The organism is Kiloniella antarctica (genome assembly GCF_042682825.1).
Taxonomy (GTDB): domain Bacteria; phylum Pseudomonadota; class Alphaproteobacteria; order Kiloniellales; family Kiloniellaceae; genus Kiloniella; species Kiloniella antarctica.
Genome location: NZ_JBHUII010000013.1, coordinates 115,344 through 523,465 on the forward strand (window position 1 = coordinate 115,344; position 408,122 = coordinate 523,465).

General features: G+C 43.7%; 380 protein-coding genes, 3 tRNA genes and 1 riboswitch (1 of these 384 only partly in view). Of the genes, 185 read left to right on the forward strand and 198 right to left on the reverse strand.

Annotated elements, in window-relative coordinates:
* The 8 genes from ACFSKO_RS19110 to ACFSKO_RS19145 form a co-directional block, all read right to left on the reverse strand.
* Positions 1-382, reverse strand: partial view of a hypothetical protein gene (locus tag ACFSKO_RS19110; protein ID WP_380254667.1) — the 5' portion only. Its footprint begins 143 nt before the window's first position; 382 of the gene's 525 nt are visible here — the first part of the coding sequence; its start codon is at positions 380-382; its stop codon lies off the left edge, out of view.
* Positions 383-540: 158 nt separating this feature from the next.
* Entirely contained in the window at positions 541-879 is a 339-nt protein-coding gene (locus ACFSKO_RS19115; RefSeq protein ID WP_380254669.1) for a nuclear transport factor 2 family protein, read from the reverse strand.
* A 148-nt stretch (positions 880-1,027) separates the two neighbouring features.
* Positions 1,028-2,824, reverse strand: a complete 1,797-nt coding sequence (locus ACFSKO_RS19120) for a putative 2-aminoethylphosphonate ABC transporter permease subunit (RefSeq protein ID WP_380254671.1) — start codon at positions 2,822-2,824, stop codon at positions 1,028-1,030.
* 1 nt (position 2,825) lies between these two features.
* On the reverse strand, positions 2,826-3,935 hold the full coding sequence (locus ACFSKO_RS19125; protein WP_380254673.1) for a putative 2-aminoethylphosphonate ABC transporter ATP-binding protein: 1,110 nt from the start codon (positions 3,933-3,935) through the stop codon (positions 2,826-2,828).
* Positions 3,936-4,242: 307 nt separating this feature from the next.
* Positions 4,243-5,277 (reverse strand): putative 2-aminoethylphosphonate ABC transporter substrate-binding protein, encoded by a 1,035-nt coding sequence (locus tag ACFSKO_RS19130; protein ID WP_380254675.1) that lies wholly within the window; start codon positions 5,275-5,277, stop codon positions 4,243-4,245.
* A gap of 241 nt (positions 5,278-5,518) precedes the next feature.
* Complete coding sequence (locus ACFSKO_RS19135) at positions 5,519-7,207, reverse strand: Na/Pi cotransporter family protein (RefSeq protein WP_380254677.1); 1,689 nt, start codon at positions 7,205-7,207, stop codon at positions 5,519-5,521.
* A gap of 614 nt (positions 7,208-7,821) precedes the next feature.
* The gene (locus ACFSKO_RS19140; RefSeq protein ID WP_380254679.1) at positions 7,822-8,637 is read right to left on the reverse strand and encodes an LOG family protein; all 816 of its coding nucleotides are present in this window, start codon (positions 8,635-8,637) and stop codon (positions 7,822-7,824) included.
* Positions 8,638-8,866: 229 nt separating this feature from the next.
* Complete coding sequence (locus ACFSKO_RS19145; protein WP_380254681.1) at positions 8,867-9,352, reverse strand: hypothetical protein; 486 nt, start codon at positions 9,350-9,352, stop codon at positions 8,867-8,869.
* Between the two features lie 389 nt (positions 9,353-9,741).
* Here ACFSKO_RS19145 and ACFSKO_RS19150 point away from each other — a divergent pair, with 389 nt between their 5' ends.
* Together ACFSKO_RS19150 and ACFSKO_RS19155 are read left to right on the forward strand one after the other, a co-directional pair.
* Positions 9,742-10,098, forward strand: a complete 357-nt coding sequence (locus ACFSKO_RS19150; protein WP_380254683.1) for a hypothetical protein — start codon at positions 9,742-9,744, stop codon at positions 10,096-10,098.
* 116 nt (positions 10,099-10,214) lie between these two features.
* The gene (locus ACFSKO_RS19155) at positions 10,215-10,853 is read left to right on the forward strand and encodes a ribbon-helix-helix domain-containing protein (protein ID WP_380254685.1); all 639 of its coding nucleotides are present in this window, start codon (positions 10,215-10,217) and stop codon (positions 10,851-10,853) included.
* Between the two features lie 105 nt (positions 10,854-10,958).
* Here the strand turns inward: ACFSKO_RS19155 and ACFSKO_RS19160 are convergent, their stop codons facing one another.
* The 6 genes from ACFSKO_RS19160 to ACFSKO_RS19185 all read right to left on the reverse strand — a co-directional run bounded on the left by ACFSKO_RS19160 (position 10,959) and on the right by ACFSKO_RS19185 (position 15,762).
* Positions 10,959-11,315 (reverse strand): hypothetical protein, encoded by a 357-nt coding sequence (locus ACFSKO_RS19160; RefSeq protein ID WP_380254687.1) that lies wholly within the window; start codon positions 11,313-11,315, stop codon positions 10,959-10,961.
* A gap of 276 nt (positions 11,316-11,591) precedes the next feature.
* Positions 11,592-12,971 (reverse strand): TolC family outer membrane protein, encoded by a 1,380-nt coding sequence (locus ACFSKO_RS19165; protein ID WP_380254689.1) that lies wholly within the window; start codon positions 12,969-12,971, stop codon positions 11,592-11,594.
* Between the two features lie 592 nt (positions 12,972-13,563).
* Positions 13,564-13,639 (reverse strand) — tRNA-Phe (locus ACFSKO_RS19170).
* 126 nt (positions 13,640-13,765) lie between these two features.
* A complete protein-coding gene (locus ACFSKO_RS19175) occupies positions 13,766-13,951 on the reverse strand; it encodes a DNA gyrase inhibitor YacG (RefSeq protein ID WP_380254691.1) in 186 nt (61 codons plus the stop codon).
* Positions 13,952-13,968: 17 nt separating this feature from the next.
* Entirely contained in the window at positions 13,969-15,177 is a 1,209-nt protein-coding gene (locus ACFSKO_RS19180; protein WP_380254693.1) for a ribonuclease E/G, read from the reverse strand.
* A 6-nt stretch (positions 15,178-15,183) separates the two neighbouring features.
* Complete coding sequence (locus ACFSKO_RS19185) at positions 15,184-15,762, reverse strand: Maf family protein (RefSeq protein ID WP_380255417.1); 579 nt, start codon at positions 15,760-15,762, stop codon at positions 15,184-15,186.
* Positions 15,763-16,081: 319 nt separating this feature from the next.
* On the opposite strand from ACFSKO_RS19185, the gene ACFSKO_RS19190 reads away from it, so the two are divergent.
* Positions 16,082-16,855 carry a substrate-binding periplasmic protein gene (locus tag ACFSKO_RS19190; RefSeq protein ID WP_380254695.1) on the forward strand — a complete coding sequence of 258 codons (774 nt, stop codon included), beginning with the start codon at positions 16,082-16,084 and terminating at the stop codon, positions 16,853-16,855.
* A 3-nt stretch (positions 16,856-16,858) separates the two neighbouring features.
* Here ACFSKO_RS19190 and ACFSKO_RS19195 read toward each other — a convergent pair whose 3' ends face one another.
* The 8 genes from ACFSKO_RS19195 to ACFSKO_RS19230 form a co-directional block, all read right to left on the reverse strand.
* Entirely contained in the window at positions 16,859-17,302 is a 444-nt protein-coding gene (locus ACFSKO_RS19195; RefSeq protein WP_380254697.1) for an arsenate-mycothiol transferase ArsC, read from the reverse strand.
* 2 nt (positions 17,303-17,304) lie between these two features.
* Positions 17,305-17,802 (reverse strand): UPF0262 family protein, encoded by a 498-nt coding sequence (locus ACFSKO_RS19200; RefSeq protein WP_380254699.1) that lies wholly within the window; start codon positions 17,800-17,802, stop codon positions 17,305-17,307.
* Between the two features lie 201 nt (positions 17,803-18,003).
* Positions 18,004-19,296 carry a histidinol dehydrogenase gene (gene hisD, locus ACFSKO_RS19205; protein WP_380254701.1) on the reverse strand — a complete coding sequence of 431 codons (1,293 nt, stop codon included), beginning with the start codon at positions 19,294-19,296 and terminating at the stop codon, positions 18,004-18,006.
* The gene (gene hisG, locus ACFSKO_RS19210) at positions 19,286-19,948 is read right to left on the reverse strand and encodes an ATP phosphoribosyltransferase (protein WP_380254703.1); all 663 of its coding nucleotides are present in this window, start codon (positions 19,946-19,948) and stop codon (positions 19,286-19,288) included. The genes hisD and hisG overlap by 11 nt, the downstream gene beginning before the upstream one ends.
* 75 nt (positions 19,949-20,023) lie before the next feature.
* The gene (locus ACFSKO_RS19215; RefSeq protein WP_380254705.1) at positions 20,024-20,635 is read right to left on the reverse strand and encodes a DUF2948 family protein; all 612 of its coding nucleotides are present in this window, start codon (positions 20,633-20,635) and stop codon (positions 20,024-20,026) included.
* 62 nt (positions 20,636-20,697) lie between these two features.
* A complete protein-coding gene (gene murA / locus ACFSKO_RS19220) occupies positions 20,698-21,987 on the reverse strand; it encodes a UDP-N-acetylglucosamine 1-carboxyvinyltransferase (protein ID WP_380254707.1) in 1,290 nt (429 codons plus the stop codon).
* Between the two features lie 171 nt (positions 21,988-22,158).
* Entirely contained in the window at positions 22,159-22,713 is a 555-nt protein-coding gene (gene dcd / locus ACFSKO_RS19225; protein ID WP_465262323.1) for a dCTP deaminase, read from the reverse strand.
* A 168-nt stretch (positions 22,714-22,881) separates the two neighbouring features.
* Positions 22,882-23,115 (reverse strand): hypothetical protein, encoded by a 234-nt coding sequence (locus ACFSKO_RS19230; protein WP_380254711.1) that lies wholly within the window; start codon positions 23,113-23,115, stop codon positions 22,882-22,884.
* A 152-nt stretch (positions 23,116-23,267) separates the two neighbouring features.
* Between ACFSKO_RS19230 and ACFSKO_RS19235 the strand changes: the two genes are divergently transcribed.
* Positions 23,268-23,342, forward strand: a tRNA-Thr gene (locus ACFSKO_RS19235).
* Positions 23,343-23,699: 357 nt separating this feature from the next.
* Here the strand turns inward: ACFSKO_RS19235 and ACFSKO_RS19240 are convergent.
* Complete coding sequence (locus tag ACFSKO_RS19240; protein ID WP_380254713.1) at positions 23,700-23,909, reverse strand: hypothetical protein; 210 nt, start codon at positions 23,907-23,909, stop codon at positions 23,700-23,702.
* Between the two features lie 663 nt (positions 23,910-24,572).
* On the opposite strand from ACFSKO_RS19240, the gene ACFSKO_RS19245 reads away from it, so the two are divergent.
* Positions 24,573-25,439: a CE1 family esterase gene (locus ACFSKO_RS19245; protein ID WP_380254715.1), complete on the forward strand. Its 867-nt coding sequence runs from the start codon at positions 24,573-24,575 to the stop codon at positions 25,437-25,439.
* Positions 25,440-25,680: 241 nt separating this feature from the next.
* Positions 25,681-26,652 (forward strand): endonuclease/exonuclease/phosphatase family protein, encoded by a 972-nt coding sequence (locus tag ACFSKO_RS19250; RefSeq protein ID WP_380254717.1) that lies wholly within the window; start codon positions 25,681-25,683, stop codon positions 26,650-26,652.
* A 20-nt stretch (positions 26,653-26,672) separates the two neighbouring features.
* Here the strand turns inward: ACFSKO_RS19250 and ACFSKO_RS19255 are convergent, their stop codons facing one another.
* A complete protein-coding gene (locus ACFSKO_RS19255) occupies positions 26,673-26,963 on the reverse strand; it encodes a hypothetical protein (protein WP_380254719.1) in 291 nt (96 codons plus the stop codon).
* A gap of 96 nt (positions 26,964-27,059) precedes the next feature.
* On the reverse strand, positions 27,060-28,004 hold the full coding sequence (locus tag ACFSKO_RS19260) for an EamA family transporter (RefSeq protein WP_380254721.1): 945 nt from the start codon (positions 28,002-28,004) through the stop codon (positions 27,060-27,062).
* 108 nt (positions 28,005-28,112) lie between these two features.
* Between ACFSKO_RS19260 and ACFSKO_RS19265 the strand changes: the two genes are divergently transcribed.
* The 4 genes from ACFSKO_RS19265 (at position 28,113) to ACFSKO_RS19280 (ending at position 31,128) form a co-directional block, all read left to right on the forward strand.
* Positions 28,113-28,466 carry a winged helix-turn-helix transcriptional regulator gene (locus ACFSKO_RS19265; RefSeq protein WP_380254723.1) on the forward strand — a complete coding sequence of 118 codons (354 nt, stop codon included), beginning with the start codon at positions 28,113-28,115 and terminating at the stop codon, positions 28,464-28,466.
* A 19-nt stretch (positions 28,467-28,485) separates the two neighbouring features.
* On the forward strand, positions 28,486-29,001 hold the full coding sequence (locus ACFSKO_RS19270; RefSeq protein ID WP_380254725.1) for a GNAT family N-acetyltransferase: 516 nt from the start codon (positions 28,486-28,488) through the stop codon (positions 28,999-29,001).
* A gap of 151 nt (positions 29,002-29,152) precedes the next feature.
* Positions 29,153-29,632, forward strand: coding sequence for a hypothetical protein (locus tag ACFSKO_RS19275; protein ID WP_380254727.1), 480 nt, complete (start codon positions 29,153-29,155; stop codon positions 29,630-29,632).
* Between the two features lie 338 nt (positions 29,633-29,970).
* Positions 29,971-31,128, forward strand: a complete 1,158-nt coding sequence (locus ACFSKO_RS19280) for an amidohydrolase (protein WP_380254729.1) — start codon at positions 29,971-29,973, stop codon at positions 31,126-31,128.
* A 383-nt stretch (positions 31,129-31,511) separates the two neighbouring features.
* On the opposite strand, the gene ACFSKO_RS19285 is transcribed toward ACFSKO_RS19280, so the two are convergent.
* The 3 genes from ACFSKO_RS19285 to ACFSKO_RS19295 form a co-directional block, all read right to left on the reverse strand.
* Positions 31,512-31,889, reverse strand: coding sequence for a hypothetical protein (locus ACFSKO_RS19285; RefSeq protein WP_380254731.1), 378 nt, complete (start codon positions 31,887-31,889; stop codon positions 31,512-31,514).
* A 10-nt stretch (positions 31,890-31,899) separates the two neighbouring features.
* Positions 31,900-33,042 carry a trans-sulfuration enzyme family protein gene (locus tag ACFSKO_RS19290; protein ID WP_380254733.1) on the reverse strand — a complete coding sequence of 381 codons (1,143 nt, stop codon included), beginning with the start codon at positions 33,040-33,042 and terminating at the stop codon, positions 31,900-31,902.
* A 131-nt stretch (positions 33,043-33,173) separates the two neighbouring features.
* Positions 33,174-33,869: a glutathione S-transferase N-terminal domain-containing protein gene (locus ACFSKO_RS19295; RefSeq protein WP_380254735.1), complete on the reverse strand. Its 696-nt coding sequence runs from the start codon at positions 33,867-33,869 to the stop codon at positions 33,174-33,176.
* A 270-nt stretch (positions 33,870-34,139) separates the two neighbouring features.
* Here ACFSKO_RS19295 and ACFSKO_RS19300 point away from each other — a divergent pair, with 270 nt between their 5' ends.
* Entirely contained in the window at positions 34,140-34,907 is a 768-nt protein-coding gene (locus tag ACFSKO_RS19300) for a hypothetical protein (protein ID WP_380254737.1), read from the forward strand.
* A 37-nt stretch (positions 34,908-34,944) separates the two neighbouring features.
* Here ACFSKO_RS19300 and ACFSKO_RS19305 read toward each other — a convergent pair whose 3' ends face one another.
* On the reverse strand, positions 34,945-35,268 hold the full coding sequence (locus ACFSKO_RS19305; protein WP_380254739.1) for an HlyU family transcriptional regulator: 324 nt from the start codon (positions 35,266-35,268) through the stop codon (positions 34,945-34,947).
* 169 nt (positions 35,269-35,437) lie between these two features.
* Here ACFSKO_RS19305 and ACFSKO_RS19310 point away from each other — a divergent pair, with 169 nt between their 5' ends.
* On the forward strand, positions 35,438-35,923 hold the full coding sequence (locus ACFSKO_RS19310) for a PAS domain-containing protein (RefSeq protein ID WP_380254741.1): 486 nt from the start codon (positions 35,438-35,440) through the stop codon (positions 35,921-35,923).
* Positions 35,924-36,026: 103 nt separating this feature from the next.
* On the opposite strand, the gene gatB is transcribed toward ACFSKO_RS19310, so the two are convergent.
* From gatB to ACFSKO_RS19335, 5 genes are all read right to left on the reverse strand, one after another.
* Positions 36,027-37,481 carry an Asp-tRNA(Asn)/Glu-tRNA(Gln) amidotransferase subunit GatB gene (gene gatB, locus ACFSKO_RS19315; RefSeq protein ID WP_380254743.1) on the reverse strand — a complete coding sequence of 485 codons (1,455 nt, stop codon included), beginning with the start codon at positions 37,479-37,481 and terminating at the stop codon, positions 36,027-36,029.
* A gap of 1 nt (position 37,482) precedes the next feature.
* Positions 37,483-38,964, reverse strand: a complete 1,482-nt coding sequence (gatA, locus tag ACFSKO_RS19320) for an Asp-tRNA(Asn)/Glu-tRNA(Gln) amidotransferase subunit GatA (RefSeq protein WP_380254745.1) — start codon at positions 38,962-38,964, stop codon at positions 37,483-37,485.
* Positions 38,964-39,251, reverse strand: a complete 288-nt coding sequence (gatC, locus tag ACFSKO_RS19325; protein WP_380254747.1) for an Asp-tRNA(Asn)/Glu-tRNA(Gln) amidotransferase subunit GatC — start codon at positions 39,249-39,251, stop codon at positions 38,964-38,966. Before gatC ends, gatA begins: the two co-directional genes overlap by 1 nt.
* Positions 39,252-39,502: 251 nt before the next feature.
* Complete coding sequence (locus ACFSKO_RS19330) at positions 39,503-39,931, reverse strand: YbaN family protein (protein ID WP_380254749.1); 429 nt, start codon at positions 39,929-39,931, stop codon at positions 39,503-39,505.
* A gap of 214 nt (positions 39,932-40,145) precedes the next feature.
* Positions 40,146-40,841 (reverse strand): NnrU family protein, encoded by a 696-nt coding sequence (locus ACFSKO_RS19335; protein ID WP_380254751.1) that lies wholly within the window; start codon positions 40,839-40,841, stop codon positions 40,146-40,148.
* 194 nt (positions 40,842-41,035) lie between these two features.
* Here ACFSKO_RS19335 and ruvX point away from each other — a divergent pair, with 194 nt between their 5' ends.
* The 4 genes from ruvX to ACFSKO_RS19355 all read left to right on the forward strand — a co-directional run bounded on the left by ruvX (position 41,036) and on the right by ACFSKO_RS19355 (position 44,168).
* Positions 41,036-41,518, forward strand: coding sequence for a Holliday junction resolvase RuvX (gene ruvX / locus ACFSKO_RS19340; RefSeq protein WP_380254753.1), 483 nt, complete (start codon positions 41,036-41,038; stop codon positions 41,516-41,518).
* A gap of 325 nt (positions 41,519-41,843) precedes the next feature.
* Positions 41,844-42,062 carry a PLD nuclease N-terminal domain-containing protein gene (locus ACFSKO_RS19345; RefSeq protein ID WP_380254755.1) on the forward strand — a complete coding sequence of 73 codons (219 nt, stop codon included), beginning with the start codon at positions 41,844-41,846 and terminating at the stop codon, positions 42,060-42,062.
* Positions 42,063-42,173: 111 nt separating this feature from the next.
* On the forward strand, positions 42,174-42,353 hold the full coding sequence (locus ACFSKO_RS19350) for a PLDc N-terminal domain-containing protein (protein WP_380254757.1): 180 nt from the start codon (positions 42,174-42,176) through the stop codon (positions 42,351-42,353).
* A 543-nt stretch (positions 42,354-42,896) separates the two neighbouring features.
* On the forward strand, positions 42,897-44,168 hold the full coding sequence (locus ACFSKO_RS19355) for a CaiB/BaiF CoA transferase family protein (RefSeq protein WP_380254759.1): 1,272 nt from the start codon (positions 42,897-42,899) through the stop codon (positions 44,166-44,168).
* A 10-nt stretch (positions 44,169-44,178) separates the two neighbouring features.
* On the opposite strand, the gene ACFSKO_RS19360 is transcribed toward ACFSKO_RS19355, so the two are convergent.
* Positions 44,179-45,435 carry a hypothetical protein gene (locus ACFSKO_RS19360; RefSeq protein WP_380254761.1) on the reverse strand — a complete coding sequence of 419 codons (1,257 nt, stop codon included), beginning with the start codon at positions 45,433-45,435 and terminating at the stop codon, positions 44,179-44,181.
* Between the two features lie 135 nt (positions 45,436-45,570).
* Here ACFSKO_RS19360 and ACFSKO_RS19365 point away from each other — a divergent pair, with 135 nt between their 5' ends.
* The 8 genes from ACFSKO_RS19365 to rpmG all read left to right on the forward strand — a co-directional run bounded on the left by ACFSKO_RS19365 (position 45,571) and on the right by rpmG (position 56,986).
* Entirely contained in the window at positions 45,571-46,581 is a 1,011-nt protein-coding gene (locus ACFSKO_RS19365) for an aspartate carbamoyltransferase catalytic subunit (protein WP_380254763.1), read from the forward strand.
* On the forward strand, positions 46,578-47,888 hold the full coding sequence (gene pyrC, locus ACFSKO_RS19370) for a dihydroorotase (protein ID WP_380254765.1): 1,311 nt from the start codon (positions 46,578-46,580) through the stop codon (positions 47,886-47,888). Before ACFSKO_RS19365 ends, pyrC begins: the two co-directional genes overlap by 4 nt.
* Before the next feature lie 35 nt (positions 47,889-47,923).
* Positions 47,924-48,541 (forward strand): glycerol-3-phosphate 1-O-acyltransferase PlsY, encoded by a 618-nt coding sequence (gene plsY, locus ACFSKO_RS19375; RefSeq protein ID WP_380254767.1) that lies wholly within the window; start codon positions 47,924-47,926, stop codon positions 48,539-48,541.
* Positions 48,542-48,658: 117 nt separating this feature from the next.
* The gene (gene dprA / locus ACFSKO_RS19380) at positions 48,659-49,792 is read left to right on the forward strand and encodes a DNA-processing protein DprA (protein WP_380254770.1); all 1,134 of its coding nucleotides are present in this window, start codon (positions 48,659-48,661) and stop codon (positions 49,790-49,792) included.
* A gap of 117 nt (positions 49,793-49,909) precedes the next feature.
* Complete coding sequence (topA, locus tag ACFSKO_RS19385) at positions 49,910-52,606, forward strand: type I DNA topoisomerase (RefSeq protein ID WP_380254771.1); 2,697 nt, start codon at positions 49,910-49,912, stop codon at positions 52,604-52,606.
* Positions 52,607-52,622: 16 nt separating this feature from the next.
* Positions 52,623-54,893 (forward strand): ribonuclease R, encoded by a 2,271-nt coding sequence (gene rnr, locus ACFSKO_RS19390; RefSeq protein ID WP_380254773.1) that lies wholly within the window; start codon positions 52,623-52,625, stop codon positions 54,891-54,893.
* 174 nt (positions 54,894-55,067) lie between these two features.
* Positions 55,068-56,678: a S41 family peptidase gene (locus ACFSKO_RS19395; protein ID WP_380254775.1), complete on the forward strand. Its 1,611-nt coding sequence runs from the start codon at positions 55,068-55,070 to the stop codon at positions 56,676-56,678.
* 140 nt (positions 56,679-56,818) lie between these two features.
* Positions 56,819-56,986: a 50S ribosomal protein L33 gene (gene rpmG / locus ACFSKO_RS19400; protein ID WP_026261645.1), complete on the forward strand. Its 168-nt coding sequence runs from the start codon at positions 56,819-56,821 to the stop codon at positions 56,984-56,986.
* 181 nt (positions 56,987-57,167) lie between these two features.
* On the opposite strand, the gene ACFSKO_RS19405 is transcribed toward rpmG, so the two are convergent.
* Both ACFSKO_RS19405 and ACFSKO_RS19410 read right to left on the reverse strand, forming a co-directional pair.
* Positions 57,168-58,577, reverse strand: a complete 1,410-nt coding sequence (locus tag ACFSKO_RS19405; protein ID WP_380254778.1) for a PleD family two-component system response regulator — start codon at positions 58,575-58,577, stop codon at positions 57,168-57,170.
* A gap of 34 nt (positions 58,578-58,611) precedes the next feature.
* On the reverse strand, positions 58,612-58,989 hold the full coding sequence (locus tag ACFSKO_RS19410; RefSeq protein WP_380254780.1) for a response regulator: 378 nt from the start codon (positions 58,987-58,989) through the stop codon (positions 58,612-58,614).
* Positions 58,990-59,339: 350 nt separating this feature from the next.
* Here ACFSKO_RS19410 and ACFSKO_RS19415 point away from each other — a divergent pair, with 350 nt between their 5' ends.
* Positions 59,340-60,632: a DNA polymerase IV gene (locus ACFSKO_RS19415; RefSeq protein ID WP_380254782.1), complete on the forward strand. Its 1,293-nt coding sequence runs from the start codon at positions 59,340-59,342 to the stop codon at positions 60,630-60,632.
* A gap of 15 nt (positions 60,633-60,647) precedes the next feature.
* On the opposite strand, the gene ACFSKO_RS19420 is transcribed toward ACFSKO_RS19415, so the two are convergent.
* On the reverse strand, positions 60,648-61,487 hold the full coding sequence (locus tag ACFSKO_RS19420) for an EipB family protein (RefSeq protein ID WP_380254784.1): 840 nt from the start codon (positions 61,485-61,487) through the stop codon (positions 60,648-60,650).
* A gap of 369 nt (positions 61,488-61,856) precedes the next feature.
* Here ACFSKO_RS19420 and ACFSKO_RS19425 point away from each other — a divergent pair, with 369 nt between their 5' ends.
* Positions 61,857-62,618, forward strand: a complete 762-nt coding sequence (locus ACFSKO_RS19425; protein ID WP_380254786.1) for a GGDEF domain-containing protein — start codon at positions 61,857-61,859, stop codon at positions 62,616-62,618.
* Positions 62,619-62,806: 188 nt separating this feature from the next.
* Here the strand turns inward: ACFSKO_RS19425 and ACFSKO_RS19430 are convergent, their stop codons facing one another.
* Both ACFSKO_RS19430 and aspS read right to left on the reverse strand, forming a co-directional pair.
* Positions 62,807-63,307, reverse strand: a complete 501-nt coding sequence (locus tag ACFSKO_RS19430) for a hypothetical protein (RefSeq protein WP_380254788.1) — start codon at positions 63,305-63,307, stop codon at positions 62,807-62,809.
* Positions 63,308-63,549: 242 nt separating this feature from the next.
* Positions 63,550-65,337 (reverse strand): aspartate--tRNA ligase, encoded by a 1,788-nt coding sequence (gene aspS, locus ACFSKO_RS19435; protein ID WP_380254790.1) that lies wholly within the window; start codon positions 65,335-65,337, stop codon positions 63,550-63,552.
* A 212-nt stretch (positions 65,338-65,549) separates the two neighbouring features.
* Here aspS and rnd point away from each other — a divergent pair, with 212 nt between their 5' ends.
* The gene (rnd, locus tag ACFSKO_RS19440; RefSeq protein WP_380255419.1) at positions 65,550-66,809 is read left to right on the forward strand and encodes a ribonuclease D; all 1,260 of its coding nucleotides are present in this window, start codon (positions 65,550-65,552) and stop codon (positions 66,807-66,809) included.
* Complete coding sequence (locus tag ACFSKO_RS19445) at positions 66,778-67,884, forward strand: M23 family metallopeptidase (RefSeq protein ID WP_380254792.1); 1,107 nt, start codon at positions 66,778-66,780, stop codon at positions 67,882-67,884. Before rnd ends, ACFSKO_RS19445 begins: the two co-directional genes overlap by 32 nt.
* 26 nt (positions 67,885-67,910) lie before the next feature.
* Here ACFSKO_RS19445 and ACFSKO_RS19450 read toward each other — a convergent pair whose 3' ends face one another.
* Positions 67,911-70,088 carry an RNA degradosome polyphosphate kinase gene (locus ACFSKO_RS19450; RefSeq protein WP_380254794.1) on the reverse strand — a complete coding sequence of 726 codons (2,178 nt, stop codon included), beginning with the start codon at positions 70,086-70,088 and terminating at the stop codon, positions 67,911-67,913.
* Positions 70,089-70,221: 133 nt separating this feature from the next.
* Between ACFSKO_RS19450 and ACFSKO_RS19455 the strand changes: the two genes are divergently transcribed.
* Positions 70,222-70,731, forward strand: a complete 510-nt coding sequence (locus tag ACFSKO_RS19455; RefSeq protein WP_380254796.1) for a SixA phosphatase family protein — start codon at positions 70,222-70,224, stop codon at positions 70,729-70,731.
* A 64-nt stretch (positions 70,732-70,795) separates the two neighbouring features.
* On the opposite strand, the gene ACFSKO_RS19460 is transcribed toward ACFSKO_RS19455, so the two are convergent.
* From ACFSKO_RS19460 to ACFSKO_RS19470, 3 genes are read right to left on the reverse strand one after another with little or no spacing between them, the layout of a single operon-like run.
* Positions 70,796-71,527 (reverse strand): HdaA/DnaA family protein, encoded by a 732-nt coding sequence (locus ACFSKO_RS19460; protein ID WP_380254798.1) that lies wholly within the window; start codon positions 71,525-71,527, stop codon positions 70,796-70,798.
* Between the two features lie 13 nt (positions 71,528-71,540).
* Positions 71,541-72,638, reverse strand: a complete 1,098-nt coding sequence (locus tag ACFSKO_RS19465) for an AI-2E family transporter (RefSeq protein ID WP_380254800.1) — start codon at positions 72,636-72,638, stop codon at positions 71,541-71,543.
* Positions 72,639-72,676: 38 nt separating this feature from the next.
* Positions 72,677-73,915 carry a DUF2066 domain-containing protein gene (locus tag ACFSKO_RS19470; protein WP_380254802.1) on the reverse strand — a complete coding sequence of 413 codons (1,239 nt, stop codon included), beginning with the start codon at positions 73,913-73,915 and terminating at the stop codon, positions 72,677-72,679.
* Between the two features lie 255 nt (positions 73,916-74,170).
* Here ACFSKO_RS19470 and purM point away from each other — a divergent pair, with 255 nt between their 5' ends.
* Both purM and purN read left to right on the forward strand, forming a co-directional pair.
* Positions 74,171-75,241: a phosphoribosylformylglycinamidine cyclo-ligase gene (purM, locus tag ACFSKO_RS19475; protein WP_380254804.1), complete on the forward strand. Its 1,071-nt coding sequence runs from the start codon at positions 74,171-74,173 to the stop codon at positions 75,239-75,241.
* Positions 75,229-75,876: a phosphoribosylglycinamide formyltransferase gene (purN, locus tag ACFSKO_RS19480; RefSeq protein WP_380254806.1), complete on the forward strand. Its 648-nt coding sequence runs from the start codon at positions 75,229-75,231 to the stop codon at positions 75,874-75,876. Before purM ends, purN begins: the two co-directional genes overlap by 13 nt.
* A gap of 59 nt (positions 75,877-75,935) precedes the next feature.
* Here purN and ACFSKO_RS19485 read toward each other — a convergent pair whose 3' ends face one another.
* On the reverse strand, positions 75,936-76,979 hold the full coding sequence (locus ACFSKO_RS19485; RefSeq protein WP_380254808.1) for a zinc-dependent alcohol dehydrogenase family protein: 1,044 nt from the start codon (positions 76,977-76,979) through the stop codon (positions 75,936-75,938).
* 228 nt (positions 76,980-77,207) lie between these two features.
* Here ACFSKO_RS19485 and ACFSKO_RS19490 point away from each other — a divergent pair, with 228 nt between their 5' ends.
* The gene (locus tag ACFSKO_RS19490) at positions 77,208-77,330 is read left to right on the forward strand and encodes a hypothetical protein (protein ID WP_380254810.1); all 123 of its coding nucleotides are present in this window, start codon (positions 77,208-77,210) and stop codon (positions 77,328-77,330) included.
* A gap of 96 nt (positions 77,331-77,426) precedes the next feature.
* On the opposite strand, the gene ACFSKO_RS19495 is transcribed toward ACFSKO_RS19490, so the two are convergent.
* Positions 77,427-78,551 (reverse strand): aminotransferase class V-fold PLP-dependent enzyme, encoded by a 1,125-nt coding sequence (locus ACFSKO_RS19495; RefSeq protein ID WP_380254812.1) that lies wholly within the window; start codon positions 78,549-78,551, stop codon positions 77,427-77,429.
* A 217-nt stretch (positions 78,552-78,768) separates the two neighbouring features.
* Positions 78,769-79,191 (reverse strand): nucleoside-diphosphate kinase, encoded by a 423-nt coding sequence (gene ndk / locus ACFSKO_RS19500; protein WP_380254814.1) that lies wholly within the window; start codon positions 79,189-79,191, stop codon positions 78,769-78,771.
* Between the two features lie 244 nt (positions 79,192-79,435).
* On the opposite strand from ndk, the gene ACFSKO_RS19505 reads away from it, so the two are divergent.
* Entirely contained in the window at positions 79,436-81,349 is a 1,914-nt protein-coding gene (locus ACFSKO_RS19505; protein ID WP_380254816.1) for an ABC-F family ATP-binding cassette domain-containing protein, read from the forward strand.
* A gap of 49 nt (positions 81,350-81,398) precedes the next feature.
* Here the strand turns inward: ACFSKO_RS19505 and ACFSKO_RS19510 are convergent, their stop codons facing one another.
* Both ACFSKO_RS19510 and ACFSKO_RS19515 read right to left on the reverse strand, forming a co-directional pair.
* Positions 81,399-82,181 carry a substrate-binding periplasmic protein gene (locus ACFSKO_RS19510; RefSeq protein WP_380254818.1) on the reverse strand — a complete coding sequence of 261 codons (783 nt, stop codon included), beginning with the start codon at positions 82,179-82,181 and terminating at the stop codon, positions 81,399-81,401.
* A 269-nt stretch (positions 82,182-82,450) separates the two neighbouring features.
* Positions 82,451-83,287: a cysteine hydrolase family protein gene (locus ACFSKO_RS19515; protein WP_380254820.1), complete on the reverse strand. Its 837-nt coding sequence runs from the start codon at positions 83,285-83,287 to the stop codon at positions 82,451-82,453.
* A gap of 186 nt (positions 83,288-83,473) precedes the next feature.
* Between ACFSKO_RS19515 and ACFSKO_RS19520 the strand changes: the two genes are divergently transcribed.
* On the forward strand, positions 83,474-84,382 hold the full coding sequence (locus ACFSKO_RS19520) for a helix-turn-helix transcriptional regulator (protein WP_380254822.1): 909 nt from the start codon (positions 83,474-83,476) through the stop codon (positions 84,380-84,382).
* A 133-nt stretch (positions 84,383-84,515) separates the two neighbouring features.
* The gene (locus tag ACFSKO_RS19525; protein ID WP_380254824.1) at positions 84,516-85,340 is read left to right on the forward strand and encodes a universal stress protein; all 825 of its coding nucleotides are present in this window, start codon (positions 84,516-84,518) and stop codon (positions 85,338-85,340) included.
* 43 nt (positions 85,341-85,383) lie between these two features.
* On the opposite strand, the gene ACFSKO_RS19530 is transcribed toward ACFSKO_RS19525, so the two are convergent.
* Both ACFSKO_RS19530 and ACFSKO_RS19535 read right to left on the reverse strand, forming a co-directional pair.
* Complete coding sequence (locus ACFSKO_RS19530) at positions 85,384-85,839, reverse strand: DNA polymerase III subunit chi (protein ID WP_380254826.1); 456 nt, start codon at positions 85,837-85,839, stop codon at positions 85,384-85,386.
* A gap of 67 nt (positions 85,840-85,906) precedes the next feature.
* The gene (locus ACFSKO_RS19535; protein ID WP_380254828.1) at positions 85,907-87,406 is read right to left on the reverse strand and encodes a leucyl aminopeptidase; all 1,500 of its coding nucleotides are present in this window, start codon (positions 87,404-87,406) and stop codon (positions 85,907-85,909) included.
* 204 nt (positions 87,407-87,610) lie between these two features.
* Between ACFSKO_RS19535 and ACFSKO_RS19540 the strand changes: the two genes are divergently transcribed.
* From ACFSKO_RS19540 to rsmA, 6 genes are all read left to right on the forward strand, one after another.
* Positions 87,611-88,789: an LptF/LptG family permease gene (locus ACFSKO_RS19540; RefSeq protein ID WP_380254830.1), complete on the forward strand. Its 1,179-nt coding sequence runs from the start codon at positions 87,611-87,613 to the stop codon at positions 88,787-88,789.
* Entirely contained in the window at positions 88,789-89,913 is a 1,125-nt protein-coding gene (gene lptG / locus ACFSKO_RS19545) for an LPS export ABC transporter permease LptG (protein ID WP_380254832.1), read from the forward strand. The genes ACFSKO_RS19540 and lptG overlap by 1 nt, the downstream gene beginning before the upstream one ends.
* Before the next feature lie 4 nt (positions 89,914-89,917).
* The gene (locus tag ACFSKO_RS19550; RefSeq protein WP_380254834.1) at positions 89,918-92,125 is read left to right on the forward strand and encodes an LPS-assembly protein LptD; all 2,208 of its coding nucleotides are present in this window, start codon (positions 89,918-89,920) and stop codon (positions 92,123-92,125) included.
* A 70-nt stretch (positions 92,126-92,195) separates the two neighbouring features.
* The gene (locus tag ACFSKO_RS19555) at positions 92,196-93,437 is read left to right on the forward strand and encodes a peptidylprolyl isomerase (RefSeq protein ID WP_380254836.1); all 1,242 of its coding nucleotides are present in this window, start codon (positions 92,196-92,198) and stop codon (positions 93,435-93,437) included.
* Positions 93,437-94,453: a 4-hydroxythreonine-4-phosphate dehydrogenase PdxA gene (gene pdxA, locus ACFSKO_RS19560; RefSeq protein ID WP_380254838.1), complete on the forward strand. Its 1,017-nt coding sequence runs from the start codon at positions 93,437-93,439 to the stop codon at positions 94,451-94,453. The genes ACFSKO_RS19555 and pdxA overlap by 1 nt, the downstream gene beginning before the upstream one ends.
* Before the next feature lie 3 nt (positions 94,454-94,456).
* Positions 94,457-95,314, forward strand: coding sequence for a 16S rRNA (adenine(1518)-N(6)/adenine(1519)-N(6))-dimethyltransferase RsmA (rsmA, locus tag ACFSKO_RS19565; RefSeq protein ID WP_380254840.1), 858 nt, complete (start codon positions 94,457-94,459; stop codon positions 95,312-95,314).
* 21 nt (positions 95,315-95,335) lie between these two features.
* Here the strand turns inward: rsmA and gmk are convergent, their stop codons facing one another.
* Positions 95,336-95,998 (reverse strand): guanylate kinase, encoded by a 663-nt coding sequence (gene gmk, locus ACFSKO_RS19570; protein ID WP_380254842.1) that lies wholly within the window; start codon positions 95,996-95,998, stop codon positions 95,336-95,338.
* Between the two features lie 4 nt (positions 95,999-96,002).
* On the reverse strand, positions 96,003-96,896 hold the full coding sequence (locus tag ACFSKO_RS19575) for a YicC/YloC family endoribonuclease (RefSeq protein ID WP_380254844.1): 894 nt from the start codon (positions 96,894-96,896) through the stop codon (positions 96,003-96,005).
* A 118-nt stretch (positions 96,897-97,014) separates the two neighbouring features.
* Between ACFSKO_RS19575 and ACFSKO_RS19580 the strand changes: the two genes are divergently transcribed.
* On the forward strand, positions 97,015-97,776 hold the full coding sequence (locus ACFSKO_RS19580) for an SDR family NAD(P)-dependent oxidoreductase (RefSeq protein WP_380254846.1): 762 nt from the start codon (positions 97,015-97,017) through the stop codon (positions 97,774-97,776).
* A gap of 92 nt (positions 97,777-97,868) precedes the next feature.
* Here ACFSKO_RS19580 and infA read toward each other — a convergent pair whose 3' ends face one another.
* The 6 genes from infA to fabD all read right to left on the reverse strand — a co-directional run bounded on the left by infA (position 97,869) and on the right by fabD (position 102,933).
* Positions 97,869-98,087: a translation initiation factor IF-1 gene (gene infA, locus ACFSKO_RS19585; RefSeq protein ID WP_047764743.1), complete on the reverse strand. Its 219-nt coding sequence runs from the start codon at positions 98,085-98,087 to the stop codon at positions 97,869-97,871.
* A gap of 301 nt (positions 98,088-98,388) precedes the next feature.
* Entirely contained in the window at positions 98,389-99,315 is a 927-nt protein-coding gene (gene mltG, locus ACFSKO_RS19590; RefSeq protein ID WP_380254848.1) for an endolytic transglycosylase MltG, read from the reverse strand.
* A gap of 95 nt (positions 99,316-99,410) precedes the next feature.
* A complete protein-coding gene (gene fabF, locus ACFSKO_RS19595; RefSeq protein ID WP_380254850.1) occupies positions 99,411-100,673 on the reverse strand; it encodes a beta-ketoacyl-ACP synthase II in 1,263 nt (420 codons plus the stop codon).
* A 72-nt stretch (positions 100,674-100,745) separates the two neighbouring features.
* On the reverse strand, positions 100,746-100,982 hold the full coding sequence (locus tag ACFSKO_RS19600; protein ID WP_380254852.1) for an acyl carrier protein: 237 nt from the start codon (positions 100,980-100,982) through the stop codon (positions 100,746-100,748).
* 184 nt (positions 100,983-101,166) lie between these two features.
* On the reverse strand, positions 101,167-101,907 hold the full coding sequence (gene fabG, locus ACFSKO_RS19605) for a 3-oxoacyl-[acyl-carrier-protein] reductase (RefSeq protein WP_380254856.1): 741 nt from the start codon (positions 101,905-101,907) through the stop codon (positions 101,167-101,169).
* Positions 101,908-101,991: 84 nt separating this feature from the next.
* A complete protein-coding gene (gene fabD / locus ACFSKO_RS19610; RefSeq protein WP_380254858.1) occupies positions 101,992-102,933 on the reverse strand; it encodes an ACP S-malonyltransferase in 942 nt (313 codons plus the stop codon).
* A 417-nt stretch (positions 102,934-103,350) separates the two neighbouring features.
* Here fabD and rpsF point away from each other — a divergent pair, with 417 nt between their 5' ends.
* The 10 genes from rpsF to ACFSKO_RS19660 all read left to right on the forward strand — a co-directional run bounded on the left by rpsF (position 103,351) and on the right by ACFSKO_RS19660 (position 112,523).
* Entirely contained in the window at positions 103,351-103,821 is a 471-nt protein-coding gene (gene rpsF, locus ACFSKO_RS19615; RefSeq protein WP_380254861.1) for a 30S ribosomal protein S6, read from the forward strand.
* Between the two features lie 11 nt (positions 103,822-103,832).
* On the forward strand, positions 103,833-104,090 hold the full coding sequence (rpsR, locus tag ACFSKO_RS19620; protein ID WP_380254864.1) for a 30S ribosomal protein S18: 258 nt from the start codon (positions 103,833-103,835) through the stop codon (positions 104,088-104,090).
* 15 nt (positions 104,091-104,105) lie between these two features.
* On the forward strand, positions 104,106-104,678 hold the full coding sequence (gene rplI, locus ACFSKO_RS19625) for a 50S ribosomal protein L9 (RefSeq protein WP_380254866.1): 573 nt from the start codon (positions 104,106-104,108) through the stop codon (positions 104,676-104,678).
* Between the two features lie 182 nt (positions 104,679-104,860).
* Positions 104,861-106,384, forward strand: coding sequence for a replicative DNA helicase (locus tag ACFSKO_RS19630; RefSeq protein WP_380254868.1), 1,524 nt, complete (start codon positions 104,861-104,863; stop codon positions 106,382-106,384).
* 131 nt (positions 106,385-106,515) lie between these two features.
* Positions 106,516-107,289: an MlaE family ABC transporter permease gene (locus ACFSKO_RS19635; protein WP_380254870.1), complete on the forward strand. Its 774-nt coding sequence runs from the start codon at positions 106,516-106,518 to the stop codon at positions 107,287-107,289.
* Complete coding sequence (locus tag ACFSKO_RS19640; RefSeq protein ID WP_380254872.1) at positions 107,286-108,098, forward strand: ABC transporter ATP-binding protein; 813 nt, start codon at positions 107,286-107,288, stop codon at positions 108,096-108,098. Before ACFSKO_RS19635 ends, ACFSKO_RS19640 begins: the two co-directional genes overlap by 4 nt.
* Positions 108,099-108,170: 72 nt before the next feature.
* On the forward strand, positions 108,171-109,583 hold the full coding sequence (gene radA / locus ACFSKO_RS19645) for a DNA repair protein RadA (protein WP_380254874.1): 1,413 nt from the start codon (positions 108,171-108,173) through the stop codon (positions 109,581-109,583).
* Between the two features lie 22 nt (positions 109,584-109,605).
* Positions 109,606-110,295 carry a CvpA family protein gene (locus ACFSKO_RS19650; protein WP_380254876.1) on the forward strand — a complete coding sequence of 230 codons (690 nt, stop codon included), beginning with the start codon at positions 109,606-109,608 and terminating at the stop codon, positions 110,293-110,295.
* 34 nt (positions 110,296-110,329) lie between these two features.
* Positions 110,330-111,787, forward strand: a complete 1,458-nt coding sequence (gene purF, locus ACFSKO_RS19655) for an amidophosphoribosyltransferase (RefSeq protein ID WP_380254878.1) — start codon at positions 110,330-110,332, stop codon at positions 111,785-111,787.
* Positions 111,788-111,800: 13 nt separating this feature from the next.
* Positions 111,801-112,523, forward strand: a complete 723-nt coding sequence (locus ACFSKO_RS19660; protein WP_380254880.1) for an SDR family NAD(P)-dependent oxidoreductase — start codon at positions 111,801-111,803, stop codon at positions 112,521-112,523.
* A gap of 49 nt (positions 112,524-112,572) precedes the next feature.
* Here ACFSKO_RS19660 and der read toward each other — a convergent pair whose 3' ends face one another.
* From der to ACFSKO_RS19675, 3 genes are read right to left on the reverse strand one after another with little or no spacing between them, the layout of a single operon-like run.
* Positions 112,573-114,051 carry a ribosome biogenesis GTPase Der gene (gene der / locus ACFSKO_RS19665; RefSeq protein ID WP_380254882.1) on the reverse strand — a complete coding sequence of 493 codons (1,479 nt, stop codon included), beginning with the start codon at positions 114,049-114,051 and terminating at the stop codon, positions 112,573-112,575.
* Positions 114,052-114,088: 37 nt separating this feature from the next.
* Complete coding sequence (locus tag ACFSKO_RS19670) at positions 114,089-115,423, reverse strand: outer membrane protein assembly factor BamB family protein (RefSeq protein WP_380254884.1); 1,335 nt, start codon at positions 115,421-115,423, stop codon at positions 114,089-114,091.
* 5 nt (positions 115,424-115,428) lie between these two features.
* Positions 115,429-116,070, reverse strand: coding sequence for a tetratricopeptide repeat protein (locus ACFSKO_RS19675; RefSeq protein ID WP_380254886.1), 642 nt, complete (start codon positions 116,068-116,070; stop codon positions 115,429-115,431).
* 262 nt (positions 116,071-116,332) lie between these two features.
* Between ACFSKO_RS19675 and ACFSKO_RS19680 the strand changes: the two genes are divergently transcribed.
* The 4 genes from ACFSKO_RS19680 to ACFSKO_RS19695 all read left to right on the forward strand — a co-directional run bounded on the left by ACFSKO_RS19680 (position 116,333) and on the right by ACFSKO_RS19695 (position 118,795).
* Entirely contained in the window at positions 116,333-116,710 is a 378-nt protein-coding gene (locus tag ACFSKO_RS19680; RefSeq protein WP_380254888.1) for a hypothetical protein, read from the forward strand.
* Positions 116,711-116,828: 118 nt separating this feature from the next.
* The gene (locus ACFSKO_RS19685) at positions 116,829-117,170 is read left to right on the forward strand and encodes a DUF2794 domain-containing protein (RefSeq protein ID WP_380254890.1); all 342 of its coding nucleotides are present in this window, start codon (positions 116,829-116,831) and stop codon (positions 117,168-117,170) included.
* Positions 117,171-117,280: 110 nt separating this feature from the next.
* Positions 117,281-118,309, forward strand: a complete 1,029-nt coding sequence (locus tag ACFSKO_RS19690; RefSeq protein ID WP_380254892.1) for a GGDEF domain-containing protein — start codon at positions 117,281-117,283, stop codon at positions 118,307-118,309.
* A 54-nt stretch (positions 118,310-118,363) separates the two neighbouring features.
* Positions 118,364-118,795 (forward strand): GNAT family N-acetyltransferase, encoded by a 432-nt coding sequence (locus ACFSKO_RS19695; protein ID WP_380254894.1) that lies wholly within the window; start codon positions 118,364-118,366, stop codon positions 118,793-118,795.
* Positions 118,796-118,869: 74 nt separating this feature from the next.
* Here ACFSKO_RS19695 and ACFSKO_RS19700 read toward each other — a convergent pair whose 3' ends face one another.
* The gene (locus ACFSKO_RS19700) at positions 118,870-119,073 is read right to left on the reverse strand and encodes a SlyX family protein (protein ID WP_380254896.1); all 204 of its coding nucleotides are present in this window, start codon (positions 119,071-119,073) and stop codon (positions 118,870-118,872) included.
* Positions 119,074-119,305: 232 nt separating this feature from the next.
* Between ACFSKO_RS19700 and ACFSKO_RS19705 the strand changes: the two genes are divergently transcribed.
* Both ACFSKO_RS19705 and ACFSKO_RS19710 read left to right on the forward strand, forming a co-directional pair.
* Positions 119,306-119,629: an ArsR/SmtB family transcription factor gene (locus ACFSKO_RS19705; RefSeq protein WP_380254898.1), complete on the forward strand. Its 324-nt coding sequence runs from the start codon at positions 119,306-119,308 to the stop codon at positions 119,627-119,629.
* Positions 119,630-119,711: 82 nt separating this feature from the next.
* Positions 119,712-119,885 (forward strand): hypothetical protein, encoded by a 174-nt coding sequence (locus ACFSKO_RS19710; protein WP_380254900.1) that lies wholly within the window; start codon positions 119,712-119,714, stop codon positions 119,883-119,885.
* Between the two features lie 137 nt (positions 119,886-120,022).
* Here the strand turns inward: ACFSKO_RS19710 and guaA are convergent, their stop codons facing one another.
* From guaA to ACFSKO_RS19740, 6 genes are all read right to left on the reverse strand, one after another.
* The gene (gene guaA / locus ACFSKO_RS19715) at positions 120,023-121,576 is read right to left on the reverse strand and encodes a glutamine-hydrolyzing GMP synthase (RefSeq protein WP_380254902.1); all 1,554 of its coding nucleotides are present in this window, start codon (positions 121,574-121,576) and stop codon (positions 120,023-120,025) included.
* 225 nt (positions 121,577-121,801) lie between these two features.
* A complete protein-coding gene (locus ACFSKO_RS19720) occupies positions 121,802-122,605 on the reverse strand; it encodes a TSUP family transporter (RefSeq protein ID WP_380254904.1) in 804 nt (267 codons plus the stop codon).
* Positions 122,606-122,811: 206 nt separating this feature from the next.
* Positions 122,812-124,113, reverse strand: a complete 1,302-nt coding sequence (locus tag ACFSKO_RS19725) for an RsmB/NOP family class I SAM-dependent RNA methyltransferase (RefSeq protein ID WP_380254906.1) — start codon at positions 124,111-124,113, stop codon at positions 122,812-122,814.
* A gap of 115 nt (positions 124,114-124,228) precedes the next feature.
* Complete coding sequence (guaB, locus tag ACFSKO_RS19730; protein WP_380254908.1) at positions 124,229-125,692, reverse strand: IMP dehydrogenase; 1,464 nt, start codon at positions 125,690-125,692, stop codon at positions 124,229-124,231.
* Between the two features lie 239 nt (positions 125,693-125,931).
* The gene (locus ACFSKO_RS19735) at positions 125,932-126,639 is read right to left on the reverse strand and encodes an RlmE family RNA methyltransferase (RefSeq protein WP_380254910.1); all 708 of its coding nucleotides are present in this window, start codon (positions 126,637-126,639) and stop codon (positions 125,932-125,934) included.
* A gap of 217 nt (positions 126,640-126,856) precedes the next feature.
* The gene (locus ACFSKO_RS19740) at positions 126,857-127,885 is read right to left on the reverse strand and encodes a Ppx/GppA phosphatase family protein (protein WP_380254912.1); all 1,029 of its coding nucleotides are present in this window, start codon (positions 127,883-127,885) and stop codon (positions 126,857-126,859) included.
* 254 nt (positions 127,886-128,139) lie between these two features.
* On the opposite strand from ACFSKO_RS19740, the gene ACFSKO_RS19745 reads away from it, so the two are divergent.
* Positions 128,140-128,213, forward strand: a tRNA-Gln gene (locus ACFSKO_RS19745).
* A gap of 79 nt (positions 128,214-128,292) precedes the next feature.
* Here ACFSKO_RS19745 and ACFSKO_RS19750 read toward each other — a convergent pair.
* The gene (locus ACFSKO_RS19750; protein ID WP_380254914.1) at positions 128,293-129,492 is read right to left on the reverse strand and encodes an MFS transporter; all 1,200 of its coding nucleotides are present in this window, start codon (positions 129,490-129,492) and stop codon (positions 128,293-128,295) included.
* A 341-nt stretch (positions 129,493-129,833) separates the two neighbouring features.
* Between ACFSKO_RS19750 and ACFSKO_RS19755 the strand changes: the two genes are divergently transcribed.
* The 4 genes from ACFSKO_RS19755 to ACFSKO_RS19770 all read left to right on the forward strand — a co-directional run bounded on the left by ACFSKO_RS19755 (position 129,834) and on the right by ACFSKO_RS19770 (position 133,925).
* Positions 129,834-130,607, forward strand: coding sequence for a tellurite resistance TerB family protein (locus ACFSKO_RS19755; protein ID WP_380254916.1), 774 nt, complete (start codon positions 129,834-129,836; stop codon positions 130,605-130,607).
* Between the two features lie 168 nt (positions 130,608-130,775).
* The gene (locus ACFSKO_RS19760; protein WP_380254918.1) at positions 130,776-131,156 is read left to right on the forward strand and encodes a PadR family transcriptional regulator; all 381 of its coding nucleotides are present in this window, start codon (positions 130,776-130,778) and stop codon (positions 131,154-131,156) included.
* Positions 131,157-131,210: 54 nt separating this feature from the next.
* Complete coding sequence (locus ACFSKO_RS19765; protein WP_380254920.1) at positions 131,211-132,656, forward strand: NAD(P)-binding domain-containing protein; 1,446 nt, start codon at positions 131,211-131,213, stop codon at positions 132,654-132,656.
* A 27-nt stretch (positions 132,657-132,683) separates the two neighbouring features.
* On the forward strand, positions 132,684-133,925 hold the full coding sequence (locus ACFSKO_RS19770; RefSeq protein WP_380254922.1) for an MFS transporter: 1,242 nt from the start codon (positions 132,684-132,686) through the stop codon (positions 133,923-133,925).
* Between the two features lie 129 nt (positions 133,926-134,054).
* On the opposite strand, the gene ACFSKO_RS19775 is transcribed toward ACFSKO_RS19770, so the two are convergent.
* The 6 genes from ACFSKO_RS19775 to argE form a co-directional block, all read right to left on the reverse strand.
* Positions 134,055-135,785, reverse strand: coding sequence for a dipeptide ABC transporter ATP-binding protein (locus ACFSKO_RS19775; protein WP_380254923.1), 1,731 nt, complete (start codon positions 135,783-135,785; stop codon positions 134,055-134,057).
* Positions 135,786-135,799: 14 nt separating this feature from the next.
* Positions 135,800-136,735 carry an ABC transporter permease gene (locus ACFSKO_RS19780; RefSeq protein WP_380254925.1) on the reverse strand — a complete coding sequence of 312 codons (936 nt, stop codon included), beginning with the start codon at positions 136,733-136,735 and terminating at the stop codon, positions 135,800-135,802.
* Positions 136,735-137,703: an ABC transporter permease gene (locus tag ACFSKO_RS19785; protein ID WP_380254927.1), complete on the reverse strand. Its 969-nt coding sequence runs from the start codon at positions 137,701-137,703 to the stop codon at positions 136,735-136,737. The genes ACFSKO_RS19780 and ACFSKO_RS19785 overlap by 1 nt, the downstream gene beginning before the upstream one ends.
* 63 nt (positions 137,704-137,766) lie before the next feature.
* Positions 137,767-139,362, reverse strand: a complete 1,596-nt coding sequence (locus ACFSKO_RS19790) for an ABC transporter substrate-binding protein (protein WP_380254929.1) — start codon at positions 139,360-139,362, stop codon at positions 137,767-137,769.
* 68 nt (positions 139,363-139,430) lie between these two features.
* Positions 139,431-140,603 (reverse strand): M20 aminoacylase family protein, encoded by a 1,173-nt coding sequence (locus ACFSKO_RS19795; protein ID WP_380254931.1) that lies wholly within the window; start codon positions 140,601-140,603, stop codon positions 139,431-139,433.
* Between the two features lie 48 nt (positions 140,604-140,651).
* Positions 140,652-141,815 carry an acetylornithine deacetylase gene (gene argE, locus ACFSKO_RS19800; protein WP_380254933.1) on the reverse strand — a complete coding sequence of 388 codons (1,164 nt, stop codon included), beginning with the start codon at positions 141,813-141,815 and terminating at the stop codon, positions 140,652-140,654.
* A 299-nt stretch (positions 141,816-142,114) separates the two neighbouring features.
* On the opposite strand from argE, the gene ACFSKO_RS19805 reads away from it, so the two are divergent.
* Entirely contained in the window at positions 142,115-143,005 is an 891-nt protein-coding gene (locus ACFSKO_RS19805; RefSeq protein WP_380254935.1) for a LysR family transcriptional regulator, read from the forward strand.
* Between the two features lie 48 nt (positions 143,006-143,053).
* Here ACFSKO_RS19805 and ACFSKO_RS19810 read toward each other — a convergent pair whose 3' ends face one another.
* On the reverse strand, positions 143,054-144,283 hold the full coding sequence (locus ACFSKO_RS19810) for an ROK family transcriptional regulator (RefSeq protein WP_380254936.1): 1,230 nt from the start codon (positions 144,281-144,283) through the stop codon (positions 143,054-143,056).
* A 156-nt stretch (positions 144,284-144,439) separates the two neighbouring features.
* On the opposite strand from ACFSKO_RS19810, the gene ACFSKO_RS19815 reads away from it, so the two are divergent.
* From ACFSKO_RS19815 to ACFSKO_RS19835, 5 genes are read left to right on the forward strand one after another with little or no spacing between them, the layout of a single operon-like run.
* A complete protein-coding gene (locus ACFSKO_RS19815; protein ID WP_380254938.1) occupies positions 144,440-145,684 on the forward strand; it encodes an extracellular solute-binding protein in 1,245 nt (414 codons plus the stop codon).
* Between the two features lie 14 nt (positions 145,685-145,698).
* The gene (locus tag ACFSKO_RS19820) at positions 145,699-146,586 is read left to right on the forward strand and encodes a carbohydrate ABC transporter permease (RefSeq protein ID WP_380254940.1); all 888 of its coding nucleotides are present in this window, start codon (positions 145,699-145,701) and stop codon (positions 146,584-146,586) included.
* Positions 146,583-147,434 carry a carbohydrate ABC transporter permease gene (locus ACFSKO_RS19825; protein WP_380254942.1) on the forward strand — a complete coding sequence of 284 codons (852 nt, stop codon included), beginning with the start codon at positions 146,583-146,585 and terminating at the stop codon, positions 147,432-147,434. Before ACFSKO_RS19820 ends, ACFSKO_RS19825 begins: the two co-directional genes overlap by 4 nt.
* A complete protein-coding gene (locus ACFSKO_RS19830) occupies positions 147,431-148,453 on the forward strand; it encodes a carbohydrate kinase family protein (RefSeq protein WP_380254944.1) in 1,023 nt (340 codons plus the stop codon). The genes ACFSKO_RS19825 and ACFSKO_RS19830 overlap by 4 nt, the downstream gene beginning before the upstream one ends.
* Positions 148,450-149,520: an ABC transporter ATP-binding protein gene (locus ACFSKO_RS19835; protein WP_380254945.1), complete on the forward strand. Its 1,071-nt coding sequence runs from the start codon at positions 148,450-148,452 to the stop codon at positions 149,518-149,520. Before ACFSKO_RS19830 ends, ACFSKO_RS19835 begins: the two co-directional genes overlap by 4 nt.
* A gap of 46 nt (positions 149,521-149,566) precedes the next feature.
* Here the strand turns inward: ACFSKO_RS19835 and ACFSKO_RS19840 are convergent, their stop codons facing one another.
* From ACFSKO_RS19840 to ACFSKO_RS19875, 8 genes are all read right to left on the reverse strand, one after another.
* Positions 149,567-150,136, reverse strand: coding sequence for a PAS domain-containing protein (locus ACFSKO_RS19840; protein ID WP_380254947.1), 570 nt, complete (start codon positions 150,134-150,136; stop codon positions 149,567-149,569).
* A gap of 193 nt (positions 150,137-150,329) precedes the next feature.
* On the reverse strand, positions 150,330-151,310 hold the full coding sequence (locus ACFSKO_RS19845) for a peptide ABC transporter ATP-binding protein (RefSeq protein ID WP_380254949.1): 981 nt from the start codon (positions 151,308-151,310) through the stop codon (positions 150,330-150,332).
* Positions 151,310-152,317, reverse strand: coding sequence for an ABC transporter ATP-binding protein (locus ACFSKO_RS19850; RefSeq protein WP_380254951.1), 1,008 nt, complete (start codon positions 152,315-152,317; stop codon positions 151,310-151,312). The genes ACFSKO_RS19845 and ACFSKO_RS19850 overlap by 1 nt, the downstream gene beginning before the upstream one ends.
* A gap of 4 nt (positions 152,318-152,321) precedes the next feature.
* Positions 152,322-153,242, reverse strand: a complete 921-nt coding sequence (locus ACFSKO_RS19855; RefSeq protein WP_380254952.1) for an ABC transporter permease subunit — start codon at positions 153,240-153,242, stop codon at positions 152,322-152,324.
* Positions 153,243-153,244: 2 nt separating this feature from the next.
* The gene (locus ACFSKO_RS19860; protein WP_380254954.1) at positions 153,245-154,261 is read right to left on the reverse strand and encodes an ABC transporter permease subunit; all 1,017 of its coding nucleotides are present in this window, start codon (positions 154,259-154,261) and stop codon (positions 153,245-153,247) included.
* Between the two features lie 82 nt (positions 154,262-154,343).
* Positions 154,344-155,900, reverse strand: coding sequence for an ABC transporter substrate-binding protein (locus ACFSKO_RS19865; protein ID WP_380255421.1), 1,557 nt, complete (start codon positions 155,898-155,900; stop codon positions 154,344-154,346).
* A gap of 585 nt (positions 155,901-156,485) precedes the next feature.
* Entirely contained in the window at positions 156,486-156,848 is a 363-nt protein-coding gene (locus tag ACFSKO_RS19870) for a PilZ domain-containing protein (protein ID WP_380254956.1), read from the reverse strand.
* A 181-nt stretch (positions 156,849-157,029) separates the two neighbouring features.
* The gene (locus tag ACFSKO_RS19875; protein ID WP_380254958.1) at positions 157,030-157,425 is read right to left on the reverse strand and encodes a flagellar basal body rod C-terminal domain-containing protein; all 396 of its coding nucleotides are present in this window, start codon (positions 157,423-157,425) and stop codon (positions 157,030-157,032) included.
* Positions 157,426-157,595: 170 nt separating this feature from the next.
* Here ACFSKO_RS19875 and ACFSKO_RS19880 point away from each other — a divergent pair, with 170 nt between their 5' ends.
* Genes ACFSKO_RS19880 through ACFSKO_RS19890 form a run of 3 tightly spaced genes read left to right on the forward strand, consistent with a single transcriptional unit; the run spans position 157,596 to position 162,507 of the window.
* Complete coding sequence (locus ACFSKO_RS19880; protein WP_380254960.1) at positions 157,596-158,201, forward strand: PadR family transcriptional regulator; 606 nt, start codon at positions 157,596-157,598, stop codon at positions 158,199-158,201.
* Positions 158,198-159,319 (forward strand): efflux RND transporter periplasmic adaptor subunit, encoded by a 1,122-nt coding sequence (locus tag ACFSKO_RS19885; RefSeq protein WP_380254962.1) that lies wholly within the window; start codon positions 158,198-158,200, stop codon positions 159,317-159,319. Before ACFSKO_RS19880 ends, ACFSKO_RS19885 begins: the two co-directional genes overlap by 4 nt.
* Positions 159,316-162,507 (forward strand): efflux RND transporter permease subunit, encoded by a 3,192-nt coding sequence (locus ACFSKO_RS19890; RefSeq protein WP_380254964.1) that lies wholly within the window; start codon positions 159,316-159,318, stop codon positions 162,505-162,507. The genes ACFSKO_RS19885 and ACFSKO_RS19890 overlap by 4 nt, the downstream gene beginning before the upstream one ends.
* A gap of 97 nt (positions 162,508-162,604) precedes the next feature.
* Here the strand turns inward: ACFSKO_RS19890 and ACFSKO_RS19895 are convergent, their stop codons facing one another.
* The 4 genes from ACFSKO_RS19895 to ACFSKO_RS19910 all read right to left on the reverse strand — a co-directional run bounded on the left by ACFSKO_RS19895 (position 162,605) and on the right by ACFSKO_RS19910 (position 166,063).
* A complete protein-coding gene (locus tag ACFSKO_RS19895; RefSeq protein ID WP_380254966.1) occupies positions 162,605-163,213 on the reverse strand; it encodes a CDP-alcohol phosphatidyltransferase family protein in 609 nt (202 codons plus the stop codon).
* Between the two features lie 21 nt (positions 163,214-163,234).
* Positions 163,235-164,071, reverse strand: a complete 837-nt coding sequence (locus ACFSKO_RS19900; RefSeq protein ID WP_380254968.1) for a CDP-alcohol phosphatidyltransferase family protein — start codon at positions 164,069-164,071, stop codon at positions 163,235-163,237.
* A gap of 1 nt (position 164,072) precedes the next feature.
* Complete coding sequence (locus ACFSKO_RS19905) at positions 164,073-164,771, reverse strand: phosphatidylserine decarboxylase (protein ID WP_380254970.1); 699 nt, start codon at positions 164,769-164,771, stop codon at positions 164,073-164,075.
* A 140-nt stretch (positions 164,772-164,911) separates the two neighbouring features.
* Positions 164,912-166,063: a LysM peptidoglycan-binding domain-containing protein gene (locus ACFSKO_RS19910; protein ID WP_380254972.1), complete on the reverse strand. Its 1,152-nt coding sequence runs from the start codon at positions 166,061-166,063 to the stop codon at positions 164,912-164,914.
* A gap of 372 nt (positions 166,064-166,435) precedes the next feature.
* On the opposite strand from ACFSKO_RS19910, the gene ACFSKO_RS19915 reads away from it, so the two are divergent.
* The 5 genes from ACFSKO_RS19915 (at position 166,436) to ACFSKO_RS19935 (ending at position 170,584) form a co-directional block, all read left to right on the forward strand.
* Positions 166,436-167,020 (forward strand): LOG family protein, encoded by a 585-nt coding sequence (locus tag ACFSKO_RS19915; protein ID WP_380254974.1) that lies wholly within the window; start codon positions 166,436-166,438, stop codon positions 167,018-167,020.
* Between the two features lie 106 nt (positions 167,021-167,126).
* On the forward strand, positions 167,127-168,341 hold the full coding sequence (locus ACFSKO_RS19920; RefSeq protein ID WP_380254975.1) for an NADP-dependent isocitrate dehydrogenase: 1,215 nt from the start codon (positions 167,127-167,129) through the stop codon (positions 168,339-168,341).
* A gap of 5 nt (positions 168,342-168,346) precedes the next feature.
* Complete coding sequence (locus tag ACFSKO_RS19925) at positions 168,347-168,892, forward strand: peptidylprolyl isomerase (protein WP_380254977.1); 546 nt, start codon at positions 168,347-168,349, stop codon at positions 168,890-168,892.
* Positions 168,893-169,100: 208 nt separating this feature from the next.
* The gene (locus tag ACFSKO_RS19930; protein WP_380254979.1) at positions 169,101-169,598 is read left to right on the forward strand and encodes a peptidylprolyl isomerase; all 498 of its coding nucleotides are present in this window, start codon (positions 169,101-169,103) and stop codon (positions 169,596-169,598) included.
* 146 nt (positions 169,599-169,744) lie between these two features.
* Entirely contained in the window at positions 169,745-170,584 is an 840-nt protein-coding gene (locus ACFSKO_RS19935; RefSeq protein WP_380254981.1) for a mechanosensitive ion channel family protein, read from the forward strand.
* A 77-nt stretch (positions 170,585-170,661) separates the two neighbouring features.
* Here ACFSKO_RS19935 and ACFSKO_RS19940 read toward each other — a convergent pair whose 3' ends face one another.
* On the reverse strand, positions 170,662-171,165 hold the full coding sequence (locus ACFSKO_RS19940; protein WP_380254983.1) for a methylated-DNA--[protein]-cysteine S-methyltransferase: 504 nt from the start codon (positions 171,163-171,165) through the stop codon (positions 170,662-170,664).
* Positions 171,166-171,302: 137 nt separating this feature from the next.
* Here ACFSKO_RS19940 and ACFSKO_RS19945 point away from each other — a divergent pair, with 137 nt between their 5' ends.
* Entirely contained in the window at positions 171,303-172,517 is a 1,215-nt protein-coding gene (locus ACFSKO_RS19945) for an MFS transporter (RefSeq protein WP_380254985.1), read from the forward strand.
* A 79-nt stretch (positions 172,518-172,596) separates the two neighbouring features.
* Here the strand turns inward: ACFSKO_RS19945 and alaS are convergent, their stop codons facing one another.
* Positions 172,597-175,251 (reverse strand): alanine--tRNA ligase, encoded by a 2,655-nt coding sequence (alaS, locus tag ACFSKO_RS19950; protein WP_380254987.1) that lies wholly within the window; start codon positions 175,249-175,251, stop codon positions 172,597-172,599.
* 279 nt (positions 175,252-175,530) lie between these two features.
* On the opposite strand from alaS, the gene ACFSKO_RS19955 reads away from it, so the two are divergent.
* Positions 175,531-176,058, forward strand: a complete 528-nt coding sequence (locus ACFSKO_RS19955; RefSeq protein ID WP_380254989.1) for an invasion associated locus B family protein — start codon at positions 175,531-175,533, stop codon at positions 176,056-176,058.
* Between the two features lie 85 nt (positions 176,059-176,143).
* On the opposite strand, the gene recA is transcribed toward ACFSKO_RS19955, so the two are convergent.
* The 8 genes from recA to flgB form a co-directional block, all read right to left on the reverse strand.
* Positions 176,144-177,217, reverse strand: a complete 1,074-nt coding sequence (gene recA / locus ACFSKO_RS19960; RefSeq protein ID WP_380254991.1) for a recombinase RecA — start codon at positions 177,215-177,217, stop codon at positions 176,144-176,146.
* 170 nt (positions 177,218-177,387) lie between these two features.
* A complete protein-coding gene (locus ACFSKO_RS19965; RefSeq protein WP_380254993.1) occupies positions 177,388-179,739 on the reverse strand; it encodes a PAS domain-containing hybrid sensor histidine kinase/response regulator in 2,352 nt (783 codons plus the stop codon).
* Between the two features lie 139 nt (positions 179,740-179,878).
* Positions 179,879-180,943 (reverse strand): flagellar biosynthesis protein FlhB, encoded by a 1,065-nt coding sequence (flhB, locus tag ACFSKO_RS19970; protein WP_380254995.1) that lies wholly within the window; start codon positions 180,941-180,943, stop codon positions 179,879-179,881.
* Positions 180,944-180,980: 37 nt separating this feature from the next.
* On the reverse strand, positions 180,981-181,739 hold the full coding sequence (locus tag ACFSKO_RS19975) for a flagellar biosynthetic protein FliR (protein ID WP_380254997.1): 759 nt from the start codon (positions 181,737-181,739) through the stop codon (positions 180,981-180,983).
* 3 nt (positions 181,740-181,742) lie between these two features.
* Positions 181,743-182,009, reverse strand: a complete 267-nt coding sequence (fliQ, locus tag ACFSKO_RS19980; RefSeq protein WP_380254999.1) for a flagellar biosynthesis protein FliQ — start codon at positions 182,007-182,009, stop codon at positions 181,743-181,745.
* 25 nt (positions 182,010-182,034) lie between these two features.
* A complete protein-coding gene (gene fliE / locus ACFSKO_RS19985) occupies positions 182,035-182,343 on the reverse strand; it encodes a flagellar hook-basal body complex protein FliE (protein WP_380255001.1) in 309 nt (102 codons plus the stop codon).
* A 30-nt stretch (positions 182,344-182,373) separates the two neighbouring features.
* A complete protein-coding gene (gene flgC, locus ACFSKO_RS19990) occupies positions 182,374-182,784 on the reverse strand; it encodes a flagellar basal body rod protein FlgC (RefSeq protein ID WP_380255003.1) in 411 nt (136 codons plus the stop codon).
* Positions 182,785-182,821: 37 nt separating this feature from the next.
* Positions 182,822-183,226 (reverse strand): flagellar basal body rod protein FlgB, encoded by a 405-nt coding sequence (flgB, locus tag ACFSKO_RS19995; protein WP_380255005.1) that lies wholly within the window; start codon positions 183,224-183,226, stop codon positions 182,822-182,824.
* 231 nt (positions 183,227-183,457) lie between these two features.
* Here flgB and csrA point away from each other — a divergent pair, with 231 nt between their 5' ends.
* The 5 genes from csrA to fliP all read left to right on the forward strand — a co-directional run bounded on the left by csrA (position 183,458) and on the right by fliP (position 185,603).
* On the forward strand, positions 183,458-183,691 hold the full coding sequence (gene csrA, locus ACFSKO_RS20000; RefSeq protein ID WP_380255007.1) for a carbon storage regulator CsrA: 234 nt from the start codon (positions 183,458-183,460) through the stop codon (positions 183,689-183,691).
* Positions 183,692-183,805: 114 nt separating this feature from the next.
* Positions 183,806-184,192 carry an EscU/YscU/HrcU family type III secretion system export apparatus switch protein gene (locus ACFSKO_RS20005; protein WP_380255009.1) on the forward strand — a complete coding sequence of 129 codons (387 nt, stop codon included), beginning with the start codon at positions 183,806-183,808 and terminating at the stop codon, positions 184,190-184,192.
* Complete coding sequence (locus tag ACFSKO_RS20010; protein ID WP_380255011.1) at positions 184,179-184,508, forward strand: hypothetical protein; 330 nt, start codon at positions 184,179-184,181, stop codon at positions 184,506-184,508. The genes ACFSKO_RS20005 and ACFSKO_RS20010 overlap by 14 nt, the downstream gene beginning before the upstream one ends.
* A 3-nt stretch (positions 184,509-184,511) precedes the next feature.
* On the forward strand, positions 184,512-184,814 hold the full coding sequence (locus ACFSKO_RS20015) for a FliO/MopB family protein (RefSeq protein WP_380255013.1): 303 nt from the start codon (positions 184,512-184,514) through the stop codon (positions 184,812-184,814).
* Positions 184,815-184,850: 36 nt separating this feature from the next.
* Entirely contained in the window at positions 184,851-185,603 is a 753-nt protein-coding gene (gene fliP, locus ACFSKO_RS20020) for a flagellar type III secretion system pore protein FliP (RefSeq protein ID WP_380255015.1), read from the forward strand.
* A gap of 105 nt (positions 185,604-185,708) precedes the next feature.
* Here fliP and ACFSKO_RS20025 read toward each other — a convergent pair whose 3' ends face one another.
* From ACFSKO_RS20025 to ACFSKO_RS20065, 9 genes are all read right to left on the reverse strand, one after another.
* Positions 185,709-189,302 carry a tetratricopeptide repeat protein gene (locus ACFSKO_RS20025; RefSeq protein WP_380255017.1) on the reverse strand — a complete coding sequence of 1,198 codons (3,594 nt, stop codon included), beginning with the start codon at positions 189,300-189,302 and terminating at the stop codon, positions 185,709-185,711.
* On the reverse strand, positions 189,299-190,204 hold the full coding sequence (locus ACFSKO_RS20030; protein ID WP_380255019.1) for a flagellar motor protein MotB: 906 nt from the start codon (positions 190,202-190,204) through the stop codon (positions 189,299-189,301). Before ACFSKO_RS20030 ends, ACFSKO_RS20025 begins: the two co-directional genes overlap by 4 nt.
* Positions 190,204-190,893 (reverse strand): flagellar motor protein MotB, encoded by a 690-nt coding sequence (locus tag ACFSKO_RS20035; protein WP_380255021.1) that lies wholly within the window; start codon positions 190,891-190,893, stop codon positions 190,204-190,206. Before ACFSKO_RS20035 ends, ACFSKO_RS20030 begins: the two co-directional genes overlap by 1 nt.
* A gap of 5 nt (positions 190,894-190,898) precedes the next feature.
* A complete protein-coding gene (locus tag ACFSKO_RS20040; protein ID WP_380255023.1) occupies positions 190,899-191,549 on the reverse strand; it encodes a protein phosphatase CheZ in 651 nt (216 codons plus the stop codon).
* A gap of 11 nt (positions 191,550-191,560) precedes the next feature.
* Entirely contained in the window at positions 191,561-191,950 is a 390-nt protein-coding gene (locus tag ACFSKO_RS20045; RefSeq protein ID WP_380255025.1) for a response regulator, read from the reverse strand.
* A gap of 239 nt (positions 191,951-192,189) precedes the next feature.
* A complete protein-coding gene (locus tag ACFSKO_RS20050) occupies positions 192,190-192,873 on the reverse strand; it encodes a MotE family protein (protein WP_380255027.1) in 684 nt (227 codons plus the stop codon).
* Between the two features lie 13 nt (positions 192,874-192,886).
* On the reverse strand, positions 192,887-193,438 hold the full coding sequence (locus ACFSKO_RS20055; RefSeq protein WP_380255029.1) for a DUF6468 domain-containing protein: 552 nt from the start codon (positions 193,436-193,438) through the stop codon (positions 192,887-192,889).
* The gene (fliM, locus tag ACFSKO_RS20060; protein ID WP_380255031.1) at positions 193,439-194,518 is read right to left on the reverse strand and encodes a flagellar motor switch protein FliM; all 1,080 of its coding nucleotides are present in this window, start codon (positions 194,516-194,518) and stop codon (positions 193,439-193,441) included.
* Positions 194,519-194,533: 15 nt separating this feature from the next.
* Positions 194,534-195,061 (reverse strand): flagellar basal body-associated FliL family protein, encoded by a 528-nt coding sequence (locus tag ACFSKO_RS20065; protein ID WP_380255033.1) that lies wholly within the window; start codon positions 195,059-195,061, stop codon positions 194,534-194,536.
* A 518-nt stretch (positions 195,062-195,579) separates the two neighbouring features.
* Between ACFSKO_RS20065 and flgF the strand changes: the two genes are divergently transcribed.
* From flgF to flgH, 4 genes are read left to right on the forward strand one after another with little or no spacing between them, the layout of a single operon-like run.
* Positions 195,580-196,308, forward strand: coding sequence for a flagellar basal-body rod protein FlgF (gene flgF, locus ACFSKO_RS20070; RefSeq protein WP_380255035.1), 729 nt, complete (start codon positions 195,580-195,582; stop codon positions 196,306-196,308).
* Between the two features lie 12 nt (positions 196,309-196,320).
* Positions 196,321-197,106 (forward strand): flagellar basal-body rod protein FlgG, encoded by a 786-nt coding sequence (gene flgG, locus ACFSKO_RS20075; protein ID WP_380255037.1) that lies wholly within the window; start codon positions 196,321-196,323, stop codon positions 197,104-197,106.
* Between the two features lie 22 nt (positions 197,107-197,128).
* Positions 197,129-198,106 (forward strand): flagellar basal body P-ring formation chaperone FlgA, encoded by a 978-nt coding sequence (flgA, locus tag ACFSKO_RS20080; RefSeq protein WP_380255039.1) that lies wholly within the window; start codon positions 197,129-197,131, stop codon positions 198,104-198,106.
* A 12-nt stretch (positions 198,107-198,118) separates the two neighbouring features.
* Entirely contained in the window at positions 198,119-198,871 is a 753-nt protein-coding gene (gene flgH / locus ACFSKO_RS20085) for a flagellar basal body L-ring protein FlgH (RefSeq protein ID WP_380255041.1), read from the forward strand.
* A gap of 97 nt (positions 198,872-198,968) precedes the next feature.
* On the opposite strand, the gene dksA is transcribed toward flgH, so the two are convergent.
* Positions 198,969-199,385, reverse strand: a complete 417-nt coding sequence (dksA, locus tag ACFSKO_RS20090; protein WP_380255043.1) for an RNA polymerase-binding protein DksA — start codon at positions 199,383-199,385, stop codon at positions 198,969-198,971.
* 115 nt (positions 199,386-199,500) lie between these two features.
* Entirely contained in the window at positions 199,501-199,917 is a 417-nt protein-coding gene (locus ACFSKO_RS20095; RefSeq protein ID WP_380255045.1) for a flagellar assembly protein FliX, read from the reverse strand.
* 269 nt (positions 199,918-200,186) lie between these two features.
* Here ACFSKO_RS20095 and ACFSKO_RS20100 point away from each other — a divergent pair, with 269 nt between their 5' ends.
* The 10 genes from ACFSKO_RS20100 to ACFSKO_RS20145 all read left to right on the forward strand — a co-directional run bounded on the left by ACFSKO_RS20100 (position 200,187) and on the right by ACFSKO_RS20145 (position 210,246).
* On the forward strand, positions 200,187-201,329 hold the full coding sequence (locus tag ACFSKO_RS20100; protein ID WP_380255047.1) for a flagellar basal body P-ring protein FlgI: 1,143 nt from the start codon (positions 200,187-200,189) through the stop codon (positions 201,327-201,329).
* On the forward strand, positions 201,329-201,652 hold the full coding sequence (locus ACFSKO_RS20105) for a rod-binding protein (RefSeq protein ID WP_380255049.1): 324 nt from the start codon (positions 201,329-201,331) through the stop codon (positions 201,650-201,652). Before ACFSKO_RS20100 ends, ACFSKO_RS20105 begins: the two co-directional genes overlap by 1 nt.
* Entirely contained in the window at positions 201,653-202,123 is a 471-nt protein-coding gene (locus tag ACFSKO_RS20110; RefSeq protein WP_380255051.1) for a hypothetical protein, read from the forward strand. It begins immediately after the preceding gene.
* Between the two features lie 45 nt (positions 202,124-202,168).
* Positions 202,169-204,046: a flagellar hook-associated protein FlgK gene (flgK, locus tag ACFSKO_RS20115; RefSeq protein WP_380255053.1), complete on the forward strand. Its 1,878-nt coding sequence runs from the start codon at positions 202,169-202,171 to the stop codon at positions 204,044-204,046.
* A gap of 11 nt (positions 204,047-204,057) precedes the next feature.
* Entirely contained in the window at positions 204,058-204,978 is a 921-nt protein-coding gene (locus ACFSKO_RS20120; RefSeq protein ID WP_380255055.1) for a flagellin, read from the forward strand.
* 65 nt (positions 204,979-205,043) lie between these two features.
* A complete protein-coding gene (fliW, locus tag ACFSKO_RS20125; RefSeq protein WP_380255057.1) occupies positions 205,044-205,553 on the forward strand; it encodes a flagellar assembly protein FliW in 510 nt (169 codons plus the stop codon).
* A 247-nt stretch (positions 205,554-205,800) separates the two neighbouring features.
* Positions 205,801-206,556, forward strand: a complete 756-nt coding sequence (locus ACFSKO_RS20130) for an SDR family NAD(P)-dependent oxidoreductase (protein ID WP_380255059.1) — start codon at positions 205,801-205,803, stop codon at positions 206,554-206,556.
* Positions 206,553-207,944, forward strand: coding sequence for an AMP-binding protein (locus ACFSKO_RS20135; protein ID WP_380255061.1), 1,392 nt, complete (start codon positions 206,553-206,555; stop codon positions 207,942-207,944). Before ACFSKO_RS20130 ends, ACFSKO_RS20135 begins: the two co-directional genes overlap by 4 nt.
* Positions 207,941-208,999: a LuxE/PaaK family acyltransferase gene (locus ACFSKO_RS20140; protein WP_380255063.1), complete on the forward strand. Its 1,059-nt coding sequence runs from the start codon at positions 207,941-207,943 to the stop codon at positions 208,997-208,999. Before ACFSKO_RS20135 ends, ACFSKO_RS20140 begins: the two co-directional genes overlap by 4 nt.
* Positions 208,996-210,246 (forward strand): aldehyde dehydrogenase family protein, encoded by a 1,251-nt coding sequence (locus ACFSKO_RS20145; RefSeq protein WP_380255065.1) that lies wholly within the window; start codon positions 208,996-208,998, stop codon positions 210,244-210,246. The genes ACFSKO_RS20140 and ACFSKO_RS20145 overlap by 4 nt, the downstream gene beginning before the upstream one ends.
* Positions 210,247-210,291: 45 nt before the next feature.
* Here the strand turns inward: ACFSKO_RS20145 and ACFSKO_RS20150 are convergent, their stop codons facing one another.
* From ACFSKO_RS20150 to ACFSKO_RS20165, 4 genes are all read right to left on the reverse strand, one after another.
* Positions 210,292-211,053: a hypothetical protein gene (locus tag ACFSKO_RS20150; RefSeq protein WP_380255067.1), complete on the reverse strand. Its 762-nt coding sequence runs from the start codon at positions 211,051-211,053 to the stop codon at positions 210,292-210,294.
* A complete protein-coding gene (locus ACFSKO_RS20155; RefSeq protein WP_380255069.1) occupies positions 211,046-212,653 on the reverse strand; it encodes a hypothetical protein in 1,608 nt (535 codons plus the stop codon). The genes ACFSKO_RS20150 and ACFSKO_RS20155 overlap by 8 nt, the downstream gene beginning before the upstream one ends.
* 11 nt (positions 212,654-212,664) lie before the next feature.
* Entirely contained in the window at positions 212,665-214,539 is a 1,875-nt protein-coding gene (locus ACFSKO_RS20160; protein ID WP_380255071.1) for a glycosyltransferase family 2 protein, read from the reverse strand.
* A gap of 172 nt (positions 214,540-214,711) precedes the next feature.
* Positions 214,712-215,662: a class I SAM-dependent methyltransferase gene (locus ACFSKO_RS20165; RefSeq protein WP_380255073.1), complete on the reverse strand. Its 951-nt coding sequence runs from the start codon at positions 215,660-215,662 to the stop codon at positions 214,712-214,714.
* A gap of 322 nt (positions 215,663-215,984) precedes the next feature.
* Here ACFSKO_RS20165 and ACFSKO_RS20170 point away from each other — a divergent pair, with 322 nt between their 5' ends.
* Both ACFSKO_RS20170 and ACFSKO_RS20175 read left to right on the forward strand, forming a co-directional pair.
* On the forward strand, positions 215,985-216,710 hold the full coding sequence (locus tag ACFSKO_RS20170; RefSeq protein ID WP_380255075.1) for a phytanoyl-CoA dioxygenase family protein: 726 nt from the start codon (positions 215,985-215,987) through the stop codon (positions 216,708-216,710).
* 82 nt (positions 216,711-216,792) lie between these two features.
* Positions 216,793-219,006 (forward strand): hypothetical protein, encoded by a 2,214-nt coding sequence (locus ACFSKO_RS20175; protein WP_380255077.1) that lies wholly within the window; start codon positions 216,793-216,795, stop codon positions 219,004-219,006.
* A gap of 62 nt (positions 219,007-219,068) precedes the next feature.
* Here ACFSKO_RS20175 and ACFSKO_RS20180 read toward each other — a convergent pair whose 3' ends face one another.
* The 5 genes from ACFSKO_RS20180 to ACFSKO_RS20200 all read right to left on the reverse strand — a co-directional run bounded on the left by ACFSKO_RS20180 (position 219,069) and on the right by ACFSKO_RS20200 (position 224,648).
* Positions 219,069-220,004, reverse strand: coding sequence for a class I SAM-dependent methyltransferase (locus tag ACFSKO_RS20180; RefSeq protein WP_380255079.1), 936 nt, complete (start codon positions 220,002-220,004; stop codon positions 219,069-219,071).
* Between the two features lie 456 nt (positions 220,005-220,460).
* A complete protein-coding gene (locus ACFSKO_RS20185; RefSeq protein ID WP_380255081.1) occupies positions 220,461-221,540 on the reverse strand; it encodes a glycosyltransferase family protein in 1,080 nt (359 codons plus the stop codon).
* A gap of 49 nt (positions 221,541-221,589) precedes the next feature.
* Positions 221,590-222,369 (reverse strand): FkbM family methyltransferase, encoded by a 780-nt coding sequence (locus tag ACFSKO_RS20190; protein WP_380255083.1) that lies wholly within the window; start codon positions 222,367-222,369, stop codon positions 221,590-221,592.
* A gap of 9 nt (positions 222,370-222,378) precedes the next feature.
* Complete coding sequence (gene galE, locus ACFSKO_RS20195) at positions 222,379-223,356, reverse strand: UDP-glucose 4-epimerase GalE (protein WP_380255085.1); 978 nt, start codon at positions 223,354-223,356, stop codon at positions 222,379-222,381.
* Positions 223,353-224,648, reverse strand: coding sequence for a glycosyltransferase (locus ACFSKO_RS20200; protein WP_380255087.1), 1,296 nt, complete (start codon positions 224,646-224,648; stop codon positions 223,353-223,355). The genes galE and ACFSKO_RS20200 overlap by 4 nt, the downstream gene beginning before the upstream one ends.
* A gap of 235 nt (positions 224,649-224,883) precedes the next feature.
* On the opposite strand from ACFSKO_RS20200, the gene asnB reads away from it, so the two are divergent.
* On the forward strand, positions 224,884-226,704 hold the full coding sequence (gene asnB, locus ACFSKO_RS20205) for an asparagine synthase (glutamine-hydrolyzing) (protein ID WP_380255089.1): 1,821 nt from the start codon (positions 224,884-224,886) through the stop codon (positions 226,702-226,704).
* A 100-nt stretch (positions 226,705-226,804) separates the two neighbouring features.
* Positions 226,805-227,485 (forward strand): methyltransferase domain-containing protein, encoded by a 681-nt coding sequence (locus ACFSKO_RS20210; RefSeq protein ID WP_380255091.1) that lies wholly within the window; start codon positions 226,805-226,807, stop codon positions 227,483-227,485.
* Between the two features lie 45 nt (positions 227,486-227,530).
* Here ACFSKO_RS20210 and ACFSKO_RS20215 read toward each other — a convergent pair whose 3' ends face one another.
* From ACFSKO_RS20215 to ACFSKO_RS20250, 8 genes are all read right to left on the reverse strand, one after another.
* Positions 227,531-229,042: a hypothetical protein gene (locus tag ACFSKO_RS20215; protein ID WP_380255093.1), complete on the reverse strand. Its 1,512-nt coding sequence runs from the start codon at positions 229,040-229,042 to the stop codon at positions 227,531-227,533.
* Between the two features lies 1 nt (position 229,043).
* Positions 229,044-229,745 carry an acylneuraminate cytidylyltransferase family protein gene (locus ACFSKO_RS20220; RefSeq protein ID WP_380255423.1) on the reverse strand — a complete coding sequence of 234 codons (702 nt, stop codon included), beginning with the start codon at positions 229,743-229,745 and terminating at the stop codon, positions 229,044-229,046.
* A 2-nt stretch (positions 229,746-229,747) separates the two neighbouring features.
* A complete protein-coding gene (locus ACFSKO_RS20225; protein ID WP_380255095.1) occupies positions 229,748-230,695 on the reverse strand; it encodes a dihydrodipicolinate synthase family protein in 948 nt (315 codons plus the stop codon).
* Positions 230,688-231,740 (reverse strand): GDP-mannose 4,6-dehydratase, encoded by a 1,053-nt coding sequence (locus tag ACFSKO_RS20230; protein WP_380255097.1) that lies wholly within the window; start codon positions 231,738-231,740, stop codon positions 230,688-230,690. Before ACFSKO_RS20230 ends, ACFSKO_RS20225 begins: the two co-directional genes overlap by 8 nt.
* Positions 231,730-233,556 carry an N-acetylneuraminate synthase family protein gene (locus tag ACFSKO_RS20235; RefSeq protein ID WP_380255099.1) on the reverse strand — a complete coding sequence of 609 codons (1,827 nt, stop codon included), beginning with the start codon at positions 233,554-233,556 and terminating at the stop codon, positions 231,730-231,732. Before ACFSKO_RS20235 ends, ACFSKO_RS20230 begins: the two co-directional genes overlap by 11 nt.
* 61 nt (positions 233,557-233,617) lie before the next feature.
* A complete protein-coding gene (gmd, locus tag ACFSKO_RS20240) occupies positions 233,618-234,649 on the reverse strand; it encodes a GDP-mannose 4,6-dehydratase (protein ID WP_380255101.1) in 1,032 nt (343 codons plus the stop codon).
* A gap of 19 nt (positions 234,650-234,668) precedes the next feature.
* Positions 234,669-235,628: a GDP-L-fucose synthase family protein gene (locus tag ACFSKO_RS20245; RefSeq protein ID WP_380255103.1), complete on the reverse strand. Its 960-nt coding sequence runs from the start codon at positions 235,626-235,628 to the stop codon at positions 234,669-234,671.
* A complete protein-coding gene (locus ACFSKO_RS20250) occupies positions 235,625-237,064 on the reverse strand; it encodes a mannose-1-phosphate guanylyltransferase/mannose-6-phosphate isomerase (protein WP_380255105.1) in 1,440 nt (479 codons plus the stop codon). The genes ACFSKO_RS20245 and ACFSKO_RS20250 overlap by 4 nt, the downstream gene beginning before the upstream one ends.
* A gap of 323 nt (positions 237,065-237,387) precedes the next feature.
* On the opposite strand from ACFSKO_RS20250, the gene ACFSKO_RS20255 reads away from it, so the two are divergent.
* Positions 237,388-239,298 (forward strand): tetratricopeptide repeat protein, encoded by a 1,911-nt coding sequence (locus ACFSKO_RS20255; protein WP_380255107.1) that lies wholly within the window; start codon positions 237,388-237,390, stop codon positions 239,296-239,298.
* Between the two features lie 104 nt (positions 239,299-239,402).
* Here ACFSKO_RS20255 and ACFSKO_RS20260 read toward each other — a convergent pair whose 3' ends face one another.
* From ACFSKO_RS20260 to ACFSKO_RS20295, 8 genes are all read right to left on the reverse strand, one after another.
* Complete coding sequence (locus tag ACFSKO_RS20260) at positions 239,403-241,700, reverse strand: tetratricopeptide repeat protein (RefSeq protein ID WP_380255109.1); 2,298 nt, start codon at positions 241,698-241,700, stop codon at positions 239,403-239,405.
* Between the two features lie 60 nt (positions 241,701-241,760).
* Positions 241,761-242,402 (reverse strand): NeuD/PglB/VioB family sugar acetyltransferase, encoded by a 642-nt coding sequence (locus ACFSKO_RS20265; protein WP_380255111.1) that lies wholly within the window; start codon positions 242,400-242,402, stop codon positions 241,761-241,763.
* 85 nt (positions 242,403-242,487) lie between these two features.
* Positions 242,488-242,961 (reverse strand): flagellar export chaperone FliS, encoded by a 474-nt coding sequence (fliS, locus tag ACFSKO_RS20270; protein ID WP_380255113.1) that lies wholly within the window; start codon positions 242,959-242,961, stop codon positions 242,488-242,490.
* A 19-nt stretch (positions 242,962-242,980) separates the two neighbouring features.
* Positions 242,981-244,666: a flagellar filament capping protein FliD gene (gene fliD / locus ACFSKO_RS20275; protein ID WP_380255115.1), complete on the reverse strand. Its 1,686-nt coding sequence runs from the start codon at positions 244,664-244,666 to the stop codon at positions 242,981-242,983.
* Between the two features lie 49 nt (positions 244,667-244,715).
* Positions 244,716-245,123, reverse strand: a complete 408-nt coding sequence (locus ACFSKO_RS20280; RefSeq protein WP_380255117.1) for a flagellar protein FlaG — start codon at positions 245,121-245,123, stop codon at positions 244,716-244,718.
* Between the two features lie 89 nt (positions 245,124-245,212).
* Positions 245,213-246,013 (reverse strand): flagellin, encoded by an 801-nt coding sequence (locus ACFSKO_RS20285; protein WP_380255119.1) that lies wholly within the window; start codon positions 246,011-246,013, stop codon positions 245,213-245,215.
* A gap of 247 nt (positions 246,014-246,260) precedes the next feature.
* Positions 246,261-247,391 carry a DegT/DnrJ/EryC1/StrS family aminotransferase gene (locus ACFSKO_RS20290; protein ID WP_380255121.1) on the reverse strand — a complete coding sequence of 377 codons (1,131 nt, stop codon included), beginning with the start codon at positions 247,389-247,391 and terminating at the stop codon, positions 246,261-246,263.
* Between the two features lie 201 nt (positions 247,392-247,592).
* Positions 247,593-248,468, reverse strand: a complete 876-nt coding sequence (locus tag ACFSKO_RS20295) for a flagellin (protein WP_380255123.1) — start codon at positions 248,466-248,468, stop codon at positions 247,593-247,595.
* A 361-nt stretch (positions 248,469-248,829) separates the two neighbouring features.
* On the opposite strand from ACFSKO_RS20295, the gene rfbA reads away from it, so the two are divergent.
* The 16 genes from rfbA to ACFSKO_RS20375 all read left to right on the forward strand — a co-directional run bounded on the left by rfbA (position 248,830) and on the right by ACFSKO_RS20375 (position 266,858).
* Positions 248,830-249,714 (forward strand): glucose-1-phosphate thymidylyltransferase RfbA, encoded by an 885-nt coding sequence (rfbA, locus tag ACFSKO_RS20300; protein WP_380255125.1) that lies wholly within the window; start codon positions 248,830-248,832, stop codon positions 249,712-249,714.
* A gap of 201 nt (positions 249,715-249,915) precedes the next feature.
* Positions 249,916-250,353 (forward strand): flagellar protein FliS, encoded by a 438-nt coding sequence (locus ACFSKO_RS20305; protein WP_380255127.1) that lies wholly within the window; start codon positions 249,916-249,918, stop codon positions 250,351-250,353.
* Positions 250,354-250,374: 21 nt separating this feature from the next.
* Positions 250,375-251,853, forward strand: coding sequence for a flagellar hook-length control protein FliK (locus ACFSKO_RS20310; RefSeq protein ID WP_380255129.1), 1,479 nt, complete (start codon positions 250,375-250,377; stop codon positions 251,851-251,853).
* 24 nt (positions 251,854-251,877) lie between these two features.
* Complete coding sequence (locus tag ACFSKO_RS20315) at positions 251,878-252,585, forward strand: flagellar hook assembly protein FlgD (RefSeq protein ID WP_380255131.1); 708 nt, start codon at positions 251,878-251,880, stop codon at positions 252,583-252,585.
* Positions 252,586-252,675: 90 nt separating this feature from the next.
* A complete protein-coding gene (locus ACFSKO_RS20320; protein ID WP_380255133.1) occupies positions 252,676-254,307 on the forward strand; it encodes a flagellar hook protein FlgE in 1,632 nt (543 codons plus the stop codon).
* A gap of 207 nt (positions 254,308-254,514) precedes the next feature.
* Entirely contained in the window at positions 254,515-254,820 is a 306-nt protein-coding gene (gene sciP, locus ACFSKO_RS20325) for a CtrA inhibitor SciP (protein ID WP_380255135.1), read from the forward strand.
* Between the two features lie 267 nt (positions 254,821-255,087).
* Positions 255,088-256,836, forward strand: a complete 1,749-nt coding sequence (gene fliF, locus ACFSKO_RS20330; protein WP_380255137.1) for a flagellar basal-body MS-ring/collar protein FliF — start codon at positions 255,088-255,090, stop codon at positions 256,834-256,836.
* A 39-nt stretch (positions 256,837-256,875) separates the two neighbouring features.
* Positions 256,876-257,886, forward strand: a complete 1,011-nt coding sequence (gene fliG / locus ACFSKO_RS20335; protein ID WP_380255139.1) for a flagellar motor switch protein FliG — start codon at positions 256,876-256,878, stop codon at positions 257,884-257,886.
* A gap of 12 nt (positions 257,887-257,898) precedes the next feature.
* The gene (locus ACFSKO_RS20340; RefSeq protein WP_380255141.1) at positions 257,899-258,702 is read left to right on the forward strand and encodes a FliH/SctL family protein; all 804 of its coding nucleotides are present in this window, start codon (positions 257,899-257,901) and stop codon (positions 258,700-258,702) included.
* Between the two features lie 53 nt (positions 258,703-258,755).
* Positions 258,756-259,052 (forward strand): flagellar motor switch protein FliN, encoded by a 297-nt coding sequence (gene fliN / locus ACFSKO_RS20345; protein ID WP_299380048.1) that lies wholly within the window; start codon positions 258,756-258,758, stop codon positions 259,050-259,052.
* 24 nt (positions 259,053-259,076) lie between these two features.
* Positions 259,077-259,916: a motility protein A gene (locus ACFSKO_RS20350; RefSeq protein WP_380255143.1), complete on the forward strand. Its 840-nt coding sequence runs from the start codon at positions 259,077-259,079 to the stop codon at positions 259,914-259,916.
* Between the two features lie 39 nt (positions 259,917-259,955).
* The gene (locus ACFSKO_RS20355; RefSeq protein ID WP_380255145.1) at positions 259,956-261,383 is read left to right on the forward strand and encodes a sigma-54-dependent transcriptional regulator; all 1,428 of its coding nucleotides are present in this window, start codon (positions 259,956-259,958) and stop codon (positions 261,381-261,383) included.
* A 35-nt stretch (positions 261,384-261,418) separates the two neighbouring features.
* A complete protein-coding gene (gene flhA, locus ACFSKO_RS20360; protein WP_380255147.1) occupies positions 261,419-263,536 on the forward strand; it encodes a flagellar biosynthesis protein FlhA in 2,118 nt (705 codons plus the stop codon).
* Positions 263,537-263,602: 66 nt separating this feature from the next.
* Positions 263,603-264,583, forward strand: coding sequence for a flagellar biosynthesis protein FlhF (locus ACFSKO_RS20365; protein WP_380255149.1), 981 nt, complete (start codon positions 263,603-263,605; stop codon positions 264,581-264,583).
* Positions 264,580-265,371, forward strand: a complete 792-nt coding sequence (locus ACFSKO_RS20370) for a MinD/ParA family protein (RefSeq protein ID WP_380255151.1) — start codon at positions 264,580-264,582, stop codon at positions 265,369-265,371. The genes ACFSKO_RS20365 and ACFSKO_RS20370 overlap by 4 nt, the downstream gene beginning before the upstream one ends.
* Positions 265,368-266,858, forward strand: a complete 1,491-nt coding sequence (locus ACFSKO_RS20375; protein ID WP_380255153.1) for a hypothetical protein — start codon at positions 265,368-265,370, stop codon at positions 266,856-266,858. Before ACFSKO_RS20370 ends, ACFSKO_RS20375 begins: the two co-directional genes overlap by 4 nt.
* A 36-nt stretch (positions 266,859-266,894) precedes the next feature.
* Here ACFSKO_RS20375 and ACFSKO_RS20380 read toward each other — a convergent pair whose 3' ends face one another.
* Positions 266,895-267,323: a hypothetical protein gene (locus ACFSKO_RS20380; protein WP_380255155.1), complete on the reverse strand. Its 429-nt coding sequence runs from the start codon at positions 267,321-267,323 to the stop codon at positions 266,895-266,897.
* Positions 267,324-268,724: a flagellar protein export ATPase FliI gene (gene fliI / locus ACFSKO_RS20385; protein WP_380255157.1), complete on the reverse strand. Its 1,401-nt coding sequence runs from the start codon at positions 268,722-268,724 to the stop codon at positions 267,324-267,326.
* A 306-nt stretch (positions 268,725-269,030) separates the two neighbouring features.
* Between fliI and ctrA the strand changes: the two genes are divergently transcribed.
* Entirely contained in the window at positions 269,031-269,744 is a 714-nt protein-coding gene (ctrA, locus tag ACFSKO_RS20390) for a response regulator transcription factor CtrA (RefSeq protein ID WP_380255159.1), read from the forward strand.
* A 132-nt stretch (positions 269,745-269,876) separates the two neighbouring features.
* Here ctrA and ACFSKO_RS20395 read toward each other — a convergent pair whose 3' ends face one another.
* From ACFSKO_RS20395 to ACFSKO_RS20415, 5 genes are all read right to left on the reverse strand, one after another.
* A complete protein-coding gene (locus tag ACFSKO_RS20395; protein ID WP_380255161.1) occupies positions 269,877-270,716 on the reverse strand; it encodes a CheR family methyltransferase in 840 nt (279 codons plus the stop codon).
* Positions 270,713-271,867: a protein-glutamate methylesterase/protein-glutamine glutaminase gene (locus ACFSKO_RS20400; RefSeq protein ID WP_380255164.1), complete on the reverse strand. Its 1,155-nt coding sequence runs from the start codon at positions 271,865-271,867 to the stop codon at positions 270,713-270,715. The genes ACFSKO_RS20395 and ACFSKO_RS20400 overlap by 4 nt, the downstream gene beginning before the upstream one ends.
* 11 nt (positions 271,868-271,878) lie before the next feature.
* A complete protein-coding gene (locus tag ACFSKO_RS20405; protein ID WP_380255166.1) occupies positions 271,879-272,244 on the reverse strand; it encodes a response regulator in 366 nt (121 codons plus the stop codon).
* A 61-nt stretch (positions 272,245-272,305) separates the two neighbouring features.
* Complete coding sequence (locus ACFSKO_RS20410) at positions 272,306-272,761, reverse strand: chemotaxis protein CheW (protein ID WP_380255168.1); 456 nt, start codon at positions 272,759-272,761, stop codon at positions 272,306-272,308.
* A gap of 58 nt (positions 272,762-272,819) precedes the next feature.
* Positions 272,820-275,549, reverse strand: a complete 2,730-nt coding sequence (locus ACFSKO_RS20415) for a hybrid sensor histidine kinase/response regulator (RefSeq protein WP_380255170.1) — start codon at positions 275,547-275,549, stop codon at positions 272,820-272,822.
* A 297-nt stretch (positions 275,550-275,846) separates the two neighbouring features.
* On the opposite strand from ACFSKO_RS20415, the gene ACFSKO_RS20420 reads away from it, so the two are divergent.
* Positions 275,847-277,532, forward strand: coding sequence for an ABC transporter permease (locus tag ACFSKO_RS20420; protein ID WP_380255172.1), 1,686 nt, complete (start codon positions 275,847-275,849; stop codon positions 277,530-277,532).
* A gap of 171 nt (positions 277,533-277,703) precedes the next feature.
* On the opposite strand, the gene ACFSKO_RS20425 is transcribed toward ACFSKO_RS20420, so the two are convergent.
* Positions 277,704-278,729 carry a Fe(3+) ABC transporter substrate-binding protein gene (locus ACFSKO_RS20425; protein WP_380255174.1) on the reverse strand — a complete coding sequence of 342 codons (1,026 nt, stop codon included), beginning with the start codon at positions 278,727-278,729 and terminating at the stop codon, positions 277,704-277,706.
* Between the two features lie 266 nt (positions 278,730-278,995).
* A complete protein-coding gene (locus tag ACFSKO_RS20430; protein WP_380255176.1) occupies positions 278,996-279,631 on the reverse strand; it encodes a histidine phosphotransferase family protein in 636 nt (211 codons plus the stop codon).
* Positions 279,632-280,079: 448 nt separating this feature from the next.
* On the opposite strand from ACFSKO_RS20430, the gene ACFSKO_RS20435 reads away from it, so the two are divergent.
* From ACFSKO_RS20435 to ACFSKO_RS20445, 3 genes are all read left to right on the forward strand, one after another.
* A complete protein-coding gene (locus tag ACFSKO_RS20435; RefSeq protein ID WP_380255178.1) occupies positions 280,080-281,807 on the forward strand; it encodes an NAD(P)H-dependent oxidoreductase subunit E in 1,728 nt (575 codons plus the stop codon).
* Complete coding sequence (gene fdhF, locus ACFSKO_RS20440) at positions 281,807-284,587, forward strand: formate dehydrogenase subunit alpha (protein ID WP_380255180.1); 2,781 nt, start codon at positions 281,807-281,809, stop codon at positions 284,585-284,587. The genes ACFSKO_RS20435 and fdhF overlap by 1 nt, the downstream gene beginning before the upstream one ends.
* Positions 284,588-284,831: 244 nt before the next feature.
* Positions 284,832-285,425 (forward strand): cytochrome P460 family protein, encoded by a 594-nt coding sequence (locus ACFSKO_RS20445; RefSeq protein WP_380255182.1) that lies wholly within the window; start codon positions 284,832-284,834, stop codon positions 285,423-285,425.
* 92 nt (positions 285,426-285,517) lie between these two features.
* On the opposite strand, the gene ACFSKO_RS20450 is transcribed toward ACFSKO_RS20445, so the two are convergent.
* The 3 genes from ACFSKO_RS20450 to ACFSKO_RS20460 form a co-directional block, all read right to left on the reverse strand.
* Positions 285,518-285,997: a hypothetical protein gene (locus ACFSKO_RS20450; protein WP_380255184.1), complete on the reverse strand. Its 480-nt coding sequence runs from the start codon at positions 285,995-285,997 to the stop codon at positions 285,518-285,520.
* A 107-nt stretch (positions 285,998-286,104) separates the two neighbouring features.
* On the reverse strand, positions 286,105-287,691 hold the full coding sequence (locus tag ACFSKO_RS20455) for a PAS domain-containing sensor histidine kinase (protein WP_380255186.1): 1,587 nt from the start codon (positions 287,689-287,691) through the stop codon (positions 286,105-286,107).
* A 395-nt stretch (positions 287,692-288,086) separates the two neighbouring features.
* Entirely contained in the window at positions 288,087-289,544 is a 1,458-nt protein-coding gene (locus tag ACFSKO_RS20460) for a catalase (protein ID WP_380255188.1), read from the reverse strand.
* 184 nt (positions 289,545-289,728) lie between these two features.
* On the opposite strand from ACFSKO_RS20460, the gene ACFSKO_RS20465 reads away from it, so the two are divergent.
* On the forward strand, positions 289,729-290,691 hold the full coding sequence (locus ACFSKO_RS20465) for a hydrogen peroxide-inducible genes activator (protein ID WP_380255190.1): 963 nt from the start codon (positions 289,729-289,731) through the stop codon (positions 290,689-290,691).
* 71 nt (positions 290,692-290,762) lie between these two features.
* Positions 290,763-292,199, forward strand: coding sequence for an amidase (locus ACFSKO_RS20470; protein ID WP_380255192.1), 1,437 nt, complete (start codon positions 290,763-290,765; stop codon positions 292,197-292,199).
* A gap of 292 nt (positions 292,200-292,491) precedes the next feature.
* Here ACFSKO_RS20470 and ACFSKO_RS20475 read toward each other — a convergent pair whose 3' ends face one another.
* The 6 genes from ACFSKO_RS20475 to ACFSKO_RS20500 form a co-directional block, all read right to left on the reverse strand.
* A complete protein-coding gene (locus tag ACFSKO_RS20475) occupies positions 292,492-293,481 on the reverse strand; it encodes an ABC transporter ATP-binding protein (protein WP_380255194.1) in 990 nt (329 codons plus the stop codon).
* Positions 293,478-294,455, reverse strand: a complete 978-nt coding sequence (locus tag ACFSKO_RS20480; protein ID WP_380255196.1) for an ABC transporter ATP-binding protein — start codon at positions 294,453-294,455, stop codon at positions 293,478-293,480. Before ACFSKO_RS20480 ends, ACFSKO_RS20475 begins: the two co-directional genes overlap by 4 nt.
* A 14-nt stretch (positions 294,456-294,469) precedes the next feature.
* The gene (locus ACFSKO_RS20485) at positions 294,470-295,369 is read right to left on the reverse strand and encodes an ABC transporter permease subunit (RefSeq protein WP_380255198.1); all 900 of its coding nucleotides are present in this window, start codon (positions 295,367-295,369) and stop codon (positions 294,470-294,472) included.
* Entirely contained in the window at positions 295,369-296,289 is a 921-nt protein-coding gene (gene oppB, locus ACFSKO_RS20490) for an oligopeptide ABC transporter permease OppB (RefSeq protein WP_380255200.1), read from the reverse strand. Before oppB ends, ACFSKO_RS20485 begins: the two co-directional genes overlap by 1 nt.
* A gap of 79 nt (positions 296,290-296,368) precedes the next feature.
* Positions 296,369-298,003, reverse strand: coding sequence for a peptide ABC transporter substrate-binding protein (locus ACFSKO_RS20495; RefSeq protein ID WP_380255202.1), 1,635 nt, complete (start codon positions 298,001-298,003; stop codon positions 296,369-296,371).
* A 435-nt stretch (positions 298,004-298,438) separates the two neighbouring features.
* Positions 298,439-298,786 carry a RidA family protein gene (locus ACFSKO_RS20500; RefSeq protein WP_380255204.1) on the reverse strand — a complete coding sequence of 116 codons (348 nt, stop codon included), beginning with the start codon at positions 298,784-298,786 and terminating at the stop codon, positions 298,439-298,441.
* 158 nt (positions 298,787-298,944) lie between these two features.
* Positions 298,945-299,061: riboswitch (TPP riboswitch) on the forward strand.
* Between the two features lie 80 nt (positions 299,062-299,141).
* On the opposite strand from ACFSKO_RS20500, the gene thiD reads away from it, so the two are divergent.
* From thiD to ACFSKO_RS20520, 4 genes are read left to right on the forward strand one after another with little or no spacing between them, the layout of a single operon-like run.
* A complete protein-coding gene (thiD, locus tag ACFSKO_RS20505) occupies positions 299,142-299,954 on the forward strand; it encodes a bifunctional hydroxymethylpyrimidine kinase/phosphomethylpyrimidine kinase (RefSeq protein ID WP_380255206.1) in 813 nt (270 codons plus the stop codon).
* A gap of 5 nt (positions 299,955-299,959) precedes the next feature.
* Positions 299,960-300,739: an ABC transporter ATP-binding protein gene (locus ACFSKO_RS20510; RefSeq protein WP_380255208.1), complete on the forward strand. Its 780-nt coding sequence runs from the start codon at positions 299,960-299,962 to the stop codon at positions 300,737-300,739.
* On the forward strand, positions 300,736-301,491 hold the full coding sequence (locus ACFSKO_RS20515; RefSeq protein WP_380255210.1) for an ABC transporter permease: 756 nt from the start codon (positions 300,736-300,738) through the stop codon (positions 301,489-301,491). Before ACFSKO_RS20510 ends, ACFSKO_RS20515 begins: the two co-directional genes overlap by 4 nt.
* Positions 301,492-301,514: 23 nt before the next feature.
* Positions 301,515-302,462, forward strand: a complete 948-nt coding sequence (locus ACFSKO_RS20520; protein WP_380255212.1) for an ABC transporter substrate-binding protein — start codon at positions 301,515-301,517, stop codon at positions 302,460-302,462.
* Positions 302,463-302,534: 72 nt separating this feature from the next.
* Here ACFSKO_RS20520 and ACFSKO_RS20525 read toward each other — a convergent pair whose 3' ends face one another.
* The 3 genes from ACFSKO_RS20525 to fdhD form a co-directional block, all read right to left on the reverse strand.
* On the reverse strand, positions 302,535-303,851 hold the full coding sequence (locus tag ACFSKO_RS20525; protein WP_380255214.1) for an MFS transporter: 1,317 nt from the start codon (positions 303,849-303,851) through the stop codon (positions 302,535-302,537).
* A gap of 258 nt (positions 303,852-304,109) precedes the next feature.
* Entirely contained in the window at positions 304,110-304,769 is a 660-nt protein-coding gene (gene mobA / locus ACFSKO_RS20530; RefSeq protein WP_380255216.1) for a molybdenum cofactor guanylyltransferase MobA, read from the reverse strand.
* Entirely contained in the window at positions 304,762-305,736 is a 975-nt protein-coding gene (gene fdhD / locus ACFSKO_RS20535; RefSeq protein ID WP_380255218.1) for a formate dehydrogenase accessory sulfurtransferase FdhD, read from the reverse strand. The genes mobA and fdhD overlap by 8 nt, the downstream gene beginning before the upstream one ends.
* A 327-nt stretch (positions 305,737-306,063) precedes the next feature.
* On the opposite strand from fdhD, the gene ACFSKO_RS20540 reads away from it, so the two are divergent.
* The 9 genes from ACFSKO_RS20540 (at position 306,064) to ACFSKO_RS20580 (ending at position 315,657) form a co-directional block, all read left to right on the forward strand.
* Complete coding sequence (locus ACFSKO_RS20540) at positions 306,064-307,038, forward strand: ABC transporter substrate-binding protein (protein ID WP_380255221.1); 975 nt, start codon at positions 306,064-306,066, stop codon at positions 307,036-307,038.
* A gap of 148 nt (positions 307,039-307,186) precedes the next feature.
* Positions 307,187-308,083, forward strand: a complete 897-nt coding sequence (locus ACFSKO_RS20545; protein ID WP_380255223.1) for an ABC transporter permease — start codon at positions 307,187-307,189, stop codon at positions 308,081-308,083.
* 1 nt (position 308,084) lies between these two features.
* Entirely contained in the window at positions 308,085-308,879 is a 795-nt protein-coding gene (locus ACFSKO_RS20550; protein WP_380255225.1) for an ABC transporter ATP-binding protein, read from the forward strand.
* A 1-nt stretch (position 308,880) separates the two neighbouring features.
* Positions 308,881-309,735 (forward strand): M23 family metallopeptidase, encoded by an 855-nt coding sequence (locus ACFSKO_RS20555; RefSeq protein WP_380255227.1) that lies wholly within the window; start codon positions 308,881-308,883, stop codon positions 309,733-309,735.
* 715 nt (positions 309,736-310,450) lie between these two features.
* Complete coding sequence (locus ACFSKO_RS20560) at positions 310,451-311,551, forward strand: ABC transporter ATP-binding protein (protein WP_380255229.1); 1,101 nt, start codon at positions 310,451-310,453, stop codon at positions 311,549-311,551.
* The gene (locus ACFSKO_RS20565; protein ID WP_380255231.1) at positions 311,552-312,463 is read left to right on the forward strand and encodes an ABC transporter permease; all 912 of its coding nucleotides are present in this window, start codon (positions 311,552-311,554) and stop codon (positions 312,461-312,463) included.
* Positions 312,460-313,266, forward strand: coding sequence for an ABC transporter permease (locus tag ACFSKO_RS20570; protein WP_380255233.1), 807 nt, complete (start codon positions 312,460-312,462; stop codon positions 313,264-313,266). Before ACFSKO_RS20565 ends, ACFSKO_RS20570 begins: the two co-directional genes overlap by 4 nt.
* Before the next feature lie 66 nt (positions 313,267-313,332).
* Positions 313,333-314,400, forward strand: coding sequence for an extracellular solute-binding protein (locus tag ACFSKO_RS20575; protein WP_380255235.1), 1,068 nt, complete (start codon positions 313,333-313,335; stop codon positions 314,398-314,400).
* 78 nt (positions 314,401-314,478) lie between these two features.
* A complete protein-coding gene (locus ACFSKO_RS20580; protein WP_380255237.1) occupies positions 314,479-315,657 on the forward strand; it encodes a serine hydrolase domain-containing protein in 1,179 nt (392 codons plus the stop codon).
* 118 nt (positions 315,658-315,775) lie between these two features.
* Here ACFSKO_RS20580 and ACFSKO_RS20585 read toward each other — a convergent pair whose 3' ends face one another.
* From ACFSKO_RS20585 to ACFSKO_RS20600, 4 genes are read right to left on the reverse strand one after another with little or no spacing between them, the layout of a single operon-like run.
* Entirely contained in the window at positions 315,776-316,282 is a 507-nt protein-coding gene (locus ACFSKO_RS20585) for a DUF2867 domain-containing protein (protein WP_380255239.1), read from the reverse strand.
* Between the two features lie 24 nt (positions 316,283-316,306).
* Positions 316,307-316,750, reverse strand: coding sequence for a DUF6463 family protein (locus ACFSKO_RS20590; protein ID WP_380255241.1), 444 nt, complete (start codon positions 316,748-316,750; stop codon positions 316,307-316,309).
* 1 nt (position 316,751) lies between these two features.
* Positions 316,752-318,101, reverse strand: coding sequence for an ABC1 kinase family protein (locus tag ACFSKO_RS20595; RefSeq protein ID WP_380255243.1), 1,350 nt, complete (start codon positions 318,099-318,101; stop codon positions 316,752-316,754).
* A complete protein-coding gene (locus ACFSKO_RS20600) occupies positions 318,091-318,837 on the reverse strand; it encodes a TetR/AcrR family transcriptional regulator (protein WP_380255245.1) in 747 nt (248 codons plus the stop codon). Before ACFSKO_RS20600 ends, ACFSKO_RS20595 begins: the two co-directional genes overlap by 11 nt.
* 357 nt (positions 318,838-319,194) lie before the next feature.
* On the opposite strand from ACFSKO_RS20600, the gene ACFSKO_RS20605 reads away from it, so the two are divergent.
* Positions 319,195-320,529 carry a mechanosensitive ion channel family protein gene (locus tag ACFSKO_RS20605; protein WP_380255247.1) on the forward strand — a complete coding sequence of 445 codons (1,335 nt, stop codon included), beginning with the start codon at positions 319,195-319,197 and terminating at the stop codon, positions 320,527-320,529.
* A 19-nt stretch (positions 320,530-320,548) separates the two neighbouring features.
* Here the strand turns inward: ACFSKO_RS20605 and ACFSKO_RS20610 are convergent, their stop codons facing one another.
* Positions 320,549-321,187: an HAD hydrolase-like protein gene (locus ACFSKO_RS20610; protein WP_380255249.1), complete on the reverse strand. Its 639-nt coding sequence runs from the start codon at positions 321,185-321,187 to the stop codon at positions 320,549-320,551.
* 138 nt (positions 321,188-321,325) lie between these two features.
* Between ACFSKO_RS20610 and ACFSKO_RS20615 the strand changes: the two genes are divergently transcribed.
* Entirely contained in the window at positions 321,326-322,180 is an 855-nt protein-coding gene (locus ACFSKO_RS20615; protein ID WP_380255251.1) for a C40 family peptidase, read from the forward strand.
* A 177-nt stretch (positions 322,181-322,357) separates the two neighbouring features.
* On the forward strand, positions 322,358-323,347 hold the full coding sequence (gene moaA / locus ACFSKO_RS20620; protein ID WP_380255426.1) for a GTP 3',8-cyclase MoaA: 990 nt from the start codon (positions 322,358-322,360) through the stop codon (positions 323,345-323,347).
* A gap of 11 nt (positions 323,348-323,358) precedes the next feature.
* On the opposite strand, the gene ACFSKO_RS20625 is transcribed toward moaA, so the two are convergent.
* Together ACFSKO_RS20625 and ACFSKO_RS20630 are read right to left on the reverse strand one after the other, a co-directional pair.
* On the reverse strand, positions 323,359-324,573 hold the full coding sequence (locus tag ACFSKO_RS20625) for an MFS transporter (protein WP_380255253.1): 1,215 nt from the start codon (positions 324,571-324,573) through the stop codon (positions 323,359-323,361).
* Between the two features lie 55 nt (positions 324,574-324,628).
* Positions 324,629-325,099: a molybdopterin-guanine dinucleotide biosynthesis protein A gene (locus ACFSKO_RS20630; protein ID WP_380255255.1), complete on the reverse strand. Its 471-nt coding sequence runs from the start codon at positions 325,097-325,099 to the stop codon at positions 324,629-324,631.
* Between the two features lie 114 nt (positions 325,100-325,213).
* On the opposite strand from ACFSKO_RS20630, the gene ACFSKO_RS20635 reads away from it, so the two are divergent.
* Positions 325,214-326,038: an NAD kinase gene (locus ACFSKO_RS20635; RefSeq protein ID WP_380255428.1), complete on the forward strand. Its 825-nt coding sequence runs from the start codon at positions 325,214-325,216 to the stop codon at positions 326,036-326,038.
* A gap of 154 nt (positions 326,039-326,192) precedes the next feature.
* Here ACFSKO_RS20635 and ACFSKO_RS20640 read toward each other — a convergent pair whose 3' ends face one another.
* Positions 326,193-326,429 (reverse strand): DUF1127 domain-containing protein, encoded by a 237-nt coding sequence (locus ACFSKO_RS20640; RefSeq protein WP_380255257.1) that lies wholly within the window; start codon positions 326,427-326,429, stop codon positions 326,193-326,195.
* Positions 326,430-326,571: 142 nt separating this feature from the next.
* Here ACFSKO_RS20640 and ACFSKO_RS20645 point away from each other — a divergent pair, with 142 nt between their 5' ends.
* Both ACFSKO_RS20645 and ACFSKO_RS20650 read left to right on the forward strand, forming a co-directional pair.
* Positions 326,572-327,549 carry a transcriptional regulator GcvA gene (locus ACFSKO_RS20645; protein WP_380255259.1) on the forward strand — a complete coding sequence of 326 codons (978 nt, stop codon included), beginning with the start codon at positions 326,572-326,574 and terminating at the stop codon, positions 327,547-327,549.
* Between the two features lie 642 nt (positions 327,550-328,191).
* Positions 328,192-328,743, forward strand: coding sequence for a gamma-glutamylcyclotransferase family protein (locus ACFSKO_RS20650; RefSeq protein WP_380255261.1), 552 nt, complete (start codon positions 328,192-328,194; stop codon positions 328,741-328,743).
* Between the two features lie 80 nt (positions 328,744-328,823).
* Here ACFSKO_RS20650 and ACFSKO_RS20655 read toward each other — a convergent pair whose 3' ends face one another.
* The 3 genes from ACFSKO_RS20655 to ACFSKO_RS20665 all read right to left on the reverse strand — a co-directional run bounded on the left by ACFSKO_RS20655 (position 328,824) and on the right by ACFSKO_RS20665 (position 330,708).
* A complete protein-coding gene (locus ACFSKO_RS20655; protein ID WP_380255263.1) occupies positions 328,824-329,159 on the reverse strand; it encodes a PilZ domain-containing protein in 336 nt (111 codons plus the stop codon).
* A gap of 304 nt (positions 329,160-329,463) precedes the next feature.
* Positions 329,464-330,204 carry a competence/damage-inducible protein A gene (locus tag ACFSKO_RS20660; protein WP_380255265.1) on the reverse strand — a complete coding sequence of 247 codons (741 nt, stop codon included), beginning with the start codon at positions 330,202-330,204 and terminating at the stop codon, positions 329,464-329,466.
* A 54-nt stretch (positions 330,205-330,258) separates the two neighbouring features.
* Positions 330,259-330,708 carry a YtoQ family protein gene (locus ACFSKO_RS20665; protein ID WP_380255267.1) on the reverse strand — a complete coding sequence of 150 codons (450 nt, stop codon included), beginning with the start codon at positions 330,706-330,708 and terminating at the stop codon, positions 330,259-330,261.
* Positions 330,709-330,896: 188 nt separating this feature from the next.
* Between ACFSKO_RS20665 and ACFSKO_RS20670 the strand changes: the two genes are divergently transcribed.
* A complete protein-coding gene (locus ACFSKO_RS20670; RefSeq protein WP_380255269.1) occupies positions 330,897-331,265 on the forward strand; it encodes a DUF2946 family protein in 369 nt (122 codons plus the stop codon).
* A 127-nt stretch (positions 331,266-331,392) separates the two neighbouring features.
* Entirely contained in the window at positions 331,393-332,823 is a 1,431-nt protein-coding gene (locus ACFSKO_RS20675) for a PepSY-associated TM helix domain-containing protein (RefSeq protein WP_380255271.1), read from the forward strand.
* 51 nt (positions 332,824-332,874) lie between these two features.
* Here the strand turns inward: ACFSKO_RS20675 and ACFSKO_RS20680 are convergent, their stop codons facing one another.
* Together ACFSKO_RS20680 and ACFSKO_RS20685 are read right to left on the reverse strand one after the other, a co-directional pair.
* A complete protein-coding gene (locus ACFSKO_RS20680) occupies positions 332,875-334,137 on the reverse strand; it encodes an MFS transporter (RefSeq protein ID WP_380255273.1) in 1,263 nt (420 codons plus the stop codon).
* Between the two features lie 156 nt (positions 334,138-334,293).
* Positions 334,294-334,857 (reverse strand): hypothetical protein, encoded by a 564-nt coding sequence (locus tag ACFSKO_RS20685; protein ID WP_380255275.1) that lies wholly within the window; start codon positions 334,855-334,857, stop codon positions 334,294-334,296.
* Positions 334,858-335,103: 246 nt separating this feature from the next.
* Between ACFSKO_RS20685 and sfsA the strand changes: the two genes are divergently transcribed.
* The 4 genes from sfsA to ACFSKO_RS20705 all read left to right on the forward strand — a co-directional run bounded on the left by sfsA (position 335,104) and on the right by ACFSKO_RS20705 (position 337,732).
* Positions 335,104-335,805 carry a DNA/RNA nuclease SfsA gene (sfsA, locus tag ACFSKO_RS20690; protein ID WP_380255277.1) on the forward strand — a complete coding sequence of 234 codons (702 nt, stop codon included), beginning with the start codon at positions 335,104-335,106 and terminating at the stop codon, positions 335,803-335,805.
* An 80-nt stretch (positions 335,806-335,885) separates the two neighbouring features.
* On the forward strand, positions 335,886-336,698 hold the full coding sequence (map, locus tag ACFSKO_RS20695; protein ID WP_380255279.1) for a type I methionyl aminopeptidase: 813 nt from the start codon (positions 335,886-335,888) through the stop codon (positions 336,696-336,698).
* A 31-nt stretch (positions 336,699-336,729) separates the two neighbouring features.
* The gene (gene radC / locus ACFSKO_RS20700) at positions 336,730-337,413 is read left to right on the forward strand and encodes a RadC family protein (protein ID WP_380255281.1); all 684 of its coding nucleotides are present in this window, start codon (positions 336,730-336,732) and stop codon (positions 337,411-337,413) included.
* 28 nt (positions 337,414-337,441) lie between these two features.
* Positions 337,442-337,732, forward strand: coding sequence for a DUF1330 domain-containing protein (locus tag ACFSKO_RS20705; RefSeq protein ID WP_380255283.1), 291 nt, complete (start codon positions 337,442-337,444; stop codon positions 337,730-337,732).
* A gap of 42 nt (positions 337,733-337,774) precedes the next feature.
* Here the strand turns inward: ACFSKO_RS20705 and ACFSKO_RS20710 are convergent, their stop codons facing one another.
* From ACFSKO_RS20710 to ACFSKO_RS20750, 9 genes are all read right to left on the reverse strand, one after another.
* Positions 337,775-338,542 carry a helix-turn-helix domain-containing protein gene (locus tag ACFSKO_RS20710; protein ID WP_380255285.1) on the reverse strand — a complete coding sequence of 256 codons (768 nt, stop codon included), beginning with the start codon at positions 338,540-338,542 and terminating at the stop codon, positions 337,775-337,777.
* 19 nt (positions 338,543-338,561) lie between these two features.
* Entirely contained in the window at positions 338,562-338,855 is a 294-nt protein-coding gene (locus ACFSKO_RS20715; protein WP_380255287.1) for a putative quinol monooxygenase, read from the reverse strand.
* Positions 338,856-339,211: 356 nt separating this feature from the next.
* Complete coding sequence (locus tag ACFSKO_RS20720) at positions 339,212-339,931, reverse strand: ABC transporter ATP-binding protein (protein ID WP_380255289.1); 720 nt, start codon at positions 339,929-339,931, stop codon at positions 339,212-339,214.
* Positions 339,918-340,682, reverse strand: coding sequence for an ABC transporter ATP-binding protein (locus tag ACFSKO_RS20725; protein WP_380255291.1), 765 nt, complete (start codon positions 340,680-340,682; stop codon positions 339,918-339,920). Before ACFSKO_RS20725 ends, ACFSKO_RS20720 begins: the two co-directional genes overlap by 14 nt.
* The gene (locus ACFSKO_RS20730) at positions 340,679-341,572 is read right to left on the reverse strand and encodes a branched-chain amino acid ABC transporter permease (RefSeq protein ID WP_380255293.1); all 894 of its coding nucleotides are present in this window, start codon (positions 341,570-341,572) and stop codon (positions 340,679-340,681) included. The genes ACFSKO_RS20725 and ACFSKO_RS20730 overlap by 4 nt, the downstream gene beginning before the upstream one ends.
* A 3-nt stretch (positions 341,573-341,575) precedes the next feature.
* Positions 341,576-342,436, reverse strand: a complete 861-nt coding sequence (locus tag ACFSKO_RS20735; protein WP_380255295.1) for a branched-chain amino acid ABC transporter permease — start codon at positions 342,434-342,436, stop codon at positions 341,576-341,578.
* A gap of 48 nt (positions 342,437-342,484) precedes the next feature.
* On the reverse strand, positions 342,485-343,642 hold the full coding sequence (locus tag ACFSKO_RS20740; protein ID WP_380255297.1) for an ABC transporter substrate-binding protein: 1,158 nt from the start codon (positions 343,640-343,642) through the stop codon (positions 342,485-342,487).
* 296 nt (positions 343,643-343,938) lie between these two features.
* On the reverse strand, positions 343,939-344,712 hold the full coding sequence (locus tag ACFSKO_RS20745) for a glycosyltransferase family 2 protein (RefSeq protein ID WP_380255299.1): 774 nt from the start codon (positions 344,710-344,712) through the stop codon (positions 343,939-343,941).
* A gap of 169 nt (positions 344,713-344,881) precedes the next feature.
* Positions 344,882-345,631 (reverse strand): hypothetical protein, encoded by a 750-nt coding sequence (locus ACFSKO_RS20750; RefSeq protein WP_380255301.1) that lies wholly within the window; start codon positions 345,629-345,631, stop codon positions 344,882-344,884.
* A gap of 270 nt (positions 345,632-345,901) precedes the next feature.
* Between ACFSKO_RS20750 and purB the strand changes: the two genes are divergently transcribed.
* A complete protein-coding gene (gene purB, locus ACFSKO_RS20755; RefSeq protein ID WP_380255303.1) occupies positions 345,902-347,293 on the forward strand; it encodes an adenylosuccinate lyase in 1,392 nt (463 codons plus the stop codon).
* A 91-nt stretch (positions 347,294-347,384) separates the two neighbouring features.
* On the opposite strand, the gene ACFSKO_RS20760 is transcribed toward purB, so the two are convergent.
* Positions 347,385-347,705: a DUF1476 domain-containing protein gene (locus ACFSKO_RS20760; protein WP_380255305.1), complete on the reverse strand. Its 321-nt coding sequence runs from the start codon at positions 347,703-347,705 to the stop codon at positions 347,385-347,387.
* Between the two features lie 175 nt (positions 347,706-347,880).
* A complete protein-coding gene (locus tag ACFSKO_RS20765) occupies positions 347,881-348,198 on the reverse strand; it encodes a DUF1476 domain-containing protein (protein ID WP_380255307.1) in 318 nt (105 codons plus the stop codon).
* Positions 348,199-348,392: 194 nt separating this feature from the next.
* Here ACFSKO_RS20765 and ACFSKO_RS20770 point away from each other — a divergent pair, with 194 nt between their 5' ends.
* From ACFSKO_RS20770 to ACFSKO_RS20800, 7 genes are all read left to right on the forward strand, one after another.
* The gene (locus tag ACFSKO_RS20770) at positions 348,393-349,163 is read left to right on the forward strand and encodes an NRDE family protein (RefSeq protein WP_380255309.1); all 771 of its coding nucleotides are present in this window, start codon (positions 348,393-348,395) and stop codon (positions 349,161-349,163) included.
* A gap of 591 nt (positions 349,164-349,754) precedes the next feature.
* Positions 349,755-349,997 carry a phosphoribosylformylglycinamidine synthase subunit PurS gene (purS, locus tag ACFSKO_RS20775; RefSeq protein ID WP_380255311.1) on the forward strand — a complete coding sequence of 81 codons (243 nt, stop codon included), beginning with the start codon at positions 349,755-349,757 and terminating at the stop codon, positions 349,995-349,997.
* A gap of 95 nt (positions 349,998-350,092) precedes the next feature.
* Complete coding sequence (purQ, locus tag ACFSKO_RS20780) at positions 350,093-350,782, forward strand: phosphoribosylformylglycinamidine synthase subunit PurQ (RefSeq protein ID WP_380255313.1); 690 nt, start codon at positions 350,093-350,095, stop codon at positions 350,780-350,782.
* A 12-nt stretch (positions 350,783-350,794) separates the two neighbouring features.
* Positions 350,795-352,984 (forward strand): phosphoribosylformylglycinamidine synthase subunit PurL, encoded by a 2,190-nt coding sequence (gene purL / locus ACFSKO_RS20785; RefSeq protein ID WP_380255315.1) that lies wholly within the window; start codon positions 350,795-350,797, stop codon positions 352,982-352,984.
* Positions 352,985-353,153: 169 nt separating this feature from the next.
* Positions 353,154-353,390, forward strand: coding sequence for a BolA family protein (locus ACFSKO_RS20790; RefSeq protein ID WP_380255317.1), 237 nt, complete (start codon positions 353,154-353,156; stop codon positions 353,388-353,390).
* Positions 353,391-353,475: 85 nt separating this feature from the next.
* On the forward strand, positions 353,476-353,820 hold the full coding sequence (grxD, locus tag ACFSKO_RS20795) for a Grx4 family monothiol glutaredoxin (protein ID WP_380255320.1): 345 nt from the start codon (positions 353,476-353,478) through the stop codon (positions 353,818-353,820).
* A 178-nt stretch (positions 353,821-353,998) separates the two neighbouring features.
* On the forward strand, positions 353,999-354,340 hold the full coding sequence (locus ACFSKO_RS20800) for a hypothetical protein (protein ID WP_380255322.1): 342 nt from the start codon (positions 353,999-354,001) through the stop codon (positions 354,338-354,340).
* 104 nt (positions 354,341-354,444) lie between these two features.
* Here the strand turns inward: ACFSKO_RS20800 and rpsD are convergent, their stop codons facing one another.
* Complete coding sequence (rpsD, locus tag ACFSKO_RS20805) at positions 354,445-355,062, reverse strand: 30S ribosomal protein S4 (protein ID WP_380255324.1); 618 nt, start codon at positions 355,060-355,062, stop codon at positions 354,445-354,447.
* Between the two features lie 228 nt (positions 355,063-355,290).
* Between rpsD and ACFSKO_RS20810 the strand changes: the two genes are divergently transcribed.
* Complete coding sequence (locus tag ACFSKO_RS20810) at positions 355,291-356,445, forward strand: M24 family metallopeptidase (protein WP_380255326.1); 1,155 nt, start codon at positions 355,291-355,293, stop codon at positions 356,443-356,445.
* 66 nt (positions 356,446-356,511) lie between these two features.
* Here ACFSKO_RS20810 and ACFSKO_RS20815 read toward each other — a convergent pair whose 3' ends face one another.
* Complete coding sequence (locus tag ACFSKO_RS20815) at positions 356,512-357,306, reverse strand: RNA methyltransferase (protein ID WP_380255328.1); 795 nt, start codon at positions 357,304-357,306, stop codon at positions 356,512-356,514.
* A 53-nt stretch (positions 357,307-357,359) separates the two neighbouring features.
* Positions 357,360-358,985, reverse strand: coding sequence for a citramalate synthase (gene cimA, locus ACFSKO_RS20820; RefSeq protein ID WP_380255330.1), 1,626 nt, complete (start codon positions 358,983-358,985; stop codon positions 357,360-357,362).
* 210 nt (positions 358,986-359,195) lie between these two features.
* Here cimA and ACFSKO_RS20825 point away from each other — a divergent pair, with 210 nt between their 5' ends.
* Together ACFSKO_RS20825 and ACFSKO_RS20830 are read left to right on the forward strand one after the other, a co-directional pair.
* A complete protein-coding gene (locus ACFSKO_RS20825; RefSeq protein ID WP_380255332.1) occupies positions 359,196-359,633 on the forward strand; it encodes a DUF805 domain-containing protein in 438 nt (145 codons plus the stop codon).
* Between the two features lie 78 nt (positions 359,634-359,711).
* Positions 359,712-360,359, forward strand: coding sequence for a LysE family translocator (locus tag ACFSKO_RS20830; protein WP_380255334.1), 648 nt, complete (start codon positions 359,712-359,714; stop codon positions 360,357-360,359).
* A gap of 104 nt (positions 360,360-360,463) precedes the next feature.
* Here ACFSKO_RS20830 and yghX read toward each other — a convergent pair whose 3' ends face one another.
* Positions 360,464-361,351: a YghX family hydrolase gene (yghX, locus tag ACFSKO_RS20835; protein WP_380255336.1), complete on the reverse strand. Its 888-nt coding sequence runs from the start codon at positions 361,349-361,351 to the stop codon at positions 360,464-360,466.
* Positions 361,352-361,729: 378 nt separating this feature from the next.
* Here yghX and ACFSKO_RS20840 point away from each other — a divergent pair, with 378 nt between their 5' ends.
* Positions 361,730-362,218, forward strand: a complete 489-nt coding sequence (locus tag ACFSKO_RS20840; RefSeq protein WP_380255339.1) for a peptidase associated/transthyretin-like domain-containing protein — start codon at positions 361,730-361,732, stop codon at positions 362,216-362,218.
* A gap of 5 nt (positions 362,219-362,223) precedes the next feature.
* Entirely contained in the window at positions 362,224-362,835 is a 612-nt protein-coding gene (locus tag ACFSKO_RS20845; RefSeq protein ID WP_380255341.1) for a ferric reductase-like transmembrane domain-containing protein, read from the forward strand.
* 180 nt (positions 362,836-363,015) lie between these two features.
* Here ACFSKO_RS20845 and cysS read toward each other — a convergent pair whose 3' ends face one another.
* The 3 genes from cysS to ACFSKO_RS20860 all read right to left on the reverse strand — a co-directional run bounded on the left by cysS (position 363,016) and on the right by ACFSKO_RS20860 (position 367,566).
* Entirely contained in the window at positions 363,016-364,401 is a 1,386-nt protein-coding gene (gene cysS / locus ACFSKO_RS20850) for a cysteine--tRNA ligase (RefSeq protein ID WP_380255343.1), read from the reverse strand.
* Between the two features lie 96 nt (positions 364,402-364,497).
* On the reverse strand, positions 364,498-365,829 hold the full coding sequence (gene gltX, locus ACFSKO_RS20855; RefSeq protein ID WP_380255346.1) for a glutamate--tRNA ligase: 1,332 nt from the start codon (positions 365,827-365,829) through the stop codon (positions 364,498-364,500).
* A gap of 21 nt (positions 365,830-365,850) precedes the next feature.
* Entirely contained in the window at positions 365,851-367,566 is a 1,716-nt protein-coding gene (locus ACFSKO_RS20860) for an NAD+ synthase (RefSeq protein WP_380255348.1), read from the reverse strand.
* 220 nt (positions 367,567-367,786) lie between these two features.
* On the opposite strand from ACFSKO_RS20860, the gene ACFSKO_RS20865 reads away from it, so the two are divergent.
* On the forward strand, positions 367,787-368,566 hold the full coding sequence (locus ACFSKO_RS20865) for an SDR family oxidoreductase (protein WP_380255350.1): 780 nt from the start codon (positions 367,787-367,789) through the stop codon (positions 368,564-368,566).
* An 83-nt stretch (positions 368,567-368,649) separates the two neighbouring features.
* On the opposite strand, the gene ACFSKO_RS20870 is transcribed toward ACFSKO_RS20865, so the two are convergent.
* From ACFSKO_RS20870 to ACFSKO_RS20880, 3 genes are read right to left on the reverse strand one after another with little or no spacing between them, the layout of a single operon-like run.
* A complete protein-coding gene (locus ACFSKO_RS20870) occupies positions 368,650-369,081 on the reverse strand; it encodes a SufE family protein (RefSeq protein WP_380255352.1) in 432 nt (143 codons plus the stop codon).
* A gap of 27 nt (positions 369,082-369,108) precedes the next feature.
* The gene (locus ACFSKO_RS20875) at positions 369,109-370,293 is read right to left on the reverse strand and encodes a beta/alpha barrel domain-containing protein (RefSeq protein ID WP_380255354.1); all 1,185 of its coding nucleotides are present in this window, start codon (positions 370,291-370,293) and stop codon (positions 369,109-369,111) included.
* A 20-nt stretch (positions 370,294-370,313) separates the two neighbouring features.
* Positions 370,314-371,705, reverse strand: coding sequence for a class II 3-deoxy-7-phosphoheptulonate synthase (locus ACFSKO_RS20880; protein WP_380255355.1), 1,392 nt, complete (start codon positions 371,703-371,705; stop codon positions 370,314-370,316).
* Between the two features lie 346 nt (positions 371,706-372,051).
* On the opposite strand from ACFSKO_RS20880, the gene ACFSKO_RS20885 reads away from it, so the two are divergent.
* A complete protein-coding gene (locus tag ACFSKO_RS20885; protein WP_380255357.1) occupies positions 372,052-372,846 on the forward strand; it encodes an aspartyl/asparaginyl beta-hydroxylase domain-containing protein in 795 nt (264 codons plus the stop codon).
* Positions 372,847-373,132: 286 nt separating this feature from the next.
* Complete coding sequence (locus tag ACFSKO_RS20890) at positions 373,133-374,110, forward strand: tetratricopeptide repeat protein (RefSeq protein WP_380255359.1); 978 nt, start codon at positions 373,133-373,135, stop codon at positions 374,108-374,110.
* Between the two features lie 123 nt (positions 374,111-374,233).
* Here the strand turns inward: ACFSKO_RS20890 and gor are convergent, their stop codons facing one another.
* Positions 374,234-375,607: a glutathione-disulfide reductase gene (gor, locus tag ACFSKO_RS20895; RefSeq protein ID WP_380255361.1), complete on the reverse strand. Its 1,374-nt coding sequence runs from the start codon at positions 375,605-375,607 to the stop codon at positions 374,234-374,236.
* A 252-nt stretch (positions 375,608-375,859) separates the two neighbouring features.
* Here gor and ACFSKO_RS20900 point away from each other — a divergent pair, with 252 nt between their 5' ends.
* Positions 375,860-376,222, forward strand: a complete 363-nt coding sequence (locus ACFSKO_RS20900; RefSeq protein ID WP_380255363.1) for a hypothetical protein — start codon at positions 375,860-375,862, stop codon at positions 376,220-376,222.
* Between the two features lie 34 nt (positions 376,223-376,256).
* Here the strand turns inward: ACFSKO_RS20900 and ACFSKO_RS20905 are convergent, their stop codons facing one another.
* Both ACFSKO_RS20905 and ACFSKO_RS20910 read right to left on the reverse strand, forming a co-directional pair.
* Positions 376,257-377,252: an NADP-dependent oxidoreductase gene (locus tag ACFSKO_RS20905; RefSeq protein ID WP_380255365.1), complete on the reverse strand. Its 996-nt coding sequence runs from the start codon at positions 377,250-377,252 to the stop codon at positions 376,257-376,259.
* A gap of 82 nt (positions 377,253-377,334) precedes the next feature.
* The gene (locus tag ACFSKO_RS20910) at positions 377,335-378,795 is read right to left on the reverse strand and encodes an NAD-dependent succinate-semialdehyde dehydrogenase (RefSeq protein ID WP_380255367.1); all 1,461 of its coding nucleotides are present in this window, start codon (positions 378,793-378,795) and stop codon (positions 377,335-377,337) included.
* A 548-nt stretch (positions 378,796-379,343) separates the two neighbouring features.
* Between ACFSKO_RS20910 and ACFSKO_RS20915 the strand changes: the two genes are divergently transcribed.
* Complete coding sequence (locus ACFSKO_RS20915) at positions 379,344-380,393, forward strand: porin (RefSeq protein ID WP_380255369.1); 1,050 nt, start codon at positions 379,344-379,346, stop codon at positions 380,391-380,393.
* Between the two features lie 293 nt (positions 380,394-380,686).
* The gene (locus ACFSKO_RS20920; protein WP_380255371.1) at positions 380,687-381,301 is read left to right on the forward strand and encodes a helix-turn-helix transcriptional regulator; all 615 of its coding nucleotides are present in this window, start codon (positions 380,687-380,689) and stop codon (positions 381,299-381,301) included.
* 35 nt (positions 381,302-381,336) lie between these two features.
* Here ACFSKO_RS20920 and ACFSKO_RS20925 read toward each other — a convergent pair whose 3' ends face one another.
* On the reverse strand, positions 381,337-382,248 hold the full coding sequence (locus ACFSKO_RS20925) for a LysR family transcriptional regulator (RefSeq protein WP_380255373.1): 912 nt from the start codon (positions 382,246-382,248) through the stop codon (positions 381,337-381,339).
* Positions 382,249-382,599: 351 nt separating this feature from the next.
* Between ACFSKO_RS20925 and ACFSKO_RS20930 the strand changes: the two genes are divergently transcribed.
* The 6 genes from ACFSKO_RS20930 to ACFSKO_RS20955 all read left to right on the forward strand — a co-directional run bounded on the left by ACFSKO_RS20930 (position 382,600) and on the right by ACFSKO_RS20955 (position 388,666).
* Positions 382,600-383,385 (forward strand): DeoR/GlpR family DNA-binding transcription regulator, encoded by a 786-nt coding sequence (locus ACFSKO_RS20930; protein ID WP_380255375.1) that lies wholly within the window; start codon positions 382,600-382,602, stop codon positions 383,383-383,385.
* Positions 383,386-383,576: 191 nt separating this feature from the next.
* A complete protein-coding gene (locus tag ACFSKO_RS20935) occupies positions 383,577-384,620 on the forward strand; it encodes an ABC transporter ATP-binding protein (protein ID WP_380255377.1) in 1,044 nt (347 codons plus the stop codon).
* A 94-nt stretch (positions 384,621-384,714) separates the two neighbouring features.
* Entirely contained in the window at positions 384,715-385,989 is a 1,275-nt protein-coding gene (locus ACFSKO_RS20940; RefSeq protein ID WP_380255379.1) for an ABC transporter substrate-binding protein, read from the forward strand.
* Between the two features lie 111 nt (positions 385,990-386,100).
* Positions 386,101-386,982 (forward strand): carbohydrate ABC transporter permease, encoded by an 882-nt coding sequence (locus ACFSKO_RS20945; RefSeq protein WP_380255381.1) that lies wholly within the window; start codon positions 386,101-386,103, stop codon positions 386,980-386,982.
* The gene (locus tag ACFSKO_RS20950) at positions 386,979-387,806 is read left to right on the forward strand and encodes a carbohydrate ABC transporter permease (protein ID WP_380255383.1); all 828 of its coding nucleotides are present in this window, start codon (positions 386,979-386,981) and stop codon (positions 387,804-387,806) included. Before ACFSKO_RS20945 ends, ACFSKO_RS20950 begins: the two co-directional genes overlap by 4 nt.
* Positions 387,803-388,666 carry an endonuclease/exonuclease/phosphatase family protein gene (locus tag ACFSKO_RS20955; protein WP_380255385.1) on the forward strand — a complete coding sequence of 288 codons (864 nt, stop codon included), beginning with the start codon at positions 387,803-387,805 and terminating at the stop codon, positions 388,664-388,666. Before ACFSKO_RS20950 ends, ACFSKO_RS20955 begins: the two co-directional genes overlap by 4 nt.
* A 30-nt stretch (positions 388,667-388,696) precedes the next feature.
* Here ACFSKO_RS20955 and ACFSKO_RS20960 read toward each other — a convergent pair whose 3' ends face one another.
* Genes ACFSKO_RS20960 through glmU form a run of 3 tightly spaced genes read right to left on the reverse strand, consistent with a single transcriptional unit; the run spans position 388,697 to position 392,379 of the window.
* Positions 388,697-389,149 (reverse strand): GNAT family N-acetyltransferase, encoded by a 453-nt coding sequence (locus ACFSKO_RS20960; RefSeq protein WP_380255387.1) that lies wholly within the window; start codon positions 389,147-389,149, stop codon positions 388,697-388,699.
* 6 nt (positions 389,150-389,155) lie between these two features.
* Positions 389,156-390,979, reverse strand: a complete 1,824-nt coding sequence (gene glmS / locus ACFSKO_RS20965) for a glutamine--fructose-6-phosphate transaminase (isomerizing) (RefSeq protein WP_380255389.1) — start codon at positions 390,977-390,979, stop codon at positions 389,156-389,158.
* A 5-nt stretch (positions 390,980-390,984) separates the two neighbouring features.
* A complete protein-coding gene (gene glmU, locus ACFSKO_RS20970; RefSeq protein WP_380255391.1) occupies positions 390,985-392,379 on the reverse strand; it encodes a bifunctional UDP-N-acetylglucosamine diphosphorylase/glucosamine-1-phosphate N-acetyltransferase GlmU in 1,395 nt (464 codons plus the stop codon).
* Between the two features lie 306 nt (positions 392,380-392,685).
* Here glmU and ACFSKO_RS20975 point away from each other — a divergent pair, with 306 nt between their 5' ends.
* From ACFSKO_RS20975 to ACFSKO_RS21015, 9 genes are all read left to right on the forward strand, one after another.
* Positions 392,686-393,390 (forward strand): HAD-IA family hydrolase, encoded by a 705-nt coding sequence (locus ACFSKO_RS20975; protein WP_380255393.1) that lies wholly within the window; start codon positions 392,686-392,688, stop codon positions 393,388-393,390.
* A 184-nt stretch (positions 393,391-393,574) separates the two neighbouring features.
* Entirely contained in the window at positions 393,575-393,964 is a 390-nt protein-coding gene (locus tag ACFSKO_RS20980; RefSeq protein ID WP_380255395.1) for a c-type cytochrome, read from the forward strand.
* Between the two features lie 231 nt (positions 393,965-394,195).
* Entirely contained in the window at positions 394,196-394,585 is a 390-nt protein-coding gene (locus ACFSKO_RS20985; protein ID WP_380255397.1) for a c-type cytochrome, read from the forward strand.
* A 379-nt stretch (positions 394,586-394,964) separates the two neighbouring features.
* Positions 394,965-397,232 carry a type I secretion system permease/ATPase gene (locus ACFSKO_RS20990; RefSeq protein WP_380255399.1) on the forward strand — a complete coding sequence of 756 codons (2,268 nt, stop codon included), beginning with the start codon at positions 394,965-394,967 and terminating at the stop codon, positions 397,230-397,232.
* A 113-nt stretch (positions 397,233-397,345) separates the two neighbouring features.
* Positions 397,346-398,674 (forward strand): HlyD family type I secretion periplasmic adaptor subunit, encoded by a 1,329-nt coding sequence (locus ACFSKO_RS20995; protein ID WP_380255401.1) that lies wholly within the window; start codon positions 397,346-397,348, stop codon positions 398,672-398,674.
* A 296-nt stretch (positions 398,675-398,970) separates the two neighbouring features.
* On the forward strand, positions 398,971-399,609 hold the full coding sequence (locus ACFSKO_RS21000) for a transglutaminase-like cysteine peptidase (RefSeq protein WP_380255403.1): 639 nt from the start codon (positions 398,971-398,973) through the stop codon (positions 399,607-399,609).
* A 110-nt stretch (positions 399,610-399,719) separates the two neighbouring features.
* Complete coding sequence (locus ACFSKO_RS21005; protein WP_380255405.1) at positions 399,720-401,825, forward strand: HD-GYP domain-containing protein; 2,106 nt, start codon at positions 399,720-399,722, stop codon at positions 401,823-401,825.
* 66 nt (positions 401,826-401,891) lie between these two features.
* Positions 401,892-402,956 (forward strand): trypsin-like serine peptidase, encoded by a 1,065-nt coding sequence (locus tag ACFSKO_RS21010; RefSeq protein ID WP_380255407.1) that lies wholly within the window; start codon positions 401,892-401,894, stop codon positions 402,954-402,956.
* A 179-nt stretch (positions 402,957-403,135) separates the two neighbouring features.
* Positions 403,136-403,402, forward strand: coding sequence for a hypothetical protein (locus ACFSKO_RS21015; protein WP_380255409.1), 267 nt, complete (start codon positions 403,136-403,138; stop codon positions 403,400-403,402).
* Positions 403,403-403,622: 220 nt separating this feature from the next.
* Here the strand turns inward: ACFSKO_RS21015 and ACFSKO_RS21020 are convergent.
* Positions 403,623-408,122, reverse strand: a 4,500-nt coding sequence (locus ACFSKO_RS21020) for a beta strand repeat-containing protein (protein WP_380255411.1), incomplete at its 5' end; no start/stop codon positions are given.

Sequence of the window (408,122 nt, forward strand, 5' to 3'; positions counted from 1 at the left end):
TTAATTTTCGAATTGCCTCGTCCAGATTGGCAGATTGCTCCATTATCCAACGGCTTTGCCCTGCTATTTCCACAGCTTCGGTTTCGCTCGCTCCAAAAACCTGCAGGCATTCGTCTTTTATAGAAACAAGTTGTTCACGGGTATAATCCCCATCCATACGCGCAAAAGCCGCCATTATTGCCGCGGCCGCAACTCTGCTGTCTTCGATCGTCTCAAGTGGATTTATTTTTGTTTTGCGGTTGTGTCCAAAACGTCGAGCTGCGGCATGTATATCATCAGCAGCTTCGACAAGATCTTTTGCTGTGTTTACAGTCGCCCTGACCCGCCAGATAAAAATGGCGATCCCCCCGAGAACGGCAAGAATACCCAATAGTATATGCATAGTTTATATCTGAACCCCCATGATCATAGATAAACCATAAACCCGAACATTGTTTATACATAATTTTAGCCAATTATAAGTTAATAAAACAAGTACGTTTAAAAGCGATTTATCTCAAAGCCCTGAGATGTAAAGGTTACGAATGGATCTATGATAAATCACACGCGTTCAAATCGAACCTTTTGGATCAAGCCACCCTCTATCTCATAGATCGCAACGACATACAGAACTTCAAAGTCAGGAAGCCCCGTAACTTCCTCTTCATCAATTACAACCCTTCCCTGCGCAATTCGATTTATGAGCTTGGCGTGTAACCCCGGGTTACTGAAACGCTCAGCATAAGTAGCACGAAAAGCTTCCATGCCCTCAAACAGCAATTCCCCTTCGATCAATAACTCCACCTTCACATCATCACTAAAACACGCACAAAAGGCTTCGATGTCATGATTATTGTAGGCAATCAGTTGATTTTCTACGACTTGGACAGGTGTGAGCATTTTTCCCTCGAGGTTCATTTTTTTAAACGGTATCATCAATTCATATGGGGAACAAAAAAAGAGAGCGAGATCAACTCTCGCTCTCTTCAATTACCAGCCACTTACAAAACCAGTACGTCTTTATAACAGCCGTACCTAATGATCCAACCTAACGTTGACGCCACGCCTGAGTTTTATTTACCAGCACTTTAGAGACAACTGTGTGCAAGATACGCGCGCCCGCATTGGTATAGAAAATCATCATCCCCATTGCTGCTGCTGGCGCAATATCACCAGCATCATCCATATTCAACACAGCCACTGATGCCAGTTGAGTATGATAGGAATAAATAAACACAATCGCAGAAACAGTGGTCATCGCATTCACAAAAAGATAAATCGCGATTTCCAAAATCGCTGGCGTACAAACTGGCACTGTTACCTTCAGGAACATCTTATAAAAGGGCTGCTGAAGAGACTGTGAAACCGATTCAAACTCTTTGTCCATCTGCTTCAAGGCCGTCATCGCGGTTAAATGAGCCACGGTATAAAAGTGCGTTACCGTGGAAACCACCAAAATCGCCATCGTTCCATAAATGAAGTTGAACGGGTTATCCGGGTTGTTAAAGAAGAAGATGTAGGAAAGACCCAACACCATTCCCGGAACAGCCATCGGCATCATCGCCAGGAATTGAAATGCGGTACGTCCAGCACCAAATCCCCGACCCTTTTCAACCATATAGGCACCGGTAAAAACGATACTGGTCCCTACGGCAGCAGTCCATAACGCCAACTGGATGGAATTGTAATAAGCATCCCAGCCGCCGCCATCCATGAGGTCAAAGTTATAGTGCTGAAGACCCAGCTCCAAATTATACGGCCAAAACTTAACCAAAGCAGCAAGCTGACATGTCGCAAGGATCGTCACAATGATCAATACAATCAAACTTGAGTAGGACATCATCAAGATATCGAATGATCTGTCCGGCTTAGGCTCGTAAGGTACAGCGCGCGCAGACAGTTGTGAAACCTGCTTTTTCTGAACCTGACGATCAATATAAAACGCAAAGATCGCCGGAATCAAAAGGACAACAGATACAACCGCCCCCATAGAGAAATTTTGCTGCCCAATAACCTGTTTGTAGATGTCCACAGCCAGAACGTTATACTGCCCGCCGATCACCTTTGGCACACCAAAATCAGTGATCACGAGGGTAAAGACAACGAAAGCTGCGGAGATAAGACCATACCGGGCACCTGGCAAAGTTACCGTCCAGAATATCTTCCATTTCGGGGCCCGAAGAACCGTCGCCGCCTCATAAAGCCTTGCATCTGATATGGCCAGAGCTGTCATAATAATCAAAAGAGCATGCGGGAAAGTAAAAAATACTTCCGCGATCACGATGCCTTTTGGTCCGTAAATATCAATACTAACGAGGAACGTTTTCAATGAATTGAGATAAGGCATCATAAACGCCAGAGCATCAGAACCAAATGCCCATTCAATAAATTCTCCCAGTTTCTTAACGAGTGGCTTCTTCAAGTACCCTTGATTACCAAGCATGTATATTAAACCAAGGCCAGGTAATAGCGACGGCACCAGGATGGGGATCATCGCCATGATCTTAAAGAAGCCCTTGAAGCGCATACAACTTCTGGTCAGGGCATAGGCATAGATAAACGCCAACGTTACTGTAATGACCATTGTCACCACAGAAATAATCACCGAATTTTCAATTGAGTTGAAAAGGGCCGGTGTCGAAAAGTATTTGATATAGTTGTCAAAACCAATGAACACGCCGTCTTTGTTTTCAAAAGATTTCGAGAGCATTGTGTAAAGAGGAAATGCCAGGGCAATAAGTAGATAAGCCCCGATCATTAACATAAAACCACGCATCGTCCAGTCATCACGACTGGCTTTAGCCTTTACCACCCGCATGGAAGAGTTGTTTGTCACATCCGCCATCTTAGTTTACTCCCGGAAATACAGATACTCTGTCCTGAGGAATAGATACTTTAATGGTATCACCAACTTGAACGCCTGTACGACGGACCATGTTAATTGAAAAATCGCCTTTAATATGTGCATTGCCATTCGCCTGCTGACTAACAAGGTCGACCCGGAAAAATGCTCCCATGAATTCCATGTATTTGACTTCGGCCTCAAAAGAGTTCGGCAGATTAATATCGCCTTCTTGAACCAAAAGATTTTCTGGACGAAATGCCACCATAATATCACCCGTTTCGGTAATATTCTCTGGGTCACAATTCAAATCGACGTTACCCATTTTAAGTGTATTACTGCCATTCACTTTTCCGGGGATAAAGTTCATCGTTCCAATAAAATCAGCAACGAAGGCAGATGCCGGATTACGATATATATCTAGGGGCGTACCGACTTGTTCAATAACACCATCATTCATCACCACAATACGATCAGCCATGGTAAGGGCTTCTTCCTGGTCATGGGTCACCATCACCGTTGTCACACCAAGCGTCCGCTGTAGTTCTTTGATCTCATGACGTAAATGTGTCCGAACTTTTGCATCAAGCGCAGAAAGCGGTTCATCAAGTAATAACAAACCGGGATTTGTGGCAATCGCTCGTGCAAGCGCAATCCGCTGTTGTTGGCCACCAGATAACTGTGCTGGGTATTTCGTACCTTGGTCGGTAAGTCCGACAAGCTCCAGAAGTTCTGCAACCCGCTTTTCAATATCTGCTTTTGGTAACTTCCGATTTTCCAATCCGTAGGCAATATTTTTGCGGATAGTCAAGTTTGGAAACAACGCATAGGATTGGAATACAATTCCAAAATCACGCTCACTCGGCGGTAAATTAGAGACATCTTTCCCCGCTTGGGTAACATGACCAAAGGTCTGAATATCAAGCCCGGCAATGGCTCGCAGCAAGGTTGTCTTTCCACAACCTGATGGACCAAGAAAACAGACAAATTCACCTTCGTAAATTTCCAATGTGATGTCTGATAAAGCAGTAAAATCACCAAACATTTTGGTAAGATTAGATGTAGTTAAATAAGGAGTCCGCCCGGTCTCAGTACCGATTTCTTTTGCGCTCATCGCCATTCCTCTCAAGGGGCAAAATGGCACAGTTCACCTGTGCTCTTCTTGCAAACAGCGTCTCTCGTCAAGCAAATAGGATAAAGCCTTAGATCACAAACTCTCAGATCTATGGGCAATAATATTCACAAAACTAGGGGCGCTGATGTTCAAAATAACTAAGAAACATTGCTCTTCCAAACACACGGTTCTTCTGACACTTGTTATCTCAGTGTTGTTCCATGATATTACATTCTGAAATCCCGCTCTCCAACCTGTGTTGCAGAGCGGGTTCAGAATTATGAAATCTTACGATTCAAACTGAGATTTATTTTGGCTCAGATTTTGAATCATAACGATTTGTCCATTCCGCAAGAATCGCATCACGGTTGGTCGCAGACCATTCGAAATCCATCGCAATCATACTATCAGTAATGTTTGCAGGGTAATTTTCGATTGGCTTGGAAACTCCAGGCATCGCCACAACAGCATAACCTTGATTATAGTGTTCCATCGCAGGTTTTGAAACCAAGAAATCCATCAGCTTTTTAGCTGAATCAAGTTTATCTGTGCCTTTAACAATAGCAGCAGCTTCCATTTCCCAACCAACACCCTCTGTTGGAATAACGATTTCTAATGGTGCACCCTGGTTTTTGGATTTGGCAGCACGGAAAGCGAATGAGATACCAATTGACACTTCACCAGCAGCAGCTTGCTTACAAGGCTTAGAGCCGGAATGAGTGTAATGGCTGACATTCTCGTGCAGGTCATCCATAAACGCCCAACCATCTTCTTCACCAAACATTTGCAACCAGCTTGCAACATCTAGGAATCCTGTTCCAGAAGAACCAGGGTTCGGCATTGCAACGTGACCTTTGTACTCTGGTTTGGTCAAATCAGCCCATGAAGTTGGCATTGGAAGATTGTTTGCTTCTGCTTCAACTGTGTTGACACAAACAGCAGCAACCCATGCATCCATACCAGCCCACACAGGATTTGCAGAATTGTCACGGAAACGACTGTCGAGTAAATCAACCCCGACAGGTGCATAAGTTTCAAACATATCTTCTTTTTTCATGAGAAGAAGGCTTGATCCAGCAAGACCCCAGACAACATCCGCTTGTGGATTGTCTTTTTCTGCAAGAAGTTTGGCAGTAACAACACCTGTGGAATCACGAACCCAATTTATTGTGATATCAGGGTGTACTTCGTTAAACGCAGCCGCATAACGCTTAAGATCTTCCGCTTCCACAGCAGTATAGACAGTAAGCTCATCCGCAGAAGCACTACCAGCCAATATGCCAAATGCAGCAATAGTTGTCGCAACACCACCTAGTAGTTTAGTCGAAAATGCTTTCTTCATTACTTTCACGCTCCTCAGTTTGATCGTCCTAAGAGATTTTTCTCTAAGGCACCCTATTCGGTCATTATGTACTGTGCCGTCTATAGCGGCACTTTGTTACATTTATGCTAAGCCTTTGTTACTCAAAAACTTAGTGTTCAATATTTACTCAATTCCGTAATTCTCTAAAACAAAATTACGAACTCTTTCCAAACGAGAAGCCATCCTGCCAACGGCTTCCCTTAACCTCCGGCAAGCCGGATTAATTACTCACCTCTACAGAATGTCGTTCAGCATGAGGCCGGACACGCAGGCGGCTTTCATGAAGTTCTCCGCTCGCATCCAAAATAGGATACGCGACTGAAGTCAGGTGAGAGTTAATTCTTTTCAAATCTCGGATCATATCGATATGGAGAGCTGATGATTCTATTGATTCGATACGACCTTCCCGAAGACGCGCCAAATGTTTATCCCCACCAGCTTGCTCCATTGCCCGGAACTTTTCTTTACCGGCAATCAACTGACGCGCGATATCAACATCACCTGAGACAAATGCTGTCATAGCAAGTTGCATTTGATCCAAAGCCATTTGATGAAGCTCAACCAACTCTTTCCAACCCTGCTCCGAAAACTCTAGTCGCTTTTTGATTTTCTGGTTGGCAATTTCCAAAAGGTTCTTATCGATAATATCACTGATATGTTCAAGATTTGTCGTAAAGGCGATCAACTCAACACACCGCGCTGAATCTTCTTGATTCAGCTTGTTTTTGCTAACTTGTGTCAGGTAGAGCTTGATGGCCTCATGCAATTCATCCACCTGATCGTCTAGCTTGCTTACTTCTGTTAGCAGGTTGGGATCGTTAGTCTCAAAAACCTTGATAACCTTACCAAGCATGCTCTCCACAACGTCAGCAAGCCTCAATAGCTCTCTGGTGGCACAAGCAACAGCAACGGTCGGCGTGTTAATCACAGTTTCATCAAGATATTTTGGCTTGAGATCATTGGCTTCACCCGGTCGGTCAGGCAGTACACGTTCCATCAAACGAGTCATAACACCAATGAAAGGAAGAAACACAAGAGCTAAAACGATATTAAATGCTGTATGGAAGTTGGCTATTTGGCGACCGAGATCACCTCCGCTTATTTCAGAAATATAGGGTGTCACCATACCCATAAACGGTAATATCAAAAGGACACCACATATGCGAAATAATAAATTTCCCAAGGGAATACGGCGCCCAACCGGCGTTTCACCCATCGTTAAAGCGAAGGGAACAATTCCGGCGCCCACATTAGCGCCAAGAACCAACGTAAACCCTAGAGCCATTGGAACAACGCCTGCAACGGTTAAGGACATGATCAAGAGAACCATTGCCACTGAAGAATGCGTAATCCAGGTTATCAAAGCTGCAAGTATCACAGCAATAACAGGCTCTTGAGACAGAGGAACAAGTATATTTTGAAGAGTTTCACTATCACGCATCGGTTCTGATGCAGCCACGACTAATTTCAAAGAGAGCAACATTAATCCAAGGCCGATAAAAACCCGTCCGAGGTGCCTTAATGTCATTGTCGGGCGTGTTGTGAACGCAATAAGGCCGATCAAAATGAGTACGGGCGAGAGCCAAGATACATCGAGAGACAAGACCTGAACAACCAGAGTGGAACCGACATCAGCTCCCAGCATCACAGCCAGAGCAGGTGCAATGGCGATAAGCCCCTTACTTGCAAAGGCAACCGTCAACAGCGCTGTCGCAGTTGAACTTTGTAAGATACCGGCCATACCGATACCCATACCAAAAGAGGATACTGTATTTTTTGTTGCGGATCCAAGAAACCGGCGCAACTGGCTACCATAGGTCCGCATCACCCCTGTACGCACCATTCTTGTCGCCCACAGCAATAGAGCAACGCCACCAGCTATTTTTATTAATAGGTCAAAACCAGACACGCTGTAACTTACCTCATTTTTTATGTGTTATGATGTTTCTACGCTTTTTGCCTCAAGCCTTACCCGTTTCGTAGATTTTGCCTAAAAAAAAACGCTCCGAACTTATAACGTTTTGATATTTTCACCCGCAAGATGTTTTTCACAAAACTGTCATATTACGCAACACACTTTTCCTTTTCACAATTTGTGGTATTTTTATCAAATTATCAACAATTATTTGCAATTACTTGCCAATTTACAACATTTTTCAAACACATCATAGGTTTAAAGGGAATTTTATTACCCACACGATCACACCGTGATATTTTGAATAGTATAAATTTATTAATCAAATCGATAGTTTGTATGCGACCTATAGAAATAACTTATAATAAAACTATTATCATTTATTCACCAAAGAGCCATAAACAGAATTGCGACATACAAAAAATGATCCGTAAGGTTATTCATACCATCCAATAAACTACATTTAATTTCAAAACTATGACGAACAAAATTTGCGAACGCCTAATTCCAAAATACCCGTTAGATCAATTATAGAAAATTCTTTAAAAACGCTACAGGCCTCGCAAAAGCAAGGCCTGTCATAAAGAATCTTATTTTTTGCTACCTCACTAGAGCATCGGGCCGGGTGTCTCCAGAGCGTTTTCGATCAGTCCCTTGGTTACATACTCAAACGCTTCATCCATTGAATCCGTGACAAGATAAAGATCAAGATCCTCCTCACTTATCGTGCCAAATTCACAGAGCGCCTCAAAATTAACAACCTTGTTCCAATAGTCCGCCCCGTAAAGAACTATCGGCATCTTTTTTTCGATTTTTTGAGTTTGGATCAAAGTCAAAAGCTCACAAAACTCATCGAGGGTACCAAACCCGCCAGGCATAACAAGCACTGCCTTTGCCAGATACACGAACCAGAACTTACGCATAAAGAAATAATGGAACTCCAGGGCAAGCTCTCGCGTAATGTAGGGATTTTCGCTTTGCTCGAAAGGCAATGAAATATTCAAGCCAACATTGACCCCTTTTCCCTCAGAGGCCCCTTTATTCGCAGCTTCCATAATACCGGGACCACCGCCAGTACAGACGACAAACCTACGCTCATCATCAGCAAGCGTTTTCGACCATTCCGTAAAACGGCGCGCAAGTTCACAAGTCTCCTCGTAATACCGTGAAAGTCGCATCATTTGTTTGGCTTTTTTTTCGCCTTTGCCGGTTGCTTCGGCTTCAGCCAAAGCTTTTTCGGCATCCTCTCTTGATTTAATACGTGCAGAGCCAAAAAAGACAATTGTATCATCAACATTGAATTCTGCGAACCGTTGTTGCGGCCCAAAATACTCAGATAAAATCCTTAGAGGACGTGCGTCACCAGAATCCATGAAATTAAAATCATGGTAAAATTTTGGAACGTCATTTTTAGAACTGTCCATACAATACCTTTCCTCAATTATATAGCTTAAATTCCTTTGTGCCTTTTAAAGAATCACAGAAGATAAAAGCTTATTTTGAAATTTTTATTTTAGTAAAATGTCACAAACACTCGTGATATAATTACCGTCTATGCCCTAACATAAAGTTATAACAGAAGAATCTATTTTACTTGTCATTCCCTAGCTAGATGTTAATTTTCTCAGTTAACATGAATACAATCAGGAAACATTAGGGTTTATCTTTCAGCCATGCTTCACGTAACTTCAGACCGATTTTACGAAGCGCACTGTTGATTTGGATCTGGTGCGTATCCAACACCGAGCTATAAAGACCACCATTACGCCACAGCTCAACCCGACCGATCTGCTCACTCTGCGTACCAGGACTAAAATACCTCGTATTTGCATAAAGAGTTACTTCAACATTACTCACACAATTTGTATTTTCAAAAATAATTGTCGTGACTTGCATGTGTAACCAATAAGAAGATGAATTTGTAAGGCGTATCTCACCTTCATGGAAACCTCCAAACAGAGCTCTCTCAAAAACTTCCCGTGTCAAACCACATTGCTTACTATAATGCCCCAATCCAGAAACATTCAGTTTAACATCTTGCACGCCCGTTAGTGCGCCAGCATTAACTGAGTTAACACTCACAAACATAAGGCCAACGGCAACAAACAGATATTTTACCCATAAAGATAACGAGCGCATTCTTCTCTCCCCGAATTTAAAGCTAAAAAATTTTATTATTTGAACTCAATTTCCTTTAAATCATGTCTCTCAAATATGTCCTCATCAAGACATCGTCCCACCACGCTCCCTCCATAAGATATCAATGTCATACAAAATTCATAACAGCGTTTTTAAATTTAAGTGTAAAAGTTCGGTTTTTGGAAAGCCAGAAACCAGTAAAGTAATGAAACTTTGATTTATCTGGATTATTTTCACGAAATAAGCCTCATACTTACCTCTCATTAACCATTTCACCTTAATTTTAACACCATCCGTATTTCATTTATACGATAGTATTTATTATGGCGACCACCTATGACATGGGACTGTTCCTATACTTATAGCTCATCAGCCCCCAAGGAGATTTTATGCCCTACGTTTCACGCTCAAATGATGGAAATATCATTGGACTGCACGACGCAGAAACGGAAATTGCTAAAGAGTTTATAGAAACAGATTCTCCTGAGCTTGTTGCCTTCCTTGCACAAATAGGTCAAACCCTCCCCGAAGATGGAGGCATTCATCAAGAACTCGCAGCTTCCGACATGGAAATGATCCGGGTTTTGGAAGATCTCATCACCACGCTGATAGATAAACGCGTATTAATGATGACTGACCTTCCAAAAGCAGCGCAAAGTAAGCTTTCACAACGCTATTCACTGCGTAGTAAATTAACTGATCTTGGTGGAATAGTGGGAGAAAACGACGAGATTCTTCTCCCGTAACGAAACCATACTTCGATAATCATTTAATTCCATTCCCTATAAGAGTATAGACTAAACGAAGGTTTGTGATCTTTAAAAATATGTATTGAGAATTAAACTAAAATAATCAGAGGATTATGCCAAAACCCTTATTGCCGGTTAACTTTGCAGATCAAAGCCCGAAAGCTAGGGTCGTGCAATATAATAAAAAACGTTACTCTATAAGATTGGAGCCGGTTTTTTGGCGCGCCCTTGAACAAGTTGCAAATGATCATGATTTAAAAATCGGAAAATTTATTGGGAAGCTTGAAACTATCTATCAAGGCCCCAATTTCTCTTCTTTTTTAAGAGTATTTTGCATGATATCTGCAGAGCGGCACCTCGCCGCTGCAGAAACAGACACCCATAAAAATACTGTTCTTTCAATTATTGAGGCCAGCCCAAGCCCCGCAGCTTTACTAACATCAGACATGACCATCGCTTCATGCAATAATGCTTTTTACAACTGGTTAGGAGAGACCAGTATAGCCCTTGAAGGATCAAACATAACCAAGCTCTTTCAACTCAGAACAAAAGGATTATTACAAAGCGGTTTAGATGAATTAATGCAGACCGTCGTACAACACCTAGATGCTCGTATTATCAGAGTTGTCCCAGGAAAAGTCATCACCGCTCAAGCCCGCATGGTCAGAGCGAGTTTATTCAATCATAAAAAACAATATATTGTAATTTGGATAGCCAGTAGCCCACGCCTAGCCGCCGCTAAAACGATTTAAAGACAGGTTCAAAATTTATCTAGGATAATATCCAACCATTGCTTCATTTAAAAAGAAGGCAGTATCAGCCAGTAACAACAGTAACCATTGGCTTTTATAAAAATATTAGACTTCTGTCTGAATTATAACTTCGCTCTCACTATAAAGCGTAAGCCCACTTGCAAAATTATATACGTTCAAACCAGTCACATCGACACCTGAAGCTGTAATATGTGTCGTAGAGATACCGCTGGATATAACCATCTCTAACGTCTCAAGATAAACTTGATTTCCTTCGCCCGCAAAAAGGACAACAGCACCAGATTCATCTGGAAGAAGATCATCCAAATGGAGAGCAACCAATTCATTTTCATGTCCAAATGAAGCATCAAAAGATGAACTGTAAAAACTATCCACGGTCTCAAGACCTAGATTGTTTTTACCGACACCAACTGTCGTTATGTTATTATGGTTGGCACTCATCTTAATTCTCTCGACACGGAACTCAGTTGGTCCTGATTAGTCTAATATAAGGTATATATATTGTTTTCGTAGAATAACAACTCCCTTATATCATACAGGAGTATTCTTTTCTATTAACTAGTTTTTTATCATTAAGAAAATTACTTCATAAAGTCGCGAGACCAAAACAACGTCTCACAGCAAACCAAGCTTAACTCTCAATACGAATGGATAGGATACAAAAACAAAAAAGGGCGCTAGAAGCGCCCTTTTGTATAAGTTATCAAAACCAACGGTTTAATTAATTAGACCATCTGCCCATGACTGATGATTTACCACAGCCTGTTCTGGAGCTTCGACACCAACACTTGTCATCAACTGTCCGCTAAGGGCCAGAATACGATATGAAGCAAGTTGCTCGTTGGTCATCGCAGAAACCAATTGTCCACGTGATGTGAATAGTTCGTTTTCAGCATCAAGAACATCAAGCAGAGTACGCTGGGCGACTTCAAACTGATCGCGATAAGCATCACGAGTTTCAGTGTTGTACTGTACAGCAGATGCAAGGTCAGTTACAGACTGACGATTTGATTCTAGCGCAAACCAAGATTGGCGCATTTCACGTTGCGCATCAACAACAGAACTATACCGTTGGTTTTTGCTTTCTGAAAGACGGGAAAGAGCTTCCTGACGTGCTGCACGATCGATACCACCGCGGAACAAATTCCAACGAAGACGAAGCATTACAGAATTATTCTGCTCGTAGCTTCCTGGAGTTGCGTCGAACTCATCACGGTGTTCAGAAGAAGCTTCCAAATTCACAGATGGATAAAAAGGAACTTCAGATAAATCCACTTCTGCTTCTGCAGTGCGAACATCAGCTTCGAAGATACGGATAGTTGGGTTGCTATTTACAGCCAGATCAACAGCATCATCCAAACCACCTGGCAATTCTGTGGAGAAAGCTTCAGGAGTATCTAACTCTTCAGGGAAATGACCTACGATACGTGTATAATTAGCTTCAGCATCACGCAGATCGTTATAAGTCGTTGTCAGCGTGTTCCGAGCACGAGCAGAACGAGCTTCGGCCTGAGAAACATCAGCACGACTACCGCCACCACCAGCCAGACGCTCCTGGAGATTAGCAACAATATCTATATGAATTTGAAGATTATTTTTGGACAAATCAAGCAGCTCACGTTGACGAACGACTTCAAGATAAGCGCCAATTGTATCTAGTGTCAGGAATTCAGCATTTTCCTGTACGCGATTAGCAGCGGATTCGACACGCGCTTTTTCACGATCAACAGTACTTCCTGCTTCAAAACCATCAAACACACGCTGCTGCAATGTGAGGGAAACATCAGTGGGATTAATCACATCATGCTTACCGGTACCACCACCGGCACGTGATGTTGAGTCATCGTTACTCTCGATGCCAGCGCCAGCAGACAAATCGATCTGAGGCAGATAAAGGCCACGTGCTTGACGGAGCTCTTCATCAACAGCCTCACGATTATGTGCAACAACACCGATGTCAGGGTTTGTTGCAAGGGCTTGCGTGATAGCTTCTTGTAGTGTCACAGCCTGAGCTGATGAAATAACTGGCACAGCAAATGCACTTGCAAGAAGTACAGTTTTAAAGCTTGTTGCCAAGGTTTTACCAAACTGGCGCATTGGTATGTTTCCCCCGATGCTTACCTGAGTTTCACAATTGAACTACAGATAAAATAAATGACGATTCTTAACCACCTAATATAATTCTGTGATCTTTCTACAATTTACACGAAGCAAATGTCAAGAATCCAAAAGGAATATCTAGCATTTAAACACTCATGTTGCATAAAAACCACAGTCGTATTTCCCTTAGTTTGCAGCACAATACCTTAATTTGAGTTCCATGGGCATACGCGCAAAACAAGAAAAACACTTTATATTCACGCAAAATTTAACTTAAAGGCTTCAATACCTCAAGTTAAAAACAACTGTTTAGAGAACTTTTTCACAATCTTACAGAATCAATACTCCCGGCAAAAACGCCCAAGAGTTGCATCACGAATGAAGTACATACAAAATCAACCAGCAGCCAACCATACACACTAGTCTAAATGCTAACCATCATCCCTTCAAACTATGCCGAGAGTATTGTTTAGGTAGCAGTACATTCAATGAAAGAAACTATTTAATGTAAAACAGAGAAATAACTTTAAAGATACAGCCAAATTTACATAAAACTTAATTGTATTTTTTGTAATGAAATTGGAAAAAGTGGTGCCCAGGGGCGGATTTGAACCACCGACACGCGGATTTTCAGTCCGCTGCTCTACCAACTGAGCTACCTGGGCACCGTGGGCTTGCCAACTGTGTTGACCGCCGATGAAGGGCTTATAGAAAATGATTGAGGCCGTGTCCAGCCCTATTACAAAGAAAATTCAAAAAAAGAGTATTTTTACTTAAATTCAACCTCTTACTCACATAATTTCATCATCATCAGCCACCCCAATGGGGTGCTCATCTGTTGGAATCCGATATCCCCCTCCAATCCACCTACTCAGATCGACATCAGCACATCGTTTTGAACAAAAGGGGTTATACTTTACAGCTCCTTCACCTTTACAAACAGGACATCTAGGGGGCTTATTTTTCGTCTCATTCATCAATAAAAAATCTCGCGTTAAACTTCAACTCTATAATCAGCACTCTGCATACCATCGTCGAAAAGACACTCTTCAACACAAAGAACAGAATACCCAATCCTATCTTCAACGTAAGCACGAGCAACACTATTTTTTAAAATATTTATTACTGATGGGCTGGCCATTATTCTCGGTGTTTTAGGATTATGGGTTTGAGATAGACTGGATGATGAGATTGCCCAGTATTTTCTCAGAGCTGTAAATACCTGTGTATACGGGTCAGGAACTTGCCCCAAACCCCCGATACCGATTGGTCTCAACAAAAGTTCCTGAAGGCTTCGCCCTGCCCGTTTTCGGGTTAATTCCTGTATTCCGGAATGATAAAGAGGGAAAAGTTTATGCCCTGCATAATCAAGTTTAAGCTCAGCTTTTAAAATAGCTTGCAGGTTTTTACGGTGGTCCATTGACTTCATACTCGTGAAATCAATCAGAATTCTGCCTGCAATATTGCGAAGTCGCAATTGACGCGCAATCTCTCTTGCAGCTTCCAGGTTAAGCTCATAGTGAAGTTTTTCTGCCCCCCCATTATGTTGCATAGATCCTTTATTAACATCGATGGCAGTCAAGGTACGCCCTTGCTCGATAATCAAGCTCCCTCCCGATGGAAGCGGGACATCAACTTGTAACAACACCTCTAAAGCTTCTTCAAATCCGTTTATCTCAAACAGATGCGGCTTATCCGCAACAAGTCTCACATTCTTATATTCACGATCAAGGCCTGCTAGAGCCCCCTTAATACGCCGAGAAATCATCGCGTCAGTCACATATATATCTTCGAGATCAACTGTTGATAATCGGGACAGCCATCTCAATAAAGGATCAGGCGCATCAAGCAGACATACTTTTTTATCCTCAGGGGTTTCTAAAAAAGCACGAAGCTTCACCCCCTTACCATCAGCACCTTCACGCGTTACAATTACACTTAGATACTGACCTTCGGATAAACCTTGATCGCGTATAGATTTAGGAATTTCATTTCTAGGCAAAAAACCAGGGATATCTAAGCCTATCTCAACAAAAGCGGCATCAAGCCCTTTATCGATGGCAACAATCCGGCCAGAATACTTATTACCAATATATACGGGCTTATCATCACGGATAACCAGCAAGTCATGTATGCTATCATCCTCAACACACACAGCTCTCAACTGTCCGGGAAGATAATCGATATAGATAGCTGCGCTCATAACAACCTAAAACCCATTTCCAACCAACATGTTGGCGACTTCAGGCAAAGACAGTCCGACCACATTGGTATACGACCCGTTAATCGCTGGAATAAACGCTGCAGCACCGCCTTGAATGGCATAACCACCGGCCTTACCTTGCCAGTCCATACTTTTGATATAAGATTCAATTTCGCTCTGGTGCAACCGTTTGAACTTAACTGACGTTTGTACCAGCTTTTGCCTCAACACTCCATCAGGAGTAACCAGGATATGACACGTCAATACTTTATGACGTCGACCGGACAAAAGAGCCAAACAATCCCTCGCATCCATTTCATCTTCGGCTTTAGGTAATATTCTTCGGCCCACGGCAACAACAGTGTCTGCAGCCAAAACAAATGCACCTTTATGTCGGTCAGAAACAACCTCTGCCTTTTCACGGGAAATTCTCTTGGCGTAATCTATAGGTAATTCTCTGTTGTTCGGGCTTTCATCTATATCCGCCGGATCAACATGGTCTGGAACAATTCCAATTTGTTTCAACAAATCCCGACGACGCGGCGATGCTGAAGCCAAAATAAAAGGAGCTGAAGATTGACGCATTACAAGCTGCATAAGAAACTGAATATCCTTTTCAATAATCAAGCTCATTGAGATAACAATTAACAAGCTGATTTTACGGGTAAGTACGCGTTTAATAGTTAAGCCTGAAGTACGTGAGCAAGCTACACAAGACGATTTATGGGGTGATAACAAAAAAACTATAAAGAAACAACGTATGCTCGTTTTTCAATAATGCCCAATAAAACACACGATAGTGATGTCTATTTCTTTTGTTATAAAAAGGGAAATGTTAAACGTTTATGCTGACAGTATCTTACGACGCTTATCCACAAGCTCTTGAAAGCTGGAAAAGACCTTTATGATATTTAGAACGTTACTTATTGTAATCGCACTTTGCAGCCTAAGTTTAACCGCCCGGGCTCAATCGCTTGTCTTGGCCTGTAATCCATGGCAACCGCTTGCTGATAACACTCTTCCTAATCAAGGCTTACTCAGCGATATTGTGGTCACGGCAGGCGCGCGCGTTGGTATTGAAATTGAACACAAAATTCTACCATGGAACAGAATAGTCGCTTTAGTTAAAAAGGGTGAAATAGACGGTATTTCCTGTTCAACGTATGCAGATGATGACCTAACTTGGCTATCCTACACCGACCAAGCGTTCTGGGTGACCGAAGTTGGTTTTTTTGTACGTAAAGACAGCAACATAAAACTCAACAAGCTTGAAGATCTAAGCAATTATACCTTTGGCTCGCTACAAGGCGGAAATTATACTGAAGTACTAAGAGGCTTAATAGACAAAGACATACAAATTATTCCCTATCCAAAAGAAATGTATGGCATGAAAATGCTTATCGAGAATCGCTTCGACATACTTTTTACTAGTGAAATTGTTGGTAATGCTATTTTAAATGAGCAAAATCTTGAGCGAGCGGGCGAAGTAAAATATCTAGAAACACTCTTTTTAGAGCACATACACCCAGCCATCAGTCTAAAGAGAAACGACGCAAAGAAAATCGCAGAACGCTTGAGTAAGGGTTATAAGTTAATCAAGGCCGACGGTACTCTTGAGCATTTATTTCAAAAACATAAGCTTTACCCCTCATCTTACAATGTAAAACTAGCAAACTAGCACTTACAAATTTGGTTTAAGATCCATTGTAAAGCGTTCCTCAATCTTCTTTAAAAGAAAATTCCGAACCTGCCTATATGCAGTAAGACGTGTTTCACGACTACCTTCAATTAATGTTGGATCAAACGTGTGCCAAAATTCGACATCACAAGCCATTGTTCTAGTCATTTCAACGGCGGAGTGTTGCGCTTCAGGCGAGAGACTAATAATTAAATCAAAAGAACTATCTTCTAAATCACTAAAATTTTTGGCATTATGACGAGAGATATCGATACCAATTTCATCCATAACCTCAATAACAAAGCCATCAATTTCCTGAGATCTTACTCCCGCAGAATCCACAAAAATTTTATGGCCAAGGAGATGTTTCAAGATCCCCTCAGCCATCGGCGAGCGGATGGCGTTATGAGTACAGGCAAAGAGAACTGCGTCTGGTAAATCGACCAAGTTTAACGGCCCCTTACACTGTGGAGCGCACAGATCAGCGTAAAAAGACGTCGCGCTGTAGTAAAATCAATTTCAATTTTGCCATCAAGGCGTTGTTGAAGAATTTCAGAGCCCTCATTATGCAATCCACGCCGTCCCATATCGATGGCTTCAATCTTGGCCGGACTTGCAGCTTTAATGGCTTCAAAATAAGTCTGGCAAACTGCAAAATAATCGCGAATTACCCGCCGTAAGGGTGTGAGTGACAAAATATGCTCACATAAAAACTGCCCCCCTTCACGTTCGACCCTAAACCGCAATCGGTTTTCGACGATAGCAAGGTCAAGAAGATAGGGACCAGCCTCCGATCCAAAAGGAATAAAGCTGTTTTGTTCCAACAGATCATAAATAGCAATCGCACGTTCTTTTTCGACATCCGGGGTCGAGCGCGCCAAAGATCCCTCATCCAAACCAATATGGATAAGATGATGACTGCTATCATGATCTGTCTGATCGCTCATTAGATTCCTCGAAAGGAGAGTTGTTTCAAAGCACCGTTATTTTGATTTTTTACTATGCCAGCGACCTAAGCCGCTCGTAAAGCCAGGAATTTTATCAAAAAACAATCCCGACCATGCGTTCTTATCAAAAGTACTAAAAAGCACGATAGCAAAGAATAATGGTCGGGATGATTTATTTGCTCACAACGAACTTTAGGGCAACTAACCTTCTAGACGTAAAGAAATTGAAAGCGCATGAGCCGTCAACCCTTCTTCCTTCGCCAAAGTCACTGCAGCCGGACCAATCGCTTTTAAACTTTCTGCATCACAAGCAATCATGGATGTCCGTTTCATAAAGTCCAACACCGAAAGACCAGAGGAAAACCGGGCCGACCTCGCAGTTGGTAAAACATGATTAGGCCCCGCAACATAATCACCAATAACCTCTGCAGTGTGACGCCCCAGAAAGATCGCTCCTGCATTGCGAATTTTGGCAGCTAATGCCTCGGGATTATCAACGGCTATTTCAAGATGTTCAGGCGCCAAACGATCGGTTAACGCCACGGCTTCTTCGAGATCATCAACAAGGATTATTGCCCCATGATCACGCCAACTTTGGCCCGCAATTTCACTACGCGATAGTGTTTGAAGATGAGCATCCACCGCCCGCTTTACTGCTTCCGCAAAGTCTGCATCATCTGTTATCAAAATTGATTGAGCAGCTGTATCATGTTCGGCCTGAGCCAAAAGGTCTGCCGCTGTCCAACGAGGATCATTCTTGCCATCAGCGATAATCAAAATCTCAGAAGGACCAGCGATCATGTCAATTCCAACCGTGCCAAACACTTGTTTCTTTGCAGCAGCTACATAGGCATTACCTGGGCCAACAATGATATCAACGGGCTTGATACTATTGGTTCCATAAGCCAAAGCGCCAACAGCTTGCGCACCACCGACACGGTAAATTTCATCCACACCCGCGATAGAGGCTGCGGCCAAGACTAACGGATTGAGAACTCCATCAGGCGATGGCACCACCATAACAAGACGGTCAACTCCCGCGACCTTGGCAGGCAAAGCATTCATCAGTACCGAGGAAGGATAACTTGCCAACCCGCCAGGAACATACAAGCCCGCAGCCTGTACAGCAGTCCAACGGTGGCCTAGTTGCACACCGACCTCATCCGTATAACGAAGATCTTCCGGCTTTTGCCGAGCGTGATAATCTGTAATGCGGTGGGCCGCAAGCTCAAGCGCTTTTATCGATTCTGGCGCGCATTTAGCGACTGCCTCATCGACTTCGGCCTGAGTAACTCGCAACGATCCCGCCGTTATTTCCAAGCGGTCAAATTTTTGAGTGTACTCAAGTAGCGCAGCATCGCCTCGACTTTTCACTTCAGCCAAAATCTCAGCGACAGTATCGTTTACATCTACCGAAACTTCTCTTTTCGATGACAAAAGATCAAGAAACGCATTTTCAAAATCAGCAGATTGAGCTTTAAGTTCACTTGGCATTTACGGCCTCCTGAAAACTGCGTATCCACTTGTTGACTTCAACAGGTCGAGTTTTCATAGCGGCACGATTGACGATAAACCGTGAAGATACTTCCGATATCTTTTCAATTTCCGTCAAACCATTGGCCTTAAGAGTATCGCCAGAAGAAACCAAATCAACAATTCGACGACATAGCCCCAAGTTAGGCGCAAGCTCCATCGCCCCGTTTAACTTGATGCATTCGGCCTGCACACCACGGGCGGCAAAATGTTTTTGCGTAATTTTTGGATACTTGGTTGCAACCCTAATGTGGCTCCACTGAGAAGGGTCTTCACTTTCCAATAAGGTCGCGGGCGCCGCAACCGACATACGACAATGGCCAATATCCAAATCTACCGGAGAATAAATCTCAGGATAATCAAATTCCATGATCACATCACTTCCCCCCACACCGAGGTGCGCAGCACCAAAGGCAACAAAGGTGGGAACGTCAAAACTGCGTACACGTATAATTTCCAAATAATCTACGTTTGTTGCAAATTTCAGTTGGCGACACTTGTCATCAAAGAATGATTCTTCGGGCTCGACGCCTGCGCTCTTCATTAGAGGCAATAATTCTTTGAGGATACGTCCCTTAGGGACAGCCAGGATCATCGGTTCGATCTTGGGCATAATACTATAATCCGTTTTTATCTCGGCGATGGGTGCTTACACCAAATCTGCCTTAGTAACTTTATACTTTACCTATCACGCTTCTTCCGGGGAGCGTGCACCCTTAGAATGTTCAGTATCTTGAGAATGATCTTTTTTGCTAGAAGTATCATCCTTACCATCGGTGTCAGAAATACCATCCATGTCATGACGCGGTTGGTACAACGTTGGCCAAGGCTCACTGATATCATCCATATGACAACGAATTTGCGAGACAACCAGGCGAATCGCCGCGCCACCTGAAAAATGAAGTGTGATATAGCCCGGAATGGCTGCCACCGTCAGAAGGTTAAGGATCTCATCTTTTTTACTTAAATCCACATCTTTAACCTGGACAGATTTGACTTTATCAAAACAAAGGCCGGTATTTACCCGGTGAAAAGTCGGGAGATCTTCTACGTCGTCAAAGGATACATCATCATTTTCGGCCTGCCCTGCTGGAGTATCAGGCGCGGACAACGCGCGCTCACGAATCTCAGTTGGAAGCATTTCCCAACAAAAGCGATTAACAACTAGGACAAAACGGCTTTGTTCTCGCAAATACGTCACATCACATAACGGAGCTAAAGAATCCTGAAGCAATCCCGATAATGTACGGATATCCTCGGCATCATGTGCGCGGATCTTCAGTCTTTTGCTCTCAGCCATATTTTCAGTTCCCTGTCGTTTATCGACTGTGGCCTATAGTCGACTTAGATCGACTGAGGTCTTTAGTCAACTTTGATACGCTCGATATCTGCACCGCAAGCGGCAAGCTTGTCTTCAACTCTCTCATACCCCCGATCAAGGTGGTAGACACGGTTTAACACAGTTTCCCCGTCTGCGACCAGTCCTGCCATAATAAGAGAGAAACTTGCCCGAAGATCAGTCGCCATAACTTCAGCACCGGTCAATTTAGCTTGTCCTCGTACAAGTGCAGAAGATCCATGAACGGTAATGTTTGCACCCATACGACAAAGTTCAGGTACGTGCATGAAACGATTCTCAAAGATTGTCTCTGTAATCATTGATGCCCCGTCTGCCGTCGACATCAAAGCCATGGTCTGCGCCTGTAAGTCGGTTGGATAACCAGGATAAGGTTCAGTCATGATATCGGCACCTTTAACCCGTTCACCTGCACACCGCGCGATTATTGAGTTATCAAGCTCTTCGATAACAACACCAGCATGAGCCAGTTGATCAATCATTGAACGTAGATGCTCTGGACGAGCGCCAATCAATTCCAATTCCCCACCCGTCATAGCCGCTGCCATCGCATAGGTTCCGGTTTCGATACGATCTGGAACAACAGTATGGGTATAGCTGTGCAACCGATCAACGCCTTCGATGGTAATTGTATCTGTTCCAGCGCCTTTAATTCTTGCCCCCATACCAATCAAACATTCTGCAAGGTCAACCACTTCAGGCTCGCGTGCAGAATTGATCATCCGGGTTGTCCCTTTTGCCAGGACAGCGGCCATCATAATATTTTCAGTCGCCCCAACAGATACTTTAGGGAACATCACTTCCCCGCCAACAAGGCCACCAGGCGCTTTGGCGTGAACGTAACCTTCTTTAAGTTCGATCTCGGCCCCGAGCTGTTGCATTCCCTGAAGATGTAAATCAACTGGACGCGATCCGATTGCGCAACCGCCCGGGAGCGATACTTCCGCATGGCCCTCGCGTGCAAGCAATGGTCCGAGAACAAGAATGGATGCCCGCATCTTACGAACAAGCTCATAAGGTGCTTTCGTCGTTGTGATCGTCTTGGCATGCATTTCCAGAACCCGACCAGCACAACCTTCACTGCCCGCTGCCCCGTTCATGTGCAGATCAACCCCGTGCTGAGCAAGAAGGTTTGCAAGCGTTGTAATATCTGCCAAATGAGGAAGATTACGCAAGGTCAAGACTTCATCAGTTAGAAGAGCTGCGGTCATAAGTGGCAAGGCTGCATTCTTTGCGCCAGAGATCCAAATCTTCCCTTTGAGCGGGTTTCCACCGCGAATTTTAATTTTATCCATTGTATCTTACCGTTTCTGCCTGGTTATCATCTGTCAGACAGGTTTATCCAAGGGCTTTGTTCAAATCGTGACGCTGATCTGTTGAAAGAAAAGCAATTCTTCACTCAGCACTCAAACAATGTTCTTACAATTACAGTGTCAGATAGTGTGCTGTTTTTATTCAAGAAAAATTTAAAGACGCGGCAATGTAACGCCACGCTGTTTCATGTATTTTCCGGCGCGATCTGCATAAGAGACATCACAATCCCCCTCCCCTTTGAGGAACAGGAACTGACAGACACCTTCATTGGCGTAAATTTTCGCAGGCAACGGTGTCGTATTAGAAAACTCCAGGGTAACGTGACCTTCCCACTCAGGCTCAAGCGGGGTAACGTTTACGATGATACCACACCGCGCGTAAGTGGATTTACCAAGACAAATAACCAGCACATCACGCGGAATACGGAAATACTCAACGGTGCGGGCAAGTGCAAAGGAATTAGGTGGAATGATGCAAACATCATCATCTTTTTCCACAAAGCTTTGATCCGAAAAATCTTTAGGATCAACGATGGCATTGTGAACGTTGGTAAAGATTTTAAACTCGGTAGAGACCCGTGCATCATAACCGTATGAGCTGACACCATAAGAGATAACTCCCTCTCGGCGTTGTGCTTCCACGTATGGCTCAATCATACCATGATTTTTGGCCTGATCTCGAATCCATGTGTCCGGCATAACTCCCACGGCATATCCTCCCAAATGTCACCGATTCCATTTTTTTACGCTGTGGACAGCGTAAAACCATATGCCTTCTACTGTCTCTGGCCTGAAAGCTCAAGATTGAAGATGGTTACACCTAAAATATTTATGGAATAAGAGTGCTATATCAGGACAAAAGTTAAGAATGAAGAACTACTTACGCTCTCTTAACTGACCTTTACGTTTGCGTAAATTATCGCGCAAAGCTTTTGCTTCCCGGCTAAGACGTATTGTCGTACGCTCAGCAACAGCTTTTTCAGAGGTTATGCTCTTTTGGCTTCTGTCTTCGGTTTCTTTTAAGCTTTCGCCTGCCGTATGTTCGGACTTTTCTTCTTCGTTCATGGCCGCAGACTGCAAAGTCTTAGTGATAAGGTCAAGTCCCTTCATAGATTCCATAAAAAAATGTAATCGTTTCAGCAATTAAATCAAAGGTCATATTAACAAGTCTTCGTAAATTTAAGTGACAATTATATTAGAAAAGCTAAAATAAGGCTTGCAATAAAATCAGGACAAAGGCATATAACGCCCGTCCAAACGAGGCCGTGGTAGCTCAGGGGTAGAGCACGTCATTGGTAATGACGGGGTCGGCGGTTCAATTCCGCCTCACGGCACCATTTTACCAAAAGAAATTCTTACTTATTACTAAAGATATCGAATTTCAAGGAAACTTAGAGTTTCTCGGTAATTCCAGTAAAACCAAAAAAATACCCCCGTCTCAAAGAACCCAAAAAATTTCTCCCGAGATTTGTCTCTACTGCTCCCTTAAAACGAGAGCCCTTAATCCGTAATGTCGAGCGATAATTTCGGGCTTCAGAGGTCGTCATTCTGGATGCATCATAAGGCGTATCATCGATGCATTATTGAAACATAAACCATTTTCACTGGCACTGAACCACGACAGTAGAGTTTCCGCGAGATCCGATCTCTACACCCTGAGAAACGGGTAACAGTTTAGGTTAACCTGCAGCAATTTAGTTCGACCGCGCAGCACCACGCCGTGCACCACCAAAGTTACCGTGGCTGGCGCTCATACTTGGGCCTTTTATCGAATTTGCTTTTCGATCGAAGTGGCTCTCTTGCTTTTGTTCTTCTGTTTGTTCTGACAGATCCACACTATGATCTTGTTTTTTTGGTTTAGCGGCTCTTGCTTTAGCTCGTTCGCGTGCTCTGGCTTTCGTCATAACATCTCGCCTTCTAATGATGGTTTGAGAAGTGCCGGCAAATCAAATATCCAAAAAGAAATATCATCTCAAGATAAAGATAACTGTATTACGGATCACTGATAAGAGCGTACGTAAACAGTGTTCGTGCCATAGCCTCTTATGAAAAATAATTAAGAGTGACTATTACAGTGGGCACCTTATTCGTTTGTTTGTAAAGGGTTTTTAATAAAATAGTCCCATAGTTCAAAATCCACCTTATACAATTTGGCCCGTAGTTCAAAATTCGTGAACTCGCCTATTACAAGCTATTTTGCACGAGATTATTAAACTCAAATTCCTTGGAATAACACTCAAAGCTCACGCTAAATATTAGCATATTTACTCAACCGTACACATCATTAGCATCACAATCGCGTGGGGTTCGAAATTTCACTGCCAGCATCTCACCATATATACTACCTTTGGTGATCTAAAATTTATGGCTCAAGTTTCTTACTGCTATTTTTGCCCCTAATACAAGATACAAGGTTGATTTTGATGCTACGCAATAGCCAGTTAATTTGCTCAATAAATATAAGAAATTTATATACCCTTCTACGGGCTATCGGATATAGGAGCCTTCATTTACAAAAAGTAAAACCGATTTTCCTTGGCTTTGTGATCGCTCTGTTAGGCACGACAGTGTCAGTTAATGTTGTACTGGCGAAGGACCTAGAGAAGAACACGCATTCCTGTGGCGCTATCGGTGATTCCTGCCACGTTTCTCTTGGTGAATACAACGTTTCTCTTCCGAATAATTCATCCACAACTAAAGAAATCCCCGCTGTATTATTTTTCCATGGAGCCGGGCGTTCAGGGGAAGATACCTTGAAAAACACCCCCATGATCAAAACCATGAACGATCGTGGGTACGCCGTCATTGCGCCGAGTGGTTTGAAACGCCCAAACTCCCGATTTGGCCCAGGATGGTCTTTTATCCCTGGACGTCAGATAATGCGTGATGAACTCGCATTTACCCGGGAGCTTTTAGACGACGCATTTCAACGCTTTGCCATTGATCGCAATCGTGTTCTCATGAGCGGTTTTTCAATTGGCGGGTCACTCGTTTGGTATCTCGCCTGTCAAGATGCCTCTATTGCCACAGCTTATGCCCCAGTTGCGGGGGCATTTTGGCGTCCACATCCAACTGCAGCAGATTGCATGGCTCCGGTGAAACTCATGCATACACACGGTTGGCGTGATAAAACAGTTCCATTGGAAGGACGCCCTCTGGGTGGAGGGGCTATTTATCAGGGCGATGTTTTTCAAGGCATGCAGATTATGCGTAGAGTAAATAATTGCGCAGAATTACGTGCAGATGAATTCGACACCACATCCATAAAAGAGGCAAAAGATCCCTTTTGGCAGCGTTGGTGGACCCGATGTACACCAAACAGTAACCTTCGCCTGGTCCTTCATACTGGAGGACATAGCATCCCTAAAGGCTGGACAACGATGGCTTTAAACTGGTTTGAACGGGTAGCACCGAAAAAGACAGAGCTAAATTAAGCCCTCAGAGATAAAACCCATAAAGCAAAAATCACTCTATTTTTATTCAATAAATCGTTATTACATCTTTTCCAAGAAGCTATTTTTGCTCAGGAGCACGCAAACTCATTCACAACCAAAAATTGAATTATCATAAAAATTGTGTATTAATGGGCGATACAAATTCTAATTAAATACTATTTTTGCAATAGGAATTTTCAAAAAATTAAAACACAGACCTCTGATAAATTGGAGATAAAGCATGTCTCAACGATTTCGTATTGGCACCTATAACGTCGAAAATCTCTTTGACCGCTTTGACGATCCTTACTCTGTAGGAGATGATACTTACGGTCGATTTAAAACCGTCCCAAAATCAAGGGCCCATTCATTCGATGTCGCCCAACGCATAAGAGACAATGGCATTGGAAAAAATTCAGTTGATATCGTTGCACTGCAAGAGATCGAGAATTTTGGCTCGCTTCTAGATTTTGTACAGGGCAGTGTAGGCCCTGACTACGGCCCGAAGACAGGTGTCGTGAGTCTGCCCTCCAATGATCCCAGGGGCATTGACCTCGGACTGATCTGCACAGATCAATTTAGGATTGGGCGGGTTATCAGCCATAGGTTCGATAAATTTAGAAGATCAGACAACAAATTATATCAATTTGGACGTGATTGCCTACAGATTGAAATTCTTGACAAGGATAGAGATAACTTGGTTCTCAAAGCCTTCATCTGTCATTTTAAGTCTAAATATACGGGTATTGATCCCTTTAAAGACCCTGATAAATATGCCAATGCTCAATCACTCAATACTATAAAGCGGATGTCAGAAGCTAATAAAGTCGTCGAGATTGTCAAAAAAGAAGTAGATATTGAAAATGATCGTTTTGTCATCTTAGGTGACTTGAACGATACACCTCAAAGCGAAGCCCTCCGCCCATTGTTAGCTATCGACAATAGCTTGAGGTTGACGAATGCGGTCACGTTACTCGAACAAGATGATGTCTCGGAACACTCGGCAATGCGCAGGCCCCGCGATACTCATATGTGGAAACGCCCGCAAGCAAATGGCACAAGGATAGATGAATGGGCACAGATTGATTACATTCTATGTTCCAAAGCGCTTTGGTCCTTGAACACAGGAAAAGCCAAGGTTTTAAATTCACCCAAAAACCAGGGATCAGATCACTTTTTTTCTTTCGCGGAGTTTGATTACCCTGTTTTTTAACCCCATACCATATCCAATAATTAGCCTAAGCCTTCAATAAAATCCGCTCGGTCACTTTCCTTCAGATTACTGTTTCCGGTCTCTCTGTAAACCCAGTGCGTGATACCTTTACCACACAGCTCGACGCCACCAGCGGTATGTCCTTGCTCAAGATATTCAAGAAGTAAATTACGGGACATATCTATTGCTTCGGCTTGCGTTCTGGTACCAATTAACTCCAGCGAGCGGACTTGTATTTTACCTGGAGCAAAGACCGTTACCCGAAAGGGTTCCGGGACGGAAGACGATGATGATCTTGAATAAACTGTCATAAGAACAAAATAAGAACATTATGTTAACAAAATCTTACTTTTTAAAATTGAACTTATCTTTTTTATTTTCCCAGCATACGCATAACCTTCATAAAATTATCCGTTAGCAATTAATCCTGACCCAATAATCGTCAAAACAGCCCCACCCCAAGCGGGTAGCAATGGACATTTTTTTGTTTTCCACCAAATCATCGGTAAAAGCATCACAGGTGCTGTAGATCCTAAGACCGCAACCACACCGGTTTCATAATTATTAAGCGCATAAAGGAGCATCGATACAGCGCAAACATACCCCATGAAACCAGGAAGAATGGTCCAAACCAACAATTTACTCGACATCTTAACTTGAGGTGTATCTTTACCTTTAAACATCAACAAAGGAGAGATAATCAAAAATACAATTGCTGCGCCACCTGTCCTGATAAAAGAAGCTGCCATTGGATCTGTTCCTGCAAGCATAACAGGCTTGATCGCGATTAATCCAATTGCCTGACAAGAAGCAGATAAAAGTCCAAAGATAATGACCCAGGCAAAAGGTCCCTGAACAGTTTCAAAATTTTCAAACCCAATTTTGTTACTTCTCTCTTGTCCTTGTTCAATCGACGATTCCTTAGACTGGCCTCCATAAAGGATGGCAAGTACAACGCCGAAAAGAGCCAGCAAGCACCCAGAGAACATTTGAAAAGAAAGCGTTTCATCTAAAAAGATATATCCAAGAATTCCTGCAATTGGTGCATTAAGAGCAAACAACAGTTGCATTCGGCGTGGGCCGCCTCTTCTCAAGCAAGCAACCATAAAGAGATTACCGAGGATGACGCTTATCAAAATATTCACCGTTAATTCTGGCCAATAATTCCAAGCTACAGTACCCCAGCTACCTGCAAAACAGACAATTGTCCCAAGCAATAAAGAAGATGCAATAAGTTGAATACGAGTAAAGCTAAACGCCCCTAATTCCCGTGCAGGAAAGTGCGCTATAAGCGCGGCAGCAGCCCAAACCAAAGCAGCTCCCAAAGCAGCTATCAATGCAAGAAAAGGCATGGAGTTTTCCTTCAGAATCTGTATGCTATGTTTTTAGTAGCAATTGAGCTAACATACTTAAAAACAAAATGCTACTATTTTAGTAGCATTAGCATTTATAGGAAATCCATGACTTCTATACCGACACCAGGCACTCCCGTTCGCGGTTCAAAATCTGGCGATCCAATTATGGCTCTTTTCGATCTTCTGGGTCGAAGGTGGGCAATGGGTATTCTTTGGACACTTTGTAAAACAGGACCATGTACATTTAGAGAACTCCAAGCTAATTGTGGTTCCATATCTCCAACTGTCTTGAACACCCGCCTAAAAGAGCTCCGTTTGGCTCAATTGATAAGTCACCAAGGCGACGGTTATCAAGCAACACCAATGGGCAAGGAACTCTACAACTTGCTTTTACCAATTGGTGGTTGGTCTGGCCAATGGGCCCATGTTTTGGCAGAAGACAAGGACAAGCAACCCTAATTCACAAAGGAATAACAGTATGATAAGAAGAGCTCGACCAGATGACGTTCGCAATTTGACCGTTCTTTCAATCCATGTCTGGTTACACACCTATGCTAAAGTCGGCATTATCCCAGCCTATTCAAACTACATACTGCAGCACTTCACTGAAGAAAAATTCTTGGAAGCTATTTCAAACTCTGATCAAGAGATTTGGATTTATGAAACAAACTCAGCTCTACAAGGCTTTCTCATTATGAAAAAAACATCTCCTTGCCCGCAAAGATTGAACTGTATGACCGAGATTGATAACTTTTACGTCCACAGTAACATCACCCGAAATGGTATTGGCACTGCGCTGTTAAATCAGGCTGTTAAATCCTGTCGTGAGAAGAGTATTTCACAGGTTTGGCTCTCGGTTCATCATGAAAACAGCATCGCCATCAACTTTTACAACAAACACGACTTTAATAATATCGGCTCTCTTATGTTTGAACTGGAAGACGGCGAATACAAAAATAATATTTTACTTAAAGATCTGACATCGGCTCTATAGCTATTAAGGGTCACTTTCTTTTTTTTGCACATTATTAAATTTGATCTACCCAACCAGTTCGAAATAAGGTTAGGCTAAAACTCAATGATAAGGCCCCTTTTCAGAATACTTTCCTAGGTGCTTTTCAAAATTCCTTTTCGCAGGTAGCCTCATGATTGTTCGTTCATTTATTCTGCTTCTGGTGGCATTTACATTAGCCGCTTGTACCCAAACCAATCATCGTGGATCATTGAGTAAATATGAAAAATCGGTAGAGTTTGTTGAAAACATCATCACAGACAGCTTTATTAAAAAGGGCCTCCAAGAGGCATTGGCCGAATACAAAGAAGAAAATACAACGGCATCACAGCCTTTATCCGATAAGGCCTTAGATGAAATCAATATCTTATTGACCAGAGAAATGCTCAATAAGCGGGTTCGGTTAATATCAAAAATTGCGATCCTGATAACTGCTGAATTTACCGATGATGAAATAATTACACTCCATAGTATGAAAGACTTTAACGCCTTAAAAACCGCCCAGCAGAAAATTATATCAAATCCAGGTGACCACAATTTATTCTCAAAACTCACACAGACTGAAATCGAAGCGATTACAGATATAAAGAATGCCAAAAACTTGACGCTCTAAGTCCTAAGATAGAAGAAACCAGTAAGGAGATTTATTTGGAAATTATTATCAGGGTTTTCCCCGAACTTATGGAAATCATTACCAAACACGAACCTTTGATAAGTGCTTCTCTATCTCATACTGAACGAGAAATTATCACTGGTTAAACTTCCTCGGAATGAGGTAGGTACTTCTAATAAAGCGTCTAGTATTAAAATAGCTAAGCCACGACGATTGCCTCGAATTGTGGAAACTTATGGTACCAGAGCATAGCTTACCATCCCAGACAGAACCAAACTAGACAAACATAAGAACCCTAGATCCTATCAGATATTTTCTACTTTGTTGGTATATTCATTATGTTGTTCGATCAAGAAACTCACGACAAACTAATCACTTTTCGCCATGAACTACATCAATTTCCAGAAGTGTCCGGGCAAGAGCAAAAAACAAGTGCGCGTGTTCTCTCGTTTCTAGAATATTATTCTCCAGATGAAATCATCCAAGATCTCGGAGGACATGGCCTTGCCGCCGTTTTTAATGGTTTGGAAAAGGGACCGACAGTTTTAGTCCGTTGTGAGCTTGATGGTCTGCCCATCCAGGAAACAAATGATATTCCCTACCAGTCAAAAATTCCCGGCAAAGGCCATCTCTGTGGTCACGATGGTCATATGGTCATGGTCGCAGGTCTTGCCCCACTGCTCACTCGAACGCGCCCGACCAAGGGACGTGTGGTTTTGCTTTTTCAACCGGCTGAAGAAACCGGTGCGGGCGCAAAAGCTGTTATCGAGGCTCCAGCCTTTACAGATATCAAGCCAGATTATGCATTTTCATTACACAATCTCCCCGGACAACCCCTTCATGAAGTCGGGTTAAAATCCGGGCCTTTCAATTGTGCGTCTCAAGGTCTGTGGATCACTCTAGAGGGCAAAACCTCGCACGCATCCCACCCCGAAAATGGGAAGAGCCCCGCGACAGCAATGTGCGAGTTGGTAACAAAATTGGCTGAGCTTCCTAACCTTTCAGAGTTATCTAATGATTTCTCTTTAGTCACCGTTGTCCACGCACGCTTGGGCGAAGAAGCTTTTGGTATAAGCCCGGGTTTTGCAAAGGTCATGGTGACCCTTCGCAGCCAAACTGATGATATCATGACAATACTACGTGAGAGATCTGAGGTCCTAATTAGCGCAATCGCCCAACGCCATCAGCTAAAAATTACTTTTGGTTACGAAGATATATTTGCGGCATCTGTGAACCATCCGGCCGCAACAGATATCTTAAAACAAGCCTTTAATGACGAATCGATAACCCAAACCGAAATGTCGACGCCCATGCGCTGGTCAGAAGACTTTGGGCAATTTGGCCGCGTCAGTAAAAGCGCCATGTTTACTCTTGGGTCTGGTACGAACCAACCACAACTACATAATCCAGACTTCGATTTCCCCGATGAGCTCATAGAAACAGGAACCCAAATATTCTACCGCGTAATCAGAAACGTTTTGGGACCAAGGAATTAACAAAATAACCAATCCCTAAATCCAAACTTGGAACTATTATGCAGGAACATGCCAAATCAATAAGTGTTTGCTTACTGACGGCTCTATTCACCGGTTTCGTAACACAATTGATGTCAATTGGAGGTTTTATTCGTTGGTCTGCCGTCAAAGGAAATGACTATTCCAGTGAGTTCTGGAACCTGGTTATATCCTCTTGGACAGAGGATGGATTAACGACATTTCTGATCTGGAGTGTTGTAAGCCTTGTCGTTTATTTTACCCTTCACCGTCTTACCAAAGAGAGAAAGACTGCCGAGAAAGTCATCGTAAGGCTCTCGATTATCTTGGCAGTACTCTATGGAATATTCATGTATCCAAATTTTAGGGACTATTTATAAAAACATTCATCCAAATGCAGGAATAGTACGTTTTAAATCTGGTTTATTATGCATAAACGTTACCGTTACCTGACCACGTAAATCACTTTCTTTCGTCTGAGGAACATCGCCCTCAACAACGGGATAAAAAGATAACTCCTTCAGTTTCGTGAGAAAGTCTTCAACTTGGATATAAGGAAGTTCAAAGTTAAGTGTAGCTGCGACGTTGGAGAGCAGAGTGTGGTTAACAATCCACCCTCCATTATGACCAATAGCATCACTTATCTTGGTAATAGCTTCATTACGCTCCATAGAGGTCATAACTGAAACACGAAAAAACTTTACAATCTTAGCCTTTGGATAAAGGTAATTCGCGGGACATTTATTTTGACCCATTTCGCTCATTCACCTGTCCTTAACCCCGAAGTGCCTGTTCAATATCTTCAATAAGATCGTCGACATTTTCGATCCCTATTGAAAATCGGAGTAAATCATCCGGGACCGGACTGTTTTCACCCTCAACAAGAGCGCGATGCTCCACAAGACTTTCTACTCCGCCTAGAGATGTCGCACGCACGAAACGTTTCATACGCCCCATAACTTTAGCCGTATTATTCCTACCTCCAACAAAGCGAATGGAGAGCATGCCCCCAAATCCCCCGGACATCTGCTTTACGGCTATTTCGTGATTGGGATGAGAAGTAAGCCCGGGATAAAGAACTTCCACAACACCGGCAAGACCTTCAAAATGTTGAGCAATACGCATCGCGTTTTCACAAGCACGTTCAACTCGGATGTGCATGGTACGCATTCCGCGAAGCAAAAGCCAGCTTTCAAACGTTCCAAGTATGCCGCCTTGTTGCGCACGTACCTTACAAAGGCGTTCCCAACGCATATCTTCTTTGGCTGTAATTACTGCCCCCGCGACAACATCACTGTGGCCATTAATGTATTTGGTCGCGGAATGAAAAACGTAATCCGCGCCAAGCTCAATCGGCTTGGTTAACAAAGGGGTAGAAACTGTAGAATCTACGACAAGCTGTGCCCCAACGGAGTGTGCCAATTCTGCAGCTTTCGCAATATCAACCACCTCCCAGGTAGGGTTTGCCGGGGTTTCAACCCATAACATTTGGGTCGATGCAGATTTCACAACAGAAATCATATCCTCTTCATCGCACGGATCATAAAACGCAAGCTCCACATTCCAGTCCTCACAATAAGTGATCAGCCAAGCGCGTAAAGACCAGTACATGATCTTTGGCGCCACTATGCGCTCTCCAGGTCGTAGAGTTTGTACTAAGGCCGTTGCAGCGGCCATGCCGGATGCAAAGAGCTTGCAAGAAGCACCACCCTCTAATTCATTGAGAATTACTTCGGCCATCTCGGCATTTATGCTATGGTCCCGCGCATAAATCCGATTTTCATCATAGAGGTTACCCTGCTCATCACGGGCAAAGGTCGTGGAAGGTTGGATGGGCGGTACGACCGATCCTGTTTCACGGTCTAAATAGTGTCCTGCTTGCGCAAGGAGCGTTTCCACTTTACCTGCTTTACCCATCTTCGAATCCCTCAAACATATCTATTCATAATAATTTAATCGGGAGTTTAAGAGCCTCAAACAGTTAAGGAAACTCTAGATTCAAAAAAGGACCGCAAAAGCAGTCCTTTTCATAATTTCCACCCAAATACTTAGTGCTTTTCGTATTGAGCATTACCGAAATAGTTTTCCCGCATCTCATCAGTAATCGGTCCAGCAACACGTTTATCCTCCAGCACCTGAAGGCCTCTTTTCACAGCTGGGCGTTGAGAAATTTCTTCTGACCAACGGTTCACGTTTGGATAGTTCGCTATATCCACCCCCTTACGATCAGGGTTTCTGATCCAAGGGAAAGTTGCCATGTCTGCAATACTGTAATCGTCTCCTGCCAAATACTTACTTTCGCTCAGGCGACGATCTAATACCCCATACAGTCGGTTAGCCTCGTTAGTATATCGTTCGATACCATATTCAATTTTTTCTGGTGCATACATCCGAAAGTGATGAGCTTGTCCCAACATTGGTCCTACGCCGCCCATCTGAAACATAAGCCATTTCATGACCTCATATCTTCCCCTTGGATCGACTGGCATAAATTTACCTGTTTTTTCTGCGAGATAAAAAAGAATAGCGCCAGATTCAAATAAATTGATCGGTTGTCCGTCAGGTCCATCAGGGTCAACAAGCGCTGGCATTTTATTGTTTGGACTGATCTTTAAAAACTCTGGCTTGAACTGGTCACCAGCACCAATATTTATTGGGTGGACATGATAATTCAACCCAAGTTCTTCGAGCATAATATGGACTTTGTGCCCATTAGGTGTCGCCCAAGTATAAAGATCTAACATATTACCTCTTTCATATAGGGGATCGTCACAATCATTTTAAATAAATTTCAGCCCAATCAGGCTAAGCTTCATTTGATTTAAGAAGCCCCGTCAACAATCGCAAGCTAAGAATTTTCGTCAACACCCACACCACATAATTTCTATTCAGCATTAAGAGTGAAAATATGATAAGCTCAATTCAACCAAAATAGTTGCGGTACGGTTATATTATTGAGTGTGTCACAGAGTTCCATGAACCAAGAATACATTGAAAATAATCAGGAGGCTTAAATGAATCTGACCCGCCGCCAACTAATGACATCTCTTGCCGCGTTGACCTGTGCGACACAAATTAGTTCTAGCTACGCAAGCCAGGAAAATAAAGGCAACCACTCCGACAGAGATCGAGATAGCAAAGATTTAGGAGATAATTGGAGCAATCCAGGCTTTATCAGACTTCAAACACTTACAACACTCATCCAAATCAACAACATTATTCTGCTCACAACCCTATCAATTTATTTTATTCGCATATTAACGCTTGGCCGCCATTTAAAACGAACAAATGAAAACAGAGTAACCATCCCTAAATCTGTCCCCCTATTGGGAAGTTTATTTAGAGAATCTTACGAGGCAGATGATTTTGCTACGACAAAACAACTGGGCGATGCCTATACATACGATAACTCTCTCATTCTTGACCTCGTTCCCAATCGTCCACAGATAGCTGACGAGCAACATCCAGACCTGGACACAGACTTGGATCTGAACACTATGATCACGAGACTTGATGAGCTAACTCCTTCTATAGGAAGTAACTTTTCCATAAAAATTGGCACGACAACTTATTCAAGCGAACGCTTGGACCTCCTCAATGACGATTTCAGTTACCGTTTACCAACCACGGAGATCAAGGCATTACTAGGGGACAAACACCCGCTCACACCGTTGTACAAAGTACCTTTAGTATCAAGCTTGTTTAAAAACAGGGTGGGTGAAGTTTACGGTGCAAAAAATTTACATGTCCTTATTCGCCCATCAATCATTACAGACGATTAAAGCCATTTTGAAATTCACAATTTAAATTAATCATGTTTCAAGCGCGCCCTGATAGAGCCCCATCGACAAACAATCTATCGCCTTGTTCATCAATAATCTGACGCCCCTTACGAAGAGAAAAATCGACGGCCTCTTCTCGTGAAGGAAACGTATCTGCCCTCAGATAGAAACGTTCCATATCACTTTCAGATTCTTCTTCTGAAGCTTTAACAATATAACCAGAAAGGCGCCACTGACCGTTATCCGCTTTTCCAGGTGCCACACGAATTGCATATCCCTTATAAAAGACTGGTTCCTCCTCTGGTGGAGTATCCGGTTCTTTAGATTTCGAGTTGCCAAACAATTTTGAAAAAAAGGACATTTAAGTTTCCAGTAAAGATATAGTTTATTGAGCATATCTGGGTAACCGCAACAAATACCAAAAACGAATTTGTTTATGATCAGAAAAATCGGTCTCCAAAATTAACTTTTTATTACGTACTTTTAGATTAGATTTAAGATAATAGTGTTCAATAGAAAAAGTCTCAATAGTGTCAAACTATAATTACGAAGTCCTAGAATATTATCCCATAAGATGTGAAGACGACCTCGCAGGAGAAAGCAATCGCGCCCTTCTGAAGTGGTGGCTATCTTTTACCCCAGGAATTCCCCAAAAAGCTGATTTTGACATTATTGATCACATTACTTTGGCTCCAGATATTTTTCTCGTAGAACGCAAAAGTAATACCGCGTTTGAGTTCAAACTCCATGGGGAAACTGCTAATAGTATTTTTGATGACAGCACTGGAAAAATCATTCGAACCGATGGACCTCAAGACACGGAACAAGAACAAGAAGAAGTGAGGCTGGCAAATTATTACAAACAGCTGAGTGAAGATCCCGTTTGTATGAAAAATATTGGAAACTTACACCTGATCGACAAGCAGTATAAAAAGTTCGAATCAATCGATTGTCCCCTCGTTGATCAGGCCGGTAATGTGACACACATTATTGGAACGATTACCGCGCTGGAATAAAAAGTTCTACTCTATCGATTACCTAGTATTGTTTCCGTAACAACCACAAAAAAAAGGGAACCCTTTGGCTCCCTTTTTTTTGGTTGTTAATACCTTATTGTTATTAACCCGCCAATTTCTTCTTAAGAAGCTGATTGACCATGCCTGGGTTAGCCTTACCGCCAGTCGCTTTCATGGTTTGACCGACAAACCAGCCAATCAACTTTTCGTTGCCGCCTCTAAAGGCTTCAACCTGGCTAGGATTAGCGGCCATAATTTCGTCAATCGCGGCTTCAATTGGGCCTGTATCAGAAATTTGTTTGAGGCCTTTTTCTTCAACGATGGTATCAGCATCTTTGCTGGTTTCCCACATCTCTTCGAAGACTTCCTTAGCCGTACGACCAGAAATCGTATTGTCCTTGATCAAGGCAATCAGGCCGCCAAGCTGCTTTGCAGAAACAGGGGTTTCAGCCAAGGCCAGGCCGCTTTTATTCAAGGCACCAAAGAAATCTCCAATGACCCAGTTAGCGGCCACTTTAGGATCGCCACCTTTAGCAACTTCTTCATAAAAATCAGCACGGTCGCGATCAATGACAAGGATACCAGCGTCATAGGACGAAAGACCAAAATCCTTAATAAAGCGTTCTTTCTTCTCGTCAGGCAGTTCTGGAATAGAGGCTTTGATTTCCTCTACCCATTTCGGATCGAGAACAAGAGGCAACAAATCTGGATCAGGGAAGTAGCGATAATCGTGTGCTTCTTCCTTACTGCGCAAAGAGCGAGTTGTCCCGTTACTCGGATCAAACTGACGGGTTTCTTGAACAATCTCACCGCCATCTTCCAGGACTTTCACCTGACGCTTGGATTCAAACTCAATCGCCTGCATGACATAGCGGATGGAGTTAACGTTTTTAGTCTCCGTACGTGTACCAAGTTCTTCACCGGGCTTACGCACAGATACGTTTACATCTGCGCGCATGGAACCCTCGTCCATGTTTCCATCACAAGTGCCAAGATAACGAAGGATCGAGCGCATCTTACGCAAATATGCACCCGCTTCTTCAGGCGAACGAAGATCTGGGTCTGACACAACTTCCATCAACGCAACACCCGTACGGTTCAGATCGATGTAGGACTGGGTCGGGTGTTGATCGTGAATTGATTTACCTGCATCCTGTTCCAGGTGCATACGCTCAATCCCTACGTCGCGAGTTTTCCCACCTTCGAGATCAAGGGTCAGGGTTCCTTTACCTACGATTGGCTCAAGAAACTGAGAAATCTGGTAGCCTTGAGGCAAATCCGCATAGAAATAATTTTTACGCTCAAAAACCGATTTCAGATTGATCTGCGCACGTAAGCCAAAGCCGGTACGAATACCTTGTGCAACGACTTCCTTGTTAAGAACAGGCAACATGCCCGGCATCGCAGCATCGACAAGTGAAACCTGTTCGTTCGGAGCAGCGCCAAATTTGGTAGAGGCTCCGGAAAAAAGCTTTGAATTCGAAATAACCTGAGCGTGGACTTCAAGTCCAATGACAACTTCCCACTCTCCGGTGTTACCTTTAACACGATAACTCATATTACTTACCTCCCGCCATTAGCTGTGGAAGGGCAGAGAAATCTGCGGCTTCTTCCATAACACCAGCGACTTTAAGAACTGTCTCTTCATCAAACGCCTTACCAAGAAGCTGTAAACCAAGGGGCGTACCTTCACTGGAAAGACCTGTTGGAATGGAAATTCCCGGCAATCCTGCCAAACTTGCAGGAACGGTAAAGACATCGTTCAGATACATCGCAATCGGATCATCCATTTTCTCACCAATACCAAACGCAGGACTTGGTGCGGTTGGCGTTAGAATTACATCAACCTTTTCATATGCGTTTTTGAAATCATTGGCGATCAGGGTACGTACGCGACGGGCCTTGTTGTAAAAGGCGTCATAATAGCCCGCAGACAAAACGTACGTTCCAATAAGAATACGGCGCTTAACTTCGTCTCCAAAGCCCTCCGCACGTGTTCTTTCGTACATGTCATCCAGGCTCTCACCTTCAACACGCAGGCCATAACGGACACCGTCATAACGCGCGAGATTAGATGAGCATTCAGCAGGAGCAATGATGTAATAAGCAGGTAGCGCATATTTTGTATGCGGCAGGCTGATCTCGACAGGCTCGGCACCCGCTGCTTTTATCCATTCAATACCGCGTTCCCAGGCTTCATCAATTTCAGCAGGTGTTCCGTCAATACGGTACTCTTTTGGAATACCAACTTTCAGGCCTCTGATATCGCCTGTAAGAGCTTTTTGATAAGAAGGAACACCGATGTTCACGGATGTTGAATCTTTCTCATCGTAACCTGCCATTGCTTCAAGCATAATTGCAGCATCGCGAACAGATCGTGTCATAGGACCAGCTTGATCAAGCGAAGACGCAAACGCGACAACGCCCCAACGAGAACAACGCCCGTAAGTTGGCTTCATACCAACAATACCAGAGAATGCAGCAGGTTGTCGAATGGAACCACCCGTATCTGTTCCTGTTGCGGCCATTGCTGCACGTGCTGCAACGGTTGCGGCAGAACCGCCCGACGAACCACCTGGTGTTAATTGCGCAGTACTGCCTTCACGTTGCCATGGATTGATCACGTTACCAAAGTAGGACGTAATATTGGCCGATCCCATAGCAAACTGGTCAAGGTTGGACTTACCCAGCATAACCGCACCAGCGCTCCAGAGGTTGCCAGACACTGTTGATTCGTATGTCGGAACAAAACCCTCAAGAATATGAGAGGCCGCTGTCGTTTGAGTCCCTTCAGTACAGAAGAGATCCTTCATTGCAATCGGAATCCCCTCCATTAATCCAGCTTCACCGGCAGCACGACGCTTGTCTGAAGCATCCGCCATATCAAGAGCAATTTCAGGGGTCTCAACAATATAGGCATTGAGGTCGCGTGTTTCTTCCATCGCGCTGACGTGAGCTTCTGTCAGTTCTCGGGCAGAAAAATCGCCCTTATTCATGCCCGTAATGGCATCAGAGATTGTTAAATGTGTGAGGTTACTCATTATTCGATCACCTTAGGAACAGCAAAGAAACCGTGGGCAGAATCTGGAGCATTTTTAGTTACCCGACCTACATAATTCCCATCATTCACCACGTCTTCACGTAGAGGTTGGGTCATGGAAACAACAGATGTCATTGGCTCAACACCTTCGGTATCGAGTTCTGAGAGTTGTTCAATCCAGCCAAGGATTTGATTAAGTTCCCCTGACAGTGCTTCTTGTTGCTCTTCATCAACCCGGATGCGTGCCAATTTGGCAATCTTCGCGACCGTTTTTTTGTCGACAGACATACTGCGTTCCAATCTTCTATAAATATCGAAAGTACACACGTACTAATTTCGTGCGGAAAGTAGCATCCAGTCGCCCTTGCTGCAACGCCCGGCAGAACCATTTTTGTATCGAAAAACATCTTTTTTTGAGACTGAATAAAGAATTTGGCCTTATCTCTATAATTTTTACAATAAATTTAGAGCCGATTACGACGTCTTCATAATGAGTTTCTACAAAATTTACTCTGTTGAAACACAAAATTTTGAGTACATTATTCAGGAACTTTATCAGGACGAAGGCTTGGGCACTTGATAATAAAAAAGGCAACACAAGATAGGCTTAATCCAACGAGGATCAAACCCCACAACGGTAAAATCCCTTTATAAGTGACCAATGCAAGGCTCGCACTCATCATCGTGACAGCTAAAATTTTCGCCTTCATCGGAATAACACGAAACTTATTCCAGTCCTGGACCATTGGTCCCAGGTATTTATGTGTATAAAGCCAGTTATGAAACCGGATCGAAGATCGGGAAAAAGCCCAAAGGGCAACTAGCAAAAAGGGTGTCGTAGGTAACAAAGGTAAAACGATACCGATGACACCAAGGAAAATGCAGACCCACCCCAGTCCCATCAAGCAAATACGGCGCAGTCCTGATTTTTCAACCTTTGTTTCGCCTGTGAACTCAGGTTGAGACATAACGTACAAGCACCCATAATTTTTGAATAAGACGACAATAATATAAAGGGTAATTCAATACCCCCTTAACAATCAAATAGTGAACTTATGCCGACATCATAAAAATTCAAGAGACAAGATGTCACCCCAATAAATTTACCCAAGAGTTCAAGAGCCGCAAGCCACCATGTCTCAAAACCTGAAAACCTGAAAACTAAGATTGAGATTTTAGTCCCTAGTAAAAACCAGAAAGAGGACTTACCCCAAACAAAATAGGGTGGAGATATATCGCCACAGCAAAAACCATAAACCCAACAAATAAAGAGTAGCCATCCTTTAACGTTGGCCGACAATTCCCGCCCTTAAAAAGGCCTAGCAGCGGAATATTTGACGTTCCTCTGGAAAGATTTTTCCAAGCCTCCGTACCGAGAACTCGCTTCTTGCGACGGTCAACGATAAGCATTCCCACAAGTGATAAAGCCAACAGACCACCAAAAAAGAGAACTTCTGCCAAATTCCCATTGGCAAAAAGATGTGCTCCAGCCCAAAGAGCAAACCCCCAAAGTGCAGGATGCCGGACAATACCGACAAATCCTTGACGATCTTTATTAAACCCGTGAGTTGATCCAATAGAAAGAGGATTTGGTCGCAAAAAACCTGCAATAAAAATGATACTCGCCAGCGGCATTATATGTGCCGTAGTCCGGGCTGCCCAGGATTCATAAGGCCAAACTTCAACATAAGGAGCAGCCCAAACTTCTTGAATCAACCAAACCAAAACGGCGAGAGAAATAACTGAATACCCAATGTAGTAGCCTTTTTTGCCCAAAGCAGCGATCAAAGAACCTTTCACACTTTCCATTGGAGGTATGGAGTGCAGAAGCAAAAACAACACAAATGCTGCAATTAAATTTCCAAACCCACCAAACATACAAATTCTCGCACTAAATTAGCTATAAAGAGTCACTATTGATGTTATGCCGATCAAATCAACATCTTGCCAGATGACAGACTGTCGCGCATGATCGCGCAACCCAAGGGGAACTACTTGAAAACATCACCTCAGTAGAGATAAACCTTATGAAGTTTAAAACGAAAAGCCTTTAATTTAATAGTGAGCACAAAGTGCACGACATTGACATATATGACCTCCCCGACCTATTGGATCGAACTCAACGCCTTATCGGGTTAGATCCTGGAACAAAAACCATTGGGATGGCTGTATCTGATAGAAATTTCACTGTTGCTTCACCTATTGGTACAATCAAAAGAACTAAGTTCAAAAGAGATGCTGAAGAACTAAAAGCAATCTGCCTAGATAGAAATATCGGTGGAATCATTATGGGCCTCCCCGTCAACATGGATGGAACTGAGGGGCCGCGCTGCCAATCCGTACGGACATTGGCAGATAACTTGCAAACCATTGCTGGCATAGAGTTACCAATAGCTTTTTGGGATGAACGGATGTCAACTTCAGCTGTTGAACGATTTCTAATTGGTGAAGCAGATATGACTAGAAAAAGGAGATCAGAGGTCGTCGACAAAGCTGCTGCAGCCTATATTCTTCAAGGAGCTTTAGATGCAATCCAACGGCACCTTAAAATATAAAGTACCATTTCCTAATCATTCCTCGTCATCACATCTGCCATTCCTTTAATGCGGATAGCGAAACAATATAAACTTTTGCATCCTACCTAAGGATATAAAATTACCCCCTCACCAACAGGTTGTGAAACAACAGACCATGGAGGGTAAAACAGAAAATTAAATTTGCTTATTTTTCTTAATATTTCACCATAAATAATCATTTCTGGGCTCGTTCTCCGTATTAATACGAATGTTTACATTCTCTTTTTCCGTGTAATTATATCCTTCATGGAAGAAATCATTCTTGCTAACATATTGGATGCAAGACAGCTAAGGAATTACGACTATGTTCAGCCTGGAAACCGGCAGCATAATTGGTTTGACTCTATTGGTAATGAACCTATGGGCCATAACTAAAATCCTTCGAAGCCACGAAGCGGTTGCTGTAAAGGTCTTATGGATTGCCACTGTCGCCCTAATACCCGTCTTTGGATTTACCTTTTGGGTTTTCATGGGGCCTCGTAAAGAGAAAATTGGTGAAGAGCAACTAAACCCGCATCTGTAATCCAACCCTTTTATCCGTAATCATACCAATACCCAACTTAATCGAGCTCCTGTATCCTTTATTCAACTTGTTACACAGGAATTAACAATTAAATTTAAAGAGGATTATAAAATGTTTGGTTTAGAATTCGGGGGGATCTTTGGGCTACTCATCCTCATCGCCGACGTTTGGGCAATCGTTAAAATTTTCCAAAGCAACGCCACTACCGGCTCCAAAGTACTTTGGATTGTCATCATATTACTTCTGCCAATCATTGGCTTGATACTTTGGTATCTCATGGGCCCTAAATAATCTGCTTATTAAAAGACAATAGAGTAATGTTGCTGAAAGTGTCTGTTTACAGTAACTATGGCCAAGCTGGCAGCATTACTCATATTATGTCCCGCGAGTTCACGCGCAATACCATTGCTGCCCTAAAACGACGGAACTGCTTTTCATAGCTACACGCTTCAATTCTCAAAATGTAGAAGATAGACAGGTGTCAAACTCAAAAAGTGAGTTCTATTAACATAAAGGACGCCTGCATAATCACGTTGCTTCGGTCGTGAACTATTACCAGATCAGCTCTTTTTCATGATATCAAAGAAATCAATTGATTAAAGCAACCCCCATACCGGCTAAATATTTACAGAGAAATTAAATCTCTGACTTATATAACTTACCCAGAATCTCACAAAGTGCTGATTATCGAGTACCACCAACCTTTTCACTTTGAAGTGATAAATTAAGATTACCAAAAACAGCGTTGCATGAAGTAAGTGTGCTTTCTACACTTCTATCTAATAAAAATCTGTGACTAGCCGCCATCAATACCGATGTAAGGACCTCCTCTCTATGCCCAAAAATACTGAGACCAAGAATACCGGAACTAAAGATACAGGAACCCTACCCACAGGACCTCTATCAGGATTACGGGTATTTGATCTCTCAAGAATTATGGCGGGTCCAAGTTGTACGCAAATGCTCGGTGATATGGGCGCAGATGTCATCAAGGTAGAACGTCCGGGTCAAGGAGACGATACTCGAAAATGGGGCCCCCCCTTTTTAAAAGACAAAACCGGAGAAGATACTGAAGAAAGTGCTTATTACCTTTCTGCAAACCGTAACAAGCGTTCAATAAACTTAGATATATCGAAACCAGATGGACAAAAACTTGCCCGTAAATTAATTGCTAAGTGCGATATTCTGGTTGAAAACTTCAAGGTTGGCGGGTTAGCAAAATATGGCCTTTCTTACCAAGATCTTAAAGACGAATTTCCAAACTTAATCTATTGTTCCATCACAGGTTTCGGACAAACAGGCCCCTATTCTTCCCAAGCCGGATACGACTTCTTAATCCAAGGTATGGGCGGCATCATGAGTTTAACTGGTGAGCCTGAAGGTCAACCTATGAAAGTAGGTGTAGCCATCGTAGATCTGATGTGTGGCATGTATGCCAGTAACGCCATCCTCGCGGCCCTTCATCATCGAAACAATACCGGACAAGGCCAGTTTATTGACGTATCACTTCTAGACACCCAAGTGGCATGGCTCGCCAATCAGGGTCTTTATTATCTTACATCAGGCGATTTGCCTCCACGCCTCGGTAACGGTCATCCTAACATTGTCCCCTACAACGTCTTTCCCTCCTCCGATGGCCACTTCATTCTCGCCATTGGTAATGATGGTCAGTACCGTAAATTTTGCGTGTTCGCCAATTGTATGGAACTGTTTGAAGATCCCCGTTTCAATACGAATCAAAACCGTATTAGAAACCGAGATGAACTTACGCCTTTGATTAGCAGAATCACGGAGACACAAACCTCACCTTACTGGATAGAGCATCTTCCGCCTCTCGGTGTTCCCTGCGGCCCCGTCAATGACATGAAAGGCGTCTTCTCTCACCCTCAAACCGTAGCCCGCGACATGAAAATATCCATGCCACACTCAGATACCAGCAGCGGGTCTGTTGATCTTATAGGCAGCCCAATGAAATTTTCAAAAACCCCAGTCGATTATCGTAACGTCCCCCCAAAAATGGGAGAGCATACTCAAGAGGTATTGGAAGAATTACTTGACCTCAATGATTTTGACATGAGCGACCTCAAAACAAAGGGCATAACTTAATTTTTTTAAGTCACTCGACATTCGACATATCCAGATCAACAAGCTCTTGAATTTCAGCGACAGTAAGATCAAGAGGAGCAAAAGCGTGTTTACCCATCGTTCGAAAATATTTGTCGCTATCTTCCATGCGAATGGAATTCATAAATTTCTCATTACGTGAAATTTCATGAGAGGATGCGTTATCAATCTCATCTGAACCCGGCGCCACCTTCAAAGCGGGCCTTATTCTTGGTTCTGGGTTAACAGACGGTGGAATTGTTAAACTGCTTAAAACGACATCAGAAGGGACAAAAAAGGTTTGCGGAGTGTTATTTAAAAAATCATCTGGAAGATCAAAATCCCGAAGAATAAGCCGGTAATTCTTTGATACGTATAAAAATTGATCTTTGATTTCAGTGGCTAAACTGTCGGTTGATGGTTTGTTAGAAGTCATTAGTATTTTAAGAGCATCCTGATAGTCAATTTTCACTATCGCACCAATTTTTTCTGCCTCTTCAACGTGACGTAAAACATAAGGTTCTTTCCCAACCAGCATATTGACAGGAGAATATATTTTCCTCGCATCTAAACGCGAAATACCTTGGATCGGGGCGTTAACATCTTTTACAACAAAAAGACTTTCAATTTCTTTTCTAATAACTCGATCAGGCTTGCGCCCAAAATAGTCCATAACTTCATCCTCTGAGGGAAGATCCCAAAATAGAGGGCAGATGGCATTTCTGTTACTTTCATACATCGTTACCAGCTTTTCAACACCTTCGGGCACATTCGCAATTGCAGAAGGTAGCAACGATGCAGTAACGACCCCTTCAACAACGACACTATCCGGTATATTCAGGTTCCAAACAACATCGTTGTTGGATTGAAGAAACAGAAAAACAGGCTTATTAAAACGCCCAACACTCACATTAATTAATTTCGTTGTACTAGGCCACACTGCACCATTTTCAATCTGTATAGGAGAAACAAAATCACTAGACATCGTATCAATCCAAATAATTTCAGATTCTTCTGACGGAGAGGATATCTGGCACATAGAAGATTGTTTGGAAGGGGATAAAAATTCAGCATGCATAACTTCTGGAACCAGTCCCAATGCCATGCCCAGAGTATCCCAAAATGTGACCGTCGCAGATCTTCCCGATTTTGAGGGAATATCAACAACCACCTCAATGTTTTCAACACTGTCGTTTGAGAAATGAAAAAAGCTAAAAAAACTAATAAACCCGATTAAAAACACAATGATAACAAACTTAAAATCTTGCACTTACCGAAACCATAAAGAGAAAAACCACCAATCTATACGACTCAAAACAACACGACAAGGTTGAATAAATATTCACATTTAGTACAAATTTGATATATTGCACTCGGACATTATCAATGACATATTGCCGCTTTAATGACTACTTATGCTGAAACGATCGCTGCTGGCCTAACTGGCCACGGGCACCTGCTAGGAATAGAGGGCCTGAGAGCGGACCAGATTTCCGATTTGCTTGACCTAGCCGATGGCTATGTTGACCAAAATAGAGCCGTTAAAAAGACCACTGATTTGCTCGAGGGTCGAACGGTTATCAATCTCTTTTTTGAGAATTCCACCAGAACCCGCACTTCTTTTGAGCTTGCTGCAAAGCGGCTGGGTGCGGATGTTATCAACATGACTGTGGCATCAAGCTCGATCAAAAAAGGGGAAACCCTGGTCGATACGGCCATGACTCTCAACGCCATGCACCCCGACGTCATGGTTGTTCGTCATTCAGATTCCGGGGCCGTAAAACTCCTTTCTGAAAAGGTCAATGGCTCTGTGATAAACGCAGGTGACGGCAGCCATGAACACCCGACACAGGCGTTACTGGACGCGTTGACTATTCGTCGCCGCAAAGGTGATCTTTATGGCCTGCGCGTCGCCATCTGCGGTGATGTCGCCCACAGCCGTGTCGCACGGTCTAACATTCACCTTCTCAACACTATGGGTGCCGAGGTCAGACTTATTGCGCCACCAACCTTGCTGCCAGCAGCTGTTGATCGCATGGGCGTCGAAACATTCCACAACATGAAAGAAGGCTTAGAAGGCTGTGATATCGTCATGATGCTTCGTCTTCAGCTTGAACGTATGCAGGGCAGCTTTGTTCCTTCAATTCGTGAATACTTCCGTTACTTCGGACTTGATCAGGAAAAGCTCGCAATGGCCAAGCCTGACGCACTTGTTATGCACCCTGGTCCAATGAACCGCGGTGTGGAAATTGATAGTGAACTTGCCGACGATTTGGACCGTTCTCTCATTCGTACGCAGGTCGAAATGGGTGTCGCAGTGCGTATGGCCTGCCTTCACGCCCTAACACAAGGTACTCTTACTGGTGGAACAAATTCTGGTACTGGCGGAACTAATTCTGGGGGATCTAAAGAATGAGCCAACGGGATAATAAGACCAAACGCGCTTATATAAATGCACGTATTATCGATCCTGCCAGTGGCCTCGATATCAAAGGGGCGCTACTCAGCGAAGGCATTCACATTGTTGATTTTGGCCCCAAACTTTTCAAAGACGGCGTTCCTGATGACATAGAAGTCATTGATTGCGCTGGTAATTGCCTAGCTCCTGGCCTAGTGGATATGCGCGTTCACCTGCGCGAACCCGGCGACGAACACAAAGAAACCATTCTCACCGCAGGACAAGCTGCTGCGGCTGGTGGAATTACATCTATTGCCGCTCTTCCAGATTCCAGACCTATTCTGGATGATGTCTCAGGCGTAGAATACGTGGCACGTCGTGCGCGTGAAGCTAAAATGGTGAAAATTTTCCCTTATGGCGCCATCACCAGAGGCATGGAAGGCAAAGAGCTCACAGAGTTTGGTCTCTTAACTGAGTTTGGTGCTGTTGCATTTACAGACAGCACTAAAGCCGTCGCCAATGCACAGACCATGCGCCGTGCGCTCAGTTATGCCAAAACTTTCAATGCGCTGATCGTTCAACACCCTGAAGAGCCAACATTGGCCGGCGGTGTCATGAACGGTGGTGAGATTTCTACCCGCATGGGATTATCAGGCGTTCCCAACCATGCCGAGATCATCATGGTCGAGCGCGATATGCGTCTTGTTGAAATGACCGGGAGCCGATATCACGCCGCTCACCTTTCAACAGCAGGTGCCATTGATGTTATCCGCCAAGCTAAAGCTCGTGGTTTACCCGTCACTTGTGATACAGCACCGCATTATTTTTGTTTGAACGAAAACTCTGTACTGGACTACAGAACTTTTGCCAAGGTATCGCCTCCCCTACGCGCCGAAGCCGACAGAGAAGCCGTTTTTGAAGGTCTTGCCGATGGAACAATCGATGCCATAGCAAGCGATCACAGTCCCCATGACCAGGATTCAAAAAGACTGCCCTTTGCTCAAGCTGAATTTGGTATTGTCGGGTTAGAAACTCTGTTTCCCTTGGCTCTCCAGCTCTATCACAAAGAAGCCCTTAGCCTGATTGACGCTTTAGCTTTGGTAACCAATAAACCTGCAGATATCTTGGGCTTGCCCGTCGGCCGAATTGCCAAGGGTGGGGCTGCGGACCTTGTGGTCTTCAACCCGGATAGCCCTTTCTTTATCGACCCCGAAAAATTCCGCAGCAAATCTAAAAATTCCCCCTTCACCGGATTCCCGGCCCAAGGTAAAGTTTTAAGAACTGTTGTGGATGGCCGTACTATTTATGATAGAACACTTGCTTAACACATAAATATAATCAGCCAAGGAACAGTATCTCAATGCCAGACCCGATATCCTGGAGCCATGTGGCGCCCTATTATCTGATCGCATTTTTTAGCAGTTACCTGTTGGGATCTGTTCCTTTTGGCTTAGTTATTACTCGGGTATTCGGGCTTGGCGATATCCGGAAAATTGGATCAGGCAACATCGGTGCGACCAATGTACTGCGTACAGGTCGTAAAGGATTAGCCCTCCTTACTTTAATTTGCGACAGTGGCAAAGGGGCTGTTGCCGTCATGATTGCATTCCTTTGGGGACCCGACACAGCTTTGATTGCCGCTTTAGGCGCTGTTCTGGGTCATCTTTTTCCTATTTGGCTTAAATTTAAAGGTGGAAAAGGCGTTGCAACCACTCTTGGTGTGGTCTTCGCCCTCTCCTGGCAAGTTGGCATTATTGCTTGTTTAACCTGGTTTGTTACAGCTCTCACACTCAGGATTTCTTCCCTGTCAGCTCTCATGGCAATGTTCGCAACACCCATCGCGGTTTGGTTCTTGCACAAAGACCTCCAAATGGTCGAATTAACAGCTCTGCTCGCTATACTGGTTTGGGTTCGGCACCACGAAAACATTCGCCGCCTCATCAAGGGAGAAGAACCTAAAATAGGTAAAAAGAAGTAATTATTCTATTTAATTACAATATCTTAAAGACATACACATCTAGGACTATCAAACTAAATTAAGCCTAAAAACACCGAAGGGTTGACTAATTCATAATTAATCTCCCAAATTAATGGCATGATCAATGTCATTATGCCTCCTGCAAATTTGGATGAAAAACTCGACTGGCTCCAGCTCATTCGATCCCAAAATGTTGGACCGATTACATTTTTTAAACTGCTACAACACTTTGGTTCCGCCAAAGCAGCCCTGATTGCACTCCCGGAAAAGGCACGGAAAAACGGGAAATCCAACCCTGTTTTTTCTCGAAAAAAAGCGGAAGAAGAATTTACCAAAATAGAACGCTTTGGTGCGCAGTTGGTCGCCCTTGGCGAAGAGAATTACCCGCCTCTCCTCGCCCATATCGATGATGCACCACCCTTGTTACAGGTTCTTGGTAATGACAAGTTCCTAAAAAAACGCACTGTCGCGATTGTTGGCGCTCGGAATGCTTCCGCAAACGGACAAGTATTAGCCAAACAGCTCGCCCAAGATCTTGGACAATATGGTTTCCTTATTGCCTCAGGACTGGCTCGTGGCATAGACACTTCCGCCCATGAGGGCGCTTTAGGAACAGGAACGATTGCCGCAATTGCGGGAGGTCTTGATGTCACCTATCCACCAGAAAATCATTCTCTTCAAGAGGCCATAAAAGAAAGAGGCGTCCTAATTTCGGAAATGCCACTTGGCAGTAAACCCCAAGCGCGACATTTCCCGAGGCGCAATCGTTTGGTATCAGGTATCAGCCGGGGCGTTGTCGTCATTGAAGCCTCCTTAAAGTCCGGTTCAATGATCACGGCCCGCCTTGCTCAAGAACAAGGCAGAGAGACAATGGCTCTGCCCGGAAGTCCTCAAGACCCCAGAAGTAAAGGTGGAAATTTACTAATAAAGCAGGGAGCCACGCTTGTAGAGAGTGCAGAAGATATCGTTGAAACATTGGAACGCCCCTTTGATCGACCGTCTCAAAAGAGGACCTTTAGTGCTCCCATCGGCCCTCTATTTGAAAAAGAACCGAAGAAAAAAATTGCTCTAAATGCGGATGATGCTCGACTTTCTGTAAAAGAGTTGTTAGGTCCTAGCGCAGTATATGTTGATGACCTGCTCCGGCAGTGTCAGTTATCGCCTACAGATTTAAACGGTATCCTGCTGGAAATGGAACTGGCAGGGCAGATTGAATGGCAACCAGGAAACAGAGTTGCACTCATCTCTTGAGAGTACTTGTCTTGAGAGGCATCGTTAAAGAAGTCGTAGGCGTTCGTTATTATTGAAACCTTGGGATAATTCCTGACGGTTATTTACTTAAATTAGACGTAGGTAGCACCTGAAGCCATGAACATTGTCGTTGTTGAATCACCTGCCAAGGCCAAAACAATCAACAAATATCTGGGAGACGATTATCATGTTCTCGCCAGTTATGGTCATGTACGCGACCTTCCGCCCAAGGATGGCTCCGTCAACCCCGACGAAGACTTTGCAATGTCCTGGCAAGTCGACAGCGGCTCAGAAAAACGCCTAAAAGAAATCATTGCAGCTCTTAAAGATGCAGATCAACTCATTCTCGCAACCGATCCGGATCGCGAAGGGGAAGCCATTTCATGGCATCTAGCCGAAGAACTCCAAAGACGTAAGAAACTAAAAGGCAAAACGGTTTCACGTGTTGTCTTCAACGAGGTTACCAAGTCAGCCATTCAGCTTGCCTTTTCTCAACCAAGAGAACTCAATATGGAGTTGGTCGAAGCTTATTTGGCGCGGCGTGCTCTTGATTACCTCTTTGGATTTACGCTATCTCCTGTTTTATGGCGCAAACTACCCGGTAGCCGTTCAGCAGGACGTGTACAATCCGTCGCCTTGCGTTTGATTTGTGACAGAGAATCCGAAATAGAAATATTTAAACCACAGGAATACTGGACGGTTGACGCAAAACTCAGCACACCTGATGGTCAAAAGTACCCAGCACGCCTTACCCAGCTAAACGGCAAAAAACTTGAAAAGTTTGATCTTGGCGATGCTAAAGCCGCAGCCGAAGCTGTACGGGTTTTAGAAGACGCCACCAGTTTCACGGTAAAAACGGTCGAGAAAAAACAATCTCGCCGCAATCCTCACCCACCTTTTACGACCTCAACCCTCCAACAAGAAGCTTCACGCAAATTGGGTTTTGGGGCCTCTCGCACCATGCAAGTTGCGCAGAAACTTTATGAGGGTATCGATCTTGGTGGCGAAACTGTGGGTCTGATCACCTATATGCGTACCGATGGGGTCAGTCTATCTGCCGAAGCAATTGAATCCGGCCGCGATCTGATTGCCAAGCAATACGGTAAGGATTATCTGCCTGCCAACCCGCGCGTCTATAAAAGCAAAGCCAAAAATGCGCAAGAAGCGCACGAAGCGATCCGTCCTACAAATCTAAACCTGCTTCCAAAAGATGCTGCAAGTCACCTGAGCGATGAAGCCCGAAAACTTTACGAGCTTATCTGGAACCGAACCGTTGCCAGCCAAATGGAAAGTGCCATTCTGGATCAGGTTGCGGTTGATATTGACGTTGCTCAGGGCAGTGCCGTCCTACGCGCCAATGGATCTGTGCTTCGTTTTGATGGTTTCTTAACACTATATCAAGAAGACAAGGACGATGCCAAAGATGACCAGGATGATGATCGCCGCTTACCAAAATTAACAGAAGGTGACGTCGCCAAGCGTGAAGAAATAAACCAGGAACAACATTTCACTCAACCTCCTCCTCGGTATTCGGAAGCCAGCCTGGTTAAAAAGATGGAAGAACTCGGCATCGGCCGCCCCTCGACCTACGCCTCTATTATACAGGTTCTTCAAGACAGAGACTATGTCGTCCTCGAGAAAAAACGCTTTAAGCCTGAAGATCGTGGCCGCATTGTCGTAACCTTCTTGAGAAATTTCTTTGCCCGCTACGTAGAGTTTAACTTTACTGCTGATCTTGAAACCCAACTCGATGATATTTCTGCAGGAACAGCCGAATGGAAAGTCGTCCTTCGTGGGTTCTGGGATTCTTTCCATACCGCAGTAGACGAAACAAAGGGCTTAACCATTACCGAAGTTATTGAGGCGCTAGATGCGGATCTCAATGACCACTTCTTCCCAACTCCTGAAGATGCAGAAGCCAAACATCCCAGAGAATGCCCAACTTGTGATGATGGACGTCTTGGTATCAAGCTTGGCAAAACAGGTGGGTTTATCGGGTGTTCAAATTACCCTGACTGTCGCTATACACGCCAACTCTCCCTCCCAGACGGGGAAGGCGGAGAGAACGACCTAAGCCAGCCAAGAGAACTGGGCATTGACCCCGCAACAGAACTTGCGATTACGCTCCGCAAAGGGCCTTATGGTGTTTATATTCAGCTTGGTGAACCCGTAGAGAAGAAGAAACCGAAAAGGGTTTCCATTCCCAAAGGAACTGCGATCAGTGACGTTACCTTCGAGCTTGCTCAAGGATTGCTCTCTTTGCCGCGCGACATCGGTGCTCACCCTGATGATGGAGAGATGATCATTGCCGGGATCGGGCGATTTGGACCTTACGTCAAACACAACGCCACCTTTAAATCACTGACAAGTGACGACGACGTTCTCTTTGTTGGCCTTAACCGGGCTGTTGCTCTCATCGCAGAAGCCCCAAAAAGAGGTCCATCAACAGCTCTTCGGACCATCGCTCCTCACCCAGAAGATAGCGTTGATATCACCGTTCATTCTGGACGATACGGTCCTTACTTGAAATGGAACAAAGTGAACGCATCTCTTCCAAAGGATAAGGAAGTCGAAACCGTAACTCTGGAAGAAGCTGTTGAGATATTAAACAAGCAGATTGAAAAGAAGGGGCTTAAGAAAAAAGCCCCTGCGAAAAAGAAAGCTGCCCCTAAAAAGACCGCAGCAAAGAAAACAACTGCAAAAAAAGCTGCACCAAAGAAAACTGCGGCAAAAAAGACCACAACAAAGAAAGCGGCAACAAAAAAAGCGCCTGCTAAAAAAGCCGCTAAAAAAGTTGAAACTGAAGAAAAATAATTGATAGGATAAGGGCGTGAGTTCTGATCGTAATTCCCCGCCCTTTCCAACGAAAGAAGCGGTACTCGACTTTATTCAACAATCTCCTGTTGCTGTAGGCAAAAGAGAGATTGCAAGAGCGTTTAATTTGCGCGGTAACGATAAAATACCGCTCAAACAACTGCTCAAGGAATTAAAGAACGAAGGTCACTTTGGGCGCGAAGCTCGCCAGAAAAAAAACAACCTTGATGGAAGATTACCTCCCGTACAAGTTATTGAGATCACTCATATAGACAGTGATGGGGAGCTCATCGCGGTTCCAGCTTCTTGGGAAGAAGAACAACCCGCGCCCATGATCTACGTTCTCCCCGAGCGGAAAAGCAAATTTGATCTGGTTATTGGCGATCGGGTTCTTGCAAAGCTCAAGCGTTTGGATAACAAAAGCTATCAAGGTATTCCAATACGTAAGCTAGAGGCAGCCCAACTTAAAATCCTCGGTATTTATCAAATCACTGAGGAAGGTGGCTTTGTTAAGCCAGTTGATAAAAAAGCCAAAAAAGACTTTATTCTCAATCCAGAATACGCAAAAGAAGCCAAACAAGGCGAATTGGTGCTATGTGAAATTCGAAAAGGAAGGTCGAGAAAAGGCCTAAAAGAAGTTCGCGTCATCGAGACCTTAGGCGCCATCAACAGTCCTCGAGCACTCAGCTTAGTTGCGATACATGAACGTGGAATACCTAATACTTTCCCAGAAGAAGCTCTTGAAGAAGCCGAGGATGCCAAGAAGACAGAACTAGGCAAACGTACGGATTTAAGAGACCTGCCTCTTGTTACTATAGATGGGGCAGATGCACGCGATTTTGACGATGCCGTCTGGGCACAACCTGATCCAGACAACGATGGCGGATGGCACATTATGGTCGCCATTGCAGATGTTGCTCATTACGTTCGCTCTGGCAGCCCCCTGGATAACGAAGCTCAAACCCGAGGCAATTCAACTTATTTTGCTGATCGTGTTGTCCCCATGCTTCCAGAGAAACTGTCCAATGGATGGTGTTCGCTTAAACCCAACGAAGATCGACCATGTTTGGTTGCTGAAATGTGGGTTGATGCTGATGGAGAACTCGTCAAACACAAGTTTATTCGCGGCCTAATGCGCTCACAGGCGAGATTGACCTACGAACAAGTTCAAGACGCCCTCAATGGATCTCCTGATGCCACTACCGCTGAATTGCTCGATAGCGTTCTCAAGCCCCTTAAAGGCGCTTATGACGCTATGCTCAAGGCGCGCTACAAACGTGGAACCTTGGAATTGGATATCCCAGAATTCCAAGTAAAAATGGATGAACAAGGTGAGGTCACTGATATTGTTAAACGTGACCGCCTCGACAGCCACAAACTTATCGAAGAGTTTATGATCATGGCCAACGTTGCGGCCGCCATCGAACTTGAAAGCCGTCAACTCCCTTGTATGTATCGCGTCCACGAAGCACCCGATCCCGTAAAGATCGAAGGCCTTGCGGATAGTTTGCATGGTATGGGCATTAAATTTGCTAAAGGACAAGTCATTCGTCCCAAAGTACTCACACAAGTCCTTGAACGAATTTCTGACCTCCCCCAGGCCAAGCTGGTAAACGAGCTTATTCTCCGCGCCCAAAGCCAAGCCCGATACGACCCGACCAATCAAGGGCATTTTGGTTTAGCCCTAAGTAGGTACGCCCACTTTACTTCTCCCATTCGCCGTTATTCCGACTTGATGGTTCACCGGGCTTTGATCCGAGGATTGAAGCTAGGCGACGATGGTCTTACAAGCGGAGAAGAAACCAAATTTAACGATATTGCCGAACATATCTCTGCCACTGAAAGACGATCATCCGCTGCCGAGCGTGATACCATCAATCGCTTCACAGCATCTTTCTTGTCGCACAAAATCGGAACGATTTTTCCTGGTAAAATTAATGGGGTTCACCGCGCAGGTCTTTTCATTACCCTGGATGAAACTGGTGCTGACGGTCTGGTTCCCATGAGCCAGCTCCCAGATGATTATTATATTCATGACGAGAAAAACCATACATTAACTGGGCGCAGATGGGGCCGAGAATTTCACCTCGGTGAAAAAGTGATGGTTCGCATTATGGAATCTAATCCAATTTCCGGTGGTGTTGCCCTTCGTATTGTTGAAGGCGATGACGACGGCGAACTTGTCCCTCCCAAAAGAGATAAAAAACGAGGTCGCGGTAATCATACAAGAAGGAAATCGGGTGGAAAAAAACCTGGTACCTCCCCAAACAGATCTAGAAAAAAGTAACCGAGACAAAATCTAAGATTTTTAAACAGCAAGATCTAAGCGAACAAAATTTTGGAAATTTTAGAAAGTAATCTTGCCGTTTGATATAATTAGGAAATATGGTGCTACAATAACTTTTCTGGGCATATTGCTCGTACTATTTATTTGTAAAATTTACGATAGGAGAAAGGGTAGATGCCCTTAAGCTCATCACCGCATCTGCACGACTTTAACCGAGTACTTTTTCGAAAGTTTGGCGTTCTCCTACTGCTGCTTGGTCTTAGTGCCTGTTCCGGCACTTATCATGACCCGAACAAAAGCTATGACTTATCCGCTTCCTATGATCAACAGGTTGCCTCTCGCCTTTTCTCTCAAGGCTTTGAGCACGTTACTGAATTTTATATTGAAGAGATCGATGCATCACGGCTCGCCCTCGCTGCCATGGATAATCTCGCAACAATAGACCCTGAAATTGAAATAATTGATCACGGCGATTCTTTAACTCTAAACTATGCTGGTGAACCTGTATCCCGCCACGGTTACCCCTCAACCCTCAGCAGCTATGCATGGGCCCGGCTAACCGCCTCGGTCATTACAGAGGCCAGGACATTGTCCAGTGATTTCAACCATGCCAGCGGAGAGCAAATATATCAGGCAGCTTTCGATGGGATCGCAGGTGAATTAGATCGATTTTCTCGATATTCTCGACCAGATATTGCGCGTACGGACAGAGACAATAGGAATGGATTTTTTGGACTAGGGATTCGTTATCTAAAAGTACCAAAGGGTGCCAGAGTACTTTCTGTTATGGAAAACACTCCCGCAGAATCAGCCGGCCTAGAAAAAGAAGACATCATAACCCAAGTCAACAACAGAGACATAAGCCAACTTACAGAAACGGTCATTACAGGCCTTATGAAAGGCCCTGAAAATTCAAGAGTTGGCCTTACTGTTCAACGCAATCAAAAGAATCCAATTACACTGCAGTTTGAAATTACACGCAAAAAAATCACCGTTCAAACAGTAAGCAGTTCTATTCATGATAATATCGTTTATCTACATATATCGAGCTTTAATAAGTACACGACCTCAAATATGAGAAGTAAGGTCCGAAAAGCCCAAAAAGAACTCGGTGAGAATCTTAAAGGTTATATTATTGACTTACGAGACAATGGTGGCGGCTTACTGGGTACAGCAATTAAAACGGCTGATTTATTCATCTCTAGCGGTACAATCATTACGACAAGGGGACGACACCCAGATAGTCAAAATGATAGTTCTGCAGATAGTCAGGATATAGCCAAAGGCTTACCCATTATTGTTTTAATCAATTCTAATTCAGCCTCTTCATCAGAAATCCTTACAGCAGGGCTTCAAGATTCAGGACGAGCAATAGTAATTGGCAGTAATTCCTTTGGAAAAGGGACTGTACAAAGGTTAAAGGACCTACCCAATGGCGCTGAGATGCGTGTCACATGGGCTAGGTTCCATGCACCCTCCGGTTATGCCATCCACAAGCGAGGCATCATCCCAGACATCTGCACAACGATGGGAAATGCACAAACCGTTGAGGATATTATCTCTTTGTTAAAATCAGGTATTCTTCCTATTGCAGATGACGTCAGATCTGCCTCTCCTGCTCTTGATGACGAGATTGCCTTAGATAATATCAAGGCAACCTGCCCCCAAAGTAATACCACCTCAGAACTTGAGAAAGATATTGCAGAGTATCTATTGGCATCCCCTGCATTATTTGACCTCGCCAAAGGGCGTACAACACCAACAACATCCCAAGTTACCAATTAAAATTATAGACTTTGTAACCGTACTTTTAGACCCTTGATATTTTTAGAAAAGAAAATGTTATATCAGGGCTTGACTTGGGGTCCTAAAACGTTATGTTTCGGCCCTATAATTATTCAACCTAGCGCGATGAGGATTTCGCAATGGCTAAGCCGGCTACACAACTAATTCGCATGGTAAGCACCGCGGACACTGGCTACTTTTACGTAGCAAAGAAAAACCCGCGCACACTTACTGAAAAACTAGAGCTTCGCAAGTACGACCCAGTCGCACGCAAGCACGTCGTTTTCAAAGAAGCGAAAATGAAATAGTTGCTCATCGAGCAAACAATAAAAAAGGCCGCTTGAAGCGGCCTTTTTTATTGTCAAAATACAACGTTTAACAACACAGAATAATACTCTACATCTCAACCCAAACTGCTGTTATAAACGACCCGTCTCAAACATCGGATCGCAGTTTTTCTTTAAATGAAATTAACTAGGAAAATTACAATCAAATTGTCCCTGTATGGCCGGCATTTTTTGAGCCAGAATGCTCAACACAAACACAGTTTCTCCCCAAAGCTTTAGCTTCGTATAAGGCAGTATCTGCCCGATCTAATAGACTGTCTGCAATCTCCATTGGATCAGATGTCGTCGCAACCCCAACAGAAATCGTAATATTAAGAGGCTCCGCCGATCCAGGGATACCAATTGGCGTGTCAGCTACTCTGGCTCGTAATCTTTCTGCTACGGCAAAAGCCTGCTCTGTGGTCGCGCTGGGCATCACCACAACGAACTCTTCACCACCGTAACGTGCCAGCATATCAAAATCACGGATTGCATCTGTAACACGTCTGGCAAGCACTTTAAGGACCTCATCACCACTCGCATGACCAAAAGTATCATTCACGTTCTTAAAATGATCAATATCCAACATCAAAGTTGAAACAGGTTTTGCGGTTTCGGCAATTTCCATAATTGCCCGATCAAGATGAGCATTCATATAGCGGCGGTTAAAGACACCGGTCAAAGAGTCCGTATAAGCAAGCGCGACACTCTTTTTAAGCATATCAGTCAGACGATCATGATATCTACGGCGTTTTATCTGGGTTTTACACCGTGCTCTTAGCTCATTTGGATCAATCGGCTTTACGAGATAATCTGTAACGCCAATGTCCAAGCCCTTTGCCAACTGAGAAAGGTTTTCTTCTTCTAGAACAAGTAAGATGGGAACGTGTCGAGTTTCTTCGTGCGCCCTTAGTTGAGAACAAAGCCGTAGACCATCTTCTCCCCCAAGGTCTAGGGCGACAATAAACAGGTCATAGCTATTCTCTTGACCTAGGTCTATTACAGTTCGGGTTTCACGTGCATGATCGACCTTGTGATCCAGCTCAGTTAAAAAATTAATGATCTTACTCGCCGTGAGATCATTGCTTTCAGCCAATAAAATATGCGCATTGGCAATTTCATCTTCCTCATCCATCTCATGCGACCCAATAGAGCCAAAACGAGACGATGCTTCTTGCCGAACTCGAAGTTCATCGGTCATCATCTTCAACCGAACAAGGGATCTTACACGAGCGAACAAAGCGACATCATTTAACGGTTTTGTTAAAAAATCATCTGCTCCGACCTCTAGACCACGTACACGATCACTAACTTCGCTAAGCGCAGTGACCATAACAACCGGAATGTGTCGCATTTTAGGGTTGCTCTTGAGGAGACTACAAACCTCATACCCATCCATACCGGGCATCATAACATCCAAAAGAATGATGTCCGGCATTTCTTTTTCTGCGATATCTAGGGCAGATTGACCATCCGAAGCCGTGATAACCTCGAAATACTCCGCCATCAGTTTGGCTTCAAGAAGTCTAACGTTAGCAGGTATGTCGTCTACGACCAGAATCCTAGCTGCCATTGATGCTTTACTCTTTCAAAAAGTTCCCGCAATTCTAGTTTAAGAATCGCTCAACCGTCTCTAGAAATTTCGTTACAGAAATTGGTTTTGGAATATAGGCTTCACACCCACCTTCACGAATTTTTTCTTCATCCCCCTTCATCGCAAAAGCCGTAACAGCAATTACGGGTATAGCGCGAAGATTATCATCTTCCTTCAGCCACTTAGTAACCTCCAGCCCGGACACTTCTGGCAACTGAATGTCCATTAAAATAAGATCAGGCTTATGTGTTCGCGCAATAGAAAGCGCTTCCATACCATCCTTGGATTGAAGGATGTTGTACCCTTGAGCTTCCAATAAATCGTGGAAAAGCTTCATATTTAGCTCATTGTCTTCGACAACGAGAACGGTTTTTTCGCTATTAGCCTTCATAAATGAATCCTGCCGATGCCTTCTGAAAAACGTATGGGGCCCCATACGTTTTGTAAAATGTCTCAGATAGTTAACCATAATACTCTGAAACAATACCCTTGAATGTCACACTACTCAACTTTAGTTAACATAAGGTAACAGAAATATTATTAACATTTTTATCCAAGTCAAAAAACATTATATAACAAAATGCGTTAAAGACCTTCTTCTTATTTTCGGCATTAGAAACCATTCGCTTAATCAGAGCCATTGTTCACTCTCAGCTAAATAAGCTTTTTTAGGAACAATTCATTGCATTAAATGGAACAAAAAGGATATAAAAGGAGAACATTTATTAAACGCGATTTATCATGTCCTTACTTTGCAGAGATTGCTTTCATTGGGAAAAAAATAAGTCCGCCCGAGAACATCCTCCCAAGCGGTGCCCAACTTGTAATTCTCCTCGCATTCTAAGTCACCCGGAGCTTGGTGATTTGACAATGGCCCACATTGATTGCGATGCCTTTTACGCTAGTGTTGAAAAACGTGACAATCCAGATCTTCGGGACAAACCCGTCATTATTGGCGGCGGACAACGCGGTGTTGTTTCCACTTGCTGCTATCTAGCCAGGCTCTATGGTGTTCGATCGGCAATGCCGATGTATAAAGCACTACAGGCTTGCCCTAAAGCAGTCATCGTTCCCCCCAATATGAGTAAATATAAAGAAGCTGGTCACAAAGTAAGATCGATGATGCAAGCACTCACCCCTCTGGTTGAGCCCCTCTCTATTGATGAAGCCTTTCTCGACCTTTCCGGCACGAACCGTCTACATGGACATTGCGTCGCCATTACATTGGCTAAATTAATCAAAAAAATCGAACTCGAAGTTGGCATTACAGCTTCTGTAGGCCTGAGCTATAATAAATCCATGGCCAAGATTGCATCCGATTTGGACAAACCGCGTGGGTTTTCTATTTTAGGAAGAAGCAATACACAGGAGTTTTTGAAAGAACAGCCTGTGCGCCTTATTTGGGGTGTAGGAAAAAGTTTGGAGCAAAGCCTTCACCGTGATGGGTTGCGCCAAATAAAAGACCTTCTCCCCTACAGCGAAGAAGAGTTGATGAAAAAATATGGCGTAATGGGCAATAGGCTCTACCACTTTATCCGTGGAGAAGATAATCGTACCGTCACGCCAAAATCCCCAACAAAAAGCATATCAAACGAAACCACCTTTAATCAGGACATCAGCGACTTTCAAAAACTTTCCGATATTCTTTGGTCATTGAGTGAGAATGTTTCCGCTAGTCTGAAAATAAAAAAGTATGCAGCAGGTACGATAAATCTCAAATTAAAGACCAGCGAATTCAAACTAATTTCACGCAGTCGAAAATCATTTTCACCAACTCAACTTGCAGAAGAAATTTATCGAACCACTCTTCCTCTGCTCAAAGAACAGTGTAATGGGCAACGTTTTCGGTTAATTGGCGTCGGTGGCAGTGATTTGGTATCTGGCGAATTAGCAGATCCCGATGATTTCCTTGATCCACAAAAAGAGAAACGGAAAAAGATTGAAGGCGCCCTTGATGCTGTTCGTAATAAACTTGGGAAAGAAAGCATACTCAAAGGGCGATCTTACAAAGGCCCCCCAAAAAAAATATCCTAAAAGGCCAACCATGACTTACTTACAAACGGGTAATTTTCTTGATTCAAACTCAATCAAATTACCTGCCACAGTAAAATCGCCAAAATCGAGTTCGATATCTGTTACCACACCATTTTCGTACAACAACAATGACTGTTCTTGTACGGGCAATGTACTACCATCTTTTTGGTCATAATAAGCTAAGAAAACACGCCACGCTGCAAGACCTTCCATTTCTGGAAAGTCACTTTTTGCCTCCAGAGGCAGCATAACAGCTGAAACATTAAAGGCCTCAAGCTCAGTAGTTCCGTCAAACACAGGGTAATTTATACTTTGAGTACCCTTTTTAGCTTCTGATATTATTTCAACAAGAAAATCCGTTGGGAAAAGCACCCCATTAAGGACGCTCGTTTTATGATCAGATCCAGTAATATCTACAGTAACCATGTTATCAGCTTCATTGCGAATGGCTCGTCCTATAAAACTTGACGGTCCAGATACATTATCGCCTTGATGGACTGCAAATCGAAATTTTGAACCATCCTGCGCTTCCCAAGTACTAAACCGCGTGGCCATCTGGATAGATTTCCCATTGCTATAAGCAATATCCATGTCTAGATCACTTTTAACAATCCACCCCTTACAGTCACTTGTCCAATCATAAACTATGCGGCCTTTCATACTGTTAATTGCCCCTTCTTGTGAGGTATTAAGTCCCAAACGATAGACAGCATTATGAGGCAGAAGGTCAACTCCAGCAGGCGAAGCCTGAACAGCTTTTGACCCCAGTATAGCAATCGCCAGGATCGCAATATTCAACGCGCATGAGGCGACATAAAAAAAGCTCCGTTGATTTTCACAATTATAAGAAACCATTTATAAAATTTTCCCATCAAAGGTCAAAAATATCCATCAAACCATGACACCATCTCGCCCCATTAAGTAGCGATAATTATGGCATTTAGATGGTTTAGAAAATTATTTTAAACTAAAGTCCCCCTTTTTCCGTTTTACCAAGTTCGCCTTTCTAACGATTAAATTATCAGCCCCCTAAATAAGGGCGCAGTTATTGCCGCCCATTCGTTTACGCCCCATTCTCAGTGAACATTTTGCACACTTGTCATCACCTTCGCGTTTTCAACAACAGGCTTTTCCCTTTAATAACAATGCACTCTTCAAACTGACAACCTTGGCACTTAATTTGCATATTCTCTAAGGTTATAGACAACAGTAATGGTGATGAACGTGACATATACGGACGCATTTGATAGACTTGACACGCTACGCCCTTTGACTTTCGACCAAAATGATGAAGTCAAAGTATCAGCTGACAGAGACAATCTCATGTTTCGTCTCAGACGCATTGCCTATTCACATACAAGTGACAATAAAAAAATATCAAGTAAACAAGTACTAGAGTTACTTGAAGCTGCAGCCCTTGCAGAGCAAACTCTGTCAGAGCAACAAGAACGCATCCGATATCTTGAAACACTTTCCATAACGGATGAGCTCACAGGGTTACTCAATCGAAGAGGTTTTCAGCAGGAGCTTGATCGTACCCTCAGCAGAGCCTCAAGAACTGGAGATCAAGGCGTCCTTCTTATATGTGACATGAATCTTTTTAAGTCAGTCAATGATACTTATGGTCATCTTGCTGGAGATAATGTTCTTAAAGAAGTGGCAAAAACCTTACAAAGCCATTGTCGTAAGAGTGATTATGTTGCTCGATTAAGTGGTGATGAATTTGCGGTGCTTATGCCCAATACCTCTCCCGACAAAGCAACAGCTATTGTCAACAAACTCACCAAAGTACTTAACTTGCTCGTCGTACGCTGGGGGAAACATAAAATCCCAGTATCCGTCAGTGTCGGGCATGAAAAGTACACCTCATCAAGCACGGCAACTCAACTTCTTCATCTTGCAGATAAAGCTATGTATCACAGTAAAGGCAGCGATCTGACATGTGCTGGCTCGAAAAATATTTTCCTCGAAAGAAGGCCATCCTGATTATTTTTTAACACGCCCATTCCCAATTACTGACTTCTACCGATTGGGGATAAGCGCTGTCATTGGCTCCTAACCAGGAATAACCGGGCCCCTTCAACCAAAAAGCAGTCCCTCTTGAGGACTGCTTTTTGGTTTATATTCGAATATGTTACTGGCTGACTGCTGACTTCAATATATCTCTGGAAGCGTTACCCACCAAAGCCAACTGGATTTACCTCATCAGCTAGATACGCTGCATCTTCAAAAAATTCTGCCGTTTGATAATCCAACTCAACGACTTCTATCTCAAGGTGATTCGTTCTGGCATCAATTGCCGCGATTTCCTGTGAGTAAGGCGAGACAGCATTCGGGTCAACAGCACCCAATTGAGCATCTTCGGAAAAGTAGCTGACTGAGCTATCAACATTTGATACCTCAGCAATCTCGATTTCATCGGCTGGAGATAAAGGCTCAAGAACGGCATCAGCCACCTCAAAGTCAGTATACTCTTCACACAACTCGCCTTGCATCACTCTGATTAGAGCGCAATCTTGTTGAGCAACCGCCGATATTCCATGATCAGAAAGGGTTTTACCGCTAAAAAAATAACTCGCGACATCCACAGCAAGAGAGGCAACCCCAATTGCCGGAGGCAGCGCACAACCTGTTAATGTGAAAGCAAGTGAAGCGGCTACAAGAATTTGTCGCATGGTATCCCCCCAAGAATAACCTTTAACCTACGAGAATCATGAGTCATTTTGAATCTCAACGCAAGGAAAAACATGGTTAACCGTAAAATTTTATTAAAATTACGACTCCAAGAGGAAAGAGTGATCCACTTTCCAACTGGGGCGAGTCAAAACCGCACTGTTCTATAAAAACAGTGCGGTTTTAATTTTCAGGCGATATCAGCTCCTATTCTAGAGAGCCTCAATCTGTCACAGCAGAAAACTTACTCTGCGTCTTCCAACGGCAAATCCAATTTTATGTGTAACTCACGAAGTCGAGCTTCATCAACTTCAGCCGGAGCTTTCATCAAAAGATCCTCCGCTTTACCGTTCATTGGGAAAGCAATAACTTCGCGGATATTTGGCTCATCAGCCAGCATCATAACCATACGGTCAACACCTGGGGCAGATCCACCGTGGGGCGGTGCACCAAATTTAAAGGCTGACAACATACCACCAAAGCTCTCTTCAACATCAGTATTGCTGTAACCAGCAACCTCGAAGGCTTTGTACATGATATCAGCGCGGTGGTTACGAATAGCACCAGAGGATAGTTCGATACCATTACAAACAATATCGTACTGGTAAGCGTTGATCGTCAAAGGATCTTCGTTTTCAAGCGCTTCCATTCCACCCTGTGGCATAGAGAATGGGTTGTGGCTGAAGTCAATCTTGCCTGTGGTTTCATCCAATTCAAACATTGGGAAATCAACAATCCAGCAGAACTTGAAGACTTTGTTGTCGAGCAAGTCGAGATCCACACCAAGTTTGTTCCGAACTTGACCCGCGAATTTGGCGGCTGCAAGTTCTTTATCACAGGCAAAGAAAACAGCATCCCCGTTGTTAAGGCCCGCAACTTCTTTAATCTGTGCCAAGCGCTCTTCATCAAGGTTTTTGGCAATTGGTCCTTTTGGAACACCATCTTTATCAAAGATAACGTAGCCAAGACCCGCCGCACCTTCTTTACGTGCCCAGTCATTAAACTTATCAAAGAAGCTACGTGGGTTTGCAGCTGTGCCTGGTGCAGGAATAGCGCGAACAACAGAGCCGCCCTCAATGGCACGGGCAAAGATACCAAAAGTAGAACCACGGAAAACTTCGGTTACATCATTGATGATGATCGGGTTACGAAGGTCGGGTTTGTCAGAACCGTATTTCGCCATAGATTCCGCATAAGGAATACGCTGGAACGGGTAAGAAGAAACCTCACGGCCATCTGCAAATTCTTCAAAAACACCATGCAGAACGGGTTCAATTGCGTTGAAAACATCATCCTGAGTTACATAGCTCATTTCAAAATCAAGCTGATAGAACTCACCAGGGGAGCGATCAGCACGACTATCTTCGTCACGGAAACAAGGCGCAACCTGGAAGTACCGGTCAACACCCCCTACCATCAACAGCTGCTTAAACATCTGAGGTGCTTGTGGCAACGCATAGAATTTACCAGGGTGAATACGACTTGGCACGAGGAAGTCACGGGCACCTTCCGGGCTGGAAGCCGTCAGAATAGGTGTCTGGATTTCCATAAAATCCTGTTCGATCATACGGCGACGAAGAGAAGAGATCACACCAGAACGAAGCTTGAGCTTCTTGACCATTTTTTCACGACGCAGATCGAGATAACGATAGCGCAAACGGGTGTCCTCTCCCGCATCTTCATCAGAGTTCACCTGAAGAGGAAGAACATCGGCACGAGACTGAATTTCGAGATCACGTACCCGAACTTCAATTTCACCAGTCGGCAAAGTCGGGTTGATCGTTTCAGGGCTACGACGAACAACTTCACCAGTTACAGTTATAACTGATTCCACCCGCGTATTTTCCAACTCCTTGAATAGCGGGCTGGAAATATCAACCACACACTGCGTAATACCAAAGCTATCACGTAAATCAACAAAAAGAAGTTGTCCGTGATCACGCTTACGGTGGACCCAACCAGATAGGCGAACCTCCTGACCTTCATCTGAAAGGCGCAGTTCAGCACATTTATGGGAACGAAACGGGTGCATAGTATTTCCTTTGGTATTTTAGCTGTCCAAGTTCAGCAAGAATGCGTGGCTTACAATCATTAACGAGGCCATTCCAAAGCCAGAGCCTTGGTAGAAAACTTTATCGCCAACCAGATTGAATCGTACGCCTTGCCAAAACCATCAAATATTCCGTTGGAAAAAGGCATTCAAACGCCCTTTTGTCAAGGTTTAGAGCCTGAAGTTTGGCTAAAGTGAACGAAAAAAAATGCTTCCCGCATGTTTTACGTTATAATTGTTGGAAATTACAGGTTTTGCACATTGCTCTTTCTAAGCACGGATCTGGCACGTATAGTCCCGCCATGACATTGATTACATCCAGCAAAGAACTATCAGATCTCTGCCACGAGTTGGCCCAATCTGACGTCGTAACGGTTGATACTGAGTTTCTTCGTGAATCGACCTATTGGCCGAAACTCTGCCTTGTCCAGGTTGCAGATGCCAATCGCTTCGCCGCGATTGATGTGCTCGCGCCAGACATTGATCTCAACCCCCTCTTTGATCTGATGAGAAAACCTGATGTTCTCAAGGTTTTCCATTCCGCACGACAGGACTTGGAGATTTTCCACCTGTTGATGGACGAAGTTCCCCACCCGATTTTCGACACCCAAGTCGCCGCCATGGTATGCGGGTTTGGCGATTCCATTGGTTATGACAATTTAGCCCGTCGATTGGTGAATGTTGAGATTGATAAATCTGCCCGTTTTGCAGACTGGTCACGTCGCCCCCTCACACAAAAACAAATATCCTATGCCCTCTCAGATGTAACGTATCTGCGCGACATCTATGCCAAGTTACGTGAACAAATTGATAAAAGCGGTCGGGAACACTGGCTCAATGAAGAGATGGCTATTCTTGAAAACCCAGAAACTTACCGACAAGATCCAGAAACAGCGTGGCTCAGACTAAAAACCCGATCCAATGATCGCCATTACCTGGCAATCCTCAAGGAGTTGGCTGCATGGCGTGAAATAGAAGCCCAGCGCCGAGATACCCCAAGAGGTCGAGTGATCAAGGATGAGCAGCTCTACGACGTTGCTTCTAACCGTCCCACAAATGCGAAAGATCTCTCCAAAACCCGCGGCGTGTCCGTTGATATGGCCGAGGGACGTCTGGGCAAGGAGATTTTAATCGCGGTCCAAAAAGCTTTGGATCTTCCCAGAAAAGACTGTCCTGCGCCCAAAGAACGTACAATCCCGAATAATGGCCTGGGTGCCATAATGGATCTCTTACGCGTACTTCTAAAACAATCGTGTGATGAGTACGACGTTGCTCAAAAACTGATTGCCAATAGCAGCGATTTAGAAAAAATTGCTGCCGATGATAACGCTGATGTAAAAGCGCTCTCTGGATGGCGACGTGAAGTCTTTGGCGAAAAGGCTCTCAGGCTGAAAAAAGGGCTAATCGCCCTCAGTATCAAGAATGGCAAGCTTGTTGTGGAGGATCTCGATTAATTTCCGGCCGATTATTCTCCCCTACATTTTGAGCTTTGCCGCCGGACTATGTCTTCTTTCCGGCTCAATGGCACAGGCTGAACCTGAAGAATTTTCCGCGCCTTTGCTGGCCTTTCCCGTTGTTTGCGACACTTCAACAGATTGTTTTATACAGCACTACTTTGATTACGCACCAGGCCCAGAAGCACTGGATCACACCTGCGGCATACTTACCTATAACGGCCACAAAGGGATCGACATCCGTGTCAGTTCTCCAAAATGGAAAGAAACCGGCTTTCCCGTCATTTCGGCCGCCAAAGGTAAAATCGAAATCATCAAAGATGGCATTGCTGATCGCGCTTTAAATCAAGATGAAGTTAGGGCTGCACGCGGTCTCGCACCCAGACCAAGTAATTCAGTCGTTGTAAATCACGGTAACGGATGGCGGACACACTATGGGCATTTGCGCAAAGGAAGCGTGATAGTCAAACCGGGCCAAGAAGTCGCAAGAGGATCATTACTTGGTTTGGTTGGTTTGTCTGGTTCGACGAGCTTCCCTCATTTACATTTCCATCTCTCGTACAAAGGTCAGAATATTGATCCCTTTACGGGCATGAAGGGTAATGAAGGCTGTGAAGCTGCCGCCACGGGGAGGTCCTATTGGTCAGCAGATGCAAATGCTGAGCTAGGTTACCGTAACGGTGGTGTATTTAAGGTCGGTTTTTCTGACCATTCCCTGAGTTTTGAAGAATTAGACTCTGACCATAGCGAATTCAAAACATATCCCCCTGGTACAACTGAATTCTATTTTTGGGTCAATCTCTGGGGGATCAAGCTAGGGGATCAAGAAGAACTACAAATATTCAAACCAGACGGTACCGTTTTCAAAACGGTTGATACGGCACAATCCAGTCTCGTATTTAGTTTAAAAAACTTTCGCCACACCAGCAGCTTACCTTTTGCCCCGGGTCTATATCGGATCAACTACAAACTGCGAAGGATCGGAAAGAAAAATCTCTCCGAGGTTATCATTAACATTGATAGCACTATGGAAATCCTTCCTCAGAAAGAAATATTCACTTCGCCTGAGAACTAAGTCCAACATCGACTTACAAAAGCAGGTTATCGAAGGCGCTTAAGTCGAGGTGTAGCACGTTTTTCTTTCAGGGTCTTACCGCGTCCGGACAAAGATGGGTTTATCATAAAATAATTATGGGCAGAGAAGTTCTCATCACACAGCTCCTCCCTGTCATAAGTACCATCAGAGCTTAAGTTCCAGGATTGCGCAGTATCATTTAACGTCGCGATCATGACCTGTTCCAGCACCTGCTGATGCACCGTCGTGTTTTCAATCGGCACAAAGCTTTCAACGCGACGATCCAGGTTTCTCGGCATCCAATCCGCAGACGAGATAAAGACTTTGTTGTCACGGGATGGAACAGAGTGTCCATCACCAAAAACAACAATTCGGCCATGTTCCAGATAACGTCCAACAACACTCTTCACACGGATGTTTTCTGACAGTCCGGGCACACCGGGACGCAAACAACAAATACCGCGAACAATCAAATCGATTGAAACACCCGCTTGTGAAGCTTTGTAGAGGTGGTCGATTACTTCGCGATCCACGAGAGCATTCATTTTTGCCCAAATGGTGGCGGACTTGCCCTCCTTCGCGAGTTCGGTTTCTCTATCAATATGATTGAGAAGTTTCTGCCGAAGGGTGATGGGAGCATACTCCAGCTTTTCCATCGGCAGCGGCTTTGCATATCCTGTAATATAATTGAATAGTTTGGCTGTATCCCGGCAAAGGGCTGCGTCTGTACTAAAGAACGAAAGATCGGTGTATACAGTGGCTGTGATAGGGTGATAGTTCCCGGTTCCATAGTGAACATAGGATTTCAGTTTTTTACCTTCACGGCGTACAACCAAAGATATCTTGGCATGGGTTTTTAACTGAATAAAACCATAAATAACTTGTACACCCGCACGCTCCATATTACGCGCCCAGCGAATATTTCGCTCTTCATCAAATCTGGCTTTTAATTCCACAAGAGCCGTAACCGTTTTACCCCGTTCGGCAGCCTCAATTAGCGCCTTAACAATAGGAGAATCTTCACTGGTTCGATAGAGAGTTTGTTTGATAGATACCACGGCCGGATCGCTCGCAGCCTGACGAATAAACTGCACCACCACATCAAAACTTTCGTACGGATGGTGAACCAGTAAATCCTTTTCTCGGATTGCTGCAAAGCAGTCTCCACCAAACTCTCGAATACGCTCTGGAAAACGTGGAGTATAAGGTGAGAAAACAAGATCTTGTCGATCTTTAACCACCAGCTTTTTTGTATCGACAAGGCCGAGTAACCCTTCAAGAACAAAGACTCTTCCCTGGTCAACATCAAGCTCTCTCGTGACAAAGGCACGTAAATTACCAGACATATTGGCATCAATAGAAAGTCGAATACAACTCCCTCTACGTCGCCTTTTTAATGCGCTTTCAAAAACCCGAACCAAATCTTCGGCTTCTTCCTCTACTTCAATATCACTATCGCGTAACACGCGAAAATGCCCCACGCTTCTGACTTTAAATCCAGGGAAAAGCTGCGATATATGAAGGCGAATGATCTGCTCAAGACGGATAAAACGATGATGATCACCTGGGAGCCGGACAAATCTGCTCAATTGATGCGGCATTGCAATCAAGCCATTGATGAACTTGTCCTCTGATTCGTCCTCTAACTCCAAAACCATGCAAAAACCGAGGTTCGGTATAAAAGGAAAAGGGTGTGCGGGATCAATAGCAATTGGCGTAAGTATTGGAAAAATTTGATCCTGAAAATATTCAGAAACCCAAGCATGATCATCTTCACTCAGATCCGTTGTTTTAAGTAAATCAAAGCCAGTTTCACCCAGCTCTCTACTCAAATTCGACCAAATTTTTTGTTGACTGTGCATCAACTTAGCCGCCTTTTCATCAATGGCTTTAAGTTGACGTTCTGGTGATAGACCATCTTGACTTCGGTTGCTGACTCCGGCGTGTACTTGTCCCATCAAACCCGCGACACGAACCATGTAGAACTCATCGAGGTTTCCTGCCGAAATTGACAAGAACCTTATACGCTCCAGCAACGGGTGCGCAGGATTATAAGCTTCCTCAAGGACACGTTCGTTAAATGCAATCCAGGAAAGCTCCCGATTGATAAAACGATTAGGAGAATCTGCGGCAATAGACAAAACTTCAGTTTTCTCTTTGTCCTGTTTTCCTATTGAAATATCCTGAGCAACCTTAGACGGCATAAATTTCTCCACGTTATTGAACTTTAAGACTAATATATCGAAAGAATGAAAATATATATAAGTATGAACACAATCTTATTATTATAGTGCATGCTTAACATAAGACTAGATACAAATATTGATGTGACTTAAAATGAAAACAATTTTTATTGCCCGCCATGCGTCAACAAAACCACCTTTGAAAAACCAACATGATTCAGAACGTCCCTTAACAGTAAAAGGGCACGATGAAGCTCAATGGCTTGGACAGTTTATTAGTAATCAATCTCTGCCTTCTTTGATCCTGACATCCTCTGCCACGCGCGCTAGGCAGACATCGGGCTTGATCCGTGATATACTCTCCTCAGAGCTTTCAATAGATGTCCATCCGGAACTTTACCTTGCCTCTCCTCTACAAGTTTTAAAAAATTTAAAAAGTTTACCTACAACGCTCGAGACTTTGGTGTTGATTGGGCACAACCCCGGACTCAGTCAATTTCTACACGATATTAGTGGACCACGTTCACAAGAAGCAGCCATGAACCGTATTTACGGCGGCCTCCCACCTGCTGGGTTAGCAATAGTAGAGTGCCAAGTTGATAATTGGTCTGAGATATCAAAAGAGAGTACCAAGCTGCTCAATATTATTCACCCTGGAGAATAGGCGATCTCGCGACCTAATCCTATATCCAGATTAATCCTGCACTCCAATGTCTGTTAGACCCTGATTAATTCTGTGAATGGAACTTCTGTAAAATCGCCTTAGCAAAAGGAATGGTAATTTCCCGTTGAGACGCCAGCGAGGCTTGATCCAAATTTGATACGATTTCACGGGCAGCTTCAAAAGATCTATCTAATCTAAGGACTAGAAAGCGCAAGACTTCTTTGCTGATCGTTAGTTGGCGGTCGTAAAAGAGTTTGACCAACAGTGCTTCAAAAAGGAAATCATCAGGAGATCCCATTTCAAACGAAGGGACCGCCGATAACCGGGATGATAAATCAGGTAGAGACACCGCCCATCTTGCCGGGGCTTCCTGCCCCGTAAAGAGCATCGTCCCACCTTCTTCTCTGACAAAGTTAAACAAATGGAAAAGTTTGCGCTGTAACTCTGCAGAAATCTCTAAATCCCGTTCAGGGCAATCCAAAATACAGTTTTTTTGCTTAACCAAAAGTTCATCAGGATCATGAGATAGCAGATCATCCGCCGTGATAGAAATCGCAGCACTTTCAGATTGCCAAACATGGGCAAGATGGGTTTTCCCACAACCAGAAGGACCATAAAAAGCCAAAGCATGGCCCGGCCAATCTGGCCAACGATCAATCCATGCAACAGCCACCTCATTGCAAGGAGCAATAAGGAAATCTTCGCGGCCAAGCGCAGGACGATGACCAAGATCGAGTGGCAGTTGGGAACTATCCATACTTAAAACGACTGTCTTCAATTTGGAGGCTTCGATCATCAGTGTTCTTGATTTAAGAATCTTCGGGATCTGGGCCCTGAGCTTCATTGGGACGATTGATACCATAATAATACCGACTGTCCATATATTCACTCAAAGCAAACCGGACTCCAACCCCAATTACCGCTGCAACAGGAACCGCAAGCAACATTCCGACAAAGCCAAACAACGCGCCGCCAGCCAAAAGGCCAAAAATAACCCAGACAGGATGGAGGCCAATTTTTTCGCCGACAAGCTTCGGCGTAAGAACATTACCTTCCAAGAATTGCCCTGCAAAAAAGATAAGTGCAATAACAATAACAGGCGTCCAACTATCAAACTGGAAAAAGGCCAAACCAACAGAGAGGATGAGACCGATGCCGGATCCCACAAATGGGATAAAAGATAACAGGCCTGCAATCATACCAAGAACGAGTCCGAACTTCAGTCCTGCCAAGCTTAAGCCAACAGCATAAAAACACCCCAGCACCAAACAAACAGTTCCCTGTCCACGGATAAAACCTGCAAGCGTATCGTCAACTTGCTTAGCCAATTTACGGATTGTTTCCAGTTGTGGACGTGGCAACCAGCTATCGACCTGCCCTACAATTTTATCCCAATCTCTCAATAGATAAAACGTAACCACAGGAGTGATCACAAGCAGAGATAATAAATTGGCAAAGGCAACACCACCGTCCACAAGACCTCCGGCCAATTGGGTTAGCCATTTTGCTGTTGTTTTAAGACTATCTCCCAAGGCCTGCTTTAGATTAACCAGGCTTTCTCCGTCAACGCGATTTTCTACGACAGCAAGGAACTTACTAATCTGACCACGCGCAGCTTCCATTAATTTTGGTAAGCTTTCAACAAGATCAAGTACCTGCCCAACAAGGACAGGTACAAGTAAAACCAGCGCCAAAACCAACGTCAGAATGAAGACAACAGTAACAAGTGTTGTTGCCAGGGTTCTCGATATCCCTAGATTCTCAAGCTTGTCACAAACAGGATCCAAGAAATAGGCAATCGCCATACCAGCGACAAAGGGCAGTAAAACCGAGCTTAAAAAATATACACAAACCAAAAAGAAGATTAATCCAATTAACCAAAAGCGTATTTGTCGTTCTGCCGTCATCGTGTTCCCTCAAAACCCCAAACATAAAAATCTAACATTTATTCGGTGGTCATGCTTTCATTATCATTACTAAGGTCAATTTCCTGTGTCGGAACAGCGAGCTCATCGACGACAAAATCTTCAGAAAGAGTCGGGACTTCTTCCTCTAGAGGAAGAGTTAAACTCGAAGAAGCAGCTGGCTTATTTAGCAACCGTAATTCCCAAATACTATTTTCGTTCAACAACATCGCCAGATCTTTTTGAGCCAACGCTAACGTAAGTTGACGTTCATCCCCAGAGAAATAAACATCAAGATTGACCTGAGATCGATTGATTGAACGTGTATTGAGACGGTTAATCGCCGGAACGTCCTGAAGCCTGTTATTAATCAGTACCCAATCCTGTAATCCCTCAATAGGAACCTGAACCAGTATCCAACGTTCAATACCAAATTGGAGTAAATTGGCCTGTTTCCAATCCTGTTGGAGAGAACCATTAAGAGAGTTGGCTCCTCGTTCCAGCATTCCAGCCGTCGATTCTTCCGCTGTTTTCACAACCTTCAAACGATACGTTCTACCATCCCCAAACTTTCCAGTACGAACAGCCGATAGCTCCGCAGAGTTACTATCATTCGCAATATCAGCGATTGAGAGGAAGATATCATTACTTCCATATTTAGATGCCAGCTTCCAAAGACCATCTTTTCCAGCTAGAGCACCTTTGGCATCGACAGTACCTATATCTTGCAAGTCTCCCAACGGCATCGTCAAAGGAACAAGACCATTGGTTTCACCGAGACTACCCCAAGCCGCACGCCATTGATTCGATTCGCCCCATAAAAGAGACTGTTCCCCAGATTTTTGAATCGGTAAAACAAGGACGGGTTTACTGATAAGCTCTGCCAAAGCAACGCCTGTGTTGCGTAAATAGCCCCGAGTCCGCGATTCTTTAAAGCGCACAGTCATTTTTGCAATATATCGCACTGATGACGAACGCTCCGACGACAAAGAAATATCCAGGACATAATTCAAGGCATCTTTAGCACTTAAAAGCGGAACTTTTGCATGATCCTGTTGGGGAACAAGTCGTTCAACCAAAGCTTTAAAAGCTCTTTCATATCCTTGGCTTAAGGCTATTTTCTTTGCCTCAGTTGCCGATCCGGCCGATGCATCTATCTTTATATTTGTCACCGTATACACATGGTTTCCTGACCATGCTGGCGACAACGAATACTGCCCGACCAAAGCAAAAAAAGTGACAAGAAGTGCTGTTCTATTGAAAAAGCGGCGAAACCGCATTGCAAACCATCCCGGATTAAGTATCTTCCAAAGTTATAGAGCCTGACGCCAACGGCGTTAGGTAATGCCTGAACCTGATAATAACCCTGAACTGTGACCTTTATGAGAACCTCTGTTAGGATTCTCCGAAAGCCACCGGGTAGTTAACCGGCTAGAAATGATCCGGGATTATTATCAGGTTCAGACACTTGAGTACATTAATACTCGAAGTTACAGGAGGATACCATAAGTACCATCCCTAATAATCCTGAGTCCTTGAGCTACAAGGATGCTGGAGTTGATATCGATGCAGGAAATGCACTGGTAGAGGCCATCAAGCCCCTAGCAAAATCAACGACTCGCTCAGGCACCATGGCTGGTCTTGGTGGCTTTGGTGCATTTTTTGACCCCAAAGCAGCAGGCTTTACAGATCCTTTACTGATCGCCTGTAACGATGGTGTCGGCACAAAACTCAAAGTCGCCATCGAAGCCAACAAGCACGATACTGTTGGCATTGATTTGGTTGCCATGTGTGTCAACGATCTAGTTGTTCAGGGCGGCGAACCGCTATTCTTCCTCGATTACTATGCAACGGGTAAGCTCAGCGTTGAAGCTGGCCGTGATATTATTGCCGGTATCGCAGAGGGCTGCATTCAATCTTCCTGTGCCCTAATTGGTGGCGAAACCGCTGAAATGCCGGGCATGTACAGCGACAACGACTATGACCTTGCGGGTTTTTCCGTAGGGGCCGTTGAGCGCGGTCAGGCCCTTACAGGTGATCTCGTCAAAGATGGTGACGTTGTCCTTGGCCTTGCTTCCAGTGGTCCTCATTCCAACGGATATTCTCTTATTCGTAAAATCGTAGAACTTTCAGGATTGGCCTATAGCGACCCGGCTCCTTTCCAAGAAGGAGCTACTCTTGGCGAAGCCCTTCTGACGCCGACACGAATTTACGTAAAAAGCTGTCTCGAAGCGATACGCGCTTTTGGCCCACACGGAGAAGGCGTAAAAGCCTTTGCTCATATCACAGGCGGCGGTTTTACAGAAAACCTTCCCCGCGTATTACCGGAAGGTCTAGGCGTGACAATCGATGGCATCACATGGCCTGTTCCGCCCGTATTTAGCTGGATCAGAAAAGTTGGTGGCATTGATCCGCACGAAATGATGCGTACCTTTAACTGCGGAATCGGCATGGCCGTCGTTGTTGCCGCAGATAAAGTTGAAGCCGTTACAGGCATTCTTCAAGCTCAGGGCGAGACAGTTGTTTCTCTTGGGACAGTCCAAGCCCGAGCACAAGGTGAAGAAGCCGTGCAAATCGAAAGGCTCGCTGAAACGTGGCCCGCTTAAAAGTCGGCGTTTTAATTTCTGGCAGGGGAAGTAATCTGCAGGCATTGCTTGATGCCGCATCAGATCCGTCTTTTCCTGCTGAAATCGTTTTGGTTGCCTCTAACGTGCCTGGTGTTACGGGTCTTGAACGCGCTGAAAAAGCAAGTGTTGCCACAGCCACGGTCAACCATCGTGATTATGAAAACCGGGTAAGTTTTGATACGGCAATCACGCAAACGCTGGAAAAAGCTGGCGTTGAGTTCGTCTGTCTCGCCGGTTTCATGCGCCTTGTGACCAAAGAGTTTGTCGAGCACTGGCACAATCGGATGATCAACATCCATCCGGCTCTGCTGCCCCTCTTCCCAGGCCTTGATACCCATCAGCGCGCTCTGGACGAAGGCTGTAAACTCCACGGTTGTACCGTGCACTATGTTCGCCACGAGATGGACAGCGGTCCCATCGTCGGGCAAGCCGCGGTTCCCGTGTTATCAGATGATACAGAAAGTAGTCTCGCCGCCCGTGTACTGACTGCCGAGCATAAACTCTACCCCGAATGCTTAAGACTGATTGCTGAGGGTAAAGTTACAATTGAGGGAAATGAGCTTATCTCACCAGTTATTTTTCCAGAAGTCGGAATGATTTGTAATCCCGATTAATCGTTTGAGCTTATCTTAGAATGTAAGGCAGTCTTCCAAAGGCTGCCTTTTTCTATTTCTCAAAATCGATCGATAACCACCACACCACTTGGGGAGACCTTTGACATCTCCATCAGGACATCAGTGCCCTCTTTCAGGTCCACAGTTCTGTCGATGAGCTTTTCAGGCTCCAATTCGCCCTTGATAATCATATCCAACATCTGTCCATATTTATGTCCCTGCATGCCGTGGCTGCCATAGATATCCAGCTCCCGCCCGATCACGAGGCTCATAGGAATTTTCATGTCTTGGTGATCGCCTGCGGCCAAGCCGATCTGAACGTGGCGACCTCTTTTGGCTAAACAGGCAATAGAGTTATAAGCAGTGATCGGTGATCCCAAGGCATCGAGAGATACCTGTGCCCCGCCACCTGTAAGGGACATAATCGCCGCGACTACATCATCGACTTGACCGGCGTTTACAACATGCTCTGCGCCAAGGGCTTTGGCCTGAGCCAAAGTAGCGTCATTAACATCAATGGCGACTGTTCTAGCCCCAAAGGCCTTGGCAATCATAAGCGCACTTTGACCAACTCCGCCACAACCATGAACCGCGACCCATTGCCCAGGTTTGATCCCCCCTCTGTTCACCACACCCCGAAAGGCCGTCATGAAACGACAGCCTAAACTCGCTGCAACCGTATGACTGATTTGTTCAGGAAGAGCGACCAGATTAACATCCGCATATTCAACAGCCATATATTGCGCAAAAGCACCCCAGCCTGTGAAACCGGGCTGGAAATCATCATCACATATATGTTCGTTACCATTTCTACATGTCGGACAAATTCCGCACCCACAACTAAAAGGAACAATGACTTCATCCCCTTTTTTCCAGTGCAGAACATCTTTGCCCACCGCAACAATCGTCCCGGCACACTCATGACCTGGTACATGAGGGAAATTTGAGATCGCGCCATCATGTCCTACCCATCCATGCCAGTCGCTGCGACATACACCGTTTGCTTTCACTTCGATAACCACCCCACCAGTCGAGGGTACAGGATCTATCAAGTTACCAACTTTGATATCACCATTGAATTTTTCATAATAGGCAGCACGCATAGATATTCATCTTTATCATCAGGAGAGTGAGTCAAATTCCCATGAGCCTAGCCTGTCATTTTTCATTTTAAAAACAAAAAACTGAAATAGTTTTAAGCACGGCCCCCCCATAACATCTTATGCGAACAAGAGAACCCCCTTGAAAAGGTGCTATGGTCTGATAAAGTCACCACAAGATTGGCCTCTGGCCAAGATATATCTAATCGTGGGACAGAGGAATTTACCACCATGACGAATGAAGAACTAACGGTAGAACGTCAGCTTGGCTGGGAAAGATTTACCAAAGTAACAACATATTCCGTCGTAATCATTATGGCTATACTCGGACTTATGGCCATTACACTCGTCTAATAAAAACAGACTTGAGTTATTTGGTGTTATTGACGCAAAAAAGGAGGCTTTTCAGCCTCCTTTTTTTATGAGATCCACTCACAGTAATCCCAAAGCTTAGGACAACAATCTATCCATAACTTCAAAGAACCTCAAAACATCCCTCTCATCATTATAGAGATAAGGTGAAACCCGAATCCCCGCCCCGCGTTCGCTGACAAAGACATTATTTTCTGCAAGATTCTTTTGTAAATTTTCAGGGTGGTCATTTGGGAAAGTCAGGCCAATGATATGGCCAACCCTATTTTCGCCTACAGGTGCTTGCCATCCTCGTTCTAAGGCCATGTCCCCAACAAGATCAGTGAGCGGCCTGAGAGTTTTCTGGATATTCGTCACGCCCCATTGGCTAATTTGACGGGCTGATTCCAATGCCATTGGTAGATGTGTAAAAACATTTCGCCCCCCCATTTCATATCGGTATGCTCCAGATTTTGGAGTATAGATGCCCTTTACAGGGTCAACATCATCGCAGTTAAATTTACTGAGCTCGATAGCTTTACCTTCGTGATGTATAGAGGACGCATAGAGAAAGGCTGAACCAACCGGACTTAATAACCATTTGTACGAAGAGCAGATTAGAAAATCAGGTTGAATTGCCCTCACATCAATCGACATCGCCCCGATGGCTTGTGTCGCATCCACAACAAGTGCAGCACCAAACCTGCGACAATGTTCCCCCACTGCGACAAGATCAATCTTGCTACCATCTGTCCAATGGCATGCGGGAAGTGTGACAATCCCTGTTTTATTCGTAATTGCGTCAAGAATATGAGGCGTCCAGTTATAGTCTGCGGGACGAGATACTATGTTAAGCGATCCGCCGTTTTCTTTTGCTTTTTTCTCCCAGGCAATAACATTTGACGGAAACTGCCCTTCAAGCAAAACGATATCTTGTCCAGATTCTAATTTGAGGTTCTGTGCCGCAGTTGCCACTCCGTAGGCCGTCGAAGGAATAAGAGCGATATCCTTGGCATCCGCAGAGATCATATTTGCCAGCAACCCCCTTAGGTCGTCGGCACATTTACCCCAAAAATCAGGATCCAGCGTCCAGGGATGTAATTTAATATCCAGTCCCTTATCACCAGCTTGCTTGGCAGATTTCAGCATTGGTGATTGGGCCGCGCAATTCAGGTAACAAACATCAGAGGGAATATCGAAAAGAGATTTCACGTTATTAAGCATAAGACCGACCAAACATAAGTATCGCCTCTGTATTATCACTTGAGAGAAAAGGATTAATGTAACCAAAGAGGCTTTTTCAAAATCAGAATGATTGTTTCAATGCAAAGAGTACATTTAAATATTGTCTGCATACAAAATAAATGCAGACAATAAAAAAGGGAAGCCGAAGCTTCCCTTTCAAATTCAGATAGTCCGCATTTAGATTGAGCGAGGACTATTAACCAACGATTTCAGCGTCAGAGAAGAAGAATTTGATTTCTTCTGCAGCTGTTTCTGGAGCGTCTGAACCGTGTACTGAATTTTCACCGATTGAAAGAGCGAACTCTTTACGAATTGTACCTTCAGCAGCTTCGGCAGGATTAGTTGCACCCATAACTTCGCGGTTTTTTGCGACAGCATTTTCGCCTTCAAGAACCTGAACAACAACTGGCTCAGAGATCATAAAGTCGACGAGTTCACCAAAGAAAGGACGTTCGCTGTGTACAGCGTAGAAACCTTCAGCCTGTTCGCGGCTCATGTGGATACGCTTGGAAGCAACAATGCGCAGACCAGCTTCTTCGAACTTGGCGATTACTTTACCAGTCAGGTTACGCTTGGTGGCATCTGGTTTAATGATAGAGAAAGTACGTTCAAGAGCCATGTCAGGCACTCCTACTTTAATAAATGGATTAAAATTCGTTTCGCGGCGTTATACAGCCAGAGCGCTCGTGGGGCAACTCTAATTACATTACATCTTTGCATTGGCAGCCATGCGTTTGAAACACATGTCTTAAAATATTGAAAACAGAGCATAAAACCGTCCTAGAATTGTTCCGGATGCCCTCTTCACAAAATTCAATAAAAAAATACTTAACTCTTCGGCGCTTCAGTGATATTAAGCGCCCATGTTACATATCAAAAATCTTAATTATCGCATCGTAGGTCGCCCAATCTTTGATGGCGCCTCTGCTACTGTCCACAATAACGACAAGGTCGGCTTTGTCGGGCGTAACGGTACGGGTAAAACCACCCTACTAAAAATCATCTCCGGTGAAATTCCATCGGAATCAGGTGATATTAACGTTCCGAACAAAACCAAAATGGGTAAAGTTGCCCAGGAACTGCCTTCTGGAGAGGTCAGCCTCATTGACACTGTCCTGGCTTCTGATGTCGAACGAGAAGCTCTTCTTAAAGAAGCCGAGACAACGACAGATCCAACCCGTATCGCAGAAGTTCACGAACGCCTTGTGGATATCAATGCAGACACGGCACCAAGTCGCGCCGCCCGTATTCTAGCAGGACTGGGCTTTAATGAAGCAGCCCAGCAAGAGCCATGCTCGTCTCTATCTGGTGGGTGGCGTATGCGTGTTGCCCTTGCGAGTTTGTTATTTGCCGAACCTGATTTTCTTTTGCTTGATGAGCCAACCAACCATTTGGATCTAGAAGCAACAATTTGGCTCGAGGGTTATTTAAAGACTTATCCAGGCACTCTGTTACTTGTTTCACACGACAGAGCCCTACTAAATAACGTTGCTAACAAAATCATCCACTTGGAAAATCAACAACTGATTTCCTACACTGGTAACTACGATCAATTTGAACAAGTGCGTCGTGAACGATTAGAGCACCAAGCTTCGCAACATGCTAAACAGCAAGAACAACGAAAGCATATTCAAAGCTTTATCGACAGGTTCAAAGCCAAAGCATCCAAGGCCAAGCAGGCTCAATCCCGCGTAAAAATGCTCGAACGCATGAAACCAATCGCCGCCGTGTCTGAAGACAGTACTCTGGCATTTAATTTTCCATCACCACAAGAGCTTGCGCCACCACTCATCAATCTGGATCGCGTTGATATTGGATATGAGCCCGGCAAACCCATTCTTAAAAACCTTGATCTTCGCATAGATATGGAAGACAGGATTGCGTTACTTGGCGCAAACGGTAACGGTAAATCGACCCTTGTTAAACTACTTGCCGGTCGCCTTGAGCCACAAGATGGGCAGCTTTATAAATCTTCAAAGCTAAAGGTTGGTTATTTTGCACAGGATCAAGCTGAAGAACTAGACCTTGAAGCAACACCATATACCTTGATGGCGCGCCTGATGAAGGTTGGCACACCAGAATCCAAAGTTCGTGCTCAGCTCGGTCGTTTTGGTTTTGGTGTGAACCACGTTGCCACCAAAGTTGGTAAGCTCTCTGGTGGCGAAAAGGCACGCTTGCTCTTTGCTTTATCGACGAGAGATGCGCCACATATTCTCCTGATGGATGAACCGACCAACCACTTGGATGTCGATTCCCGTGAAGCACTCATCCAGGCTATGAATACCTTTGAAGGGGCCATCATTCTTGTATCGCATGATCCTCACTTAATTGAACTCACAGCTGACCGTTTCTGGTTGGTTGCTGATGGTTCAGTTCAACCTTACGAAGGCGATCTGGAAGACTATAAACGTCTCTTGATGGAACAGCGCCGTAAAGAGCGTCAAAAAACGCGAAAACTGAGCAACGATAAAACCACTGACGGAGAAGTTCCCCGTACAAAAGGGGTGAGCAAAAAAGAAAAACGACGTCTAGCTGCCGAAGCACGTGCTTCTGGAGGAGATCACAAAAAAGCTGTCCGACTTGCAGAACAAAAAATGGAAAAATTTCAGGTAAAAAAAGAAAAGCTAGAAGCCGAGCTTGCTGATCCTCTAATTTATCAAGGCGATAACAGCAAGCAACTCGAACTCACAAAAGAAATCGGGAAGATCGAGAAAGATCTAGCGAAAGCAGAAGCTCAGTGGCTTGAAGCTCAGGAAAAACTTGAAATTTCAGGATAACCCGAAAAGCTTTCATAGGCCGTGAAAATTCATTCGTTTAAGGTAATTTCTATAAATTGCCATCGAGAGAATTTGTTAAATATTTTGGGATGAGTTGTTCTGATAACTCATCCCTTTTCTCTGTAATCAATTGCCAGATCTTATCTCGAATATCAGGATGTTCATCAGAGAATAAATGGCTAAAAATCAAAAAATAATCTTTGGAAACGAGAGGGCGAAGAATTTTTTCAACACCAGAAATATTGTTTTTTTGTAAATACGCATCCGCGACGATTTCCTGATCAGCAACACCAGCAATTCGAGAATTACGCATTTTCAAAAAATTGATTGCTGTCGATTTTGTTTCTTCTACAGGAATACCTTTTTTCCTTAAATCATCGACGATAGAATATCCTGTATTAGCACCAATCACCCCCCTAAGGTTTTCAATAAACACTCCATTCCAATTCAAATCTGAACCAACGGGTTTGTAAAGCATGTACGTCAAAACAGCTAAGCGTCGATCTCTATCGGGAACATCTCCAACCATTGGATAAACACCAAACTTTTGGCGCTCCGGCTTAAAAGAAAAAATAAAGGCCGCATCCAGGCGGTTATCTTCGAGATCACGCAAGACTCTTTGACCTGGCATACGTATAAACTCAATCTCAATCGAAAGTTCGTTTGCAATTATTTCAAGAATCTCCACAGATAGTCCTGGTGGATTTGCCGGAAGGGGGCCTTGCCCGAGAAAGTACGGGTAAGACGAATTTTCATTGTACCCTATACGCAATTTCAAATGAGAGGCATTTGCCAGACTCAGGCCAAAGGTAATTGTGGAAATAAAAATCACCCCTCCACGAAAAACTCGATGAAATGTCAAATTATAAACATTGAGTACAAACAATAATGCTAGCAATATAAAACTCCCACAGTGCGAGCATTTCAATACACGACAAAGAAATACCTTTTTCTGATACTACAAAATACGACAAAAGATATTTCACTATTATTAAAGCAAGACAGTTTTTTAGATAAATTTAGACACCTCTCCATCTCGACTTATGAGATAGAGAGGTATTACATAAACTTTTAATTCAACTATAGTTCACAGCACTAGAATCAAGAAGCTGCAGCCCCAATTCGCTTTACGGTTTCTTCCGTGGTCCAAAGTGCGTTTGCGACATAACGGAAGTTAATAAGTGCAGCGTGATAACCATCCCCCTCCGGGAGCTTTGCCGCTGCAGTCGCATCGCGGACGACAGCAACCTCAAACCCTTGTTCAAGAAGGTCATAGAGATGCGCTTGGACACAAAGATTCGCAGACATTCCTGACAGAATAACCTTACTAATACCATTCTTCCTTAGTTGAAGAGCAAGGTCATTGTTTTGAGGACCGTAAATTTTATGTGGGCTTGCGATAATCGTTTTCCCATCCAAAATTTGATCTTTATATTCCGGCATAAAATCTGCGCCAGAATTATCAAAACCATCCAAATTTAAAGACCCCTTACGATTAAACATACCGATTTTGTGCATCAGCTTTTCTAACGGACCTTCAAATTTCCAACCATGATCAGTTGGATAATAATAATGAGGAGATATCGCCACAACCATCCCCGCTTTTTTAGCAGAATTAAGTAAATTTCCTATGTTTTTTACGACGTTATGTTCTGTAACACTTTCGCCGACAACGCCCCAAGTCACACCTTTATCACTTAAAAAATCAATCTGAGGATCAACGACAATTAACGCTGTATCATTCACACTGATCTCGACGTCGACAGGTGGCAGAGCTGGCTTTACCGGATCATCATAATTAGGATTACTTGACGCAGCGTGACTTACATTTCCAACGGAGGTCGCCGCAATACCCGCAGCAGCAAGGGAGACAGCCGCGCCACCAAGCATGGCGCGACGTGTAAAAGCTTTATCGTTATGGTCATGACTTTCGCACATAGAAAAGTTTCCTTATAAATCATCAAAAATAAATCCTTGGAAGTTCAAAAGCAGAACTTCGTGATGATATAAAAATAACCCTTCTCAAGTTCCCTATCGTCTTCAATGTGTTCTCAAACATATGCAGCACATAGGTTAGAAATTTCCTAGCTTGTTATTTCTCCGACTTGCACCAAATCTTAATGCATGACTATTGACCGTATCCTCGAAGCTATTGAAGTTGATCTTCAGCCCTTTGCATTTTGTGAAATCAAAGGAGCAAGCACAACGCTTGCCTTACCTGGGCAGACACAGGCTATTTTGCATTATGTCACAGGTGGTCGAGGCGATATCATCATTGGAAAACATTCCCCACAAAAGATATCACGAGGAACAATAATTCTATTACCTGCGTTTCAGCACCATCAGTTGATAAGTGCAACTGAGACAACAGATCCGCTCCCTCAATGCAGACCTATAGATACAGCTCTAAAACATATATTAGCTGGGCACGGCCCACAAACTCTCGGGGCTGTATGCGGCCTTGTTGACATTTCTTACCAAGGTATCACAGGCATTTTGAATTTAATCCAAGAGCCCTTAATCGAACACCTTGAACCAGGAGACCGAATAAGAAACGCCATGGATGAACTTGTTTTGGAACTCACGAACCCAACCATAGGCACACGCGCCCTCGCTCGATCACTTCTGGAGCAATGCATTATTATGCTCTTACGAAGACACCATAATAAGGGGCACAAATCTATCAATTGGCTCAACGGTGTGGCTGATCAACAGATGTGGACGATCCTTCAACACATTCTCGATACATCAAAAGAGGCTCATACCGTAGAAAGCCTTGCCGACAAAGCAGGTATGAGCCGTGCTCACTTTGCTAAACGATTCAAAGAAATCTATGGGACCGGGCCAATTGACCTTTTGCGCTCAATTCGAATGCGCAGAGCCGCCGAACTACTCTCAGGATCAGACCTCCCAATTAAGACTATTGCGTCAAAGATAGGGTACAAAAGTCGAAGTTATTTCACGCGGACATTCGAAATTGAGTTTGGAAAAACTCCTGACAAATATCGTAAATCAATGAATTCAACCACATAACTTCTATTGATAAAGGGATGATGTTATTGATCTCAATCAATGCAAAACCGTTATTATCGGTCCAAAATATGTTTGAGAATTTCAAATGGTCCGCATTGGCTGCCATCAAAGTTTACATGTTTGGAGATGAAATATGCTAAGAGATATTCAGGTTCAGATCGACAGTACTCTTGCAAGTAAGACCAGATTAGAAGCTGCCTTACAACTCACGCGTAAATTGGACGGCACCCACATTATGGGTGTGCATGCACTCAAAACTCCCGAAGCTATTTTAAGCGGAGCCCCTCATGGAGTTGTTGGATATTTTCCAGAAGAAATTATTGAGAACCAACGTGAACTTATTAAAAATCAAGCTCTTGAGCTAAAAGAATACTTTGAAGCCAATGTTTCAAAAATAGGGTCCTCACACGAATGGCGTCAACACGAAGGTCGGGAAGTTGATATCGTTGCTTTTCATGCCCGCTTTACTGACCTAACTATTATTAGTCAGGTAAAAGGCCGATTTGCTGATGAACTTGAATTTTCAGGGTCTCTTCTTATGGAAAGCAGCCTTCCTATTTTAGCTGTACCAGAAACAAAAATTCCAGAAGATATGATTGAGAATATTCTCATCGCTTGGGATGGATCAGCTGAAGCATCGCGTGCTGTTCAAGGAGCTATACCTTTGTTGAGAATGGCAAAAAAAATCATACTTCTTTCCGTTGGCCTTCCCGATGAAGGAAATATTCCTCAAGAAGATATCGCTGCCCATCTCCTACGTCATGACGTGAGTTGTGATCGGCTGGTCGTCGATAGCCCTTTCCCTGAAGACATTATAATGGCAACGGCAAAGGAACAGAATGTTGGTCTTATTGTAGCTGGGGCTTGGGGTCATAGCAGGATTAGAGAAATGATATTTGGTGGTGTCACTAAGAGTCTGTTCTCTAATCAGAAAATTCCCGTGTTATTATCTCACTAAATGAAAAAATTATATGTCTGATTCTGAGGAAGAGAAAGTCAATCTAGGCTTTCTTTTCCCAAGACCCTCTAACATTCTGTTGCCAATAAGTCAGCTCGTGATCAGCAGCTTTTAACTCTTTCCAAAATTCTCGAGCATCTTGAACCGCTGAAGAGTTGTTTCCATCGAATAGGATTGCACAAAGTTTTATTGTTTCGTTTTCGAGCCTCTCAGGTGATGCTCCATGAACAATAAAAACCACTTCCGCCGTGTCAAGGTCATCAGATTTAGTTGTCAACCAAATTGGATGGCTTTCAATACCGCCATCTCGTTTTGTCCCATGAGGTAAAAACGATTCAGGGCGGTAGCTCCACAAGGACTGGTTCAATTCCTCAAGACGGCGTTCGTCAGCAGAAAAAACTACTGCTTTTTGCCCACGCTCAATAACTTTTTCAAGCATCTTCGGTAAAGCTTCATCAAGAGATGTCTTTGTCAGGTGGTAGAACCGTACTTCAGTCATTTAATTCTTTGCAAAAATCAGGGGGCGGGAAACAGTATTCCCGCCCCCTGGAAATATCAGACTATAATTAAGCTTCGTAATTATCAGCAACAAAACGATCTAATAACCGAACACCAAAACCAGTCGCCCCTTTGGCAGCTGTTGGCTTTTCCTTGGTCGACCAGGCAACACCAGCAATATCAATATGAACCCAGGGCGTTCCATTTTCGATAAACCGTTGTAAAAATTGAGCAGCGGTAATAGAGCCTGCAGCACGACCTCCAATATTTTTCATATCCGCAGCATCACAATCCAATAATTTATCATAACACTCGGCCAGAGGAAGGCGCCATACACGCTCATCAACGGCATTACCAGCTGATGTTAGTTGCTCGGAAATATTATCATCATTGGAAAAAATACCCGCAATATCATTACCCAAAGCAACGATAATAGCTCCTGTTAAAGTTGCGAGATCAATCACAAGCCGTGGCTTGAATTTTTCCTGAGTGTAGGAAAGTACGTCAGCAAGAACCAAACGGCCTTCTGCATCTGTATTCAAAACTTCAATAGTCTTGCCCGAATAGGATGTGACAATGTCACCTGGCCGTTGAGCATTACCAGCAGGCATGTTCTCCGCAAGGCCACAAGCACCAACAACATTGACTTTAGCCTTACGACCAGCCAACACCTTCATCAAGCCAAATACGGTTCCAGCACCACCCATGTCAAACTTCATGTCTTCCATGCCCGCGGCTGGTTTAAGAGAAATCCCGCCTGTGTCGAAGGTCACGCCTTTACCAACAAATGCCAATGGCTTCTCTTCGACTCCGCCTGGAGCACCATTCCATTCCATGATAACAACTTTTGATTCTTTTTCCGACCCCATTCCCACGGCATAAAGGGCATTCATACCAAGATCTATAATTTCCTTCTCATTCAGGATCGTCACCTTTACACCAAGTAATTCGAGCTCTTTCGCTTGAGTAGCAAAGGTTTCAGGGTAAAGTTGATTAGGAGGTTCAGAGACCAACTGGCGGGTTAAGAAAACGCCCTCAGATACTTTTTCCAACTTATCAAAAGACGTTTTAGCAGACCGCGGTTCAGCACAATGCACGATAAAGTTATCGAGCAGTGAAGCGTTATCAGTTTTTTTAAGCGTTTTATAAGTATCGAATTTATAAGTTCGCAATAACGCACCGAAAGACAGGTGTGAAGCTAAAGTAGATTCGTCAAGACGACCAACTTTCAAATCATCTAGAATCACACTGACTTCTTTTTCACCTTTCGACGCCAAATCCCTGAAGAGTTTCCCTCCCAAGTTTTCAATATCTGTAACTTTCAAATTAGTGGTTTTTCCTAATCCAGCTAATACAATCCGGGAATTACTCAAACCACTTGGGGCAAGAATTTCAAGAAAATCCCCGTTTTTACCCTTAAAACGATTACTCTCGATACTACGCCGAAGAGCTCCACCTGTTGATTTGTCCAGAAGTTCTGCTGTCTTAGAAAACTCACCATCTTCGAATATTGTTACAACGAGCGCCCCTGAAGTTGAAATATTACCAGAAACAAAGGAAAAATTCATGCCGTCCTCTTAATAAAATGAATAAATGAAACACAAGACTTTTACACATATGGTGCCCTAAAATGCTGGCGCAATCATAGAACTTTGCGAACCATCATTCAAATCTCTTATACAGTGAAGGAAAAATCCACGAATTAACTGGACGTGGCAAGCCTGTTCTGGCTATTTCTACACAGTAATTTTTGTAAAAAAACAATGGGTTCTATGCAGACGATTTCACGTTATATGTTGGTGCAGCTAATTTTGTTCGCCATTTCTGTCGCAGTTTCACTTGCTGTAGCAGTATGGTTGGCTCAATCTCTACGATTCGTCGACATGATCGTGAATGATGGTTTGCCAGCATCAACATTCTTTTATTTTATTATTTTGTTGATGCCTTATTTTCTCGTCATAGTCATACCCGTTGCTACATTCTGTTCTGTTCTGTTCATCTATAATAAAATGAACACGGATAGCGAACTAGTCGTATTAAAAGCTGCTGGATTCTCGCAATTTCAACTTGCGAAACCTGGTATATTGCTCGGCGCTTTATCAATGCTGACAGTAGTTGCAATCAACTTTTATTTCCTCCCCGTATCGTATCGAGAATTTAGAGAATTACAGCATTTTTTCAGAGATAATCTTTCACCTGTCCTCTTAAAAGCTGGCAAGTTCAACACATTAAACGACGAATATACGATTTATTTCAAAGAAAAAACACCTGCCGGAGAACTTAAAGGCTTACTTGTACATGATAGCAGTACACCCGGCGTAAATGTTACTTACATCGCCGATACTGGAGCACTGCTTAAAGAAGATGATGATTTTCGGGCCGTTCTTTGGGATGCGAGTAGACAAGAAGTAGATCCGCTAACAGGACGGATGTCCATCGCCTATTCTGACAAGTATATTCTTAAGTTTGGTGACATCAATCAAGAAGAAGGCGATCGTTGGTTAAAGCCCAGAGAACGCTTTTTGCACGAGTTACTATTTCCTGATTCTTCAGACTCCCGTGATGTTGCTAATCACGATAAGCTCGTCGCAGCCGGACATTACCGTATAGCAAGTCCGCTATTTACTCTGGCCATGGCCTTCATCGCTCTTGCCTGTCTTCTATCTGGAGAGTTCAGTCGTAGAGGGTATCTCGGACGAATAATGGTTGCGATCACCTTTATGGGGATTATGATGTTGGCTATGTTCTTATTGAAAGACATTGCTGAGAAAAATAAAAACTTTGTTCCCTTACTCTATATTTGGCCGCTTGTTGTCATACTGGCTTCTATCTTCTTTATAAATAAGAGAAAAAAGCGGAAATCAAAAATTAATACCCATACTGACAAACCAAACCAAGATCCAATCTCTTTTGGTAACGCCCCGAATATAAAATCGAAGCGGACGACGTAATGACAGCTATCACAAGAAAAAAGACTGTCAAAGCCTCTTTTATATCTTGGACTCTCTTTCGGTATTTCTCAAAGAACTACCTCATCAGCTTTTTGAGCTTCTTCTTCGTCTTAATGGGGGTCGTGTTTCTTATTTCCCTTGTGGAAGTATCTGATGATCTCGAAGATAAAGCAGTTCCGTTCCTTCAGGTTGTCAAAGTTGTCCTTTTCCGTATGCCTCAGTTAAGCGAGGAGATCATGCCATTCATGGTTCTCTTTGCTGCCATGGCAACGTTTTGGAAACTCACAAGAGCCAACGAGCTCGTCATAATTAGGTCTACAGGTGTATCGATATGGGGAATTATATTTCCCTTTGCCTTTTGCTCGCTGTTGCTTGGTGTGCTCTCTTTTTCAATTATTAATCCAATATCTTCTGCACTTTTTGCAAAAAATAAAGAAATCAGTAGGACCTATAAGAAAAAAGACCAAGCAATTTTTAAAGTTTCAGAAACAGGCCTTTGGCTGAGGCAACCGGATCCGACAGGTTTAACGGTTATTCATGCCGGTTCAGTAAACAAAGACTTGTCGTTAAACGATGTCATTATTTTCAACCTCACTGAGAATAGTGAATTTCTCTCTCGCTACGATTCTAAAACTGCTCATTTAACAAATGGTAACTGGGTTCTAAAAGGATCTTGGCACTCTTATCCAGGCAAAAAACCCACGTACTTTGAAGAGCTTCTGATACCAACAGAACTGACAATGGAAAAAGTACAAGATAGTTTTGCCAGCCCAAAATCAATTTCATTTTGGGAACTCCCTTACTTTATCAACTTGTTAGAGAACGCAGGGTTTTCAGCTGTAAAACTTAAACTCCAATTTCATAAACTTTTATCAAAACCCTTTTTGTTTTTGGCGATGGTATTACTTGCAGCAACATTTTCCATGCAACAACATCGACGTGGAAGAGTTGGCTTGATGATACTTTCTGGTATTCTTACTGGTTTTCTGCTTTATTTTCTTTCAAACTTTGTTTTTGCCTTGGGTCAATCGACTAAAGTTCCAGTTGCTTTGGCAGCCTGGTCACCTGCGGGAGTATCGTTATTGTTAGGGGTTACTATGCTATTACATCTGGAAGACGGGTAAACATATGTCTTTTAGGGGGGTAAAAACATTACTTAAAAATAGCGTATCTATTGCTGCTATATCTATTGCATTGAGTTTTGCTATTAATACAAAAGCGCATGCTCAATCCGTTGAGGGCATCAACAACGAAATTCCTGCTCTGATAACGGCTAACGAAGTTATCTACGACGAAGGTCTTGGAATTGTTACAGCAACAGGAAATGTTGAAATATCACAAGGCGAACGTACAGTTTTAGCTGACAGTATTTCTTATAATATGAATACCAATGTTGTTACAGCAACAGGAAATATAAGTCTCCTAGAACCCAGTGGTGAGATCGTTTTTGCAGAACATGTCGAATTAACAGATAATCTCAAAGAAGGTTTTATTCGTGATATCCGCGTTCTCTTAACTGATCGTAGCAGATTAGCAGCAAGCAACGGGCAACTAACAAGTGGTAATATATCTGTATTCACAAATGGTGTTTTTAGCCCTTGTGAGCTTTGTAAAGACGATCCCAACAAAGCTCCAATCTGGCAGCTTAAAGCCAAGAAGATAACACATAATAAAGAATCACAAACCATCAAGTATGATCATGCATGGATGGAAATTTTCGGTGTCCCTGTGATTTATACTCCTTATCTTGCTCACCCAGACCCCACGGTCAAAAGACGGAGCGGGTTCCTCCTCCCCAGTTACGGGAAATCTACCCAACTAGGTATCACGCTTCAAATACCATATTACTGGGCGATTGATGAATCCTCCGAATTACTCTTTGCGCCAATTGCTACCACGAAACAAGGCATTGTCCTCGCAGGCGAATACGAGAAAAAGTTTAACACCGGAGATTTATCCATAGAAGCAAGCGGGACCATTGCTGATTTAGACGATAACAACGGTAAGACCAAGAAAGATAAATTTCGAGGTCAGATCATAAGTGAAGGACGTTTTGATCTTGATAAAACCTGGCGATGGGGCTTCAATGCGGAGCATGCATCCGACGATACCTATGGTCGCGTCTATGGTTTCAATACAGATTCTGAGCTTGAAACCAGCGCCTTTATAGAAGGATTCCGTGGACGGAATTACGCCAAATTAGATAGTTACAAATTTCAAAGCCTTCGAAATGACGTTGATGATTCTGAAAACCCTTATGTTCTTCCGCGCGTACAATACGGCTTTCAAAGTCAACCAGGCATAACCGGGGCAACCTACCGCCTCGATGCCAATGCTCAGGCATTAGGTCGCTCGGAAGGAAGAGATAGCCGACGCGTATCCCTTATTGGCGGTTGGGATTTACCCTATACTGGGTCATGGGGAGATCAGTACAAATTAACCACTCAAGTTCAAGCCGATGGATATTGGGTTAATGGTGTAAATCAGGACAACGACACCATTCGTAAAGAAGGTGATACTTATAGCGGACTTACTGGCCGCGTCTTCCCTCAACTCGCTCTTGAGTGGCGGTATCCCTTTGCTAGTTACCGAGGAAACTTTACCCAGACGATTGAACCTATTGTCCAGGGTATTCTCGCACCAAATGGATCTAATCCCAGCGAAATACCAAATGATGATAGTCGAGATTTTGAATTTGATGACGCCGCCCTTTTTGATCTAAATCGCTTTGCAGGAACAGACCGCGTTGATTCAGGAAGTCGGGTTAGTTATGGCTTCAAATGGACTGCAAGTACAACAAGTGGAAATCGAGCAGATCTTCTCGTTGGTCAAAGCTATCGCTTTACAGGTAAAAATGACCTTTATGAAGAAAATTCAGGACTTAGAGATGCGGTTTCTGACATCGTTGGTCATATTGGAATTTATACTATCGATGACTTTTCTGCTCTTTATCGTTTCAGGTTTGACCCTGACGATTTAGGATCGAACAGGAATGAGGTTGAGTTAAATGTTGGACCAAAAGCTCTAAACTTAAGTTTGGACTATGTTTACTTGAAAGATGATAATGTCGACGGCACAAATTCTGATCGAGAAGAAGTTAAAATTGGAATAAACAGTGAGATTTCAAAATACTGGAGTCTCAACTCTAATTATACAAGAGACATAGACGCTGGGGAATCTCGAGAAGCTGGCTTGGGACTGATATATCATGATGAATGCATTATAATAGATACTCAATATTCCAGAACTTGGTTCAGTGATAGAGAGATTGAACCAGACGATAGATTTACGCTTGAACTAACATTTAAGCATCTCGGAACGATTCAGCCGCTATAATAGAAATTTTCTGAGTTTAACAGCCATAATCTCTGTTATATCTTATACGAATAAGGAATTAGGTCCTCAAATGAAACACTTGTTTATTGCCCCTCTCTTGAGTATCTCATTGCTTTTCGCAATGCCTATCAAAGCACAAGATATTTTGCGACCAGCCGCAGTTGTGAACGATGATATTATTTCTTTACTGGACGTTAGTCAGCGCACGAAACTTGCCATAATCTCTGCTCAAAGAAAGAACACGCCCGAAGTTAGACAACGGATGTTACGTCAAGTAGTCCGGACTTTAATTGATGAACGATTAAAAATTCAAGAAGCTGAACGCCTCAACATCGACATTTCTGATAAACAAATACAAGCAGCATTGGCTGGCGTTGCAAATCAAAACAAAATGAGCCCCGAAAAATTATTAGACGGCCTGCGAAAGCAAGGTATTCTTCCCACAACACTTTTCGATCAATTTAAAGCTGATTTAGCTTGGCGTGCTGTCGTCAACAGAAGCCTGCGTTCTTCTGTCAACATCTCAGACGCTGAGATAGAAGAGGTTGTAACAAAAATTCAATCCGAGGGATCTAGTACTCAAAAACGGATTTTTGAAATTTTCCTTGGTGTTGATACAGCATCTGAAGATTCTCAAATAAGACAACAAGCTGCTGACATTATAGATACAATTAATAATGGCGGTCGATTTTCTGCCCTTGCAAGGCAAGTATCAGAATCCAATAGCGCGAGCCTGGGTGGGGATCTTGGTTGGCTGCAAGCCGGACAATTATCAGCTGAGCTCCAGTCTTCTGTAGCCAATGCCTCAACAGGGAGTCTGGTTGGCCCAATCAGGACCACACGAGGTTACTACATTCTCCTCATACAAGACGAAAGATCAGCTCAAAGTGAACAAAAAGTTCATTTGAAACAGTTCCTCTTTTCATTGCCCGCAAATCCGAATTATGAACAATCACAAAAAGCGCAGTCAAGGGCCGCTGATGCAAAACGAAAATTTAATGGCTGTAGCACAATGGATCTGCTTGCAGACGAGCTTGGAGATGAAGGTTCAGGCGATCTTGGGACAATAAACACCAATGACTTACCGCAAGCAACTCGAAATGCTGTCAGCGAAGTCAAAGTTGGTGAAACGACACAGGCCATATTGGTTTCTGGTGGTTTAGCCGTTATTGCCATATGCGACCGGCAAGAAAGTGGCGGTGTTGATAAATTGGCAATCGAACAAAAATTAACAGATGATCGTTTGGATACTTTAGCTCGTCGTTATTTACTTGATTTAAGACGTAGTTCAAATGTGGACATCCGTCTGTAATGCAAAATAACGCTCGACCTCTTCCACTTGCTATCACAATGGGAGAACCTGCGGGTATTGGAGGCGAGCTATCTTTAAAAGCATGGCAACAATGCTCTAAAGATACTTTACCCTTTTTTATTGTCGATGATCCAAAACGTTTACAAGATATTTCAGAGCGTTTATCGCTCGATGTACCGATAAAAAAAATTACATCGCCTTCAGAAGCATCCTCCAGTTTCAAACACGCTTTACCTGTCATCGAGCAAGAGCTTTACAAAGCTGTTTCCCCCGGCATTCCTGACAGCTTAAATGGATCCTCTGTCCTTGCATCTATTGAGCGCTCGGTTTCTTTTGTTCAATCTGGTCAAGCCTCTGCAGTTGTAACTAATCCAATCAACAAATCAGTTCTCTATGATGCCGGATTCAAACACCCCGGCCATACGGAGTTCTTGGCAGAACTTGCCAGCAGCGATACCGCTTCTGTAATGATGCTGGCCTGTAAACAATTACGTGTGGTGCCCATAACTATTCATCTCTCGCTCACGGAAGCAATAAAAGCGTTAGATGAAAATTTGATTGTAAACACAATACACACAACCAATACCGCACTAAAACAGGATTTTGGGATAGCTCACCCGAGGATCGCAGTCTCAGGTTTAAACCCTCATGCGGGAGAAAATGGATCAATGGGCCGAGAAGAAATCGACATAATTGCACCCATCCTTGATAAATTACGCAATGAGGGGATCAATGTAACCGAACCTCTGCCCGCAGATACCATGTTTCATGCAAGAGCAAGACAAGAGTATGATGTTGCAGTTTGCATGTACCATGATCAAGCCTTGATCCCAATAAAAACTCTCGATTTTGACGGTGGAGTAAACATTACACTCGGCCTTCCATTCATCAGAACATCCCCTGACCATGGCACCGCTTTTAATATCGCAGGTAAAGGCCTAGCCAATCCCAGTAGCTTACTGGCCGCGATTAATATGGCTTCGAATATGGTAACTAAACGTACTCTGAGATTTTAGAAAATGACAAGATCACCTGACGGTCTCCCGCCCTTACGCGAAGTAATTTCTCTATATGATCTTGCCGCAAAAAAATCACTCGGTCAGAATTTTTTACTCGACTTAAATTTAACGTCACGTATTGCCCGTAATGGTGGCCCCTTAAATCAAGGAACTGTTTTTGAAATCGGCCCCGGCCCAGGTGGTTTAACACGTGGCCTCTTAATGGAAGGTGCCAACAGAGTTATTGCCATAGAAAAAGATCAACGGTGTATCAAGGCCCTTAAAGACGTCACTGCTGCGTATAACGGTAAGTTGGAAGTTATCGATCAAGATGCTCTTAAAACCGATTTGACACAGCTTGGCACAGCACCTCGGCGTGTAGTTGCCAACTTGCCTTACAACATCTCAACTGTCTTGTTATTACACTGGTTAAAACAGCTTGCTGCTGATCCCACAGCCTTCGCCAGCTTGACATTGATGTTTCAAAAAGAAGTTGTCGATAGATTAACGGCGAAACCGCGAACGAAAAATTACGGCAGACTAACAATCATGACCCAATGGCTATGCGATACCACTGCGTTGTTTGACATCCCGCCGCGGGCATTCATCCCTCCACCAAAAGTAACATCGACTGTTGCCCGTTTAGAGCCTCGTTCTCAGCCACTTGCAAAAGCCAATGTTTACGATTTGGAAAAAATAACAGAAGCAGCCTTTGGGCAAAGAAGAAAGATGTTACGCCAAAGTTTAAAGTCACTCGGCGTAGACACACCAAGGCTTATCTTAGAAGCCAACATCAAAGAAACCTCTCGAGCAGAAGAGCTTTCAATTGAAGAGTTCTGTTCACTCGCAAGAGTATACGGAACACTGAAACCCACTTGAATCATGCATGTAGAATCTAATTCAGGCTTGCCTTAAATCCCTAACGAAATCATCCAACCCAGGTCGACGCTCCCGCTTCAGACGTTCAGATCGCAATATCGCCTGAACATCGGCCACTGATTTTTCGACATTTTTATTTATGATGATATAGTCATATTCAGCCCAGTGGCTCATTTCATCTGCCGCTTTAGCCATTCGGCCTTGAACAACTTCTGCGCTATCTTGTGCTCGGGCATAAAGTCGGCGTTCGAGTTCTTGCAAAGAGGGCGGAAGAATAAATACTCTTACAATATCATTAGCAGCCCGAGCAGCGACCTGCTGTGTACCTTGCCAATCAATATCAAACAAAACGTCCTTACCGTTGCTGAGCCCTTCTTCTACGGGTTCTCGTGGCGTTCCGTATTTGTTATCAAAAACTGTGGCATACTCAAGCATATCTCCTCGCTCTACCATTTCATCAAACTCTTTGACGCTTACAAAAAAATAGTCTTTTCCATGCACTTCACCCGGACGTTTTTTTCGTGTGGTCGCGGATACGGACAAGGTCAAGTCTTGTTCTTTTTCCAATAATATTCGCGATATTGTGGTTTTTCCTGCACCAGAAGGAGAAGACAATACCAACATTAAGCCCCGGCGATGAATTGAGGTGTTAGGATGAATTGAGGTGTTAGGAAGCTTTTTCATTTTACTATTCGACATTTTGGATTTGTTCGCGCAATTGTTCAATTGTAGCCTTCAGATCAATGCCTATACTCGTCATTGTCACGTCCGCTGACTTTGAACAGAGCGTATTTGCTTCACGGTTAAACTCCTGACAAAGAAAATCTAATTTGCGTCCACAAGGTCCTCCTTGAGCCAATAGATCACGAGCTGCCGCAACATGAGCGGCCAAACGGTCGAGTTCTTCTCGAATATCAGCTTTGGTTACCAAAATTGCGATTTCTTGTGCCATGCGTTCATCAGATACAGGACTTCCATCTTTTAATAACTCAGCCATCTGCTTTTTAAAACGGTCGTGAAGAGCTGTGGGTTGGGTTGCCGCAAGATCAGAGGCTTTTTTATGTAGCGCTTCGATATCGTTTAATTGACTTTGAGCGATTTCAGCAAGCCTACTACCCTCTTGAAGTCGCATTTCTGCCATCTGGAATATTGCCTCTTCCAGACTAATGTAGATCAAATCTAGCCGCTTTTCTTGATCCATCGGCGTTTCTTCTTCTTCAACAAGCTCCAAAACTCCCCGTAAATTGAGAATCCCATCAATTGAAGGTGCGACAGCATCCAGCTCGTTACCTATGCGCGTTGCTAAAGGAATTACTTGCTGGAGAATCTCTTCGTTGACCTGAAGTTTGATGGTTTTTTGCTTATTATCAATCATTAGGTTGACGTGAAAGTTTCCACGCTTAAAGCTTTTAGCCAGTTCGGACCGAACTTTTGCATCCAGAGCTTCGTATCCATTTGGCACGCGGCATCGTGCATCCAAATTTTTACCATTTACACTTTTGAGCTCCCAAGACCAAGTCGTTCCGACATATTCTCCTTCGGATCGGGAAAAGCCCGTCATACTCGCGATTGCCTTACTCATCAGTGTGTTCCTTAACAAAACGAAAGAAATGTAGGATATCCAACCAAATCGTTTGCTTTCTTCAGAAGCTGGATTATTTTCATAGCTTTATACTCAATACATACGAGACCCTGCAAGAATGACAGACCCGAATACAGTATTAATTACTGGTGCTTCCAGTGGCATCGGCGCTTCCTTAGCTGAATCTTACGCAAGTTCAGGTAAAAGGCTCTTTCTTATAGGTAGAAATCGTACGCGCCTCAATGATGTTGCCATAAAATGTGAGAAACTTGGAGCTGTTGTTCATAAAGTTGTTTTGGATATTAAAGATCCGGTGCTATGCAGCCACGTTATTAAAGAAGCAAATGAGATTTCTTCACTCGATTTAGTCATCGCAAATGCTGGTATTTCTGGTGGTACCGGGAATACAGGAGAAACCGATTCTCAAGTCAGAGAAATCATGGATGTAAACATCTATGGTGTTATTAATACTGTCCTTCCAGCCATTGAGGTTATGAAAGTAACCGGCCGTGGACAAATCGCAATAATGTCCTCTCTTGCATCTTTTAAAGGCCTTCCTAGTGCACCCGCTTATTGCGCGAGCAAAGCTGCCGTAAGAGCTTGGGGAGAAGGATTAAGAGGTGACCTAAAGAAAGATAACATCAAAGTGTCTGTTATAACACCGGGTTTTGTGAAAAGTGGTATTACGGCAGTAAACAAATTCCCCATGCCCTTTTTAATGGATGGCTCAGAAGCCGCAACTATTATCAAAAAAGGGTTACAAAGAAACAAAGCTCGTATTTCTTTTCCAAAGCCAATGTATCTAGCCGTGCTGTTATTCGCTTCTTTACCACTTTATTTCTCAGAATTCATTTCAGACAGACTACCAAAGAAATCCTAGGTCCCTAACAATCAACAAACACAAAATGCGCGTTTCATCCAATGACAAAACGCGCAGCTGTATTTTCTTTTGCTACAAAGTAGAAAGAATTCTTACTTATGACGAAAGGTTATCCGACCCTTAGTCAAATCGTAAGGAGTCATTTCCACGTCAACCTTATCGCCAACCATGGTACGAATGCGGAACTTACGCATTTTCCCACCAGTATGAGCAATAATCTCGTGTCCGTTTTCAAGCTCAACCCGGAACATTGCATTCGGTAGCTTTTCAACAACAGTACCACTAAACTCGAGGAGTTCTTCTTTAGCCATTCATTCTTGCCTTTTTCTACCGCATTCTTGCGTCGCGCAAAACTACCCAACATCTGCAAAAGGTCAAGTAAACATCGTACTTTCAGGCTAAAATTATAAATAAATTGGTATTTATACCGCTATTATCCCATTAATTTGAGATTTGAGACTCTAGATATTAGAAAACACTCTATTTAAATATTATCAAAAAAAATACGGCAAGCCCCTTTTAACAGTTCTATAAGGCGACGAGCCCCCCCTAGGAACTTATAGAGGTATTGTAAATAGCACCATTAAATACAAAAAATTGCGGCATGAAAGTCTATTTCATCTTAACAGAACGCCACAAACGTACGTTCTTGTTATGCTCTTTTAAGTTCGTTGCAAAGGAGTGTCCGCCCGTACCGTCAGCAACGAAATATAAATACCTTGTAGAAGCGGGTTGTGTAACGGCTTCTAAAGCCGACCTTCCAACATTTGTTATCGGCATTGGAGGAAGCCGGTCTATTGTATAAGTATTATACGGTGTTGGCGTCTTAAGATCTTTCCGTGAAAGACTTCGCCCCAAAGGAACTTTTCCCAAGGTCAGACCATAAGAGACCGTCGGGTCTGATTGTAGACGCATTTTTAATCTAAGACGGTTAATAAAAACACCTGCTACTAATGGTCTTTCAGCAGCGATACCTGTCTCTTTCTCTACGATAGATGCCAAAACCAAGGCCTCTTCTTTCGACTTCAATGGCAACCCCTCTTGCCGAGCCGCCCAGAGATCATCCAAACTCTTCACAAGCGCCTGTTCCATCCGCTCGACAATAGACTGGCGCGTCCCTCCCCGGACATACAGATAAGTCTCAGGAAGCAAACTCCCTTCTACAGGAACAACCAAAATATCGCCGGTAAGATTAGGATCTCCGCGTAATATTTCTATTATTTCAACAGAAGTTTTCCCCTCAGGAATCGTGATTGAATAGCTAACAGCTTTTCCCTGTTCAAGGACGTTAATAACCTCATCCATTGATGATTTTGCGGGAAATAAAAACTCACCTGCTTTTAGGTTACGAGCACGTTTAGTATAGCGGGCACCAAGTTGGAAGATAAGAACATCACTGATGATTTTCTTTTTCTTAAGAAGGTTTGCTATTTTTTCCAAGCCTGCGCCGCGAGGGATAACCACGGCGACATCTTTGACCAAGGGGCCTGGGGCCATAAATGTTTGCTGCGCATAATAAACAGTTATTGATATAGCCATGATAACGCAGGCCATAATAAGAGAGGCCCACTTCACGAAAGAGGGCCTCTCAGATTTTTTAGACTCTTTAGTTTCGTCAGTCACAACGCAAAAAATTAGTTAAATGCTTTTAGCACAAGGCTAGCATTTGTACCGCCGAAACCAAATGAGTTGGAAAGAGCAGTATCAATTTTTCTCTCTTGCGCCTCAAGAGGAACAAGGTTAATGCCCTGACAGGATTCTGAAGGATTTTCAAGGTTCAGAGTTGGTGGAACAACCCCTTCTTTAATTGCCTTAACAGAGAAAATGGCTTCAACCGCACCAGCCGCGCCAAGAAGATGTCCAATTGCTGATTTCGTTGATGACATACATAAATTTTCATTATCACCAAACAAACGCTTCACAGCACCAAATTCGATTTCATCGCCAAGCGGCGTAGATGTGCCATGAGCATTGATGTAATCCACATCACCTGCGTTAATACCTGCCCGCTTAAGCGCTGCAGACATGGCACGGAAACCGCCATTACCATCCGCAGGAGGTGCTGTAATATGGTGAGCATCACCTGACAGACCATAACCGATAACTTCGCCATAGATGGTCGCGCCACGGGCTTTTGCGTGTTCAAGTTCTTCAAGAACAACAACCCCAGCACCTTCACCCATAACAAAGCCGTCACGGCCCTCATCCCAAGGGCGTGAGCCTTCTTTAGGCGAGTCGTTATAACCAGTAGAGAGCGCGCGTGAAGCACAGAAACCAGCGATACCGAGACGACATACAGCAGCTTCAGCACCACCAGCAATCATCACGTCAGCATCGTCGAATTGTATCAGTCGGGCCGCATCACCAATTGCATGAGCGCCGGTTGAACAAGCAGTAACAACCGAATGGTTTGGGCCTTTAAATCCATACCGAATAGAAACATGTCCGGAAATGAGATTAATCAGAGATGAAGGTATAAAGAATGGTGATAATTTCCGAGGACCTTTTTCCTCAATCATCAAAGCACCATTTGCAATTGTCTGAAGACCACCAATGCCGGAACCGATCATCACACCAGTACGGAAGAGACTTTCTTCGTCTTCAGGTTTCCATCCGGAATCCTCAATCGCCTGTTGAGCGGCAGTTATCCCATAAATAATAAAAGGGTCAAGCTTACGGCGATCTTTTGCCGCAACATGGTCGTCGGGATTAAAATATCCTTCTGACGTTTCACCCAGAGGAATATGCCCTGCGATCTGACATGGAAGGTCAGACGTTTCGAAACCAGTGATTTTGCTTAAACCTGATTCACCGTTGATAATGCGTGACCAAATGTGATCGACGCCGCAACCAAGCGGGGATACCATACCGAGACCGGTGATTACTACACGACGCATAATAAGAAGATGTCTCTATCTATTAAATACTAAAACGCCGGGAATAATCCCGGCGTTATAATAAGAAAACAATTAGATGTTTTCAGAAATGAAATCGACAGCATTCTGAACTGTAGCAATTTTTTCTGCAGCATCATCAGGAATTTCACAACCGAACTCTTCTTCGAACGCCATAACGAGTTCGACAGTGTCCAGGCTGTCAGCACCAAGATCGTCAATGAAGCTTGCAGCTTCCACAACTTTGGCTTCTTCGACACCGAGGTGTTCAACTACAATTTTCTTTACGCGATCAGCGACATCGTTGCTCATAAAACTTAGCCCTTAACTATTTATCGCCTTTCGGCGGTTTTACTAATGACCCTGCGGCCAGAATTTCTTTCAATACTCTACTTTCGCAGAGAAGCGCCGCCTCTTAACATACTTTTCAGCAGCTTGCCAACGCTCTATATCCATATCTTACATAAAGATTCAAAGCTTCGCGGTCAATTACAGATTATATCATGGCCATTCCGCCGTTCACATGCAAGGTCTGGCCAGTCACGTAAGCAGCTTCATTACTTGAAAGGTATGCAACAGAGGCCCCAATATCTTCCGGAGTTCCTAGTTTACCACATGGAATCCCAGTTAAGAGATTTTCTTTTAGATCATCACTTAATACATCTGTCATAGGTGTAGCAATGAAACCAGGAGCAACACAGTTTACTGTTATTCCTCGAGAAGCAACTTCCTGAGCCAAAGATTTGCTCATTCCAATCAGCCCTGCTTTAGAAGCAGCGTAGTTTGTCTGTCCAGCATTTCCTGTCGTACCAACAACAGAAGTAATTCCAATAATCCGCCCCCAGCGACGTTTCATCATCCCACGGAGACAGGCTTTGGATAAACGAAAGCTCGCGGTCAGATTAACTGCCAAAACAGTATCCCAGTCTTCATCTTTGAGACGCATCGCAAGATTATCCCGCGTCAGCCCGGCATTATTCACCAGAATATCCAACTGGCCCATTGCCTCATCCGCACGTTTAATAAGGTCAGCTGGAGCATCTGGATCAGACAGATTCGCTGGTAAGACATGAACACGTTCACCACCGAGATCTGCAGCAACTTTTTCAAGCGCCTCTACGCGCGTACCAGAAAGACCGACCACTGCTCCTTGGTCATGAAGGGCTTTGGCAATTGCACTACCAATACCGCCAGAAGCACCTGTAACGAGCGCTGTCTTACCGGAAAGATCAAACATGTTTTACTCCTAGAATATATATTATGCGCAAGAGGCTACCTAATTTTGTATCCTAGACCAAGTAGCTTTACGCACATTTAAAACTTAAAGACTTTTCAGGAACTCTTCTATTTCCGCAGGGCTTCCTGCATTTGTAGAGGTGAGTTCTTTATCAATTCTACGCGTCAAACCGCTTAACACTTTACCTGCGCCAAGTTCGACCAACTGTTCAACCTCCTGAGCTTTCATAAACTCAACAGATTCACGCCAACGGACAATGCCCGTAACTTGCTCAACCAAAAGTTTTCGAATCGTTTCAGGATCAGTAACAACATCAGCAGAAACATTGCAAATCACAGGGACGGACGGCGCACGAAAAGTAACTCCGGCAAGAGCTTCAGCCATAGCATCAGCAGCTGGTGCCATCAAAGAGCAATGAAAGGGCGCCGAAACAGGAAGCAATACTGCACGTTTTGCACCTTTTTCCTTAGCGATATCCAATGCACGCTCTACTGCAGCTTTATGTCCACTGATCACAACCTGCCCCGGGGCATTATCATTTGCAGCAGAGCACACGTCACCTTGCGCAGCCTCTTTCGCAACTGCTTCTGCGGCCTCAAAGTCCAGTCCAAGCAATGCCGCCATAGCGCCCTCCCCGACAGGAACAGCCTGTTGCATGGACAACCCACGAAGTTTCAAAAGCCTCGCGGCATCTGAGATTTCCAAAGATCCCACCGCAGTAAGTGCAGAATATTCACCAAGAGAGTGACCAGCAACAAAAGCTGCATGATCACTAAGGGTAAAATTTCCCTCGCTTTGCAACACACGAACAACCGCCATACTCACAGACATCAAAGCAGGTTGTGCGTTTTCTGTAAGTGTCAGATCCTCTAACAACCCTCCAAACATGAGCGTAGAAAGTTTCTGCCCAAGCGCATCATCCACTTCTTCGAAGACCTCGCGGGCAACGGGGAAAGCTTCAGCTAATTCTTTCCCCATACCAACAGCTTGAGACCCCTGACCTGGAAAGACAAATGCACGTTTCATTCTTTTTTCTCCTCCATAACTACCCAACGTCGCAAAGACTAAGCACGGATCTTAATCTCGATGAATACCTTTAAATCAGCATCCAGATAACGTCTGGTTTTATGTCTTCATAATATATTGTTGTCTGGTTTATTATCTGTGCCCAGAGATAGCGCTCTGAAGTTGAATATGCAACGAAACAGAGCCTACAAACAAAAAAATGATAAAAATGACGGTTCCCAAAAAACAATACATGATAAGAATCAGATAGATACCTTTAGTACAACGTAACACACTTGACCCTTGCGCTAGGATCGCTATATTCCGCACGTTAATCCGCAGTAAAACAACTCCTTGCTGGTGACCTCAAGCGGAAAACAAGGACACCAGCTCCGGGTACAGGGTTTACCTGCACCTCCAAAGCCGTGAGGAGTAAATATGGCTTTTTATGAATGCGTATATATCGCTCGTCAGGACATCTCGTCCTCTCAAGTCGATACACTAACAGAGCAGTTCACTGCTATCATCACTGAAAATGGTGGTTCAGTTGCTAAGACCGAGTACTGGGGTCTGCGTAACATGGCCTACCGCGTTAAGAAAAATCGCAAAGGTCACTACGTCCTTCTCAACATCGATGCTCCTTCTGCAGCGGTTCTTGAAATGGAACGTATTATGCGCCTGAACGACGATGTTCTTCGTACGTTGACTGTTAAAGTTGACGCCCTAGAAGAAGAACCTTCAGTCGTCATGCAAAACCGTGGCAGCCGTGACGAACGCGGTGGTCGTGGTGGTCGTGGTGGTCGTGATGACCGCGGCGGACGTGACGGTGGTCGTGGTCGTGATGACCGCGGTGGTCGCCCTCCTCGCGAAGGTGGCGATCGCGCACCTCGTGAAGCAACAGCTAGCTAAGGAAGAGCAACATGGCCATTCAAATCGTTAGCCAGGGCGTTGGTTCTCGTCGCCCGTTTAATCGTCGCCGTAAAAGCTGCCCGTTCTCTGGTTCAAATGCACCAAAGATCGATTATAAAGACACTCGTCTTTTGCAGCGCTTCATTTCAGAGCGCGGTAAAATTGTACCAAGTCGTATAACAGCAGTTTCTGCTAAGAAACAGCGCGAGCTTGCAAAAGCTATCAAACGCGCTCGCTTCCTAGCTCTGTTGCCATACCTGATCGGATAAGAAGGAGATCGTATCATGCAAGTCGTCCTTCTAGAACGCATCGAAAAACTTGGTCAAATGGGTGAAGTAGTTTCGGTTAAGCCGGGCTATGCTCGTAACTTTCTGCTTCCTAAGCAGAAAGCTATGCGCGCCACTAAAGCCAATCTTGAACATTTCGAAAACCAGCGTGTTCAGCTGGAAGCAGATAACCTTAAACGTCGCGATGAAGCCGTAAAAGTTTCTTCTACACTCGAAGGTCTAACTGTTTCCCTGATCCGTCAGGCGGGTGATTCAGGTCAACTTTATGGTTCCGTTAACACTCGTGATATCGCCGAAACTGTTACTAAATCTGGCGTGACCATCGACCGCTCTCAGGTTGTTCTCAACAAAGTCATCAAAACACTCGGTCTGCACGACGTTAAAGTCGTTCTTCACCCTGAAGTTTCTGTTGATATCGTTGTTAACGCTGCTCGTTCAGCCGAAGAAGCAGAACTACAATTACGTTCTGGTGGCAAAGTGACATCATCTCATGAAGATGATGATGTTGTTGATGAAGCTGAAGAAGTAACTGAAGAAGTTGTTGAAACAGCAGCTGAAAGCGAAGAGTAATCTTCACTTTTACACGTTGATAGACTTTATGAAACGGCACCTTTCGGGGTGCCGTTTTCATTTCCAATCTGTACTTCTGTCACCCAACCGGATACATTCCTCTACGCGCTGGATATCCAATTCTTGAATAGGACCACAGCGGTAACAAATACCTCATTGACCAGTAATTAAGATCCGAGGCCATGGAAGATCACGCGATTCCGCATTTCGACTCAGACATCCCCTTTGATGATGGGCCTGCATTACGTTCTCCACCACACAACTACGAGGTGGAACAAGCTTTGTTGGGCGCAGTTTTAGCCAACAATAAAGCCTATGAGCGAATCTCCGATTTTCTACTCCCTATACATTTCGCTGATCCCGCGCACTCAGAAATTTACCTTGCCTGCAAGACGCTGATTGAGCGCGGACAACTTGCAAATGCTACGACCTTAAAGAATTATTTTGCAAGCAGTGGCAACCTTGAAGAGCTTGGTGGAACAAGCTATCTGGCGGAGCTGCAAAGCAACATCGTTACAATTATTAATGCCTCAGAATACGGCAAGATTATCCACGACCTCTATATCCGTAGAGAGTTGATTGATCTTGGCGAAGAGGTTGTAAACAACGCACATACTCATGAGTTAGATTTATCAGCGACCCAACAAATTGAAGGCGCAGAACAAAAACTCTACCAATTGGCGGAAGTTGGCCAGACAGAAGGTGGCTTTACTTCTTTCGCAGATGCGCTTGCTGAATCCATTGATTTCATTAACATCGCAATGAAACAAGGCGACGGCCTCGCCGGCGTATCCAGTGGTCTTCGCGACGTAGATAAGCTTCTTGGCGGGTTTCACCATTCAGATCTGATCATTCTGGCAGCGCGTCCCTCTATGGGAAAAACTGCATTTGTAACCAATATTGCGTTCAATATCGCCCAAACAAAAAAACCTGGTCACAACGCTGAAGGCGATGAAACTGAAATACCAATGTCAGTTGCCTTTTTCTCACTGGAGATGTCTGCAGATCAGCTCGCCAGCAGGATCTTGTCTTCAGCCGCAGAAATGCCATCTCACTTAATGCGTCGAGGTGAACTCTCGGAAGATCAGTTTGAACATGTATTTCAAGTCAGTAGAGCTTTGTCAGAATATAAACTCTTTATTGATGACACTCCCAATTTAACCATTCCAGGTCTTCGTAATCGTGTAAGGCGCTTAAAGAGACAACATGGTCTGGATATGATCATTGTCGATTATCTTCAGCTGATGTCAGGTGCACCAGGAGGAAACAGCGACAGCCGTGTCCAAGAGGTCTCGGAAATTTCTCGTGGTCTCAAAGGGATCGCGAAAGAAATGAATGTTCCTGTTATCGCACTTTCTCAGCTATCTCGACAAACAGAACAACGTGAAGACAAACGGCCACAACTCTCGGATCTTCGCGAATCCGGATCTATTGAGCAAGATGCCGACGTTGTGCTTTTCCTCTACCGTGATGAATACTACATCGCCCGTGAAAAACCAGGCCAAGGCGCAGATGATTCAACGGATAGATTCCATGAGAAACTGGCAAACCACGAAGCACGTCTGGATCAAGCCCGGAACAAAGCAGAAATGATCATCGGTAAGCAGCGTCACGGTCCTATTGGAACGGTTGAGCTCCACTTTAACGGTGAGTTCACCAAATTCTCCGATTTGGCCGAAGAAGAGCATTTACCCGAAAGTTATTAAGCCTAATAAAAACAACCAAGTCCTTACTGCTTAGACACCACCATAGATTGACGCTACTCAAACCCTTGGTTATTGTGCTCACACTCTGCAATCTCCTTCATCCAACCTCAAATATCTAAATGGTAGCCTGTATGCCTTTCCTACAACCCCTCGGTAGCCTTTGCCTTAGTTTCTTTGAGATTGTTGGTCGCCTTTCTATTTTTGCCTCCACGTCAATATCACATTGTTTTCGCCCCCCCTTTTATCCGAGGCTGATCCTCAAACAAATGATAGAGGTCGGATACTATTCTCTTCCCGTAGTCGGACTTACCGCTATCTTTACGGGCATGGTACTCGCGCTCCAAAGTTATACAGGGTTCGCTCGATTTTCCGCTGAAAGCGCGATACCTAATGTTGTCATTGTTTCCATCACTCGTGAACTTGGTCCTGTACTCGCAGGATTAATGGTCGCAGGTCGCGTTGGCGCCGCAATGGCTGCCGAAATTGGAACAATGCGGGTAACAGAACAAATCGACGCTCTCTATACACTCGCAACAAACCCCTTTAAATATTTAATTGCACCTCGAGTTATTGCTGGCGTACTCACTCTTCCACTATTGGTACTTGTCGCAGATACAATCGGTGTTTTCGGGGGCTATCTTGTCTCAGTCCATAAACTCGGCTTCAACCCGGCAACTTATATGAAGAATACCATAGATTTTATGCAATATCTTGATGTGGTTTCAGGGTTGGTTAAAGCTGCAGCCTTTGGCTTCATCATCACCTTGATGGGATGTTACCACGGCTTTCATTCCAAGGGCGGTGCACAGGGTGTCGGTGCGGCAACAACAAATGCAGTTGTTTCAGCTTCCATTCTTATTCTGACTTCCAATTACATCATCACTGAGTTGTTTTTCTCCCGATGAACGATCACAGCCAAGCACCAAACAAGAATGTCCGTATGAAAATTCGAGGGCTAACCAAAGCCTTCGGCAAGAAAATCGTTCTGAACAACCTTGATTTGGATGTGTATGCGGGCGAATCACTTGTTGTAATTGGCGGCTCCGGAACCGGAAAATCCGTTCTCTTGAAATGTATCCTCGGTTTGCTCAAACCTGATTCGGGTAGCATCGAGATTAATGGTCAGGACATCGTCGGCCTCAATGGTGACGCCATGGAAAGTGTTCGTCGCAAATTTGGCATGCTGTTTCAATACGCTGCACTTTTTGACTCTCTCACCATTTGGGAAAACGTTGCATTTGGCCTCATGCAAGCTCATGGCGTCCCCAAAGACAAAGCCTATAAAATAGCCATTGAGAAGTTATCACAAGTCGGTTTGGGTGAAAGCTTTGCAACCAAAAACCCTGCGGAACTATCCAGCGGCATGAAAAAACGGGTTGGTCTGGCCCGCGCCATTGCGACATCCCCTGATACTTTATTCTTTGATGAACCTACGACGGGTCTTGACCCTGTGATGGGCGATGTAATCGACCGATTAATTGTGCAATCAGTTAAAGAGCTTGGCGCCACGGGGCTAACGATTACACACGATATGGATTCTGCTAAACGTATTTCAGATCGTATTGCTATGCTTTATGATGGCAAGATTGCATGGGTCGGCCCTACAAAAGATATCGAAACAACAGATAACCCTTATGTTCATCAGTTCATAAACGGATTATTGGAAGGCCCGATTAAAGTGAGTGTGACCAGCTCTGATCGCGCCGCCGAATAACACCTTTTATAACCTACTCAGATTACACTTCAGGTAGGTCTGCAGCTTATTAATTCCTTTAGGAGAGCTATATTGGCACGCCCTGTTACCCGCTTTGTTTGCCAATCTTGTGGCGCAGATTACGTCAAATGGACTGGAAAGTGCGACGGTTGCGGTGAATGGAATTCTATCACGGAAGAAGCCAGTTCCGCGTCATCTGCTCCTGGTGGTCTTACAAAAAAAAATGTGCGCAAAGGCAAGCAGGTTGAATTCGTCAGCCTAGAAGGTAACAGTAAGCCCGTCCCACGAATGGTCAGCAATAACCTTGAATTTGATCGCGTCTGCGGGGGCGGCCTTGTCCCCGGATCTGCAGTTTTGATTGGGGGAGATCCAGGAATTGGAAAATCCACACTTCTCACCCAAATTCTCGCTGCATTGACCACTAATGCAGGAATAAAATGCGTTTATATTTCAGGTGAAGAAGCGATTGATCAGGTACGCCTTCGCGCCAGACGCTTGGGTCTTAAAGGCGATGACTTTCTCCTGGCTTCAGCGACTTCGGTTCGCGACATTGCAACGACACTAGACGACAACAGCGCCCCCCAAGTGGTGGTAATCGATTCAATCCAAACGATGTTTGTCGACAGTTTGGATTCCGCACCTGGAACAGTCTCCCAAGTCCGTGCTTCTGCGCAGGAATTAATACAGTTGGCAAAAACCAGAGGCTTTAGTCTCCTACTTGTTGGGCACGTAACAAAAGAAGGCATCATTGCCGGTCCCAAAGTCCTCGAACATATGGTCGATACAGTTCTCACCTTTGAGGGTGAGCGAGGGCACCATTTTCGAATTCTCAGAGCCGTGAAAAATCGTTTTGGTCCTACAGACGAAATCGGTGTGTTTGAAATGTCCGAACAGGGTCTTGAACAAGTTTCTAACCCTTCGGCCCTTTTCCTCGCAGAACGACGAGGTAACGTAACAGGTGCTGCCGTTTTTGCAGGTCTAGAAGGCTCTCGCCCGGTTTTAGTGGAGATACAGGCCTTAGTATCCCCTTCTCAACAGGCAAACCCCCGGCGTGCAGTTGTTGGCTGGGATTCTGGCCGCCTTGCCATGATACTTGCCGTGTTGGAAGCACGGTGTGGATTGGTTCTCGCTGGAAACGAGGTATACTTAAACGTCGCAGGTGGGTTGCGTATTAGTGAACCCGCGGCAGATATGGCCGTTGCGGCGGCATTAATATCTGCAGCAATGGATATTCCTGTGCCCGAAGATACTGTTGTATTTGGTGAAATTGGCCTTTCAGGTGAAATTCGCGCCGTGAACCAGTCTGAAAGCCGACTTAAGGAAGCGACAAAGCTTGGATTTAAAAATGCAATAATTCCGCCCATTCGTGCAAAGAAGAATTGTAATCAGATCACTTCGGGGTTAGATACAAGGCAGATTGAACATCTGCAGGACCTCGTTGCATTATTTGCAGCTAAATCCGTTAAAAAAGCTGCAGGTAACTAACCGATAAAAACGTTAGGTATTGATGGAAAACTTACCCATCTCACTCTTGGATGTCGTCGTAATTGGCATCATTGTCGTCTCAGGTCTTTTTGCCCTGTTTCGAGGATTCGTGCATGAGGTTCTCTCTGTTGCCTCATGGATAGGTGCTGGCTTTATTACCTTATGGGGTTTTCACCCCCTTTTGCCCTACGTGCAAAGATTCATTAATATTCCCTTCGTTGCCGAACTCGTCACAGGATTTACTCTCTTTGTCGTAACACTTGGACTTTTAATGGTCTTGATCAGGTCCATTTGTAAACATGTCCGTGAAAGTACTTTCGGCCCTCTTGATAGATCTCTTGGTTTCCTTTTCGGCTTGTTGCGCGGCAGTATTATCGTTTGCATAGCATGGATCGCCTTGTTTGTTTTCTTGATGCCACAAGAAGAAGGCTGGCCGGTTGACGTAGAGCGCGCAAAAACGCGCCCCGCCATTCAACAGGGCTCCGCAATTTTAGTACAGCTTCTCCCTAGGAAATTCCACAACGAGACCATCACCAGAGTACTCTCTCAAGCCCAAATTGCCCGACAGGCTTATGATGCGAGCCAAACATACCAACACTTAATGAACCCCAAATCAGCCGCGCCCGTCGAAGAAGACGGTGATACGGGATACGACAACACTATGCGCACACAAATGCAAAAAACCATCGAAGCCGTAAGCGGTAGCGAATAATGGTCCCTATTCTGAGTTCAGGAGAGCGAAAGCCATGACACTCGACGATCTTCATGATGATGATAAACTCCACGAAGAGTGCGGCGTTTACGCCGTTCACGGCCATAAGGGTGCTGCAGCACTAGTTACACTTGGCCTCCATGCCCTTCAGCATCGCGGCCAGGAAGCAGCAGGTATCGTCAGTTACGATGGTAATGAATTTTATAACCACCGTGCCTTAGGCCTCGTTGGTGATAATTTCTCATCTCAAGCCGTAATTAAACGACTCAAAGGCCACTCATCTATCGGGCACACACGTTATTCCACCACGGGAGAAACTGCGCTTAGAAATGTGCAACCTCTCTTTGCTGATCTTCACGAAGGTGGCTTTGCTCTTTGCCATAACGGGAACTTAACCAATTCACAAAAAATTCGTGACCAACTGGTTATGCGCGGTTCGATCTTCCAATCGACAATGGACACAGAGGTTATTCTCCACCTTGTCGCGACCTCAATACAAGATACCATCGTTGGAAAAGTCATCGACGCAATTCAACGTATTCAAGGAGCTTATGCCCTTCTCTGCATGACAAAAGAAGGCGTCATCGCTGTTCGTGATCCAAACGGCATTCGCCCGTTAGTTTTGGGTAAGTTTGAAGATGGTTATGTTGTCGCGTCTGAAACCTGTGCGCTTGATATCATCGGTGCTGAATTTATTCGTGACGTTGAACCTGGTGAACTGATTGTCATTACGGACAAGGGTGTCGAATCAATGCGCCCCTTCCCGCCGACCCCAAAGCAAACTTGTATTTTTGAATACATTTACTTTGCACGTCCAGACTCAGTCATTGACGGAATCAGTGTTTACGAAGCAAGAAAAAATATTGGTAAAGAGCTCGCTATAGAGAATCACATCGAATCCGATGTCGTCGTTCCGGTGCCAGATTCGGGAGTTCCCGCCGCAATTGGTTATTCACAAGAATCAGGCGTACCATTTGAGCTTGGTATTATTCGAAATCACTATGTCGGCAGGACCTTTATTGAGCCAAGTCAGCAAATTCGTAACCTTGGGGTTAAACTCAAACATAACGCCAACAAGGCGGTTCTCGAAGGAAAGCGTGTCATTCTTGTTGATGATTCACTTGTCCGCGGAACCACCTCTTTGAAAATTGTTGAAATGGTGCGAGCTGCTGGCGCTAAAGAAGTCCATATGCGCATAGCATCCCCTCCCATTGGCTATCCATACTTTTATGGTATTGATATTTCCAAATCCAAAGAACTTCTGGCTGCACAGATGAGCCTGGAAGAAATGACCAAGTACATTGGCGTTGATAGCCTAGCCTTTCTATCGATAGATGGCATGTATCGCGCTATGGGACTTGAAGGACGTGACAATAAGCTACCACAGTACTGTGACTCTCCTTTTACAGGATTTTATCCAACTCGGATCGATGACTACCAAGATGATGTCGGTAACGTTCCTGAGTTTATGAAACCAAAAAAAACCGGGTAGAAAGATTCCTGAAATGACACAGACTAAACCAGGTCGTCTTGAAGGACGTCTTGCTCTTATTACTGGTGCATCACGTGGGATAGGCAGAGCTGTTGCAAAACGCTACGCAAGCGAAGGCGCACAACTATTGCTCATGTCTAGAACAGTCGGTGCACTGGAAGAACTGGATGATGAAATCCGTGTAGAAGGCGGTAAGAATCCTATTCTTATCCCACACGATCTCAAAGAAATGGATGGCCTGGATCAACTAGGGGCTTCCCTTTATGATCGGTACGGGAAGCTGGACATTCTCGTTGGTAACGCAGGCTCTCTTGGGCCGCTTTCCCCCATAGGCCATATCAAACCTAAAATCTGGCAAGAGACCTTTGATATTAACGTCACTGCAAACTATCGGTTAATTCGGAGCCTTGATCCTCTGTTAAAAAAATCCGATGCAGGACGCGCAATTTTTGTAACCACCGGTGAAACAGCAAAAGCTTATTGGAGCCTCTACAAGGCCTCTAAAGCAGCGCTTACCACCATGGTTCAGTGTTACGCTGCAGAGTTAGAAAAAACCAACGTCCGTGCCAACCTGATCTCTCCAGGACCAATCCGATCAACAATGAGAGAAAAAGCCTTTCCGGGCGAAGACCCTCTGACACTCCGATCACCGGAAGAGATCACCGACAGTTTTGTTGAACTCGCCTCTGTTGAGTGTCAGATTAATGGTCAGGTTCTCGATATAAGAGAAAACTAAGGTGATCATTACTCATAAAAAAAAGGCCGCTTAATCGCGGCCTTTTTTATTATTGGTTGCGTTTCTTTTTACCAGCGTAAGGATTATCACCCTTTTTCATATGCATTCTCAACGGCACACCCGGAATATCAAAGGTTTGTCGAAGATTGTTTTCAAGAAACCGCGTATATGATGCCGGGAGATCTTCTGGCAATGAGCATGAAATGGCGAAAGTTGGTGGCCGAGCACGTGCTTGCGTTATGTACTTCAGCTTAATCCTACGTCCCCCCGGAGCCGGAGGAGGATGTCTCTCTAGCAATTCAGCCAACCATCTGTTCAAACCAGCCGTTGGTAGCCTGATGTTCCAGATCCTGTATACCTCTAGAACGGTATCCAACATCTTATTCAACTTGTGCCCTTTGAGCGCAGAGATGGTGACAACAGGAATCCCTTTAACCTGAGGTAAAGAGGTCAATAGGCGATCTTTCAAGCGCTGCATCACTGCGTCTTTATCCGTACAGATATCCCACTTATTGATTACAATAATCAAAGCGCGGCCTTCGTCGATGACGTGCCTGGCAATGGTTAAATCTTGTTTATCCAATATACCATCGGGATCGAGTACCAGCGCGACAACTTGAGCATATTTCAGAGCACGAATGGTATCCGAAGCGGAAAGCTTTTCAACCTTGTCTTCGATTTTTGAACGACGGCGTAATCCAGCAGTATCAACTAGCTTAAGCGCATGTCCCTCATACTCCCACTCAACAGAAATAGCGTCGCGTGTAATGCCGGCTTCGGGTCCGGTCAAAAGTCGATCTTCATTAATAAGTTTATTAATCAAGGTTGATTTACCGACGTTCGGACGTCCAACGATTGCAAGCTGTAATGGCCCACGCTTTTTTACATCTTCTTCCGTTTCCTCGAAATCATCTTCGAAAAAATCATCGTCTTCGAGAAACTCGTCTTCAGAATTTTCGAAATCGTCTTCAATTTCAATCGACTTAGCAAAACCTTTTGTGGTTGTCTCTTTTTCGGCTATTTTTTCGGCAGCACGTTTCATATGTTCACTAATGACATCATAAAGGTCACTACTACCGAGACCATGTTCCGCAGAAAACGGGATTGGTTCGCCAAGGCCAAGCCGATAAGCATCCATTAGCCCCTCGTCTCCAACTTTGCCTTCGCACTTGTTCGCCATTAATGCGATCGGTGTTTTACCACGACGCAAATGCTTGGCAAAGTGCTCATCAATAGGCATGACGCCAACACGAGCATCAATGAGCATAAGCACAAGGTCAGCCTCTTCTACGGCGCGCTCTGTCTGTTGGCGCATTCTCGCTTCAAGGCTACCATCAAAGGCTTCTTCGAGCCCGGCAGTATCAATGATCCGAAAGCGACAATCAAAGAGATAGGCATCACCCTCTCTACGATCCCGGGTAACTCCCGGTTGGTCATCGACCAGCGCCAAACGCTTTCCGACAAGACGGTTGAATAGCGTCGACTTACCCACGTTAGGGCGGCCCACAATAGCTACTGTGAAAGTCATTACTTTAGTCTTTCTCTCGCTGATAAACCTCTAGGGCTTACTGCATCGCGATAATTTCTGCTTCTGCTGTCAAGAAGTATAAGCCATTCCCAACGACAACTGGTGGCATTGCTGCCCCATCTGGTAATTCCAGATATCCCAGAATTTCCCCGGTGTAAGGAGAAACTGAGACTGCTTCGCCATGAGAACCAGCAACAATCAGTCGATCACTAGCAAGGACAGGCCCCTGCCATACGATTAACCCTTTTCGATCTTCTTGATCCATATATCGTGGCAAAGCCTGTACCCAACGGATACGGCCATCCTGACGCCTTACTGCTGCAATTTGGGAATCATTTGTGAGAACATATATGAACTCGCCTGCGACCCAAGGCATTTGCACACCACCGATATCCGTGTCCCACAGTCGCACACCTTCTTTCAAGTCGATGGCGACCATACGGCCCGAGTGACTTACCGCGATAACACGATCCCTGTCAATAACAGGCATAGCGCGGATATGGGCGAGATCCGTAAGAGGATCTGTCTTCTTGACCGAGGAAAGGTCGAGAGTCCAGTCAACATCCCCCTCAATAACATCAATAGCAACAACTTCACCGGAAGAATAAGGAACGATGAGTTTACGACCCGCAATGGCTGCGCTGGCACCACCGAGAAGACTGGTTTCAGATTGGACCCCGATATGGCTCCAGAGACGACGACCATCATCTGCAGCAAGAGCCAGTGTCTGATTATCAAGCGTAATCACGAACACTCGTCCACCATTTACTGTTGGTGCAGCTCTCATTGGGCCCGGTGCGTCTTGTGACCAGATCACATCCCCAGAGCGTACATCTAAAGCAAAAACCCGTGCAAATCCTGTACTTACATAAATACGACCATCAGCGTAAGCGATACCACCACCAAAGAAGCCGTCGTCTTCATCATGTGGGTCGAGATCTTTTTCCCAATACACTTTACCTGAAAGGCGATCATACGCTTTTACAGTTGAGCGGGCATCCATTGTAAAGAGAACAGATTCAACAACCAACGGCTGCGCCAAGATAAGCTCGTCACCGTCACTCTCTTCACCAATATCATCACTCCACATTTCACGCGGTAGATCACCCAGAGAAAGGTGGAACATCGCGTGGGCTGGATTACCACCATTATGTGTCCAATAAGTATTGGTAAAAGGTTGGGGAAGTATTATCCGTTGGTCAGAAATCGTTGGATCAGCAGTAAGCCCCTTGTCCACTGACTGGATAGAGATACGTGCTCCGGGTAAAGGAGGTAGCTCTTCATCTCCAAACCACCCATCAGCCAAGCTACACGCAGAAAGTGTAAACCCAAATCCAATAACAAGGAGGGTTTTCCGTAGATCCAACAACATAAATGTTACTCCGCCAAGCTCTCAAGGATTTGGACTGCACGTCCTCTTATACCGTTAGGTGTCTCTGTATCATCCACAAGCTGTTGAAAAAATGTACGCGCTGCAGCATTATCCCCTTCTCGCAGGGCAACTAAAGCCTGGAGTTCAACCGCACTAGATCGGAAAGGAGCCCCGGCAACAGATAGTTGAGCCAGCCGCTGTTTTACATCAGTAACATCGCCTTCTTCAACCATATGCATTGCCGCTAATAATAAGGCGACGTCTTTCAACCTGTCGATAGGAGGATTACTATTGGCGATATCATCCCAAATTTTAATGGCAGCAGCTTTATCACCTTTTTCAGAGAAAATGCGCGCTTGTTCGAAACGAGCAAGTGTTCCGTAACCATCGTCTTGATCTGCCAGACCAGCTAACGCACTCTGAGCTTCCTCAGCTTTACCGGCATCGCTTAGATCAAAGGCCGTAGCAAAAATTTCTGATTTCTCAGATTGAACTGTTTTTTGATAACTACTCCAACCCTGTACACCAGCCGTTGCGGCAACAACTGCAACGGCGGCACCGATCACCCAATTACCATACTTTTTCCAAAGAACTTCAACGCGTTCACGTTTCAGATCTTCTTCAACTTCCTGAAAAATATCAGCCACGAATTAATTATCCCTCGTTTTACAAATGCGACTATCTGTTTCCATTAGGTTCCCTTGTGGAACATAGCAGAACAGTTTGCACTCGAAATTCGTTGAACTTTATATAGAAACTTTGCCCCTGCAACAATCGCCAATCACTAAATGATCGTTTAACTAATAAAGATTTCTATCATTATCCTAATAATTTATTTACCAAAAACCACTAAGCTAATATTACAGACGTCTTGTCGACGTTATGTTCGGCTGAAATTTGGGCAAAATTATGAACCGTGTACTTAGTATTATTCTTACAAGCTTCGTTACTTTATCCTCTTTTTCCGGATGTAGTATAACTGACCCCGTAACTGCTGCTGCAAGTTTGGGAACTCTTGTACATACAGACAAAACCATTACAGATCACTTTGTCAGCTGGGCCATGGCAAAAGACTGTTCCATTGTCTATTCGTCGAAAGGGGAAGCCTACTGCAGGGATGAAGTGTTTGAAAACGGCCTCGCAAACACCGGGTATGAAAATTTGTACTGCTACAGAAATATCGGGGGGGTTACTTGTTACGAGTCTCCCTACGAAGAAGCCAGTTCGCAAACCACAATCTATCATAGCCCACAAACACCACAACCGGCTGTAGCTAAGGGAAACTAATATTATAAACGAATAACTTAATGTAATTCTTTACTTATAATATTGCTTAACACTATAGACCTTTTATCTAAATTCGACCAATCTGTATCCAGAAGGAGAATAAAGGAGAAAAGATTATATGACAGCGGTCTATTATCTTAACAAAAATAAAAAACCGTCTCTTCACGTCACATTCAATCGTTCGGAACTCGGACTTCTATTATCAGTTTACAGTGAAAAGGTTGCAAAAGGAGAGTGGCGCGATTACGCAATAGACCTTTTGGGAGATTGCGCCGTATTTTCGATTTTCAGACACGCCCATGAAAACCCTTTATTCGCGGTAGTTAAGTCAACGGGACATAAGAACAAATACGAAGAGTTCACCGTATTTAAAGGCCCCAAAAAGCTGCAGAAATCACGTAATCTAAATGAAGTCCTTGAACTTTTTAAAGACATGCTTGCCTCGGGGGGCATTAATTAATTTTCAACTCACAGTTCTATGTTGTAGTTTAAGAAAACAAGTAAAATATTGAGTCTCCATAGACTCAGGATACATATACTCATTTAAGAATCTTCAAGGAATAGCCAAAGATGTTGGTAGCCGATACTTTTGCAAATGCTCAAGAATATGCTGAGAAAGCACATGCAATCATGGCGCAAAGAGGCATCCCGGCAGCGCCATCAAATTATACTATATGGTATGATTATGTGAGTGGAAAAAATCCCTCTTTAACATCTGCTATTGATGAAATTATACAAAAAGATGGTTTATTTTCTGCAGAAATATCAAAAGACCTCTACGAGAAATTTTATCTTGTCGAGCAACAAGATGAACATATCCATGAAGCAGGCATTAAGCTTCAAGAAACTTTAAAGCACGTCGTAGAACAAATCACCGTTGCAGGCAGTGATACAGAGAATTATGGCAACAAAATCACTGACCTCGCAACTGACCTCTCAGACCAAGATGATTCTGAGACATTGAAAAAATTTGTGGCCGAGATTGTCCAAGAAACAGCTTCCATTACCGAAAAGAACAAAGCTCTTCAAAACCAACTCCAGCAGTCATCAAAAGAGATTAACAATCTTCAAGAAAATTTGGAAAAAGTTAAAATTGAATCCCTAACCGATGCTTTGACTGAAATTGGTAACCGAAAGCAGTTTGATTTGAAACTGGTAGAAGAATCCAAAATCGCAACGATTGAAGACACAGAACTCTGCTTACTAATGATGGATATCGACCACTTCAAAAAATTCAATGATACCTATGGCCATCGCGTTGGCGACGAAGTCCTCAAAGTTGTTGCTAGACACCTTAAAAGTGCTGTCAAAGGTCAAGATACACCAGCACGCTATGGCGGCGAAGAATTTATCTGCCTTTTACCAAACACCAGTATCCATGATGCAGAAAGCCTCGCCAACCAAGTCCGTGAAAAAATTTCTAAACAAGTTCTCAAAAACAAAAAAACCGGTCAAGAATTTGGACGGATAACACTTTCCATTGGGGTATCGAAACACGTCAGAGGCGAGTCCCTTGAAGGTTTCGTCCAACGTGCTGATGAAGCTCTCTACAGAGCGAAAGATCAAGGGCGAAATCGAGTTATAAAAGAAATCATCTAAACATATTCCCTTAAATACTCTTCTCTTAAATTAAATACTAAATGAGAAACGTTGATGAAGTTGACTTACAAGTCTGCCGATACAACCGACCTTGAAACTCTTGTTGCAATAAGAGTTACTGCGATGAAAACAAGTCTTGAGAATTTAGGACGCTTTGATCTAGATCGGGCACGCTCCCGATTTACTGAGACATTTGTGCCTGAGCACACAACAAATATAATGACTGGCAAAGATATCATCGGATTCTATGTGTTAAAATATAGAGAAAACCATCTTTGGCTCGATCATCTCTATATAAAACCTGGATTTCAGGGAACAGGTGTCGGAACCGAAGTTTTGTCAGATATTCTTTCCAAAGCAAAAAACCAAGGAGTTTCTGTAAAATTATGCGCCTTGAAAGAAAGCAAGGCGAATGATTTCTATAAATCCCATGGCTTTGTTTTAACTCATTCAGAAGAATGGGATAACTACTATATTTATGATTAATTACGCCCCATTATCTCTCGAAATGCTATCGATTGAGTTATCATATGCTGAAAACAGTCCTATAGACGGCTTAATTAACCCGCCGTGTGTTTTTGTCCGGCCTCATTAGAGGCTTCAATATTTTCCAAGAAACGTTGCACTCGATCGAGACGCTTATTTAAACTTTCAATCGTCCGCCATTGTTCTGCGAGAACGTCACTCAATTCAGTAATCGTTTTCTCTTGCTCGGCAACGTAGGTTTCCAACGTAATAATACGCTCGTGTATTTGCTCAGCCATTAGCTTTATTTCGTTTCTCCATGAAGAGAGACACATCTCCGAACTTTATAACCTTTTGGGTTGAAGGAACGCCAATGATTATTTTGGCAACAGCAATGGCTGAATTAGGTAAAAGCCAATTTTTATAAACGACCATAAACGTTATCCTCTTTTATATCCTCCAGACAATACTAATTCGATATTTATCGAATTAGTATTGACAAGGCGAATTATTCTTTTATATCTTTTATGTATGAAAGTAATTGATGCAGCCTCACAATTAGAAGCCCTCGGCAAACCAACACGTTTGGAAATTTACCGTGCCCTTATACGCGCGGGAGATAGTGGCCTTGCTGTTGGCGCCCTCCAAGAAGACCTCAACATTGCACCTTCCACCCTATCACACCACCTCAAAACCCTAATTACATCCGGGTTAATTTCTCAAGAGCGACAGGCCACAACACTTATATGCCGCGCCAATTATAAGTCCATGCACGATCTTGTTGGATTTTTGGTTTCTGAATGCTGTATTGATACTCCAGACTCAAACTGTACTCCTCTTTACTGTAATAATTAGCTTAAACTCCCCACCCAAATATATGATACTATTTATTATGTATTTCGATAAAACCAGAATTATCGAATTAAAGGAAATATTTATGACTAAGGAAAATAAAATCACTCCAAAGAACGATCTAAACTCGGAGAAAAAAACTAACGAATGTTGTGGTGGATCACCTAAATCACGAGAGGATGCCTGTTGTATCGCTGATGAAAAAGCAAAGGACAAAGGCCAGGAGGGTTGTGGATGTAGCTGTAGTACATCCAATTAAAAGTCCTCGTCAAATTAAAGAAATGACCTGCCAAACTAAATTGATTTGGTCGATTCTGTTATCCAGGACAATCAAGGGGTGAAACCTGCTGGCTTCACCCTTTGAATTTTTAAACGTATTTTCTTGCTCTAATCCACCTATTCCCACTCGATGGTTCCTGGCGGCTTGGACGTGCAGTCATAAACCACGCGGTTGATGCCCCGTACTTCATTAATAATCCGATTGGTAACACGGCCAAGAAACTCATGATCAAAGTGATAATAATCTGCTGTCATACCATCCGTTGATGTCACGGCACGAAGAGCACAAACAAAATCATACGTTCGGGCATCACCCATAACGCCCACAGTTCGAACAGGAAGCAATACTGCAAAAGCCTGCCAAATCTCATCATAAAGGCCCGCCTTACGGATCTCTTCAAGATAGATTGCATCAGCCTTACGCAAAATATCACAGTTCTCAGGTGTTAACGGTTGGCCAGGAATACGGATCGCAAGACCAGGTCCCGGGAACGGGTGGCGGTCAACGAAGCTATCCGGTAACCCAAGTTCACGCCCAAGCCCTCGGACTTCGTCTTTGAACAGCTCACGAAGTGGTTCCACGAGCTTCATGTTCATACGCTCAGGTAAGCCGCCAACATTGTGGTGAGATTTGATCGTAACGCTGGGACCACCCGTGAAAGATACAGATTCAATCACATCAGGATACAAAGTTCCTTGTGCAAGGAAATCTGCACCACCAATTCTGTTCGCTTCTTCTTCGAAAATATCAATGAAGAGACCACCAATAGTTTTACGCTTTTTCTCAGGATCAAATTCATCCCCCAAAGCAGCAAAGAAGCGATCAGAAGCGTTCACATGAACGAGTTCAATGTTGTAGTGATCTTTAAATAAAGAAACCACCTGCTCGGCTTCACCCATACGCATAAAGCCAGTATCAACAAACACACAAGTTAGTTGCTCACCAATGGCTTCGTGAAGAAGTATAGCGACAACAGAACTATCAACACCACCAGAAAGCCCACAAATAACCTTACCATCACCAACCTGTTCGCGGATAACTTCTATCTTCTGATCTTTAAAGGCAGACATTGTCCAGTCGCCGGAACACCCTGCGACACCATGGGTAAAGTTCTTTAAGAGCTGTGCACCATGAGGAGTATGATACACCTCAGGATGAAATTGTACGGCGTAAAAGTTCTTTTCATCATTGGCAACAGCGGCATAAGGCGCGCCTTCGGAAGTCGCGACAACCCGGAAACCTGGAGCAAGTTTACCAACGCGATCGCCGTGGCTCATCCAAACCTGTTCTTGCGTGCCCACCCCCCAAACACCGTGAAATAGTGCACAGTCTTCTGTGATGTCGATCGTCGCACGGCCAAATTCCTGATGGTCAGAAGTTTCTACTTTACCGCCAAGCTGTTCCATCATGGTCTGTTGACCATAACAGATACCTAAAACAGGGACACCCATCTCAAACACTTTTGGTGGCGCAGAAGGGGAATCTTCCCAAGTCACAGAGGCAGGACCGCCGGAAAGAATGATTGCTTTGGGTGCATAAGCATCCAGAAAAGCACCATCGATGGCGTTAAACGGATGGATCTCGGAATAGACACCACTTTCGCGCACACGGCGAGCGATAAGCTGGGTAACCTGAGACCCGAAATCAATAATGAGAATACGATCAGTCATGGATGGAACTCGTGCTCCGCAATAAGCCCGACATCAATATTGGCAATTCCAAATACTGACTATCCAGGGCGCGTTCAGTTTCACGCCCCTTATCTGCCGCAAGCATCAACAAATGTCAAAGGTAGAAACAGTACATTATCTATAATTTTTCAGATAATGTCATGAACCTGAAAGGTGAACTTTCTCTTATAAAGGCTCTCTTAATTATGACGAAAGAAACAAATCCTAAAACGAAACTCCGAACTCTTGCCAAAGCTGACCTAGAATATGGTCCGGGTTTGAATGAATAAGCTTTATCGTCATAAGAATCGACGTCAGAACCAATAGTGGTCGTATAATTCTGGCGCCATGCCTCATGGTTAGCTGCGCTCCCAGAAATCCACCCAAAATCGATCCACATGCCATGATCAGTCCCACAGACCAAACCAGACTGTCACTAAAGATGAAAAACAAAAGAGATGCAAAGTTACTGGTAAAGTTCAAAAGCTTGGCGTGAGCCGTTGCTTTTAGCATGTTGTAGCCAAGCAAGGTCACAATGGCGAGGGTAAAGAAAGACCCTGTGCCCGGCCCGAAAAACCCATCGTAAAAACCAATGCTGGTGCCAAAGAAGAATGCAAAAACATTTCTCGAAATTCTTTGGTGGCGATCATCTTCGCCAAGCTTTCGTTGAAACAGAAAATAGACTGCGATTGCAATCAACAAAAACGGGATCGCATTTACCAGAAAACTACTATCAACTGAGCGTAAAACCAAAACGCCGGAGCCTGCACCAACAAACGTCAAAATGATAGGCAAAACCCAGGCACGTATATCCAAATGGCCTTTTCTCACAAAATTTAGAGTGGCAGAAAAAGTGCCAAACGATCCTTGTAACTTATTGGTCGCAATTGCCTGGATCGGAGAAAGTCCCACCGTCAAAAGAACAGGAAGCGTAATCAAGCCGCCACCGCCAGCAATAGCATCAACGAGACCCGCAAAAAAACCTGCCGCAAACATAAGGGCAAGAAGTTCTGGTGAGAAAAAATCCATTATTTAAAACCTGTCTGATGGTTTTCCTGAGGGATTACACAAAAGGAACGCACACAAAAACCTTCCACGAAACCAAACAAAAAACGACTTTGCAAAGTACCTTCAAAAGAAGATTAGTATTCAGTCATAGCAATCTTCGCCAACAATTACAGTAAGGATATTGTCAGGGCACAAATTGTCATGATGTCAATTGAAAGAAAGGAAACCTAAGCGGTCCTCTCAAGCACAGCACAGAAAAACCCATCTAGTCCGTGTTGCGCAGGCGTCAGTTTCATAACCTCCCCATCAAACGGGCACGGTACATCACTGACTTCTACCCATAACTTGGAGGCATCTCTCAGCGTATAGTTCGCATGTTTTGTCAAAAAGGTATTAATTTGGTCAATGTTTTCCCCATTGAACAAAGAGCAGGTAGCATAGATCAAACGCCCGCCAACTTTGACACATTTGGCAGATTTCTCAAGAACGTCTGCCTGCAGACCTTGATAGTTTCCGTACTTTTCTTTTGTCAGACGCAAACGGGCATCTGGTTGCCTCCGCCAGGTTCCACTACCTGAACAAGGTGCATCAACCAAAACACGATCAAATCCCTTTTTAGCCATCTTGTTGAGATTGTCATTGTTCAAGGTGGCATAACGTACATTCTCAACACCTGCGCGTTCCATACGAGGTTCAGCCCGCTGCAGTCTGCGTGCATCCACATCCATGGCAACAAGATCGCCATCATTTCCAAGACTTGCGGCCAAAGCGAGCGTTTTGCCCCCTGCTCCCGCACAGAGATCTATTATCGACATTCCAGGTTTGGCATCACAAAGAATGGCAATAAGTTGAGAACCTTCATCCTGAACCTCGACTAAACCTTCGCGAAATGCTTTACAGTTGCCAAGAGCCGTTCGCCCCTGTACGCGCAACCCCCAATCCGAATGCGCTGTTTTTTCGCTGATAACATCATCAGCCGCCAAAAATTCTTGCGCCTGTTCACGGTCACCCTTAAGCAAATTCACCCGTAGATCCAGCGTCGCTTCTTGTTGTAGTGCAGCCATTTCAAAAACGGCTTGTTCTTTACCGAATTGTTGTTCGAACAAACCTGAAATCCAATCCGGTAGCTCACCCATAACAGCTTGAGACATATCTGGATGATCGAGTGTTTTACCTTGAAGTGTTGCGAGAGCTTCATTCTCAAAATCACTCAACTTTTCAGGGCTGTATTGCTCCCCATTACAGATCTCGTCCAGTTCCGACGCTTTCATACCTTCCACCAGTATTGTGTAAGCCAGCACAGCCGAGCGATTACCTGCCGTCAATCCGGTCTGAGTTGTCCACCAGTCAAGACGACACCGGGACCTGATCACGCCATAAACCCGCGCATTGATATCACGTCTGTCCTTAGAGCCAATAAATCGACGCGCCCGCAGGTAGGTGTTCACCACCCGGTCCATGGGGAGCGGGCTTTCCTGCACTTCATTAAGCAGTTCAATTGATGTCTGGATACGGCCATTAGGTCTCATAATTGGGTCTCTTGGTTTCTTGTTATGATTTTGGGTACAGAAAGAAAATCGAAATTCTAGGTCCGAACGAAAAAGGGCGGCAAAAGCCGCCCTCTATCAGTACTCTTAAATAGAGTTACATGCCACCACGATAGTTCGGGGCTTCGCGTGTAATTGTAACGTCGTGAACGTGACTTTCTCTCAGACCTGCGTTGGTAATCCGACAGAAGGTGCAATTCTTACGCATATGTTCAATATCAGGAGATCCAGTATAGCCCATGGAAGCCTTAAGCCCTCCCACCAACTGATGCACAATCGCCGAAGCGGCCCCTTTAAAAGGAACACGACCTTCAATACCTTCAGGAACCAGTTTAAGATTATCGGTAACATCTGCTTGGAAGTAACGATCTGCGGATCCTCGTGCCATAGCGCCCATAGAGCCCATGCCACGATAAGATTTATAAGAACGTCCCTGATAAAGGAATACTTCCCCTGGGCTTTCTTCCGTACCGCCCAGAAGCGATCCGACCATCACCGCCCGAGCACCCGCAGCAATCGCCTTGGCAATATCACCAGAGTGCTTGATTCCACCATCGGCAATAATGCCCACGTTGTTTTTCTCTGCAACATCAACCGCGTCCATAATTGCCGTCAACTGAGGTACGCCAACTCCGGCAACAATACGAGTTGTACAGATTGAACCAGGCCCGATACCAACCTTAACCGCGTCAGCCCCAGCATCAATCAACGCCCGTGTCGCATCGCCAGTAGCAACGTTACCAGCGACGATCTGTGCGTTCGGATACAATTTTTTAATCTGTTCAACCGCTGAAAGAACCCCACGAGAATGACCGTGAGCCGTATCAATAACCAATAAATCCACGCCCGCATCGATCAAAGCTTCAGCACGGGCAAAACCTTCTTCACCCACACCTGTCGCAGCAGCAGCACGTAATCTGCCATGTTCGTCTTTACAGGCGATCGGGTGTTGTGCCGCTTTATCGATATCCTTAACCGTAATCAGACCGATACAGCGATAAGCATCATCAACGACAAGAAGTTTTTCAATACGATGTTGATGTAATAAGCGCTTGGCATCATCACCTGTAATGCCTTCTTTCACTGTAATCAGATTTTCGCTGGTCATCAGTTCAGAAATCGGTTGATTTGGATCTTGGGCAAAACGCATGTCCCGGTTGGTCAAAATACCAATCAGTTTACGAGTCTTATCTTCCACGACTGGGAAACACGAGAAATTAACGCTTTCTTGAAGTCTGTTCACATCAGCAAGGGTCGCATTCGGTGGAAAAGTCAAAGGGTCGGCAACCATGCCGGATTCAAACTTTTTCACTTTGCGGACTTCACTTGCCTGTTCTGCAATAGACAGATTTTTATGAATAACGCCGATGCCACCAAATTGCGCCATAGCGATCGCCAAACGGCTTTCGGTTACCGTATCCATCGCCGAAGAAAGCAACGGAATATTCAATTCCAAAGAGGCCGTCAACATAGTACGAGTATTGGCCTGAGCAGGAAGAACAGAGGATTCTGCTGGCAAGAGCAGAACGTCATCAAATGTGAGAGCTTCGCGGATGTGCATGTCAATCTTTCCCTTGAGCGCAGCGGAAACACAAGGTTTCCCGAATGGGTTGCCATCAATAAATGGCCAAATCCGATTGACGCCGCATTCTACACAGAAGCGACCTAAAGCCAAGTGATTAAAATAAGTCTATTTCAATTATTTTAGGTAGCCCAGAAAACAGGCTAAAAACGTCCTCTTTTGGTTACCTAGAACCACAGTTTATCTTAAACGGTCTTCGCAACATAAAGTTAGAGCGATTAAGATTTGAATCCAGTCGCAACCAGAAACATTTCGGAAGAATCTTTTCGACTGGCTTCTGGCTTAAAGTGACGTACGCTTTTAAACTTGGTTTTCACAAGCTTCAACAAATCTGCCTGAGCCCCACCTTGCAAAACCTTACCCACAAAGCTTCCCCCTGGAACGAGAACTTCTTCGGCAAACACTAACGCGGTTTCCATCAACCCCATAATGCGCAAGTGATCCGTTTGAGGGTGCCCTGTGGCAGCAGCAGCCATATCTGATAACACAACATCTGCGGGGCCGTTCATCTCTGCCTTCAAGCGATCTGGGGCATTATCGTCCATAAAGTCACCTTGAAGAAGAATAACACCTCCGATTGGTTCAACTTCCTGAAGATCGATTCCAACAATATGCGCTCCGGGACCACAGCGCTCTACAGCAATCTGACACCAACCTCCAGGCGCACAACCAAGGTCAACAATACGAGAGTTCTTTTTGAATATTTTGAATTTGTCGTCAATTTGCGCAATCTTGAAGGCCGCACGTCCACGATATCCTCTTTTTTTGGCTTCTTGCACATAAGGATCGTTGAGTTGGCGGTTTAACCACCGCGCAGAAGAATTTGACCGTCGAGCTGCCGTTTTGACACGAACTTTCAGTCCCCGTCCCGAAGGATTACTGCTTGGGCGTGAACCGCCTTTTTTAGGTCTATCCGAAGAGCTCATTCTTCTGCTTTCTCATTATTTCTTTGGGCTTTGGTTGAACTTTATTTATGTGGGGCAAATTTGATAAACGCACCAATACCAGCCAAAATCCTTTAAATCTAGATAGTGTCTTAGTGTACCCGGCCCGACTTAACAATCCGAATTACCAAGACATAGATATAAGGATAGCGGTTTAAGCGCTAACTTTCCACCTAAACAACACTCACAAGTAAGGGGCTTAGTTAGCGTTCATCAGCTTATATAGAATACCTTCACGTAAACCTCTGTCCGCCACTCGTAGCTGTGCAACCGGCCATAACTTAGCCAAAGCTTCAAAAATAGCACACCCGGCAACCACCAAATCTGCACGCTGAATTCCAATACAGGGGTTCGCAACCCTTTGATCATAAGACATGTTTGAGATTTTATGACAAAGACCAATTGCTGTATCACAATTGATCAAAGTCCCATCGACCCGATTACGATCATACCGGGGAAGCTTTTTATATACCCCAACAAGCGTTGTGACAGTACCAGAGGTTCCCAACATTTGGATTTGGTTATCCCGTACTCTTTGTGAAAAATCGTGTTTCTTTTCAAATTCGAGAAAATCATCATAAATTTCCTGAACCATCTGCTGATAGATTTGCGGAGTAATGTCACGCCCACCGTATTTTTCAGCCAGTGTAACCACACCTTTAGAAACCGAGAACCAGTCTTCCATCAAAGGTTTGGGTAAATCACGACCGGTGCCTGGCTTATCTAGGCGAATCCAACTCACTTCCGTACTTCCCCCGCCAATATCAAAAATCAGCGCTTCAGGGACCTCAGGATTTAGTAGTGGTGCACAGCCCATAATCGCAAGCGATGCCTCTTCGCTGCTGTCGATAACTTCAAGATCAATCCCGGTTTCGCGCTTAACTTCCGCAATAAAGAGCGCTCCGTTATTCGCCCGTCGACAAGCCTCTGTTGCCACACATCGTAACCGGGTCACGCCTCGTCTCTTTAGCTTTCCCGCGCAAATTTTGAGGGCTGCTATGGTCCGGCTCATGGCTTCGTCAGAAAGCTCACCGTTCAGGCTGAGTCCTTCACCTAAACGCACGATCCGGGAAAAGGTATCCAGAACACGAAAACCCTTACGGCTCGGACGCGCAACAAGCAGGCGACAGTTATTGGTCCCCAGATCTATCGCTGCGTATATATTATTGTCCGCCCGTTGCTGTGTCCTTTTAGGGGCACGTTTGCGGGAGTGCGAAGTAACCGTCAAAAATTCCGCTCCTGAAACCAGCTGAATAAAACATTCAATACTCCTTTATTACGAAGAGCAGAGGGCTGATCAACAACGTAATTGCCTAAAACACACGAAAAACGTTTATCAGGCAAAAAAACAGCAATCGTTTCAAAAAGGTGTTGTAAGATCTTTGGTATGGGACTATACGAAGCCCCGAAAGTTACCGTGAGCTGGTGTCTTGAGACAGAACACACTGATCTGACTTAAACAATTTAGACACAGCCCCCTGATCCGGGATAGTTTAACGGTAGAACTAAAGACTCTGACTCTTTCAGTCCAGGTTCGAATCCTGGTCCCGGATCCAATTTATTTCCATAAATTGCTTACTATGGGTACTTTTGCACTGTCTTCTGCCTATAAAATACCGGGTAAATTTTCAAAGTTTAAATCTTTTCCAGAAATTTAAATTCGCGCCTTAATGGAAGAAGAAAAACAATACTACCCGCGACCACAGCAGATAGGAAGAATACACCTTGAAGACCGATAGATCCCACAAGATTAGCAGTTAGGACGGGTCCAATAAACTGTCCAACAGATAACATCAAAAACGTGAAGCCAAAACCTACGGCAGGAACATCATTAAAGAGTGACAGGCTCCACATTCCCAGAGCTGCTGCCACAAAAACAAAAAATGCCCCAAAGAGAACTGCAGAAAGGATAATGGCTGCGATATGATCCGTACTTGCTAGTAATGCCGTCGCAGTTGTAATCCCAATCTGAAACAGGGCCATAGCAAGTACTATTCCCATTTTGTTTACCACGTACCCGGCAAACATGCCTCCAAACCCCGCGATACCAACAACGATCCAGAATAATTGTGCAACCAATTCTGAATTAAAAACATATCCAAAAATCTCACCTGATTTACCTTCAGATGTACTGATAAGATCGACAGAGAATGTCCAATAAACCGACGTTGCAATTCCTATAACGAAAGCAATGATCAAAAGACGTAGTCTTTCAGGGTGAAGAAAAGTCGAAATCGTTATTGAGACCGTTGAATTTTTCTTTGCCTTTCTGTCTTTAGGAACTTTCGGGATAACCCACGCACACCACAAGGTCGCAAGCAAGGCAAAACCCGAGAAACCAACCCATGACCAACGCCATGCCCCCTCAAACAGTATCGCAACCGGGCCGCTGAGTAAGACGCCAAGACTGGTGCCTGAATTAATTATCGCATAGATAGAGCGTTGTCGATTTGGGCTAACAAACGTAACCACCAACTCAGAAACAGGTGTGTATGCCAATCCGGGTGTTACACCAGCAAGAGCCACGCCTAATACCAACATCGCGGGTGATAACGCCGTGGCAATCAACATCATACCAACAACGGCTGTCATTCCACCCAATAGAAGTGATTTCCGAGGATCGATTTTACTGGAAATATAAATACCAAGAAGTGCCACCAGGAAATAACTGGCATAAGATATACTCGCAATATATGCGAGAGCTTCATCAGACAGATTAAATTCTTCACGAAATATAGGAATAAACAACCCATAGGCATAACGACAGAGGCCATACGATGTTGCCGTAATACAAAGCCCCGGACCGACTAATGCATAGTCTATCTTGCGTATCATTGTGATCACTCACCCTCAATTTAGGAATATAGTATGGCTATATTTCGGGTTAGCAGAGGTCAAAAAACGACCAATTTTACCAGATAAGGAATAAACACTGTTTGCGGTAACTGGGAATTCTCCCCCCCCCCCCCCCCTAAAACCATATCAAAAATCATCTGCTGCGAAGCCATTATAAATTGATCCTGCAAGATGAGACATATTGTCCTCGTCAGTTATTCATCACTCAAAAGATTGAAACTTTTCGGCTCTCCCCTATATGAAAGATAAGAACTGATCCAAAGATCATCGATGTTAAAGATCATCGGTGTTACTGGCTTCCATAAAAATGACGGGACATAATGTTTAACGCATCCAATCTGATCAATGAAGTACTCGGCGCTGGCAGTGGCGCGAATATGCAAAAAGGAAAAGATTATCTTTCTAAAAACGCTGGTGGCCTTGCTGGCGGGGCAGTTGCCGGTGGATTAGCAGGATATATGCTTGGCTCAAAAAAAGGGCGCAAGATGGCGAAGAAAACGGTGCAATATGGTGGCATGGCGCTTGTCGCAGGTCTGGCTTATAAAGCTTACCGTGATTGGCAAGGAAACAAACAACCCGCTGTTGCACAGGCCTCATCTGGTAACGTGGTTCAAGCTCCAACGCCTCAACACAATGCTCCTCAGCCAGCACCCCAAACCGTGCCAAGAACCACATCGAGCATTCCTTCTGTCCCCAGAGGGTCAGCATTTGTAATTGAGGAAGAGAGCGAAAGTTCAGATTGTTTTGGCGCTGCAATAGTAAGCGCCATGATTGCCGCGGCAAAAGCAGATGGGCAAATTGATGGTGCAGAGCAGAATGCTATCTTTGATAAAATCGCTGCGCTCTCGCTCTCAAACGACGAAAAAGCTTTTTTAATGGATCAACTGAGAAGTCCGCTTGATATAGACAGCCTCGTTAATCTGGCTCAAACGAAAGAGCAAGCTGTTGAGCTTTATGTTGCATCACTGATGGCAATCGAAGTCGATAATCTGGCAGAGCAGGGTTACCTCAACATGCTTGCGGCCAGGTTGAAGTTAGAGCCTGAACTCGTTACCCATATTCATAGTGCTATGACAGAAGCCGCTATGACCTAGCGCCTCACCTAGATTAAGTATGCGACAAGAGCCCCACTGGTTAATATAACCAAGTGGGGCTCTTTATTTGGTCATCTTAACCGGTAACTCATATAATTGAGCTCGTAATTACAGAACATTTTTACAAAATCACTTGACACCTAGACCATCGATGCATTAATAAAATTTATGAGCAAACAAACCAAAGCCCCTGATCTACTAAGCCGTACCTACTGGAACAGTACAATCAAGATGAGCTTGTCAAAGTTCTTCATCCTTTGCGTACTGCACGAGCGGTCGATGCACGGCTACGATGTCGCGAGCGAAGTTGAGCGCAAAACGAATGGCGGTTGCTCACCACGAGAAGGTACTGTTTATCCAATATTAAAGCAATTTGCAGATGGTGGATATGTGACTTTCAAAACTGAAATCGTATCTGGTCGTGAACGCAAAATTTACACGATAACTGACAAGGGGAGTCAGGCGTTCAAAGTTGGGCTTGAAGAATGGCTTGAGATTACAAAATGCCTGCAAAACTGCCAGTCTATGCTTGTAAGTGATTGCTGTTAAAAAATTTTAACTTTATATATCGACGATCGATGCATCGATGAAAGAGGTAACTTTATGAAAAATACAAATACTAATAATAGGGTAATTGTAATTGGTGCAGGACCCGTCGGAATATCAGCAGCAGCTCAATTAATAGCACGAGGCCTGGAACCTCTCTTGCTCGAAAAAGGATCCCGCGTGGGCCATGCCATACTTGAGTGGGGACACGTCCGCGTTTTCACCCCATGGCAGTATATCACAGATAAAGCAGTTATGGACTTATTAGAGCCAATGGGCTGGAAACATCCAGACAAAAAACATCTTCCAACAGGCCAAGAAATTGTTGATGAATACCTTGTGCCTGCAGCAGAGATAACGGCACTAAAAAATCACATTCTTTACGATGCTAATGTTGTAGCTGTTTCCAAACTGGGTTTGAGCAAATCATCAACACTTGACCGCAATAGTGTTCCATTTACAGTTCATTACAAGACTTCTGACAGAGAACATAATGTCATTGAAGCAATGGCCGTCATTGACGCATCAGGTACATGGTATAACCCAAATCCAATTGGTGCTGATGGCCTAATGGTTCCAGGTGAGCAAGAGTTCAGTGACCGCATCTCATATGGAATTCCAGAAACACTTACAAGAAACAAAGCTCTATATGAAGGGAAGAAAACCCTTGTCCTAGGCAGCGGTCATTCCGCAATCAATGTCGTTCTCGATGTGCTACAGCTCAAGAAAGAAAATGCAGATACAAAACTTATCTGGGGTCTGCGTCGCAACAAAATTGAAAAACTACTCGGCGGCGGCATAAATGATAAATTGCCTGCCCGAAGTGCACTTGGAACCGCTGCAAAAGAAGCTATCGATGACGGTGCTCTAGAGCTCTACGCCCCAATGAATGTTCGTAAGATCTCTAAAATAGGGTGTCGCATGAACGTTGAAATGGATATCGATGATAAAATTCAAACCATCGAAGTAGATCGTATTATCGTTGCGACAGGATTCCATCCAAATTTAGAAATGCTTCGTGAAATACGCCTTGATCTTGATGTTGTTGTTGAAGCGCCAAACGTTCTGGCCCCCATGATTGATCCAAACTTTCACTCTTGCGGCACTGTTAGGCCTCACGGTATCGACGAACTATCCCATACAGATAAAAACTTCTTCATCGTTGGAATGAAAGCTTATGGCCGTGCGCCAACATTTTTGATGAAAACGGGTTATGAGCAAGTGCGCTCAATCGCGGATGAACTTGCCGGTAATCATGAAGCAGCTCGAAAAATCGAGTTGGATTTGCCTCAAACTGGTGTTTGTAGTTCTCGCCCACAAATAAGCACCTCTACAGAACCCCTTGCGGTTAGCAGCGAGTGTTGTGAAATCGCCCCTGTAGAAAAGCCCCCAAGCAAAGAGTGTTGTGATTCTACTCCTATCACCGAGAAAAAGCCTGAGGTTGCTTCTGGAAAATGTTGTGGTCCGGCCCCTACTCACACAGCAAAATCAAACTGGGATTAGAGAGTGAAAGTCTGAAGAGTGTTCGTTATGCAGCTAATCACCAATACGAAGGACGCGGTTACCACCTCAACTAGAATGAAATGGTACTTCCTCTCAACCTTTGGCTTTGCTCAGATTTGCTCTTGGGGAACTTTATACTACGCCTTTCCACAAATTACGGTCGCCATGACCCTTGAATTTGGGTGGGCAAAAACAGAAATTTATGGCGCATTAACGGTTGGTTTATTGCTATCAGCATTTGCTGCAATTCCTGTTGGAATTTTAATTGATAGAGGACATGGCCGGGATGTCATGACAGGTGGCTCAATACTTGCCGGAATATTCTTCTTTTTATGGTCACAAACTCAATCACTTACATGGTTCTATATCGTATTTTCCGGAATCGGTTTTCTACAGGCAGCCGTCCTCTACAACGCCGCTTTTGCTGTCGTTGCGAAACATTTTGATAAAACCAAAACCCGTGATTATATAACCTCTTTGACTCTGTGGGGCGGGTTCGCCAGTACTATTTTTATTCCTCTCATCGAACTCATGCTGGATTACATGGAGTGGCGTCAGGTATTAATTGCGCTAGGAGCAATCAATATTTTAATCTGTGCAAGTCTCTACCAACTCATCCCAAGACATAAGAATGTTCTAGAAAACCGCACTCCCTTAAAAGCCATTCAACATGGAAAAGAAGGTGTAAGTTGGGCGTTGCTACAACCAATATTCTGGGCATTGTTGATTTGTTTTTCTTTATACACCGCTATTACCTCCTCTTTTCGTTTTCATCTCTACCCAATGTTGATAGAGAACGGTTTAACAGTTGAAAATACAGTTTTAATTCTCGCTCTTCTAGGTCCTGCACAAGTCGCTGGACGGGCATTTATGAAACTTTTTCAAACTAAAAGTATCGCCTATGTTGGGATATTCATCGCCACGTTGTTTCCCTTGACGTTCATTGCCATGATTTTGTTTCCCGCAAATTTTCCCGTACTGATAATTGCTGGAGTTGCTTTTGGCGCTGTTGCAGGCACAATGACGATTATGATGGGATTAGCTGTTCCAGAGTTTATGACGAAGAACTCCTATGGATTGATCAATGGGCTAATCAATACGCCGACCACTATGCTAAAGGCTTTTGCACCGTATATTGCCGCGATTTCATGGAGCATCACTGGCAGCTATAGTGGGTTGATTTACGGATTAGTTGCAATCAGTACGATTATGTTGCTGTCATTTATTGCTGCAGCGATCATCTCTAGAAACAAAATTATAACCAAATAACAACGAGATTGAATGAAGTATCGATATTGGTTTAATAAAAGCGAAGATCGTTGCAGTTTAACTCATGGAAAAGGGCTCTTCACGATGAATAAAGAGCCCTTTTCCTGATCAAATGAACAGCAAGGAATCCTAACTTGCCTCCGCTTGCTCTGCGTCCTTGTTCATCAAGCCTGTGTAACTCGGCATCAGACTGATCAAGTGTTTACTGTACTCATGTTTCGGCGCTTCGAAGAGCGCTTCAGTATCAGCAATCTCAACCATCTTGCCTTTTGACATCACCCCAACCCGGTCACACATCTGACGAATGACGGGAAGATCGTGACTGATAAACATCATGGTCAAGCCAAGTTCGTCCTGGAGATCTTTCAGCAAGTTCAAAATTTGAGCCTGAATAGATACATCAAGTGCAGAAGTCGGCTCATCACAGATCAGAAAGCGGGGCCGTGTGGCCAAAGCACGTGCAATAGAGATCCTTTGGCGTTGCCCCCCGGAGAACTCGTGTGGGTACTTCACAGCCGCTTTGGCACCAAGCCCGACGTGGTCAAGAAGATCATCCACGATCTGACGTGTTTCAGATTCAGAACTTGTCAGTTTATGGAACCGGATCGGCTCTGCAATAATATCACGTACTTTCATACGGGCATTTACCGACGAGAATGGATCCTGAAAGATCATCTGCATCTGGCGACGGTGGACATTCAGCTCTTTACGTCTTTTGATCTTGGTAAGATCTGTACCCGCAAAGTTAATTGACCCGCCAGCTGATTTGTAGATCGAAGTTACCAAACGGGCGATGGTCGATTTACCCGAGCCGGATTCACCAACGATGCCGAAACATTCGCCATTGCGAATATCAAAGCTAACATCATCAACCGCGCGGACAATACTTTTGCTGCTGCCAAACATGCCGCCAGACTTGAACACCATCTCCAGGTTATCAACCTTAAGTAAAGGGCCATCGCTTTTACCAAAGTCACGCGCTTTCCCCAACCAATGTGTTGAAAGATCAAGTTCCTTCCGCTCACCAGCCGCTTCAATGCTTTCCACCATCGGGAACCGATGTAAACGCACGTCAGGCCGTGGCACTGCAGATATCAAGCTGCGAGAATAAGGATGATCCGGGTTCCCAAGGATCTTTTTCGTAGGCCCCGTTTCGACCACTGCCCCGCGATACATTACCGCAACACGGTCAGCAACCTCGGCGATCACCCCCATATCATGGGTGATGATGATCATGCCGACACCTTTTTCTCGAACCAACTTTCTCAGCAGGTCGAGAATTTGTGCCTGAATGGATACATCCAGTGCCGTTGTTGGCTCATCCGCAAGAATGACTTCTGGCTCAGCACACAAGGCCAAAGCGATAACAACGCGTTGACGCATGCCCCCTGAGAACTGGTGCGGATAATGGTCTACCCGTTGCGAAGGATCTGGAATACCAACCTGATCCAGAAGAGAAATCGCCCGTTCACGGGCATCGGCATCAGAAAAACCAAGATGCGTCTGGATCGTGCCGATTAACTGCTTCGCAATGGTTTCCAGTGGATTGAGCGATGTCAGCGGATCCTGAAAGATCATACCAATACGCTTACCGCGGATTTTACGCATTTCTACTTGAGATAACCCACTGATTTTATCCCGCTCGAGAAAAACCTCTCCACCTCCGACACGGCCAGGACGCTCGAGCAGTCCCATAACCGCATTACCAATAGTCGATTTCCCAGCACCAGATTCCCCAACCACACCGAGGATTTCACCGCTGGCAACAGAGAGAGAGACATTCTTGGCTGCGAGAACATCCCCATGACGGGATGGAAACTCAACAATGAGGTTCTTGATATCCAATAACGTTTTACTCATGGCATCATCCTCATCTAGCGCAGTTTGGGGTTCAGGGCATCACGTAGCCAGTCACCCAGAATGTTGACAGAAAGAACCAGAATAACCAATGCAGCACCCGGGAAGATCGTAATCCACCACTCACCAGAGAACAGATAGTCATTACCAATGCGGATCAAGGTACCAAGAGACGGCGATGTTGGTGGTACACCGACACCTAGAAAAGATAATGTCGCCTCTGTAATCACGGCTAACGCCAACTGGATGGTCGCAATAACAAGCACCGGCCCCATCACGTTGGGGAGGATATGACGGACAAGAATAATCCAATCCGGCAGGCCGATAACTTGCCCCGCCTGCACGTATTCCTTGTTCCGTTCCACCATCACAGAACTTCGGACAGTTCTCGCGTACTGAACCCAAAAACTGAGACCAATCGCCACAACCAACACATAAACCGCAAGTTCATCGTGGGTTTCACGAGGCATAATCCCGCGGGCCACACCATCAATAAGCAAAGCGATCAAGATGGCAGGAAAAGATAACTGTACATCCGCAATACGCATCAGGATAGAATCAACCACCCCACCAGCATAACCTGAAATCAGGCCAACAGCGATCCCCAGGATTGCGGCAAGGCCAACAGAGGCAAAACCAACAATCAAAGAAATTCTCGAGCCATAGAGGATCGTTGAAAAGACATCACGGCCTTGATCATCTGTCCCCAAGAGATAAGAGGCATTGCCCTCTCCTTCCCATGCCGGCGGCAATAGTGCGTCGAACAGATCAACAGTCGCGAGGTCAAAAGGATTATGAGGTGCTACAAAATTTGCAAAAGCGGCACCAAATATCATGAGAAATGTCAAAATAGCTGCGATAATCGCACCCGGTGATCCTTTGAAATTCCACCACAGATCACTTTCGCGAAAGCGGGTTATAAAGGAAGGTCTTTCGTTAGATATATCGCTCATTAGCTTTGCACCCGCAAACGTGGATCAACAACAAAGTACAGGATGTCGACGATCAGATTAATTACGACAAAAACGAAAGCAATCAACAGTAGATAAGCAGCCATAACCGGAATATCGACTTCAGATACCGCCTGAATGAACAGCAACCCCATACCCGGCCACTGGAAAACGCTCTCGGTGATAATCGCAAAAGCGATAATCGAACCAACTTGCAAACCAATAATGGTGATCACCGGAACCAATGTATTACGAAGCGCAATTGAAAAGTTAATCAGGCGCGGGCTCAAACCACGCGCATGCGCAAACTTGATATAATCCGTCCGTAAAACTTCAAGCATCTCAGCCCGAACCAAACGAACAATCAAAGTCATTTGGAAAATGGCCAATGTTATTGCTGGTAATATCAGCGACTTTAGGCCACTTGCTGTTAAGAAACCTGTCGTCCACCAACCAAGATCAACAACTTCACCCCGCCCAAACGTAGGCAGCCAGCGAAGTGTTACGCCAAAAAATAGAATAAGCAGAATACCAATTAGGAATGTTGGGAGGGAAACCCCCATCAAAGACAGTGTCATAAATCCACGGGTGAATAGTGACTTGGGCTTTAAGGCCGTATAGATCCCCATGGGAACACCTAAGGCCAAAGCTAGGAAAGCAGAAATAAGGGACAGCTCTAGCGTTGCAGGAAACCGCTCAGCGATGAGGCCACTAACAGGTTGCCGTAACCTGTATGACATTCCAAAATCACCTTGCACTGCCTTTGTAATAAAGCGCCCATACTGAACAAGGAAAGGATCATTTAAACCGAGTGATTCTGTTAGAGCTTCACGTTCGGCCAGAGTAGTATCTTGGCCAACCATATTGTTGATGGGATCGCCAACAAATCGGAATAACCCGAACGCAATCAAACCAACAACCAGCATTACGACAATCGACTGTAACAGCCGCATCGAAACAAACTTGAACATAACGTCCCCTAATAAAACGGGGGCCTCTATAAGAAGAGGCCCCCAGTAGCAATTACAGCAATCTTATTTGCCGACTACAACATAACGCAGATCAAGAACATTATCTGCACGCTGAGCAAGGGTTACACCGTCACGAACACCCCAAGATAGAGGCTGTTGGTGCAGTGGAAGATAACCAACATCTTTCTGCAAGATTGAGAAAGCTTCAGCGACCATGTCTTGGCGTTTGGCCTGATCTGTTTCTTTCTCAACGTTTCCAGCAATCTCATCGATACGTGTATTAGAGTAACGACCATAATTGAATTGGCCAGTATTCTTTTCAACGTCGAAAGAAGACATCAAATTATAAAGAACGTTATGAACGTCCATTGAACTCGGTGTCCATCCTAGCAGATAGAATGATGTGTCGTTACCGTTTTGCGGGCTTACTTTGGCGAAATACTTGGATTTAGGCTGAGCGTTCAGATCAACCTTAATACCAACACGTGCCAAAAGACCAACAACAGCCTGGCAAATTTTCTCGTCATTTACATAACGGTTGTTCGGACAATCCATACCAAGCTCAAATCCATCTGGATAACCAGCTTCAGCGAGAAGTTTTTTAGATTTTTCCGGATCATAGGCGTAAGGAGTATTGAACTTTTCATCAAAGCCATTGATTTGTGGCGCAAGAAGAAGCCCTGCAGGAACAGCAGCACCACGCATAATTTTCTCATCAATAGCGTTCAAGTCAATAGCATGCGCCATCGCAGCCCGAACACGTTGATCTTTAAACGGGTTCTTGCCCTTGATGTTGGAATAGAGAAGCTCATCACGCCACTGATCCATACCAAGGAAAATCGTCCGTGCTTCTGGGCCTGTTAAAGGTTTAACGCCTTCAGCACTTTCTAAACGATTCCAATCCTGTACGGGAACAGGATAAACCATATCAAGTTCACCGGAAATCAGAGCAGCAACACGTGTTGCACCCTGAGAAATAGGGGTGAACTGAACTTCAGTTACATTTGTTGGAATATCTTTCCAGTAATCCGTAAAACGTGTGAATGTTGAACGAACATCAGGCTGGCGTTCTGAAAGAATAAATGGACCAGTACCGTTGGCGTTTTGAGCAGCATAAGTTGCAGTCGCATCGGCAGCTTTAGGGCTCGTTGCTTCAACTGAGTTATGCTTTTCTGACCATTCTTTGTCCATCATGTAATAGAAGGCAAGTTCACGTGGCAGGATCGGATTTGGAGCTGGGGTTTCAACTTCAATGGTATGGTCATCAATTTTTTTGATGCCCGAAATTCTTGCGCCGTAACCCTTCATGTCCGATCCGGAAGTAAGCGTCCGTTTCCATGTAAAGATAACGTCATCTGCGTTAAAATCACCACCGTCGTGGAACTTCACACCTTCACGAAGTTTGAAAACCCAAGTCGTTGGAGCTGTATTTTCCCAGCTAACAGCCAAACCAGGTTCTATTTGTAAATCGCTGCTATACGACGTCAAACCTTCGTATACGTTCCCAAGGAATCCCAAGGTAAAGGTTTCGTTCAAACCGTGCGGATCAAGAGACTGAACATCGCCTTGAAAAGACCATTTGAAAACTTCGGCTTGTGCTGCTCCCGTTCCCAGAGCAAGTACACATGCACTTGCCGCTAGAATATTTTTTATTTTCATTATGATACTCCCTGTGTTTACCACTACGAGCGTAATGGTCAAATTTTAGTACTCGAACTTTTTTATACTTATCTTTTAGCAGGCATAGCTGTTTCAACCAACTTAGCCCAGTATGAACAACCAACGGGAATTATTTCGTCGTTAAAGTTGTATTTAGGGTGGTGCACCGGTGCGGTATCACCGTTCCCCAAGAAGATGAACGATCCTGGACGCGCATTCAACATAAAGGCGAAATCTTCACCGCCCATTGTTGGACTCGCATCCGTATCAACACGATCTTCACCTGAAATCCCAGCAGCAATATCTACTGCAAAGGATGTTTCTTTGACGTGGTTCATAACAACGGGGTAATTCCGCTTATAATCCAGAACTGCTGTCGCACCATACGCTTTGGCAGTGTGCTCAACAACTTCTTGAATACGTTTTTCCGTCAAATCACGAACACCTTCATCAAGGGTACGAACCGTGCCGTTCAAAGAAGCAGTATCCGGTATCACGTTAAAAGCCGTGCCTGCGTTACACGTTGTCACAGATACAACGACAGATTTAATTGGATCAACACTCCGAGAAGCAATTGACTGCAACGCCAAGATGATATGGCTGGCAACAACAATCGGATCAATCGTTTCGTGTGGTTTTGCAGCGTGACCGCCAGAACCTTGAATATCAATGGTAAAGATATCCGTCGCCGCCATCAAAGCACCCGGGCGTGTCCCAAAGTTTCCTACAGGAACCCCTGGCCAGTTGTGCAAGCCATAAACTTCCTGAATGTTAAAGCGGTCCATCATGCCATCTTCAACCATTTCACGACCGCCGCCGCCGCCTTCTTCAGCAGGTTGGAAAATAACAGCCACGGAGCCATCAAAATTCCTCGTTTCAGACAGGTATTTTGCTGCACCTAAAAGCATCGCCGTATGACCATCATGGCCACAAGCATGCATTTTCCCATCAACCTTGGACGCGTAATCCAGTCCGGTTTCTTCGTGAATAGGAAGAGCATCCATATCGGCACGCAGGCCAATAACCTTACCAGAGCTGGTATCATTACCTTTAATGATACCGACAACACCCGTACGGCCAATACCTGTTACAACTTCATCCAGGCCAAATTCTTTAAGTTTCTCTGTAACAAATCCAGCCGTCTGTTCTACATCAAAAAGGAGCTCGGGGTTTGAATGGATTTCGCGTCTCCATCCTGTGATTTCATCGTGTAGCTCGGCAAAACGGTTAATAATCGGCATTATTATTCCCTGACATTATTTGTAGTTAGTTTTTTTTATAGCTCATAGTTAACTTGCCAGACGTTCGATCAACTTACGCTGAAAGGCCTCGCCGGCATTAAGCTGTTCAATAGATAAGAATTCATTGGCGGCATGGGCCTGGGCAATATCTCCAGGGCCACATACAATAGTCGAATAACCCCCATCCTGAAACTGGCCAGCTTCAGTGCCGTAAGAAACAACATGCTCTGCATTATCGCCTGTTAATTGGCGTACCAACCGTTCGGCAGCACCGTCTTTTTCGCGGCGACATCCTGGTACATTTGCAAGCACATCGATGGTAATTCCAGTAGATGGGTCAACAGTCTTCATTTCAGCTTCCAGCTCTGCGACATATGCCCGGTATTCTTCGAGATATGCCAGAGGATCTTCGGCAGGAAGCACCCTGAAATCAGAAGAGAAAGAGCAGTCTTTCGCTGTAATATTATGAGCGGTTCCACCTTGAATCACACCACAATGCAGCGTGGTATATCCCGGTTCAAAAAGGGCATTCTCTGCAAGATGTTCTGTACGTTGTTTGTTTTCTTTAGTCTTTTGTTCATGCCAGACAATCAGCTTTGCAGCGATATGAACGGCTGAAACTCCTGTATGTAAAAGGCTGGAATGAACTTCCAAACCACGGACCTTCGTCATAAGACCAATAACGCCCTTATGACCACTGACGACCTGCATCATCGTCGGCTCACCAACGATAACCGCTTCGGCTTTAACTTTTGGCGCCATATCCTCGACCATTAACGGCGCACCAAGGCAGCCAATTTCCTCGTCATATGATAAAGCTAGATGGATGGGGCGGTTCATATTTGAGCGCAACATTTCGGGAACCAGTGATAAGGCAATAGCAGAAAAAGCCTTCATGTCTGCGGTGCCACGCCCATAAAGCAATCCGTTTTTTTCGACAACTTCGAAAGGATTGGTATTCCAAGGCTGGCCATCAACAGGCACAACATCAGTATGTCCAGAAAGGATAACACCACCGTCCGTATCAGGGCCAATAGTCGCCCATAAATTTGTTTTACTACCGTCTTCATTTGGAACGCGTTGGGAGGATACGCCATGAGAAGACAAATAGTCTTCAACAAACTCGATCAGGGGTAAGTTACTGTTTCGAGAAACAGTATCGAATGCAACAAGCTTTGTTAGCATTTCTTTTGCTGTGTATGTACCAGCCACAGATATCTCCCTAATCAAACTCACCGAACAAACCCGCAGCTGGCATTAAGGTGCGAATCATTCACGCAAGATATGTTATATCGACTGCCTTGTGCTCTTTTGAGTTTTAGGACCCTGAGTTCCCTTGAGGCAGTTCATTTTTAAAGAACAGGTGAATTACTGTTAGCAACAATAGTCGGCCACATGTTGCTTAACAATAACCCCCCCGGTCTTCTCTTTTAGGAACCACGAACTTTAATTTGAATCAATGCATAATGATGTATATAGATATGCAAAAAAAGCATAATGGATTTTTTGTAATGCGAATGCGCCAACTTGAAGCTTTTCGAGCAACGATCGTAAACGGAACAATCTCATCCGCAGCCAAAAGCATGAAAACAACACAACCGACCATAAGCAGGTTGCTTGCCGATCTGGAGTATTCATTAAAGCTAAATTTGCTTCATCGCCGAAAAGGACGGGTCGTTCCAACACCAGAGGGAATGGCTTTTTACCGTAAACTTGATGAAGTCTTTGACGCCTTTTCTAAGTTACAAAATATGGCCGAAGATCTATCTCGTGATAAAAAGCAGGAAATTAGAATAATATCCCTCGGCGCCTTATCCATCAGTATTGTCCCCGAGATACTCGAAGAGTTTTCTTCAAATCACCCTGACGTGTCCATCATCTTAAATACAACAGACGTAAAAAGTTACTTCAATATGATAATGGACGAAGATCTCGATATAGCCTTTGGAAATCAAATGGGTGAGCAGCCCGGTGTCGAGCAAGTTATTCTTGCAAAGGTAGATTATGTTTGTGCTCTCCCCCCAAACCACCCTCTTTGTGAAAAGGATATCATCAACGAAGAGGACTTGATTGGAGAAAAGCTTATTGCATTGGACAGTGATGATGTGTTGGCATTCCATCAACACACCGATCTTTACAAAAGAATAAATCCCATAACCCAGTTCAGCACTCAACACTCCGCAAACGCTTACTCTCTTGTTAAGCAGGGGTTATGCTGTGGCGTCCTGGAGCCATTTTCTGCACCAATCTGGGCTGCATCAGGTGTGAACATACGCCCTTTCCGATCCAAAATCTCCTATAAATACTCAGCTTACTTTAAGGAAAACCGTAAACAGAATTGGGTCATAAGGGAGCTTCTGGAGATAGCCGAGAGGAAATTTAAAAAATACGAGAGTTCCTGAACTACCCTTTAATCACTCAACAGCTATAATAGTTTATGGCATGTAAAGTTACGATTTCAATTTATTAGAATGCTTATAAAGTTCAGCATTAAATTCATAAAAAATTGGCACACTGGCTGCCCCGTGCGCAGGCGCGGAAGTAGCGCTAATACCAACAAGGATACGTTCATCCAGTGGTTTTAGCTGCGTCACAACAGATGGCAAAGGAGGTAACATTTTTTCTACTAAAGCCTGTGCTATTTTTGTGGGTAAGAGACCGCCAATAAAAATGACTTCCGGATCAAATGTACTTTCAAGAGCCTGAACGCCTAACCGTAATTTATCAGCTGCATTACGAAGCCATGCCATAAAAGCAGGGTCCTCTTCGTCATACAACTTCTCTAATTGCTCGGGAGTTCTATGTGCATCGTCTGTCTCGCCGATAGCCTCATAAGCCGCGCGTAAAGACACATAACGCTCAAAACACCCCTTGTTCCCGCACTCACAAGAAATCCCGTCCGTCTCGACAACGATGTGTCCAATCTCGCCCGCAGCCCCTCTTACGCCATGATAAACTTGACCATTAAGAAACAACCCGGCGCCCAGCCCCATTCCTATAAAAACATAGACAAAATTTTCAAATTTTTTCCCAGCACCATGAAGCCGCTCTGCAATCGCTGCAGCATTCGCATCGTTTTCAACAATAACGGGGAGGTCCGTACGTTCACGCAAGCGCTCTTCCAGCGGAAAACCAACCCATCCAGGTCCAATTCCTGTCGGTCCACTGACGTCAAATGGCCCTGGAATTGCAACACCTACACCGAACACACGCTTCTTTTTCACCTTGGCAGATTCAAGTAACTGATCCACCAAATTAGTCAGGATATCTATCCCTTCATCTGGTGAAGGTCGTGATACAGGCTGCTGTATTTGTGCACACTCTTCACCTGCTAAATTCACGAGAATGGCCAAAGCAAGCTGATGGTCCATCTGTATACCAACCGAATACCCCCCATCAGGGTTTAATCTGTAAGGTCGAGCAGGTTGGCCTCGCTTTGCTTTTTCAGCTTCTCCCGCAATTAACAATCCACGCTGCTCAAGCTCAGCCACCAGATTAGAAATTGTCTGTACCGATAAGGCCGTCGTCCGGGTTATTTCAGCACGCGTAAGAGCACCATGACGACGAACAGCATCAATTACGGCTCGCAGGTTATGCTCTTTCGCATGTTCCAGATTCGTCCCCAGCATACCTGTTCTAAAACCACCATTTTTAGGGCTATCGGAATTTTCCGTTGCCATATTTCATTTCCATGATAAATTAATTAAATCAAATTGAGTTAATAAAAAATTCTATCCACACAAACTGCCACAGACAAACAAAAACTACCAAATAAAAACGACTAACTTTAGCGTTAATGTCATCGTGGCTTATAACCTTATAACAGGGAGGTTAATATGAAGAAGTCTAAAATGCTACTTGCTGCAATGGTTGGAACCCTTTTAACGGGCTCACAAGCATATGCAGAAAAAACTCAACTAAGTGCTTTGTTTATGGCTCAAGCAGCCTATAGCGAACAAGATATTGAGAACATGACGGAAGCTTTCGAAAAAGCGAACCCAAATGTCGACGTAAAGATGGAGTTTGTCGCTTACGAAGCCCTTCATGACAAAATCGTTTTGTCTCATAATGCCTCAGATGGCTACGATGTCGTGCTTTTTGACGTTATCTGGCCTGCTGAATTTGCACGGTACGGCCTTTTGACCGATGTCAGTGATAAAATCGACAATTCTACAAAGGCTGACATTCTCGAAGGCGCATGGACAACGGTCGAATACGGCGGGAAATATTATGGTATGCCGTGGATCGTAGACACAAAATACCTCTTCTATAATAAAAAAATGCTCTCAGAAGCCGGGATATCAAAAGCCCCTGTGACTTGGGCCGAACTTGCCAGCCAAGCAAAAATTATTAAAGATAAAGGGATTGTTGAATATCCTCTGGTTTGGAGCTGGTCACAATCTGAAGCCGTTATCTGTGACTACGCCACATTGCTCTCGGCAATGGGTGGGGAGTTTCTTGATGGCAATGAAAAGCCTGTTTTTCAGCAAGGGGGTGGACTTCATGCCCTTGAATATATGGTTGATTCCATAAAGATGGGTCTGACCAATCCGAATTCACGTGAGTATTCAGAAGAAGACGTGCGTCGCACCTTTTCAAGCGGTCAAGCCGCATTCGCAGTAAATTGGACCTACATGTATAATCTGGCCAATGACCCTAAAGAATCTTCTATCGCAGGCCATGTCGGCATTGCTCCAGCACCTGGGGCAGCAAACATTAGCAAGGCTTCTGCAGTCAATGGGTCCATGGGTCTGGGCGTAACATCCAATAGCAAGAATAAAGACATCGCTTGGGATTACATCAAACATCTCACCTCCCAACCAGTACAAGAAGGCTTTGCCAAGTTGAGCTTACCTGTTTGGAAAAGCTCTTACGACAATCCTGAAATTGCGAAGGGACAGGAAGAATTGCTAAAAGCTGCGAAAGTAGGACTGGCAGCAATGTATCCTCGCCCAACGAAAGCTTCCTATCAGGAAATGTCTTCTATACTTCAAGTCGCTATTCAAGAAGCCTTGTTGGGGACAAAAGCCCCGACTGAAGCCTTGAACGAAGCAGCTGATGCTGTGTCCGATTTGGACTAGAGTATCTTAGTTTAATGTTCCGCTTTTCCAAAGCCACAACAGCGTGGCTCCTGCTAACCCCGATGATGACAATCATCATCGGGGTTGTGGGATACCCCCTGATCAAAACAGTCTATTACAGTTTCACTTCGGCACATCTTGCCGCACCAGAAACAACAGACCATTGGGTCGGATTTAAAAATTATTTCAAAGCGTTAGGAAACAACCATTTTCTAGATTCCATTGAGAATACGGCTTATTTTGTCTCAGTCTCTGTTTCGGCCGAAATCATTATTGGTGTATTGGTTGCTCTACTTCTAAATCAAGCTTTTCACGGACGAACCCTGCTACGAGCACTTTTAATTCTGCCTCTCGCCCTCCCAACAGTCGTCAATGCAATGATGTGGCGGTTAATCTATGGACCAGATTTTGGGGCCTTAAACGCCCTGCTCACGCAAATTGGCCTTATTGAACAATACCAGAGCTGGCTTGGAGATCCGGACATTGCTTTGTCCATGGTCGCAATTGCAGATGTATGGAAAAACTTTCCACTCGTTGCCTTGATAACCCTTGCTGCCCTGCAAACCATTTCCAAGGACTTGATTGAAGCTGCCACTCTTGATGGCGCGAATGCTTTTCAAAGATTTCGAACTGTTGTCTTTCCAGCGATTATCGCTCCTGTAAGCGTTGCTCTGGTTCTTAGAACAATAGAAGCCTTCAAGGTATTTGATATTGTTTATGTCATGACCAGAGGTGGACCAGCCAACAGTACCAAGACGGTAAGTTTTCATGTTTATCAAGAGGCTTTTGCTTATATGCGAATTGGCTCAGGAGCATCCTATGCCCTCATCGTTGTGCTCATCAGCGCTGTTCTCATTGCTGCTTATTTGTGGCTTATTAAGAAACAGGGAAATACGGTATGATCCGCCGAAGTAAATCTGAAACCTGTCTCGTATACGGATCTGCCTGCTTACTTGGACTTGTCCTTCTTTGCCCCGTGTTATGGCTCTTTATTATGAGCATTAGCACTACCCGCGACCTGACAACTCTCCCCCTACAATGGTTTCCTGCAGAAATTTCATTCGCTAACTACACAAAACTGCTCAGCGATGTTGACAGTTCTACGGCAGAATCCTTCCTGAGCGCCCTGCGTAATAGCCTTATCGTTGCCATCTCGGCTACGACACTTTCGCTCCTCGTTGCTGTCCCTGCAGCCTATAGCCTTTCACGGCTCCCTGGAAAACGCCGCAAAAGCTTGCTTTTTGTCGCTATCGCCACCTTCATGATGCCACCAGTTGCACTCGTTTTACCTCTCTATTCCACAATGGGGGCGCTGGGCTTACTAAATACACACATCGCCCTCATCGCAGTCTATTGTGGTATTCTTGTCCCCTTCACGACATGGCTTTTAAAAAGTAACTTTGACGCCATACCAATTGATTTAGATGAAGCCCCTTTGATTGATGGAGCCAACCGCCTTCAGATAATATGGCATGTTACTCTGCCCATCGCGAAACCCGCAGTAGGTGCCGCAGCTCTAATGGCAATTTTAATGGCTTGGGACGAGTTTTTTTACGCGTTGCTTTTTACCAATGATATCAGAGCAAAAACTCTCCCGGTCGCAATCGCAGATTTTGCTGCTGGACGGGTTGCGGACTATGGTTTGATTTCTGCGGCAGGTATACTCGCAACGATCCCCCCCGTATCTATGGCTTATTTTCTTCAAAAATCTTTAGTTTCCGGACTGATGAGTGGGAGCGTAAAGGGATGATAGAAACACCTAACATTCATAAAGACATGAGAAATCCAGAAATCGTCACGGTAGGCACCGTAAATGTTGATCTTATTATGGGACCTCAAGCGCCTTGGCCCGTACCGGGAACAGAAGTTATATTACCAACATCAGAAATGCGTGAAGGCGGAGGCGCAGGTATTACCGCCAAGGCATTAACTTCTCTCGGCGCGCAGCATCGTATGATCGTTAATGTCGGAAATGATCTTTTTGGAGAATGGCTTTTAAAGCAATATCCTGGCCTGGATGATGACTGGATTATCGATACTGTAGATACAGCCTTGACAGTCGGCATAACCCACCCGGACGGAGAACGTACATTTTTCAGCACCCCGGGTCATGTTGCCCAATTCCAACCTCTCGAGTTACAAAACAAACTGGCAGGAATGGATCTCAAAAATGTGGTTGTATTATTTGTTGGTACTTCACTAATGCCGACCATCCGCCCGGCCTTGAAAGAGATCTTTCAGTTCGTGCGATCCAAAGGCGGGCGCATCGCGCTTGATACTGCGTGGCCTACAGCAGGTTGGACAGATAATACCCGAAAAGAAGTACTCGGCTGGCTACCATTCGTTGACATTGCCCTGCTCAATGAAGTCGAAACACACGGTCTTTTACACCCACGTAATCATGAAGACGGTGCAAACTACCAGGACGCACTTAAAAGTATGCCAGATGATGCCCTTTTCATCACGAAAATGGGGCCCAGAGGCGCACGGTTGGATACACTCGGAAAACCTCCTCTGATCATTCCATCAAATGAGATCGATGTCGTGGATACCATTGGCGCCGGAGATTCTTTCAACGCAGGATTTCTAACCGCCTTTGCACGTGGTCACGATATACAGTCTTGCCTTGAGATCGCAATCAATACTGCCGCCTTTGCAATTTCATCAAATCCGCGCCGTTATCCAAGCGGCACAGAAGTTGGTCTCGCTGAGCTGAGCAGAAAATTAAAAACTGACAAGGTTTTCAATACAAGGAAACAAGCGGTATGACCGGCTTATCTCTTAAAAGTGTTTGCAAAAAATTTGGCGACCTAAATGTCATTCAAAACATTGATCTTACGATAGAGCCTAATGAATTCGTCGTTTTTGTTGGACCATCAGGTTGTGGTAAATCAACATTATTACGTATGATTGCCGGACTGGAAGAGATCTCATCTGGAGAATTTTGGATTGGTAATAAACGGGCAGACCACTTACCTGTTTCCGATCGAGATATCGCCATGGTTTTCCAATCCTATGCCCTCTACCCTCATATGACTCTTGGCGAAAATATTGGTTTCCCACTCCGTCTTGCCAAAATGCCAAAACAGGAAATTCAACAGAAAGTATCAAAAATTTCCGACGTATTACATCTTACAAAAATTTTAGATCGTAAGCCGGGACAAATTTCCGGCGGCCAACGCCAACGCGTCGCTATTGGCCGAGCACTTGCGCGAGACCCAAAGGTTATCTTACTGGACGAACCTCTATCAAATCTCGATGCCGCCCTTCGGTTGGAAATGCGTGTAGAACTGGCACGTTTACATAAGCAACTCGACGCAACAATGATCTACGTAACTCATGACCAGGTAGAAGCAATGACCTTGGCTGATCGCATTGTAATCTTAAACAATGGCCAAATAGCGCAAGTCGGCACTCCCCTAGATCTGTATAATAAACCTGCAAATACGTTTGTTGCAGAGTTTATTGGCTCTCCAAAAATGAATATCTTCCCTGCAACCATTGAAACATCCGCAACAGACATTCCCAAGATCAACCTGACGAATGAGAGAAATGATTTTGCATTCGAGGCTTCTATAAATATTTCAGGCCCCATTCAAATGGGTATTCGTCCTGAACATATGGTTCCCGTAAATGAAGGAGGCATTAGAGGCCTAGTAAACAGAACAGAGCATTTAGGCTCAGACACTTATGTATATTTCCAGACAGAAAATAAAGCTAATGCTGTTGCCCGTTTGAATGGGATAGCGCCAATCCAAGCTGGTGAAAATATCTCTTTCACCACAATACCCGAACACTACCACCTCTTTGATCAAAAAGGTATTCGGATTGAATGATGGTGTGGTCAAAACTCAATGAATAAACAGCTTACACTTAACGCTTTCATTCCTCAGTTTTGACGGGCACCAATGCCACGATAATTCTCTCTACTTCAGTTCCATCAGAAAGAGGAAGAATTATCCGATCCCATTCTGCCATTTTCAAAGAATGGTGAGGTTCATGGCGAGTATATAATGGCTCTTTACGCAGCACGACTGCCCGATAGGTAATAGCGAAAAAAGCTCGCATGGGTGTCCAGATGTCAGACAATAACTTACCCGTTAGATCTTTGCCTGGCTCTGGCATAATTGCCGATCCATATAGACGATACTTGAACTCCTCCCCAGTATCAATAACTTCGAGAACGGCAATTTTTCCAAGAATTCCCTTGAGTTCAAAAGGATCAACATCAGATGGAGAGGGAGCCATTCTCTCTCCCTTCTTATCTTTCCACCACTTAAAGAGAAACTGTAACTCAGGTTGAGGAAGTTTATCTTCGGGGAGGTTCCAATGAACAGTGGGTACAGGGCTCCCTAATTGCTTCATCAATAAAGATAAAGAAACATAATCTTCGTTTACAAGTTCTTTTGCGCGGGCCCACAAATATTCTGTTGAGTAGGTGATGTCCTTCATACTTGTCGTCCACACCTTCTTAAATGTTATTTTTGCAGCTTATCACAACGCTCCTTAAAATTGATTAACTGAAGCAAAAATCAATTTTCCTGTACTAATTACTTGAAATCACGGCGTGTACAATAAATTTCAGACAAAAATAAACCCGGTCACCCGGGTTTATTTTATAATATAGAAGAGCTAAGGCAACAGGCTAGCTTCTCCCCTCTTCTACGGCATGGCAAGATACCAATGCAGACGAAGTCGAAGACAAAATAGGTCTTTCCGCCTTGCAACGATCGTTTGCAAGAGGGCACCGGGGATGGAAAGAACACCCCGTAGGAGGATTAAGCGGAGAAGGTAATTCCCCAACTAATTTGATCCGTTCTTTTTTCCGATTTGGGTCAGCAACCGGTGTCGCAGACAAAAGAGCTTTGGTGTAAGGGTGCTGGGGATTATTGAAAATTTCATCCCGTGAACCATGTTCGACAGGCTGCCCTAAATACATAACCAAAACATCATCAGCAATATGCTTAACAACGGAAAGATCATGAGAAATGAACAAATAGGCTAAGTTCATTTCTTCTTGAAGTTCTGTAAGTAAGTTCAAAACCTGGGCCTGAATGGACACATCCAATGCAGAAACCGGCTCATCTAATATCACAATCTTCGGACGCAACATAAGTGCCCGGGCAACCGCAATACGCTGACGTTGCCCCCCTGAGAACATATGCGGATAACGATCCGCCTGTTCAGGACGAAGGCCAACCCGAGACATCATAGATAAAACCTCATCACGCCGTTCAGAGGCCGACATGTTGGTATTAATCTTCAATGGCTCTGCAAGTATAGCACTGACTTTTTGGCGTGGATTCAAGGATCCGTATGGATCCTGAAAAACTATCTGCACCATCTGACGGAGCGATACCTTTTCTTCTTTGGTATGTACGGAAGAAATATCCATACCGCCAAGGACGAGTTCGCCTTCTGTTGGTTTTTCAATTAACGTAACCAATCGGGCAAGCGTGGACTTACCACACCCAGACTCGCCGACTACAGCCAGTGTCTTTCCCGCCTCTAACTGAAACGAAGCACCATCCAATGCTTTGACAGTACCACCCTTGGAAAAAAGGCCGCCTTTAACCTCATAATAGCGTTTGAGGTTATTTGCTTTAAGAACTTTTTCAACACCCATTACGCATTTCCTCCAATCACCGACGAGGTAGATGTCCCAGGATGATTATTCGTTGGTTTACCGTCCACAAGCGGGTAATGACAAAGGACTTTATTGTGAAGAGCAGGTGCTTCACTCCGACATTTATCCGTCGCAAATTCGCACCGAGGATTAAACAAACAACCCGTTGGGCGATCCAACAACCCAGGTACGACACCGGGAATTGATGGCAGGCGTTTACCCGTTGCTCGTTCAGGTAAAGCCTTTAGCAAAGCATACGTGTACGGATGTTGAGGGGCATTAAACAGTCCCTTTACATCTTGACGCTCAACTTGCTGACCCGCGTATTGAACATTCACAACTTCGGCAGTTTCAGCGACAACCCCCATATCGTGTGTGATCAGGACAAGTGCCATACCTTGCTTCTTCTGAAGCTCACCAAGAAGTTCCAGAATTTGGGCTTGAATAGTCACATCCAAAGCTGTTGTAGGCTCATCTGCAATCAAAAGGCGCGGATTACATGCAATCATCATCGCAATCATAATACGCTGGTTCATGCCCCCTGACATCTGATGAGGAAAAGCCCGCAAACGTGTTTCAGGAGAAGGAATTCCGACCAAACCCAAAAGCTCGACAGCGCGTTTTTCAAGTTCTTTTTTCGTCCCGCCAAGATGCTCCTTGATCACTTCCATGATCTGGTAACCGACAGTAAAACATGGGTTAAGACTTGTCATAGGTTCTTGGAAAATCATTGATATGTCTTTACCAATAATTTTTCGGCGCTCTCTTTTGGAGATCGTCAGCAAGTCTTGACCATCAAAGTTCATGCGATCAGCTGTAATATTAGCTGTCCAAGGAAGAAGGCCCATCAAGGCAAGCATAGATACAGATTTACCTGAACCAGACTCCCCAACGATTGCCGCCATTTCGCCTTGATCAATTTCCAGATCGACACTGTCGACCGCTCGAAATAAACCGTGAGCCGTCTGAAATTCAACAGAGAGATTTCTAATTTCCAATAAACTCATGGGATCAGGACCTCTTCATCTTGGGATCGAGCGCGTCACGCAGACCATCACCCATCAAGTTAATAGCCAATACTGTCAGTAAAATCGCAATACCAGGGAAGGTAACGACCCACCACGCACTGAGCATAAATTCACGTGCATCCGCAAGCATTGTTCCCCACTCCGAAGCTGGCGCCTGTGCCCCCATACCAAGAAAACCAAGAGCCGCTGTATCCAGGATCGCTGTCGAGAAACTTAGAGAAGCTTGAACAATAAGCGGCGCCATGCAATTGGGAAGAATTGCAATCAGCATCAAACGCATTTTACCTGCACCAGCAACTTTACTCGCCGTCACATAATCACGCGCAGACTCAGCAATAGCAGACGCACGAGCCAAACGAACATAGTGCGGTAAATAAGTAACAGAGATCGCAATCATAGCATTTCTTAGGCCTGGGCCTAAAATAGCCACCAAAACCAAAGCCATCAGCAAACTTGGAATGGATAGAATAACATCCATAATTCGCATAACGATGGTTTCGTAAATCCCGCGGAAAAAACCAGCCGATAGCCCCAGTAACACACCACAAGTCAAACTGATAACAATAACAATGCACCCAGCAAACAAAGAAAACCGTGAGCCATGCATAAGCCGAGAAAGAAGGTCTCTCCCGACAGCATCAGTACCAAGCAGAAATTCGATGTTACCGCCTTCTTGCCAGAATGGTGGTATCAGGATGTAATCGCGATTTTGTATGTTTGGTAAATGTGGCGCTGTAACATTTGCAGTTAGGGCAATTAATACAATAAAAACGAAGAAGAAAAGCCCAACAACAGCGCCTTTGTTTTCTGAAAAATAAAACCAAAACTCTGTAAGCTGCTGTCGCAAAGGACTTATTTCTTTGGGCTCTGCACTACGATCAGCAGTATTTTGAATTTCGCTCATCATTACCTCCGATGCAGAATACGTGGATTGATCAAACCGTACATAAAATCAACCATCAAATTAACAATCATAACAATAGAGGCAATCATGACGATACCACCCTGCACCGCGAAATAATCACGCCGAGAGATTGAATCGATCATCCACTTGCCGATACCCGGCCAAGAGAAAATTGTTTCCGTCAAGATCGCACCAGCAAGCAAAACTCCAACCTGAAGGCCAATTACAGTAACAACTGTAATTAAAGCGTTTCTCAATGCATGAATACCAATTACCCGGAAAGGCGACAGACCTTTAGCGCGGGCTGTACGTACATAGTCTTCGCCTAAAACTTCGAGCATTGCTGAGCGGGTTTGACGTGCAATAATCGCAAGAGGAATAGTTCCAAGAACAATCGTCGGTAATATGAGGTGAGATAGAGCAGATGTGAAAGCACCCTTTTCGTCACTGACAAAAGCATCAATCAACATAAACCCTGTGTCTTGATCGATCCAAAACAGCGCAGATAACCGGCCCGATACAGGTGTCCACCCCAACATGTCCTGACCAGAGAAAACAATGATAAGAAGAAGGCCCCACCAAAAGATTGGCATTGAATAACCTGTCAGGGAAATTCCCATCAAGGTATGATCAAATGCAGAACCACGCTTAACCGCGGCAATGATACCAGCAGGTAAGCCGATCAATGCGGCAAAAATAATAGCGCAACCAGCAAGCTCAACTGTCGCAGGAAACCGCGTTAGGAACTCTTCTAAAACTGGTTGGCGGCTTGTGAAGGAAACGCCTAGATCTCCATGGAGTATCCCCCACAAGAAGGAAAAATACTGTTCCCAAATCGGTCGATCAAAACCGAGAGTAGCCATGAGTTCTGCATGGCGTTCGGGGCTAACCCCACGCTCTCCGGCAAGGAGTTCAATTGGGTCACCCGGCAGCATTCTGATAAAACTGAAAGCTATAAGAGTAACGCCAAGGAATGTGGGAATTAAAACTCCCAACCTGGCCAAAATAAATCGAAACATCGCAATCCTGACTTCTCTTATAAGAAAATCGGGGAAGGCTTACACCCCCCCCGTTTCATATTTAGTTTAAGATTTTAATATCTTATTCTTGAAGATCAACGCCGTAGAATACATGGCCACCTAGTGGATCAATACGGAAATCAACAACTTTGTTGCTCATAGCTTTGTGAACAACAGAGTGAGCCACAGTAACCCAAGGAGCTTCTTCCTTGAATACAGCCTGAGCTTTTTCGTAAATTTCTGTACGTTTCTCAGGATCAGAAACAATCACAGCTTGATTAAAGAGATCATCGAACTCTTTGTTACACCAGCGTGCGCGGTTACCACCAGATTTCGCAGAAGCACAGTTAAGAAGTGAAAGGAAATTATCCGGATCTGGATAATCTGCTGTCCAACCGAGAAGAACGGTATCGTGATCGCCTTTTTGTGAACGGGAAAGGTACTCACCCCATTCCATGGAAACGATCTCAGCGTTCACACCGACAGCCGCCCAGTCAGCCTGAATAAGTTCGGCCATACGACGCGCATTCGGGTTATAAGGACGTTTAACAGGCATTGCCCAGATATCAGTGCTTAAATTGGAAACACCAGCTTCTGCAAGAAGAGCTTTCGCTTTTGCAGGATCATAAGGGTAATCCTGAATTTCTTCATTATAGCCCCAAAGTGTTGGTGGAAGCGGGTTTTTAGCCGCTTTACCAGCGCCCTGGAATACAGCTTCGATGATTGCCTCTTTGTTCATGGCATAGTTAAGTGCCTGGCGAACACGCTTATCATCAAATGGTTTTTTCTCGGTGTTGAACGCAAGATAACCAACGTTCAAGCCTTCTTGACTATCAACAGTCAGATCTTTGTTTGCTTCAATGGAAGTCAAATCAGCCTGATTGGGATAAGGCACCAGATGACACTCACCAGCAGCAAGCTTCTGATAAGCAACCTGGGCATCAGGAGTGATCGCAAACACAAGTTTGTCTAGCGGTGCACGACCTGACCAATAATCGTCATTTGCTTGATAACGAATAAAGGCATCTTTCTGATAGGAAACAAACTGGAAAGGACCCGTGCCGATTGGCTCTTGGTCAAATTTCTCAGGAGTACCAGCATCTAGCATCTGTTGTGCGTATTCAGCAGAATGAATAGAAGCGAAATCAATGGCAATTTTTGAGATAAAAGGTGCATCAGGCTTCTGAAGTGTGAACTTAACTGTATTATCGTCAATTTTTTCAATCGACTCTAAAATATCTGGGAAGCTTACATAACCAGAGAAGTACTCGTAAGTACCACCAGAAACTTTATGATAAGGGTGATCAGCTTTCCACTGGCGATTGAAGCTGAAAAGAACATCATCAGCGTTTAATTCACGTGTAGGCGTGAAATATTTCGTCTTATGGAATTGTACGCCTGAACGAAGATGGAAAGTATAAGAAAGTCCGTCTTCGGAAACTTCCCAGGACTCAGCCAAACCTGGAGTTATAATTGTTGAGCCTCTTTCGAACTCTACAAGGCGATTATAGATGTTGCGTGAGCTGGCATCAAATGATGTACCTGATGTGTACAGAGCAGGTGTAAATCCTTCAGGGCTGCCCTCAGAACAATAAACAAATGTTTTTGCCTGTGCAGATACAGATCCCATAGCAAGCATACTTGCGAAAGCCGCAGTAGCCAAAAGTCCTTTTTTAATCACGATATCCTCCCAAATGTCGTAAATAAGCGCGGAATGCGCCTTTTTTTATTTTTAGTATCTCGTTACCTAATCTAATAAGGATGGTTTTAAGCTATCCATCTCAAGTTGCATAGTCAATTTCCTCGTACGGCCTATATAAAAATTGTATACAAAATTAGTAAGAATTTATCTGAGGCATATTTAGTAAGGTTTTATATATTTTATCTTTTAAATTCTGTTAGTTAAGCTACCCGCCACGACGGAAATTCGACACCCTAATAAGACATTATAAACCGATAAGATGCAAAAAAAAGCAATAAAATTATACGTCATTTTTAAACTTTCAAGAGCATTGAAGGCGAGGACCACCACCCAAAACAACTAAAGAGCGAGAGAAAGCAAAGATTCGAGTTTTGATTAAATCATATTCAGGCAACAAAAATTACTTATACCTTACCTTCACCACGAACGAAAAGGTTACCCTTTAACGGCTCTCCCAGAGAATAAAAAACACTGTTTTAATTGGTATGCTATTTGTTCAAATCACTCTGATAAATTGATTAATCAAGCGTACTCTAAACATTTCATCGGTAAAATTCCTGCCATTATGCTCGCTAATTTATCAGGGCTTTCTTTAAACCGTAAGCCAACGTTTTCTCCTCGAGACCAAACAACTTCTGATACAAGCTGAACTCCTCCGGCAATATTAATCACAAGCCTCGTTCCAATGTCGATCACATGATTAAATTTCGCCTGTACTCCATTGACCGAAACATCATAAATTACGCATTTTTGCTCAATCCCAGCAAAGTCTGAATATTCTCCAGACCAAAGCACAGAAATTCGTTGATAGCGTCGCTGGTCACCTCCATCCAATTCTACAGAAGAATTAGGCAATTGACCTTTAGTTTGCTTTTTTCCAGACATGGCAACCTGAACCTTCATACTTACGACGAAAATAGCCTCAGACATGACATATACGGCAACATACCTTCGGCAAGGCAAGACGAGATATGTAATATACCAAACAATTATCTCTAAATTTAAAATAAAATTCAAGTTAATTAAATAAACAAAATCAATAAACGAACGAAGGCTATGTAATCACTTAATCTTCGTTACTATCAAGAATACTCAAAAGCGTATCATCTAACTCTGAAAATTTCTGAATTACGACGGCGTTGGCCTTATAAGCAGTAGAAGCTATCTTTTGATTAACAAGTTCTTCCTCAATATTGACGTTAGTAGCTGAAAATATTTCGGCAAAACTACTCGTCTGCCCTACTTGCGATAGAGGTGTGCCCGCTGAAACTTGAGAAACAATTCCACCGACACCAGGATTATTGCTTATGGCATCAACTCTGCTTGGTGTGAAAGGTACTCTTGCGGACGAATTTTCAGAACCATTCAATGCTGTAGACTTAGCGTTCACAATATTATTAGCGGACACCGCAACACGGAGCGCCTGCAAATTAAGTCCAGAAAGTGGTATAGAATAGTCCATGTTTTCATCCCTTTCACTATAGTATATCTGAGTTACAACCCCATTTCAATTTTAGGTATTTAGCTAAATTTTTAGATAATTTATGGACAAAGTTTTAATTGTCATAAAAAATTCATTATATCGGGTTGATATATGATGGTTCGATCTATATCTAACATAAATAGGTGAAAATGGCTTCGAAAACCACCTACAAAAATAAAGCAGGTAATTTGAGTATGGATGTTAAAACTTTATGCCTTGGGGTATTATACCAAGGCGAAGCAAGTGGGTATGAAATCAAGAAGGCCTTTGAAGAAGGCCCCTTTAGTCACTTTCAAGATGCCAGTTTTGGCTCTATCTACCCTGCGCTGGGACGCCTATCATCCGAAGGCTTGGTCGACTGTACTCAAATGGCACAAGAAAAACGCCCCGACAAGAAGGTATATAAGCTGACCAGTAAGGGTAATAACGCTTTAATAACAAGTATTCTGGTCCCTCCTGCTCCAGATAAATTTACATCCGACTTTTTCTTCGTCCTTTATTTCGCGGAACTTCTCCCCGTAGCACAGGTCACTCTGCTTATCGATCAGCGTATAGCGTTTTATAAAAATATTCTTGAGCGTATGTCAGAATGTGACATCACGTCCGTAACTGCCGGCAGACAATTATGTCATGGCCTCGGCTTAACTGTTTACCAATCATCGCTCGAGTATCTGCAAAAGCATAGGGACAGTTTCCTTCAAAAGCTTCCTTCTCAGAACATAACCAGTACGACTTCAAACAGGCACGCATCATGAAAGTTTCCTATCTCCTCGCATTCATTTTAGCAGTTGGAACTACTGGCTGGGTTATGTCAGGGCTACTTGCTGATGGCTCTGAAACGGGTAAGTCAGCTCAGCCTGAGGTGAAGAAAGCTCCCGTTAACCTGACAAAGGAAATACGCATACCATCGGTTCGTGTTCACAACTTATCCGCGGAACCCTATACCCGACGGTTAACAATTCGAGGAAGAACAGAGGCACTCAGAACTGTTCAAATCAAAAGTGAAGCCAGTGGTAAAATTATTGAACTCACTGTTGAAAAAGGTCAAAAAATAGAATCAGGCAAGCTGATTGCCAAACTTGACGTTAATGAACGGTCAGCAAGAGTAAAAGAGTACGCGGCCTTAAAAGAACAGCGTGCTATTGAATATGAAGCATCAAAGCGTCTTTCACAGAAAGGCTTCAAGGCGAACACTAAACTCGCGGCGAGCAAAGCGGCCTTAGAATCTGCACAAGCCGAACTCAGCAAAGCTAATGTGAACCTTTCCAATACCCTTATCCCAGCTCCTTTTACGGGCATACTACAAAATCGCATGGTTGAAATTGGTGAATACATCGATATCGGCGATGAGATCGGTACCATAGTCGACCTTTCCACCATACTGATTGTCTCTGAAGTAAGTGAACGTCTGGTTCCCTTTATTACCGTTGGCCATCCGGCCAGCGTCAGGCTAATTACAGGGGCGATTGTTAAAGGAAAAGTACAATACATTTCCTCAATGGCTAACCCAACGACCCGAACTTTCCGTATTGAAGTTGCCGTCCCGAACCAAGATCAAAGTATTGTTGATGGTATTACCGCTGAAACCATTCTCACCTTAAATCACACTCAAGCACATAAAGTATCTCCTGGAATTTTGACCATCGCCGATACAGGGGCGATTGGCGTAAAAACGATTAATCGTAAAAACGAAGTCGTGTTTAAAGAAGCCACAATTTTGGAAAATACGACTGATGGTTTATGGCTCGGAGGTTTGCCAGACAACGTCACCTTCATTGTTGTCGGTCAAGAACTTGTTATCGATGGCCAAACAGTAAAGCCCATCGATGTGAATACCTTGGAAGAATTCAAATCTGAGGTACCTCAGTCATGAATGGGATTATCTCTGCAGCTCTTGGGCGTTCAAGAACGGTTTTGCTTGGTCTTATCCTTATCCTTATTGCTGGGGGTGTTTCTTATGTGACAATCCCCAAAGAAGATAGCCCCGACATCACAATTCCGATTATTTACGTCAGCATGCACCATGAAGGGATTTCCCCCGCAGACGCTGAACGCCTCCTTCTAAAACCCATGGAAAAAGAACTCCGCAGTATTGAGGGCGTCAAAGAGATGCGTTCAACCTCCTATCTTGGAGGCGGAAATGTCGTCATGGAATTTGATGCCGGATCAGATATTGATCTTGCCCTGACAGATGTCCGCGAGAAAGTCGACATTGCCAAGGCTGAACTTCCAGCAGACGCAGATGAGCCAACCGTTCATGAAGTCAACTTAAGCCTTTTTCCCATCATCGTCGTTAATCTATCTGGAGATATCCCTGAACGCGCTCTTCTCTCTATCGCAAATAGGCTTCAGGATAATTTAGAATCTATCCCAACTGTTCTCGAAGCCAAATTAGTCGGGGATAGAGATGAGTTAGTTGAAATTGTTATCGATCCACTCGTTCTCGAAAGCTATAATCTGGATGCCAATGATATTATAACAGCTGTTGGCAAATCAAACCTCGTGGTTGCGGCAGGATCTCTCGACACAGGACAAGGGCGATTTGCCATCCAAGTCCCTGGATTGTTCGAAGACACCAACGACATCCTTAACATGCCACTGAAGGTAAATGGAGATGCTGTTGTCAGGGTTCGAGATATTGGTATTTTGAGAAAAACCTTCAAGGACACATCCGAATACGCAAGGGTCAACAATAAGCCAGCACTCACACTTGAAATATCAAAACGTACCGGTACCAATATTATTGAAACCATCGAACGTGTTCGCGCCGTTATTGCCGAAGAACAAACCCTGTGGCCTGACGCCGTAGAAGTGTCCTTCAGCCAGGATCAATCAACCGGCATTCGTACAATGTTGCAGGATCTTCAAAATAACGTGCTCTCTGCAATCATCCTGGTGATGATTGTTGTTGTTGCGGCTCTTGGTTTTCGCTCATCCATACTTGTAGGGATCGCGATCCCCGGATCTTTCTTAGCCTCTATCATGATGCTTCATGCCGCCGGCCTTACGGTTAATGTCGTGGTCCTTTTTAGTTTAATTCTTTCCGTCGGCATGCTTGTGGATGGAGCGATTGTCGTTACAGAATATGCCGACCGCAAAATGAGTGAAGGTATCCATCGCAAAGAAGCTTACAAACAGGCAAGCTTGCGCATGGCATGGCCAATCATTGCTTCTACAGCAACGACACTTGCAGCTTTTGCCCCCCTAATTTTTTGGCCAGGGATTATGGGTGAGTTTATGAAATTCATGCCCATTACCTTGATCGCGACCCTCAGTGCCTCTCTTGTCATGGCCTTGATCGTTGTCCCAACAATTGGCGCCATTATTGGTAAAGCTGGTGGCGCTGCAGATAAAAAATCCATGGAGAACCTTGCCGCCTCAGAAAATGGTGACCTCAGGAGCGTAACAGGCTTCACCGGGTTTTATATCAAACTTATGCACCGGGTATTAAAGTTTCCAGGAACGGTTGTTTCTTTAACCTTTGTCTTGCTCATTAGCGTTATATTTCTTTATGGCACATACGGAAAAGGCGTTGAGTTCTTTCCAAATATCGAGCCAGACAATGCGGTTCTGCAGGTTAGGGCTCAAGGAAACATGTCTATCGATGAAAGAGATTATCTTGTAAGACAGGTCGAACAAATTGTTATGGATCTGCAAAATGAAAGACAGGAACTCCATAGTATATACGCCAGCACCAATGCGGAAAGTAGCACCAGCAGTAATCAACCCGAAGATGTGATTGGCAATATCCAAATGGAATTTACCGACTGGTTTAATCGCCGACCTGCCGATGAAATTCTTGCTGAAATTCGCGCCAGAACAGCGGTTCTTGGAGGAATATCTGTAGAACCTCGTAAAGAAGAAAAAGGTCCTTCGTCGGGAAAACCTATTGAGATAGAGATCGCTTCTGAAGACCCAACTCTGGTCTATCCAATGGCCAGCATTATCGCCTCCCACCTTCAAACAACAGACGGTTTTGTTGACATTGAAGATGGCCTACCCGTACCCGGGATTGAATGGCGAATTGATGTCGATCGTGCTCAGGCCGCAAAATTTGGTGCGGATATAGCATTAATCGGCAGCTATATCCGCATGGTAACCAATGGTATGAAACTCGGGAGTTACCGACCAGATAACAGCGATGAAGAGATCGACCTCGTCGTTCGACTTCCGAAAAACAATCGGACCATAGAACACCTGGATCAAATCAAAATTCAAACCAACGTGGGCCTCATCCCCATATCAAACTTCATCACACGTACAGCAAAACCAAAGGTTGGCTTGATAAATCGTGTCGACGGTAAACGGGTTGCTGTGATCAAATCAGATATCGCTGAAGGTGTTCTTACAGATACTAAAGTCAAAGAGCTCGAAAGCTGGCTTTCTACACAAAATCTTGATCCAAAAGTAACGATCACCTTTAAAGGAGAGAATCAAGATCAACAAGAATCTCAGGAATTCCTGGTTAAAGCCTTTGGGGTCGCGCTCTTTATGATCGCTATTATTCTCGTGACCCAGTTCAATAGTTTTTACAGTGCGCTTTTGATCCTCTCAGCCGTCATCATGTCAACCATTGGCGTGCTGATCGGGCTTTTGATTACCGATCAACCTTTTGGTATCGTCATGTCCGGGATCGGGGTTATTGCTTTGGCAGGAATAGTCGTCAACAACAACATCGTTCTTATTGATACTTTCGATTACGTATCAACTAAGTTTAAAGACCAAAAAGAAGCTATCATCAGAACCGGAGCTCAGCGTCTGCGCCCCGTACTCCTGACCACAGTCACGACAATTCTTGGATTAATGCCTATGGTGCTCTCCACCAATATTGATTTGATTAATCGTACAGTTCAAATTGGTGGCCCTTCTACCCAATGGTGGACACAACTTGCGACAGCCATTGCTTTTGGTCTTTGCTTTGCAACAATTTTAACGCTGGTCATTACGCCCAGCTCTTTGATGGTTCGGGTGAATTTTAGAACCTTTGTCACCAGGATCAAAAACAGATCCAAAAAACATTCCACAGATCCAAATCAACATGGATCGCCAGTCAAAGAATAACTTCAACCAGCTGAGTGAGATTTTTTTGATCAAACTCCTGCTCGATAACCTGCAAGAGAGAACCCAAGAGAGCCGAACATTTCGGCTCTCTTTTTTATTAGTCTTTAAAGAGGGAAACTGCAGCGTGAACTCTAAAGGATGTCGTTAACCAACAAAGAGAGCCAAACACCCACGCCAATAAAGAAAAGTGTTGTGGCCAAATACAGAGTGCCAAAAACAAAAAAATTGTCTCTGTACCTTCAGTCAGACCACCAAGATAATAAATAGATTTTTGGCCTCGGATATCGGTTGACACCCCCCTTTTCTCCGCAACGATCGCAAAAGAAAGAAAGGAAGCGCCAGTTCCAACAAAAGAAAAGATGAGAAACGCTGCAGCCAAGGCATTCTCTTGCGGGTTAGCTAAGGCAAAGCCAAAGACGACCGCTGAATAAAAAAGGAAATCCAAGGTTATATCAAGATAACCACCAAGGTCTGTTATGCCTTTGACACGCGCGACAGCACCATCCAAACCATCACAAAGGCGGTTAAATATAATACAGGCAAGCGCCGCCTCATAATGTTGAAACCCGAGTGCTGGAATAACCAACATACCAACGCTAAAACCAACCCATGTTATCCGATTGGCAGTTATTCCATTATCTGAAAGAGATCGGCCCAACCGCTCTAAGGGAGGATCAATCTTTCTCCGCATCCAGGCATCAAACATACTAGCAGCTCTTAAGCCGTTCTAGGCCTCTTCTTTATCAGGTTGATCAGGCGAATTTTTGTCTGTCAGGTCGTTATTTTCCAGATCCTTAGCCTCTTGAGCCATCATTTTATTACGGCTATTTCGATAAGAAAACTGGGCAAGAATGATGCTCGCCAAATATCCAATACCAGCAATGCTAAGGGAAACCCAAGGCGTACTAACCAAAAGCATGATGCAGATTGCAACGCCAAGTAAGACAAGTCCGACATATCGTCTTGGTATGCGAATACGTTTAGATGAATACGTCGGGATCGTGCTAACAAACAAGGCGCCAACAAGTACTAACATCACACCATTAACAATAGGTGTCCGAAAAAACTCATCACCAAGTTCAAAACTTAAAGCCAGTGGCAACAAAATGAGACCAGCACCACAAGGCGCAGGTATCCCCGTAAAAAATTTTGAGGCCCAAGGTGGGGGATTTTCATCCAGAAGTCCTGTATTAAAACGAGCTAGACGCATACCACAACATATCGCAAAGAAAAGCGATACAGCCCATGCCAAACCGCCAGAACCATCCATCGCCCATAAATAAATAACTATCGCTGGCGTAACACCGAAGTTGACAAAATCAGCTAAGGAATCAAGCTGAGCACCAAACTCACTTGTGCCCTTCATTAGCCGTGCAACAGGTCCATCAAGGCCATCGAGCACCATGGCAAGAACAATACCAGCCACAGCCAGTTGCCAGTCTTTTTCCAAGGCGAAACGGATTGCCGACAGTCCGGAACACATCGCCATCAAGGTGATGGCATTTGGTATCAACCGGTTGACGGAGAATCCGTGTAAACGACGACGGCGCTTGAGACCTGCCATATTAACGTACCTCTGTTTCGCGTGAGACTTCGTCGGAAAGGAGATCTGCAATAACTGTTTCGCCACCGATCATTTGCTGACCAACAGATACAAGCGGTGAAACACCGTTAGGAAGATAAACGTCTGTACGACTACCAAAGCGGATAAGACCAAAACGTTCACCCGCTTTGACTTCCTGTTCCAAAGTAAGGTTACAGATAATCCGGCGCGCAATCAGTCCCGCAATCTGGACGAAAGCGATTTCCTTGCCGTCTTCCGTTTCCATTTTTATCGACATACGTTCATTCAACTCTGATGCCTTATCCATGGCAGCATTGAGAAAAGCACCATGATGATAAGCCAGCTCAGTGATTTTACCAGCTGTTGGTACGCGATTGACATGAACATCAAACACACTGAGGAACACAGAAATGCGCATCAAAGGTTCACTGCCCATATTGAGCTCAGAAGGCGGCACCGCCGTCTCGACAGCGCTGACATGCCCATCAGCAGGACTAACGACAAGTCCTTCACGAACAGGCGTCTGACGCTCTGGATCCCGAAAGAAATAGGTGCAGAAAGCTGCAAGAATGAGCCCGACAATTGCCAGAGGCTTCCAAATCAACGCGAATACAACGCTAAGCGCAAGTGCGCCGCCAACAAAAGGCCAACCCGCTTTATTAATTGGCACTAAAATGTGCTTCAGCACTGCTGTCTCCATTCAAAATTTCATAATTAACTACGAGAGTTACCTAGTCATATAGGCAATCATCGTAAACATTTTGTGTCTAATACTGTATTCCGACCTCAAATGTAAGGCTTTTTCCTAAAACAACTTATTTAGAGTACCATACCGGAGAGTTAATTCGTCTTTGGAAGAACAAAAATTTGGCCTGGGTAAATCAAGTCGGGGTTTCTGATTTGATCTTGATTTCGATCATAAATCACAGCGTACCTGCCACCTTGGCCATAAATCGCCCGGGAGATCCGCCATAAGCTGTTACCTGGTTGGACAGTCACAATACGTTCATCAGGTAAGGTCTCAATTTTCCCAGAGCGAGAAAAGGGAATCTCAACACGCGCTATAACGCTCCCCCCATCATCAACCTGATCAATACGGAGTTGATGTAACCCTTCATCAATATTTTTTTCAGGTGCAACGGTCCAGCGGCCTTCGCCATCGGCAACACCTTGGCCGACAAATTCGTTATTTAAATAACCAACAACTTTTTGACCGGGTTGAGACGTTCCCCCAATCACCGTCTGTCCATCATCGTTATAATCAACACTGTCCAAAGCCAATTCACCATCACGGATACCTTCATTACCATCACCTTTTGGTAATTGAATAACCTTAGATGCGCTGGTGTTCGCACTCATTGCTTCATCGGGAACCAAAACAGCAAGTGGAGCGTACTCCCCTTTGGGTACATCAATAATAGCTACATCCTTCGACTTAAGTGTCTCGCCCTCACTGTTGTTGATCTGAAGACCTAGTTCATGAGCACCAGGTTCCAGCGGGGTTTTCAGGATATAAACCCACTGCCCATTAGTATCTGATTCAACTGATCCCAATATAGTTGTACCATCCAGGATACGAACATCACTCCCTGCAGGCGCTCGTCCAGCAATAACAGTATCACCTGTTTTTTCAACACGGATGACGTCAAAAGCTAAGAGAGGATCAACCTTTCCTCCTGTATTAACCGTATCACTTTGGTCAACAACACTATCTGTCGATAAGTTCTCATCATCATCAGTATTGGTACCCTTGGATACAACCTCAGTCGGTTGAGTGTTGATTTCTTCGACAACAACGTCTTTTTCGACAAGAGTATCGCCCGTTAATGTTTTTACGACCTTCTTGGGTGCAGCTGTCGTATCTCCACTATTCATCCCAGTACCAGTCGCAACCAGTGGTGTATCTTGATCTCCAGCGACATACCAAACTGTCACTGCAGCACCAGTAATGATCAAGGCAATTAAAATTGCAATTGCTAGGATACGACTCAAAGGAGGCCTCCTCAGGGCTTATAGTATTTGACGTTATGACCTTAACAGAGCGATTTTCAACGAGAAGTTTTTCTCGTACTTTATCACTCCATAATTACCGTTATCAGCTTTCCATGTTTTCTACAGAAAGGTAAGAACTTCTCCAAAAAGAACAAGTCGTCCATGATGTTATAATTTACTATAGCAATATTCAACATCGACACAATAAAGCAAAGTAGCTCCTTTTCATCAGTGCAAATTATCATGCCTCACTATATGATAAATAATTAAGTGTAAGGGGTTGGAATATTTCCCTAGTTCTTTCATGCCGTTTTCTACTTTTGCACGATACTAAAAATAATTTCGAATAAAACCAATTTGGGAATTACACGAATGACAAAAATAAACACCATCTGCATTTATTGCGGTTCTTCCAACGCGGTCAGCGAAGATCACCTCAATAATGCCAGCTTGGTTGGAAAGCTCGCTGCTGATCATAATATTGAAATCGTATATGGTGGTGGCCGTGTTGGCTCCATGGGTCGTGTCGCTGATGGTGCTCTTGCAAATAATGGTAAAGTCACTGGTATCATTCCGGAATATTTGCAAAAATTCGAAGTTGGACATAATGATGTCAGCGAACTTGTTGTTGTTGATTCCATGCACACGCGAAAAATGATGATGTTCGAACGCTCAGATGCTTTCTGTATTCTTCCAGGCGGGCTTGGCACATTGGATGAATTTTTTGAAATGGCGACGTGGAAACAGCTGGGGATGCACGACAAACCTATAATTTTAGTTAATCTTGAAAATTTTTGGACCCCACTACTCGACTTGATAAAACATCAAATTCAAGGAGGATATCTTCGCCAAAATCCTGATGATATATTCAGTGTTGTCAATAGCATAGAAGAAATTTTCAGCAAACTGACCACCTTACCTGAATCCCAGATCAAACCAGATACTTCACTGCTTTAAATGCAATTGTCTAACTCCATTATCTTGCACTGCAGCGAAAGACTGCTATTTTCCACAGTTAGTTCCCCAAATCATATGAAACAAGCCGACAAACAAGGAGGCGAACATGGCCAAAATTAAGGTAAAAAATCCGATCGTAGAACTCGACGGTGATGAGATGACCCGGATCATCTGGGAAAAGATCAAAGAAAAATTCATTCTCCCCTATCTCGATGTGGATTTGAAATACTACGATCTTTCAATCGAAAGCCGCGACGCAACAGACGATCAGATCACTATCGATGCTGCGAATGCGATCAAAGAACACCGTGTCGGTGTTAAGTGTGCCACCATCACCCCTGACGAAGCACGCGTCGAAGAATTCGACCTTAAGAAAATGTGGCGTTCGCCAAACGGAACAATCCGTAACATTCTTGGCGGCACTGTATTCCGTCAACCAATTATTATGGAAAACGTTCCGCGCCTTGTTCCCGGTTGGACCCAACCAATTGTTATCGGCCGTCACGCATTTGGTGACCAATACAAAGCAACCGATTTTCTGGTTCCCGGTGCAGGTAAACTCACCATGACATTCCAACCAGAAGACGGCGGCGAGCCAATTACACGAGAAATTTTTGATTTCCCTGAAGCTGGTGTTGCCATGGGTATGTACAATCTCGACGAATCTATTCGTGGGTTTGCACGTGCCTGCATGAACTATGGTCTCGACCTTGGATGGCCCGTTTATCTTTCAACGAAGAACACTATCCTCAAAGCATATGACGGTCGCTTTAAAGATCTTTTCGAAGAGATTTACCAAGCAGAGTTTGCTGATAAATTTGCTGCGGCCGGAATTTCTTACGAGCACCGCTTAATTGACGACATGGTTGCTGCAGCTATGAAATGGTCTGGGGGCTTTGTTTGGGCGTGTAAAAATTACGACGGCGATGTTCAATCTGATACAGTCGCCCAAGGTTTTGGTTCTCTCGGCCTGATGACATCCGTTCTGATGACGCCCGATGGGCAAACCGTTGAAGCAGAGGCCGCACACGGCACTGTAACACGTCACTACCGCCTGCATCAGCAAGGTAAAGACACCTCAACAAACCCAATCGCATCAATCTTTGCATGGTCACGCGGCCTTAAATTCCGCGGTCAGTTCGATGAGACGCCAGAAGTCGTTAAATTTGCAGAGACTCTTGAAAAAGTTTGTATTGATACGGTTGAATCTGGACATATGACAAAAGACTTGGCTCTTTTGATCAGTCCTAATCAAAATTGGCTTACAACGGACCAGTTCCTTGATGCCATCGACAACAATCTTCAGAAAGTAATGGGCTAATACATATGCATAAAATCCTTCGCAATCTTCTCGTAGGACTTTTTGCCCTAGCAGCTACATCCGTAAATGCTTTGGCAGCCGATCCTGAAAATACACTTGTTATCGAACTAAAAACGGGCAGTGTCGTTATCGAAATGCTCCCAGACCTTGCACCAACGCATGTTGCACGGATTAAAGAGCTGGCACGCGAAGGCTTTTATGACGGGATCGTCTTTCACCGTGTCATAGCTGGATTTATGGCACAGACAGGTGATCCAACGGGAACCGGAACCAGTGGGTCCGGAAAAAAACTCAAAGCCGAGTTTTCCCGTGAGCCCTACACCCGTGGTACCGTTGGTATGGCGCGTTCAAATCAAGTCAACTCTGCCGACAGCCAATTTTTCATTATGTTCAAAAGAACGCCTTCACTCGACGGAAAATACACCGTCTGGGGGCAGGTGATTCAGGGCATGGAACATGTAGACAGCATCAAAAAAGGTGCTGCTGGCTCTGGAAAAGTTGATGGTCCAGACAAAATGCTTTCTGTCAAAGTTCTTGCAGATATGCAGTAAGTTTGCTCTTTCGAGGCAATATTTTAAGTACTGGTAAAAAGCGCCGGGTCTATCGACCTGGCGCTTTTCTTTTAAGATATAAAGAACTTAGAAGAAATACCCACAACCAGAAATCATCACAAACAATATCCCGCCTTGCAAAAACACCATGCGATACTTATTTTGCTGTTAGTTTTTTATACCCTTTTAGATTTTTAAGGCCTCTACCATGACTGAAGCAACCACCCTTGATCCAGAAAATACACTGGTTATCGAATTGGAAACAGGCAACGTAATCATTGAGTTACTACCTGACCTTGCACCAACACACGTCGCCCGTATCAAAGAGTTGGCGCGTGATAACTTCTATGATGGAATCGTCTTTCACCGCGTGATTGATGGCTTCATGGCACAAACAGGTGATCCAACAGGTACAGGCACCAGTGGATCAGGCAAAAAACTTCGCGCTGAATTTACGCAAGAACCTTTTGTACGTGGTATCGTTGGCATGGCTCGTGCCCAAAATCCTCACTCTGGTGACAGCCAATTCTTTATCATGTTTGACAGTGCTCCATCCCTAAACGGTCAATACACTGTATGGGGCCGCGTTAGTGAAGGTATGGATCTTGTGGATGGAATCAAAAAAGGTGCTCCAGGAAGTGGCGCTGTTGATGATGATCCTGATCGTATGGTATCCGTAAAAGTTCAAGCGGACATCGCGGCCTAAATCCGAAGACACTTTAAGACTTTGCCAAAGATTTTACTTGGTAATTTTACTAGGTGTATTTTTCAAGCCCTCACTGTATGATCCGCAGTGAGGGCTTTGTCGTAGAGGACAGCCTGTAACTCAACATTAGAGGAACTTTGGTTGTCATGATTACCGAAGAATACAAAGAACTTATCGAGCAACTAAGCCAAACAGCACTAGATTTCTCACTCGAAATTCTTGCTGCTCTTGCCATTCTTATCATTGGTCGCTTTATCGCCAAACGTATCAGTGGTTATGTTGAAAAAGGGCTTTCAAAATCCGGTAAAGTAGATCGTACTTTACAACCTGTTATTGTAAAAATCACCGGTTACGCGATTATGATATTTGTCGTCGTTGCGGTTCTCGCTCAATTTGGAGTTGAAACCACCAGTGTTATAGCGGTTCTCGGTGCTGCAGGCCTCGCAATTGGCCTTGCGCTCCAAGGCACCATGCAAAACATTGCAGCAGGCTTTATGCTTTTGTTCTTGCGTCCTTTTAAAGTCGGCGAATTTGTTGATGCCGATGGCATATCCGGTACTGTAGATGAAATCAGTCTCTTCATTACCCATATGACCACAGTCGACGGTATCTATCTTTCAGTACCAAATTCCAAGCTTTGGTCAGCCACCGTCAAAAACTTTAGCCGTAATGCCAAGCGCCGCACAGATCTTGCCATTGGTATCGGTTATGGCGACGACATCAAGAAGGCAGAAAAAGTAGCTCTTGCTGTACTCTCTGGCGATGCCCGCCTGCACAAAGATCCGGCACCAATGGTTATCGTGGTTGGCCTCGGAGAAAGTTCAGTAGATCTGAACATACGTTATTGGACAGATAGTGGTGATTATTGGCCTGCTTTAAGCGATAATCGTCGCGCCATTAAAGAAGCGTTTGATAAAGAGGGCATCTCCATTCCCTTCCCACAACGTGATCTGCATATCGTTTCCGATATCAAAGCCAAATCTTGAGAATAAAAGCCTCTTGAACACCCTGATCAAAGGCCGCTTTCTGCGGCCTTTGACTTTTATATTTTACATAAGATCATTTAACGCTTTTCATGTTCAAGGAGCTTCCCTTTTCGCTCTAATCCCCCACCATAACCCGTTAAACTACCATCTTTTCCTATAATACGATGACAGGGAATAATAAGTGAAATCGGGTTTAAAGCATTTGCAGCTGCCATGGCCCTAATCGCCTTTGGTTTCCCTATTTTTGTTGCCATAGAACTATAGGTTTCAGTTGTCCCAAAAGGGATCTTACAAAGAGCATCCCATACTTCTTTTTGAAAGTCCGTTCCACCTGTATCCAATTTAACACCAGTAAAAGCCGTTGTCTCTTTGGCAAAATAAGCCATCAAGCGTTCTTCCATCTCTGAATTTACAGAAACATCAATAAGAGATAATTGAGGGAAACGCCGACGTAACAACTTTTCCCAACGAATTTGACAGTCCGTAAAGTCGAGATGGCACAAAATACCATCCCGGTAGAACGTTACAATTTCACCGATAGGCGAGCGATGCCGAGAAACCAGAAGACTGTCTTCAGCCATTATCAATACCTTGTTACCTAACCAATAGAAGTCGTTTTGACGAGATAGTTACCGTAAAAGTGAGTTCTTAATCGACAAAAACATTTATGCCACATAGATTTATCCAGATCTCAAAATATTATTATTACTAGGACAGCATGGAATATCCGTCACGTAAATGGCTCTCGTTAACCATCCTTGCCCTTTGTCAGGTATCAGCCATGGGATTGTGGTTTTCAGCCTCTGCCGTCATACCTTCACTCATTCAGGAATATGGACTTAGTTCTTTTCAACAGGCGCTCTTTACCAGCACAGTACAAATTGGATTTGTAGTTGGCAGTTTAAGCTCCGCTTTATTAGGGTTAGCTGACCGGCTTCCGCCCAAGAAACTTTTTTTGGGCTCAGCTTTGATAGCAGCCTGTGCGAATGCAATTTTACTGTTGGTCGAGCCAACAGATCTTATGGTTCCCGTTCTCAGATTTATCACTGGAGTTTGTATGGCCGGTATTTACCCCATCGGCATGCGCATGGCCGCGACCTGGGCAAAGGGCGATATGGGGTTGCTCGTGGGGCTATTAGTTGGGGCTTTGACTTTGGGCTCAGCATCCCCGCACCTTTTCAATGCCATTGGAGGGATCGACTGGCGATTTACTATTGCCATGGCCTCTGCCTTCGCAGCCCTTTCTGGATTTGCCATCCTCTTGTTTCAAATGGGTCCAGCCTACGTAAAGTCTCCGCGATTTCACCCAAAACAAATTCTTTACGCTTGGAAAATTAAATCTGTCCGTCTGGCAAATTTTGGATACCTCGGTCACATGTGGGAGCTTTACGCCATGTGGGCATGGATAGGTATTTTCCTAACCGCGAGTTTCTCTGAGAGCATGGGAGTTAGTGAAGCAAATGAAACAGCAAAAATTGCTACTTTTACAACAATGGCTGTTGGCGCTATTGGATGCTTAGGTGCGGGATACATGGCGGATAGAATGGGTAGAACTACCCTAACCATCGCCTCCATGCTGATCAGTGGCACTTGCGCCCTAACTGTCGGTTTTCTCTTTGGTGGCTCCCCGTTACTCCTCACAGTCCTATGCTTGATATGGGGATTAACAATCGTTTCTGATTCTGCTCAATTCTCTGCATCAGTAGCCGAACTTGCTAAACCTGAAATCGTCGGCACCATGTTAACATTACAGACCTCTATAGGATTTACCTTAACCCTTATTACCATTCACCTAATGCCCTATGGCGTCGATTTACTGGGTTGGGATTATGCCTTTGCACCGCTGGCCATTGGCCCCTTCCTTGGTGTTTGGGCTATGGTCAGGTTACGACAGCACCCCGATGCCGTGAAACTTGCTGGCGGAAACAAATAAACCTTCGCCTTCCAAAAACGAAAAAGCTCCGCAAAATATTGCGGAGCTTTTAAGTATTACGGCCTATTAGACAAACATATTAGCCGAGCAAGGCTTCAATAGCTTCAATAGCTTGTGGCGCCTTCGATGCATCCGGCCCGCCAGCTTGCGCCATATCCGGACGACCTCCGCCACCCTTCCCACCCAAAGCAGCTGAACCCGCTCGGACAAGATCAACCGCAGAAATTTTTGACGTTAAATCTTCTGTTACAGCCACAACAATGGATGCTTTACCATCTGTGTTTGCGATTAGTACAATCACACCGCTTCCAATCTGCTTTTTCAGTTCATCAGCAGTAGGCTTAAGATCTTTTGGCAAAACGTCTTCAAGAATACGTGGTGCAAACTTCACCCCGTTGATGTCTTTAAACTCAGTCTCAGCAGATGAGCTTCCACCACTTGCGGCCAACTTACGGCGGGCATCTGTTAGCTCGCGTTCTAAACGCTTACGTTCTTCAAGCAAAGATGTCACTCGGCCTTCTAACTCTGCAGGAGAAGCCTTGATTGCGGCTGCGGCTCCAGAAAGTTGTACTTCTTGTGTAGAAACATATTCAAGCGCAGCCTGGCCAGTGACAGCTTCGATACGACGGACACCCGATGCAAGCGCTGATTCCGAAACGATCTTAAAGAATCCGATATCACCTGTGCGACGTACGTGAGTACCACCGCAAAGTTCGGTAGAATAATAGCCGCTCCCAGTCGAGCTATCTGCTCCCCCCATGGAAACAACACGTACTTCTTCCCCGTACTTTTCACCAAAAAGCGCCATGGCACCTTCTTTGATTGCTTCATCAGGCGTCATCAAGCGAGTCTTAACTTCAGCATTATTACGAATGCGTTCGTTGACCTCTGTCTCAACAACTGTGATGTCTTTAAATTCAATTGGTTTTGGGTGGCTAATATCAAAGCGCAGCCGTTCTTTAGCAACAAGCGAACCTTTTTGAGACACATGATCACCGAGTTGGCGACGCAATGCTTCATGAAGCAGATGAGTTGCAGAGTGATGAGCACGGATAGCTGTCCTGCGTGCCACATCAACTTTCATTTCCAAAGCGTTACCAAGCTTAATTTCACCACGAACAACTTCACCAATATGAACGAACACATTACCGAGTTTCTTTTGCGTATCATGAACAGTAACTTCTGCCCCTTCTGCTGAGAAAAGAAGCCCATGGTCACCTTGCTGACCACCACTTTCACCATAAAACGGGGTTTGATTAGTAATGACCATAACCTCATTACCAACACTTGCAGATTTAACTTCTTCGCCATCTTTTAAGATAGCAAGCATCTGACCTTCTGCTGTCTCCGTGTCATACCCCAAAAACTCAGTACCACCGAGACGTTCTTGTAATTCAAACCAAACCTTTTCCGTCGCCAGATCGCCAGACCCACTCCAGGCTTTACGGGCAGCAGATCGCTGTTGTTCCATCGCAACATTAAAGCCTTCAACATCAACTGATTGTCCCTGCCCACGCAAAACATCCTGCGTAAGGTCAAGCGGGAAGCCATAAGTATCATAAAGTTTAAAGGCTACCTCACCGTTTAGCGTCCCCTTATCCCCAATCTTATCGGTCTCGCCAGAAAGAAGGCGCATACCGCGATCAAGTGTTTGGCCAAAGCGATTTTCTTCAAGCTTTAAGGTTTCTGTGATTAAGGCTTCTGCTCGGGCAAGTTCTGGGAATGCGGTCCCCATCATCTGAACAAGGGAGGGTACAAGCTTGTATACTGTTGGATCTTTGACCCCAATCTTATGCATATGACGCATTGCCCGGCGCATAATCCGGCGTAATACATATCCACGCCCTTCATTAGATGGCAACACGCCATCAGCAATCAAGAAAGCAGTTGAACGGAGATGATCAGCAATAACCCGATGAGATATTGCATCATTTCCATCAGCATCCACCCCTGTTTCATGTGCCGAAGCATCAATGATCGTGCGGAGTAAATCGATATCATAGTTATCATGTTTGCCTTGGAGAATAGCTGTGATCCGCTCCAAGCCCATCCCCGTATCAATAGAAGGTTTAGGTAGATTAACACGTGTCTCACTATCAATTTGCTCATATTGCATAAAGACAAGGTTCCAGATTTCTACAAATCTGTCTCCGTCTTCGTCCGGGCTCCCAGGAGGACCACCAAAAATATCTTCACCGTGATCATAAAAAATCTCAGAGCAGGGACCGCAAGGGCCTGTCGGGCCCATTGACCAGAAATTATCTGTTGTAGGAATTCGAATAATACGATCATCACTAATCCCCGCAATTTTACGCCAAAGGGATGCGGCTTCTTCATCTTCTGAATATACCGTAACCAAAAGTTTTTCTTCGGGAACTCCGTATTCTTTAGTGATCAGGTTCCATGCATGCTCAATAGCAACATCTTTGAAATAGTCCCCAAAAGAAAAATTACCCATCATTTCAAAAAATGTATGGTGCCGCGTAGTATACCCAACATTTTCGAGGTCATTGTGCTTACCACCTGCTCGGACACACTTTTGTGACGTCGCCGCTTTGCTGTAAGGTCTTTTTTCATTACCGGTAAAAACGTTTTTGAACTGAACCATGCCCGCGTTGGTAAACATAAGCGTTGGATCATTCCTTGGAACCAAAGGAGAGGATTCAACAGTTGTGTGACCGTTTTTTGCGAAATAGTCGAGAAAGACCCTACGGATCTCATTGCCGGTAATCATTTTAATCACTTACCTAAAAGCTGAACAGGAAGCTTAACTCATCAATGAGCTAGCAAAATTATCATTCCCGTTTTTAACGCGCTCAATTACAACTGTCTAGGGCTGCTGTAGCTATAACTCGTTCAAACATTACCATATATCAAAAAAGTACTCTTACGTAGCTCATCATAGTCTAGACTGTCTTCATCGTGTACACTTGGTAAGAAAAAGGGTATCTAAATTACGACGTTTGCTCTCTTGCGAACGTTAATCTCTTTTTTAACAAAAGCGCATTTAACAATGAAATCTTTAAAACTTCTTTTGAACTTCAAATACCTTACCTGTTGTTTTGTCCTGCTGATATCCCTGAGCACAAGTGCCTTTTCCCAGCAAGCCTCACAACGTTCTGTTACCAGACATGGTAACTGGGCTTCTCATTGCACCGTCAATGCGCCAGTTTCCTGTTACATTATTCATAACGTTACTCTAGGGGGTAACCCCAAACCTGTATTAACAATGGCAATGGGTAGACCTGTGAATGGCAGCGCAGACGTTACATCATTAATTTTAACCCTACCTCTAGGAGTTCGGTTACCCGAGGGATTTTCTCTCGAAGTTGGCTCTTCCATACGACGAAGCTATCCTTTTGAGCGTTGTATTGTTTCAGGATGCCAAGCAGAAATATCCGTAGATCCACAACTTCTTCAAGAGTTTAAATCTCAAAACGAGGGGCGTGTGGTCTTTTTTGATGCCGTAAAAAAACCAATCGCCGTTCCCTTCTCACTCAAGGGATTTACCAATGCCTTTAGTCGGGTCACAAACCCATAAACCAAGTTAAACATAAATGTACTAAAAAAGGGGCCTCTTACAATAGAAGCCCCTTTTTTTATTCAAACAACTTTTCTTTAGCTTTTCAAGCGTCCTCAGCTTCAGTTATTTCAGGTTTTCCTTCAAGCATTGCATTTGAAACAATACCGGCATTCAGACGCACAGCATGTTCAATTTTTTTAGCTACTTCAGGATTATCAGTCAGGAATTTTTTAGCATTTTCACGTCCCTGTCCGATACGTTGCCCCTCGCAAGAGAACCAGGCCCCCGCCTTCTCAACAATTCCGCACTGAACTCCAAGGTCGAGCATTTCACCTGTTTTCGAAATACCTTCGCCGTACATAATATCAAATTCGATGACACGGAAAGGAGGCGCCATTTTATTTTTAACAACCTTCACACGGGTTTGGTTACCCGTAATATTTTCCCGGTCCTTAATTGCACCGATTCGACGAATATCAAGGCGAACCGATGAGTAAAATTTAAGAGCATTACCACCCGTTGTCGTTTCAGGATTACCAAACATAACCCCGATTTTCATACGAATTTGGTTGATAAAGATAACAAGAGTGCCCGACTTGGAAATTGAGCTGGTCAGCTTCCGCATCGCTTGGCTCATTAATCGCGCTTGAAGGCCTGGAAGAGAATCTCCCATATCGCCTTCTAGCTCTGCCTTCGGTACCAATGCCGCAACAGAATCGATAACAAGAACATCCAGTGCTCCAGAACGAACAAGTGTATCTGTAATTTCTAACGCCTGCTCACCGGCATCGGGTTGAGAAATCAAAAGTTCGCCAACATCGACACCAAGTTTGGTCGCATAAGCAGGGTCAAGCGCATGTTCCGCATCAATAAATGCGCAAGTTCCACCCGCTTTTTGAGCTTCAGCAACAACATGCAAAGCCAAGGTAGTTTTACCGGAACTTTCTGGTCCGTAAATTTCAACAATACGACCACGTGGCAGGCCGCCAATGCCCAACCCTATATCTAAACCAAGAGAGCCTGTGGAAACAACTTCGGTTTCAACTATGGCGCCCTCTCCCAGCTTCATGATTGAGCCTTTACCAAAGGCACGTTCAATCTGCCCCAGTGCCGCATCCAATGCCTTTTGCTTATCCACCGTGCTATTCTCCACTAACTGTAAGACGTTTTGTACCATCGTTGCCTTCCTTATCCCACAGGCATCCACATGCTGCAACGACAACAATGTACCCCTTTTGTTCTTGCCCCACAAGAGAAAAGAACGTTTAGGGAACATTTATGCTTTTGTAAGTACGAACTGAACGGTTCTAAGGCATCATTCAGCCAAAAGACATTTTTTTAAGACTTCTAATTCATTGCCAATACGTCTTTTACCTTTGACGCCAACTGCTTAAGACTAAAAGGCTTCGGTAGAAATTCGATTGTTGAATTAACATCAAGACTTTTTCGAAAAGAGTCCTCCGTATAACCAGAAATGAAAATTACCTTCACATCAGGATGCGTCTCATAAAGCTTTTTGATCAACGTTGGACCATCCATACGCGGCATCACCACATCTGTAATCACCAGATCTACTGTGACTTCATCCTTTTGTAAAATCTCCAAAGCCGCCTCACCTGAATTGGCCTCAAAGACATTATAGCCTTTGTTTTCAAGCGCTCTGGCACTAAAAGAACGTACGGCATCTTCATCTTCAACCAACAGAATATTTCCCCGACCAGTCAAATCCTGGGCTTGAGGAACATCCGCGATAATCTCTTCAATCTCACCCGCTTCTTCTTTGAAGTGTGGTAATAATAACGAGAATACAGTGCCCTCATCTGCAGCTGAATCAACAAAGACAAATCCACCTGACTGTTTAACTATTCCGTATACAGTAGAAAGCCCCAACCCTGTTCCTGCACCTATTTCTTTCGTTGAGAAGAAAGGATCAAAAATTCGATCCATAATTTCAGCAGGTATGCCATGTCCCGAATCCTGAACCTTAACCAATACGTAGTCTCCAGGTGGTATCTCTTCCCCTTTGACTTTATAAAGCTCATCCACCATGACATTCGAGGTGATAATTTCGAGCATACCTCCCTGATCCATTGCGTCACGTGCATTAACCGCCAAGTTAATGATAACCTGTTCCAATTGCCCTTGATCGGCCTTCACATCACCGAGATCTCTGCCGTGAGTGATCCGCAATTCAATCGTTTCACCAATAAGCCGACGAAGAAGGTGTGCCAACTCCGCAATAATATCCGTTACATTAAGGCGTCTTGGCTGAAGTGTTTGTTGTCTGGAAAATGCGAGTAATTGGCGGACAAGATTTGCGGCTCTATTTGCGTTTTGTTTAATCTGCATAATGTCAGCAAAGGACTGATCACCAGGACGATGACGCAATAACAACAAATCGGAAAATCCAATCATCGCCGTCAACAGATTGTTAAAATCATGGGCGATCCCACCAGCCAACTGCCCCACAGCCTGCATTTTTTGCGATTGTGCAAACTGGGCTTCCAAACTCCGCTGCTCAGTAGTGTCTGTAAAATTTAGAATATAGCCGCTCGGTAAACCTGAATTTTCATCGACATGAGTCACGTTCATATTACAAACGACCTCAGAGTTACCTGCTAAATGAACCTCCATAGCCTTGCGCTCATAGGTTGTTGCCGACACTAACGCCTCTCGAACTGTTTCTCGTTCTTCATCCCCGATAAGTGATAACAGAGGCTTGCCTTTGACATCACCACCATCAGATACAAGTTCCTGAAAAGCTCGATTGCACTCGGTAATGACCCCGCGCTCGTTAAGCAATACGATACCAACAGGCGCTTCATTAAAGAACTTGCGAAATCTTTTTTCAGATTGTTCAAGCGCAGTTGCCATCTCACGCTCAAGAGTTAAATTACGCACAACTGACCTAGTTCGAAATCCTTTACCAGTTCCCCCCTCAGCAATGTGCTGACTAATAACAGCCAAGATGCGTTTTTCACCGTCCGCGGTCTTAAGGAAAACCTCTCCTGAACGACTGTCAGTATCCTCAAAAGGATGGTAAGCTGGAACTTCATCTAGGGAGGCTTCCGCGACGATATCATGAAGCTTTATTTGTCCGCTTTCCAACTCGGACGCAGAATAACCTAACCAGTCAGTCAGCGTCTGGTTCGCAAAAAGAAAACACCCGTCAGCATCAACAGAGAAGAAGCCGATTGGTGCATTTTCAAGTAAATCAACAAAGCGCTGCTGTTGATCATTGATCACCTTTTCCATCTGCCGCCGCATGGTGATGTCATCCACAAACCAGAAAACATAGCCAGGACGATTGGGTAAAGGATAGGCTGCGACATGGCGCCATTGTAAATCGTTATCGCTGGCGCCTATGCCTGGGATCTCAATCTCGACATGTCCAGACACCCCATTTCGGGCATTAAGTTGAAGGGTCGCGAGCTTACGACGCACCTCCTCATCTCCATTACTTTCATCGAGAATAAGTTCTGGTACAGCCCGAAGATCACCGCCAAAAAACTCTTCAAATGCTGGGTTCGCAAAAAGACATTTACCTACGGGATCAACAATTTGGCGGGGACGGGGAACTGCAGCAAATGCATATTCACGTAAAGACAACGTTTTGCGCAAACGAAATATCAAGAATGTAAGCGCTGCGACAATAGCAACAAGCAAGCCGCATATTGTGAGCCAAATAATTGATGACATTCCCCTGCTTCCCCCACGAAATGTCTTCTTTTCCATTGAAAAGAAAAAATAATAAAATTGGTAAAGAGAAGATTAACCTTAAAATTCATTTAAAACAAATGAGATAGCATAAAGCACTTATAAATCAGCTTTACGACTTTTATCCTTTCAACTTCATAATGTAACCGATGACCTCTGCAACCGCCTTGTAATGTTCTGGCGGGATTTCCTGATCGATCTCTACACCAGCGTACAGCGCACGGGCCAAGGGCGGATTTTCCATAATTGGAATTTTGTTTTCCTCAGCAACTTTCCGAATTCGAAAAGCAACGGCATCTACGCCTTTCGCCGTTAACTTTGGCGCTTCCATCATCAACCCGTTGTATTCCAAGGCAATAGCAAAATGGGTAGGGTTAGTGATCACCACATCAGCATTGGGAACTGAGGCCATCATCCGTTGTCGTGCCTTTTCCATCCGTAATTGGCGGAGACGTCCCTTAACCATGGGATCCCCTTCGCTTTGCTTTGCCTCATCCTTCACCTCTTGTACTGTCATCTTTAATTTTTTCATGTACTGGAAATACTGAAACAAATAATCCAATCCAGCGATGATCGACATAACGGCAACCACAGATATGACAATTAAAGTTGCCCAATCCAAAAGCATTAAAGCCAGCTGCTCAACCTGAAGTTCTGCAAGTTGGGTTACCACATTACGCTTTGGCCAAAGAACAAACCCAATTATTGACCCAACGATTAATAATTTAGCCATCCCTTTGAACAGCGTCATTACAGATTGAACAGAGAAAATACGTTTAATTCCACCCAGAGGAGAGATTTTGCTAAACTTGGGGGTGATCGACTGAGCTGAAAGAAGAAAGCCGTGTTGTATCAATCCGGATGATACACCAAAAAATATCAACATAATTGCCGGAGCTATAAAGAGAATCCCTAATTCTCCAAACATTTCAACAGTCGCATTATACAAATCGCCCGTATCAAAGCGTATCGTATGCGGCCTTTCAATGAAGATCGTTAATTTCTCTCCGAGTTCACTGCCAATCCAGTAAACAAAAAAACTCAAAAAAAGTAAAAGTCCAAAAAACGAGAACCATGAATCCAGCTCTTGCGACTTTATGACGTCTCCCTTTTCTCGAGCATCCGAAATTTTCTTCGCGGTAGGTTCTTCCGTTTTTTGGGACTCATCACTATCTTCTGACGACACAGCGGAATCTCCTTACTTTGCTCAAAAAAGATACCATTTACTTAACGAAAACCATCCAGTGTTCTTCTAAACTGAGGATAAAAACCTTGATCATAACGGGAACAGATAAAAATAATACTGTAATACCCATTGCGACTTGCAAAGGCATAGCCACAAAAAACACCTGCATCTGTGGAATTAGTTTTGCCAACAGCCCTAGACCAAGAATAAAAACGATCCCAACAACAATAAAAGGTGCTGCCATTCGAGTTGCCAATAGAAAGGTATCGCCAACAATTCTTGACATCATATTTGAGAAGTCGCCCATAGGCAAAGGAGCACCTGGAACAAAAAGTTCATAACTATCGACTAAACCAAGAATAAAAAGGTGATGAATATCTAAAATCATGATCAAAACAACAGCAATAGATGACATAAAAGTCCCCATAATCGATGCTTGTTGAGCTGAAACAGGGTCCTGTACCATTGCATTTGCAAGAGAAGACATATTAGCAGCAATCATTCCCGCTGAGGCCGTCGCACTTAAAAATATCCTAGCAATACTTCCCATGAAAACTCCGATCAAGACCTCGCTAAAGATCAATAATCCTAAGCTGGCAACACTATCAGTGAACGGAGGTATCTTAGGGGACAGTATCGGTGTAATGACAAGACAAACCAGTAATGCGAGAGCAAGTCGTATTCTTGGAGAAATATAAGTTTCACCAAAGCCCGGCAGCAATATCATAGCGCTGCCGACACGTGTAAATACGACTAAAAAAACGTAAATACTTGATGGAAGAAGGTCATATAACATGCCCTACCCCAAGGACACGATACGGTCCATAATCTGCTCGGTAAAAGTACCAAGAGTTTGAGACATATAAGGGGCAGTAGCAATAAGGGTAAGGCTAATAATAATGACTTTAGGAACAAATGTCAGGGTCATTTCCTGCAATTGAGTTACTGCTTGAAATAACGAGATAATCAAGCCAACAAAAAGAGCAACAAAAAGAACAGGCAAGCTCATCTTTAACATTACCCAGACAGCTTCTCGACCAAACTCGACAACTTCAGTTTCGCTCATCCCCCCCCCCTTACACTTATTCTTATCAGATAGGCATCCGAAGTATTTCTTGATATGCCTGAACAACTTTATCACGAACGGCAACAACAGTTTGTAATGTCACTTCAGCTTCAGACATGGCAGTAACAACGTCTGTGACATCTGCTTTACCCGCAGCAGCCAACAGTGTTTTGTTTTCAGCATGTTGCATTGTCGAAAGAGTATCAGTTGCAACACCCTTTAAGGTTGAGGCAAAGTCCTCACCCAAAGGATCATTCTTCGTATCTGAGCCAATTTGGGCTTTTCCAGCAACTTGCTTATACGCGTTAACAGCTTCTGTAAAATTCACAGCCATTTTCTTATAACCCTCTAAAACTCAAACTACTCACTGTAGTATTTCTAAGGTACGTTGCAACATACTCTTAGATGCTTGTATAGCCTGCATATTTGCCTCGAAGCTCCGTTGAGCTTCGCGCATATCAGTCATCTCCACCAAAGTATTTACATTTGGTCGAAGAATATAACCATCCTCATCTGCTGCAGGGTGTCCAGGTAGATACTCTCTTTTAAAATCACTTTTATCAGAGAGCACATCTTTTACGACAACTTTCTCTACACCCAGTTCTTTACTTAGTTCAGCACCGAACGACACCATCTTACGACGATATGGTGCCCCTCCTGGTTCTTGTGAAAGAGAATCAACATTCGCTATATTTTCCGAAATAATCCGCAGTCTCGTCCCCTGAGCTTTCATACCAGAAGCAGAAACCTGCATAGATTTATAAAGATCGGACATAATTAACCTTTCGTTGGTGTCTCAAAGACACCGTATTTTAAGATGGCCCCCTAAGAGCCATTTTAAACATATCCTGATGTTTTTTATAAAGACGTACCATTGCTTGATAATCCAGCTGTGTCTCGGACATCTTAATCATCTGCTCTTCTAATATCACAGAGTTTCCAGAAGGCGACGTCTCATATAAATCCTTTGACTTCGCAGCCTTTACGTTACGATTTTTCAAAGGATCACTCGAAAGGTGCCCCTCACGACTTGCTTTTTGGATCATTACAGGTGCTGACCGGCTGACTAAAGCCTGAAAATGTTTGTCTTTTAGGTCTTTGGGCACATAATTTAATGTATCAGAATTAGCAATGTTTTTTGCCAAAACGGACTGACGTTGTGTCAGCCAATCCATTTTTTTGGCAAGCACATCTGTAATTTTCAACTTATCTGACAATTGAGGCTCCCTTTGCACAAAGCAAGATCCATAAACCCGCTACAACAATACTAACATTGACTTAATAACTTGTTAATGAATTATATATCTAGCAAAAAATGACCCAGAAGAGCAAGTTTGGCTCGACCTAACATAAAAATACAAGTATAAATACTCACAAACAACAAGTAGTTAATATATAATCCTTTAAGTCAGCATTTGGCGTCAGGGACAGGGAGTCCGAAGCCCACGATGTTATATCTAACCCGGAAGATTGGTGAATCTGTAATCATTAACAATGACATTGAAGTCAAAGTTGTTGATATACGTGGCAAATCCGTAAAAATTGGTTTCACCTTTCCCGAGGACGCAACCGTGTTGCGCCAGGAACTCCATGAACGAATTCAAGAAGAAAACAAGGCCGCTGTCGCAGCGACAATGGATCTCCTTGAACTGGAAATAGATACGACTTCACGAGACGAGTAATTTGTATCCGCCCATAAATAATTATTGCGCATATATTGTTTGTAACCTTTCATTAAACACAATCCGTCAAAATTCTTGTAAAGATATTTCCGTATAGGAGAAGGCGAGATGAACATGACGAAAAAATCCTCTCGCAATATGACAACGACAAACACTCCTTCACCCGAACCCGACCAATATGTCTCTCAAGTCACACCCTTAGATAAGGAAACTTCAAAAAACACCAAACTATCAATAGCGCTCAAAAGAAGTATTGCCGGCAAAACAAGCGTAACCGCCAAAGGTTCAGGAGAACTCGCCGAGCAAATTCTTCAAATAGCATTTGAAAAAGGTGTAAAAGTAAGGACCGATGCTGATCTTGCAGCCGTTCTCTCCGCCGTTGATGTTGACAGTGACATACCAATAGAAGCACTTACCGCGGTGGCAACTATTTTAAACTACGTCTATACTGAACAAAAACAACTAAACGAAGAAACGACCCCGGACCATGACATCGTTTAATAAACTTGAGAAAAATCTAGAAGCGCTTTCTCGAAAAATTGCAACTGCCAGTTCTGCTGCGAAAGCTGGTGAACTGGCTGATGTAACAGATTTGCCTGCCACCACGGAATTTCTTTGCCAAGAGATAAGTACATTACCTCTTTTGGAACGATCTAAACTATCCCCCAAACTTCTTGGCTTGATCGAAGAACTGGATAACCTAACGATTACGATAAATTTGAGCCTTGATAGCGTGAGAACCGAAATAAAAGAAACGACATCTCATAATAGAGCGGCAAGGGCTTATACCACCGCGAACACCCCTGGAAAAAAATAATTCATGGACTATGGTAACTATCTTCAATTTTTTCTTACTTTAATATTTATAATTGGCTTGATATTTTCAGCCGCATTTCTTGCAAAAAAATTAGGTTTTTCACATAGCCCGATTTTAACAGGAAACAAGAATAAAAGAATCGAAGTAAAAGAAGTTCGTTCTATAGATGCTAGACGGAAGATGATTTTGGTACAGTGCGACCAAAAAGAACACCTCTTGCTTATAGGTGGATCACAGGATTTGCTCATAGATAGTAATGCGTGCGTGACCTCTCCGGAAAGTGTCTCGAAAAACAATGTTAGCTAACGTATTCATGAGTAAGAAAATGGAAAATTTGTGATCATGCTCCACAAAACCAAGCAGAGTTTCATATGGTCAGGCTTTCTAGCCCTTAGTATCGTCTTGCTACCTGAAACAAGCTGGTCTCAAGCATTAACACTTGATTTAAATAATGAGGTACTCGGTTCAGGCAGCGGTCGTATTCTTCAAATGTTGGCATTGTTGACTGTCCTGAGTCTCGCACCAGCAATCTTGATGATGGTAACTTCTTTCACAAGAATAATTGTCGTACTTTCCTTCATACGTACTGCGATGGGAATACAACAGGCCCCACCGAACACGGTTCTTATCAGTCTAGCACTGTTTTTAACGGCCTTTATTATGACGCCGACAATGGAAAAAATTTACAATGACGCCCTTAAGCCTTTAGTCGAAGAAGAAATTAGTGAAATTGAAGCCTGGGAAAAGGGCACTGCACCAATCAGAGACTTTATGCTTCACCACGTAAGGGAAAAAGATCTCGCCTTATTCCTTGACCTTGCCAATACTGGTGAAATAACCACTCCAGAAGCAACACCTTTACGTGCCTTAATTCCAGCGTTTATGATCAGTGAATTACGGCGAGCTTTTGAGATTGGCTTTCTGGTCTTTTTACCATTTCTCATAATCGATATGGTAGTGGCATCCGTCCTTATGTCTATGGGGATGATGATGTTACCCCCCATTATGCTATCTTTACCGTTTAAATTAATCTTCTTTGTTATGGTCGATGGCTGGTATTTAATAGCAGGTAGCCTTGTTCGAAGCTTTGGTTAAATGCATATCACCCACGCCTCGACAACCTCATCGTCGAACGTACTGCCATTTATAATTCGGAATATTTACACGTACTAATACGGTATTAAAAGGTGGGGGTACCTCCTAATTTATTTCACTTAAGGGCGCCGCTTTTAGGCGATTTTTGTACTGATCCATAAAAGCCTGAACCTGAGCAACCTGCTTCAACTCTTCAGCAATAGATGTTACAGCACCACTATCAAGGCTGTTTGTCAGCAGTTTAAAAGTATCCCCTTGGGGACCTTTACTCATAGTAAGACCATAGTTATCACGTAGAAGCTTCAACCCTTCATTATCCTCAGCCATGGTTTGCGCTATGGCTAAATTGATAATTGCCTGGCTTTCTTCTTCACTTAACGGACGATCTTCTGGTGGTGATGCGGGGACTAATTTCCCCAACATTTTCCCAACATCACTCCACCGACGAAGGTCCCAAAGAATATCGGATTTGAGACGTAACGCATCTAGACTTTCATCTTCGGCTAACAACTTAAGAGCTTGATCTTCCTTACCTTGTTCCGCCAAAGCTCTTGCCCTTAAGTGCAGGCGCTGCTGCTTAAGCTCAACAGGCAAGCCCTCAACATCCGTTTTATCAAGTGCGGCCAAACTACCTTCGGGATCACGTTCTAACAATCGGATCAAAGACAGACGATTACCAACCCTGGCTTTTTCCTCACCCTGTAATCGAAATTCGACCTGCTCTTCTAATAAATCCCCAGCCTGTTCAAGCAAATCTACATCTACAAGCCGATCAGCCAGCTTGGAAATCATAGTATCTCCTTTATCCCCAATAGGAGTTAACTCTTTAAATTCTTGATAAAGAGCAATGGAGGACAATGGAGGAATCTTACGGCCACCATCTTCGACATACATGCTTTCAAATATTTCTTTCATTCGACGCGCAATGCCATCAGCTCGATCTGAGTGCGGAAAATAAGATGCAGCTTGGCGTAAAGAATGTAGACTCTTGCGATAATCAAGCACATCCGCATAGCGATCGCCCAACTCACTTAAAATCGCAAATTCGAACTTGTCTCCCCGCCAAGCAAACCTGAGTTGCTCAAGCTGCTCAATTCCCGCTTCCTGGGTAAGAGATCCTTCTTCAATCCCTAACTTGGTCAAGGCATGTCTGGCTCTGGCGCTTGTTGGCCTGTGCCGGCTATACTTCAGCCCTTTCCAGATAGCTTTAGCTTCTTCAGGCTGCCCATCTTGGAGTAATCTCTGGCCTTCTAAAAAATCGGCCTGAGCCTTCTCAAATTCTGTCATTTCACTACTGGTTACCTTACCAAGGTAAAGGCTTGCGGCTCCCGTATCACCAACGTGTAAACTTGCATCCGCAGCGAGCAGGTATAGTTTATTCCTGATATTCTGTGGTAAATTCTCAATCAAATAAGACGTTTCTGAAAATCCAATTGCAGCAGGGCCCCAATCTTGCCCGGATGCTGAAAGTGCTGCGTGCCACAGATTTGCTTCAGGTTCTCCTGCCAAGGCAGAATTAGAAAGTGTTTTTTGAGAATCAATAAAGTTATCACTTAAAAATTGCCCCGCACCTTGCAAAAGTTTAAAGGCAGGACCTTCACTTAATCGACGATTTTCTTTCTCAATGATGTTAAGCATGCCCAAAGATTCAGCTATTCTTCCATGAGCAAAAAAGAACTTTGCAAGATCAAGTCGAGCAAGTCCCTGTTGTAGTCCCGTCGCGTCGACCACCGCCTTTTGTAAATCCTGTAAATTACCAACGTAAGCTTTAGCATCGCCTCGCCGATCAACTTCTAATTCCAAGAGTTCAACTGGAGGTAAAGCCGCGACTTCAACGCCACGTGGCAATGATCGCGCAGTATCGTCGGAAACAATCAGTTCATCGCGACTTCTTACAACAACAGCTCGAGGGGTTAAAGCCACGACCAGCCCCTCGGAAGTAGGCTGTAACACAACTCCCTGGAAAGAAGGTAGAGCTCTAAATTGTGGAAATTCATCTATCTTGGCAGATCCAAGATTTGCTTCTCCAATTGGCGCCACAATGAGTCTGTCCCCCAGTTCAGGATGAGGCACAGAAAGAAGTCGACTAACAGACTTAACTAAAAAACGAACTTCAGGGCCATCCTTACCTTTTCCAAGAACATTTGAAATAGCCTGTACAGGTAATGGTGAACGACGACGGATATCGACAATCCATGCATTTCCATCTTTGCTTAACCGAGGAACCTGTGTAACAGGTGCGGTCAGGCGTAATACAGTTGCACCATCTACCTCCAAAACGTTTACAGGAGAAAACTGAGGTACCATTGCTTCGACCGCCTTATCCAAATTTGCTGGCCCTTCACGATCAAAAACTAGCCAGAGAAATTCTCCCCGTCTAAAAACAACTGCACCTGTAGGCTGTTTCCAATTAAAGTTTAATATAGTTGGTGGTAATAACTCCGCAGACCGACCAGGCGGTGGTACTAGATTTGGAATTTGTATTGGTTTAATTAAGCTCACTAAATCCTGATTAATATCGTCAGCAGCTGTCGACCCTGCGTTTTCATCATCAACCAACTTAAAGTCAGACAACCGTGTCGGACCCGTCCTTGAGTCAGAAGAATTACTTAACCGTTTCCCCCCCCCTGGCGACCCTCTGTCCTGTGGTGGTTTGATTTCTGTATTGGCCTTTGATTTAGAAGCAAGATCAAGGGGCGTTTTTTTAGTTTCCTCTTCAACTTTTGTACTCGGTACTTGAGTCTTCTCAGTCACCGGTAACAAAGACAAAGGTCCCGGTCCTGCCAACTCTTCTAGTTTGGGTAAATTAGTTCCTGTCGAAACTTCTTCATCTTGTGTTTTGGTCTGCTTAATCGTTCCTTCTTCTGAAACGTCTTTATTCACAGGAGCTGTTACGGGCTCGGGTATTGTTGTCTCTGTCGTAGATACTGGTTTTTCACTAGAGGGTGTTTTCGTAGGGGCGTTACTTACAGCCTTAATATCAATCACAGACTTGGGACCAACGGAGAAAAGGCGTGCGCTTTGTTCCGGCTCAAGAGTAAATTCGACCTTTAGCTTTGGTGATTTCTCTATAACCCGGCCGCTTTTTACAAAGGGTAGAGATTGTTTATTCAATTTCGAAAAATCAACATCAGCGGGCTGATCAAAAATCGCGACTACCTTATTTCCGTTTTGAGACAGGCTCCCTTTAACCCCGTTAGGCCAATCAAAAACCAATCTATTATAATCAGGATGTTCCGCATAACGAAAACCAATCAAAGGCAGTGACGTTTTTGGTTGGGTTATCGTTGCCGCCGTAGATTTTGCAGTTATTTCGGGAGAAGATAGTCCGCCATCAGAAATTATTAAAAGATCGATAATTACTTTAGTTCCAGCGGTAGAACTTTTCACGGAGAAATCATCAAGTAGAGAGAATACAATACGCTTTCGAGATGCGTCTATAACAGGCCGCCCAGTGTAACCCTTCAGACCTTCTTTCAATGTATCAAATTGAAAATTTGAAGTTTCAGTAAATTGTACAATAAGATTTCGTTCTTCAATTTTTGCATCAAAGGAAACTTGTTTGGGCCAATCAAACACAATTCGTCCAAATCCTGGATGAATCCCTGATCGGACAGAAACGTCCTGGGCTTGAAGAGCGAAGGAAAAGGATATCAAAAACGCTCCTGCCAGAAAAATTCGGCATAAAGCTTTAATCAACCATTTTCTCCGGCATAGAGGTGCACAATAATATCAACACGACGAGCTAGGCTATTCTTTAAAGTTTCAGACAATCTATCCGTGATTTTATCATAGCGCGAATCACCATAACCACGCGATAGAATAGTACTTTTATACCCTGATTTTCCTAATAAACCAGCAACATAGTCAGCTCGCGCTAAGGATAAGGACCAGTTTGACGAAAAAGCCCCCTCACTTTTTTGAACAGATGGATCCGCATGCCCCGCAATTTCAATTTTATTATCGATAAATCGCAACACCCGTCCCAGACGCAAAAGCACAGTTTCGGCCTCATCGCGTGGTTTAATTTCCCCCGGCTCGAATAACAAATCACCCGGAAGTGAAATAACTAACCGATCTTCAAGACGGGTAAGAATCGCCTTTGAAAGTTGCGGATCGTCTTTCACTTTTTCAGCGATGAGCGTCGAAAGATAATCTAGGTCTTCGCCAGGAACGAAATCAACGGGGTCCATTGTCAAACTTTTTGATGGCTTTGGCTCGAGAATTCTCTGCTCTATTGTCAGGGAGTTCGAAAGCGATGTTACTAAGTTGCGCCATTTCTTTTCTTCCATTACTGACATTGAGTACAGTAACACAAAAAACGTAAGCATAAGTGCCACCAGATCAGTAAAGGTGACCATCCAGTTTGACCCATAATTTACAGTAACAATGGTTTCTTTTTTGGACTTTCTATTTACTAATCGCTCAAAATAACTTTGATTTCCTAATGCATCACCATGAACATCTTGCTTTTGCTCATCCAACTCGTCATCAAAATCATTTTTTTCATAAAGTTCGTCCGCATTATTTAGCTTCGCATCATTATGAGAAGTCTCATTTGTCCCCAAAGAATTAGTATTCTTATTTCGTTTTTTAGCCATCAGCCTGCACCCTGATAACTCTCGAACGTTATACTTTTAATCTCTGAATCATAAACACGGATTACAAAGTACACGGAACCATCAGATTCAGGCTGCAGCCCAATCGCAAACTTGTCCGCCGGCAGACCCGCATTTTGGATTTCCTCAGCAACAATTCCACTTCTTATTAAAAGCAACTCCAGGTTAGGTATAGTTTTTGTAGATTGCTCCCGAGACACTCCATACAAAAACTCAAACTCAAAAAACCCTCCTCCCGCGGCGTATCCATTTAAAGAAGCCACAATGCGCTTGAGTAAAAGCTCTCGCCCAGAGGCAAGTTCCGTTTCGTCCCCAATGAACATGGATTCAGTTGGTAAACGCAGACGTAAATAACTCTGCGCACTCCCTTGCTCACGTTCAACAGCCGGAATGGTACTCTCGAATAGGCGCTCTATTTCCGCGATGAGTTTGGCTTTATCATCAAGATCACCAAGGGCACTTTCAAATGTGGCATGCCTTTCGAGTTCACTCGCATCACCACTAAAGGTACTGTTTACAGATTGTAATACAGCCCTCGCCTTGTCTTCCTCAAAAGAAGACATCGCATTCAGCATAATGAAAAAAGCCAAAAGCAAGAGCTTAAGGCTTAGTAGAGCAACGTAATTTCTATCGCCCTCATCTTGACGATTCTTAAATAAAGGGCCAAGCATTTCAACTAATCAAAGCCCATGAGAGCATCAATGTCATCTTGGCTAACACCTTTTCCGTCCATTTGAGGACCATTACACAAATCTTCATCAGGTCGATTGACGCCATCTGCACGTTTCGGGGTGGGTTTGCTACCAGTTGTATCTTCTGAAACAACATCATCACCAAAAGCTTGAAGTAGCTTATCGACCTTTTGTTCAACATGTTGGAGAGCATTTACAACGCGCGATATTCTCTGCCCTGTAATGTCCTGAAAGCTACACGCTTCATAAACCTGCGTAACCGCCCCATTTATTTTTTCATTAACAATGGGATCTTCTAAGGTTTCGGCAAGTTCTTCTAGCTGCTCCATAGCAGAGAGGATATTGTGGGTAGCCTGTTCTGTGGCCCCCACAATAGCATCTAGTTCATCAGCCGCTGTCGGGAGATAATCACTCTTAATTTCGTCCGGCCGCAAAGAGGCAAGTTGCCTTTTAGTATCGTGAATGTAACTTGCCACAGAACCAATCTCAGTTAAAATTTTATGGTTTGTTTCTACAACATCATCACCGATATTTTGCATAAGACTATCAACAAGCCCTTCTAAATTAGCATTTTCCTTATTGCTATCAAAAGCTTGAAGTTTTGCGAGTAATTCTTCCCTGACCATATCGGCCATACCACAATCCTTTAGAAGTTACCGAGTACTGCAATCAACTTCTTTTTGAGGGTTGCAGCATTAAATGGCTTAACAATATAATTGTTAACACCGGCCTGTTTTGCAGCAATGACATTCTCAGTCTTACTTTCAGCCGTAACCATAATAAAGGATAAATCCTTAAGGTGAGCATCTGCCCGACACTCTTTTAGAAGCTGAAGACCACTCATAGGCTCCATATTCCAATCAGAGATGATAAGACTGTACTGTTTACCACGTAACTTTTGTAAAGCACTACTTCCATCTGTAGCTTCATCTACATTGTTGAAGCCCAGTTGTTTGAGCAAATTGCGAATAATACGCAACATGGTTTTATAATCATCCACGATGAGGATTGGCATATTCATGTCGACATCCGACATCGGCAACTCCTTAACTATCTCTCTTGTACACACATTCACTTAATTCGTGATTTTAAGCTATCAGCATAGAATTAACGCAGTGTAAACAAACCACAGCTTTTCAAGATCTTAGGTAATTAATTTTAGAAAATTTTATTTATTCAAATAAAAAGCCCCGTTCCTCAATGGGTACAGAGCTAATTACAATACTATATTTTACGGCTTAAGCCATTAACCATAATGTTTAAAAGAGGATTCGCCTACTCTTTAGCTATAGGTAAGTCACGTCTTTGCGCGAGTTCCAGTGTAATTTCTTTCGCGCGTTTTGGATTCATACTTGCTAATATTGGTGCCGTTTTACGTTCTTTCATTCGCTGAACGACATCCAACAAAACAATCATATCCAATTCTTCAAAGATCCGTGCCGCATCTTTTGGCTTCATACTCTCATAAATTTTAACCAGACTGGTCATCTGAGTATCGCTTTGCTCATCATGCTGTACAATGAGCCCTTCGATTGTATTTTGTAGTTTTCCAAGCTCCGCAATCTTCTCATCAATCCGTCGCTCAGCTGCCAGTAACAGGACTTCTCTTTGTTCAAATTCTCTTTCGCGTGCCTCAAGTTGCTCGCGCCTTGCAGATAAAGACTGTAATAGTTCGACTTCTTCATCTGTCATCGAAAAAGGATCAGCTTCCAATCCCTGGATCTTAGGTAATTTAGTTTCTTCTTGATCTGCACTTGCTGTTTGATCTTCTTCTGTACTGGCTGGAGTTTCAACGCTCTCAGCAGTATCCTCGGCTTTGGCTTGATCGTCCTCGACTTGAGGTTCTTCAGCTGCTTGAGCAAAGGCTTCGCCTGACTGATTAAATCCTTCCCAAACACCGCCAACCTTTACAAACAGGGCCATGGAAGAAACAGCAACAAGAACGGGTAATAAACGCATAACTTATCCTCCTTTAGCGCATGCCTTTTAAGGCCTTAAGAAGATCTTCAGCAGCGGGGGATAATTCTTTGCTTTTTTTATTTTTCCCAGCATTCTTCTTTTCAGTCATATTTTCTTTTCCAATACCTCTCCCCTCGTTAGGTGAAACCATCGAGGAGGATTGGGGATCATTTTTTTGGGTCGCTTTTGCCTGAACTCCTTTAGGCAAAAGTGTGTTCGGCGATTGTTTACGCGCCAATCCCAAATCACTCTCCAAGCGATCGGCGACAACTTCAGCTCTATCTACTAGGTAACTCAAATCAGATAGTATACCATCAGCTTTTGTTGTATTTTTCTCTAAGCCAACACCAGTATTAGATGCATGAATTTTGAATTCAGCTAAACTTTGCTCAGCTTTGGCCGTCGTCTCAGCAAAAGAGCGAATAAGCCCTTCCATTTCAGCTTTTGCTTCACGCAACGCATCAAGCTTTTTGTTAAGTATCACCGCATAGACAATCGTAGCGCTTAACAGTATAGCGACCAGTATATTAAAACCGAGTTCGATATTGGACAGATCTAGCATCATCTACTCACCGTCATCACGAATAATTTTGTCTGCAATTTTTACTGCAATATTACCGCTTTTCCGCCCCATATTTCCCTTGAACATGGAGACATCACCACAGCGCAATTCAACAAGAGATTCTGGCGTTACAGTAAGGTCCATAGTATCGCCAACCTTCCAGTCCATCACCTCGCCTAGTGATACATTTACCTGCTCTAATACCGCGAGGATAGACACATCCGTTTGCCATAATTCCGCAGTTAAGTGGCCTTCCCAAATGGAATCACGTCCGAATTTTTCTCCCATGAACATTTGAAGCAGCAGTTCACGAACAGGCTCTAGCGTCGCATAAGGTATCAACAGTTCGATCCGACCTCCCCGATCTTCCATATCGACGCGAAGTGTAATAACAATTGCCGCATTCTCGTGCCGCGCAATTGTCGCAAACCGGGGATTTGTTTCCAGTCGGTCAAAACGAAATGTTACAGGAGATAGAGGATCAAAAGCACTTGAAAGATCGGCAAGAACAACATGCGCAAGGCGCTGAATTAAATTGCGTTCAATAGTCGTATAAGGTCGACCCTCAATCCGCATTGCAGCGGTACCTCGACGTCCCCCCAATAACACATCAACAATTGAATAGATTAAAGCAGAATCAACAGTCATAAGACCGTAGTTATCCCACTCTTCCGCCTTAAACACTGTCAACATTGCTGGTAAAGGAATGGAATTGAGATAATCACCAAATCGAGCTGAGGTAATATTGTCTAGGCTGACTTCAACATTATCGGAAGTAAAGTTACGCAAAGATGTCGACATCATCCTGACCAAGCGGTCAAAGACAATATCCAGCATCGGCAAGCGTTCGTATGAGACCAATGCAGAGTTGAGAATTGCTTGAATTCCCGAATTATCTCCCCCGTCATCATCGCCAGCATCGACACCTAGAAGACTATCAATCTCGTTCTGATCAAGGACACGGGTTCCCCCTGGAGCGTCATCGACAGCGTCGAAAGCATCCTCCCCATCTTCGTCAGCCATGGCCTCCCACTCGGCCATCATGGCTTCCTGGTCGACTTCTTCTTCCGTTTCGTCAGCCATTTTCTACCTTATAGATTATTGCACCAGCATTTCCTGAAACAATACATCTTTTACTTTGACCGGAGCGGCAGCCGCATTTACCCGGAGTAATAATTCTTCCCTCAAACGCTGAATACCTGCGGATCCGCTTAAGTCTTCAATTCGCAACTCTCTGAGGTATACCTGAAAATTATCAACAATGCGTGGCATAACTGCCTCAATTGCGGGTATATCAGTCTGTAATTCAAGTTCCAGACTGATTGTAATCTTCAGGAAGTGATTTTTATTTCCTGATGAGTTCAGGTTTACCAGTAATTCTGGAACATCATAAAAAGCAGCGGGACCGTGAGCAGGTATAACTTCTTCTATAACTTCTTCTTCAACAGGTTGTTCTTTACCAAGTAGAGAGTCCAACATTCCGGTGAAATAAGCCCCTGCGCCTGCAATTATAATAAGAAGAAAAGGCAGTATAAAGAAAATGACGAGCTTTTTACCAGACATCCCCCCTTTCGGGCGAGCTTCAACCTCGAGTTCTTCATCGCCACCGGCAGATTCATCAGCCATAAGTTATTTCACGCCTCCAGTTGGAATATTCCCCTCATAATAAGGGGGCAAGATGGTTAAAAAGTCGTTAAGTAGTAAGCACTGTAAATCAATTACTTAAGAGTAAAAAGATCGAATATGAAATATAATTCCTTTATCAACTGCTTTGTAACGGAAAGGAGTATACTCGAAAAGTGTTAATATCTGCTCAACCTCGCCCAAGGCAACAGCTTGATGCACCCAACTCGATCCCCGAAAGTCAATACAATGATGTCCCCCTAAATCTTGTTCCCGAAACTTCGCACCTTAAATTTGCTATTCCCAGCGCACTTTATCAATTTTGCCCCCCTAAACTCCCACAATAATGAACTCGAGGAAAAAGTTACCTATAGAAGGAAATAGTTTACCACCACCAGAGCAAATTCGGACGCCTGTAAAACCTCTCCCTCCTCAACATCCAGCGATACCAACGCCTTAATGATTGGCACGCATCCTGCATTGATAACGAGGAAACCCAAGATGGTAAGGATGTATCCAGGATGGAAAACCCCAGTTATATAGCTCTTTCAAGACAAATGGCCCTTGGTCGTCAGATGTCGATTATTGCCAACAATGTCGCCAACATGAACACTAATGCCTACAAAAACGAAGGCATGATGTTTGTTGAGCACCTCAACAAAACAAAAACAGGCGAAAGACTTAGCTTCACTCAAGATTTACGACTGGTACGCAACCTTGCCGAGGGGCAATTTCATACGACAAGCAATCCTCTGGATGTTGCAATTTCAGGTGAAGGATACTTTGTCGTCGAGAACGATGGTAATACCCGCTACACCCGTGATGGCTCTTTCAAGCTTAATACTGATAGCGAGCTTGTAACTTCCCAAGGAAGCCTCGTACTCGGCGATGGGGATGCACCCATCTCAATCCCAAGTAATGCTACTGATATTTCAATAACCCGCGACGGCACAGTTACATCGAGTGCCGGTACCGCAGGGAAATTAAAGCTGGTCAGTTTTGAAAATGAACAACTTCTTGTTAAGGAAGCAGGTGGCGTATATAGCCTGGCGGAAAACCAAGAACCCGTTGACGAGGCTTCCGGAGAGATTGTTCAGGGTGCCGTAGAGGGATCCAACGTCCAAGGCATTATTGAAATGACCCGAATGATAAATACTACACGCGGTTACGAATCAATGGCCAAATTTATCAAGCAAGAACATGACCGACAACTTAAGGCAATTCAAAGCCTTGCAAGTACTCGGACTTAAAGGAGCAGTAGGATGAGAGCGTTAAATATTGGTGCAACCGGAATGCTGGCCCAACAGTTAAATGTTGAAGTTATTTCAAATAATATTGCCAACCTAAATACGACAGGTTTTAAACGCCAACGGGCTGAATTCTCAGACCTTCTTTATCAAAATTTGCGTCGGGTTGGGACGAACTCGTCTGATACTGGTACGATTGTACCAACAGGAATTCAAATTGGTCTTGGTGTAAAACCAACCGCGACTTACCGTATCACGGGTCAAGGCGAAATGCAGATCACCGATAATTCTCTTGATGTAGCCATTAATGGTGAAGGTTATTTCAATGTAGAATTACCGAGTGGAGAAACAGGATATACAAGGGCCGGTGCCTTTCAATTATCACCAAACGGCGACATTGTCACACCTGATGGTTACACCGTACAACCTGGAATAAACATCCCAACAAACGCTGTCTCTGTTTCTATCAACGGATCTGGCGAAGTGTATATCAAACTTGACGGACAGGTTAATTCGACCTTGGCTGGCCAATTTGATTTAGCAACTTTCCCGAATGAAGCAGGTCTAGAGGCCATCGGAGACAACTACTTCCTTGAGACTCCCGCTTCCGGATCAGCAACTACAGGTACTCCAACATCAACTGGATTTGGTACCATCCTTCAAGGTGCATTGGAAACATCAAACGTCAATGCTGTATCAGAGATTACAAATTTGATCACAGCTCAGCGTGCATATGAAATGAACTCAAAAATCATTACCGCTGCAGACGAAATGATGCGCTCTGTAACAAATATCAGATAATCGCGAGCCAAGGAGATAAGCAATGCAAATCGTAAAAACTCTTCTACTCGCCGCCAGTCTCACTTTAACAAGTCAGCTCAGTTTGGCCGATACAGAAGTTGCTTCAGTACCGCCAATTGTAAACTTGAATAAAGACATCGTTATAAGAGGTGATATTGTATACCTAAATGATATTTTCTCTGGCTTGAACGAAGAAGATAAAAAACCTATTGCGCGATCTCCCGCACTCGGACAAGACGTCGAGCTTTCAGCAAGATGGCTGTGGGCACTCGCCCAACAGAACGAAGTTAATTGGCAGCCGAACTCTCATTTAGATACCGCATCTGTAACCCGTGAGAGCCAGTTAATCGACGCGGTCACTATCCGTAACTCTGTAGAAAGCGCGCTACTTGAGCGTGACTTAACTGATGGAAAGAAAATTGTTTTTGATCGAAAAGATCGCGACCTTCACATCCCAGCAGAAGTTGACGCAACCATACGTATCGAAAACGTCAGCTACCGCCCAGGCAGAAAGCGCTTTACAGCTCAAATTGTTATCCCGGCAACGGGTAAATCCTACATTACAAAAGCTATATCTGGTAACCTGATAGAGATGGTGAATGTTCCCGTTCTCAGAAACCGGCTCTCTAAAGGCGACATTATCGGACCACAGGATATTCACTGGATCACAATCGAAGAATCAAAATTAAACAAAAATGCCATCACTGATCTGGATGGTCTGATTGGGATGACACCAAAACACTCAATAAAAGACAAAATTATCATCCGTACAAGTGATTTAGATACCCCAAAAGCCGTCAATAAAAATGGCCTCGTCACCATGCTCTTAAACAGCGGCCCTCTTATATTAAGAGCTCAAGGAAGGGCCTTGGAAAGCGGAGCAGTGGGGCAGGTAATCCGCTTAATGAATACCCAATCAAATACCATCGTCAATGGCACGGTTACGGGTTCGGGACTGGTAACAGTTTCCCTTATCAGCCAAACCATCACAGGTAACTAAGGAGTTTCTGAAATGTTGCATATTACAAAATCCTCCATAACAAAGTTCGCCGTTGTCGGTTTACTGGGTTTCTCCCTAACAGCGTGCAATGCAATTTCTCGTCTCTCAGAAATTGGGGAAGCTCCAAAGTTAAGTAAAATTGAAAGCCCTGCACCGCCACAACCCATTTCATTGCCAATGCCGGCTCCACAGGTCGCTTCAAGACAACCAAACTCTCTCTGGAGACCGGGGTCTCGTGCTTTCCTAAAGGACCAAAGGGCTGATGAAATTGGAGATTTGCTCACTGTCGTCATAACAATTGACGATAAAGCTGAAGTCTCAAACACCACAGAAAGAACCAGAGCAAATGCCGAAGGTGCTGGCCTGACTAACTTTCTTGGCTACGAAACCGAACTCGGTCGTATCTTCAATGATAACTTAGACGCGGGCTCTCTTGTTGATGGAGAAAGCACGAGTGCATCCAAAGGTGTTGGCACCGTAGACCGGGAAGAAACGATCAACCTTCGTGTTGCCGCTTTAGTTACTCAGGTTATGCCCAATGGAAATTTGATAATTTCGGGACGTCAGGAAGTTCGTGTCAACTTTGAAGTCAGAGAGCTACTTGTATCAGGTATGATCCGCCCTGAAGACATTACCTCGACAAATACCATTAGCTATGATCAGATTGCAGAAGCACGGATTGCCTATGGTGGTCGCGGTCAACTGAGTGATGTACAGCAACCCCGTTACGGACAGCAATTGTACGATATTATCTTCCCGTTCTAATCCAGGGGAATTCCACAAAAAATAAAGGCCAGCTAAAATAACTTAGCTGGCCTTTATTTTTTTAATCTCTGTCCCAATTTTATAGATCAGGCATTTCTTAGTCGTCTCTGTGGACTTTTTCCATACGTTCGTGTTGCTCTTGAGCTTCCAGTGTCATTGTTGCGATTGGACGCGCCTCAAGTCTTTTAATATTGATTGGATCGCCAGTAATTTCACAAAACCCATACTCGTTTTCGTCTATACGACGAAGAGCCTCATCAATTTTTCCGATCAACTTACGTTCTCTGTCTCGCGTTCTAAGTTCAAGAGAACGTTCTGTTTCAGAGGAAGCCCTATCTGCGAGATCAGGCTCTTGAAACGTTTCGTTTTGAAGCGTCTGTAACGTTGCAGAAGATTCAGCTAGCAGTTCTTCCCTCCAGGCCAAAAGCTTTTGCTTGAAAAACTCCAGCATGACCGGATTCATAAACTCTTCGTCTTCTTTTGGACGATAGTCGAGTGGAAGAGGTATAGTCATGGCAACCCCCATAAATTAGCAATTTCGGCGTGCAGTATATGCGATTTAAGTGCAACGACAAGTTTGTCCTGCAAAATTAATTCAATTATCAATTAATATCATATAAAACAATGAATTAACGACCCAGCTTTGCCAGCTCAACAGCTGCTCGGACCTCAACTTCGTTCAAAACGTCAAGGAGTCGGGGATCATTAATCTGTTCTCGCTTTCTGGCAACAAGCGATTCGATCTTTTCCAAGCGCCAAACAGGGATAGAACCCATTAAAAGACCGATCCTCAATTCTTCCAATTCATCAAGTATGTCCTCCGCGTCCCGCTTTGCTTTCTGTTTTCCAGTCAACGCGTCGGGCACTTCTTGTATAGACAACAAGCCGCCTAATCCAGCTGCCGCAGCTACACCTGATGCATCAGATGACGCTTCACCAGCGCCAGCTTCCAAGGCATCGCTAAAGCTACCTGAAGCACCACTCGCCTTGCGTTTGGAACGCGCACCGGATGCTGGTGTTACGGAAGAACCCGTTCTTATTTTCATTTTGTGTCCATCTTATTTTCCGTTTCTGCAAGAACGACAACTATCTGAAAAATGTAACCATATCTCGGCAAATTTTACCAAGTAAGTACATCCATTGTTACCCAGCAGAGAGACAGAAGCAAAACTATTTCACTTTAAAAGTGGCCGTTCCAAGCCATTCGTCAAGCTCCGCCTATATTGGCACGAAATTCGCATAACGTATAGTGAACAATGGTAATGGCTATGAAAAAAAACTTTTACCGAAGCCAAACATATAAGTGAGTAGTAAAATGCGTTTATTCAACAACCAAAATGTTTTGAGCAGAACAGTCGCTTTAATTGGCGCCCTGTTTATGCTTCATACAGTTGCTGTTGAAGAAGCCTCTGCCCAATCACGCATTAAAGATATTACAAATTTTGAAGGCATAAGAGACAACTTGCTTGTTGGTTATGGCTTGGTTGTTGGCCTTAACGGCACTGGAGATGATATTGATGACGCTGTTTTCACCCGTGAAAGCCTCATCGGTGTTTTACAGAGACTTGGCGTTAATGCCCGTGACGATGATCTAGATACAAACAATGTTGCTGCGGTAATGATCACTGCCAACCTGCCCCCCTTTGCCCGCCAGGGAACACGCATTGACTTAACAGTCTCTGCAATTGGAACTGCCGAAAACCTTCAAGGTGGTACCTTACTCGTCACCCCATTGATGGGTGCTGATGGAGAAGTATATGCCGTGGGGCAAGGGCCTGTCGCCATTAATGGTTTTGCCGCCGCAGGGAACGCTGAAACGATCACCCGCGGGGTTCCGACTGTCGGTCGAATTTCCAACGGGGCAATTGTCGAGAGAGAAATTGATTTCGACTTAAAAGAATTGCAAAGCATCAAAATTGCCTTAAGAAACCCAGACTTAACGACTGCTCGCCGCATCGCACAGGTTATCAATGCAAAGCTAGGTGGCAATCCAGCTGTCAGCACAGACCCATCAACTGTACAGCTAAAAGTACCAGAGCGCTACAAAGGCGACACTGTTGCAATGCTAACGGACATTGAGCAACTACAGGTAAGCGTAGACACTCCAGCCAAAGTCGTCATCGATGAAAAATCTGGCGTCATTGTCATTGGTAATGATGTCCGTATCAGTACTGTTGCCATTGCCCAAGGTAACCTAACAATTCGAATTACAGAAACACCTCAGGTCAGTCAGCCCAATGCCTTCTCAAATACTGGCAATACAGAAGTTGTTGATCGCACTGATATCCAGGTCGAAGACGATAGCGATCGTCGCCTCGCAGTTCTGCCTTCTGGCGTTACCTTACAAGAAGTTGTCAGCGGCTTGAACGCCTTGGGCGTTGGCCCTAGGGATATGATTGCTATTTTACAAAGCATCAAAGCCGCCGGCGCTCTCCAAGCAGATATCGAGTTACTGTAATGAATATAGATTCAAGCACATATATGGATAACGCATTAAGTGGTTCACTTGCCAGTAAAGCAAATGCCCTCGCAAATGTTAATCCAAAAGACGAGAAAGCCGCAATGGCGACAGCAAAAGACTTTGAAGCTGTCTTTATTTCTCAAATGCTTTCCCCAATCTTTGAAAGCCTCCCAACGGACGGTCCAATGGGTGGTGGACAAGGTGAGAGAATGTTTCGCTCTCTCATGGTTCAAGAGTACGGAAAACAGCTCTCAGAATCTGGCGGAATTGGAATTTCCAATGCCGTATATCGCGAAATTATCAAGCTACAGGAGGTTTAAATGTCTACAGGCTTAAAAACGAAAGAATTTCCTGAAACAAACGTTCACAGTGTAATTGCGACTGTGAAAGGTCTTGTCTCTGTCATGACTCGTGAAGTTGAGCTTCTTCGCGCGATGCAGATAAAGGAAATGGGCTTGCTTCAACAAGAGAAACTAACTCTTGTAAATGCTTACGAGCAAGGCACCTCTACGCTAAGAAATGATCCTTCTTTCATGAAACACTTGGATCCTTTGCTTAAAAGCGAATTACGGGATGTCATCCAGCAGCTGAACGTAACCGTCAAAGAAAACGAAACTGCATTACTTGCTGCCAAAACGAGTAATGAGCGTTTGATGCAAGCTGTTGTAGAAGCTGTCCAGCAACAAAAAAGTAAAAATAGCACCAGTTACTCACAAACAGGTGTCTTAGCCGCTCAATCAGCACAATCGGCACAAACCTCTACTCCGATGCATTTGAACCAATGCCTCTAGTTAATGTGTGTTTATAAAAGTTTATAACACTGAATTGAGGACACAATGTCTCTAAATGTCGCGCTAAATAATGCCTTGAGTGGCTTGAGAGTTAACCAAAGTGCTTTGGCAGTCACCTCAACAAATCTTGCAAATGTGAATAATGCAAATTACTCACGCAAGGTCCTTGTTCAGGAAACACAAGTCATTGCGGGTGTTGGTTCCGGGGTAACAGCCGATACAATTCGCCGAAATGTTAACACCTTAATTCAGCGTGACTTTAGAGAAGAAACATCAACACTTTCTTCAATTCAAACTGAAAATAACTACTTGGCCCGTATTCAACAAATGTTCGGTACGGTTGCAAATAAAAACTCCGTCGGCGATATTATTGATAATTTTTCAGCAGCCTTGGAGCGCCTCGGTAGCAGCCCCGAAATATCGTCAAATTTTTTTACAGCAATTAACAGTGCGACCACCCTTACCGACCGCATCCAAAGTATGGCTAACACGGTTCAAGACGAACGTATTCGTGCGGACCAGGAAATCACTAAAGCCGTTGCTGATATGGAACTTCAAATCGCAATAATTGCAGAGATTAACGGCACGATACCTGGACAATCAGCACAGGGACTGCCTATCGGGGATCTTGAAGACAAACGAGATCAAGCCATTAATACGCTCGCCAAGTATGTTGATATCCAATATTTCCAGACCGAAAAAAATCAAATCAACATCCTTACAAAAAGTGGACACACCTTAATTAGTGGTGGATTTAGTGCTGATTTATCCTTTAGGCAGACCACGTTAATAACAGCGAACGAATCATACCCCGCGATACTTGATGGTATCCATCTTAATGCTGGTGGCAATCCATCAACTGCGAACGATGTGACTTCTGGGATGGGCGGGGGAAAGCTCGAAAGTCTATTTAAGGCACGCGATACGATACTTCCAGCTGTAACCAATCAGTTAGATCAAATGGCTGAAAAACTTCGGGATGAAGTAAATCGCGTTCATAACCGTGGTGCAAATACTCCTATGGGTAAAGGTACCGCCGCTTTAGATCCTGCGACAACATTAGGTTCAAGAAGCTTCTCCAATACAGCACAAACTCTTACCATCGGTAGCGACGTCAACATGGTTCTGCTTGATGCAAATGGTGCAATGGTCGGCGGGATGGGAAGCATTACGGCAGGAGCAACAACTCCAGCGGCTGTTCAAGCCCAGATCAACACATTTTTGGGCGCAAATGGGTCTGCAGCTTTTGATGCCAATGGGCAGTTAGAAATCAAACTAAACAGTAATGTCAGGTTAGCTTTTAAAGATACTGGCGCAGCAACAAATGGTGGCGATTCCATCCTGCAATTTGATGCCGATGGAGACACCGTTGACGAGAGTTACAACGGATTTTCAAACTTCTTTGGCCTAAACGATCTTTTTGTAACCCCTCAACTCGGATCAACTGTACCTGCAGTTGCCGGGCAAGGAAGCCAGACAGGTATATCCTCTGGTATTATTGTTCGTGCCGATTTAGTAGATCAACCATCAGGTATCTCTCGAGGGAGTTTATCGGGCACTCCACCCAATTATGCTCTCGGTCCCGGCAACAACGATGTTGCACTCGGTCTCGCAGGAGTATTCGAAAAGAATTTTACTTTTTCAGGTGTAAGTAACGGCCCTGACACTACATCTACAACACTCAGTGGCTATGCAGGGGTGATGCTTTCATATAGCGCGACGGTTACTCAAGCATCTGATAATTCTCTCGCCTTTCAAACATCCTTGACAGGTGACTTGGAAATCAAAATGCAAAACGAGTCAGGCGTAAATATGGATGAAGAGTTAGCAAATTTGGTAATTTTTCAAAACGCTTATAATGCAGCAGCCAGAGTAATAACCGTTACGGGCGAAATGCTCGACACAATTATTGAGCTCGTTTAAGGAGAATATTGATGATCCGCGTTTCAAGTTATGCACAAAATCAGCTCCTGCAAACAAATATGGGTACAACGCAGGCAAAGGTTTCAGACCGAACTGTTCAGATTGCGAGCGGAAAAGTTACCCAACAATATACAAACATATCTTCTCAAGCCCTTGAATTGGCTAGCTTACAACGCTCGAACGTGAGAACAGAACAGTTTGAGAAAAATATACAGACTACAAAGACAAGATTGGAGATCATGGACTCCAATATGTCGACGATAGCTTCAAGGATCACCAATCTGTTAAGCGATGTTGCAAACGGACTGAACGGATCCAATATTGAGGAGATACCGTTTGAACAATTTGCAATCAGCTTCAGACAAGAATTAACAGCCCTCATGAACGCGCAACACGAAGGGCGTTATCTTTTTGCAGGAAGTTTGACAGACACCCCTCCAGTAGACGTTACTGACGCAGCATATACCCCACAAGCAGGGTTACCGGGGACATTTACCGCTGACTTTGATTACTACCAAGGTGACAATGTGACCTTAAGTAATAGAATTGATCAAGATGCCACCCTTTCCTACGGCATAACGGCTGATGCTCCGGCATTTGAACAACTTCTACGTAGCTTAGCATATGTTGAATATGCGGGTGCGAATGATGATAAAACCGTCTTACAAGAAGCCTATAATACCCTGCAAACGTCTTTAGATGGTGTATCAGATTTCCGAAGCCAAATCGGAGCGCAGCTTTCTGTACTAGAAGGATCTGAGAAAAAACATGCCGATTTCAAAACCTATGTTCAGAATACAATTTCTGGAATTGAAGACATTGATGTGGCAGAAGCAACGAGTAGATTGGCATTCGATCAAGTACAGCTTCAGGCCTCTTATATCAGCCTGACAAGGATCAATGAAATAACACTTTTAAATTACCTTAGATAAGCCTTTGTGATTTCACGCTTACTATTCGTTAATCATGGTTGCCTATTGTGACAGGAGAGACCATTATGTTGAACTTAGAACCTAACTTTAAATCTCTGGATTTTGCCGGGATCACAATGCCGAAGACTGAAGAAGTGACAAATAACATAATCACCTTAAAGACGCGCTTTGGTGTGATGGAAATCGATCGCGATAAAACAATCAAAATGCCTCAAGGCATGGTTGGATTTTCAGGGCACAAGGAATTTGGTCTCACGGTATCACCAATCCCCGTACTCGATGGCTTTATGTTATTGCAATCGGTTGACGAAGCAGAACTTACATTTATTTTAAAACCATATGATCTTTCCAGTGGCTTGATATCTGATGAAAACCTTGCCAGCGTAATTCAACAACTTTCAATCTCACCTGAAAACCTCGGTGTTATGCTCGTAACGACATTGCGTCGTATGCCTGGCGAAATTAAAAAATCTGTTAATTTACGTGCACCACTTTTTGTTGATACAGAAAAACGGCAAGCATGGCAGTATATATTTAACACTGAAGACTATAGTGTTCGCCACGAGATTGATTAGACAAAACTGTTAGCCTTATAAATCATGCATACGCACAAAAGATTACTGAATGTCTTCTCAACAGTTCTTGAAATAGACGACGTCTCGATAATCAAAAAACTGGAATACAACACTCTTCCAAAATGGGATTCGGTTGGGCATATGCAATTAGTTGCAGCCATTGAAACCGAGTTTGATATTCTCATGGAAACTGAACAAATTTTAGATTTGAACTGCTTCGAGATGGCTTGCACTATTTTGGGAGACCATGGATTTGACTGCGCTTCTTGAGAACAAGATTGCTCTTGTAACAGGGTCCTCCAGAGGCATCGGCAAAGAAATCGCCCATCTTTTTGCAAAAAATGGCGCTAACGTTATTCTTCATGGAATTATAGAAGATCACTGCCAGGAAACCGCACAAGATATAAAGAAAATAACGGGCATCACTCCTCTTATTATAGCCGCTGATATTTCAGACTACAGCCAAATAGATCAAATGTTTCGAGACATTTTTAAAAAATTTAAGAGACTTGATCTTCTGGTCAATAATGCTGGTGTACTTGAAGATCGTCTAATCGGAATGATCTCCGCCGATAACATCGATAAAATATTTAGTGTTAACACTTTTGGAACCCTGCACTGTTTACAGCTCGCAGCAAGATTGATGAGGAAAAGTACTGCTCCATCGATTATTAATCTTTCTTCTATTATCGGGATTGAAGGAGCTGTTGGCCAAACGGCTTATGCCGCATCTAAAGCTGCCGTAATTGGAATCACAAAATCTGCTGCAAAAGAACTTGGTCCTCAAGGTATTCGCGTGAATGCTTTAGCGCCCGGCTTAATTGAAACTGATATGATAAAGCATCTCAGTGAGAATAAAGTAGCAGCGCATTTGGAAAACACTCCCCTTGGACGTTTGGGATTACCAGAAGAAGTAGCAAAAGCGGCTCTTTTTTTGGCTAGTGATTTATCATCGTTCGTTACAGGTCAAACCATTCAGGTGGATGGGGGGCTAAGAGTTTGAAATGCCTAAACAGGGTTTATCAAGAACATGCCTCCAAGATTGCCATAATTGACGCAGAAACAGAGGATAGAATTTCCTACACTGGTATTGCAGCGCTAAAAGAAGCCCTCCTTAGGTTATTTCCTCAGCCTCATGGCAATTTAATCTTTCTACAAGCAACAAACAGCTGTTTTTCAGCAGCTACGGCCTTAGCTTTACTATCTTCGAACAATACAATATGCCTTCTTGATCCGTCACTTGAATCCGAGATTTTTGAAAAATATCGATCCACATTTTCACCTGATGTTATTATTTCAGACCAGCTAACGAACACACCCATTGTTGGGTATAACCGCAAACCACACCCCAATTCTCAAAAATTATACATCTGTTCCATTAAGGAAAATACTCAACGGAAAATCCCTGCTCAACTACGGGCAATCCTTCCCACTTCCGGATCAACCGGGTCCATGAAATTCGTAAAGCTTAGCGAAGAAAACTTGTCTGTGAACAGTCAGGATATTTGCAACTCGATGCAAATTTCGGCGACAGATCGTGCTTATGCACACCTACCTCTACATTACTCTTATGGCCTTTCGGTTTTAATCAGCCATGCTTTAGCTGGAGCGACATCGGTCGTCACATCATCGAGCATCATTGAAAAGAGATTTTGGCGAGAAATTAAAGATTATAATTGTAATTATTTTCCCGGAGTACCGTTTCATTTTGAAATACTGCTCAAGTTTGGAATCAAACGCCTCAACATCCCTTCCCTAAATCGCTTTTCAGTCGCAGGTGGGGCTTTAGGCGAAAAAGACCAAGAGCAACTTCTTGAACAGCTTTCTGATGACATGGATTTGTATGTTCTCTATGGCCAAACAGAAGCCTCCCCACGGATTACGACATTAAACCTTAAAGACCACGCAAATAAACTTGGCTCAGTGGGGAGACCTATAGGCGCTGGACGCATTACAATTAATTCCGATTATGGCGAGATTATACTAATCGGCTCAAACGTCATGATGGGTTACGCATCAAGGCGTGAAGATCTTTATAAACCAGACGAAATGCAATCTCGCCTAGCCACAGGGGATATCGGATATTTAGATGACGAAGGTTTTCTTTATATTACAGGTCGGTTAAAACGTTTTGCCAAACTCTATGGCCTAAGATTTAACATGGATGATATTCAAACCCGTTTATCTTTTATTTGTCCTTGTATGGTGGTTGAGAAAGAAAATACTCTACACGTAGCAATCGACCGGCATGAGATGATTGATCAACTCAAATTAGAGATAACAGAAGTTTATAAGATACCTGGACAGCAGGTTAAGTTTCACCAACTTAATCAGCTGCCGAGACTCTCCTCTGACAAGCTTGACTATCAGGCTCTTAGTGAGATGATATGAATTTAAGTCATCTTCTAAATCAAAGGACTTCCTCCTTCCCTCACGAAAATCAAGAAGCAATGCTTCTTGACGGGCTTAAACGACTCACGGAGCATCACAGATCATTGTGCTCAGGGTATCGTAACATTCTTCAGGCGACCAACTACACCCAAAGTAAGTGCCATACACTTGAAGAGATACCATTTATTCCAGTAAATCTTTTTAAAAACCTCGAGCTCCATAGCATACGATGCCCAGAAGACATTGTAACTATTCTGGCCTCAAGTAGTACTTCGGGGCAAAAACCCAGCCAAATATTTTTAGATAAAGAAACAAGTAAACGCCAATCTCAAGGCCTGACACAGAGCTTGAAACCTGTCATTGGCGATAAACGATTACCAATGCTGATTATCGATACTCCCTCATCAATTAAAACCAAGCCACTTACAGCAAGAGGCGCAGGTGTACTGGGGTTAATGCGATTTGGACATTCATACTGCTTTGCTCTCGATGACGACCACAATCTTAACCTCGATCTACTAGAACATTTTTTGGAAGAACACGCCAAACAACCATTTCTTATATTTGGGTTCACCTTTATGGCGTGGATGTATTTTTTACAAAAATGTCCTCCACATACCAATTTGAAAAATGGGATACTTATCCACAGTGGCGGCTGGAAAAAAATGCAAGAGCAATCTGTCAGCCCTGATGAGTTTAAATCAGCTTTCTTTAGTAAAACCAATCTCTCTAAATGTTATAATTTTTATGGTATGGTTGAACAAATAGGCAGTATTTACCTAGAAGGCTCAGATGGCATTCTCTATCCGCCGGTTTTCTCAGATGTCATAATTAGAGATCCCTTTACGCTCGTCCCTTTACCACCTGGAGAAGAAGGGCTCATCCAATTGTTATCCTTACTCCCCCTAAGCTATCCAGGACACTCAATTTTGACGAGCGACATGGGTATTCTTCGCCAAGGAGTTCATGGCAGAGGAATTGAAGTCACCCGTCGTGCCCCAAAAGCTGAAGTAAGAGGTTGTAGTGATACACACGTGTTTGGTATTCGCAAATGAACGACATTGTAAGCTACATTCCGACCCATAAAAATTATTCGATTAAAGATTTACGCAAATCTCCACTTTCTTGGAGTAAGCCCCTTACTCCCTTCTCTCAAATCATTATTGAGTTTTTAGAAACTCTATCGTTGAGAATAAAGACAGGACCTAAATTTTCATCCGATCCGGAACTTGCTGCACTCGCTTTCTGGCTTCGAAAAAAAAATATCACTCAATTGGCTATTGATAGTACAGCTAAAAAGAAAAACAAAAAAATAACAAGACCAAAAGGGACTGTGTTTCTAATCCCCCCCACAAACGTAAGCACTCTTTTTTGTTACCACATGGCACTTAGCCTTCTAACCGGCAATCAGACAGTTATTAGAATATCCCCCAATGCCCCAAATATTTCATATTACTTGATAGAAATAATAAGTAGCATCTTAGCTGATAGAAATTTCAGACTAATTACCAATAACTTAAAGATTTTTTCTTATGACCACTCACCTCAAATTACAGAATATTTTTCTCAACAATGTGACTTAAGAATCATTTGGGGCGGCGATGAAACAGTAAGAAGTATTCGCCAAATTTCTCTCGCGACCAATGCCGCAGATATAAGTTTTTCAGACCGATTTTCCTGGGCCGCGATACGTGCTAATTCATTTTTGGAGCTGACAGGCCGCTCCCTTGAGAACTTCATCAATCGGTTTTCGAATGAAGTGTTTCTCTTCGATCAAAAAGCATGTTCATCTCCTAAAATTCTTTGTTGGATTGGGCAAGAAGATGAAATAAAAAAAGCTTCAAAAAAATTATATAAAAACTTAATCCCTACAAAAGAAAAAATTTCTGCAAATATGAGCCTAGGCAATGTTGTAGAGAAACAAAATGACCTATACTCTATGATGGCGACATCACCGACCTGTGTTTTAAAAGAAAATAACCACAATTTATCAGTCTTACACTTAAAAAAAAATACGACAAATATTCTTGAAAATATAAGAAATTTTCATACTGGAAATGGCATTCTTATTGAAATTCACTGCCAAAAATTATCCGAAATTTCCAAGTTATTGACTCGTAAGGATCAAACCCTTTCTTATTACGGGTTTGAAGATACAGAGTTATTATCTTTACTGGAAAAAAAAGTCATCAATAATTTTGATAGAGTAGTTCCAATAGGCCAGGCGCATAATTTTTCTGAAAATTGGGATGGATACAATACTCTTTCACTCTATCAGCGAGAACTTTACTACTCTGCTTAAATGTCAGGTCTTTCATCAGGTAGTCTTCTCTAAAGTGTCTCGTTTTCAAGCTTTACTTTTCAAATAACAATCATAACTTTTTTTCCAAATCGTACTCGAAATTCTCCATGCATATGATCGCGGCCAATACATTGTATTAATACCTAAACTTTGAGGAACAAAAACATCAGAACGCAAATTATCCCCAATATGAAAAAGTTGTCCCGGTACGATGCCAAGCTCTATAAGCATCTCTTTAAACAATGACCCATGACGTTTAGTTTTCTGCCAATCACTACTGACGATTACCTGCCCGTACAAATCATCACCCAAAATTTCCTTTAACAAAAAACCTATACTTTTTGCATCCAAGTACATATCGCTACAATAAACGATCTCTCGCCCACGAGATTGTTGTCGTTTCAAAAATTCACTTAAATACAGACAAGGTGATAACTGTTTTTTCTCCTGCTCCAACTCTAATTTTAAACAACTTTGCAATACTCCTCGGTCTATTTTTTTTAAACAATCTTCCATCGAAAATATCATTTCGAAAATAGCTTTATAGGTGACTTCGAACTCTCCCATTCCTCTACGTGCTTTATCGTATAAGTATTTTCCGGCTTTTAAGCGTGCTATATAAAGATCTTCTGGTTTCACACCCTCATTGAAAAATGACAACTGAGCTTGGCAATGAGAAAAATCCTTAAACCGAAGCAACTCCGGACGAACAGTTCGTAATAACAATGTGTCAAAAACATCTATAGAAATAACTTTGGCCTGCGCTTTTTCAATCGCACCTTCTAGTAATTTGATCCTTTTACGCATGCTTTTGTAGTTTTTCCAAAGCTTGTGGCCAATAAAGTTCTGAGCGTGTCGATTTAACCAGGGAATCACTATCCCGAAGATTTTCAGTAAGGCATCTTAAATTATTTACACCTAAATTATCATCATACAGCCATCGACCAAGTCGTTGGGCCTCTTCAAGAGTTGGATCCCTTATCAGTCGAGTGATCCTACTTCTGGATACCTCGGCCATAGAATGATGATATAGCTTTCCAAGATCATGAGAAGGCTGCACTTTTCTCCAATCTCGAATGAATTCCAAAACTCCTTTTTGAACTTGCTCAATTTCTTGATACTGCTGCGCTCCAAAAGGCGTTTGTTCACAAATAGGATTTCCCATATCATCATACCCCGTAGTCGTTCCGCTTTTTGCTGAGCAACATAATTCAAGGAGCTCTGGTGTCCGAAAATAAAGTGTTGAGAAATCAAAGGGCGCCCCGTTTTGTGAAATGCTTCCCCTTATTTCACACCCTTTACTCTGAGCCCAAAAAGCACCAATGCTTGATAGAAGAAATCGACCACGGCATTCTATCTTCATTTTTTGAAAAGCGAATATTTTACTTAAATTAGCCAATATATTTCCTGCGTACCCCATATCCAATAAATGAAGGTCGGTTATATTATCACCAGTTACTTGAGTGAGGTGTCGCATCAAATTAGTTTGGCATTTTTTTGCTTCAGTAAGCCGCTGCTCCTTCACCTCTTTTTGCTCAAACCATCGAAGAATTTTTGAGATATTTTCAGAGGAAATATGGGTTTGAGGTGGCAACGGGATCTTTTCAATCTGATCAATTCCCAATACCTTTGCCGCAGAAATCAAAGAAATAGGTTCGTTACGTCCTCGAAGTAGAAAGTTCAACAAAGCTTCCTCTTCATTAGGATCAGCCAAAACTGCTTTCACTGAGGTCAACCGACTAACGTATATTTGCCCTCCAATAGTTCCACCAAGAGCACTGACAACATTACTAAGAAATTTTCCCTCGCGCATTAATCCATAATATGGCGCCTTTGAATTTTGTGCTAAAATCCAAAGGCCATAAGTGCAAAATACTGGTCCAAGAGTTACGTAGCCAAATCGTTCGAAAAAGTTTAAATTTCCTGAGATCTTTGGGTTTATCAGAAATAAATTGTTAGTAGAACCTTCTATTGAAATTTTACATTTTTTGACTTCTGGACTGTGACATACTAATCGATGAGGACCTTGCACCCCCTTAATTTTAGGGACAAAGCAGTCAATATTTCCGTCAACGTTATTGGTGTCAGATAATCTCGACGTTTGTAACGTTCCTTTTTCAACCACACTTTTCCAATAGTTTGTTTCTAACTGTTGGATGAAATTTAACGATTTAGTAAAGATATTTTTAGGCATCAGTTGAAATGAATGCTCATAGTTTATAGCCATTGATTGGCTATAAAGCCTCATCTCCGCAAAACTTTCTGGATTATTTCCAATTGCAAGAACCCCAAGGGCATCAAGTTCCTGACCAAGTAGGATATATAGCTTTCTCATAACTATAATTTCTGAAGAGGCTTTATCTTCCCACAGGATTAAATAGTCTTTACACTTCTGTTGGTTTTCCACCTTTAAATCTCTCACTGCATTACGGCAAAACGATGAATGGAAAGCCCAACATTAGTAATGAATTTTATTGTTGTTTCTCCATTGCTACTTAATGCTCCAGCAAAAAGAGAACATTCCATAATTATGCTTTGTTGCTCAGAGGGTTGGACAATAGAATATTTTTTTTCTGCAATAGAAAACTCTAATATCCCGCGACCTGAACACTCGAAAAGTAAGCTGCAATTTCGCCCGGGATCACCTATGGTGAAAGATAGCTTTGAATTTTCATCAGGTAGCCAGCCTACTTCCTCAAAAGAGCCTCCGAAAATTGATAGCTTATTATTCTTTCTCTCTAATTCGACCCACTCCCCCTTTTCTACAGAGCATTCATTGCTCAATAAATCGCGGATCTCCCCGTGTCGATCATAGAACCCTTTTCTAAGGCAGATCAGCAAAGGCCAAAGTTTCTCAGGAACTAATTTTGAATAACTCGACAAAGTATTAAGCTGAGAAACAAAAATAGGCCGTTCTAAAGCTGATCGAGATTGCTTATGCTTTCGGTAAAGAAATAAAATCTCTGGAACAACTTCTAATCGATACCCTTCATTTACGACACGTGTGAAAAATTCCATATCTTCAAGAATAAAGGTTCGGTCCTCGTTATACCCTCCTAATTTTTCAAAAACATCCTTTTTATAAAGTGCATTTGTATCACCAAAACAATTGATAAACACACCAAGGTCTGAATATCCACCAAGAGGCAACCAATCAAGAAAAACATTAGGGTACTTGGGGTCTTCTGTTTGAATTGAAACACTTGTACCTGCACTTAAATCTGAATTAGGATGCCAACCAGGAATACAAGTGAAAACATCCGCATTCGAGTGTTGAATAGCTTGGACGAAACAAGCTAGTTCGTTTACAAGAGCCCAATTATCATCATCCATAAATAATAAATGACTACCTCTAGACTTTCCTGCAGCAAAATTACGAGCCGCTGCAGGGCCTTTATTCTTGCAATAATAAAATTTCCAGCCAAGTTTAATATACTCTTTTTCTAGTTTCTTTAGACATGGCAAATATTGAGGATCACTACCGTCATCAATAACAATGACTTCAAAGGTTCGGTAACTTTGGCGTTCGAGGCTCTCCAAGGCCTGCGCCAATAATTCCGGGCGATTGAAGGTCGTAACGCAGATCGATATTAGTGGGCCTGACGTAAAATCTCTTGCTCCGTCCCCCTTATACAAGCTAGTGGCAAGTTGCTCCTTAACAATGTTACCATTACCAGTATTTGAGACACCATTCGACTGGATCCAACCAGCCGAATTAGCCCATTCTAAAAATTGGATCGGCAAATTGTCGACCACCAAATCATAGCGATTAAAAGCATCCTTTTCTATAGCATTTAGCTCTATGTCTGTTCTACCCGTTGGAAAACGTTTCTCTTTCTCAAGAACGTATGCCAATGAAATAGGTTCATTAAGAACAAAGGATGTATCTGCGAGGAAGCTTCCTTGATTAGAAGATAATAAAGCGAAATAACCCAATGCAGGGCTACCTTCAACAATCACAAGGTTTGGTTTGAGCTGAAGCATCATGCGAAAAAGGCAATAGCTTTTCAAAGGCATAAATGGCGGTACAATTCCAAACTGATCTTTTACACTAAGAAATTTTTGATTATTAAATTTATTTTCTAAATCACTCTCTTCAACAGATAAAAAAGTCCACTCTTCTAGCCTATCCTTTTCTGTATTAAGATTAGTAATTAATGCGGAACTAGAAAGAAATTTATCACTTATGACAAGTTTAGATTTACCTGAGAATTGGGAAACCAATGCCTTTAATGACTGTTGATTTTCACTAACTGTATTAGCATTATTTTCATAAGGATTTATGCTAAACACGAATATAAACCCCACAAATAAATATCAAGATTTTCGATAATTGAGTAACCGTTGTCGATGGTAAAAAGTAGTTAAACATAATTGATCAAGTCATCATATCTTAATAATACAAGCACCTTAGCAACCCATGAATTAATCTAAACCTAAAATACATAATTATACTCTGAATGTCTCAAGTAGTTTTTTGAATATAAAAAGATCCTGGCTCTCTATCTTTAGTTAAATAAGGGCAAACACTCGCTAGTTTTTCAAAATAATCGTGATGAAGGTTGTTCAACGCACCTATTATTTTCCAGTTATCATTTTGCGATAAAAATGCCTCTAGCAAATATTGTTCATTCCAAAATACAACATCCGTTGATAGCCATTCTTTTAAATAATTTCGGGGTGAAAATATATCATGAACATGAACAATAACTCCCTTTTTAAGGCTAGGAAGAAGTTCAAGATATTCAAACAAAACATCTCCCTCAGGTCTTATTATATGGGACGAATCAATAAACAGGATATCATTTCCATCTAACATAGAGAAAAAATCGACCCCAACTTCTTCGACTGGCGATCGAATGATCGTAACGCCAACTTCCTCTAACCAGGGCCGTTCGTACGGCTCGATACATACGTGCTGGCAAGAATATCCGGGGTCTTCTTTTTGGTTTTTAGCAATGGCTTTACGTGCCAGTAATGTGGAACTCCCACTTCCAATTTCAATAATTTTTTTTGGTTTTTTAAGTCGAATTAGCTGGTACCAATATTCAGCATCTCCTGATTCAAAGAACGAATTATTAAAATAAAATTCAGTTATCTGTGTCCTTTTATTGGGGACATCCTTAAGTTCATGCGAATATATCAGACGATCACATAATTCTAACTGTTCTTGAATATTCCATTTAATGCCAGGTAAACTTCTTTTTTTAGTAAAAGAATGTTTTATATTTCGCATATCAAATTGCGGCTCATAGTAGTGATTTGTTAAAGGAAAAACCCCAATATTAAGTAAGACGCTTTTACATGCAGGTAAATTACGTACCCCAATCATTCTAACTTTTTTGAATAACAGTCCACTAAAGAAAACAAACGGTACCATTAATAGGTCGAGAACTTTTATTAATATTTTTAACAAATGAGGATCGAGCTCCCATATTTTTTTTATTCGTATGCTATCAATAACACCTTAGTAACATCAAAAAATCATAAAGCTTTCTTCTGATTAATTCAAACAGGTTACACTAACAGGGAACAACATAAACATTAGCTCTTGGGGTTTGTGTATCTTTGAGACATTCGAAGCTCTGTTAGAGCATATATAAAATACAAAGATCGTTAGATAGTACTCTTTTACTACCTGATAATTTAATTTACATTCTTAATTAAGAACTTCTCTATAATGCCTAACTCATCAAAATCGTGACCATCATTCTCATGCTAATTTGGAGCATAACCAATTGAATTTTGTAGCTAACAAATCTGATTCAACTTTTAATATCATTACATTAGTAAAAAAATATGGTGTATGTGTTGTACCTGATTTCATTTCAGCTCAAAATTTGCTTCCGCTAAACAATGAGTTTGACCAAATAATTGATCGTGAATATGGCGAAGGTTTCTACGAACACGGTTGTCGTGATTACATGGATGCTATTGCTGTATCTGACAATCACTTACTAAGATCTCCATTTTCAGCTGAAATTGAACTTGTAACAACTCCTGCAATTAGGAAATTTGCCAAAAAATTCTATAATAAAGATACATTTTATATACAGCATATTTTTAATGTTAAGAGTACCGAAACACCAAAAAAGTCAAGTGAACTTCCTTATTCTCTACATTTTGATAAAATACATATGCTCAAGTTCTTTTTCCTTTTATCTGACACTGATGAGGATTGTGGTCCAACATGGGTAGTTCCAGGACAGCAAAAAAAATCGTTTCAGTTAAGAAAAAAATGGCATAATGAGGGCGGTTCGGTTCAAAGTATAAATAACGATCTACATTACTTAGATAATGAGGCTATCCCCATAATAGGGACTGCAGGATCCCTTATAATATTGGACACTGATATACCACATAAAGCAGGAATTGTTGCCAAACATCGGTACCGTAAAGTCATCCGTGTGAGTATGACCTGCCCAGCCTACGCAAGTATAGACTTAAGGCGTAATAGCGAATGAGTTCAGTAGTAATATCAAATCATTACTTACATAAGGTATGACACGAATACTTAGACTAAAAATACAAAAGGAATGAGAACCTGTGCTAAATACATCCAACTCCTCAAAAAGAATAACTTCTCCTTCTGATTTGAAAAATAAAAGCAACTCCTCATTGATACTCCCCCAATTACTCGCTGATATTATTTTCACAGCCAAGTTCAACCTTTCCATGTATTATCATAAAATTGAATTGGCTTTCCAAAGAAAATATTCCAATAACATCAAACCATTCCAATATCTTTCCCTCGAAAGATACGGGTCAACCCCCAATGAAAATGGAACCCACTCTTATGGTAGTCGTATTGCCATACCTATTCTAGAGCAACTAATTGCTGAAAATGACCAAGATAAACAAGCCCACTTAGATTTGGCACATATATACCTATCTATTAATCAAAAAAGCCGTGCTTTAGATGTATATAAAAAGATGCACACCACTTTTCCAAATGATCCAAATTCGCTCATTGCTCAGTTAAATATCTTATTAGAATTGGGCCACATTAAAGAGGCAAATTCTCTTGCCAAAAGCAACATCACCTCTTTTGATTGTAGCATATTAAATTCTGAATCTTACTCCGCCTGGATAAAAAGTTTAATGAAGGCTCCTAATTTTAATAAACTTAATTCTAAAGACTTTGGTGACCTTTTTTTTATTCCATATATGGTCAAAGAACTTAAGTCCGAACTCTCAATATTCAACACAATATTGGTAGACCATTGTTATGCAAGTATGATTTCACTTGCTCAAGCTTATGTTGAGAAAAAAGGTGGTTATTTTTTATTCGCCACAGTTGACCGAATAGTTAACGTAAGAAATAGATCAATATCAGAAGACCAGATTGTTAAAGCTGAAGAGCTAGTAGCTCTTGGTAAAATCGATAGAAAAGAATGGCTCTCATCCGTTCCTCCCCATATCAAAAAATCGCATAAAGAGTTATCCCATTTTTCCGCCCAATACTGGAAGGAAATTTTATTTGGGCCATCAAATATTCTAAAAGGCACTAAGTTATTAGTCTCAGAATACACCTCACAATACGTTAATGTAAAAAGTGGTCGAAGAGTAACCAAAGGTCATTCTATTAACTACGAGAATAACATCTTTTTGTTTGGGACATCTGATATCTATGGCACAGGTTGCGAGGATCAATACACCATTGCAAATTACATGCAAAATATTATTCAGAAAACAGATCTTGGGGAAAAATTTCGTGTTGAAAATCACGGTGTAAGAGGCGCGTTACTTCCAAATGTCGTACTTAATTTATTCACACAAACCATTCGTCCAAATGATATTGTCATTTTTTATGGCTTTCCCAAGCTTGATAGCAACGAAATTTCCAACCTACCACAAACACATTTGGAGCTCTCACGCCCCCACTCTTATGGAGAAATATTTAATGATGAAAGTCACTTAAATTGGAAAGGTAATAAAGTCGCTGCCAACCACATTACACAGTATCTAGTCGACAATAAATGGGACGTGAAGAAGCCAAAGATCAAGAAACACTCAAAAGAAATTAAGGTATATGAAGATGCTGAACCATTCTTGAACCTCATGAAATACTTATTACATCGCAACTCCACGGTTACGACTGAATGCGGGGGGATTGATGCATACTGTAGCTATATAAAAGAAAATGAATTTATCGGAACAGGAACTCGAGGTAGCGTAAGCGTAAACTGTAACCCAATAACACTGGGCCATTTGCATCTGTTAGAATATGCTGCAAATCAAGTCGATTACCTCTATGTCTTCGTTATTGAGGAAGATTTGTCATACTTTAAGTTTCAAGATCGATTAAGATTAGTAATTGATAGTGTTAAACATCTGAAAAACGTGAAGGTATTACGGGGGGGGAGATATATCTGTACACATCTAACCTTTCCAGAATACTACACAAAAGAAGAGGACGTGGGCGCCCTTGCCGATGCATCTGAAGAAGCGTGGTATTTTTGTGAGCATATTGCTCCTGTCTTAAATATCACTTCCATATTTCTTGGGAGTGAACCAACCTGTAAAATCACACAACAATACAATCAACAAATGAGTACTCTATTAAAAATGTACGATATTGACGTTGATATAATTTCGAGAATAAATTTTAAAAATAAAGCGATTAGCGCCTCAGAAGTACGAAAATTACTTAAAGATTTGAAGTTTGATGAAATTAAAAAACTCGTTCCTCCTTCCACATATGCCTTTTTAAAACAAAAATATAGTAATGATGTAAAGAGGGACAATCCAATTTTATAAAATTCAGATCATTTCCCCCACTGCCTTGATTGTACATGTCTAAAGCGTCGTTAAGAATTATATCATGTGATATACGGATTTCGAGGCAGCTTTTTAACATAATAGCCTTCCGCTTCAAGCCGCATGCAAGTTTCCTCATCAGGCATAACCTTAAAGATTATAGAAGCCAACATTGCAGTGGCTCGGCTTCCCGCTCGAAATGCTTTTTCTTGACTATCGATCTTAGTCATAATTGCTTTTCCAATTGCAGAATCAAGCTCTGCAAATTCTCCACCTTTAATGTAGAAATCCCCTATTCCTTTAAATGCAACGGCTGGCATGTTACTCCCCAAAGCAATTTTCTCGACTTCTCTTGGAGAGAGAGAATATATATAATTGCCTGAGGTTTCGTAATCCGCCTTAGCTCCATCACTATAAAGCTCTGTATTTGTCGGTGTTTTTTGCCAAGAAGGAAATAACTTGAAACGCATAATTGATAAAAGATGTCTTAGTGTCTTGGTAAATGACATACATATTGTACCAATATCAATATCTCTGGGCTCAATTAAAATCGTTGCGAGCTTACAAACACGTAGCATTTCATATAAAGCCAATGGCGCACGTGGAAAATGATGATAACTTTCCTTACAAAAAACAACGTCATAACTATCATCCGGCAAACTTAAGCTTTCTGCATTTTCAATTAAGTATTTGCTAATAAGACCCTTTTCCTTTGCCTGGCTCAGCAGAGCATCGCTAATATCTGTCGCCGTGACGTTGTTAAATCCTTTTTGAGAAATACGTATTGCATCAAGACCAAAACGGCCATCACCAACAGTTAGAAAGCTCAACTCTGGTCGATGGTTAAAGCAATCAACAGAATCATACATACGTGTATTTCGCCATACGTCCACTGTATCATCACGAAACCAACTTTTTTGTATTTCTGCACGACTTTCGTCTGCGGCACTATTCTCCCAATGTTCTATATGATGTTGGTGGATGTCTTTGTAAGTCATTTTTTGTTCTAACAATTTTTAAAAGCTAAAATAAAAGCCTTAAAGGCTACGACAGATCATAAAAAGATGTTCTACCATTACATGTTTCCCTCGAAAACTATAGTAAGTTTTAATCGGTAAGACACCTTCTCTATGACATCTCAAACGCAATAGTCTTCAGATATAAAAAATACTCTGCCCTTTCAATTCGATACTGTAACCTTGATCACACCGTTTGTATTGAGTTGAGCTACAATAGATTAACAGAGTAGCTTGAGAGTTAATCAAAAAACTATAATTTTAATACCATATTTAGTACTATACATTGTGCCATCTACTGAGGACGTAATTACAGAACTCCTGACCTAAAGCATAGTTCGGTAAATGGCTCAATGCCCCACTTATATCACAATAAGTAAAGACAATTCAGTGTCTTATTTATTGTTCGACATCAATTAATTAACCTTTACAAATACCTTAAGAGAGATAATTCTTGATAAGTAGATCTAACTCTTGTGAACGAGCAACGAGACCATGATCCCTAAAGCAGCGCACCTGTCCCCGTTTTGCAATTGCCTCCCGTTTTTCTGGGTGATTGAGATAGTAACGTATTTTATCTTCCATCTCACTAAGGCAAGAATAAGTTTCGACCTCTACTCCAGGCTCAAACAACTCTGCTAATTCATCACTTTCTTCGGTAAGTAAAAAACTCCCAACGCCCAACGTCTCAAATATTCGCATATTAGAAGCCATATTATCTGCCATATCAATATGGTTATTAACAACGATACGTCCTTTCTTAAGGGTACGAAACATCTCCATTCCCCACACTGCCGGCTTGATAAAGGACTTTGCGTCATCAAAAGTAACGGATGTCCAATTTGCTAAATACAACCTTAAAGATCTATTCTTGCTTTGAAACTCAGGCATCCCAATTAAGTGCTGGATTAATTGCTGTCTCTTTCTATGTAATGTACCAACTTGGCCTGCAAACACGACATCCCACTGCTTAATTTCATTTGCGATTTTTTTTGCAACAAATTCAGGAAATGCTGGTGAGAATTTTTGAACTGAACGAGCCCCAAGTTTCATCGCTTTCTCACGGCAAACACCAAGCGTTGAAATCATCAAATCAACATTACTCCAGTCAGCATCATCAGGAATTGGCGCTGCCCGCCAAGCCATCACAAGCTTTGGCTTCCAGCTACACTCGTTTAATAATCGTGGATCTAATGCTACAGGGTCAGCAATGTGTAAAACATCCGGGCGTATCGTATCTATCTGATTACAAATAATTTGGTTTCGTGTCGCCAGCTCTGTTGGAATTTTATTTTCTCTTGCCCAAGCATTTTGGGCTTGCTTGCAATTAACCACGGCAAAAGTATTATCATATCCATGTTGTTTCATCGCTGGAGCAAACAAGTGCCCCCCAGAGAATGCGTCCGCTTCAAGCACATTCATCTGATTTTGAAATGGTGTCGAGCTCAACAATGGTTTGCTGGCGTATAACTCTTCAAGATATGAAGAGTAAAAAGACATGTATTCCAAAAATTTCATTCACCAACTCTCCATCCCCTACTGGGCACAACTTTCAATTCTAATTAAGTTAATTCCACCAGGCGAAAACAGTGCAAATATATCGATCTGTAGTAATGAATTTAAACGGCGGAACCTTCCCCCCTTCAATCCAAGTTGCAGAATGAAAATCACCTAACACGTACTGCATCCCAATATTTTCTAAAGTAGCAAGCATCTGCCCTAATAGGGATGGACATTTGATTGAATCACTGAGGACGTGGGCTTCAACAATCAATCTATCCACCTTATGTAGCATGTCAGAGCAATCTGATATTACATTAAATTCAGCCCCTTCAATATCCATTTTGAGTAAGTCAACTCTTTCCTCTGTTTCTAAAATATCATGAAGCCTCACCGAAGGCACAGTGACACCTTCTTCACTGACAAAACCTGAATCATCAGACGTCATATTGAAATTTATGTCATCATTTGTAATCCACACTGCTTTTTGGCTAGCAATCTCTTGTTCAAGACCAAGCGCAGTTAAATTATTTTGAAGTATTGTGAATATTTTGGGGTCTGCTTCAAAACTTGTTACTCTCGAATTAGGGTAATTAATATGAAAAAATAACGTGGCCAACCCAATATGCGCCCCACAATCTATAATTCTAGGAGAATGATTTTTTGTATCAAAATGATACAACCCTTTTTCAAATATTTGGAATGCTTGATAATAAAAACTATGTAAATCAACATATTCAAGTGTTACTCCATCACAGATTACACTTCCAGGCAAACGCCTCGGATAGGTATCTACGACAGTTCTTATTTGCAAGATGATCTCTTTTATTGAACCCTTAAAAACCACATCCACTCCTTACGCTGAAGATTTCTGAGCCCAACGCCAAGCGTCAGCCACTATTGTAGAAATGTCACTCATTTTTGGTGACCAGCATAAAGACTTCTTCGCCTTAGCTACTGAGGCAATTAATTTTGATGGGTCCCCTTCACGGCGGGGGCAAATTTGCGTTGGGATTAAATGTCCCGTTATTTTTCGACAAGCTTCAATTACGTCATAAACTGAATACCCGTTACCACCACCAAGATTAAAATGTTCTGAACCTTTTCCTGCCTCCAACCACTTCAAAGCCAGTAGGTGTGCTTCGGCCAAATCAGTCACGTGAATATAGTCTCGAATACAAGTGCCATCTGGGGTCAAATAGTCATCACCATAAATGTTCACTTTATCCCGCGTACCAAGCGCGCACTGGAGAATAATTGGTATAATATGGGTTTCAGGATCATGCGCCTCTCCGATTGCCGCTTCCGGATCTCCCCCAGCTGCATTAAAATAACGCAAGATCACAGAGTTCAGCGGAAATTCCTTTTCCGCATCTGCTAATATGGTTTCGATCATTAATTTTGATCTACCATAAGGATTGATTGGCTGTTGTATAGTATCTTCAGTTATTAGATCAACCTCAGGCTCGCCAAATGTCGCACAAGAGCTAGAGAATATTAACTTATGGCACCGAGCCTGTTTCATTGCCTGCAACAAGGTGATAGTCTCGCCAACATTCTTATTATAATAAGAAAGCGGCTTTTGCATAGATTCACCAACAAGACATTGAGCCGCAAAATGAAATACTGCGTCTGGCTTGTATCTTTCCATCACTCCGACAAGGCGTTCAGAATCTCCAATACTTCCGATCTCAAGAGGTCCCCATTTTACAGCCCATTCGTGACCTGTACTTAAATCATCATAAACTACTGGATTGTAACCAGCCTTCTCTAATAATTTAGCAGCATGACTACCAATATAACCCGCACCACCGGTGACAATTACAGTCGTCATGAATTACCTCTTATATGGTAATTTTCTAAGGTCTGCTCGTAGAGATCCTTGTAACGCTCACCTTGTACTTTCATTGCGAATTCTCTTTCAGCAACGTTACGAACGACCCTTCTCATCTCAATTAACTTTTCTGGAAACGATAAAGCATCGTCAATTGCTGACGCTAATTGGCTTACATTTCGCTTAGGTACGATCCATCCCGTCTCTCCATTTTTAATAAAATCTGGCAGACCTCCTGTGTCAAACCCGATTAAAGGTGTACCACTTGCCATCGATTCAAGGATTATATTTGGTAGATTATCTTCGAGAGAAGGCAGAAAGGTAAAATCAGATGCATTATAGATTTTACTCATTATCTCAGGATCACTTATAAACGATAAGGAGCGTTGTTCGACTAATCCGCTTAACTTCCTTTCCGAATTCCCAACCGAAACAAGCAACATGTTCGCCGCTTGTTCTGGCGTAAGACACTTTAAAGCCTCTTCAAGATAAATTATTCCTTTTCGAGGGTCTGAGAGATGATCAGAAGGAAAAAAACCAATTACCTTATCTTTAGGTAAATCAAGGTATTCACGCATTGCCCGCTGAGGCCGTGGCTTAAATTGATCTAAATTTAAGCTATACGGAATAACTTTTATATCCATATCACCAAAAATCCGACTTCGCCTGGCCTCTTTCGCCAACCATTTACTTGGTGTAACAATTGTTATTGGATAAGCTGTTGATGACATCGCGTCATGTTTTGTCTTATGAATAAACCGAGACATATCATCTTGGTTTTCCGAAGAAATGTACGGGCAAGCTCCACATTCGTTGATAAATTTCTCACAAGCGCCAGCATAATGACAGCCTCCAGTAAATGGATACATGTCATGTAATGTCCAGATCATAGGAACGGCTGTTTTTTTATGAAAAAAGAATTCTTGATAATCAACAAAACCGCACACCCAGTGAAGGTTTATAATGTCTGCCTCAGGCAATTGAGCAATCATCCGCGGTCCGAATGGAGCAAATGGGAGAGTAAAAGGTCCCAGATCAGATCTAATTGCACCTGCATGTTTTGAAGTAATTTCTTTTGCCTTATCACGAATAACTTCTCTGTGAGTAATATCAAATGAAGTTAAAGCATCAATATCTAATTCCAGGACACTCTCATCATCACATAACTTTTCAGCGACATACATCTGAGATTTCAAACCAACTTGTTGGAGAGCCTTGTGTTGGCGATAAGCCGCAATGGCTGCCCCCCCCTTTATATCCCAGCGATTGAGGTGAACAACTTTAATTGTCATAACAAGTCCCAGTTAAACGTTCCACTTAACGCAAATACTATAAAAACATCCTTCCTATGTCATTGACATTAATATATAAAAGGTACAAACGCAAATATTATGGCAACGTACAATCTATAGCCATGCATGAGGTCAAACTTAGTTTTCTAAAATAAAATCGATTTTTATTGAGCCAGACGAGAATTATATAACTGAACAAAATTATAAAGTTTTAAATGGAGAAATATAAGTCAAAATGTGCGGTATAGCTGGTTATATAAGCGCGACTCATCAGCATGAACTACAAACAATAGTTCAAAAAATGCAAGATAGCCTTTATCACCGAGGTCCAGATGGTGCAGGCAGTTGGAAAACTAGTAATTCAAAGCTTATGTTTGCTATGCGTAGGCTCGCAATAATCGACATCGATAACGGACATCAACCTTTCATCAATGAAAACAAAGACCTTATTCTCGTTGCCAACGGAGAAATATATAATTTCATTGAGTTACGAGAAAAACTTATACAGCGAGGACATGTTTTTAAAAGTAAAAGCGATTGCGAAGTAATCTTGCACCTTTATGAAGAGAAGGGGATTGATTGTCTACATGATCTCCGTGGCATGTTCGCTTTTGCTCTTTTTGACGCCCGCAAGGGAATAGCATACTTAGCCAGAGATAGGATGGGTGAAAAACCCTTATACATCTTCCAAGACAAAGAAGAGATAATATTTTCTTCTGAGCTCAAATCATTACTCAAAAGTGGCAAAATCCCCCTTCTTCTAGATGAAAAAGCAATATATTGGTACTTTCATTACGGTTATGTTCCTGATCCCTTATCTCCGATTCGTAACATAAGAAAACTTCCTGCGGGGAGTGTGTTATCCATAAATATAAACGACTGGAAAATAACCGAGAAAAAATGGTGGAATATAGAAGATGCACCAGCAATTGATGGAAACCCAGCATTAAAAATCCGCGAAGTATTAAACGAAATTTCACAACTCGTGGTACGTTCAGACGTTCCTGTAGGGATTGCCTTGAGTGGAGGGCTAGACTCAAGCTTGGTCGCAGCTTTAATTGCAAAAGAAAGCCCTGGCTCCTTAACAGCGTTTTCAGTCGGTTATGAAGGTCGCCCTCCTTGTGATGAACGAGATGATGCACGTTTTCTAGCAAAGCATCTTAACATCCCCTTTCAAGAGGTCGAACTAAATGAGGACGAAATGTCTGCCAACTTCCTCAAATTAGCAAGTTATCGTGACGATCCAATTGCTGATATAGCCAGTTGGGGTTATTACCAAGTAATGCTCGCCGCAAAACAAAACGATATATCAGTAATGTATCAAGGTCAGGGTGCAGATGAATTGTTTTGGGGCTACCCTTGGTTAAAAGAGACTGCAAAAGAAAATCATTTACGTCTCAAAAAATTCAACACGTCCCCGATAAGCAACGATGAAATTGATACTATATACCCCTATTTCATGGACAAATTTCCCTTTTTCCATGATGGAAATAAAATCCCCTACACATCAAGATTTAAAAACAAAATTAAAGAACTTGGGGCATCTGCAGATCCTCGCGAACCATACAAAATAAAATTTCCCTGGGAAAATATAGATATCATGACGACAAAGATGATATGTGATACATATTTACGCCAGAATGGTATTGCTCAAAGTGATCGACTTAGCATGGCGTCTTCGGTTGAATTAAGGTTACCTCTAATTGATTATCGTCTTGTAGAAACCGCTATCGGCCTTAGAAAAACACAATCCGACCTAAATTTACCCCCAAAAGCATGGCTTCGTGAAGCTGTTCAGGACTTACTCCCCCAAACTGTCATGAATAGACCAAAAAAAGGATTTAGCCCTCCCACTCATAGTTGGCAAAAGCAATTATTCAAGACATGGGGACACCTTTTGGAAGATGGCTTACTCACTCAGCATGGCATACTAAATTCAGAGGGCGCAAAAGATTTGGCTAAAGGAGAACAACCACTTAATTCCGTAATTCCGGCTTCTTTCAAAGCATTGATACTCGAAACATGGTTAAGAGCCATGACAAAAGAATTGACATAAAAAGTAAAGTAATCACTCTAAAACCGAGAACGACCTTGTACAATTTTTGCTCTGTCAAAATAGAAAATATTATTTATCCAACAACTTATTGAAAACTATCATGCGATCTAAACAAAGTTTTGAAAAAAAAACCGTAAGCACACATTACGATATCCAATATTACAATTGGCAAAAAGAGATCGGTATGTTCGGAGGATGGGCAAATTCTTATAAATTCAAAAAATTCATTTCGACGACAGATACAGTGATTGATTTTGGATGTGGCGGTGGATTTCTTCTTAACAATCTTGCGTGTAAAAACAAAATTGGCATTGAGCCTAATTTAGCTGCCACTAATTCTATAAAAGATTTCGATATCCAACATTTTTACTCCCCAAAAGAAGCCTGTGAAGTTTTGGGCACCGAGTTTGCTGATATCATTATATCAAATAATGCTCTAGAGCATACATTGAACCCGCTTCAGGAACTTAAAGACTTAAATCTGCTATTAAAAAAAGGAGGTGCAATCCACTTTGTAGTCCCTTGTGATTCAATAAGTTATGAATACAACCCAAAAGACATAAACTACCATTTATTTAGCTGGAGTCCTCAGAACTTAGGAAATCTATTTACGGAAGCAGGATATAACGTTGAATTTTCAAAACCTTATATTCATAAATGGCCTCCAAAATATCAAAAAATCGCCCGCTTTGGATGGCCTATTTTTAATATCGCATGCCGAATATACGGGCGTTTAGAAAGATCATGGTATCAAGTGGAAGTCAGGGCATTTAAAATATAGCAAAAATTGCACTCTTTGAGAACAATCTCTCATACAAAATTATTACTATTTATCAAGAATTTTTGTAATAAACCTCTCCAATGACGAGGTTACTTCGCTTAAATTACTTTTGATATATCCGTTTGAAATAATCGATTTTTTTATAGTGAGCTGTTCTATCGTATTAAGCAGTTGTTGCTTTGTATCTGCATACAAAAACAGCTGATTTTCAATTTCATTAGAATAAAGATCCAACCCAGTTTCATCAATTATGGTAGTCGAAACACCAAACTCTAGTGCTTCATAGGCAACGCTTGACCAGGCCGTAACATGGTGATCCACAGCTTTTAAAAGAGGATAAAGAGGTATTTCACTTGATATCGTCACTTCAAACTTTCCTTTTGCAACCTCATCAAGCCTATTAATTACCTGATTACAATCTAATAACATATTGGGGTGCATTCTAATGAGCCAAAGCCAGTCAGGAGGAGAATTTTCCATTGTACGTAACAAAATTTCCGGTAAAGGGTCAGATAGAGGCTGTAATGTTACAAGGATTTTTTTTTGAATAACTTTTAATTCTTCAATAAATACTTGATGTTTTTCTGTGATTTTTATCGGTTCGCCATTTTTCCACAATGCTACCCAAAGATACCCGATCACATAAGGAAAATGTGTTGTTCTACTCGCTGGCATATGGCGCGAAATATTTTTTGCAGACTGTTCTCCCCAACACCAAAAATAGTTAGGCAATAAATCCCATCCATTTTTGGGTAAATGTGTAAAATGGGTATAATTTACATTGTACTTTCCCTGCTTGCCGTGTTGTACGTCAATAACAGGTACTCCCACACGCCGAGCAGCTAAGATCATTGCCATACTAATGATAGATTCATAACAGACTATAAATATAGCTTTTGGTTTTGCCTTACGTAACACAATTGTAAAATCATTTGCGAAGGTCATTAAATGAATCAAATCAGTACTAAGCGCCTTAATAACATCTTCTTTTCCGTAAGGAAGAAGCGCCTCAACCTTATATCCGTCCTCAAAATCGTTCAATTTAAAAGGTATCTTAGACATGTCACACGAAGCACGATAGATTAGGTGGCGGAGGCTGTAATTGTAAGCTGGCATAGCATAGTGATGGCGCCTCTCATCACCATGTAAGAGCAGCTTAAAGAAATCTTCTCTTTTTGTTACGAAGCTTACGGCATCAACGAACTTGTCATAATACCCCTGTTGAGAAAATTCTGCATGCCCAAGAGGCCCCGGTATAAACCAAATTTTATTACGTCCAGAGTAAATAAGGTGACAGCGGGCTACTAAATGCTTAGCCCTCTCTTTCATCTTTATCCACAAACGCAAGGTATTTGAAAGTTTACGTTTAGGTTGCTGTTTCGTTTTCTCACCTTGGACAGAGTTCTGATGCCCTCCGGCCAGCCAGAACCGGACTACATGTGACCGCATCAAAGGCCAAATGGTAACGCCTTCATACTTAATCTTTGTAACATCGACAGATTTTTCAAAAAACTCTATCCGTTTGAGTGCACCTTTAAAATCAATACCCCTCGGCATTTCATCCCGCCAAACCTGCTTCAGCTATTGCAGAAGCAATGACAAAGTCTGTTTCATTATCAATATCAATTGATGCAGTGCGGTCCATAAGATAAGGGCTCGCACCCATGTATAGTGTTTTCAAATTTTTATCCGCAAGGTCAGCTATTTCTCGTATGTAAATTGCCCCATTTGGATGATAAACAACCTGTTGATCTTGACTTCTCGTATTTCCCGTCACCAAAGGAGAAGCATCGTACATCGGCGTCCACCGACCTCCTCTATTAACAGTGAAAGCAAAAGAAATAGGGAAACCATATTCGGTAGCCGAAAAAATTGGTGACTGTGTCATACAGTATAGCTCATAAGCTTCATCAATATGTTTCAATGTTCGAAATGGTACTGTCGGCAAAGTAAGGATAAAAACTTCATCACTTGATTTGAAAATTTTTTCCCTTTTGGTAACTATGTAATCAAAGATTTTCACATTATCGCCTGCTTCTTCAGGCAAACGATAATCAAGGGTCAATTTATTACTATCAAAGTGCGTTTTTACTATCTCCCAGTAATCGAGTGAATCAGTAGAGAAAATAACGCGATCTACTTTTTTAGATAACATTAGAGGCTCTAAAGTCCAAAAAACCAAGGGTTTACCAGCGAGAAGTTTAATATTTTTACCCACCAATCTCTTAGAGCCTGAGCGCGCGGGTACAAATGCGGTCATTGTCACTTCGCAAAAAACTCCTCAACTGCACTAATTGTCTTTTTATAAACCGCATCAATTTCAAGAAACTCGTCTTCATTAAGATGAGGCATTGGCATCCGATCTCTTCGATGCATAAGTCCCGCAGCTTGAAGCAGTGCTTTGTTCGTTCGATGCCAGCCATACTTCGCAGCACACTCATCAAAGAATGGACCCTCAATATTTTTAAGTATAAAATCGAGTGAAGTTTTATCATTCGACTTATAAGCTTTCCAAAAAGCCTCACCTATACGTGCATCAATCATAGAGATCCCGTTCAAATAAGCCTTTGCACCATATGGCTTATAATCCATGAATACCGATTTGCGTCCTGCAATGACAATACGAATTTTGGGTTCCAGCTCCAAAGCCACACAAGTCATTTCAAAATCTTTAGCATCTTCCTTCAAGGCCACGATTTGAGGAATCTTGGGTAGTGATTGAAACAAAGATTTAGGCCAGTGTATTTGTGTTCCATCAGCCCCAGAAAGGAAAGGCATCTCATGTACAAGTATTCCCATCTCAGTAACACGACCAACCTCAGCATAATGCTCCAAAATTTGTTCATCAGAAAAATATTTCTCACGAACCAAAAGTGATATTAAATCTGCACCCTCTTCTTTAGCGTGGCGCGTAAACTCTATCGTTTCCGCTGTAGAGCAGTGTATCGGATCTCCCACAATAACAATATTATTCTTGTTTAATTTCTTGACCTCTCGGATACAAAAAGCATTTAACTCCATAATTTCCTTATGTGTTAATTGTGAATAACGTGAATTATATGCCATTGCATAAAACTTGCGCCCACCAGTCCGGTATATATGATGTAGATACCGTTCCAATGAGCTGTAGTCTATCGAGTGATCATCATTAAAGGGGGTGAATATAGTATATATACACCCTTCAAGGCGTTCTTTAATATCGTTAAACATCCACATGTCCAATTTTTCTTCGATGCAAGTCTGCCTCAATCATTTGTGTAGCGATAACACTGACATCATGAGATCCAGAAAATTTTGTCATTTTCAACAATCGAGCAGGGCTACCTTTATGAGGAGGAGTATCAAAATTCCTGAAATATTTTTCCGACACTTCTGCAAGTTTTAAACCTGAACTTCGGTCCAGACACACAGAAAATAATCCTTTCCCCTCGAACACAGGAACGAAACCAACTGCTTCTGCTGCTAATGAAAGAAACTCTCTAACCGTGCTCAACTTACCCGTTGCAAATACAAAATCTTGTGCTTCCTTCAATTCGAGAACTTCTGGCATGACCATTGTGTAGTCAGACGCTAATCCCCAATCTCTCGCAGCGTCAAAATTTCCCAATTGCATCGGAGTTCCACCCTCCATTTTCAACCTTGCAAGATTAAAGCTAATCTTACGAGTTACAAAATTTCGAGCACGCATTGGTCCTTCGTGGTTAAACATAATTCCGCTCAAAGCATAAAGACCATAGCGCTCACGGTAAATCTCAACCAGCTGCTGAGCTGCCAACTTTGATATGCCATATGGATTAATCGGTCGAAAAGGAGTCTTTTCATCAAGAGCTTCCTTAGAAACGGTCGAACCAAACACTTCCGAGCTGGATGCAAAAAACAATCGAGTTTCAGAAGATGATGTACGAATAGCTTCAAGTAGGTTCAAAGTTCCAAAATAATTGGCTTCCATCGTTACCCGAGGAAGATGAAATGAATCTTCAACAAAACTTTCTCCTGCAAGGTGGTAAATATGATTAGGTTGTAATTCCCTAACAATATCTAAAACCATATGTGGCTCTTGAAGGTTGATGTTCACTAATTCAACCTGATCAAATATACCTAGTTCATCAAGTCTCCAATATTTGTTTACTATTCCTCGTCGTGTCCCCCCGACAACTCGCCACCCCTCTTTTAAAAGAGATGTCGCCAAGAGAGAGCCATCTTGCCCAGAAATGCCCAAAACAAGAGCCGTTTTTACAGCCTTCTTATTTACCATTATATCGCTCATATAGAGAGTTCAGTGCGTTTGCAAACCCCGCTCCATGATTTAAGTGACCCTGCCAAACTTCAATGACTTTAGCACATTGAAACTTCATGACAGCATCAATAGCTTCCTGATTTTTGAGATCCCCTTCACCTAAAGCAACGCCTTCTCCATCATAGCCAATTGCATCAGCAATATGGATATGGCGGATATTTGACTCTAGTTTCTGAATAACATCTTTAGCTTTGAAATCAAAAACGGTATCCCCCATTGCAAGATGGCAAACATCCATACAAATTGGGATAGAGAGAGACTTCAAATACTCAATATCAGAAATATTGTTCATCGCCTTCAAACGAACAGCACCACCAAAGTACCATGCGATAGGAGGAAGCCATTGCGGTATAATGACAACCCCCTGGTCTCGATACCCTTGGAACAATTCACTATGCAGGTGATAGAACTCTTGCAATGTTGTGTTAACTACAGAGAAGCTACCTACGACCAACACTTCATTGCCGGTATGATCTTGTAGGGCTTTCGAAAAATCTACTGTACGATCTAAGGTTTTAATACTTGCCTCTCGCTGGCTTTCATCAGAGGAAAACGTATCCACCAACTGCGTTGAACTAATGTAATCAGGTAAGTGAATACTATATTTATTTTTAGGAGAGAAAGAAGAGCAGTTAATTACATGTTCCATGTCACCAAATGAAAGGTGAAATTCATATCGACCAATAGGGTAGAGTGTTTCAATCTTATTCAAATCATGAAACCGTACTGGCAACGATATTGAATTATCACATGCGAACTGAAGCACTTTTTCAGAAACAACCGCAGGAGCTTCAACTACAGATCGATCAAGTACAGATCCGGCTTTTATATGCCTAATAGCAGGCATTCCAAATATATGCTGAGCTTCTTCTTGGCCCAATCCTGTTCTGGGAGAACGCAGTAAAACATTTTCAGGACGCAGAATAGCCCCCTCCTCCACATCAGATTTAACATAATAAGAGCGTCCAAGATTTTGGAGATTCAATAATTCTCCCTGATTAGGAACTCGAGGTCCGTAACCAGCTCCTAACAAGCTCATATTTTCCGCAAACTGCACTAACTTTACAAATTCATCAGGTGTAGAACTGGACGTGTGATCTAACCCATCAGCAGCCTTATCCAAAGTTATGTGTCGCTCAATAACTTTCGCTCCCAGCTGAATCGCCAATAGGCATGATTCCCAGTATTCATCATGACTAGAATACCCAATATCTCCATCCCAATTTTCTTTAAGATAGGATAGATAACCAAGCTTACTATTCGACAAATTCACTGGATAATTTGAAACACAATGAAGCGGCACCCATATTTCTTGATCCAGCTGTGGTAAAATATTTTCAATCGCGACTTCTTCACAAGCGCCCGTAGAGATAAAGCACGGTTTTAGAAACGTCTCAAGGTGTCTGATTAACTTTAGGTTTGAAAACTCTACCGAAGGAACTTTAAAAAACTCAAAGCATTCGATTTTATCAGAAAAATCTTCTGTATCCTCTAGTGAAAAAAAACTAATACCTGGAGCAATATTAATGGACTTTGCATAATTTGACAGATTTTCAATCTGAACCGGATTAAGGTAATTTTTATGAATTTCTTCCAGTACAATTTCATCACCAATTTCCCGCTCCACTTCTGCATAGGCATTAGATAAGTTGCGGTATTGAAATTTGACACCCCATACACCAGCATTTGCCGCAGCATCAATTAACTGGCGCGCAATTTGAACCGAACCTGAATGGTTAATTCCAATTTCAGCTATAATCCTTATGCTATCCATTAAATTTACGTGATACCTTTACGTTTAATCATTTGTTTTGCTCTCACCCAAGAGTACTTATCTAACTTGATAATAGGTCAGCACGAACCATTTCAGATACTAAATCAGCAAAAGATGTTGTGTGTTGCCACCCGAGAACTCTCTGTGCCTTACTTGGGTCACCTAGGAGAAGTTCCACTTCAGTTGGGCGAAAGTAACGAGAATCAATTTTAACCATAACACGGCCACTATTTGCTTCGATGCCCAATTCTTCTATTCCTTCGCCTTGCCATTCGATCTTATACCCAACTTCAGAGAAAGCTAATTCGACGAACTCCCGAACAGAGTGCGCCTCCCCCGTAGCAAGAACATAATCATCGGCACTATCCTGCTGTAAAATACGCCACATTCCCTCGACATAATCCTTTGCATGCCCCCAGTCTCTTTTGGCTTCCAAGTTTCCAAGATACAAACAATCCTGATTACCTTTTTTAATTGCAGCAACGGCCATCGTTATCTTACGGGTTACAAAAGTTTCCCCTCGAATAGGACTTTCATGATTGAACAAAATTCCATTCGAAGCGTGTAAACCATATGCCTCACGATAGTTGATCGTTATCCAATAAGCATAGAGTTTAGCTGCCGCATACGGTGATCTCGGATAAAAAGGAGTAGTTTCATTCTGAGGTATTTCCTGTACTTTACCATACAATTCGGAAGTCGAAGCCTGATAAAACCGGGTCTCTTCAAGATTTAAAATTCTCATGGCTTCAAGAAGTCGAAGAGCCCCCATCCCATCTGAATTTGCAGTATACTCAGGTGTTTCAAAGCTAACTTGAACATGACTTTGAGCAGCGAGATTATAAATTTCATCTGGTTGAATTTCTTGAATCAAGCGAATTAAATTTGTCGCATCAGTCATATCGCCATAATGCAGATGAAAATTGTTATTTGAGACATGAGGGTCTTGGTATATATGGTCAACTCGTCCAGTATTAAACGATGAAGACCGTCGTTTGATACCATGAACCTCATAACCCTTAGTAAGCAGAAGTTCAGATAGATAAGCACCATCTTGCCCTGTAACACCTGTTATAAGTGCTCTTTTACTCACATTAAATCCCTCTGAACTCTCATTGTTTAATACTATTTTGATTATTTAAAAACCACTTGTAATACGCCTCAATCCCAGTATCCAAATCAACCTTAGTCTCCCAACCAAGGTTCCTCAATTTTGAAATATCAAGTAATTTACGGAGTGTGCCGTCTGGACGAGTAGTGTCGAAAGTGATTTGACCACGATACCCAACAATTCTTTTAATCTTGTCAGCAAAATCAGCTATACTAATGTCTTGCCCACAACCGACATTGAGATGCCCCTTCCCCGAATAGTGCTTCAAAATAAAAACACTCGCATCAGACATCGCATCAACATGAAGGAATTCTCTGAGGGGTGCTCCAGAACCCCAGACTGTTACGGAGGGCGAATTTAGTAATTTTGCTTCGTGAAAACGCTTCAATAATCCTGCGGGAACATGACTATATTCAGGATGAAAATTATCATTTGGTCCATACAAATTACAAGGCATTATCGAGATGAAATTATCGCCATATTGGGCACGATAAGCTTGACACAACTTAATACCAGCTATCTTTGCCAGAGCATAATATTCGTTAGTTGCCTCTAATGGACCCGCTAAAAGCTGTTCTTCTTTAATAGGTTGGCTTGTATTGCGGGGGTAAATACATGATGACCCTAGAAAAAGTAACTTTTCCACCCCCACACGATGAGACGCATGGATGATATTTGCTTCAATCATCAAGTTATTATACAGAAACTCTGCTGGTAACTTACTGTTTGCATGAATACCACCAACTTTGGCCGCGGCAACAATTACTATGTCTGGCTTATTATCAACAATCCAGTTTTCAACTTCTTCTTGTCGAGTCAAATCGACGCTTCCATGCGCAACCGTTAAAATATTGCATTTTTCACTTAAAAGCCGACGTACAATAGCAGAGCCGACCATACCTGTATGACCTGTAACCCAGATTTTTTTCCCAGAAAGAGTAAGAGTGTCTTGTTCCGTCACATCATGCCATTCTCAAAATGAGCGTTACGCCCGTAGATATCATCCAGCCGAACAATGTCATCTTCGCTTAGAACTTCACCCGTTTGCACCTCAATAAGTACCAAAGGCACCTTCTCCTGGTTCTCTAAACGATGAACTGTTCCCAAAGGTAAATAGGTAGATTGGTTTTGCTTGAGATCATAAACATTTTCACCACTTGTCACTCTGGCTGTGCCAGAAACTACCACCCAGTGTTCGGCACGGTGATGATGATATTGTAACGATAGGCGTGCGCCTGGTTTCACAACAATCCTTTTAACCAGATACCCATTTCCAGTATCTAAAGTTCGATAACTTCCCCAAGGGCGATAAATTGTACGTGCTTGTAAATAGCTCTCTCTACCACTTACTTTCAATTGATCAACTAAGAGTTTCACTTTTTCGGATTGATCGCGCGTGGTCACAAGAACTGATCCATCATTAACCACAACTATCAAGTCTTCAACACCAATCAGTGCCGTGACACCACCATCATCATTCCAGGCAAGAGAGCCGGAACAATCCAATATGGCAGTGTTGCCCACACTCACATTTCCATTACTATCTTTGTTTGAAACACCCCACAAAGAATGCCAAGAACCAATATCACTCCAATTCATGTCCACTTGCACAACGGCTGCTTCAGTCGTTTTCTCCATTACAGCAACATCAAAGGATGAGTTCGGCAAAGCAGAAAACGAACTGTTATCGAGTCGAATGAAATCTAAATCTGAAACTGATTTCTCTACGGAGTGAATAACATTTTTTATAAACTCAGAATCTATAGCATCAACAATTCGAAAAAGTGCCTCTGCCTTGAACATAAAAATACCTGAGTTCCAACTATATCGTCCTGTCTCTAGATATTCTGTTGCAGTTTTCACATCAGGCTTTTCATGAAATCGAGTAACTGATTTTACATTTCCCTCAACATTGAGAGGCTCACCTGCCTCTATGTATCCATATCCAATCTCAGGGCTTATTGCCTGAATTCCAAACGTAATAATCTTACCTAGCTCAGCTGTCGACGTCGTATCCTTCAACGCCTTAAAAAGGGATTCATGATTTTCAATCGAGTGGTCCGATGGCATAACCAAAATAGTCGCGTCGGCATCATCGCGAAAAATAGAATATACTGCCGACAAAATTGCAGCTGCTGTACTACGTGCTACGGGTTCGAGTAAAATTCCCCGAGGAACTATGCCCGCTTCGGCAAAACTTTCACCAACTAAGAAACGATGATCCACATTACACACAACAGTCGGCGCATAAAATTCAGGATGGTTTACTCTCTCAGCAGTATCAATTATCAATGGTTTTTTAGAATAAAGTGATAAAAATTGCTTCGGGCGACTGACACGAGAAATTGGCCAAAGACGGCTACCGGAACCACCTGAAAGAATTATTGGATAAATCAAGCCCCACCTCAACAATCATGGTCGTCACACCGAAGTATGAAATAGGTAGAAAACATCCCCAATCTCATACTTGTAATACCTAAAGTTAAATCTCTATATACATACGTCAATTGATTATGACATGATACCTAATCAATTGATAATACATTCTAAATTAAAACATACTATGCTAATACAGTTTTTTTGTTTTATGACACTTCATCAACAAAACTCCCAGAGTCCTCTTCCCAAACATAGGCCTGGAGTTTTCAAATTTTGGATTATCATAAAACTCCGGCTCACGCTATTTATGACGACATAATCAACAATTACGAGAAAATCTGATGGCTGACCAATTACTAACGCTCTACGAAAAACATAAAAACAGATGGAATATTAGTGACTACAATACAAAAAAATGGCGTTCAGAACGCTTAGAAATAGCTAAGCGCTGGGGCCTGATTTCCATATCTGAAATCAATCTAGAAATTAATGGTCACGCTGTTAGCTCACAACAACTTCCTTGTTATTGGTATCGCTTCAAATCTTATTTACTCACCACCATTTTTTTACCCACAAAAGAAGAAAAAAGATTACTTAACGACATTATTCAAAGATATCATAAAAGCGCTGATCACGAGGAAAAAACCAAACTCCTTTTAATCCTTGGCCTTTTTTACTATCCACATCATCTTTTCAGTAACAACAAAATAAAACTCGTTACTGACTTTGAAAATATAACGTACCAAGCTTTACAGCCATACATCGTATTTTTACTAAATTATCCACAAATGCTTTTTGCAAATGATGAAGCCAATCAGCTACAGGATTACTACGAGTGGATCTTAGCTCATATAAAAAAATTTCTGGAAACCACCTCAGATAAGCAGAAAAGAAACCATATACTCAAATGGTGTACTACTATTTTTATTGGAGTTAACGTAACCGATCGTAATTTAAAAAATTTATATAAATTGAGAGGGGAAATAATTGAATTATACATCCAATCCCGACACCCTCAACTCCCCACGCTAATTCACGAATTCCGCACAACTAAAAGAAATAAAACGAAAACGTCTATTGGCCTTATAATAACAAGAATACAGCCTACTCCTGAGACAAGTATTTGGCTGTCTCATTTCAGAGCTCTCGATCCCAAAAAATATGAAAAATTTTTATTTAAAATCCCCACATCTCCTCAAAGTGACAAAAAATTTGAACAACATTTTTGCTCTTATTTTGATCACATCATCCCTTTGGAGTGCGATAATTTTTACCCTTTAGAGCATGAAGACAATCGAAATTTGGCTACCAAGAACTGTGTTGCACAAATTCGCAGCTACAATCTTGATTTACTTTCATTATCGAGTGTACCGTCCAACTATTTTTTGAATTTTGAGAATACTCTTGCACCGTATAGATTAGCGAAAAAACAATTCTTAACCACCGCAACTAGCCCACAGACATCTGGCTTATCACACATAGATTACATGATATCATCGCCCTCTATGGAGCCCCCAAAACCAGAAGAACAGTTTACAGAAACGCTAATTATAGAACCCGGAAGTAATCATTGCTTCGATTACAGTGGGCGTAGGCAGAATGTTACAATAGAAATCACAAGAAAAAGCCTTAACATCCCCCAAAATCATACCGTACTCATTAACGGCAGTAGCATGGGAAAACTCTCTAGAGAAGTTATAACCCTTTGGCTTGAGGTCCTCAAAAAAAGTAGCGACACTACCCTAATATTATTTCCTTATAACCCCCTATGGACAGATCGATACTCCCATAGGTTATTTGAAGAATATTTATTCATGTTGTGTTCAACACTAAAAGTTGATCCTAAAAGAATTTATATATTACCTCCCCGAAAACATTATTACGAAATAAATGCTATATTAAAGATGGGTGATATTTACGTCGACTCCTTCCCCTTTTCAGGCGCCACATCGATCCTTGATGCCTTTATTGCAGGCTTACCAACCGTTATAAAGTCGGGAAGAACACAAAGAACCATGCAAGCTGCAGCTATGAACAAAGCTATACATCTAGATGAACGTGTAAGTTATACAGATGAACAGTACAAAGAGCATTTACTAGAATTAATAGCGATGCCTTCATTACGTCAAAATATCAAAGCCAGAACAAAAGAAGCACTTAATAATTCAGCCCCCTTTTTAGATGTCCTAGCTTTCAATAAACGCCACGAAAGAATCATTGAAAAACTCATTTCTTGGGAAAATAACGGTTAAACTTCAACAAAACTCCATCTCCCTTCGTAACAATATTGATGTTCTTATCATTGCCACGACAAAAGCTACTACTTTTCGAAAACCAGTTCGACTTAACGCATACATCACTCTGATTTAGCGGATAAAAATTTTCTATAAAGCTTCTCAATAGGCCCAACCGTATAGTCAAACGCTTCGTTTGCGCGCCTTAGATGATGCCACTCTCTTTGAAGAGCAAGAACATCCGGCTTTCCAACAAGCTCTACAGTTTTATCAATATAATCATTGTAATCTTCAGCTATACAATAATCTAGACCACGGGATCTGAGTAATAATGCCCCTAAACGAGAATGAGTGCTCTCCCCCTGAAGCGTGACGAAAGAAACACACATTGCTAAAGAATCAAATGAGACTGTACTCGCGTTATATGGATAAGTGTCTAACCCTATATCAACCTCATTGAAGGAGCTTAGATATCCTTTAAGGTCAGAACTACCACGAAAATCAAGTCTCTCTTGGTCTATTCCATGCTCGACAAACCAATTTATATATTCACACCTAAGACCTTCACCATCAAAATTTCTATTCTTCAATAAAAGCCTAGAATTTGGTACTCGCTTAAGAATCTCAACCCACGCCTCAAACATCTTTGGAGAAATTTTTTCCAATCGGTTAAAACAACCAAAAGTAAAATAGCCTTTATTTAAATTAGGGCTTTTTTCATTAGGAACCACTCCATCAGGAGCCCATAGAACCTTTGATTTACGAATTTTATTATTTTCAAATGTTAAATATTGAACATCTTCAATGAAGTACTTTTTGTTTTCTTCTGGAACCAACGTCTCGTTTGCAATGTAATAATCAATACATTTCATTCCTGTTGTAAAGGGATAGCCGACGAAACTAACCTGCACTGGTGCAGGCTTATAAGCAAAAGCACGAAGTCGATTTCCTGGCGTATGCCCAGCTAGATCCACCAGAATATCAATTTCGTCTTCTTGAATTTTTTTGGCCAATTGAAGATCATCTAGAACTGAGGTCGAACACCAATCATCCGCATAAGTTTGAAGCCGTCGCGTTGTGTCATCAACCGATTTATTTTGAGCGTATAGAGTTATATGAAAAAATCCTCGATCATGATTAGCAATAATAGGCTCCATAAATCGGCTTGTAGCATGATCACGAAAATCTGGAGAAACATACCCAATCTTGATTTTCTTATTTTTTTGAGGAGCATAAGTCCTCGTTGGTAAAATACCTTGTTTACTCTGTTCTATTATTGCGCCATATTTTTTATGAGCTCTAAATCGTTCTTCAAGTGTATGCCTAGAATTGTAAACTTTAAAGGTCAGGAGTGAACTAATAAACATATGGTTATTTGGATCTAACTCTAACAACTCTTCCATAATCAACTCGGCTTCATCTAACCTGGAAGTTTCAAATAAAAGGCGGCTCATTGCTAATTTGAGATACCAAATCCCCATCCCTTCAGAAAAAAGAGCCTTTAAAATTTCTTCTGCCTCGCTATACCGAGCTTCATCAATCATAAGTCCAAGTAAAGCAGACCAAAGCTCTGGAACTCTAGGATATTTTTCGACCCCTTGTTCAAATATTTTTTGAGTTAATATCCTATCTTTAGAACCAATATATATAATGCGGCCCATGTTTAGATAAATAGTCTCGTGCTGAACACCAGCCTCTATTGCAGCATCCAAGTGGCTTTGGGCTGTATCTAAATCTCCCTCTTGGATGAGAGTACTAACAATATCATTATATGCGGCGGCACATTTCGGGTTAATTTCAATAGCCTTATCCCAAAAATTTCGGGCAAGTATTTTCTCGTTATTATTATAATAACAGCGACCTAAGCCACACAAAGCGTCCACATCACGGCTATTTTGGGAAATTACCTTTTCGTAGCATTCCTGCGCATTTTTAAAATCCTTTAATGTTTCATATACTTGGCCAGCGTTAAAAAATACATCAAAAAATTCTGTGTTTAATTTCATTACCTTTTGATAATATTTTATGGCTTCATGATACTTGAACTGCCGCTTTAGCGTATTACCTAAATTAAATAAGGCTTCCCAAAAAGTTCCATCAATGGAGGCGGCTTTTTTAAAACAAATCGCTGCCTGCTCAAGATGTCCCGTTTCAAATGACAGATGTCCCATTCTATAGAGACAATAAGGGTCCTTTACTGATTTAAAGCGGGCTCGCTCTATACTTTGGCATCCCTTTTCTATATCACCTAATCGGAATAATGCGTGGCCTAGCACATAATCAACAGCAGAATTTTTTTTCGTTTTTTGCCGCTCGAGACAGGCTGTAACAACTTCTGGATATTTTCCCAAAGTCATTAATCGTAATAATTCATCTAAGCGGAAATCGTCTTTAGAAATTTTTTTTTGCTTTAATTTCATATTAATAAGATGGCCTTGTATTGAAAATTATGTGAGGAGCCCAAGCTTCAAGCTATAATATCAAATTGTTTTTTTAATTCTAGCAGGATTACCAAAAGCAAGTGAACCATCTGGAACATCATTATAAACCACTGAGGCCGCAGCAACCTTTGAAGCTTGCCCTAAAATACACTCTTTAGTGATAACCGCCTTTGTTCCAATAAACACTTCAGAATTCAATGTCACATTACCATTCAACGTCGCATAGGGTGACAAAACTGTGTGCGCACCGACCTTACAGTCATGACCTACTGAAGAATATATATTCAACAAACTGTTTTGCTCCATATGCGAACAAGAGCCAAAAAAAGAGAAAGGACATAAAATACTCCCTTCCTCTATGCTTCCAGAAGAAGACATATAAGCACTTGGATGAATAAGAGTTTGGAAGGCAGCTCCCTTATTTTTATATTTACGGTAAACATTTGCTCTAGCTCGGGGATCACCTAACCCAATAAGGAACTTAAATTCATCAATCGGCAAATTAGTATCAAATGAACCCAGCACTTTTGCTTCGGCTGAAACCATGGATCCAACAGGAATTGTATCATCTAAAAAACCAACAAGCTCTCCCGTTAATACACCCTCACCTAAACTATCGTAGAGATATTCCGCTATTTCTTTCCCGAATCCACCTGCGCCAAATATGATGTATTTATCCATGGAACCCCTAAAGCAAAAAAGCTCCCACCAAGGAGCCCAGAGCAACAAAATTATTCATTAACAATCAGAAGAAATGTAACATACTCTACACGCTAAGTGATGCAGAACGTGACCCACTATTATTTTCAATATTACCATTATTTACTGGTGTATTTCCTGCCGTAGGTACCTGTGCACTTTTCCCCTCTGTTTGCTTGGCGACTTCTATCCACGTTTCTTTCATTTGGTTTAAACTATCCAGAACGTCCTCGATTATTGCCTCTGAATTTCTTGTATTAATTTGCATCATACGGATAAAAAGATTGTCATAGAACTGGTGCAGCATAGGAGAGATATCCCCTCCATTTTCGAAATCCAACTGCCCTTGCAATCCCAAAATAACTTTTGAGGCTTTATCCACGGCGTTAAATCGATTCTCAAAGTCCCCTTCGCTATCGTAACGTTTAGCATCATTTACCAAGCGGATTGCACCTTCAAAAAGCAAAATAATTGCTCTCATAGGACTTACATTTTTTGAAGCCTGCGTATATGCGTTAGAGCTATATGGGTTAGGATACATTAGGCCTACTCTTTGGGAATTATGACGATTGACTTAAAGAAGCTTCTAACTGCTTTCTAGTTGCATCAGCTTGGGCTAGCACCTGTTCTAAACGAGCATATTTTTGATATAAAAATGACTTAGTTAACTCAAGTCGCGCGTCAATTGCTTGAATTTTTTCATTCATATCAGTGTTATCAGTTGTCAACTGTTCAAGACGGGTTGGAATTTCCCCTGTGCCCGTTTTAACAAATCTGTCAAGTCCTTGGAATAAGTTATCGGCAATACCGAGAGACGTCTTAACATTTATTGTTTGAGCACCACTTCCTGCTGTTCCGACAAAAGCAAGAGTTATACCTTCAAAGGCTGTCCCCGCCTTCCCTACCAGGCCAGCACCATTTATATCAAAAACATCTCCGTACCCAGTCACAGACGCTCCCGTAATGTTACCGCTTCCGTCAACTCCATCGATTATAAGCTCAAAATCATCAACATTCAAAGCTTCAGATCTTGAAATCACCCTTAAACGACTATCATCCGTTTTAAATGAAAATTCGAAAACATCCCTTACACCTTCTAAATTATTAACAAGGACGTCATCCAATTTCGTGTCATCTATGGTCAACTTATTATCGTCGTCAAAGGCAAGACCAATAAGATTAATGTTATTTAACCCCGTACTATCGACACCAAGAGCACCATTCGCAAGAATTGAGGTCATATTCGTATCAATTCTGCGCAGTATATCATCCCCATACAAAATAGGTTTTGATGATGTCGTGCTGGCTGGGTCATAGTTCTGTTGCGACTTTACAAAATCTTTTATCTCATTGTAAGCCACAACAAAATTGTTAATGGCTTCTTTTACAGCACCCAAATTATGATCTAACTCGACTTTAATATTATTACCTACTTCAGCTTTGAAAAGCTGTAATGTAACTCCCTCAATAACATCAGAAATTTGATTACTATCTCGCTCAATAACAGTCGCGATTCCATCTATTTTAATTTGAGCTTTGTCCGCGGCCTGAATCTCACTCAGGTTAGCACCATCCCCAAATGTCGACAGGAAATTACCTGCTCCGCTTATAGAAACGGCCTTACCCGTTTCCTCGCCTGTAACAATCAATCGATAATCAGTATCCGATACTTTAATTACAGATGCCCGAACATCAGTATCACCAGTCACACCATTTATGGCCTCGGCAATTTCATAAAGCGTCATATCTGATGTGATTGCTACATCCTTGGTTGTAGCTCCGGTAAGCCCAATTGTTATTGTATCGGTAACACCTTGAGCTGCCGTACCATCAGCAACGCTACCTGATGACACTTTATTTGCTGTGGCAACTTGAAGTATTTCAACATCGTATGTACCTGTTACTGAAGAATTGGTAGACGAAACACCAAGAAGGTCTGTCGCGGGAGTAGAAGTCGAGGATGTTAAGAAACCCGATTTATTTTCAAAAAGATTACTATCAATTCCTGAAAGACCAGGTGGGTTTCGTAACCCAGAAAGAGATGATTTAAGATTGGATAACAGAGTATTCAATTGACCATAAGCAGCTGTCTTAAGATCATTATTTTCTATCGTAGATTCCATACGAATAGCAGGAATACGTTTTGCTAAAATCGTCGCCTCAACAATAGCAGCCGTATCAAAGCCTGAATACTGACCTGTAATTCGAGGTACACCATTAATGAATGTTAAATTTCCAGCGTCCATGTCGTACTCCATATCAAAAGTATAATTATTTATGCAAAATGCATTCCAACTATACTTTTGTATCTACATCCGGTGTAACAGAAGACGGTACAATTTTGGGATAATTTCCCAACATTGTTTTACTTGGGAACTCAGAGATCACAGCATTGCTGTTTTCATCCACCACGCGTACAACCAGCCGGCCTGAATCACTATCCCTGTAGGTCATAATGTTCGAAGAACCATTCCCTCCAGCCTTAGCTGAAGCTCCATCCTTTATAACATTACTATCAGCAGGGCTGTTTAAAGCACTGGCTCCACCAGATAACGTACGGTTTAAATTATCTAAACCTAATGCCCCGGAAGAACTTGCCGCTTTAGCAGGCAAAGTTTGACTTGTTACCGCCTGAACGGGAGCAGAATTAGACACCTTAGGCACAGAACGAGCAGGTTGATTTTGAATAGTTAAATCGGACAATTCTTTTTCTCCTCCACTCTATACCCAATATGGCCTATAATTAAGAAAAATGGTTAGGAACCCGAAAGCTCCTAACCCTATTATAAATCTTATTGAAGAACTCTCAATAGACTTTGTGGAATCTGGTTTGCCTGAGAAAGAGCCGACACAGCTGCCTGTGTCAAGACATTGGCCGTAACCAGTTTACTTTGCTCTGCAGCCAAATCAACGTCTTTAATTGTTGAGTTTGCAGCCTCAATGTTTTCAATTGAAGTCGCAACCTGTGAGCCACGGGTTTCAAAACGAGAAATAAGCGCACCAACGGTAGCCCTTGAACTAGACACAGCGGCAATCGCAGTATCCACAGTACCAAAAGCTGTAACAGCACCACCTGAAGTTGAAATGTTATCAGTCGGGGCAGTAACACCTGTTGCAGAAATATTCGCAACAATCGTATCAGCAACAGCTGTACCAACAAAGAAAGTTTGGTTAAAACTACCGATTAGCGTCTGACCGTTAAAGGTCGTGGTACTCGTAATACCAGTAATCTCAGTTGAAAGAGCTTGAAATTCAGTATTGATGTACCCTCTTTCGGTATCAGAAACGGCACCAGATAATGATTGAGCCGCAAGAGCTTTCATACGCTGAAGAACATCACTGATACGTGCTAGGCCACCATCCGCAACCTGAAGAATCGAAGCACCTTGTGACGCATTGACTGACGCTTGTTTTAGCGCACTAACATCAGCAGAAAGTTTTGTACTAACGGCCAAACCAGCCGCATCATCAGATGCACGTACAATACGCGACCCAGAAGCAAGCTTCGCAACCGCGTTCGATGCTGCATTAGAATTTATATTTAGGAAACGTGTTGCAGCATTAGCTGCTGTATTTGTAGCCACAACTGGCATATTATTATTCCTTCTACTTGAAGTATGTTAAGCTAAATCCATCCTGGATAAAGCCAGTTTAAAGTCGCCTTCTTGGCAACTCGTTATCTTTCTCATCTTGAAAAAAATAACTTAAATCATGATCACAACAATACAATTATGATAAACAGATTTATGATCCTAATAATCTACAGAATATATTAACAAACTATTAATAGAAGCAAGCGCGATATTTGACACCTAGGTAAACAATTGATTTAAAGAACAATTAAGACCCCGACTCGCTAATGTGCTTAAGCTTTATCGCAACCTTTTTTATATCAAATTCGGATAAAAATGGTGAAAATGGCACCCCCAACACTTGAGTGTACAAGGATGCTGATACCGGAAACATCGAGATATTGTTTCGAGAAAGAGAGTTAAATAATGGGTTCTGGGGTAGAATATCCTCCCACCAAATACCAGCATCTATTCCTGCGTTCTTTAAATTCCTCACAACATCTTTCGCCAGTAAATTTTCAACGATCACATTAAATGTAGTTGCATATTTTCCAGCTTCACCCTTTAAAAGCCGTACATTAGGAATTTCACTTAAAGCTTTCACATATCGTTCTCGGCTCTTTAAGTTTTTTGACTTTATTGTCAAAAAACGATCAAATTGTGCAAGACCAACAGCCGCGTGATACTCACTTAATTTGTAATTCCCCCCCTGTACTCCAGCCACGCGCCTTCCACAAAAACCAAAAGTTGTGTATTCTCGAATTCGTTTTGCTAATGCTATGTCTTTCGTTACAACAAACCCGCCCTCACCAACGCCAAATATTTTCGTAGCGTGCAGACTAACCACAGCAGGACTGTTTCCAGGTGTTAGGGAGCAAAACGAGGCAGCAGCATCGACGACAACCGGGATGCTCTTTTCTTCTGAAAATTCATCCCATAAACGTACATCAATCTCTGCGCCAAATGGAGCAACGGGCATAATAATATCTGGGTGGGGATTATTCGAATTTTGTAAATACTCTTCGACGAGACTTGGCGTCAAAGCCCCTGAAACAGGATCAACATCACAAAATATAGGTTGCCCTCCCGCTTCAAGGACAGCCTGAGCAGAAGCAACAAATGTCCAAGCTGGAAGTAAACAGGTAAAATTTTGCCGAAAAGGGCTTCCCGTTTTTCTTAACTTCGACAGAGATAATCTTAGTGCAACTGTCAAGCCAGCAGTTGCACTTGTTAAAGTTACAATTTTTGATCGATTTACATTAAATTGTTGTGCCAGTAGCTCTTCAAAAGAAGCTAATCTTGGACCAAAATTCGTATACCACTTATCATGATCCATCTGCCGTAGATAGGGAACCAACTCATCAGCGGTGGGCATATCTGGTTGAAAAAGAGGGATCAAAAGTTATCTCAAAATTGAATATTTGTGGAAGTTTAAGAGATATATTTTATCATATAACTTTAAAATGAGTAAAAGAATTAAAATTCTATACTGAGCTTATTAATACTTAGCAGCTACAGGCTTAACACATTAAATTTGACTTCGAAATTTAGGGCGCCCATCCTGGGCGCCCTAAGAGCCATGTGAAAGCAAAGTACTATTTTACTGAAGTAATGACAGAAGCGTTTGAGGCAACTGGTTCGCTTGAGATAACGCAGAGACCGAGGCCTGAACAAGAACCTGGCTAGAAACCAAACGTGCCTGTTCTGCCGCCAAATCAACATCAACAACAGAGGACAAAGCCGCATCAATATTTTCTTTAGATGTCGCTACCTGTTGCTGCCTAAATTCAAATCTTGAAACGATAGAACCAATATTGGCCCGCGCTTCAGAAACTTCGTTAATAGCCAAGTCAACAGATGCCATAGCAATTGATGCATTCGCAGCTGTATCCACACCAGACAAGCTAAGATTAGCAACACCACCACCTGATGTCGCAAGACCATCAGCTAAAAAGTTAGACGCCGTTGCACTTATCGTCGAAATATCAACAGTAATGACATCCGCAGTTGTAACGCCAACAAAGAAATTTACTGGGCCAGCGCCAAACTGTGTCCCTGTACCATCGAGCAAAGACTCACCATTAAATCGTGTACTCGCCGCAACGCCGCTAATTTCAGCGATGAGCTGGGTATATTCTGAATTAATAAAACCACGTTCAGTATCCGTTGGCACACCAGACAAAGAAGCCGCAGCAAGAGCCTTCATTCTTTGAAGAATGTCTGACACTCTAGCTAGACCACCGTCACCAACCTGCATTACTGATGCACCTTGAGCGGAGTTGATAGAAGCTTGTTGCAAGACATTACTATCTGCACGCAATCTCGTACCAATAGCCAAACCCGCCGCATCATCGGAAGCGTTTACAATACGGGAACCAGAGGCAAGCTTAGAGATTGAACTCCCGGATCTCTGAGAGTTCAGGTTCAAAAATCGCAGAGCCGAGTTGGCTGCTGTATTTGTAGTTACTGTAGGCATGTTCTTTCCTTTCACATTTAGCTCAACGGAACAGCTTCTTGCTGGTCCACCGCCATAGACGGCATTGTTGAATTCAACGTTATTTATGCAAAGGTAATGCCAACTAATTTAAATATTAAAAATCAGATACTTACACTAGAAACGCTTATAATAAATAATTTCCCATTAACCCTATCTTCCTAGCTAAGCACTGTTTTTGCCCCATAGATGAGGAAAACTATTCCTATTACCAAGCAAACAAAACTAGACAGGGGATATTTAGAGTTCAAAAAATTATCCATTTGATATGTATGAATGTTTCAGGCCAAAATACGCATAAGTAATTCAATGCTCCCAATCCCTCACACGAAAGAGACCAACCATGATTAATAAAGCAATCATACTGGCCGGAGGAACTGGTTCTCGCTTACGCCCTCTAACCGACGTTGTTTGCAAACAACTCTTACCTGTCTATGACAAGCCAATGCTCCATTACCCTCTGGGAACACTTATGCTGTTGGGGATTAGGGATATATTGATTATCAGTACTCCGAAAGACCTCCCCTCCATACAAGAGAATTTGGGTGATGGATCAGAGCTTGGGGTTTCCATACAATATAAAGTACAAGACACTCCTCAAGGGCTACCCGAGGCCTTCATACTCGGAGAAGAATTTATAAATGGCCAACCTATCTGCCTTATCCTCGGAGACAATATACTATACTGGGGACAACTGAATTTGGTATGGAACGAATGTTTGTCCTTATCAAAAGGCGCATATGTAGTTGGTGCCCATACACGTGAACCGGAACAGTTTGGGGTAATTGAGCGTGACAAAAACAACAACGTTATTTCTATCGAAGAAAAACCGAGTATCCCTAAATCAAACATCGCTGCTATAGGGTTATATTTTTATGATGATCAAGTTGTTCAACACGCAAAGTCCCTATCCCCCTCTACAAGAGGTGAATTGGAAATTACCGACTTAAATAATATCTATTTAAAAAATAAGGAGCTTAGAGCAAAAATTTTATCACGAGGCACCACCTGGCTTGATGCAGGAACCATCACATCCCTAATGGATGCCTCGACTTTCTTTAAAATTATTGAGGATCGGCAAGGTCTAAAGATATGTTGCATTGAAGAAGTGGCTTACAATATGGGCTACATATCAAAAAAACAGCTTCTAAAGCTTGCCCTTAATTTCGAGGGAAGCAGCTACGGTCGATACCTTGAACAAAGAGTAACTGACACTCTGAACAGATAATCGTCTGCACAAAAAGTTTCTATTTAATTGGTCGGCACCTTTGTCCTCACCTCCCAACCTCACACCCGGCATTCTTTTCCTAGAACAACATTCGTTATTTTTTTATGTTTAAAATCAATGCCTAAACTCTAAACAAAAACTGGCCCAAGGTTTGCATAATTCTTCGTGAGTTTATTTTACTCAAGATAGATTGGAAATATTATGCATTGGCAAGCCGACAATACTGCACCTTCAATTCACTCATTGGACACATCTCTCGGTGAAGTCTTAATGCTTGTGAATCAGACGATCAATGCACTGGGTGAAGCCAAAGAAGCTGTTACCACTCTTGAGATAGAAAAACGCTTCAACGCAACAGTCAAAGCGACAGCACTTTTAGATGCCATAGAAGAAGAAATGAAGGCAGATATCTCTGAAGGGATACGAAATGCCTTTATGCAAACCTATCTAGGTATCATCGCGAATATGGTGAGAATAAACGTTAAAAATGATTTAGAAGCTGCCAGAGAGTGCCTCTCTCTTATCATGAATTTCCGACAAATATGGACAACATTACACCCTACTCTTGAAGAAGAGTGTTTTGCCTGGCCTCTCTCCGCGACGGAAAATCATAAGCGCTCTGGTCTACATCTCGCCTAAAGGAAACTGAGGATAAGTCAGATGAATTACTACACTATTGATAATTACCGAACCGCTGACACTCAAGCGTCAACAAAAGTACAAAAAGCCTCTACGCCAAACCAAGACTTTGCTGAGTACCTAAATTTGACTGGTAACTCCAAACGGTCGACTGCAGTTAATCCTAGTTTAAAGCAGGACAACTCTATTCTTGGCAATATCCTAAGTAGAACGCCTTGGCCTGCTGAAAGAGATATATCTTTTAGCAATGCAGAGCGAGCTATTGATGATACCCCGACCGTGGACGAGCGAGTGGATGCTTCGCCAACCGAAGAGAACGTCGACAATCAAGCCGCATCGGAAGATATGGACTCTGCGGCAAATCATGAGAACGAAGATAGCAACGATAAAGAACACGCTAACAAGACTGCCGCATCTGACGATACTCCCCGTGATGATGTTACTGAGCAAAATACGTCAGATAACACCAAAATGGATGCCACTGTCGTTGAAGCATCAACACAAGCGAGTACACAATCAAAATCTATTGCATCTTCTCCCGTCTCAAGCTCTAGTCCGGCTGCCCAGTCTCTAGCGCAAAGCACCTCTGCTCCTGCCACAGTTAATTCCGGTTCGGAAAAAGGAAGCGGCGATAAAGCAAATAGTGTTGCCAATATAAAAACGACGCAAACTGATGTCACCTCAAAGCCAATGAGTAGCCTCACGGCTTCTGCTTCTGTTACCGCCATGGAAACCCAAAACGCAAAAGTTTCCGCTTCGATTAACGTTAGCACACAAAGTAAAGCTGAACCCACTAATAGCAGTAACACTGCGTCATCAACTACCGCAGCGAATGTTAAAGGGTCAAGCCCGACACAGACAGCACAAGCTGTGTTCGCTGCTACTCAAGGACAAAACGGAAATAACACGAACAATCAGTCGCAAAATGGCACCGGGCTCGCGCGTGCCGATGCCGGAGTAACAACAGGCATTAAAGCCTCTTCTCTAGGTGAGAGTTCAAGTTTCTCACAAACACTGAGCTCGACATCCCGCACAGCAAATACCGCCTCGACACAAAGCACGTTAAAGTCGATGAATTTGACCACCGCTGATCAAGTTTCTGTACATATTAAAAAAGCCTTAGGTGAAAACAAAGACAGCATCTCCATAAAGCTGCATCCGTCTGAATTAGGACGCGTAGATGTTAAAATGGAAATCATCGAAGGTGGATCCATAAAGGCAACAATTACTGCTGAACGCCCAGACACGCTAGATCTCTTACAAAGAGACTCTCGTCTACTGGAAAAAGCCCTTCAAGAAGCTGGCCTCAAGACAGACGGTCAAAGCCTTAGCTTCAACCTAAAGCAAGATGGAAGTGAACAAAATCGCTCTACCAATAGTGATTCTGAATTTGCTTCCAACACTGATGGCTCATCCGATACGGAAAGCGATCTTCCAGAAAATGCTGATTTAGCAAGCACCACCTCATCTCATGATGGTGATCTTGATATCAGTGTTTAATCGAGATGGCAGGAGAATAAGATAATGGAAACAGCAGTAAACACTCCCGCACCAGTAAATGGTGTCACCTATAAAAGTACGGGCGGAGATTCCGATCTTACTGGCGGGAACTCGCTTAACGATACGTTTGACATGTTCCTTAAGCTCCTGACCACACAATTAAAATATCAAGACCCTCTCGACCCAACTGATAACAATGAATTTGTTAATCAGCTTACACAGTTCTCTCAAACGGAAGCAGCAATCGGAACAAATACAAAACTAGACAGCTTGATTGCACTCCAAAACAACAGCCAGCTCAGTTCGGCACTGGACTACGTCGGAAAAGAAGTTCGAGCAGACAGTATCGTACTTAATCTTGAGGACGACGGTTCAGATATTATCTACGCTCTCTCTGGGAATTCAGATAAAACCGAAATCAAAATCATTGATTCGACCGGAGAAACCGTACGAACGCTTCAAGGCTCAAAAACATCTGGTCAACATGAAATTCATTGGGATGGCAAAGACGCGGACGGTAACACCCTAGAAAACGGATTGTACGGGTTTGCCGTCGTCGCTACAGATAAAGACGGCCAAACAATTCAAACGGCCCAAGGGATACAAGGTACCGTCACAGGAATTCAACTCAATAGCGGCCAAGTTGTTCTTAACATGGGTGAAGTCGAAATTCCGATCACAAGTGTTCAGGCCATCATACAAAAACCGACAACCACAACTGGGAGCACCTAAGATGAGATCCAATATATCAAGAAGTATTCCTCATCCAACGACATGCCCCCATTGTCACGATGGAATTTATACAAATAGGGAGATTAGATCATGAGTATATACGGAGCCCTATATGCTGGCGTGTCCGGCCTCAATGCACAAAGTAATGCGATGGGGATGATCTCAGACAACATCGCCAACGTAAATACCATTGGGTATAAAGGTGTCAGCGCTCGTTTTTCTACTCTCGTAGCTCAATCCGCAAGCGCAACACAATACGCATCTGGAGGTGTACGCTCTGCTCCTTTGAGTAACATCGACAAACAAGGACAGCTCCAAGGGACAGCATCAGGAACCGATCTTGCCGTTGCCGGACGTGGTTTTTTTGTTGTCAGTGATCGCCCTGCAACAGGCACCAGCACGCAATATCTATTTTCTCGTGCAGGATCTTTCAGGCCTGATGCAGCTGGTAATCTTGTTAATGCCGGTGGTTATTATTTACAAGGCTGGTCGATAACACCTGGTGCCAGCACTCCAACCAGCGGCAGCACTTTCACCGGCCTTGACACTGTAAATATTTCAAATTTGAATGGCTCAGCTAGAGCAACAACGAACCTCAGTATTGATTTAAATTTACCATCCACGGCTCTTGCCACGGCACAGACCAGTGATGTTTTAATGGAAGTCAATCTTGATAACACCGCTCTTACCGGAGCGACACATGACGTCAACTTAACAGTTTATGATGAAACCAATACGGCACAAGCTGTTACATACCGGTGGACGAAACTTGCAGCAGCAAACCAATGGTCAATTGAAGCCCTCCCACCAGGAGGCGGCACAGTAACAAATGGCGGGCCAACAACAGTCGTTTTTGATCCAGTGACAGGTCGCCCAACGTCAGGATTTCCACCTCCAAATCCGCTCTATGCATGGAGTAACGGCTCCAGTAGTAGTGTTGATATAGCAAGTTTCGGAGCTGGAATTACCGAAACGGCCGCAGCTTCAGCATCTTCATCACAACAATACAACGATCAATATGTTGCGACTACTCAAATTCTTGACGATTTAGGCAATACTCACGATATGAATATCGCCTTTACCAAGACAGCAGCAAATACGTGGGATGTCACCGTTTTAAATCCTACGCTCAACGGTGTAGAAAGTGGTGTTGTTACAGGCCTGCCTCGGTCAATTAATTTTTCAGGTGGCACACCAAGCCTTATAAACTTACCTCCAATCACAATTGATTGGTCGACAGGAAGTACTGGCGCTACGAATAGTACAATAACTCTTGATGGTGGCACCATAGGCGGTGCAGATGGAATTATTCAGTTCTCGGGAAGTTTTATTGTTAATGGCACAGAACAAGATGGGGTGAGCTTTGGTAATTTCAGAGGTGTCTCCATTAATGAGGAAGGCGTCGTAACGGCTTTATTTGATAACGGAGAACAACTCGATATTGCACAAATTCCACTCGCAATGTTCCCCAATCCAAACGGTCTTGAAGCCCGGACAGGTAATGCTTACAGCGCAACATCCGATTCAGGTAATTTCATCCTTAACAGACCTAAGATTGGTGGTGCAGGTTTGATAGCATCATCCTCACTCGAAGCATCAAATATTGACCTTGCAGAAGAGTTCACCAATATGATTGTTACACAAAGGGCCTACTCAGCGAGTTCAAAGATCATTACAACTGCAGATGAGATGCTGGACGAACTCATTAGAATTGTTCGTTAGAAAATACAAATAAACTCAACTAAAAAATTATTTTTACAGCTCCTCAAATTGAGGAGCTGTTTTTATTTGTGTTAAAAGCCTGTTTCCAAAGGCAATTCAAAAACTACATACAATTTAAGATAAATTGTCTAAATTATTGATATTAATAGTTTTTCAACACCCCTAAGCTATAAAGGCAAGAGTGATTTAATAGCTGGAGTACATACAATGGGGTCTAGCAGTTTAAACCGGCGGATTATTGACGCTGATATAAGCGCCAATCCCTTATCGCTGGAAGACCTTCCGCCACCAGAAACAAAACGATGGGTTATTCGACGAAAAGCACAAGTCGTTGCTGGTGTAAGAAACGGGGTTATAAGCCTCGATGATGCTTGCAAAAGATATAAGCTGTCATTGGAAGAATTTCTTTCCTGGCAAAGGTTGATTGATAATCACGGGCTACGTGGCTTACGAACCACCCATTTGCAAAAATATCGTATAGATACCGAAAGCAAAAGTGCTGTAAAAATTTAAGCAAAGTTAAAGAGTAACATTACAAAAGATTATTATTCTCTATCTTTCGATTTTCGCAAAATATAATAAATTTCAGAGCTTATTACTTATTTAGTAATAAGCTCTTGACTTTATTATCTAAAATTTGATTCAATTGCCTAGGCAAATTTTGCCTAGTACTAGGCAAATTTTTCCTTTGTTAACGTCCTATTTACCGAATAGCTATAGGTTAAGCTTAACAGGTTTTACTGACATTTAGTAAATAGTAATAATTCGGATATTGCGGTAGTGAATACATTCGTCGATACATTAAAGAATCTTGGGCCCGCCCGACTTGGAATAATGGCCGCAGTTGCAGCGGCTATTATTGCTTTTTTCATTTATCTGACTGGGCGCGTAGCAACACCAGAAATGGCATTGCTGTATGCTGATTTGGATCCTCAAGAAAGTGGCCAGATCGTAAGTGAGCTTGATCAACGTCAAATTCCTTACAAGCTCTCTCCAGCTGGTGATGCCATATATGTACCTGGTAACAATGTTGCTAGAATGCGTGTTGCTATGGCTGAAAAAGGATTACCAAGCGGAGGTTCCATTGGATATGAAATATTCGACCAATCGGAAGCGCTGGGCACCACTAGCTTTGTCCAAAACATAAACCATTTAAGAGCGCTAGAAGGTGAGCTTTCACGAACGATAAAATCAATCAACCGGATTAGACAAGCCCGTGTTCACTTAGTCTTACCTCAAAGAGAGCTTTTTAGCAGAGATAAACAATCCCCAACAGCATCTGTTGTCGTAACGACACAAGGCAACATTCTCCTTGATCGCCAACAAATACTATCCATTCAGCACGTTATTTCAGCTGCTGTACCAGGAATGAAGCCAACAAACGTCTCAATCATCGATGATAAAGGTAACCTTCTTGCGCGCGGAGGAGAAGAAGGTGACCTTTCCACGCTTACAACTTCAGCAGATGAACGCCGGATCGCATACGAAACACGCCTCATGCGTACGGTCGAAGAGCTTCTAGAGCGCTATGTCGGCCGCGGAAATGCCCAAGTACAGATATCTGCGGAAATGGATTTCGACCGAATTACAGAAAACTCAGAAGTTTTCGATCCCGATGGTCAAGTGGTTCTCTCTACCCAGACTGTTGAAGAAAATGCCAGTGATACAGAAGATGCTGGAAACGAGGGCATAACCGTAGGTAACAACCTTCCAGATGCCAATCTTGGTCAGTTAGGTGGCGCAACCGGAGCTCAGAGCAACTCATCTAGAACAGAAGAAACCGTCAACTTCGAGAATTCAAAAATCATTAAAACCCGCGTGCATGAAACAGGCGCAATTCGTCGTCTCTCAGTTGCTGTCATCATCAATGACATGTCTGAAGTCAACGAAGAAGGTATACGTACCTTTACAAGCCGTAGCGAAGAAGACATTGCTCAACTCGGCGCTATCGTACGCTCAGCAGTCGGGTTTGATGAAAGCCGTGGTGACAAAGTCGAAATTGCTAACTTCCGCTTTGCTGAACTTGACCCCTTATTACTTCCAGAAGAAGGTGTCCTTGGGATTGGCAAAGACGAAATGATGCGTTTTGCTGAACTCTTTATTCTTGGGGTCGTCGCAATATTAATTCTTCTTTTGGTAGTTAGACCTCTTGTTACCCGTGTAATTGATGGAGATTTTACGCCAGCGGGGGATACAGGTGCAGGTACGATTACAATTCCAGGGCCTGATGGCCGGCCCATGGTAATGGCAGCCCCTGGTGGCATCCCTGGAATGCAGGGAATACCAGGAATGCCGGCACAAATCGGCGCCGACGGACTTCCGATGTTAACATCAGATGCCAGTGAAGGCGGAAATCTGCCTGCGGAAACGGCAGGAGTTAATTCAGAAATTGAACAAATGATTGACATGAACAAAGTTGAAGGACGTGTGCGTGCCTCATCTCTAAACAAAATTGGCGAAATCGTTGAAAAACATCCTGAAGAAGCTGTTCAAATCCTTAGATCATGGCTCTATCAGGAAGGTAAATAAGATACACCAGACAAAATTTAATTATTAAGAGCAAGTAGTATGCGCGACGATTACAGAACAATGACGGGACCTGAAAAGGCTGCACTCCTGGTAATGGCACTGGGTGAGGCACAGACGGCGCAGCTATTTGCGATTATGGAAGATGATGAAATTCGCCAATTATCGCAAATTATGGCAACTCTCGGAAATGTTAGCGCCCAACTTATAGAACGATTATTGGTCGAGTTCGCCGATCAGATATCCACGACAGGCACGATCACCGGTAGTTACGACAGTACGGAACGTCTACTAATGAAAGTACTGGACAAAGACCGTGTAGACACAATCATGGAAGAAATTCGCGGCCCAGCTGGACGAACCATGTGGGAGAAGTTGGCGAATGTTAATGAAAACGTTCTCGCAAATTACCTCAAAAATGAGTATCCCCAAACTGTTGCGGTCATTCTGTCCAAGGTCAAACCTGAGCATGCCTCACGTGTCCTTGGTTTACTTCCAGAACCTTTCGCCATGGAAGTTGTCATGAGAATGCTTAGAATGGAAGCCGTACAAAAAGATGTTCTCGATGATGTAGAAAGAACATTAAGAAATGAATTCATGTCTAATCTTGCCAGAACTAACCGTCGTGATTCCCACGAAATGATGGCCGATATTTTCAATTTCCTTGACCGGAACGTTGAAAGCCGTTTCATGAACGCCCTAGAAGAAAGAAATAAAGATTCAGCAGAGAGAATCAAGGCTCTCATGTTTACCTTTGAAGATCTTAGCAATCTCGATCCAGGTGGTGTTCAAACACTATTGAGTGCAGCTGAAAAAGATAAATTGGCAATTGCTTTAAAGGGTTCATCTGAAGGTTTACGCGAGATGTTCTTCACTAACATGTCGGAACGTGCAGCAAAAATTATGAAAGAAGATATGGCCGCAATGGGACCTATTCGTCTAAAAGATGTTGATGAAGCCCAAATGTACATGGTCACAATTGCAAAAGATCTTTCAGAAAAAGGTGAAATTGTTATGGCCGATTCAAAAGGCGAAGACGAGTTGGTCTATTAGGAGTTGGTGTTGGTGGTGAATTCAAACCAAAAATTCCTCTTTGATACGTCATTTGAGGGATCTAAAAAATCAAAACAGACATCAAAATCCGATAGCTTTTCAGATTTCATGGGTGCGTCCGAAGCACCGCCTCAAGATCCAGCAACTTCTGTGATAGAACCTGAAACACCTGCCTTGCCTGAAGGCGCTGTCTCTTTAGAAGATCTCGAACTTGGTAAACAAACTGCTTACTCAGAAGGCTTTGCTGCAGGACAGGAAGAAGCTCACGGGCAAGCCTCAGAAGCGAATGAAGCACAGATCCTTCAAACTCTGGAAAGAGTGACGCAAGAATTAGCGAGTTTGGAACATGGTCACAAAAAAATGCATGACGAATTGCAAAGTGTGTCTATGGAAGTGGCTATGAAAGCCATTCAAAAACTTTTTCCAAGCCTTGAGCATAGCTCAACACTCGATGAGATCACACTTGTCTTTAAGGAGTGTATGGATCGATTGCCACAAGAACCTCGGCTCGTAGTACGCGTTTCCGACACAACTTTGGACGAAGTACAAGAACGTCTTGAACAAGTCGCAAATAATAGTGGCTTTACTGGGAATCTCGTTTTTTTATCTGAGCCAGGTATGTCATCAAGTGATGTCCGTGTTGAATGGGCAGAAGGAGGCGCAGAAAGAAACAGCACAGAAATGCTGCAGGAAATAGAAACAATTCTTTCGCGCGCGATAACACGTTTTTCATTACCCGGAGATTCCGGGCAAACCAGTGTATCTTCGGTAGAGGATAATCCCGAAAATACTCCACCTCAAGAGGTTGCCGAATGAGCGAAGATGAAACTGAAAATGGAACATTCCCATCCATTCCCGAAATGCCGGAAATGGAAGATGATTCGGCAATGCCTGAGCCAGGTGGCCGACCACCAACCAATGCCAAAGAGCTTGAAGCTGTTTATGACATTCCTGTTCAGGTGTCTGCCATTCTCGGCAAAGCAAATATGCAGGTCAGCCAACTTTTGAAGCTCGGTAGAGGGGCTGTAATTGAACTCGACAGAAAAGTTGGAGAAGCAATTGACATCTACGTTAACAACCGACTGGTTGCGCGTGGAGAAGTCGTGGTCGTAGAAAACCGCTTGGGTGTGACGATGACTGAAATTATCAAAATGGACCGAAACTAGGTATCTCCGGGATTTGAACTGATTATGGTCAACACTTCACAAACTCAAACGACACAGCGTGGGCAATCACCGAGCAGGCCGCAATCGGGGCCGTCGTTTGACTACGCCACATTAGCTGGTGTCGTTGGGGCTTTTCTCATCGTCTCTATAGCAATGATCCTTGGCGGTTCACCCGGATCTTTTTTCAATCTACCGGCCATACTGATCGTTGTCGGTGGAACTTTTTTGGTCACAACAACATCTTTTACCTGGGATGAAGTGACAAAAGCACAAAAAACAATGCTCAGAGCCGCATTATATCATGCTGAAACTCCTGGTAATGCAGCCCTACAAGTTTTGTTTTTAGCTGATCAAGCTCGCAGGAACAGCATTTTATCACTCCAGAAACATTTAAAAGATATTCAAAACAGCGGTTTCCTGCACCGGGCAACCGAAATGCTTGTTGATGGTATAACACCTGAACAATTGGAAGCCATCCTCGAACAACAGGTCCTCGCGACCCAGCATCGACACCAACGTTCAGCGAATATTTTAAGAAGAGCTGGTGAAGTTGCACCTGCTATGGGATTGATAGGAACCTTGGTCGGGCTGGTACAGATGCTAAGTAATCTTGAAGATCCGAGTACGATTGGACCAAGCATGGCTGTTGCTTTGTTGACGACATTCTACGGAGCCATCTTATCTAATATGGTTTTTCATCCCTTAGCGGCAAAACTTGAACGTATTTCGCAGACTGAGGCCATCGTCAATCAAATTTACACGATCGGTATTTGCTCCGTCAGTAAGCAAGAAAACCCAAGACGTCTAGAAATTATGCTTAACACTATTCTCTCTCCAGAGCAGAGAGTGAATTATTTTGATTAAGGTGATTTATCAAATGATCGCCGTCCAGGAGAGTAAGTTATGCGCCTACTAATTGTTGGCTCGCTAGAAGGACACATGATAACCGCCGGCAAGATTGCTTTCGAGCGTGGAGCAAAGGTCGCAACTGTCGATGATGTAGATCAGGCTATGGCATCCCTGCGAGCTGGTAATGGGGCTGATTTACTTATGGTCGATATTAATCTAGATATTGACAAGCTATGTAAACACCTCGATATGGAGCGATTTTCCGTTCCTGTCATTGCCTGTGGAATTGGCACTCAACCCTCTAAGGCTGGGGATGCAATACGTTCCGGAGCCAAAGAGTACATACCACTCCCCCCAGATGCAGAACTAATCGCTGCGGTTCTTGCCGCAGTCACAGAAGAAACAACCTCACTGATCTATAAAGATCCTGCAATGGCGGCTGTTATCCGTCTCGCTGAACAAATTGCTCCCTCAGATGCCAGTGTTCTTGTCACGGGTGAGAGTGGGACAGGTAAAGAGGTTATGTCTCGATACCTGCATTCCAAGTCTAAGCGGGCAAAGAACAATTTTATTTCAATAAATTGTGCAGCTATTCCGGAAAATTTATTGGAGTCAGAGCTTTTCGGTCATGAAAAAGGTGCTTTTACCGGCGCCTTATCTCGACGCGTCGGTAAATTTGAGGAAGCTCATGGCGGCACCTTGCTTCTCGATGAAATATCGGAAATGCACCCTCGTCTACAGGCCAAATTATTACGTGCTGTCCAAGAACGTGAAATAGACCGCGTTGGTGGCAACAAACCCATCAAAGTTGATATTCGCCTGCTAGCTACCTCTAATCGGAATATGGAAGAAGAGGTCAAAAAAGGGAATTTTAGAGAAGATTTATATTTCAGATTAAATGTAGTTACAATCGACATGCCATCTCTTAGAGATAGGCCCCTCGATATACAACTTCTTGCAGATCATTTCCTAGCAAAATATGCTGAATCTAATGGCGTTGCCAAACCAGCTATAACACCAGAAGCTGTTACACAATTAATGCAACACCATTGGCGTGGAAATGTCCGCGAGCTAGAAAACACGATGCACCGTGCCGTACTGTTATCAAGAGATAACATCGTTGGGCCAGAGGCTATCCTATTATCAGGGACAAGTTTTTCGCCCGTTGCAACAACAGCACCTCCGACACAAGCCCAAGCTTATTCTGCTCCCCAAACTCCTCAACAGCCCCCTCAAGGGCAACAACCGGCTGCCAGCGATGGAGCGTCTGAAAAACCGCTTGTGGGGAGAACGGTTGCAGATGTAGAGAAAGATCTCATCCTCAACACCCTTCAACATTGTCTTGGTAATAGAACGCATGCTGCAAACATACTCGGAATTTCAATTCGAACACTTCGTAATAAATTAAAGATTTACAGCGATGATGGCACCGAAGTTACGAGCCCAGGCAGAGGTGGAGAAAGTTTCAGCCCTTCCCTTTAGAGCAATAACTTTTATAACAACACAGTAGAAATTAAATGTCTGACTCCAGTCCACAACAAGAGGGTAACAAGCTAGGGCTACCGCCAACTGTGCTGTCCGCTCTAGAAGCCCTTAAACGTGGAGATATCGCCCTAGCTCTTGGTGTCATGGCTATTCTTGTTGTCTTGATTTTACCAATGCCAAGTTGGCTGCTTGATATTTCTCTGGCTCTTTCTATCACATTGTCTGTTCTCATTTTGATGACTGCTCTATTTATCCATGGGCCATTAGAATTTGGATCATTCCCAACAATTTTGCTAATTGCGACAATGCTACGGCTGTCTTTGAACCTAGCATCAACCCGTTTGATCCTTGCCAATGGGCACGATGGCGCCGGAGCAGCTGGACAGGTCATTGAATCATTTGGCAATTTTGTCATGAGCGGCAATTTTGTTATTGGGATAATCGTATTCGGCATTCTCGTTATTGTGAATTTTATTGTCATTACAAAGGGTGCTGGGCGGATCGCGGAGGTTTCTGCCCGCTTCAGTCTGGATGCCATGCCCGGTAAACAGATGGCTATTGATGCAGATCTCTCAAGCGGTTTAATTGATGAAACCGATGCCAGACAGCGACGCAAAAATTTGGAAGATGAAAGTAACTTCTTTGGAGCCATGGATGGGGCATCCAAGTTTGTCAGAGGAGACGCGATAGCCGGTCTTCTCATCACTTTCATTAATGTGATTGGTGGCATAATCATCGGTGTCGCTCAAAGAGATATGGCCGTTGGTGATGCTGCAACATCTTACACCCTTCTGACGGTGGGTGATGGCTTGGTTTCTCAAATCCCCGCCATCATAGTATCTACAGCCGCGGGTATTCTCGTATCAAAGACAACAACAACAGGCTCTGCAGATAAAGCTATATTCTCACAGCTTAGTGGATATCCCCGAGCTTTAGGTCTCTCATCAGCTTTGATGATTGGTCTTGCTCTTGTTCCTGGAACTCCAGCATTCCCCTTCATATTGCTCGCAAGTGTCACAGGTGGTCTTGCCTGGCTCTCTAATAAAAAATCTTTAGAGCGAGATGACGTAATTGAAAAAAAGGAACTCGCCGCGGCTCAACCCGCCCCAGTTGCAGAAGAGCCAATTTCTTCATCCTTACAAATCGATAATCTTCGCTTAGAGTTAGGCTACGCCCTATTACCGATGATCAACGGTCAGGGTGGGGAACGGTTAACAGATCAGATAAAAGGTTTAAGACGCCAACTTGCACAAGAATTAGGTTTTGTTCTTCCGTCCGTACGTATCCAGGATAATCTTCAACTCGGTGCTAATAGCTACATCATCCGTATTAAAGAAATTTCAGGTGGAGAAGGTGAACTCAGACCTAATATGCTCTTGATCATGGACCCACGCGGAGAAAAGATACAGCTTGTCGGCGAAGAAACCATTGAGCCAACTTTTGGCCTTCCTGCTATGTGGGTCGACGAAAGCCAAAGAGAAGAAGCATTGTTTCGAGGATATACAGTCGTTGACGCTTCGACGGTTATTACCACCCATATAACTGAAGTCGTAAAAGATAATATCTCCGAGTTACTTTCTTATTCGGAAACTCAGAAACTTCTGGATGAGCTCAGCGAGGAACATCAAAAATTAGTTGCAGATCTTATACCTACTCAAATTTCTGTTGGGGCATTGCAAAGAGTTCTACAAAACCTCCTTGCTGAAAGAATTTCAATTCGTGACTTACCAACCATACTTGAGGGTATATCCGAAGCTTGTGCCTATACACGCAACGCAACTTTCATCACTGAACATGTTCGCTCGCGTTTGGCGAGACAAATATCAAACAGCAATCAGAACGAACAGGGCTTCATCCCTATGATCACCCTTTCCCCGCAATGGGAACAGGCTTTTGCACAAGCGCTTGTGGGAGACGCTGAAGAAAAACAACTTTCAATGCCACCAACCCAGCTTCAAGAATTTATTACTGCTGTACGACAAACATTTGAACGTCACGCTATGATGGGAGAAGCACCTGTTTTACTGAGTAGTCCGATAATACGTCCCTATGTCAGGTCAATCGTAGAACGGTTTCGCCCTGCAACTGTTGTAATGTCCCAAAACGAAGTTCACCCCAAAGCAAAAATTAAAACTCTGGGGGTTATTTAATGGTAATGATTTACGTACCACTATCGCATCCATATAAATGCACCTACTTTCTGGAGAGCTTTTAAAATGCGCTTAAAGCATTACATAGCCAACAGCTTACCAGAAGCCATGGATCAGGTCAGAGATGACCTTGGTGAAGACGCAATCATATTAGCCACGGACGAATTAGGCCCGGATCAAGGCGTTCGCGTCACAGCAGGTTTAGATGACCATCCCGATCACGATTTTTCCATAGAAGATCCAGATGACGACGTTGATGTTGTTGACGAAATAACAGAAGTATTGGACTTCCACAGACTACCGCCAGAAATGATTGATAGCCTTGTTGGTCAAGCCATAGGCATACCAGCTTCAGAATGGCATATCTCGCTCGCTGGTGCGCTGGATAATCATTTTAAATTTGCTCATATCCCCACGCGGCCCTTGCCAAGACCTCTTATGCTCATCGGATCACCAGGGGATGGAAAAACCTCTACCATTGCCAAACTATGTGCAAAGGCACGAATTGCAGACATTCCGACGACTGTTGTTACGATTGATTCAGAAAAGACAGGCGGCATCGAACAGATAGCTGCTTTTTGTCATCGATTACAAATTGATCTCGATATAGCAGAAACCCCTGAAAATCTTACCGAGTGTATGGCTCGGATTTCGAAAGAGCGTTTAGTCCTCATCGACACTATGGGCGTAAACCCCTTCGACGAAGATGCAATACATTATCTTGGAGATTTCGCTCAAGCTTCTGATGCGGAAATCACTCTTATTATTCCAGCGGGTGGTGATGTTTACGAAGCAGCAGAAAAGGCAACAGCATTTGGCGCTCTAAACCCCAAATTTATTATACCTACAAAGCTAGATATGACCCGACGATTTGGTGGGTTGTTAACCGCAGCTTATACCGCAAATTTGGCATTTATGGCTGCGGGAACATCTCCGCACATTGCTGACGGACTTTCGTCAATAAACCCGGTATCTCTGGCACGACTATTGCTACCGACAAGACTAGAACCTCAACAGAACACTCTTGCGACAGGCACACGCTTATGAACCAAGCCAAAAATAACGTCCAGGCTCTACATAATAAATTACGTTGCCACAACATGATTGCAGTTGCTTCTGGAAAAGGGGGCGTTGGAAAAACATGGTTGTCTATTACGCTGTCCCACGCTTTATCCAGCCTAGGCTGTCGGACATTATTATTCGATGGTGATTTAGGTCTTGCGAACGTCGACATTCAACTCGGCCTCGCACCAAACAAAGACATGGGCGGTGTGTTAACCGGTCGCTACTCATTAAAAGATGCCACGACTCCTTATCCAGACGGCGGTTTTGATGTTGTAGCAGGACGATCCGGATCTGGTAATCTTGCCAACTTGCCTGCACAACGTTTAAACCATCTCACCACAGATCTCGCAGCTCTATCGGATTCCTACGACCGGGTTATTTTAGACCTTGGTGCGGGTATTGACCGCACAGTTCGGCAACTTGCATCTCAAGCTCAGGTTTGCTTGGTAATTACCACAGATGAACCAACATCGCTTACCGATGCTTATGCTTTTATAAAATTAACCAAAATGCAACGCCCTGATGCAGATCTACGTGTTATAGTAAATATGGCAGAGACGGAACATGATGGGCATAAAACGTATAATACAATAAGAAAAGCCTGTGAATCATTTTTACAAATAACTCCTCCACTTGCCGGCATCATTGTGCGAGACAACAAAGTAAAGGAAGCAATTCGCAATCAAACGCCTCTGCTAGTAAGATACCCCAACTCAGCTGCAGCAGAGCGCGTTGAACAGATTGCCAGAAACCTGCTCTCAGAAGAATGAACAAGGTTCAGCTCCCTCATGCCGCGACACCTTCCCCTTCAACGGGAGCGACCCAAACAACACAGCCGAGTTCCTTAGAAAGTTACCCGCCTGCTCTTAGTAAAAGACCTGTACAGGAACAGATTTCCGGGATCATACAAGGACAGAATAAAAACGGCCAACTCCTCGTCCAAACTATGCTTGGAGAGCTTGCCGTCAACACGCAAGTAAAGTTACCGCCAGGTACCGAGGTGCTTATCCAATTCAGGACACAACGTCCGCCCTTTGAAGTTCTGCTTGTCCCTCAACACAATAATAAGACAAAGTTACAGCCCTCAAACGTGCCTCCAACCGACAAATTGAGCTTAGGACACATTTTACAAGCAACTTTTCTGAACAAGTCCACATTACAGGCCAAGAATCCTCTCCCTAATGAGATCCTTAACTTACAACCCGGCAAAATATTTCAGGCAAAAATTGAACTAATCCCCGCGTCTATACAGCAAGGTACGACGGTTAAATCTTCTGTTAATCCCCAAATTGGGCCGCAAGTAATACAAACAACCTCAATTTCTCCGACACAAACACTCCCATCAACAATATCGAATACTCAATCCAGCACACCTCCCCTCCCAAACCCCAATACAGTCCGAGCAACTGTTATTGGGAATACCAATGGACAACCCATTGTTCAAACGTCTCTCGGCAACATCCAACTTTCTCTTAAAGCCTCTCTTCCAGCAGGTACGCAGTTAAGTTTAATGTTTCTTCCCCATATGGATGATCCTGCCTTGTCTTCAGGTGATCGTACCCTGCCCGGAAACTACCAAACTCTTTCCGGATCGGGACAGGATTTACGTTCAGTCTTGCAATCTGCTCTCAGTGCTCTGATCCAACAAGGACAGGGGAATTTATTGGCAAAACATTTACCCCATCAAGGGCCAGCCCTCACATCCGGTATCTTGCTTTTTTTAAATGCAATTAAGGCTGGGGGAAACAGACCTTGGGTTGGGCAAGATGCGATATCTCTTTTACGATCCAGTGGAAACATAGACTTAGCTCAACAGCTAACAAATGATAACCCGGCGCTTAATCGTCCACTTGAAACACCCCAAGGTGATTGGCGGATGACCCAACTCCCCATTCTTCATGAAGGCACCTTACAAAAGGCAACCCTTTTTGTAAGGGACCGGGAGAGTGGAGCCCACAAAGAGGGTAAATTTGATCAAGAAGAAGCCACCCGGTTTAAGCTTGAAGTTGAGATGAGTCGAGACGGTGACATGCAATTCGATGGTCTTGTAAAAAAGAATATGTTTGATTTGGTAATTCGAAGCAGGAACGAACTTCCAAACCAAATGCAAAGTAAGATTTCAGAAATGTTCTACGGAGCAAATGGGGCCACGGGATTTTCCGGACGTCTCACTTTCGAAGCATCCCAGGAATGGGAAAAACTTACCGATATCGCGAATAAATTGATCGCAGGCTCACACAATAGCACCCTCGCCTAGAAGCCAAATAAATAATTCGAACATAAACAGACGGTATCATTGTTCAGAAGACTTACGTCGACGGTATTGCTGAATCCCTATTTCATCATAATCTGCTTGTTCTTTTTTCTTTAAGATATCTTGTTGTCGCCTGATATCGTTAGCCTGTGCTTCCTCGTATCTCTTTAGATCTTGAAATGTTTCATTAAGTTCTTGTTGAGCAATAGCCTTTAAAGTCATCACCTCTTCGATTGATGTCTCCAGTCGCATGCGACGCTCTCGAGCTGCTTCCGCATAAGCCGGATAGGTTTGCGCCACATCTGGGTGTTGTGACGCAAATTCCTGTTCACGGAGAACTTCTTGATCCAATTTAACCAAGTCCTGTTCCAGCTTTAGCAACAAGGCTTCCAAATCAGATAATTTTTGCTGTGCTTCGTCCAATTTCCAACTATGGACCCGCACCAGGCTATCAATCGGGGTTTTCATTTATTCGTTCCCCACATTCGCTGTGTCAAAATTTTGTTCCTGATCCCGAAACCCTGTAACTTCGGGCACATCTTGATCCCAACTGATTCCAAGAGCTGCAGCAAGCTGTTCATATCCAAGAGCAAGATTACTTTGTTCATATTTCCCTTGGGTTAAAAATGCCTCCAGCGCACCATAATGAGCAATAGCCTCATCAATAACTGGATCAGACCCTTCATTATACGCCCCAATTCGAATTAACTCAGCCATATTTTCATAGGTAGACAGTAGTTGCCGGCCTCTTGTAACAAGTTCATTTTCGGGCTCAGTATTACACCCAGGCATAGTTCTAGACACACTCCGTAATAAATTAATCGCTGGAAAGCGATTGCGCTCAGCAATCGCACGCTCAAGGATAATATGTCCATCCAAAATGCCCCGGACGGCATCAGCTATAGGCTCATTATGATCATCCCCTTCGACCAAAACAGTAAAGAGCCCAGTAATTGATCCTTCCGTTTTGACCCCAGGCCCAGCACGTTCCAAAAGCTGAGGTAGCTCAGCAAATACTGAAGGAGTATAACCTTTACTTGCAGGAGGTTCGCCCGCTGACAAACCAATCTCGCGCATAGACATGGCAAAGCGTGTTACTGAATCCATTAAACAAAGAACATCACGACCATTGTCTCTAAAGTATTCTGACAACGCCATTGTCATATAAGCGGCCTGACGGCGCATTAATGGTGGTTCATCCGATGTTGCAACGACTACGACAGAACGCGCAAGACCTTCTGGTCCGAGATCGTCTTCTAACCACTCCTGAACTTCTCGTCCACGTTCACCAATCAAACCAATAACGTTCACGTTAAGTGAGGTATAGCGGGCCAGCATTGAAAGCAAAACCGACTTACCAACGCCAGAACCTGCAAAAATTCCCATCCGTTGCCCTTGGCAACAGGACAAAAAGGTGTTTATCGCTCGAACACCCAAGTCAATTTTTCCACCAACGCGGTTTCGCCCGTGAGCTGGAGGAGGAGACTGCCTAACTTTATAGGGGTCTGCCCCCATAGGAAGAGGCCCCTTACCATCTATCGGCTCACCCAGGGCATTTATTACTCTACCTAGCCAAGCCTCTGATGGATGTATAGAAGGTTCGCTCGCCGCCAACACTGCCTTACATCCCAAACCGATCCCATCCAGAGAGCCAAAGGGAAGTAGAAGTGCGTGTCCATGGCGAAAACCGATGACCTCACAAGGGACTTTACGTTCGTCTCTGGCAATCAAGATACATCGAGACCCAATAACAAGAAGCCGATCAAGCCCGGAGAGTTCAACAAGCATTCCTAATACACCAGATACTCGTCCATAAACTTGATAATCAGAGAGCTCTGAAATTTCTCTAACCAGACTTTTAAGAGGCATTTTTAATTCTACCTATTTCTTCAATGATAAATTCTATTAATAGGGTAAAAAGCCCGGTTAAGGGATCAATTTTGAATCACAGGAATATCGCTTTTCCATATTCCATTTAACATCAGTTTAATCACTGATTCTTTCCAAAAAATCAAAATTTCAAAAAAAAATGGCAATTTAGTTAAAATAAAACACAAATTTGACCCTATTTTCCGACTTTGAGGTGTTTTTGGTAAGGTTTTGTTAATATTCCTTACCGAAAATGGTTAACGACGTTCATATTCACTTAACCAACATTAATGACCGGAATATATTATGCGAGTCCTGTTAGTAGAAGATGATGCCCCAACAGCCCAAGGCATCGAAATGATGCTCAAGTCGGAAGGCTATGTCTGCGACTCAACAGATATGGGTGAAGACGGGCTCGAAATTGGTAAAATTTATGATTATGACATTATTATTTTGGACCTCATGCTCCCGGATATGGATGGCTATGAAGTTATTCGCCGCCTAAGAGCTTCCAGGGTCGAAACACCCATTTTAATCCTGTCCGGCCTTAATGGCCTTGATGACAAGATTAAAGGGCTTGGTTTTGGTGCTGATGACTATTTGACTAAACCTTTTGACAAACGTGAGCTAATTGCACGCATTCAAGCCATCGTACGACGGTCAAAAGGGCATGCCGCATCCGTTATTAATACTGGTAAGCTTAAAGTTAACCTCGACACGCGCACCGTTGAAGTCGAGGGAAAATTACTTCACCTCACAGGTAAGGAGTACGGAATTCTTGAACTCCTCTCTCTACGCAAAGGAACAACGCTCACCAAGGAAATGTTTTTGAACCATCTATATGGCGGCATGGATGAACCAGAGTTAAAGATTATTGATGTTTTTGTTTGTAAACTTCGTAAAAAACTCTCAAACGCCACCGGTGGTGAAAATTACATCGAAACCGTTTGGGGCCGAGGTTATGTACTAAGAGATCCTGTAGAACAAAGTGTTGATACCCCACAATTGGTTTCAGCGTAAATCGATAACTATTAACTATTTGCCCCCCCCTCAAAGGCAGGGTCTTAGTCTCGTAAAAATAACAATCGTCAAAAAACATAAGAAAAGGGCGTGGAACTTAAGTTCCACGCCCTTTTCTATTACGATTTTATATTAACCTGCTGCCCGAGCGGGTTGGCCGTTACGGACGAGTCCATAAATTCCTCTCTTCCCGGGAATAAGCTGGAAGTCATCAGAAATTCCGAGAACAGTTTCCGCGCCGCCCAGATACAGGAACCCATCGTCTGGCATTTGTTTTGCTATATTCGTCAATACAGCCGACTTGGTTGCCTGTTCAAAATAAATGAGAACATTTCGGCAAAAAACAACATCAAATTTACCAAGTGCTGCAGGACTATCCAGAAGGTTGAAGGATTTAAATGTCACCATATTCCGAATGGAGCTATCAATCTGCCACCGGTCACCAGCTTGCTGAAAGTACTTCACCAACAAATTAATTGGCAAACCTCTTTGAACCTCGAACTGAGTATAAACCCCTTCTTTGGCCTTATCGAGAATGTCATTAGATAGGTCAGTTGCAACAATTTCAATTTTCCAACCAGCCAGCGCCGCGCCAGCTTCTTTCAACAACATTGCCAAAGTATAAGGTTCTTGTCCGCTAGAACATGCCGCAGACCAGATCCGGATTGTTTTACTTCCGGCCCTTTTCTCGAGTAATTGTGGAAGAACCATCTCTTTGAATAAATCAAATGGTTTTTGATCACGAAAGAAGAACGACTCATTTGTTGTCATCGCTTCCGTAATGTCACTTAAAATGCGTTCGTCATTGGATGCTCTCACCTTCTGGACAAGCTCATCGAAACCACTAAGGTTCCACTTTCTTGCCACAGGGTTTAAGCGACTTTCCAACAAGTACGCTTTATCCTGACTTAGGACTAGCCCAGAACGTTTTCTTAGAAACTGGGAAATATATTCGAAATCACTCACGTTCATGCCGCCGACCTCAGAACAAGTTGTCGCACATTGGATGCCATTTCTTTAATGGGTAGAACCGCGGAACAAAGTCCAGCAGTCGCCACAGCACCAGGCATACCCCATACAACACTTGTTTGTTCGTCCTGTGCAATGACTGAGCCGCCCGCGGCTGTCACAACTTCGGAACCTCGTAGACCATCACTTCCCATACCTGTTAGAATTAGGACAAGAAGACGAGAGCCGTAAATTTTGGATAAACTTCTTAACATTGGATCAACTGCAGGCCGGCAAAAATTTTCTGGTGCTTCTTGGTTTAAGCGAATGACAACGTTTGCCCCTTGCTTTTCAAAAACCATATGAAACCCACCAGGAGCCAGATAAATAGTACCGCCTTTCAGAATTTCCCCATCTTCACCTTCCTTACTTGGCATGGCCGATACACGGGAAATATGCTCTGCAAGCAAAGCCGTAAAAGTTGCTGGCATATGCTGTGTCACGACGACAGGCTGAGTTATCGCACCAAGATTACCAAGAACATCGAATAAGGCCTGCGGCCCCCCTGTAGAACTGCCTATGGCCAGGATATCCGGTTTATTTATTTTGTCTTTTCTGAGTACAATACTTTTAGTTGGATATAAACTCGACGGTGCAGGAGCTAATTTAGGCTTATTTACATTTGCCTGCCCAGTCTTTGCTGTAGGTAATGGAGCCTTCTTTCCGCTACGCGCAACTTGACCAAGAGCCTTAACCTTTTCCACTAACTCATGTTTAAAATCACTGGCTTTAGTCAGCTCTCCTGAACTTGTCGGCTTTGGTATATAATCCGCAGCTCCTAAACGCATTGCGCGCAAACTAATTTCAGCATTTTTACGTGTGAGTGTAGACGCCATTATAATTTGAACGTCGGGCTTCACCGCAAGTAGCTTTGGTAAAGCTGTCAGGCCATCCATAACTGGCATCTCAATATCCAGCACAATGACATCAATATCATGGATTGCTAGACGTTTAATTGCAATTTCACCATTCGGTACAGACTCAACCACCGTAACACTAGGATCACTTTCCAGAATTCTTGTCAGCAGACCACGAATGACAGCGGAATCATCAACTACCATTATCCGATAGGCATTATCAGATTTTTCAACTTTATCAGTAGAGGATAAATTCATGGGCAAGGCCATTAAATGAGGCCCACCTGTATAAATTTAGATTCTATGATGTCACTATCAAAGGGTTTCATAATATATTCATTGGCCCCGGCAGCTATGGCCTGCTGGATATGTTGCATATCGTTTTCCGTGGTACAGAAAACAACAATTGGTTGCTCCACGTCCTGTAGGACCCGGAGATCCTTTAAAAACTCCAACCCATCTTTGACAGGCATATTCCAGTCTAGCAAAACTGCATCTGGCATGGAAGCAACACATGCATCCAGTGCTTTTTGACCGTCTTCTGCTTCTTCAACCTGGAAATTTAGTCCTTCAAGAATTTTTCGTGCAACCATTCGCACGACTTTGGAGTCATCGACAACCAAACAGGTCTTCATATTATTGCTCCAGCTTGTTTTATATTACTCATATTTTTAAACTCTAGTAACCCGAGTATGATCATGCAGCATCAACGCTACGGCCATAATCCAAAAAGCGATTAACATCGAGGATGACCAACAAGCGACCATCAAGACGATAGATACCTTGAGAGTAATCCCGAAAACGTTGATCCAAAGTCGGAGGATTACGTTCAAATGAACTCTCATCCACATCAAGAACTTCCCCAACACTGTCAACCATTAGGCTGTACAAATCGTGGCCGTTCTCGACAACAATGCTCATGCAGTTTTTATCATCACGTGCTGGCAATCCCAATCTTTTCCGAACGTCAATCGCAGTAACAATGCGTCCCCGTAGGTTCAATGATCCTGCAATTTCAGGAGGAGCCAAAGGAACAGGCGTTATGCGTTGTGGGTTAATTATATCCTGTACTCTCAGTACCGGCACACCAAAAAGTTGGCCTGCGATAAAAAAGGTCACAAAATCTTCGTTTTCTTGATAGTCATCACTCACAGCATTGTTCTTTCTACTATTTGTCGCTGGCTACTAATTATCTCAACCACGATGTGTCTCAAGCAGCGCCTTTAAGGTCGGCAATTGTATCTTGAAGTGTTGTCAGTAAAGCACCGCGATCTGTCTTTGAAACATAGTCTCTAAATCCTGCCGCACGCCCTTTAACCAAATCGGATGGTGACGCAAAAGCAGAAAGCGCAACCATTGGAATTTTGGACCAACGATGGTCTTCCTGAACAGCCTGAGCAAATTCGAAACCGTTCATTCCAGGCATTTCAATATCGGAAATAATCACATCAAAAATCAACCCTTCCTCACAAAGAGCAAGTGCTTCACTCGCTGATTCGACAGCTTTCACTTCATATCCGGCAACAGATAGCATTGGCATCAACAAATTGCGGAAAAACGGACTATCGTCGACAAGTAAAATACGGGAACGATCGCTTTCAAAGTTTTCTTTACCAGCATCCGAACCAAACCAGTCTGGAAACGCCTGAGTTAAGAAATATCCAGCATCAACAACGTCCGTCGCCTTTTCAGCAATAATTGCACTACCGATATAGCCTTCTTTTTCGCCACTCAACTCAACATTCATTCGGTCTTCAACGATATCTATGATTTCATCGACAACCAATCCCATTGAACGCTCTCTGTCTGAGAAAACAAGCACGGGTTGGCGACCTTCTGCTTCCAACTGCATATCTGATTGCATTGGAATCAACGGCATTAACTGTCCACGATACTGAACAACATGTTGTCCACCTGAGCTTTCAACCTTAGCAAGGTCGATTTCTTCAAGACGTGCAATCAAAGCAAGTGGCACCGCTTTCGGTGCTCCCGTTCCTGATTTGAATACAAGCATTGCTACTTTTTCTTCACCCGCTGCCGCATGGCGATCTTCGTAACCACCCATATCTGTATCGGCAACAGCAATTTCGCCTGTCGCTGCAGCAATACCATTCGGATCCAAAATCATAACAACAGCACCATCGCCAAGGATTGTATTTCCCGAGAATAATTGAATATGACGAAGAATAGGCGCAACTGGTTTTACAACGATTTCTTCGGTATCAAAAACCCGATCTACAATAATACCAAACGTATAGGTACCCACTTGAGAGACAACGATAAAGTTATCTTCACGTACTTCCGTTACTTCCCCCTGCTCACCTTCAGCATCAGGGTCAGACAATTTCAGAAGATCCCGCAAGGTAACGAGAGGTAACAATCTGTTTCTTAAACGGAGAACTGGTGTTTCGTTAATATGCTCAATTTTGTGTTCAGAATGCGCAGAAGTCCTTACAAGCTCAACAACTGAAAGCTGAGGAATAGCGAAGCGTTCTTTACAACATTCAACAATTAAAGCGGACACAATCGCCAAAGTCAGAGGAATTTTAATGGTAAAGATCGTGCCTTTACCTTCTGTAGAACTGAGTTCGACAGTGCCTCCAATCTTCTCAATATTGGTACGAACAACATCCATACCAACACCACGACCAGATACGGCTGTTACTGCTGCAGCAGTTGAAAACCCTGCTCTGAAAACAAACTGTTGAATCTGCTGATCGTTCATAGACTCTAAATCAGCTTCAGACGCTAAATTATTTTCGAGGCATTTCTCTCTGATACGGTTAGTATTCAGGCCCTTACCATCATCTGAAATTTGAATGATAATATGACCGCCCTCATGAAAGGCGTTCAAGATGACCTGGCCCGTTTCAGGCTTACCTGCGGCAAGACGCTCGCTTGGTGTTTCCAAACCGTGATCTGCAGAGTTTCTGACCATATGAGTTAAAGGATCTTTAATCAACTCAAGTACTTGACGGTCAAGCTCTGTCTCAGCCCCCTTCATAACCAGATCAATTTTCTTGTCTAGTTCATGAGAAAGGTCACGAATAATACGAGGCAACTTAGCCCAAGCATTACCGATCGGCTGCATACGGGTTTTCATAACCCCTTCTTGCAAATCAGAAACCACATGGTTTAAGCGTTGTAACGGTGTCGCAAAGTCACTTTCTTTATGCGCCCTTAGAATTTGCAGTGTTTGATTTCGGGTTAAGACCAATTCAGAAACCATCGTCATAAGGTTTTCAAGAACATCAACACTTACACGAATGGATTGATTGGCTACCGAAGAAGAGGCCTCAGCTGCGGGCGCGGCAGGTGCTGCATTTTTAGGAGCCGCTTTGGGTGCAGGAGTTGGCTCTGGTTTCAGTTCGACAACTTCCGCAATAGGTTCAGGCGCTGCGGCTTCAGCAGCTTGAGCAGCAAGTTCATCGGGTCCAAGAGCTAATCTGAAAGCCTTTTCAAGCTCATCTTCTTCATCATCGTCATCAACAGCGTCACCCATATCAGCATCAGTAGTATCTGATACTGGAGCAGGTGCGGCCTCAGGTATTGCTGCCTGATCACCGCCCTCAGCATGTGCATTTAGGCGATTAATAAGATCAGTGTCATCACCCTCCGGTTCTTTTTCCGTCGCTTCGAGGGTCTGCAAAATATCTCTAATTTGGTCCAAACATTCCAAAATCAGAGATACACCAGCTGGAGTTACTGATAGTTCTTTATCACGAAACTTATTCATGATGTTTTCACCAGCATGAGCCACTGACTCTAGCCTTGGCAATCCGAGGAACCCACAAGTACCCTTAATCGTATGCATAAGTCGGAAAATGTTACCGAGCAATTCACTGTCGTTTGGGTTCTGTTCGAGCTTAACAAGTTCCACATCGAGTGTCGTGAGGCCTTCACTGGTCTCAGTCAGAAACTCGCTCAAAAGATCATCCATAACTGCGCATCCATTCCATCTTGATCAAGCACTACGGACACAATAAAGCTGCAATCCGCTATTCATTCATGCATAAGCTTGGCAAAGGAAGATTAATAACCTCTTACCCAATCCCGTTCCTTCGTTAACTTTAATTAGAAAGATACATAATTTAATGATTTTAAAGTCCTAAGGATAAAGTTTTATGACGCTTTATCCTTTACAAGCCCTAGCTTGAGAGCTTAGCTCATGCACTTAAATGAGACTCGTTACTAATTAAAAATTCTGTGTGAAAAAAGTTTGGTGGATTCGAGAAAAATGCCACAAAACCCGAATGTGGTTAATAACAATAACCTTGAAATTCGATCCAAGAGAAAAACAGGGTCCTGGACTTGGGCCGCCTTGGCGATAGCTTTACTTTTTGCCTTTCCAATCCTCAGCGTTATAAGTGCAGGCATTGCAACTAAGAGCGATGTTTGGGACCATTTAGTCAGTACTGTTCTCAAAAATTACCTCATTAATACTTCAATACTCGCACTAGGAGTTGGCCTTCTCGTTGCGATTATCGGGACCAGTACCGCATGGCTCGTGACCATGTGCCGTTTCCCAGGGCAACGTTTTTTTGAATGGGCCCTTATTCTTCCACTCGCAGTTCCCGCCTACGTAATGGCGTATACCTATACTGATTTCTTGCAAGTCAGTGGTCCCGTCCAAGTATTGATCAGAGATATTTTCTCGATAGAGTTCAAAGAATATTGGTTTCCTGAGGTTCGTTCGATCGGAGGCGCTATATTGATGCTGTCTCTCGTCCTCTATCCCTATGTATACATGCTGGCCCGAGCCGCCTTTCTTGAGCAGTCAGTTTGTGCCCTCGAAGTCTCCAGAACCCTTGGTTGTAACGCTTGGGAGAGTTTTTTCCGAGTAGCCCTCCCCCTCGCCCGCCCAGCGATTATTGCAGGAACATCCCTTGCCTTAATGGAAACTCTTGCTGATTTTGGTACAGTTTCATTTTTTGGCGTTCAAACTTTTACTACGGGAATTATGAACGCTTGGGAAAATATGGGCGATCTCGCTGCCGCTAGACAGCTTTCAACCTATCTCTTGCTCTTTATACTCACCGTTTTTGTTTTGGAAAAAGTAAGCAGAGGGAAGTCCAAATACCATCACGCGACCAACCGCTATCAGAACTTACCAGAATATCAGCTCAGAGGTTTTAAGAAGTATCTCGCATTATGTGCCTGTGCTCTGCCTCTAACCCTGGGCTTTATTCTTCCTGCCCTTATCTTAATTGATATGACAATCAGTTTGGGAGACGAACAGTTCGGTACCAAATTCTTCAAACTAGCCTTTAACAGCTTTACCCTTGCTGCAATAACCGCAGTCATCGCGGTAATTATTGGGGTCCTACTGGCTTATACAAATAGAATGCAGCCAAACGTCATTTCTAAATGGGCCACCCGCATAGCAGCAATGGGATACGCCGTTCCAGGGACAGTTGTTGCGATTGGCACCTTATTTCCATTGGCCATTCTAGACAACTCGTTTGACGCTTGGATGAGAGCCACTTTTGATATATCGACCGGTCTCTTGCTTACCGGATCTATTACTGCCTTGGTTTTTGCTTATCTTGTAAGGTTTTTAGCTGTTTCCCTTAACACCGTAGAAACTGGCCTTGGTAAAATTAGACCAAGCATGGAAGATGCATCCCGAACACTGGGATTAGGCCCTCTAAGGACGCTCTGGCAAGTACATATCCCAATTATGAGTGGCAGCCTTATGACTGCTGGTCTTGTTGTGTTTGTTGACGTTATGAAAGAGTTACCAGCAACACTCGTCATGCGACCATTCAACTTCGATACACTTGCTGTTCACGCTTATAACCTAGCATCAGATGAACGTTTATCAGAATCATCTACAGCATCCCTAACCATCGTGTTGGTCGGCATTCTTCCTTTGATCCTTCTCACCAGAGCGATTTCGAAAAGTCGTGCAGGAAGTCAGTAAGAAATTTATAAACTCTCGCTAGAACCTAAAGAACTGCGGTCTTTCTGAAACCAATTAAACTCAACTCCCAAACGTCTAGAAGCACCCATAAAAAAAGCATCCCCCAAACCGATGTCTAGAGAATGCTCTTTTTTATACTTTAGAAAATTAGTTTTCTAAAAAGTAGGTGCTTTAATTCCAGCCTACCCGATCGAAGATTTTCTGAGCTGTGATCTGGTTTTCACCATAGACCGATACGTTAACGGTATCGACCTTAAATTCACCGAGAGCCTTAACAGCTGAATTGGAAGCTACGCCTTCGACGACAGGAAATTCGTTATTCCCATCTGCAAAATAGTTTTGTGCCTGATTACTTGTCAGATACTCAATAAACTTTACCGCTGCTTCTTTATTAGGAGATGATTTAACAACCCCTGCGCCGGAGATATTTACATGAGTGCCACGATCATTTTGATTGGGAAAAACATAACCAATTTTGTCCGCAAGCCCTTTATCCTGTTCACTTGGCGTAGTTTGTAAGCGAACAAAGTAGTAAGAGTTAGCAACAGCAATTTCACATTCGCCTGATCCAATACCCCGCAACTGATTGGTATCACCTTTTACCGGTTGACGAGCAAAATTAGCGACAACACCAGCCGCCCATTTCTCAGCTGCTTCTTCCCCTTTTTCTGCAATCATAGAGGCCAAAAGAGATTGATTATAGATATTGGAGCTTTTCCGAATGCAAACTTTGCCTTTCCATTTTGGATCGGCGAGGTCTTCATAACTGGAAATTTCACCCGCTTTAATTTTAGAGTTATCAAAGAAAATCATACGAGCACGTGTTGAAAGACCGAACCACTTACCATCTGGATGGCGTAAGTTTTCAGGAATTCGAGCATCAAGATCGGATGAAGAAACGGTCTGGAAAATTTCTTTTTGATCTGCACGCCATAAGTTACCAGCGTCTACTGTAATCAAAACATCGGCAGGACTATTAGCCCCTTCGCTTTTGATCCGTTCAATTAGAGCCGCCCCCTTACCTTCAATCAAATTCACCTTAATCCCGGTTTCTTTGGTGAAGTTGTCATAAAGTGCATCATCTGTCTGATAATGGCGAGATGAGTATACATTCACAACTTCTTCTGCATGAGCCACTGTTGCACTGAATGCAGCAGCAGTAAGCATAGCTGTTGTCGCTAACCAAGCAGCCTTCATATCGACTGTCTCCTATTATTATCACTTCGAAGTGACATTTAAATTATCCAAGAGGGTAAACTCTCTACGAAACAAAATGAATATTGCAAATCATTCGCAACAATTCAACCGGGAAAATGAGACTTATTCGCAATAACTTGGATTAATATTAATAAAAAAGCAGCATTCCAAAAGGAAAGCCGCTTTATATAGAGTAGGGCTCTAAACCTTAAAACCCGTACCATCTTAGAAATTTAACAAATAGGATTACTATCTTATAGCTTTCTTTAGAACGATACGATTAATTGAACGTGTCCTTCTACGGAATTATTAATCAAAAGATCAGACCCACTTCTTTTTGCAAGAAACCGTGTAAAATAAGCATGAACATTGCGCGGAGTTAAGTTTTCCGGATCAACATCATCCTTGAGCGCTTCTAAAACTTCTTCGCGAATCGAAATTGATTCACCAGCAACAGTAACTGCCACGAAAGTACCAGTATCAGAATTACCACTTAGCGCTGTTATCGTTCCGCCACGGGGTAACATCTCAAGACCAAAAGCAATTAGATTAAGGAGTACTTTCCCACCATTATCAGGTAGGCCTTCAGGTGCTTGTAGCTCGGGCCAGCTAAAAACTACCTTGGTGTGTGCAAGATAGTTCTGCGCCAATTGATTTAGCGTTGCGTAATCACTTCCCATACGGCTACCAGCAAGCCCGTAAGCAAGCCGATAAAACTGTAAAGTCACCGCAGCCTGCGTTGCCGAAGCAGAAGCGAGATTTAACGCATCATCGGCCATACCAAATGAATCGTCTTGCATAAGCTCTAGGCCGTTGTTTACCGCACCAACAGGGCCGACAAGATCGTGACAAAGACGAGATGAAAGAAGTTCAAGAACCCGAAAATCAATTTTACTATTCATTATTAATAAAAATCTCACACTACCGATGGAAAACAACCCGAGATAAAGATCCCTGGGCAGAGACAAGCCAATTTAGAAAAGATTATTCCAAAGAAACTCTATAACATTCATAAATTAAACCACAGATAAGATGAGATAAAAACCCATCTACCGACAATACACCTGCACAGCGACTTCGTTCAAAGCACTCGCAGCGCTGATAGCAATACCCTATTAAAGCATAGGACTTTGCGAATGACCCATTACTATCGATTACTACCCAACACATACAAAGCACTATAAAATGACACGGAAAGCTTCGGAAATACGATAGAACCTCACTGCGACTAAGCTAAACTAAAGCTAGCATCCGGGTGAATTGATACCGAATATGAGAAATAGCAAGGCCGGGTTAACCGGTATAGCACGCCTTAAAAATAGGGCTGAATGTCGTGGAGTTACATGAGTAATGTCGGATAGTATTGTTTTGGATTCTTCTAAGAAAGATAATCCTCCTGTAAAGCGCCAAATTCATCCGGGATCAGGACGTCGAAAGCCGCCTGTTTTCGCCAAGGGACGACAGCTCGAGAACAAAGCCCAGGAGGAAATCAAAGCCCTGCTGGGTAATAGATCTCGCCAGCGAGATTTATTAATCGAGCACCTCCATCTGATCCAAGATACTTACGGAAGTTTATCCGCCGGACATCTTCAAGCCCTAGCGGATGAGATGAAACTCCCGATGGCCGAAGTTTACGAAGTCGCTTCCTTTTATGCACACTTCGACATTGTCCTTGATGGTGAAAAAGCCCCGGCCGAGATTACCGTGCGTATCTGCGAAAGCCTTAGCTGTGAAATGGCGGGCGCTCAGGATATCTTGAAAAACCTCTCAAAAACTGCCGCGAAGAACGTTCGTGTGATCACGGCTCCCTGCATGGGTCGCTGCGATTGCGCGCCTGTAGCAGAGGTTGGTCATAACCATGTTGAACATGCGACTGTCGAAAAGATCACTGCAGTTACTGAAAACAAAGACATCCATCCGGCCAAGGTAGATTATCGCGATTACGATGCTTATGTCGCCGATGGCGGATACAAGGTTTTGCGCGAATGTTACGAAGGTAAGTACGATCGCGATGAGATCATTGACCTGTTAAAGAACACTGGCCTACGGGGTCTCGGTGGCGCTGGCTTCCCAACTGGCTTGAAGTGGAGCATCATTCGCCAACAACCAAAGCCACGATTAATGGCAATCAATGGTGATGAAGGCGAACCTGGTACATTTAAAGATCGCCATTATCTCGAAACAGATCCTCATCGTTTTCTAGAAGGTATGCTCATCGGGGCATGGGTTGGTGAAGTAGAAGCCAGTTATATATACATTCGCGATGAATATCCTGCTGTTATCAAGCTTCTCACAAAAGAGATAGAGCGGTTGTACGCAGAAGGTCTAAATAACGGAATCAAACTAGATCTCCGACGAGGTGCTGGCGCTTATATCTGTGGCGAAGAATCAGCCATGATTGAATCCATTGAAGGTAAAAAAGGCTATCCTCGCCACAAGCCGCCGTTTCCTTCTCAAGTAGGACTTTTTGGATTACCAACTCTCACGAATAACATTGAGACAGTATATTGGGTCCGCGACTTAATCGAAAAAGGACCAGAATGGTTCACAAGCCACGGCCGTAATGGCCGCAAAGGTCTGAGATCATTTTCAGTATCCGGGCGTGTTAAAAATCCAGGTGTTAAGCTTGCTCCTGCTGGCATCACAATCAAAGAGCTTATCAATGAATATTGTGATGGTATGGCGGATGGGCAGGAATTCAAAGCCTATCTTCCTGGTGGCGCTTCTGGAGGAATTCTACCTGCTTCTCTTGGGGACGTACCCCTTGATTTTGATACCCTTCAAGAACATCAATGTTTCATCGGTTCAGCTGCTGTAATTGTTCTTTCAAATCAAGACAACATACGTGATGTTGCAATGAATCTTATGCGCTTTTTCGAAGACGAAAGCTGTGGACAATGTACCCCTTGTCGGGCTGGTACCGAAAAAGCTGTTAGTCTGATGGAAGAAAAAACCTGGGATCAGGATCTTCTTAAAGAGCTTTCAACTGTTATGATGGATGCTTCAATTTGTGGTTTGGGTCAAGCAGCTCCAAACCCATTGCTGTCAGCCATGAAACACTTTCCGGAGGAACTATAATGTCCGTCTTGGCAAATGATAAGCCGGTAAGCTTCACACTGAACGGCGACCAAGTAACATCCAAACCGGGCGAATCAATTTGGCAAGTTGCTGATCGTCTTGGCACTGAAATACCACACTTATGCTTCCAACCTGAACCTGGTTATGAAGCTGATGGTAACTGCCGCACTTGCATGGTTGAGATCGAAGGGGAACGTACTCTTGCCGCTTCATGCATAAGAGAGCCTGCAGAGGGTATGGTTGTTAACACCGCAACCGAACGTGCAAAAAAAGCCCGTGAAATGGTTTTTGAACTTCTTGTTGCTGACCAGCCTAAGCGCGAGGAAGCCCATGAACCGAATTCGAAATTCTGGAATTGGGCTTCTGACATCGATGTTACTTCCAGTAGATTTCCTGCTCATGAACGCCCCCCAGCAGATCTAAGCCACACAGCGATTGCCGTAAATCTTGATGCATGCATCAACTGCAACCTTTGTGTTCGCGCCTGTCGTGATGTTCAAGTCAACGATGTTATCGGTATGGCTTTCCGTGGCTCAAAATCAAGTATCGTGTTCGATTTTGGTGCTGACATGGGTGAAAGCACATGTGTTGCTTGCGGCGAATGTGTTCAAGCTTGTCCAACTGGCGCTTTAATGGAAAGCGCACTTCTTAACGAAGTTGGACAACGTGAAGAATACCCTGATGAGATCATAAACTCTGTTTGCCCGTTCTGTGGCGTTGGTTGCCAGACCGAAGTCCATGTCAAAGACGATAAAATTCTTAAAATTGATGGCCGTGACGGTCCTGCAAATGAAAAGCGTCTCTGTGTTAAAGGGCGGTTTGGATTTGATTATATTCATAATGCCAACCGCCTAACCAAGCCACTTATCCGTCGCGATGATGCGCCAAGAGGTTGGGACATCGGTGTTCCTGACAATGACTTCTCTCAATTTTTCCGAGAAGCCACCTGGGAAGAAGCGCTTGAACGAGCAGCTTCTGGCCTCAGTAAGATTCGCGATGAAAAAGGCCCTAAGTCTCTAGCGGGATTTGGCTCGGCCAAAGGCTCGAACGAGGAAGCTTATCTATTCCAAAAACTGGTACGAACAGGGTTTGGTAGTAACAACGTCGATCACTGTACTCGCCTATGTCATGCTTCATCTGTGGCTGCTCTTATGGAAGGTGTGGGCTCTGGTGCCGTATCTGCACCCTTTACATCAGTCGCCGAAGCAGAGTGCATCATTATTATTGGTTGCCGCCCAGAACAAAATCACCCTGTTGCAGCAAGCTACATAAAACAAGCCGCCAAGGATCCCAAAAAGCACTTATTCGTTTTAGATCCCCGCGGACAAAGCTTGGTAAAATACGCAGACAAACATCTCCAATTTAAGCCAGGTCGCGATGTCGCGATGCTCAATGCGATGATTTATACAATCATCGAAGAGAACCTTTATGATGTTCAATATGTTCAAGCTAACACAGAAGGCTTCGAAGAGCTAAAAACTAACATCAAAGATTTCTCACCAGAAGACATGGCTGAAATTTGTGGTATTGATGCGCAAACATTACGTGAAACTGCCCGCGTCTATGCGACATCAGAAGCATCTCTCATCCTATGGGGCATGGGTGTCTCTCAACATACTCACGGAACAGATAACGTCCGCAGCTTAATTGCGATGTCCTTGATCACTGGTCAGATCGGCCGTCCAGGTACTGGTCTGCACCCTCTACGTGGTCAGAACAATGTACAAGGGGCTTCCGACGCGGGCTTGATACCAATGTTGTATCCCGATTACCAATCCGTTGAAAACGAAGAAATCCGTACTCGTATGGAAGACTTCTGGGGTATGGAGCTCGACCGGCAAAAAGGCCTGACTGTTGTTGAAACGATGGACGCTATCCACGATGGCAACGTCACGGGTATGTTCATCCAAGGTGAAAACCCGGCGATGTCAGATCCCGATCAACATCATGCACGCGAAGCGCTCTCTAAGCTGGATCACCTTGTGGTTCAGGATATTTTCATGACAGAAACAGCCTGGCATGCAGATGTTATTTTGCCTTCTTCCGCACACGCAGAAAAAGATGGAACCTTTACTAATACCAACCGTCAGGTTCAAATTGGTCGTGCGGCTGTTTCTCCTCCCGGAGAAGCTCGGCAGGATTGGGAGTTGATCCAGGAACTTGCTCAACACATGGGCCTGAACTGGTCATACACTCATCCCAAAGAAGTATTCAATGAAATGGCGCAAATTATGCCATCTCTCAACAACATTACCTGGGAGCGTCTCGAACGTGAAGAAGTCGTGACCTACCCTTGTTCAAGCGCAGACGGACCAGGAACAGAAATTTTGTTCGCCCAAGGCTTCCCTACCGCTTCCGGGCGTGGAAAACTCGTTTCTACAGCCCTTATCGATCCAGCAGAGCTTCCTGATAAGGAATTCCCACTGGTACTAACAACAGGTCGATTACTCGAGCACTGGCATACGGGCGCAATGACACGTCGCTCTCAGGTTCTTGATAACCTTGAACCAGAAGCTGTTGTCTTTGTTAATCGCTTGGATATGAATAGCCTTGGCATTGTTGCTGGTGATTGGGTTTCTGTCACCACGCGTCGCGGCACAGTAAGCCTGAAAGTTCGTCAAGATCGTGAAGTACCTGAAGGTATGATCTTTATGCCGTTCTGTTTCTCTGAAGCTGCGGCAAATATGCTGACCAATCCTCAGCTTGATCCTTTCGGAAAAATCCCTGAATTTAAATATAGTGCCGCAAGATTAGACCCTCTTGCTGTTGCTGCTGAATAACGAAAGCAGATATTGCTGATAAAAGGGCCGCAACTAATCTGCGGCCCTTTTATATTTCCGCTAATTCCAAAAGATCGCAACAGATCATCTCACTGGATCGTGAAGAAGCTTTACTCCATTTTTCCTGTAACGGTGTTATCTAAAATAAGAACAGAACACTAAACCCTTAAACACCGATACCCCGGATCAATTTAACCGGGCGCGCTAATAATCGGTGATGGTCAGGAAACCGGAGAACACCCAGATGATAACACAACTAACCTCTACACTAAAAGCTCTCGCTCTCAGTGCCGCTGTTGCCCCAGTTTTATTTATGGTTCCGGCAATTGCTACGGCCGAAGAAATATCTGATGAAAAAGCCGTAGAGCACTACGAAGAAATTTCGCCAAAACTTCGGGCTGGTTACGCAAAATCAGAACACCCTGTCTCTACTGAATATTTCAACTGGGACCGTTATACTGTCGGCCCACACAAATCCAGTACTCATGGCGGACGCTTTGTCCACAACTACGCCAATGATCTTGCAAAAGCCTATGGCAAATACGAAGACATCGGAATACTACCTGTTGGTGCTATTGTCGCAAAAGATAGTTTCAAAGTAACCAAAAAAGGCGTGAAGCCCGGCCCTCTTTTCCTCATGGAGAAAATGGAAGCTGGTTTCAGCCCTGAGGATGGCAACTGGAAATACACACTCATTACTCCTAACGGAAAGATCTTCGGTGAAACCAACGGTGTGAATTCCAAGAAGGTCAAGTTCTGTGCAGATTGTCACAACGCGGTGGGTGAAGATCAAGATTACCTATTCTTCCCAGAAGAAGACTATCGGGTACAAAATTAATATCCAGTAAAGCGCTACTATCTAAAGGCAGAGCATATGCTCTGCCTTTTTTATTTCTCAATCCAAATTTTTAATGAGCTTGTCCAGCAGCTTTAATAAATAATATTCCATCTATTATCTTTCTGCAGGCAGGCAACGCCTTTGACCTTTTCAAGATCCCGGTTAATTGTCACGGTTTGAATGTAAGATCGGCAGTTAGACTGTAATGAAATATCTCGAGCAAAACTTATTGATCCAGAAGCATCACCTTCCTTCCAATAGATAAATCTACCATTGGAAATCGTCGCCGCAGACAAAAAAGCGCTTTCGTACCGTTTACGTTGTCTAGTCGTAAGCCTGTGAAAATGCTTTTGCGTTATTTTCATTGGTCTATGACCAATATAAACTGATGACTTTTGTTTGATACGATGAGCGTGAGTAGCCTCAGCGATTGGTCGAACATGGGTGTAATGTGCAGATGGGTTTGAGTTATGCACGGAACTACCCTTGAGAGAGCGGGCCATTGCCTCACTGCCAAGAACGGTAGATAAAATTATTGCGGCGGCGGGTAAAATTTGTCGATTAAGTTTCATAGGACGCCTCTCCAATCTGGTTATGAAGTTAGAACGTCTCAAAATTTAAAAACTGTCGTTAAGGTCCATAATTTTACGAAATTAATGAAAGCATGATGGTGAATACTCTACGCCGAAAGCTTCTTCCCTGATTGTCCAAACATATTATCCGACGGCACGACACGATAAGAAGGGAAGGTCAATTCAACAGAAGTACCTACGCCGAGTTCACTTGTAATATTAAGATCTCCACCATGTAATTCCATCAAAGACTGCGCTAAAGACAATCCTAAACCCGTACCTTCGATGGTTTTGGTATAACTGGATTCTGATTGCTCAAAGGGCTTTATAACTCGCTCCAGATCTTCTTCTGCAATTCCGATACCTGTATCCGTAATGATAAGAGAAAGGCGACCATCTTCCCTGAAAGTATTAATAGTGGCTTTGATCGAACCACCCTCAGGCGTAAATTTCACAGCATTCGTTACAAGGTTAATAATGATTTGTTTCAGTATCCGCTCATCTGCAAAGAGGTAAGACAGATCATCGTCCAAATTCACATTTAGAGATATATTTTTGCCCTTTGCCTGACGAGTAACAAAACGATAAGCAGATAAAATCGACTGGCGTATGCAGACGACACTCTCATTTAGCTTAACTTCTCCAGCTTCAACCCGAGAAAGGTCTAGTATGTCATTCACTATCGTTAGAAGGTGCCGTCCACTATTTAAAATATCTCCAACGTATTCACGATATTTTTTATGTTCCAATCTACCAAGATGTTCCCCCGTAATAAATTCAGAAAACCCGATAATGGCATTCAAAGGAGTTCTCAGTTCATGGCTCATATTCGCAAGAAAAGAGGACTTCATTTGATTGGCAATTTCAGCCATCTCTTTGGCTTCTTGTAATTCGTCCTGAACTTTGATTCTCTCGGAAATGTCACGAATTACAGCTGCAAAAGATAATTCTTCACCATCATTAATCTGCATAATGGTCGCTTCTGCCGGAAATATCTCTCCGTTTTTTCTTTGGCCAGATATCTCACCCGTCATCCCGCCGTTCATCTCAATATTACGTGTATAGAAATCGTTATCTCGGATACCGATAAGCTGTTTTATATGGTTAAGCTCTAAATCATTAGGGACGAGTATCGATATATCTTTTCCAATAATTTCCTCAGCACGATATCCAAAAACACTCTCTGCCCCTTTATTGAAGAGGGTTAGGTCGCCAGTTTGATTTGTGGCAAGGATAGCATCACTCACACCTTCAACAATACTGCCCATTAATTGTTGTGAAGACTTTAACTCTTTACGAATAGAAACCCTCGCACTGATATCACGCACAAAAAAAGCTCGATGCATATCCCCTTTATCATTCAACCTAAAAGAACGCAAAAGAACGTCTAAGAGAACACCCGTAACCGTTTCGACAACCCCTTCGCAAGGGACAGCATTCCCATCCGCGGCACCAAGCATTAGCAGAGATTTTTGCTCCTCTGAGGATACTTTGATAAAATCAAAGATCGTCCGCCCTATCAAATCATATACTGTAAATCCAAAATTTTGCGAAACCGCCGGATTTGCGTATACAATACTGCCAAGAGCATCTGTGACCAAAACCGCTTCGATACTGTTTTCTAAAAATAAGGCACTCACATTACTTCGCACATCAGAAGTAAGAGCACACTCATTAGATTGCTCGATAATCATACAAAGTCCGTACTAATATAGAAATTACGGACTCTTATTTACCAAACTACTAATATAAGAATATTCCGCTCGCACCCTGACAAAGCAAAAAGAAATGCAAAGATCAAATGAAAAGATCCTTGTTAACCATAATATTTTTGTATTATTTGATTGAGAAGAATTTTTACCTATGAATACACAATCACTAATAGTTTTATTGTAAAAATTCCAACCCTTAGTTACTTAAAACATTATGTAACCCTGCTGCCTTTCTTTCATTTTTTGGAAACTGGCGTACTTCTTTCAAAGAAAGTCTGCTAACTCTCAAACAGCTCTATATCAATAGCCATTAATTGAAAAAGAAGGAGAGAGACCGGCGCGCCCCTCTCCTCCCACAGCCGCCAGAGAATAAAAAATTATTCTGCAGCAACAATTTCTTCAGCATTTAATCCAAGTGCTTTTGCAACACCGTTCCCATAAGCCGGATCAGCTTTATAGCAATTGCGAATATGCTTATGCTGAATTTCGAGACGCGCACCACCAACATTTGCTGCTGTATTATCAAACAGGATCTGTTTTTGCGCTGCAGACATCAGATTAAACAGAGCTCGCGGTTGAGAATAATAATCCTCATCAACCCTGTGGTTCCAATGATCAGCAGCCCCTTCAATAGATAATGGTGGTTCTGCAAAATCAGGTTGTTCATTCCACTCCCCAACAGTGTTTGGCTCATATCCAACACTGGATCCGCCATTGCTGTCCACGCGCATTGCACCATCCCTATGATAAGAATGGAATGGACACTTAGGTGCATTCACTGGAATTTGGTTATGATTTACGCCAAGCCTGTAACGCTGAGTATCTCCATAAGAGAACAACCGTCCTTGAAGCATCTTGTCCGGTGAGAAACTAATGCCAGGAACGACATTCCCAGGATTAAAGGCGGATTGTTCCACCTCCGCAAAATAATTTTCAGGGTTACGATTGAGTTCGAACTCACCAACTTCAATAAGAGGGTAATCTCCTTTTGGCCAAACTTTGGTCAAATCAAAAGGATTATAACTGCAAGAACCAGCTTCTTTCTCAGGCATAATCTGAACAGATAAAGTCCATTTAGGGAAGTCACCTTTCTCGATTGCGTCAAAAAGATCCCGCTGATGGCTTTCGCGATCATTACCAACCAGCTCGCCCGCCTCTTGATCAGATAAATTCTTGATACCCTGCTGAGTTTTGAAATGAAATTTAACCCAAAAGCGCTCGTTATCCGCGTTAATAAAGCTAAAGGTATGACTACCAAAGCCATGCATATGTCGATAAGAAGCCGGAATCCCTCGGTCACTCATCACAATTGTAATCTGGTGTAATGCTTCAGGCAGAGAAGTCCAGAAATCCCAATTGTTATCAGCACTACGCATATTGGTTTTTGGATCGCGCTTTACAGCGTGATTTAAATCTGGAAATTTCATCGGATCGCGCAAGAAGAAGACGGGCGTATTATTGCCAACCAAATCCCAGTTACCTTCCTCAGTATAAAACTTCATGGCAAAACCACGGATATCACGCTCGGCATCTGCTGCTCCACGTTCTCCTGCCACCGTAGAAAAGCGCAAGAACATCTCTGTTTTTTTACCTATTTCAGAGAAAATTTTTGCTTTTGTGTATTTGGTAATATCATGAGTAACAGTAAATGCCCCAAAAGCAGCAGACCCCTTGGCATGCATTCTACGCTCCGGAATGACTTCACGATCGAAGTGAGCCATTTTTTCCAAAAACCAAACATCCTGCAGTAAGGCGGGACCACGAGGACCAGCGGTTTGAATATTTTGATTGTCAACGACAGGGGCACCAAAGGCAGTTGTTAATTTATTTTTCATTATCGAGACCTTCTCTCCTTAACCAGCATACTCAGAGTTGTGAGCCAGTTAAATTATAGTCATTAATTCCGGCAGAGGTGATGTGCTCATAGGCTACGCCGGCCTGATAAGAGAAGAATACGCACTTGCTATTAATCGATCCAACGAGTTATTCTCATTACAGTAATAGAAAAAATCGATTATTATGTATTTGCCGACATTGAAACAACTAAAGTACCTAGTGGAGTTGGAACGGCACGGTCATTTCGGACGTGCCGCCGAAGCCTGTAGCGTAACACAATCAACCCTAAGTGCCGGGTTACAAGAACTTGAAAACTTGCTTGATTGCAAGTTGGTCGAACGCACCAAACGACGGGTATTCTTTACGGAACTTGGAACTGAGATAACGAAACGAGCAACAGGTCTGCTAAGGGAAGCCGAAGAAATCGCATCCCTTGCCCGACACGGGAACAGACTTCTGTCTGGGGATCTTAAACTCGGCGCTATCCCAACAATCGCGCCCTACCTCCTCCCCCAAACTCTTCCTCTACTACGTGAAGAATATCCAGATTTACGGCTTTTTTTGATTGAAGACGAAACCGCCAGATTGGTAAAGCGCCTGCGAGAAGGTTCATTAGATGCAGCCCTGATGGCCTTTCCTTACGATGAGGTTGGCTTGGAATGGATAGAGCTTGCCGAAGATCCCTTTCTTCTCGCACACCCAACAAATCATCCCGTTACCAATATGACTTCGGCCGATATTCATCAATTTCTGGAAACACAAAGCCAGCAAAAAGAATTGATACTCTTGGAAGAAGGTCACTGTCTCAGAGACCATGCCCTAGCCGCTTGTCAAACCTATAACCTCAAAACAGACCAGACACTCCAGGCTTCAAGCCTATTAACTCTTGTTCATATGGTCGCCAATGGCCTTGGCATTACCTTACTGCCATCACTTGCTTGTCAAACATCCCTCCTCGAAGGAACGAACATCAGCCTTTCTCCTTTGGAAGGTCAGGAAACCCATCGTAAACTCGGTCTCGCCTGGCGAAAAAGTTCGGTTAGGAAAGAAGAACTTAAACAACTTGCAAAACACCTTTCTCATACCGCTCGAGAGCAAATCGCTAAATTTCAAAATCATCAGAAACTCACCAAAATTCAGCATTAGATGTACAGCCTAATAAACTCTGATAACATCCTACATTCCTCGACGATCTTATTTCCATAAAGCGATATACGATGACACATTCCTCTTCTGACGAACTTATTCAAGCAAGCGCTTGTGAAATAAAAGACTTACTTAATAAAAATAAAGTAAGTCCTTCTGAATTGTTGAATGTATTAGAGGCTCGTATTCAGGCCGTCGATGGCCAAGTCAACGCCCTACCAACCCTGTGTTTTGATCGCGCACGCGCCTTTGCCAAAGATCTTGAGAAAAAATCCCTGGAAGATCGCGGCATCTTAGCCGGCATACCAGTACCAATCAAAGATCTCACCGCGACCAAAGGAGTTCGGACAACTTCTGGCAGCCCCATATTCGCAAACAGAACCCCCGACTGGTCTGACGCGCTCGTAGAAACGATGGAAGCCAACGGGGCTGTGGTTTATGCGAAATCCAACACCCCCGAATTTGGCGCTGGGGCACACACCTTTAACCCCGTTTTTGGCACGACACGAAACCCTTGGGACTTAAGTAAATCAGCTGCGGGGTCTTCTGGCGGAGCTGCCGCAGCACTTGCGACAGGTTGTGCATGGCTTGCCCATGGATCCGACATGGGAGGATCTCTTCGAAACCCGGCCAGTTTTTGTGGGGTCGTGGGTCTTCGGCCTTCTATGCACAGACTGGCAGATGGCCCAAGTACATCGCCCTTCCAAACGCTCTCCATGCAAGGTCCAATGGCCCGAAATGTGGCAGATACTGCATTATTTCTCGATGCCATGGTTGGCTTTCACAATGCAAATCCCTTGGCTCTGCCTGCCACAGAGGCAAGCTTTCTCAGCACTACACAACAAAAAATCAAACCAATAAAAGTTGCCTACAGCTCTGATCTGGGTGTCACACCTGTTGATCCCGAAATAGCAGGAATTTGTGCGCAGGCAGCTCTCCAATTTGAAGAAGTAGGTGTGATCGTTGAAGAAGCCACTCCTGAATTAAGCGAAGCACCAGAAATATTCAAACGCTTACGAGGCTTGGATTTTGTTATTGGTCTCGGCCCCTTACTTGATCAACACCGCGACAAGCTCAAGCAAGATATTATTTGGAATATAGAATACGGTCGCTCTCTCACGGCCGAAGACATCGCTTGGGCAGAACGTAAACGGGGAGAGATTTATTATCGTATGCAAAGCTTCTTTGCTGAATATGACCTTCTACTTTGCCCGACAACAATCGTTCCTCCCTTTCCTGTTGAGCAACGTTACGTCGAGGAATGTGCCGGACAAAAACTGGATACGTATATTGATTGGCTAGCAATCGTCTCAACCATTACCCTAACAGCGTCACCCGCAATATCCATCCCTTGTGGTTTCACCAAATCGGGCCTCCCAGTGGGATTACAAATCGTCGGAAAACCTCAAGGAGAGGGCCCTCTCCTTTCAGCAGCAAATGTTTTAGAGGAAATATTGCCAAAGACGAATACCCCGATCACGCCTTTATCAAGCATAGCCCAGACTTAACGCTTTAGAGATTGTCTCACGTACAATGCACCACACGATGCCATGATCTTTGTGATGCCGTTACCATTACCTAAGTTGATTACAACTTTTCATCCTGCACCACTAACAACAGAGCTATCACCAGAATATCAACAAAACTTTAGATAATAGAATTTAAAATTTTGGATAAAATAAAAGCTATGATCCCGGCGGAGCATAGCTTTTATTAACTATTTCTAACCCTTAAAACATAACTGTTAGATTAGAAAGGGATCATATTACAGAACGAACAGTGATCTTCAACAACCAGATATTAGCCTTCAATAAAGTGACAGGCTGCTTCTCTTTTTCCTTCGTAGATCTTTAATTCAGGAACATCAGAAGCACAGATATCCTTGGCAAAAGGACAGCGTGTTCGAAATACACACCCTGAAGGAGGGTTGAGAGGACTGGGCAGATCTCCTTTCAGCGGGACATGTTCCTTATTCCGTTCAATATTGGGATCGGGAATAGGTACAGCTGAGATCAGAGCTTTTGTATAGGGGTGAAGCGGGTTGGTATAGATTTGCTCTCTATCCGCAACTTCCATCATACGGCCAAGGTACAACACCATAATTCGCTGACTGATATGCCGCACGACACTGAGATTGTGTGAGATGAAAATCAAACTGAGGCCAAATTCTTTTTGAAGCCCCATTAAGAGATTTACGATTTGCGCCTGAATGGATACATCAAGGGCACTCACCGCTTCATCGCAGACAATCAGTTTTGGTTCCAAAATCATCGCGCGCGCAATACCAATACGTTGGCACTGCCCCCCAGAGAACTCATGAGGATAACGATTGATTTGATCTGGCAACAACCCAACCTTAGCCATCATAGCTTTAACTTTGTCTTTGACCTCGTTCTTAGACAAATCAGGATTATGCGTGACCAAAGGTTCAGAAATGATCTGTCCAATCGTCATACGAGGGTCCAGTGAAGCCAGGGGATCCTGGAAGATGACCTGAAGATCTGAGCGCACATTTCTAAGCTCACCAGGCTGCATCTCCCCCATTTCTTGTCCCAACCAAGCAACTTGACCTCCGGTAGGCTGCAAAAGGCGTAGTACTGCACGACCTAACGTCGATTTACCACACCCTGATTCGCCAACAATACCCAAGGTTTCGCCAGCACGAACCTGAAAAGAAACACCGTCAACGGCTTTCAGAATTCCCGATTTACGAAAGAGCCCTCCACTTGGAATAGTAAAATGAACTTTCAAATCTTTCACATCAAGAAGGATCTTTTCTGAGGTACTCATGACAATCCCCCTTCCAAATGACACGCATTCTGGCTACCACTCGGCGTAGAATACAAAGGTGGTTTTTCGCACAAACACCGATCTTTCACATGCGCACAGCGCGGCGCAAAAGAACACCCTTCCGGCAAGCGTTGAAGATTTGGTGGTTGTCCCGCAATTGTAACCAACTCGTTGTTATGGGATTTTTCATCCAGGCGTGGCGTTGAGGCGAGAAGACCCTGCGTATAAGGATGACGCGGGCCAGAATAAATATCTTCTACGGGGGCGCGTTCAACAATACGCCCTGCGTACATGACATTCAGTGTATCGCAAAGCCCCGCAACAACGCCGAGATCGTGTGTAATCATCACAATGGCTGTGTTAAACTCGCGTTTAAGATCACGCATAAGATCAAGGATTTGTGCCTGAATGGTAACATCCAGCGCCGTTGTAGGTTCATCCGCAATCAACAAAGCTGGTTCACAAAGCAGAGCCATTGCGATCATCACACGTTGGCGCATCCCCCCTGAAAATTCATGAGGATACATATCAAAGCGACTTTTTGCTTCTGGAATACCAACTTTGTCCAACATGTGAAGAGCTTCAGCTCTCGCTTCAGATTCAGTCATCCCCCTATGGAGAACAAGGACTTCTGTTAATTGCTTCGAAACCTTCATGTAGGGATTCAAAGATGTCATTGGGTCCTGGAAAATCATGGACATGGATTGACCACGAATCTTATTAAGCTCATCAGTACTCAACCCTATAAGCTCTTTCCCTAACAATTTGGCACTACCAGTCGCGGTACCGTTTGTTGCCAATAGTCCCATTATTGCAAGAAAAGTCTGGCTCTTACCTGACCCAGATTCTCCAACAACGCCCAAAGCTTCACCAGCTTTGATGATAAAGCTGAGATTGTTGACGGCATTAACCGGGCCTTCTGGCGTAGAAAAACTTACAGAAAGATCTTTCACCTCAAGGATAATATCACTCATTTTCAAGACCTCCCTTAGCGATCGCGAGGATCAAGCGCATCGCGCAGACCGTCGCCAATAAAGTTGAAACAAAACAAGATAATAGCCAGTGCCGTTGCTGGGAATAAAAGCGTCCAAGGCGCAGATTCCATTTGCTGTGCCCCTTCCGAAATCAACACGCCAAGACTGGTCATCGGTTCTTGCACGCCAAGCCCCAAGAACGAGAGGAAACTTTCAATCAAGATCACCTGTGGAATCGTTAAGGTTACATAGACAATCACGGGACCAAGAGCATTAGGTATGATGTGACGTCTAATGATGTTAAAACCATTTACCCCAGCCGCACGGGCAGCTTCAACATACTCTCTGTTTTTAATGGATAACGCCTGACCACGAACAATACGGGCCATCGTCAGCCATTCAACAGCCCCAAGAGCCGCAAAAATCAAAAATATATTGCGCCCAAAGATCACCATTAAAAGGATCACAAAGAACATAAAAGGCATGGAATACATGATATCCACAAACCGCATCATGATATGATCAGTTTTACCGCCAACGTATCCGGAAATTGCGCCGTAAGTAACACCAATAATCAAGGAAACCCCTGTGGCAACCAAACCGACAAGCATTGAAACCCGAATGCCGTACAGCGTTCTTACAAACAGATCTCGTCCGTTGGTATCGGTTCCAAAATAAAAACCAGCTTCGGCATCAGGTGCTGCTTGGATATAATCCCAATAAACTTCATCGAAAGGATGAGGGTGAATCATAGGTCCAATCAAGGCGATAACAACAACCACTAGCAACAAGACACAACTGACCACAGAAGCCTTATTCGTCAACAAGCGTCGAAAAGCATCTTGCCAAAGGCTTCTTCCTTGAATTTCTTCTTCAACAGCCATCGCGGCTTTTGCATTCATATCAATAGCCATTAGCTCATCCTCACTTTCGGATCCAAGAAACCGTAAACGATATCAACGATCAGGTTGAAGGAGATGATCAGAGTTCCATAGAAAATTACCACGCCCATAACAAGGGTGTAGTCGCGGTTCAATGCCCCTTGGACAAAGTACCGCCCAATACCTGGAATACCAAAAATCTGTTCAATAACAACAGATCCGGTAATCACGGCGGCAGATGCGGGACCTAAATAAGATACGACAGGAAGCATGGCTGCCTTCATGGCATGACGGGTGAGCATCGTTCGTTCAGGAAGACCTTTTGCGCGCGCTGTACGGACAAAATTGGATCGCAAAACTTCGATCATGGACCCGCGAGTCAGCCGAGCAATATAAGCAATTTGTGGTAATGCCAAGGCAATTACGGGAAGCAGGGCCTGTGCAGGACCATCACCCCAACCTCCCACCGGGAGAACGTGTAAATAAACACCAAAAACCAGTGTAAGCAGTGGCGCCATGACGAAATTCGGAATTGTAATCCCTGTCATTGCTGTTGCCATAACAGCATAGTCGATAAAAGAATTTTGTTTTAACGCAGCAATAGCGCCCAGCGACATACCAATAGTGATCGCCAGAAAAATCGCCGTTAAACCTAGCGTAAGAGATACAGGAAAGCCTGCACCGATCAGCTCTGTTACAGAATAATCTCTATATTGGAATGAGGGACCAAAATCACCTTGGACTGCATTCCCCAGATAATACAGATATTGTTCCCATAAGGGAGAGTCCAAGTGATATACAGCATTTAAATTTGCAGCGACTTCAGGTGGAACAGAGCGCTCTTTATCAAAAGGCCCGCCAGGAGCTGCACGGATCAAAAAGAAAGCCAGAGTTACAATAATCAGCAACGTCGGAATAGCCCCGGCCAGACGCTTTAAAATAAACGACAACATATAACATATCCTAATTAAAAGTTCGGCGCGCCGCCTCTTTGACGACGCGCCGATACATTATTCGGAAACCGGGAGTTCCCTATTTCTCAACAGTGATATACTGAGAACGGATATGATCCATTACGTTGCTTTTCCAGCCTTTAACATAAGGCTTAACCATACGTTTTGTAACGTAGTGGTAGATCGGTGCAACCGCGTTTGCTTCGAGGAAAATCCCCTCAGCTTTCATAAGCAATTCTTTACGCTTGGTTGCATCTTGTTCAACACCTGCTTGTTTAAGAAGGCTGTCAAATTCTGGATCGTTAAAACCAGTATCATTTAAACCTGAATCAGATAACCATAGTTCCAAGAAAGTATTTGGATCATTATAATCGCCAATCCAACCAGCACGGAATGCCTGTGTAACCTGCTTCAGCTTCCGAGTTTCAAGATAAACTTTCCACTCTTCGTTTACGAGGTTAACTTTTGCACCAAGAGTTTTCTTCCACATGCTGGCAACAGCAATGGCAATCTTTTTGTGGTTATCACTCGTATTATAGCGAAGTTCAATTTCAAGAGGGTTATCTTTGGAATAACCAGCTTCTTCATAAAGCTTCATAGCTTCTGCATTACGAGCAGCTTGTTCTTTTGCTTTAAAATCAGAATATACGGGGTCATATCCAGTAACACCAGGAACAACAAACGCATAGGCAGGAACTTCACCCGCTGTAACAATATTTGTTGTCAGAATGTCACGATCAATCGCCATAGAGAAAGCCTTACGTAACTTTGGATCGTTGAACGGAGGCTTTGTCATGTTAAAGCCGTAGTAATAAGTTCCAAGGTAATTAGTGACGTGGAATTCGTCGGCCATGTTTTCCTTGATCCATTTGATTTGATCATTTGGAACTTCGTACGTCCAATCAAGCTCACCTGCGCGATAACGCTTAAGAGCAGTGGTCTGACTTTCAGTTGGATAATAAACAACTTTATCCAGCTTCACTGTGTCTTTATTCCAATAGGTATCTGACTTAACTGAAACGATACGTGATTGAGGGGTCCACTCTGAAAGTTTGAACGCACCGTTTGATACGATATTTTCTGGACGTGTCCATTTTTCGCCGTGCGCTTCTACTGTTGCTTTATGAACTGGATAGGCAACAGAGTGTGTTATCATGCCCAAGAAATAAGGCGCAGGACCTTCAAGTTGAACTTCGAGAGTTCTGTCATCAAGTGCTTTTGCACCCAACTGGGAAAGATCCTTTTCTTCGCCACCCGCAATAGCCTGCGCATTTTGTAGTGGATAGAGCAAGAATGAGTACTCAGAGCCAGTAGCAGGAGCAACGGCGCGTTGCCACGCATAAACAAAATCATGTGCTGTTACCGGGTCACCGTTACTCCAAACCGCATCAGCACGCAGTTTAAAAGTAAATTTGGTACCGTCAGGACTAATGGTCCAGCTTTCAGCTTGCCCCGGAATGAGTGAACCGTCGGTATGCTCTGCAGTAAGACCTTCAAAAATATCACGAAGAATATGAGAAGAAGGAACACCTTCTGAGATTTGCGGATCAAGACTTCCTGGCTCGGAGCCGTTTCCGCGATGAAAAACCATTTCTTTTGCTGGCTCTTCAACTTTCTTTTCTGCTACCTGTTCTTCCCCTTTTTTCATATAAAAGAAGATGCCCGCAGCGATCGCCACGACCAAAAGTAACAGCACTAGTATTTTTTTATTCATAATGCCCTCATGTTTCCAAGCAAAGAGAATGAGTCAGAAAATAAGTTCAACTTCACCACTTAATTTAAAGTATAATTTTCGATATTTATCGACTTTTCTTATATTAAGTGCGAACAAACTCACAGTCTCTTTACTTAACCCTGTTATTGTTTTTACGTTGTACACGTTAGTAGCAATAATATTCCTGCGTGTATTTACGCAGGGTGACCTTCTTTTAGCTCTCTGACAAGAGGGGGTCTGTGCTTAAGATCAACCAAGCAAGAAACGTAGGCAAATGGCCGAATTTATTTACTAATTGATCAAAACTAACGAGCATAAAGTTATTATACTTTATACAACCAAAGGAATCCAGCCTAAGTCGCTTAGGACATAAAAAAAGCTGCTCAATACCAATTATTGAGCAGCTCAGATAGGGTTACAAAACAGTAAACGTAACTATTTAGCAGCGGTGATAATAATTTCCACACTCAACTCAGCACGCGCTAATTTAGCTTCGCCACAAGCACGAGCAGGCGCGTGCCCTTCTGGAACCCACGCATTCCAAACTTCGTTCAATTCAGCGAAATACTTCATATCACTTAACCAGATGACGGCTTGAAGAATTTTAGTTTTGTCACTTCCCACAGAAGCTAGACATACATCAATTTTGTCCAAAATTTCTTTGGTCTGTACTGAAACTGTTTCTCCTGCAGTTCCAACTTGTCCAGATAAATAGATTGTATCCCCATGCTCCACAATCTTACTTGAACGCGCTGTCGTATCGTGTCGAATAATCCCAGTCATTTATTCAATTCCTTCTTTAAACACTCACATCCAAATGGATGAAACGCCCTATATGCTATCAAAGTATCAGGTAGGTCCAGATCTGAGTATGATATCCCCCAGAAAACCTAAACAACACTTTCCCTCTTGCCTATTTTCAAAAGCACAGCATAATTCAGAAAATCTCGTCGGGGTGCTCATCTTTCTTACTTAGAAAAACGAGCTGAGAAGCAATTGCTAACCCGCAGAACCTGATCCGGTTAATACCGGCGGAGGAAATTGAGATGCTTGCAGGGAGTCACAATTTGATACCCCAACCGATTTTCGGATAAAAGCAAAGCATTGAAATCCTCTGAGATGAATAATGGAGGAAATCATGCCAGTGCCTATAGCCCTGACAATTGCGGGATCAGATAGTGGTGGCGGTGCCGGTATCCAGGCAGATATCAAAGCCATGTCAGCTCTCGGTGTTTATGCCGCGTCCGTCATTACAGCTTTGACCGCGCAAAACACCTGTAAAGTACACAGCATTTACCCCGTCTCTACCCATTTCATTCAAGATCAAATCCACACCGTTTTTGAAGACCTCGATGTCAAAGCCGTTAAAATCGGGATGTTGGGGACACCTGACGTCATTTGTGCTGTTGCGAATGCTATGAATAATTATCCTGATGTGCCTATTGTACTTGATCCTGTGATGGTTGCTAAAAGTGGTGACAAGCTACTACAGGATGATGCTATCCAAAGCTTAAAAGAACATCTACTTCCCAAGGCAACCATTATTACGCCGAACCTTCCAGAGGCGGCTGAACTCACGGAAATGAAAGAACCAACATCCCTGGACGAGATGAGCGAATTACTCCAGGTTTTCAAAAAAATGCCCATCAAGTCTGTCTTGCTAAAAGGTGGTCACTTGGGCGGAGACACAAGTGATGATCTCTTCTTTGATGGCCAAGCAGATCGCTGCTTAAGTGGCCTGCGTATAAACACAAGCAACAGCCACGGTACAGGATGTACCCTCTCGGCATCAATCGCGGCTGGTCTCGCCAAAGGCCTTCCTTTGATAGAGGCCGTTACACAAGCCAAAACATACCTAAGTAACGCACTTCAACACGCAGATACTCTAGGTGTCGGGAAAGGTCATGGTCCCGTCCATCACTTCCACGCTTTTTGGCCAAAAGAGGGTTAACGCTGGTGCATAAAAAAGGGAGCAGGCCGCCAAAGAGTGAGGACATTATCGTTGAAGGTTTTTCACTCTCATTTGAAAATCGACAAGTGTTTAATGATTTCAACATCAACCTGCACTCTGGTAGTTGGAATGTCTTACTAGGAAGAAGTGGTGTCGGAAAATCCTCACTTCTTAAAGCCATTGCTGGGCTGCTGCCAACGGGATCGTTTGAAGGAACAATCAAACAAAAAAACACTGCCTCTTTAACCGATCAAATTAGCTGGATGACCCAGGACGATCTTCTTCTCCCGTGGCTTTCTATTCTCGATAATGTCCTCATACGTAACCGGCTTTGCCCTACCAAAAAAAATCCTCCTCTTATCGAGAAAAAATCCGCGATCAGCCTCCTTCAACAACTTGGACTTGGAGCATCTCTTGATCAGAAACCCAATACGCTTTCCGGCGGTATGAGGCAGCGTACAGCACTGGCCAGAACCTTACTGGAAAATCGCCCAATCGTACTTCTTGATGAACCTTTCTCTGCCTTGGACGCTATTACCCGCGCTGAAATGCAGGAACTTACTCACAAACACCTCAAAAACAAAACCGTGGTCATGATCACCCACGATCCGCTTGAAGCTCTGCGTCTGGCGCACTTTATCTTTATTTTAATCGGCCCCATTGTTTGTGAGGCAAGATCATTTTCTCCTGAAAGCTCTCCCATCCGAAACCTGAATGATCCGGCAATTATACAGCTCTATGATGTGCTCATATCTGAACTCTCTATGGGAAAGATGACCATATGATGAGTTCCGTTAGAGTGGTCATTGTGCTTTTTGGGTTGCTTATTCTATGGCATTTCATTGTCAAAATGACTTCCGTCCCGCCCTATATTCTTCCAGGCCCCCTTGTCGTCGTTGAAACACTTTGGAACCGCCTGCCTACTCTTCTCCATCACGCGAGCTATACACTAACAGAAATCTTGTTTGGCTTTACCATTGGCACGGCGCTTGGTTGCGCATCAGCGCTCACACTTGCAACAGCAAAGCCTCTTCGCGTTTGGCTCACCCCTGTGCTTGTCATCACCCAATCTCTCCCCGTCTTTGCCCTAGCTCCCATTCTTGTGCTTTGGCTCGGGTACGGTATGCCTTCCAAAGTAGCCATGACAGTCCTTATTATCTATTTTCCAATAACAGCGGCTTTTTATGATGGTTTGAGACGCACACCTAAAGACTGGCAGGCACTTGCAAAGGTTATGAATGCCAGTCCTTTGGCTTTTCTCATTCACGTCCGTATCCCCCTCGCCCTTCCCTCCCTGGCATCCGGATTACGGGTCGCTATCGCCACAGCACCAATCGGTGCAATTGTCGGGGAGTGGGTTGGTTCATCACAAGGTCTTGGCTATTTGATGCTGCACGCCAATGGCAGGATGCAAATTGACCTGATGTTTGCCGCACTCTGCTTACTCGCACTTATGGCTGTTACTCTTTATCTCACTACAGACCATCTTTTAAATCGTCTCCTTAAAAGGATGTCACTCGATGATCACAAAACTTAAAACTATTTCTTGAGGAATAAATAATGCTAAGAAAGCTGAGCTTTACACTCTCCTTGCTTGCAGGGCTTTTCAGCCTCGCGGGCGGAGCAACAGCAGCAGACAAGATGACCGTGCTACTTGACTGGTTTGTAAACCCGGATCACGCAACTCTCGTGATTGCCAAAGAAAAAGGTTTCTTTGAAGCACAGGGGTTAGACGTAGAACTCATCGCACCTTCAGACCCCAACGTCCCCCCAAAACTGGTTGCAGCTGGTCAAGCCGAACTCGCCGTTTCCTATCAGCCACAACTTCATCTCCAAGTCGCAGAAGGATTGCCTATAGCCCGTGTCGGCACTCTGGTCGCGACCCCTCTTAACTCGCTTGTCGTATTAAAGGATAGCCCAGTCAAATCTATTTCCGATCTCAAAGGTTTAAAAGTTGGTTATTCTGTTGGTGGATTTGAAGATGTAATCCTTGATGCCATGCTAGAACGTCATGGACTGAGTATTAAGGACGTCGAGCTTATCAACGTAAACTTCTCGCTCTCACCGTCTTTAATTTCAGGGCAGGTCGACGCTGTTATCGGCGCCTTCCGAAACTTCGAACTTAACCAGATGGATATCGTTGGAAAACCTGGACGTGCTTTCTACGTTGAAGAAGAAGGTGTTCCGTCTTATGACGAGCTTATTCTTATCGCAAACAAGGATAATACCGGAGACAAGAAACTTCCTCGCTTTTTGACCGGGCTGGAACAGGCAACAACGTTCTTGATCAACCATCCTGATGAAAGCTGGCAATTATTTATTAAGGCCTACCCCGATCTGGATGATGAATTGAATAAACGCGCATGGAGAGACACACTTCCTCGCTTTGCTTTACGTCCTGCAGCTCTGGATGTTGGTCGTTACAAACGTTTTGCAGAATTTTTAAAAGCAAAGAAAATGATCAAAGAAACCGGTAATGTTTCTGATTATGCCGTCACAATAAAATAACGATCACTTACTACAGACAAAACAAAAGGGTGTTGAGAGAATCTCAACACCCTTTTGTATGACAAATATAACTTATTTAAATTCAGATTTTTCTTCTTTGGCAAACAACATAAGTCCCGCGGCCAAGATCAACCAACCCATCATAGGGACAAAACCTGCCTGAAAAGCCGCAATATCATACACTCGTTGTCCACTATCGGTGGCACCGCTCCAGTTCAAATCAATTAGTACTCCCGTCAATGGCTGTAAAACCATTGGGCCAATCATAACCCCGGTATTACACCACCCCAAAGCAGTTCCCTGTAATTTTGGGGGGACGGCTTCTTTGGCCCAGGATAGTCCCACAATCATAATACAACTGCCCAATGCAGCCGCAAACAAAGCGAACGCAAGGAGTACAAACGGAAGGCCCTGAATTTGAGTGACAACAAACCACCCAGCAGCTGCAAGTAAAGCAAGCGCAATAAAAGGCAGCTTACGTTTTCCAGTCGCATCTGACCAATGCCCAAGCAATACCCCACACCCAGCCCAAACCAACAATGTAACACTGATGATCGTGGCGGCTTCTGATGTTGAAAACCCATAGGCAACCTTCAAATAAGGGACGCCCCAAAGCCCGCCAAAGGTAAGCATCGATCCAGCCGAAGCTCCACAAGCAAGAGTTAACAAAAATACCGTGCGATAGGTTATCGTTTCTTTCAAGGATGAGAGTATAGATTGCTTCGGGGCAGATGCATCATGGGTATGGCCATAACTCTTATACCCAAGGTCAGTTGGATCATCCCGGAGCCAAATCCCTGTTGCCAGCGCCAAGAGTCCTGTAATACCTGCAAAAGTCAGCATAACATTACGCCAGCCAAACAGCTCCAACATCTCTTGCAAAGGTGCCCCTGCCACCACGGCCCCAAGATTACCTGCCAAAAGGCCAAGCCCTGTAAGTAAAGCGAAGCGTTTGAGCGTAAACCAGTGTAAGGAAATCTTCATCATGGTTACAAAAGCGACAGCCACCGCCCCGCCTATCAACAATCGACCAAAGCTAATTACCCAGTAATTGGTAGCAAGTGCAAAGATCACCGTCCCAATTGCCGCAAGTAAAGCGCCCGAAGTCAGAAGCTTACGAGGACCAAATCGATCAGCCATAACCCCGACGGGCACCTGCATGGCGGTATAAGAGTAATAATAAAAACTGGCAAGAGTTCCCAATGTTGTTGCCGTTAAACCAAATTCCAACGTCAAAGGCTCTGCCATCACCCCAAAGGCGATCCTATGGAAGAAGCCAATGAGAAAAAGAAGTGCCCCCAAAACCCACATTAACCAAGCCAAACTGGCCGGTGGTTTTTCTAAAGATGTCGTGGTCGGATTATCTGACATGGCAACTGATTGGGACAAATCAGAATTCCTTAAATATAACTCTTAGAATGAATCTACCCTAAAAATCGAAATAGATATCTATATGACATCTGCATTTGAGGGTCTCTTTTTTATGAAAGCAAGAGCTGGGTTCATACCAAGGAATGAACAAGCAACCCGTAAGGCAGCTACTATCACCCCTTGGTATAAAGACTGGCAAGAGTTAATCATCAGCATTATCAGTTTTTAGGCAAAGCCTATTGTTACACAGTTGATTGCGCATAAATGCCAACACACTTAAAATTTACAGCTCGGATCTTCAACAAATAATTTTTCAACTTCATCCAGATCGAGGGGTTTGTTTGCATTGAAAAAGGGATCTATTTTCTTATCACCAATGACAACATCCTCAAAATCAACATGTGAAATACCATGCCGCGCGGTCCAACGATCAACCTTTCTGAGCTCTTCATCGACAACAGCCTGCCGCAAATCCTCCATGAGTGAAAGAGACCAAAGACCCACAACAGGATGGCTACGTCCATGCGATTGCGCACAAGCCAGATTGTGACCATCTTTATCCATCTCAGCTTTAAGGCGGACAACCAGATTGAGCGGTATAAAAGGTGCATCGCAAGGAATCGATACCATCCATTCACACTTGGGGTAATTTTTTGCGACCCACTCAAGCCCTGTAAGAACACCCGCTAGAGGCCCAGGATGACCTTCGATAACATCTGGAGCAATAGGTAAACCAGTCTGGGAAAATCTTTTAGGGTCCCCATTTGCATTGATAACAAGCGGCCCGACTTGAGGTCTTATTCTGTCCAAAATCCGATCCAGCAAACTTTGTCCAGCCAACATCTTCTGAGCTTTATCGCCGCCACCCATTCTCCGCGCAAGTCCTCCCGCAAGGATCACAGCAGCAATTTCATCGCTACGGACGACATCACTCATCATCTTTACCTTTTTGAATAATCATTTGATCAGAACTACGTGAAGATGCTCTTTGATGACGGCTATCTTCGTTTTCTAAATGGCTCTCGTCATGATCAAAAACCATCCGCTCTTGCCCGGCAAGAGCCGTAAAGCGTTTGCCCTTGGCGCGGCCGATAAGTGTCAATCCGGCTTCTTTTGCCAAATCCACACCCCAAGCCGTAAAGCCTGAGCGTGAAACAAGGACCGGAATTCCCATCTGAACGGTCTTGATCACCATCTCGGATGTCAACCGCCCCGTGGTATAGAAGATTTTGTCCTCAGGTTGAATACCTTTGAGAAACATATAGCCCGCAATCTTGTCGACAGCGTTATGACGTCCCACGTCTTCAATGTAAATCAAGGGCTTGTCCTCTTGGCACAAAACACACCCATGTATCGCCCCGGCTTCAAGGTATAAACTGGGCGCGCTATTGATCTTTTTGCTCAGGGTATAAATCCAAGAAGTATGTATGCGGGCATCTTTTGAGAGTTTGATGTCCTCAAATTTTTCCATCAGATCACCAAAGACCGTTCCCTGGGCACAGCCAGAAGTTCTGGTTTTTTTCTTTAACTTCTCTTCGTAGTTGGTTTCCCGTTCGGTCCGCACCACGACAAGATCGAGTTCTTCGTCGACATCAATAGCCGTAATAACATCATCCCGGCGTAGCATATTTTGATTGAGAAGATATCCCACCGCCAGATAATCCGGATAATCCCCAATGGTCATCATCGTCACAATTTCCTGCCCATTGAGGAAAAGTGTGAGAGGTTTTTCCACAACAACAGGTATTTCGATACTGTTGCCATCCTGATCCATGCCGACCACCCGCTCTGTCAGCTCGCTATCAGAAGGATTTGGCCTCAGGAGAAAGTCTTTCAACAATTCAGGATCTGCTTTTGAGACGCCTCGTTTTACAACTTTAGGCACATTATCTTTACTACTCATCAGGCTCTCATGACTTTTACTCGGGAATATAAGGTGATCTCACTATGTCTCGAATAAAGAGGGCGAACAAGATCTTGGCTTATTGGAAAACACGATTACCTCATTCACCCTAACAAGAGTGGCTGCCACCCTGGTAACCAATGAAGAGAAAGGCATGCCCGATATTGCCTAATTAACCCCTTGCGTTAGGCGACCTGAACGGGATTAATACCAGTCAACAAATCTGGACAGAATCCAGCCCTGCTTTCAGCCTAAAGAATATCTGGCGGAAGAACATCTGGGATTTCGCCCTGAAAAATAAGACGACTGCTAACTCGGAGGCATATAATGATTTCCAAACAATTGGGATCCAAACTTTTTGCAGCAACACTTGCTCTTGGACTAACCTTACCATTCGCAGCACAGGCTGATGATTTTGTCGTCGCCACGACTGCGATTGTAGAACATCCTGCGCTTGATGCGGTGCGTGACGGTGTACGTGACGAGCTTAAAGCTCAGGGCTTTGAAGAAGGTAAGAACCTTACTTTCCTTTATAAAAGCGCCCAAGGTAATCCTGCAACCGCTGCTCAAATTGCCCGTGAATACATAGGCGAAGGCCCGAATGTCATCGTGCCGATCGCAACGCCATCCGCTCAGGCCGTTGTTGCTGCAACCAAAGACATTCCTGTTGTCTTCTCAGCCGTAACCGACCCCGTTGCTGCGAAATTGGTATCTGGCCCTGGTGCTTCTGGTACAAATGTGACTGGCGTCAGCGATCTCTCTCCGATTGATCAGCACATCGCCTTGATCAAAGAACTGACACCAAACGCAAAAACAATCGGTGTGCCTTACAATCCAGGCGAAGCGAACTCTGTCGTTCTACTCGATCTCGTGAAGAAATACGGTGCTGAGCAGGGCTATGAAGTCATTGCCTCTCCAGCGACAAAAACGGGTGAAGTTCTAACGGCAACCCAACATCTTATCGGTAAGGCAGATGTGATCTACGTTGCAACAGACAACACCATCATTTCAGCATTCGAAGCTGTGGTAAAAGTCGGTATCGAAAATAAAATTCCGGTTTACGCAGGTGATACTGACTCCGTAAAACGTGGTGCTATGGCAGCCCTTGGCTTTGATTACTACGATGTTGGTCGTCAAACCGGTAAAGTTGTTGCTGACATCCTTAACGGTAAAAAAGCTGGCGACATCCCATTTCAGGGCGTGAGTAAAACCAACCTTTTTGTCAATCCAGCAATGGCCGAAAAAATGGGCGTAACACTTTCTGCTGATGTTATTGCCCGCGCAGCTGAGGTTGTGAAATAACCGCACGCTTTCTGGTTCATACGTTTTTACGTATTCAGAAGTGATCAAAAATGACGAAATTCGTTTTGCGAGTTTCGTCATTTTGCTTTAGGTACACATCCAAAGTACAGCACACACAAGAACAAGAGAGCCGAAAGGCTGTAGATACATGAACCTCATCGCCTTTATGGGAGCAATTGAACTAGGGCTGGTTTACGGCCTTATTGCTCTTGCTGTTTTTCTATCATTCAGAATTTTAGATTTTCCGGATCTAACCATCGACGGCAGCTTCCCTCTTGGCGCCGCAGTTTGCGCCACAATGATTGTTGCGGGTTACAACCCTTTCCTAGCCTCAGGCATCGCCTTTTTGGCAGGTGGCATTGCAGGTCTCATAACAGCCTTTTTGAACTTAAGGTTCAAGATCCTCAATCTTCTCGCTTCAATCTTGACGATGATTGCGCTTTATTCGATTAACTTGCGCATCATGGGACGCCCGAACATCGCCATCATTTCCGAGCAAACAATTCTCACACCTTTCGAAGGATACGGTATTCCGGGGTACTACCTCAAACCCATTATTGCAGCGATTATCGTATTTATCGTCGCCTTGATTGTAGCACGGTTTCTTAACTCAGATTATGGCTTGGCCATGCGCTCAACTGGTGCCAATCAAAAAATGGCCCGCGCCCAAGGCATTGACACCAACAAAACCACTTATGTTGGCATGTCACTTTCCAATGCCCTCGTTGGCCTTGCTGGCGCTTTGTTCGCGCAAATGAACGGCTTTGCAGATATCACAATCGGCACAGGAACAATTGTTATTGGCCTCGCAGCCTTGATTGCTGGGGAAGCAATTTTCTCAACACGCGGCATGCTAATGGCGGTGCTGGCTTGTATCTTTGGGTCGATTGTTTACCGTATCGCCATTGGACTCGCCTTAAACGCCGACAGCATTGGGCTTGAACCATCAGATCTTAATCTTGTCACTGCTTTACTGGTTACCATTGCTCTCGTACTGCCTAGTGCGAAAAACCCACTAAAAAAACTAATGAAGCGGAGGAATTGATATGATTGATGTAGAAGACCTCCGTATTACTTTTGGTAAAGATACGCCCAACGAGAACAGAGCGCTTCAAGGTGTAAACCTTTCTGTAGCTGAAGGCGAGTTCGTCACGGTCATCGGTTCAAACGGTGCAGGTAAATCTACCTTCATGAATTGCCTGACCGGAGAACTTATTGCTGATAGCGGTAAAATTTTAATCGACGGCAAGAATGTAAGCCACTGGAAAGCAGCACGAAGAAGCAGTTTGGTATCTCGGGTATTTCAAGACCCTCTCGCAGGGACTTGTGAAAACCTGACCATAGAAGAAAACCTTTCCTTAGCTTACTCACGCGGAAAAATTCGTGGATTTGGCCTTGCTATCAACAACAGCAAACGCGACATTTTTCGTGAACGGCTTTCTCGTTTGCATCTAGGTTTGGAAGATCGCCTGGAAGACAAGATGGGACTGTTGAGCGGCGGGCAACGCCAAGCAGTGAGCCTGATTATGGCAACGCTTCAACCAACCAAATGCCTATTGCTCGACGAACACACCGCAGCCCTCGATCCTCGTATGCAGGCTTTTGTACTCAAACTTACAAATGACATCGTAGAAGAAACCGGGGTCACCACCTTGATGATCACTCACTCGATGGGACAGGCTCTCCAATATGGAACCCGGACGGTTATGCTCCATGAAGGGCAAGTGGTTCTCGATGTATCCGGCAAAGAGCGTAGTTCCATGAATATCCATGATCTTGTCGATATGTTTGGTAAAGTACGCGGCGAGCAACTGGATAGTGACAGTTTACTACTGGGATAAGATGGTATTGCGTAGTACATTTTCCCAAAAGACGATCTTCTTTAAGGTCGCCTTTTTACCATTTCTGTTAATCCTTTTAAGTTTAGCTGTCCCTCTTCTTGCGTACGCCGCTCAGCGCGACAGCTGCTTTATCCAACACTTGTGCCTCACAACAATCGAAGACAATCGATCAGCACAACTGTTGGTCAGAAACAACTTTGACATACCGATCAGAGTTTCCGTTAACATGACGGGTCGCAACGTAGCCCCATCCAAAGCCCTCAATAATATTCCTCTTCTGCCCGGGGAAACAAAGGAAGTCTTCCATATCAAAGCAAAGCGTGGAAAAAGCTGGCGCTATACCTGGACTTCAGAACTCCATCCCGGACTAAGTGAAGTACAACACAACGAAGATATCCGTTACGACCTCCCTTTTTCCTCAAAAAAAACTTTCCCCATCAGTCAAGGCCCAAACGGATCTTTTTCTCACTATGGCGTTAACAAAAATGCCATAGATTGGGCCATGCCCATAGGTACAAAAATTTTGGCTGCTCGCGAGGGAATGGTGATTGGGTATCGTGAAAATGCCCGTGCCGGAGGCCCCTTAGCAAAATTCAAATCTGAACAAAACTATATTTGGATACAACACAACGATCGTACCATTGGCCAATATCTCCATTTAAAAGAAAATGGTGTCACTGTTGAAGTCGGCGATTATGTAGAACGCGGTCAGCTTATCGGATATTCAGGCAACACCGGTTACTCGGCCGCTCCCCACCTGCATTTCCACGTCTCTGGATCACAAGAACAAGGGCAGGCCTTTCGTACTTTTCCAATTCTTTTCAAAACAAAAAAATCATCTGCCAAAACGAAATGAAAATTAAATGCCTACACGCGACGCCATACAAACAGCCTAAAAACAGTACGTTCTATTAAAAAATATATTATCGCGGATTATGATAAGTCGTAATATATTTAAAATTCAAAGTTGATGAATATTCTTTACGGCAAAAATCTCTCTAATTAAAATTCATAAATCATACTTGAACACAGCATTTTTTTCTTTATCCTAAACCCTGTATTTTTCATATATATCAATGTTAATAATCCAAGAAAAATAGCCATAACACATTGATATTACTTTAATATAAAACCTATATATTAAGTAAATTATCTTCATATTTCACTTAATATATGTGCATCTTCTCTTTGATGGTTTTCTCAAAAAAAAATGAACGAATATGTTCTATAATTTATTTTTTTCATAAAAAACTTAACCTCAAACAACATCATAACGGCTTGATTAGATCGAATCCAACGACAATAAAGAATTACGCCTCATAAAAATTGATACTTTATCGTTAAATAACAACACTATAAACATGTAAACTCGAATAACCTTTGGCCATACGTAGCGCACAATATTTTTGACACTTACTTGCAAATTCATAAAAAATCGAATATATTCACATTCTCAAAACATACCTTTTCTAGGTGAGCCGAGTACAAATAAATCAGTGAACAACACTGAATTCTTCGCTGATTTTTTTATGGTAAATATTTAAAAAATTATACAACCTGGGGGCGGGGGTATGGAACAGATTACAGGCAACGTAGCCATTTCAGTTCAAGATGTAAGCAAAATATTTGACGATGGTACAAGCACGTTTGTGGCTTTGGATCAGGTGTCACTCGATATCGGCTCGAATGAGTTTTTTACTCTGCTTGGCCCATCTGGTTGTGGAAAAACAACTCTCCTAAGGTTAATTGCCGGATTTGAGCAACCAAGTAATGGCCAGATCTTATTAAATGGGAAAAATCTGGATCGATTACCGCCGTTCAAACGGCCTGTAAACACAGTGTTTCAAAACTACGCCCTGTTCCCACATATGACGATATCACAAAACATCGCTTTTGGTTTGGAGATGCTTGGACGTCCTAAAAAAGAAGTTTCAGACATTGTTGAAGAGATGCTGGAGCTGGTGCAAATGAAGCATCTTGCTGATCGAAAAATAACCCAGATTTCCGGCGGACAACAGCAAAGAGTCGCCCTTGCCAGGGCTCTTGCCCCAAAACCACAGGTCCTTCTCCTGGATGAGCCGCTTTCTGCACTCGACCTACAGCTACGTAAAGATATGCAGCTGGAACTAAAGCGTCTTCAATTAGAGACCGGTATTACCTTCATTTTCGTCACACATGATCAAGAAGAAGCCTTGACCATGTCAGACAGAATTGCAGTGATGCAAGGAGGGCATATTCTACAGATTGGACCACCCCGGGATATTTATGAGCACCCACGACATCGTTTCGTTGCCGGGTTCATAGGCGAAATCAATCTACTTACAGCTAAAATCGTAAAAACCGGACCAGACGGTACAGAGATTCAGCTGGGAGAAATCAGCAACATAAAATCAGCATCCGTATCTACAGTACCAACTGGCGAAGCAATATCACTGGCCATTAGACCTGAACGGATTTTTCTTGATAGCGAAGGAAAGCAGCCACTTTCCGGGTTGCTTACAAACGTTGTCTATCATGGGACAGATACCTTGTATCACTTTAATCTTCCCGATGGTCAGTCTCTCCGGGCCAGACGACAAAATACGCGCAAAGTCGACGAAGGATGGAAAGCAGGAGACACCATCAGCTGGTCAGTCCAGCCAGATTCCATAGCTATTATTGAGGACAGGTAAATGGCCCTGACTTCATCACCTTTTCGTATACGTGCTTTATTGATCGGACCAGCTGCCGCAGTCATTGGTATCTTCGTTGTCATCCCTCTCTTACTTATGGCCTGGATCTCTATTCAAGGCAGGGATTACTCTGGAGGGGTTCTCTGGGGAGAGCTTACAGCAGACGCATATCTTCGCATGATTTTCGAACGTGAGCTAGATGACACTCTTGCTGTCAACTTCAGTTACATCCTCATTATCTTACGATCCGTCTGGTTGTCCTTATTAACAACCACCGTTGCACTGATCGTTGGCTTTCCAACGGCACTGTTTATGGCAACGCGAACCCCGAAGTGGCGAGCAATACTTGTGTTCATGGTAACGCTCCCCTTCTGGACAAATCTTCTGGTGCGCAACTATGCCTGGATATTACTCCTAAGAGATCATGGTACGATCAATGGAACCTTAAGTTGGTTGGGCATTATTTCTGAACCCCTGCCACTTTTACACACCCAATTCGCCGTCGCGGTTGGCTTAACCTATTCGTTCCTTCCTTTTATGGTTTTGCCAATTTACGCTAGCCTGGAAAAGATTGACTTAAAACTGGTTGAATCAGCCTTTGATCTCTACGCCAACCGGTGGAAGACACTTAAGCGGGTCGTTTTTCCGCTTACCAAGCCAGGAATTGTTGCTGGCTGTATTTTAGTCTTCGTCCCTTCTCTTGGTTCATATGTCACTCCCCAACTCCTCGGAGGCGGGAAAACATTAATGATCGGAAATCTGATTGGCCTGCAGTTCGGCGCGGCACGTAACTGGCCTTTTGGAGCGGCATTGGGCATCTTGTTACTTGCCTTGGTTATGATCTCATTAACTTATTACACGTTGAAAATGAAAAAAACCGACAGCGAAAAATCTGGAGATGACAAAGAATGAGCAAGGCATCCCTTAAAGGCGGTGACGCACGACATTGGCCTGGCCTGTTCCTGGCAACAGCTATCTTTTTTGCTTATGTCTATCTGCCAATTATTATTTTGATCGCGCTTTCATTTAACGAAAACCGTACAGTTACCGTTTGGACAGGCTTTTCTCTGGACTGGTATAAAGTCGCCTTTCAAAACCGAGACATAATCAACGCAGCCGGAAACTCCTTACTTATTGCAACCGTTGCTTCTACCACGGCCACCATATTGGCCACCCTTGCTGCGGTAAGAATGTCTGTAGACAACTTTAAGGGAAAGTCCATTTTCAGTGCACTGGTTGCCTTACCGATCACAGTACCAGAAATTGTTCCTGCAGTAGCAACTTTAATGTTTTTTGCCAGCCTCGGTGTAACTCTTGGTTTGGGAACAGTCATTGTTGCCCATATCGCCTTTTGCATCCCCTTTGCCTATCTGCCAATTAGAGCCCGACTTGAGGGGATGGACCCCAGATTGGTCGAAGCTGCAACAGATCTTTATGCAAGCCCGGTAAAAGCTTTTTTCAAAGTAACGTTCCCTTTGCTTTTACCAGGAATTCTTTCTGGACTTGTCTTGGCATTTATCATCTCACTTGACGATTTTGTAACGACTTTTTTCCTTGGAGGCGCAGGATCGACCACCTTACCGATTTATATATTCAGTCTTGTTAGAACTGGCGTCACCCCTGAAGTCAATGCGATTTCAGCTCTTATGCTTTTACTATCGATTTCTCTGGTCTCGCTCTCTCTTTTTCTTGGGCGCGATCATTCCCGGAAGTGACAGGCCCGCCAATAAGTACTGATCCCTGTCAAAACTTAGATACAGCCATCATTCATGGAGATTAAAATGAAAAAGAATAACACAAAATACACCTCGGTATCCCGCCTCGCCCTTACTGTTGGTTTTTTGAGCGCAGTCTTCTCCGGTAACGCACTCGCGGCAGGTGAGCTCCACTTATACAACTGGTCGAATTATTTTCCGCCTTCCTTGCTTGAGCTTTATGAAAAAGAGACCGGAACAAAGGTCTCTGTTGATAACTATGCATCAGAAGACGATCTTCTGGCCAAACTTCAAGCCGGTGGTGGCGGTTATGATATCGTCTTTCCAGGTACTTCAACTTTAGGAATCATGGTTGAAAAGGGAATGCTCGAAAATATCGCCGTTAACAAAATGGAAAATTTCGACAAACTCCTTGGCTCATTCAAAACGATTGCCGGCGATGAAAATCGTGACTTTTCGGCCCCTTACATGTGGGGAACAACTGGATTTTCTTATGATCCAGCAAGTGTGCCTGGCAACAAATTAGAAGAAAGCTGGAAAGAGCTTTTTGAGCCAAAGGCTGAGCTTAAAGGCAACATCGCCATGCTCAACGAAATGTCTGATGTCTGGAATGCCGCAGCATATTACACCGGTATCGACAAATGCACAGAAAGCCCAGAAGAAGCTCAGAAAATTCTCGATCTTCTTCTCGCCCAAAAACCTGATGTTAAGCTTTACTCCAGCGAGGGCACCATCGATCGAATGATTGCCGGTGAAGTTCCCGTACATATGCAATGGAATGGCGCAGCACATCGCGTCAAAGCGAAAAAACCAGATGTTGTTTACGTCTATCCAAAAGAAGGAACTTCTTTCTGGGTAGATAATATGGCTATTCCCAAAGATGCCCCGAATATGGAAGAAGCCAAAAAGTTCATCAACTGGATGATGCGCCCTGATGTCGCAGCTGAAGCTTCCAACTACACTGGTTATTCTAATGCGGTTAAAGGTTCTGGAGAGTTTCTAAAGGAAGAACTTAAGGCTGACCCTGCGGTGAATACACCCGAATCTTATGGTGAACGCCTGAGAGCATTTAAAACCTGTTCGCCAAAATCTAAAGATTTGCGCGAAAAAGTATGGACTAAACTCAAGTCATAACCCCAAAGCAACAGCCGGAAATTCTAACAGATTTCCGGCTGTTTTTATTTATTGGCTGATCAAGTAACAGATAGAGCAATGCAAAATTTCAACCAGAAATACGGATTTAAACGTTCAGACGTAACCTTGAGAAACTGGCGACAAAGGCCTTATAACACCTGGTCGTTTCAACATGTAAATGAAGTGGTTCCTTCTGCCAGAATTCCCGGCGGCACGACACAGAAAGTCTCAACTGAGGGCTCTGTTTCCGATCTCGCTCAACAGTATATTACGATCAAATCTGACAAAGTAACCATTGAAACGTTTCTTACCCAATCCGAAACAGATGTTTTCCTTATTTACCAAAAGGGAAAACCACTACTAAACTGGTCAGCACCACATTATGCTCAAGATGCACCTCATATAATTTTTTCCATTTCAAAATCTTTCACAGGTATTCTTGCCGGCCAACTTGAAGATTTAGGACTTTTAAATACCTCGAAACCCGTCGAACACTATTTACCAGAAGCTATTTCAAGTGGCTTTTCTGGCTGTACAGTTCAACAATTGCTCGATATGCAAGCAAGCGTTGGTTTTTCAGAAGAATATCTCAACCAAGATGGTGATTACGCTCGGTATCGACGATCAACGGCTTGGAATCCCATAAAGCAGGGTCAAGTCCAAGAAGGTCTCTGTGATTTTCTTTGCTCTTTGCCGACAGGAACAGCTCCGCATGGTGAAAAATTCCATTATCTTTCACCTGCCTCTGATTTATTAGGATTAATACTGGAACAGGTTTCCGGTTCTTCTTATGCGGAACTGATGTCTAAATTTCTCTGGCGGCCTATTGAAGCGCAAAATGACGCCTTTGTAACTGTTGATGCATACGGTGCCCCCCGTGGCGCAGGAGGTTTGAGTGTTCAGGCGCAAGATCTTCTCAGACTTGGGGAAACCCTTCGTCAAAACGGACAGCACAACAACAAACAAATTATTTCTGAACGCTGGATTCACGACATGAAAACTTCCGGCAGTAAAGAAGCATGGGCAAAAGGTAATTTTGCAGAATTCCTACCCAATGCTTGTTACCGAAATAAATGGTATCAGCTAGAAAATCCATATAAAGCCTTTATGGCGATCGGGATACACGGCCAATGGCTCTATGTAATTCCAGAAAAGGAAGTCACTATTGTAAAACTTTCTTCACAAGCCTTGCCACAAGACGACGAGCTCGACACCAAATGCCTACATTTTTTTGAACAAATTAGCCACATTCTCTAAATAAAAAAAGTGTTTGATACTATTCGTATCTGGATATGATCTTCCTTATCATTTCTCGCCTATATCAACACGATGCATTGGATATTAGAACATCACGGCTTTAGTAACATGCCCCGGATTAGAGAAATTTTCCGATTTCTTGTTTAACTCGTTTCAAATCCTTACTGACAATCAACCTGTGTGCAGGTGCGACCGGGATCATGTACACACGTCCAAACGCATTATGAGTTTTTACCGACGACGTAATCGTTAGCCTCTCATGGTCTGTCGTAATACAGGTCATCACATCAAGATGTTTATCTCTCACCGTCAGGGTTAAAACTGTGTCAGATATATATTCAACAACAAAAAAATCGAGCTGGTCTTTGACCTGCACCTGATCTGGACAGCCTCCGGAAAAACCATTGATGCGCTGAACGCCAAAAAACGCAGATACCTTATCTCGAAGAAGAAACGCCAATTTTAACATTCTGGGAGGGTTGGATGCGATCATCCTCCAGGCTTCGATCGTTCGAATTTCCTTTGATAGAGACACGAATTGAGTATCAAAAAAATCGAGTTCTTCCACAGGGGCCACGATATGGATATTCGTCTTTTTATAGGTAACGATACCTGATTGGGTCATTAATATCCCCCTGAGGCCGGTTTATTAATAACAATCATTAGAAATTTTATTCTTTAGGATCAGGCCAAACAAGGGCGGGATCATCAGCCAGAAAATGGACATCGGAATCAAAATCACACCGAACAACGACATCACAATAACCATTGAGATCAAGGTCTCCTGATAAGGAGGTAAAGCTCCCCTCTTCTCATCCCGGTCAACAAAAAGTCCGACAATTAGAAGAGGAAAAGAATAAAGGAAATACCAAGCCACTTGAGAAGAACCAGCACCCCATTCCCCAGCGTCAATACCCGTCAACACAGAAAGGCTCTCCCCTCTTTGAGCTAGAATCAATGGCACAGACAACAGTTGGAAAGAGGCGACAGCCATAATCCATCGCCCAACCCATCGTCCCTCAACCACAAAAGAGATAAACCCTTTGCGGCGTCTATCAGACGCAACTTCTTTATGAATAAAGAACTGCGCCATATCACGGCTCCCTCTTTATCCACTTGTTCTTCGTTTTGATCGTTGCCCCCAGCTTACTTAAGAACAAAATCAACCCGCGATACGCGCGATCAAAATACAACAAATCCCGGTTTATCTCTTTCATAAAGGGTGTGATTTTGCGTGTATCTGCTGTTGTCATTTCAGGATAAGCTCTTCCTGAAAAATCAAATTCATCTGACAAGTAAGGCTCGATCATCCACTTTTGGATGCGATCTAATTCAGGCTGAAGGATTTTTCTATAATCCTCCTCCGACATATCGCTTTTGGTAAGTTCGAACTCTTCATAATAAGCGCGTAACCCATCGTAGTCAGGATCACCATTATGATGCAGCAAAAGGAGCTTGTAATAACCGGAAATTCTATCCGTAAACCCTTTATCGATTTCCCGTACGCAACCAAAATCCAGCACGCCTATGCGCCCGTCTGCCATAAAGAGATAATTCCCGGGGTGCGGATCCGCGTGAACATGGCGCAGTTCAAAGAAACTGTGAAAGAAAAAATCAAACAGGATTTGACCAACATGATTTTTTTCCTTCTGGCTAGGCTTGGTTTCGAGCCACTCATCCAAATGTTGTCCAGATAGCATTTCCATGGTCAGAACCCGTTCTGAACTCTGTTCTTCAAAAACAGAAGGAACGACAATATTTGCCATTTTTATATGGCTTTTAAACCATTTAAGGTTCTCCGCCTCTCGGAAATAATCCACTTCACGGCGCAGTTGGATCGTGATCTCATCCAGGACGGTATCTATGACATTTTTATTTGGCATAAAATCTGTCGAGGCTGAGACCACAGACAGTAAACCTCCAAGCATTTTCACATCGCTTTTGATCGACGCGGCAATGCCGGGGTATTGCACCTTCACAGCAACCGCTTCTCCTGAAAGCAACATGGCCCTATGAACCTGGCCCAGACTTGCAGCCGCAAAAGCTTCTTTATCAAATTCACTAAAAATTTTACCGGGACCGATGCCAAATTCATTTCGGAAAACCTTGTCGATCAGCGCGCGGTTCAAAGGTGTGGCTTTATAACAGGCTTTGGCCAATTCCTTCCTGATACCTTCGGGTAAAATGTCCGCTTCCATACTAAGAATTTGCGACGCTTTCAGCGCAGTGCCCTTAAGTTGATTGAGTGCTTTAAAAAGAGTTTTCCCAATCTCCTCTTCGTGGGCCGTTTGAATTTTTTCTCTCTTCTCAGAACTACATTTACGTCCTGTCAGCTTTTTCCTTCCCACATGACCAAGATGACGAAGACCAACCTTCGTGGCGGTGAGGCCAATGGCTGCTGAGCGATGAAGCTTTTTCGTCGCGATGTTGCCGCTATTTGCCATGCTTCCAACCTCCCCCTGCAACCAAAGACCCCACTCCTTTCATAAGAGAAGACAGGCCTTGGCCATTTTCCAAAAAGCGCATCATTTGGCTTTTGAACATAAAACTAACCAGATCGGCCCCTTTACCGATGACCCCACTTTTTAAGATCGTGACAAAAAATCCGATCGAAATTTCAACAAACTGTGTGGTTTGTGTAAACTCTTCACTGTCATCTTGCAGCCAGTAAAGCACCGTTCCCAAAAGCCCATCCACCATCAGGTGCGCAATAGCTCCTTCAAAAGAGATCTCGGCTATTTCGTTTTGCTCTACCGCCTCATTCAAAATTTGAGAGAGTTTATTCTTTAATTCTTTGCTCGCAGGAAATTCTCTCTGCATCAAAAATGCAGGCGATTCCCTCAATATTTCAATACTTTCAGCAACAAACTCTCTATTTTCAAGCAGCTGATCCAGGTAATTATAAACAAAGAACTGTAATTTTTCCTCCAGAGAAAAATCCGTAAAATCATCGGTGCCGTCCACCAACTCCATAATTCGAAACAGGACCATCTCGTGATAAGCCAAGAGAAACTTATCTTTGTTGGGGAAATATTTATAGACGGTGGAATCCCCCATGCCAGCAGCTTTTGATATCTGCTTCATAGAGACATTATGGAACCCCTGCTCTGAGAAAAGATCAACAGCAACAGCGATTAGCTTGCTGCGGTTCTCTTGTTTTTGCTTGCTGGATATTTTCATAATGAGAATTACACCTTAATAATATAATTTTTATTACATTTATTGTATTGTAATTCTCATTATAGTCAATTTTTGATTTTCTTCTATGCACTCATCTGCTGAAAAGCATCAGATTTAGCGGAACTTTCCACCCCTCCGCTACAACCAAAATCACCACAGCACTCGAGTCTTCGAAGCTTTCATGGCAGGCTTTCACAAAAAATATTTTGCCATGCAACGGACGCCAACATAATTCAGGAAACAAAAACTACTCGTTATAAGATAAAATTGCTAAACTCTGTGTGGGCGTTTCTATTAGCCCTTACAATAAAGGTATTCGGGGATCATAATCCGAGAAGCCATAACAGGGAGAAAAACTTGGATTTTAATTTGCTTCCAGGCATCCAAGAATTTGAACATTGGGCAACACAGTTGATTACATGGCTGAGTCTGAACTTGTTAAGTTGGCCCGTTATTTTACAGCTCGTCTTCTTGTTGGTTCTTTTACCTTTCAGTCGGTTTCTTGGTAAAAAAATTCACCCCTTAGCCACGGAATGGCAAAGAAAATCTAAAACACCACACTTTTTAAAACTCATTCTAACCAACCTTCTACCCATTATTCCTTGGGTAATCTTCTTATTGATGCTTTGGATTACACTGGGCGGACTATTTCAGCTCGAAGCATCTGGCAGAAGTCGCTTTCTGATTAATACGGTTGCCAGTTTGACCTTGGCTTGGGTTGTTATAAACCTAACAACCAGTTTGATAAAATCACGGGTCGTCGCAAAACTGGTTACACTTTTTATCTGGTCAATCGCCGCCCTTAATATTCTTGGCCTTCTCACATTTGCACAAGAAATACTTGATGCAGCCGCGCTTGATATCGGGGGCTTAAGAATATCACTTCTTATGGTGATCAAAGGTGTTATATCACTTGCCGTTTTGTTATGGGCCGCACTTGCCTTTAGCTCTCTATTAGAAAGACGTGTTAAGGCCGTCCCCGAACTAACACCTTCGGTTCAGGTTCTACTTGGCAAGTTACTCAAAGTCACGTTGATCGGTTTGGCCGTCATCATCGGATTAAAAACTGTCGGCATTGACCTCTCCGCCTTTGCCCTTTTCGGTGGTGCCTTGGGTGTCGGTATCGGCTTTGGACTACAAAAGGTTATTTCAAATCTGGTATCCGGTATTATTCTCTTGATGGATAAATCCATTAAACCCGGAGATGTTATTGCTGTTAACGATACCTATGGCTGGGTCAAATCCTTTGGGGCGCGTTATGCGTCTGTCATTACCCGCGATGGCATAGAACATCTTATTCCCAACGAAGAATTCATCACACAGCGCGTGGAAAACTGGTCCTATACCAACAGCTGGGTCCGGATCAGAGTTCCCATCGGGGTATCTTATAGCTCAGATCCCAATGAAGCCATTAAGCTCTGCATCGAAGCGGCAATTGAAAACAAACGCATTATGGACGAGCCAGAGCCTAATTGCTTGGTGACCGGCTTTGGAGACAATTCGATAAACCTAGAAGTCAGAATATGGATTGCCGACCCACAAAATGGTATTGGCAACATAAAAAGCGCTCTTATGCTCGCTGTTTGGGATAAGTTTAATGCAGCAGGGGTTGAGTTTCCTTTCCCACAAAGAGATCTTCACATTAAAGGTCCGGTTGAGATCTACACAAACCCTACCCCTGACAACGTTTAATCTAATAAATCAACCCCCGTTAACGACACACTAGCATAGTAATATCAGAAGGACTTTCTACGAGATAATGGACACCTGCACGCTCTAATTCTTCCTTTGAGCCATACCCATAAAGCACTCCAATTGATGTCATTTTGTTTTTAAGCGCCCCGATTGCATCATGCTCTCGATCACCAACCATGACCGAGGATTGGGCATCACATCCCGCTTCAAACAAAGCATATTTCAATAACTCACCCTTGTCCCCTCGAGTACCGTCCAGTTCGGACCCATAGATGTCTTTAAAATAGGGCGCCAGGCCAAAATGTTGAATAATCTCTTTCGCGTAAACATACGGCTTACTGGTTGCCACATAAAGATCCAATCCCTTTGCTTCCAACTCGGTAAGTAAAGCCGGAATTTCGCTATAAAGGTTATTTTCATACAAACCAACATCAGCAAATCTTTCCCGATAAAGAAACATCGCCTCTTCTACTCTCTCTTCACCTGCGAGCAGGAATTCAAATGACTTTCTTAACGGTGGCCCAATACACCAAAGGAGGTCATCAACTTCCGGAACTGTGACATCCATTGCCTTAAGTGCATATTCAATCGACTTTGTAATGCCCTCTTTTGGATCAGAAAGTGTTCCATCTAGATCAAAAAATATTGCCATCATTTCCCTCTCATGAGCTAAGCTTGTAAGAAGCCTTTATTCGTGCGGCAGACAATGCCAGTATTATATGGCAAACATATGTAATGCTCTTTTACGGCATATTGGTATAGCACCGAAACAAATAGATGAGAAACCACCACCATGTCTGATCCTTTTGATCTCCGTCTCCATCCCATTCGTGACGATCTTGTGGCAGAATATCTACGTGAGAAAGTCACCTGTAACAAATACAGTCGGGGGCAAGCTGCTCAGATTATCGTGGGAAAAAGCTCTTTACGACGATCCCCAGAAAATCAATCCCCCTTGGATAGCGAGCTTCTGTTCGGCGAAAAGCTCACAGTATACGACGAAAGAAACGGATGGGCCTGGGTTCAAAATGCAAAGGACAGTTATGTGGGTTACATTCATAGCCTAGATATCAGCAAAGAAGTACGTCCGACAACACACAGAGTCCATGCCTTGAGAACTTATGTTTACCCCCAACCGAACATGAAAAGTCCTCCTCTTGATCTTTTGTCTATAGAAAGTGTTTTAAGCGTTATTCAGGTCGAGGGAAATTTTTCGCAAATTCAAGGTGGAGGCTGGGTATTCTCTGCGCACATTACCCCTCAAAACCTCATCGCCGACAATCATATAATGGTCGCTAAACGTTTTTTAGGCACTCCCTATCTTTGGGGCGGAAAAACCTCAGTGGGTATCGACTGCTCGGGACTTATTCAAGTCTCCCTCAGCGCTTGTGGCATTACGGCGCAACGGGACGCCAGCATGCAGGAAAAAACTCTGGGTATTCCGGTGAACTCTGAGCAGACAACCGAAGGCGATTTGATATATTGGCCCGGGCATGTGGCAATAGCACTGGATAAAACCATGGCCATTCATGCCACGGCCAATTCGATGGACGTTACTATTGAACCCATTGCGCATATCACTGAACGCGTTGAAATGGAGACTGGCGGCACTGGCATAACAGCCATTAAGCGCGTGAAAATATACTAAAACAAATCATGTGACTTGAAAAAACGACTATCCGCGGCAATGTGTATGAGTGCTTTTTCAAGAAAAGACGTTAGACTGCACAGCAGTTCAGGAGAATAATTAATGACCAATGCGTCAGACCTTCAAAAAGGGCCACCAGAGCCTGCATCTGTTGCCACTCAAATAAACCACCCAGGCATGATCGACCCCTTTGGTCGTCTGGTTGATTATTTGCGTATATCCGTAACCGATCGCTGTGATTTCAGATGTGTATATTGCATGTCTGAAGACATGACCTTTTTACCGAAAAAAGAACTTCTTACCATTGAAGAGCTTGAACGGGTTTCAGCTTCCTTTATTAGTTTGGGCGTGAAAAAGTTACGCTTTACTGGTGGCGAACCTCTTGTCCGCAAAAACATTATGAAGCTGTTCAATAGCCTGACTCCGTACCTTGAATCAGGGCAGCTCAACGAAATGACCTTAACCACAAACGGAAGCCAGTTGGGAAAGTACGCACAACAACTCGCCGATGCAGGAATGCGCCGCATCAATGTTTCTCTCGACACCCTGAACAAAGATAAATTTGCCGCAATTACCCGTTGGGGCCAACTAGATCAGGTCCTCGAAGGCCTCCAAGCTGCAAAGAAAGCAGGTTTACACGTTAAAATCAACACTGTTGCTCTTCGTGGCGTAAACGACGATGAGCTACATACTCTTGTTTCCTGGTGCGGAGATGAAGGTTTCGACATTACCTTTATCGAAGTGATGCCGATGGGCGACATTGGCAATGAAGATAGAGTGGATCAATATCTTCCCCTGACTGAAGTCAGGTCCATTCTTGGCGAACACTGGACGTTAAACGAAATCGATTACAAAACTGGCGGGCCAGCGCGTTATGTTGAAGTAAAAGAAACGGGTGGCAAAATTGGCTTTATTACGCCAATGACACACAATTTTTGTGAGAGTTGCAACCGTGTTCGAATGACTTGCACTGGAACACTTTACCTTTGCCTAGGAAAAGACGATGCAGCAGATCTACGCACTCCTTTAAGAAGCAGTGATGGAAATGAGCCCTTAGAACAGGCTATTTTTGAGGCAATTTCTCGCAAACCAAAGGGCCATGACTTTATTATCGACCGGGATGCTGACCCATCAGTTGCACGTCACATGAGCGTTACAGGCGGATAATATTTAAAGAACTAATCTTTTGTTATAAAAAGTGGCTGCAGGAAATACCAACCTGCAGTCATTGCTTGTGCAACCAACAGCATGATAATACCAGCCTGATACCCCTCGACAGCATAACCACCGCTTGATTGCTCGGGCCAAAGCTCAATGATTGCGCCAACGGCCCACTGTCCACCAAAAGCCATTACAAATACCAGAGAATTCAAAGCTGTGTTCACCCGTCCCGCCAAGCGTGCCGGAAAGTACTGAGAAAAACCCGGATAAATGAGATATCCTCCGGTCCCTAATACACCAAACAACATCCATATAGCACCAATAGCAACAAACGATCCGCCACCAAGTAAAAGCAAAGCCTGCGGCACAAGGCAGAATAACATCGCATAGACACCAACAGTAACGGGGCTAATTTGATGACGCCTTAGCCAGTCCGTTACAAAGCCTCCCAACAAGAAACCGATAAAAACAGAAAAAGCAATTCCAGCTAAAATAGAAGCTACCGTGTCCCGCTCAAAATTTGCAACATCCCGTAACCAAGGTCCTGACCATAAGGCTTGCAATGAAAAAAATGCTGCCTGAGACATCACGGTAAAGGGCGTGATTCTCCAAAAATAGGAACTTCGGAATATTTGCCCGTACTCCTTAATTTGTTGTGTAAGAGGTTCGGTTGGTGGAATTTCATCCCGTCTGGGAATAATATAATAAATGATCACCGCAATTAAAATTGAAAGCCCGGCCAGGACAACAAAGACACCTCTCCAACCAATTTCTGATGCAAGATATTCAACAGGAACAGTCCCGGCAATGGCTCCTAAACCACCTGCAGCAAGATGGCATCCATTAATGAGCGGTAAACGATCTTTGGGTACCCAGCTCACATAAGCTTTAAAAGCAGCCATCATACAAGCGGACACACCAAATCCGATCAATGCACGCCCAAGTAAAAGTAAATAGAAGTTGTCTGCCCATGAAAACAACAACGCCCCTGCCCCCGTAAAAAGCATAAGCGCGCTCTCTACTTTTCGGGGTCCATAACGATCCAAAAGCAACCCAAGGGGAAGTTGTGTCGCCGCAAAAGCAATAAAAAATGTACTGGTCAACAAGCCAAGTTCAGATGCATCAAGACCAAGCTCAGACACCAAATCAGGTGCAATGATACCGTTCACCACTCGTAAGAGAAACGAAAGGAAATACCCAAGCGCAAAGGGAAGGAAGACACGTAATATCATCGTAGAAACGCCCTACAGTAACTGGCTTATTGTCTGCTTAACTTTTTAAGATCCGTTATTTTAAAATTACCTGATGAGTAAAGTTTCGCCCGTTGGTAATTGTTATTTGTCTGAACCCCATTAAAGCAGCAAGATCAAAAAAGGTAAAAACATCCTCAACACCCAGTTCTTGAAAAATAGGAAGAGTACGGGCCGCAGCCGTCATATTTGCGAAAATAGCGCGCGACCTATAAATCGTATCAAGACGCCCATCCACAAGACCGACAATAATCAATTTTTCTGCATCATTCCCCTTGGCAAAGATAGCTGCCTCAGGAGGAAACTCCCGTTGCATATTTTGTTGGGTAATAGATGTAACAAATGCAACACGCGTTTTTCTATTTGCAGTCTTCAGCGCCTGAGCGCGCGCCTTATAAATTTCCTGATAAATAGGCTCCGGATAATAATACCCTGCGTGCCGATCTATCGCCTGTGCGGTTGAAGTAAAAAAAGAGATGGCGAAAAATACAGCCAAAAGACGAATCAAGATACGGTCTCCCCCAAATTCAATAATCTTTAATATAAATCATCTGATAAATTTCAGTCTTCCTTTATCAGACATTTTGACAGTCCAACAAGTGACTGTCAGTCTATTGTTATCATTTGTGAAAAGCATGATACATCAGAACCGCATGCTTTACAGGAAAAGGTTAAGAGTATGAGTAGAAAACGTCTGGCTTTTGTTGCTTCTGAAACAGAAAAAGCAACCAATGCACTAGATTGCCTGACGAACAAATACAAAGCTGTCGCGCCGGATGATGCTGACGTTATCGTCGCCCTTGGTGGGGATGGCTTTATGCTTGAAACCTTACATCAATATATTGGCCTCAATATTCCAATTTACGGTATGAATAGAGGTACAATTGGATTTTTGCTTAATCAATACAACGAATCAGATTTAGATAAGCGTATAGAAACTGCTGTTGAAATTACATTACACCCCTTGCGCATGTCTGTCTTGACAGTAAGTGGGCAAAAATTCGAAGCCTTGGCCATCAACGAAGTTTCCCTGCACAGAGAAAGTCGACAAGCCGCAGGTATTGGTATTGATATTGACGGCATTGAACGTATGGAAGAACTTGTATGCGACGGTGTCATCGTCTCAACACCCGCGGGCAGCACAGCCTATAATCTCTCCGCCCATGGTCCAATCATACCAATTGGCGCTTCCCTTCTTGCCATGACCCCGATCAGCGCCTTCCGTCCCCGTAGATGGCGTGGAGCCTTGCTTCCAGCCACTGCTGAAGTCTCCTTTCGGACCCTTGACACAGAAAAACGTCCTGTATCTGCCGCAGCCGATTTTACCGAAATCAAGAACGTTAAGAAAGTTACGGTACGTCAAGATAACAGCGTTGAACTAAAATTGCTGTTTGATCAGGAGCACAATCTCGAAGAACGTATCATTCGTGAACAGTTCCTCCCTTAAGTACGAGTAGAACTTCAAGAGTTAAAACAAAAAAAGCCCGTCATAAAGCTGTCGGCGCTCTAAAACGGGCTATTCTCACTTTTCTCTCACGAGAAAAGAGTACGCTATCTCCAAAGGAGTACCCGATAGCGTGTCGGGGCAGGGTCGACTAAAATCAGTTCATCCAAAAAGGCTTTATAGCTTCGTTTTTGGCTTCTTCTACTGAAATCCCCATATCAGACAAGAGTCGCGTATCTACATCACGCAGATGATCACGCATGATCAATCGATCTTGCCAAGCAACCAATGTTTCGACAGTAAATACGACAGGAGCCATCAGAAAGAGTGCAATCTGCTTATTATTGCGAAGTTCGCCACAAGTATTGGTTTTGTGCATTGATACATTTGCCATAACAATTCTCCTTATCTGAATAAAGCTAACACTGAAGACTATCTTCGTTTGTAATCTTTGATAAACCTAAGATATGGCCGATTGATTTAATTCTCAAACGATGTTATTTCATATATCAGATTAGATTTTATAATGCGAACCCATGCTCAGACCCTTACCACCACTCAACGCCTTACGTGCCTTTGAAGCAGCTGCTCGTCACCTGTCTTTCACAAAAGCAGCTCAAGAACTCTTTGTCACTCAGGCGGCCGTCAGTCATCAAATCAAATCTCTTGAGGATCATCTCGGAATTCAGCTTTTCCGACGCATGAACAGGCGTCTTATCCTTACGGATGAAGCCCAACTCCTTCTCCCTGCTGTAAGCAAAGCATTTGATATCATCAAGACAACAACACAGAAATTATACGATGGTGGGGATCGCGGAACGTTAAAGGTCTCAGTCATGCCTTCCTTTGCAGCAAAGTGGTTGCTTCCACGTCTGCCCAAATTTCGTCGCATCCACCCTGAAATCGACATATTGGTATCAGCGAGTATTACCAAAACTAATTTTTCTAGAGATGACGTTGATATGGCGATCAGGTTTGGAACCGGACAATACCCTGGCCTGCGCATTGACCAGATGATGGAGGATGAAAGCCTCGTTGTTTGCAGCCCTCATCTTCTAAAAGGCACTCTGCCCCTTAAAACACCACACGATTTAAAATACCATACCTTGTTACATGATGATGTCGGCTCAGAACCCTTTTCAGTTAATTGGCGACGATGGCTTCAAATTGCTGGCGTAACGGACATCGACCCTGATAAAGGTCCAGGATACAACGACTCAAGCCTCATTCTGCAAGCAGCCATTGAAGGCCAAGGCGTGGCTCTTGGTCGAACATCTCTAACTTATGACGACCTTAAAGCTGGCAGGTTAGTATGCCCTTTTGGACCACGCACACCCTCCAATTATCAATATTATGTAGTTTCCCCTCAAAGCACCTCTGAAATTACAAAAATCAAAGCTTTCAGAGAATGGTTATTAGAGGAAGCAAAAGCAGATGACTATGTTCCCGACGTGCAAGTTGATCTCGACCGAGCAATAGAGCGGGGTGAGTTTAACAATGAAGAGAAGAGTTAAGTCAAAACAATAAAGTATATTCTCAATAGTAATCAAAGGCCTGCAATCTACCTATAAAATTGACCACAACATCAAATAAGACAAATATTTTCAATTTTGAAGAAACGAATCACTTGACTTAACACTCCATTCGGGCGAGAGATTTCCCCACAGAGTGTCCTAGACAACACGTGCGGACGTGGTGGAATTGGTAGACACGACGGACTTAAAAAATTGAGTGCCTTTGAGGAAACTCAGAGAGTAGAACTGCTCAAATTCGGGGAAAGCTTCAATCGCAAGATTATGCCAATCCCGAGCCAAGCCCTAGACTTGAAAAAGACTTGGGAAGGTGTAGAGACTAGACGGGCAGCACCTACGACAACGGTTTAGTGAGTTTGACCTTGTTATGGTGAAGGGATAGTCCAGACCACAAACGCGCGGTGTTTTACACCAAAGGCGTGGCAGCGAAAGCTGTAGCTGGTATGAAAATCCGTTGGCTTCGGCCGTGCGGGTTCAAGTCCCGCCGTCCGCACCACTCTCTTTCTCAGGAAAGAGAGTGCCACCTATCCCTAAATTTTATTTTTTATTTTCCTTGGGTTTAATAAGCTCATTAGAAAAGCTTGTATAATTCGACCAGAGTTTTGATTGCCCGGAGTAAAGTGCATGTCATGCATTAAAGAGAATACCCTACGCCAACAAAGTCAGACCCTTTTCTTTTTTGGCTCTTTAATGGATCCTGATGTGCTCGAGATAGTACTAGGCCGCCCTATTGATCAAACCCTCCTATTGCCTGGCATCCTTAACGGTTATCGTTGTGAACGTGAAGCCAAAGAAAGCTATCCGGTACTCACTCCCTACCCAGACGGCAAGGCCAACATTCTCGTTGCCCACAATTTATCTGAGATAGATGTTGATCGCATACTGTTTTACGAAACAGGTGAATACGACTTGATCCCCTTTATCGTTCATCAAGGACTCAACAAGTTAGAAGCCTTTGGCTTTGCAACAGGTGAAGGTATCCAGACATCAAGGGATACCTGGCATCTAAATGTTTGGCAAAAGACGGATAAAGTTGACTTTCTTCCCTTAGCACAACGGTTCATGGCTGGTTATGGGAAAATGACTATTCCTCAGGCTTTGATATACTGGGACCAACTAGTTGAAGAATTTGATGACTTACAAAGTAGAGAAAACAAGCCCAAAGCTGTTATATAAGCAACAAAACAACAAAGCCCCTTTATAATCAAAGGGGCTTCAAATAGATCACACTGTGAAGCGGCGTTAAACTTTACAATTTAACTATGAAGTTGGCGCATATCATCGTTATTTAGAATACCTGAAAGGCGCTCTGCAATTTTTTCAGGAGAATTTCTAAATTTCAAGCCCACCATAAGGCCGTGTCGCCACATCACTTCACCTCCGAAATGTACGGAACCCGGTAAAATCAAGGTCACATCACTATTCAGAGGAACTGTATCCGTCAACTGAACCTTCACACCTGTGACAGATACATCCAGAACTTCACAGTCAGCTGTGAGCTCAGGACCAAACCTCAGGCTACCATTAAGAGTAGCTCCGATACGCGTCTTACCGCGACGCTCTGCTGCTGTTACTTCCAATGCGTCTTGCATTTCTATCGATCCCCCGACGATTTCAGTGCATTTTCATAAAATCCCATATATTTAAAAGTGGGCTATTTCATAAAAAAAAACAAGAAAATAAATTGCAAATATAATTATGCCGCAATATTGGCAGTATTTACGGCGGCCTAACGCCTTCTTTACTGCATGGTTCACCCCTTCATATTACTCAATATTACAGGCTCATATTTCTATATTCCTAATTTATTTTGGAATCAGATTAATTCCTCCCCCATCACTCGTAAATTTATACTTTGATAGTACAATACACCTACCAAGAAATGCTTTTACAAACCTACTTAACATATTGATTCAGAAGCTCTGACACCCGAAGAACGCATTTCCCCAAACTAACTTCATCACTCGATCTCATCACGATACGAACTCCCGTTCCACCACGCCCCATAAAGGGATAACTGCCAATATCCACTCCTTTAAAAGCATACTGGATTTCGCCCAGCCCCTGCGCTATGTCCCCTTCTTTTGCTCCAGACGATAAAGTTTGAGACAGTACTGGCTTACCACCTGTTAATGTTGGGGCCAGTTTGAAAAACATTGATTGCATAATTTTAGGTACACCAGCCATCACAAAGACATTCTCAATCCGGTAACCTGGAGCAATTGAAATATCATTTTCGATAAGCGTCGCCCCATCGGGTACATGTGCCATCCGTAAACGGGCATCGTTTAATTTTTCTGTTCCATAAAAATCAACCATTGCCTTGTAAGCATCAGGATGAAGGATGAGGTCGACAGCAAAAGCTTCAGCGACACATTGCGATGTTATGTCGTCATGAGTAGGGCCAATCCCCCCAGTTGTGAAGACATAGTCAAAATTGCGACGAACTTCGTTAACAGTTGAAATTATGCGCTTGGGCACGTCAGGGATCACCCGTACCTCATCCAGACAAATACCGATTTCGTTTAACTGCTCACCTAAAAAAGCCAGATTGGCATCTTGCGTACGACCGGAAAGAATTTCATTTCCAATAATAATCAAGCAAGCTCTGTACACACGATCAGTTTCGTTATTCATCTCACCCTCAATGTTTTCAGCACAATCAAGTACAATATCACAGCATTATCTTGATTAAAGCTCACCCTTAATCACATATTTTAAAATATCAACGACTTGGGTTGGCGTCTCAGTAACAGCCAACGCAGCCGCATCAACTTCCTTCAGGGCATGCTGATGGCTCCCCCCATGCATCACAATAATACTTTTACCAAGCGCAGCAGCGTATCCTGCATCAAATGCCGCATTCCATTGTTTATATTTTTCACCAAAACACACCACAACAATGTCTGATTTTTCAATTAAATTTCGGGTACGAATAGCGTTTACCTTGGCACTTTTATTATCGTGCCAGAACTTGTTTGGCTCTTGCCCCAGAATAGTAACGCCGCAATCATCTGATGCGGCATGGTTTGTAACTGGTGCAAAAAACTCAACCGGTAAACTCAATGCTTTGGCTTTTTCCGCAATTTCATCGCGCCAATCTGTATGAATCTCACCAGAAAGGTAGATCTTCCAAGTCATGATTATCGCCCTCTAAATATGAATTTGTTGTAGATCATGTGACTATTGACTAGAAGCTACAGAGTAATCTCTGAAGGAACAACTTTCGTGTTGTTACTACCGCGTTAATCTCGATGTCTTAAATCTTTTTATTGTTGTCATACGAGCAAAATCTCGACTATAAACAGGAAAACTTGAGAAACATTCCTATGTTTAAAAATCAACGAACAGCCTTGCGAGCAACGGTAAAGCTTATGCTTCTACTGCCGTTTCTGGCTGCATCCTTGATTCCTCAAGGAATGATGACCGATGCCTCATCGGGATCGCTTACGTTGGTTATCTGCACCCCAGAAGGCCTAAAAGAGATCGCTGTTCCGAGCTCTGACAGTGAAGAAAAAACATCCACGAATGATTGTGTTTTCTCCGTCCACGTGGATCAGACACCAACAAGTTCACAACCCAATTTTGATCAACAAGCATCACCAGTATCAGTGGCAAGCTCAATCTCTGACAGCCACCTGACCAGCCTTTTGATCCACCTTGCGTACGGCTCCCGCGCACCACCAACCTCATCCTGAAGTAAAAAAAACCAGCTTGTTTAAAGTATTTTCAGTTCAAAAACCCAAAAGGTTTTTTATCGACATGTCTCTTTAAACAACTAAATAATTAATATTCTCGCAAAGAGAACATACTCAGGAGTTTGTCATGTCTGATATGACAGCGAACAACCCGCCCTTAAATACGGATGCGACACAAACAACGTCCTCTTCCCTCACAAAAAAGTTCTACAACGCCGCTTGGCGATGGCATTTCTATGCCGGCCTTTTTGTCGTTCCCTTTATGTTGGTGCTGGCCGTCACTGGCTTGATCATGGTTTATTTTAACTCGATTGAAACCCGGTTTGGCGAAAAAATCTATGTCACACCACAAAGCGTGATGACGGCACCAACAACACAATTAGAAACAGTAAAACAAGCCTTCCCCGATGCCGTTATCGGACAATATATGCCCGCCCCCGCCGAAGATCGGACAAGCCTCTTTACCATCAAACTGGATGGTGTAAACACAATAGTCTCCGTTGATCCCTACACCGCAGAAATCGTCGGGACCGTCGAAAAAGATACAACTTGGTTTTATTTCGCCAGTGATATCCATGGATCTCTTTTAATTGGAGATCTCGGGGATCGCCTCATTGAGATTGCCGCAGGCTTAACCCTTATCCTGATTGTGACCGGTCTTTATTTGTGGTGGCCGCGCAATGGAAAAGGCTTGAGCCAAGTGCTTGTTCCAAAGCTTTCAATGAAGGGGCGAAATTTCCTGAAGGAACTTCACGTTTCAATCGGGTTTTACATCTCCATCATTCTTTTCTTTTTCCTCATATCCGGCCTTTCCTGGGCGGGTATTTGGGGGGGAACCTACGTACAACCATGGAGTTCTTTTCCTGCTGAAAAATGGGACAATGTGCCACTTTCAGATGAAACTCACGGCGTTATGAACGATGGTGCTGTCAAAGAAGTGCCTTGGGGGCTTGAATTAACAAAGTTACCCCTTTCCGGCTCAGACGTTGGAAAAATTGGTGTTCCTGAAGGTTATGCTATTAACCTGAACTCAATGGTTGTTCTGGCGAGAGCCATCGGCTTTGACCAGCAGTTTCGCATCAACCTGCCAACCAGCCCAAGCGGGGTATATACCATCTCGGCAGATTCTCAGGACGGAGACACTGTAACACCTACCGGCGACCAGACAGTTCACATTGATCAATATACAGGAAAAATTCTCGGCGAAGTTGGATTTGAGGATTATTCTTTAATGGCTAAATCCATGGCTGTTGGCATTGCGCTACACCAAGGTGACATGGGTTGGTGGAACACCATTCTCAACGCCCTGTTCTGTCTCGCTGTGATCTTTCTTTGTGTGAGCGGTATTCTCATGTGGTGGCTACGTCGTCCAAAAGGTGCTGGAAGGTTGGTTGCGCCTCCTGCTCCGGCGGATATGCCTCTATGGAAAGGAGCCGTGTTTATTATGTTACTTCTCTCGTTGGCTTTTCCCCTTGTCGGCATCACCTTATTGACAGTAATGGCCCTCGACTTACTTGTTCTGTCCCGTATTCCTTTTATGAAAAAAGCTTTTCAATAACTTTTAGATCGAAATCAAAGAAGAGAAGGCTATTAACCTTCTCTTCTTTGATCAAATAACAGGTACAATGCGCGTGTTTAAACGACGCCTTAGTATTTGCCGTTGTGAAAACCACAAACAGGTCGCCGCAAACAAACACCACAATATACAGCCAATCACCACCTTTTCAGAAGAAACACCAAGATCAAACATCCATCCAAAAAGCGCGGGTGATATCGCACTTGCAAGAACAGAAATCGACATTGCCAGAGCTCGAATAGCCCCAATGTGTTTCGTTCCATAAGCTTCGGCCCAAAAGGCGCTCAACGTTGTAGACCCAAAACCAACAGAAATGCCAATTAGCATCATAAAAATAAGTGCTGCATATGCGTGATCAGAAATGACTAGAAACACCAAGCCAAATGCAAATACGGGGATATGAACGGTCAACAATTTTATGGCCCCGTAACGATCAACCATTGAGCCTGCAACAATAGCACTAATGGTTATCGTTGCAGCATAAGCCGTAAATGTTCCTGCAAACCAATCCATGGACCACCCTTTTGTGGTCACGATGTGAATCTGGTGAAAGAAAATACCTGTCACAACAAAAGCTAATGTCGCAAGCCCTGGCAACAACAAGTAAAAAGCAGGATCTTTGACCACTTCATCTCTGCTCCAGTGTCGCACCTCATCCACATCAAGATTAGCAGCTGCCTGGCTTTTAATTTGTTCGTTCATCCTTGCATCCCGATCGCTATGACCACGCAATAAAAATAATATTGCCGGAATAAGAACCAAACTCAAAAGAACAGCATTCAATAACCAGACGTCTCGCCATCCCATAAAGCCAATCAGAAGGATTGTTAACAGAGGCAAGCAGGCTTCGCCCAACGATAAACCGAGAGATGCAATCGCAATTGCCCGCCCTCGATTTTCATGGAAATACCGTGCCATAGCTGTGATTGAAGTATGCATCATCAAACCTTGACCACAGAGCCTTATGAAAAAGAAAATTGGTAAAATCAAATAAGGCCAGCCAGACGGCACCATCGCCAAAGCAAATGCAGCAAGCGCTAATACAAGGGCAACAAGGCAAGCATAAATCCTCAAGTCGACATAATCGATTTGCTTTCCAAACCAGATAACGGCAAAGCCACTTACCAATGTTGCCGAAGAATACAAAACTCCAAAATCGCCGTGTGACAGGCCAAGCTCTGCTCTTATGTCTGCACTAAAAAGAGAAACGTAAAAGGTTTGACCAAAACTGGAGGCCAGTGCCAACAAGAAACCAAACGACAGAAACCTAAAGTTTTGAAGAAGAAAACTGATCATGAAACCGCCTGTAGAGTCACGTAAAGAAGAAGCACACAGCTCTCCCGTCCAATTAATACACTGCATTAATCAACAGAGTTAGACTTCAAATCCTAAGATAAGGTAATGATCATTATCGAAAAGAGAATATTGTAATCCGCAAAAATTAAGGCAGCACTATCGCTGATAATAACCTTTGCTTTTCATACAACGACTGAAATGCTTTGCTTGGTTTTTCTTTACTTCTGTCGAATCAATATTCTGCCTCAAAGTGAGAATAGAGGATCTACCACCTCCCAAGCTGTCACCAAAACTACCGCCACGGTCATCTTCGACCCGCGCATCATGGGCAACTAACCCCTTTGCATAATAATGGCACGATGCCACGTCGCTTTGATAGTCTTCGTCCGTCTTTTTATCATCAGCCGAATAGAGCTTACCGTCAGTACCTTCAATAATCGTACTGTTTTGTGCAGGTGTTGCCGTCCCGTTAGGATAACTGTTTACGGATGGTTGATCGCTAATAGATAATCCCTGGTCATTGGCATTCACCGTTCCTGTAACATTACTATTGATCACTTCATTTGGGTTGCTGCTCGGAGGTCTTGCCAAATTCGGGCTACTTGGCGCAGAAACAGCCGGTTGTTCTTGAGGTGCCGCCTGTTCACTTTTTCCACCAAAAGCACATCCTGTTAATAGAATTGCTGTTGCAGAAATCGTTACAATGTTATGGCGGTTCATAGAAATTCTCCGAATATATATACCTGTATTTTCACAAGCTTGAGACAAATTAAGTCTGGAATTAAGTTTTAGCGTCTTCGATATCTTTGGCAAGTGTTATAAATGGCACTATAAGAAAATGGTCCTCAGGATTAAATGCTACAATACACGATAGTTGTAATTTCTTTATTAATAGCACCTCTCCTTAATGTTTCCTCTTGCATACAAAAGAAAGAAACCACTAAGGTCTGAGAAAAGAGGACCCAGATGAAATTTTCAACCCCGCTCATCCCTGGCAAGCTCGTTAAAAGATATAAACGCTTTCTTGCTGACGTGGAACTGACAGATGGAAGTATTGTAACTTCCCATACGACCAATACTGGTTCCATGCTGGGTTTGATCGAACCCGGGTCTCCTGTTTGGTTATCAGAATCAGACAACCCAAAAAGAAAATTAAAATACACATGGGAAATCGGCGCAGCGGCTGTAACTCCTGTTGGTGTAAATACTTCTGTGCCGAACAAACTTGTTTTTGAAGAGATATCAGCCGGAAACGTATCTGAATTAACGGGTTACAGTACGATCAAACGCGAAATCAAATACGGTAAAAACTCACGTATTGATGTTTTCTTACAAGAACCGGATCGACCGGATTGTTACGTGGAAGTCAAATCCGTAACACTTAGTCGAAAACCAGATATTGCAGAGTTTCCAGACGCAGTATCCAGTCGAGGAACAAAACATCTACAAGAACTTGGTGACATGGTCGAACAAGGACACCGCGCTGTCATGTTTTACTTGGCACAAAGAAGCGACTGCTCAACATTCTCAACGGCAAAAGATATCGATCCCATGTACGCAAATGCTCTCATTGAGGCAATGGCGCGTGGTGTAGAGGTCGTGGCCTATTCTTGTCGCGTGTGTCCAGATGGAATTTACTTGGATAAGCCACTTACGCTAGGTATATAAGGCATAAATTAGTAAAATATGTGACCACAGCGCACCCGACTTGAGTGCTGCAGTACGATAATAGAAATGGAAGAGATAACGTGATCGACAATCTGACACGTGAAGAGCGACAGTTTGTAACTTATACCGCAGAAGACTTTGCCGGTATGCGCAAAGCTGGGAAGTTGGCCGCCGAAACCCTCGATTTCATCACACCATATGTTGAACCTGGTGTCTCTACCGGGAAATTAAACGATCTCTGTCATGAGTTTATCGTTTCACACAATGCCGTTCCTGCGCCTTTGAATTACAAGGGATTTCCAAAATCAATTTGTACATCGGTCAATCACGTTGTTTGCCATGGTATCCCAGGCGAAGACAAAATTCTGCGCGATGGTGATAGCCTGAATATAGATGTTACTGTCATTTTGGATGAGTGGCACGGTGATACCAGCCGTATGTATTTTTCTGGCCAACCAAACGTAAAATCTAAACGTTTAAATGACGTAACATATGAGTGTCTGCTTAAAGGAATTGATGTGGTGAAGCCCGGAGCAACATTGGGCGATATTGGTCATGCAATCCAAACTTATGCTGAAGCAAATCGTTTTTCCGTTGTGGAAGACTTCTGTGGCCATGGCATAGGCAGAAGCTTCCACACCCCACCAAGCGTTCTGCACTACGGAGAACCTGGAAAAGGTGCTCGATTACTCGAAGGTATGATTTTCACGATTGAACCTATGATCAATGGGGGAAAATATGCCGTGAAAATCCTCAATGATGGCTGGACAGCTGTAACCAAGGATAAATCTCTCTCTATGCAGTATGAACATACTTTAGGTGTGACGGCTGACGGTTGTGAAATTTTCACCCTTTCTCCTAAGGGCTGGCATAAGGCGCCGTATACAAAATAAATATTTGGACTGACAGATATTCGGAATTGGCTTGAGCACAGATAAACCCCATTACCATGGTCACCGTGAAAGACTGCGCCAGCGCCTCCTTGACAGAGGCGCTGGTAGTCTTGCCGATTATGAAATTTTGGAGTTTTTGCTTTTTGGTGCGAAAGCCCGCGGGGATACCAAACCTCTCGCCAAAAAACTCATCGCAGAGTTTGGCTCTTTGGCCGCTGTCTTTTCTGCTTCGGTATCTGAGTTACAGCAAGTATCCGGCGTTGGGGTTTCTACAACCGCGATATTAAAGCTGATCCCAGAAGCAGCCCGACGTATGAGTAAAGAAGCTATTCTTGAACATCCCATCATCGATTCATGGGACAAACTGATAGAATACTGCCAGATTACGATGGCCCAGGAAAAAATTGAACAATTTAGACTACTATTCCTAGATCGTAAAAATCGATTAATCGCTGATGAAATTCAACAAACAGGGACTGTGGACCACACACCCGTTTATCCACGCGAAGTTGTCAAACGCGCATTGGAACTAAATGCCTCAGCACTAATTATGTTACACAATCACCCCAGTGGAGACCCAACGCCTTCTCAAGCAGATATTAATATGACTCTGGAAATCAAGAGTGTTTGTATTAAACTCGGCATTGAATTGCACGATCATTTAATCATCAGCAAAACTGGCCACAGCAGTTTTCGAAACCTCGGTCACTTATAAGCCTTCGAACACCGAAGAAAGTAAACATATGAGCGCGTACATTTTAGTTGATACCAAAATCAATAACCTTGAAATATACGAAGAGTATAAAGTACTCGCGAAACCGCTCGCAGAGAAATATGGCGGGATCTACCGCACAAGAGGCGGCGACATGGAAGTCGTTGAGAATGACCTCTGGTCACCAACACGAATTGTACTCATTGAGTTTCCCGATATGGAGAGCGCAAAACGGTTCATAAACAGTAGTGATTATGCCCCAATCAAAGCCATGCGCCACGCCAATGCAGAGTGTACATTAACCATTTTGGATGGCATTTAAGCTTTCCCCTAACCATTTAAAATAACAACTAACATTCGCACTTCACGTGAGTTGTGACAGTCGGTTTCGAAACTCACTCGGGGTAACCTTACTGAAGTCCTTAAAAGCACGATTAAATGCGCTTATCGAATCATACCCCACATCTAATGCCACATTTACAATCTGATCTTCACTTGTTCCTAACAATTCCATAGCTCGGATCATTCTCATGCGTCGCTGCATCTGCCCCCAGGTCAGACCTGTTTCCTGGGTAAAAATCCGCGTAAGAGATCGCTCAGACATGCAAGAGGCTGCAGCAATCTCAGCAAAGGATTTCTTATCTCCAAGATGATTTTGGGTAAACTCCAGAGCACGCCGCATTGCTTCAGTTTGGCCTTTAGGCAGCCAAACTTCGCTTGGTTCTTGAGCGAGTTCAGAGCAAACCCCTGATAAAGTGATAAAAAACTGCTTTGCATGATCACTCAAAATTTCCTGATTTGGCCCCCAACGCCGGGTGTGCAAAATCATTTCTCGGGCATAAGTAGGCATAGCCAAGACTTGACATTGCAAAATATTCGAGTTGATAAAATCTGTATCATACAAAATCGAGCAACAGGTAACCCGATGCGTTAACTCGATCTTAATGCTGGTTCCAGCAGGTATCCAAGCGGCTCGTGAAGGGGGCAATATCCAATAGCGATCTTCGGCCTCAAGCCTTATACCACCCTGAGCGCTATAAAGTAGGTAGTGCTGATCAAACGTCATCACCTTTGGCGGTTCGGGGTCAAAGACTTTGTAAAAGCAATATGCTGGTAAATTGGTGCTGGTCATTGATCCCTCAAAGCGCCCGTCAGGCAGCTCGCTCTACCTCATAAACATTGGTTTCTGGAGCCGTAATCATTAAGGGTTTAAGCTCTCTAATCATTCTCTTAAAAAGGTCACTTGACCGATAGGATTCAAACGCCTCTGCACTTCCCCAGTTTTGATTTATAAAGAGCAGACCCTTCTCAATTGGGTCTACATAAAAATCATAACAAAGACAATTATCCATAGAACGAGCTTCTTCCTTGATAGTCTGAAGAATTTTGATCGCTGTCGAAGAGTTTTCCGGGGCAAATCGTGCTGACACAGTGACAATTTTCATTATAATCTCACTTGAAGGTGATTTCAGAGAACAGCTAATTCCCTCTTAAAGAAAACTCAGCATACAAATTAGTCCAAGATCTGTCCCGCCCTTCTCAGCCAGTATCAGGTCCCAAACCGCCAAATGAAAGGAACCTGATAGTTATGAGTTATGCTTTTATATTTGTGTTGAGACCTCAATCTGAAAAGCAACTGCATCTGGAAATGTTCGACTTGTTGCCCACACTTACGCCATACTCGGTAAAACCGCGGTTACGTGCGTGGTATCCCAATATTTGAGAATGCCGACCCTAACAAGTATTGCAACTTTCAACGCAACAATAACAGTAGGGTATATTCATGTTTTAAACCGGCATTTTAAGCGGCGGTCTCTTTCGACATTCCAAGAAAAGCTTCGATCAAATCGGGATCTTTTTTCGCATCAGCAGCGGTTCCCTGCCAAACAGCGTTGCCAGATTCCAGAACGCAAACCTGATCAGCAACCTCGAGAGCACGTTTGGTATTTTGTTCCACTAACAAAATAGTAACGCCCTGACTTTTCAAATGCTCAATTGCTTTGTAGCAGACATCAACCATCTTAGGCATCAATCCTAAGGAAACTTCATCGATCATCAACAGACGAGGCTCTGTCATCATCGCACGACCGATGGCCAACATCTGCTGTTCACCACCCGATAGAGTTCCGGCGGGCTGTTTCAAACGCTCCGTCAAGCGTGGAAACAGTGTGAATACGATATCCTTATTGAGAGCTTCACGTTGTTTTGGCTGGCAATACCCCCCAACAGTCAAGTTTTCTTCAATTGTGAGATCAGGAAAAAGGCGTCGTCCTTCTGGCGCAACGGCAATTCCCTTCGCTACCCGTTCTCGAGCATGTAAACGCGTAATATCTTCACCATCAAAGTAAATGCTGCCCGCAAAGAGCTTCACATGTCCCGCAATCGACATAATGGTACTGGATTTTCCAGCCCCGTTTGGGCCAAGCAAGGCAAAGACCTGCCCTTGTTCAACAGAAAATGACAAATCATGAACCGCTTGAAAAACGCCATACCCGCAATCTATATTTTTAAGCTGCAACATGATCCGTATTCTCCCCTAGATAAGCCGCCCGTACAGCTGGTGTATTCATAACGCTTTCAGGATCTCCATCAGCGATTTTATTGCCGTTGTCTTGCACAACAAGACGAGAGCAAATGCGCATAACTTCCCCGAGGTTATGTTCTATAAGAATGATACTGCGCCCCGCTTTATTGAGATTGACAATCATATCCGCCAACTTATGTGCCTCGGCATGATTAAGACCAGCCAATGGCTCGTCCAATAGTAAAAGGGTTGGATCTAATGCCAAAGCTCTCGCAACTTCCAATCGTTTTAAATAACCCAGAGGTAAATTGGACGGATCTGAGTCAGCAGCATCCGAGATTCCAACGAGTTCGAGTAATTCCCGAGCCTTTGTTTGCTCCGCATCGCGGCCGACCTTGAATAAGGCCGCAAGCGGCGATCTGGTGAGATGAGCTCCCGCAGTGAGGGCTACGTTTTCCAACACGGTCATGTTACGAAATGGTTTCACTAACTGCTGAGAAAAGCCCAACCCCATGCGAACTCGCTCGTGTATTGGGAGAGAAATCAACTCCTGCTGCCCCAGTAGGATCGAACCAGAAGTTGGAGTGACCACACCCGTGATCGCTCGCATCATCGTCGTTTTACCCGCTCCATTTGGTCCGATAAAACCAAGGAGTTCTCCCTCTTCCAACGAAAAAGAGACATCATTTACGGCAACTACGCCACCGAATTGGACCCTGACGTTAGAGACTTCAAGAAGCTTGCTCATTGATCAACACCCCCAGGGGCATTCAAAGAGTTATTTTTAGAGGCCTTAAGAGACATGATTTGTTTCATTAACCCGGCAATGCCGCCAGGGCTAAAACGCATCATTACAAAGAGTAATCCCCCATAAAGTAAGAGTTTGTACTCATCGATAAATTGAATCCAAAGTGGCAAAACGCTTAAAACAGCCGCGGCAAAAATCACACCAAAAACCGAGCCGATCCCTCCAATAACAACCATAGCTAAAACAGTGATCGATTCAACAAAACCAAAGCTTTCTGGGTCAATAAAGCGTACATTGTGCGCATAGAGTGCTCCTGCCAATCCTGCCAACGCCGTTCCTATGGCAAAAGCCGCAAGTTTGTAACGTGAAACATCGAGCCCAATAACTTTGGCGGTGTCCTCATCATCAGCAATCGCGTCAAAGGAGTATCCCATCCACGAGCGTTTGAGATGGAGACTAAAAAGTGCGGTAAGGATTACAAAGCCCAAGACTAAAAGCATAAACCCTGATTTTCCAAGATCTGATCCAGGAATACCAGAAACGCCCATTTCTCCACCGACAAAGTCCCATTGACGCATTATTCCCAAAAACAGAAACCCAACACCCATCGTCGTAATCGCAAGAAAATCATGGCGTACGCGCAAGGATGTAAATCCAACAACGATTCCAGCCATGCCTGCCAGAATAACAGCCCCCATAATACCGACACCAAGGGGCATACCCGCTTTGGTTAACATGGCAGATGTATAGGCACCGATGCCATAGAAGGCTGCATGCCCCAAGGAAATTTGCCCACAAAATCCAGTAATAAAGTTAAGACTTAAGGCAAAGATCACCGCAATGCCCATGGATGTAATCAAACTGATTTCATAACCGCTTAAACCCAACATAACTTAAGCCTTCCCAAACAGGCCCTGAGGCCGAACCATCAATACAAGGATAAGGAAAGCAAAGGCAATCGCATCGCGATCCAGATAATTCCCAAGATAAATAGTTCCGTAGGCTTCAATAACACCCAGCGCCAATGCTGCAATCAAGGTTCCTCGCACATCTCCAAGCCCGCCGAGAACGATAATTGCCAGTGCTTTATAACTTGGAACACTACCCATTGTTGGCTCCACCAGGTTATTCAAGAGAGCCACCATCACCCCAGCGACGGCAGCAAGAGCCGATCCGATAAAAAAGTTCAGATATCGTACTTTTATAATATCAACACCAAAGGACTCAGCCATTTCAGGATCAGTCACGGTCGCACGCCACACCGTGCCAAAACGGGTTTTGCTGGCAAACAAAGCGAGAGCACCAATAAGAACGAGAGTACCAACCCCAACCGCGACTTCCCCAAGACGTAAGGTAATACCAAAGATATGTATGACGTCTTGTAGAGGCGGGTTATCGTAGGAAATTCCATAGGGGCCAAATGCAATGCGATAAATTTCTTCCATGGCAATGAACAAACCAATAGAAGCAATCAACGCAACATAAGGTGGCTTGTTGAGGATTGGTTGATAACAAAGACGGTAAATCGCCATCCCCAACAAACCTACCACCAGCATGGAAACAATCACCGCTAAAAGCAGACTACCCGTCGCGTTGGTCACCAAGACCCCGATATACCCTCCGAGGGTAAAAAGCCCCGCATGCGCGACATGTAATATTCGAAGCAACCCGTAAACAAGGGTTAAGCCGACAGCAACCAGTGCATAAATGCTACCTTGCACCAAACCCTGGGCCAGCAGTTCCACATATAACATCAAAAATTTCCAATAAAGGTGGCAGGTGTTGAGAATAAACTCGTGGAATTACTTCACCGGAGGTGCCAAAAGCTCCTGATCATCAATCACAGCGTAATGATGCCAAGCACCATCTTTTACCACTTGGACCTGAACATTCTTTTTCACTTCACCCAAGTCATTGAAGGAAATCGTACCTGTTGAAGCCACCATGTTTATAGCTGCAATGGCATCCCGGATCGCCTGCCGATCTGTTGTACCTGCTTTACGCATCGCTGCAATCGCAACATTGGCTGCTGTATGTCCAGAAGCGGCGACCATATCGGCCTTGTAACCAGCTTTAGCTTCGAAAGCTGAGATAAAGTCTTTGGTTTCTGCAACAGTAGAATCACGATCCAAGGAGGTTGTGATCAAAACACCTTCAGAAGAAGGTCCGGCAATATCGATAAACTTCTCTGAATCATAGCCTTCTTGACCAATAACAGGGACATCAATTCCAGCAGAACGTAATTGAGAAACCAACGGCCCTGCAGTAAAGAAATACCCAGAAGCATAAATTGCATCCGGTTTATCTGATTTTATTTTGGTGACAATCGGGCCAAACTGGCGGTCTTTGATCGAATATTCATACTCATTGACGATATCAATCCCAAAATCAGCCGCTTTAGACTTAAAGCCCGCAGCCAGAGACTGACCAAAATCATTTTTAAGGGTAATGACGACAACCCGTTTTTTACCCAACATTTCACCGATAAGTTTTGCACCAGCACGCCCTTGAACTTCCCCGACAAAAGAAGTCCGAAAGACATAGTCGCCAGATTTCGTGATATCAGGGTGCACAGCAAATGCAGAAATATAAGGCACACCTTCAGATTGGAAGATACCGGCCGCAGCACGCGTTGCGCCTGAATAACTTCCAGAAATTCCCACAATGACTTCGTCTTGCCCGATTAGCTTATTTGCAATTGGTACGGACTGCTTTGGTGATGCTTGGTCATCGTAACGTACAAGCTCAATAGGAGTACCGTTAATTCCGCCTTCAGCGTTAGCTTGTTCAACAGCAAGCTCAGCACCCAGTAACGCTGACGTACCATCTGCAGCCGCAAAGCCGGTCAAAGGCACGTTCATGCCAATTTTAACTGTATCTGCAAAGCTTGGTGCAGAGATCGCTGAGATCATGGATCCCGTGATGGCAAGTGCCGCCATCATCTTCTTTGTTATAATCATTACTTCGTTCCCCTGTTGAGATGTATATACAAGTTTAGAGGGGAAGGCTTTTTTCAGTCAAGAAGAAAGCGTTTTTTACGATGTTATTATTTCAAGAATTTGAATTAATTGAGTGATATTGATTCGACGCCAGTTTAAATTCCCCCCTCCATACAACTACTAAACTGATGGGTACTTAATATTAAACGTTATAAGAGTATTCATTCAAACAATTGAATCTTTTTCAAAAATATAATTACAACTGCTCCTCAATTAATTCGATGACAAGAATGCTAAAGCCAAACATATGACGCTGCCTAAAGAGCCCTCAAAAAGGCTTTCGTGCTTTCATCAATTGAAAAATCCTCAAGTGTTAAATCTGTTTTATATTTTTCATTTTTAACAATAAAGTCTTTAGAAACAGTATTGGCTGGGTGAACAAGGCCAAGGAAAACGCGCTTTGTCACCGGATGTTGCTTGAGAGGTATTTTGAAACCCTTGGTGAACCCCATTTCCTCTCCAGTCGCCTTTTCATCGTCATATGAAGTATATTTCAATAATTCAGCCTTATAAGCCATTAAACCATTACAACTATGATAAGAGCCGAACGGACGATTAAAATGGATTATTCTATCTTCCCCTACGACATAAAAATATACAGCCGAGCCACCAGCCAAAGGAAAATCTGAAGTCATTAATAACTCTACCATTTCGGCAACATAGTTTGGTCCATACCAGTCATCATCATCCATTGCACATACGATATCTGCGTCTAAACGAACGGCCATATTATTCAAAATATTCCGCTTGCGACCGATAAGAAGTTTCTCCTTACAATGCACATAACAAATATTCGGAGAAGAACTTAGAGAGGCGTGAAAAAGAGTATTCGGTTTTTGTTTAGAATCATCTAAAATACACCAAAATAAATTTTCCGGGTATGGATAGTTCTGATTGCGAAAATAACGGTGTGCTTGCTGAAGAAATTTCACCCGGTTACAGGTCGGCGTTACAACGACAATACGAATTTCATTTCTCGGCTTATTCAAGCGAATCTTTATTTGATTTTTATTGTCTTCAACTTTACTCACACTGCCCCCTCAACAATGTTTCAGCATTTAATGCACGCATATTACTTTTGACTGTATCCAAATATCCACAATTTCAACAATGCTATCTTTGAACATCATTGATAAATAGAAGAAAGCACAAAAAAGGCCTCCAAACGGAGACCTTTCATATTGCCTATTCACGATACGGCTAAGCTACTTTAGCCGCTTTCGCTTGTCTAAGTCTGTACCAGAAAGAGAACAGATAAAAGAACAGAAAACAGGCAACAAAAAACTCACTTAGTTCGTTGAAATCCATATCAAAATACATGTACTCATCCAGCCTCGTCCATTTTTGGAACAACTGTCTGATAATCCTGCTGCTAAGACAATAAATCGTCACGGGCAGACCAACAACTGTTGGGAACAACCAGTAAAGCGAACTGCCCAAAGCAGGTTTGGCCATCCCACCAAAACGAATAACCAAGGGTATAACAATCGTTCCAATCGCCATACCAACCATGATAATCGATTTGATCGTTGTATCGTGGCCATTCAGAGTGTTATGGAAATTTGTTTCATTATGATCATTGATGGCAGCTAAGCTTTCTGGCGTTGCCCACTGAAACCAGTGCTGTCCCCAGCTTGCTTCCTCACCCGCGGCAATAAACACTGCAATAGTGCAAAGCATAAGCCAATAGCCAAGATATTTAGATGGCAAGGCATCTCTCATCCGCCATGCAAGGAAACCAAACACAACGCCTGGGGCAAGAATGACAAAGGCAGCATTTTCAACAATGCCCCTTGCTTCACTTTCAATGTAGTACTCATAATCTTTCCAATCGGGGAATATTGTTCTCCCGACGACCATTACGACAAGCATCAACAAGGGTATCCATTGCCAATACAGCTTGGGAAAGTCTTTCAGAGTTTCATATTTGGCCATTGAATTATTTGTCACATCCGCCTCGTTTTTTTGACTAACATTATTAGGCGTGGGCTATACCATAAGTTTTTGACCTTTAAAACCAGGTGAAATTAAATATTAGGTTGCAGTCACCTCTTAATATCATTTCAATAGAGTGAAATATTGATTATTCACAGGGCCAGCTTAAAGAAATATCACCATAACGGTTGACATACGGCTTTAAGTTCGCTTGTTTCGCGTAGATATTTTGCAGCAGAGAAATTGCTGAGACCTTGTGCACTTTCCAAAAGGAACATAAGCACCATGATCCCCCGTTACAGTCGCCCAGAAATGACCAAGATCTGGGAAGCAGAAAATAAACTCCGTATCTGGTTTGAAATCGAAGCCCACGCTTGTGATGCACAAGCAGCCCTTGGCGTGATCCCCAAAGAAGCCGCAGCTGTAATATGGGAAAAAGGTCAAAAACCATACACCCCTGAACGCATAGCCCGTATTGATGAGGTCGAACTCGAAGTCAAACACGACGTTATTGCCTTCTTAACAGAATTAGCTGAAAATGTTGGCGAGGAAGCGCGCTTTGTCCATCAAGGCATGACCTCATCAGATGTACTCGATACCTGTCTATCTGTGCAGATGTCACAAGCCGCGGATATCTTACTGACCGATTTAGATCGCCTGCTTGCTGCTCTTAAAAAGCGTGCACTTGAGACCAAACATATGGTCTGTATCGGCCGCTCACATGGCATCCATGCTGAGCCTGTTACCATGGGCCTTAAATTTGCACGATTTTATGCAGAGATGGAGCGCAACAAAAAGCGTCTGACTCTTGCACGCGAAGAAATTGCCACTTGTGCGATTTCAGGTGCCGTTGGAACCTTTGCCAATGTCGATCCTAGCGTTGAAGAACACGTCGCTGAAAAAATGGGATTAACGCCTGAACCAATCTCAACACAAGTTATTCCACGAGATCGTCACGCACATTTCTTTGCTGTACTCGGCATTATCGCCTCTTCAATTGAAAACGTTGCCACAGAAATTCGCCACCTGCAGCGTACAGAAGTTCGCGAAGCACAGGAATATTTTGCCCCAGGGCAAAAGGGCTCATCGGCGATGCCACATAAGCGCAACCCTATCCTGACAGAGAACCTGACTGGTCTGGCACGGATTGTTCGTATGGCCGTCGTACCGGCACTCGAAAATGTGGCGCTTTGGCATGAGCGGGATATCTCCCACTCTTCGGTCGAACGCATGATTGGTCCAGACGCAACAATCACCCTCGATTTTGCCCTTAACCGTCTTGCTGGCACAATCGAAAAGTTGGTGGTCTACCCGCAAAACATGCTTGATCACATGAACAATTTTGGCGGTATCCACGACGCTCAGCGCGTATTATTGTATCTCACACAAAATGACGTGAGCAGAGAAGATGCCTATCGTATCGTTCAGCGTAATGCCATGCGTGTTTGGAAAAGTTACGGCATTGACCCTGATAACCCTGACACACCTGCAGAGCTCGATGATGTAGAAAAGCAGGCCCAAGAACACGACAACAGATTCTTCTTCTTCATGTCCAAGGATGAAGGACTAACCAAGATTCTTAATGTTGAAAAATTAACTAAATTGCTTGATGAAGATTCAATCAGTTATCACACAAAAAATGTGGATCGAATTTTCTCACGTATTTTTGGTGAGTAGTTGAATAACTGATCTTACGATGACGATACCAGAGAAAAGCTCCTTTTAAGGAGCTTTTCTCTTATCCAGAGGAGCCTAGAAATCGGTCATGCTAATTGGTCTTCAAATCATAGACCGCTCTAACCATACACTCATGAATTTTACGTTCAATACGGTGATCAGATCTATGAACGCCCGCATGGTTAAAATCTTCTAAGAGCTTATTATGCAGCTGTTCACGCCCGGTATCTCTGAGGTGAAGAGTAACAAAATCATCTGCATATCTTTGGGCTTCGTCTTGTTTAAGTTCCATCAATTCGGCAGCCCACAAACCCAACATCCGATTTCTTTTTACCTTTGCTTTAAATAGCAAATCCTGTTCATGTTTAAACTTGTTTTCTTGAGCTTTCGTCAGCTGTTGTAAGGCGTTCATACTTCCCTCCTCACTTAACCGTTAGTCCACACAATTGTTATTCTGGTATGGGTTAATGAAAAACATTAATCAACCCTACTGCAAATTCCTTAACTTTCTCTCTTGGTTACAAAAAAAGAGGCCTTGGAAAATCCAAAGCCCCTTTAAAAATCACTAAAACTAAAATTGAAATGCGTTACTCTTGCATCTGCTTTTTAGCTTCGTCCATCAACTCAGCCATCATGCGCACAAGCTGATGTTCTGACTTATCAATATTACGGCTTTCAAAATCTTTTAAGACTTTGCGTTTCACGTCGTCTTCGCCAGGCTCAATCAAATCGGCCTTAACAACTGTTTTAGCATACTCATCAGCAGCATCACCTGTCAGCCCCATCAAGTCAGCAGCCCAAAGTCCAAGAAGTTTGTTACGGCGAGCTTCCGTTTTGAAACGCAATTCCTCATCGTGTTGGTATTTATTTTCAAAAGCCTTTTCGCGGTCACTAATACTGGTCATTTAACAAAGACTCCTCGTGGTGTGCCATACATTTGTTTGTACTGGTATTTGTCTATTATACCTTAATCATTCAGGAATGATCTAATTTTCTAATTTTAGAAAGCATAGAAGACAGAAACCATCTATTATACATTTCGTTATAGCTTTTCGGTTCCGCAAGGGAAACTCGATAATTATATCTTAAGCAGGAAATTATGTGCACTGTTACCTTACTTCGTCGCCCTGGTCATATATGGCCCCTACTTTTTGCTGGTAATCGTGATGAAATGTCTGACCGCCCCTGGCAGAAACCTGCAAGACACTGGGATGATCGCCCGGACGTCGTAGCAGGATTGGACGAAATGGCGGGGGGAAGTTGGCTTGGTGTTAATGACTTCGGTCTCTTGGCCTGTGTCCTAAATCGCCATGGAAGCCTAGGACCAGCCGTTGACAAAAGAAGTAGAGGAGAACTTGTTTTAGAAGCTTTGGACCATGCCGATTCTTATGATGCAGCTATCGCGCTTGCTGATCTAAATCCAAAAGCTTACAAAAATTTCAACTTGATCATTGCAGACTATAAAAAGGCTTTTTGGCTCAGAAACGATAATGATAAAGGCACTGGAGGTATCGAAATATTTCCGATACCTAAAGGCGTTTTTATGATTACTGCAGGAGATGGCAACGACGACAGCCCACGCATTCAATTACACAAAAAAGATTTCGAAAAAACCATCCCTGACCCAGAAAAAAATGATTGGTCCGGATGGCAGGAAATACTCTCTCGCGAAAATGACGATCCACAAAAAGCAATGACGATTGTCTCCTCCTCGGATATAACACCTTCCGTATTTCAGACTTCATCCTCTTCCTTAATTGCCTTGCCGGCTCCCGAAACCGTCACACAAGAAAAGACTCCTGCTAAAACACAATGGCTCTTTGCTGATGGCAAGCTCGGAAAGGCCCTATTTGAAGATGTTTCAATTTAAATTTACGGTGAAATAAATGTTTCTTTTTTCTTCAACATCTTTGGTTTTTAAGAACTTAGAAGACCTCAGCGATATATAATTCTACAGTTACGCTAAAGGTAAAACTAAATACAGCCATAAGACCATTCCGTGTGGGATTGTCATATAAACCAGAGACTGCTATACGGTGCGCAAATGTATAGGATTTAGGGCAAAGACCACTATCTTTACCTAACCTTGACACCTCTTTCTGGGTATTAGGCCCAAGGAATAGAAACCATGCTCGGCAAGCCGCATTATTTAGGCAAACCTACGGCCCTTTTTTGGGGCTCAAAAAATGGTGAACTGTCCCTCTATTCCAAAATGGATAGAGAAGCCTTCAATATCTGGCATCAAAATCGTATCAAAAAAGAAACCTTGAGTAATGCATTCATCCCGGTATCTGGAAAAATGTGCTCAAACATTTCAATGAATACGATTTTTGGAAAGTTTTAGGCATAAAGCCTTAATGTAGCGGGGACCTAAAATGGGTCCCCAAGTTGTTTAAACTATAGAAGCTTAACGGTAGGCTTTAATTTGCTTACTTAGGCAACAGATAAATGGAGATTACGGGTGAAAGCGCGCGTCCATGTCACTCTGAAAAACGGAGTTCTCGATCCCCAGGGCAAAGCGATCGAACATACTCTCGGCTCACTTGGGTTCGAAGGTGTAAATGAAGCACGCCAAGGTAAATTCATCGAACTCGATATCCAAGAAACCGATGAAGCTAAGGCCCGTGAAACCGTTACAGCCATGTGCGAAAAACTTTTGGCGAATACAGTGATCGAAAACTATTCCATCGATCTGGAAAAGTAAGTTCATCAAGCTACGAAGGATAAAACTCTTTTCTGTAGCAAGGACAGAATAACTGTAATGGTTAATTGTAAAATCAAACTCCGAGGAACTTGCCAATGAAAGCGGCGGTTATCGTTTTCCCAGGATCCAATTGTGACCGTGATATTCAGGTTGCCTTGCGTCAATCCATGGGATCTGAACCCCAAATGGTCTGGCATAAAGATGCCGACTTTGATGATGTCGACTTAATCTGCCTTCCAGGTGGATTTTCCTATGGGGATTATCTCCGTTGTGGTGCCATGTCTGCAAAATCTCCTGTTATGAAAGAAGTTGTTGCCCGCGCGAACAAGGGCGTGCCCGTTCTTGGGATCTGCAATGGCTTCCAAATACTGACTGAATGTGGTTTGGTTCCTGGTGCCCTCATGCGTAACAGTAATCTACGCTTTGTTTGCCGCGACGTTCATCTCAAAGTAGAGCGAAACGACACAGTATTTACCAAACAGTATTCTGCTGGCCAAAATATCCTTATTCCTGTTGCCCATCACGATGGGAACTATTTCATTGATGCCGACGGGTTACAGTCTCTTGAAGGCAATGGTCAGGTGGCTTTCAGATACAGCGCCGAAGACGGCAGCGTAAATCCAGAAGTTAACCCTAACGGGTCATTGAATAATATTGCTGGTATCTACAATACCAAAGGTAATGTTCTTGGTATGATGCCCCATCCTGAGCGGCTTTGCGAAGAAACCCTTGGTGGTACAGATGGACGACCAATGTTTGACAGCCTTGTTGCGGCACTTTCATAAGGTGATGAAAAGATGAGCGAAATTACCCCTGAAATCGTCGCGGAACACGGGCTCAACAAAGAAGAGTACGCGCTGGTTCTTGAAATTATGGGCCGTGAGCCGAACCTTCTTGAACTGGGCATTTTCTCAGTTATGTGGTCCGAGCACTGTTCTTATAAATCTTCAAAAAAGTGGCTTAAAACACTTCCAACTGAAGGCCCGCAAGTTATTATGGGACCTGGTGAAAACGCAGGTGTCATCGACATCGGCGAAGGAAATGCGGCCATTTTTAAAATGGAAAGCCACAATCACCCAAGTTTCATTGAGCCCTATCAAGGTGCGGCAACAGGCGTTGGTGGTATCCTACGCGATGTATTTACAATGGGCGCCCGCCCGATCGCGAATGTAAATGCCCTGCGCTTTGGTGAACCGGATCACCCCAAAACGCGCCATCTGGTCTCTGGTGTTGTGGCAGGTGTTGGTGGATACGGTAACTGTGTTGGCGTCCCAACCATCGCGGGTGAAGTTGAGTTCGATCCGTCCTACAATGGTAATATTCTCGTCAATGCAATGACCGTTGGCCTAGCCAAAACTGATAAAATTTTCACAGCTCAAGCTTCTGGCGTTGGAAATCCTGTTGTCTATGTCGGATCAAAAACGGGTCGCGACGGCATTCACGGCGCAACGATGGCTTCGGCAGAGTTTGATGATGATTCAGATGAAAAACGTCCTACTGTGCAGGTCGGTGATCCTTTCACTGAGAAGCTCCTTATTGAGGCCTGCCTTGAACTGATGCAAACAGATACCATTGTTGCTATTCAAGACATGGGTGCCGCTGGACTAACATCTTCATCCTTTGAAATGGCGTCTTCTGGCGACATGGGGGTTGAGCTTGAACTGGACAAAGTTCCTCAACGAGAAGAAGGCATGACACCTTATGAGATGATGCTTTCCGAAAGTCAGGAACGCATGCTGATCATTCTAAAGCCTGGCCAAGAGCATATTGCTCAAGCAATTATGCAAAAATGGGATCTTGACTTTGCCGTCATTGGTACTCTAACCGACAGCAAACGTATGGTTCTCAAATTTCATGGTGAAATCATTGGCGATTTGCCAATCAAACCTTTGGCTCATCATTCGCCAGAGTATGACCGCCCTTGGGTACCGACGCCTGACTCAGAAGACATCCTAGCTGAGGATATTCAAGAATCCACGGATACAACAGAGACCCTCAAAATACTGATTGGTTCACCCAATATGTCCAGCCGCCGCTGGGTATGGGAACAGTACGACCACATGGTGATGGGCGATACCATTCAACGTCCAGGTGGTGATGCCGGTGTCGTACGTATCCACGGATCAGATCGCGCTTTGGCCGTAACATCAGACTGTACGCCACGCTACTGTAAGGCAAATCCTGTTCGCGGGGGAGCTCAAGCTGTTGCGGAGACTTATCGTAATCTGACCGCTGTTGGTGCGACGCCATTGGCCATTACAGATAACATGAACTTTGGTAACCCCGAACGTCCCGAAATTATGGGCCAGTTCGTCGGCTGTATCGAAGGTATGCGTGATGCTTGTATCGCCCTAGACTACCCAGTCGTATCTGGTAACGTTTCACTATACAACGAAACCAATGGTAAAGGCATTTTACCAACACCTGTTATTGGTGGCGTGGGCCTTCTCAAAGATTCAAGTAAAGTCGCAACAGTTACTTTCGGTTCAGAAAGTGAGAGCCTTGTTCTGATTGGTGATTCAATCGGTCATATAGGCATGTCCATTTACCTTGATGTCATTGAAGGTCGTCGAGAAGGCAATGCGCCTATTGTTGACCTTGCCGCTGAACGCAAAAATGGCGATTTCGTTCGCTCACAAATCGAAGCTGGCTTTGTCGAAAGCTGCCACGATTTGTCCGATGGCGGTCTGGCTGCTGCAATAGCAGACATGGCTATTGCATCAGACATGGGCGCAGAAGTAATTAAACCAGCTGATGAAAAGTTACCGACAACAGCTTGGCTGTTCGGCGAAGATCAGGGCCGTTATCTGATTTCGATTGGTGACGCAGAAAGCCTCTTGGAAGCAGCAGAAGAAGCTGGTGTGCCTGCTGTGATTATTGGTCGCACAGGCGGTAATAACTTGACCCTACCCGGCGGCAGTACCATATCGGTATCAGAGCTTCGTGACGTGAACGAAGCATGGTTACCAAACTATATGGCCGGATAACGCTTATATCTGCCATTTGAAAAGAAAATAACCTACGGGAGAGGATTAAAGATACCTCTCCTGTAGATCTTTTCGTAAAGGCTTTGTAGTGTGGTGTCTTGATTGGGATAAGAATCCAATTTAACTGGAATCTCATCCAACTGGAATAATATGAACGAGGACAGTATCTATGCCGATGAACCCTGCTGAGATCGAGGCACTGATTCGGGATGCACTGCCCGAAGCTGATGTCACCATCGAAGATTTACGTGGCGATGGCGATCACTATGCAGCTTACGTTGTATCCCCAGCCTTTCAGGGAAAGACACGGGTGCAACAGCACCAAATGGTCTATGAAGCCCTACAAGGTCGCATGGGCAATGAACTACACGCATTGGCTCTACAGACCTCAGCGCCGCAAGCCTGACGCCCCCTGAGACCTAATGCCCAGAAACCAGATGCCCGAGACTTTTAAAAGTCATTTGAATTAACACGATCAAGGAATGAACCTTATGGATAACGTTGTTTCAGAACGCATTCGTCAGGAAGTAAACGAAAACGATGTTGTACTCTTCATGAAAGGTACACCCGTATTTCCACAATGCGGTTTTTCAGCCACTTCAGCACAAATTCTCACACATCTTGGTGTGAAATTCACCGGTATTGATGTTCTACAAGATCCAAGCATCCGCCAGGGCATTAAAGATTTTAGTAACTGGCCAACAATCCCACAACTCTACGTTAAAGGTGAGTTTGTTGGTGGTTGTGATATTCTTCGTGAAATGTTCCAAACTGGCGAACTTCAACAGTTTCTAGAGGAAAAAGGCGTTAAGACAGAAGAACAACCTGCGTCTTAAACTTATAAATACTTATACAAAAAGGGCCGTTTGAAAGATTACTTTCTACGGCCCTTTTTTATTCAGTAACTTCTATTTAAAACGGGGTTAAGACCCCCTACCTATATTAAAAGAATAATTCATTCAGATTACTCACGCCCCAAACTATCGCGATATCTTAGAATAAGAGAAACTCGAAATGACTAAACCTTTAAAACGATTATCCCTATTCATATCTTTCGCCTCTATTACCTTTTCAGCATATACCAGCCCTGCCTTTGCGGACGTTATCAATCCCTACCCTGAACAACTTCAAGAAGTACTCGGTAAATATAATATTGATAGCGACAACATCCTCTCTCAAACCACCTTGGAGAAAGCTGTTCATGATAGAAACAACGAGAGGTTACTTGGGTACAACACATACATCAGGTTTAAGGACTGCAAAGGGTACCTTAGAGTCTTTCAACATCGTTTTGGGCGCGTAGACAACGTGTTTACCAGAGGCGAGTGTAAAATCCCTGGTATTGAAAATTTCTAACTTGAATTAAGTAATGTAATAACAAAAAAGGTTGCCAGCAATGCTGACAACCTTTTTTAAACCTTGTGCGCTGAAGACGAACTCCAGCAGAATTTTCGTCCCGATTAGCGGGAGTAAAATTCGATGATCAGGTTTGGTTCCATTTGAACTGGGTATGGAACATCAGCAAGTTCAGGAACACGTACAAATGTTGCCTTCATCGCTTTTGTATCTACAGAGATGTATTCTGGAACTTCACGCTCAACAGAATCAATAGCTTCCAGAACCATTGGGATCTGACGGCTTTTCTCTTTAACTTCGATCACATCGCCTTCTTTAACCATGTAAGAAGGAATGTTTACTTTTTTACCGTTAACAGTCACGTGACCGTGGTTGACGAACTGACGTGCGCCAAAAACGGTTGGAACAAATTTCGCACGGTATACAACAGCAGCCAGACGACATTCGAGAATACCAACAAGGTTTTCACCTGTATCACCTTTACGGCGGTTAGCTTCTGCGAAGTAACGACGGAACTGTTTCTCACCGATGTTACCGTAGTAACCTTTGAGCTTCTGTTTGGCCATCAACTGTGTACCAAAGTCAGAAGTCTTACCTTTACGACGCTGACCATGCTGGCCTGGGCCGTAATCACGACGGTTTAGAGGGCTTTTTGGGCGACCCCAAAGATTAACACCAAGACGGCGGTTAATCTTGTACTTAGCAGCTACGCGCTTGGACATTTTGACATCCTAATATTTAAAAGTTTATTGTCCCGGTAGTTCCAATTAAGGACGGGAAGCAGGCATAAAGCCGTTCCACTTTCCCAGGAATGCAGGCGCGACTATACGGATGCCGCTATAAAAGTCAAACGTATTTCCTGCTGTACAGAGAGCAAAGCCCACGTAATATGCTTCTATTCATAATTAACTGCTATTCTGCAGAACTACCCGCTTTAAAAGGTTAAGCCAATGGCAATCCACTTTTCCGAAGAGGAACTGGCCCAACGTCGCCAAAGAACCATCGATTTGATGGTCGAACGCAATCTGGATGGCATGTTAATTTTCCGTCAGGAATCAATGTTTTACCTGACAGGTTATGACACATTTGGATACGTTTTCTTCCAATGCCTCTACCTAGGTATTGACGGTAAAATGACCTTGCTCACCCGATCGGCAGACCTCCGACAAGCCAAACACACATCCATTATTGATGATGTCAGGGTTTGGGTGGATGGTCCAGATGCAACACCGGAACTTGAGCTACGAAAAATAATCGACGAACACGGGGGCAAAGATAAAACCTTTGGAGTCGAACTCGAATCCTATGGCTTAACAGCTCGTAATGGCCGCCGTCTTTACGCAGCACTGGATTGCTTTTGTCGCCTAGAAGATGCCTCAGACCTCGTCAGCAAGTTACGGGTCGTTAAAAGCCCTGCTGAGCTCGGATATGTACGCCAGGCTGCAGAACTTGCGGATAACGCTTTAAGGGAAGCAAACGAACTTTGTATTCCCGGAGCCTTTGAAGGAGACATCCTTGCAGCCATGCAGGGGGCTATATTTAAAGGTGGCGGGGATTATTCTGGAAATGAGTTTATTATCGGCTCTGGTCCTGATGCCCTGCTCTGTCGCTATTTCACAGGTCGTCGCCATCTCGACAACGAAGACCAGATCACTCTGGAATGGGCTGGTGCATATCGCCACTATCACGCTGCCATGATGCGGACAATTGTGATCGGTACTCCGAGCCTGCGACAAATTGAAATGCACAAAGTCGCCACAGACGCCATGGCGGCCTGCATGGAGACGCTCAAACCCGGCATTCCGGTTGGGGATGTCTTTGATGCTTATGCCCGTGTTGTTGATGCGGCTGGCATGCAAGAACATCGCCTCAATGCCACAGGATACAGTCTGGGAACAACATTTGCTCCAAACTGGATGGACTGGCCGATGTTCTACCACGACAACCCTGTGATCGTAGAAGAGAACATGGTCTTTTTTCTCCACATGATCCTTATGGATAGCGACAGCAACACCGCGATGTGTCCAGGGCAAACAGTTGTGGTCAAAAAGGATGGTTGTGAAAGCCTCTCCAAGATGCCTTTGGATTTGATTTCAAACGGTTAACCATGAAGGTATGAAAGGAAGATTTATTCAGCCTTTCATACCTAACCACAAAGTGGTCTGCATAATCTATTTTTTAGATTTAGACTGCACCCGCGGTCCAAGCCGGAGCGTTTTCACAACCCCGTGCAAGGTATTGACTTCCTGATCCGTCAGATGGGCGCGTTGGAATATATTACGTAGATTTCGAACCATGTTTGGACGTTTTTCCGGCGGCCACAAGAAACCGGACTCGTCAAGAGCAGCTTCAAGACGCTCATAGAAATTGACCAACTCCCCCTTGATTGCAAGCGGCGAACTTCCCAAAATGAGTTCTTGATCAGGAACATTTACACCGAGTTGATACCATTCATAAGAAATCAGTAACACTGCCTGTGCCAGATTAAGAGATGAGAACTTAGGGTTCAACGGAACAGAAATCACAGTGTCCGCCAAGACCACATCATCATTGTGTAAACCCGCTTTTTCTGGCCCAAACAAAACCCCCACCTTTTGGCTGGACTGATCAAAGGTACGCATTTCTTTGGCTGCGTGATGAGGCACAGCTACAGGCTTGGTCATATCCCGGGTTCTGGCTGTTGTTGCATAGACCTTGTGTAAATCAGCCACAGCCTCTTGCGTTGTCTCAAACACCTTGGCATTTTCAAGAACTTCTATCGCGCCCGCAGCAGAAGCTTCAGCGGCTGGGTTTGGCCATCCGTCACGAGGCTTGACCAAACGTAGTTCAGTAAGTCCGTTATTGAGCATTGCTCTGGTGACCATGCCTATGTTTTCGCCGAGCTGCGGTTTAACAAGGATAATCACAGGCCCACCTGTAATAGAATTTTCATCCAAAGTGGTTTGTGTAGAATCAGTTCCGGCCACAGTTTTCTCCGTTTATAAAACCCAATGTCAGGATAAAATGAAGGGTACTGACCCTAAATGGTTTTAGAGATACTCTTCGCTTTTTCATGGAAAAGTTTCCACGTGATGCCATCATTAATGGCATTGTAAGAAGCATCAATGATATTTGGCGATACTCCAACCGTTGTCCAGCGCCGTCCAGACGAATCCCCAGATTCAATCATCACACGCGTTACCGCTCGGGTTCCTTCCTGAGGCGTGAGAATTCTGACCTTATAATCCAGCAATACCATATCTTCCAACTCTGGATAGAATGGCAAAAGGGCCTTTCTCAGAGCACAATCGAGCGCGTTCACCGGGCCGTTTCCGGTTGAGACTTCCATAATGGTTTTAGCGCCGATCTCAAGAGTAACCGTCGCCTCTGATTCTGTGACCAGTTGTTGACGAGCATCCAAGCGTCGATCATCCATAACCCGAAAGCGCGAGAGAGAAAAATACTTTGGTATCTCCCCAAAAGCGCGGCGGGCAAGAAGCTCAAAGCTGGCTTCAGCACCATCATAGGAATAACCCTCGAATTCGCGGTCTTTCACACGTTGCAATAAGGTATTCATTTTACTGCCGTCACCGTCTTCGACGTTGATATCCATTTCCCTAAACATCGCAACCACATTGGAACGGCCAGCCTGATCCGAGACCACGATATGACGACGATTACCTATAAGCTCTGGATCAATGTGCTCGTAAGTCTTCGGATCTTTCTCAACGGCTGAGACATGTAACCCACCCTTGTGCGTAAAGGCAGACTGACCGACATAAGCAGCATTGCTGACAGAGGCGCGGTTGATCCGTTCATCCAGCATGTGGGAAACCGATGTTAAGCGCTTTAACTGCTCATCACTGACGCCAATGTCATAGGACGTTTTCAGCTTCAGGGATGGAATAAGCGAAACAAGGTTTGCGTTTCCGCAACGCTCCCCTAATCCATTTAAGGTTCCTTGGATTTGGCGTGCGCCAGCTTCAACAGCAGCAAGAGAATTCGCAACCGCATTTTCAGTATCATTATGGCAATGGATGCCAATATGAGTTCCCGGAATTTTCTCTGTCACTTCACCAACGATCCGACGGATTTCATGAGGAAGCGTCCCGCCATTGGTATCACACAGAACAATCCAACGCGCCCCGGCCTGATAGGCAGATATCACGCATTCCATCGCGAATTTGGGATTGGCTTTGTAGCCATCAAAAAAATGTTCGGCATCGAACATGGCTTCGCTTTTTCGGGTTTTCAAAAAAGCTATGGACTGGCCAATCATGTCGATATTTTCGGAATGCGGAATATCCAAGGCGACATCCACATGGAAGTCCCAAGTCTTGCCCACGATACAAACCGCATCAGCAGCAGAACTAACCAACGGCGCAAGACCTGGATCATTTTCAACAGATCGACCTGGACGTCGGGTCATACCGAAAGCCACGAAAGAAGCTGACTTTAAATTTGGGCGTTCATTGAAAAATGCATTGTCCGTTGGATTAGCGCCAGGCCACCCCCCCTCAATATAATCAACGCCAATCGTGTCTAAGCCCAGTGCGATTGCGGTTTTATCAGCAACAGAGAAATCGACGCCCTGCGTCTGTTGCCCATCGCGTAGGGTAGAGTCAAAAAGATAGACACGGTTTTCGTTTATGGGTCCTGACGACATTTTATTACAAGTTTCTTTGCTAAATTAGTTTATCCATGCTTTTGACCATAAGGATTAGGAAAGGTCAACTTTACCGAAAACGAGTGCAGCCCAAATGTTAAATAAAGTCGACACAGTTACCGAGAACAAATCAGTAGATATTCAACCATAAGAATGTTAGACAGTCCTTCTTCGAAAATTCAGATCGCAATAAATTTAGGGGGAATTATTATGACAGATTCCGTTATGACACAGACACCTGTTACTTCTGGCAGCCAGGAATTTTCGTGGAGGTGGTTTCTAATATCATCTCAAGGCCGCATTTCTCGGTCGGATTACTGGCTCCGATATTTTTTACCATACTTTGTAATCAGTATTATTCTAACTGCCTTAGATTTTATGCTCGGGTCATACAGCATTGAAGCTGGTGCAGGACTTCTAAGCGGTGTGTTTAGCCTTGTCGCCATTGTTCCTTCTATACTTATCCTCATAAAACGTTGGCATGATAGAGATAAAAGCGGTTGGTGGACTCTTATTATCTTTGTGCCAATCATTGGTGCCCTTTGGATTTTAATAGAGTGCGGTTTCTTGAAAGGAACTGAAGGTCCCAACCGCTTTGGCCCTTCTCGCTTTGCTTCCGAGCAAAACCTTGGTGAAGTATTCGAATAAAATCTCTCTTTAGAGTTTCTAAATTTAAGCCCGTAGGATAGATATATTCCTGCGGGCTTACTTTATGGAACTCCTCAGATGCCAGATATCCTTCCTGATCTATCTCTCCTGATCCCCTTTGTCGTTGCCGGGATTGCGCTCAACCTGACACCCGGCGTGGATATGGCTTACGTACTGGCCAAGACCACAGATCAGGGAAAACGAGCCGGATTGCTGGCGGCATTCGGGATCAGCTTGGGTTCCATGGTTCACGCAACGGCTTCGGCCCTTGGTATCTCTGCGTTGCTCGCCACGTCTCAAACGGCCTTCCTTGCGCTTAAGATCGCCGGGGCACTATATCTGCTTTATATCGCCTTCAAAATTTTCACCAGCAAGCCAGAAACAACCGAGACCCAAGTTGGCAAGCAAGCTCCCAAACACAAAGCAGTGAAAATAATTTTGGAAGGTGCGACAACCAACTTGCTCAACCCGAAAATTGGCCTCTTTATGCTGGCCTTTCTGCCCCAGTTCATTGATGCCGCCCCTCAGGATGTCGTCTGGCAAACCCTAGCCCTCGGCCTCTTGTTTAATATCAACGGCTACATCGTCTTTGTGGCCCTTATCTGTCTTACCGCCATGGCCGCAGCAAAGATTAAAGCAAGCAAACGTATAAAGACATTATTGCGCTGGATCACAGCGACTATTCTAGGCGGGATGGCAATACGAATAGCCTTTACCAATAACTAGGCTTATCCATAGAGAAACAGGGCTGAGAACCCCAGCCCTGTTTACTTTTTACCACCTACCCAAAACAAGATAAGTTTCTTTGGTGACATAACGGAACCAGAGTCTTACGCAAGGTGCTTTCGAAAGTGCGCCAGTGTTCGCTCCCAAGACAAATTAGCCATCGCTTCATCAAAACGCGGCGTACTGTCGTTATGAAAACCATGATTGGCACCCTTGTAGATATAAACCTCAAATTCTTTACCATTGGCTTTAAGCGCTGCTTCATAATCAGGCCAGCCCGCATTCACCCGTTCGTCTAGTTCTCCGTAATGTAGCAGTAATGGGGCTTGAATTTTTGGCACATCTTCAGCGCTCGCTTGTCGGCCATAGTATGGGACAGATGCTTTCAGTTCAGGATAAGCGACCGCTGCCGCATTGGCGACGCCACCGCCGTAACAGAACCCGGTTATACCGACGTTTCCTGTAGAACCTTCGTGGGCCATCATAAATTCAATAGCTGCAAAAAAGTCGTTCATTAGTTTTTCGGAATTAACCGTGCGTTGCAGCTCGCGCCCCTCAGCATCATTGCCGGGATAGCCACCAACCGACGTAAGACCATCAGGTGCTATTGCCATAAATCCAGCCTTTGCAAGCCGCCGGGCAACATCTTCAATATATGGGTTAAGGCCACGATTTTCATGCACAACAACAACGGCAGGGAGCTTACCTTCGACACCTGACGGACGAACCAAATAGCCCCGGACTTCACCATGTCCGTTGGGTGATGGATACATTATGTATTCGGGTATGATGTCTGGATCGTTAAAAGAGACCTGTTCCGCCAAGGCATAGTTCGGTGACATCAAACCCAGAATAGTGGTTGCTGTCATGCCAGCAACAGTAAACTTTGCTGCCCTTGTAAGAAACTGTCGTTTCGTGATCATACCGTGCGCATAAAAATCATAAAGTTCCAACAACTTTGGGTCAAAATCTTTAGCTGTTAGTCGGGTCATTATTAGTGCCTCCCTTGTAGGTTACGCCTCAATTCAATACGGACCAGCCCTGAACTGTTGCAATACACTATGATTAACTATTTCCGATAGCTATCGCCGATACAAAGGAGCCGTATATCACTCCAAAGCACCATTTACCAACATCCGCCGCGGTATAGCTCTTTTAGGCCCCACGCAGATATACTTTAAATAAACATGTTTGAAGCCTCAAATGTTATCGTGTGGATTTGTAATAAGCAACGTCTTGGCTGTGAGCAAACCGCCATATCACGTAACTGTGTCCATTGTTTATCGTGCCCTTGAGGTTCTCTCCGTGAAAATAATCGAACAAAGTGTTATTATTCAGACTTGGATTTTTCATCGTTTGAAAGAAGCCACATGACAGATACTCTAATCACTCGTCGTACCGTCATTACATCAGTTGGCGCAGCTTTAATAATCGGCGTATCTCGCCCCCACTTACCAGCTCATGCACAAGGACTTTTGCCAACACCGACAATGCGTGGCGGATCCAACAACTACCTTCCCGGTGCAGCCATCGTAGATAAGATCGGTGGGGGTGGCTTTTGGATGACAGGAACTGTACGCCGCGCCGGAGATGGAAAGCCTCTTGCTGGTCAACGTATTCAAATATGGGCACATACGACCGAGGGGCACGAACGCGATCCCGAGAGCCATGGTGCTACTTTGACAAATGCTGACGGCGCTTTTCAACTTGAGATGCCACAGATTGTTCCCGCTTTCGGTCAACCGCACGGCCACCTTGCCTATGATGGTGATGAATTTAAAACCGTCTTCCTTCGTCCTGTCATGCAAAGCATCAGCGATACGAGCCTTAATGTAGAATTCGTACTTCAACCGGCCTGATCAAAGTGAGGTTTAAAAAGAAGACCTGGATTTATAAAGGCCTAATTTGGTCGACCTTTACCACAATCATTGCCGTTCCTATTGTTGCTGCAATGTGTAGCCCTTTGCTGGCATGGCGTGATCCAATATATATTATCGCAGGATTAGCAGGTGTTATTGCAATGGCGCTATTATTTGTTCAGCCTGTGCTCGCAGGTGGATATTTGCGCGATCTAAGCCGATTACAAAGTCGCCAGGTTCATCGTATTATCGGGGGAATACTGGTCATGATGATCCTGATCCATGTCATCGGTTTATGGATCACAAGCCCCCCTGATGTAATCGACGCACTCCTTTTTTCTTCACCTACGCCATTTTCCGTTTGGGGCGTCATTGCAATGTGGGCCTTATTTGCCTCTGCTCTTACAGTTTTATTGCGTCATCGCCTGCGCATTAATCCACGCATGTGGCGGTTCATTCATACGGGCTTTGCAGTCTTGATTGTTCCGAGCAGCGTTATACATGCACTACTGATAATCGGCACAATGGAAACAACATCAAAACGCGTATTATGTGGTTTGGTTGTCGCGGTTACTGCGAAAGTGATCGTCGGGTGGTGGCGATTGCCTGCACGGTAGAAAGCCATACAACGCCGTTAACTGGTAATAAATAAAAACAACTCTTGGCGCCTAAATCGAAGACCACAAAGCTGTCATTTTGAAAATTACATACGATACAAAAATGTAGGCTGAAAGTGAGGACGAAAAAGGGCTAGGTTTCAACCCAGCCCTTTTTCCAAATATCCGCGTAATCTATTTTTACTTACGACGCCAAGTTGTGCCTGTTGGACTGTCGAGCAACTCGATCCCTTGAGTTGCAAGTTCATCTCTTATGGCATCTGCTCGCGTAAAATTCTTGGATTTTTTGGCTTCAATACGTTCAGCAATCAACATTTCAATGTCTTGACCATCATCACCAACACCTTTGAACCAAACTTCTGAATCGACTTGAAGAATCCCAAGAAGATAACCGCCCGCCAAGAGTTGCCCTTTTAAGCGTCCCAAAGTTTTTCTATGGCTCTTGCGATCAGTCCCGGTTTTGTTCAATTCGGTTGTGATCTCATGCAGAACAGAAAGCGCCAAAGGCGTGTTCAAATCATCTTTGAGAGCTTCCAGAAAAGCGTCGGAAGCCTCAGTCGTATTGGCCTCAATTTTTTCTACGGATTGCAAGGCACCATAAAAGCGATCGAGCTGTGTTTTGAACTCCGCAACCTTTTCTCGGGTCACATCCAGCGGCTGGCGGTAGTGACCAGACAAAAGGGTTAAGCGGAGCGCTTCACCGTTCAGACCTTCGTCCAAAAGCTGACGAACCGTAAAGAAGTTCCCCAAAGACTTGGACATCTTCTCGCCGTTGACCACAACATACCCGTTGTGCATCCAGTAGTTCACATAAGGCTTTTCATTGCAGCACCTTGACTGTGCAATTTCATTTTCATGATGTGGGAAAGTCAGATCCAGGCCACCGCCATGCACATCAAACGTCTCACCTAGATGAACGCGTGACATTGCGGAACATTCAATGTGCCATCCAGGGCGGCCTTTACCCCAAGGGCTATCCCAACCGGGCTGTTCGTCACTGCTCGGCTTCCAAAGGACAAAATCCGCGGGATCTTTTTTATAAGGAGCAACCTCAACACGCGCGCCAGCAATCATGTCGTCACGATTGCGGCGGGATAGCTCTCCATAATCAGCCATTGACGCAACAGAAAAAAGAACATGGCCTTCTGCTTCATAAGCATGGCCTTTCTTGATCAGTTCTGCACTCATGTCGATCATCTCTTGGATATGATCTGTTGCACGCGGCTCTATATTCGGCTCAAGAGCGCCGAGTGCAGCCATGTCATCGTGATAAGCCTGTGTGGTTCGCTTGGTAATGCTCTCGATTGGTTCGCCTGATTTGAGCGACGCTTCGATGATCTTATCTTCAACATCCGTAATGTTGCGCACATAAGTCACATGCTCGTCGCCATAAACGTATCTTAAAAGACGGGCAAAGGTATCAAAAACCACGACAGGACGGGCATTACCGATATGGGCGAGATCATAAACAGTTGGTCCGCAAACATACATGCGCACATTTTTAGGATCGATGGGCTCGAAATCCTGCTTTTCACGCGCAAGTGTGTTGTGGACTTTAATCGTCATGGTCTTTTCCCAAGGGTTTTGTCGGTTTTAAAAATGTATCACTACATATGAAGGGAACTTTATATAAGCCCCTTTCAAAAAGATACCAGATAAGTTTTAAGCTACTTGCCCTTTTAAGCGCGCTTCTGCACGTTCACGGCCAATGAGCGGGAGTAACTGCGCCAGTTCAGGCCCGTGCTGCTGCCCGGTAAGCGCTTTGCGAAGCGGCATGAAAAGCTGTTTCCCCTTACGACCCGTTTCTGTTTTAAGAACAGAGGTAAGTTCTTTCCAAGTTCCTTGATCCCACGGCGCTTGAGGTAACTGCTCTGAGGCTGCCATCAAAAATTCGGCATCTTCCTCCGCAATATCCGGCGTTACATCACCGCGACAGATGTCGTACCAGGATTGCGTATCAGAAAGCTTCTCAAGATTTGGCTGCACAACATCCCAAAGCTCTTTATCAAAACCCTCAGGCAAACGTGCTTGAATCGTATCAAAATCTACTTCGTGCAAAACTTTCGCATTCAAATGACCCAGCTCAACCGGATCAAAGCGCGGTGTAGCCCGACCAAAACGAGCAATATCAAAAAGTTCCGTCAGGGCAACTGGCGTTTGACGTACTTCAATAGGATCAGGTGTACCCAAACGTGCCAGATAACTGTTAAGGGCCATCGGCTCTATACCTTCTTCATCACGAAGAGAACCAAGACTTAAGCTTCCCAGACGCTTTGAAAGGCCAGATCCATCAGCACCAACCATAAGAGAAATATGTGCAAACTCAGGAACTTTGCCGCCTAATGCTTCAAACAATTGAACTTGGACAGCAGTATTGGAAACGTGGTCTTCCCCGCGCAGAACATGCGTTACTTCCAATTCAATATCATCAACACAGGATGTCAGCGTATAAAGCGGACGGCCATCTTCGCGGATCAATACAGGATCCGTTAGATGTTGTCCTTCAAAATGGATATCTCCACGAACAAGATCAGTCCACTCTACAGGACTATGCTCAAGCTTAAATCGCCAGTGGGCTCTACGTCCTTCGGCTTCGTATTTGGCAATATCTTCTGGCGTTAGTTTAAGAGCTTCACGATCATAGATCGGTGGACGACCAGCCTGTAGGGCGACTTTACGTTTCAAGCCAAGTTCATCAGAGGTTTCATAACAAGGATAAAGACGGCCGTCAGCTTTGAGTTTTTCAGCGGCGATTTCATAGCGATCCATACGATGAGATTGAACAGCAAATTCGTCCCAGACAAGGCCCATCCACTTCAAATCAGTTTGAATGGCTTCGGCAAATTCATCTGTTGAACGCTCTGTATCGGTATCATCCAGTCGCAACAGGAAGGTTCCGCCAGCCTTTTTGGCCATCAGCCAGTTCAATACAGCGATACGGGCATTCCCGGCGTGTAAACGACCGGTGGGACTTGGAGCAAAGCGTACTTTCATGAAACTCGTCTTTTTCTTCTGTTATCTATTCGTAAGGCCACGAAACGCATTCGTGATCGGATATCGTCTGTCTCTGGCCAGATCCCGTGCGGTGACACGTACACCAGGCGCAGATTGACGTCGTTTATATTCTGCAAGGTCTAACATACGCCAGACGCGACGAACAGTACTCTCGTCATATCCCTTTGCAAGAATATCGACCAAAGGCAGTTCTTCTTCGATCAGGCACTCTAAAATACCATCAAGAACGTCGTATTTCGGCAAACTGTCTTGATCCGTTTGGTCCGGTTTCAGTTCTGCCGATGGTGGTTTGGTAATAATACGCTCCGGCATTACGGCGGCAACAGGGCCCAGAGCATCGTGGGGCTTGTGTTCATTACGCCAGCGCGACAGAGCGAAGACCTTGGTCTTATACACATCTTTAAGTGCGTTATACCCACCACACATATCGCCATAAAGCGTAGCGTAGCCAACGGACATTTCAGACTTGTTTCCAGTCGAAAGAACCATGAAGCCAAGTTTGTTTGAAATCGCCATTAGGGTTAGTCCACGAGAGCGCGCCTGAATGTTTTCTTCTGTGGTATCAGCCTCGGTCCCCGCCATAACGGGTGCAAGCATTTCTTCGAATGCCTTCATCGCAGGGCCGATGGAGATAGAATCGTACTTAACCCCGAGAAGTTTGGTTGCCAATTCGGCATCCTCAAGACTGTCGCGAGAGGTATAGGGTGATGGCATCATCACACAACGCACTCGGTCCGGACCGATGGCATCCACGGCAATCGCGGCTGATAGGGCTGAATCAATACCCCCGGACATGCCGATTACAATCCCCGGAAATCTGTTTTTTGCGATGTAATCACGTACACCAAGAACAAGCGCTCTGTAAATTGCCGACAACTCTTCTTCAGGGGCAATCTTTTCTGCGGGTAGGCAGGACCACGCTCCGTCACGGCCCTTGGCCCACTCTGTCACCATGAAGTGTTCATCAAACATCGGGGCCTGCGCCTGCAGGCTGCAATCCGCGTTGAGAACAAAGGAGCCACCGTCAAAGACGATGTCATCCTGTCCGCCAACCATATTGAGATACGCCAGCGGCAAATCGCATTCTTTTATGCGCTCAATTGCCAGATGTTGGCGGGTGTCTGTTTTACCTGCATTGAACTGAGAACCATTAATCCCGACCAACATTTCCGCGCCGGCCTCGGCCAAGGTTTCGCATACATCCGAGTCCCACATATCTTCGCAAATAAAGACACCAACGCGCACACCGCGGAACGGGAACGGACCTGTTAGGGCGCCCTGTTTGAACACACGCTTTTCATCAAACACGCTGTAATCACAAAGGAAGTGTTTCCCCTTCCAGCCGACAAGGCTTCCACCATCCAGCAAGACTGCGGCGTTGTAGATTTCAGAACCTGTCGTTGTGAAGGCTTTTTTGAAAGGATTTTCCTGGAGCTTCACGTCAGGCATCGGTGCGCCAAGCAAAATTCCCGGACCACCATCTGCCGTATCGGCCATAAGACTGCGTAATTCAGCCTGAGCTTCAAGAAGCAGTTCAGGCTTCAGCACAAGGTCTTCCGGTGGATATCCCACCAGGCTCAACTCAGGCGTGACAAGCAAATCTGCACCAGCGTCCAGCGCCTGTTTACGTGCATCACGAATGAGATCAGCGTTCCCACGGATATCGCCGACTGTAGGGTTCATTTGCGCGAAGGCAATAGTCAGTTTTTCGGTCATATCAGGTTATTACCTTTATAGCGGAATGTCAGCAAGAGTGAAGCTACACTTGAGGTAACATCAACTTACTTTTACTCTTATTGAGTATAAGTAAGTTGAAACGAAATAGCTTTCAAGCTCGAAAAAAATAAGCCGGTATCAATGTACACCCCTCTATTGTAACGTTAGAAACTTAACCCCAAATACGCATCAATAAAAAACGATGAATATGGAATAAATAATGGATCTAGGAATAGCAGGCCGTAAAGCGATTATCTGTGCATCTTCAAAGGGGCTGGGAAAGGCCTGCGCCATGGAACTGGCGAGAGAGGGCGTTGATGTCATTATTAATGGTAGAACCGCTGAAACGGTTGAAACCACAGCTCAGGAAATTAGAGACGCAACAGGTATCGATGTTAAAACAGTTGCCTGCGACGTTACCACCGAACAAGGTCGAGAAAAGCTCCTAGCTGCTTGTCCAGCGCCTGACATTTTGATCAACAATGCAGGCGGCCCGCCACCAGGTAACTTCCGTGATTGGGATGGTGACACATGGCATAATGCGGTTGAAGCAAACATGGTTACCCCAATCCTTCTCATCAAAGCCGTTGTTGACGGTATGATCGATCGCAAGTTTGGTCGTATCGTTAATATTACATCAGGCGCTGTAAAAGCTCCCATCCCGATTCTTGGCCTATCTAACGGTGCCAGATCTGGGCTAACAGGGTTTGTCGCCGGACTGGCACGTGAAATTGCCGCAAACAATGTAACGTGTAATAACTTGCTACCCGGACCATTCGAAACTGATCGTTTAACCTCTACGCTTCAAGCCGCTGCCAAAAAGAATGGTACAACGCTGGAACAAGAATGGGCGAACCGTCAGGCCACAAACCCAAGTAAACGCTTTGGAAAGCCAGACGAATTTGGGGCAGCTTGTGCATTTCTTTGCAGTAATCGCGCAGGTTTCATCACAGGCCAGAACTGGCTTCTAGATGGCGGGGCATATCCCGGAACTTTCTAGACAAAAAATTAGCTTGGCATCGTGATCAAAAACACAATGCCAAGCTAATAATCCAATTTAGACATATAAACCAATGAATAGAACTAGAGATAACTCTCAGCTGTGGCTTGGATACGTTTAACCATAGAGAACAATCCATTAGCCCGATTAGGGCTTAAGTGTTGAGAGAATTCCAACTGATTTAAGATACCATCAATATCAGTATCTTTTATTTCTTGAGCGGTTTTACCTGAAAATATCATCAATAATACAGCAACAAGTCCCCGTACAATATGCGCATCACTATCCGCAATAAAGGTCATCCGGCTCGGTGTACTATCATCAACATTACACACAAGCCAAACCTGACTTGTACACCCTTGAACCCGTGATGATTCCGTTTTGAGGGCATCGTCCATCGGCGGTAATTTACGGCCTAGTTCGATGATATAACGATAACGATCTTCCCAGTCTTCCAGAAATTCAAAATTCTCGATCAAATCTTCGATCGCGCCGGAAGTTACAGTCTCAGTCATTTTTAAGTATTACCTTTGAACAGGTCTTTATTTTCGTATTAGGAACTCGCGTCCTACTTTCACACGCGCAACACCATCATATTCGACAATATCAGCAGTGGCATATGTTTCGGACCAGCTACTAGGTAGATAGCTACCCGTTCCGACAACATCAAGTGGTGCTTCCGCTTCTGCCATCAAACGGCACTTTGCGGGACTAAAACCGGAAGAGGCAACAATCTTAACTTTGTTAAAGCCCTCTTTATCCAAGGCTTCACGCATTGTCCATATTGCAGCAGCAGAAACCCCAGGCCCAACCAGATACCTTAATTCTTGTTCATTACGATATCCGCGAATAGCTCTGGGAACATTTCTTTCTAAAACCGCATAAGAACTTGGTGGGTCCAACGTTTCAATAAAGCGGCTGCCAGCAGTATCCAAGCGAACAGATAAATGTCCCTGACTTGCACGCTTTGGAAAGCGCCGACAAACAGTCAGCGCGTCCGTAATTTCGTGAGCAAAATAATCCACGAGGACTGTCATTGGATCACCGGGAAATGTTTCATCAAACATTTCCGCAGCCCGCAAGGTTGATCCTGCATAGCCAACAAGAGCATGAGGCATTGTTCCCAAACCGCGCTCTTGTCCGAAATAATGCGCCGTCGCATCGGTTGCGTTCCCGATAAACCCAAGAGCACCATTCTTACGTTTGGCACGATCAGCACCAACAGAAGCCGCATAGGCCATAATTTCGGCCATATCCGTACCCGCGCAATGGCGCGCGTCCATCGCCAAAAAAGCGACCGAATGCAGATCAGAGCACATGGTAAAGGCATTGTAGGCGGCAACACAGGCAGGGCCTAAGCGTTGAAGCAGTAAAGTTTCGAGATCAACAAGATGACAAAGAGATCCGGTCAGGTACATTATCGGCTCACCAGCCCCAACCCAACGTCCTTCTGCGTAACGAAGGTCAATCTTCAGATCAAAATTCCGCTTTCGGGCCATCTCCTCCAACCACTTGATAACCAGACCAGGTGCTGAAACCACAGGACGTCTCATGAAAACCGCATAGGTAACAGTCTGGTCGCCAAATTTTTCGACGACTTTTTTGCTGCGGTTAAAATAATGATCGGTCCAGGCTGTAATATCCTGATCCTCAACAGGCCAGAGGGAGGATCTCTCCTCCCTCTGGTGTTTTACCTGCTGACTATTATTGTGGTTTGAGTCAGACATTAATGCTTTTCCTGTAATCGTCAGAAACTAGAAGCCTGAGCGACTGGAGCCGATGCCCGGCTTCCTCGTTCTTCTTTGAGTTGCTCGGCGATCAAGAAAGCAAGTTCAAGTGCCTGGCTGGCATTAAGACGAGGATCACAATATGTGTGATAACGTGCGGAGAGATCTTCATCGGTAATGGCCTGAGCCCCACCAATACACTCGGTCACGTCTTTTCCTGTCATTTCAAAATGCACACCGCCCGCATAAGTGCCTTCAGCCTTGTGAACAGCAAAGAAGTTACGTACTTCGCCAAGCACACGGTCGAATGGGCGGGTTTTATAACCGGAAGAAGACTTGATTGTATTGCCATGCATTGGATCACACGACCAAACAACTTTTTTACCTTCACGTTCAACCGCACGGATCAAGGCTGGCAAATGATCTTGAACTTTATCTTCGCCCATACGAACGATTAGGGTTAGACGCCCAGCATCGTTGTTCGGGTTAAGGCGATCAATCAATCTCAACAAATCATCCGGATCAGAAGAAGGACCACACTTCATGCCAATTGGATTGTGAATACCACGCATGAACTCAACATGAGCCTCATCAATATGGCGCGTCCGATCACCGATCCACAGCATATGAGCAGAACAATCGTACCAGTCACCGGTCAAACTATCGACGCGGGTCAAGGACTGTTCGTAGTTCAACAACAACGCTTCATGGCTGGTGTAAAAATCCGTTTCACTCAACTGTGGCACACGATCTTCGGTTAGGCCGCAAGCTTCCATAAAGCCAATGGCTTCATCAATACGTCCTGCCAATTCTTCATAGCGTGCTGATTGCGCTGAATTTCGAACAAAGTCATGGTTCCATTTGTGAACTTGACGCAAGTTCGCAAATCCACCCTGAGCAAAGGCACGCAAAAGGTTCAGCGTAGAAGCTGACTGATGATAGGCTTTAACAAGTCGTTCCGGATCAGGAATACGCTCTTTTGGTGTAAAGCCAATACCATTGATAATATCACCACGGTAACTTGGCAGTTCAACACCGTTAATCGTTTCTGTTCCAGCAGAACGTGGCTTGGCAAATTGTCCTGCCATACGACCGACTTTTACGACGGGGCAAGCAGCGCCAAAAGTTAAAGCCACAGCCATTTGCAACATTACTTTAAAAGTATCACGGATATTATCGGGGTGAAACTCAGCAAACGCCTCGGCACAATCGCCTCCCTGAAGGAGGAACGCACGGCCTTCGGCCACTTCGCCAAGTTGTTTACGTAGTCTTCGTGCCTCGCCTGCAAAAACCAGTGGCGGTTGGCCCGCCAAGGTTTTTTCCACAGACTCTACAGCAGCAGAGTCTGGGTATTCGGGCACTTGCCGAATATCCTTGGCGCGCCAGGAATCAGGGGTCCATTTCGCGCTCATTTTAATACCTCAATTACAAAATATAATTATACGTCAGACAGTTTTAGTCACCTTTTCTGTCCTTTACCAGAAGAAAGCTTTACTGAACTTATATATTCATCGGAATGACATACAACAAGTAGCCTCTACATATTCGCACGTAACTTATCCCCAGTACCAGTTTATCAAACAATGAACCGTTCAAACAAATGAACACCTAACTGATATCGATTCGCAACAATACTTATAATCACGTTTGATAGGCAGGATATTTGCCGCTATAAGCTTTAAGTTATTCCTTTTGACTTCCATCAAGATTTTTGGCTAATTTTTTAACTAACTTCTTGAACAACGACGAGAAAATTGCATGAGCAAGAAACAAATCAGCAGACTCTTGAGAATTATCGTCCCTCTCGCCGTTCTCCTTTATTTTATCCCTATATTCACAGTCGTTTTTATCGCCATGGGCGTCTTGGATTTGTCCAGACACAGCAAAATCACCCCGGCCCTTGCCAAAAAATACTTCACAGGCAATGGCTTGCTGACTTGGGCGCTCTCCCCCGTAAACTTGTGTCTCGACCTGATTTCTCACCGCAATAAATACGTTTATAAGCTTGATGATTTCCCCGACACGCACAAACAGGAAATTCAGGATATCCTGACAATTTTCGATGAGGGCAAAGAGGAAATTATAAGCAACATTCGCGCGCAGCTCGACGGCAAAAGCCGCGGCATGCTGTTTTACAAATGGTATGGTAAAAACACCAATACAGCCGTGCCAGCCTTCAACAAAGAATACAAATATATTAAGACCATAGGCATTTCTGTTTTTAATAAAAAGAAATCAACCTCTCTTCACTTTGGTCCTTTGAGGTTGACGCTTCGGGTTCTCTATAACCTGACCCCGATCAAGAGCGATAACATCTTCATCGAAGTTGATGGCAAGAAACACTTCTGGCACGACGATCCCTTGTTCATTTTTGATGACACGCTTCAGCATCAATCTATTAACGAAGAAGACCACGAACGTTATTGCGTTTTTGTGGATGTCCTCAGGCCTTCATACTTCACCGGGTTTCAGAACGTTTTCATGAAAGTGATGCAAGTTGTCTTCTTAAAGATAAATGGCATCTTTTATAAAAACTGGGCTGTTTTGAAATAGCTCGATATTATGGAATCAAGCAGAACAAGGTACTATTTTTGGGATTCATTCGGAAAACAACACCTCATAAGTTAAGCAACGGTATGCCTGTACCCATACATATTTTACTCTCTCAGGTTAATCTATTATCTAATATGACCTAGCATTTTGAATTTTTATATTGAGTACTCGAATGATTTATCAGGAATTTTTTCTAAAAAAATTAAGACCTATTAGAGCCCAATTACCCTTTCTTCTCCTAGTCTCCGGTTTGTTCGTCTTACCTTTGACAGTTCTGATCAGTCCCTTGCCTGCACAAAGTGAAAATATTGAAGAACTTGCCCACCTCACTAACTTGATGGAGCTAATAAAAAAGGGGGATGGTGCAGCTGTTACCGAACTAAAGGCAAAGGCATCAAAGGTCGAGAACAATCAGGCTCAATACCTGATGGCTGTCCTATATCTTAACGGTAACGGCGTAACACAGAACCGCGCTCTTGCGCGAAAATGGGCAAAGAAATCTGCAACAAACAACAACCCTCGCGCCATGCACATGCTCGCTTATCTACTTGAGAACGGTTTGGGAGGTTCAAAAGATCGGAAAGCCGCAGGATCTTGGTATCTTTCCTCTGCGGAAGCTGGCTTCGCCCCAGCTTTACAAGAAATCAAACGCCTTAAGTATAAAAAAAGTTTTGCAGCAACCGAACTACAACGCGCAAATGCCCTTTTGAATAAACCTAAGTTTAACACCAGCCCTAGTTTAAGTGGCCCTGCTATCCCTCAAAGTGCCGGTTACACAGCAGCATTTCTCAACGTGGCCAATCAACCTGCTAGCGAAGATGAAGCAGTCATCCGGTTAGTCAAAAACAACATCAATCAGATCTATACCACTTACATATATGAAATGGTTCGCCGGTTATTTAAAACAGCCCCTGACGAGGCAGTAATTTGGTATATGACAGCCGCAATTCGAGCCCGTTACGACGCCTATCGTTGTACAGATGAAACGGCAAGACAAGGCATCAGCTATTGGCCCCGTTACGTACAAGAAGTGAGAGAGTACCTTGCAGGGAAATCTGACAAAGTACGAAAAGATGTCATGCTGAAAGCAATTAAACGAGCTAAAGAAATATCGCTTGATGTTTCACCGGAATGGATCTGTTTCCATGGTATCAAGGGTGTCGAGGCTACTATGAATGGTAAAAAGCTACAGAACTGGATGGTCCCTAAAGAACAATGGCCCACTGTACTCGACATGATCGTTAAGGCGTCAACTCCCAAATAAACACATAAATCATGTACTAACATCTGTATTCTACAGAAGAAAACAAACAGGAAAGGCTGCACATGTGCAGCCTTTCCTTTGTCATTGGGAAAGATTTTTCCCTTCTAACAATGTCATCATCAGTTATGAGCGGGGCTCGCGCATTGTCACAAACTCTTCGGCAGCGGTTGGATGAATGCCGACCGTTGCATCGAACATGTCCTTGGTAGCCCCGGCTTTAATGGCCACGGCAAAGCCCTGAACGATTTCTGGAGAATCAGCGCCGACCATATGAAGGCCAACAACCTTCTTGCCATGTTTTTCCACAATCAACTTCATCAAGGCTTTTTCATCACGCCCCGACAGAGTGTGTTTCATGGGGCGAAAGCTCGATTGATAAACATCAACATCACCATAACGGTCGATCGCCTGCTCTTCTGTTAGGCCAACGGTACAAACAGGAGGATGACTGAAAACGGCAGTGGCAATATTATGATGATCCATGGCCCGCGGTGTATGTTTGAAGGCAGTATCAACAAAGGCCATCGCTTCTTGGATCGCAACGGGTGTTAAATTGACCCGGTCAGTGACATCCCCAACGGCATAGATATTTTTCGCTGTGGTTAGAGAGAACTCATCAACCTTAATCGCACCTTTACTATTCAACTCAACACCAGCCTTTTCCAGGCCAAGGCCTTCCACATTAGGCTTACGGCCCGTGGCAGCGAAAACGGCATCAACTTCAATAGTTCGACCATCAGAATAGGTAACAAGAAGACCTGTATCTACCTTTTCAATCGCCTCAATGGTCAGATTGAGTTCAAGTGCAATGCCTTTTTTCTCCATTTCAGTACCAAGGAATTCACGCACATCTCTGTCAAATCCGCGCAATAACGCATCACCCCGATAAACCTGAGTTACTTCTGATCCCAGACCATTGAAGATACCTGCAAACTCAACCGCGATATATCCACCACCATAGACCACCACACGTTTAGGCAACTCATCCAGATGAAAGGCTTCGTTCGAGCTTATGGCATGCTCCCACCCTGTACCTTCCGGAAAAACAACGTGCCCGCCTGGAGCCAAAAGAATTTTGTTTGCTGTGAAGGTTTGATCACCAACCCGTACTGTATGGCGATCCTCCAACACAGCGCGGCCATCATGCCGTGTTACATTGGCGTTCTTCAGAATGGATTTGTAAATATCTTCAAGACGATCAATTTCTTTATCCTTGTTGGCAATCAAGGTTTTCCAGTCAAAAGACGTTTCCCCAACAGACCAGCCAAACCCAGCGCCATCTTCAAACTCTTCATGAAAATGACTGGCATAGGAAAACAGCTTTTTAGGAACACAGCCCCGAATGACACAGGTTCCGCCATAACGATACTCTTCGGCCAAGGCCACACGCGCACCTGTTGCTGCCGCCATACGGGCACCCCGAACGCCACCTGATCCCCCACCGATTACAAACAGGTCGTAATCGTATTGTACATCGTCATCGTGATAGGTCGGCATGGAACTCGGCTCCTAAGGCATATAAAAAAAGTGATGTTACAATATCTAAGCCAGACCAAGTGGAAATTAAAGAAAGGAATTTAAAGGTCTTAATTTTTCCAATATTACCCAAACAAGAATTCAGACTTCAAAAATAGAGTAATAGTTTGAAATTATTAAATTATATAAAAATTCACAACATCGTGAAAAGCCAAACCTGTTGAGTTTTTATATAAAGTTAAGATCCCACAATCTACTGCATTAGGTGGACTTATGATCCTTCGCTCGCTCTTACTTATCTCATTTTTTTACCTTAGCCCTATTGGCATCGTGCTCAGCGATGAAATAAAACTAAATCATGACGAGATCAAAAGTTACCTTCACGGCAAGACCGTTGTCCACCGTCCAGGTGGAAAAACAGAGTTCCACCAAACTTTTAATACTGATGGAACAACAACCTATAAAGCAGCCGGTCGGAATACGGAGCAAGGAAAATGGTCGATACAGGGTAATCAATATTGCTCTCAATGGAGGTCTTTTGGCTGGACCTGTTATAACATGACCGCAGAGGGCAATCTGATCACCTGGATAGCAAAAGAAGGTACACACTTTCCAGGGGTAATTATTGAAAATTAGCTTCCCGCTTCGCTCAAATCCCCTAATCCCCTGGCTAAAGCTTAACCAGAACCTTACCTTGATTTGTTCCCGCAAGTAGGCTTTCCAATCCAATCGGTGCTTGGTCTAAACCATTATAGATTTCTTCACTGAACTTTAGTTTATCCGTCTTATAAAGCGGAAGTAAGCCTTCTACAGCTTGTGCAAGGCGATGCATATGGTCAAAGATCAGGAAGCCTTGCATTTTGGCCCTCTTCACCAGCAAAGTACGAGCCACTCTGGGGCCGTTCAAATGCTCGGACGATATACCAATGACACCACAAACCGTCATTCGCGCGCCGACATTGAATAAGCTCACCACCGCATCGGATATAGGACCGCTGACATTATCAAAATAAACATCGATACCGTTTGGACAATATTCAGCCAATTCAACAGAGAGGTCTTTGCATGTTTTATAGTTTATAACCGCGTCATAACCGAACTGATTAAGGCAGCGCTCAGCCTTTTCGTCGCTGCCCGTAATCCCAATCGTGCGGCATCCTCGCGCTTTAGCAATCTGTCCGACCATAGAGCCAACAGCGCCTGCAGCTGTAGAGACAACAACCGTTTCTCCCGCTTGCGGATTACCTATTTCAGTCAAACCAAACCAGGCTGTTGCTCCCGTCATACCAAGAACATGGAGATTAACTGAAAGCGGGGCATCATCTGGGTTAACTTTACGCTCAACATCAGATCCGTCACTAATCGTCAACTCTTGCCATCCAAATCGACCATAAACGATCTCTCCAGTAGAAAAACCTGCGTGTTTGCTTTCAACAATCTTACCCACGGCGAAACTTCTCATGACCTCACCAAGAGCAACGGGTGGAATATAATTGGGCATATCAGTCACCCAACCGCGCATAGCAGGGTCAACCGAGAGGTACAGATTGCGAACCAAGAATTGTCCGTTGTTCAACGCGGGAAGCTGCTCTTCCTCAAGCCGAAAAATATCAGCAGAAACATTTGCATCTGGGCGCTTTGCTAATACAAGTTTCTGATTTTTCATGTGTCACCTCTTTACACGCTGATACGCTTGAACTTATAGAATTCAGCGACTTAATATGTATCTATTTTGCTTATAGGTCGCCTTAACCTTCAAGCCCCATATTGATATACTTAATTTCAAGAAACTCTTGAATGCCATATTTACCGCCTTCACGGCCAATGCCAGATTCTTTTATGCCACCAAAGGGTGTCGCCTCAGAAGAAAGCGTGCCACTGTTTGCACCAACCATTCCGTACTCCAGGGCTTCAGAAACACGCCATACACGACCTACATCTCTGGAAAAGAAGTACGCGGCAAGACCGTAACGCGTTGCATTCGCTAGATCAATTGCCTCCTCTTCCTTTTCAAAAAGATACAAAGGTGCAACTGGTCCAAAGATTTCTTTATGAAAAACCTGCATATTTTGCGTGACACCCGTCAAAACTGTCGGTGCATAAAAAAGCGCACCAGCATTATGAGGAGTACCGCCTATCAAAGCCTTCGCCCCTTTACTCAAAGCATCCCGGACCAAACCATCGACTTTATCAATGGCACGGTCATCAATAAGGGGACCGAGAGTAGTATTCTCGTTGCTTCCTGGACCAATTTTTATTTCACGCACAGCAGAAGTGAGTTTAGTTGCAAATTCATCGTACACACTGCTTTGAACCATTATACGATTTGCACAAACACAAGTTTGTCCAGAGTTACGGAACTTACTTGCCAATACGTGACGAACAGCAAAGTCCAAATTCGCATCGTCAAATACAATGAACGGTGCATTACCACCAAGTTCCATAGAAACTTGCTTAACGGTAAGAGCGCACTTTTCCATTAGAACTTTTCCCACAACGGTGGAACCCGTGAATGAAAGTTTTCGAACAGCAGGGTTCGCGGTCATTTCGTCGCCAATCTCCCCCGCCTTACCCGTTACAATATTTAAAACACCATCGGGTAAACCCGCCATTTGCGCCAAGACAGCTAATGCCAAGGCAGAATAGGGTGTTTGTGGTGCGGGTTTGATAACAACAGTACAGCCTGCAGCGAGTGCAGGTGAACATTTTCGAGCAATCATTTGCGCGGGGAAGTTCCATGGTGTGATCGCAGCGACAACACCGATTGGTTGTCTTATCGTCAATAGTTGTTGGTCTTTTTTTCCTGCAGGAATTGTCTCTCCATAAGTACGCTTTGCTTCCTCAGCAAACCACTCGATATAGCTCGCCGAAGAAGAAATCTCACTTCTGGATTCTGATAAAGGTTTACCCTGTTCTGCCGTCATAATTTGGGCGAGATCCTCCTGATGCTCCAAAATAAGATTGCACCAGCGCCGAAGGATTGCCGCACGGTCTTTGGACAACATCTTTTTCCAGCTGACAAGCGCCTGTTCAGCACATTCAATTGCACGACGCGTTTCCGCCGCACCCATCCACGGCATCTGCCCCAATTCCGCCCCCGTAGCCGGGTTATAGACGGGGACGTTTCGACCGGAATCAGCATCAAGCCACAGGCCACCGATAAAAGCCTGTTGCCGAAAAAGAGACTTATCTCTCAGAGATAGAGACATTAAACGCGTTCCAAAATGCAATTAAATATTCAAATTAAAGATGCAGAAATCATAGGAAATTCTATATATCGCCTTTAGATAGAACGCTATCCAAGCGACCGGGATACGACAAGGTGCATTTATTTATTTTTACTTTTGTAAGGGGACATTTACTAAATGCTGATAATGAATAGCCTGAAATTCAATATGCTTAAGGGATACCCATGTTTCGGATCAACACCTCATCTGCGAGTTTTTTACTATTTTGCTGCACGAAAATACTTCATTAATATCGAATCAAACTTTAAAGAGGTACGTTTTCCAATACACTACTGTTTAGTGTTATAAATACATCACCTAACGACAATAAGCTTAATTAATTGAATTTAAACATTTATTTAAAAATTTTTTAATACCTTCAGTATTGTGTAGTTATAAAATTTTGATTTTCAATACCCATGATGAGGTATTGTTCATACCGTAAAATCGTTGCTAATTCTCCAACGGGTAATACCAAAAAAAGCGCTACAAAATTAAAGAAACAGCTTTTCCAACGGAGATCTAAACAAATGAATAAAATGTTGCTTGCCAGTTCGGCACTTGTCGCTGGGGTGTCGCTAATAAACACCGCATCAGCAAATGAAACTCAAATCGAATGGTCCGCCTATACAGATTTCAACGTCTCATCTACAGGCGTCGAAGGTAATGTCGAAGGCGGAGATACAAATAATGGCTTGGATTTCAATACAAACTCAGAAATTCACCTGAATGCATCTCAGACTGCCGATAATGGCCTTACTTACGGGCTTCATATCCAGCTTGAAGCCGATCAAAACTCAACTAATAATACTGACGAAAATCACATCTTCATACAAGGTGACTTTGGTAAAGTTGAACTTGGTGATCAGGATTCTGCAGGAGATCGCATGATGATTTCAGGATCATCAGTCGGCTTTCAATATGGTATGCTTGGCAACTATACAGGGGGGCTATCTGCGCTCGAAAATGAAGGTACATTAGGCCGTACAGCCTCCGATTTTAGTGATTCATCCGATGCAACTAAAATAACTTATTTCACCCCTACATTTAACGGCTTCAAAGCAGGTGTTTCTTTTGCACCAGACGGTGATTCAGGACAAACGGCTAGTGCCGATAGCACCTCACTCGAAAATCATTTTGACGGTGCTCTGAATTATTCCGGTTCGTTCAATGACGTTAGTATTGATGCAGCATTAATTGGTGGTACCCATGAAGTACCTGGCTCAGGGTCTTCTGATAACACCTACTACGCAGTCGGTGGTGGTCTTATGGTCGGCTATGCCGGGTTCAAAGCTGCGGTAGGCGCCATTCACGAAGACACTGAAGACACGAATGAAATCGATACAGTTGACGTCGGCTTTTCTTATGGAACAGGACCTTGGAGCCTCGCTGTAGGTGCCGCCTGGTCAGAATTTGATGGCGATAACGGTGTCAACAATGAAAGCATCGCTTATTCAGCTGGTGTTGGCTATGAGATTGCCCCCGGACTATCGACTTGGGCTGGCGCAACTGTCGGTGAATACGAAGGTGGCGTGGAAGATTTCACGAACTTCCAGACAGGCATTTCTGTCGCATTTTAAAGTCTATCCTTCCTAGACTTTTGATATTAGGGGCTACCACCTGCATGGTAGCCTCTTTTTTAAGCCTTAAATCAGTTAACAACTTAGCTAACGAACAAAGAACAAATAAAATTACGCTTACCACACTCCCTCGATAAGCTTATCTATCCTAATTGGAAAGAAATTCTGATTTGGATAAGGATAATTAATACCTAAATATCAGTCGTAATCTAGGACAAGATTCTGATTATAGAAGTTAACCACAGGCTACTTTGCTTCACCTCGAATTAGCCACTAATTTTTAGGTTATTGCTGTGCTTGTTATTGATGATGTCGCCTCTTTTTATGTTTTGGGTGAACTTGAAATGATCAAGTCAATCCTTGCCGATAAGATAAAATCATCATTCCCAAACGCTGATTGTTTTCTTGGAAAAGGTGGAAGCATAAGACTGCCTTATAATTACGCAGATATTCCCCACTGCATTTTGTACATCTCCCCGATGCTTACAAAACAGTGTTTATTGAAGATATCTGCAATACAAAATCATCCGTTAGCAAAAATCATTCTTGTTACAGACGAAAGATCTAACCCGGACCACACCGCTCAAAGCCTCGGTGTAAATGCGTTTTATTCTATAAATAAATCATTTGATGGGCTTGCAAATCTTATGGCCTCGTTGTTGGCGACCGGGCCCTTACCAATGAACAAAGAACACCAAGTTATTGAACCACCTCTTTTACCATTTCAATTAACAACGAAAGAGAACCAAATACTCACTTTGTTAAAAAAAGGAATGAGTAACAAAGAGATTGCAAATATTACAAAAAAAGCAGAGGGCACGGTTAAGGTGCAGTTAAAATCAATATACAAAAAGCTGAATATACACAGCAGAGCTGAGGCTATGAATCGCTTTATGGATGTTGTTTAACTTAGATACAATCCAAATAGTTGTTCCTCATATTTTTAAGTAAAATTGCTTGCTCTTTCTAACAGAAACTCATGAAACTCATCCATTAGCACGTTTTGTGTCCTTGTTTTACGTCTCGTTATATCAACCGTAATCGTAATGGGCTTTGATTCAGGGAGAACAGGTATAATTTCGCCTTCATCAGATGGTTCATTCAACTTAAAACTATCGAAAAATCCCATACCAGCCCCTTTTCTTATCAGGCTGTGTATCGTTTCTCTTTCCTTCACCGTAACGAGCTTCGAAACATTATCTAATTGTTTTACAACTTGGTTTTGCCCATTCTTTTTAAGCCATACCCTAAAATCAGTAAGACGACTTGAGCCTGCAATTATTTCTTGATCAATTATGTCTGCATATTTTTTTATCGGCGGGAGAGAGGCTAAATAACTCGCAGAAGCCACCAAAGATCTCTCAAAAGTATAGAAGGCCTTCTTCTCAAAAAAACTTGGTTGCTTGAGTAGAACTGTCAGCCCGACATCCACTTTATTATTTAAGAGACCATCTTCAAGATCGTGATGATCCAGCCCAATGATTTCAAGGCGAACTTTTGGATGTAGTTTCTTAAATTCATGAACAATATCAGGAATTAAATACGTTGTTACTTCAAACTGCACACCTAAACGAATGCTACCTTCTAAATTCTGTCGATGATTACGCAAGCAATCCACGACGGCATCAATTTCATTAATACGTTCTTGAGCATATTCAAATAAACACCGCCCTTCTTTTGTTAAATATATCTTTGAGTTCTTACGCTCGAACAAGACAAGTTTGGTATCTTCTTCGATATCTTTAAGTTGTGCACTTATAGCAGGCTGCGTCCGATATAGACGTTCAGCAGCCTTTGTAATAGAACCTTCTTTCGCAACAACGGTAAAGGTTCTCAACTTATTCAAATCAACCATATACTTGTCTTATTCCACGCAAGGTCAACGCACTAAATGCACAATAAACACTCAACTAACTGGGACATTCCTGCTGCATAATTTACCCGATAAGATCTGGAACTGTCTTCTTAACGTAAATGGGTACTTACTCTCTGCGTTCAATAGCTCGAAGCTCCCGAACTTCCTTATTCAAAAGATAAATACAATTGATAGCTTAGCTTAAGAGTATTTATTTTAACCTTCTGACTTCTTTCTCGAAGATTTAGCTGATCTACACATTTATTTCTAAAAAATGTAAGAAAGTTTACATGACTTACATAGATAACTATATTTCAAATAAGCCTCCCTTCAATTAATTGAGTGAACTCCGTGGCAGAACAAAAACGTTTGGGTATCAATAATCGACAAGATCAGATTATAAGTTTGGTACGGGAGCGTGGTTTTGCTTCTATTGAGATGCTCGCAGAAAAATTTGGGGTATCACAACAGACCGTTCGCCGTGATATTATATACTTAAGTGAACGAAATTTACTTCAACGCCATTTTGGTGGCGCAGGGCTGCCAGCAGGGATTGACGGTCTAGCCTACCCCAACAGGAAGGTCCGTAACGCTCAAGAAAAAGCTATGATTGGGAAAGAAATCGCCAAGAAAATACCAAATGGATCTTCTCTGTTCATAGATATAGGCACAACCATGGAAGCCGTTGCAGAAGCTCTGATAAATCATGAAGGATTACGTATTTTAACAAATCACATTGGTGTTGTATCAATACTTTGCGAGAAAACAGATTTCGAAATCATTCTCCCTGGCGGACTGGTTCGTAATAAAGATCGCGCGATTGCAGGCGAAACCACAACTGAGTTTCTTAAAAATTTTCGAGTCGGTTATGGTATCTTTGGTATTGGCACCATAACAGACGATGGCCAACTACTGGACTATGACTACAGAGATGCGCAGGCATCAAGAGCTGCCCTTGAGATTTCCAAGCATAAGTTTGCCGCAGCTGATCATTCCAAATTCAACGCAGACGCCATGATGCCTTTTGCTCATGCTTCAGAAGTCGACGCTATTTTTACGGACCAAACACCTTCGGAAGCAATTGTTAAGGCCTTGGAAAAGTCCGGTGCCAATCTCATTATTGCCGGACAGCAATAGACATTCAAAAATTTCTATGCTCCTAGGGAAAGTAGAAATACTAAGGTCATTTCGCACATAAATGTAAGTTTATTTACATTTATGTAATATTATGTACACAATGCTTACACAATTCGCCCGTATACAAACATAATATTTTCCAGCACGGCTGTTGTGAAAATAAAAAATATATCCGAAAGGCTAATGAAAACATGTCGGCCATTGAATTAAGCAACATAAGTAAGCAGTGGGGCGATACAACAGCCGTCGACAACATTTCGTTTACTGTTGACGAAGGTACGTTTGCTGTTTTACTCGGCCCTTCTGGATGCGGAAAATCAACTTCACTTCGTATGATATCAGGCCTCGAAGATATCAGCGCAGGACAGCTTCTTATTGGTGGATCAGATATGACATCGGCTTCACCAGCCGACAGAAATTTATCAATGGTTTTCCAAAACTACGCCCTCTTTCCTCATTTAAATGTAGAAGAAAATATTCTTTTTGGATTAAAGGTTCGCAAAGTTCCATCTCACATCCAAAGCCAAAGGCTGGCCAAAGTCGCGGAACAAGTTGGGCTTCATAATCTGCTAGATAGGAAGCCGGCCCAGCTTTCCGGTGGGCAACGCCAACGCGTCGCTCTTGCACGCGCGATCATAGCCGAAAACCCTATCTGTCTGATGGATGAACCTCTTTCAAATCTGGACGCAAAACTTCGTCAAATCATGCGTGTCGAAATTCGTGCCCTTCAACAGCGCCTTAAAATGACAGTCATATACGTCACCCATGACCAAGCAGAAGCAATGAGCATGGCCGATAAAGTCATCTTGATGCGCGAAGGAAAAATAGAGCAAGAGGGAACGCCAGAAGAGTTATACAACAAACCTGCCACCACCTTTGCCGCATCCTTTATCGGTACACCACCGATGAATTTAATTGATCCAGTAGCAGGTGCAATCACAACGCCTCTCCTATCTTATAAACAAGACGACTTTTTAATCGGTATAAGACCAGAGGATATCACGCTTTCAAATGACACCGGCCTTGATGCTGAACTTATATCTGCTGACTACCTAGGGGCTGATACGGTTGTTACGGCCCTAGTTGACAAGCAGGAAATTCTAGTTCGAACACCGGGAAAGATAAGAGTTACAGAACCAACTCCCACCAAACTGCAGTGGAAAAAAGAAGCTGTACACACTTTCGATCGTAAATCAGGAAAACGGAATGACGAGATAGAGGCTCTAAATATTTAGAGCCTTATTAAATGCCCTGCTTCACATTTCAGTGGAACAGGATCGGGAAGGAAGCCGGAAGTACGGTCTTCCTCAATAACAAGAGGACTACACCATGCTGAAGACACTAAAGCGAACAGCCGGGAAATTGGCAATAGCCACCACTCTCGGTCTTGGACTGACAACAGCCGCATCGGCCGTTGAACTTACAATGTATTACCCTGTCGCTGTTGGCGGCCCCCTCACGAAAATCGTAGATGGAATGATTGAGGATTTTGAGAAACAAAACCCGGATATCAATGTGAATGCGATCTATGCAGGAAACTATAACGATGCCCGCATCAAAGCACTCGCTGCGCTTAAAAGCGGTAAGCCAGCCCAAACTTCAGTGATGTTTTCCATCGATACATATGAGTTGATTGAACAAGGTGCAATTGTTGCCTTCGATGATGTTGTCGAGACAAAAGAAGAAAAAGAATGGCTTAAAAGTTTCTATCCAGCCTTGATGGAAAATGGTCAAACTCAAGGCAAAACCTGGGGCATTCCTTTCCAGCGATCAACAATTGTTATGTATTACAACAAAGACGCTTTCCGCGCGGCAGGTCTTGACCCAGAAGTCCCTCCAGCAACTTGGGACGACTTAGTTACCACAGGTAAAAAACTTACCAAAGATGGCCAATGGGGGACAATGATCCCGTCCACAGGCTATCCTTATTGGATGTTTGGTGCTCTAAGCATGCAAAACGACCAAGTTCTTATGAACAACGAAGGTAACCAAACTTACTTTAACGCTCCGGCAACAATCGAGGCTCTTGAGTTCTGGAAAGATCTCGGCACAAAGCATGGCATTATGCCAAAAGGAACAATTGAGTGGGGAACGCTCCGCCAGAACTTCCTGGAAGGTAAAACAGCCATGATGTGGCACTCCACAGGAAATCTCAGCGCTGTAAAGCAGAATGCAAAATTTGATTTTGGCGTAGCTATGCTTCCGGCACAAAAGCGCCGTGGCACCCCAACAGGCGGTGGTAATTTCTACATCTTTGAAAAGACATCTGCGGAAGAACGCAAAGCAACAATGAAGCTCATCCGCTTCCTGACAGAGCCTAAACGCACTGCAGAATGGAGCATGAAAACCGGTTACCTCGGCACCAGAGCAGACGCCTATGCCACACCGGAAATGGAAAAATATGTCGTAGACTTCCCACCTGCCGCCGTCGCTCGGGATCAATTGGAATTTGCCACGGCCGAACTTTCTACCTATCAGAACGGCCGTGTTAGAAAACTTTTGGATGACGCAATCCAAGCAGCCTTGATCGGTTCAAAAACCCCTACGGAGGCTCTCGATAGCGCCCAGAAACAAGCGGATCGTCTCTTGAAAAAATATCGCTAAATTTAAAACCCAAAGCTGCCCCGGGAACGGATACATACCGTTCCCGGGACTTTTTCGTTATTACCGCATCGTTGTTATTAGCGCGCTATTATTGAAATGTGAACTTAGCCGATGACCAAACCATCCTCAAAACACCAACTCTATGGCTGGCTTCTTCTATTACCAGCTGCCGTGTTCTTGGTGGCCTTTACTTACTACCCAACCATCGCAACTTTGGCGAAAAGCTTCTTTTCACAGGGTACGGCATTGAGGTCTTCAGAATTCATCGGTTTGGAAAATTACGCCTACATGCTGGACGATGAAGTCTTTTGGAAGGTGGCTTGGAACAACGCTATCTACGCTTTTTTTACGATTCCCATTTCCATTGCCTTAGCACTGTTGATGGCAATTTGGGTCAATGGTCACTTAAAATTCAAATCTTTGGCGCGGATGAGCTTCTTTATCCCGACCATGTTACCGATGATCGCCGTTGCTAATATTTGGCTCTTCTTTTACACCCCGGAAATTGGTCTTATCGATCAGCTTTCCAGTGTCTTTGGATTTGAAAGCCAGAACTGGCTCGGAGATCCAAACACTGTTTTGGGATGCATTATTGTTATTACCATATGGAAAGAAGCCGGGTTCTTTATGATTTTTTATTTGGCAGCCTTGCAAACGCTTTCCCCCGAACTCGAAGAAGCTGCAAAGCTCGAAGGGGCAAGCAGATGGTATTATTTCCGCCGGATCATGTTCCCCTTGCTCATGCCGACCACTCTTTTTGTTCTTATAAACGCGATTATCAATTCATTTAAGCTCGTCGATCAGCTCTTTATTTTGACCAAGGGAGGTCCAGACAATGCCAGTTCCTTGCTTCTTTATTACATATACGAGGTTGCCTTTAGCTTCCTTGACCAAGCCTACGCTTCGACATTAACCGTCATTCTCCTTGGAACACTTGCACTTATTGCCATTGGACAGTTCTTGTTTCTTGATAAAAAGGTTCACTACCAATGAGCATAAGAAATCATAAAAAGAGCCTCGCCTTAACACTGGAAACAAGCGCAGCCTACCTGCTCGCTTTTATATGGTTATTACCTTTACTCTATGCCCTGTGGGCGGCTTTTCATCCCCCGGAATACGCAACCAGGTTTGACCTTTTAGCTCCTCTTTCTCTTGAAAACTTTGCGACAGCTTGGAACCAAGCACCTTTTGCACGTTATTTTTTGAATACGTTTATCCTTGTCACCTCAATTCTTGCGGTCCAGTTCGTCCTTTGTACTCTTGCGGCCTATGCCTTTGCACGATTTGAGTTTCCTGGGAAGTCATTCGCATTTGCACTGGTGTTACTTCAACTAATGATCATGCCAGAAGTTCTGATCGTCGAAAATTATGTCACCATGAGCAAGCTAGACCTCGTCGATACTATCGTCGGGATCGGGTTGCCATACATGGCCAGCGCCTTTGGTATTTTCCTCTTGCGACAAACCTTTAAAACCATACCGCACGAGTTAGAAGATGCTGCAAAGATTGAAGGCTGCTCTCTCCTGCAAATTTTATGGAAAGTGTACGTTCCTCTGGCCAAACCAACCTACGTTGCCTTTGGATTGGTTTCCATAAGCTATCACTGGAATAATTTTCTATGGCCACTCGTAATCACAAATTCTGTGACTACTCGCCCCCTCACCGTTGGCCTTGCTATATTTGGCGCACCAGAATCTGGTGTTGATTGGTCGATCGTTACCGCAGGGACATTGCTCGCTGTTGCCCCTTTATTAATTGCGTTCCTTCTCTTCCAACGTCAATTTGTCCAATCCTTTATGCACGCAGGAATCAAGTGATCAACATTTTAAGCTGGAACATTCAATGCGGCCTCGGCATTGATAAGCACATAGATCTAAAACGCATAGCAAAGGTGATCACATCTTTAGGCGATCCGGATATTATCTGCCTGCAAGAGGTTGCCCGTTTCGATCCCAGTTCAGATAAGGGCGAAGCTTCTGATCAGCTCGCCACTCTATCCAAGTTGTTTCCAGAACATGCACCCTTTTGGGGTCCCGCGATTGATCGCTGGTATCCAGGAGAACCTAACCGGAGACAATTCGGCAACATGATCCTCTCGCGTTTGCCCGTTATTCAAGTCTTCAACCATGCATTACCACAACCGATACCGACGACACCGTGCAAACACATGCCGCGGCAAGCGTTGGAAATTGTTGTCGAGTTAGAAAGTGGCCCCATCAGGATTACAACCACCCATCTGGAATACCATTGCGACAAGCAACGCTATGCGCAGGCTGAATATCTCTGCAAGGTACAAGGTGATATTACCGCGAACCAAAACTACCACCACATTGCCCCAGATTCAGGTCCTTATGCCGCCATCGCCAGACCAGAGCGCAGCATCGTATGTGGAGATTTCAACGCCGTTATTCAGGAAGAAATCTATCATTTACTAAATTCAGAAAGCGGAGAAAATTCCAAGCATTACCTCGACGCCTGGCCTATCATCCACAAAGAAAAGGTTCACGCACCGACCTGCGGTATCTATGACCCGGAACAATGGCCAGAAGGCCCCCACTGTCGTGATTTTTTCTTCATAACCAAAAGCCTAATGCCCTTGCTCAAAGATATTTTCGTTGATGAAAAAACAAAGGCCTCTGACCACCAGCCTGTATTGCTTACTTTAGATACACTCTAGCTTAGAAGTTAAGGTAAGCCGTCCTATACTTTACACATTCAGGTAGTAAAAATAATGATCCGTTATTCTCTCAAACCCAAAAGATTCGTATAACGCTTGGGCGTTGGCATTTAAAATATCAGTTTCAAGAAGAAGCCCTTTCGAGTTCACTTTTTGAGCATGCTCTTTAGCTGCTTGTAGAAGCTTACGAGCGATGCCTCTTCCTCGTGCTTTTTCCAAGACAAACAAGTCATTTAGGACGAGATCTCGACGTAATGAAATAGATGAAAAAGCTGGATAAAGCTGTGTAAACCCAAGGACATTTCCATTAGTGTCTTTTGCAAAAAATACCGTGGATTCATCTAACCTTTGGCGTTCTTGCAAATATTCTGTGCAAGATTCTATAGCTGATTTCTGCCCATAAAACTGACGATAAAGATCAAAAAGACCAGCAGCTTCTTGAACATTACTTTCATCAGCTCGAATAACTGAGATATTTTCCATCACCATCTACTCAACTGTCACCGACTTCGCAAGGTTTCTCGGCTGGTCCACGTCGGTGCCCTTGATGACGGCGGTGTGGTAGGCCAACAACTGGATAGGCAACGCATACAAGATAGGCGCAACAAAGGGATCTACCTTTGGTAGAACGACCACATGCTTGGCAATATCACCCGCGCGTTCAATGCCTTCTTTGTCAGAGAACAGAATGATCTGACCGCCCCGGGCATGAACCTCTTGTAGGTTGGAGATCGTTTTCTCCATCAGAGGTCCACTTGGAGCGCACGCAATCACCGGAACATTTTCATCGATCAACGCAATGGGACCGTGCTTCATTTCACCTGCGGCGTAACCTTCAGCATGGATATAGCTAATTTCCTTGAGCTTAAGCGCCCCTTCCATCGCCATAGGATAGAGATTACCACGCCCGAGATAGAGAACATCCCGCGCTTCGCTAACGTCCGCTGCAATCTTACGTATGGTATCATCAGTATTAAGCAGTTCAGCAACACGTGCAGGAATTTCTGTAAGCGCTGTTGAAAGTTCAGCTTCACGTTCCGCGCTAATCGTGCCTTTCGCGCGACCAATACCGATTGCCAGACAAGCAAGCACAGTAAGTTGCGTGGTAAAGGCTTTGGTCGAGGCCACGCCGATCTCAGGACCCGCTAATGTTGGCAACACCATATCTGATTCACGGGCAATGGTAGATTCTGGAACATTGACGATAGAGACAATTTTTTGCCCCTGAGACTTCGCATAACGAAGGGCCGCCAGCGTATCAATGGTCTCTCCCGATTGAGAGATAAACAGACTTACCCCTTTTTCTGGAAGGGGCGCTTCACGGTAACGAAACTCGGAAGCAATATCCACTTCAACCAACTGACGTGCTTCTTGCTCAAGCCAATATTTCGCCACCATTCCAGCTAACGATGCCGTCCCACAACCAACAATCGTCAATCTAGAAATATCGGCAAGATCAAATGGAAACTCAGGTAGCTGAATAGTCCGAGCCAAGGGGTTAAAGAACGTATGTAAGGTATCCCCAATAACCGCAGGCTGTTCAAAAATTTCTTTTTGCATAAAATGGCGATATTGCCCCTTACCTACCATCGCACCAGACACAGCCGTTTGGATCACTTCACGGTTCAGCAACTTACCTTCCAAATCGCGGATCGTCGCACCATCATTATCCAGAACAACCCAGTCACCTTCTTCAAGATAACAAATTCGATCAGTCAGATGAGACAGGGAAAGAGCGTCAGAGCCCAGATACATTTCCCCGTCACCATAACCAACGGCAAGCGGACTTCCTCGGCGGGCACCGATCATCAAATCCTCACGACCGGCAAAGACAATCGCCAATGCAAAGGCACCTTCTAGGCGCTTAAGGGTCGTGTGCACAGCATCTTCAGGTGACAAACCATCACGCAGATAGCTTGAAATCAAATGAACAACGACTTCAGTATCCGTCTCCGTCGTAAAGGTTTGTCCTTTAGCATCCAACTCAGCACGAAGTTCCTGAAAATTTTCAATAATGCCGTTATGAACCAACGAAACAAGATCACTGGCATGGGGGTGAGCATTCACTTCATTTGGGCGACCATGTGTTGCCCAACGGGTATGCCCGATGCCAGTCATGCCGCTTAACGGCTCTTCTTCAACCCGATTTTGCAGATTAATCAGTTTGCCCTGAGCACGACGGCGTTCCAGCCCGCCGTCGACCAACGTTGCGATCCCCGCAGAATCATAGCCGCGATACTCCAGGCGTTTCAAACCATCCAACAACAAAGGAACAACAGGCTTAGTGCCGATAATACCAATAATTCCACACATAGCTTTTAGCCTTTATTATTTTCGTTATTTTGGTTTGATTTCTGTTCTTTGATTTTCTTACGACCAGCACGAAAACTTGCGCCCGCGCCCGCTTTGTCAAGCAGTCGTCCTCTAACAACCGCAAGAGCATCATCGGCGACAGACTTGGTAACAGTACTGCCCGCACCAACGATAGCACCCGCGCCAATATCAACTGGCGCAACCAATGCCGTGTTTGAGCCAATAAAAGCACCTTCACCGATTGTGGTTTTCCATTTGTTAAAACCATCGTAATTACACGTGATTGTGCCCGCTCCAATATTGGCCTTAGCCCCAACCTCGGCATCACCGATGTAACTCAAATGATTGGCCTTGGCGCCTTCGCCGAGGATCGCATTTTTGGTTTCAACAAAGTTCCCGACTTTGCCACCCTGCCCTATAACGGTCCCAGAGCGTAATCTTGCATAAGGGCCGATGATCGCAGCTTCTCCGATCTTAGCTCCTTCAATATGGCTAAAAGCTTTGATGGTCGCATCGTCTGCAATCTCTACATTCGGGCCAATGAAAACCGAAGGCTCTATGATGATATCTCGGCCAAATTTAGTATCAACCGAAAGCCAAGTGGTCGCCGGGTCAATTAATGTCACCCCTTGTGCCATGGCGTCTGCACGTAACCGCTTTTGTAAAACCAACTCTGCTCCAGCCAATTCCTGGCGCGAGTTGATCCCCATGACCTCTTCTTCGCTCGCCTCAACGGCCCGGGTATCCAGCCCTTCAGCATAGGCAAAATCGAAGATCACAGGAAGATAGTATTCGCCCTGAGCGTTATTATTATCCAATTGGTTGATCAGTCGATAAACCGTTGGACCATCCCCTAAAAGAATGCCCGCATTACAAAGCTCTATTGCTTTTTCTGCGTCGCTTGCATCCGCGTGTTCAATAATACCAACAACGTGCCCTTGCGCGTCTTGTTTCACGCGCCCGTAACGTCCGGGTTCGGCAGGTCTGAAAGCAAGTCCCAGCAACTTTGGCCCATCATTTGATCGTCTAAGATCGACCATATGTTCGTAGGTTTGCGTTTTGATGAGAGGCGTGTCGCCAAATATCACCATAATATCAGCCGCGTCACCTTCAGAACAAAAACCTCCAAGTGCGCCAAAGGCCTGCTTCACCGCATGCCCTGTCCCCAAACGGTCGGTTTGGACAACAGTATTATGAGGTTTTGCAGCCAACTCTACGGCCTTAGCGCCAGGGCCAACGACCACAACAATCCGCTCGGGATTGAGTTTCTCAACACCGCTGAGCACATGAGAAAGCATAGATTTTCCTGCCAAGGCATGGAGAACCTTAGGCATTTTGGACTTCATACGCGTACCCTGACCTGCGGCCAGAACGATTACAGCTAATTTACGTTTACTCATTGGTCCTCAAGGGTCACGGTTCACGAAGATAAACTCTGTGCTTACCTGCTAGTTTCCGCGTGATCAACCATTACAACAAATACTCGGGAAAGAATTAGACAAATTAATGTCGAGTTCATGGGTTATGAAAAGTGCCACAAAGCTATTTTCCTCTCAAATCACCAATTATTACTATGTGTTACAAAATATTACCGTTTGTTTCATAACTTTTACAGACAAAGGCCCTATTCATTCCTTGCGCCTTAAAACCAGCCTGTTTAGCTTCTAACTCTCTTAATTTATTATGACTGTCTGGTTTATATTATAATGTCAAAGCGCAACGTTCTGGTATTTGATCTTGATGGCACACTCATTAATAGTGCCCCTGACCTTGCCCTCTCCTTACAAAAATTACTTAAAAGTGAAGGGCGAAGAGAACCTGACCTTGCAGAAGTCACGGCCATGATCGGAGATGGCGCAGCCAAGCTCGTTGAACGTGGATATGCAGCCACGGGCACTGCTCTTCCCGAAACCGACTTAAAAGAAAAGGTCGTAAAGTTTCTTGATATATATGACCACAATCTCGTTGTTGATACACATCTGTACCCTCATGCACGAGAGACCCTTGAAAAGCTAAAAACTCAAGGATGGCGTTTGGTAATTTGTACCAACAAACCTATTGCACCGACACAAGAACTCATGAATATTTTTGAACTCAATGAGATTTTTGAAAAAGCTGTTGGTGGGGATAGTTACCCAATAAAAAAACCATATGCAGATCATATCCTTTTCTTACTCCAAGAAATTGGCGTTAAAGCAGATCAAGCAATCATGTTGGGTGACGGTGTAAACGATGTTCTTGCCGCACAAAATGCAAGTATTCCATCCATTCTATTCACTCATGGATATGGAACGGATGCGGCGCGAGCACTTCACCCCGATGCCGTGGTCGACAGCTTCTTAGATTTGGAGAGCACACTCAAATCCTTCGAAGCAATAGTGCGACATTACAGCGCGATAGACGAAATTTAACGTGAATAGTGTGAAAAGATCGATAAAGTTGAGCTGAATCAAGGTTAAGACCAGATAAATAGTCTTATGCTACGCCAAGATGGCAAACTAGGATCTGGTATTATGGTTAGCTATTTTTTCATTTTCTTGATGTTAATTTATTTGTGAAAGCAAAGTAGCATCAACAACTCAGGAGAGAGTTATTATGGCGAAAGTTGCCAAAGTGATCCCCAAATTAATCTTAGGACTAGCCGTTGGTTTCAGTCTTAACCTAGGTGCAGCACAAGCAGGCGATGCTACCGCGGGAGCCAAAGTATTTAAGAAATGTAAAGCCTGCCATACCGTAGATGCGGGTGGTAAGAACAAGATCGGCCCTAACCTTCATGCTATTATAGGTAAAGCTGCCGCCACTACAGAGGGCTATAAATATTCATCCGCCATGCAAGATTCTGGCTTAACATGGACGGAAGAAAACCTCACCGAATTCCTGACAAAACCAAAGAAATTTATCCCTAAGACAAAAATGTCTTTTGGTGGTTTGAAAAAACCAAAACAAATCGAAGATCTGATCGCTTATCTCAAAGAAAACAGCTGATCTCTTTTTCGAGGACAAGAAAAGCCGGGTTTGTCCCGGTTTTTTTGTGTCCGAATTTTAATAACGTTTATTCTCAAACTATCACTTGTTCGCGAGATGATGGAGACAACCATTCATTTTCTCTCCACTGTAACTTCTTCAAATAGACCTTTTTATGTAGGCCTCGTGTTAAAGAAATAGGCCTTAATAAGAAGTACTTAAAATAAACTGAGCGAACAGGAGTAGAAAATTATGTCGACAGGAATAAAATCCAAAATTAAATATCTCGTGCTGGGCTTGTCTTTAACACTTCCACTGGCTTCGGGAGCAGCTCTTGCTGGAGATCCTGTCGCAGGTAAAAAAGTGTTCAACAAATGCAAAGCTTGCCATACTATTGGAAAAAACAAAATCGGCCCGGATCTCAGCGGTATTATTGGGCGCCCTTCTGCAAGTATTGCAGGGTATAAGTATTCCAAGGCAATGCAGGCTGCCGAAGTTATATGGACTGAAGATAACCTGACCCAATTCCTGGCCAAGCCCAAAAAATTTGTTCCCAAAACCAAAATGTCTTTTGGAGGTCTAAAAAAAGAAACGCAAATCGAGGATCTTTTGGCTTACCTCAAAGAGGCTACAGTACAGTAGCCAACTAATACGCAATTAGCAGCATTCAGTAACTCCCATCTGTTTCCAGTGCCGCTATCCCAAAGTCTGAACATCAGAATTCAGGTTTTGGGATAATTTGGTAAATTAACAAATAATTAAACATGTTTTTTTGGCCTTCATTGAGATTTATGTTATGAAGGAAAAAGGATGTTATTCCTGCCTAACTTTATGCTTAATTCCTGAAATAAATACTATTATTCTCATTTTAGGAAGAAAGAAGACGTGTATTCAACTATTCGTTAACCTTAAACCGTCAAGGTTAAGATTACTATTTAGGTTAGTCTAATATATCAATGTTAAAGCTAGGTCCCTGCACTCCCGTAGGATGCCTGGGTAAATCGGGGGACACGGGGGTATAATGAATTCTAAGAACACAGCGAACCTACCTAAGGATGGTGCCAAAGGTTCCAAAGAAGAGCAAAAAGCTACCGCTCTCAAAGCATCCGAAATAATTGATGGCGCGATACCGCCCAAAGCAGAATGGCAAATTGATCCAGGATCAGTAAATTTTGAAGATCCGCTTCTGGAATGCGTGTACATGCTCGCATCCATGATGTCTCGACCTATATCCGTAGAAGCGCTCAAAGCCGGCCTCCCCCATAGCGAGGCGCAATTTACTCCAGACTTAGCCGTCAGGGCAGCAGAGCGTGCTGGTCTAACAGCCCGCACAGTACGCCGCTCCACTATTCAGGAAATTCAACCTGTAACCTTGCCCTGCATATTACTTCTAAAACACGGTGGCTCTTGTATTCTTTTAAATTATACAAAATCGGGAAAGGCCATAATTGCCATCCCTGAAGGACGAGGGCAAAAAGAACTCCCTCTTGAGGAATTACAAGAGCAATTCACTGGCTACGCAATATTTGCCCGAACAGAATATAAATTTGATTCCCGAGCTTCAGATATTCAGCTTAAAAAGCCAAAAGCCTGGTTTTGGGGAACACTTATAAAATTTTGGCCTATTTACAGCCATGTCATGTTGGCATCAATCCTGATCAACATGTTTGCAATCGCAAGCCCCTTGTTCATTATGAACGTTTATGACCGCGTTGTCCCTAATGGAGCCAGTGCTACATTGGTCGTTCTCGCAATTGGTGTTGCAACTGTATTTTCTTTTGAATTTATCATGAAGAACCTGCGAACCTATTTGGTCGATGTCGCAGGCAAGAATGCCGACGTTATTATCGCCAGTCGACTGCTTGAACAGTTAATGGCAATGAAACTCTCAAACAAGCCTCCATCAACAGGAGCTATGGCCAACAACCTCAGAGAGTTCGAATCACTTCGGGATTTCTTTACCTCAGGAACTCTTGTAGCCCTCATCGACTTACCATTTATTTTCCTCTTTATCTGGATCATCTCTATCGTTGCGGCACCACAAATTGCTGCAGTACCACTGGTTGTTGTGCCCTTGGTTATCCTCGTCGGCGTTTTCCTTCAGATCCCTTTACGTAAAGTGGTCGAGAAAACTCACAAAGAATCCAGTCAAAAACACGCTCTTTTGGTGGAAACCATTGATGGTCTCGAAACGATTAAAACAACAGCCGCCGAAGGTCGTATTCAACGATCATGGGAAAGATTTGTCGGACTGACTGCTGAATCAGCAGGTAAAGCCAAATTGCTATCTGGCATATCAACAACTTTTGCCCAGCTGGCTATTCAGATGACAACTGTCGTCGTGGTTATTGTTGGGGTATTCCTGATCATCGAAAAAGAGATGACCATGGGTGCGTTGGTTGCTTCAACAATGCTCAGTGGCCGGGCATTAGCCCCACTCGGCACCATCGCAGGGATGTTGACAAGATTACAGCAATCTCGTGTCGCTTTAAAATCCCTCGACAATATTATGTCAGCAGATGTTGAACGTTCCGTCGACAAAACTTACCTCCATCGTCCACGATTAAGCGGTGAGATGGAGTTGAAGAAAGTTACCTTCAATTATCCAGGGCAAGAGATCAAAGCCTTAGACAACGTATCTCTTAAGATCAAACCTGGTGAACGTGTCGGTGTTCTCGGTCGTATTGGCTCAGGAAAATCAACAATCGCACGTTTGTGTTTGGGTCTTTATGATCCGGACGAAGGCTCTGTACTCGCAGATGGGACTGATATCCGCCAAATTGATCCGGCTGATTTGCGTAGAAATATCGGCTACGTTTCACAAGATAACTATCTTTTCTTTGGATCTGTAAAAGAGAACATTGCATTTGGCGCGCCACATATTGACGATCAAACGGTCCTTCGTGCAGCATCTATCGCCGGGGTAACCGACTTCCTCAAAACCCATCCTCATGGATTTGATCTCCAGGTTGGTGAGCGTGGCATGTCACTTTCTGGAGGGCAGAGACAATCTGTGGTTATCGCCAGAGCTATGCTGCTTGATCCACCTATTTTACTTTTGGATGAACCAACCAGCGGTATGGATAATTCGTCCGAAGCAGCATTTAAAGCTCGCTTGTCCAAGGTTGTTCCCGGTAAGACATTAATACTTGTTACCCACCGGAGTTCGCTCCTTAGTTTGGTGGATCGACTGGTGATTGTCGATAGCGGACGCATTGTAGCCGACGGACCGAAAGCTGAAGTACTTGAAGCTTTGAAACAAGGTCAAATTCGCGCCAACGCGGATTAGATGCCTACTTTACAAAGTCACTCGTGTTCTCTTTTGAACTGCTAATTTATAATAAGACATCATATCTGCCTAAGATATCCGCATATGTCTAAGATATTAGGAAAAGGCCCACCATGTCTTCCATGTCGAAAAAGGACGAAGATCTACTTTTTATGCCGGATCTTCACTCTGCGACCCTCCGTAAGGGGCGCCGGATAGCCTACGTACTGACCTTCACCGCTTTCTTGTTTTTCTTGGTATTCGGCATATGGGCAACCATGGCCGAGCTTGATGAAGTTACGCGTGGCGAAGGAACTTTCATTCCCGCACAGAAAACCCAAATCATCCAAAATCTAGAGGGCGGTATTATTTCCGAAATTCTAGTGCAGGAAGGGGATATTGTCGGCAAAGGGGATATACTTGTACGCATTGATAACTCCGCAGCGACAGCCAATTACAGGGATTCTAAAAGTCAAAAAATTATTTTGACCACAACAGTCGCCCGCTTGACTGCTGAATTAGACGGCACCCCGTTGGAGTACACAGAAGAGCAAATTACAGCAGCCCCGGATGAAGTTGCCGATCAGATCTCGTTGTACAATGCCCGAATTGGTCAACAAGAAGCGCAAATCAAGGTTCTCGAAAATCAGGCCCGCCAACGTAAACAAGAAATTTCTGAGGTTAAAAGCCGTATTGGGCAACTTCGAAATTCACTCGGGCTTGCGAAACAAGAACGCGACATCACCAAACCATTGGTGGATAAAGGGATCTCCCCTCGTCTTGAACTTATACGGATCGATCGGCAAATTGCAGATCTCGAAGGCGAAATCAAAACTCTTCGTGTGAGTTTACCTCGTCTGGATGGCGCCGTTCTAGAAGCCAGACAACGTATTGAAGAAATGGTTCTGACCACCAAAGCAGAGGTATCAGACCAACTCAATCGGGCGCGTTCAGAGTTAAAGTCCATAACAGAGAGCATCGAAGCTGGTGCTGATACAGTACGACGTACCGATGTAAAATCTCCCGTACGCGGGACCATTAAAGAACTTAAACGAAACACCGTTGGTGGTGTTATCCGTGGTGGCGAAGATATCGTTGAAATCGTGCCCTTGGATGACACTCTTATTGTCGAAGCCAAGATTCGCCCATCGGATCGTGCCTTTCTCCGTCAGGGACAAGAAGCAACTATCAAAGTTACGGCTTATGATTTTTCCATCTATGGTGGGTTAAAAGGAAAACTAGAAAGAATTTCTGCAAGTACCATTAAAGATGAAGAAGGCGAAAGCTTCTATCGGGTTTATCTTCGTACAGAAGATAATAAAATTGTTAGTAAAGGCAAAGAACTCGAAATCATCCCTGGTATGACAGCCAATGTAGAGATTCTCACCGGCAAGAAAACCGTGATGGACTATCTCTTAAAGCCAATTCTGAAAGCACGCGATTCTGCGATGCGTGAGAAATAACAACATCCTCGTTTTTATTAAGGCGTGCTTTAAAGATAAGGCACGCCTTAATTCATTTATCACCGATTAGCTTCAACGTAATCAATACAACGTGAACGTGATAAAATTAAACCCTTCTTTACTTAAAAATTAACACTCTATTAAGCGGTTACTTGTCATTTTATAGATTGTGTTTTTTGTTTAATTTAGGCGAGCGTGAGCGACCTGTTGATAGATTTAATCCGTTGAAGCATTTTAGCCTTAACAAGGCGACATTACGCAGAATAACCTTAGCAAGTTCTTTGGTATCGGTTCTGATGAACACGGTGCCAATTACGACGGTTCACGCCCAATCCCTTGGTGATCTAGCAAACGCGGCAAAAGGCAAAGGCACTGCGCTCTTCAACACCGTAGAATTCAGATCCAAATCTTTTAAGGCTTTGCCACAATGGGCAAGGGTCCTAAAAAAAGCAAAAACCGAAATAAGATCCTTTAATGCCTGCGTAAGTAATGCCGCTAATTGCAAAACGGCACAGCAGAACTCTTGGCGTAAAATTATAAATTCGGCACAAAACATGTCTCGGCGCCAAAAGTTGGACACAGTTAATAAGTTTTTTAACAGATGGCCCTATAAACTCGATAGCGAAGTTTATGGTGTTAGTGAATATTGGGCGTCACCAAACCAATTCATGCGTACCTCAGGCGATTGCGAAGATTATTCAATTGCAAAATATTATGCTCTACAACAACTAGGCTTTAAAGATAGCGAGATGCGGATTGTTATCTTAAAGGATAGTATCCGTGGAATTGGACACGCAGTACTGGCAATTTATGAAAAGAACGATATCTTAATTTTAGACAGTCTATCCAACTTAATACTCACTCATAAGAAATACCGACACTATCTGCCCCAATATTCAATGAATGCAACGACACGTTGGGCACATATCAAGTAAGATAACGAGCAAGATGGATTCTCCCAGAAAGAAGACTTGGATCCAAAGACGATTTAGGAACCAGGAAAACTCAGGGACCAGGGAATATTTAGGGGGAAAGAGCGGAGAACATGAAGAAGAACGGCAAAGAAAAATTCGAATTCCATGCCATTAATAATATGGCGACTTCTGCACGACCAGCAAACAAACGAACAATGGTTACAGCAGCGTTGGTTATTGGTGCGCTCATTCTTCTTTCAATAATCATCCCCGGATTGATTATCGAAGACAGAAAAGACGATGTCCTTGCCAAGGTGGAAGATCGCCTGGAAATTCTTGCGACAGGAAGAAGCGAGCTGATCCAGACATGGCTTGATTCCATTCGCGCCCAATCTGATCGATTGGTTACAAATGAACTCTTTCGCCTTTTTGCTTATGAAGTTGACCTCGCCGGAGGTGACTTCACCCAGATTGTTCCCCCTACCCCTGACGAAGATCCAGATTCCAGTCTCGGCGTTTCCTTGTTTGAACAACTCCCATTCATGGAACGTGTTTTAACTGACTTCACCATAAACAGTGACTTCACTGCCAGTTACCTCTTTGGTAAAACCGGTATTGCATACCTTACCAGCGGGGGTTCGGAACCAGTTACCCTGCAGCAAAAACAGCTCGCACTATCCGCCTTCGGTCGTAAAGAAGTAACCTTTGGCCCCGTCCGAAAAGATGCGACAGGACTTGTCATGGATTTGTTGCTACCCGTTCTCCCGGCTCAATCTGAAGCCGATCAGGAAGAACCTGTCGGATTAATGCTCCTGACCTTCCCTGTCACAACTAAGTTCGGTGAATTTCTGTCCCAACGCGCTCTTTCTGAGACAGGTGAAACCACGCGTATGGTCCAGATGACGGGAACTGGCTATCAGGAAATTGTGCCTAAAGATCCTCTCTTGATCAAAAGTATGAAAATCAAATCCGACACCGTGTCTGAAGATGAAAGCCCTTTTACCTTTGCACTGCGCCCAAGTATTAATGGAAATGGTGCTGAGGTTTACTCAGTCGGGGCCAAACTCTTAGGCAAGCATTTATGGATTTTCCAGGAAATCGATCAAGCACAAGCTGAAAAAAATCTGGATGAATTTAGAAACATAGCCTTTTTATTCGCAGGGCTTGTCGTCTTGATCGTCGGGGCCGTTTTCCTTGCCTTCTGGTGGCGTCTCAACAGTGAGCACAATGGCGCACTGGCAAAACAGTTCAAGGAACTCGCAAACCGTATTCATGCCCAAAAACAGCTTTTGGACAAAATCAACGGTTCTATTGCTGATTTCATCGGACTGAAAGCCGTTGATGGTAGTTATAGATATGTCAATCCGGCCTTTGCCGCAGGGGTTGGCCGCGACGAAGAAGAAATAGTTGGCATGGACGACGCCGCAATCTTCGGGACAGGTACGGCAGCTAGAATGTCCATATCTGACCAGCGTGCCATTTCTGACGGCGGTGCGATTACCACCAACGAACGCGTGTTTCTCAATAACAAAGAGCACCATTTGCAAATCAGTAAAGTACCCTTTGTTGGTGAAGACAATCAGGTCTCTGGTATTGTTTCAGTCTTCCGTGATGTCACAGAGATTGTTGAAGAACAGCGTAAAAAAGAAAAAGCCGTCAAACAGATGGTTGTTGCCCTTGTTCGGGCCGTTGAGTTGCGCGACCCATATTTGGGGGGCCACTCTCGCCGGGTTTCCCTTTTTGCGCTTATGGTTGGTAAACGCATGAACCTCACAGAGGTTGAAATAGCAACACTCGAAGTTTCCTCCAACCTTTCCCAAATTGGTAAACTCGCAATCCCCCGGCACATTTTGAACAAACCTGAACGCCTTACACCCGAAGAAGTTGCTCTTATTCAAAAGCACCCAGAAAATACACAGCAACTCTTGCGTGGGATCGACTTTGACCTGCCTGTACTTGAGACCATTATGCAAATGCACGAGCGTCTTGATGGCAAAGGGTATCCTAAAGGACTTTCTGGTGATGAAATTCTTGTGACAGCTCGCATTCTTGGGGCCTGTGACGTTTTCTGTGCCCGGATTGAACCACGTTCTTATCGTCACGGTCTGGACCCTGAGCGTGCGCTTGAAATTCTGGATGACAACGACGATCGCTACGACAGCAGAGTTATCAATGCACTGAGGTCTGTGGTAAACTCAGTCGAAGGGGAAAAGCTTATTGCCTCTATTCAACAATAAGTTTGGGTCAACAATAAGTATCTGGGTTTAATACTCTTCAAGTAACGAGTATAAAGGGCGCATTCCATGTCTTGGCGTGATTTAACGACTTTACACGCCGCCGTCCTTGGGCTGATTTTCATTACTGTGGGAAGCGCTTTAACCGGAGGGCAGGGATTAATCTCGGTCGCCCAGGCATCACAAAAACTTGCCGCGCAAAAGCGTATGCTCGTCAATGCGATGGAATACCCGTGGAGCACGATCGGGCGTCTCAATGCTGCGGGGCGCGCCCACTGTACTGGGGCTATGGTAAGTGAGCGTCATGTCCTTACTGCCGCGCACTGTATCTATGACGCCAAGACTGGCCGATGGCTCGCGCCGCAGGAGTTACACTTTATCGCCGGGTATCAGTTCGATGAGTACAAGATCCACTCCAAGGTTAAATCCTATAAAAAATCAACAGGTTATAAACCAAAGAACGAGGCCTCAGCCCGCAACACTGAAACCGACTGGGCACTGTTAGAGCTTACGGACCCCATCGGCACCCAGACAGGATGGCTTCAACTATCGGCTTTAACCAAGGACGTCAAAAGCCGTATTAATGCACGTAAAGCTGTATTAATCAGCTCGGGTTACCGCGCAGGTGCATCAAATGCCCAAACTGTCGATTTTAATTGCCGCCCACCGGGACATTTCAAACGTACAGACGGCATTGCTCATCGTTGCTTCTTACAAAAAGGCGATAGCGGCTCTCCTCTCTTGCTCTATGATCAAAATAAATTTTCCATCGTAGGCATCAATGTAATTGGATTTGAAACCGACACTCGTGGCGTTAACGATTATGTTGGTGCCTTAAATGCCCTGCGCTTTCACCCCGGCACCCCCAAACCCGACATCAAGTCCAGTATCGGGAAACTTGATTTTTTATGGGATACAGGAACATTACCCGCAGCGGGGAGTAAAGCCTCTGCCCTTCCACAGCAAACCATCGCGGCACTGCTATCAAAAGAGGGTTATCTGAGAGAAAAACCTCGTACAGCCTCAAAAGAAGCAATAACTTCATCGGAGAAACGTTTCCTTAAAGAAAAAGGAAAACCTTCGGAGCGCACAAAATTGCAACTTCTCGGAGATCTCATACTCTCCTTAAACTAAAGCGAACCTCATAGGATCCTTCTTTTAGGACCTGCTGAACGATTGCTCCGCTTTCAGATAATGGTTACAATTGATTTTTACTATAGTAGCAAAGAGCAACGAATAGGCCCTACACAAGCAATGCTGAAACAATGTGTAGGAATTAATTGTAACCATTATTGTTTAAGGATTTTAGCGGCATGGAACACGTATTTACCGATGGCATAGGCTCTATCACAGTAGTCAACGGCAACGTGCGCATTGAACTGCGCCAAATTGTGCGCGACCCAGCCAACGCAGGAAAACTGATATCTGAATCCACAGGTACCCTGATCATGCCACTGTCTTCGCTCAAAGATGCGACCGTCAAGCTTGCAAACACCATGGAAAAAATTCTTGCCGACGAAAAAGCAAAAGAGCAAATGGAAAAACAACAAGACGACGACGACGCCCTGACAAATTTATAAAAAGAGCGTTATTTACAAAACTGTGAAGTTGCGTTTTCAGTATAAATTTCACTCTTAAAATTTTATCTATTTTAAGCCCCTCCACATTGGTTGGGGCTTTTTCTTTGCCATTAAATTTCAACATTTTGTCCATGCCTTAAATTTATTTCAAGACGAGACACACACAGAACAAAAAAGGGCGCCCCGAAAGGCGCCCTTTTTTTTATAATAACCGCTCTTCTTAGAACGTTGTCATATTAAGAATGTGATCTTCATCAACTTGGACTTTGACGATTTCACTATCACCAACACCGCTCAGTGTTGCAACTGTAGTGAAACTATTACCATCAGATGATACAGACACAGTCGTGACACCAGCAGTAGAGTCCAGGTGAACGTAATCATTGATGTTTCCATCATTCAGACCATCAATCGCGGCTTGGTCAAGCCCGACTTCAACCAGAAGGTCGTGCAGGTTCAGAACATCTCCAGTTCCATCATCCCCTGAACCATTGAAGTCCGTCACAACATCAACGCCACTTGTATCACTGAGGACAAAGGTATCAGCACCTGTGCCACCAGTCAGAACATTCGCACCAGCACCACCGATCAGGATATCATCACCACCACCGGCATTGATAATATCAGCCAAAGAACCACCGATCAGGATTTCCCCATCATCAGTACCTGTCAGCGTCAGGCTATCAACAGTACTGATCACAACAGAAGCATCATCACTATCTGCGCCGTCTGCAACAGTATAATCAAAGCCTGTTGCTGGCGTACTTACGCCACTGTTATCAACAGAAAGCCAGAGATCGTAATCACCATCATCATTGCGATCATATGATTCTACACGGACGTAATATGTTCCATCCGAAGAGGCCGTATACTCAAGATACGAATCCCGACCATCAGTTGAACCAGCTCCACCATTTGTGATCGCAGAGTCATCATTCTCGGCCAACTCATTACCGGAAGCATCATAGAGGCGAAGCCATGTATCAACATTTTGATTGCCTCCCCGACCATTATCAATATCAAGGATCAGTTTTTCGCCTGCAAGAAGACTAACAGCAACATAATCATAATCGCGATTATTTCCTGAATCTTTGTTATCAATGTCTCCTTTAAAGAGAATACTTGGCAAAGCTGCATTCTTCACATTCACAGCGTTACCATCAGTAACAGGGCCCCATTGGGAACGATCAGTCAAATTGACGGCAGTTCCTCTCGTATCATTCAATGGATTATTGTAAGCATCGTTAGCCGCTTCTGTTACAGTTGTATACTCAAGTCCAAACCCAATATCCGGCAAGGTAAACGTTGTGACATCAGACGCTCCATCATGTGATGTTGTTCCACCTGTTGCATTACTAACGCCACTAATGTCACGGGCACTACTGCCCCCGTCATTCTGTGTCAGTACCCAATCAGGGATATCAATATCACCAGATGTAATATTGGTAATAACTTGATCATCTACCGCACTTAATGGATCAGGAAGATCATTAATTGTTACTTCCAAGTTGGCCGTTGATTGATCACCATCACCATCCACGACAGTATAGGTAAAGTTCTCAACTTCGGTTTGATCAACACTGGATGGAGCTGTGTAACTGTACTCACCCGTTGCAGTATTGATTTCCAACGTGCCGCCTTCTTTGGTCGTTGCAATTGTAATCACACCATCATTATCAGTATCTTCATAAGTAACACTGTTATGCACGACCTGTGTAATAGCAACTGCAGCAAAACCGTCTGCGCCAGCCGTGTCATTCGTTAGCAAATTACCCGTTGCAGATCCGCCATTATTGACAGAGCCATTCAAGGCATCGGCTAAGCCAGCAAACCCACTGGTCACCACTTCAGTTGGCGCATCAACGATTGCTGTACCAAAGAAATCTTCGAAAGTTTGAGTGTTAATACCACTGCCAATAGCAACGGCTGTTAGCTCAATCGCTCCGCTGGCCAACAACGCTTTACCATTGTTATCCAGAACGACATTGGAACTTGAGAGTGTAGAAGCACCATCATTTCGATTTCCGTCACTCAGGAAGAAGATCTGATTATTTGCACCCGGCTGTTCTGAGTATCCAGCACCATTACTGTTGCTGAAGAGTTCTTCAATACCAGCTTCAAAATCAGTCACAGATCCGCCAGAATAACTTCCATCTTTCGGATCAGTGAAAGTGCCATCTTTTGCTGCATCCATCGCCGCATTTAACGATGCAAGATCAGTAAAGACCCCTACAGTCCCAGCATTATCATCAAAGGCAACAATTGAAATAGTTACATTCGGATTACCATTAAACAACGTTTGGGCAAATGCTTTGACACTGTCAACTTCAGCAGCGCGTTCTGTACCATTCACAGATCCACTGAAGTCCATAACAACACCAATGTTCTGTGGCTGAAGCGTAACACTTCCTTCATCGACAGCGACACTATCAGCAACAGCGGTTGGACCGTCATCTTCGATGTTGATCGCAATCGTTCCAGTAGATGAAACATCACCGTCATTATCTGTAACACGAACACCAAAGTTATCTGGGACAGTATCAGCCGCACCACGATCGCTATCGCCATCCGTTGTGGAAGTGTCAGAATGATCAAGTGTGTTATCACTTAGTGTGTAGGTCCAGGTATAGCTACCTGCATCTTCACTCACAACAAGATCACCATGTTCACCTGTTACAGTACCGCCACCAGTCACATCAACCCAGTTACCAGAGTCATCTTGAACTTCAACAGTCTGAAGAGCATCACCACCTGTCGTAATCGTCAGACTACCAGTTGTGCTTTCGGCATCACTACTCGGATTACTACCATCTGAGAGAGCTGCCTCTTCAACAGTACCACTGGTAGAAGTCACAACTGGCGTACTGTCAGCTGCAATTTCAAGTGTTACCGTTGCTGTTGATGTATCACCATCACTATCCGTAATGGTATAAGTAAAGCTGTCTGATCCTACCGCACCTGCATTTGCAAGATAAGTGAACGTACCATCTGCATTCTCAGTAACAGTACCTTTTGTCGCACCCGTTGTCAGGCTAACGCCTGTGTCAGGATCAACACCATCTGCACCAGCCGTATCGTTGACAAGTACATTGATATTTACAGATCCATCTTCTGCAACAGCAAAAGTTCCATCATCAACCGCCGTTGGAGCATCATCAACGATCTGAACCGAGAGAGTTGCATCTACACTATCCCCATCCGTATCTTTCAATGTCAGGGCGATATTATCAAACAATGCATCTGCACCAGGAGCGTGGGCTTCATTATCTCCTAGTTCATAGCTGTAGCTCACAACACCTGTTGTCGGGTTATAACCCGTAATTGTGAGAGTATTGCCAAGCTCAGTAATAACTTCCAGATTAATCGTTCCAGAATTTAATAATTCAGCTTCCGTGAACTCGTAAGGTGCAGCTGGTTGCCCTTTGATAATGATACAGCCGAGACCATCAACAGCGGAAATTGTAAAATCGCCAATGACCGTGGTTGGTTCAGGAGTATCGTCACTCCCATCAGCAAGATCATCTTCATCGACAACAACATCACCACCAGAGATTTGCGGAGTAAGATCTGTGATTGTTACATCATGATCTGCACCTTTAATCGCAAGCGTCAAAGTTGCAGTATCCGTATCACCATCACCATCTGTTACAGTGTAATCAAATGTTTCAGGAAGAGTTTGCCCAAGAGGCAGACCTGTTACGGCTGGGTTTGTATAATCAAGTGCATAGCTGTAGTTACCATCGGCATCTACTGTCAACGTACCGTAATCACCAACAACTGTCGTCCCAGTTGCACCGAACCAAGAGATAGAACCAAATCCATCAGCACCCATGGTATCAGCGTTACCATCAGTAACATTCGTATCACCACCAGCAACATCCGTACCCGTAACAACGTTACCCGTTGCAACAGGAGCTGAACCAGCCGTTCCATCCAGAACATCAGCAAGATCGGCAAAATTCGGCACAGAGACAAAGCTATACTGACTTGCAGGAATTGATGGATTACTTGCATCAGTTCCACCTTCATTAAGGAAGTAATCTTCCAAGCCACCTTCAACTGAAGAGCTGGTCCCGACACCTATCCCGGTAACTTGAATATTGTTGGTTGTGATTGCAGTTGCAATATCCGTATCAATTTCAGAAGAGTTACTCGTGTTTGAAGCATTCGGGCCACCATCACTAATGAAATAGAGGCGATTTTCTGCTCCAGAAAGACCTGACACAGGATTGTCCATGTATTCAGAATCTGTACCAAACAGTGATTGCATCCCTGCATCATAATTCGTCGAACCGCCATTATCATAATCAGCCCGAACCACAATAAGAGTATCATCCAATGTGTCGGAAGAAAGCGTGCCATCATTATTAACACGAACAAAGTCATCCAGATCCAAGACCCCATTACCATCATCTTTATAGACGAAGGTACCGTAATCTTCAGCATCCGACCCGAACGTCACCAAGGAAAGCGCCAACTCAGAAGGATCTCCCTGTGTAACGAGGCTGTTCATAAAGGTCCGAACACCATCAATTTGTGTCTCATAGTTCGTACGGCCAACAGAACCACTCTCATCAACAACAAAAGCGATATTTTGCGGCGGCAGACCACCAACAACGACTTGAACACAATCTGTATCATCAACAGCTGATGGACCATCATCTTTGAAGGTAAGGTTACCACCGAGATCAATATCAGCAGAAGCTGTATCACTATCTCC

What these genes read in the sequence shown, in the direction of transcription:
- ACFSKO_RS19115 (WP_380254669.1), bottom strand. Translation starts at nt 879, where the DNA reads ATGCTCACACCTGTCCAAGTCGTAGAAAATCAACTGATTGCCTACAAT.
- ACFSKO_RS19120 (WP_380254671.1), bottom strand. Translation starts at nt 2,824, where the DNA reads ATGGCGGATGTGACAAACAACTCTTCCATGCGGGTGGTAAAGGCTAAA.
- ACFSKO_RS19125 (WP_380254673.1), bottom strand. Translation starts at nt 3,935, where the DNA reads ATGAGCGCAAAAGAAATCGGTACTGAGACCGGGCGGACTCCTTATTTA.
- ACFSKO_RS19130 (WP_380254675.1), bottom strand. Translation starts at nt 5,277, where the DNA reads ATGAAGAAAGCATTTTCGACTAAACTACTAGGTGGTGTTGCGACAACT.
- ACFSKO_RS19140 (WP_380254679.1), bottom strand. Translation starts at nt 8,637, where the DNA reads ATGGACAGTTCTAAAAATGACGTTCCAAAATTTTACCATGATTTTAAT.
- ACFSKO_RS19145 (WP_380254681.1), bottom strand. Translation starts at nt 9,352, where the DNA reads ATGCGCTCGTTATCTTTATGGGTAAAATATCTGTTTGTTGCCGTTGGC.
- ACFSKO_RS19150 (WP_380254683.1), top strand. Translation starts at nt 9,742, where the DNA reads ATGCCCTACGTTTCACGCTCAAATGATGGAAATATCATTGGACTGCAC.
- ACFSKO_RS19155 (WP_380254685.1), top strand. Translation starts at nt 10,215, where the DNA reads ATGCCAAAACCCTTATTGCCGGTTAACTTTGCAGATCAAAGCCCGAAA.
- ACFSKO_RS19160 (WP_380254687.1), bottom strand. Translation starts at nt 11,315, where the DNA reads ATGAGTGCCAACCATAATAACATAACGACAGTTGGTGTCGGTAAAAAC.
- ACFSKO_RS19165 (WP_380254689.1), bottom strand. Translation starts at nt 12,971, where the DNA reads ATGCGCCAGTTTGGTAAAACCTTGGCAACAAGCTTTAAAACTGTACTT.
- ACFSKO_RS19175 (WP_380254691.1), bottom strand. Translation starts at nt 13,951, where the DNA reads ATGAATGAGACGAAAAATAAGCCCCCTAGATGTCCTGTTTGTAAAGGT.
- ACFSKO_RS19180 (WP_380254693.1), bottom strand. Translation starts at nt 15,177, where the DNA reads ATGAGCGCAGCTATCTATATCGATTATCTTCCCGGACAGTTGAGAGCT.
- ACFSKO_RS19185 (WP_380255417.1), bottom strand. Translation starts at nt 15,762, where the DNA reads ATGCGTCAATCTTCAGCTCCTTTTATTTTGGCTTCAGCATCGCCGCGT.
- ACFSKO_RS19190 (WP_380254695.1), top strand. Translation starts at nt 16,082, where the DNA reads ATGATATTTAGAACGTTACTTATTGTAATCGCACTTTGCAGCCTAAGT.
- ACFSKO_RS19200 (WP_380254699.1), bottom strand. Translation starts at nt 17,802, where the DNA reads ATGAGCGATCAGACAGATCATGATAGCAGTCATCATCTTATCCATATT.
- hisD (WP_380254701.1), bottom strand. Translation starts at nt 19,296, where the DNA reads ATGCCAAGTGAACTTAAAGCTCAATCTGCTGATTTTGAAAATGCGTTT.
- hisG (WP_380254703.1), bottom strand. Translation starts at nt 19,948, where the DNA reads ATGCCCAAGATCGAACCGATGATCCTGGCTGTCCCTAAGGGACGTATC.
- ACFSKO_RS19215 (WP_380254705.1), bottom strand. Translation starts at nt 20,635, where the DNA reads ATGGCTGAGAGCAAAAGACTGAAGATCCGCGCACATGATGCCGAGGAT.
- murA (WP_380254707.1), bottom strand. Translation starts at nt 21,987, where the DNA reads ATGGATAAAATTAAAATTCGCGGTGGAAACCCGCTCAAAGGGAAGATT.
- ACFSKO_RS19230 (WP_380254711.1), bottom strand. Translation starts at nt 23,115, where the DNA reads ATGAAGGGACTTGACCTTATCACTAAGACTTTGCAGTCTGCGGCCATG.
- ACFSKO_RS19240 (WP_380254713.1), bottom strand. Translation starts at nt 23,909, where the DNA reads ATGACGAAAGCCAGAGCACGCGAACGAGCTAAAGCAAGAGCCGCTAAA.
- ACFSKO_RS19250 (WP_380254717.1), top strand. Translation starts at nt 25,681, where the DNA reads ATGTCTCAACGATTTCGTATTGGCACCTATAACGTCGAAAATCTCTTT.
- ACFSKO_RS19255 (WP_380254719.1), bottom strand. Translation starts at nt 26,963, where the DNA reads ATGACAGTTTATTCAAGATCATCATCGTCTTCCGTCCCGGAACCCTTT.
- ACFSKO_RS19260 (WP_380254721.1), bottom strand. Translation starts at nt 28,004, where the DNA reads ATGCCTTTTCTTGCATTGATAGCTGCTTTGGGAGCTGCTTTGGTTTGG.
- ACFSKO_RS19265 (WP_380254723.1), top strand. Translation starts at nt 28,113, where the DNA reads ATGACTTCTATACCGACACCAGGCACTCCCGTTCGCGGTTCAAAATCT.
- ACFSKO_RS19270 (WP_380254725.1), top strand. Translation starts at nt 28,486, where the DNA reads ATGATAAGAAGAGCTCGACCAGATGACGTTCGCAATTTGACCGTTCTT.
- ACFSKO_RS19275 (WP_380254727.1), top strand. Translation starts at nt 29,153, where the DNA reads ATGATTGTTCGTTCATTTATTCTGCTTCTGGTGGCATTTACATTAGCC.
- ACFSKO_RS19280 (WP_380254729.1), top strand. Translation starts at nt 29,971, where the DNA reads ATGTTGTTCGATCAAGAAACTCACGACAAACTAATCACTTTTCGCCAT.
- ACFSKO_RS19285 (WP_380254731.1), bottom strand. Translation starts at nt 31,889, where the DNA reads ATGAGCGAAATGGGTCAAAATAAATGTCCCGCGAATTACCTTTATCCA.
- ACFSKO_RS19290 (WP_380254733.1), bottom strand. Translation starts at nt 33,042, where the DNA reads ATGGGTAAAGCAGGTAAAGTGGAAACGCTCCTTGCGCAAGCAGGACAC.
- ACFSKO_RS19295 (WP_380254735.1), bottom strand. Translation starts at nt 33,869, where the DNA reads ATGTTAGATCTTTATACTTGGGCGACACCTAATGGGCACAAAGTCCAT.
- ACFSKO_RS19300 (WP_380254737.1), top strand. Translation starts at nt 34,140, where the DNA reads ATGAATCTGACCCGCCGCCAACTAATGACATCTCTTGCCGCGTTGACC.
- ACFSKO_RS19305 (WP_380254739.1), bottom strand. Translation starts at nt 35,268, where the DNA reads ATGTCCTTTTTTTCAAAATTGTTTGGCAACTCGAAATCTAAAGAACCG.
- gatB (WP_380254743.1), bottom strand. Translation starts at nt 37,481, where the DNA reads ATGAGTTATCGTGTTAAAGGTAACACCGGAGAGTGGGAAGTTGTCATT.
- gatA (WP_380254745.1), bottom strand. Translation starts at nt 38,964, where the DNA reads ATGAGTAACCTCACACATTTAACAATCTCTGATGCCATTACGGGCATG.
- gatC (WP_380254747.1), bottom strand. Translation starts at nt 39,251, where the DNA reads ATGTCTGTCGACAAAAAAACGGTCGCGAAGATTGCCAAATTGGCACGC.
- ACFSKO_RS19330 (WP_380254749.1), bottom strand. Translation starts at nt 39,931, where the DNA reads ATGTCTCAACCTGAGTTCACAGGCGAAACAAAGGTTGAAAAATCAGGA.
- ACFSKO_RS19335 (WP_380254751.1), bottom strand. Translation starts at nt 40,841, where the DNA reads ATGTTTGGTGGGTTTGGAAATTTAATTGCAGCATTTGTGTTGTTTTTG.
- ACFSKO_RS19345 (WP_380254755.1), top strand. Translation starts at nt 41,844, where the DNA reads ATGTTCAGCCTGGAAACCGGCAGCATAATTGGTTTGACTCTATTGGTA.
- ACFSKO_RS19350 (WP_380254757.1), top strand. Translation starts at nt 42,174, where the DNA reads ATGTTTGGTTTAGAATTCGGGGGGATCTTTGGGCTACTCATCCTCATC.
- ACFSKO_RS19355 (WP_380254759.1), top strand. Translation starts at nt 42,897, where the DNA reads ATGCCCAAAAATACTGAGACCAAGAATACCGGAACTAAAGATACAGGA.
- ACFSKO_RS19365 (WP_380254763.1), top strand. Translation starts at nt 45,571, where the DNA reads ATGACTACTTATGCTGAAACGATCGCTGCTGGCCTAACTGGCCACGGG.
- pyrC (WP_380254765.1), top strand. Translation starts at nt 46,578, where the DNA reads ATGAGCCAACGGGATAATAAGACCAAACGCGCTTATATAAATGCACGT.
- plsY (WP_380254767.1), top strand. Translation starts at nt 47,924, where the DNA reads ATGCCAGACCCGATATCCTGGAGCCATGTGGCGCCCTATTATCTGATC.
- dprA (WP_380254770.1), top strand. Translation starts at nt 48,659, where the DNA reads ATGATCAATGTCATTATGCCTCCTGCAAATTTGGATGAAAAACTCGAC.
- topA (WP_380254771.1), top strand. Translation starts at nt 49,910, where the DNA reads ATGAACATTGTCGTTGTTGAATCACCTGCCAAGGCCAAAACAATCAAC.
- ACFSKO_RS19395 (WP_380254775.1), top strand. Translation starts at nt 55,068, where the DNA reads ATGCCCTTAAGCTCATCACCGCATCTGCACGACTTTAACCGAGTACTT.
- rpmG (WP_026261645.1), top strand. Translation starts at nt 56,819, where the DNA reads ATGGCTAAGCCGGCTACACAACTAATTCGCATGGTAAGCACCGCGGAC.
- ACFSKO_RS19405 (WP_380254778.1), bottom strand. Translation starts at nt 58,577, where the DNA reads ATGGCAGCTAGGATTCTGGTCGTAGACGACATACCTGCTAACGTTAGA.
- ACFSKO_RS19410 (WP_380254780.1), bottom strand. Translation starts at nt 58,989, where the DNA reads ATGAAGGCTAATAGCGAAAAAACCGTTCTCGTTGTCGAAGACAATGAG.
- ACFSKO_RS19415 (WP_380254782.1), top strand. Translation starts at nt 59,340, where the DNA reads ATGTCCTTACTTTGCAGAGATTGCTTTCATTGGGAAAAAAATAAGTCC.
- ACFSKO_RS19420 (WP_380254784.1), bottom strand. Translation starts at nt 61,487, where the DNA reads ATGGTTTCTTATAATTGTGAAAATCAACGGAGCTTTTTTTATGTCGCC.
- ACFSKO_RS19430 (WP_380254788.1), bottom strand. Translation starts at nt 63,307, where the DNA reads ATGCGACAAATTCTTGTAGCCGCTTCACTTGCTTTCACATTAACAGGT.
- aspS (WP_380254790.1), bottom strand. Translation starts at nt 65,337, where the DNA reads ATGCACCCGTTTCGTTCCCATAAATGTGCTGAACTGCGCCTTTCAGAT.
- ACFSKO_RS19445 (WP_380254792.1), top strand. Translation starts at nt 66,778, where the DNA reads ATGGCAAGCTTGTTGTGGAGGATCTCGATTAATTTCCGGCCGATTATT.
- ACFSKO_RS19450 (WP_380254794.1), bottom strand. Translation starts at nt 70,088, where the DNA reads ATGCCGTCTAAGGTTGCTCAGGATATTTCAATAGGAAAACAGGACAAA.
- ACFSKO_RS19455 (WP_380254796.1), top strand. Translation starts at nt 70,222, where the DNA reads ATGAAAACAATTTTTATTGCCCGCCATGCGTCAACAAAACCACCTTTG.
- ACFSKO_RS19460 (WP_380254798.1), bottom strand. Translation starts at nt 71,527, where the DNA reads ATGATCGAAGCCTCCAAATTGAAGACAGTCGTTTTAAGTATGGATAGT.
- ACFSKO_RS19465 (WP_380254800.1), bottom strand. Translation starts at nt 72,638, where the DNA reads ATGACGGCAGAACGACAAATACGCTTTTGGTTAATTGGATTAATCTTC.
- ACFSKO_RS19470 (WP_380254802.1), bottom strand. Translation starts at nt 73,915, where the DNA reads ATGCGGTTTCGCCGCTTTTTCAATAGAACAGCACTTCTTGTCACTTTT.
- ACFSKO_RS19485 (WP_380254808.1), bottom strand. Translation starts at nt 76,979, where the DNA reads ATGCGTGCTGCCTATTATGAAAAATTCAATGGTGATATCAAAGTTGGT.
- ACFSKO_RS19490 (WP_380254810.1), top strand. Translation starts at nt 77,208, where the DNA reads ATGACGAATGAAGAACTAACGGTAGAACGTCAGCTTGGCTGGGAAAGA.
- ACFSKO_RS19495 (WP_380254812.1), bottom strand. Translation starts at nt 78,551, where the DNA reads ATGCTTAATAACGTGAAATCTCTTTTCGATATTCCCTCTGATGTTTGT.
- ndk (WP_380254814.1), bottom strand. Translation starts at nt 79,191, where the DNA reads ATGGCTCTTGAACGTACTTTCTCTATCATTAAACCAGATGCCACCAAG.
- ACFSKO_RS19505 (WP_380254816.1), top strand. Translation starts at nt 79,436, where the DNA reads ATGTTACATATCAAAAATCTTAATTATCGCATCGTAGGTCGCCCAATC.
- ACFSKO_RS19515 (WP_380254820.1), bottom strand. Translation starts at nt 83,287, where the DNA reads ATGTGCGAAAGTCATGACCATAACGATAAAGCTTTTACACGTCGCGCC.
- ACFSKO_RS19520 (WP_380254822.1), top strand. Translation starts at nt 83,474, where the DNA reads ATGACTATTGACCGTATCCTCGAAGCTATTGAAGTTGATCTTCAGCCC.
- ACFSKO_RS19525 (WP_380254824.1), top strand. Translation starts at nt 84,516, where the DNA reads ATGCTAAGAGATATTCAGGTTCAGATCGACAGTACTCTTGCAAGTAAG.
- ACFSKO_RS19530 (WP_380254826.1), bottom strand. Translation starts at nt 85,839, where the DNA reads ATGACTGAAGTACGGTTCTACCACCTGACAAAGACATCTCTTGATGAA.
- ACFSKO_RS19535 (WP_380254828.1), bottom strand. Translation starts at nt 87,406, where the DNA reads ATGAATTTTTCCTTTGTTTCTGGTAATATTTCAACTTCAGGGGCGCTC.
- ACFSKO_RS19540 (WP_380254830.1), top strand. Translation starts at nt 87,611, where the DNA reads ATGCAGACGATTTCACGTTATATGTTGGTGCAGCTAATTTTGTTCGCC.
- lptG (WP_380254832.1), top strand. Translation starts at nt 88,789, where the DNA reads ATGACAGCTATCACAAGAAAAAAGACTGTCAAAGCCTCTTTTATATCT.
- ACFSKO_RS19550 (WP_380254834.1), top strand. Translation starts at nt 89,918, where the DNA reads ATGTCTTTTAGGGGGGTAAAAACATTACTTAAAAATAGCGTATCTATT.
- ACFSKO_RS19555 (WP_380254836.1), top strand. Translation starts at nt 92,196, where the DNA reads ATGAAACACTTGTTTATTGCCCCTCTCTTGAGTATCTCATTGCTTTTC.
- pdxA (WP_380254838.1), top strand. Translation starts at nt 93,437, where the DNA reads ATGCAAAATAACGCTCGACCTCTTCCACTTGCTATCACAATGGGAGAA.
- rsmA (WP_380254840.1), top strand. Translation starts at nt 94,457, where the DNA reads ATGACAAGATCACCTGACGGTCTCCCGCCCTTACGCGAAGTAATTTCT.
- gmk (WP_380254842.1), bottom strand. Translation starts at nt 95,998, where the DNA reads ATGAAAAAGCTTCCTAACACCTCAATTCATCCTAACACCTCAATTCAT.
- ACFSKO_RS19575 (WP_380254844.1), bottom strand. Translation starts at nt 96,896, where the DNA reads ATGAGTAAGGCAATCGCGAGTATGACGGGCTTTTCCCGATCCGAAGGA.
- ACFSKO_RS19580 (WP_380254846.1), top strand. Translation starts at nt 97,015, where the DNA reads ATGACAGACCCGAATACAGTATTAATTACTGGTGCTTCCAGTGGCATC.
- infA (WP_047764743.1), bottom strand. Translation starts at nt 98,087, where the DNA reads ATGGCTAAAGAAGAACTCCTCGAGTTTAGTGGTACTGTTGTTGAAAAG.
- mltG (WP_380254848.1), bottom strand. Translation starts at nt 99,315, where the DNA reads ATGGCTATATCAATAACTGTTTATTATGCGCAGCAAACATTTATGGCC.
- fabF (WP_380254850.1), bottom strand. Translation starts at nt 100,673, where the DNA reads ATGCGTCGTGTAGTAATCACCGGTCTCGGTATGGTATCCCCGCTTGGT.
- ACFSKO_RS19600 (WP_380254852.1), bottom strand. Translation starts at nt 100,982, where the DNA reads ATGAGCAACGATGTCGCTGATCGCGTAAAGAAAATTGTAGTTGAACAC.
- fabG (WP_380254856.1), bottom strand. Translation starts at nt 101,907, where the DNA reads ATGTTTGATCTTTCCGGTAAGACAGCGCTCGTTACAGGTGCTTCTGGC.
- fabD (WP_380254858.1), bottom strand. Translation starts at nt 102,933, where the DNA reads ATGAAACGTGCATTTGTCTTTCCAGGTCAGGGGTCTCAAGCTGTTGGT.
- rpsF (WP_380254861.1), top strand. Translation starts at nt 103,351, where the DNA reads ATGGCTTTTTATGAATGCGTATATATCGCTCGTCAGGACATCTCGTCC.
- rpsR (WP_380254864.1), top strand. Translation starts at nt 103,833, where the DNA reads ATGGCCATTCAAATCGTTAGCCAGGGCGTTGGTTCTCGTCGCCCGTTT.
- rplI (WP_380254866.1), top strand. Translation starts at nt 104,106, where the DNA reads ATGCAAGTCGTCCTTCTAGAACGCATCGAAAAACTTGGTCAAATGGGT.
- ACFSKO_RS19630 (WP_380254868.1), top strand. Translation starts at nt 104,861, where the DNA reads ATGGAAGATCACGCGATTCCGCATTTCGACTCAGACATCCCCTTTGAT.
- ACFSKO_RS19635 (WP_380254870.1), top strand. Translation starts at nt 106,516, where the DNA reads ATGCCTTTCCTACAACCCCTCGGTAGCCTTTGCCTTAGTTTCTTTGAG.
- ACFSKO_RS19640 (WP_380254872.1), top strand. Translation starts at nt 107,286, where the DNA reads ATGAACGATCACAGCCAAGCACCAAACAAGAATGTCCGTATGAAAATT.
- ACFSKO_RS19650 (WP_380254876.1), top strand. Translation starts at nt 109,606, where the DNA reads ATGGAAAACTTACCCATCTCACTCTTGGATGTCGTCGTAATTGGCATC.
- purF (WP_380254878.1), top strand. Translation starts at nt 110,330, where the DNA reads ATGACACTCGACGATCTTCATGATGATGATAAACTCCACGAAGAGTGC.
- ACFSKO_RS19660 (WP_380254880.1), top strand. Translation starts at nt 111,801, where the DNA reads ATGACACAGACTAAACCAGGTCGTCTTGAAGGACGTCTTGCTCTTATT.
- der (WP_380254882.1), bottom strand. Translation starts at nt 114,051, where the DNA reads ATGACTTTCACAGTAGCTATTGTGGGCCGCCCTAACGTGGGTAAGTCG.
- ACFSKO_RS19670 (WP_380254884.1), bottom strand. Translation starts at nt 115,423, where the DNA reads ATGTTGTTGGATCTACGGAAAACCCTCCTTGTTATTGGATTTGGGTTT.
- ACFSKO_RS19680 (WP_380254888.1), top strand. Translation starts at nt 116,333, where the DNA reads ATGAACCGTGTACTTAGTATTATTCTTACAAGCTTCGTTACTTTATCC.
- ACFSKO_RS19685 (WP_380254890.1), top strand. Translation starts at nt 116,829, where the DNA reads ATGACAGCGGTCTATTATCTTAACAAAAATAAAAAACCGTCTCTTCAC.
- ACFSKO_RS19690 (WP_380254892.1), top strand. Translation starts at nt 117,281, where the DNA reads ATGTTGGTAGCCGATACTTTTGCAAATGCTCAAGAATATGCTGAGAAA.
- ACFSKO_RS19695 (WP_380254894.1), top strand. Translation starts at nt 118,364, where the DNA reads ATGAAGTTGACTTACAAGTCTGCCGATACAACCGACCTTGAAACTCTT.
- ACFSKO_RS19700 (WP_380254896.1), bottom strand. Translation starts at nt 119,073, where the DNA reads ATGGCTGAGCAAATACACGAGCGTATTATTACGTTGGAAACCTACGTT.
- ACFSKO_RS19705 (WP_380254898.1), top strand. Translation starts at nt 119,306, where the DNA reads ATGAAAGTAATTGATGCAGCCTCACAATTAGAAGCCCTCGGCAAACCA.
- ACFSKO_RS19710 (WP_380254900.1), top strand. Translation starts at nt 119,712, where the DNA reads ATGACTAAGGAAAATAAAATCACTCCAAAGAACGATCTAAACTCGGAG.
- guaA (WP_380254902.1), bottom strand. Translation starts at nt 121,576, where the DNA reads ATGACTGATCGTATTCTCATTATTGATTTCGGGTCTCAGGTTACCCAG.
- ACFSKO_RS19720 (WP_380254904.1), bottom strand. Translation starts at nt 122,605, where the DNA reads ATGGATTTTTTCTCACCAGAACTTCTTGCCCTTATGTTTGCGGCAGGT.
- ACFSKO_RS19725 (WP_380254906.1), bottom strand. Translation starts at nt 124,113, where the DNA reads ATGAGACCTAATGGCCGTATCCAGACATCAATTGAACTGCTTAATGAA.
- guaB (WP_380254908.1), bottom strand. Translation starts at nt 125,692, where the DNA reads ATGCACATCCGCGAAGCTCTCACATTTGATGACGTTCTGCTCTTGCCA.
- ACFSKO_RS19735 (WP_380254910.1), bottom strand. Translation starts at nt 126,639, where the DNA reads ATGAGCTCTTCGGATAGACCTAAAAAAGGCGGTTCACGCCCAAGCAGT.
- ACFSKO_RS19750 (WP_380254914.1), bottom strand. Translation starts at nt 129,492, where the DNA reads ATGATACGCAAGATAGACTATGCATTAGTCGGTCCGGGGCTTTGTATT.
- ACFSKO_RS19755 (WP_380254916.1), top strand. Translation starts at nt 129,834, where the DNA reads ATGTTTAACGCATCCAATCTGATCAATGAAGTACTCGGCGCTGGCAGT.
- ACFSKO_RS19760 (WP_380254918.1), top strand. Translation starts at nt 130,776, where the DNA reads ATGAGCAAACAAACCAAAGCCCCTGATCTACTAAGCCGTACCTACTGG.
- ACFSKO_RS19765 (WP_380254920.1), top strand. Translation starts at nt 131,211, where the DNA reads ATGAAAAATACAAATACTAATAATAGGGTAATTGTAATTGGTGCAGGA.
- ACFSKO_RS19770 (WP_380254922.1), top strand. Translation starts at nt 132,684, where the DNA reads ATGCAGCTAATCACCAATACGAAGGACGCGGTTACCACCTCAACTAGA.
- ACFSKO_RS19775 (WP_380254923.1), bottom strand. Translation starts at nt 135,785, where the DNA reads ATGAGTAAAACGTTATTGGATATCAAGAACCTCATTGTTGAGTTTCCA.
- ACFSKO_RS19780 (WP_380254925.1), bottom strand. Translation starts at nt 136,735, where the DNA reads ATGAGCGATATATCTAACGAAAGACCTTCCTTTATAACCCGCTTTCGC.
- ACFSKO_RS19785 (WP_380254927.1), bottom strand. Translation starts at nt 137,703, where the DNA reads ATGTTCAAGTTTGTTTCGATGCGGCTGTTACAGTCGATTGTCGTAATG.
- ACFSKO_RS19790 (WP_380254929.1), bottom strand. Translation starts at nt 139,362, where the DNA reads ATGAAAATAAAAAATATTCTAGCGGCAAGTGCATGTGTACTTGCTCTG.
- ACFSKO_RS19795 (WP_380254931.1), bottom strand. Translation starts at nt 140,603, where the DNA reads ATGCCGATTATTAACCGTTTTGCCGAGCTACACGATGAAATCACAGGA.
- ACFSKO_RS19805 (WP_380254935.1), top strand. Translation starts at nt 142,115, where the DNA reads ATGCGAATGCGCCAACTTGAAGCTTTTCGAGCAACGATCGTAAACGGA.
- ACFSKO_RS19810 (WP_380254936.1), bottom strand. Translation starts at nt 144,283, where the DNA reads ATGGCAACGGAAAATTCCGATAGCCCTAAAAATGGTGGTTTTAGAACA.
- ACFSKO_RS19815 (WP_380254938.1), top strand. Translation starts at nt 144,440, where the DNA reads ATGAAGAAGTCTAAAATGCTACTTGCTGCAATGGTTGGAACCCTTTTA.
- ACFSKO_RS19820 (WP_380254940.1), top strand. Translation starts at nt 145,699, where the DNA reads ATGTTCCGCTTTTCCAAAGCCACAACAGCGTGGCTCCTGCTAACCCCG.
- ACFSKO_RS19825 (WP_380254942.1), top strand. Translation starts at nt 146,583, where the DNA reads ATGATCCGCCGAAGTAAATCTGAAACCTGTCTCGTATACGGATCTGCC.
- ACFSKO_RS19830 (WP_380254944.1), top strand. Translation starts at nt 147,431, where the DNA reads ATGATAGAAACACCTAACATTCATAAAGACATGAGAAATCCAGAAATC.
- ACFSKO_RS19835 (WP_380254945.1), top strand. Translation starts at nt 148,450, where the DNA reads ATGACCGGCTTATCTCTTAAAAGTGTTTGCAAAAAATTTGGCGACCTA.
- ACFSKO_RS19840 (WP_380254947.1), bottom strand. Translation starts at nt 150,136, where the DNA reads ATGAAGGACATCACCTACTCAACAGAATATTTGTGGGCCCGCGCAAAA.
- ACFSKO_RS19845 (WP_380254949.1), bottom strand. Translation starts at nt 151,310, where the DNA reads ATGGGTGTTGAAAAAGTTCTTAAAGCAAATAACCTCAAACGCTATTAT.
- ACFSKO_RS19850 (WP_380254951.1), bottom strand. Translation starts at nt 152,317, where the DNA reads ATGAGTTTATTGGAAATTAGAAATCTCTCTGTTGAATTTCAGACGGCT.
- ACFSKO_RS19855 (WP_380254952.1), bottom strand. Translation starts at nt 153,242, where the DNA reads ATGAGCGAAATTCAAAATACTGCTGATCGTAGTGCAGAGCCCAAAGAA.
- ACFSKO_RS19860 (WP_380254954.1), bottom strand. Translation starts at nt 154,261, where the DNA reads ATGTTTCGATTTATTTTGGCCAGGTTGGGAGTTTTAATTCCCACATTC.
- ACFSKO_RS19865 (WP_380255421.1), bottom strand. Translation starts at nt 155,900, where the DNA reads ATGCTTGCTATGGGATCTGTATCTGCACAGGCAAAAACATTTGTTTAT.
- ACFSKO_RS19870 (WP_380254956.1), bottom strand. Translation starts at nt 156,848, where the DNA reads ATGTCTGGAAAAAAGCAAACTAAAGGTCAATTGCCTAATTCTTCTGTA.
- ACFSKO_RS19875 (WP_380254958.1), bottom strand. Translation starts at nt 157,425, where the DNA reads ATGGACTATTCTATACCACTTTCTGGACTTAATTTGCAGGCGCTCCGT.
- ACFSKO_RS19880 (WP_380254960.1), top strand. Translation starts at nt 157,596, where the DNA reads ATGGCTTCGAAAACCACCTACAAAAATAAAGCAGGTAATTTGAGTATG.
- ACFSKO_RS19885 (WP_380254962.1), top strand. Translation starts at nt 158,198, where the DNA reads ATGAAAGTTTCCTATCTCCTCGCATTCATTTTAGCAGTTGGAACTACT.
- ACFSKO_RS19890 (WP_380254964.1), top strand. Translation starts at nt 159,316, where the DNA reads ATGAATGGGATTATCTCTGCAGCTCTTGGGCGTTCAAGAACGGTTTTG.
- ACFSKO_RS19895 (WP_380254966.1), bottom strand. Translation starts at nt 163,213, where the DNA reads ATGTTTGATGCCTGGATGCGGAGAAAGATTGATCCTCCCTTAGAGCGG.
- ACFSKO_RS19900 (WP_380254968.1), bottom strand. Translation starts at nt 164,071, where the DNA reads ATGGCAGGTCTCAAGCGCCGTCGTCGTTTACACGGATTCTCCGTCAAC.
- ACFSKO_RS19905 (WP_380254970.1), bottom strand. Translation starts at nt 164,771, where the DNA reads ATGGAGACAGCAGTGCTGAAGCACATTTTAGTGCCAATTAATAAAGCG.
- ACFSKO_RS19915 (WP_380254974.1), top strand. Translation starts at nt 166,436, where the DNA reads ATGACAAAAATAAACACCATCTGCATTTATTGCGGTTCTTCCAACGCG.
- ACFSKO_RS19920 (WP_380254975.1), top strand. Translation starts at nt 167,127, where the DNA reads ATGGCCAAAATTAAGGTAAAAAATCCGATCGTAGAACTCGACGGTGAT.
- ACFSKO_RS19925 (WP_380254977.1), top strand. Translation starts at nt 168,347, where the DNA reads ATGCATAAAATCCTTCGCAATCTTCTCGTAGGACTTTTTGCCCTAGCA.
- ACFSKO_RS19930 (WP_380254979.1), top strand. Translation starts at nt 169,101, where the DNA reads ATGACTGAAGCAACCACCCTTGATCCAGAAAATACACTGGTTATCGAA.
- ACFSKO_RS19935 (WP_380254981.1), top strand. Translation starts at nt 169,745, where the DNA reads ATGATTACCGAAGAATACAAAGAACTTATCGAGCAACTAAGCCAAACA.
- ACFSKO_RS19940 (WP_380254983.1), bottom strand. Translation starts at nt 171,165, where the DNA reads ATGGCTGAAGACAGTCTTCTGGTTTCTCGGCATCGCTCGCCTATCGGT.
- ACFSKO_RS19945 (WP_380254985.1), top strand. Translation starts at nt 171,303, where the DNA reads ATGGAATATCCGTCACGTAAATGGCTCTCGTTAACCATCCTTGCCCTT.
- alaS (WP_380254987.1), bottom strand. Translation starts at nt 175,251, where the DNA reads ATGATTACCGGCAATGAGATCCGTAGGGTCTTTCTCGACTATTTCGCA.
- ACFSKO_RS19955 (WP_380254989.1), top strand. Translation starts at nt 175,531, where the DNA reads ATGAAATCTTTAAAACTTCTTTTGAACTTCAAATACCTTACCTGTTGT.
- recA (WP_380254991.1), bottom strand. Translation starts at nt 177,217, where the DNA reads ATGGTACAAAACGTCTTACAGTTAGTGGAGAATAGCACGGTGGATAAG.
- ACFSKO_RS19965 (WP_380254993.1), bottom strand. Translation starts at nt 179,739, where the DNA reads ATGTCATCAATTATTTGGCTCACAATATGCGGCTTGCTTGTTGCTATT.
- ACFSKO_RS19975 (WP_380254997.1), bottom strand. Translation starts at nt 181,739, where the DNA reads ATGTTATATGACCTTCTTCCATCAAGTATTTACGTTTTTTTAGTCGTA.
- fliQ (WP_380254999.1), bottom strand. Translation starts at nt 182,009, where the DNA reads ATGAGCGAAACTGAAGTTGTCGAGTTTGGTCGAGAAGCTGTCTGGGTA.
- fliE (WP_380255001.1), bottom strand. Translation starts at nt 182,343, where the DNA reads ATGGCTGTGAATTTTACAGAAGCTGTTAACGCGTATAAGCAAGTTGCT.
- flgC (WP_380255003.1), bottom strand. Translation starts at nt 182,784, where the DNA reads ATGTCCGATCTTTATAAATCTATGCAGGTTTCTGCTTCTGGTATGAAA.
- csrA (WP_380255007.1), top strand. Translation starts at nt 183,458, where the DNA reads ATGTTATATCTAACCCGGAAGATTGGTGAATCTGTAATCATTAACAAT.
- ACFSKO_RS20005 (WP_380255009.1), top strand. Translation starts at nt 183,806, where the DNA reads ATGACGAAAAAATCCTCTCGCAATATGACAACGACAAACACTCCTTCA.
- ACFSKO_RS20010 (WP_380255011.1), top strand. Translation starts at nt 184,179, where the DNA reads ATGACATCGTTTAATAAACTTGAGAAAAATCTAGAAGCGCTTTCTCGA.
- ACFSKO_RS20015 (WP_380255013.1), top strand. Translation starts at nt 184,512, where the DNA reads ATGGACTATGGTAACTATCTTCAATTTTTTCTTACTTTAATATTTATA.
- fliP (WP_380255015.1), top strand. Translation starts at nt 184,851, where the DNA reads ATGCTCCACAAAACCAAGCAGAGTTTCATATGGTCAGGCTTTCTAGCC.
- ACFSKO_RS20030 (WP_380255019.1), bottom strand. Translation starts at nt 190,204, where the DNA reads ATGGCTAAAAAACGAAATAAGAATACTAATTCTTTGGGGACAAATGAG.
- ACFSKO_RS20035 (WP_380255021.1), bottom strand. Translation starts at nt 190,893, where the DNA reads ATGCTTGGCCCTTTATTTAAGAATCGTCAAGATGAGGGCGATAGAAAT.
- ACFSKO_RS20040 (WP_380255023.1), bottom strand. Translation starts at nt 191,549, where the DNA reads ATGGCCGATATGGTCAGGGAAGAATTACTCGCAAAACTTCAAGCTTTT.
- ACFSKO_RS20045 (WP_380255025.1), bottom strand. Translation starts at nt 191,950, where the DNA reads ATGTCGGATGTCGACATGAATATGCCAATCCTCATCGTGGATGATTAT.
- ACFSKO_RS20050 (WP_380255027.1), bottom strand. Translation starts at nt 192,873, where the DNA reads ATGCGTTTATTACCCGTTCTTGTTGCTGTTTCTTCCATGGCCCTGTTT.
- ACFSKO_RS20055 (WP_380255029.1), bottom strand. Translation starts at nt 193,438, where the DNA reads ATGATGCTAGATCTGTCCAATATCGAACTCGGTTTTAATATACTGGTC.
- fliM (WP_380255031.1), bottom strand. Translation starts at nt 194,518, where the DNA reads ATGGCTGACGAAACGGAAGAAGAAGTCGACCAGGAAGCCATGATGGCC.
- ACFSKO_RS20065 (WP_380255033.1), bottom strand. Translation starts at nt 195,061, where the DNA reads ATGGCTGATGAATCTGCCGGTGGCGATGAAGAACTCGAGGTTGAAGCT.
- flgF (WP_380255035.1), top strand. Translation starts at nt 195,580, where the DNA reads ATGGAAAACCCCAGTTATATAGCTCTTTCAAGACAAATGGCCCTTGGT.
- flgG (WP_380255037.1), top strand. Translation starts at nt 196,321, where the DNA reads ATGAGAGCGTTAAATATTGGTGCAACCGGAATGCTGGCCCAACAGTTA.
- flgA (WP_380255039.1), top strand. Translation starts at nt 197,129, where the DNA reads ATGCAAATCGTAAAAACTCTTCTACTCGCCGCCAGTCTCACTTTAACA.
- flgH (WP_380255041.1), top strand. Translation starts at nt 198,119, where the DNA reads ATGTTGCATATTACAAAATCCTCCATAACAAAGTTCGCCGTTGTCGGT.
- dksA (WP_380255043.1), bottom strand. Translation starts at nt 199,385, where the DNA reads ATGACTATACCTCTTCCACTCGACTATCGTCCAAAAGAAGACGAAGAG.
- ACFSKO_RS20095 (WP_380255045.1), bottom strand. Translation starts at nt 199,917, where the DNA reads ATGAAAATAAGAACGGGTTCTTCCGTAACACCAGCATCCGGTGCGCGT.
- ACFSKO_RS20100 (WP_380255047.1), top strand. Translation starts at nt 200,187, where the DNA reads ATGCGTTTATTCAACAACCAAAATGTTTTGAGCAGAACAGTCGCTTTA.
- ACFSKO_RS20105 (WP_380255049.1), top strand. Translation starts at nt 201,329, where the DNA reads ATGAATATAGATTCAAGCACATATATGGATAACGCATTAAGTGGTTCA.
- ACFSKO_RS20110 (WP_380255051.1), top strand. Translation starts at nt 201,653, where the DNA reads ATGTCTACAGGCTTAAAAACGAAAGAATTTCCTGAAACAAACGTTCAC.
- flgK (WP_380255053.1), top strand. Translation starts at nt 202,169, where the DNA reads ATGTCTCTAAATGTCGCGCTAAATAATGCCTTGAGTGGCTTGAGAGTT.
- ACFSKO_RS20120 (WP_380255055.1), top strand. Translation starts at nt 204,058, where the DNA reads ATGATCCGCGTTTCAAGTTATGCACAAAATCAGCTCCTGCAAACAAAT.
- fliW (WP_380255057.1), top strand. Translation starts at nt 205,044, where the DNA reads ATGTTGAACTTAGAACCTAACTTTAAATCTCTGGATTTTGCCGGGATC.
- ACFSKO_RS20130 (WP_380255059.1), top strand. Translation starts at nt 205,801, where the DNA reads ATGGATTTGACTGCGCTTCTTGAGAACAAGATTGCTCTTGTAACAGGG.
- ACFSKO_RS20140 (WP_380255063.1), top strand. Translation starts at nt 207,941, where the DNA reads ATGAATTTAAGTCATCTTCTAAATCAAAGGACTTCCTCCTTCCCTCAC.
- ACFSKO_RS20145 (WP_380255065.1), top strand. Translation starts at nt 208,996, where the DNA reads ATGAACGACATTGTAAGCTACATTCCGACCCATAAAAATTATTCGATT.
- ACFSKO_RS20150 (WP_380255067.1), bottom strand. Translation starts at nt 211,053, where the DNA reads ATGCGTAAAAGGATCAAATTACTAGAAGGTGCGATTGAAAAAGCGCAG.
- ACFSKO_RS20180 (WP_380255079.1), bottom strand. Translation starts at nt 220,004, where the DNA reads ATGACTTACAAAGACATCCACCAACATCATATAGAACATTGGGAGAAT.
- ACFSKO_RS20185 (WP_380255081.1), bottom strand. Translation starts at nt 221,540, where the DNA reads ATGAAATTTTTGGAATACATGTCTTTTTACTCTTCATATCTTGAAGAG.
- galE (WP_380255085.1), bottom strand. Translation starts at nt 223,356, where the DNA reads ATGACGACTGTAATTGTCACCGGTGGTGCGGGTTATATTGGTAGTCAT.
- ACFSKO_RS20200 (WP_380255087.1), bottom strand. Translation starts at nt 224,648, where the DNA reads ATGACAATTAAAGTTGTTCACCTCAATCGCTGGGATATAAAGGGGGGG.
- asnB (WP_380255089.1), top strand. Translation starts at nt 224,884, where the DNA reads ATGTGCGGTATAGCTGGTTATATAAGCGCGACTCATCAGCATGAACTA.
- ACFSKO_RS20210 (WP_380255091.1), top strand. Translation starts at nt 226,805, where the DNA reads ATGCGATCTAAACAAAGTTTTGAAAAAAAAACCGTAAGCACACATTAC.
- ACFSKO_RS20215 (WP_380255093.1), bottom strand. Translation starts at nt 229,042, where the DNA reads ATGCCGAGGGGTATTGATTTTAAAGGTGCACTCAAACGGATAGAGTTT.
- ACFSKO_RS20220 (WP_380255423.1), bottom strand. Translation starts at nt 229,745, where the DNA reads ATGACCGCATTTGTACCCGCGCGCTCAGGCTCTAAGAGATTGGTGGGT.
- ACFSKO_RS20225 (WP_380255095.1), bottom strand. Translation starts at nt 230,695, where the DNA reads ATGTTTAACGATATTAAAGAACGCCTTGAAGGGTGTATATATACTATA.
- ACFSKO_RS20230 (WP_380255097.1), bottom strand. Translation starts at nt 231,740, where the DNA reads ATGGTAAATAAGAAGGCTGTAAAAACGGCTCTTGTTTTGGGCATTTCT.
- ACFSKO_RS20235 (WP_380255099.1), bottom strand. Translation starts at nt 233,556, where the DNA reads ATGGATAGCATAAGGATTATAGCTGAAATTGGAATTAACCATTCAGGT.
- ACFSKO_RS20255 (WP_380255107.1), top strand. Translation starts at nt 237,388, where the DNA reads ATGGCTGACCAATTACTAACGCTCTACGAAAAACATAAAAACAGATGG.
- ACFSKO_RS20260 (WP_380255109.1), bottom strand. Translation starts at nt 241,700, where the DNA reads ATGAAATTAAAGCAAAAAAAAATTTCTAAAGACGATTTCCGCTTAGAT.
- ACFSKO_RS20265 (WP_380255111.1), bottom strand. Translation starts at nt 242,402, where the DNA reads ATGGATAAATACATCATATTTGGCGCAGGTGGATTCGGGAAAGAAATA.
- fliS (WP_380255113.1), bottom strand. Translation starts at nt 242,961, where the DNA reads ATGTATCCTAACCCATATAGCTCTAACGCATATACGCAGGCTTCAAAA.
- fliD (WP_380255115.1), bottom strand. Translation starts at nt 244,666, where the DNA reads ATGGACGCTGGAAATTTAACATTCATTAATGGTGTACCTCGAATTACA.
- ACFSKO_RS20285 (WP_380255119.1), bottom strand. Translation starts at nt 246,013, where the DNA reads ATGCCAGTTGTGGCTACAAATACAGCAGCTAATGCTGCAACACGTTTC.
- ACFSKO_RS20295 (WP_380255123.1), bottom strand. Translation starts at nt 248,468, where the DNA reads ATGCCTACAGTAACTACAAATACAGCAGCCAACTCGGCTCTGCGATTT.
- rfbA (WP_380255125.1), top strand. Translation starts at nt 248,830, where the DNA reads ATGATTAATAAAGCAATCATACTGGCCGGAGGAACTGGTTCTCGCTTA.
- ACFSKO_RS20305 (WP_380255127.1), top strand. Translation starts at nt 249,916, where the DNA reads ATGCATTGGCAAGCCGACAATACTGCACCTTCAATTCACTCATTGGAC.
- ACFSKO_RS20310 (WP_380255129.1), top strand. Translation starts at nt 250,375, where the DNA reads ATGAATTACTACACTATTGATAATTACCGAACCGCTGACACTCAAGCG.
- ACFSKO_RS20315 (WP_380255131.1), top strand. Translation starts at nt 251,878, where the DNA reads ATGGAAACAGCAGTAAACACTCCCGCACCAGTAAATGGTGTCACCTAT.
- ACFSKO_RS20320 (WP_380255133.1), top strand. Translation starts at nt 252,676, where the DNA reads ATGAGTATATACGGAGCCCTATATGCTGGCGTGTCCGGCCTCAATGCA.
- sciP (WP_380255135.1), top strand. Translation starts at nt 254,515, where the DNA reads ATGGGGTCTAGCAGTTTAAACCGGCGGATTATTGACGCTGATATAAGC.
- fliG (WP_380255139.1), top strand. Translation starts at nt 256,876, where the DNA reads ATGCGCGACGATTACAGAACAATGACGGGACCTGAAAAGGCTGCACTC.
- fliN (WP_299380048.1), top strand. Translation starts at nt 258,756, where the DNA reads ATGGAAGATGATTCGGCAATGCCTGAGCCAGGTGGCCGACCACCAACC.
- ACFSKO_RS20350 (WP_380255143.1), top strand. Translation starts at nt 259,077, where the DNA reads ATGGTCAACACTTCACAAACTCAAACGACACAGCGTGGGCAATCACCG.
- ACFSKO_RS20355 (WP_380255145.1), top strand. Translation starts at nt 259,956, where the DNA reads ATGCGCCTACTAATTGTTGGCTCGCTAGAAGGACACATGATAACCGCC.
- flhA (WP_380255147.1), top strand. Translation starts at nt 261,419, where the DNA reads ATGTCTGACTCCAGTCCACAACAAGAGGGTAACAAGCTAGGGCTACCG.
- ACFSKO_RS20365 (WP_380255149.1), top strand. Translation starts at nt 263,603, where the DNA reads ATGCGCTTAAAGCATTACATAGCCAACAGCTTACCAGAAGCCATGGAT.
- ACFSKO_RS20370 (WP_380255151.1), top strand. Translation starts at nt 264,580, where the DNA reads ATGAACCAAGCCAAAAATAACGTCCAGGCTCTACATAATAAATTACGT.
- ACFSKO_RS20375 (WP_380255153.1), top strand. Translation starts at nt 265,368, where the DNA reads ATGAACAAGGTTCAGCTCCCTCATGCCGCGACACCTTCCCCTTCAACG.
- ACFSKO_RS20380 (WP_380255155.1), bottom strand. Translation starts at nt 267,323, where the DNA reads ATGAAAACCCCGATTGATAGCCTGGTGCGGGTCCATAGTTGGAAATTG.
- fliI (WP_380255157.1), bottom strand. Translation starts at nt 268,724, where the DNA reads ATGCCTCTTAAAAGTCTGGTTAGAGAAATTTCAGAGCTCTCTGATTAT.
- ctrA (WP_380255159.1), top strand. Translation starts at nt 269,031, where the DNA reads ATGCGAGTCCTGTTAGTAGAAGATGATGCCCCAACAGCCCAAGGCATC.
- ACFSKO_RS20395 (WP_380255161.1), bottom strand. Translation starts at nt 270,716, where the DNA reads ATGAACGTGAGTGATTTCGAATATATTTCCCAGTTTCTAAGAAAACGT.
- ACFSKO_RS20400 (WP_380255164.1), bottom strand. Translation starts at nt 271,867, where the DNA reads ATGAATTTATCCTCTACTGATAAAGTTGAAAAATCTGATAATGCCTAT.
- ACFSKO_RS20405 (WP_380255166.1), bottom strand. Translation starts at nt 272,244, where the DNA reads ATGAAGACCTGTTTGGTTGTCGATGACTCCAAAGTCGTGCGAATGGTT.
- ACFSKO_RS20415 (WP_380255170.1), bottom strand. Translation starts at nt 275,549, where the DNA reads ATGGATGATCTTTTGAGCGAGTTTCTGACTGAGACCAGTGAAGGCCTC.
- ACFSKO_RS20420 (WP_380255172.1), top strand. Translation starts at nt 275,847, where the DNA reads ATGCCACAAAACCCGAATGTGGTTAATAACAATAACCTTGAAATTCGA.
- ACFSKO_RS20425 (WP_380255174.1), bottom strand. Translation starts at nt 278,729, where the DNA reads ATGAAGGCTGCTTGGTTAGCGACAACAGCTATGCTTACTGCTGCTGCA.
- ACFSKO_RS20430 (WP_380255176.1), bottom strand. Translation starts at nt 279,631, where the DNA reads ATGAATAGTAAAATTGATTTTCGGGTTCTTGAACTTCTTTCATCTCGT.
- ACFSKO_RS20435 (WP_380255178.1), top strand. Translation starts at nt 280,080, where the DNA reads ATGTCGGATAGTATTGTTTTGGATTCTTCTAAGAAAGATAATCCTCCT.
- fdhF (WP_380255180.1), top strand. Translation starts at nt 281,807, where the DNA reads ATGTCCGTCTTGGCAAATGATAAGCCGGTAAGCTTCACACTGAACGGC.
- ACFSKO_RS20445 (WP_380255182.1), top strand. Translation starts at nt 284,832, where the DNA reads ATGATAACACAACTAACCTCTACACTAAAAGCTCTCGCTCTCAGTGCC.
- ACFSKO_RS20450 (WP_380255184.1), bottom strand. Translation starts at nt 285,997, where the DNA reads ATGAAACTTAATCGACAAATTTTACCCGCCGCCGCAATAATTTTATCT.
- ACFSKO_RS20455 (WP_380255186.1), bottom strand. Translation starts at nt 287,691, where the DNA reads ATGATTATCGAGCAATCTAATGAGTGTGCTCTTACTTCTGATGTGCGA.
- ACFSKO_RS20460 (WP_380255188.1), bottom strand. Translation starts at nt 289,544, where the DNA reads ATGAAAAATAAATTAACAACTGCCTTTGGTGCCCCTGTCGTTGACAAT.
- ACFSKO_RS20465 (WP_380255190.1), top strand. Translation starts at nt 289,729, where the DNA reads ATGTATTTGCCGACATTGAAACAACTAAAGTACCTAGTGGAGTTGGAA.
- ACFSKO_RS20470 (WP_380255192.1), top strand. Translation starts at nt 290,763, where the DNA reads ATGACACATTCCTCTTCTGACGAACTTATTCAAGCAAGCGCTTGTGAA.
- ACFSKO_RS20475 (WP_380255194.1), bottom strand. Translation starts at nt 293,481, where the DNA reads ATGAGTACCTCAGAAAAGATCCTTCTTGATGTGAAAGATTTGAAAGTT.
- ACFSKO_RS20480 (WP_380255196.1), bottom strand. Translation starts at nt 294,455, where the DNA reads ATGAGTGATATTATCCTTGAGGTGAAAGATCTTTCTGTAAGTTTTTCT.
- ACFSKO_RS20485 (WP_380255198.1), bottom strand. Translation starts at nt 295,369, where the DNA reads ATGGCTATTGATATGAATGCAAAAGCCGCGATGGCTGTTGAAGAAGAA.
- oppB (WP_380255200.1), bottom strand. Translation starts at nt 296,289, where the DNA reads ATGTTGTCGTTTATTTTAAAGCGTCTGGCCGGGGCTATTCCGACGTTG.
- ACFSKO_RS20495 (WP_380255202.1), bottom strand. Translation starts at nt 298,003, where the DNA reads ATGAATAAAAAAATACTAGTGCTGTTACTTTTGGTCGTGGCGATCGCT.
- ACFSKO_RS20500 (WP_380255204.1), bottom strand. Translation starts at nt 298,786, where the DNA reads ATGACTGGGATTATTCGACACGATACGACAGCGCGTTCAAGTAAGATT.
- thiD (WP_380255206.1), top strand. Translation starts at nt 299,142, where the DNA reads ATGCCAGTGCCTATAGCCCTGACAATTGCGGGATCAGATAGTGGTGGC.
- ACFSKO_RS20515 (WP_380255210.1), top strand. Translation starts at nt 300,736, where the DNA reads ATGATGAGTTCCGTTAGAGTGGTCATTGTGCTTTTTGGGTTGCTTATT.
- ACFSKO_RS20520 (WP_380255212.1), top strand. Translation starts at nt 301,515, where the DNA reads ATGCTAAGAAAGCTGAGCTTTACACTCTCCTTGCTTGCAGGGCTTTTC.
- mobA (WP_380255216.1), bottom strand. Translation starts at nt 304,769, where the DNA reads ATGAGTGATGTCGTCCGTAGCGATGAAATTGCTGCTGTGATCCTTGCG.
- fdhD (WP_380255218.1), bottom strand. Translation starts at nt 305,736, where the DNA reads ATGAGTAGTAAAGATAATGTGCCTAAAGTTGTAAAACGAGGCGTCTCA.
- ACFSKO_RS20540 (WP_380255221.1), top strand. Translation starts at nt 306,064, where the DNA reads ATGATTTCCAAACAATTGGGATCCAAACTTTTTGCAGCAACACTTGCT.
- ACFSKO_RS20545 (WP_380255223.1), top strand. Translation starts at nt 307,187, where the DNA reads ATGAACCTCATCGCCTTTATGGGAGCAATTGAACTAGGGCTGGTTTAC.
- ACFSKO_RS20550 (WP_380255225.1), top strand. Translation starts at nt 308,085, where the DNA reads ATGATTGATGTAGAAGACCTCCGTATTACTTTTGGTAAAGATACGCCC.
- ACFSKO_RS20555 (WP_380255227.1), top strand. Translation starts at nt 308,881, where the DNA reads ATGGTATTGCGTAGTACATTTTCCCAAAAGACGATCTTCTTTAAGGTC.
- ACFSKO_RS20560 (WP_380255229.1), top strand. Translation starts at nt 310,451, where the DNA reads ATGGAACAGATTACAGGCAACGTAGCCATTTCAGTTCAAGATGTAAGC.
- ACFSKO_RS20565 (WP_380255231.1), top strand. Translation starts at nt 311,552, where the DNA reads ATGGCCCTGACTTCATCACCTTTTCGTATACGTGCTTTATTGATCGGA.
- ACFSKO_RS20570 (WP_380255233.1), top strand. Translation starts at nt 312,460, where the DNA reads ATGAGCAAGGCATCCCTTAAAGGCGGTGACGCACGACATTGGCCTGGC.
- ACFSKO_RS20575 (WP_380255235.1), top strand. Translation starts at nt 313,333, where the DNA reads ATGAAAAAGAATAACACAAAATACACCTCGGTATCCCGCCTCGCCCTT.
- ACFSKO_RS20580 (WP_380255237.1), top strand. Translation starts at nt 314,479, where the DNA reads ATGCAAAATTTCAACCAGAAATACGGATTTAAACGTTCAGACGTAACC.
- ACFSKO_RS20585 (WP_380255239.1), bottom strand. Translation starts at nt 316,282, where the DNA reads ATGACCCAATCAGGTATCGTTACCTATAAAAAGACGAATATCCATATC.
- ACFSKO_RS20590 (WP_380255241.1), bottom strand. Translation starts at nt 316,750, where the DNA reads ATGGCGCAGTTCTTTATTCATAAAGAAGTTGCGTCTGATAGACGCCGC.
- ACFSKO_RS20595 (WP_380255243.1), bottom strand. Translation starts at nt 318,101, where the DNA reads ATGGCAAATAGCGGCAACATCGCGACGAAAAAGCTTCATCGCTCAGCA.
- ACFSKO_RS20600 (WP_380255245.1), bottom strand. Translation starts at nt 318,837, where the DNA reads ATGAAAATATCCAGCAAGCAAAAACAAGAGAACCGCAGCAAGCTAATC.
- ACFSKO_RS20610 (WP_380255249.1), bottom strand. Translation starts at nt 321,187, where the DNA reads ATGATGGCAATATTTTTTGATCTAGATGGAACACTTTCTGATCCAAAA.
- ACFSKO_RS20615 (WP_380255251.1), top strand. Translation starts at nt 321,326, where the DNA reads ATGTCTGATCCTTTTGATCTCCGTCTCCATCCCATTCGTGACGATCTT.
- moaA (WP_380255426.1), top strand. Translation starts at nt 322,358, where the DNA reads ATGATCGACCCCTTTGGTCGTCTGGTTGATTATTTGCGTATATCCGTA.
- ACFSKO_RS20625 (WP_380255253.1), bottom strand. Translation starts at nt 324,573, where the DNA reads ATGATATTACGTGTCTTCCTTCCCTTTGCGCTTGGGTATTTCCTTTCG.
- ACFSKO_RS20640 (WP_380255257.1), bottom strand. Translation starts at nt 326,429, where the DNA reads ATGGCAAATGTATCAATGCACAAAACCAATACTTGTGGCGAACTTCGC.
- ACFSKO_RS20645 (WP_380255259.1), top strand. Translation starts at nt 326,572, where the DNA reads ATGCTCAGACCCTTACCACCACTCAACGCCTTACGTGCCTTTGAAGCA.
- ACFSKO_RS20650 (WP_380255261.1), top strand. Translation starts at nt 328,192, where the DNA reads ATGTCATGCATTAAAGAGAATACCCTACGCCAACAAAGTCAGACCCTT.
- ACFSKO_RS20655 (WP_380255263.1), bottom strand. Translation starts at nt 329,159, where the DNA reads ATGCAAGACGCATTGGAAGTAACAGCAGCAGAGCGTCGCGGTAAGACG.
- ACFSKO_RS20660 (WP_380255265.1), bottom strand. Translation starts at nt 330,204, where the DNA reads ATGAATAACGAAACTGATCGTGTGTACAGAGCTTGCTTGATTATTATT.
- ACFSKO_RS20665 (WP_380255267.1), bottom strand. Translation starts at nt 330,708, where the DNA reads ATGACTTGGAAGATCTACCTTTCTGGTGAGATTCATACAGATTGGCGC.
- ACFSKO_RS20670 (WP_380255269.1), top strand. Translation starts at nt 330,897, where the DNA reads ATGTTTAAAAATCAACGAACAGCCTTGCGAGCAACGGTAAAGCTTATG.
- ACFSKO_RS20675 (WP_380255271.1), top strand. Translation starts at nt 331,393, where the DNA reads ATGTCTGATATGACAGCGAACAACCCGCCCTTAAATACGGATGCGACA.
- ACFSKO_RS20680 (WP_380255273.1), bottom strand. Translation starts at nt 334,137, where the DNA reads ATGATCAGTTTTCTTCTTCAAAACTTTAGGTTTCTGTCGTTTGGTTTC.
- ACFSKO_RS20685 (WP_380255275.1), bottom strand. Translation starts at nt 334,857, where the DNA reads ATGAACCGCCATAACATTGTAACGATTTCTGCAACAGCAATTCTATTA.
- sfsA (WP_380255277.1), top strand. Translation starts at nt 335,104, where the DNA reads ATGAAATTTTCAACCCCGCTCATCCCTGGCAAGCTCGTTAAAAGATAT.
- ACFSKO_RS20705 (WP_380255283.1), top strand. Translation starts at nt 337,442, where the DNA reads ATGAGCGCGTACATTTTAGTTGATACCAAAATCAATAACCTTGAAATA.
- ACFSKO_RS20710 (WP_380255285.1), bottom strand. Translation starts at nt 338,542, where the DNA reads ATGACCAGCACCAATTTACCAGCATATTGCTTTTACAAAGTCTTTGAC.
- ACFSKO_RS20715 (WP_380255287.1), bottom strand. Translation starts at nt 338,855, where the DNA reads ATGAAAATTGTCACTGTGTCAGCACGATTTGCCCCGGAAAACTCTTCG.
- ACFSKO_RS20720 (WP_380255289.1), bottom strand. Translation starts at nt 339,931, where the DNA reads ATGTTGCAGCTTAAAAATATAGATTGCGGGTATGGCGTTTTTCAAGCG.
- ACFSKO_RS20725 (WP_380255291.1), bottom strand. Translation starts at nt 340,682, where the DNA reads ATGAGCAAGCTTCTTGAAGTCTCTAACGTCAGGGTCCAATTCGGTGGC.
- ACFSKO_RS20730 (WP_380255293.1), bottom strand. Translation starts at nt 341,572, where the DNA reads ATGTTGGGTTTAAGCGGTTATGAAATCAGTTTGATTACATCCATGGGC.
- ACFSKO_RS20735 (WP_380255295.1), bottom strand. Translation starts at nt 342,436, where the DNA reads ATGTTATATGTGGAACTGCTGGCCCAGGGTTTGGTGCAAGGTAGCATT.
- ACFSKO_RS20740 (WP_380255297.1), bottom strand. Translation starts at nt 343,642, where the DNA reads ATGATTATAACAAAGAAGATGATGGCGGCACTTGCCATCACGGGATCC.
- purB (WP_380255303.1), top strand. Translation starts at nt 345,902, where the DNA reads ATGATCCCCCGTTACAGTCGCCCAGAAATGACCAAGATCTGGGAAGCA.
- ACFSKO_RS20760 (WP_380255305.1), bottom strand. Translation starts at nt 347,705, where the DNA reads ATGAACGCCTTACAACAGCTGACGAAAGCTCAAGAAAACAAGTTTAAA.
- ACFSKO_RS20765 (WP_380255307.1), bottom strand. Translation starts at nt 348,198, where the DNA reads ATGACCAGTATTAGTGACCGCGAAAAGGCTTTTGAAAATAAATACCAA.
- ACFSKO_RS20770 (WP_380255309.1), top strand. Translation starts at nt 348,393, where the DNA reads ATGTGCACTGTTACCTTACTTCGTCGCCCTGGTCATATATGGCCCCTA.
- purQ (WP_380255313.1), top strand. Translation starts at nt 350,093, where the DNA reads ATGAAAGCGGCGGTTATCGTTTTCCCAGGATCCAATTGTGACCGTGAT.
- purL (WP_380255315.1), top strand. Translation starts at nt 350,795, where the DNA reads ATGAGCGAAATTACCCCTGAAATCGTCGCGGAACACGGGCTCAACAAA.
- ACFSKO_RS20790 (WP_380255317.1), top strand. Translation starts at nt 353,154, where the DNA reads ATGCCGATGAACCCTGCTGAGATCGAGGCACTGATTCGGGATGCACTG.
- grxD (WP_380255320.1), top strand. Translation starts at nt 353,476, where the DNA reads ATGGATAACGTTGTTTCAGAACGCATTCGTCAGGAAGTAAACGAAAAC.
- ACFSKO_RS20800 (WP_380255322.1), top strand. Translation starts at nt 353,999, where the DNA reads ATGACTAAACCTTTAAAACGATTATCCCTATTCATATCTTTCGCCTCT.
- rpsD (WP_380255324.1), bottom strand. Translation starts at nt 355,062, where the DNA reads ATGTCCAAGCGCGTAGCTGCTAAGTACAAGATTAACCGCCGTCTTGGT.
- ACFSKO_RS20810 (WP_380255326.1), top strand. Translation starts at nt 355,291, where the DNA reads ATGGCAATCCACTTTTCCGAAGAGGAACTGGCCCAACGTCGCCAAAGA.
- cimA (WP_380255330.1), bottom strand. Translation starts at nt 358,985, where the DNA reads ATGTCGTCAGGACCCATAAACGAAAACCGTGTCTATCTTTTTGACTCT.
- ACFSKO_RS20825 (WP_380255332.1), top strand. Translation starts at nt 359,196, where the DNA reads ATGACAGATTCCGTTATGACACAGACACCTGTTACTTCTGGCAGCCAG.
- ACFSKO_RS20830 (WP_380255334.1), top strand. Translation starts at nt 359,712, where the DNA reads ATGCCAGATATCCTTCCTGATCTATCTCTCCTGATCCCCTTTGTCGTT.
- yghX (WP_380255336.1), bottom strand. Translation starts at nt 361,351, where the DNA reads ATGACCCGACTAACAGCTAAAGATTTTGACCCAAAGTTGTTGGAACTT.
- ACFSKO_RS20840 (WP_380255339.1), top strand. Translation starts at nt 361,730, where the DNA reads ATGACAGATACTCTAATCACTCGTCGTACCGTCATTACATCAGTTGGC.
- cysS (WP_380255343.1), bottom strand. Translation starts at nt 364,401, where the DNA reads ATGACGATTAAAGTCCACAACACACTTGCGCGTGAAAAGCAGGATTTC.
- gltX (WP_380255346.1), bottom strand. Translation starts at nt 365,829, where the DNA reads ATGAAAGTACGCTTTGCTCCAAGTCCCACCGGTCGTTTACACGCCGGG.
- ACFSKO_RS20860 (WP_380255348.1), bottom strand. Translation starts at nt 367,566, where the DNA reads ATGACCGAAAAACTGACTATTGCCTTCGCGCAAATGAACCCTACAGTC.
- ACFSKO_RS20865 (WP_380255350.1), top strand. Translation starts at nt 367,787, where the DNA reads ATGGATCTAGGAATAGCAGGCCGTAAAGCGATTATCTGTGCATCTTCA.
- ACFSKO_RS20870 (WP_380255352.1), bottom strand. Translation starts at nt 369,081, where the DNA reads ATGACTGAGACTGTAACTTCCGGCGCGATCGAAGATTTGATCGAGAAT.
- ACFSKO_RS20875 (WP_380255354.1), bottom strand. Translation starts at nt 370,293, where the DNA reads ATGTCTGACTCAAACCACAATAATAGTCAGCAGGTAAAACACCAGAGG.
- ACFSKO_RS20880 (WP_380255355.1), bottom strand. Translation starts at nt 371,705, where the DNA reads ATGAGCGCGAAATGGACCCCTGATTCCTGGCGCGCCAAGGATATTCGG.
- ACFSKO_RS20885 (WP_380255357.1), top strand. Translation starts at nt 372,052, where the DNA reads ATGAGCAAGAAACAAATCAGCAGACTCTTGAGAATTATCGTCCCTCTC.
- gor (WP_380255361.1), bottom strand. Translation starts at nt 375,607, where the DNA reads ATGCCGACCTATCACGATGACGATGTACAATACGATTACGACCTGTTT.
- ACFSKO_RS20900 (WP_380255363.1), top strand. Translation starts at nt 375,860, where the DNA reads ATGATCCTTCGCTCGCTCTTACTTATCTCATTTTTTTACCTTAGCCCT.
- ACFSKO_RS20905 (WP_380255365.1), bottom strand. Translation starts at nt 377,252, where the DNA reads ATGAAAAATCAGAAACTTGTATTAGCAAAGCGCCCAGATGCAAATGTT.
- ACFSKO_RS20910 (WP_380255367.1), bottom strand. Translation starts at nt 378,795, where the DNA reads ATGTCTCTATCTCTGAGAGATAAGTCTCTTTTTCGGCAACAGGCTTTT.
- ACFSKO_RS20915 (WP_380255369.1), top strand. Translation starts at nt 379,344, where the DNA reads ATGAATAAAATGTTGCTTGCCAGTTCGGCACTTGTCGCTGGGGTGTCG.
- ACFSKO_RS20925 (WP_380255373.1), bottom strand. Translation starts at nt 382,248, where the DNA reads ATGGTTGATTTGAATAAGTTGAGAACCTTTACCGTTGTTGCGAAAGAA.
- ACFSKO_RS20935 (WP_380255377.1), top strand. Translation starts at nt 383,577, where the DNA reads ATGTCGGCCATTGAATTAAGCAACATAAGTAAGCAGTGGGGCGATACA.
- ACFSKO_RS20940 (WP_380255379.1), top strand. Translation starts at nt 384,715, where the DNA reads ATGCTGAAGACACTAAAGCGAACAGCCGGGAAATTGGCAATAGCCACC.
- ACFSKO_RS20945 (WP_380255381.1), top strand. Translation starts at nt 386,101, where the DNA reads ATGACCAAACCATCCTCAAAACACCAACTCTATGGCTGGCTTCTTCTA.
- ACFSKO_RS20950 (WP_380255383.1), top strand. Translation starts at nt 386,979, where the DNA reads ATGAGCATAAGAAATCATAAAAAGAGCCTCGCCTTAACACTGGAAACA.
- ACFSKO_RS20960 (WP_380255387.1), bottom strand. Translation starts at nt 389,149, where the DNA reads ATGGAAAATATCTCAGTTATTCGAGCTGATGAAAGTAATGTTCAAGAA.
- glmS (WP_380255389.1), bottom strand. Translation starts at nt 390,979, where the DNA reads ATGTGTGGAATTATTGGTATTATCGGCACTAAGCCTGTTGTTCCTTTG.
- glmU (WP_380255391.1), bottom strand. Translation starts at nt 392,379, where the DNA reads ATGAGTAAACGTAAATTAGCTGTAATCGTTCTGGCCGCAGGTCAGGGT.
- ACFSKO_RS20975 (WP_380255393.1), top strand. Translation starts at nt 392,686, where the DNA reads ATGTCAAAGCGCAACGTTCTGGTATTTGATCTTGATGGCACACTCATT.
- ACFSKO_RS20980 (WP_380255395.1), top strand. Translation starts at nt 393,575, where the DNA reads ATGGCGAAAGTTGCCAAAGTGATCCCCAAATTAATCTTAGGACTAGCC.
- ACFSKO_RS20985 (WP_380255397.1), top strand. Translation starts at nt 394,196, where the DNA reads ATGTCGACAGGAATAAAATCCAAAATTAAATATCTCGTGCTGGGCTTG.
- ACFSKO_RS20990 (WP_380255399.1), top strand. Translation starts at nt 394,965, where the DNA reads ATGAATTCTAAGAACACAGCGAACCTACCTAAGGATGGTGCCAAAGGT.
- ACFSKO_RS20995 (WP_380255401.1), top strand. Translation starts at nt 397,346, where the DNA reads ATGTCTTCCATGTCGAAAAAGGACGAAGATCTACTTTTTATGCCGGAT.
- ACFSKO_RS21000 (WP_380255403.1), top strand. Translation starts at nt 398,971, where the DNA reads ATGAACACGGTGCCAATTACGACGGTTCACGCCCAATCCCTTGGTGAT.
- ACFSKO_RS21005 (WP_380255405.1), top strand. Translation starts at nt 399,720, where the DNA reads ATGAAGAAGAACGGCAAAGAAAAATTCGAATTCCATGCCATTAATAAT.
- ACFSKO_RS21010 (WP_380255407.1), top strand. Translation starts at nt 401,892, where the DNA reads ATGTCTTGGCGTGATTTAACGACTTTACACGCCGCCGTCCTTGGGCTG.
- ACFSKO_RS21015 (WP_380255409.1), top strand. Translation starts at nt 403,136, where the DNA reads ATGGAACACGTATTTACCGATGGCATAGGCTCTATCACAGTAGTCAAC.